Origin of the sequence: Pseudomonas sp. LF-5, from assembly GCF_037626295.1 — a bacterium.
Taxonomy (GTDB): domain Bacteria; phylum Pseudomonadota; class Gammaproteobacteria; order Pseudomonadales; family Pseudomonadaceae; genus Aquipseudomonas; species Aquipseudomonas monsensis.
Genome location: NZ_JARKMT010000003.1, coordinates 227021 through 593969, shown reverse-complemented (window position 1 = coordinate 593969; position 366949 = coordinate 227021). Strand labels below are relative to the sequence as shown.

Here is a 366949-nt window from a genome sequence, read left to right as displayed (position 1 = left end):
TATTACAATCGGATCAGGCTACACAGTCACAACGGTTATCGAACTCCGGTAGACATGGAAGCCCTGGCGGCATGAAAAGGGATAAAACCCTATAACTGTGTCCAGGAACGTTTGACCAGATCAGACCAGATCAGTCAGTCCCCTCTCCCTCAAGGGGTAGAGGGGGAAAGGGAGCAGATCGGGGACTTTTCAAGGCCTGCGTTCGACTCAGGCATTTCAGGTCGGTGGATAACGCGAAAACAACTCGGTCGGTTCCCTCTCCCTCCGGGAGAGGGCTAGGGTGAGGGGCTTTTGATTTTCAGCCCACAATCCCGCGAACAATAAAGAACAACAACGAAGGCCCCAACAAACACCCAAGCCCAGTGTGGAACGTAGCCGTCAACGCCCCATAAGGCACCAACCGCCGATCCGTCGCCGCCAGCCCCGCCGTCACGCCACTCACGGTCCCGGCCAAGCCACCAAATACCATCGCCGAACGCGGGTTATCCAGGCCCATCCAGCGCGCCGCGACCGGCGTGCCGACCATCACCAGAATCGCCTTGATCAACCCGGTGGCAATCGACAGCGCCATCACATCCGAGGTCGCGCCAATCGCCGCACCGGTCACCGGCCCGACGATGTAGGTCACCGCGCCCGCGCCGATGGTAGTCATACTCACCGCGTCGCGATAACCGAACGCCCAGGCCATGCACGCGCCGACAATGAACGGCAGGATCGTGCCCAGCAGCAGCGCAATCACACCAATCATCCCGGCCTTCTTCGCCTCGGTCGCCTGCACTTCAAACGCCGTGGCCACAATCGCAAAGTCACGCAGCATCGCCCCGCCCATCAGTCCGATGCCAGAGAACAACGTCAGATCCGCCAGGCCCTTCTGCCCGCCGGTCATGGTGCCGCCGACCCAAGCCAATACCAGTCCAATGACGATGGCAATCGCCGAGCCGTGAATGCGTCCGAACGTCAGGCGCTTGGACAGAATCACCGACACCCACATGATCACGCCGACAAAAGCGAATGCAGTGACCAGCCCATTGTGTTCCAGGCCTTTCTCGATGAGATCCCACATATCAGCGGCCTCCTACTGGCGTGCCGACCGGGGTAACTTCCGCCGGTTCATCAGGCAATGGCTCGCCCTTATGCGTGCGACTGATCAAGGCAATCGTGCAACCACAAACCACCACCGAACCAATCGCCGCCAGCACCGCCACCGGGCCGCCGTGCAGCGCGGTGACGACGTTCTGTTGCGCGGCCATCGCCACCACCACTGGAATGTACATGGCGCCCCAGAAGCCGACGCCCATCTCGCATTCCTTGGTCATGCCGCCGCGTTTCTGCATCCACAACCGCGCGCAGATCAACAGGATCATGGCGATGCCGACCCCGCCGACATTGGATTTGACGCCCAACAACACGCCGAGCATGTCACCCATGATCACCCCTGCCAGCGTACAGATCGCCAGCAGCGCCACACCGTAAATAATCATTGTTGTAGTCCTCAAAGTGCATCGTCGAATGTTGTTTTTGTTGTTCGAAGCTTGAGTCGGCGGTTTTAGAGTTGGCGGCCACCCTCCTCTCGCAACAGCGCCTGCAAGGTGTCGAGACGAGCACTGTCGAAGGCAGTGACCGTGCCCTGCTCGAACACCCGGCGCGCCAGCCCGGTCAGCACCGCACCGGGCGGCAGTTCGATTTGTAAACGCACGCCGCGCTCGTAGGCGCTTTGTACGGTGCCGCGCCAATCCACCACGCGGCACATGTTGAAAGCGAGGTCGTCACGCAGGGCATCAGGCTTGATCACCGGACGCGCGCGACTGCCACTCAGGTAAGCGATTTTCGGGTTCTTCAATTCAACTTTGGCAAAGGCCTCGGCGAGGGTTTGTGCAGGTGCCTCCAGCAGCGGACAGTGCGACGGCACGCTCACTGCCAAACGTTTTGCCAGACCAGCGCCACGACTGCGCGCCAGTTCGGCCACCGCTTGCATGGCCTCGTCACTGCCGGCAATCACCACCTGGTTATCGGCATTGATGTTGGCCAGGTACACCGGTGAATCCTCACTGTGCGCCTGCGCCAACAGCGTTTCGACTGTGGATAATTGCAGGCCGATGATCGCGGTCATGCCATAGCCCTGTGGATAAGCTTGCTGCATCAACTCACCGCGCAGGCTGACCAAGTGCAACGCATCGCTGAAGCTCAAGGCTCCAGCGACCACCGCTGCCGGGTAGGCGCCGATGGACAGGCCGGCGACGTAATCCGCCGTGAGTCCGTCCTGCAACAACTGCCGCGATGCTGCAACGCCGGCGATCAGCAGGCACAGCTGAACCGCCCTTGTGGTACGCAACGCGGCGCTGGAATCGAGCAGCAAAACATCCTCACCGAGCACATCGCTGGCCTCGGCCAGCGTTTCCCGAGGCAATCGCTGCAGCATGCCCGCTTGCTGCGCGCCCTGGCCGGGGAACACCAGCAAGCTGCTCAAGCTGCCTGCTCCTGCGGGTTCCACGGATCAGTCACCAGACAGGCCTGATGCTGGCTTTTCAGCAGCACACGTACCGATCCGCTGGCCCATTCGCGCAAGGCGACTGCACCGAACGGCGTTTGCAATTGCAGGTCGATCCGGCACGCAGCCTGATCGAAAAGCTCCACGAATTTGCGGGCCTGATTACGCGTGATTAACTGCGGCGTACGCAAAATCAGATCGAGATCACTGGCCGCGTGCATCGCTTTAAAACCGCTGGCCAATTCAAACCCGACGCTGCCGCTGATTCCCCAGACCCAACCGCAATCATCGAGCATTGGCCGCAGTTGCTGGAGTGCCTGCATCACCGGCAAATCACGCTCGCACTCAACATGACAAAGCGCCTCAGGGCTGACCCGACAAGCAATCGACTCGACAGGCATGAAAGCCGCCAACCGCTGCTCGCGCAACACACCGCGCACGCCCACCGCGACGCAACCTTCAGCGCTCAAGGCGCGTCGCACCACCACCGGTTGCCCGGCCGCCAGCGACTCAACCGCCCACTGCGGCGCATCCGCCGGCAACTGCGCCGGGCTCATGCCCCACAGCAGGTCGTGGGCCAGAGGCGTGTTCACCACTGCGCCCTCAGCAGTTCGCGTACACGGCTGGAAGCAGCACGATTTTTTGCGCCGAGACGGTTGCTCAAGTCAGTGCTGGAGATATCGCCGATGGCTTGCTTCAGGCATTCGTTCACCCGTACCAGATCCTCAACGGTCGGCTGTTCAATCTGCTGCACTGACAGGGTTTCCCAGAGCAGTCCGAGACTCGCATAGCTGTCGATGTCATACGCCATTGGCGGCACGCTGGCGGCCAGCGCTTCCAGTTCCTCGACACTGCGCAAGGTCACCCGCGCCGCCGAGGCTTTGCCCATCGCATGCACCATCACCCCGGGATCGCGCAGGGCAATCAAACGATTGGCCTGATAACCATGAGCAAGAAACGCCCCGGACATCGCCTTGCCCACCAGCAGCGCAATCACCGGATGCCCGGCCAACCGCGCACGGGCATAACTGTCCGCCGCACCGGCCAGCGCTTGATGAATGCCGAGGGCTTCTTCGCGACGACCGTAAGCCTGGCTCGGCACATCGACGATGGCGATGATCGGGCGTTTCTGTGTTTTGTCGCGGTCGGCAGTGATCGCGTCATCCACAGCCTTGGCCAGACCCCAGCCTTCGAGCAAACCGACCTCGCCGTTGCGAGCACGTGGATAACGGTTGTCCGGGTCAGCGACCACGGCGATAAACCGTCCGAGTTCGCCATCCGCCACCTTCAACGAGGCCGGCAGCCCTTCAACCACCACAACACCCGCACTCAAGGCGTTGAACCAGTTCAAACCGCGCAGTGAATAACCGCTCATGAGCGCTCTCCTTGATACAGATCGCGAACCACCGACGGCTCGATTTGCTTGTCAGTGTTCAGGCTCGTCAGACGTTGCAGAAACCATTCGGCACGTTGGCTGCGCGGCTGCTTCGGCAAACCCTGCTGAAGCAATTGGCCAACCTGCTGCCGAATCTGTGCCACATCATCGGCGACATAACGATCCACCAAGCCGCTGGCGAAACGCTGCTCGCCACCGGTCAGGCTCCAGATGAAGGGCCGGTCGCGGGAGTCGTATTCTTCGATCCCGGCTTCCTGCTCGATCACTTGCGGGCCGTTCAAACCGAGACGCGCTTCCTGGGTCACCAACAGATAGCTGCACAGCGCAGCGGCAATCGACATGCCGCCGAAACAACCGACGCTGCCCGCCACCACACCGACCACCGGTTGGTACTGCTGCAAATCGACAATCGCCGCATGAATATCAGCAATCGCCGCCAGCCCGAGGTTGGCTTCCTGCAAACGCACACCACCGGTTTCCAGCAGCAACACCGCGCGCGTCGGGATGCCTTTACGGTTGTCTTCAGCCGCCAGTTCCAGCGCGCCGGCGATCTTCGCCCCGCCGACTTCGCCGAGGCTGCCGCCCTGGAACGCGCCTTCGATGGCAGCGATCACCACCGGCAACCCGTCGAGGTTGCCCTTGGCGATTACCACGCCGTCATCGGCCTGCGGCACCACACCCTGGCGTTCGAGCCACGGCGACATGACGCGTTGAAACGGGTCGAGCAATTCGCGGAAGGTTCCGGCATCGAGCAAGGCTTGCGCCCGTTGCCGCGCACCGAGTTCGACAAAGCTGTGTTTGTGCAACAGCGCTGCGCTGTCAGTCATGGCCGATCTCCTCGAAACCTTGTTCCAGACGCAAGCGCACCACCCCCGGCGTCGCGCCGAAATCGTGGATGTCGATGGCCATCGCCGGTGGTGTAGTGCCGTCGAACATCCGCGCAAACAGATGCTGCCAACGCTGCTGCGCACCGTTGACCGAAGTCTGCACGTTGATCGTCAGTTTGCCGGCCAGCCCCGGTTCGATCAGCACTTCCAGATCACCCGAGCCGACACAACCGACCAGCGCGCGCCCGCGTGGCGGCTGCCCGGCGGGGAATTCAAAGGATAAGGTTTCCATCAAAACGCTCCCTGAAGGATGCCGTTGCGCTCGATTCGGTCGAGCAGCAGCGTGGCGGCGAGCAAGTCGGCGGCGCCACCGGGCGAGGCATTCAATGCGATGAGTTGTTGATCCAGTTCATGCAAGCGGCGGCGACCGCTGAGGCTGGCGCTGCCACCGGCGTCGAGCACCGCTTGCGCGCCCTGCTGCATGGCGTGCAGCCCCTCTTCGCCAGCGCGATAGAGCACGCAGGTGTCGGCCAGGTCAGTCATGATTGCGAGCAAGGCGTCGAGCCGGGCGTTCTGTTCGCCGTGGCCGTTGCCGCGGCTGCGTTTGAGTTGTGGCAGGCCGCGTTGCAGCACGGACGGGAAGCCGAGTTGCGCTTCCTCACGGGCGCCGCGTGCGCCGTAACGCAGGGCGACTTGGGCGCCGTGGCTGAGTGGGCGCGGTGCGTAGCGGTCGTCGAGTAATGCCAGACGTGCGGCGCGTAGGGTTACGGCATTGGCGCTGCTGGATTTCGCGTCCAGTGCAGCTGCTGTGACGATCAGGCCCAAGGCCCAGATCGCCCCGCGATGGGTGTTCACACCATTGGTGGTGGCGAGCATCGCTTGCTCGCCTTCGCGACCGATGCGGCCGATCGCTTCGCGCAACGTTGAATCGACTTCGCCGATCTCGACCGCCGCTTCAGCCATTTCCTTGAACGCCGGCCACAACGACAGCGCCGAAGCGTGCATCAGGCCCAAGTGCAAATCGGTATGCGCGCCGTTACCACGACGGTCGACCAGCGCCGGTTTCGGCGACAGATCGGCTTCGTCGATCAACGCGTCCACCGCCAGATCGGCCAGGCGTTCGCTCAGGCTGAGCGGTTTCGCTTGCAGGTTAAATGCGTGCATTACCAGCTCCTGAACTTGGCGGGCGGGTTGTACAAGCCACCGGACCACTCGACCAGATCGGCCACGCTTTTCGCCGCCAGCAGTTCGCGGGTGGCGTCGGTGCGGCGGATGCCGAGGTCTTCGGGCAAGGCGATCAGGCCTTCGCGGCGCATGCGTTCGGTGTCTTTCGGGTTGTGGCGCAGGCCGATGGCGGTGACGCCCGCGACCGCTGCGATCATCGCCTGACGCTCTTCCAGCGAGCGCGCCTTGTACAGGTAGGCGATGCCCTCTTCGGTGAGCAGGTGGGTGACGTCATCGCCGTAAATCATGATCGGCGCCAGCGGCATCCCGCTTTTCTTCGCCACCTCCACGGCGTCGAGGGTTTCGACGAAGGTCGGTTTGCCGCCCTCCTGGAAGGTTTCGACCATTTGCACCACGAGTTTCTTGCCGCGTTCGAGCATCGGTTGCTGCGCATCGTCGTGGCGCATATCGAGCCACGCCGGGGTGCCGTGACGCCGGCCGCGTGGGTCGTGGCCCATGTTCGGCGCACCGCCGAAACCGGCGAGGCGACCACGGGTCACGGTCGAGGAATGGCCGTCGCCATCGACCTGCAAGGTCGCGCCGATAAACAGATCCACCGCGTACTGCCCGGCCAATTGGCAGAACATCCGGTTGGAACGCAGCGAGCCGTCGCGCCCGGTGAAGAACACGTCGGGCCGTGCGGCGATGTAGTTTTCCATGCCCAGTTCGGTGCCGAAGCAATGCACGCTTTCGACCCAGCCACTTTCGATCGCCGGGATCAGCGTCGGGTGCGGGTTGAGCGTCCAGTTGCGACAGATCTTGCCCTTGAGGCCGAGGGATTCGCCGTAGGTGGGCAGGATCAGTTCAATGGCGGCAGTGTTGAAACCGATGCCGTGGTTGAGCGACTGCACGTTGTGTTTTTCGTAGATGCCACGGATCGCCATCATCGCCATCAACACGTGCACCGGTTTGATGTGCCGTGGGTCGCGGGTGAACAGCGGTTCGATGTAGAACGGCTTGTCGGCGACCACGACGAAATCGACCCATGACGCGGGAATGTCTACGCGCGGCAGCTCGCTGACGTCATCGACCAACTGGTTGACCTGGACGATGACGATGCCGTCGCTGAACGCGGCCGGTTCGATCAGTGCCGGGGTGTCTTCGGTGCTCGGGCCGGTGTAGATGTTGCCGGCGCGGTCAGCCATGAACCCGGCCGAGAGCACGACGTTGGGAATCAGGTCCACCACCAGCCGCGCATAGAGTTCGATGTAGGTGTGAATCGCGCCGACTTCCAGCAGGCCGTCTTCGAGCAACTGGCTGATGCGCAGGCTCTGGGTGCCGGCAAAGGAGAAGTCGAGCTTGCGGGCGATGCCGCGTTCGAACAGGTCGAGGTGCTCGGAGCGACCGACGCTGGGCATGATCATGTGCAGGTCGTGGAGCTTTTCCGGGTCAGCCTTGGCCAGCGAACGGGAAAGGAAATCCGCCTGCTTCTGGTTGTTGCCCTCCAGCACCACGCGGTCGCCGGGATGGATCAGCGCTTCGAGCGCGGCGACGATCTTGTCGGTGGGCAACACCACACCGTCGGCCAGCCCGCGCACCTTGTCGAGACGCCGCTGCTTCTCGTCACGCCGCCGCGTCCAGCGCGAGTCGGGGGAAATTGTTGTTGTCATGCTCACTCCACGGGGTTCGCTGTCGTGGAGCTAAGGTAGGCGTGTGGGGTGGGGGCATCAATCAAGCGCGGTGGTGAATCGTTACGCTCAGGGTAATGATCAAGAGCGCCCTCACCCTAGCCCTCTCCCGGAGGGAGAGGGGACCTACCGAAGTGTCTTGCGCCATACACCGACCTGCCCCACCGAGTCGATTATGGATTCACAGCAGTATTTTCATGTCGGCGTAACTTGTGAGCATCCTGCGGTCGGCCCCCTCTCCCTCCGGGAGAGGGCTGGGGTGAGGGGCGGGCTTTTTCGCTATTCCGTCGGCACCAACTTATCCAACACCCGATTCACAGCCATCTCCGCCACCATCACCACCTGCGCAATACCCTGCACAGTCTTGCGGTGCGTACCTTCCACCATTGCCGCGTGGTTATTGAGCAGGGGATTCGTAGGGGGATGCCGGGTCGGTGGGCGGCGGGTTAGGCGTTACTTTGAACATGGGGATGAACCTCTATCAGGCCTCACCATCCCGCTGCTAAACGGTAGGGTGGCGGCTATGCGCAAGTTAGCAGACCGGTCAAACCCCAACCCGGCGCACCCGAAGGTGCCATGCGCACAGCCACCATCAAGCGCAGGCGAATGCCTGACTGGATGAGACTTGTACAACCGAGGTAAGGAAGAAGCCGGGCTGCTAAACCCGATCACTGGGAATCAGTGACGGAATCAAGTTACGCAGCCTGCCCAAGGCGCACAAGCCGGCGGATTCTGGTGCATGCGTAGGCAGCGGCGCAAGGATTTGTAGGCCAGTGAGCCGTAACACCTGGTGTCTTTAAACAGATGGGCTGAAGGGTGTTTATTACACTGCAGAAATTGAGGATTTGCCTGTAAGAGTTTGCTGATGCAACTGGCCCCATCGCTGGCAAGCCAGCTCCCACAGGGTTTTGTGTGGTTCACAGAATTCGAATACAACTCGGACACTGTGGGAGCTGGCTTGCCAGCGATGAGGCCAGTCAGAGCAACACGAATTCTGGATCAATGGACCAGCCCCGCCTCCACCAACAACTGCTCCAGCCCCAACAAATCAGGCACCTTCGCCACTTGGTCCCCGACCTGCACCGCCGCCTGTTCCAGCGCACACAACGGCACATCGACATAACTCAACTGACTGTCGAGCTTGTACGAACGCGGAATCCCCTGCACCAGCAGCGCAATGAACTTCAGCTCCGGCAACCCGCCCAGCGCATTCAAAATCACGATCCGCGCCCGCTCGCCAATGACGATTTTCTGCCCGCACGCCGATTCAAAACTCAGCAGCGGAATCTGCCGCTCACGCCACGTAACCTTGCCGAGATACCACGGCGGCGTATCCAGATCGAAGGCGCTGGCCTGGTAGTCGATCAGCTCGGCCACGGCGACGTTGGGCAGGATCAGGTTGCGGTCGGCCAGTGGCAGCAGCAGGCCGGTGAGTTGGCTGGTGCGCGCGTTGTGGCGGCGCTCATGCATGTTTCTTGCTCCAGTGGGCAATGCTTTCGAGCAGCACCGATTCCTGGTACGGCTTGCCGAGGTAGTCGTTGACGCCGATGGCCATCGCGCGGTCGCGGTGTTTCTGCCCGGTGCGCGAGGTAATCATGATGATCGGCAGGTGTTGCAGGCGTTCATCGTTGCGCACTTGGGTGGCGACTTCGAAGCCGTCCATGCGCGGCATTTCGATGTCGAGCAGCATCAGGTCGGGCATGTGTTCTTCGAGCAACAGCATCGCGTCGACCCCGTCCTTGGCGGTCAGCACATTCATGCCGTGACGTTCGAGCAAACGGCTGGTGACCTTGCGCACGGTCACCGAGTCGTCGACCACCAGCACCAGCAGCGGCTTTTGCGGCTCGCTGTCGATGTCCACATGGGCCGGACGCTGCGCAACCCGCGCCTGCATCGCGCGGATCGGCGCCAGCAAATCGAGAATCAGCACCACCCGGCCATCGCCGAGAATCGTCGCCCCGGACACGCCCTGCACCGCGCCGAACTGCGGACCGAGGCTCTTGACCACGATCTCGCGGGTACCGGCCATCGCGTCGACCTGCACCGCGATGTGCCGGTCGTTGCACTGCACCAGCAGCACCGGCAATGGCAGGCTCTGGCCGAGCAGTTTCGGGCGTGGCGCAGTTTTCAGCAGTTCGCCCAGATAGCACAACTCATAGCGCTGGCCGCCGTAGTGGTAGCTCGGCGGGTCGTTACGGAAGTGCCCTTCCAGATCATTCGGCAGGACGCGGACGATGCCTTCGATGGTGTTCAGCGGAATCGCGTATTGATCCTCGCCGCACTGCACCATCAGCGCGCGGTTGACCGACACGGTGAACGGCAGGCGAATGCGGAAATGCACGCCCTGCCCCGGCACCGAGTCGATGCTCATGGTGCCGCCGAGCTGACGCACCTCTTCGTGGACCACGTCCATGCCGACGCCGCGCCCGGAAATCTGCGTGATCTTTTCAGCGGTGGAGAAACCCGGCTGGAGGATGAACTGCAATACATCGCGGTCGCTGATTTCGGCATCCGGCGCCAGCAAACCGCGCTTGATCGCCTTGCGCCGCACCGCTTCCAGCGGCACCCCGGCGCCGTCGTCGCGGATATCGAAAACGATGTCGCCGCCCTCACGGGACAAGTCCAGGCTGATCGTACCCTGTGCCGGTTTGCCCGCCGCCAGCCGCACTTCGGCAGACTCCAGACCGTGATCGACGGCGTTGCGCAGCATGTGCTCCAGCGGCGCGGCCATGCGTTCCAGCACGTTGCGGTCCATCTCGCCCTCGGCGTTGTCGATGATGAACGCGACATCCTTGTTCAGCTCTTCGGCGACCTGCCGCACGATGCGTTTGAGGCGCGGCAGCATGCGTTCGAACGGCACCATGCGCGTGCGCATCAGGCCTTCCTGCAATTCGGTATTGATCCGCCCCTGTTGCTGCAACAGGTTCTCGGCGTCGTGGTTGCGGCGGTCGAGGGTTTCCTTGAGGTCGAGCAGGTCGGAAGCGGATTCGAACAGCGCCCGCGACAGTTGCTGCAACTGCGAGTGGCGATCCATTTCCAGCGGGTCGAATTCTTCGTAACCGAGATGGTCGGCATCGACTTGCTGACGGCTGAGAATCCGTCCCTGGGTTTCAGTATCGAGCCGGCGCAATTGATCGCGCATGCGCTCGATGGTGGTTTCCATCTCGTTCAGTGCGGTTTGCGCATCGCTGACCTGTTGCTCGATACGCCCACGGAAAATCGAGGTTTCTCCGGCCAGATTGACCAACTCGTCGAGCAGTTCGGCGGAGACCTTGACCATGTCCGCACCGGCATCGGCAGCCGGTGGCGCCGGCTCGCTCTTGGCGGGCAGCGGCAATACCGGCGGGGTTTCGACCGTCGCCGGATGGCTGAAATTCTGGATCGCGCTGATCAGCCGATCGACCGGCGGGCACGGTTGCCCGGCGCGCACCCCATCGAGCATTTGCGCCAGGCGGTCATGCCCGCGCTGGACCAGTGCGAACAGTTCCGCCGACGGCTGCAACGCCCCGGTGGAAAGGCTTTCGTAAAGGTATTCCAGCTCATGGGCGAGGTCGCCGATCGGACCGATCTCGACCATCCGTGCACCGCCCTTGAGGGTGTGCAGATCGCGCAGCAGGGTTTCCACTTCCTGGCGATTGCCCGGTTCGGCCTGCCAGCGCAGCAACGCCGCGCCAGAGTTTTCAATGATGTCGAAACCTTCTTCGAGGAAGATTTCCAGCAGCTCCGGATCGTGTGCGGCGCTGTCATGATCCGCCGTCGGTAACGGCGCTTCGCCCAGCGGTTGCCCCTGACGCAGCTCGCGAATCGCGCCGATCAGTTCCTGCGCCGGGCTCAGCGGCTGATGGCTTTGCAACTGGTCAAGCAGCAACGCCAACTGCGCGTGGCTCTTGAGGAGTAACTGGCCCAAAGCGTCGCTGTGGCTGTAGCGGCGATCCACCAGACCTTCGTAAAGACTTTCCAGCTCCTGGGCCAGATCTGCGATGGCCGCCACTTCGGCCATGCGCGCGCCGCCCTTGAGGGTGTGCAGGTCGCGCTGCAATGAGGACAGCGGTGCGGCGTTGTCCGGGTCGTTGAGCCAGCGGTGCAAGGCTTGTCCGGCGCTGTCGAGAATGTCGACGGCCTCTTCGAGGAAGATCTCGACGATCTCGTCGTCGCCCTCGAACGATCTCGCCGACTGCTGCAACTCTGCGGTGGCGCTGCCCAGTTCACGAATGCTCAGGGTACGGCTGCCATCGCTGCGGATCAGGCCCATCGACGACGGATCAAGGCTCTCGTCGAGCAACTCGTGCAGGGCGCGAATGCGCGCAGGCTGCGGCGTGACTTCCTGGCCGGCGGCCAGTTCGTCGAGCATGTTGATCAGCGCTTCGTGGGCGTTCTGCGCTTCTTCAAAAAACCGCTCGCTGACCGCCAGGCTGCTTTCTTCCACCGCGCCATAGAGGTCGAGCAAGGCTTCGCACAACACGTCCACCGGCAGCAGATCAGCCAGGTGCGCGCCTTCGCCGAGGGTGGTCAGTTCATCCAGCAAGGCACTGAGTTCCTGGCGCTCGCCGGGATGTTGTTGCCAGCGCTGCAAGAGGTTTTCGGCGTCGAGCAGGATGTCCATGCCCTGGGCGAGGAAGTTGTTGATCAATTGCGGATCGCGCTTGATCCGCAGGCTGGTGTTCGGCGTCTGGAGGATCGCTTCCAGACGCTCGCCGAGCAGCGTTTCAATGCGCTTGATCAACGACTGTGCACCGACGATCGGCGCCAGCGGATCGTGCTTGAGCTGGCGCAGACCGACGCGGAACAAACCTTCGGCCTCAAGCAGCAATTCCACTTCATCGAGATCGAGCGGCAACTGATGCGCCTTGAACTCGCGGGCCAGTTGATCCAGCGGCGCGGCCAGTTCGGCAATCGGCAACACCCCGGCCATCGACGCGCTGCCCTTGAGCGTATGCAAGGCGCGCTGCAGTTCATCGCTGGCCGGCAGCGGCACATGTTCGGCGGCCTGATCGAGGTAACGGTTGAGACTGGCCAGATGGGTTTCCGCCTCGTTGCGGAAGATCTCCAGCAACAGCGGATCAAGGGCCGCGACATCATTCACGTCTTCAGCGGCCAGCGGTTCGTCCCCTTTGGCCAGCGCATGGGCGCGGGCGGCGAGCTGATCGACGTCGCTGCGTTGACGCTGCCGGTGAGTGGCGAATTCACTGATCAATTCCGGGAGCAACAACACCGTGTCGGTGAGCAGTTGCGGCACCACCGCACCGGGCTCGACGCTTTGTTCCAGCACACGGTTGAGCAGGTTCTCCACCGCCCAGGCCAGTTCACCCAGCACCAGCGCACGGACCATGCGCCCGCTGCCCTTGAGGGTGTGGAAGGCCCGGCGCAGTTCAGTCAGGGCCGCACGGTCCTGCGGATTGGCCGACCAGCGCGGCAGGTATTCGTGGAGGACTTCGAGGACTTCGTCGGTCTCCTCGAGGAACACTTCGCGCAGCTCGTCGTCGACCGGTTCTTCGTCAGCCGGTGGCGGCATCAGGCTGCCGGGGGTGGTCAGGGCCGGCGGGTTGACCGCCGACACCGGGCTGGCCAGCACCTCGGCCAGCGACTGCACGATATCGGGGTCGTCCAGCACTTGCAGGTCTTGCATCACCAACGCTTCGCTGGGGCTGAGCACGTCATCGAGCACTGGCACCTGCTGTGCGCCGGGCTCTTCGTCAGGAAAGTAGCCCAGGCTGGCCAGGCTCTTCTGCGCGACATCCAGCAGTTGTTCGCTCGCGGCCTGCGGGTCGTCGCTCAAACGTTCGAGGTAGTACTCGAGGCTGGTGATCACGTCGGCGAGGTTGTCCAGTTGCTGCCAGCCCGGCTCGTGGGGATCAAGCAGTAAATGCTCGCGGATAAAGCCATTGCAGGCCTCGACCAGACTGGCCGCCCGGCTCAGCGGAATCATCGCCAGCGCGCCGCGCACCTGGGTCAGCAATTCCGGCAACGCTTGCAGGTGCTGGCGATCCCAGTCGGCGTCGATGTAGTCGACGATCATGTCCTTGGCCTGTTGCAGGCAGATGCGCGCTTCCTTGATCACGATCTGGTGGATCTGCGTCAGGTCGGTGGTCGGCAGGCGCGCCTCTTCGGGGCTTTCCGTTTCCACGGTGCCGACCATCCCGGCCAGATTCGCCTCGACGTAGAGCAGCGCGCCGGCGACGTCCATCAGCGTGGCGTCGTTCGGTTCGCGCTGGCCTTGAGCGAGGCTGAGGACCACCGCCAGTTGATCAATGATGACCTTGCGCGGCTGGCCAAAACCGAGCACCGCCAGGGTGTCGGCAATCTGCCGCAGCGGCGCCAGCAGGCTGTCCAGATCAGAGGTGTGCTGACGGTCGCTGCGCACGAACAGGTCGAGGCGCTCCTTGACCCGCACCAGCTCTTCGCACAGCGCCGCCAGCACCGAGCGCATCGCATCGCGGTCGGGGCCGGCCAGGCGCGCACGTTCTTCGTCGACCATCGCGCTGTCGGGCAACGCGTCGTCCAGGGAGTAGCGATCTTTCATGGTCAGCATCTGCCCGGTGGGATGTTCGGCTTTGGCAATATAGAACAGCAGGCTTTTGAGCAGCTCCGCAGGGGGCGGCTGGTTAAGGCCGCGCATGCCCTGCTCGAGCAGGCGCTTGAGTTCCTTATCGGCGTCCTTGAACAGGCTGCGCAGCGCCGGGCTGTTGGCGATCGCGCCTTCGCGCATGCCTTCGACCAGCGCCGAGGCCACTTGCCACAACGGGCTCAAGGGCGCATCGCCGCTCATGGCTTCGAGACGCTGGAAGACTTTCGCCAGGTACTCCAGATGCGTCTGGTCATCCTGCTCGCGCAACAGACCGACCAGGGCCATTTGCAGCATCTGGCGCAACTTGCGCAGCACATTTGGCAGTTCTGCCGGCTCCAGCAGCGCCAGCGCTTGCGCGCTGAGGGGTGGCAGCTGCGGCAGTTGCGGGCTGAACAGGCTGGTTTCCGAGAGCAGGCTTTCGCCGCGAGCGCTGCGCAGGTCGTTGATCAGCGGCAGCACCACCAGCGGCAAATCGCGGCGGGCACCCTGCACGCGGTCGAGGTAGATCGGCAATTGCCCAAGGGCTTGCAGCAGCAGGTGCAGGGCTTCGTCGCGGTGGCTGACGCGCTCGTGCTGCAAGGCTTCGACCAGATGTTCCATCTCTTCGGCGAGCAAGGCTGCGCCATAGAACTCGACCATCTGCAGACTGCCGTGGACCTGATGGATGTAATCCAGGCACTCGTCCAGCCCGGGAAAGGCCTGCGGATCCTCAAGCACGGCTTCAATTGCCTGATGCGCCTGTTTCAGCGTTTCGGCAATTTCGCCCTTGACCCATTCGAGGGCCACATAGTCGTGCCGGTCACCCATAACCACTCCACTCACGCCTTGTCCGTCGCGGACGCCGACGGCAAGGTGAAACCGGATACCGAACGGCGCAGCTGGCTGGCCATTTTCGCCAGGTTGCCGATGCTCTCGGCGGTGGCGGTGGAGCCGGACGAAGTCTGCGAGGTGATCTGCTGGATCACGTTCATCGTCAGGGAAATCTGTCCGGCCGACGAAGTCTGCTGCTGCGCCGCGTTGGAAATGCTCTGGATCAGCGCCGCGAGGGTCTTCGATACGCCTTCGATTTCTTCCAGGGCCACCCCGGCATCCTGCGCCAGACGCGCGCCGCGCACCACCTCGGTGGTGGTCTGCTCCATGGAAATCACCGCTTCGTTGGTGTCGGTCTGGATCGCCCGCACCAGGGTTTCGATCTGCCGGGTGGCAGCAGACGAGCGCTCGGCCAGGCGCTGCACTTCATCGGCGACCACGGCGAAACCACGCCCGGCATCCCCGGCCAGCGACGCCTGAATCGCCGCGTTGAGCGCAAGGATGTTGGTCTGGTCGGCAATGTCGTCGATCAGGCTGACGATGTCGCCGATCTCCTGCGACGACTCGCCGAGGCGCTTGATGCGCTTGGCGGTGTCCTGAATCTGTTCGCGGATGTTGTCCATGCCGTGGATGGTGTTGTGCACCACCTCGTTGCCCTTGTTGGCGATTTCCACCGAGCGCTCGGCCACGGCCGAGGACTCGGCAGCGTTGGCCGACACCTGATCAATCGACTCGGCCATGTCGCTGATCGCGGTCGAGGCTTCGGAAATCTGCTGCGCCTGATGTTCCGAGGCCTGGGCCAGGTGCATCGCGGTGGCCTGGGTTTCCTGCACGGCGGCGGCGACCTGGCCGGCGGTGAGGTTGATGGTCGCCACCAGGTCACGCAGTTGGTCGACCGAATAGTTGATCGAGTCAGCGATGGTGCCGGTGAAGTCTTCGGTCACCGAGGCGGTCACGGTGAGGTCGCCATCGGCAAGGTCTTCGATTTCGTCGAGCAGGCGCATGATCGCGTTCTGGTTGCGCTCGTTCTTCTCGGCGGTTTCACGCAACTGGCGGTTGGTCTCGCGGACCATCACCAGACCGATGAGGATGATCGAGGCCAGCGCCAGCAAACCGAGGACGTAGCCACCGATGGTGTCGGTGTTGCGCCCGCCGGCAAGGTTTTCGAAGCGAGTGGCCAGGTGCGAGGCTTCGTCGAGCAGGGTTTGCGAGAGGCTGAAGATGTTGCTCGCCGATTCGCGAACCTTGAACAGCTCGGGCGAGGTTTCGAGGATTTCATCCACGGAGCCGGAGACGAACTGGAACAGCTCGGAAATTTCGCTCAGGCGTGCGCGGGCATCGCGGTCTTCGACCTGGCTGATTTTCAGTGCCGGGTTGCCTTGCAGCATGCCGTTGAGCACCTGGCCAAAACGGGTGGCGTCGCGACCAAAGGCGTCGGCGGCCTGTTGCGAGTTTTCGTCGCCGGCCAGTACGGTGTTGACCGCGCCGAGGATCCGTTCAGCGAGCAGCGATTGGCGCTGGGCCATCGCCACTTGCGCCGCCGGAGCACCGCGCTGCAGGAGGATCTCGACGACTTTTTCGTATTCGATCTGCAACTGCGGCACGGTTTCGGCCAGGGTCGCGGCGACCTGATGCAGCGACAGCACAGTCTGCTCGCTGGAGAGAATCGCGTCGGTGTTTTTCAGCAGGCGTTCCCAATCCAGCTGCACGGCGCGCATTTCCGGGCGCACGGTGGCCGGGGCCGGTGGCAGGCCGGTGGCCGGGTCGCCTTTCTTCAGGTAACCCCAGCGCTGGGCGAAATCGTTGCGCGCATCGCTCAGCAACTTGAACGCGGCAGCCTTGCCGGCGGCGGCTTCAGTGGCGTTCTTGGCGATGCGTTGCGACAGCACGCGCAATTCACCGGCGTGGCCGATGTACTGTTTGTCGTAGTTGGCCTGGGTGTTGAGGTACGCGAAGTTGGCGAACAGCAGCATGATGAACACGATCAGTGCGATGAACAGCACGATGATCTGCGAGCGACTGCGCGATCCTTCCGCCGACTTGTCTGTTTTTGCTTTTGTCATCGGTCCTCGCCTAATTTGAAACTCACCGAAGCACCTGTAGAAGCTAGCCTTGTGAAGTGGAGCTTTTGTGGCGAGGGGATTTATCCCCGATGGGTCGCGCAGCGGCCCCAAGATTCGAGCTGTATCAAATACATCTCGAATGCAGCCTTTGGGTCGGCTTCGCCAACCATCGGGGATAAATCCCCTCGCCACAGGTTTCCCTTGCCACAGAATCACACCATTACATGGCCCATTCCCACATGGGTTCTCTGTTGTTTCGACTAAATTGCGACGCTCATGAATACCGGGGATTTAGCCAGTGCAAACAGGCTGAACACCCGCCAGTTCTGCTCGCGCCGGAAATAGCCTTTGACGAACTCGGCCTTGGAACCCTGGCGCTTGCTGATCGAAATCGGTTCGAAGCTGTCCTGCTCGAAATGCTGCAGGCCGATGACTTCGTCGACCATCAGCCCGGCAAACACATCGCCATGCTCGACCACCAATACCCGCCGCTGTTTACGCAATGGCGACAGCTCGTGCCCGAAAAAACCGCACAGGTCCATGATCGGCAGCAAGCGCCCACGCAGGTTAGCCACCCCTTTGACCCACGGCTTGACCCCGGGCAATTGAGTGAAGCGCGGCTCGTGCAGCACTTCGCTGACTTCGCCCATCGGCGCCACATACCAATGCTCGCCAAGGCGAAAGCCGATACCGCTCCAGCGATCCTCGCGCGCGGCCTGCGACGGCAAGTCCGCCGCCAGCAAGCGGCAGCGCTGGTCGATCTGCCAGAGCAGTTCGAACGCAGTCAGCGATTCGCTCATGGTTGCGCGATCAGCCTTTGAGCACGTTGTTCAGGGTCTTGATCAGGGTGTCTTCGTCGACCGGTTTGGTCAGGTAATCCTTGGCGCCCTGACGGGTGCCCCAGACCTTGTCGGTTTCCTGATCCTTGGTGGTGATGATGATCACCGGGATGTGGCCGGTGTCCGGGTCCTTGGTCAATTGCCGGGTCGCCTGAAAACCGTTGAGGCCGGGCATGACGATGTCCATCAGCACTGCATCGGGTTTTTCCTGACGGGCCAGCGCGACACCGTCGGCGCCGTTTTCGGCTTTCAGTACTTCGTGGCCGTGCTTTTCGAGCATGCCGGTCAGTTTGTACATTTCAGTCGGCGAATCATCGACGATCAGGATACGTGCCATGGTTTTCCCCATTTTTCTTGTTGACGCCCGGCCCGCTGGCCGAGCATCACTGTACGTGTCTTACTGCGGCAAAACGGCGGCGAAGCCCGGAACATGGGCCTGAATCGCGTTAAGCAGTTCTTCCTTGCTGAAAGGCTTGGTCAAAAATTGATCGGAACCGACAATCCGCCCCTTGGCCTTGTCGAACAGCCCGTCGCGCGACGACAGCATGATCACCGGCGTGGCCTTGAATGCGCTGTTGTTCTTGATTAAAGCGCAGGTCTGATAACCATCCAGACGCGGCATCATGATGTCGACAAAAATGATTCCGGGATGGTTGTCCGCGATTTTCGCCAGCGCGTCGAAACCATCAATCGCCGTGATCACTTCGCAACCCACATTTTTCAACAATGTTTCGGCGGTGCGACGAATCGTTTTCGAGTCGTCGATCACCATGACCTTCAAGGCGCTGGACTGCTGTTCCATAAGAGGGCTCTACCGTCGCCTTTGCGAATCAAATTGTCCGTTTTGCTATCAGTGATGGCTGGAAACCCTTGATGTTCAAGGGCCAGCGCTGCATGCCAGCCTTTTTAGCACAGTCTCCAGATGCAATCTATCGACGGGTTTTTCCTTGACCGAAAACCCGCCCGGAGCCACTCTGGCGGCACTTTTTCAATACCGATCCGGTAGCCAATTTTCGAGGAAAACCCAATGAGCGTTCGCGTCGGGATTGTCATGGACCCTATCGCCAGCATCTCCTATAAAAAGGATAGCTCGCTGGCCATGCTGCTGGCCGCGCAAAAACGTGGCTGGGAACTGTTCTACATGGAGCAGCGCGACCTGTATCAGGCCGAAGGCCAGGCGCGGGCGCGCATGAAGCCGCTGAAAGTCTTCGCCAACCCGGAAAAATGGTTCGAACTGGACGCCGAGCAGGACAACCTGCTGAGCGACCTGGACGTGATCCTGATGCGCAAGGATCCGCCGTTCGACATGGAATTCGTCTACTCCACCTACCTGCTCGAACAGGCCGAAACGGCGGGCGTGCTGGTGGTGAACAAGCCGCAAAGCCTGCGCGACTGCAATGAAAAGCTGTTCGCCACGCTGTTCCCGCAGTGCACGCCGCCGACCATCGTCAGCCGTCGCGCCGACGTGCTGCGTGAATTCGCCGCCAAACACGGCGACGTGATCCTCAAGCCGCTGGACGGCATGGGCGGCACCTCGATCTTCCGCCACCGCGCGGGCGATCCGAACCTGTCGGTGATTCTGGAAACCCTTACCGCCCTCGGTGGCCAGCAGATCATGGGCCAGGCCTACCTGCCGGCGATCAAGGACGGCGACAAGCGCATCCTGATGATCGACGGCGAGCCGGTGGATTACTGCCTGGCGCGGATTCCGGCCCAGGGCGAAACCCGTGGCAACCTCGCCGCCGGTGGTCGTGGTGAAGCGCGACCGCTGACCGACAAGGATCGCTGGATCGCCGCGCAAGTCGGCCCGACCCTGCGCGAGAAAGGCCTGCTGTTCGTCGGTCTGGACGTGATTGGCGAGCACCTGACCGAAATCAACGTCACCAGCCCGACCTGCATCCGCGAAATCGACAACGCCTTCGGCACCGACATCGGCGGCATGCTGATGGATGCGATCGAAAAGCAGCTGCAAGCCTCGAGCCGCAAGCAGCAAGCCTGACGGCCAGCTACAAGCCGCAAGCCATGAGCTACAAGCTTTTACTTGCAGCTTGCCGCTCGAAACTTGCAGCTGCCCTTATGTCGCTTGCCGCTTGAAGCTTGCAGCTAAAAACCAACATTGCGTTATCATGCCGAGCCCGTAAAAACGCGATGTTGGTTTTTCTGTCATGACCCTCCCGTCCGATCTGCCCGCAGAACTCGCCCACCGTGGCGTGCGCCCGGCCGATCGCCTCGGATTTACCCTGTTTCTCGCGGCGCTGATTCATTTGGCGCTGCTGCTCGGCGTCGGCTTCACCATGGTCGAGCCCAAGCAAATCAGCAAAACTCTGGAAATCACCCTCGCCACCTTCAAGAGCGACACCAAGCCGAAGAAGGCCGATTTCCTCGCCCAGGAAAACCAGGAAGGCAGCGGCACGCTGGACAAAAAGGCGATCCCCAAGACCACCGAGGTCGCGCCGTTCCAGGACAATCAGGTCAAGAAAGTCACCCCGCCTCCGGCCGCCAAGCCGGAAGTCCGTGAAGCCGCGCCCAAGGCTGCCGTGACCACGGTCGCGCCGAAACAGCAAAAGGCGCCGACCAAGAAAGAAGAAACCAAGACCGAGACCAAACCGGCGGTCGACGCACCGACGTTCGATAGCTCGCAGCTGTCCAGCGACATCGCCAGCCTCGAAGCGGAACTGGCCAAGGAACAACAGCTGTACGCCAAACGCCCGCGCATTCACCGTTTGAGCGCCGCCTCGACCATGCGCGACAAGGGCGCCTGGTACAAGGATGACTGGCGCAAGAAGGTCGAGCGGATCGGCAACCTCAATTACCCGGAAGAAGCCCGGCGCAAGCAGATCTACGGCAACCTGCGCCTGATGGTCTCGATCAACCGCGACGGCTCGCTGTATGAAGTGCTGGTGCTCGAATCCTCCGGCCAGCCATTGCTGGATCAGGCGGCCCAGCGCATCGTCCGGCTGGCCGCACCGTTTGCACCGTTTACCGGTGATCTGTCGGATATCGACCGACTGGAAATCATCCGCACCTGGAAATTCGCCCGGGGCGACAAACTCTCGAGCAACTGAATATTCCTGTAGCGATGAGATTCATTGTGGCGAGGGGATTTATCCCCGTTCGGCTGCGCAGCAGTCGCAAAACCATCATTCACGGAGTGTCAGGCAGACCGTATCAATGGATTCAGGGCCGCTTCGCGCCTCAACGGGGATAAATCCCCTCGCCACAAATGCCATGTTCCGACAAGGGGTCTGTGTTGTTGTCAGCATCTCCAGCTTGTCAGTTCGCCCCCCGAACGCCACACTATCGCTCATGAAAAACGTCAGCCCCAGCTACCTCAAGCATCACTTCCTGATCGCCATGCCACACATGGCCGACCCGAACTTTGCCCACACCTTGACCTACATCGTCGAGCACACGGCCAATGGCGCCATGGGGCTGGTGGTCAATCGACCGCAAGAGCTGAATCTGGCTGACATCCTCGAACAACTGCGCCCGGACATCGAGCCGCCAGCACTCTGCCAGCACGTACCGATCTTCATCGGCGGCCCGGTGCAGACTGATCGTGGTTTTGTCCTGCACCCGGCCGGCCAGATGTTCCAGGCCACCGCGCAACTGGACGGCGATCTGGCGCTCTCCACTTCACAGGACGTGCTGTTTGCCATCGCGGACGGTGCAGGCCCGGCGAAAAGCCTGATCGCCCTCGGTTACGCGGGTTGGGAAGCCGGGCAACTGGAGGCCGAACTGGCCGACAACGCCTGGCTGACCTGCCCGTACGATGCCGACATCCTGTTCAACACCAGCAGCGAACTGCGTCTGGAAGCGGCGGCACGGCACCTGGGGATCAACCTCAGTCTGCTGACCAGCCAGGCAGGCCACGCCTAATGGCCCTGCGTCTGATTCTCGGCTTCGACTACGGCACCAAACAGATAGGCGTTGCAGTCGGCCAGGTGATTACCGGCCAGGCCCGCGAGCTGTGCACCCTGAAAGCGCAGAACGGCGTTCCGGACTGGAACCAGGTCGAAGCGCTGTTCAAGGAATGGAAACCCGACGCCGTGGTGGTTGGCCTGCCGCTGAACATGGACGGCACGCCCAGCGAAATGTGCCTGCGCGCCGAGAAATTCGCCCGACGTCTCAACGGCCGCTTCAATGTGCCCTTCTATACCCACGACGAACGCCTGACCACCTTTGAGGCCAAAGGCGAGCGACTGGTACGTGGCGGGCAGAAAGGCAGTTACCGCGACAACCCGGTGGACGCCATCGCCGCCGCTCTGCTGTTGCAGGGCTGGCTCGATGAAAACACTGCATTGTTTGAATCCTGACAAGCGCTTCGGCGCTTTTCTTTTGAGCTACGACCCGAGCCGCGTCCAAGGACCCGGCTCGACCCCAAGAAGGAGCAACCATGAGCCTGCCAAATCCCGCCGATCTGATCAGCCAGATGGCGACCCGCCTCAAGGCGCACCTTGCCCAGCGTGAGATCAGCGAACCGCGTTACATCGGCATCCGCACCGGCGGTATCTGGGTCGCGCAGGCCCTGCTCAAGGAATTGGGCAGCGATGCGCCACTGGGCACGCTGGATGTTTCCTTCTACCGCGACGACTTCAGCCAGAACGGCCTGCACCCGCAAGTGCGCCCCTCGGCCCTGCCCTTCGAGATCGAAGGCCAGCACCTGGTGCTGATCGACGACGTGCTGATGAGCGGCCGCACCATCCGCGCTGCGATGAACGAACTGTTCGACTATGGCCGCCCGGCCAGCGTGACCCTGGTCTGCCTGCTCGACCTGGACGCCGGCGAGCTGCCGATCCGCCCGAACGTGGTCGGCGCGACCCTGTCGCTGGCCGCCCACGAGCGGGTCAAGCTGTCCGGCCCCGAGCCGCTGACGCTCGAACTGCAAGACCTGAACCCTTAATCCGCCCTATTGAGAGTCCCCTTCGCGATGACGCCTCTAGATACCAAGCGCCCGCTGCAGCTCAATGATCAGGGCCAGCTGCGCCACTTCCTCTCGCTCGACGGCCTGCGCCGCGAGTTGCTGACGGAAATCCTCGACACTGCCGACTCGTTCCTCGAAGTCGGGGCCCGGGCGGTGAAGAAGGTCCCGTTGCTGCGCGGCAAGACCGTGTGCAACGTGTTCTTCGAAAACTCCACGCGCACCCGCACCACCTTCGAACTGGCGGCCCAGCGGCTGTCGGCAGACGTGATCACCCTGAACGTGTCGACCTCGTCGGCCAGCAAAGGTGAAACCCTGCTCGACACCCTGCGCAACCTCGAAGCCATGGCCGCCGACATGTTCGTCGTGCGCCACGGCGATTCCGGTGCGGCACACTTCATCGCCGAGCATGTCTGCCCACAGGTGGCGATCATCAACGGCGGCGACGGCCGTCACGCCCACCCGACCCAGGGCATGCTCGACATGCTCACCATCCGTCGGCACAAGGGCGGTTTCGAAAACCTCTCGGTGGCGATCGTCGGCGACATCCTGCACTCGCGGGTGGCACGCTCGAACATGCTCGCGCTGAAAACCCTCGGCTGCCCGGACATCCGCGTGATCGCGCCGAAGACCCTGCTGCCGATCGGCATCGAGCAGTACGGCGTGAAGGTTTACACCGACATGAACGAAGGCCTGAAGGACGTCGACGTGGTGATCATGCTGCGCCTGCAGCGTGAGCGCATGACCGGCGGCCTGCTGCCGAGCGAAGGCGAGTTCTACCGCCTGTTCGGCCTGACCACCGCGCGTCTGGCCGGGGCCAAGCCCGATTGCATCGTCATGCACCCGGGGCCGATCAACCGTGGTGTAGAGATCGAATCGGCAGTGGCCGACGGCCCGCACTCGGTGATCCTCAATCAAGTCACCTACGGCATCGCCATCCGCATGGCCGTGCTGTCGATGGCCATGAGCGGGCAAACAGCGCAACGTCAATTCGAGCAGGAGAACGCCCAGTGAAGCTCAGCATTCTCGGCGCCCGCGTCATCGATCCAAGCAGCGGCCTGGATCAAATCACCGATATCCACGTTGAAGCCTGCAAGATCGTCGCCCTCGGCGCCGCGCCGGCCGGTTTCACTGCCGTCGAAACCATCGACGCCCAAGGCCTGGTCGCCGCGCCCGGGCTGGTCGACCTGAACGTCGCCCTGCGCGAGCCGGGCTACAGCCGCAAAGGCAGCATTGCCAGCGAAACCCGCGCAGCGGCGGCCGGTGGCGTGACCAGCCTGTGCTGCCCGCCGAAGACCAAACCGGTGCTCGACACCTCGGCAGTGGCCGAACTGATCCTCGACCGTGCTCGCGAAGCCGGCAACACCAAGGTGTTTCCGATTGGCGCGCTGAGCAAAGGCCTGGACGGCGAACAGCTTGCCGAGCTGGTGGCGCTGCGTGACGCCGGTTGCGTCGCGTTCGGCAACGGTCTGGAGAGTTTCCGCAACACCCGCACCCTGTGCCGGGCACTGGAATACGCGGCCACCTTCGATCTGACGGTGATTTTCAACTCGCAGGATCACGATCTGGCGGATGGCGGTCTGGCCCACGAAGGCGCGGTCGCCAGCTTCCTTGGTCTGCCGGGCATTCCGGAAACGGCGGAAACCGTGGCCCTGGCCCGCGATCTGTTGCTGGTCGAGCAGACCGGCGTGCGCGCGCACTTCAGCCAACTGACCAGCGCTCGCGGTGTGGCCCTGATCGCCCAGGCTCAGGCCCGTGGCTTGAAGGTCACGGCGGATGTCGCGCTGTACCAGTTGATCCTCACCGATGAAGCGCTGATCGACTTCAGCAGTCTCTATCACGTGCAACCGCCGCTGCGCACCCGCGCAGACCGCGACGGCCTGCGTGAGGCTGTGAAATCGGGTGTGGTGTCGGCAATCTCCAGCCATCACCAGCCCCACGAACGCGACGCCAAACTGGCGCCGTTCGGCGCAACCGAGCCGGGCATCAGCAGCGTCGAGCTGCTGCTGCCGCTGGCGATGACCCTGGTCGAGGATGGTTTGTTGGATCTGCCGACCCTGCTCGCGCGCCTGAGCGCTGGCCCTGCGGACGCGCTGCGCCTGCCGGCGGGCAAACTGGCGGTGGGCGGTGCGGCAGATATCGTGCTGTTCGATCCGAAAGCTTCGACAGTCGCCGGTGAACACTGGTTGTCGAAGGGTGAAAACTGCCCGTTTGTAGGCCACACGTTGCCGGGTGTGGTTCGCTACACCTTGGTGGATGGGCGAATCAGCCACCAGGCTTGATACCGGGTTGCCCCCAATCGCTGGCAAGCCAGCTCCCAAAAGGTCTTGCGCTATCTTTGGGTTAGCGCAAAAACCTGTGGGAGCTGGCTTGCCAGCGATGGCTTACTGGAAGGCGCCTCTGCCTTCGGCGTTGCGTACGGATACCTGATCATTCAGCGTCCAGAAGTCATACAGCACCCCGACGAAAAACAACCCGCCGGTCAGCAGATACAGCAACCCGCTGATCCACTTGCCCTGGTACATCCGGTGCACGCCGAACACCCCCAGGAACGTCAGCAGAATCCACGCCACGTTGTACTCGATCGGCCCGGCAGCAAAACGCAGATCGGCCTCGCGATCCATCGCCGGGATCAGAAACAAGTCGATCAGCCAGCCAATACCCAACAAGCCGAGGGTGAAAAACCAGATCGTCCCGGTGACCGGTTTGCCGTAATAGAAGCGGTGAGCGCCGGTAAATCCGAAGATCCACAGCAGGTAACCGATGATTTTGCTGTGGGTGTCCTTTTCGTTCACACGGGGTAGCTGATAGCGGTTCATGAAGACCTCGATTCACACGATAGATAAATATTCTTGAATTCTTTGTGACTTTTTTACAGGTAGCCGACGTATGGCAAATGTTACCGTGTCTCCCGTCAAAGCCTTACAGCACCGGACTTCTGTCGGACAATTGCGTCTTTTTGCCGCTTATTTGGTTCCATTGTCAGCCGATTGAATCGACCAACGGCCTCGGAATCGAAAAAAAAGCTGTTATAAAGTTGCGCGCAAACCCATAAGAGCCACGCCTAATGCGACCATTTTTCAAGACATGGCTAACTATTTGCCTATTAATGCCACTGGCCGCCCACGCCACCAATCGTGAGCAACGTCTTCCCAACGTTAACGGTTTCACCCCTAAATCCCATGCTTCGGCTCCTTCGAGCAAGAGCAGCAAACAAACGAAACACACTACGCTCGCCAGCAACAATCACGGCAAGCTGGTTCCACCGATGGCGAACAAGGAAAGCAGCAACGTCCTGAGCCGCGCGGTGAACGTCCTCGGTACTCCATACCGTTGGGGCGGCAGCAGCCCAAGTAAAGGCTTCGACTGCAGCGGTCTGGTGAAATATGCGTTCAACGACGCCACCTTCGACCTGCCACGCACTTCCAATGCGATGGCCAGCGGTCACGGCGAGAAAGTCGAGCGCAAGGATCTTAAGCCAGGCGACCTGATTTTCTTCAACATCAAGAGCCGTCGGGTCAACCACGTTGCCATCTACCTGGGCAACGACCGCTTTATCCACGCACCGCGTCGTGGCAAAGCAGTGAGCATCGACACGCTGAACAAGCCGTATTGGGAACAGCATTACGTGGTTGCCAAGCGTGTGTTGCCGAAAGAACCAGCCGGCAAGCAGATGCGCGTCGTTCAACGCTGAACTGACTGATCCGCAAGTGGTATCGCCAGTACTGACCTCTTCGCGAGCAAGCTCGCTCCCACAGCTGAAAGCATTCCAATTGAAGGAATGCAATCAATTGTGGGAGCGAGCTTGCTCGCGAAAGGGCCGGTTAGAACACCGAAAATCCCCCTTAGAAATTATCCGGCGTACGCGCCTTCTCCCGCGCATGCTCGCGGCTGATCAAACCCTTGGTCACCAGCTCCTTCAGGCACATGTCGAGTGTCTGCATTCCCAACGAACCACCGGTCTGAATCGCCGAATACATCTGCGCCACCTTGTCCTCGCGGATCAGGTTACGGATCGCCGACGTTCCCAGCATGATCTCGTGCGCCGCCACCCGCCCGCCGCCGATCTTCTTGATCAGCGTCTGTGACACCACTGCCAGCAGCGACTCCGACAGCATCGAACGCACCATCGACTTTTCGTCCCCGGGGAACACGTCCACGACCCGGTCGATGGTTTTCGCCGCCGACGTGGTGTGCAGCGTGCCGAACACCAAATGCCCGGTCTCGGCAGCGGTCAAGGCCAGGCGAATGGTCTCCAGGTCGCGCATCTCGCCGACCAGGATCACATCCGGGTCTTCCCGCAATGCAGAACGTAACGCGGTCGCGAAACTGCGGGTATCACGGTGGACCTCACGCTGATTGATCAGGCATTTGCGCGATTCGTGGACGAACTCGATCGGGTCTTCGATGGTGAGGATGTGATGATGACGGTGGGTATTGAGGTAGTCGATCATCGCCGCCAGCGTGGTCGACTTGCCGGAGCCGGTCGGCCCAGTGACCAGCACCAGCCCGCGCGGGGCGTCGGTGATCTTGCGAAAGACATCGCCCATGGCGAGGTCTTCCATGCTCAGCACTTTCGAGGGAATGGTGCGAAATACCGCGCCGGCGCCACGGTTCTGGTTGAAGGCATTGACCCGAAAGCGCGCCACGCCGGGGACTTCGAACGAGAAATCCGTTTCCAGGTGTTTCTCGAAGTCGACCCGCTGGGTGTCGTTCATGATGTCGTAGATCAGTTCGTGCACCTGCTTGTGATCCAGCGCCGGCAGATTGATTCGCCGCACATCACCATCGACACGAATCATCGGCGGCAGACCGGCCGACAGGTGCAGGTCGGAAGCGCCTTGTTTGGCGCTGAAGGCCAGCAGTTCAGTGATATCCATAGCGCTCCTCAATTCCAGTAGAATGCCGCGAACCTTCAGACCGCCGGCGCCTCTTGATGTCCACGATAGCAGACAACATTGCCCTCGTTAGTTCACGCATCCACGCCGCGACCGCCGCTGCCGGACGCCCTGAAAACAGCGTGCAGCTCCTGGCCGTGAGCAAGACCAAACCCGCACAGGACCTGCGTGAAGCCCATGCTGCAGGCCTGCGCGATTTCGGCGAGAACTATCTGCAGGAAGCCTTGGGCAAACAGCTCGAACTGGCCGACCTGCCCTTGATCTGGCACTTCATCGGCCCCATTCAATCGAACAAGACTCGCGCCATTGCCGAGCATTTCGACTGGGTGCACTCCGTGGATCGCCTGAAAATTGCCCAACGCCTGTCCGAACAGCGCCCGGCCGACCTGCCGCCGCTGAACATCTGCATTCAGGTCAACGTCAGCGGTGAAGCCAGCAAGTCCGGCTGCACCCCGGCCGACCTGCCGGCACTGGCCGAGGCCATCAGCGCCCTGCCCCGGCTGAAACTGCGCGGGCTGATGGCGATTCCCGAGCCGACCGAAGATCGCGCCGAACAGGACGCCGCGTTTGCTGCCGTGCAACGTTTGCAGGCCAGCCTGAATCTGCCGCTCGACACACTGTCCATGGGCATGAGCCACGACCTCGAGGCGGCCATCGCCCAAGGCGCCACCTGGGTGCGGATCGGTACGGCCCTGTTCGGTGCCCGCGACTACGCCGCCCACTCTTGAACGCTTCTAGATAAGGACCAAACATGAGCCACACACGTATTGCCTTTATCGGTGCCGGCAACATGGCCGCCAGTTTGATCGGCGGCTTGCGCGCCAAAGGTCTGGAAGCCAGCCACATCCGCGCCAGCGATCCGGGCGAAGAAACCCGTAAACGGGTCAGCGCCGAACACGGTATCGAAACCTTCGCCGACAACGCCCAGGCCATCGACGGCGTCGACGTGATCGTGCTGGCGGTCAAGCCACAGGCGATGAAAGCCGTGTGCGAAGCCATTCGCCCAAGCCTGAAACCGCATCAACTGGTGGTGTCGATCGCCGCCGGCATCACTTGCGCGAGCATGACTGCATGGCTCGGCGAGCAGCCGATCGTGCGCTGCATGCCCAACACTCCGGCACTGCTGCGTCAGGGCGTCAGCGGCCTGTACGCCACCAGCGAAGTGACTGCCGAACAGCGTCAGCAGGCCGAAGCGCTGCTGTCCGCCGTCGGCATCGCGCTGTGGCTGAACGAAGAACAGCAACTCGACGCGGTGACTGCCGTCTCCGGCTCCGGCCCGGCGTATTTCTTCCTGCTGATCGAAGCCATGACCGCCGCCGGCGTCAAACTCGGCCTGCCGCAGGACATCGCTGAACAGCTGACCCTGCAAACCGCCCTCGGCGCCGCGCACATGGCGGTCGCCAGCGATGTCGACGCCGCAGAACTGCGCCGCCGCGTGACCTCGCCAAACGGCACCACAGAGGCCGCAATCAAATCATTCCAGGCCAACGGCTTCGAAGCCCTGGTCGAAACCGCACTCGGCGCCGCCGCGCACCGCTCGGCCGAAATGGCCGAACAACTGGGCAAATAAGGAGCCTTACATGATTGGATTGAACACCGCAGCGGTTTACGTGCTGCAAACCCTCGGCAGCCTGTACTTGCTGATCGTGTTGCTGCGCTTCGTCCTGCAACTGGTGCGGGCGAACTTCTACAACCCGCTGTGCCAGTTCGTGGTCAAGGCCACCCAGCCGCTGCTCAAGCCACTGCGCCGGATCATCCCGAGCGTGTTCGGCCTGGACATGTCGTCGCTGGTGCTGGCGATTCTGGTGCAACTGGCACTGATGGCCCTGACCCTGCTGCTGACCTACGGCACCACCGGTAACCCGCTGCAGCTGTTTATCTGGGCGATCATCGGCGTCACCGCGCTGTTCCTGAAGATTTTCTTCTTCGCCCTGATCATCAGCGTGATCCTGTCGTGGGTAGCCCCGGGCAGCCATAACCCGGGCGCTGAACTGGTGAACCAGATCTGCGAACCGGCCCTGGCGCCGTTCCGCAAGATTCTGCCAAACCTCGGCGGTCTGGACCTGTCGCCGATCTTCGCCTTCCTCGCGCTGAAGCTGATCGACATGCTGGTGATCAACAATCTGGCGGCGATGACGATGATGCCGGAAATCCTGCGCCTGCTGATGTGAGCTGGTTTCGCTGGGACGGGGACGATTTGATCCTCGAATGTCACCTGCAACCGGCAGCCCGCAGCGATGATTTCTGCGGGCTGCACGGGGATCGCTTGAAGATTCGCCTGACTGCACCGCCGGTCGAGGGCAAGGCCAATGCTTACCTGATGGCCTTTCTGGCCAAGGCGTTCGGGGTATCCAAGAGCCAGGTCAGCTTGCTCAGCGGCGAATTGAACCGGCAGAAACGGGTGAAGATCTGTTCGCCGAAGAAGCTGCCGGATTTGCCGGAGCTGGTTGGGCGCCCGTCTTGAGTTCTGCGGCGTCTGCGCCCCTCACCCCAGCCCTCTCCCCTTGGAGAGGGAGCCGATTTGCGTGGTTTTCAAAACCACAGTTCAACTCGATATCCCACGTCGGCGTATCTCGAACATCCCGCCAGTCAGCCCCCTCTCCCTCTGGGAGAGGAACCTGATTTGGCTGGTTTTCAATACCTGAGTTCGACTCGATAACTCAGGTCGGTGCAGCTCAAAAGATCACCTCGGTCAGTCCCCTCTCCCCCCGGGGGGAGGAACCTGATTTGGCTGGTTTTCAATACCTGAGTTCGACTCGATAACTCAGGTCGGCGTCGCTCGAATGATCACCTCGGTCAGTCCCCTCTCCCCCCGGGAGAGGGTTAGGGTGAGGGCTGCTTGCCGCTAACCCCACCGGTCTTTAGACTTACGCCTCATTTCAACGAGAGCAGGGTCGATGCCAGCTGCCTTTCCCCCCGATTCTGTTGGTCTGGTGACGCCGCAAACGGCGCACTTCAGTGAACCCCTGGCCCTGGCCTGCGGACGTTCGCTGCCCGCCTACGACCTGATCTACGAAACCTACGGCACGCTGAACGCGCAGGCGAGCAACGCCGTGCTGATCTGCCACGCCTTGTCCGGCCATCATCATGCCGCTGGCTATCACAGCCCCGACGACCGCAAGCCCGGTTGGTGGGACAGCTGCATCGGTCCCGGCAAGCCGATCGACACCACCAAATTCTTCGTGGTCAGCCTGAACAATCTGGGTGGTTGCAACGGCTCCACCGGCCCGAGCAGCATCAACCCGGACACCGGCAAGCCGTTCGGTGCCGACTTCCCGGTGCTCACCGTGGAAGACTGGGTGCACAGCCAGGCGCGTCTGGCTGATCTGCTCGGCATCCATCAGTTCGCCGCCGTGATCGGCGGCAGCCTCGGCGGCATGCAGGCCTTGCAGTGGACCATCACCTACCCGGATCGCGTGCGCCACTGCCTGGCGATCGCCTCGGCGCCCAAACTGTCGGCGCAGAACATCGCCTTCAACGAAGTCGCGCGTCAGGCCATCCTCACTGACCCCGAGTTCCACGGCGGTTCATTCCAGGAACAAGGCGTGATCCCCAAGCGCGGGCTGATGCTGGCGCGGATGGTCGGGCACATCACCTACCTGTCCGACGACTCGATGGGCGAGAAATTCGGCCGTGGCCTGAAGAGTGAAAAGCTCAACTACGACTTCCACAGCGTCGAGTTTCAGGTCGAAAGCTACCTGCGCTATCAGGGCGAAGAGTTCTCCGGGCGTTTCGATGCCAACACTTATCTGTTGATGACCAAGGCGCTGGACTACTTCGATCCGGCGGCGAACTTCGACGATAACCTGGCGAAAACCTTCGAGAACGCCACAGCCAAGTTCTGCGTGATGTCGTTCACCACCGACTGGCGCTTCTCCCCGGCCCGCTCGCGGGAGCTGGTGGACGCGCTGATGGCGGCGCGCAAAGACGTCAGCTACCTGGAAATCGACGCGCCACAGGGCCACGACGCCTTCCTGATTCCGATCCCGCGTTATTTGCAGGCGTTCGGTAATTACATGAACCGAATTACGGTGTGAACAAGCCATGAGAGCTGATCTGGAAATCATCCAGGAATGGATCCCCGCCGGCAGCCGCGTGCTCGACCTCGGTTGCGGCGACGGCGAACTGCTGACCTGGCTGCGCGACAATAAGCAAGTCACCGGTTATGGCCTGGAAAACGACCCGGACAACATCGCCGAGTGCGTGGCCAAGGGCATCAACGTCATCGAACAGGACCTGGACAAGGGCCTGGGCAACTTCGCCAGCAACAGCTTCGACATTGTGGTGATGACCCAGGCACTGCAAGCCGTGCATTATCCCGACAGGATCCTCGACGAAATGCTCCGGGTCGGGCGCCAGTGCATCATCACCTTCCCCAACTTCGGTCACTGGCGCTGCCGCTGGTACCTGGCGAGCAAGGGCCGCATGCCGGTGTCGGAGTTCCTGCCGTACACCTGGTACAACACGCCGAACATCCACTTCTGCACCTTCGAAGACTTTGAAGAACTTTGTCGCGAACGTGATGCGAAGGTCATTGATCGGCTTGCCGTGGATCAACAGCACCGCCACGGGTGGGCCAGTAAGCTATGGCCTAATCTGTTAGGTGAGATCGGTATCTACCGCGTCAGCAGCCCGGTGCTTGCAGATCACCGGATCGCGGTCTGAACCACGACATTTCGAGGAGAACGATCATGGGTCGCTTGATTACTGTGCTATTGGCCGCCTGCCTGAGTCTGTCGGCGGTGGCCGCCGATGCCATCAAGGGCGAACGCAAGGAAGTGTTCGGTGACGTCACCGTGCACTACAACACCTTCAACTCGACCTTCCTGACACCCGACATCGCCAAAGCGGCCGAGCTGATCCGCAGCAAGAACCAGGGCGTGATCAATGTCTCGGTGATCAAGGACGGCAAACCGTTGAGTGCCAACGTCACCGGCACGGTCAAAGACCTGACCAGCCAGAGCGTGCCGCTGAATTTCCGCCAGGTCACCGAACAGGGCGCGATCTACTACATCGCCCAGTACCCGGTGGAGCAGCAGGAAACCCGCACCTTTGAAATCAAGGTGCAGAACGGCGACAAGATCCACACCATCAATTTCAACCAAGAGCTTTTCCCCGGCGAATGATGAACCTCAAGCAACTCGTACTGGCCAGCCATAACGCCGGCAAACTCAAAGAACTCCAGGCCATGCTCGGCGAATCGGTGCAACTGCGCTCGATCGGCGAATGGAGCAAGGTCGAGCCGGAAGAAACCGGCCTGTCGTTCGTCGAGAACGCGATCCTCAAGGCGCGCAATGCCGCGCGCATCTCCGGTTTGCCGGCGCTGGCCGATGACTCCGGCCTGGCAGTGGACTTCCTTGGTGGTGCCCCGGGCATCTACTCGGCGCGCTACGCCGACGGCAAGGGCGATGCGGCGAACAATGCCAAGCTGCTCGATGCCCTCAAAGACGTGCCGCAAGCCGAGCGCGGCGCGCAGTTCGTCTGCGTGCTGGCTCTGGTGCGCCACGCTGATGATCCGCTGCCGATCCTTTGCGAAGGCCTGTGGCACGGGCGCATCCTCACCGCCGCCAGCGGCGAGCACGGTTTTGGCTACGACCCGCTGTTCTGGGTGCCGGAACGTGACGTGTCCAGCGCCGAACTGAGCCCGGCCGACAAGAACCAGATCAGCCACCGCACCCGTGCAATGGATCTGCTGCGCCAGCGTCTGGGCCTGAAATGACCGACAGCCCCTCTGCGTCGTCGCTGATCATCGGCGGCGCCGCTTCTTCGCCTCGGGCGCCGCTGCCAACGCTGCCGCCCCTGGCGCTGTACATCCACATCCCGTGGTGTGTGCGCAAATGCCCGTATTGCGATTTCAACTCGCACACCGCCAGCCCCGTACTGCCAGAAGAGGAATACGTCGACGCGTTGCTGGCCGATCTCGATCAGGACCTGCACGCCGTTTACGGCCGTGAAATCAGCTCGATTTTCTTCGGTGGCGGCACGCCGAGCCTGTTCAGTGCCGAGGCGCTTGGGCGCTTGCTCAAAGGCGTCGAGCAACGCATTCCGTTCGCCCACGACATCGAGATCACCCTGGAAGCCAACCCCGGCACCTTCGAACAAGAGAAGTTCGTCGCGTACCGCAAGCTGGGGATCAATCGCCTGTCGATCGGCATCCAGAGCTTCCAGCAGCAGAAGCTTGAGGCCCTTGGACGCATCCACAACGGCGACGAAGCGGTGCGCGCGGCCGGTATGGCGCGGCAGGCCGGGTTCGATAACTTCAACCTCGACTTGATGCATGGCTTGCCCGATCAGTCGCTGGAAGATGCCTTGAGCGATCTGCGCCAAGCGATCGAACTGAAACCGACGCACATCTCCTGGTATCAGCTGACACTGGAGCCGAACACCGTGTTCTGGAACCAGCCGCCGGTGCTGCCGGAAGACGATACGCTGTGGGATATCCAAGAGGCCGGGCAAGCGCTGCTGGCGGAACACGGTTATGCGCAATACGAAGTGTCGGCTTATGCCCAGCCCGGTCGCCCGGCGCGGCATAACCTCAACTACTGGAGTTTCGGCGACTTCATCGGCATCGGCGCGGGTGCGCATGGCAAGCTCAGCCACCCGGACGGACGCATCGTTCGCACCTGGAAAACCCGTTTGCCGAAAGACTATCTCAACCCGGCAAAAAGCTTTCAGGCCGGCGAGAAAGCGCTGACCAACGACGAGATGCCGTTCGAGTTTCTGATGAACGCTTTGCGCCTGACCGCCGGCGTCGAGTCGCATCTGTACCCGGAACGCACCGGCCTGTCGCTGGACACGCTTGCCGAAGGCCGGCGCGAGGCCGAACAAAGCGGTCTGTTGCAGGTCGAACCGTCACGTCTGGCAGCTACCGAGCGCGGACAGCTGTTTCTCAACGACTTGCTGCAACAATTTCTGACCTGACTTCAGTCCCAAGGGAAAACGCATGGATTTGATACTCGACCTGCTCGCCACGGTGTCCCGCTGGAGCCGCAGCAACCTCTCGGAAATTGCCCTGGCCCTGGTGGGCTGCCTGCTGGTGCTGTTCGGCGCTGACTTCAAAGGCTGGGTCGAGCAACGCCTGGGCAGCATCGCCGGCGCCCTGCGCGTGCCACTGATGGCGCTGCTGTGCATGATCGGCAGCGGCGCCGCGCTGATCTACGCCACGCCGTGGGTGATCAAGGGTTTGAGCCAGTTCAACAACTACAGCCTGGCGCCCGTCCTGCTGGTAGTCCTCGTCCTCATCGGCGTAGTCGCCGACCGCCGCTGAATCTAATGCACCAAAAAACACTGTGGGAGCGGGCTTGCCCGCGATGGCGGCATAACAGTCGACAAAAATGTTGAATGTTATTGCCTCATCGCGGGCAAGCCCGCTCCCACAGGTTCATCTACAGCCTGAGATCAGGACAGTTTCTCGAACTTCAGATCCCACACGCCATGCCCAAGACGTTCGCCACGGCGTTCGAACTTGGTGATCGGGCGTTCGGCCGGGCGCGGTACGCACTTGCCGTCTTCGGCGAGGTTGCGGTAGCCCGGGGCGACGTTCATCACTTCCAGCATGTACTCGGCGTACGGTTCCCAGTCGGTGGCCATGTGCAGAATGCCACCAACCTTCAACTTGCTGCGCACCAGTTCGGCGAACGAGGCCTGAACGATACGACGCTTGTGGTGACGGCTCTTGTGCCACGGATCCGGGAAGAACAGCATCAGGCGATCGAGGCTGTTGTCGGCGATGCAACGGTTGAGCACTTCGATCGCGTCGCAATCGTAGACCCGCAGGTTGGTCAGGCCCTGGGTCAGCACGCCATTGAGCAGCGCGCCGACACCCGGACGGTGCACTTCAACACCGATGAAGTCCTGATCCGGCGCGGCCGCGGCCATTTCCAGCAGCGAGTGGCCCATGCCGAAACCGATCTCCAGCGAGCGCGGCGCCGAGCGGCCGAACACCTGGTCGTAATCCACCGGTGCATCGGCCAGCGGCAGCACGTACAGCGGCGCGCCCTGGTCCAGACCGCGCTGCTGGCCTTCGGTCATGCGCCCGGCGCGCATCACGAAACTCTTGATGCGGCGGTGTTGGCGCTCGTCGCCTTCTTCCGTCTGGATAGGCGTGTCGTTCGATTCAGTCATCAATGGCTCTTACTTGATCAGACCATCCAGCGGCGAAGAGGCGCTGGCATAGAGTTTTTTCGGCATGCGGCCGGCGAGGTACGCCAGACGGCCGGCAACGATGGCGTGCTGCATGGCTTGAGCCATCATCACCGGTTGCTGGGCGTGAGCGATGGCCGAGTTCATCAGCACGGCGTCACAACCCAGCTCCATGGCGATGGTGGCGTCGGAAGCGGTACCGACACCGGCATCCACCAGCACCGGGATCTTGGCTTCTTCAAGGATGATCTGCAGGTTGTACGGGTTGCAGATCCCCAGACCGGAACCGATCAGACCGGCCAGCGGCATCACCGCGATGCAGCCGATTTCCGCCAGTTGGCGAGCGATGATCGGGTCATCACTGGTGTAAACCATCACGTCGAAGCCTTCCTTGACCAGCGTTTCTGCGGCCTTGAGGGTTTCGATCACGTTGGGGAACAGGGTTTTCTGATCGGCCAGCACTTCCAGCTTCACCAGGTTGTGGCCATCGAGCAGCTCACGGGCCAAGCGGCAGGTGCGCACGGCTTCGATGGCGTCGTAGCAACCGGCAGTATTCGGCAGGAAGGTGTAGCGCTCCGGCGACAGCACTTCGAGCAGGTTCGGCTCGCCTTCGATCTGGCCCAGGTTGGTGCGGCGCACAGCGAAGGTCACGATCTCGGCACCCGAGGCTTCGATGGCCTGGCGGGTTTCTTCCATGTCACGGTACTTGCCGGTACCGACCAGCAAACGCGACTGGTAAGTACGACCGGCCAGGACGAAAGGCTTGTCGCTACGAACGATGCTCATGGGGAGTCCTCTTGAGGGGTGAGGGTCTTGCAGAATTCTGTGCCCTTGCGAACCGGGCGATTAGCCGCCGCCGATGGCGTGCACCACTTCGACGTTATCGCCGTCGTTGAGAACGGTGTCGGCATGCTGGCTGCGCGGGACGATATCCAGATTGAGTTCGACTGCCACCCGGCGACCGGTCAGGTCCATACGGGCGATCAGGGCCGCAACGGTTTCACCGTCGGGCAGTTCAAGGGATTCGCCGTTCAACTGAATGCGCATGCGCTAGGCCGCCATCATTTTTAGGGGGTGGCATTCTAGCCCGATCATGACCTAAAGGTCAGCACCAAGCGTCAAGCGGTTTACTGCAGGCGCCAGGCGGCAAGTCCAAGGCACAACCAGCCGACCAGAAACGCCAGGCCACCGAACGGCGTGATGATGCCGAGCTTGCTGATGCCGGTGGTGGTCAACACATACAGGCTGCCGGAGAACAACAGGATGCCGACAGTGAAAGAAACCCCGGCCCACGTCACCAGTCGGCCTGGTATCTGCGTCGCCAGCAGCGCTACACCAAACAATGCCAGAGCATGCACCAGTTGATAGGTGACGCCAGTGTGAAAAATCGCCAGATACTCAGGCGTCAGGCGGGCTTTAAGGCCATGGGCAGCAAAGGCCCCCAGGGCGACACCCGTGAAACCGAAAAAAGCGGCCAGCATCAGAAAGCCACGCAGCATTGGGAACTCCAGTCAGACTCGATCGGCAGGGTCTGTATAATGGCCCGCTCCACGGGTTCGGCCAAGCCATCTCTATGCTGCGTACAATTTTCCGTCGCCTCTCGAAGGCCCTGCTCTGGTTCGCGGGTGGCAGCGTCGTGCTGGTCCTGCTGTTCCGCTTCGTGCCGCCGCCCGGCACGGCGCTGATGGTCGAGCGCAAAGTCGAATCCTGGGTCGACGGCGAACCGATCGACCTGCAACGCACGTGGAAACCGTGGGACGAGATCTCCGACGACCTCAAAGTCGCGGTCATGGCCGGTGAAGATCAGAAGTTTCCGGAGCATTGGGGCTTTGATTTCAGTGCGATCCAGGCCGCATTGGCGCATAACGAGCTGGGTGGTTCGATTCGCGGCGCCAGCACCTTGAGCCAGCAAGTGTCGAAGAACCTGTTTCTGTGGTCGGGTCGCAGTTATTTGCGCAAAGGCCTGGAAGCCTGGTTTACCGCGCTGATCGAGGTGTTCTGGCCCAAGCAACGGATTCTTGAGGTGTACCTCAACAGCGTCGAGTGGGACGACGGGGTGTTTGGCGCTGAGGCTGCGGCCCGCCATCACTTTGGCGTAAGCGCAAAGTCGCTGACACGACAGCAGGCGAGTTATCTGGCGGCCGTTCTGCCCAACCCCCGCGTCTGGAGCGCAAGCCATCCGACGGCTTATGTGTCGCGCCGGGCCGGGTGGATTCGGCAGCAGATGAGTCAATTGGGCGGAACCAGTTATCTGCTGGGGCTCGATGATTCGCGCCGGGCGCCTTGGTCTGAATAACGCTGAAGATCCCCTGTGGGAGCGAGCTTGCTCGCGAATGCGGTGGATCATTCAGCAGTGGCGGTGACTGACACTCCGCTTTCGCGAGCAAGCTCGCTCCCACATGGGTTTTGTGTGAAGCCTGAAATGAAAACGCCCCGATCATCGCTGATCGGGGCGTTTTTTGTTGCCTGAGCGCCGGTTATGCGGCGATCGACAACTTGAGCTTGTTCATCGCGCTCTTCTCGAGCTGACGGATCCGCTCGGCCGACACGTTGTACTTCTGCGCCAGGTCGTGCAGCGTGGCTTTCTCTTCTGCCAGCCAGCGCTGGTAGAGGATGTCGCGGCTACGTTCGTCCAGCACTTCCAGCGCTTCGTGCAGGTTGTGATTGGAATTGTCGCTCCAGTCAGCATCTTCCAGTTGACGCGCCGGGTCGTACCGGTGGTCTTCCAGGTAGTTGGCCGGCGACTGGAAAGCACTGTCGTCGTCCGCTTCGGCGGCCGGGTCGAAGGCCATGTCATGGCCGGTCAGGCGACTTTCCATCTCGCGCACTTCCCGCGGCTCGACACCGAGGCTTTCCGCCACACGGTGGACTTCCTCGTTGTTCAGCCACGCCAGGCGTTTCTTCTGGCTGCGCAGGTTGAAGAACAGCTTGCGCTGGGCCTTGGTGGTCGCGACTTTCACAATGCGCCAGTTGCGCAGAATGAATTCGTGAATTTCCGCCTTGATCCAGTGCACGGCGAACGACACCAGACGCACGCCCATTTCCGGGTTGAAGCGCTTCACGGCCTTCATCAGGCCGACGTTACCTTCCTGGATCAGGTCAGCCTGAGCCAGGCCGTAGCCGGAATAGCTACGGGCAATGTGTACGACAAATCGCAGGTGGGCGAGCACCATCTGCCGAGCCGCCCCCAAATCCTGCTCGTAATAGAGACTCTCGGCCAGTTCACGCTCCTGCTCCGGCGTCAGCAATGGAATGCTGTTGACGGTGTGTACATAGGCTTCCAGGTTCGCACCCGGAACCAGCGCATACGCAGGTTGCAAAGAATTGGTCATGCGAAAAAACCTCCGACTTACATACTCGTGCCTTTCAGCACTGCGAAAAATTGACCGGGAACTCAGGTACAAGTTCCCAAAAAACCACAAGGCCAATCACGCGCAAAAAAGATTCTACTTCGGCGCCAGCTCCCTGAGATGACGCGCGACTGCAATCCATGCACCGATATAACCCAACAGCACCGCGCCAAGCAAGAGCGACAGACCGTCGGCAACTGGCACTCCGGCCAGCGCGAAATCACTGCCGTACAAGCCGGCCAGTCCAACCACCGCATCGTTCAGCCAGTTCAGGCCAAACGCCAATACGCCCCAGGACAACAGCCCGGCACCGAAACCATACAACGCGCCCATATAAAGGAAGGGACGTCGCACATAGCTGTCAGTGCCGCCGACGAGTTTAATCACTTCGATCTCGATTCGGCGGTTTTCAATATGAAGACGAATGGTATTGCCTATCACCAAAAGTAATGCAGAAACCAGCAGCACCGTCAGACCGAAGACAAACCGGTCGCCGAGCTTGAGGATCGCGGCCAGACGCTCGACCCAGACTAGATCAAGTTGCGCCTGTTGTACCTTGGGCAGCTCGGAAAGTTTTTGTCTTAATGCTTCCAGGGTCGGCTTGTCGACCTCGTTCGGCGTCACCAGCACCACGCCGGGCAGCGGGTTCTCCGGCAGTTCGCGCAGGGCTTCGCCAAGGCCGGACTGTTGCTGAAACTCTTCCAGCGCCTGATCACGACCGACATATTCAGCATCCGCCACGCCAGGCATGCCTTTGATCTGTTCGCGCAACGACTCGCCCTGCTCCGGGCCGGCATCGAGTTGCAGGTACAGCGAAATCTGCGCCGCCCGCTGCCACGAGCCGCCCAGACGCTCGACGTTGTTGAGCAACAGCGACAGGCCCATCGGCAGACTCAGCGCCACGGCCATCACCATGCAGGTGAAGAAGCTGCCGATCGGCTGCTTGCCAAGACGCCGCAGGCTGTCGAGCAGGCTGGCGCGATGGCTTTCGACCCAGGCGCGGAACAGCGTGGCAAAGTCGGGACCGTCGTCTTCGTCGTGTTTTTTCTTCTTCGGTGGCTGCGGATCGGCGGCCTTCGGGGCCACACGTTCGGAAACCTTCGGACTGCGTGTCGCACTCATACGCTGGCCTCCCCGTCGCCGATCAAGCGACCGCGTTGCAGGGTCAGCATGCGGTGCCGCATGCGCGCAATCAGGGCCAGGTCGTGACTGGCGATCAGCACGCTGGTGCCCAGCCGGTTGATGTCTTCGAACACGCCCATGATCTCGGCCGCCAGACGCGGGTCGAGGTTACCGGTCGGTTCGTCCGCCAGCAGCAGGGCCGGACGGTGAACGATGGCCCGGGCAATGCCGACGCGCTGTTGCTGACCGGTGGACAGGTCGCCCGGGTACAGATCGGTTTTATCCGACAGCGCCACGCGCTCCAGCGCCGAATCGACACGCTTGGCGATTTCGGCCTTGGACAGCCCGAGAATCTGCAACGGCAACGCGACGTTGTTGAACACCGTGCGATCGAACAGCAACTGGTGATTCTGAAACACCACGCCGATCTGCCGACGCAGGAACGGAATCTGCGCGTTGCTGATGGTGCTCAGATCCTGCCCGGCCAGCAGCAGCTTGCCGCTGGTCGGACGCTCCATCGCCAGCAACAGGCGCAGCAAGGTGGATTTACCGGCACCGGAGTGACCGGTCACAAACAAGAATTCGCCACGACGGACTCGAAAGCTCAGCTCATGCAAGCCGACGTGACCGTTCGGGTAGCGCTTACCGACCTGTTCGAAACGAATCATGAACGCTCCCGCTCGGCAAACAGTGCCTGGACAAAGGGTTCGGCTTCAAAGGTGCGCAAATCGTCGATGCCTTCACCGACGCCGATGTAGCGGATCGGCAGGCCAAACTGCTTGGCCAGGGCAAAAATCACCCCGCCCTTGGCGGTGCCGTCGAGCTTGGTCAGCGCCAGGCCGGTCAGTTCGACGGTCTGGTTGAATTGCTTGGCCTGGTTGATGGCGTTCTGGCCAGTACCGGCATCGAGCACCAGCAGCACTTCGTGCGGCGCGTCGGCGTCGAGCTTGCCGATCACCCGGCGAACCTTTTTCAATTCTTCCATCAGGTTGTCTTTGGTATGCAGGCGACCGGCGGTGTCGGCGATCAGCACGTCGATGCCACGGGCCTTGGCGGCCTGCACGGCGTCGAAGATCACCGAAGCCGAGTCGGCGCCGGTGTGCTGGGCGATGACCGGGATCTTGTTGCGTTCGCCCCAGACCTGCAGTTGCTCAACGGCCGCGGCGCGGAAGGTGTCACCGGCGGCGAGCATGACTTTCTTGCCTTCCAGTTGCAGCTTCTTCGCCAGTTTGCCGATGGTGGTGGTCTTGCCGGCGCCGTTGACGCCGACCACCAGAATCACGAATGGCTTGTTCTGCGAGACGATCTTCAGCGGTTGTTCGACCGGTTTGAGCATCGCCGCCAGCTCGGCCTGCAGGGATTTGTACAACGCGTCGGCGTCGGCCAATTCTTTGCGGGCGACCTTCTGGGTCAGGCGCTGGATGATTTGCGTGGTGGCTTCGACGCCCACGTCGGCGGTCAGCAGACGGGTTTCGAGGTCGTCGAGCAGGTCGTCGTCGATGGTCTTGCGACCGAGAAACAGGCTGGCCATGCCTTCGCCGATGCTGGCGCTGGTCTTGGACAGGCCTTGCTTGAGGCGGGCGAAGAAGCCGGCCTTGGTTTCTTCGGTGCGTGGCGCTTCGACCGGCGTTTCAACTGGCACCGCAACCGGCACAGTGGCGACAGGTGAAGGTGCAGGTGCAGGTTGTTGAACAACCGGGGCAACGACCGCAGGCGCAACAGGTTCAGCAACCACCGCCGGCGCAGGCTCGGCAACGGGCTCAAGCACCGGCGCCGGTGCAGCTTCAGGAACAAACGCAGCAGGCGCAGGAATCGGCGGCGTCACGTGCGGCGCAGTTTCTTCAACCAGCGCCACCGGCTCTTCCGCCACCGGCAAGGTCAGCCACGGCTCGGCGGCCGGCGTCAGCGACACCCCGCCTGCCACAGGCACTTCCGGTTCTGGCTCTGGCTCAACCGGTTGCAACACCGGCTCGGCGATCGGCAGAACGATCGGGGCTGGCTCTTCTTCTACGATGGGTGCCGGCGCGGGGGCTGGTTCAGGAATCGCAGGCGGCTGTTCGACAACGGGTTCCTGCGGTTTCTTACGCAGCCATCCGAACAGGCTTTTCTTCTCGCCAGCCGCAGCTGGGGTCTTCTTGTCGTCGTTGGAACCAAACATGGAGGACGGCTATCTCACGGTAGCGACGCGCCATAAGGGCGCCCCGGCAAATAAATATTCGATGCAGAACAGACTGTGTTTCATCCAGCTTGTTCACGCGCAACATGTTGTCGAGGCGCCAGCGGCACCCCAAAGAATCGTATAAACGAAGGACTCAACCGGCAAAATCGGCGAAAAAGCGAAGTCTAGTCGATAAACCGCAGCTTTCTGCCGCCAACCTATACAGCCGTATCAAGCCTGAAAACCTGATAGGCGTGGTCGCCGGTAAAACGGATCAGTATCCTAGCACCTCCTCGCCCGCCTAGGCTAAGACCAAGCGGGCAGCCCAACAGGTTAAAAAACGAATGAATGCTCTAGCCCGCCGCGCTGCTGGCCTGCTGCTCAGCACAGTCTGCCTGCCCCTTTCGGCCCTGGCGGCCGACCCGCAACCGACCCATGAATTCACCCTCGACAATGGCCTCAAGGTCGTCGTGCGCGAAGACCATCGCGCGCCAGTAGTGGTGTCGCAAGTCTGGTACAAGGTCGGTTCCAGCTACGAAACCCCGGGGCAGACCGGTCTGTCCCACGCGCTTGAGCACATGATGTTCAAGGGCAGCGAAAAGGTCGGCCCCGGCGAAGCCTCGCTGATCCTGCGCGACCTCGGCGCCGAAGAGAACGCCTTCACCAGCGACGACTTCACCGCTTATTACCAGGTGCTGGCCCGCGACCGTCTGGGCGTGGCCTTTGAGCTGGAAGCCGACCGCATGGCCAATCTGCGCCTGCCGGCTGACGAGTTCGCCAAGGAAATCGAAGTCATCAAGGAAGAGCGCCGCCTGCGCACCGATGACAAGCCGATGTCCAAGGCCTACGAACGCTACAAAGCAATGGCTTACCCGGCAAGCGGCTACCACACGCCGACCATCGGCTGGATGGCCGACCTCGACCGGATGAAGGTCGAGGAGCTGCGCCACTGGTACCAATCCTGGTATGTGCCGAACAATGCCACGCTGGTGGTGGTCGGCGACGTCACTCCGGACGAAGTCAAAACCCTCGCCCAGCGCTATTTCGGCCCGATTGCCAGACGCGACGTGCCACCGGCGAAAAAGCCGCTGGAACTGGCCGAACCCGGCGAACGCCAGATCACCCTGCACGTGCAGACGCAATTGCCCAGCCTGATGCTCGGTTTCAACGTGCCAAGTATTGCCACAGCCGAAGACAAACGCTCGGTCAACGCTCTGCGCCTGATCTCGGCGCTGCTTGACGGCGGTTACAGCGGACGCATCCCGACGCAACTGGAGCGCGGCGAAGAGTTGGTGTCCGGCGGCTCGTCGAGCTACGACGCCTACACCCGTGGCGACAGCCTGTTCACCCTGTCGGCGACGCCGAACACCCAGAAGAAAAAGACCATGGCGCAAGCCGAGGCCGGTCTGTGGAAACTGCTGGAACAGTTGAAGACCACCGCGCCGTCCGCCGAAGAACTGGAGCGCGTGCGTGCGCAGGTCATCGCCGGCCTGGTCTTCGAACGTGATTCGATCACCAGCCAGGCCACCGCCATCGGTCAGCTTGAAACGGTCGGTCTGTCGTGGAAACTGATGGACACCGAACTGGCCGATCTGGAAAGCGTGACCCCGCAAGACATCCAGAACGCCGCCAAGCTGTATTTCACCCGCGAACGTCTCAGCGTCGCCCACGTCCTGCCACTGGAGACGACTCATGAGTAAGCGCAAATCCCCACGCCTGCTGCTTGGCCTGATCGCCGTGGCAGTCATCGGCTCCGCCGCGTTTTATCTGGTACCCGACACCGGGACCCATGCCAGCGAAGCACTGGACAACGCCAAGTCGAGCCAGAAACTGCAATCGCTGACCGAACTCGACGGCAAGGCCCCGGCCAGCCGCAAACTCGACGTACAGACCTGGAACACCGCCGAAGGCGCCAAGGTGCTGTTCGTCGAGGCCCATGAGCTGCCGATGTTCGACATGCGCCTGATCTTTGCTGCCGGCAGCAGTCAGGACGGCAACGTGCCGGGGCTGGCGGTGCTGACCAACGCGATGCTCAATGAGGGTGTCGCCGGCAAAGACGTCGGTGCGATTGCCCAGGGCTTCGAAGGTCTGGGAGCGGATTTCGGCAACGGTGCCTTCAAGGACATGGCGCTGGCTTCGCTGCGTAGCCTGAGCGCCGCCGATAAGCGCGAACCGGCACTCAAGCTGTTCGCCGACGTGGTCGGCAAGCCGACCTTCCCGGCAGACTCGTTTGCGCGGATCAAGAACCAGTTGCTCGCCGGTTTCGAATACCAGAAACAGAACCCCGGCAAACTTGCCACCCTCGAACTGATGAAGCGCCTGTACGGCGACCACCCGTACGCGCACTCGAGTGACGGCAACGCGCAAAGCATACCGAAGATCACCCTGGCGCAACTGCGTGAGTTCCACGCCAAAGCCTACGCGGCCGGCAATGTGGTGATCGCGCTGGTCGGTGATCTGTCCCGCGCCGAAGCCGAGGCCATCGCCAATCAAGTGTCCTCTGCCCTGCCGAAAGGCCCGGCCCTGGCGAAGATCGCGCCGCCGCAAGAACCGAAGGCCAGCACCGGCCACATCGAGTTCCCGTCCAAGCAGACCAACCTGATGCTCGCGCAACTGGGCATCGACCGTGATGACCCGGATTACGCGGCACTGTCGATGGGCAACCAGATCCTCGGTGGCGGTGGTTTCGGCACGCGCCTGATGAGCGAAGTGCGCGAGAAACGCGGCCTGACTTACGGCGTGTATTCGGCGTTCAGCCCGATGCAGGCCCGTGGCCCGTTCATGATCAACCTGCAGACCCGCGCGGAAATGAGCGAAGGCACCCTGAAACTGGTGCAGGACGTACTCGCCGATTACCTGAAAACCGGCCCGACGCAGAAAGAACTCGACGACGCCAAACGCGAGCTGGCCGGCAGCTTCCCGCTGTCCACCGCGAGCAACGCCGACATCGTCGGCCAACTCGGCGCCATGGGCTTCTATAATCTGCCGTTGAGTTATCTGGACGACTTCATGAAACAGTCCCAGAGCCTGACTGTGGAACAGGTGCGCGACGCCCTGAACAAACACCTGAGCACGGACAAAATGGTCATCGTCAGCGCTGGCCCGACCGTGCCGCAAAAGCCGTTACCGGCCCCATCTGATAAACCTGCCGAGCAACCGCTCGGGGTTCCGGAGCATTAATGGCAACTCGTACACCGAAAAAACCTGCGCAAAACGTGCACAACGGCGTGAACCAACTGCGCATCATCGGCGGCGAATGGCGCAGCCGAAAACTGAGCTTCCCCGACGCGCCGGGCCTGCGCCCGACGCCGGATCGCGTGCGTGAAACCCTGTTCAACTGGCTCGCGCCGTATGTGGCCGGGGCCAAGGTGCTGGATCCGTTCGCCGGCAGCGGCGCACTGTTTCTCGAAGCACTGTCCCGTGGCGCGGCCATGGGCCAGGCACTGGACGCCAGCCATGTCGCGGTGTCCAGCCTGAAAGAACACCTCGGCACCCTGCGCTGCACCAATGGCCAGGTGCAGACCGCCGATGCCTTGCGCTACCTGGAAACCCAGGTCGCCACGCCGTTCGACCTGGTGTTCCTCGATCCGCCGTTCAACCAGAACCTGTTGCCGGCCGTTTGCACATTGCTGGAAGAGCGCGAATGGCTGGCGCGCGATTCGTGGATCTACACTGAAAGCGAAACCGCGCCGTCGACCCTGGGCCTGCCGGGCAACTGGCGCCTGCACCGCGAGCAGAAATCCGGGCGAGTCTATTACGCGTTGTGGCAACGCATGGCAGTTAACTGAAAGTATTGAAGAACCCTGTGGCGCGGGAGCTGGCTCCCTCGCCACAAAAGGTGTGTGCCCTCTGGAAACTGAACGCTTCACCCCGGCCTTCGGCCTCGGCAATCCGCACCTGCAAACCTTGTGGGGGCCGCTGTGGCGCAAAACCGTGCATATCGAACGCGAGCGCGAACGCTTATGGCTTGAGGACGGCGACTTTCTCGACCTCGACTGGCATGGCCCGCACAGTGCCGAGGCACCCTTGGTGCTGGTGCTGCATGGGCTGACCGGCTCCTCCAATTCACCTTACGTCGCAGGCATTCAGAAGGCGTTGGCCGATCAAGGCTGGGCCAGTGTCGCGCTGAACTGGCGTGGCTGCTCGGGCGAACCGAATCTGCTGCCGCGCAGTTACCACTCCGGCGCCAGCGAAGACCTTGCCGAAGCCATCAGACACCTGCGCGCCAAACGGCCGCTGGCGCCGCTGTATGCAGTCGGCTATTCGCTCGGCGGCAACGTGCTGCTCAAGCATCTGGGAGAAACCGGCAGCGACAGCGGCGTACTCGGTGCGGTCGCCGTGTCGGTGCCGTTTCGTCTCGATCAATGCGCCGACCGCATCGGCCAGGGCTTTTCCAGGGTCTATCAGGCGCACTTCATGCGCGAGATGGTCGCCTACATCAAGAACAAGCAACGGCAATTCCAGCATGACGGACGCGAGGATGGCCTCGCCGCGCTGGCCGCCCTCGGCTCGCTGGAAAACATGCGTACCTTCTGGGATTTCGATGGCCGGGTGACCGCGCCACTGCACGGTTTTACCGACGCCGAGGATTACTATCGCCGCGCCTCGAGCCGCTATTTCCTCGGTGAAGTCCGCACGCCGACCCTGATCATTCAGGCCGCCGACGATCCGTTTGTCTTCCCCCACAGCCTGCCTTCGGCGCAGGAGCTGTCCGCCACCACACAATTCGAACTGCAGGCCAAGGGCGGGCATGTCGGCTTTGTCGATGGCACGTTCCGTCAGCCCGGTTACTACCTGGAACGGCGTATCCCGCAATGGCTGGCCCGTGTGACGCCATGAACGAGACGGGCGAGTCGATCCGTTTCTGGCAAACCGCGCCATTGGCCGGGGTCGAACTGTTATCGGCGCGCTACATCGACCATCGCTTCGCCCCCCACGTCCACGACGGCTACGTGATCGGCATGATCATGGCCGGCGCCCAGCGCTACCGGTATCGCGGTGCCGAACACCTGGCCGGCAGCGGCACGCTGGTGCTGATCAACCCGGATGAGTTGCACACCGGTCACAAAGGCACCGAGGACGGCTGGCTGTACCGGGCGTTTTATCCCGATACCGGGCAGATCGTTTCGTTGCTCGAAGAGCTGGAACTGCCGACCGCACCAATGCCGGCCTTCGGCGCGACGCTGTACCGCGATCCGGATCTGGTCAACGGTTTCTGCCAGTTGCACCGTTTGCTGGAAAGCCCCGCCACCGCCCTGCAACAGCAGACGGTGTGGCGCGAGATGATGCTGCTGCTGTTGCAGCGCCACGCGGCGGTGCAGATCAGCGGCAAACCGGGCAAGGAACATCGCGCGGTGGTGCTGGCCAAGGAGCTGCTGCATGCGCAACTGGCTGCACCGCCGTCGCTGGAGGAACTGGCTGCGGCGGTCAATCTGTCGCCGTTCCATTTTGCCCGGGTGTTCCGCCGCGCCACGGGCATGCCGCCGCACACCTGGCTAATGCAACAGCGCATCGCCACAGCGCGCGGCCTGTTGCAGAGCGGCTGTCTGCCGGTGGAAGTTGCCATGCAACTGGGGTTCGCCGATCAGAGCCATCTGAGTCGGCAGTTCAAGCAGGTATACGGCGTGGGGCCAGCGGCGTATCGCAGTGCCAGACAAATACCATCCAACACCGAACAACCGCTGTAGGCGTGAGCCTGCCGGGAGAACCTCGTGGGGATCACTCGCCGGTGGCGATGCCTCGGGAAGGCTCGTTGATCCACTCGCTCCACGACCCGGCGTACAACGAAGCCAACGGATACCCCGCCAGGGACAACGCAAACAGGTTGTGACACGCCGTCACCCCGGACCCGCAATACGCCACCAGAGCCGCGGGCGAGCGATCGCCGAGTTTGGCGGCAAACCGCTGCTTGAGCTGGTCCGCCGGCAGGAAACGCCCGTCGCTGCCAAGGTTCTCGGTAAACGCCGCACATTGCGCACCGGGAATGTGCCCGGCAATCGGGTCGATCGGCTCCACTTCCCCTTTGAAACGCGGCAAGGCCCGCGCATCCAGCAGCGTCAGCGCCGGCTGGCCGAGACGCTGCTGCAATTGTTCGGCGCTGAGCAGCAAGCCCATGTCCGCCTGACCGCTGAAATGGCCACGGCTGTTCGCCGGTGCATCCAGGCTCAGCGGTAACCCCGCACCGTGCCAGGCCTTGAGTCCGCCATCGAGGATGAACACACCCTCGCGCTTGCCCAGCCACGCCAGCAACCACCACGCCCGCGCCGCGTAGGCACCGGGACCGTCGTCATAGAGCACCACATCGCTGTCGGCATTGATGCCCCACGCTTGCAGTCGCTCGATCAATGCCGCCGGCTCAGGCAACGGATGACGTCCGGTCGCGCCCTTGACCACAGGCCCGCTGAGGTCACGTTCAAGATCGGCGAAATGCGCGCCGGCAATGTGCCCTTCGGCGTAGCTGCGCTGACCGTAATCCGGGTCTTCGAGGGCAAAACGACAATCGAGAATCACCAGCCCCGGCTGCTCCTTGCGGGCATCCAGTGCGACGGGGCTGATCAGTTGCGCAATCGGCATGACGGACTCCTGTGGGATGTCGGCAATACGGTTTACTTCACGTCTTCGAGGGCCTGGGCCAGCGGCACGTAGAACTCCTCGAACAATGCGTTGACCTGCTCGCGCGCCTGATCGGTGACGAACCCGGCTTCCAGCACCAGCACCTGATACACGCCGCGCTTGACGGCCTGTTCGCTGAGGTGATTGGAGTTTTCCCGGGTGGTGCACAGGAAGCGCACCCACGACGTCAGGATGATCCACGCATTGAGGGTCAGGGATTCGATCTGCACGCGATCCATTTTCAGGATCCCGGCCGCGACAAAACCTTCGTAAATGGCGGCGCCCTGAATCACGCAGCGCTGGGAAAAGCGCCGATAACGGGCCGCCAGCTCGGCGTCGCTGTCGAGCAGGTGCTCGAGATCGCGATGCAGAAAACGGTAACGCCACATCGCCGACAGCAATTCCTTGAGATAGAAACGCTTGTCTTCCACCGTCGCGGCGCGGCCCTGCGGCGGGCGCAGAAAGCTGTCGACCAGGGCTTCGTACTCACTGAACAGCACGGCGATGATCGCCTGCTTGTTGGGGAAGTGGTAGTACAGATTGCCCGGAGAAATCTCCATGTGGGCCGCAATGTGGTTGGTGCTGACGCTGCGCTCGCCCTGCTGATTGAACAGCTCCAGGCTGTTCTGCACGATGCGCTCGCTGGTTTTTATTCGTGGGGCCATGGCTTGAGCTTTAATTCAGAGTGCGGTGACAGGCATCTTACGACCTATCCGGAGCGGGATAAAACAAAGCTGCGCAAGGAAGTCATTTGACTTTCTAGAGCATAGACTCTAGAAAGTCCTCACGATAATAAAACCGGAGCCTTCAATGACTGCCGATATTGCTTACCTGCAAACCTTGCAAGAGCCACTTGAAGCGCTCGACCGGTTGTTCGCCGCGCAACGTGCCGCCTACGCCGCCAACCCGATGCCCCCCGCCGCGCAACGCCAGCAATGGCTGAAGAGCTTGCGCGATTTGCTCAGCAGCGAACGTCAGGCCCTGATCGACGCCATCAGCACCGATTTCAGCCATCGCAGCGCCGATGAAACCTTGCTCGCCGAGCTGATGCCGAGCCTGCATGGCATTCATTACGCCAGCCGCCACCTCAAAGGCTGGATGAAGGCCTCGCGGCGCAAGGTCGGCATGGCGTTCCAGCCGGCTTCGGCGAAAGTGGTGTTCCAGCCGCTCGGCGTCGTCGGTGTCATCGTGCCGTGGAACTACCCGCTTTATCTGGCCATCGGCCCGCTGGTCGGCGCGTTGGCGGCGGGCAACCGGGTGATGCTCAAACTCAGCGAATCAACCCCGGCGACCGGGCAATTGCTCAAGCAACTGTTCGCCCGGGTATTCCCTGAAGACCTGGTCTGCGTGGTGCTCGGAGAGGCTGACGTCGGCGTGGCATTTTCCCGGTTGCGCTTCGATCACTTGCTGTTCACTGGCGCCACCAGCATTGGCAAGCACGTGATGCGCGCCGCTGCCGAAAACCTCACGCCGGTCACCCTGGAACTGGGCGGCAAGTCGCCGGCCATCGTCTCCCACGACGTACCGCTCAAGGACGCCGCCGAACGCATCGCCTTCGGTAAAACCCTGAATGCCGGGCAGACCTGCGTCGCACCGGACTACGTGCTGGTGCCGGAAGACCGCGTCGGCGGGTTCGTCGAAGCCTATCGCCAGGCCGTCCAGGGTTTTTACCCGACCCTCGCCGACAATCCGGATTACACGGCGATCATCAATGAACGCCAACTGGCACGCCTCAATGGCTACATCAGTGATGCCACCAGCAAAGGCGCGTTGCTGATTCCATTGTTCGAACACGGTCAGGGCCGACGCATGCCGCACAGCCTGTTGCTGAATGTCAGCGACGAAATGACCGTCATGCAGGACGAAATCTTCGGCCCGCTGCTGCCGATCGTGCCGTACCAGGATCTGCAGCAGGCATTCGCTTACATCAATCAGCGACCACGTCCTCTGGCGCTTTACTACTTCGGCTACGACAAACGCGAACAGCACCGCGTGTTGCACGAAACCCACTCCGGCGGCGTGTGCCTGAACGACACCCTGTTGCATGTGGCGCAGGACGATATGCCATTCGGCGGCATCGGCCCGTCAGGCATGGGCCATTACCACGGCCATGAAGGTTTCCTCACATTCAGTAAAGCCAAAGGTGTGTTGATCAAGCAGCGCTTCAATGCGTCCAGGCTGATTTACCCGCCCTACGGCAAATCGATTCAGAAACTGATCCAGAAGCTGTTCATCCGCTAAGCCCTTGTCACCGCCGGGTAATAAAAACAATGCACCCAAGCCTGACTGAAACACCTGCGCTGTCGCGCCGTGGCCTGCTGAAGTTCAGCCTCGGCGCCACCGCGTTTCTTGCCACTGCCGGACTCGGCGCCAGCCTCAGTGGCTGTTCGTCGAGCGTGACCGCCAACGGGTTCGCCGCATTGCGCGACGGTGATCTGTTGTTTCTGCGCGCCTTGATTCCAGTGATGCTCGAGGGCGCCGTGGCGAGCGAAAAAATGCCCGGCGCCGTCGATGGCACCCTCAAGTCGCTGGACTACAGCCTCGATCACCTGTCGCCGGAAATGCTCAAACTCACCCGGCAACTGTTCGACGTGCTCGGCATGGCCGTCACGCGCGGGCCGCTCACCGGAATCTGGGGCAGTTGGGAAAACGCCGGCCCCGAGGCCATGCGTCACTTTCTCGCACGCTGGCAGAACAGCTCGCTGAGCCTGCTGCGCATGGGCCACAGCTCACTGCAGCAAATGGTGATGATGGCCTGGTACACCCGCGCCGAGTCCTGGGCGCACTGCGGCTACCCCGGCCCGCCTGCCGTCTGAAACCGAGTCGCCGCCATCGCGAGCAGGCTCACGCCTACAGGGTGTAGGAGTGAGCCTGCTCGCGATGAGGCCCGCCAGAACAACAAAAACAAGAGAACCTGATCGATGCCCGTACCCGACCCGTTCCGCGAAGGCCTCGCACGAGGCTGGAAAACCTACAACGGCGCGCAGCTCAGTGCCGACCTCAGCCTTGAAGCCGACGTCGCCATCATCGGCAGCGGCGCCGGTGGCGGCACCACCGCGGAAATTCTCAGCGCTGCCGGCTACAAGGTGCTGCTGATCGAAGAAGGCCCGCTGAAAACCAGCTCCGATTTCAAAATGCTCGAAGACCAGGCCTACAGCAGCCTGTATCAAGAAGGTATCGGCCGCATGAGCAAGGACGGCGCGATCACTATCCTCCAGGGCCGCGCGGTCGGCGGCACGACACTGATCAACTGGACCTCGAGCTTTCGTACCCCGGAACCGACCCTCGAGCACTGGGCCAAGGAACACAACGTCAAAGGCCACAGCCCTGGCGAGATGGCGCCGTGGTTCGAGAAAATGGAGCAACGCCTGGGTGTGGCACCCTGGAGGGTGCCACCCAACGCCAATAACGACGTGATCCGCAAGGGCTGCGAACAGCTCGGCTACAGCTGGCACGTGATTCCGCGCAACGTGCGCGGTTGCTGGAACCTCGGCTATTGCGGCATGGGCTGCCCGACCAACGCCAAACAGTCGATGATGGTCACCACCATTCCGGCGACCCTGGAAAAGGGCGGCGAGCTGCTCTACCTGGCTCGCGCGGAAAAACTGCTGATCAGCGGCGACAAGGTCTCCGGCCTGCAGTGCGTGGCGATGGACGAACGCTGCGTCGCACCGACCGGGCGCACCATTACGGTCAAGGCGCGGCATTACGTGCTGGCCGGCGGCGGCATCAACAGCCCGGCCCTACTCTTGCGCTCGGACGCGCCAGACCCGCATCAGCGCCTCGGCAAACGCACCTTCCTGCATCTGGTGAACATGTCCGCCGGGCGTTTCGACGAAGTGATCAACCCGTTCTACGGTGCGCCACAGTCGATTTACTCGGATCATTTCCAGTGGAAGGACGGCACCAGCGGACCGATGAGCTACAAACTCGAAGTGCCACCGCTGCACCCGGCGCTGGCGGCAACGCTGCTGGGCGGCTTCGGCACGCAGAACGCCGAACACATGGCGGATCTGCCCCACACCCATGCGATGTTGGCGCTGCTGCGCGACGGTTTCCACCCGGACAGCCCTGGCGGCAATGTCGAATTGCGCGGCGATGGCTCGCCGGTGCTCGACTATCAGGTCTCGCCTTACGCCTGGGAAGGCTTGCGCCGCGCCTTTCACAGCATGGCCGAGATCCAGTTTGCCGGCGGCGCGCAAGCGGTGATGCCGATGCACGCCGATGCGCGTTACGTGAAAACCCTGGCCGAGGTGCACACCTTGATCGACGGTTTGAGCCTTGAGCTGTACCGCACACGCTTGGGCAGTGCCCACGTCATGGGTGGCTGCGCGATGGGCGAAGACCCGAAAAACGCAGTCACCGACAGCCTTGGGCGGCATCATCAACTGAGCAATCTGTCGATTCACGACGGCTCGTTGTTCCCCACCAGCATCGGTGCCAACCCGCAGTTGTCGGTGTATGGACTGACTGCACAATTGGCGACGTCCCTCGCTGATCGGCTGAGAAATCCGTGAAAAAACCGGTTTATCGCGTCGTCTATAGTGCTTTCTTACCCAACAGGCGACTTGGCCGACCGGGACGGCTGCGATACCATCCGACTCCCCAACGGACTCCCGCCAGGACGACGCGATGAACCGAGTGTTGTACCCAGGTACCTTCGACCCTATTACCAAGGGCCATGGCGATCTGGTCGAACGCGCCTCGCGCCTGTTCGATCACGTGATCATCGCCGTCGCCGCCAGCCCCAAGAAAAACCCGCTGTTCCCGCTGGAACAACGGGTCGAACTGGCTCGCGAGGTCACCAAACACCTGCCGAACGTGGAAGTGGTCGGTTTCTCGACGCTGCTGGCGCATTTCGCCAAAGAGCAGAACGCCAATGTGTTCCTGCGTGGTCTGCGCGCGGTGTCGGACTTCGAATACGAATTCCAGCTGGCCAACATGAACCGCCAATTGGCGCCGGACGTCGAGAGCCTGTTTCTCACACCGTCCGAGCGTTATTCGTTCATTTCCTCGACCCTGGTGCGGGAAATCGCTGCGCTGGGCGGTGATATCAGCAAGTTCGTCCACCCGGCCGTGGCCGACGCCCTGACCCTGCGCTTCAAGAAGTAACGACCGTTCAAACGGCGCCCGCGTGCACTGCGGGCGCCAATGCGGCACAATTGCGCGCATTGATTATTGCGCCCGGGCCTGCCGCCCCGGCTGGAGTTAGCATGTCCCTGATCATCACCGACGATTGCATCAACTGCGACGTCTGCGAACCCGAGTGCCCGAACGCCGCCATTTCCCAAGGCGAAGAGATCTATGTGATCGACCCGAACCTGTGCACCCAGTGCGTTGGCCACTACGACGAGCCGCAGTGCCAGCAGGTCTGCCCGGTGGATTGCATACCGCTGGACGAAGCCCATCCGGAGACTGAAGAAGAGTTGATGGAGAAGTACCGCAAGATTACCGGCAAAGCCTGAGTTCTTCAGCGCCGCTGGCGACGCCATCGCGGGCAAGCCCGCTCCCACAGGGTTCTGTGGTGGAACAAAAATTGTGTAAACACCAAAACCTTGTGGGAGCGGGCTTGCCCGCGATGAGGCCATCGGCAACACCGCAAAACCCGGATCAGCTTACTCGCGCTGCTCAAAGCCCTCCCCGACACACCCCAGACACCGCACAAACGCTGCCCTCGCCGGGTCAACCACCAGCGCCTGCCCTGCCTCGCCAATTCCGCCACCCAGCGCGGTAAACGGCAACGACACCACAAACGCCCCCGCACCTATTACCGTCGCCACCACCAGCAAAGGTCGGGCGATCAGCAAGTCGCCAAGCATGGCGTAGGCCGGTGGGTTCTGGATGGTGTAACGCGGATCACCGCTGCCGGTTTCCGTGGCCTGGACAGCCAGACTGGAACACAGCAGCAGTGCGGCACAGAGGACTTGCAGGGATTTCATGGCACGATCCTTCGGGCTAGGCAGTGAGACAACTCACTATAGACCGTAGGATGTTTTCGAACGGTTTACCTCAGCTCTGACAGCGCGGGCAGAAAACACTGGCGCGCTGACCGAGCTTCACTTCCCGCAGGCCGGTGCCACAGACCTTGCAGTGTTCACCGCCACGACCATAAACAAACAGCTCCTGCTGGAAGTACCCCGGTTGCCCGTCACCGCCAATGAAGTCACGCAACGTGGTGCCGCCGCGCTCGATGGCGGCGGCGAGGATGCGTTTGATCTCGATCGCCAGCTTCAGATAACGCGCCCGCGAGATGCTCTTGGCTTCGCGGCGTGGATCGATGCCGGCAGCGAACAGCGCTTCGGTCGCGTAAATGTTGCCGACCCCGACCACCACCGCGTTGTCCATGATGAACGGTTTGACCGCCATCGAACGCCCGCGCGACAGCTGGAACAGGCGCTCGCCGTCGAACAGATCGGTCAATGGCTCCGGCCCGAGGCGAATCAGCAGTTCATGATTGAGCGGATCGGTGCTCCACAGCATTGCACCGAAGCGTCGCGGATCGGTGTAGCGCAAGGCCAGCCCGGATTCCAGCTCGATATCGACATGCTCATGCTTGAGCGCCGGCAAGCCGACCTCGACCAGGCGCAGGTTGCCCGACATGCCCAAATGACTGATCAACGTACCGACTTCGGCGTTGATCAACAGGTACTTGGCGCGCCGCTCGACCAGCACGATGCGCTGCCCGGACAGGCGCACATCGAGGTCTTCGGGGATTGGCCAGCGCAGCCGGCGGTCACGCACGACGACCCGGCTGACCCGCTGGCCTTCCAGGTGGGGGGCAATGCCCCGGCGGGTGGTTTCGACTTCCGGCAGTTCAGGCATGGCGTCCTCGGATCAATGCGCGCCGAGGTCGCGAATCGTTTGTTTGAGCGTTTCGAAGTCGTAGTCCGACAGGCCGACGTAATCGAGAACCAGCGCACCGATGCTGTTCCACTCCTGGTCTTCGGCCTGGTTGCCGAGCACCCGGTACGACGCGCAGATGTGCTCGGCCATTTTCAGGATCGCCAGCAGATTCTTCATCTGGCTGTTGCGCGAGGACTCGTCGCTGAAGATCGCCAATGCATTGTGGTGATTGGCAATCGCCGAACTGACGTGCTCCGGCAGACGCCACGACTTGGCGGTGTAATAACCGACCACCGAGTGATTGGTGTTGAACTCGGCATTTTCGGTGTCCACCACGCGGCACTCGGCGCTGGCATTGGCGTAAGCCTTTTCCAGCACCGACATGTAGTTGGGGAAGCGTTGCAGCATCAACGGCACGCCACAATCGTGGAACAGGCCCAGTGCATAGGCCTCGTCGCCAGCCTGGGTGCCCACACGCTTGGCCAGGGTCAGGCAGGTCATCGCAACATCCTGGGCAGTGTCCCAGAAGCGGTTGAGGGTGACGATGGTGTCGTCGTTCATCTCGCCCTTGATCGACTGCGCGTTGATCAGGTTGATGATCGAACGACTGCCCAACAGGTTCACCGCGCGCTGGATCGAGGTGATCTTGTTGCTCAGGCCGTAATAAGGCGAATTGACGATTTTCAGCAGAGAACCGGACAGGCCGGGATCCTGGGCGATCAGCTTGGCGATCACCTCCAGGTCCGGGTCGGGCATGTACTGCTCCATTTGCAGATCCACCATGATCTGCGGCTGCGCCGGCACGCTGATGCCTTGCAGGGATTGTTGAATCTGTTCGGTGGTCAGCTCTTGGGACATAAGTACACACTCTGGGACAGGCGGCGATTCTAACCTCTAAAAACCGCTCGACGACACACCAGTGGGCAATTGTCAGGAACTTTCATTCTCGCACCGGCTTCGGAGTCTGTAAGGCCCGATGGACGATTGCAGTCCATTGCGGCGGCAATTTCCCGACGATTCAGGAGCTTAACGATGGCTACTTCTCTCAACGGCAAACGCGTCGCCATTTTGGTAACAGACGGTTTCGAACAGGTCGAACTGACCGGCCCCAAGCAGGCCCTGGAACAGGCTGGTGCTCAGGTCGACATCCTTTCCGCCGAGGCCGGCAAGGTCAAAGGCTGGAACCACGACAAACCGGCGGACGACTTTAAAGTCGACCAGACGTTTCAAGGCGCCAGCAGCGAACAGTACGACGCGATCGTCCTGCCGGGCGGCGTGCAGAACTCCGACACCATTCGTATCGACCAGGACGCCCAGCATCTGGTCAAGACCGGCGCCTCAGCCGGCAAGCCGATCGCGGTGATCTGCCATGGCGGCTGGTTACTGATTTCCGCCGGGCTGGTCAATGGCAAGACCATGACCAGCTACAAGACGCTCAAGGATGACCTGGTGAATGCCGGGGCCAACTGGGTCGATAAAGAAGTGATCAAGGACGGTCACCTGATCAGCAGCCGTCAGCCGGATGATATTCCGGCGTTCAACAAGGAGCTGATCAACGCGCTGTCTGCGTAGCTCTCAGGACTGCCTTCGCGAGCAAGCTCGCTCCCACACTGATCTGTGCCGGTCACAAATCCCCTGCGGGAGCGAGCTTGCTCGCGAAGAGGCCATCTGCGTTTCATCGCACTCCAATCCCGGCACCAGCCCCAACACGGTATACTCCCGCTCTTTTTTCCGGAGCGACGTCATGTCCCTGCCTAGCTTGCGCCTCAAAGCCAACGCCGACCGTCGCCTGCGCGCCGGCCATCTGTGGGTCTACAGCAACGAAATCGACGTGGCGGCCACGCCACTGCACGGTTTCAATGCGGGCGACCAGGCCATCCTCGAAGCCGCCGGTGGCAAGCCGTTGGGCATCGTTGCGATGAGCCCGAACAACCTGATTTGCGCGCGCCTGCTGTCGCGCGACATCAAGGTTGCCCTGGACAAGTCGTTACTGGTGCATCGCCTGAACGTCGCCTTGTCGCTGCGCGAGCGCCTGTTCGACAAGCCGTTCTACCGTCTGGTCTACGGTGATTCAGACCTGCTGCCGGGTCTGGTCGTTGATCGTTTCGGCGACATTCTTGTGGTGCAGATCGCCTCGGCGACCATGGAAGCGCATAAAGATGACGTGATCGCGGCCCTGACCCAGGTCCTCAAGCCAAGCGGCATCCTGTTCAAGAACGACTCCGCTGCCCGCGATGCCGAAGGCCTCAACCGCTACGTCGAAACCGTGTTCGGCCTGGTGCCGGAATGGGTTGCGCTGGAAGAGAACGGCGTGAAGTTCGAAGCCCCCGTCATTCAAGGTCAGAAAACCGGCTGGTTCTACGACCACCGTATGAACCGCGCACGCCTGGCCCCCTACGCCAAAGGCAAACGCGTGCTCGACCTTTATAGCTACATCGGTGGCTGGGGCGTGCAGGCGGCCGCATTCGGCGCCAGCGAAGTGTTCTGCGTCGATGCTTCGGCCTTCGCCCTCGACGGTGTCGAGCGCAACGCTGCGCTGAACGGCTTCGCCGACAAGATGACCTGCATCGAAGGCGATGTCTTCGAAGCCCTGAAAGAACTCAAGGCCAGCGAAGAGCGCTTTGACGTGATCGTTGCCGATCCACCGGCCTTCATCAAACGCAAGAAAGACATGAAAAACGGCGAAGGCGCCTACCGTCGTCTGAACGAGCAAGCCATGCGCCTGCTCAACAAGGACGGCATCCTCGTCAGCGCTTCGTGCTCGATGCACCTGCCGGAAGACGACCTGCAGAACATCCTGCTGACCAGCGCCCGTCACCTGGATCGCAACATCCAGTTGCTGGAACGTGGCGGTCAGGGGCCGGATCACCCGGTACACCCGGCCATCGCCGAAACCCGCTATATCAAGAGCATCACCTGCCGTCTGCTGCCAAACAGCTGATCGACACCGGGGAGCCAACAGGCTCCCCGTTTACTTTATGCCGTTCTCCGGCACTCTTTCCGCGAGTGCTGTCCATCCTCGACACTCGCGACTTCCTACATTTTCTTTCCTGAATACATGCAGGACATTTCCTTACGTCTTTTAATTATTAAAAAACACCCTACAACTCTAATCCTCGCTAAAGATCGCTCCGACAAAATTACTGGAATATTCCTACTTAATATCCTCTTGCGAATAATCCATTACAAACTATTATGAAGTTGTCACCACGAGGTGACTTAACTAAATCGAACAAGGAGTTCACATCATGAAAAGTATTTCTCTGGAAACAAACAAGCTCGCAAACCTGGCTTTTCTGGTTGCCCATAAAACCCGCTAAGTAAGTCAGGACGCCGGGAAGTGCCGGCACCCGGCGTCCTTATCGTTTTTATCCAGAGTGAAGCCACTTCATGCACATCAATCCTTACCTGTTTATATTGCCGCGCTCACCCGGGCAAATAGTCTGGAACTACAAAGACCATACCCAGCACGAACTTGATCTTGATTACTCCTCGCGCCTCGCCCAACTAATAAGCAACCCCAACCTGTTCGACGCGCAAAACATAATAGACACACAACTATTAAATGCGGGCATTCTATCCGTATCAAAAACAGACAGCCCAACATGGGGCTGGGATGAACTGTCAAAGATTTATCACATCGGCACTCAGAATATTCCCTGCGAACACACACCTCGGAATATTGATGAATGGGCCAGACAGTATCTGGCGCACTGCGATGACGTTTTGGCCACCCCGGCACCGGCGGCGGCCCGTCCGGAGTCTGGAACCGGGCAATGCATTGCCTTGCCCGCTCGGAATGTCTTGAGCAACGACAGTCTGGCGAACGCATTGCTGCGGCGTAAAACCTGCCGCACCTTTACCGGCGCAGCCATGACACTGAATGATGTCGGCACATTGCTGTACCTTTCCCTTGGCTATCTCAGCGAGCGCGGGGAAGACGAGGACGACACCGTCGCCCAAGGTCTCGACGCACGCCGGAGCAGCCCGTCCGGCGGCGGTCTGAATGCGTGTGAAGGTTTTCTGCTGGTACAGAACGTCGAAGGCCTGACTCCCGGCCTGTATGCCTATGACCCCGCCGATCACAGCCTGCGTTTTGTCAATCCGCTGCCTGAAGCGGCACTGGGCGACCTGCTCGGTGGCCAGCACTTCATCAATAACCTGCCACTGGGATTGTTCATCACGGCGCGATTCGATCGGCTCTGGTGGAAATATGGACACTCGCGCGCCTATCGCATGGCATTCATTGAAGCCGGCCATCTGTCACAAACCTTTCAACTGGTCGCCACGGCATCAGGTTTCAATACCTGGCTGACCGGTGCGTTTGCAGACGCCCAGGTCGAAACGCTGCTCAACCTCGTGGGCAGTGCCGAACAACCGCTGTTTTTTGTCGGCTGCGGTAAAAGCGACGGCCAGGTGATGTGTGAAGAAATGCGCACGCTTTTGCGCGAGGTGCAGGCATGACGCTGCTCATTGCCGATCCGCACGAGGCACCCGTGTCATGGGCACTCAAATTCACCCTCGGAGACTGGGAGAACCGGGCTTCGGTGCGCAGCAGCACTCACGACTACCGACTGCCGGAAGACGTGCAGCAACAGTTGCAGAGCCGCCACTGGTTTCCACCGGCCTTCCTGCCGTATCTGGCGCACCCCGCGATCAAGGCGGCAGGACGCGAAACGTTGCACCGGTTGACCGCCAGCCATCTGGTGCACTTTCTCGATTACACCACGCTGCTCGAGCACCGCATCGTCAATCGTGCGGTGGAGGTGATCGTGCACCGGGAATTGCCGGTCTACGTACCTCAGGCGATGAAACACGCGGCGCTGCAGCTCTACACCGACGAGGGTTATCACGCGCTGTTCTCCAACCGTCTGGCGGAGCAGATCGCCGGGGTCTACGGGTTCAGCGCACGCCCCGTGATGCCGCAACGGATCACCCGCATGAACGCACTGATCGCCCGCACACCGCAGAAGCACCGCGCACTGGCATGGCTGCTGCTCGGTTTCGTCTCGGAAACCATCATTGCCCGTGAGTTGCTGGACGTTTGCCGCGACAGTCTGGTGTCCAGCGTCAGCGACATGCTGCGTGACCACCTGGCCGACGAAGCCCGCCACAGTCGCTACTTTGCCGAAGTGTTCCACTACGTCTGGCTGTCGATGAACAGTCGCCAGCGCGCATTCGCCAGCAAAACGTTGCTGGAGATCATCGGGATGTTCTTCGAGACCGATGAACCCTGGCTGCGACAGAGCCTGCGCGATGCCGGCATCGCCGACCGCGACGTAACCCTGATTGTCAGTGGCCTGGCCACGGCGCAGGCCAGTCGTGCACGTGCACGCTCAGGCTGCGTGGCAACCCTGGATGCATTGCGCCAAGCCGGTTTTTTTGCGCTGCCCCATAACCAGACACTTTTTGCCAAGGCAGGACTGATCGATGACTGAAGGCACATCCGTGGTCACCTCTCGCCAGCGTCGCGGGGCTGTCGGCCTGTTGCTGGCGATGGTACTGCTCGGCGTATTTCCCCTGGACGTTCTGCTGCCATCATTCCCGGCACTGGCGGCGCACTTTAGCCGGACGCCGGCGGACATCGCACTGTCGATCAGCCTGTTTGCCGTGGGAATCGCGTTTGCGCAGCTATTGATCGGCCCGCTGTCCGACAGGATCGGGCGCAAGGGCTTGCTGCTCAGCGGCCTGGGCGTGTCGATGCTCGGCGCCATCGGTTGCGTGATGACCGCAGATTATTCGTTGTTCCTGATTTTCCGGGTGATGCAAGCCTTGGGCTGCGGTTGTTTCGTGTTATCTCAGGCCCTGGTTCAGGATCTGTTCGAAGGCGAGCAACGGGATCGCTTGCGAATCCTGATGGTCACGGCCACCGGTATCTTCATTTCGCTCTCGCCGCTGGCCGGCGCCTTCCTGCAGGCCACCCTTGGCTGGCGCGGCAGCTTCTGGGTGTTCACCGCGCTGTCGGCACTGGTGATGATCAAGGCCTGGCTGTTTCTGGACAGCGGTCGCCCGACGTCCAGCGCAGCACACCTTGGTTTTGTCAGGGCTTACCGGCGAGTGCTGAGCGATTTCGAGTTTGTCAGCTACTGGCTGATCTCGGCATTCGCCTTCGCCTGTCACTTCTCGTTCATCGTGATTTCGCCGCTGATTTTCATGGATCAGTTGCAACTGACGACTTATGACTTTTCCCTGATTCTGCTGATCTACGGCGCGGCGTATGTGTTCGGTGGTATCGCGGCCACGCTTTTGAGCCGACGGATCAATGCGCGACAACAGATCGTCGCCGGATTGAGCCTGATCCTGTTGGCGGGGCTGGTGATGCTGTTTCTGGCCCAGCACTTCGCGCGCTCGCCGGCTACGGTGCTGATTCCGATGCTGATCTGCACCGCCGGCACCACCATTGCGCGCCCGGCCGCCACCTCGCGAGCCATGGCCCTGTTCCCGGAAATAGCCGGGACATCGGCCTCGGCCGGCAGCACGATCATCTTCGTGTGTGGCGGGTTGATCAGCGCGCTGATCAGCCTGAGTCCGAGCAACCTGCAAGCGACCCTCGGCTACTGTTTTGTCCTGCTCAGTGGCATCGCACTGGCGTTGAACAGGCGGATCAGCCGTCGCGCCAGAGTGCTCGACCGCAGTGCCATCACCTCCACGGGCGGCGATTGAGCCTGCCGGTCGTCATGCCACACGCACCGTCGGCACTGGAACAATGCTTTGCGCCATTCCCTCCGGACGCCAGCGGTGTAGAATCGGCTGATTCATCGCCATTCATCCCCCGGCGGGTTTATGAGCTCAGGCTGAGACCAGCGGCGATCCCGCAACGTCATCGGCAACTTCACGGACACACGGCCATTTCTGAGTGTTCCAGACGTCAATAGAAGCTCACTCCCCTTTGATACCTGATTAGCCGCCCGGAGTGCTCCATGCCAGATTACCGCTCGAAAACATCCACCCACGGCCGCAACATGGCCGGCGCCCGCGCACTGTGGCGCGCCACCGGGATGAAAGATGACGACTTCAAGAAGCCGATCATCGCCATTGCCAACTCCTTCACCCAGTTCGTACCAGGCCACGTGCACCTCAAAGACCTCGGTCAACTGGTGGCCCGCGAAATCGAACGCGCCGGTGGCGTCGCGAAAGAATTCAACACCATCGCCGTCGACGACGGCATCGCCATGGGCCACGACGGCATGCTGTATTCGCTGCCGAGCCGCGAGATCATCGCCGACTCCGTCGAGTACATGGTCAACGCCCACTGTGCCGACGCCATCGTCTGCATCTCCAACTGCGACAAGATCACCCCGGGCATGCTGATGGCCGCTTTGCGCCTGAACATTCCGGTGATCTTCGTATCCGGCGGTCCGATGGAAGCCGGCAAGACCAAACTCGCCTCCCACGGCCTCGACCTGGTCGACGCCATGGTGATCGCCGCCGACTCCAGCGCTTCTGACGAGAAAGTCGCCGAGTACGAACGCAGCGCCTGCCCGACCTGCGGTTCGTGCTCCGGCATGTTCACCGCCAACTCGATGAACTGCCTGACCGAAGCCCTGGGCCTCGCGCTGCCAGGCAATGGTTCGACCCTGGCCACCCACAGCGACCGCGAACAGCTGTTCCTGCAGGCCGGCCGCACCATCGTCGAGCTGTGCAAGCGTTACTACGGCGAGAACGACGAATCCGTGCTGCCGCGCAACATCGCCAACTTCAAGGCGTTCGAGAACGCGATGATGCTCGACATCGCCATGGGTGGTTCGACCAACACCATCCTGCACCTGCTCGCTGCCGCCCAGGAAGCCGAAATCGATTTCGACCTGCGCGACATCGACCGTCTCTCGCGCAGCGTTCCACAGCTGTGCAAAGTCGCGCCGAACATCCAGAAGTACCACATGGAAGACGTGCACCGCGCTGGCGGCATCTTCAGCATCCTCGGTTCGCTGGCCCGTGGTGGCCTGCTGCACACCGACCTGCCGACCGTGCACAGTCGCAGCATGGAAGAAGCCATCGCCAAGTGGGACATCACCCAGACCACCGATGAAGCGGTGCACCACTTCTTCAAGGCCGGTCCTGCGGGCATTCCGACGCAAACCGCGTTCAGCCAGTCGACCCGTTGGGAAACCCTGGATGACGACCGTGAAAACGGCTGCATCCGCAGCTTCGAGCACGCCTATTCCAAAGAAGGTGGCCTGGCCGTGCTGTACGGCAACATCGCCCTCGACGGTTGCGTGGTGAAAACCGCCGGCGTCGATGAGTCGATCCACGTCTTCGAAGGCAACGCGAAGATCTTCGAAAGCCAGGACAGCGCGGTGCGCGGCATCCTCGCCGACGAAGTGAAGGAAGGTGACATCGTCATCATTCGCTACGAAGGCCCGAAAGGCGGCCCGGGCATGCAGGAAATGCTCTACCCGACGTCGTACCTGAAGTCCAAAGGCCTGGGCAAAGCCTGTGCACTGCTCACCGACGGTCGTTTCTCCGGCGGTACTTCCGGTCTGTCGATCGGCCACGCTTCGCCAGAGGCTGCGGCCGGTGGCGCAATCGGTCTGGTGCAGAACGGCGACAAAGTGCTGATCGACATTCCGAACCGCTCGATCAACCTGTTGGTCAGCGATGAAGAACTGGCTGCACGCCGGGTCGAGCAGGACAAGAAAGGCTGGAAACCGGTCGAGCAGCGTCCACGCAAAGTGACCACTGCGCTGAAGGCCTACGCCCTGCTCGCGACCAGCGCCGACAAGGGTGCGGTGCGTAACAAGGCGATGCTCGACGGGTTGTAAGTTTTAGCCGCCGAATAAAAATGCCCCGCCAAGTGCGGGGCATTTTTTGTCTAGCCGATTTAACCGGTGGACGTGAAGGTCCCCATCGCTGGCAAGCCAGCTCCCACAGTGTCCAAGGTGAAACACACAGAGTGAGAGCACCATAAATTCCTGTGGGAGCTGGCTTGCCAGCGATGGGAGCGACCCGGTCTTACTGAATGTCTTCAGGCTTGACGATCACCCAGTTCTTGTCCGCCGTCACCGGCAAGCCTTCCTTGGCCTGCGCCGCAGCGTGCTTGGCCATCATGCCGTTGAGCTGAGTCATGTATTTGTCCTTGCGGTTGACCCACAGGTGGATACCGCCCTTGGCCACATCCACATCGTGGAACAGCATGTAGCCGTCGCTGCTCGGGGTGTCGCCGCCCACCAGTACCGGTTTTTTCCACTCGTCGATGTAGGTCAGGATCGCCGCGTGTTTGCCGGCCATCCAGGTCGCTGGGGTCCACAGGTACGGGGTGAGTTCGAGGCCGAGGTTGGCCTTCTCGTCATACTTGCCGGCGGTGATCTGCTTGCGCGCAGTGGTCAGTTCGCCTGTCTTCGGATCCTTGAGCAACATCGAAACGCCGATGACGTTCTGCGGTTTGACGTTGTAGCCATACTTCGGATCGGCCGCGACCATCCGCACCAGTTCTTCGGAAGCGGCGGTCATCACGTAGACCTCGATGCCGTTCTCCATCAGCTTGTTGTACAGCTCTTGCTGGCCGGTGAAGATCTTCGGCGGATTAACGTCGAGTTTCTTCACCACATCGCCTTCGTAATAAGTCGCCGGCACCGGTTTGCCCGAAGCCATCAGCTCATCGACGTAGCCCTTCAGCTCTTTGAGGGTGAAGCCGGAGAACACCTGCGCCACCCACGGGTAGCAGACCATGTCGTCGACTTCGCACAGGCGATAGTAGTAACTGAACAGGCTTTCCTTGTGGTCGGCGGTGTCCTTGAACGGCATCAGTTTCAGCGAAGGATCGAGCTTGTCGCGAGTGATCAGCCCCTTGTTTTCCATGAACGGCAACAACGACTCTTCGAGGTCGTAGCGGTAACTGGTGTTGTCCATGTCGAACACCGCGTAGTTACCCTTGTTGGCGTTGGCCGCGATCATCGCGTCCAGCGCCTTGGCCTGATCCGCCGGCCAGTGCTTCAAATCGGTGGCGAATGCGTGAGCGGCCAAGCCCAATCCAAGAACCACAGCGAGCATTTTCGGTGCGAACTTCATCGGCGTTTTCTCCCTGACTGAAAGACATCGACGCTAACAAATAAGTGTGACAGTCCTCGTCTGTCAGCGACCGCTTACGTCTCCTCAACGCCAGTTGCATTGCCGAGAGCGACAGTGGCTTATTCCAAAAACGACGGACGACCTGCGATTTCGGTATTAATTCATTGGAAATCAAACTGTTAGGCTTGCCGGTTCGCAGTTGCTCAAGAATGCGACTGGCACAAGTCTTATCGGAGTCTTCATGAATCTGCCGCTGATCCTCAATCTGCTGGTGTTCCTCGCCCTGCTCTTCGGTCTGGCGCAAACCCGCCACACTACGTGGAGCCTGGCGAAAAAAGTCCTGCTCGCGCTGGGTCTGGGCGTGGCGTTCGGCGTTGCGCTGCACAGCGTTTACGGCGCCGGCAATCCGGTGCTGAAAGCCTCGATCGGCTGGTTCGATCTGGTGGGCAACGGTTACGTGCAGTTGCTGCAAATGATCGTGATCCCGCTGGTATTCGCCTCGATCCTCAGCGCGGTGGCGCGTCTGCACAACGCCTCGTCGCTGGGCAAGATCAGCTTCCTGACCATCGGCACCCTGCTGTTCACCACCGCGATTGCGGCGCTGATCGGTATCGGCCTGACCAACCTGTTCGGCCTCACCGCCGAAGGCCTGGTTGCCGGCACTCAGGAAATGGCCCGCCTGCAAACCATTCAAACCGACTATGCCGGCAAGGTCGCCGACCTGAATGTGCCACAACTGCTGCTGTCGTTCATTCCGCAGAACCCGTTCGCCGACCTGGCTCGGGCCAAGCCGACCTCGATCATCAGCGTGGTGATTTTTGCTGCGTTCCTCGGCGTGGCGGCGCTGCAACTGCTCAAGGATGACGTCGAGAAAGGTCAGAAAGTGATCAACGCCATCGACACCCTGCAAGCCTGGGTGATGCGTCTGGTGCGTCTGGTGATGAAGCTGACCCCGTATGGCGTCCTGGCGCTGATGACCAAAGTGGTCGCCGGATCCAACCTGCAGGACATCATCAAGCTCGGCAGTTTCGTCGTGGTCTCGTACCTCGGCCTCGGCCTGATGTTCGTGGTCCACGGTTTGCTGGTGTCGGCCGCCGGGATCAACCCGCTGCGCTTCTTCCGCAAGATCTGGCCGGTGCTGACCTTCGCATTCACCAGCCGCTCCAGCGCGGCGAGCATTCCGCTGAGCATCGAAGCGCAGACCCGTCGTCTGGGCATTCCGCAGTCGGTGGCCAGTTTCGCCGCCTCGTTCGGCGCAACTATCGGCCAGAACGGTTGCGCCGGTCTGTACCCGGCGATGTTGGCGGTGATGGTTGCGCCAACCGTGGGCATCAATCCGCTGGATCCGCTGTGGATCGCGACGCTGGTGGCGATTGTGACCCTGAGCTCGGCCGGTGTGGCCGGTGTGGGCGGCGGCGCGACGTTTGCCGCGCTGATCGTGCTGCCGGCGATGGGCTTGCCGGTGTCTCTGGTAGCGTTGCTGATTTCGGTTGAGCCGCTGATCGACATGGGTCGTACGGCGTTGAACGTGAGTGGCTCGATCACCGCAGGCGCGATTACCAGTCAGGTGATGCAGCAGACAGATAAAGCGCTGCTGGATGCGGATGAGCATGCGGAGCTTGCTCAGGCTTAAGTTCTTCTTCGCCTGACCTGCCCTCATCGCTGGCAAGCCAGCTCCCACAGGGTGTTGGGGTGAACACAGATTTTGTGAACACCTCCAGACCTGTGGGTGCTGGCTTGCCAGCGATGCTCTTTAAGCCTTTTCCCAGACTTCGAAGTTGTACGCGGGCTTGTCGCCCTCCGCCGGATTCGGCACATTCGACACCAGCTTCCACTGGTTCAGATCGAACTCCGGAAACCACGCGTCGCCTTCCGGGCTCAGCGCCACACGGGTCAGGTACAGACGATCGGCCTGCGCCAGCCCTTGCGCATACAACTGCGCACCGCCAATCAGCATCAGCTCATCGACGCCCTGCGCTTTCGCCCATTCCTCGGCGCGAACCACCGCAGCTTCCAGCGACGGATAGACCTCTGCCCCCTCCAGCACCAGGTCGGCCTGACGGCTGACCACGATGTTCAAGCGGCCCGGCAGCGGACGACCGAGCGAATCCCAGGTCTTGCGGCCCATGATGATCGGCTTGCCGAGGGTCGTGGCCTTGAAGTATTTGAAGTCCCCCGGCAGGTGCCAGGGCATGCTGTTGTCGACGCCGATCACGCGGTTTTCACCGAGGGCTGCGATCAGGCTGAGGGGGAGTGATTTAGTCATGCCGGCGAGGATACCAGAGCCTCGCTTGACCCGATAAGCGCCACAGCGGTTATGCTCACGGCTCAATTGAGCAACGGAATGGCGCGTGACTGAACTGACTCCCCTGCAAAACCTCTGGCTGAGCGAAACCATCCGCCTGCGCGAAGAACACGCCGGGCCGCTGGAGGATCTGGAAGCCAATCGTCTGGCCCGCGCGGCCGGCGGCGATCTGCCGAGCCGCATTCAACGTCGGGCGTTGTGGCTGGCCGAGCGTGACGGGCTGAGCGCTGCGCTCACTCACTGGCTGCAAGGCGCACGCCTGGCGCTGGTACTGCTGCTGATCTTCGCAGTGCTCAGCGGTGCCGGTCTGGCCTTCGCCGCGTTGAGCCAGACACCGGTCAATGTGTTCTGGGCCTTGGGCAGTCTGCTCGGGTTGAACGTGATTCTGCTGCTGAGCTGGGCGCTGGGGTTGATCTTTGCCGGCGAACACGGCGCCACTCTTGGCCGCTTGTGGTTGTGGCTCAGCGAAAAATTCGCCCGGGATGCCAAAGCCGCGCAACTGGCGCCGGCTCTGCTGTTGATGCTGCAACGCAAAAAACTCAACCGCTGGGCCCTCGGCACCTTGGTCAACGGTTTGTGGCTGCTGGCGATGCTCAGCGCGCTGGTGTTGCTGCTGACGCTGATGGCCACCCGGCGCTACGGCTTCGTCTGGGAAACCACCATTCTCAGCGCTGACACTTTCATCAACATGACCCAGGCCCTCGGCGCACTGCCGGCGCTGCTCGGTTTCAAAGTGCCGAGCGTGGAGATGATCCGCGCCAGCGGCGACGCCGCGCTGGACATCGAAAGTGCCCGACAGGCCTGGGCGACCTGGCTGGTGGGCGTGCTGGTGGTCTACGGTGTGCTGCCGCGCCTGCTCCTGGCCGTGTTCTGTTTCTGGCGCTGGAGCCGTGGCAAAGCCGCGCTGAGCCTGGACCTGAAGCTGCCCGGCTACGCCCAGTTGCGCGAACGCCTGATGCCGACCAGCGAACGCCTTGGCATCAACGACGCGGCGCCGGAGCAATTGCATCGGGTCGAAAGCCACGTCAGTGCACACGCCAGCGACGGCGCCCTGCTGGTGGCCATCGAACTCGACGACCAGCGCCCATGGCCACCGGCCCTGCCAAAAACCGTCAGCAACGCCGGCATCCTCGACAGCCGCGAATCGCGCAACAAACTCCTCGAGCAACTCAGCCGCTTCCCCCCGGCACGCCTGCTGATCGCCTGCGATCCACGGCGCTCGCCGGATCGCGGCAGCCTCGCGTTGATTGCCGAACTGGCACGCAACGCCAGCGCCACCCGCGTTTGGTTGCTGCAAGCGCCGCCCGGTGAAGCGCTGGACAGCGCCCGCCTCGGCGACTGGCACGTGGCGCTGCAACAGCTTGAGCTGCCGTTCGCCGATTGCGCACCGTTGAACTGGCTGGAGAACGGTCATGACTGATGCTCGCAAAGCGCCGCTGAAACTCGCGGTGGTCGGCCACACCAACGTCGGCAAGACCTCGCTGTTGCGCACCCTGACCCGCGACGTCGGTTTCGGCGAAGTCTCGCATCGGCCGAGCACCACTCGGCATGTCGAGGGTGCGCGGTTGTCGGTGGACGGCGAGCCGTTGCTCGATCTCTACGACACACCGGGACTGGAAGACGCCATCGCCCTGCTGGATTTCCTCGAACGCCTGGAACGCCCCGGCGAACGCCTCGACGGGCCGGCGCGCCTGACACGGTTTCTCGACGGCAGCGAGGCACGCCAGCGTTTCGAACAGGAAGCGAAAGTGCTGCGGCAATTGCTCGCCTCCGACGCCGGACTCTATGTGATCGACGCCCGCGAACCGGTTTTGGCCAAATACCGCGACGAACTGGAAGTGCTCGCCAGTTGTGGCAAGCCGCTGCTGCCGGTGCTGAATTTCGTCAGCAGCGCCAACCATCGCGAGCCGGACTGGCGCGAAGCGTTGGCGCGGCTCGGCCTGCATGCGCTGGTGCGCTTCGACAGCGTTGCACCGCCGGAGGACGGCGAGCGGCGGCTGTATGAAAGCCTCGCATTGCTACTGGAAAATGCTCGTCCGCAACTGGAACGACTGATCGCCGATCAACAGGCCCAGCGCCTCGCGCGGCAGCAAAGTGCGGCGCGTTTGATCGCCGAGTTGCTGATCGACTGCGCGGCGTGCCGGCGCAGTGTGGTCAGCGCCGTCGAACAGGAACAGCAAGCGATCAGCGAACTGCGCAAAGCCGTGCGTCAGCGTGAGCAGAGGTGCGTCGAAGCGTTGCTCAAGCTCTACGCGTTTCGCCCGCAGGACGCAGCGGCCAGTGATCTGCCGTTGCTGGATGGGCGCTGGGGCGATGATTTGTTCAACCCGGAAACCTTGAAGCAACTGGGGGTTCGCGTTGGCGGCGGGATTGCGGCAGGCGCCGCGGCCGGGGCTGGTGTGGATTTGCTGGTGGGCGGGATTACGCTCGGTGCAGCCGCTTTGGCCGGCGCGATCGCTGGCGGCGCGCTGCAAACGGCGCGCAGTTATGGCAGTCGCTTGCTCGGCAAGATCAAGGGCCAGCGGGAATTGACCGTGGATGACGGCGTGTTGCGGCTGTTGGCGCTGCGTCAGCGGCAGCTGTTGCTGGCACTCGATCAACGCGGACACGCGGCGATGGAGGCGGTTCAGGTCGCCACCCCGCAGGACAAAACCTGGCGCGAGGGCAAGCTGCCCGAGGCACTGAGCAAGGCACGGGCGCATCCACAGTGGTCGTCGTTGAATCCGCATGCAAAGCTGAATCAGGCGGAAAGGCAGGAGCAGATTGAGGCGTTGGTGGGAAAGGTGCTTGAGCTTTAGACGCCGACCCTCACCCCAGCCCTCTCCCGGAGGGAGAGGGGGCTGACCGTGGTGTTCTCGGGTCATACATCGACCTGAGACACCCAGTCGAACTCAGGTTTGAAAGGCATGAAGATCGGCTCCCTCTCCCTGCACTCCCGAAGGGAGAGGGGGCTGACCGTGGTGTTCTCGGGTCATACATCGACCCGAGACACCCAGTCGAACTCAGGTTTGAAAGGCATGAAGATCGGCTCCCTCACCCTGCACTCCCGAAGGGAGAGGGAGCTGACCGTGGTGTTCTCGGGTCATACATCGACCTGAGACACCCAGTCGAACTCAGGTTTGAAAGGCATGAAGATCGGCTCCCTCTCCCTGCACTCCCGAAGGGAGAGGGAGCTGACCGTGGTGTTCTCGGGTCATACATCGACCTGAGACACCCAGTCGAACTCAGGTTTGAAACGCATGAAGATCGGCTCCCTCTCCCTCCGGGAGAGGGCTGGGGTGAGGGTTGCAATCACTCAGCCGACAACAAAACCTCAGCCTTGCGCTTCAGCACACTCAAATCCATTACCGGCACCGCTATCTCCTTGGCCAACTCATCCCACTGCCGCATCCGCAGGCTGACAGCACACAACGGATCGCGCTCAAACATGTCCGCCTCTGCCGCCGTCATCACCCCGCCCTGATACGCCAGTGTCCTGCGACTGGCCTCACTTAAGCGCTCGAAATACCCCGGCTCACGCAACGTCAGATACCGCTTGGCCTGCACGTGATACTCCACCAACCGCGCCAGGCGCTCGCTGAAACCCGCCTCACGCAAATAATCCGCCCCCAGCCGCTCATGGCTGACCACGCCATACCCGCCCATGTTCTCGGCGCCCTCGGCACACAGATGGCCGATGTCGTGGAAGAACGCCGCCAGCACCACCTCGTCATCGAAGCCTTCGGCGATTGCCAGTTCGGCGGCCTGGGACATGTGTTCGATCTGCGACACCGGTTCGCCGATGTAATCGCGAGTGCCGAAACGCTCATACAACCCGAACACCCGGGCGACGACTTGCTGCTGCTCCGTCATCAGATTTCCTCCAGCAACTGCGCGATGTTGCGCTCGGCCAGCGCCGGGCCGACGCTCATGCCGACGCCGGTATGCATCAGCGCCACACTCAGCCCCGGTGCCGGGCGCAGGAACGAAAACGGTCCCGGCCCACGGGCACCGTAGACGCCCTGCCAGCGCTCGACCACGTGCACCTTGCAACCCAGCGTCTGCTCGGCCAGTTCCAGCATCCAGTTGTCCACCTGTTCGGCGTTGAACGGTGACGGGTCGCTGCCGTAATGGTGCGAATCGCCGATGATCAGCTCGCCATACGGCGTCGGGCTGATCAGCAGGTGGATGCCGTTGTCGTGCAGGTGCGGTTGTTCGCGCAGGATCTGCGCCTGCACCGCTGCCGCCTGCGGTAGATCGGCGAAGGCGCCGTAGTGAACGCAGCTCAAACCAGTGAGCAAGGCGTGTTGCAGGTTCAGTTCGAACTGCGGTTTGGCGCGAAGCATTTGCAGGCGACAGATTTGCGGGGCGAGCGCGGCAATCGGCTCGGCCAGCAGGGTCTGATAATCGTGGCCGGAGCAGACGATGATCTGTTTCGCCGTGAACGTACCGGCGGTGCTTTGTAGGCGCCCCGGCTCGACGTCACGCACCAGCGTGGAGAAATGAAATTCGACGCCGAGGTCGCGGCGCAGGTAGTCGATCAGCGCCGGGATCGCTTCACGCGAGTACAGCTGTTGATCGTCCATGCCGTGCAACGCCGCGCGGTGGTGGCTGAACTGACCGTGGTACAGATCACGCAGGGCAGCACCGCGCAATAGCGCGATGTTGTAACCGTGTTCCACGGCGCGGCCGTTGCAAAAGGCTTCGAGCAGGTGTTCTTCAGCTTCGGTGCGGGCGAACAGGTACGAGCCGTTACGCTTGATCTGCAGACCGGCGAGTTGCGCCCAGTCACCCCAGATGTCGCGGCTGGCCTTGGCCAGTTCGAGCATCGGGCCGGGTGGCTGGCCGGTGACCAGCGCCTGGCCGAAGTTGCGCACCGAGGCGCCGAGAGGCGTGGCGGTGCGTTCGAAAACGCTGACCTTGAGCCCGCGCTTGGCGGCGGCATAGGCGTGAGACAGGCCGAGGATGCCGGCGCCTGCGATGAGCAGGTCTTTGTGTTGGGTCATTTAGAGGTGCTCTGAATGAGAGACCGCTTTCGCTGGCAAGCCAGCTCCCACAGGTTTAGAGGTGTTCAAAAATCTGTATCCACCCCGGAATACTGTGGGAGCTGGCTTGCCAGCGATGGGGCCCTGTCAGTCGATAAAGATCTTACTTGGCGACGACTTTCTCGGACTTGCCGTCATAACGCTTGCGCCACTCGGTCAGGATCTCGTCGCGATTCTTCGAGGCCCAGGCAAAGTCGTTCTTGATCAGGCGCTGCTCGTAGTCGGCCGGCAGTTCGGTTTGCGGCTTGGCGATACCCGGCTGAGCAAGAACAGCGAAGTTCTCTTTGTACAGGTCCATCGCCTCGGCGCTGGCAGAGAAGTCCGCGAGTTCTTTCGCTGCTTCTTCATGCGGCGTGCCTTTGATCACGGCAGTGGCTTCGATCTCCCAGCCCAGGCCTTCCTTCGGCAGGATGATGTCCAGCGGCGCGCCCTGGCGTTTCAGCTGAACGGCCGGGTATTCAAAGGAAATGCCGATCGGGAACTCACCCGCCGCTGCCAGTTTGCAAGGCTTGGAACCGGAGTGAACGTACTGGCCGATGTTCTGGTGCAGACCGTCCATGTAGGCCCAGCCCTGCTTCTCGCCGAAGGTTTGCAGCCAGGCGCTGACGTCGAGGAAACCGGTGCCGGACGACGCCGGGTTCGGCATGACGATCTTGCCCTTGTACTCAGGCTTGGTCAGATCCTGCCAGCTCACTGGCTTGGTCAGGCCCTGCTTTTCCGCTTCAACGGTGTTGAAGCAAATGGTCGCGGCCCAGACGTCCATGCCGACCCAGGCTGGCGGGTTGGCGGCGTCGCGGTAGTTCGCGCCGATCTTGCCCAGATCCTTCGGCGCGTAGCTTTGCAACATGCCTTGCTGATCGAGAATCGCCAGGCTCGAAGCGGCCAGCCCCCACACCGCGTCAGCCTGCGGACGGGCCTTTTCGGCGAGCAGTTTGGCGGTGATGATCCCGGTGGAGTCACGCACCCACTTGATCTCGACGTCCGGGTTGGCCTTTTCGAACGCTTCTTTGTAGGACTTCAATTGCTCGGCTTCGAGGGCGGTGTACACCGTCAACTCGGTTTTTGCCGCGAAGGCATTCAGGCTGAAAGTAGCGAGCACAGCAGCGGCCAGGGCCATAGGCTTGAACATGATCGTTTTCCTGTAGGTGAGTTGAGGTTTGCAGGTTTGAATCAGTGACCGGGCGCGGTTTGCCGCCAGGCCTGGGAACGGCGCAGCAAGCCGCGCGAAGCCCACGCCAGCAGCAAGGACACGCCTGCCGAGGTGAACAGAATCAGGGTCGACATCGCCGCCGCGCCGCCGACGTTGCCGGCGTCATCCATGTTCAGCACCGCCACCGCCGCGAGGATGGTGTCGGGGCTGTAGAGGAAGATCGCCGCCGACACGGTGGTCATCGCCGAAACGAACAGGTAGCGCACGATGTCGAGCAGCGCCGGCAGGCAGATCGGCACGGTCACACGCAAGTAATGCCGATATAGCGGCGCCTTGAGCGACAGCGCTGCCGCTTCGAACTCGGCGTCGAGCTGGCGCAGCGCGGTGGTCGCGGTCATTTGTGCGGTGGTCAGGTAGTGCGCAATGGTGCAGACGATCAGCAGGGTCATCGTCCCGTACAGCACGTGCAGCGGGTTGCCGGTGAGGTTGAAGAAGAAGACGTAACCCAGGCCAAGCACCAGCCCCGGCACCGCCATCGGGATGAAACTGAGCATGCGCAACGCCAGGTTGAGGCCGCGCTGGGTGCGGGTTTTCTCCATCAGGTAAGCGCCGGTGAAGATCAGCACACTGCCGATCAGCGCCGTACCCAGCGCCATCTTCAAACTGTTGCCGTAGGCCAGCCAGCCACCGCCGGCGGTTTCGTTGAACTGATAGTGGTTGAGCGACAGCGACAGGTTGTACGGCCAGAACTTCACCAGCGAGGAAAACACCGCCATGCCGAACACCAGAATCAACGCGGCGCTGATCAGCAAAACAATCGCCAGATAGCAGCCGTCACGCAATTTCGATGGCACCGGCTTGAACACTTGGGCGCGGCCACTCATTGAATCGCCATGACGGCGGCGCAGCCAGGCATCCACACCAAAGCTGAACAGCGCCGGCAGCAACAGCACCATGCCGATCAACGCGCCGCGACCGAATTGCTGTTGGCCGACCACCGCTTTGTAGGCTTCCAGCGCCAGCACTTGATAGTCGCCACCGACTACCACCGGCACCCCGAAATCGGTGATGGTCAGGGTGAACACCAGACAGAATGCGGCGAACACTGCCTGGCGGGTCGCCGGCCAAGTGATGCTACGAAACGCCTTGGCCGGGCTGGCGCCCATGCTCGACGCTGCATCGAACAGGCGCGCATCGGCCAGCGACAATGCCGAGAGCAGAATCATCAGCGCATGGGGGAAGGTGTAAATCACCTCACCCAGCACAATCCCCCAGAAACCGTAGATGTTGTCCGAGAGCAGCCCGCGCAACATGCCCTGGTTGCCGAACAGATAGACCAGCGCGATCCCCGGCAGCATCGACGGTGCCATCAATGGCAGCAGGGAAATCCCGCGCCAGATGCCCTTGGCCGGAATCAGCGTGCGTTGCAGGGCGTAGGCAAACAGGTAGGCCAGCGGTACGACAATGGCCGCAACGCTGAGGGAAACTTTCAGGCTGTTGCCGAGCAGCCAGTGGAAATTGGCGCTGGTCACCAGCTCCTTCGCGGCGAGCCAGCCACCGCCCTGCCCGGCCTCGCTGCTGAAGCCGCGCCAGAAGATCGCCAGCAAGGGCAGCAGCACCGCAACACCGAGCAGCAACAACAGCAGGAGTTTGCCGCCGAGGACAAAGATCCGGTCACCGACCTCGGCACCGGACACTCGCCGCGCCTGCTTGTGCGGTAGCGGCAGTGCGATGTTCGCGCTCATCAGGCAAACACCTGCAGGCTGCGCGGCGGCAAGGCGACCATGATTTGCTGGGCGCCGAGGCGCGGCATGGCTTCCGGCGCCAGTTCGGCAAGCAACGGATGCCCCGGCAATTGGTCGAGTTCGAAGCTCATGCGGCAGCGGTTGCCGAGGAAAGTGATCTCGCGCACCTTGGCCGGAAACAGGTTTTCTTCGTGCACCACGGGATTGACGTTGATCGCTTCCGGACGGCAGAACAGTCGCCCCGAAGCGCCGCTCACGCTGCCATCAGCCAGACGCACATCCATCCCGCCAACCCGGGCGTGATTGGCGCTGCTGCGCTGGAACGGCAGCCAGTTGCCCTGACCGACAAACTCGGCCACGAACGGTGTGGCCGGGCGGTTGTAGATTTCCTGCGGGGTGGCGTACTGCTCGACACGGCCGTTGTTCATCACAGCGATGCGGTCGGCCATCAGCATGGCTTCGTCCTGATTGTGGGTGACCATCAGGGTGGTGATGCCGAGGTTGCGCTGCAGTTGGCGCAGTTCGGTGCACAGATGCTCGCGTACCCGGGCGTCCAGCGCCGACATCGGCTCATCGAGCAACAGCAGCGACGGCGCCGGGGCCAGGGCACGCGCCAGCGCGACTCGCTGTTGCTGGCCGCCGGACAACTGGCCCGGGTACTTTTTCTCACTGCCGGTGAGGCCGACCAGCTCCAGCATCTGCCCGACGCGGCGACGGACTTCGTCGCGACCACTGCCGGCGAGGCCGTAGGCAATGTTCGCTTCGACCGTCAGATTGGGGAACAGCGCGTAGGACTGGAACAGAATCCCGTAGTCCCGGGCTTGTGGGGCGAGGTGCGAAACGTCGCGGTCACCGAGGTACAACTCGCCGCTGTCCTGTTTCTCCAGCCCGGCGATGCAGCGCAGCAGCGTGGTCTTGCCACAGCCGGAGGGGCCGAGCAGACACACCAGCTCACCGGCCGCGACGTCGAGGGAGACGTTATCCAGTGCGGTAAACGCGCCGAAGCGCTTCTGCACGCCGCGCACTTTCATCGGCGCACCGGGATTGGTCAGGGCAGTTGCGATTGCAGGATTCATGGACAGACCTCATCAAGCTGATGGGGCCAATCCTAGAGTTGTAATGCGTCCGTCATGTGGCAGTGAGGCAAAAACGGCCGATAGTGGTATTCGGGGATTTTGGTTCAGAAGATTCAGGTCTTGGGTTGTTTGATCGGGCCTCATCGCTGGCAAGCCAGCTCCCACAGAGATCTCCAGTGAATACAAATTTTGTGAACACCAGAAATACCTGTGGGAGCTGGCTTGCCAGCGATGAGGCCAGTAAGGGCGACCGAGAATTCAGGCCGGGGACATTTCCTGGGCCAACCCCAGAAATGCCGCCGGCAACCGCGCGCCCTTCCTTTCTTTCAGGCAATACAGATACTCGGGAATCTGCGGCGCATTCTCGATGGTCAGCACCCGCAACTGCGGATCATGCGGCACTTCCTGGCGGGCAATGATGCTGATGCCGATGTTGCGCAGCACCGCCTCACGGATCGACTCGCGGCTGCCGATCTCCAGCAATGGCCCGAAACTGACCCCGGCACTGGCCAGCAACTCCTCGGTCAGACGCCGCGTCGTTGACCCGGTTTCACGCATCAACAGGGTGTGCCCGGCCAGTGCGCTCAAAGCCACGTGATCATGAGCTGCCAGCGGATGATTGCGATGCACCGCCAGCACCAGTGGATCAGTGCCCAGCACCCGGCGAATCAATCGCGCATCGTCGAGCAACTGCGACGAAGCGGCGACGTCCACCCGGTAGTCCTCCAGCGCTTCGAGCACCTGTTGCGAATTGCCGATTTCCACCGACACCTCCACCTGCGGCAAGCGCTCGCGAAAGGTCTTCACCAGATCGAGGATGTAATACGGCGCGGTCGCGGCAATACGCAACGTGCCCTGCACCTGACCGCTGTTGCGCAAGAAGAACTCGATGTCGGCTTCCTGCTGCAACAGCGCCTTGACCATCGGCAGCAACCGCGCGCCTTCGTCGCTGACGCTCAGGCGCCGACCGCCACGGTAGAACAGTTCCACCGAGTATTGGCTTTCGAGGTTGCGGATCTGCGTGGTCACGGTGGGTTGGCTAAGGCCGAGCTTTTTCGCCGCCAGCGTGATGCTGCCCAGGCGGGCGACCATGTAAAACGCTTTCAGCTCGGCACTCAGCACAACCATCCCTCATCGTTTATTTACGCAACAGGCGCAAACCGTTGAACACCACCAGCAGGCTCACGCCCATGTCGGCGAATACCGCCATCCACATGGTGGCGAGTCCGGCGAAGGTTACCCCAAGAAAGATAGCCTTGATCACCAGTGCCAAGGCGATGTTCTGTTTCAGGATGCTGGCAGTGTCACGCGACAGGCTGATAAACGCGGGAATCTTGCGCAGATCGTCGTCCATCAGGGCGACATCGGCGGTTTCAATCGCGGTGTCGGTGCCGGCCGCCGCCATGGCGAAACCGATCTCGGCGCGGGCCAGTGCCGGGGCGTCGTTGATGCCGTCGCCGACCATGCCCACCCGATGCCCCTGTGCATAAAGTGCTTCGATGGCTTGCAGCTTGTCGGTCGGCAGCAAGTCGCCCTTGGCCTGATCAATGCCGACCTGCGCGGCAATCGCCTGCGCGGTGTGCACGTTGTCACCGGTGAGCATCAGGGTTTTCACGCCCAGAGCATGCAACTGGCGGATCGCTTCGCGGCTGCTTTCCTTGACGGTATCGGCCACGGCGAACAGCGCCAGCGGGCCGGAGCTGTCGAGCAGCAGCACCACCGACTTGCCCTGCTTCTCCAGCGCAAACAGTTTTTCTTCCAGCTGCGGCGAGCACAGGCCCAGTTCTTCGACGAGACGATGGTTACCCAAGTGATAGGTCTGACCGTTGACCTGCCCCTTCACCCCGCGACCGGCCAACGCTTCGAAGTTATCCACAGTCAGCGCTTTGAAGTTCTTATCCACAGCGGCGTTGGCGATGGCCAGCGACACGGGGTGATCGGAGCGACCGGCCAACGCAGCAGCGATTGCCGGCGCCGTGGCATCTGCCGTTGGGTCGAGGGACAGGTAATCGGTTTGCACCGGTTTGCCGTGAGTGATGGTCCCGGTCTTGTCCAGCGCCAGATAATCGAGCTTGAAACCGCCCTCCAGGTACACGCCGCCCTTGACCAGAATGCCTTTGCGCGCCGCCGCCGCAAGGCCGCTGACGATGGTCACCGGAGTGGAAATCACCAGCGCGCAGGGGCACGCTACCACCAGCAGCACCAGCGCGCGGTAGATCCAGTCGAACCACGCCGCGCCCATGAACAGCGGCGGAATGATCGCCACGGCCAGTGCCAGGACAAATACCACCGGGGTGTAGATTTTCGAGAATTGATCGACGAAGCGTTGGGTCGGGGCGCGTGCGCCTTGCGCCTGCTCGACGGCGTGGATGATTCGCGCCAGGGTCGAGTTGTTCGCCGCAGCGGTGACGGCATACTCCAGCGAACCGGCCTGATTGATGGTGCCGGCGAAAACCTTGTCGCCGACGGTTTTCTCTACCGGCAGGCTCTCGCCGGTGATCGGCGCCTGGTCGATGGTCGAACTGCCGCTGACCACCTCGCCGTCCAGCGCGATCCGCTCGCCGGGTTTTACCCGCACGCGGGCGCCGAGTTCGACGCTTTTCACGTCCTGCTCAATCCAGCTGCCGTCAGCCTGCAACACCGTGGCTTGCTCCGGCGTCATTTGCATCAAACCGCTGATGGCATTGCGCGCACGATCCAGTGAGCGCGCCTCGATCAGTTCGGCCACGGTAAACAGGAACATCACCATCGCCGCTTCCGGCCACTGCCCGATCAACACCGCACCGGTCACCGCGATGCTCATCAGCGCGTTGATATTGAGGTTGCGGTTCTTCAGGGCGATCCAGCCCTTTTTGTAGGTAGTCAGGCCACCGCTGAGGATCGACACCAACGCAATGATCGCCACCACCCAGGTCGGCGCGGCACTGGTGAAGTGGATCACTTCAGCCGCGAGCGCACCGACGCCGGACAGCGCCAGCGGCCACCAGTGTTTTTTCACCGGCGCAGGGGCCGGCGCTTCGACACCCGCCTCCAAAGGCTCGGCGTGCATGCCCAGCGAGGTGATCGCCTCGGTGATCGGCGCGGTGTCCGGCAGATTGTGGGTGACGCCGAGCACGCGGTTGATCAGGTTGAATTCCAGTTGCTGCACGCCGGGCAGCTTGCCGAGCTTGTTCTGGATCAGCGTCTGCTCGGTCGGGCAGTCCATCGCCTCGATGCGGAAACTGCTGAGCCGCGCATCGGCGCTGGTCTTTTCGCTCAGTTGCACCAACGCAGGCGCAGCGGCTTTAGACGAGCAGCAAGAGTCGCCGCCATGTGAATGCTTATGCACAGGCTGCAATTTGTGGCTGTGATCGTGCCCCGCGTGGGGTTTGTGGGTGTGCCGGGAATCGCTCATTGGTCGCGTCCATGAAGGTGCCTGTTGCCAAGTAAAGACCCTGTAGCCACTATAGGGTCAAGCACCCTTTTGGAGATGGCCGTCATGAAGATCGGCGAACTGGCGAAACTCACCGACTGCGCGGTGGAAACCATCCGCTATTACGAGCGCGAAAACCTGCTGCCGGAACCGGCGCGCAGCGACGGCAACTACCGCGTCTACACCCAGGCCCACGCCGAACGCCTGACCTTCATCCGCAACTGCCGCACCCTCGACATGACCCTCGAAGAAATCCGCAGCCTGCTGGCCATGCGTGACAGCCCGCAGGATCAGTGTGAAAGCGTCAATACGCTGATCGACGAGCACATCCAGCATGTGAAGGCGCGGATTGACGGCTTGCTGGCCTTGCAGACACAGCTGCTCGACCTGCGCCAACGCTGTGGCGAAGGGCCGATGGCCGATCAGTGCGGGATTTTGCAGCGGCTGGAAGTGAGTGGCGGGGTTGTTGCGACGGAAGTCGAACACTCCCATGTAGGCCGCAGTCACGGCCACTAGGAACACCAAAAAACACTGTGGGAGCTGGCTTGCCAGCGATAGCGGTTTTACAGACACATCAATGTTGAATGTGCCGCCGTAATCGCTGGCAAGCCAGCTCCCACAGGTTTATTGGCAAGCCTTCAGACCGCCATTGGCGCGGTCATCGGCGCATGGTGCTCGTAACCTTCCAGCGAGAAGTCGCTCGGCTCCACCAGCTCCAGCCACTCCGGCTGATACACACCCGTCTTGGCAAATTCCGGCACACGATCGGAGATCTTCAGCTTCGGCATGGCGAACGGCTCGCGCTTGAGCTGTTCGTTGAGCATGTCCAGGTGGTTCTCGTAGACGTGCGCATCACCGATGAAATAGGTGAACCAGCGCGGCGTATAGCCGGTCAGGCGACCGATCAGGCTCAGCAGCGCGGCGCCTTCGGTGAGGTTGAACGGCGTGCCCAGGCCCAGGTCGTTGGATCGGATGTAGAGGGTCAGAGAAATCTCTTTGGTCTCGACATTCGGGTGGAACTGATACAGCAGATGGCAAGGCGGCAGGGCCATTTCATCGAGCTGAGCGACGTTCCAGCCGTGGAACAGAATGCGGCGGCTGCCCGGATCCTTGATGATCGTGTCGACGCACTGGCGCACCTGGTCGATGGCTTTGTACAGCACCACGTAGGCCTGGCCATCTTCTTCGCCCTGGGCGATTTGCTTGTAGCCGTTGCTCAGGGTCTGCTCGATGGCGGCCGGGTTGCTTAGCGGGATCTGCTTGTACGCCGGCCATTTGCGCCATTGCACGCCGTAGATTTCGCCGAGGTCATCCTCGCCCTGGCGGAACGGGTTGGCCAGCCACTGCGCGTTTTCGTTGGCGTTCTGGTCCCAGACCTTGCAGCCCAGCGCACGGAATTCAGCGGCGTTGTTCACGCCACGCAAAAAGCCGCACATCTCGCCGATGGCCGATTTGAAGGCCATCTTGCGCGTGGTGATCGCCGGAAAACCTTCCTGCAGATCGAAACGCAGCATCGCCCCCGGGAAACTGATGGTGTTGATGCCGGTGCGGTTGGCCTGCTTGGTGCCGTTTTTGATGACGTGCGAGACCAGTTCGAGATATTGCTTCATGAGTTACCTGTGTCCTTTGAGCCCCGGCGTCGCGCACCGGGGTTCGTAGTTTAAGCCGTCGGGGCAACCGGCGCTGCCGGCGCACGACGATAGGCCAGCCAGATCAGGAACAGACCGCCGACGATCATCGGCACGCACAGCACTTGCCCCATGGTCAGCCAGTTCCAGGCCAGATAGCCCAGTTGCGCGTCCGGTACACGAACGAACTCGACGATAAAACGGAAGATGCCGTAGAACAGCGCGAACATGCCCGATACCGCCATGGTCGGACGCGGTTTGCGCGAGAACAGCCACAGGATCAAGAACAGCGCGACGCCTTCGAGCGCGAACTGATACAGCTGCGACGGGTGACGCGGCAACTGCGCCGGGTCGCTGAATGGCGGGAAGATCATCGCCCACGGCACGTCGGTCGGCTTGCCCCACAGCTCGGCGTTGATGAAGTTGCCGATACGCCCGGCGCCCAGACCAATCGGCACCATCGGTGCGACGAAGTCCATCAGTTGGAAGAACGACTTGCCGTTGCGCTTGCCGAACCACAAGGCCGCGAGCATCACGCCGATAAACCCGCCGTGGAACGACATGCCGCCCTTCCACACTTCGAAAATCAGCGTCGGATTGGCGAGGTAGGCGCTCAGATCGTAGAACAGCACGTAGCCCAGTCGCCCGCCGACAATCACCCCCATCGACAGCCAGAAGATCAGATCGGAGAGCTTCTCCTTGGACCAGGTCGGGTCGAAACGGTTGAGCCGGCGCGACGCCAGCAGCCATGCACCGCCGATACCGATCAGGTACATCAGGCCGTACCAGTGGATTTTCAGCGGACCGATGGCCAGGGCCACCGGGTCGATCTGCGGGTAAGGCAGCATTGCGACTCCTCGTTAGAGTTGAAACCAAAATTCCCGGGCGACGCTGCCACCTCAGGATTAAGCCAGGATTGCGGCGCGGTTAAAGCAGAAAGCTCAAACCCACGCAGAACAGCAAAGCGGCGAACAGCCGTTTCAGCAAGCGCGGCGACAATTTGTGCGCCAGGCGCGCGCCGATGCGGGCGAACACCATGCTGGTCAGGGCGATGCCCAACAACGCCGGCAGATAGACAAAACCGAGACTATGCGGCGGCAGCAACGGATCATGCCAGCCCAGAATCATGAAACTTAAGGCACTGGCCAGGGCGATCGGCAGGCCACAAGCCGACGATGTCGCCACCGCTTGCTGCATCGGCACGCTGCGCCAGGTCAGGAACGGCACGGTCAACGAACCGCCGCCAATGCCGAAAATCGCCGAGGCCCAGCCAATCACACTGCCGGCCACGGTCAGACCGAGTTTGCCCGGCACTGTTCGACTGGCCTTCGGTTTAACGTCCAGCGCCAGTTGCACAGCAATCACCAGAGCAAACACGCCGATGATTTTTTGCAGGTTGGGACCGGAAATAGCCTCGGCCGTCAGCGCGCCGAAACCGGCGCCGAGCAGAATGCCGACGGTCATCCACATGAAAATCGGCCAGCGCACCGCGCCGCGACGGTGATGCTCACGCACGGCGTTGACCGAGGTAAAGATGATCGTCGCCAGTGATGTCCCGACCGCCAGATGCGTAAGAATCGACTGATCAAAACCCTGCAGGGTGAAACTGAACACCAGCACCGGGACAATGATGATCCCGCCGCCCACCCCGAACAGCCCGGCCAGCACGCCCGCACAGGCGCCCAGCGCCAGATAGAGCAGAAATTCCATGACCGTCTCCCAGACCGCATCCCCAAAACCGGAGCGGCATGGTAACGGATGCATGGCCTCCTGCTCCACTTGCGATGGATGCACGGACGCCGGATGCGTAGAGTGAGCAAAAAACACACAAGGACCACCTTATGTGCCTGATTGTTTTCGCCTGGCGCCCGGGCCATGCCCAGCCGCTGATCGTCGCAGCCAACCGTGACGAGTTCTACGCCCGGCCCAGCCTGCCGCTGGCGCAATGGCCGGAAGCGCCGCACGTGCATGCCGGACGCGACCTGGAAGCGGGCGGCACGTGGCTGGGGATCGGCACCAACGGCCGCTTTGCCGCGCTGACCAACATCCGCGATCCGCATCAGCCGCCGGCACGCAAGTCACGGGGAGAACTGGTGGCGCGGTTTCTTACCGGCGATGCGTCGATTGATGATTATTTGAGCGATGTGGTCGGACGTGCGCCGGAATATGCCGGGTTCAACCTGCTGCTGGGCAATGCCCACGAGCTGTGGCACTTCAATGCGCGGACGTCCGAACCAGTGATGCTGGAGCCGGGGGTTTACGGGCTATCGAATGCAGGGCTGGATACGCCGTGGCCGAAGTTGCTCAAGGCCAAGGCAGCGTTGCACGCCGTGCTGGATGATCCGCAACCTGAGCGGTTGTTGGAGCTGCTGGGCGATGCGCAGACGGCGCCGTTTGCCGAGTTGCCGGACACCGGAGTCGGGTTGGCCACCGAATCATTGTTGTCGAGTGTGTTTATCGCCAGCCAGAGTTACGGGACGCGAGCGAGTACGGCGCTGGTGGTGCAGGCCGACGGAACGCGGCGGATGTTGGAGCGCAGTTTTGGGCCGTATGGAGGGCATTTGGGCGAGGTGGAGATAAACGCTTGAAAGCTACCCTCACCCCAGCCCTCTCCCGGAGGGAGAGGGGGCCGACCGAGATGTCTTGAGCCATACGCCGACCTGGAAGACCGAGCCGAATATGGATTCTGCACAGCACTTTCAAGTTGCTGCCGGACGATTTTGGATTCTGCACAACACTTTCAAGTTGCTGCCGGACGATTATGAATTCTGCACTGCACTTTCAAGTCGATGCCGGTCGATTATGGATTCAGCAATGCACTTTCAAGTCGGTGCGGGGCGATTATGGATTCAGCAATGCACTTTCAGGTCGGCGTACCTCGGCAGCATCCCCCAATCAGTCCCCTCTCCCTCCGGGAGAGGGCTAGGGTGAGGGGCTTTTGATCTTCAGAGGGCCTTGATGACCGCCGGCGGATGCATCTTCGACAACCCGAGATTCTTCAGCGCCAATTGCAACGAGCTGTGGATCACTTGCGGGTTATCAATGGTCATCAGCTCCGCCAGCAACTCCTGAGCCTTGCTCAGATTGACCTGACGCAACATCCACTTCACCTTCGGCAGGTTGGTGGCGTTCATCGACAGGCTGTCGAAACCCATGGCCATCAACAGTACCGCCGCTGCCGGGTCACCAGCCATTTCGCCGCAGATGCTGACCGGCTTGCCTTCGGCATGGGCGTCGCGCACCACGGTTTGCAGGGCTTGCAGCACCGCCGGGTGCAGGTAGTCGTAGAGATCGGCCACCCGCGGGTTGTTGCGATCGACCGCCAGCAGATACTGGGTCAGGTCGTTGGAGCCGACGGACAGGAAGTCGACCATCCGCGCCAGCTCCTTGGTCTGGTACACCGCCGCCGGGATCTCGATCATCACGCCGATCGGCGGCATCGGCACGTCGGTGCCTTCATCGCGCACTTCGCCCCAGGCCCGGTGGATCAGGTGCAGGGCTTCTTCGAGTTCGTGGGTGCCGGAGATCATCGGCAGCAGAATCCGCAGATTGTTCAGGCCTTCACTGGCCTTGAGCATTGCGCGGGTCTGCACCAGGAAGATTTCCGGGTGGTCGAGGGTGACGCGAATGCCGCGCCAGCCGAGGAACGGGTTGTCTTCCTTGATCGGGAAGTACGACAGCGACTTGTCACCGCCGATATCAAGGCTGCGCATGGTCACCGGTTGCGGATGAAACGCGGCGAGCTGTTCGCGGTAGATCGCCAGTTGTTCCTTTTCGCTCGGGAAGCGCTGGTTGATCATGAACGGCACTTCGGTGCGGTACAGGCCGACACCTTCGGCGCCACGCTTCTGCGCCCGCGCCACATCGGCGAGCAGACCGGTGTTGACCCACAGCGGCATGCGGTGACCGTCAAGGGTCACGCACGGCAGGTCGCGCAGGGTGTCGAGGCCCAGCGCCAGTTGTTTCTCTTCTTCGACGACCTCGGCGAACTGTTTGCGCAGCACTTCGCTCGGGTTGGTGTAGACCTCGCCGCGTGTGCCGTCGACGATCATCTCGATGCCATCGACCTTGGCGTACGGCAGGTCAACCAGCCCCATCACCGTCGGAATGCCCATCGCCCGAGCGAGGATCGCGACGTGGGAGTTACCCGAACCGAGTACCGAGACCAGACCGACCAGCGTGCCTTCCGGCACCTCGCCGAGCATTGCCGGCGTCAGCTCTTCGCTGACCAGAATGGTTTTTTCCGGGTAGACCAGGTTCTGCTGACGCTCTTCCTGCAGGTAGGCGAGCAGGCGCCGGCCGAGGTCTTTGACGTCCGACGCCCGCTCACGCAGGTAAGCATCGTCCATCAGTTCAAAACGGTTGACGTGTTCAGTGACCACCTGACGCAGCGCGCCCTGCGCCCACTGGCCGGTCTTGATCACGGTGGTGATTTCGCTGCCCAGCGAGGCATCGTCGAGCATCATCAGGTAGACATCGAACAGCGCGCGCTCTTCCGGACGCAGCTGGGTCGCCAGTTTGGCCGACAAGGCGCGCATGTCGGCGCGCACCCCTTCGATGGCGGTCTTGAACAGTGCCAGCTCAGCGTCGATGTCGGTGATGGTCTTGTCCGGCACCACGTCGAGATCGGCCGGCGGCAGCATGACCACGGCGGTACCGACGGCAGCCCCGGGCGAACCCGGTACGCCGACGAACTTGGCTTCCTGGATGCCTTTGCCCTGACGGCCCAGGCCACGGATCGAACCGGTGGCCTCGGCGTGGGCGATAACCCCGGCGAGTTGCGCGCTCATGGTCACGAGGAAGGCTTCTTCACCTTCATCGAACTGGCGGCGTTCTTTCTGCTGGATGACCAACACGCCGACGACGCGGCGGTGGTGAATGATCGGTGCACCGAGGAACGAGGCATATCGCTCTTCACCGGTTTCGGCGAAGTAGCGATAGCGCGGGTGATCCGCGGCGTTTTCGAGGTTCAGGGGTTCTTCACGCGTGCCGACCAGACCCACCAGACCTTCGTTGGGTGCCATGCTGACCTTGCCGATCGAGCGCTTGTTCAAGCCCTCGGTGGCCATCAGGACGAAGCGGTTGGTCTCGGGGTCAAGCAGGTAGACCGAGCAGACCTGGCTGCCCATGGCCTCTTTGACGCGCAACACAATAATCCCCAACGCCGCCTTGAGATCCTTGGCGGAGTTAACTTCCTGGACGATCTTGCGCAGCGTATTGAGCATGGCTCGGGGTCGAACTCCGTCGTCAGTCGCGCGCTAAAAGGCGCGGGGCAAGCTCTTTGAGGGCGCGGCGATACACCTCGCGCTTGAATGTCACCACCTGGCCCAACGGATACCAATAGCTGACCCAGCGCCAGCCATCGAACTCCGGTTTACCGGTCAAATCCATCCGCACCCGCTGCTCGTTGGAGATCAGGCGCAGGAGAAACCATTTCTGTTTCTGGCCGATGCACAGCGGTTGGCTGTGGGTACGCACCAGACGTTGCGGCAAACGATAGCGCAACCAGCCCCGGGTACAGGCGAGAATTTCAACATCTTCACGCTCCAGGCCCACTTCTTCGTTCAACTCGCGGTACAAGGCGTCCTCCGGCGTCTCCTCGGGGTTGATTCCCCCCTGCGGAAACTGCCAGGCATCTTGATTGATACGGCGAGCCCATAGCACCTGGCCGGCGTCATTCGTCAGAATGATCCCGACATTGGGGCGGAAACCATCGGGGTCGATCACGGCAACAACCTCGCAAACGCATGTCGCCGCATTGTTCCACAAAGCTTGATAAGGCGGCAACGAAGGTTCCTACCTTATGTGCACTCTTGTGAAAAGACCGTATTCTTGTCGCCTTTTTACTGACTTTTCAGCGGGTAACTGCAATGCGCCTGGCTCTATTCGATTTGGACAACACCCTTCTGGGCGGCGACAGCGATCACGCCTGGGGCGATTATCTGTGTGAACGCGGCTTCCTCGATCCGGTGGCATACAAGGCTCGCAACGACGAGTTCTATCAGGATTACCTGGCCGGCCAACTGGATAACGCCGCGTACCTGAACTTTTGCCTGGAAATCCTCGGTCGCACCGAAATGGCCGTGCTTGAGCAGTGGCACAACGACTACATGCGCGACTGCATCGAGCCGATCGTGCTGCCCAAGGCGCTGGAGCTGCTCAAACAACACCGTGACGCCGGCGACAAACTGGTGATCATCACCGCGACCAACCGCTTCGTGACGGCGCCGATTGCCGTGCGCCTGGGCGTGGAAACGCTGATCGCCACCGAGTGCGAAATGATCGATGGCCGCTACAGCGGGCGCAGCACCGACATTCCATGCTTTCGCGAAGGCAAGGTGACACGCCTCAATCGCTGGCTGGAGGAGACCGGGCATTCGCTGGATCACAGCTATTTCTACAGCGATTCGATGAATGACCTGCCGCTGCTGGAGCAGGTGGCGAACCCCGTCGCTGTCGATCCGGATCCGAATCTGCGCGCCGAGGCCGAGAAGCGTGGCTGGCCGGTGATTAGTCTGCGCGGCTAATTACGCCATCGCTGGCAAGCCAGCTCCCACAGGTTTTTCGGCTGTCCACAATATCCGTGTTCACTGAAGATCCCTGTGGGAGCTGGCTTGCCAGCGATTGGCTCGACTCGGTCTCAAGCCTTAAACAGGCTTGGCCCCCATCAACGCCGCAATGGCGAGAAATCCAACGCCGCTGACAATCGCCAGTGCCAGATTGAATTTCCGATTGCCGACCCCGCTCGTCCACAGCCGATTCAGCCGAACCAGCAGCCAGACGGCACTGAACGTGGCCACGGCATAGATCACACTGGAACCCAGAATCCAGAACTGCCCCAACGACCAGCCCACCAGGTGCACCAGCCACCAGCCGGTGAACGGCATGCTGAACATGCCGAGCAGCATCAGACACCAGATGAACAGCCAAGGCCGCTGCATCGTGCTGGCCGGTCCTTCGCTGCGATTACGCCAGGAAAGCGCGGCGAGCCCCAGCCCGCTCGCAAGGATCACCACGGTCGCCGCAACGTGAAGGACTTTCAGGGTGGTCAGGGTTTCCATGTGTTCGTCTTCCTTGGGCCATGCCCATCAGCGTAGCCGCTCAGCCAAGAAACAGCTGATAGGCCGGGTTCTCGCTTTCATCCCAATACGGGTAACCGATTTCCTCAAGGGCCGCCGGCACCAGATGGCGCTCGTCGTGCGGGACTTGCAGACCGGCGACCACGCGGCCATCGGCAGCCCCGTGGTTGCGGTAGTGGAACATCGAGATGTTCCAGCGCCCGCCCAGCTTGTTGAGGAAGTTGAACAGCGCCCCCGGACGTTCCGGGAACTCGAAGCGAAACACCACTTCATCAATGACGTGCGCCGCGTGCCCGCCGACCATGTGGCGAATGTGCAACTTGGCCAGCTCGTTATCGGTCAGGTCGATGACCGGAAAACCCTGTTCGGTCAGGCTCGCCAGCAGGGCGCTGCGCGGGTCGTTTTCCGGGTGGGTCTGCACGCCGACGAAAATGTGCGCTTCGCTGCCGGTGTTGTAGCGGTAGTTGAATTCGGTGATCTGGCGCTTGCCGACGGCCTCACAGAACGCCTTGAAGCTGCCGGCCTTCTCGGGAATGGTCACCGCGATGATCGCTTCGCGGCCTTCACCCAGCTCGGCGCGTTCGGCGACGTGGCGCAGGCGGTCGAAGTTGACGTTGGCGCCGGAGTCGATGGCGACGAAGGTCTGGCCGCTGACGCCGCGCAACTCGACATACTTCTTGATCCCGGCCACGCCCAAAGCGCCGGCAGGTTCGGTGATCGAGCGGGTATCGTCGTAGATATCCTTGATGGCGGCGCAGATTTCGTCCGTGCTGACGGTGATCACTTCGTCGACGTAATCCTTGCAGATGTCGAAGGTGTGCTGGCCGATCTGCGCCACCGCCACGCCGTCGGCGAAGATGCCCACGGTCGGCAATACCACGCGCTCACCCGCGGCCATGGCCGCTTGCAGGCAATTGGAGTCGTCCGGCTCGACACCGATGACCTTGATGTCCGGACGCAGGTATTTCACATACGCTGCGATGCCGGCGATCAGACCGCCGCCGCCGACCGGCACGAAGATCGCGTCCAGCGGTTGCGGGTGCTGACGCAGAATTTCCATCGCCACGGTGCCCTGCCCGGCAATGGTGTGCGGATCGTCGTACGGGTGGATGTAGACGTAGCCCTTTTCGTCGACCAGTTTCAACGAATAGGCCAGTGCCTCCGGGAACGAATCGCCGTGCAGCACCACTTTGCCGCCACGCGAGCGCACGCCCTCGACCTTGATCTCCGGGGTGGTCTTGGGCATGACGATAGTGGCTTTGACGCCCAGCACTTTCGCCGCCAGGGCCAGACCCTGCGCATGGTTACCCGCCGATGCAGTGACCACGCCACGGGCGCGCTCTTCGTCGGTCAGCTGGGTCAATTTGTTGTAGGCGCCGCGAATCTTGAACGAGAACACCGGCTGCAAGTCTTCACGCTTGAGCCAGATGTCATTGCCCAGCCGCTCGGAGAGCTGGCGAGCGTTCTGCAGCGGGGTTTCTACGGCAACGTCATAAACGCGCGAGGTGAGGATCTTTTTGACGTACTGTTCGAGCATCGGAAAGCATCACTGAGCGGGTTGGGCAGGGCCAAGGAGTCTAACCCGGCTTTTGCCCGGACGACCACACGAATCCAGAGGTTTTAGCCGCGCTTGCGGCTATAATGCCGGCCTTTCCGTTCTCACCTTGCCCGCTTCCGGAGCCCGCATGACCCAGGATCAACTCAAACAGGCAGTGGCGCAGGCCGCCGTCGACTTCATCCTTCCGAAACTCGACGACAAGAGCATCGTCGGGGTCGGCACCGGCTCCACCGCCAACTGCTTCATCGACGCCCTGGCCCAGCACAAGGGCGCGTTCGATGGCGCGGTCGCCAGCTCCGAAGCCACCGCTGCGCGCCTCAAGGGCCACGGTATTCCAGTGTATGAGCTGAACACCGTCAGCGACCTGGAGTTCTACGTCGACGGCGCCGATGAAAGCGACGCGCACCTGAACCTGATCAAGGGCGGCGGCGCAGCCCTGACCCGCGAGAAGATCGTCGCCGCCGTGGCCAAGACCTTCATCTGCATCGCCGACGCCAGCAAACTGGTGCCGGTGCTGGGCGAGTTCCCGCTGCCGGTCGAAGTGATCCCGATGGCCCGCAGCCACGTTGCCCGCCAACTGGTGAAACTGGGCGGCGACCCGGTGTACCGCGAAGGCGTGCTGACCGACAACGGCAACATCATTCTCGACGTGTTCAACCTGCAGATCACCAACCCGGTGGAGCTGGAAGCGCAGATCAATGCGATCGTCGGCGTGGTCACCAACGGCCTGTTCGCGGCGCGTCCGGCGGATCTGTTGCTGCTGGGCACCAGCGAAGGCGTGAAAACCCTCAAGGCTGAGTAAGCCCAGACTGCCCGAAATTTATGGGCAGATGAATAAACTGTGGGAGCTGGCTTGCCAGCGATGAGGCCGTGAGACTCAACAACAATGTTGACTGACAGACCGCCATCGCTGGCAAGCCAGCTCCCACAGTGTTTACGGTGTTGGTTAAGGCTGCGCAGGTTTTTTGAAGACGTAAAACAGGTTCGGCTCACTCACCAGATACAACGTGCCGTCATCATCCATCGCAATCCCCTCCGCCTGCGGCACGGTTTTCTTCAAACCCTGGCGCCCGCCACTGATCGACATCGTGCTCAACGGCCGCCCGCCGACATCCAGCTCCAGAATCAACCGTGACTCATCCGACAGCGCCAGCAAATGCCCGCTGCGCTCGTCGTATTGCAGGCTCGACAGATCGCGCACAAACATCCCGGCATCGCGCTTGGGATCGTTGATCACGTGCACCGCGTAGGACTTCTCCGGATTGAAGTGCGGAAAACCGTGCACTTCGTAGATCAGCATCGGGTTGCGTTCCTTCGCAACAAACAAGCGCTTGCCTACCGAGTCATACGCCAGGCCTTCAAAACCTTTGTTGCTGGCCATATGCACGCCGAGGGTCATCTGCTCGGCGTCCGCCGCGTCGAGGAATGTGGTGTCTGCCTCCAAGTGAATCTTGATCAGCCGCTGCTGACGCTCATCCGTGATCACGTAGGTGTCGGCGCTGATGTACTCGACGGCTTCGGGATCGCCAAAACCAATCAGGGCAATGCGCCGCAGGATCTTGCCTTCGAGCGACAGTTCGACCAGTTCGGAATTCTTGTTGGTTACGGTGAACAGGCTTTTGCGCACCGGATCGAAGGTGAGCGCCGAAACATCGTCGTCCAGCCCGTCAATCACCCGCGCTTCAATCTCGACGCGATACTGATCCAGCCCAATCGACTCGCTACTCTGCGGTTGCCACAGCGTGTGCAGATTGAACCAGGCGCGCTCGAACAGGCGCAGGTATTGGCCGATCGCAATCAACGCGATCAGGGCAATCACCGACAGGGTGACGAACAGGGGCTTGGGGCGGGCAAGTCGACGCATTCGGGCGGGCTCGGATTCAAAACAGGCGGATGAAATATCACGCCCGTCTGAATTGAAGCTTAATGGCCACTTGCCTTAAACCACAAGACAACCCCGGCAGCAGAGGCTATTTGTGTTTTTCGAAGCGGTAAAACAGGTTGGGTTCACTGACCATGTACAGCGTACCGGCCTCGTCCATGGTCACGCCTTCGGCACGGGGAATGGTGTTTTTCAGACCGTTGAAGCCGCCCAGCAGGGTCATGAAGCTGACCTGTTCGCCTTTCTCGTCCAGCTCCAGCAACAGGTGCGAATCGGCAGACAGCACCAGGGTGTGCTGAGTGCGCGGGTCAATCGCCAGGGCCGAGAGGTTGCGGATATCCAGCTCATCATTGGCAAGCTTCTGCTTGTCACCCTTGAGGATCTGGCTGCCGTCGCTTTTCCAGGTGAACAGCGCCGGCGGACGTTCTTCGCCCAACAGCAGTTGCTGGTTGTGCGGGTCCCAGGTAATCGCTTCGAAGGCTTTGTTCTGATCTTTCGACGGGCCGAGATCGTACTTGGGGAAGTCGGCGATGTTCAATTCGCGAGTGTCGGCATCGACCTTGACGATCGAGAGCATGTGCTGACGCTCATCGACAATGGCCATCAGGCCGTTCTCCATGACCGTCAGGCCTTCCGGATTGCTCCAGCCCACCAGCGGCATTTTGCGCAGCACATCGCCGTGCAGGGTGAGCTCGACCAGGAACGGATTTTTGCCCATCACCGAAAACAGGGTCTTGGTCTGCGGATTGTAGGCGAGGTCCGAGGCCTCGTCCTTTTCCATGCCCGGCAGCAGTTTGCCGTCGATGACCACCCGATAGTCCGGCAACCAGACGCTGGCTTTCTGCTCGACCTGGCTCTCGAAACGCTCGCGCACCCAGAGCAGGCCACGGTCATCCCAATGCATGGCAAACGCCAGACCATAAGCGGCGGCAAGCACCAGCAACAGCCAGACATACCAACGCAGGGCAAAACGTGAACGACGAGGAGAATCGAGCTGAGTTTGAGCAGACATCAGGGACGCATTCCGAATATTCAGGCTATGGGTAATAGCACAAAGAGGCCGGCTCAGACGCCAGAATGAGAGGAATTATCCGGACAGGATGTGAAAAAAACGGCAAATGGCGGGATTGTCGTGTGCTGCCAACCATCTTCAGGGCCCCACAAAACAATGTGGGAGCGAGCTTGCTCGCGAAGACGGAGTGTCAGGCAACGATGATGTCGACTGACCTGGCGCCTTCGCGAGCAAGCTCGCTCCCACAGGGGATTTGCAGTGTTGCGGTTAGCGTACGCTGCTGGTGAAGCGGCTCGCGCCGACCAGTTCGAGCACGATGTCGTCGCCGACATTCAGCGGACCGACGCCCACCGGGGTGCCGGTGAGAATCACGTCGCCGGCCTGTAGCGAGAAGCAGCCGGCCATGTGCTGAATCATCGGCACGATCGGGTTGAGCATCGCGCTGCTGTTGCCGTCCTGGCGCACTTCACCGTTGATGGTCAGGCGTATGCCGATGTCGGTCAGGTCAGCGAAGGTGCTGCCGACCACGAACGGGGCGATCACCGCTGCGCCGTCGAACGACTTGGCGATTTCCCACGGCAGGCCCTTGGACTTGAGCTCGGCCTGCTTGTCGCGCAGGGTCAGGTCCAGCGCCGGGGCGAAACCGGAGATCGCGTCGAGCACCTCTTCGCGGCTCGGCTTGGTCGACAGCGGCTTGCCGATCAGCACAGCGATTTCCGCTTCGTAGTGCACCGAACCGCGCTCGGTCGGAATGCTGAACCCGCCTTCCAGCGGCACCACACAACTGCCCGGCTTGATGAACAGCAACGGTTCGGTCGGGACCGGGTTGTCCAGTTCCTTGGCGTGTTCGGCGTAATTACGGCCAATGCACACGACTTTCCCGATCGGGAAGTGAATGCGCGTGCCGTCGACATACTGGTGCTGATAGCTCATTTACCGACTCCTGCCTTCATTGATTCATCAAAGATTGCCCATCAAACCGCGAAGATCTTGCCCGGGTTCATGATGCCGTTCGGGTCGAACACCGCCTTGACCGCTTTCATGTACTCGATTTCGACCGGCGAACGGCTGTACGTCAAGTAGTCGCGCTTGGTCATGCCCACGCCGTGCTCGGCGGAAATCGAACCGTTGTACTTCTCGACGGTTTCGAACACCCACTTGTTGACGGTTGCGCACTTGGCGAAAAACTCGTCCTTGCTCAGGTTATCCGGCTTGAGGATGTTCAGGTGCAAGTTGCCGTCGCCGATGTGGCCGAACCAGACGATTTCGAAGTCTGGATAGTGTTCGCCGACGATCGCGTCGATTTCCTGCAGGAATGCCGGCACTTTCGACACGGTGACCGAGATGTCGTTCTTGTACGGCGTCCAGTGCGAGATGGTTTCGGAGATGTATTCGCGCAGCTTCCACAGGTTCTGCAGCTGGGTTTCGCTCTGGCTCATCACGCCATCCAGCACCCAGCCCTGCTCGACACAGTGCTCGAAGGTTTCCAGCGCGCTGTTGGCCACTTCTTCAGTAGTCGCTTCAAATTCCAGCAGCGCGTAGAACGGGCAATCGGTTTCGAAGGGGGCCGGTACGTCGCCACGGCCCAGCACTTTGGCCAGAGCCTTGTCGGAGAAGAATTCGAACGCGGTCAGGTCGAGCTTGCCCTGGAAAGCGTGCAGTACCGGCATGATCGAATCGAAATCGGCAGTGCCAAGGACCATCGCGGTGAGGTTTTTCGGCGCGCGATCCAGACGCATGGTCGCTTCGACGACAAATCCAAGGGTGCCTTCAGCGCCGATGAACAATTGGCGCAGGTCATAACCGGTGGCGTTCTTGATCAGGTCTTTGTTCAGCTCCAGCACATCGCCCTTGCCGGTCACCACCTTCATGCCGGCGACCCAGTTGCGGGTCATGCCGTAGCGAATCACCTTGATCCCGCCGGCATTGGTGCCGATATTGCCGCCAATCTGGCTGGAACCGGCCGAAGCGAAGTCCACCGGGTAGTACAGGCCGTTTTCTTCGGCGACGTTCTGCAAGTGCTCGGTGACCACGCCCGGCTGACACACGGCGGTGCGGTCGGTGAGGTTCACGTCGAGAATCTGGTTCATGTAGTCGAACGACACCACCACTTCGCCATTGGCGGCCACGGCGGCGGCAGAAAGCCCGGTGCGCCCGCCGGATGGCACCAGCGCCACCTTGTGGGTGTTGGCCCAACGGACGATGGCCTGCACCTGCTCGATAGTCTTGGGAAACACGATGGCACTTGGCGCCGGGGCGAAGTGCTTGGTCCAGTCCTTGCCGTACGTGTTCAGGGAGTCGGCATCGGTCAGGACCTTGCCAGGCTCGACCAGGGTCTTCAGTTCATCAATCAGGGCAGGATTGGTCATCGACAGAACTCTCGAACAATTCATGGTCATCCTGAAGACGCTTCACGTCGCAGGAATGAGTGTTTCGCGGGGTGGCTATGCTAGCATACCGACCCCGCAGGCCAGTGCCCAAGGCCAGTTCTGCGGTGACGGCTTTCTTGTCGTCCAGGTCAATGTCTGTTGACCATTTCCTGCCATTTTTCTCCGGGATACAGGTTTACGCAGATGAGCAAGACTTCTCTCGATAAGAGCAAGATCAAGTTCCTTCTTCTCGAAGGCGTCCACCAATCGGCTGTCGACGTCCTCAAGGCGGCGGGCTACACCAGCATCGAATACCTGACAGGCTCCTTGCCGGAAGCCCAGCTCAAGGAAAAGATCGCTGACGCTCACTTCATCGGCATTCGTTCGCGCACCCAACTGACCGAAGAGATCTTCGATCACGCGAAGAAGCTGGTGGCAGTCGGCTGTTTCTGCATCGGCACCAACCAGGTTGACCTGAGTGCTGCCCGCGAGCGCGGTATCGCCGTGTTCAACGCGCCGTACTCCAACACCCGCTCCGTTGCCGAGCTGGTACTGGCCGAAGCCATCCTGCTGCTGCGCGGCATCCCGGAGAAGAACGCTTCCTGCCACCGTGGCGGCTGGATCAAGTCCGCAGCCAACTCCTTCGAGATCCGTGGCAAGAAACTGGGCATCGTCGGCTACGGCTCGATCGGTACGCAGCTGTCGGTTCTGGCGGAAGGCTTGGGCATGCAGGTGTTCTTCTATGACACCGTGACCAAGCTGCCGCTGGGCAACGCCACTCAGGTCGGCAACCTGCACGAGCTGCTGGGCATGTCCGATATCGTCACCCTGCACGTACCGGAAACCGCTGCGACCCAGTGGATGATCGGCGAGAAGGAAATCCGCGCCATCAAGAAGGGCGGCATCCTGATCAACGCCGCGCGCGGTACCGTGGTCGAGCTGGACGCCCTGGCGGACGCGATCAAGGACAAGCACCTGATCGGCGCAGCCATCGACGTATTCCCGGTGGAGCCACGCTCCAACGACGAAGAGTTCGAAAGCCCGCTGCGTGGCCTGGACAACGTGATCCTGACCCCGCACATCGGCGGTTCGACCGCCGAAGCGCAAGCCAACATCGGTCTGGAAGTGGCAGAAAAACTGGTCAAGTACAGCGACAACGGTACGTCCGTTTCGTCGGTGAACTTCCCGGAAGTGGCCCTGCCGGCTCACCCTGGCAAGCACCGCCTGCTGCACATCCACGAGAACATCCCGGGTGTGATGAGCGAGATCAACAAGGTCTTCGCCGAAAACGGCATCAACATCTCCGGTCAGTTCCTGCAGACCAACGAGAAAGTCGGTTACGTGGTAATCGACGTCGACGCCGAGTACTCGGAGCTGGCGCAAGAGAAGCTGCAACACGTCAACGGCACCATCCGTAGCCGTGTGCTCTTCTAAGAGCAGCTACAAGCCTCAAGTTACAAGCGGCAAGTGATGTTCGCTTTTGCTTTGACTTGAGGCTTTCAGCTTGAGGCTTTCAGCTTGAAGCTTGCAGCTGTAAAAAAGGGAGCCCCGAAGGGCTCCCTTTTTTTATTCGACGTTAACGGTGATTTTCTTCGAGACGATTGGCGGATCGAACGGCATGTGGCCGCTGTCGCCCAGCTCCAGTTGCAGGGTGTGCTTGCCCGGTGCCAGTTTGATCGTGGCCTCGGTCTGCGCCTTGCCGAAGTGCATGTGGTTCGCATCATTCGGAATCGGCGCGCCTGCCGCCGGCAGCTTGTCGACGTCGATCAGCAGGTGGTGGTGCCCGGTGTTTTTGGTGACATCACCGGCCGGAGCCAACGCGACATCCTTGGTACCGAACTTGACTTTGAATTCCTGGGAAACCGTGGCCCCGTCCTCGGGAGAAACGATGAACACTTCAGCGCCCTTGGGGGCCGGAGTCGCTGCACTGGCCAGCACTGAAACACCCATCAACAGGCCAGCCAAGGCTGCTCGTGACATAAACGTTTTCATTCTATTCTCCAGTTTTTCCGTAAAATCCGCGTGGTCATGACAACTTCATGACCATTCGTTGTCGAAGGCACTCGACAACCATAGCAAAGCGAGCCTGAATCAGAGCGTCGCGATAATGATTTCAAAGGAGTGACCATGCGTTTTCTGCCTGGCCTGATCTGCCTGCTACCCCTTTTGAGCCCTCTGGCTCACGCCGAACTGATTGATGACGTCAACGACCGTGGCGAGCTGCGCATAGCCCTTGAGGCTAATACACCGCCCTTCAATTACAAGGACGATGGCGACAAACTCACAGGGTTCGAGGTCGAGCTGGGACAACTGCTGGCCAACGAGCTGGACGTGCGCGCCGAATTCATCGTCACTGACGAAGCCGACCTGCTCCAGGGCGTTGAAAGCGGCAAGTACGATGTTGCGCTCAACCACATGGCACTGACACCGGAACTCAAGGATCGTTTCGATTTCAGTGAGTCTTACGGCAAGGCCGATGCGCAGTTGCTGGCGAAGAAGGATGAGCAGCCACGGCCGATGGTGCTGGTGCAGGCATTGACGGAAGAGAAGCCAAAAGCGGCGGCACCGGTCGAGTTGGCGATTCCGTTTCAGAAGGGCAATCCGGCGTTTCAGGCCAGCCTTGCGGGTGCACTGCAGCGGATCAAGGCGGACGGGCGCCTGGCGGCGCTGACCGAGAAGTGGTTTAAGCCTTAAAAGCCCCTCACCCTAACCCTCTCCCAGAGGGAGAGGGGACTGATTGGGGGATGCTTCAGAGATACGCCGACTTGGGATCGCTATACCGAATCCGAAATCGACTGATCATGGCTTTGTCGAATCCATAAGCGATAAGGTCTTTCAGCTCGATGCAAGACGCCAGACCCCGCGGTCGGCCCCCTCTCCCTCGGGGAGAGGGCTGGGGTGAGGGCAACGATTCCGGATCAGTCCAAAGCCGCCAGAGCCACCGCCGCCAGGGGCAGTTCGAGTTCACTGAAAACCTGCACGCCATGGCGCTTGAGCAGCGCGGCCGTTACGCCTTCGCCTGAGACTTTCACTCCGCTGAACGTCCCGTCGTAAGTCAGCAGATTGCCGCAAGAAGGACTGTTGGCCTTGAGCAGCGCCACCCGAATGCCGTGTTTCTGCACCAACGCCAGCGCCTGGCGTGCTCCGTCGAGAAACTGCGCACTGACATCCTCGCCCTCGGTAGTGATTACCGCCGCGACGCCATCAAGCACTTCACCACCCTGCCCGCCCGGAATCTCCGCCGCCGCCCGTGGCGTCGGCAACCCACCGGCGACTTCCGGACACAGCGGCACTACGCGCCCTTCGGCGATCCACTGTTCGAGCAAATCAAACGGCCCGCTGGCCCCGCCGTCGTAACGCACGCGGTGGCCCAACAGGCAGCGACTGACCAGAATCTTGTCCATTTCAGAACGGCTCGTTGCCACGGCGGCGGAACCAGCCGGTCAGCGACAGGCGCTCGCGGTTTGCCGGCAGCACTTCATGCGGCACTTCACCGGAGAGGAACACCACCAGACAACCGCCAGTTGGCTGCACGTCGTGCACGCGGTCGTCGTTCAGGTACATGCGCAGTTGCCCGCCATCCTCCGGCAACCACGCGTCATTGAGGTAGACCACCACCGAGACCATGCGCTTGTCGTCGTCGCGAAAACGGTCGACGTGCTTGCGATAAAAAGCACCCGGCGGATACAGCGCGAAATGGCATTCAAAGTCCTCAAGACCAAGAAACAAGCCTCGGTTGAGTGCCTCGCGCAGGCTCTCCATAAGATTCAAATAGCGGTCGCTAGAATCGGCCTGGCCCGGATCGATCCACTGAATGTGGTCGCCGCGAATCCCCTCGCGAATCTCTGAAAACGGCCCACGCCCGACCGCCGCCGGCGCCAGTTCACCCTCGGCTTCACGTTTACGGCACTCGGCCGCCAGCTCGCGGGTCAAACCGGCGGGCAGGAATATGTTCTGCTGCGACCAGCCATGTTCGGCCAGGTCATCGACGATGCGTAACAGCAGTGGGTGTTCAGAGGATATTTGCATGGCGCGCATAGTATGTCGGCGGCAGGAAATCCGACAGAGCCACGCAGCGGCTTGCTACGAATTCTCGACAAGTACCGGCACCGCACGGAGAATAGTCCGCTGCTGACAGGAGTCCCTATGCGCCGTTTGCTTTTTTCACTGTTGATGTTCTGCGTTTTGCCCGCCTGGGCGGACGGCCACGATCAGTTGTACAAGATCGCCGGCTGGCCAGATCAACGTGCGCACTTCAATGACGCCCTCAGTGCCGCACAGCAGCGCTATCAGAACAGCCTGCCACCCGCCGTGTTTCAGGCGCTGGTCAACAACAGCAACCAGCGCTTCGCTCCCCAGGCCATGGATCAACGCGCCGAAGCCCAGCTGCGGCAGCACCTCGCCGACCCGAAACCGGCCCTGGCCTTCTTCCAATCGCCGCTGGGCAGGAAAATCGTCGCCGCCGAATTGCTCGCGACCCGCCGCGATCAACTGGCGAAGAATGCCAAGGGCCTGCCGAAGATGCCGGCCAGTGACAATCGCCTGCTGATCATTGGCCACCTCGCCCAGGCGTTGCCGGCCCGTGAAGCCGGCGCTGAAGTGAGCCTGGCGATTGCCGGTGTGGCGGCCGACAGCTTGAGTTCGATGATCCCCGGCCTGCTCGGTGGGGGCCAGGCGCAAGGTATGTTGAATGGGCAGCGCCAGCGCTTGATGGAGCAGATTGGCGCCGACATGAACAACACCCTGCTCTACGTTTATCGTGATCTGTCGGATGACGAACTGGAGCAGTTCGCGACCTTTGCCGAGTCCGCCGAGGGCAAGGCTTATTATCAGGCGGCGCTGGCAGCGATTCGGGCGGGGCTGGCGGTGGGGCAAAGCGCTTCGAGTCTCAGCCAGTAATCGTTAAAGCCTGTCAGACCGCCATCGCTGGCAAGCCAGCTCCCACAGGGATCTTTAGTGAACGCAGGATTTGTGGACACTTGAGAATCCGTGGGAGCTGGCTTGCCAGCGATGAGGTCAGTAAGGTTACTGAAGATTGCGCCCTCTGATCCGCTTGCTCAGAAACTCGAAATACTCCTCGCGCATCTCCGCCGTTTCATTGGCCAGGTGATGCCGCGCCTCCGGCAGCAGCAGGATCTGCGGTCGATCAAACTTCCACTTCAACACCTGCAAATTGTGCTGCCAGTCCACGGTCATGTCCGCCTGCCCCTGAATGATCAGTGGCCGTCGCGGGCTTTTTTTCGCGTGTTCTACACGGATGATCCAGCGCGACAGTGCGCCGACCCACGCCGTCGGCAAGCGTTTGGGCTGTAACGGATCGGCCTGCAGGAACGGCAGGAAGGCCGGGTCGTTGGAGTTTTCGCTGAAGCGCCGGGTGACGCCCCGCACGAAAGGCCTCAGCAGGTAATAACTGAGCTGCGACCAGCCCCACGCGCGCGGGCGCACCAGCGGCGCCAACAGAATCAGCTGACCTTGCGCCGGGCTGCCCTCGCCATGGTTGAGCACGTGATCGACCACAATCGCCCCACCGGTGCTTTGCCCGCACAGATGCCACGGCTGCGGCAACGCAATCGAACGCGCCTCGGCGAACAACGCCTGCAACATATCCTGGTACTCAGCGAAATCGCGAATGCTCGCCCGTGGCCCGCTCGACAGGCCGTGCCCCGGCAAGTCGCAGGCGATCACCGCGAAATCCTGATCCAGCGCCCACTCGATCACATGCCGATAGAGACCGGTGTGATCGTAGTAACCGTGCAACAGAAACAGCGTCGCCTTGACCTTCTCCGGCCACCAGCAGTGGCTGACCAGCTCATAGCCATCGACCTCGAAACGGCCCATGCCACGCCAGACATCACGCTCGGGGAAGTCGGTTTTGTAAAAGCGCTGATAGGCCTTGGCCTCGTCCGACAACGGCTGCCACTCGACCAAGGGCTTGAGGCTCGCGCGTAAATGATCGGGATCGAAAGTGTCAGGCATGCAGTCATTCCAAAGCGGTAAACAGACTTTATCGGCCTGCGATATTCATCTGTAGTGGCAGACATGGCAAGCTAGCCGACCTTTCGAGGATCGAAAACCATGCGCCCGCCCTACCGCACCGCACTGTTTGCCAGCCTGCTCGCCTTGGTCTGCGCCGGCGTGCTGTGGGCGGCGTACGACTGGTTTCAGGGGCGTTATCTGCGCGCGTTCAGCGAACACACGGCGGTGTTTTCCGGCGACCCGTTGCGCCTGCCGGATGAACTGTCCGGCCCGGGGCCGATTCGCCTGGTGCACTTCTGGGACCCGGCCTGCCCGTGCAACGTCGGCAATCAGCAACACCTGACCGAGATGGTCGAGCACTTCGGCAGCAAAGGCGTCGAGTTCTTTGCCGTGCAGAAGGCCGGCAGCCACGGCCAGTTACCCGCCACCCTCGGCAGCCTGAAAACCATCACCGTTTTACCCGGCTCCGAGCAGATCCCCGCCAGTCCGGCGGTAGCGATCTGGGACCGCAACGGCAAACTGGCGTACTTCGGCCCCTACAGCGAAGGCCTGACCTGCAACTCCAGCAACAGTTTTATTGAACCGATCCTCAATGCCTTGACGGAGGATCGCCAGGTCAACGCCACGCACACCCTGGCGGTCGGTTGTTATTGCCCGTGGCCGGTGGTGACGCAGTAAGGCATTCCGGACTTTTCGAGGACAGCGATGCACGGCACGGAAGGTCTGTGCTAATTGTTTGCAGCCCGACGGGCGGCAATCCCGCATGCACAAGGAGTCACCATGAAACGCGTGTTCACCGTTCTTGCCTTGCTCATCTTAGTGTTGCTCGCCGGCGCCGGCTGGTACGTCTACAGCAAACTACCCACACGTCAGGGCCAGGTGGAGTTGCGCAACCTGCAAGGTTCGGTGACCGTGCGTTACGACGAGCGCGGCGTGCCGCACATTCGTGCCGAGAACGAAACCGACCTCTATCGCGCCCTCGGCTACGTACATGCCCAGGACCGCCTGTTCCAGATGGAAGCCATGCGCCGCCTCGCCCGCGGCGAACTGGCCGAAGTGCTCGGGCCGAAGCTGCTCGACACCGACAAACTGTTCCGCAGCCTGCGCATCCGCGAACGCGCCGCCAGTTATGTCGCCAGTCTCGATAAACAGTCACCGGCGTGGAAGGCCCTGCAAGCCTATCTGGACGGCATCAACCAATATCAGGACAGCCACGCCGCGCCGGTGGAGTTCGACGTGCTGGGCATCCCCAAGCGGCCGTTCACGGCTGAGGACAGCATCAGCGTCGCCGGTTACATGGCCTACAGCTTTGCCGCCGCGTTTCGCACCGAACCGCTGCTGACCTACGTGCGCGACCAGCTCGGCGCCGATTACCTGAATGTCTTCGACCTCGACTGGCAGCCCAAAGGCGTGCTGGCCAAGGGGCACGCGAAAGCCACCCCAGGCCTTGCGGCAGCTGACTGGAAAGACCTCAACGCCCTCGCCCGCCTCAGCGAGCAGGCCTTGCTCGACAACGGCCTGCCTCAGTTCGAAGGCAGCAACGCCTGGGTGATCGCCGGCAGCCGCAGCCAGAGCGGCAAACCGCTGCTGGCCGGCGACCCGCACATCCGTTTTTCGGTGCCATCGGTGTGGTACGAGGCACAGTTGTCGGCGCCGGGCTTCGAGTTGTACGGCCATCATCAGGCGCTGGTGCCGTTTGCATTTCTGGGGCACAACCTGGATTTCGGCTGGAGCCTGACCATGTTTCAGAACGACGATCTGGACCTGATCGCCGAGAAGGTCAATCCGGATAATCCGAATCAGGTCTGGTACCACGGCCAATGGACCGACATGGTCACCAGCGAGCAACAGATCAAGGTGAAGGGCCAGACACCGGTGACCCTGACCCTGCGTCAGTCACCCCACGGCCCGATCGTCAACGACGCCCTTGGCGCGGCGGCGGGCAAGACGCCGATCGCCATGTGGTGGGCGTTCCTCGAAACGCCGAACCCGATCCTCGAAGGTTTCTACCAGCTCAATCGCGCCGACACTCTGGCCAAGGCCCGCGCCGCCGCAGCCAAGGTGCAGGCACCCGGATTGAACCTGGTGTATGCCAACGCCAAGGGCGATATCGCCTGGTGGGCATCGGCGTTGCTGCCCAAGCGGCCGGCCGGGGTGAAACCGGGCTTCATTCTCGACGGCAGCAGCGGTCAGGCGGACAAGGACGGTTACTACCCGTTCAGCGCCAACCCGCAGGAGGAGAACCCGGCGCGCGGTTATATCGTCTCGGCCAACTTCCAGCCGCTGTCGCCGACCGGCATGGAGATTCCCGGTTACTACAACCTGGCTGACAGGGGCCAACAGCTCAACCGCCAACTCAGCGACAAAAGCGTGAAGTGGAACAACGAGGCCAACCAGAAACTGCAACTGAGCACCACCACCGCCTACGGCCCGCGCACGCTGGCGCCGTTGCTGCCGGTACTGCGTGAAGTGGTGAGTGATCCGGCGCAACTGAAGCTGGTCGAGCAACTGGCGCAATGGCAAGGCGACTATCCGCTGGATTCGGTCGGTGCCACGGTGTTCAACCAGTTCCTCTACGACCTGGCCGATGCGGCAATGCGTGATGAGCTAGGCAATGATTTCTTCGACACGCTGCTGTCGACCCGCGTGATCGATGCCGCCCTGCCGCGCCTGGCGGCGAACGCCGACTCACCGTGGTGGGACAACCGCAACACGCCGAACAAGGAGACTCGAGCCGACATCGTCAAAGCGGCGTGGCAGGCGAGCATGGCGCACCTGAAACAGACCCTCGGTGACGACACGAAGAGCTGGAAATGGGGCATGGCGCACACCCTGACCCATGGTCATCCGCTGGGTCAGCAGAAGCCACTCGAGCGGATTTTCAATGTCGGGCCATTCGCCGCGCCAGGTAGCCATGAGGTGCCGAATAACCTGTCGGCAAGAATCGGCCCGGCGCCATGGCCGGTCACGTACGGGCCCTCGACACGACGTCTGGTGGACTTCGCCGACCCGGCGCACAGCCTGACCATCAACCCGGTCGGTCAAAGCGGCGTGCCGTTCGACAGTCACTACGACGATCAGGCTGAAGCGTATGTCGACGGGATGTATGTGCAGGCACATTTCAATGCCGAAGAGGTGACGGCGAATACGCGCAGTACGTTGAAGCTGTTGCCTGCGCGGGCAGCACCTTAAAAGCCCCTCACCCTGGCCCTCTCCCAGAGGTAGAGGGGACTGATCGGGGGGATGCTCATGGCTTACACCGTCCTGACTCTGCTTTGCCGAATCCATAATCGATAAGGTCTTTCAGGTCGATGTAAAACGCCAGACACCGCGGTCGGCCCTCTCTCCCTCCGGGAGAGGGCTGGGGTGAGGGTTAAAGCGCCACCGCAAAATTCAGCCGAAACTGCTGCGGCGTCACGCCAAGCCGGCGTTTGAACACACTGCGCATGTGTTGCGCATCGCGAAAACCACACTGATACGCCACAGTCTTCAACGGCGCCGCCGTACTTTCCAGCATCACCCGCGCCGCATCCACTCGCGCCCGCTCGACGAACTCCGCTGGCGTGACCTTGGCTTCGCGCGCAAACACCCGAGAGAAATTGCGCGCACTCATGTTCGCCGCATTGGCCAGATCAGCGATCGTCAGATCACCAGTCAGATTGGCCAATACATAAAGCTGCACCATTGCCACCGCCGACGTCGGCTCCGCGTGCGGCGTCAGGAACGGACTGAACTGCGACTGGCCACCGGAGCGCTGAGTGAACACCACCAAGCGCTTGGCCACGCTCAGCGCCACTTCAGCACCGTGATCACGCGCCAGCAGGTACAACGACAGATCGATCCCCGCCGTCACCCCGGCCGAGGTGTAGAGCGCGCCGTCCTCGACGTACAGACGATCCGCCTCAACCTGTGTGGTCGGGCACAGCCGGGCCAACGCCTCGGCATCGTTCCAGTGCGTGGTGACGGTGCGCCCTTCCAGCATTCCGGCGCGCGCCAGCATGAACGCGCCGTTGCAGATCGAACCGAAGCGCTGCGCCCGTGCACACGCCTCGCGCAGCCACTCGTCGAACGTCGCGCCGAAATCCATGAAGGGCAGTTGCGGGCCGCCAGCGACCAGCAGCAGATCGTAGGCGTCGAGTGCTTCGCTGAAATGCCGATGGGCATTCAGGGTCAAACCGTTGGAGCAGGCCATCGGGCCGCGTTCGACGCCGATCACTTCGAGCCGATAGTGATCCTCGGGCGCCAGGAAGCGATTGGCCTCGGCGAATACATCCATCGGGCCACTGACGTCCAGCGACTGCACGCCGGCGAACACGACGATGGCGACGGTTTTGGTCATGGCGGCAAAGCTCCTTTGGGTCTCTGATCCGAGTTGGCACGATTTGCAGGTGGATTGGCAAGGATCGCAGCCATGGGTCGATTGTTCGCTTCCAGCGCCGGGAACAGACTTTCCCCATCAGCGCCACAACGGCGTTTCAGTGAGGAAACCTGCCATGACCACGACCATCGCCGGCATCAAAATCCCCGACAGCGCCCTCGCTCGGGCCAGCACCGAATACATCCGCGACATCGAATCCGACCTGCTCTACCACCACTCGCGCCGGGTCTTTCTATTCGGCGCATTGAGCGGCGAGCGCCAGCAACTGGCTTACAACCCGGAGCTGCTGTACGTCGGCGCAATGTTCCATGACCTCGGTCTGGTCGAAGGTCACCGCAGTGATGACGAGCGTTTCGAAGTGGACGGCGCCAACGCGGCAGCGGCGTTTCTCAAACCGTACGGGCTCAGCGATGACGACATCGAGCAGGTCTGGCTGTCGATTGCCCTGCACACCACGCCAGGCGTGCCGAAGTATCTGCGCCCGACGGTGGCGCTGGTCACCGCTGGCGTCGAGATGGATGTGCTGGGCATGGATTACGCCGCGTTCAGCACCGTGCAGCGTGAGGCGGTGGTGCATGCGCATCCGCGCGGAGAAGGGTTCAAGGAGTGCATCATCTGCGCGTTTGCCGACGGCTTGCGCCATCGTCCGCAGACCACGTTCGGCAATGTGAAGACCGATGTATTGAAAGATCAGGAGCCGGGGTTCAAGCCGATGAACTTTGTCGAGGTCATCCGTAACTCTCCCTGGATTTGAAGATCACCAGAAACAAACTGTGGGAGCGAGCTTGCTCGCGAATGCGGTGGGTCAGGCAACATTTCCATCGACTGACACGCCCTCTTCGCGAGCAAGCTCGCTCCCACAGGGATTGGGGTTGATCACAGATCTGTAATCAACCCCATTGGCTTACGCCGCTTCCGGCGCCGGTGCGCGACGTACGTCCGGTTGTTTCCACGAATCGGCGGCGCCTTCTTCGATGGCTTGCTGGATGGCTTTCTTGCGCGCCTCTTCGGCACGGCGGCTGAAGAACCAGACCATGAAGGTCACCAGCGATACCGCCAGCAGAATCAGGCTGGCCACGGCATTGATCTCCGGCTTCACGCCCAGACGCACCGCCGAGAACACTTCCATCGGCAGGGTCGTCGAGCCCGGCCCGGAGACGAAGCTCGCCAGCACCAGGTCGTCCAGCGACAGGGCAAACGACATCATGCCGCCCGCTGCCAGCGACGGCGCGATCATCGGGATGGTGATCAGGAAGAACACCTTCCACGGCCGTGCACCGAGGTCCATGGCCGCTTCTTCGATCGACAGGTCCAGCTCACGCAGACGCGCCGACACCACCACCGCCACATAAGCCGCACAGAACGTCGTGTGGGCGATCCAGATAGTGACGATGCCACGTTCCTGCGGCCAGCCGATCATCTGCGCCATCGCCACGAACAGCAGCAACAGCGACAGACCGGTGATCACTTCCGGCATCACCAACGGCGCGGTGACCAGGCCACCGAACAGCGTGCGGCCCTTGAAGCGGGTGATGCGGGTCAGCACGAACGCTGCCAGCGTGCCCAGCGCCACCGCGGCGACCGCGGTGTAGCAGGCGATTTCCAGCGAGCGCAACACCGAGCCCATCAATTGCGTGTTGTCGAGCAGGCCGACGTACCACTTGATCGACCAGCCGCCCCACACTGTCACCAGTTTCGAGGCGTTGAACGAGTAGATCACCAGGATCAGCATCGGCAGGTAGATGAACAACAAACCCAGAACCAGCATCAGGCTGGAGAAACGGAAGCGCTTCATTCTTTACCCTCCATTTCCTTGGCCTGACTGCGGTTGAACAGGATGATCGGCACAATCAGGATCGCCAGCATCACCACCGCCAGGGCGGACGCCACCGGCCAGTCACGGTTGTTGAAGAACTCTTGCCAGAGCACTTTACCGATCATCAGGGTTTCCGGGCCGCCAAGCAGTTCCGGGATCACGAACTCACCCACCACCGGGATGAACACCAGCATGCAGCCGGCGATGATGCCGTTTTTCGACAGCGGCACGGTGATTTTCCAGAAGCTGTTGAAGGTGCTCGAACCGAGGTCCGACGCCGCTTCCAGCAGACTGGTGTCGTGTTTTACGAGGTTGGCGTACAGCGGCAGGATCATGAACGGCAGATACGAATAGACCACACCGATGTACACGGCGAGGTTGGTATTGAGGATCTGCAGCGGCTCGTCGATCAGGCCCATGCTCATCAGGAACCCGTTGAGCAGGCCGTTGTTGCTGAGGATGCCCATCCACGCGTAAACGCGGATCAGGATCGCGGTCCAGGTCGGCATCATGATCAGCAGCACCAGCACCGTTTGCAGCTCTTTACGGGCACTGGCGATGGCGTAGGCCATCGGGTAGCCGATCAGCAGGCAGAGAAGGGTGCTGAAAAACGCCATCTTCAGCGAGCCGAGGTACGCGGCAATGTACAACTCGTCGTCGCCGAGCATCGCGTAGTTGCCCAGGTTCAGCAGCAACTGCAGCTTCTGCTCGGCGAAGGTGTAGATCTGGGTGTACGGCGGGATGGCCACGTCGGCTTCGGCGAAGCTGATCTTCAGCACGATGAAGAACGGCAGCATGAAGAACAGAAACAGCCAGATGAACGGGACCCCGATGACCAGTTGGCGGCCACCGGGAATTATTCGATTGAGGCGGCGTTTGAATTTGCGCATGTTCATGAGCGAAGTACCACGCCGCTGTCGTCTTCCCACCACACGTAAACCTGGTCACCCCAGGTCGGGCGGGCGCCGCGGCGTTCGGCATTGGCGACGAACGATTGCACCAGCTTGCCGCTCGGCAACTCGACGTAGAACACCGAGTGACCGCCCAGGTAGGCGATGTCATGCACCTTGCCGCTCGACCAGTTGTATTCGCAGGTCGGCTGATCGGCGGTGACCAGCAGTTTCTCCGGACGGATCGCGTAGGTGACCGATTTGTCCTGCACCGACGTGCTGATGCCGTGGCCGACGTAGATCTGCCGGTCGAGGTCCTTGCAGGTGATGGTCGCGTGGCCTTCGGCGTCGTCGATCACTTCGCCTTCGAAGATGTTCACGTTGCCGATGAATTCGCAGACCAGACGGCTGGTCGGGGTTTCGTAGATGTCGATCGGGCTGCCGATCTGGGCGATCCAGCCCAGGTGCATGATCGCGATGCGCTCGGCCATGGTCATGGCCTCTTCCTGGTCGTGGGTCACCATCACGCAGGTCACGCCCACGCGCTCGATGATCTCCACCAGCTCCAGTTGCATCTGCGACCGCAGTTTTTTGTCCAGTGCGCCCATCGGCTCATCGAGCAACAGCAGCTTCGGCCGCTTGGCCAGGGAACGCGCCAGCGCCACGCGCTGCCGCTGACCGCCGGACAGTTGATGCGGCTTGCGCTTGGCGTACTGGCTCATCTGCACCAGCTTGAGCATTTCAGCTACGCGGGCGTCGATCTCGGCCTTGGGAATCTTGTCCTGCTGCAGGCCGAACGCGATGTTCTGCGCCACAGTCATGTGCGGGAACAGGGCGTACGACTGGAACATCATGTTGATCGGTCGCTCGTACGGCGGCATGTCGGTGATGTCGACGCCGTCGAGGAAAATGCGCCCCTCCGTGGGCCGTTCGAACCCTGCCAGCATCCGCAGCAGGGTGGATTTGCCCGATCCCGAACCGCCGAGCAGGGCGAAGATCTCACCCTTCTTGATTTCCAGGGACACATCGTCCACGGCAATCGTCTCGTCGAACTTCTTCGTGACCCGGTCGATTTTGACCAACACCTGTTTAGGTGTCTGGTCGCCCTCGAGGGCTTTCTTATAGGCGCCGGAGGCAACTGCCATTTACGAAACTCCCAGAAAAAAACAGTGCAGTTCGCCCAATGCAGACGAACCCAGGATAGTTTGTGCCTTACTTGCCCGACTTGACCTTGGTCCAGCTACGGGTCATCAAACGCTGAATATTGGGTGGCAACTCGACCGACACGTAAGTCTTGTCGAGAACGGCCTGCGGTGGATAAACCGCTGCATCGGTGCGGATGGACTGTTCCATCAGCTTGTCCGCCCCCGGGTTGGGGTTGGCGTAACCGACGTAATCACTGACCTGGGCGATGACCTCAGGTTTCAGCAAATAGTTGATGAAGGCGTGCGCCTCCTTGACGTTGGACGAGTCCTTCGGAATCGCCAGCATGTCGAACCACAGCGCGCCGCCTTCTTTTGGAATCGAGTACGCGATGTTCACGCCTTTCTTGGCTTCCTCGGCGCGATGCTTGGCCTGGAACATGTCACCGGAGAAACCGATGGCCACGCAGATGTCGCCGTTGGCCAGGTCGCCGATGTATTTGGACGAGTGGAAGTAGGTCACGTAAGGACGCACCGCGAGCAACTTGTCGGTGGCTTTTTCGTAATCCTTGGGGTTGGTGCTGTTGGCGTTCAGGCCCATGTAGTTGAGCACGGTCGGCATCATTTCATCCGCCGAATCGAGGAACGCGACGCCGCAGCTGTGCAGTTTCTTGATGTTCTCGGGCTCGAACAGCACGCTCCAGGAGTCGATCTTGTCGACACCGAGCACTTCCTTGACCTTGTCGACGTTGTAACCGATGCCGTTGGTACCCCACAGGTACGGCACGGCGTACTGGTTGCCGGGATCGTTCTGTTCCAGGCGCTTGAGCAGCACCGGGTCGAGGTTGGAATAGTTCGGCAATTGCGCCTTGTCGAGCTTCTGAAACGCGCCCGCCTTGATCTGCTTGCCGAGGAAGTGGTTCGACGGCACGACCACGTCGTAACCGGTACGCCCGGCCAGCAGCTTGCCTTCCAGGGTTTCGTTGGAATCGAACACGTCGTAGACCGGTGTGATCCCGGTGGCTTTCTGGAAGTCGGCCAGGGTCGTCTCGCCGATGTAGTCCGACCAGTTATAAATATGCACCGTACCGGCGGCCTGGGCTCCGACAGCAATGGTCAGGCCGGCAGTGGCCAGCAGGGCTTTGCGCAAAGAAGAAAAAATAGGCAAGTGGAGGTCCTCTAATTTAATTGGGCCCAAGTTGCCCCGCGTTACATGACAGCCATGGCTGCCCGGAAACAAAACCGGCGCGCAACTTACCCTCGAAAAACCGTTCCTGCAAAACTTCCTGTCATTTAATTGATCCGCTGACCGCCCTCACAAACGACGACGGCCAGCGGTTACGGCTTCAAACCGGCTTATTTACCGGATTTGATCTTGGTCCAGCTGCGGGTCAATTCACGCTGGGTCGCCGCTGGCAGATCGGCGATGGCATACAACTTGGCCTGCACATCGGCTGGCGGGTAGATGCCTGGATCGCTGGTGATGTCTTTCTCTACCAGAGGTGTTGCAGCGGCGTTACCGTTCGGGAAGCGTACGGCGTTGGTGATGCCGGCCATGACTTCAGGCTTCTGCAGGAAGGTCATGAACTTGTAGGCGCCTTCAACGTTTTCGGCATCCTTCGGAATCGCGACCATGTCGAAGAAGCTGCCCGCGCCTTCCTTCGGAATGGCGTAGCTGACTTTGACCTTGTCACCGGCCTCGGCAGCACGGGACTTGGCCTGCTGCACGTCACCCGAGTAGCCGACCGCTACGCAGATGTTGCCGTTGGCCAGGTCCGAGATGTACTTGGAGGAGTGGAAGTAGGTGATCGAAGGACGAATCTTGAGGAACAGTTCCTCGGCCTTCTTGATGTCTTCTTTCTTCTGGCTGTCGGTTGGCAGACCCAGGTAGTGCAGCGCGACCGGCAGCATTTCGGTCGGCGAATCGAGGAAGCTCACACCACAGCCCTTGAGCTTGGCGATGTTTTCCGGCTTGAGCAGCACGTCCCACGAGTCGATGGTGTCGACGCCCAGCGCAGCCTTGACCTTCTCCGGGTTGTAGCCGATGCCGATCGAGCCCCACATGTACGGGAAGGCGTGCTTGTTGCCCGGGTCGCTGACCGATACGGCCTTGAGCAGGTCCTGGTTCAGGTTCTTCCAGTTAGGCAGCTTGGACTGATCCAGTTCCTGATAAACGCCGGCCTTGATCTGCTTGGCCAGGAAGTTGTTCGACGGCACAACGACGTCGTAACCGGACTTGCCCGCCAGCAGTTTGGCTTCCAGGGTTTCGTTGCTGTCGAATACGTCGTAGACAACCTTGATCCCCGACTCCTTCTCGAAGTTGGCGATGGTGTCCGGGGCGATGTAGTCGGACCAGTTGTAGACGTGCAGCACCTTGTCGTCCGCGTGAACCGCACCCGCCATCATGCCCGCTACGGACAAAGCGAGAAGAGTCTTGCCAGCAAGCTTTTTACCTAATGCCTTCATGCGTCATGCTCCAAATTTTTCTTTTTTGAACCACTCTGTTCAGCGGCCGAACCCGGACAACTGGAACCGCGGCTAGTCTGGCAAGATCGGAGGCGGTCTTTCAACAAAAGGCCGACCTTTCTGACACCATCGAGCGAGAGCGCCGCGGCTCCCTCGCTCGAAGCCTAGCACTTAGGCCTGCAACGCACTGAGGGTCAGGTCCAGACACTTGCGTGCCTTTGTAACGAGCTCGTCGATCTCCGCCTTGCTGATCACCAGCGGCGGCGCAATGATCATGGTGTCGCCCACGGCGCGCATGATCAGGCCGTTATCGAAGCAGAACTGCCGGCAGATCATGCCCACGCCCCGACCTTCGTAACGCTTGCGAGAGGCCTTGTCCTGCACCAGCTCGATCGCCCCGAGCAGACCGACCCCGCGCACTTCACCCACCAATGGGTGATCGTTGAGTTCGCGCAGACGTTTCTGCAAATACGGTGCCGTTTCGTTACGCACGTTCTCGATAATTTTCTCGTCGCGCAAAATCCGGATATTTTCCAGACCCACCGCTGCTGCCACCGGGTGCCCGGAGTAGGTGAAGCCGTGGTTGAAATCACCACCTTCGTTGAGCACCTTCACCACTTCGTCGCGAACGATCAGGCCACCCATCGGGATGTAGCCGGAGGTCAGGCCTTTGGCGATGGTCATCATGTCCGGTTTCAGGTCGTAGAAATCCGAACCGAACCACTGGCCGGTACGGCCGAAACCGCAGATCACTTCATCCGCCACGAACAGAATGTCGTACTTGGCGAGGATTTCCTTGATGCGCGGCCAGTAGCTGTCGGGCGGAATAATCACGCCACCAGCGCCCTGAATCGGCTCGGCAATAAAGGCACCGACGTTGTCCACGCCGACTTCGAGAATTTTCTCTTCCAGCTGGTTGGCCGCCCAGAGGCCGAACTCTTCCGGCGACATGTCGCCGCCCTCGGCGAACCAGTACGGCTGCGCGATGTGGACGATGCCCGGAATCGGCAAGTCGCCCTGCTCGTGCATATAGGTCATGCCACCCAGGCTCGCGCCGGCCACGGTGGACCCGTGATAGCCGTTCTTGCGGCTGATGATGACTTTCTTGTTCGGCTGGCCCTTGATCGCCCAGTAGTGGCGAACCATGCGCAGCATGGTGTCGTTGCCTTCGGAGCCCGAGCCGGTGAAGAACACGTGGTTCATGCCTTCAGGTGCCACGTCGGCGATGGCCTTGGCCAGTTCCAGTGCCGGCGGGTGCGCGGTCTGGAAGAACAGGTTGTAGTAAGGCAGTTCGCGCATTTGCTTGGCAGCCGCGTCAGCCAGCTCATCGCGGCCATAACCGATCGCCACGCACCACAGACCCGCCATGCCATCGAGGATCTTGTTGCCCTCGCTGTCCCACAGGTACACGCCCTTGGCGTTGGTGATGATCCGTGGGCCCTTCTCTTTCAGCTGCTTGAAGTCGCTGAACGGGGCCAGGTGGTGATCGCTGCTCAGGGCTTGCCACTCACGGGTTTGCGGGTTGTTGCTGGTCATGCCAATTCTCCTTGTTATCGGTGAAGGCACGGCTGCTGCCAGCCGTGCCCGGCGTATCAGACGGCGAAGAGCAGGTACTCACGCTCCCAGGAACTGATCACGCGCTTGAAGTTTTCATGTTCGGCCCGTTTAACCGCGACGTAGCCAGTGATGAAGGTTTTGCCCAGGTATTTCTCGATGGTCGCGCTGTTTTCCATGCGCTCGAGGGCGTCTTCGATGGTCAGCGGCAAGCGCAGGTTGCGGCGTTCATAGCCACGGCCAACGACTGGCGCGCTCGGGTTGAGGCCCTCGACCATGCCGATGTAGCCGCAGAGCAGGCTTGCGGCAATCGCCAGGTACGGGTTGGCGTCGGCGCCCGGCAGGCGGTTTTCCACACGGCGATTCTGCGGCCCGGCATCCGGAACGCGCAGGCCCACGGTGCGGTTCTCTTCGCCCCACTCCACGTTCACCGGCGCCGAGGTGTCCGGCAGGAAGCGGCGGAACGAGTTGACGTTCGGCGCGAACAGCGGCAGCAATTCCGGGATCAGTTTCTGCAGGCCACCGATGTGGTGCAGGAACAGCTGGCTCATGGTCCCGTCTTCATTGGAGAACACGTTCTTGCCGGTCTCGATGTCGATGATGCTCTGGTGCAAGTGCATCGCACTGCCCGGCTCACCGGTCATCGGCTTGGCCATGAAGGTGGCGGCCACGTCGTGCTTGAGCGCGGCTTCGCGCATGGTGCGTTTGAACACCAGGATCTGGTCGGCCAGCGACAGGGCGTCGCCATGACGGAAGTTGATTTCCATCTGCGCCGTGCCGTCTTCGTGGATCAGCGTGTCGAGGTCCAGCTCCTGCAGTTCGCACCAGTCGTAGACGTCTTCGAACAGCGGGTCGAATTCGTTCGCCGCTTCGATGGAGAACGACTGACGACCGATTTCCGGACGACCCGAACGGCCAATCGGCGGCTGCAACGGATAGTCAGGGTCGTCGCTGCGCTTGGTCAGGTAAAACTCCATTTCCGGCGCGACGATCGGCTGCCAGCCCTTGTCGGCGTAGAGTTTCAGGACTTTCTTGAGCACGTTGCGCGGCGACAGCTCGATCGGGTTGCCTTGCTTGTCGTAGGTGTCGTGGATCACTTGGGCGGTCGGCTCGATCGCCCACGGCACCAGGTACACGGCGTTCTGGTCGGGGCGGCAGATCATGTCGATGTCGGCCGGGTCGAGCAGTTCGTAATAGATGTCGTCTTCAACGTAGTCGCCGGTCACGGTCTGCAGCAACACACTCTCTGGCAGGCGCATGCCTTTTTCGGCGATGAACTTGTTGGTCGGCGAGATCTTGCCGCGGGTGATACCGGTCAAGTCGCCGATCATGCATTCGACTTCTGTGATCTTGTGGTCTTTCAACCAATCGGTGAGCTGGTCGAGGTTGTTACTCATAAATGCCTCTGGGCTGAGTCTCCTGACAGGGGTGTCAGGCAAAGTTTGACGCCGTGACGTCGCGTTAAAGGGTGCTTGCTTGCGCGCAGTGCCGGCTTACGCCTGGCACCGCGCATCAACAATGAAAGAGGAGCTTACCTGCCCTTTACGCTGGCGTTGCATTTCCTGTGCACATTCAAGGCGTGCAGAATCATGAGCACGGCTCGAAGAGCGGCACAGGCTTTGGGACTCAAAGGGATCTATAGTGAAAGGAGACGCCATAAACAGGATGCCTTGCCGTACGTCCAGAATAACGGACGCGACCGTTCTGGCTGCTGCCGACGAGACCGGCATAGACAGCCCGCGAGCCTTGCTGGCTGCGCTACGGACGGATTGATCGCCACTGATGTGATGAGCATGCAGACCGGACTGTTGCGAGCAGTCGGTGATGCCGATTAACGGCAGGCGAGACATGAAGCACCCCGGTATTATTGCTGTTATGGGTTTGATCCGAGCTTAGCCTTGTTCATTTTTTTACACAACACCCCCGTAAAAAATACAACACGGCCTGCTCAAGCCTGCGGGTGCCAAGCGTCCCAAGGATAAAAAACCGCCCCAAAGTGCCCCATAAATGCCCCCGCAGCGCTTTTTTAGGGCAAAAAAGGCCTCGCTTGACTTCGGCAGGCCGTTCGGGTTGACTGAAACTAGAAAAGATCAATGATTGATATTTTTAACAACAAAGGTGTTGCATCATGTCGGTACCCCCGCGTGCCGTTCAGCTTAACGAAGCGAACGCGTTCCTTAAGGAACATCCTGAGGTTCTGTACGTTGACCTTCTGATTGCGGATATGAATGGTGTGGTGCGCGGCAAGCGCATCGAACGCACCAGCCTCCACAAGGTTTACGAGAAAGGCATCAACCTGCCGGCCTCTCTATTTGCTCTGGATATCAACGGCTCTACGGTGGAAAGCACCGGCCTGGGCCTGGACATCGGCGACGCCGACCGGATCTGCTATCCAATCCCCGACACCCTGTGCAACGAGCCATGGCAGAAGCGCCCTACCGCGCAACTGTTGATGACCATGCACGAACTCGAAGGCGACCCGTTCTTCGCCGATCCGCGCGAAGTGCTCCGTCAAGTTGTTGCAAAATTTGACGAGATGGGCTTGACCATCTGCGCCGCGTTCGAACTCGAGTTCTACCTGATCGACCAGGAAAACGTGAACGGCCGTCCACAGCCGCCACGCTCGCCGATCTCCGGCAAACGCCCACACTCGACTCAGGTCTACCTGATCGACGACCTCGACGAATACGTCGACTGCCTCCAGGACATTCTGGAAGGCGCCAAAGAGCAAGGTATTCCGGCCGACGCCATCGTCAAGGAAAGTGCCCCGGCGCAGTTCGAAGTGAACCTGCACCACGTCGCCGACCCGATCAAGGCGTGCGACTACGCGGTACTGCTCAAGCGTCTGATCAAGAACATCGCCTACGACCATGAAATGGACACCACCTTCATGGCCAAGCCGTACCCAGGCCAGGCAGGCAATGGTCTGCATGTGCACATTTCGGTACTCGACAAAGATGGCAAAAACATTTTTGCCAGCGAGGATCCCGAGCAGAACGCCGCGCTGCGTCACGCGATCGGCGGTGTGCTCGAGACCCTGCCGGCGCAGATGGCTTTCCTCTGCCCGAACGTCAACTCGTACCGTCGCTTCGGCGCGCAGTTCTATGTACCGAACTCGCCGTGCTGGGGCCTGGACAACCGCACCGTGGCGATCCGCGTACCGACCGGTTCTGCCGATGCCGTGCGTATCGAGCACCGCGTGGCCGGCGCCGACGCCAACCCGTATCTGCTGATGGCTTCGGTCCTGGCGGGTGTGCATCACGGTCTGGTGAACAAGATCGAACCGGGCGCTCCGGTCGAAGGCAACAGTTACGAGCAGAACGAACAAAGCCTGCCGAACAACCTGCGCGATGCATTGCGCGAGCTGGACGACAGCGAGGTGATGGCCAAGTACATCGATCCGAAATACATCGATATCTTCGTCGCCTGTAAAGAGAGCGAGCTGGAGGAGTTCGAACACTCCATTTCCGACCTCGAGTACAACTGGTACCTGCATACCGTTTAAACGGATTGCGAACCAGATAAAACGCCGTCGGCTCCTGCAGCCCACGGCGTTTTTTTATGACTAACCAGCCATCTCTGTTGATGGGGTGGATGGCCGCCTGCGGCGGATCGCTGGCAAGTCGAATCGTCGCACCGCAGCTCCCACAGGGTTCTGTTGGGTACTCAAAATGTGTGCTCTACACAGATCATTGTGGGAGCTGGCTTGCCAGCGAAAGCGGTCGACAAGACAACACGGAACCCGGCTCGTACAATGCCCCCTGCCCCGCAGGAGACTTCCATGACGCGTCCCGCCCCCGTCCGCAAACCCCGTGCCCGCAGCCAGGCGCGGATCGATTCGATTCTCGACGCCGCGCGCACACTGCTGGCGGCCGAAGGCGTGGCCAGTCTGTCGATCTACAGCGTCGCCGAGCGCGCACAGATTCCGCCCTCCTCCGTGTACCACTTCTTCGCCAGCGTCCCGGCGCTGCTGGAAGCGCTGACCGCCGACGTGCACGCGGCCTTTCGCGCCTGCCTGCAAGCACCGATCGATCATCAGGCCCTGCGCGACTGGCGTGACCTGTCGCGGCTGATCGAACAGCGGATGCTGGAGATCTACGACGAAGACGCCGCCGCGCGCCAGTTGATCCTGGCGCAACATGGCCTGACCGAAGTGACCCAGGCCGACCGCCAGCACGACATCGAACTGGGCGACCTGATGCACAAGCTGTTCGATCATCACTTCGAATTGCCAAGGCTGCCGGAGGATGTCGATGTGTTTGCGCTGGCGATGGAGCTCGGCGACCGCGTGTATGCGCGCTCGGTGCAGCAGCACGGGCAGATCACGCCGCGCATGGCCGAGGAAGGGATGCGGGTGTTTGATGCCTATATCGGGTTGTATCTGCCGCCATATCTGCCCAAAAGAAATCTCTAGCGCCCTCACCGCCCTCTTCGCGAGCAAGCTCGCTCCCACAGTGATTTGTAGTGAACACAACATCTGTGAACGACACCGAACCTGTGGGAGCGAGCTTGCTCGCGAAGGCCGCGCCGCAGTTTTCAGATCAGGCACAAAAAACCCCGAAGGGCTCACGCCCTCCGGGATTGTTTTTTACTCACCGGCTTACAACTTGGCGATCGACACCTCGGTGGATTTCACAAAGGCAATGACTTCGCTGCCCACCGCCAGTTCGAGCTCCTTGACCGAACGGGTGGTGATCACCGAAGTGACGATGCCGGAGGCGGTCTGCACGTCGATTTCCGACAGCACGTCGCCGAGAACGATCTCCTTGATCGAGCCTTTGAACTGGTTGCGCACGTTGATGGCTTTGATAGTCATGATATTTCTCCTGGGGTCGAAATAAGCTGCAAGTTGCGAGTTCCAAGCGGCAAGCAAAAGCACAGCGCTTTTACTTGCAGCTTGTAGCTTGCCGCTTGAAGCTGCTTCATTGCGCCCAACGCAATTGCGTAGGCAGGGGTGAAACGGGTTCCGGCTCTGGCGGCTCGCCAGGCAGGGACAAAACTCGGTTGAGCACTTCGGTTTCCAGCGCCGCCAGCCGGTGCGATCCGCGCACTCGCGGACGCGGCAACTCCACTTGCAGGTCGAGGCCGACTTCGCCGTCCTCGATCAGAATCACCCGGTCGGCAATCGCTACCGCTTCGCTGACGTCGTGGGTCACCAGCAACACGGTGAAGCCGTGCTGCTGCCACAAGCGCTCGATCAATTGCTGCATCTCGATCCGGGTCAGGGCGTCCAGCGCACCGAGCGGCTCATCAAGCAGCAGCAGGCGCGGTTGGTGGATCAACGCCCGGGCCAGCGCAACACGCTGCTTCTGCCCGCCGGATAGGGCCGCCGGCCACTCGTTGGCGCGATCGGCCAGACCGACCGCCTCCAGCGCTGCCAGCGCCTGCGGGCGCCAGTTGCCTTTGAGGCCGAGGCCGACGTTGTCGATGATCTTTTTCCACGGCAGCAGCCGCGCTTCCTGAAACATCAACCGCGTGTCATCCCGCGCATCGCTGAGCGGGGCGGCGCCGGCCAGCAGGTCGCCGCCAGTCGGCTGGTCGAGGCCGGCGAGCAAGCGCAGCAAGGTGCTCTTGCCGCAACCGCTGCGCCCGACCACAGCGACGAATTGCCCCGCCGGAATGTGCAGGTCGATGTCACGCAGCACCTGCCGCGCACCGAAGGTTTTCTGCAGGTTGCGCACCACCAGCGGAATCCCGCGCAGCAGGCGTGGAGGTTGTTGAGCCGTCATGCCGCACCTCCCTTGGCAACCTGATAGGCCGGATGCCAGCGCAGCCACACACGTTCGAGTCCACGGGCGGCGAGGTCGGCGAGTTTGCCGAGCACGGCGTAAAGCAGGATCGCCAGCACCACCACGTCGGTCTGCAAAAACTCGCGGGCATTCATCGCCAGATAACCGATGCCGGAGCTGGCGGAAATGGTTTCCGCGACGATCAGCGTCAGCCACATGAAGCCCAGCGCGAAGCGCACGCCGACCAGAATCGAAGGCAGCGCGCCCGGCAGAATCACCTGCCAGAACAGGCTGAAACCGGACAGGCCGTAACTGCGCGCCATCTCCACCAGCGCCGGGTCGACGTTGCGGATGCCGTGATAAGTGTTGAGGTAGATCGGGAACAACGTGCCCAATGCCACCAGGAAAATCTTCGCCGACTCGTCAATCCCGAACCACAGAATCACCAGCGGAATCAGCGCCAGGTGCGGCACGTTGCGGATCATCTGCACCGAGCTGTCGAGCAGGCGCTCGCCCCACGTCGACAGGCCAGTGATGAAGCCCAGCACCAGGCCGATGCTGCCACCGATAGTGAAGCCCAGCGCCGCGCGCCAGCCGCTGATGGCCAGGTGCGTCCAGATCTCGCCGCTGCGCACCAGACTGACGCCGGCTTCGATCACCGCCACCGGCGCCGGCAGGATCCGCGTCGACAACCAACCGGCCGACACCGACAACTGCCACACCGCCAGCAACAACACCGGCAACGCCCAGGGCGCGAGGCTGTGGATAATTTTCTTCATGGCGCGCCTCAGCTCTGCGACGCGGCTTTGGGAAGAATGTCGTTGGCGACCATCTCGCCGAACGGGCTGACATAACCGGCGCTTTTCGGCTGTTCCGGACGCTCGATGTCGAGGTGCGGGAACAGCAGTTCAGCGACGCGGTACGACTCTTCGAGGTGTGGATAACCGGAGAAGATAAAGGTGTCGATGCCCAGATCCGCGTATTCCTTCACTCGCGCCGCCACGGTCGGGCCATCGCCGACCAGCGCCGTACCGGCACCGCCGCGCACCAGACCGACGCCGGCCCACAGGTTCGGGCTGACTTCGAGGTTGTCGCGGCTGCCGCCGTGCAGCGCGGCCATGCGTTGCTGACCGACCGAATCGAAGCGCGCCAGCGATGCCTGCGCACGCTTGATGGTGTCGTCGTCCAGATGCGAGATCAGGCGATCCGCCGCTTGCCACGCTTCAGCGTTGGTTTCCCGCACGATCACATGCAGACGAATACCGAAGCGCACGGTGCGTCCGAGCCTGGCGGCTTTGGCGCGCACCTGCGCAATCTTCTCGGCGACGGCTGCTGGCGGCTCGCCCCAGGTCAGGACCATCTCGACCTGTTCAGCGGCCAGGTCCTGCGCCGCTTCCGACGAGCCACCGAAGTACAGCGGCGGACGCGGCTGCTGGATCGGCGGATAGAGCAGCTTGGCACCCTTCACGCTGATGTGTTCACCGTCGTAATCGACGGTCTCGCCTTCCAGCACCCGACGCCAGATCCGGGTGAACTCCACCGAGGCCTGATAGCGCGCCTCGTGATCGAGAAACAGGCCGTCGCCGGCCAACTCCTCCGGGTCACCGCCGGTCACCAGGTTGAACAGCGCACGACCGCCGGACAGACGATCCAGCGTGGCGGCCTGGCGCGCTGCCACCGTCGGGGAAATGATCCCGGGGCGCAGGGCAACGAGGAACTTCAGGCGCTGTGTCACCGGAATCAGCGATGCTGCCACCAGCCACGAGTCTTCGCAGGAACGGCCGGTGGGAATCAGCACGCCGCCGAAGCCCAGACGATCCGCTGCCTGCGCGACCTGTTGCAGATAACCGTGGTCGACGGCGCGGGCGCCTTCGGCGGTGCCAAGGTAATGGCCGTCGCCGTGGGTAGGCAGGAACCAGAAGATATTGAGGCTCATGGAGTGGTCTCCTTGGGGATTCGAATTACTGCGCCTTGGCCACAGCGGCCGGTGGTGTCCAGATCACATCCTTGATGCTCAGCGGCTTGGGAATCAGCTTGAGCTGGAAGAACGTGTCAGCGATTTTCTGCTGCGCGGCGACCACTTCCGGGGTCAGGAACAGTGCGCCGTAACCCTGGCGTTTCACCGAGGTCAGGGTGATGTCCGCCGGCAGACCAAGCAGTGGCGCGACTTGTTGGGTCACGTCTTCAGGGTTGGCCTTCGACCATTCGCCGACGGCGCGCACTTCTTCGACGAGGGTCTTGATCACCTCGGGATTTTTCTGTGCGTAGGGCTTGGTCGCGAGATAGAACTGGTGGTTGTCGACGATGCCTTTGCCATCGCGCAGGGTGTGCGCTTGCAGTTGTTTCTCGGCAGCGGCCTGGTACGGATCCCAGATGACCCAGGCATCGACGCTGCCACGCTCGAACGCGGCGCGGGCATCGGCGGGCGGCAGGAATACGGTTTGAATATCGGAGTATTTGAGGCCGGCGTCTTCCAGCGCACGCACCAGCAGGTAGTGGACGTTGGAGCCTTTGTTCAGGGCGACTTTCTTGCCCTTGAGATCGGCCACCGATTTGATCGGCGAGTCCTTCGGTACGAGGATCGCTTCGCTGTTCGGCGCTGGTGGCTCGTAGGCGACGTAGAGCAGATCGGCGCCCGCCGCCTGGGCAAACACCGGCGGGGTTTCGCCAGTGACACCGAAGTCGATCGAACCGACGTTCAGGCCTTCGAGCAGTTGCGGGCCACCAGGGAATTCAGTCCATTGCACGTCGACGCCTTGGGCGGCCAGACGTTTTTCCAGCGTGCCTTTGGCTTTGAGCAGCACCAGCGTGCCGTACTTCTGATAACCGATTCGCAGCGTCTCGGCCTGAGCTTGAGTGATGGCGCCGAAGGTGACAGCCGCAGCAAACAGAGCGACCAGACCACGACGCAAAAATACAGTGCGCATAGCGCTCTCCTATTTTGCTGTTGGGTTTTGGCTGCACCTGCTTAACCGTTAGCGGCTGAGTAAGGTGAGTTACATCAAGTTCCGGTGAGGCTTAAATGCTCCAGCGAGCACTCAATAAACGTTCATTCAACAAGCCCGGCTCCAGCGGTTTCGGCCGGCGGGCCATGGCACTGACAAACTGATCCAGCGCTTCGTGCAGCCGCTGCTCCAGCGCTGGTGCCAATTGCGCCGCGGCACTGCCTTCGCCGTAGGCGATCTGGCTGTCCTCGGCGAAAATGCCTTGCAGCATTTCCTGGGCTTTCAACGCCGACAGCACCGGTTTTAGCGCGTAATCGACCACCAGCATGTGAGCGATGCTGCCGCCAGTGGCCATCGGCAAGACAATCTTGTGGTTCAAGGCGCGCTCCGGGAGCAGATCCAGCAACGTCTTCAACGCGCCGGAAAACGAAGCCTTGTAAACCGGTGTGGCGATCAGCAGGCCGTCGGCGTTTTCGATCTGTTGCAGCAGGTCGAGCACCTTCGGGCTGTCGAAGCGGGCGTGAAGCAAGTCTTCGGCCGGGAAGTCCCGCACCTGATAACTCACCACTTCCACCCCTTGCTGTTGCAACCAGCGTTGCGAGCGTTCCAGCAACACTCCGGAACGGGAGCGCTGGCTGGGACTGCCACCGAGTGAGACGACCAGCATTCAGAGAATTCCTTGCACGTTACAGGCGATTCGCGGGTTGCGATCTCGCTTCGATGGGAGTGACCTTACCAGCTGATTTATATATCCATAAATCATATTTATTCATTTGGTTATGCGTTTTAGAGATATGAATTCAGCTTTCTTCCAGGCGAAAAAAAAGGCCGTCGAAACGGCCTGAAATCCCCTGCATCGTGGTTTCGTGGTGACTGGACTATGGCCACACCGCAAATCTCACTGACTCACTTGTTCGGCTGCGGCGTCAGGCGCAGGTACGGCCTCACCGCGCGATAGCCTTTTGGAAAGCGTCGTTTGATTTCATCTTCATCCTTGAGCGACGGCACGATCACCACCTCTTCACCGTCCTGCCAGTTGGCCGGGGTGGCCACCTTGTAGTTGTCGGTGAGCTGCAGCGAGTCGATCACCCGCAGGATCTCGTGGAAGTTGCGGCCGGTGCTCGCCGGGTAGGTGATGGTCAGGCGAATCTTCTTGTTCGGATCGATCACGAACAGCGAACGCACGGTCAGCGTGTCGTTGGCGTTCGGGTGGATCAGGTCGTAAAGGTCAGACACCTTGCGATCGGCATCAGCCAGGATCGGGAAGTTGACGATGGTGTTCTGGGTTTCGTTGATGTCTTCGATCCACTTGTGGTGCGAGTCCACCGGGTCGACCGACAGCGCGATGGCTTTGACGCCACGCTGGGCGAACTCATCCTTGAGCTTGGCGGTGAAGCCCAGTTCGGTGGTGCACACCGGGGTGAAGTCGGCCGGGTGGGAGAACAGCACACCCCAGCTATCGCCCAGCCACTCGTGGAAACGAATCTTGCCGGCGCTGGAATCCTGTTCGAAGTCGGGGGCGATGTCGCCGAGTCTGAGGCTCATGATGCTGCTCCTGATGAGTTGTTGGAGAACTCAACTGTAGCTCGGGATTCGACATCATGAAAAAGAATAAATAACTAGATATCTAGATCATTAGTGAATATTAAACTTCTGTTCACTGGACGCTCGACGGCAACCCGACGAACATCGGTCGCAAGGTTCGAGAAGGCCTTGAGTTGCTGTAAAGAGGGAAATTTCGGGAAAGGCCTACGGGGGTGGGCCTGACTCGAAAACGCAAAAGCCCCGTCCGGCGCGATGCCGGACGGGGCTTTTTTACATCAGGTGCAGGAGCGCGCTATTACAGCAGCGGGATCGAGTAGCTGACGATCAGGCGGTTTTCATCCTGGTCGCGTTGACCCGGGATGTCGTTGCGCCACATAGCGTTTTTCCACATCACGCCAACGTTTTTCAGCGGGCCTTCTGGCACAACGTAACCGATGGTCAGGTCACGTTCCCACTCGGAGTTGCCATGGCCGTTTTCAAGACCATTTTTACCCACGGTGTCGATATTGTCGCCACGCAGGTAAACAACACCGGCGGTCAGGCCAGGCACGCCAACCTTGGCGAAATCATAGGAGTAGCGAGCCTGCCAGGTACGTTCGCCTGCACGGGCAAACTTGGCGATCTGCATGTCGGTGGTGATGTAAGCCGAAGAGCCGTCACCCTGGTTCAGCCAAGGGAAGTCACTGCTGCCGTTGCTGACCTGGTAGCCGCCGCCGAAGGTATGACCTTCAACGCTATACAGGAACAAGCCGCTGTAAAGGTTGTTGTCGACTTTGCCCTTGCCAGCATTGAAACCGGTGTAATTACCGTTGCTGAAATAAGCCGAGTCGTGGCCGTTCAAGCCGTCATCGGAGCTGTTGAAATAACGGAAGTCCGATTTCAACACGCCAGGGCCGATTGCCCAGTTGTGAACCAGGCCCAGGAAGTGCTGTTTGTAGAAGTCTTCCAGATTGCCGTAGTAGTACTGGGCAGTCAGGTCTTTGGTGATTTTGTAATCACCACCGGCGTAGATGAACTTGTTGCTGTTAGCCGTACGAGCACTTGCACCGCCAATGGCCATGTTCTCGTTATTGCTGGAGTTACGCCCCTTCACAGCTTCGATCTGACCGCCAATCAGAGTCAGGTCTTTGATCTCGTTGGACGTGATCTGGCCACCTTGAAAGGTTTGCGGCAGCAGACGGCCATCGTTGGTCACGATAACTGGCAGCTTTGGCTGCAGGGTGCCGAGCTTCAGTTCAGTCTGGGAGATCTTGGCTTTGGCAGTCAGGCCCAGGCTGGAGAAGTTGTTAACCGCTTTGCCATTGGACTCACTTGGGAAAACCGTGCCGCCGTACGAAGTGCTGCTGGTTGCCCCATTGGTGCCGCCACCCGAATCCAGACGTACGCCCAACAGGCCGATGGCGTCGATACCGAAGCCGACGGTACCTTGGGTGTAACCGGAGATGAAGCGCAGATCGAAGCCTTGGCCCCATTCTTCAGCTTTGCTCTGGGTGGAGTGAGCACCGGAGTCGCGGTTATCAGTGTTGATGTAGAAGTTACGCAGCCCCAAAGTAGCTTTGCTGTCTTCGATGAAACCGGCGGCGCCTGCCTGCTGCGCCATAACCCCTACGGCCACAGCCAGGGCCAAGGTGGACTTGTTCATGTATCGCTCCTCTCGTTTCTAATTCTTTTGCTTTTTTACTGTCGGTTTCGGATCGATTGCCCGAAATCCTGAACGCTTGATCGCGGCGGACCCTTTACCCCCAGTCAAAGCCGCGAAAGGATACCCCGGCATAGTCCCCAAAAGAATTGTTTCATTCTTTTTCAGAACCCGAAGACATATAGAAGGCACCTCAGACTGGAGGTATCGGCTTCAACACCGATTCCTGAACCCGTCAAATTGTCGAGGGACGAAAATGCCAAAACACCGCAGCGTCTTTTGAACGCTGAACGGGTCTACTTTAAGCATTCGTCGGAGAACATAAAAAGAATAAAAAATGCGCTAGAGCTTATATTTTGGAATATAAAAAAATGCGCAAAAAAAACCTTGCCGAGCGGCAAGGTTTTTTTAATGACGTGTTACAGGAAGCTGTAGGTGTAGTTGAAGATCAGACGGGTCTGGTCCTGATCGGCAATATTGATTTGGCTGCCGCGATAAACACCGTTACGCAGGGTCACACCAAAACCTTTGAGCGTGCCCTGTTGAACGGTGTAATCAATCCGCATGTCGCGTTCCCACTCGGACATATCGCTACCGGTGCCATTCGTTGCCTTGATGTTGTCACCATGCAGGTAAGCGATCGAGGCTTTGAGACCCGGTACACCCAGACCTGCGAAGTCATAGGAGTACTGACCGAAAGTGGTGTTTTCACCCGCTCGGACGAAACCGTTAATCATGGAGTCGGTGAACAGGTAGAAACTGGCGCCGCCGGCACCTTCAGGGCGACCGTTGCCATCGACCACGTTGCCCTGGTTCAGGTAGACGAATCCACCGTCATCGTTGACGCGTTGATGGCCGAGCAAGAAGGCGTTGCCACCCAAGGTATACGTGAACATGGCGCTCCAGGTCTTGTTGTCGACCTCGCCCGGAGTCTTGGCATAACCACCGTTGTTATTGAAACGGTAGCCTGCGTCCCCGTTCTTGCCATCGGAGCTGCTGTCAAAATAGCGGATATCGGTCTTGAACGACTGATTGGTGTCGATCGGAAGGACGTGCACCAGGCCGAAGAAGTTCTGCTTGTAATAGTCCTGCAGGTTCGAGTGGTAGTACTGCAGAGTCAGGTCTTTGGTGACCTTCCAGTCAGCACCGGCATAACGGAACTGATTACTGTCTTGGGTACCGCCGGCCACTGCCAGGCCGGTACTGTTTGACGAGGCACGGCCCACGGCATGCTCAAGCTGACCGGCGTTGAAGGTGACGTTGTCGATTTCCTTGGAGGTGATCGTGCCACCCTCGAAGGTTTGAGGCAGCAGGCGGCTATCGTTCGCGACCAGAATCGGCAAGCTCGGTTGCAGCGCGCCACCCAGGTGCGCTTCGGTCTTGGACAGACGTGCCTTGACGTTACCCGCTATGCGGCTCCAGGACTGCGTGGCCGAACCGTCGGAGTCACTTGGATTGAACGAGTTATTGTCTGGGTGATGCCCACGACCACCATCCAGGTGAATACCGCTGAGCGCCTGCACATCAAGGCCAAAACCGACCGTACCTTGAGTGAAACCGGACAGGTAATCAAACTTGAAACCCTGCGCGGCTTCTCGCTGATCTGCGCCGCCATCGCGGTTGTCGTTGTTGAAATACATGGTGCGGGAACTAAGGGAAGCCTTGCTGTCTTCGATGAAACCCGCGGCACCTGCCTGCTGCGCCAATACCCCAAAGGCCACAGCCAAGGCCAAGGTGGACTTATTCATTGTTAAGCTCCTCTCGTTTCTAATTATTGTTACCTGGCCCGAATCGATGCCCGGGTCTCGAAGGTAAGCGATTAGCGCCAGAGCGTGACTCACAAGTCAATCGTAACCTTATGTGTCTACGACCATAGTCTAATCTCCGTTTTTTTGGTCCATGCAGGTTCATGAATTCGTCATGACACTGAAAAGAATGGATACCTTCTTTTCTAATACCCTTTAGGAATTTAAACCCCGTATTTACAAGCTCTGGCGCTCCCCACGCCAACGCCCCGGTCAATTCCTGAAGAGTATTAAACCGCTCTGTTTATGGTGATTTGCACTGAAGCAATCCGGAAACAATTCCATCACTCCAACGGTCAACCCAGCGCACTATCCGGATCAATTGTTACAGTTTGTGTGTCGATGGATTTTTTTTCATGCACAGCGAGGCCGCCGTCATTGCCGGAATGAACCCAGCCTTTTCAGACAATGTTTGCAGTGACGGGAATCAGAAGGAGCGTTTCAGATTGGCGGGTTATTCTGCCGATTGCCGACAGCCCATCCATTCGCACAACAGGTGCAGCGATGTGGGGAGCCTGTAGCGCTCCCCCACTCGCCATTCCTGATGAATCAGAGGGTCTTTTCGAAGATCTTCGAGTTGCGCTGATAGTTGTACAGCGACGCCCGCGCCGCTGGCAGGCGTTCAACGCTGCTTGGCTCAAAACCACGCTCGCGGAACCAGTGCGCGGTGCGGGTGGTGAGGACGAACAGGGTTTTCAGGCCTTGCGCCCGGGCACGGGTTTCGATGCGTTCCAGCAGCTCGTCACCGCGACCGCCATGGCGGTACTCCGGGTTCACCGCCAAGCACGCCAGCTCGCCGGCATCCGAATCGGCGATCTGATACAGCGCCGCACAAGCGATGATCATGCCTTCACGCTCGACCACGCTGAACTGCTCGATCTCACGCTCCAGCACTTCACGGGAACGGCGCACCAGAATCCCCTGCTCTTCCAGCGGACTGATCAGGTCGAGCAGGCCGCCGACGTCTTCAATCGCCGCCTCGCGCACCAGTTCGAATTGCTCTTGCGCGACCAGCGTGCCGCCACCGTCACGGGTGAACAGCTCGGTCAGCAGCGCGCCGTCTTCGGCGTAGCTGACGATATGGCTGCGCGCCACCCCGCCACGGCAAGCCTCGGCGGCGGCATCCAGCAGTTCGGCCTGATAGTTGTTGCCCAGCCGCGCCAGATGCGCCGGCACCTGTTGCGGACGCAGTTCGCGCACCAGTTTGCCGTTCTCGTCGATCAGACCGAGGTCGGCGCCGAACAGCAGCAGTTTGTCAGCGCCCAGGTCGATCGCGGCGCGGGTGGCGACGTCTTCGCAGGCCAGGTTGAAGATCTCGCCGGTCGGTGAATAGCCCAGCGGCGACAGCAGCACGATCGAGCGCTCGTCGAGCAGGCGGTTGATGCCTTTGCGGTCGACCCGGCGCACTTCACCGGTGTGGTGATAATCGACACCTTCGAGCACGCCGATCGGCCGCGCGGTCACGAGGTTGCCGCTGGCCACGCGCAAGCGCGAGCCCTGCATTGGCGAAGAAGCCATGTCCATCGACAAGCGCGCTTCGATGGCGATGCGCAACTGGCCGACCGCGTCGATCACGCACTCCAGGGTCGCCGCATCGGTGATGCGCATGCCGTGATGGTAATGCGGGGTCAGGCCACGGGCGGCGAGGCGGGTTTCAATCTGCGGGCGCGAACCGTGCACCAGCACCAGACGCACACCAAGGCTGTGCAGCAGGACAATGTCGTGGACGATGTTGCCGAAATTCGGATGCTCCACGCCGTCGCCGGGCAGCATGACGACGAAAGTGCAATCGCGGTGGGCATTGATATAAGGAGACGCGTGGCGAAGCCAATTGACGTATTCGGGCATGAACCTGGGCCTGTAATAAATAGCAGCCGGAAATAGGGGCGAAACGGAAAACGCACAGCGGGCTGATGGTTATCGTCGGAACAGGCTTGGCGACACGCGCGCTCTCCTCATGAATACGGGTTGGGGTGCAGGCAATTTACAGCGTTTAGTCTGGCAAAACACAATCCCTTGTAGGAGTTAGCCTGCTCGCGATAGCGGAGTTTCAGTCAATATCTTCGGTGACTGACTCACCGCTGTCGCGAGCAGGCTCACTCCTACAAGTGTTCACTTTCATTCCTGCGAAGCTGTACCCGTTGTCAGGCAGTAATGTTCAATCAACTGCCGCAGTAGATGCACGGTAGGCTGCAAACGTGACATTTCAAGGTATTCACCGGGCTGGTGCGCACAGGCGATGTCGCCGGGGCCGAGCACGATGGTTTCGCAACCAAGGCGCTGAAGATAAGGTGCTTCGGTGCCGAACGCTACTGCTTCGGCACTGTGACCGGTAAGCTTTTCCGCGATGCGCACCAGTTCGGCGTCTGCAGCCTGCTCGAATGACGGCACTTCCGGGAACAACGGCTTGTAGTCGATCTTCACCTGATGCCGTTCGGCCACCGGATTGAGCTTGCGCAGAATCTCCGCACGCAGGACTTTCGGGTCCATGCCCGGCAGCGGGCGCAGGTCGAACTCCAGCGAACACTGGCCGCAGATGCGATTCGGGTTGTCGCCACCATGAATACAGCCGAAGTTCAGCGTCGGTTGCGGCACGCTGAACTGCGGGTTGTTGAATTCACGCTGCCACAACAGACGCAGGCCACGCAGTTCGCCGATGGCATCGTGCATCGCCTCGAGGGCGCTGTGCCCCAGGCGCGGATCCGACGAATGGCCGCTCTGCCCGAGGATGTCGATGCGCTCCATCATGATGCCCTTGTGCATGCGGATCGGCTTGAGCCCGGTCGGCTCGCCGATCACCGCCGCGCGCCCGATGGGATGCCCGGCCTCGGCCAGCGCACGGGCGCCGGACATCGAGCTTTCTTCATCGCAAGTGGCGAGAATCAGCAGCGGTTGCCGGAACGGCTGGTCGAGCAACGGCTGCACGGCTTCGATGATCAGGGCGAAGAAGCCCTTCATGTCGCAGCTGCCCAGCCCGACCCAGCGGCCATCGACTTCGGTGAGTTTCAACGGATCGGTCTGCCACAGCGCATCGTCATACGGCACCGTGTCGCTGTGCCCGGCCAGCACCAGTCCGCCCGGGCCGCTGCCGAAACTGGCGAGCAGATTGAATTTTCCGGGGCTGACCTGCTGGATATCGCAACTGAACCCCAGCTCGCCCAGCCATCCGGCGAGCAAGTCGATCACCGCCCGGTTGGACTGGTCCAGGTTCGGTTGGGTACAGCTGACCGACGGCGCGGCAATCAGCGCGGCGAACTGGTCTTTCATGGACGGCAAAGGCATCGCTGACTCCAACTCCCGAATTGAAGTCCATCATAGAGCCATCCGGCGCCAGGAATAAACCGCCGCAGGGCGTAGGAAGTTTGAGTCCTGTACACTGCACGACCTTGGCAGCCACACATTCCCCCGGCTGCGCTCCCGATCCTGGATTTTCCGGCCATGCAGAAAGAAACCGAAATCAAACTCCGCGTCAGCCGCGAAACCCTCGCCGCCCTGCGCGAGCACCCGCTACTGAAAAAACGCAACAAAAATGGCTGGGAACGCCGTGAGTTGATGAACCAGTACTTCGACACCCCCGAGCGCGACCTGGCCCAGGCCAAAGTCGCCCTGCGCCTGCGCAAGGACGGTGACGAAGTGATTCAGACCCTCAAGACGCGCGGCCAGAGCATCGCCGGTCTGTCCGAGCGTAACGAGTACGACTGGAAGTTGCCCAAAGCCAAGCTCGATGTGAAAAAACTCGACGGCGAATGCTGGCCCGAGTCGCTGGCCGAGCTGGACAAGAAAACCCTGAAACCGATCTTCACCACCGATTTCGTCCGCGAGCGCGCGGAAATCGCCTGGGGCCGCGGCAAGGCCAAAGTGGTCATCGAGGCCGCGCTGGACCTCGGTCATGTGGTGGTCGGCAAACAGAAAGAAGAAATCTGCGAGCTGGAACTGGAACTGCGCGAAGGCGAGCCTGCCGCGCTGCTGGAACTGGCCGCCGAACTGGCCGAAACCCTGGCCCTGATGCCGTGCGACATCAGCAAGGCCGAACGCGGCTACCGCCTGTACGACGCCAACAGCTACTCGCTGAGCCTGCCGGCGCCGCAACTGACCCCGGAAACCCAACTCGACGATGCCTTCGCCGCACTTTGCTGGCATCTGCTTGGCAGCAGTCAGCGTCTGGCTGAACAGTATCGCTTCAACGGCCACTGGCGCCTGCTGCAGGACTGGGTCGAAAACCTCGCGGAAATGCGTGCCCTGCTCAGCAGCCTCGGCCAGGCTGCGCCGCGACCGTCGACGCACGATCTGCGCGTGGCGCTGGATGCGTTGCTCGAAGACTGGCGCCCGCTGGTTCAGGTCGGTATCGAAGACGAAGACGTGCGCAAAGCGGCGCCGGAACAATTCCTCGAAGAGCTGGAAGACCCACGCTGGGGCCTGTTCTCGCTGACCACCTCGCGCTGGCTGCTGGCCCGCACCTGGACCGCCGAGCGCAACGTTCGTGGCAACCGTCAGGGTGGCGCTCAGTTGCACAGCTGGCTGCCGCGCCTGTTGGGCGAAGAAGCCACGGCCCTGCAACTGCAGCGCTATCAGCAACAGCCGGAAGATCTGGCCGAGCAACTGCCGCGCATCGAGCGCATCCAGGTCTGGCTGCACCACGCGCGTAACGTGCTGGAGATCCCGGAAATGGATCGCCTGTACGGCGAACTGAACAAACTGGCGCAACTGGCCAACGAGCCGACGATCACTGACGAACTGCTCGATGCGCGCAAGCAGCAGGCGATTGCGGTTTACCAGAATCGTGCCTGGAAAATGCTGCTGCGCATGTAAGTCCGCCATCGCTGGCAAGACAGCTCCCACAGGTCTTGTGTTGAAACGCTATCTGCATTCCAACACTGAACCTTGTGGGAGCTGGCTTGCCAGCGATGAGGCCAGCCAAACAACCGCTCAATCTCAAACCGGCAAGCTGGTCGTGGACTTGATCTCCGACAACGCCACAATCGAGTTCACTTCCTGAATCCCAGGCACCAGCGACAGCTTCTCGAAAAAGAATCGCTCATACGCTTCGATATCCGCCGCAACAATGCGCAACAGAAAGTCCACCGCGCCCATCAGCACATAACACTCCAGCACTTCCGGAAAACCGCGAATCGCCTCGGTAAACTCGGTGAAGTTGGAACGCCCATGCGCGTTGAGTTTGATCTCGGCGAAAATCTGCGTGTTCAGCCCGATCTTCTTGCGGTCGAGCAAGGTCACCTGGCCACGAATGATCCCCTCCTCCTTCATCCGTTGAATCCTTCGCCAGCATGGCGACTGCGACAGCCCCACCTGCTCGGCGATCTGCGCGCTGGACAGCGAAGCGTCCTCTTGCAGCAACGCGAGTATCTTGCGGTCGTAGGCGTCCAGCTCGCTGTGCATAGAAAAACCTCAGATATAAGAATTTGCGAATTGATCAGGTCGATCAATCGTCAATAACACCGATCTTAGCCAAGAAATGCCCGGCGCCGAATGTAAAAATTCCTCCACTGATTCTGGAGCCCCGCCATGCCGCACCTCGAAGCCGTCAACAGCCTCCCCACCCGTGCCGACGTCTGGCATGTCAACAACGCCCACTGCCTGGCGCACTACCAACTGCTTGCCGAAGCCGAGCCGGATCTGTTGGTGCGTGTGCTGAACCTGTTCGCGCTGCAGTTCCTCACCCCCGAACAGGTCAACGTGCAGCGGCTCGACGATCTGCTGTCGATCGACATCGTCATGGGGGGCCTGAGCTGGCATCGCGCCCAGGTGATCGGGGAAAAACTTCGTAACCTGATCAGCGTGTGCTCGGTGAATCTGCAAAACACCGACGGGGCGTGGGATGCGCCCGCACAGGCGGCTGGCTGACAAATCCGGCAACGGCTTGGTCAGGTAGTGGCCCAACGGTCTGCGAGGCCACGGCTATCCTTTGCGAACTGACGTTCAAAAGGAGCCCGCATGTCCGTTCAACTCGCCACTCAGGACCGCTGGCTGGAACTCAACGATGTCTTGCGTGAACTGGTCGCCCAAGGGTTTATCAGCCAGGACTCGGCGGAGCAGGCGCTGAACGCGCGCCGTCGCCACGCCGCTCAGGGTCAGATGCATCCACTGGAGTTCATTGCCAGCCAGCAACTGGACGACCTCAGCCGTCCGGGCAAACACCTGGACCTGGAAAGCCTGACCCTGTGGCTGGCGCAACAGGCCGGCCAGCCGTACTTGCGCATTGATCCGCTGAAAATCAACGTCGCCGCCATCACCCCGCTGATGTCCTACGCGTTCGCCCAGCGGCACAGGATCCTCGCCGTGGCGGTCGATCGCGATTCGGTGACCGTGGCCAGCGCACAACCCTATGTAAACGGCTGGGAGGCCGACCTGACCCATGTACTGAAGCTGCCGATCAAACGGGTCGTCGCCAACCCGGTGGACATCCAGCGTTTCAGCGTCGAATTCTTCCGCCTGGCCAAATCGGTCAGCGGCGCCAGCAATGCCGACGCGCAGAGCGGCAACCTCGGCAATTTCGAACAGTTGCTCAATCTCGGCGCCAGCGATCAGGAGCCGGACGCCAACGATGCGCACATCGTCAATATCGTCGACTGGCTGTTCCAGTACGCCTTCCAGCAGCGCGCCAGCGATATCCACATCGAACCGCGCCGCGAACAGGGCACGGTGCGTTTTCGCATCGACGGTGTACTGCACAACGTCTATCAATTCCCGCCGCAGGTGACCATGGCCATCGTCAGCCGCCTGAAAAGCCTCGGGCGGATGAACGTCGCCGAGAAGCGCAAACCCCAGGACGGCCGGGTCAAGACCAAGACCCCGGACGGCGGCGAGGTCGAGCTGCGCCTGTCGACCCTGCCCACCGCGTTCGGCGAAAAAATGGTCATGCGTATTTTTGACCCGGAGGTGCTGCTCAAGGACTTTGATCAGCTTGGCTTTTCCGCCGACGACCTGCGCCGCTGGCAAGACATGACCCGCCAGCCCAACGGCATCATTCTGGTCACCGGACCGACCGGTTCGGGCAAGACCACCACGCTCTACACCACCCTGAAAAAACTGGCGACGCCGGAGGTCAACCTGTGCACCATCGAAGACCCGATCGAGATGGTCGAGCCGACGTTCAACCAGATGCAGGTGCAGCACAACATCGACCTGAGCTTTGCCGCCGGGGTGCGTGCGCTGATGCGGCAGGACCCGGACATCATCATGATTGGCGAGATCCGCGATCTGGAAACCGCCGAAATGGCGATTCAGGCCGCACTGACCGGGCATCTGGTGCTGTCGACCCTGCACACCAACGACGCGCCCAGCGCCATCAGTCGCCTGCTGGAACTCGGCGTGCCGCACTACCTGATCAAAGCCACGGTGCTCGGGGTCATGGCGCAGCGTCTGGTGCGCACCTTGTGCCCACACTGCAAGGCGCCACTGACACTCGCCGAGGAGGACTGGCAAACCCTGACCCGGCCCTGGCAAGCGCCGCTGCCGGGTAATGCGCAGTGCGCCATCGGTTGCCCGGAATGCCGCGACACCGGTTATCACGGCCGCGCCGGGGTCTACGAGATCATGCAATTGAGCGACAGCCTCAAAGCCTTCATCACCCCGGACACCGACCTCACCGCGATTCGTCGCCAGGCCTTCAAGGAAGGCATGCGCAGCTTGCGGTTGTCCGGCGCGCAGAAAGTCGCCGCCGGCCTGACGACCATCGAGGAAGTGCTGCGGGTGACCCCCCAGAGCGAGCAGAAATAACCCGTCACGGAACCGGATCGGGGAACAACGATCCAACGCCGTAGTTAACCCCCAGGAGTCACCTCATCATGCGTCTCAAACTTGCTGTTGCCACGCTGGCCTTGCTGTCCCTTCCCGTTGGTTCGGCCATGGCGGACAGCTTTTGGCGTAACGTCATCTCGTCCGGTGCCACCACCGGCTCGACCTACCTGACCTTCAAGGATCACAAGCTGATCATCGCCGCGCAGGACGATGCCGGCAGTTTCGTCGCCAGCGATGGCGGTATCCGCGGGCCGTACCTGGAAGCCGCGATGCAGAAAGTCCGCGCCGACAACCCGGGCCTGCAGGCCACGGACATGGAACTGGCGAACGCGATTCTGGCGAAGAATGCGGTAGCGTCCGAGTAAGCCTGGCACCGATAGAAATGCCGCTCGATTGAGCGGCATTTTTTTGCCTGTAATTCCCTGTTCACCACACAACCTCTGCAGGAGTGAGCCTGCAATGAAGCGGGGGGGCACAGGGAGATCAGCGGTAATCGTCCACCGGAACACAGGCGCAAAACAGATTGCGATCCCCATAAACGTTGTCCACCCGGTTCACCGCCGGCCAGTATTTATGCGCCTTGGTGTGCGCATCGGGGGTGATGCCCTGTTCGAGGCTGTAAGGCCGCTCCCACACCCCGGTGACATCCGCCAGAGTATGCGGCGCGCGCTTGAGCGGGTTGTCTTCCGTCGGCCAGTTGCCGTTCTGCACTTCGGTGATTTCCGCGCGAATACTCAGCATCGCGCCGATAAAGCGGTCCAGCTCCGCTTTCGATTCGCTCTCGGTCGGCTCGACCATCAACGTCCCCGGCACCGGAAACGACATGGTTGGCGCGTGGAAGCCGTAGTCCATCAAGCGCTTGGCAACGTCTTCTTCGCTGATTCCGGTCTGCGCCTTCAACGGCCGCAAATCGAGAATGCATTCATGGGCCACGCGGCCGTTGCGCCCGGTGTAGAGCACCGGGAAGGCGCCGGATAAATGTTGCGCCAGGTAGTTCGCCGCCAGAATCGCCACTTCGCTGGCATCCGCCAATTGCGGCCCCATCATCGCGATGTACATCCAGCTGATCGGCAGAATGCTCGCACTGCCCCACGGTGCTGCGCTGACCGCGCCGTTCTGCGCCAGCGGCCCGTCGATGGGCACCACCGGGTGATTGGCGACGAACGGTGCCAGATGCGCACGGATGCCGATCGGCCCCATGCCCGGTCCGCCGCCACCGTGGGGAATGCAGAACGTCTTGTGCAGGTTCATGTGCGACACATCGGCGCCGATGTCCGCCGGTCGCGTCAGCCCGACCTGTGCATTGAGGTTGGCCCCGTCCATGTACACCTGACCGCCGTGCCTGTGGATAACGTCACAGATCTCGCTGATGCCCTCTTCGTACACTCCATGGGTCGATGGATAGGTCGCCATCAGGCACGACAACTTGTCCCCGGCCTCCGCCGCTTTCGCCTTCAAATCCTCGAGATCGACGTTGCCCGCCTCGTCGCACTCGACGATCACCACGCGCATCCCGGCCATCTGCGCCGAAGCCGGATTGGTGCCGTGAGCCGACGACGGAATCAGGCAGACATCCCGCGCGCCCTGCTGCCGGCTCTCGTGATATTTGCGAATCGCCAGCAGCCCGGCGTACTCGCCCTGAGCCCCGGAGTTGGGCTGCATGCAGATCGCCTCGAACCCGGTAATCGCGCACAACCAGCGTTCCAGTTCTTCGATCATCAAGGTGTAACCGACCGCCTGCTCCCGCGGCGCGAACGGGTGCAGGTTGGCAAATTGCGGCCAGGTGATCGGGATCATCTCGCTGGTGGCGTTGAGTTTCATGGTGCAGGAGCCCAGCGGGATCATTGACTGGTTGAGCGCCAGATCCTTGTTCTCCAGTTGTTTGAGGTAGCGCAGCATCTCGGTTTCGCTGTGATGAGCATTGAACACTGGATGCCGCAGGTAAGGCGTCTTGCGCTGGAGGGTGTCGGGGATGCCAGACACCAGGGTTTCTGCGTCCAGTTGCTCGACGTTCAGCCCATGATCAGCACCCAGCAGTACATCGAACAGCCTGGCCACTGTGCTTTCATCGCTGGTTTCATCGAGGCTCAGCCCCACTCGACCGCGCCCGAGAATCCGCAGGTTGATCTGCGCTGCCCTGGCGCTGTCGATGATCGCGCTCTGCGCGCCGCCGACGTCGAGGGTCAGGGTGTCGAAAAACTGCCCGTTGACCCGTTGCATCCCGTGGCGCTCAAGGCCCGCCGCCAGAATGCAGGTCAGCCGATGCACGCGCTGGGCGATGCGTTTCAAGCCTTGCGGCCCGTGATACACCGCGTAGCAACCGGCGATGTTGGCCAGCAGTACCTGCGCGGTGCAGATGTTCGAGTTGGCCTTCTCGCGACGAATGTGTTGCTCACGGGTTTGCAGGGCCATGCGCAACGCCACATTGCCTCGAGCGTCTTTTGACACGCCGATGATCCGCCCCGGAATCGCCCGTTTGTATTCATCGCGGCTGGCGAAAAACGCCGCGTGCGGGCCGCCGTATCCCATGGGCACGCCAAAGCGCTGGGACGAGCCGAACACCACATCCGCGCCCTGCTCACCCGGCGGCGTCAGCAACAACAGGCTCAACAGATCCGTCGCAACGCAGGCCAGCGCCTGCTGCGCGTGCAACTGATCAATGACCGGGCGCAGATCGCGAATCTCGCCATGGGTGTCGGGATACTGCAGCAACGCACCGAACACCTGGTGTTGCTTCAAGTTATCCACAGCGTCGATGATCAGCTCGAAGCCGAAACCTTCGGCGCGGGTCTGCACCACGGAAATGGTCTGCGGATGACAGTTCTCGTCGACGAAAAACAGATTGCTCTTCGACTTCGCCACGCGTTTGGCCAAAGCCATGGCTTCCGCAGCGGCAGTGGCTTCGTCGAGTAACGAAGCGTTGGCCAGTTCAAGGCCGGTGAGGTCGATGGTCAGTTGCTGGAAATTCAGCAACGCTTCGAGACGGCCTTGGGCGATCTCCGGTTGATACGGGGTGTACGCGGTGTACCAGCCGGGATTTTCCAGCACGTTGCGCAGAATGACCGTCGGCGTCAGCGTGCCGTGGTAGCCCATGCCGATCAGGCTGGTCCACACCTGGTTCTGCTCGGCATAACCGCGCAACTTGGCGAGCGCCGCCTGTTCGTCGAGGGCTGGCGGCAAATCCAGCGCCCGATTCAGACGAATGCCCGGCGGCACCGTCTGCTCGATCAGTTCGGCCCGGCTGCCGAGGCCAAGGCTATCGAGCATCGCCTGCTGTTCGGCGGCGTCGGGCCCCAAATGGCGGCGCAGGAAGGCTTTGGGGTCGCGTAACTGGCTCAAGGATGGCAACTGGGACATGACGGGCTCTCTCTTGGCTGGCGCTCGGCGTCAATGCAACACGGTCAAACCAGCATAGCAGCCGATACCGCCGCGCACGGCTTGGCGGCAGAGGGGTTCCGGGGCATGCTGTAGCGCCTGCATCAGGCGTCCAACTTTCGGATGATCCAGTCCCCATGAGCCAACTGCCGTTCCTGCCGTTTTCCAAACCCGTCATTGATGAAGCCACGATTGCCGCCGTTGGCGATGTGCTGCGCTCCGGCTGGATCACCAGCGGGCCGAAGGTCCAGGCCTTCGAAGCACAGCTGTCGGAATACTTCGGCGGGCGCCCGGTGCGCACGTTCAACTCCGGCACCTGCACCATGGAAATCGCCCTGCGCATCGCCGGCATCGGCCCGGGTGACGAAGTGATCACCACCCCGATTTCCTGGGTCGCCACCGCCAACGTGATCCTCGAAGTGGGCGCCACCCCGGTGTTTGCCGACATCGACCCGGTGACCCGCAACATTGATCTGGACCAACTGGAAGCGGCGATCACCCCGCGCACCAAAGCGCTGATTCCGGTGTACCTCGCCGGCCTGCCGGTGGACATGCAGCGCTTGTACGCCATCGCCCGCAAACACAATCTGCGCATTGTTGAAGACGCCGCCCAAGCGTTGGGTTCGAGCTGGAACGGCCAGCGCATCGGCGCCACCGGCGATTTCGTGTCGTTCAGTTTCCAGGCCAACAAGAACGTTACCTGCTCCGAGGGTGGCTGCCTGGTGCTGAACACCCCGGAAGAAGCGCGGCTGGCGGAGAAGTACCGTTTGCAGGGCGTGACGCGCAACGGCTTCGATGGTCTGGACGTCGACGTGCTCGGTGGCAAGTTCAACATGACCGATGTCGCCGCCACCATTGGCTTGGGTCAGTTCGCGCATATCGAGGCGCTGACCGCCCATCGTCAGGAACTGGCCCGACACTACTTCAAATGTTTTGGCGATGACTTTGAAGCGACCTATGGCGCGCAACTGCCGCCTGCGGACTTCACCCACAGCAACTGGCACCTGTTCCAACTGGTCCTGCCGGAACGCAAGGACGGCTTGCCGGCGCGAGCGACATTCATGGAGCAGATGCAGGCACGGGGTATCGGCATCGGTTATCACTACCCGCCGATTCACTTGCTGAGCCTCTACCGCGAGCGCGGCTTCAAGGAAGGCATGTTGCCGGTGGCGGAGCGGGTCGGACGGCTGATCGTGTCGTTGCCGATGTTTACCACCATGACCAAGGACGATGTCGAGCGTTCGGTGGCGGCGGTGAAAGCGGTATTGCGCGACGCCTGATTGACGCCTACAAAAAAGCCCCGAGAAATCGGGGCTTTTGAAGTATTACAGTCTGCTTATTCGCCGATGGCCGCCTTGTAGCCGGCAGCGTCGAGCAGCTTGTCCAGATCAGCCGCGTTATCGGGCTTGAGCTTGAAGATCCACGCACCGTACGGGTCGGAGTTCAGCAGTTCCGGCGAAGCGCTCAGCTCTTCGTTGACGGCGATCACTTCACCGGCAATCGGCGAGTAGATGTCGGAAGCGGCTTTCACCGACTCGACCACACCGGCCTGATCTTCAGCCGCATATTTGTTGCCCACTTCGGTCAACTCGACGAACACCACATCGCCCAGCGCTTCCTGCGCGTGATCGCTGATGCCCACGGTAACGGTGCCGTCGGCTTCCAGACGTGCCCACTCATGACTTTCGGCAAAACGCAGTTCAGCGGGGATATTGCTCATGCTCGGTGTCCTCAAGAAAATGTCAGCGGTCAGGCCCGCCGGAAAAGGTTAGATCAAGGTTTTGCCATGGCGCACGAAGGTCGGCTTGACCACCCGTACCGGATACCACTTGCCACGGATTTCCACTTCGGCGCGGTCGGCTGTGGCCATCGGTACACGCGCCAGGGCAATCGATTTACTCAGCGTAGGAGAGAAACTACCACTGGTGATCTCTCCTTCGCCAACATCGGCGATACGAACCACCTGATGGGCGCGTAAAACACCCCGCTCCTCAAGCACCAGGCCCACCAGTTTGTGCGCAACGCCGGCGGTTTTTTCCGCCTCCAGTGCCGCCCGCCCGATGAACTGCCGCGAGGCCGGTTCCCAGGCAATGCTCCAGGCCATATTGGACGCCAGCGGCGAGACATCTTGATGAATGTCCTGGCCGTAGAGGTTCATCCCCGCCTCAACCCGCAGCGTGTCGCGGGCGCCGAGGCCAATCGGCGAAATGCCAGCACCGACCAGATCGTTGAAAAATCCCGGCGCCTGTTCGGCCGGCAAGGCGATTTCCAGCCCGTCCTCACCGGTGTAACCGGTACGCGCGATGAACCAGTCGCCATCGACTTCGGCTTCGAACGGTTTGAGGTGCTGGATCAGCGTGGCGCGGGACTGGGTGACCAGTTCGGCGATCCTGTGCCGGGCCTGCGGGCCCTGGATGGCGAGCATCGCCAGCTCGGTGCGCTCGTGCAGTTGCACGTCGAACCCGGCCAGTTGTGCGTGCATCCAGGCCAGATCCTGATCACGGGTGGAGGCGTTGACCACCAGCCGATAACGGTCTTCGAGGCGATAGACGATCATGTCGTCGACGATGCCGCCACGCTCGTTGAGCATGGTGCTGTACAACGCCCGACCGGGGCGGTGCAGGCGTTCGACATCATTGGCCAGCAAATGCTGGAGCCAGGCCTTGGCCTGGTTGCCGGTAACGTCGATAACGGTCATGTGGGATACATCGAAGACCCCGCAATCGCGGCGCACTTCGTGGTGCTCCTCGACCTGCGAGCCGTAATGCAGTGGCATGTCCCAACCGCCAAAATCGACCATTTTCGCGCCAAGGGCGAGATGCAGGTCATACAGAGGCGTACGCTGTCCCATGGGTTTCTCCTTCCGGGCGTGGCGAAGGCGCGGACAGCCGCTGCACAGTTGAAAGCCTTGAAATATAAGGCTCTCAGCCGATTTCAGCGTACCGATCTGTCAGACGAACCGCACCGAATGCCGCGCATTGTAGCCGCATGATTCAGGACTGACGACTAAGTGTTTCGGTGCGCCGAGCGGCGGATCAGGCCGATGACCGGCAATAAACCGACCAATACCAGCGTCAGCGCCGGCAGCGACGCCCTCGCCCATTCGCCTTCGCTGGTCATTTCAAAGATGCGCACCGCCAGCGTGTCCCAGCCAAACGGGCGCATCAGCAGGGTGGCGGGCATTTCCTTGAGCACATCGACGAACACCAGCAACGCCGCGCTCAACGTGCCGGGCAGCAACAGCGGCAGATACACTTTGAAAAACAGTCGCGGCCCACTGACACCCAGACTACGTGCCGCTTCGGGCAATGAAGGCCGTATACGCGCCAGACTGTTTTCCAGCGGCCCGTAGGCCACCGCAATGAAGCGCACCAGATAAGCCATCAGCAACGCCGCCAGACTGCCGAGCAACAGCGGCTTGCCGGCGCCGCCGAGCCAGCCCGACAGCGGGATCACCAGTTCGCGGTCGAGGTAGCTGAAGGCGAGCATGATCGACACCGCAAGCACCGAGCCCGGCAACGCATAGCCGAGATTGGCCAGGCTGACGCCGGAGCGAATCGCCCGGGTCGGCGCCAGCCGTCGGGCGAAGGCCAGCAGCAACGCGACGCTGACGGTGATCAACGCCGCCATGCCGCCCAGGTAGAGGGTGTGCAGGATCAGCCCGGCGTAACGCTCATCGAGATCGAAGCGCCCGCGCTGCCAGAACCAGACGAGCAACTGCAGCAGCGGAATCACGAACGCACAGGCGAACACCAACGTGCACCAGCCTGTCGCTGCGAACGCCTTGAGCCCGCGCAGGTGATACAGCGCCTTGACCCGTGGTCGCTCGTTGCTTGCCCGGTTGGCACCGCGTGCCCGCCGTTCGCCGTAGAGCACCAGCATCACCACCAGCAACAACAGGCTCGCCAGTTGCGCCGCGCTGGGCAGGCTGAAGAAGCCGTACCAGGTCTTGTAGATCGCGGTGGTGAAGGTGTCGAAGTTGAACACCGACACCGCACCGAAATCCGCCAGGGTTTCCATCAGTGCCAGCGCCACCCCGGCACCGATCGCCGGCCGCGCCATGGGCAATGCCACACGCCAGAACGCCTGCCAGGGCGATTGCCCGAGCACCCGCGCCGCTTCCATCAGGCCTTTGCCCTGCGCGAGAAACGCGGTGCGCGCCAGCAGGTAAACGTAGGGATAAAACACCAGCACCAACACCACAATCACCCCGCCGGTGGAGCGCACCCGCGGCAGGCGTAACCCGCTGCCGAACCACTCGCGCAACAGCGTTTGCACGGGCCCGGCAAAGTCCAGCAGACCGACGAAGACGAACGCCAGCACATAAGCCGGGATGGCGAAGGGCAACATCAGCGCCCAGTCGAGCCAGCGCCTGCCGGGGAATTCACAGAGGCTGGTGAGCCACGCCAGACTGACGCCGAGCAGCGTCACACCGACGCCCACGCCAAGCACAAGGGTCAGGGTGTTGCCCAGCAAGCGCGGCATCTGGGTTTCCCACAGGTGCGACCAGATCTGCTGATCGATGGTTTGCCACGACAGCAACAGGACACTCAGGGGCAACAGCACCAACGCGGCGATGGCGAAAACGATGGGGTACCAGCGGCGTTGGGCGGGGTGGGCCACTTTTTGGACTCTGGGGGGATAGGGGGTGTTCTTGGGATTAGGGTTTCAAGTCGAGATTGTTGCCCTCACCCTCCCGGGAGAAGCCTATGGTGAGGTAGTTACATCGACCCGAAACATCGAGTCGAACTCTGGTTTCGAAAACACTACAAGTCGGCTCCCTCTCCCTCCGGGAGAGGGCTGGGGTGAGGGAGCGATCTTGAACGATGAACCGTTATACGAAAAGCCTCAGTTCCAGCCCGCCCGATCCATCATGCGAATCGCTTCGGCCTGGCGCTTGCCCGCCACTTCCACCGGCAGGGTGTCGGCGATGAACTTGCCCCATGCCGCCACTTCTTCCGAAGGCGCCACCGCCGGGTTGGCCGGGAACTCCTGGTTCACATCGGCAAAGATCTTCTGCGCTTCAGGCGTGGTCATCCACTCGACCAGCGCCTTGGCGGCTTCCGGGTGCGGCGCGTGTTTGGTCAGGCCGATGCCCGACAGGTTGACGTGCACGCCGCGATCGGCCTGGTTCGGCCAGAACAGTTTCACCGGCAGCTCCGGCATCTGCTTGTGCAGGCGACCGTAGTAGTAGGTGTTGACGATGCCGACGTCGCACTGGCCGGCATTGATCGCCTCCAGCACCGCCACGTCGTCGGAGAATACGTCGGTGGACAGGTTGTTGACCCAGCCCTTGAGGATTTTCTCGGTCTTCTCGGCACCGTGCACTTCGATCATGGTCGCGGTCAGCGACTGGTTGTAAACCTTCTTCGCCGTGCGCAGGCACAGGCGCCCTTCCCAGTTCTTGTCGGCCAGTGCTTCGTAGGTGGTCAACTCGCCCGGTTTTACCCGCTGGGTGGAATAGGCGATGGTCCGCGCGCGCAGGCTCAGGCCGGTCCAGGCATGGGTCGAAGAGCGATATTGCGGCGGGATGTTGGCGTCGATGGTCTTCGAGGTGAACGGCTGCAGAATGCCCATCTGCTCGGCCTGCCAGAGGTTACCGGCATCGACAGTGAGCAGCAGGTCGGCGGTGGCGTTTTCGCCCTCGGCCTTGATCCGCTGCATGAGCGGCGCTTCCTTGTCGGTGATGAACTTGATCTTCACCCCGGTCTTCGCGGTGTAGGCGTCGAACACCGGTTTGATCAGCTCATCAATACGCGAGGAGTAGACCACCACCTCGTCGGCGGCCTGGGCGGTGGTGCTGCCGATCAGGGTCAGGGCCAGGGCGGTCAGGAGACGCTTGGGTGCCAACATGGGAGTGATCTCTCGGTCGGAAAATGTGGCCCAAATGATAAGGACTCACATTTAGGTTCTCAATCGAACACTTTTCCAAGGAGTTACCAGATGTTGCACGACTCCTCCTACCGTTGGAATACGTTCCCCTGTAGGAGTGAGCCTGCTCGCGAGGTGGCCATCAGCAACAACGAAAAGATCAAGGCTTGGCGAGGGCCGGTAGATCGCCCGTCAAACCAAGGGCTTCACGCACAAACAGCGCCTTCGCCTCCGGCATCTGCTCAACAATCTTCAACCCGGCATTGCGCAGCCAGCGCACTGGCAGCGGATCGGCCTGGAACAAACGCTCGAAGCCCTCCATCGCCGCCATCAGCGCGAGGTTGTGGGGCATGCGCCGACGCTCGTAACGGCTCAGCACCTTCACATCGGCCAGACGCTGGCCACGCTCATTGGCTTGCAACAGCACTTCAGCCAGCACCGCCGCATCGAGGAAACCCAGGTTCACGCCCTGCCCGGCCAACGGGTGAATGGTGTGCGCCGCGTCACCGATCAGCGCCAGACCTTCGGCCACATAACGTTTGGCATGGCGCTGACGCAGCGGCACGCAAAGGCGCGGATCAGCGCTGATGACTTCGCCCAGGCAACCTTCAAAGGCGCGCTCCAGCGCCTGGCAGAAAGCCGCTTCATCCAGTGCCATCAAGCGCTCGGCCTCGCTCGGGGTGGTCGACCAGACAATCGAGCACCAATCCTGCTGCCCGTCGCGCTCAAGTGGCAGAAACGCCAGCGGTCCGTGATCGGTAAAGCGCTGCCACGCGGTCATCCGGTGCGGCTTGCTGCTGCGCACGCTGGTGACAATCGCGTGGTGCAGGTAATCCCACTCGCGCGTCGCCACGCCGGTCAGCCGGCGAACGGCTGAATTGGCGCCGTCAGCGGCAATCACCAACGGCGCGCGCAACTGGCGACCATCGGCCAGGGTCAGCAGCCAGTCATCGCCGGAGCGGCGCATCTGCTCCAGTCGGGCGTTGGCCAGCATGCCCAGATCGCAGTCGTGCAAACGATCGAGCAAGGCATCCTGAACCACACGGTTTTCGACGATATGCCCCAGCACCTCGGCGTGCACACTGCTCGCCGAGAAATGAATCTGGCCGGTGCCACTGCCGTCCCACACGTGCATGTCGGTGTACGGGCTGCTGCGCCGGCTGGCGATGCCGTCCCACACGCCGAGGCGTTCGAGAATCCGCTGGCTGGCCGCCGACAGCGCACTCACCCGCGGTTCGAACGGTGCGTCGACAGCGAACGGTTTGACGCTCAACGGGCTGCCGTCAAGCAGCAGGACTTCCAGCCCGCTGTCCTGTAGCGCCAGCGCCAAGGCGCTGCCGACCATTCCGGCCCCGACAATCAGCAGATCTGCGCGCATTTCCATGCTTTAAGCCTGTCTCGCTGGCGGCGTGCGCCGCCCGTAAAGGGTTTTACCGAGCACGCCGGTGGGCGGCGCGCTCCTGAAAGTGAAAGTGCCGGCCAGCCGCTCAAGCATCCGGCCGCGTCCCCAGCCCCATGGCCTGGCGGGCAAACCAGCGCTTGGCGGGAGGCAGCAGATCGAGGCCGAGCAAACCAATGTTGCGCCCCAGCGAGACCAGCGGCTGGGTGCTGCCGAACAATCGCGTGACCTGATCCGAGAAGCCCACAGTGAGGTCTTGATCCAGGCGCTGGCGCTCGCGATACGCCTGTAACGTGGCGAAGTCGCCCAGCGGTTTGTCGCTGGCGAGCAACGCGGCGGCCAGGGCATCGGCATCGCGCAACGACAGGTTGAAGCCCTGCCCGGCAATCGGGTGCAGGCTGTGTGCGGCGTTGCCGAGCACGGCCAGATGCGAACGCACTTGCTCTTCGGCCTCGACCAGCGACAGCGGATACAGATGGCGTGCTCCCACCTGCTTCAGGGTACCGAGACGGTAACCGAACACGCCTTGCAGTTCGCTGAGAAAATCGCGCTCGCTGAGGTCGGCCAAACGTTGCGCGTCCATGCCCAGACGGGTCCAGACCAGCGCGCAGCGGTTTTCCGGCAATGGCAGCAAGGCCATCGGGCCTTCGTCGGTGAAGCGCTCGAAGGCCATGCCGTTGTGCGCTTCGCTCGGGGTGATGTTGGCAATGAGTGCGCTCTGGTTGTACGGACGCTTGCGCACGTTGATGCCCAACTGCTCGCGCAGCCCGGAGCGACCGCCATCGGCGAGCACTGCCAGATCGCACTCGACGGTGGTTTCATCGTTGAGGGTCAGGCGATAACCGTCAGGCAGCGGCTCCATGCGCGCGACTTCCGCCGGGCAGCGCCAACTGATCACGTCTTTATCCAGATGCTGCCACAGGCACTGGCCGAGCCAGGCGTTCTCCACCACGTAACCGAGCGCCGGCACGCCCTCTTCCATCGCCGACAGTCGGGCAGTGGAGAAGCGCCCACGGTCAGACACGTGAATCTGTTTGATCGGCTCGGCGCGGCGGGAAATTTCCTGCCACACGCCCAACCGCTGATAGATCTGCCGCGAACCGAAGGACAGCGCCGACGAACGGGCGTCGTAGCTCGGCTGCCAGCTGTCGCCCGGGGCAAACGGTTCGATCAGGACGATTTTCCAGCCACGGGCCTTGGCCCCGGCCTGCAAGGCCAACGCCAGACTGGCGCCGACCAGGCCGCCACCGATGATTGCCAGGTTGACTCGACTCATGCCGCGTGTGCCCGTGCTTGCGCCATCAGCGCTTCGATGTCAGCGACGGTTTTCGGCACGCCGCCCGTGAGGATTTCACAACCGCTCTTGGTCACTACCACGTCGTCCTCGATGCGCACGCCAATGCCGCGCCATTTCTTCGCTACGTTCTGATTGTCCGGGGCTATGTAGATGCCCGGTTCCACGGTCAGCGCCATGCCGACCTCCAGCACCCGCCATTCGCCGCCGACCTTGTACTCGCCGACGTCGTGAACATCCATGCCCAGCCAGTGGCCGGCGCGGTGCATGTAAAACGCTTTATAGGCTTCCGTCGCGATCAAGTCGTCGACCTCGCCCTGCAATATCCCGAGCTGCACCAGACCTGCGGTGATCACCCGAACCGTGGCTTCGTGGGCCTGATTCCAGTTCTTGTTCGGGTCGATTTCGGCGAACGCGGCTTCCTGCGAGGCCAGCACCAACTCGTAGATCGCTTTTTGCTCCGGCGAGAACTTGCCGTTGACCGGCCAGGTGCGGGTGATGTCGCTGGCGTAGCAGTCGATTTCGCAACCGGCGTCGATCAACACCAGATCGCCGTCCTTGAGCAGCGCGTCATTCTGCTGGTAATGCAGGATGCAGCTGTTGCGCCCGGCAGCGACGATCGAACCGTAGGCCGGCATTTTCGCCCCGCCCTTGCGGAACTCGTAATCGAGTTCGGCTTCGAGGCTGTACTCGTACAACCCCGGCCGGCTGGCCTGCATCGCACGAATGTGGGCTTGGGCCGAGATCCGTGCGGCTTCGCGCATCACCTTCACTTCTGCCGCCGATTTATACAGGCGCATGTCGTGCAGCAGATGATCCAGGGCAACGAATTCGTTCGGCGGCTGGGCGCCGAGGTGCGCCTTGGAGCGGATCACGTTGATCCAGTCCATCAGGTGGCGGTCGAATTCGGGGTTGCTGCCCATCGCCGAATACACCCGGTCGCGGCCTTCGATCAGGCCCGGAAGAATGTCGTCGATGTCAGTGATCGGGAACGCGTCGTCGGCACCGTAATCGCGGATCGCACCTTCCTGCCCTGCACGCAGACCGTCCCACAACTCGCGCTCGGCATTGCGCTCACGGCAGAACAGCACGTACTCGCCATGCTCGCGGCCCGGCATCAGGACGATAACGGCTTGCGGCTCGGGGAATCCGCTGAGGTACTGGAAGTCGCTGTCCTGACGGTAGACGTGCTCGACGTCGCGGTTGCGGATCGCCACCGCGGCGGCAGGCAGGATCGCGATGCTGTTGGGTTCCATCTGCGCCATCAGGGCCTTGCGGCGACGGCTGTATTCCGCTTTGGGGATATGGGTCATGGGCAGATGGCTTTCCCTGGCACGCGATTAATGCAGCGACGGCTTGGCGGCTGGCGGCACGTCGGCTTTCTTGGTTTCCGAGAACAGCAGCAGCGGCGCGACGCGCAGGTACTCCATGACTTCCATGTAGTCGGTTTCGCCGTCTTCGGATTCTTCCAGGGCATCTTGCACTTGGGAGATCGCGGCCAGATCCTGCAGCACTTCGGTGGCTTCAGTGCTGAGCATGCTGCTGTCGCGGCAGTTCAGGCCGAAACCGCTGAGGAAGCCCTGGCACCATTGGCCCAGCGCAGCGGCGCGGTCGGTCAGTGGTGCATCATCGGTCGGCAACAGCAGAACGACAGTGACGTCGTCACCGGTCAGCTCGCCTTTGACCATCTCTTGCAGGCCGATCAGGGCGTTGCGGACGTTGTCCTGGATGTCGCCTTCGAGCAATTCGGCGGCGTCGATCAGCCAGCCTTCGTTATCGAAGCCGGCACCGGCGCAGCTGCGGCCAAGCAGCAGGCCATGCAGTTCGGCGGGCGAGACGTTGTGGCCGCTGGAAGTCAGCAGGGTGGCAAAGGCTTGGTACGGGGAATTCGCAATGGTCATGGGCAGCTAGGCGCCAGACGGCGCTATGTCTAGAATGAAGGCCTTGTATCCTACATCGACAGACTCGCCAAGACTATTAAAGGCTGTCCGCCAGCTATCCCATCAGACAGACTCCGACCCAGTGGACACAATGGAAGACACCGACCTGCAAGCGCTGATGGCCAGACTCGAACTGCTGATTACCCGAGTCGAGCAACTTAAGAGTCAAAATGCACTCTTACTAGCTCAGGAAAAGACCTGGCGCGAGGAACGCGCTCACCTCATTGAAAAAAACGAAATCGCCCGGCGTAAGGTCGAATCGATGATTTCGCGCCTCAAGGCCCTGGAGCAAGACTCATGAGTTCAAGCAATAGCGTCACCGTGCAGATCCTCGACAAAGAGTATTCGATCATCTGCCCGCAGGAAGAACGCAGCAATCTGGTCAGTGCCGCACGCTACCTGGACGGCAAGATGCGCGAGATCCGCAGCAGCGGCAAAGTCATCGGCGCCGACCGCATCGCCGTGATGGCCGCGCTGAACATCACCCACGACCTCTTGCACAAAGAAGAGCGCCCGGACATCCAGGCCAGCGGTTCGACCCGTGAACAGGTGCGCGACTTGCTCGATCGTGTCGATCTGGTCCTCGCCGACGATCAGAACACCAGCAAGGGCTGATTCAACCGGCCGCTTGCGGTATACTCGCCGCACTCCCTGGGGTGCTTGCCAGTTGACGATGTCCCTGAGCCGATTCGCACTACCCTGGAAGTTGCACGTTGGGCTGGTGTGCATGTCCGCTAGACGGAAAGCCTTAAAGTCTACTGCATCTTCCACCTTGAACTTTCGGGTTCAAGGGCTAAGTTGACAGCGGTTCATCCGGGGAGCCTGATTCGAATCCGATGTCGGTATTTGCCGGCATCGGATTTTTTATGCGTGCGTTTTCGCCCTCACCTGCCGAAGCCGAACCATGACCGAACCTGCGCTGCTGCCCCGCCCGCAACTCCGCCGCCTGCTGCGCAAGGCGCGCCGCTCACTGACCCCAGGTGAGCAACGCCAGGCCGCCAAAGGCCTGTTCCGCCAACTGGCACAAGACCCGCACTTTCGCCGGGCCCGACACATCTCCCTGTACTTGCCCACCGACGGCGAAATCGATCCGCGCCTGCTGCTGCGCGAAGCCCAGCGCCGGGGCAAGGCCACTTATCTGCCGGTGCTCAGTGCCTGGCCACGGACCAAAATGGTGTTCCAGCGCATCCGTCCCGGGGAGAAACTCAAACCCAATCGCTTCCGCATTCTGGAGCCGCGCGCCCAACTGGCGCGCCAGCGCAAGATCTGGACACTGGACCTGGTGTTGTTGCCGTTGGTTGGATTTGATGACGTCGGCGGGCGCCTGGGGATGGGCGGCGGCTTCTACGACCGCAGCCTGGCGTATCTCGCCCGGCGCAAGCAATGGCGCAAGCCCACGCTGTTGGGCCTGGCCCATGAATGTCAGAAGGTCGAGCGATTGGCGCAAGCCAGTTGGGATGTACCGCTGCAGGGCACGGTCACTGACAAGGCGTGGTATGTCGCGGGGTAGGACGCCGCACGAAAACGCGGCGTCGAGAAGGCAGTTTCAGCGCTTGAAGGCTGTCGACTGTTGCACCTGTTGCGCCACTTCAATCGGCGCGTCGGTCTTGTTGGACCACAGGCTTTGCGCGTAACCCGTGGTCACGACACCCAGGCCGAACAAAATGACCAAAGTCCATAGCAAATCCGGTTTGCGTTTCATCGATTGCCCCCCTCAAGGCACATCATCACGATGACAGCAGCGGTTTCCGTTCGTAGGCCGTGCAGCAGCGTCAAGCTTTAAAGGCCGGCATTTTGCGACAACGTGAACCTGCGCGCAAACGCTGACGTCAACCGACTGTCGGTTTGTCATAAAATTGCCCGACAACCTGCCCAATGACCGTTTCAGGAGCAAAAAACCATGGCCTATTGGCTGATGAAATCCGAGCCCGACGAACTTTCGATCAAAGGCCTGGAGAAGCTCGGCACAGCGCGCTGGGACGGGGTTCGCAACTATCAGGCGCGCAATTTCCTGCGCGCGATGGCGGTAGGCGATGAGTTCTTTTTCTACCATTCCAGCTGCCCGGAACCGGGGATTGCCGGCATCGGCAGAATCATCCAGGCCGCGTACCCGGATCCCACCGCACTGGAGCCGGAGAGCCATTACTTCGATCCAAAGGCCACAGTGGAGAAAAATGCCTGGAGCGCCATCGACGTGGCGCACGTCGAAACCTTTGCGCGGGTCTTGAAACTCGATTACCTGAAACAGCAGACCGCGCTGGCGCAAATGCCGCTGGTGCAGAAGGGCTCGCGGCTGTCAGTGATGCCCGTCACCGCCGAACAATGGGCCGCTGTGCTCGGCCTGCGCTGAGAACCGCCCGGTCACGCAGTGCTGGCAGACAAAAGGGTCTAGGCTTGCCGCTCATTTGATTGACATCAAGCGCCCCCTGCGCTTGAACCGTCAGACTGGACGCCACAGCCGCAGGATGCCCCCATGTCGACGCACCGCCGTTCCTCACTTTTATTTGCCGGATCGCTCATCGCCTTACTGTTGGCCGCCGGCGGCTTCGGTTACTGGAAGTCAATCAGCAGTCGCCTGCCCGAGGGCCTGTCGGCCGGCAACGGACGACTCGAAGCCACCGAAGTGCAGATCGCCAGCAAGACCCCCGGTCGCCTCGCCGAGGTGCTGGTCGATGAAGGCGACAAGGTCAGCCAGGGCCAATTGCTGGCGCGCATGGACACGCGCACCCTTGAGGCCCAGCGCAACCAGGCCGAAGCCGAGGTCGTGCGTGCGCGGGAAAACCTCAACGCCGCCCAGGCCAACGTGCAGTTGCGTCAGAGTGAGCTATTGCTGGCCCAGCAGGAACTCGGGCGCTCTCAATCACTGTTCAAGCACGGTTTCGTCAGCGCCCAGGTCATCGATCAATTGCAGTCGCGCATCGGCACCGGCAACGCAGCCGTGACAGCGGCGCGCGCTCAGGTGTCGGCGGTCAGTGCAGCGATTGGCGCTGCACAGGCGCAGGTCGCGCAACTGACCAGCGAAATCGACGACAGCAGCCTGCGCGCGCCGATTGATGGCGTGATCCAGTTGCGCATGGCCGAACCCGGCGAGGTGCTGGGGGCCGGTGGCCGCGTCCTGCTGTTGATCGATCCCAATGATCAGTACATGAACCTCTACCTGTCCGCCGCCGTGGCCGGACGTCTGGCGGTGGGCGATGAAGCGCGGGTGCTGCTCGATGCCCTGCCCGACAAGCCGTTGCCGGCAAAAATCAGTTTCGTCGCCGGCAAATCGCAGTTCACCCCGAAAGAGGTGGAAACCCGCGACGAGCGGCAAAAACTGGTGTTCCGCGTCAAGCTGCGCCTGACCCAACCCAGCGCCGTGCCGCAAGCCAAGCCCGGCATGCCCGGCGCCGGGTATGTACGCACCGCGCCGATCGCCTGGCCGGCCAATCTGCAATGAACAGCCTCGCGGTTCAGGCGAACGGCATCGCGCACCGCTACGGCAAACAGCAAGCGCTGAGCGAGATCGCCTTCAGCCTGCCCGCCGGCACCCGTTGCGGGCTGATCGGCCCCGATGGCGCGGGCAAGTCCAGCCTGCTGGGGCTGATCGCCGGGGTGAAAGCCTTGCAGCAAGGGCAACTGGACGTCCTCGGCGGGCCGATCCAGCAGCGCCGCCACCGCGACACGCTGTATGCGCGCATCGCCTTCATGCCTCAGGGATTGGGCGGCAACCTGTATCCCGAACTGTCGATCCGCGAAAACATTCAGTTCTTCGCTACGTTGTTCGGTCTGTCGAAGGCCGACAGCGAGCAACGCATGCACAACCTGCTGCTCGCCACCGACCTGCTGAAATTCGCCGAGCGCCCCGCCGGCAAATTGTCCGGCGGCATGAAACAGAAACTCGGGCTGTGCTGCGCGCTGATCCATGAACCGGATCTGTTGATCCTCGACGAGCCGACCACCGGCGTCGACCCGCTCTCGCGCCGACGGTTCTGGGAACTGGTCGACGACGTGCGGCGCCAGCGCCCGCAACTGACCCTGCTGGTCGCCACCGCGTATATGGAGGAAGCCGAACAGTTCGAGCATTGCTTGATGCTCGACAACGGCAAATTGATTGCCACCGGCCTGAGCCGTGAACTGGCGGCCGTCACCCCCAGCGGCAAACTTGATGAGGCCTTCACCCATTTCCAGGGTGACCGCCAGCATGACGCTCAGCCGCTGGTGATTCCGCCACGCACCGACAGCACCACCGACATCGCCATCGAGGCCCATGACCTGACGTTGCGTTTCGGCGACTTCACCGCCGTGGATCACGTCAGCTTCGCCATCGGGCGCGGCGAAATTTTCGGTTTTCTCGGCTCCAACGGCTGCGGCAAGACCACCACCATGAAAGTCCTGACCGGACTGATGCCGGCCAGCGAGGGCAGCGCGACGCTGCTCGGTAACCCGGTGAATGCCAAGGATCTGGCCACGCGCAAGCGGGTCGGCTTCATGTCCCAGAGTTTTTCGCTGTATGGCGAGCTCAGTGTGCGGCAGAACCTTGAGCTGCATGCGCGGCTGTTCGACCTGCCCAAGGTCGAAAGCGCGCAACGCATCGAAGCGTTGATTCAGCGCTTCAACCTGCTCGGCGTCGCCGATCAGCCGTCCGGGGCCCTGCCGCTGGGTCTGCGCCAACGTTTGTCACTGGCGGTGGCGGTGTTGCACCGCCCGGAAGTGCTGATTCTCGATGAGCCGACGTCCGGCGTCGATCCGGCAGCCCGCGATGACTTTTGGCGGCTATTGATCGAACTGTCACGCGAGCAGGGCGTGACGATTTTCCTCTCCACCCACTTCATGAACGAAGCCCAGCGCTGCGACCGCATCTCGCTGATGCACGCCGGCAAAGTCCTCGCGTGCGACACCCCGGCGGCATTGCAACAGCAGTTCGGTGGAGAGACGCTGGAAGCCGCTTTCGTGACCTGCCTGGAACAGGCCCAGGGCACGGCCGAAACGCCTCCCGCGAGCGAATCGTCGACGGTGCCAGCGGCCGCCGCGCCGCCACTCAAGCAGCGCGGTTTCAGCCTCGGCCGTCTGCTCGCGGTGGCCAGTCGCGAAGGCAAGGAGCTGCTGCGTGACAAGGTGCGTATGGCCTTCGCCCTGGCGGGGGCGATCTTCATGATGGTGATCTTCGGCTACGGAATTTCCCTGGACGTGGAAAACCTCGCGTTTGCCGTGTACGACCAGGACCAGACGCCGCAGAGCCGAACCTATCTGGAGGCCTTTCGCGGCTCACGCTATTTCGATGAACGCCCGGCCATCCACGACGCTCAAGAACTACACCGCCGCCTGCAACGCTCGGAGATCAAACTGGCGCTGGAAATCCCCCCCGGATTTGGCCGTGACCTGTACGCCGGGCGCCAGCCTGCAGTGGCGGCGTGGCTGGATGGCGGCATGCCGTTTCGCGCCGAGACCAGCCGCAATTATGTCGAAGCCGTGCACCTGGCCAACCTGCAACAGTTGGCCGAGCAGAGCAGCCCCGCGATCAATCATCAGGCGGGTGCCAGCCTCGAAACGCGCTTTCGTTACAACCAGGATGTGGTCAGCGTCAACGCCATCGGCCCCGGGGTCATGGCACTGATTCTGGCGTTCATTCCGGCGATGCTCACCGCACTCGGCATCGTGCGCGAAAAAGAACTCGGCTCAATCACCAACTTCTACGCCACGCCCCTGACCCGCCTGGAGTTTCTGCTGGGCAAACAGGCGCCGTACCTGCTGGTCAGTCTGGTCAATCTCGCGCTGCTGGTGGCGATGAACCGCTGGCTGTTCGGCGTACCGTTCAAGGGCAGCCTGCTGACGCTGGCGTTCGGCGGCCTGTTGTACGTGCTGGCGACCACCAGCATGGGCCTGCTGATCTCGGCGTTCACCCGCACGCAAATCGCCGCGATCCTCGGCACCATGATCATCACCAGCCTGCCGACCATTCAGTTCTCCGGGCTGATCGTGCCGCGCTCTTCGCTGGAGGGGGCGGCGGCGGTGATGGGCATGCTGTTTCCGGCAGGACACTTTCTCGACATCGCGGTGGGCACGTTCACCAAAGCGCTGGACCTGCGGCAACTGTGGCCGCAATGCCTGGCGCTGTTCGGGTTCTTTGTCGGGTTCACCGGGCTGAGCCTGATCATGCTGAAAAAGCAGGAGGCCTGATGCATAAGTTCGCGCACATCCTGCGCCTGGGACTCAAGGAACTGACCAGCCTGCGCCACGACAGCGTGTTGCTGCTGTTCCTGTTCTACGCCTTCACCGTGGCGATCTACATGCCCGCCGCCGGCTCGGTGATCGGCGTGCACAACGCCAGCGTGGCGATCGTCGACGAAGACCACAGTGCCCTCTCGCGCCAGTTGGCCCAGGCCCTGCAACCGCCGGAGTTCCAGACGCCGGTGCTGTTGCCCTATACGCAACTCGATCAGGTGATGGACAGCGGCCAGTACACCTTCGTGATCAACATTCCGGCAGGGTTTCAAACCGATCTGCTCGCGGCGCGGCAACCGGCCATTCAAGTCAACGTCGATGCCACCGCGATGAGCCAGGCGTTCATGGGCGCCGGCTACATCAGCCGGATCTTCCAGCGTGAATTGCAGACCTACGGCGGCCAGGGCGATGCCGTGAGCAAAACGCCCATCCAGTTGACCACCCGCGCACTGTTCAACACCAACCTGGAGGGCGGCTGGTTTCTGGCGGTGATTCAGATCGTCAACAACATCACCATTCTGGCGATCATCCTGACGGGTACGGCGCTGCTGCGCGAACGTGAGCACGGCACGCTCGACCATTTGCTGGTGCTGCCGCTGACGGCGCTGGAAATCATGCTGGCGAAAATCTGGAGCAACCTGCTGGTGGTGGTGCTGTGCACCTGGCTGTCGCTGGAGGTGGTGGTCAAAGGCGCATTGGGCGTGCCGTTGTCCGGCTCGATGGGCCTGTTTTTGCTGGTGACTGCGGTTTATCTGTTTGCCAGTACCGCGTTGGGGATTTTTCTGGCGACCCTGGCGCGCTCGACGCCACAGTTCGGCCTGCTGGCGATTCCGGTAATCATCCCGATGTTGCTGCTGTCCGGCGGCAGCACGCCGCTGGACAGCATGCCGCAATGGCTGCAGTGGGTCATGCAGGGCTCGCCGTCCACGCATTTTGTCAGCCTCAGCGCCGCGATTCTGTTTCGCGACGCGGGGCTGAGCGTGGTCTGGCCGGACTTGCTGGCGCTGACGGCCATCGGCCTGCTGTTCTTCTTCATTGCCCTGGCACGCTTTCGCAAGAGCCTGGCGTCCTGAACAGCCGCCAGCGTGGTTACTGAATGATCAGGTTGTTGAACAACAGGTCTTCAACCACCGGCTTGCCGGTTTCGTCGTTCATCACTTGCTGAGTCTGCTTCAGGGCTTCCTGACGCAGTTTTTCCTTGCCTTCGATGCTGCTCATCGCCTCGCTGGTCTGCTGGGTAAACAGCGCCACCAGTTGATTGCGGATCAGCGGCTCGTTGGCCTTGACCAGTTTGGTCGCCTCTTCACCGGTCACGCGCAATGCCACGTCGGCCTTGTAGACCTTCAGCTTCGGCGTGCCGTCCAGCCCGTAGTTGCCCACGAACGGCGGGCTCAGGGTGATGTAGTTGACCTTCGGCGCCTCGCCTTCTTTGGCTTCTTCGGCCAGCGCTGCCACAGGCAGAGACAGGGCCAGCAACAACATGATCCACGCTTTCACAATTCGCTCCTTATCCGGTTTGCGGCCTAGCATAACGACCCGCCGCGCAAGCACAAGCTTATGGCTGACTATCAGGGCCGGGCATGCTCGTTGACCCGTTGACTGACACACCTACACTTATCGGCCATCACTCCCAAAGGAATAGCCCTGATGAAAGCCGTGCTGTGCAAAGCCTTCGGCCCTGCCGAATCGCTGGTGCTGGAAGACGTCGCCAGTCCTGCCCTGAAGAAGAACGAAATCCTGCTGGAGGTGCACGCCGCCGGGGTCAACTTCCCGGACACGCTGATCATCGAGGGCAAGTACCAGTTCAAGCCGCCCTTCCCGTTCTCGCCGGGCGGTGAAGCGGCCGGCGTGGTCAGCGCCGTGGGCGAAAAGGTCGGCCATTTGAAGGTCGGCGACCGGGTCATGGCTTTGACCGGTTGGGGCAGCTTTGCCGAACAGGTCGCGGTGCCGGGCTACAACGTCCTGCCGATCCCGCCGTCGATGGATTTCAATACCGCCGCCGCGTTCAGCATGACCTACGGCACCTCGATGCACGCCCTTAAACAACGGGCGAACCTGCAACCGGGCGAAACCCTGCTGGTGCTGGGTGCGTCTGGCGGTGTGGGGCTGGCGGCGGTGGAAATCGGCAAAGCCATGGGTGCCCGGGTCATCGCTGCCGCCAGCAGCGCGGAGAAACTCGCCGTGGCCAAGGCTGCCGGTGCCGATGAGCTGATCAATTACAGCGAAACCAGCCTCAAGGACGAAATCAAACGCCTCACTGACGGCCAGGGTGCCGACGTGATCTACGACCCGGTCGGCGGTGACCTGTTCGATCAAGCCATCCGCGCCATCGCCTGGAACGGCCGGCTGCTGGTGGTCGGCTTCGCCAGCGGACGCATCCCTGAGTTCCCGGTCAACCTCGCGCTGCTCAAGGGTGCGGCAGTGGTCGGCGTGTTCTGGGGCTCCTTCGCCCAGCGCCAGCCGCAGGATAACGCGGCGAACTTCCAGCAACTGTTCGGCTGGTTCGCCGAGGGCAAGCTGAAACCGCTGGTGTCGCAGGTGTATCCGCTGAGCAACGCGGCGCAGGCGATCAATGATCTGGGGCAGCGCAAGGCTGTGGGCAAGGTGGTGGTGCAGGTGCGCTGAAACCGCAGCGTGTCTCAGCCGCCGGGCGATGATGCCGCGTCGCCCGGCAACAGCTGCTCCTGCACCTTCTCGCTACGGGACGGGATGAGCCGCCCGTTCTCATCGAAGCGCAGGACGATCAGCCAATCGAACACATCATCCGGCCATTTTTCCTGGCCCATCAGCGCTGTGGGGTCACCACCAAAGGCCTTGAGCAGTTTGTTGATGTGGCCGTGATGCCAGGCGATCAACACCGTTTGCGCCTGATTGCTTTTGCGCAACAGTTTGACCAGTTGATGAAGATCGCCATTGACGTAGGGTTGCTCAATCACAAGGTTCAGACGCTGGGCCAGCGGGGTCAGGGTCAGACGCGAACGTGAACTCTCCGGGACGTCGCCGGCAGCGATCAGACGCTGGGGGGTGAGCGTCTGGCCGTCGAGTTTCAGCGGATTGAAATAGTCGACGTAGGCGGCCGCACGCAGTTCGCCTCGGGCATTGAGCGCCGACCCCTCAGCCGGTTTTTCCGCATGTCGAATGATCAGCACCGTGGCGTTGCGCAGACCGGAATGAGTCGGATGATCGGTGATGATCAATGTCAGTAATACAACGGCAAGACCCGCTGCCACCAAAAATCTCGGCATCAATCTGCGAACCTTCAGTGGCATTTCTTATCTCGGCTGATCAATCGGTTGAACTGGCCGCGAGTCTAAGCCACCCGATGTTCAGAAGTGGTGAAAACGCCCTGTTCTTACAGCTGAGCGACAGGTTCATAAAGGAAAGTGCGATTTCCAACATTTCCGCTGTTTTGCCAATGCGAACCGGTGCTATTTTCGGTAACGAAACTGTAACATTCGCATCCGCAGTCAAAACAAGAAATCTGGAGCTCTTGAATGTTTGCTTTCTTTCGTCCTGCCGCCCATCAGGCTCCATTGCCTGAAGAAAAAATAGACAGCACCTACCGACGCCTGCGCTGGCAGATCTTCGCCGGTATCTTCTTCGGTTACGCGGGTTACTACCTGCTGCGCAAAAACTTCTCCCTGGCCATGCCGTACCTGATCGACGAAGGCTACAGCCGTGGCGATCTGGGTCTGGCGATGTCGGCCATCGCCATTGCCTACGGCCTGTCCAAGTTCCTGATGGGCCTGGTCTCCGACCGTTCCAATCCGCGTTACTTCCTGCCGTTCGGCCTGCTGGTATCGGCCGGGGTGATGTTCATTTTCGGTTTCGCGCCATGGGCGACGTCCAGCGTGACCATGATGTTCATCCTGCTGTTCATCAACGGTTGGGCCCAGGGCATGGGCTGGCCACCGAGTGGACGCACAATGGTGCACTGGTGGTCGCAGAAGGAACGCGGCGGCGTGGTCTCGGTGTGGAACGTGGCGCATAACGTCGGCGGTGGCCTGATCGGTCCGCTGTTCCTGCTCGGCATGGGCCTGTTCAACGACTGGCACGCAGCGTTCTACGTGCCCGCAGCCGTGGCGCTGGGCGTGGCGGTGTTTGCCTTCATCACCATGCGCGACACCCCGCAATCGGTCGGCCTGCCGCCGATCGAGAAGTACAAGAACGATTACCCGGAAGGCTACGACGCCAGCCACGAAGACGAATTCAGCGCCAAGGAAATCTTCGTCAAATACGTGCTGCGCAACAAAATGCTCTGGTACATCGCCCTGGCCAACGTCTTCGTCTACCTGCTGCGCTACGGCGTGCTGGACTGGGCGCCGACCTACCTCAAGGAAGCCAAGGGTTTCACGGTGGATAAAACCTCGTGGGCCTATTTCTTCTACGAGTGGGCGGGTATTCCGGGCACGCTGCTGTGCGGCTGGATGTCGGACAAGATCTTCCGTGGCAACCGTGGCCTGACCGGCATGGTGTTCATGGCGCTGGTGACCGTCGCAACGCTGGTGTACTGGCTGAACCCGGCCGGCAACCCGACCGTGGACATGATCGCGCTGTTCTCGATCGGCTTCCTGATCTACGGCCCGGTGATGCTGATCGGTCTGCAGGCGCTGGAACTGGCGCCGAAGAAAGCCGCCGGCACTGCTGCGGGCTTCACCGGTCTGTTCGGTTACTTGGGTGGTTCGGTCGCGGCGAGTGCGGCGATGGGCTACACCGTTGACCACTTTGGCTGGGACGGTGGTTTTGTGCTGCTGGTGGGCGCTTGCCTGCTGTCGATGGCCTTCCTGGCCCCGACGCTATGGCACAAGCAAGTCGCCAGTCAGAGCCGCGAAGCCGTCGCTTGATCGCTTTGTGATTTACAACGCTTGAGCCGCGCCTCCAGATTGCGGTCTGGCATGGCGTGGCTGCGCAGGGCGTGGGCGGTCTGCTCGACATAATCGCGAGTGGTACCGTAGCGCCCGCAAGCGCTCGCGAACACCTGACTCAGCACGTGATCCGGCAGGTTGCCGGCGTAGCTGGGCAGGTGTCGCTCCAGCACAAACCCCAACGCCTGAACCTGACTGCCATCTTCGAGCCGGCAGTTGAGCCAGTGCGGGCGATAGGACGGGAACGGCATCTCGCGTTTCCACAGCGCATAAAGCGCACTGTCGAGGTTCTCTTCCGGCAACCGATAGGCGAAGCCGCTGCACGAACCGCCGCGATCCAGACCGAACACCAGCCCGGGCATTTCCGGCGTACCGCGATGCTCATGCGACCACAGGTACAAACCGCGGTGGTAGCCATGGACTCGCCCGCGCACCCGCTCCACTGCCGTACATTCCGGACGCCAGATCAGCGACCCGTAAGCGAACAGCCAAACCGGCCCGCCCTTGTGGCGCGCCATGGTCGATTGCATCGAGACGAGAAGTTGTTCGTGGGTCAGCTGCGGCCCCAGATCGAGCCGCGGAGGGTAAGCCAGATTCACAAAAGCAGATTCAATGGCTGTCATGACGGAAATGTTCGGCCCCGCAAGTATTACAAGATGTAAGCACAATTCGCTGGATAGAACATATAGCAGTAACTGTAAAACGAAAAGTGCTAAAGGATGTATGACTGGCTCAATAGCGTTAAATCGAGATTAGCGGTCCCGGTTAACGGCTTTTATATAGCCTAATACCATTGCAGGAATATCTTAAATACCCGAATGAAATATGCATAAGCCTTCCCTTGTTCAGGAACGGTTCAAGAAAACGCTGGAATTTTCCTACTAGAATGTCGGACTTTATGTCTTTCCAGTCGCTGAACGCCTACGTATAACGGCCTTCTTCTGGCGCAAGCCATCCCGTTTAACCGAGGCTGCAACATGAACGCACCCAGGCTTTTGGCCGCATTGTTATTGCTTCAGACCGGCCAGGCTCTGGCCACCGATGATTCACAAAAAGACGATGGCTTCTGGTACGCACAAACCAGTGTCTATACCCGCCATTACTCGCCCGACCCTGAACACAATAATCATCAGGACTTGATCGGCATCGAACGCAATCAGGCTTCCGGCTGGGTATTGGGCGGGGCAACTTTTCGCAACTCATTCAGCCAGCGCTCGAACTATGCCTATGTCGGCAAGCGCTATGACAGCCGGGAGTATCCGGTGTATCTGAAAGTCACCGGCGGCCTGTTGCAGGGTTATCGCGGTGATTACAAGGACAAGATCCCGTTGAACCGCTTCGGCGTGGCGCCGGTAGTCATTCCGTCCGTCGGTACTCACTACGGCCCGCTGGCGGCCGAGATGGTGTTTCTCGGCGCCAACGCGGCGATGGTGACGACCGGCGTACGTTTCTAGGGATTGGGCTCAACGCTCGTGCGGCTCAATTCGTGAGGCTCAATTCGCGCGGCTCAATTCGCGCGGCTCAAGAGCGCGGCGCATAGGCAAACACGTCCGCGCGCATCTGGTGTGCATCCATCCCGGCTTCCACCAGCGCATCCAGCGTACCGTAGACCATCGCCGGCGAACCGCTGGCGTAGACGTGCAGCGGCTTCAGATCCGCAAAGTCTTCACACACGGCCTGGTGCAACATCCCGCAGCGCCCTTCCCAACCGCACTGGTCGCTGACGACTTTGTGCAGGAACAGATTGGGCAGTTTCAGCCATTCGTCCCAATGCTCGATGGCGTAGAAGTCTTCCGGACGGCGCACCCCCCAGTACAGATGCACCGGGTGTTTGAAGCCGTTGGCGCGGCAGTGTTCGATCAGGCTGTGAATCTGGCCCATGCCGGTACCGGCGGCGATCAGCACCAACGGCCCGTCAGGCAATTCGGCGAGGTGAGTGTCGCCAAACGGCAGTTCGACGCGCACCAGCGGGTTGCGTTGCAACTGTTCGATCAGGCTCAGCGCACTGGCTTCACGCGCCAGCACGTGGATTTCCAGATCACGCCCGCCGTGCGGCGCCGAGGCCATGGAGAACGCCGACTTCTCGCCGCTCTCGCGCTCAATCATCAGGTACTGTCCGGCGTGGTAGCGCGGCGGTTTACCGGCCGGCGCCCGCAAGCGTACACGCCAGGTGTCACCGCCAACGTCCCGGCATTCGATGACCTGACACGACAGGCTGCGCACCGGCAGTTCTCCCAACGCCAGCACGCCATCCCACAACAGGATGCAGTCTTCCAGCGGCTCGGCTATGCAAGTGTAGAACTCGCCGTGGTCGTGCACCTTGCCGGCCTGTTCGACCCGGCCTTCGACCAGCAACGCCGCACACACGTGGCAGTTGCCGTTGCGGCAGCTTTGCGGGCAGTCGTAGCCCAGGCGCCGCGCACCGTCGAGAATCCGCTCACCGGGCTGTATCTCAAGCACCGCTCCGGAGGGCTGCAGGGTTACACGCATCAATCTATTCCTAACTGATTCCAGATGGCATCGATCCGCTGGGTGACGGCGTCGTCCTTGACGATCACGCGGCCCCACTCGCGGGTGGTTTCGCCCGGCCACTTGTGGGTGGCATCCAGGCCCATTTTCGAGCCCAGGCCGGAGACCGGCGAGGCAAAGTCGAGGTAGTCGATCGGCGTGTTGTCGATCATCACCGTGTCGCGCTTGGGGTCCATGCGCGTGGTGATGGCCCAGATCACGTCGTTCCAGTCCCGGGCGTTGATATCGTCGTCAGTGACGATAACGAACTTGGTGTACATGAACTGTCGCAAAAACGACCAGACACCGAGCATCACGCGCTTGGCATGCCCCGGATACGACTTCTTCATCGTCACCACGGCCATGCGGTACGAGCAGCCTTCCGGCGGCAGGTAGAAGTCGGTGATCTCCGGGAACTGCTTCTGCAGGATCGGCACGAACACTTCGTTCAACGCCACGCCAAGGATCGCCGGCTCATCCGGCGGACGGCCGGTGTAGGTGCTGTGGTAGATCGGTTTGATCCGGTGGGTGATGCGCTCGACGGTGAACACCGGGAAGCTGTCGACTTCGTTGTAGTAGCCGGTGTGGTCGCCGTATGGGCCTTCGTCGGCCATTTCGCCCGGATGGATCACGCCTTCGAGGATGATCTCGGCGGTGGCCGGGACTTGCAGGTCGTTGCCGCGGCACTTGACCAGTTCGGTGCGGTTACCCCGCAGCAGTCCGGCAAAGGCGTATTCGGAAAGGCTGTCCGGCACTGGCGTTACGGCACCGAGGATGGTCGCCGGGTCGGCACCGAGGGCCACGGACACCGGGAACGGCTGGCCCGGATGCTTCTCGCACCACTCACGGAAGTCCAGCGCGCCGCCACGGTGGCTGAGCCAGCGCATGATCACCTTGTTGCGGCCGATCACTTGCTGACGGTAGATACCGAGGTTCTGGCGGTCCTTGTTCGGGCCTTTGGTGACGGTCAGGCCCCAGGTGATCAGCGGGCCGACGTCGCCAGGCCAGCAGGTCTGCACCGGCAGCATCGCCAGATCGACATCGTCGCCTTCGATGACCACTTCCTGGCACACCGCGTCTTTGACGACTTTCGGCGCCATCGAGATGATCTTGCGGAAGATCGGCAGTTTCGACCACGCGTCCTTCAAGCCCTTCGGCGGCTCCGGCTCCTTGAGGAAGGCCAGCAGCTTGCCGATTTCGCGCAGCTCGCTGACCGACTCGGCGCCCATGCCCATCGCCACCCGCTCAGGGGTGCCGAACAGGTTGCCGAGCACCGGAATGTCGTAGCCGGTGGGTTTCTCGAACAGCAACGCCGGGCCCTTGGCCCGCAGTGTGCGGTCGCACACCTCGGTCATTTCCAGCACCGGCGAGACGGGAATCTGGATGCGTTTCAACTCTCCGCGCTGCTCAAGCTGCTGCACGAAATCCCGAAGATCCTTGAATTTCATTGACGATGGCACCCTCAAAATAGGCGTACATCCTACCTGCTCTGACGGGCAAACAGCAGCCCGTCAGCGCCCGGGATCGCTCAATTGTGGCTAGTACCCAGCAGCAATGGTGCAAACAGCGGGCTCAGTCTGGCACTGCCCACGTCCGACAGATGGTCGGCATCCTTGTACTGCGAGTGGCCATCGACATCAATGGCGCAGAGTCCGTCCTTGCACATCAGCGAGGTCGGGTCGATAACATGCACGCCGGGATCCGCCGCACTCATCGAGCCGAACAGCTCGGTGAAAAACCGCTGGCGCGCCAGATGCTCGTTGAGCGGGCGACCGAGCCCTTGCGCCGAGCGCCCGATGCGCGCGAGGCTGGTCAGGCGGTCGATGTAGCTCTTGTGCTGCAGCGGCACTTCCTTGAACAGCCAGACTTGCACACCAGCCGCGCGCAGCTCAGCCACTTGCGCCTTGAGCCCGGCAGCCAGACGCTGTTCGGCTTGCGCCGGACTGTCCTTGCGCTCAAGCAGAAACTGTCTGTCGCCGTCGCCATCTTCGCGACCATAAATGTACAGGCTCCAGTTCGCCGCCAGTACGACATCCTTGATCCCTCGACTGAGCACCAGCGCCATGTTGCGTTTGTTGAAGTCCTGGCATTGAGGGCGCAGGCGGTCTTCGACAATCGGCGGGCAAGCCGTCAGGCTGTACAACCAGACCGGCTGCGCGTCGCGACCGAGAGTGCCGGCGATGGCCGGCAACAGTGCCGCCGTGTGACTGTCGCCCCAGAACATCTTGGTCGGAGCGACCTGTTCATCGCCGCCCAACCGACAGGCCTTGTCCAGCGTTTTGTCCGTACTCAGCTGCATGCAATCCGCTTGCCCGGCCTTCCACTCCCGCGATTGCGCGTATTCCAGCGCCTTGCCGGTCAGACGCTGTGGCACACCGTCTGACGAGTTAATCACCGAGCCGGTAATCGCCAGCACGGTGATCGACAGCAAACCACCGACCAACATGGAATTCCGCTTGGCGAACACTCGTTTCTCACGAAAGGGCAGCTCGATATAACGCAGGCTCAACCACGCCAGGGCCAACGCCAGCGCCATCCAGCCAAGCGCCTCCAGCGGCTGGATGCCGTCGATGGAAATTGCATTGGCATACACATAAACCGGCCAGTGCCACAGATACAGGGAGTAGGACAGCAGGCCGACCCACACCAGAACGCGGACACTCAACAGACGGCTGGCCCACGTCGCACCTTGCGCGCCCGACCAGATCAACGCGGTAGTGCCCAATACCGGCAGCAATGCCGCCCAGCCCGGGAACACCGTGGACTTGTCAAAGGTGAATATCGCCAGCAGCACCGCCGCCAGTCCGGCCACGCCCACCGACTGGCGCAGCCACGGCCGTGCGACGTGTTTCGACGCGGGCAGCACCGCCAGCATTGCTCCGCAGAGCAGCTCCCAGGCGCGGGTCGGCAGCGCGAAGAAGGCGAATTCAGGCCGGCGTTCGATATAAATGAGGTTCAGGCCAAACGACACCAGCAGGACCGCGAACAGCATCCAGCGCCAATGACGGACATAACGCATCAGCAACGCCATCATCAACGGGAAGAAGATGTAGTACTGCTCCTCCACCGCCAGCGACCAAGTATGCAGCAGCGGTTTGAGCTCCGACGCCGGCGCAAAGTAGCCGTCTTCACGCATGAACAGAATGTTGGAAATGAACAGCGACTGGTAACGAATCGTCCGCCCGAGTTCAGCCAGGTCTTTGGCTGTCAGCAACAGCCAGCCTAAAGCCAGCGTCACCACCACAACCACAGTCAACGCCGGCAGAATGCGCCGGGCACGACGGCCCCAGAAGTCGAGAAAACTGAAACGCTGTGCGCTGATTTCGCGGAACAGGATCGAGGTGATCAGGAAGCCGGAAATGACGAAGAACACATCAACGCCGACAAAACCGCCGCTGAATGTAGTGAATCCGAAATGAAACAGTACGACGGGAATAACCGCCAGTGCCCGTAATCCGTCGATATCACGGCGATTGCCAAACGTGTGCATGAAAAACCTTTCTCGTTCTGGATACAAAGTTCCTGGAAAGCGCGAAAGTTATCAGCCGCGTACATTTCAATCCATATACAAATAATCTGAGGCAAAAAAAAGCGCCCTTCCGGGCGCTTCTTTTTAAACAGCTGGGGTATTACTTGCGCTTCATCGACAAGAAGAACTCGTCGTTGGTCTTGGTCGTTTTCAGCTTGTCGACCAGGAACTCGATGGCAGCCACTTCGTCCATCGGGTGCAGCAGCTTGCGCAGGATCCACATACGCTGCAGTTCGTCGTCGGCGGTCAGCAACTCTTCGCGGCGGGTGCCGGAACGGTTGATGTTGATGGCCGGGAACACGCGCTTCTCGGCGATCTTGCGATCCAGAGGCAGCTCCATGTTGCCGGTACCCTTGAACTCTTCGTAGATCACTTCGTCCATCTTCGAGCCGGTTTCAACCAGCGCGGTGGCGATAATGGTCAGCGAGCCGCCTTCTTCGATGTTGCGCGCAGCACCGAAGAAACGCTTTGGCTTCTCCAGGGCGTGAGCATCGACACCACCGGTCAGGACCTTGCCGGAGCTCGGGATCACGGTGTTGTAGGCACGGGCCAGACGGGTGATGGAGTCGAGCAGGATCACCACGTCCTTCTTGTGTTCGACCAGGCGCTTGGCCTTCTCGATCACCATTTCAGCCACCTGGACGTGGCGGGTCGGCGGCTCGTCAAAGGTCGAGGCAACCACTTCGCCGCGCACGGTGCGCTGCATTTCGGTCACTTCTTCCGGACGTTCGTCGATCAACAGCACGATCAGGTGAACTTCAGGGTTGTTACGGGCGATGTTCGCGGCGATGTTCTGCAGCATGATCGTCTTGCCGGCTTTCGGCGGTGCAACGATCAGACCACGCTGGCCTTTACCGATCGGGGCGCACAGGTCGATCACACGACCGGTCAAGTCTTCGGTGGAACCGTTACCGGCTTCCATCTTCATGCGCACGGTCGGGAACAGCGGGGTCAGGTTCTCGAAGAGAATCTTGTTTTTCGCGTTCTCTGGACGATCGAAGTTGATCGTGTCGACCTTGAGCAGGGCGAAATACCGCTCGCCTTCCTTCGGAGGGCGGATCTTGCCAACGATGGTGTCACCGGTGCGCAAGTTGAAACGGCGGATCTGGCTCGGCGAGACGTAAATATCGTCCGGGCCGGCGAGATAGGAAGCGTCAGCGGAGCGCAGGAAGCCGAAGCCGTCCTGGAGAATCTCCAGCACGCCATCACCGGAGATTTCCTCGCCGCTTTTCGCGTGCTTTTTCAGCAGGGAGAAAATCACGTCCTGCTTGCGCGAACGGGCCATATTTTCTATGCCCATCTGTTCGGCCAATTCGAGCAGTTCGGTAATCGGCTTTTGCTTGAGTTCAGTCAGATTCATATAGGAATGACGTAATCATTTATGGAGGGGGGAAATTAAGCTTTTGGCTTAATGAGGCCGCGCCGCGGAGAAGGCGACAGGATCGCGAACTTGTTCGAAAAGGAGTGCGTCGGCGACGGCTAGCAGGGGGCAGTGGAGAAACCAGTGCGGGGCCGAATGTACCACCTGAGTTTCGGAGCGTCTAGCCCTGAATACGCAAAAAGCCCCGCAATTTGCGGGGCTTTTTTTCAGCGATTTACCGCGACGCTTAGATGTTGGCGTCGAGGAAAGCAGCCAGTTGCGACTTCGACAGGGCGCCGACTTTGGTCGCTTCAACGTTGCCGTTCTTGAACAGCATCAGCGTCGGGATACCACGCACGCCGTGCTTGGCCGGGGTTTCCTGGTTTTCGTCGATGTTCAGTTTGGCGACGGTCAGCTTGCCTTTGTAAGTCTCGGCAATCTCGTCCAGAACCGGAGCGATCATTTTGCAAGGGCCGCACCATTCAGCCCAGTAGTCGACCAGGACAGCGCCTTCGGCCTTGAGTACGTCGGCTTCGAAGCTGGCGTCGCTAACGTGTTTGATCAGATCGCTGCTCATGGAATTCTCCAGGTTGTAAGCAAAAAAACGTGGCCCATCATAGCCGCCCTTCCCTTGTTCAGGAAGCTGCAGTTGATTGAGTCTTGCTATGGCGCCTCATGAGTCTGGGTATAGCTCAAGTCACGCCGTGGCGGGGGCGATGAAGGCGATTCCGGTGCGCAGGGCTGCGTTGCGCACGTGCTCCTGCATGGCTTTCTGGGCGGCAGCGGACGCCCGGCGGGCCAGGGCGCGGAGGATCTTGCGGTGTTCCTGCCAGGTTTCCATCGCCCGTTCGGCGCGGATGAACGGTAGCTTCTGGCTCTCGAGAAAGATTTCGGCACTGGCGGTGAGGATGCTCAGCATCGCCTGGTTGCCGCTGGCCAGCAGGATGCGGCGGTGGAAGTCGAAGTCGAGTTTCGCCGCCGCTTCGAAATCACCCGCCTTCAATTGCTCGCGCATCGCGGCAACGTTGTCCTCCAGCGCATCCAGATCAAGCGTGCTCAGCGTGACCGCCGCCAGCCCGGCGGCAAACCCTTCCAGCGCATAGCGCAGTTGAAAGATATCCAGCGGCGAAGCCTGTGCCGCAAAGGGCCAGCCTGGCGCCTGGCTGCCGTGCGGCAATTCCACCGGCGATTGAACGAACACGCCCTTGCCCGGCTGAATGCTGACCACACCGAGCGCACTCAGCGACGACAGCGCCTCGCGCAATGAAGCCCGGCTGACGCCCAACTGCAAGGCCAGGTCCCGTTGCGACGGCAACGCATCGCCCGCACCGAAACCCTGTTCGGTGATCAGTTTGCGGATGGCTTGCAGCGCCACTTCGGGTACGGCACGGGAGATCGAGTTCATGGTTTTCCAGACGAACCAGGCCAAGGTGCGGCTAGTTGTAAAGCTATTCGCTGACGCCGGCAAGTCGTGCCCCAGCAGGGTTCGGCGCCGTACACCAATGCGCTATCGGAGTGCGAAAAACAACCTGACTGTTCAGACCAGTAAGACCGAACAAATCCGCAAAAACCGCGGCCTGCGCGGGGGAAACCCGAGTATTGGCACGCCCCATGCTCTGTCCGATCGCAGAAATCACTTCCCGCCGATCCGGAGATTTGCCATGACCCTGCGTTACCGCGCCCTCCTCGCCGCCCTGTTTTCCAGCCTGTTGCTCAGCCAGATCCCCGCCCACGCCGACGCGCTGGATGACGTGGTCAAACGCGGCACATTGAAAGTCGCCGTGCCCCAGGACTTCCCGCCGTTCGGCTCGGTCGGCCCGGACATGAAGCCCCGTGGCCTGGACATCGACACAGCGAAACTGCTGGCCGATCAACTGAAGGTCAAACTCGAACTGACCCCGGTCAACAGCACCAACCGCATCCCGTTCCTCACTACCGGCAAGGTCGACCTGGTGATCTCCAGCCTCGGTAAAAATCCGGATCGCGAGAAAGTCATCGACTTCTCCCGTGCCTACGCCCCGTTCTACCTCGCCGTGTTCGGCCCGCCTGATGCCGCCATCACCACGCTCGACGACCTCAAAGGCAAAACCATCAGTGTCACCCGTGGCGCCATCGAAGACATCGAACTGAGCAAAGTCGCCCCCGAAGGCGTGACCATCAAGCGCTTCGAAGACAACAACTCGACCATCGCCGCCTACCTCGCCGGCCAGGTTGACCTGATCGCCAGCGGCAACGTGGTGATGGTCGCGATCAGCGAAAAGAACCCGAAACGCGTGCCGGCGCTGAAAGTGAAGCTCAAGGATTCGCCGGTCTACGTCGGCGTGAACAAGAACGAGCCGGCGCTGCTGGCCAAGGTCAACGACATCCTGACCACCGCCAAGGCTGACGGCGCACTGGAAAAGAATTCACAGACCTGGCTGAAAGAGCCGCTGCCGGCCGATCTCTGATCGACTGCGCGGGAGACCTACATGGCTTATCAGTTCGATTTCATTCCGGTGCTGCAAAACACCGACCTGCTGTTGCGCGGCGCCTTGTTTACCCTGGAACTGACGGCCATTGGCGCATTCTTCGGGGTCGGCGTGGGCATCGTCGGCGCGCTGGTGCGGGCGTGGAACATCCGCCCGTTCTCGGCGATTTTCGGCGTCTACGTCGAGTTGATCCGCAACACGCCGTTTCTGGTGCAACTGTTCTTCATCTTCTTCGGCCTGCCGTCCCTCGGCGTGCAGATTTCCGAATGGCAGGCAGCCGTGCTGGCGATGGTGATCAATCTCGGTGCGTATTCGACCGAGATCATCCGCGCCGGCATCCAGGCGATCCCGCGCGGGCAACTGGAGGCCGCAGCGGCGCTGGCAATGAGCCGTTTCGAAGCGTTCCGCCACGTGGTCCTGCTGCCGGCGCTGGGCAAGGTCTGGCCGGCCCTGAGCAGCCAGATCATCATCGTCATGCTCGGGTCGGCAGTGTGTTCGCAGATCGCCACCGAAGAGTTGAGCTTTGCCGCCAACTTCATTCAGTCGCGCAATTTCCGCGCCTTTGAAACCTATGCGCTGACCACGCTGATCTACCTGTGCATGGCGTTGCTGATCCGCCAGTTGCTCAACTGGCTGGGGCGCCGCTATCTCTCGAGGAGCAGCCAATGAGCGACTTCACCTTCTGGGACATCCTGCGCAACCTGCTCACCGGCCTGCAGTGGACGCTGGCGTTGTCGCTGGTGGCCTTCATCGGCGGCGGGATCGTCGGGCTGCTGATTCTGGTCATGCGCATTTCGAAAAGCCCGCTGTCGAGCAACATCGCCCGCACCTGGATCGAGCTGTTCCAGGGCACGCCGCTGTTGATGCAGCTGTTTCTGGTGTTCTTCGGCGTGGCACTGGCCGGGATCGAGATTTCACCGTGGATGGCGGCGGCGATTGCCCTGACGCTGTTTACCAGTGCCTATCTGGCGGAAATCTGGCGTGGTTGTGTCGAAGCGATTCCTCATGGCCAGTGGGAAGCCTCGTCGAGCCTGGCGTTGAATCCGCTGGAGCAACTGCGCTACGTGATCCTGCCGCAAGCCCTGCGTATTGCGGTGGCGCCGACCGTGGGCTTCTCGGTGCAAGTGGTCAAGGGCACGGCGGTGACCTCGATCATCGGCTTCACCGAACTGACCAAGACCGGCGGCATGCTCGCCAACGCCACGTTTGAACCGTTCATGGTCTACGGCCTCGTCGCCCTCGGCTACTTCCTGCTCTGCTACCCCTTGTCGCTCAGTGCGCGCTACCTGGAAAGGAGACTGCATGCCTCTGCTTAGAATTTCCGCCCTGCATAAATATTACGGCGACCACCACGTACTCAAAGGCATCGACCTCAGCGTCGAAGAAGGTCAGGTGGTGGCGATCATCGGCCGCAGCGGCTCGGGCAAATCCACCCTGCTGCGTACACTCAACGGCCTGGAGTCGATCAATGACGGGGTGATCGAAGTCGACGGCGAATACCTCGACGCTGCCCGCGCCGACCTGCGCAGCCTGCGGCAGAAAGTCGGCATGGTGTTCCAGCAGTTCAACCTGTTCCCCCACCTGACTGTGGGCGAGAACGTGATGCTCGCGCCGCAAGTGGTGCAGAAAGTGCCCAAGGCCAAGGCGGCCGAACTGGCGCGTAAGATGCTCGAACGCGTGGGCCTGGGGGAGAAATTCGATGCGTTTCCGGATCGCCTCTCCGGCGGTCAGCAGCAGCGCGTGGCGATTGCCCGGGCGCTGGCGATGTCGCCCAAGGTGCTGCTGTGCGATGAGATCACGTCGGCGCTGGACCCGGAGCTGGTCAATGAAGTGCTCAGCGTGGTGCGGCAACTGGCCAGGGAAGGCATGACGCTGATCATGGTCACCCATGAAATGCGCTTTGCCCGGGAGGTTGGGGATAAGTTGGTGTTCATGCATCACGGCAAAGTGCATGAGGTGGGGGATCCGAAGGTGTTGTTTGCCAATCCGCAGACGGCGGAGCTGGCGAACTTTATTGGCACGGTGGAAGCGACAGCCTGAAGATCTTCTTAGGCAGTGATGCCCTCTTCGCGAGCAAGCTCGCTCCCACATTGGAATGCGCTCACCTGTGGGAGCGAGCCTGCTCGCCAATGGCCGCGCCGCGATCTCCAGACTTTCTGCGCTGAATCAAGGGTTTGAACCGTGCGCGTTGGCGCCAGCGTTTGATCGTGGCACGATGTCGGGGTTATCGACCGAGACCCCCTGACCATGCCGCAATCCCAAGCCAAGAATCTGTCCCTGATCGCCGCAATCGACCTGGGCTCCAACAGCTTTCACATGGTCGTGGCCAAGGCCCAGAACGGTGAAATCCGTATCCTGGAGCGCCTCGGAGAGAAGGTTCAGCTCGCCGCCGGCATCGACGATGAGCGCCATCTCAACGAAGAATCGATGCAGCGCGGCCTCGATTGTCTCAAGCGGTTTGCCCAACTGATCAACGGTATGCCGCTGGGCGCCGTGCGCATTGTCGGCACCAACGCCCTGCGTGAGGCCCGCAACCGTGGCGAATTCATCCGCCGCGCAGAAGAAATTCTCGGCCATCCGGTGGAAGTCATCTCCGGGCGTGAAGAAGCGCGCCTGATCTATCTGGGCGTCTCGCACACCCTCGCCGACACCCCGGGCAAACGACTGGTCGCCGACATTGGCGGCGGCAGTACCGAATTCATCATTGGGCAAAGATTCGAACCGCTGCTGCGCGAAAGCCTGCAGATGGGTTGCGTCAGCTTCACCCAACGCTACTTCAAGGACGGCAAGATCACCCCGGCCCGCTACGCCCAGGCGTACACCGCAGCGCGACTGGAGATCATGAGCATCGAGCACGCCCTGCACCGCCTGACCTGGGATGAAGCCATCGGCTCCTCGGGCACCATCCGCGCCATCGGCCTGGCGCTGAAGGCCGGCGGGCATGGCACGGGCGAAGTGAACGCCGAAGGCCTGGCCTGGCTCAAGCGCCGCCTGTTCAAGCTCGGCGATGTCGACAAGATCGATTTCGAAGGCATCAAGCCTGATCGCCGGACGATCTTCCCGGCAGGCCTGGCGATTCTCGAAGCGATCTTCGACGCCCTCGAACTGCAACGCATGGATCACTGCGACGGTGCCTTACGTGAAGGCGTGCTCTACGACCTGCTAGGTCGCCATCACCACGAAGACGTGCGCGAACGCACCCTGACCTCGCTGATGGAGCGTTATCACGTCGACCTGGAACAAGCGGCGCGGGTCGAACGCAAGGCGCTGCATGCCTTCGATCAGGTCGCGGCCGACTGGGAGCTGGATGACGGTATCTGGCGCGAACTCCTGGGCTGGGCGGCGAAAGTGCACGAAGTCGGGCTCGACATCGCTCACTATCATTACCACAAACATGGCGCTTACCTGATCGAGCATTCGGACCTCGCCGGGTTCTCCCGCGAAGACCAGCAAATGCTCGCCCTGCTGGTGCGTGGCCATCGCCGCAACATTCCCAAGGATAAATTCGCCGAGTTCGGTGACGACGGCGACAAGCTGATTCGCCTCTGCGTGCTGCTGCGCTTTGCGATCCTGTTCCACCACATCCGGGGCACCCAGGCGATGCCGCAAGTGGCATTGCACGCCAAGGGCGACAGCCTTGATGTGGAATTCCCGGAAAACTGGCTGGATGAAAACCAGCTGACTCAGGCGGATTTCGGGCTTGAGGCCGAGTGGCTGACGCGGGTGGGGATTGTCCTCACCGTTCACTGAGTTAAATCTCAGGTGCAAAAAAGGCGATCCTTCTGGATCGCCTTTTTTATTCGGTTCGACTTGGGGACGGAGGTTAACCCTAACCCCAGCCCTCTCCCGAGGGAGCCGATCTCCGCTGGCTTCAAGGCCTGAGTTCGACTCGGCAGCTCAGGTCGACGTATAGCTCGAAACACCTCGGTCAGTCCCCTCTCCCTCTGGGAGAGGGTTAGGGTGAGGGGCTTTCGACTTTCAAGGCCTCAACTGCTCACCGGCAGAATCGGGCTGCCCAGACGCTCCAGCAACGTCGCCTGCGCACTGCGCGGGTTCTGATTACCGGTTGGCGTGTTGCGGATGTAGCGGCCATCCGACTGCAGGCTCCAGCTGTGGGTGTTGTCGGTCAGGTACAGCTCCAGCTCTTTCTTGACGCGGGTCAGCAACTTCTTGCCTTCGACCGGGAAGCAAGTCTCGACGCGCTTGTCGAGGTTGCGCTCCATCCAGTCGGCACTGGAGAGGAACATTTGCTCCTCGCCACCGTTGAGGAAGTAGAACACCCGGGTGTGCTCGAGGAAGCGGCCGATGATCGAGCGCACGTGGATGTTGTGCGAAACCCCGGCGATGCCCGGCCGCAGGCAGCACATGCCACGCACCACCAGATCAATGCGCACGCCGGACTGGCTGGCCTTGTACAGCGCGCGGATGATCTTCGGATCGGTCAGCGAGTTGAACTTGGCGATGATGTGCGCCGGTTTGCCGTCGAGGGCAAACTGCGTCTCGCGGGTGATCATGTCGAGCATGCCCTTCTTCAGGGTAAACGGCGCATGCAGCAGCTTTTTCATGCGCAGCGTCTTGCCCATGCCGATCAACTGGCTGAACAGTTTGCCGACGTCTTCGCACAGGGCGTCATCGGAAGTCAGCAGGCTGTAGTCGGTATAGAGACGGGCATTGGCGGCGTGGTAGTTACCGGTGCCCAGGTGTGCGTAACGCACAATCTCGCCGGCCTCGCGACGCAGGATCAGCATCATCTTGGCGTGGGTCTTGAAGCCGACCACGCCGTAAATCACCACTGCACCGGCCGCTTGCAGACGGCTGGCCAGTTGCAGGTTGGATTCTTCGTCGAAGCGCGCGCGCAGTTCGATGACCGCGGTCACTTCCTTGCCGTTACGCGCGGCGTCCACCAGCGCATCGACGATCTCGGAGTTGGCGCCGGACCGGTACAGGGTCTGGCGCACCGCCAACACATGCGGGTCTTTCGCCGCTTGACGCAGCAGGTCGACCACCGGGGTGAACGACTCGAACGGGTGCAGCAGCAGGATGTCCTGTTTGCTGACAACGCTGAAAATGTTCTCGCTGTTCTGCAGCAGTTTCGGGATCTGCGGGGTGAACGGCGTGTATTGCAGCTCCGGATGGCTGTCCAGACCGGTGATGCTGAACAGGCGGGTCAGGTTGACCGGGCCGTTGACCTGATACAGCTCGGTCTCGCTCAAGTTGAATTGCTTGAGCAGGTAGTCCGACAGGTGTTTCGGGCAGGTGTCGGCCACTTCCAGACGCACCGCATCACCGTAGCGCCGCGAGAACAGCTCGCCACGCAGGGCGCGCGCAAGGTCTTCGACGTCTTCGGAATCGAGCGACAGGTCGGCGTTTCGGGTAAGGCGGAACTGGTAGCAACCCTTGACCTTCATGCCTTGGAACAGGTCGTCGGCGTGGGCGTGGATCATCGACGACAGGAACACATAGTTGTCGCCAGCGCCGCCGACTTCTTCCGGCACCTTGATGATCCGTGGCAGCAGACGCGGCGCCGGGATGATCGCCAGACCGGAATCGCGACCAAAGGCGTCGATACCTTCCAGCTCGACGATGAAGTTCAGGCTCTTGTTCACCAGCAGCGGGAACGGGTGCGTCGGGTCGAGGCCGATCGGGGTGATGATCGGTGCGATCTCGTCGCGGAAATAACGACGTACCCAGGTTTTGATCTTGGTCGTCCAGTGGCGGCGACGGATGAAGCGCACCTGGTGCTTTTCCAGCTCCGGCAACAGGATGTCGTTGAGGATCGCGTACTGACGGTCAACGTGGCCGTGGACCAGCTCGCTGATCCGCGCCAGCGCCTGATGCGGCTGCAGGCCGTCGGCACCGGCCTGCTCACGGGCGAAGGTGATCTGCTTCTTCAGGCCGGCGACGCGGATTTCGAAGAATTCGTCGAGGTTGCTGGAGAAGATCAGCAGGAACTTCAGCCGCTCCAGCAACGGATAGGACTCGTCCAGCGCCTGTTCCAGCACGCGGATGTTGAACTGCAGTTGCGAAAGCTCGCGGTGGATATACAGGCTGCTGTCATCCAGGCCCGGGATCGCAATCACTGGCGCCGCCGCGACGGTTTCGGTGACCGGCGCGGGTGGCGCAGGCTCCAGTTCCGGCGGCGTTTCGGTGATTTGCTCGACCACCGGCTGAGCTTCTTTTACTGCAACTTCTGTGAGTCCTTCGGTATTCATCGAATGTTCCTGGGAGGGCTATTTCTGCTCTCGTAACAATTGAGCGGCGCGGACAGCAAAGTAAGTCAGGATGCCATCAGCGCCGGCACGTTTAAAGGCGGTCAGTGATTCGAGAATCACCGCCTCGCTCAACCAGCCATTCTCGATCGCCGCCATGTGCATGGCGTATTCGCCGCTGACCTGATAGACGAAGGTCGGCACTTTGAAGGCATCTTTTACCCGGAAAAGAATGTCCAGGTACGGCATGCCCGGTTTGACCATGACCATGTCCGCGCCTTCAGACAAGTCGGCGCCGACTTCGTGCAGCGCTTCGTCGCTGTTGGCCGGGTCCATCTGATAAGAAGCCTTGTTCGCCTTGCCGAGGTTCGAGGCCGAACCGACTGCATCGCGGAACGGGCCGTAATAGGCGCTGGCGTACTTGGCCGAGTAGGCCATGATCCGCACGTTGACATGGCCGGCGACTTCCAGCGCTTCGCGGATCGCCTGAATGCGACCGTCCATCATGTCCGACGGCGCAACCACCTGGGCACCGGCTTCGGCATGGGACAGGGCCTGACGGACCAGTGCGTCGACGGTGATGTCGTTCTGCACATAGCCGTCTTCGTCGAGGATGCCGTCCTGACCGTGGGTGGTGAACGGGTCGAGCGCGACGTCGGTGATCACGCCCAGCTCCGGGAAGCGCTCACGCAGGGCGCGGGTGGCGCGCTGGGCGATGCCTTGAGGGTTCCAGGCTTCAGCGGCGTCGAGGGATTTGAGTGCTGCAGGCGTGACCGGGAACAGGGCCAGCGCCGGAATCCCCAGTTCGACCCATTTCGCCGCTTCTTCGAGCAGCAGGTCGATGGTCAACCGTTCCACACCCGGCATCGAGGCCACGGCTTCGCGGCGGTTTTCACCGTCGAGCACGAACACCGGCAGGATCAGGTCATCGACCGTCAGCACATTTTCCCGCACCAGCCGACGCGAAAAATCATCACGGCGATTGCGGCGCAGGCGGGTGGCTGGGAACAAACGGTTGGCAGGGGTAAAGCTCACGGCAGACTCCTGAGCCCGCGCAAACGGGCGAGCGTGACAGTTATAGACGGCCATTATGACGAACAGATTACAGTTGTGCGTGCCCCGTGACATGTAGCCGCATTCCATTGTCAGTGTAGGAATTGTTCACGTCGAGACACATTTGGACACTTTCCTGAATGTGTACGAAGGGTTAGGCTGCGCGTTCATTTCGCCAGCACCCAGACAATGCTCCAACAATTTCTGCATGACTTCGGCTACTTTGCCTTGTTCCTCGGCACGTTCTTCGAAGGCGAAACCATCCTGGTGCTCGCGGGCTTCCTCGCGTTCCGTGGATACATGGACATCAACCTGGTGGTCGTCGTGGCGTTCTTCGGCAGCTATGCCGGCGATCAGCTGTGGTACTTCCTGGGGCGCAAGCACGGGCGCAAATTGCTCGCGCGCAAACCGCGCTGGCAGATGATGGGCGACCGCGCGCTGGAGCACATTCGCAAGCACCCGGACATCTGGGTCCTGAGCTTCCGCTTCGTGTATGGCTTGCGCACGGTAATGCCGGTGGCGATCGGTCTGTCGGGTTATCCGCCGGGACGTTATCTGCTGCTCAACGGCATTGGCGCGGCGATCTGGGCCACCGCGCTGGCTGCGGCGGCTTACCACTTCGGCGCGGTGCTGGAAGGCATGCTCGGCAGCATCAAGAAATATGAACTGTGGGTGCTGGGTGCGCTCTTGCTGCTGGGCGTCGGCCTCTGGCTGCGCCGCCGCTTCAAGAATGCGCGGCTGGCCAGGCAGGTTTATGCCGACGAGCAAGCCGCAAAAGCTGCGCAGTTGCATCAGGCCGAGCAGGCCAACGCTGCCGAACCCAAGCCGCCAACCGAGTGACTCACTGGCGACAGGCATACAGCCCGACACCACTGAACAGGCTACATCCGGACTGAACGACTCTTTGAGTCGGGAATGTCACTCATCCCACCTGCTTTAATGGATTGCCGTTCGCCAGCGGCGTTCTCACGCCCAGAATCAGCCGCTCCCTACGCAACAGACCATCCCGAATAATGAACACCCCGGCGTTGTTGCGATCCATGTAGTAAGCGTTCCATGCAGGTGCCGCCGCACTTGAGCCTATGGCAACGCACGGCAAATTAGTGGACATTGAGCGCCATGAATCTGGAGAGAACCCCATGAGCAAAAAAGTTGCAGTGATCCTGTCCGGCAGTGGCGTATACGACGGCGCCGAGATCCATGAAAGCGTCATCACCCTGCTACGCCTGGATCAACGCGGCGCGCAAGTGCAGTGCTTCGCCCCGAACATCGCGCAATTGCATGTGATCAATCACCTGACCGGTGAAGAAATGCCCGAAACGCGCAACGTCCTGGTGGAGTCGGCACGGATCGCCCGGGGCAACATCAAGGACATCCGTGAAGCCGACGTCGATGACTTCGACGCGCTGATCGTGCCTGGCGGTTTCGGCGCGGCGAAAAACCTCTCGAACTTCGCCGTCGAAGGCGCCGGCTGCAGCGTCCAGCCGCAAGTGCTGGAACTGGCCGAGGCGTTTGCCGAGGCGGGCAAACCGGTTGGCCTGATGTGCATCTCGCCAGCGCTGGCGGCGAAGATCTACGGCCCGGGCGTGACCTGCACGATCGGCAACGACGCCGACACGGCGACCGCGATGAACAAGATGGGCGCCACCCACGAAGACTGCGCGGTGACGGAAATCATCGAAGACAAGGCGCGCAAGCTGGTGACGACTCCGGCGTACATGCTGGCCCAGAACATCAGTGAAGCGGCTGCGGGGATCAATAAACTGGTCGACCGCGTCCTCGAACTGACCCACGAAAATGATGCCTGACGCGTTCTGATGCCGGAGTGAGCCTGCTCGCGATGGCGGCGGTACAGGCAACAATTTTGTTGAATGTTCTACCGCTATCGGGGGCAGGCTCACGCCTACAGGGGATCCTTGCCTGGTTCAGGACTGGCGTGCAAGGCGCGTGAGGATACGGTCCAGCGCATTGGCAAACGCCTGCTTCTCGCGCTCGCCGAATGGCGCCGGGCCGCCGCTGATCTGGCCCTGCTCGCGCAGGTCGGTGAACAGGTTGCGCACCGCCAGCCGCTCGCCCATGTTCTGCGCATCGAACTCCTTGCCCCGCGGGTCCAGCGCCGCCACTCCCTTCTTCACCAGACGATCGGCCAGCGGAATATCGCTGCAGATCACCAGTTCACCGGGCACCGCGTGCTCGACCAGATAATCGTCCGCCGCATCCGGGCCACTCGGCACCACGATCAATTTGACGATCGCCAGCCCCGGTTTGGTTTGCGGTTGCCCGGCCACCAGCACCACTTCGAACTGGCGCTTGAGGGCGAACTTCACCACCAGATCCTTGGCGGCCCGAGGGCAGGCGTCGGCATCAATCCATACACGCATGTTTTTTTCCTCTTTTAAAAGCATCGCGGGCAAGCCCGCTCCCACAAGGTTAACGCTAACCTGTGGGAGCGGGCTTGCCCGCGAATATGAGCGCAGCGAATGCTCTTAAGCAGTCATCCGCTTCTTCTCCGCCATCCGGCTCCGCCCATACAGCACGACAATCGCCAGAATTGCCAGCGCCTGCGCCGTCAGCGAATAGGCATCGGCATGAATGCCCAGCCAGTCGAAGTCGAAGAACGCCACCGGCCGCGTGCCGAAGATCCCGGCTTCCTGCAACGCCTTCACGCCATGCCCGGCGAACACCACCGACAACGCACAGAGCAGACCGGCGTTAATGCTGAAGAACAGCGTCAGCGGCAGTTTCGCCGAGCCGCGCAGGATCACCCAGGCCAGACCGACCAGCAGCACCAGCGCGGTGGCACCACCGGCCAGCACTGCGTCATGCCCGGCGGGGCCTGCCTGCAACCACAGGGTTTCGTAGAACAGGATCACTTCGAACAATTCGCGGTACACCGAGAAGAACGCGAGGATGGCGAAGCCGAAACGCCCGCCGCCCACCAGACTCTGCTTGATGTAATCCTGCCAGGCTGCGGCGTGGCGCCGGTCATGCATCCACACGCCGAGCCACAACACCATGACACTGGCGAACAGTGCCGTCGCGCCCTCGAGCAACTCACGCTGCGAGCCGCTGACATCAATCACGTACGCGGCCAGCGCCCAGGTGCCGAGACCGGCCAACAGCGCCAGGCCCCAACCGATGTTGACGCTGCGCACCGCCGACTGCTGGCCGGTGTTACGCAGGAACGCGAGGATCGCCGCCAGTACCAGAATCGCTTCCAGGCCTTCGCGCAGCAGAATCAGGAGGCCGGAAATGAAGCTCAGCGACCAGCTCAAGCCATCGCTGCCGAGTAACCCGGCGGACTCCTTGAGCCTGGCCTTGGCGGCATCCAGACGCTGTTCGGCCTGCTCGACCGGCAAACCGTCCTGCAACGACTGCCGATACGCCATCAGGGATTTTTCGGTGTCTTTGCGCACAGTGGCGTCGACGTTATCCAGCGAGCTTTCGACCAACTCGAAACCTTCCAGATAGGCCGCCACCGACAGGTCATACGCCTGATCGTGGTCGCCGGCACGATACGCTGCGAGACTCTTGTCCAGAGTCGCAGCGGTGTAGTCGAGCAACTGCGCCGGGCCACGCTTGACCTGCGGCGGCTGCGCGCGCTGGGCGCGGAAGGTTGCGGCGGTTTGCGCACCTTCGGCGGCCTGTACTTCGGCCGGGGTCTGGCGGGCCAGATCGGCGATGTTGTAGGTCTTGTCGGATTTGGCCGCTGCCGGGTCGGCACTGAAGCCGGCGATGTAGGTCGCCAGGTCCCAGCGCTGACGGTCATCCAGTTGATCGGCGAAGGCCGGCATGTCGGTGCCTTCGACGCCCTGACCGAGGGTGCTGTAGATCGCGTACAGGCTCAGGTGATCCATCCGTGCGGCATCGCGCAGGTTGGCCGGTGCCGGCGACATGCCGAGACCTGCCGGGCCGTCGCCGGCCCCGGTTTCACCGTGGCAAACCGAGCAGTTTTGCGCGTAGAGCGGCGCGCCGCGGATGGGATCCGGCGTGATGATCGGTGCCTGGCTGACTTCATACGCCACCGCCAGTTGTGCCCCCAGCTGCCGGGCCTGACGGGCGACTTCGGCGCCGTCCTGTTTGGCGCTGATAGCGGCGTGCAGAGCCGCGACGCCTTGCTCCAGCGCCGCCTTCTCCGGCTTGACCGGCATGCCGGCGATCAGGCCTTGCAGCACCTGGGTGAATTCCAGTTGCTCGCGGTATTCGCCGTCGTCGACAACCTTGCCCGCCGCCACCGTCGGCGGGTAGTCCGCACTGATGTAATCGAGCAAGTGCAGCGCCTGCGGGGCGCCTTCCACGGTATCGGCGAGCAGATTGAAGCTGCTCAAGGCAAGCAACGGAAACGCCAGCCAGGCCAGGAAACGGGACGCGGCAGTCATGAAGAATTCTCAAATGGAAATGCGAAGTTACATATTGTTCACTTCGAACGCCTTTCACTCAAGCTTTGTCGACGGAGAACCGGTTCAGCGCAATGGCATCGACGCGTTTCGGTAGTGTTCGAGCATGAATTCGACAAACACCCGTACCTTGAGCGCCACGTGTCGGGCATGGGGATAGAGCGCGTAATAGTGGCGCTGACCGAGGCTGCAATTGGGCAGGATCTGCACCAGCCGCCCCGCCAGCAGATCATCCTGCACCGTAGCTCGGGTGAACGCGGCAATCCCGACACCGGCCAGCGCCGCAGCGTGCAACGAGCTGATCGAGTCGGCCTTGAACCGGCCTTGCGCGCGCACGCTGCTGGTGCCCCCACGCGCATCGGTCAGCAGCCAGTCGCTGCCGCCGGCAAACGCCAGTAACTGATGTCCGGTCAGCTCGCGCACCTGACGGACCAGGCCATGACGGGCGACGTAGCCCGGTGACGCCACCAGCAACATGTCCGAAACGGTCAGCAGGCGCGCCACCAATGACGAGTCGGCCAATAGCCCGCAGATACGCAACGCCACGTCGAAGCCCTCGGCGATCAGGTCGACGAAGCGGTCATCGCAGGACAGGTCCACCTCGATCTCGGGATAGCGCTGTTGAAACGCCGGCAGCCAGTGCGCCAGCTCCAGCGTACCGATGACCATCGGCGCGCTGATGCGCAGCACACCGCTGGGGCTTTCGTGAGCCTGCCCCGCTGCCAGCGCAGCCTGATCAAGACGTTCGAGAATGTCCACGCACGCCGCGTAATACTGCTGCCCCGCCGTGGTCAGGCTGAAACGGCGGGTATTGCGGTTGATCAGGCGCGTGCCGAGTTCGCTTTCCAGTTGCTGCAACTGCCGGGAGATGGTCGAGTGGGTGGTGTCGAGTCGCTCGGCAGCGGCGCTGAATCCGCGACACTCGACAATGCAACAAAAGGCGCGCATGGCTTGCAGTTGATTCATCGAGAGTCCCCGACTTGTTGATCGCTGAGCGCGCAAGCCTAGCGTAATGCTTACCCACCCGGCAGCAGCAAAGCGCCCCTATAATGCGTCATCCCCGTGCTTTTGCCGTTCAAGGAAGAACCCGTCTCCATGCGCCATTGTCTGCCGTTCTGCCTGCTGCTCAGCCTCATCGTGCAACTGAGCGGTTGCGCCGCTTATCGCAATTACGATCAGGAAATGCAGCAGACTATCGACCAGATGACGCAGGGCAATCTGAACGAAGCGCTCTACCTGATGGAGCTGCACAATCCTTGGGAAGACAAGGATCTGCTGTATTACCTGGAACGCGGCGCGATTCTCAGCGCCGGCACCAACCTGCCAAAAAGCCAGGAAGCCTGGCGCAGTGCCGACCGGATGATTTTCCAGCGTGAAGAGACCACCCCCTCAGCCCCAATCAAACTGCTGACCCGCTTCGGCAACGAAATGGGCACGATGCTGGTCAACGACAAGCTGCTGCGCTACGAGGGCTACGACTACGAAAAAGTCATGCTGACCACCGAGATGGCGCTCAACCAACTGGCGGAAAACGATTTCGACGGTGCCCGGGCCGACATCAAGAAAACCCACGAGCGCGAAACCCTGATCGCCCGCCAGCGCGAAAGGCAATACGAAGAAGCTGAAGAGCAAGCCAAAAGCCAAGGGATCACGCTGCATTACAAAGACTTGCAAGGCTATCCGGTGACCATCCTCGACGCTCCGCAAGTCATCGCGCTGAAGAATGGCTACCAGAGTGCGTTCAGTCATTATCTGGCCGGCTTCACCTATGAAGCCTTGGGCGAGCGTACGCTCGCGGCACCCGGCTATCGACAGGCGATCGAATTGCGCCCGGGCCTGCGGTTTCTCGAAAACGCTCTGCGCAATCTGGACAAACCCGGGCCGGCAGCCGATGAAAGCGAAATTCTGATCGTCGTGCAGGCCGGTTTCGCCCCGGCACGCAGTTCGGTGCAAGTGCCGATCCCGGTGCGCCTGAACGAAAACCTGACGATTGTCGCCCCGATTTCGTTCCCGGTGATGGTGCCCGACACGCTCACACCTCCGGTTCCAAGCGTGCTCGTCGATGGTAAACAATACCCGCTGACGATGATCAACAGCGTCACGGACATGGCCATGCGCACCTTGCGCGATGACATGCCGGCGATCATTTCCCGCGCCATGTTCCGCGCCAACATGGCCGCCATCAGCCAGGCGCAAAAGAACGAACGCGATCCGGCCAAGGCTTCACTGGTGGTGACCGATCACGATCCTTTCGAGGAAGCTGACACACGAACCTGGCGCACACTGCCGGATAAAACCCTGGTCGCCCGTCTGCGCCTGAAAAAAGGCCTGCACCGCGTGCGCTTTCCGTATTTTCGCGCAGAAGACGGGTTCACGGTACGCGTCGACCAGAACCATCAAGTGTTCAATCTGCGGGTATTCATGGGCAAAAACTATTTCGTGGGTTCCGCACTGGTCCTGCCTGAAACGCCATGAACGCAGGACGATTGATAATGCTTAGAATGATGGCACCAAACTAACAAGTGCGATTAAAAAGCTATTACATAGCCAGCACCGCCCGCCTATAATGCCGCGCCTTCGTTATTGCGATGAGGCATTAAAGCTCCTCTTGTTATGAGGAATTGGCAGGAGGCCAGCGCCACTGTCGATGGGTCACCTCAGCCCGACCAGCATTCGCGGCTGCATTTACTCCAGGGAAGAAGTACCCCCATGGCATTCCGCGCCCCCACTCTGATCGCGCTCAGCGCCGTCACCCTGCTATCCGGCTGTTCAGCGTTTCGCAACTACGACTCGGAACTGGCCCAGACCAACCAGCAACTGGCCAGCGGCAACGTCGATGCCGCCCTGACCCTGCTGGAAAAGAACAACACCGGCCCCGACAAGGACCTGCTCTATTACTTCGAGAAAGGTGAATTGCTGCGCGCCAAAGGCGACCTGTCCGGCAGCCAGAACGCCTGGACCAGCGCCGATCAGGTGGTCGGGCAGTGGGAAGATGCGGTCAAGCTCGACAGCGCCAAATACCTGGCCCAGTTCGGCAGCTTCATCGTCAACGACAAGGTGCGTCGCTACGAGGGCTACGACTACGAAAAAGTCATGCTGACCACGCAGATGGCCCTCAACCTGCTGGCGGTCAATGACTTCGACGGCGCCCGCACCGCGATCAAGAAGACCCACGAACGTGAAGCGGTGATCGCCGACCTGCGCGACAAGGAATACCTGAAAAGCGAAGAAGAGGCCGAGAAAGAAGGGATCAAGACCCAGTACAAGGATCTGCAGGGTTACCCGGTCGCCAGCCTCGATGCGCCGGAAGTGGTCAGCCTGAAAAACAGCTACCAGAGTGCGTTCAGCCATTACCTGGCCGGTTTCGTCTACGAAGCCCTGGGTGAAAAGGATCTGGCTGCACCGGGCTATCGCAAAGCGGCCGAACTGCGGCCGAACACACCGTTGCTGGAACAGGCACTGGTCAACCTCGACAAGCCGTCCAAGTCTGACGACAGCGACATCCTGATCGTGGTGCAAAGCGGCCTGGCGCCGTCGCGCGACTCGATCCGCGTACCGCTGCCATTGCCGATTTCCAACAACGTGGTGATCACTCCGCTGTCGTTCCCGATCATCAAGCCTGACACCTCCACTGCGCCGTTCGCGCAGATCGGCGTCGATGGCCAGCAAGTCAACCTGACCGCCCTCAACAGCACCACCGCCATGTCCCGCCGCGCCCTGCGCGATGACATGCCGGGGATCATCGTGCGCACCACCGTGCGCGCAATCACCAAAGGTGTGGCGCAGAAGAAGATCAACGAAACCAACCCGCTCGCGGGTCTGGCCGTGGGTATCTCTTCAGCTGTGCTGGAAGGTGCCGATACCCGTACGTGGCGCACCCTGCCGGACAACACCCAGGTGGTGCGTCTGCGCTTGAAGAAAGGCGAGCACCAAGTCAGCCTGCCGAGCGCCGTGGGCGGTTCGGTAGTCAAGGTCACCGTCGACCAGCGTTATCAGGTGATCAGCCTGCGCGCCGTGGGCAATCAAGTATTCGCCGGTGGCATCGCCGCCCACGTGATCCCGAGCGCCGGCGCGACCAACGTCGCCAGCCTCAAACAACCTTAAGAACGGAGTCTTTGCATGCGCTTCAAACTCATCGCCGTTGCCGCCCTCGCCGTCCTGGCGAGCGGCTGCGCCACCCCGCCACCGCCAGAGCCGGGCAGCGCCGCGAGCAAAGTCGTGGCCATGGGGCCGCAGAAACACATCGTCGTCGGCGCCATGCGCGTCGCCCGCGAAAACGGCTTCATGACGGTCAATGTGCAGTTGAGCAACACGCTCAACAGCAACAAGACGTTCTACTACCGCTTCGCCTGGCTTGGCGCGGAAGGCTTCCCGATCGCCGAGGAAGAAGTCTGGAAAAGCCAGATGATGTACGGCGCCCAGACCAGCTTCATCCAGGGCATCGCACCGACGCCGAAAGCCGTGGATTTCCGTCTGGAACTCAAGACGCCTTAAGTCCGCCACCCTATTTCTGTTTGAGAGAGCATTCCCATGTTTGCACGCTTTTCCTGCATCGCCGTCCTCGCCCTGCTGGCCTCCGGTTGCGCCAACACTTCGCCGACCCTGGGCAGCAAGAACATCAGCTACGGCGACACCAAGGCGGTTGAAACCGTGACCAACGAATTCGGTTCGACCGACCTGCAAATGATTGCCGAGTCGATGACCCGTTCCCTGGCCCAGTCCGGCATCCTGCAGGGTCGCCCGGTGGTTCAGGTCTACGACGTGAAGAACAAGACCAGCGAGTACATCGACACGCGTGAGATCACCACCAGCATCAAGACCCAGTTGATGAAAACCGGCGTGGCCCGTTTCGCCAGCGACAACAACGCCATGCAGAGCCAGGTTGACCAGCTCAAGCTGCAAAACCAGAGCGGCCTGTACAAGAAAAGCACCGTGGCCAAGACTGGCAACATGGTTGCCGCCAAGTACCGCATCGAAGGCTCGATCAGCTCGATCGTCAAGCGCAGCAGCGACTACAAGGACGTTTTCTACAAATTCAGCCTGCAACTGATCGACGTCGAAAGCGGTCTGGCCGAGTGGATGGACGAAAAAGAGATCCGCAAAACCACGGAGCGTTAATCAATGCGCACATGGATTGGCATGATGGCCCTGGCTTGCGCGTTCAGCGTGCAAGCGGCCCCGAAAGTCGCGGTGACGGATCTGGCGTATCAGGAGCGCGTGGAGCAATACATCCACATCGTTTCAGCGCAGAGCAATTACCGCGAGGGTTATTACAGCTCCAGTGGTTCTTCGAACTACAACGAGCTGGAAGCGACCACCAGCTACATCGAACAGGGTGAACTGCGTAAATTCACCGGCGACATCAAGGGTGAAATCCTGCGCACCGGCATGTTCCAGCTGGTGCAGGGCACGCCGTACACCGCGTCGTCCAAGGGTGACATCTACGACGTGATCAAGCGCATCAAGGCCGGCAACTTCAAGGGTGCCGACTATGTGCTGTTCGGCACCGTGTCGGACATCGACTTCACCCAGGACATGAACGAGCTGGCGCACACCGACAGCTATTCGGCGGTGCTGGGCCTGACGCTGGTGGCGGATTTCAGCCTGATCAACACCAAGACCTACGAGATCACCTCGGCCTTCACGGCGATGGGTGAAGCGCAGGACACCAAACTGGTGAACGGCCGCGACATCAAGATCTCGCTGAACCGCCCTCGGGTGGTGCGTGAGGTGTCGAAAGCGCTGGGGGAAGACGTGGCCGGGCAACTGAGCATGCAGCTCGGTGGTGGCGGCTACGAGCAGCCGCGCGAAGCACCACAGCGCAACAATCTGCCGCGTGATACCGCGCCGGTGATTTTGCACTGAGCCGGTTCTGAGGCCTTTGTGGCGAGGAGCTCTGTGGCGAGGGGATTTATCCCCGTTGGGTCGCGAAGCGGCCCTCGCTCTTGATTCAAGAAGATGGGGACTGCTGCGCAGTCCAACGGGGATAAATCCCCTCGCCACAAAAGCTCGCTTGCCCCGATGTCTCGGTAGAAATGAAAAAGGCGACCTCACGAGGTCGCCTTTTTTCTGCCTGGAAGGTTTACGCCGCCGCTTTGCGCAACGTTGCCATAAACGCCGCTGCACCGATGAACAGCCCGGCAAACGTGCGGTTCATGCGCTTCTGCTGCTGCGGTGTACGCAACAGGCGCAGCACCTTCGACGCCAGCCCGGTGTAGCCCGCCATGACAATCAGGTCGACGAAGATCATCGTCACACCAATCACCACATACTGAATCAGCAACGGCGCATGGGGATTGATGAACTGCGGCAGCACCGCCAGCATGAACACCAGGGCCTTGGGGTTGCTGATGTTCACCAGAAAGCCGCGGAACACCAACGCCAGCGGCCGGCCGATCGGCCGTACCGCCGCGTCATCGCTCATGTCCATGGGCAGCGCACGCCATTGCTTGATAGCCAGATAAACCAGATACGCCACACCGAACCATTTGATCGCATGGAACGCGGTGGCCGAAGCAGTGAGGATCGCACCGACACCGGCGCCGACAATCGCAATCTGCACAGCCAGGCCGATTTGCAGGCCGAGGGCGTTCCAGTAGCCGCGCCAGAAACCGTATTGCAAACCGCTGGACATCGACGCAATGGCGCCCGCACCCGGGGAAAGGCTGATCACCCAGCAGGCGGCGAAAAACGCCAGCCATGTTTGTAGCTCCATCGCACACCTCGACTCATGCTCGTGACAAACGTCAAAGCTAATGCGGTTTGGGGCGGATGACTACCGATTTTTACGGTGGGAGCGGGCTTGCCCGCAAAGACGTCAGATCAGATGTCCGGGGAATCTATTTTTCGAAACCGCTGGAAGGAAACACATCGCTGCCGCGCCAGCGCCGCACCGAACGCTGGAAGAACAGGCTGTTCGGCACCTGCACCATCGCACTACCGGTGCCCAGTTCTTCAGCCTCGATCAACGTGGTGTAAAGCAGATTGATCGCCACCACCCGGCCTTTGACGCCAGGCTTGTCAGTGGTATCGACCAGCTCGACCACATCGCCCAGGCGAAACGGCCCGACGGTGAAGATCAGGATCGCGCACAGCAGGTTCGACAGCACACTCCACATCGCGAAGAACGCCACCGCCGCCACCGCGACGAAACCCGACAGGGCCGTCCACAACACGGTGGCCGACACCCCGAGGCGTTCCAGCACGAAGATCAGCGCGCTGCCCATGATCAACCAGCGCAGCGCGCCACGCAGCGGCATCAGCAACTGCGGCGGGAACGGATAGCGCTCACCCAGTCGGGTCAGGCCTTTGGCGACGAAGCGCTGGGCCAGATAACCGGCCAGCAGGATCAGCAGAATCTGCACGCCAAACCAGACCGGCTCGACCCACTCCGCCGGCAGCGGCAGCTTGAACGCTTCCATCAGGACAGCGCCTCCAGCTCCGCCTGCATGCTTTCCAGCGTCTCGAGCGCTTCCATCCAGGCCTCTTCCAGCTCGGCTTCGCGCACTTTCAGCTTGGCTTGTTCGGCCAGCAGATCACGCAATTCGTTCTTGCGCGCCGGCTCGTAGATGTCGCTGTCGCCGAGGCTGGCGTCGACCTTGGCGAGTTTCTCGTGAAGTTTGCCCAGCTCGGCTTCGAGCTTGTCGGCTTCACGCTTGTGCGGTGCCAGTTGCTGACGCAACGCAGCAGCAGCCTGACGCTGGGCCTTCTTGTCGGTCTTGTCCGGGTTGACCGGGGTGTTGCTGACCGGCGCGTTGCGCTGACGGTATTCCACCAGCCAGCGGGCATAATCTTCGAGATCACCATCGAACTCTTCGACCTTGCCGTCAGCGACCAGGTAGAAATTGTCGGTAGTGCTCTTGAGCAAGTGGCGATCGTGAGACACCACCAGCACCGCGCCGCTGAACTCCTGCAGCGCCATGGTCAGCGCCAGGCGCATTTCCAGGTCCAGGTGGTTGGTCGGTTCGTCGAGCAGCAACAGGTTCGGTCGCTCCCAGGCGATCAACGCCAGGGCCAGACGCGCCTTTTCACCACCGGAGAAATTCAGTACGGGTTCGTCGATGCGCGCGCCACGGAAGTCGAAACCGCCGAGGAAGTCGCGCAGGGTCTGCTCGCGCTCGGTCGGCGCCAGACGCTGCAGGTGCAGCAGCGGGCTGGCCTTGGCGTCGAGCGAGTCGAGCTGATGCTGGGCAAAGTAGCCGACCACGGTGTTTTCGCCACGGGTCAGGCGCCCGGCCAGCGGCTCGAGCTCACCGGCAAGGTTCTTGATCAGGGTCGATTTACCCGCGCCGTTCGGCCCGAGCAGGCCGATCCGCGCCCCCGGGGTCAGTTGCAGCTTGACCTTCTCGAGGATGGTTTTGTCGCCATAACCCAGACGCGCATCGGACAGGTCGATCAGCGGGCTGGAGATCTTGGTCGACTCGCGGAAGACGAAATCGAACGGCGAATCGACGTGGGCCGCCGACAGTTCTTCCATGCGCTCCAGTGCCTTGATCCGGCTCTGCGCCTGGCGGGCCTTGGTGGCCTGGGCCTTGAAGCGGGCGATGTAGCTTTCCATGTGCGCACGTTGCGCCTGCTGCTTCTCGTAGGCCTGTTGCTGCTGGGCCAGACGCTCGGCACGCGCACGTTCGAACGCGGTGTAGCCGCCACGGTACAAGGTCAGTTTGCGTTGATCGACGTGAGCCACGTGATCGACCACTTCGTCGAGGAAGTCGCGGTCGTGGGAAATCAGCAACAAGGTGCCCGGGTAGCTTTTCAGCCACTCTTCGAGCCAGATGATCGCGTCGAGGTCCAGGTGGTTGGTCGGTTCGTCGAGCAGTAACAGGTCCGACGGGCACATCAGCGCCTGCGCCAGGTTCAGACGCATCCGCCAGCCACCGGAGAAATCGCCGACCTGGCGATCCATCTGCTCGTTGGTGAAGCCGAGCCCGGCCAGCAACTTGCGAGCGCGTGCGTCAGCGGTATAACCGTCGGCGCTGTCGAGTTCGGCGTGCAGACGCGCCAGAGCGGCGCCGTCGTGGGCCTCTTCGGCCACGGCAAGGTCACGCTGCACTTCGCGTAGACGCAGGTCGCCATCGAGCACATAGTCGACCGCCAGACGCTCGAGAGTGTCGACCTCCTGGCGCATGTGCGCGATCCGCCAGTCGGCCGGCAGCAGGCAATCGCCCGAGTCCGGGTGCAACTCGCCGCGCAACAAGGCGAACAGGCTGGATTTGCCGGCGCCGTTGGCACCGATGAGGCCGGCTTTGTGGCCGGCGTGCAGGGTCAGCTCGGCGTCTTCTAGCAGACGTTGCGGGCCACGCTGTAAAGTCAGGTTCTGAAGTCGGATCATAATGGCGGCGGAGTCTACCAGCTTCGCTCACAACTGGCGCGAGTAGCACGATGTCCTCTGACCTGTGGAGCTTTTCCCTTGCCACCTACGCCCGCCCGGGTGTGGAAGACGCTTGCCTGCAATTGCAATCGACGGGGGCCAATGTCTGCCTGCTGCTGTGCGGTTTGTGGCTGGAACAACGCGCAATTGCCTGCAACGAACAACGCGTGCAGCAACTGCAAATGCTGGTGGGTCCCTGGGATATCGAGGTGGTGCAACCGCTGCGGGCATTACGCATGCAATGGAAAACCCTGGCGGCGGAAGATCCGGTGCTCAAGGGGTTGCGCGAACAGATGAAGGCGCTGGAACTGGAGGCCGAACGGCATCTGTTGTGGCAGTTGGAGCAGGTGGCTCAGAACTGGCCGCAGGCGCTATCAGCGTCGAATGAGTGGCTGGAAAGCCTGATGGGCGCCAGCCCGAACCGCGACGCGCTGCAAGTGCTGCGCGACGCGGTCACCCGCGCTTAGGAAGCGCTGGTTGGGTTGCTGGTGACGCTCGACGCAGCGGCCGGCGTTGGCGCAGTCGTGGTGGTCGAGGCCGTAGCGGCCGGCGCAGCGGTCGCTGGCGAGGTTGCCGGTGCGGCAGGCTTGGCCGCTGGAGCCGTGGCCGGTTTGGCGGCAGCTGGTTTGGCAGCAGCTGGTTTTTTCGCGGCTGGTTTTGCGGCTGGTTTTGCGGCCGGCTTGGCAGCAGGTTTAGCCGCAGCAGGCTTGGCGGCGGTCGCTGCCGGTTTGGCTGCAGCAGTTGGCTTGGCTGCTGGTTTGGCTGCTGGTTTGGCAGCGGCCTTCACAGCGGGTTTTGCCGCAGGCTTCGCGGCCGGTTTCGCGGCGGCTTTGGCAGCAGGACGGGCGGCTGCAGTTTTGGCGGCAGGCTTGGCAGCCGGTTTTGCCGCAGCGGTTTTGGCAGCCGGTTTGGCAGCGGCGGTTTTCGCCGGAGCGGCTTTGGCAGCGGCTGGTTTGGCAGCAGCCGGTTTAGCGGCAGCTGGTTTTGCAGCGGTGGTTTTAGCAGCAGGCTTCGCAGCGCTGGCCGCAGCCGGTTTTTTCACAGCAGGTTTGGCAGCCGCTTTCACGGGTGCTTTTGCAGCAACTTTAGCCGCCGGTTTGGCAGCAGCCGTTTTCGCTGGCGCCTTGGTTGCAGCAGGTTTAGCTGCAGCAGGTTTGGCTGCGGCTTTCTTCGCCGGTGCTGCTGCGGGTTTGGTTGCACGGGACGTCAGCACTTTACCCACTGCCTCCTGGACGCGACCCACACCCTGGGCCAGTTTCAGGCTTTCCTGAGCATCGCGCTTGAGTTGCAGAATGTAGCTGCGAGTGTCGGACTGACGCTCTTTTAAAGCATCGAGCAGGTCTTCCAGTTCTTTCACCGCAGCCTTGGCTTTGTTCTGTGCCTTGGCTTTACCGGCAGTGGCTGCGTCCTGCAATTTGGTGCGGGATTTGTGCAGTTTTTCTTGCGCCTTGCCGCGTTGCTTTTCCAGTTTGGCGAGCAGTTTTTCAGCATCAGCCAAGGCTTGGGAGCAAGCGTTTTCCAGATGCTCGAGCAGGCTGCCCGAGAGTTGTTGGAGTAAGTGCAACGGAGTATTTACAGGCTTCTTGGTGGCCGACATGGTTTACCTCCTGGCTGACGTGGGTGCGGCTCATACTAGACCTCTGCAGTTACCGCCGCTAGGGCATCTTGACAGTATCGTTTGCGTTGCGTTGCACCGAAGCGAAAATGTTCTGCGCAAAGGCAAAAGCAGTTCACCGTTGCAGTCGTTTGCGCTGGCATAATCCACCGCATCTCAGGACGGAGAGTGCCCATGTCGCGCTACTTTTTTTTATCCCTCTGCCTGGTTTTTTCCGCAGTCCACGCTGACGAAAAAACCACCGCGAATGACGCTCACGATCTGGCTTACAGCCTGGGTGCCAGCCTCGGTGAACGGCTACGCCAGGAAGTCCCGCAATTGCAGATTCAGGCACTGGTCGAAGGCTTGCAGCAGGCTTATCAAGGCAAGCCGCTGGCGCTGAGCGAAGCGCGCATCGAACAGATCCTTGCCGATCATGAATCGCAAAACGCCGAGCACGCCTCACAGAACTCCAGCGACGTCGCGATGGAAAACGAACAACGTTTCCTCACCGCTGAAAAAGCCAAACCGGGTGTGAAGGAACTGGCTGACGGCATCCTGCTCACCGAGCTGACGCCGGGCACTGGCGCCAAGGCCGGCCCCGATGGAAAAGTGCAGGTGCTGTATGTCGGTCGACTGCCGGACGGCACCGTGTTCGATCAGAACACTCAACCGCAATGGTTCAACCTCGACAGCGTGATTGCCGGTTGGCGCACCGCGTTGCAGAACATGCCGGTAGGGGCGAAATGGCGACTGGTGATTCCATCGGATCAGGCCTATGGCGCTGATGGCGCCGGCGACTTGATCGCACCGTTTACACCACTGGTGTTTGAAGTGGAATTACGCGGCGCGACCAGTTGATCAGGCAATAAAAAACGGTGCGCTTGGGGCGCACCGTTTTTTTGATCAGGGTTCGGATCAGGCCTGAACCGGATCCTCTTCCTTGTGTGCCGTATGCAGCACTTCAATCAGGCAGTCTTCAAGTTCGAAGCGTTCGTGGAGCAGGCCACCAAGCTCCTTGAATTTCTCGGCAACGCATTTGCCGGCATCGCACAGATCATTGAACGCGAGGAGCTTCTCGGTGATGACGTCGATACGCGGGTAGATCGTCTCGGCGAGTTCCAGGCCACGCTTGTCGTTGAACGCCTTGGCTTCGCCCGTCAGCTGTTCATAGATTTCGAAATGCCCGGCCGACACGTAATCAACCAGCACGCCGCAGAATTCCTGCAAAGGCTTACGGCTCTCGGACAACGACTCAGGCTGCGCGCCGAGTTTGTCGTAGGCGCCAATCAGCTCCTCACGCTCCTGCAACCAGCGGTCGATCAGCAGATGAACTCCACCCCAACGTTCCTGAGCATTCTGACAACTTTCGAGCATGGCAATCTCTCTTCCCTTGTGGGTCATGCTGCTCTACACCCGCGCCCCGCTTTTGGTTTTGGCTTGGGGGACGGCCGGGCAGAGCGTCATCGAGCAACATAAATCCAATGACACGTGCGGGCCAGATTATGCCCGCACGCCTATGGCTTCAAGGTACGCAGGAGATAAAGTTCATACAAGTGTTTAATCCCGCAGCCCCCCCCGGTGCGACGCTTCGCCGCTGAGCGGTCGCTGCAGAGCGCCCCAGACCAGCCGTAACATTTGATAGACCGCAAGAATCGACACCGCGACAAAGAACAACAGACTCCATTCCGGAAGACTCAGATCGAACAGCGTCCAGGAAATTTCCGCGCAATCAGTGCCGCCGTTAAACATTCGTTGCAATGCGCAGATCCACGACAATCCACTGAACAGCGTCTCGGCCGCCGGGGCACAATTGTCCAGTTGCAGCACCGGATCGCTTTGTATCAGCACCTGGCGCCAGGCCGCCGTAGTGCCGCCCAGACTCGCGCACAGCACCAGCAGCCAGTAAAGCCACAAGCCAACACGCCTGGGGCCATGCACCGCCGCCAGACCGCAGCACACGCACAGCAGCGTAAGAAACAACCGCTGCACCAGACATAGACTGCACGGCGCCAGACCGACCGCGTATTCAAGATAATAGGAAGCTCCCAGAGCAAAGGCCCCCGCAGTGAAAGCCATGAAAAACAAGGAGCGTGAGCAGGCCAACGACATGGCTTTTCCGTAACAGTGGAGACAGGCTGTAACGGTAGAGGAAAGCGTGTCAGCCTTTCAAGACGAGGTCCTGACGACAGTTCACCAGAGGTGTAGGGAAAACCCGACAGGTTCAAGAGGAAAGGATGAAGCCCTCTGTAGGACTTTATCCAGGGCGCTGACTGAAGTTGAATTTCGGTCGTAAACGGTCAACGAGGGAGAGGCCTCCCTCGTGTCTTCAGGCATGCACCGGAGCCGGCAACGGCGCGGCCAGCAAGCGCTCATCCAACAGACCAAGCCCTTCCTGAAACAACTGATTGCTGCGCTCGGTATCGCCCAGTTGCGCAAGCAGGCGGGCCAGCTCGGCACAGGTTTCCGGATTGCGCTGCACGCGCAGGCTGCTTTCCAGATAATCCCGGGCCTTGCCCCACAGACTGGTTTGCAGGCAGAGACGTCCCAGAGTCAGCAGCAGGCTCGGGTCGCCCGGATGCTCCTTGAGCCAGCCTTCGGCGGTTTGCAGCTGGCGCGCAGGATCACTGCCGCGCACCAGACCATAAAGCCGGGCGAGATGGCTGTCGTACTTGCGCTTCAGCGCCGTGCGCAGGACCTCTTCAGCCTCGACCTGAGCCCCCAACTGACGCAACTGCTCGGCGTACGCCAGCACCAGCGGTGGCTCCTGACGCTGGGCAGAGGTGAGCTGTTCCCAGGCCCGCTGCAGCGACTGCCGGCCCACGCTGCCGTCCTCGTCACGGTGCGCCGCCAGCGACAGGTTTTCGCCCCAGGCGCGGCGTTCCAGCTCAGCCAGTTCGGACGGCGGCAGGACTTTGTCCTTGCGCAGCTCCGGCAACAGACGAATCACCGCCGACCATTCGCCACGTTGCTGATACAGACGCTGCAATTGCCGCAACGTCTGCGCATTGCGTGGATGACGTTCGTGCATCGCTTGCAGGGTCACCAGGGCGCCCTCGGTATCGCCGCGATCGGTCTGCAACTGTGCATGGCTCAAGGCAATCGCCAACTCAGCCTGAGGTTGGCGTTCGAGCGCCCGTTCCAGCAAGCGATCGCACTCCTCGTAATGGCCTTGCTCGTTGGCCGCCCGGGCCGCGCCGAGGTAGTACAGCAACGGTTGGCGTTCAGCTTCGGCGGCGCGGTAAAGATGACGCTGCGCGCTGGCCCAGCGACCTTCCGCCAGATCCAGCTGACCATGTTCGATCGCCACTTGCACGCGACGGCTGCGGTTGCGTCGCGACCACGGGTTGACCACGCCGCTGGAGGTCATGACCAGTTCAACCAGTGCCTTGATCCCCCAGATCACCAGCCACAACACTGCGATCACTGCAAGAGTCGCCCACAGGCTCGACTCATAGCGGAAGCTCTTGTAGGCGACCAGCACGTAACCGGAATGCTCGGCAATCGCCAGCCCCAACGCCGCCGTCGCGGCGATCACCAGAAACACGATCACATACAGGCGTTTCATGGCGTGGCCTCCTGCGCAGTGCTGGCAGCAGGTTTGGCGAAGGGTTTCACCGACTCTTCGGCGTTGACGTTACGCCGCTCAAGATAAGCCTGAACCGCACTCAACGTGCCGGCCAGATCCGGCGTGGCGACCGTGACCGGTGCCTTGCTCAGCTCGGCGACCTGTTCGAGCATCACTTTGCTCTGCGGATTGTCCGGGTTGAAATTGCCCTTGAGCACGTCACGCGCCTCGGCCAGCGCCTGGGTATAAACCGGCGCCTGACCATTGAGCGCGGCCCACTGCGCCTGCTCCAGCGCCAGGCTCAGGGCCAGGCGGACCTGGCTCAGGCTCTGACCGGCCAGCAATGGCTTCACATTCTTGTCGGCGTTGAAATCAATGCGGATGTAGCGCGAGATCTGATCCCACCACTGTGCCCAGCGACTGGCGCCGTCACCATCGGACGTCAGGCCCAGCAGCGACTCACCGCGATCCTTGTACTCCGGCGCCAGCTCGGTGAGGCTGATGACCTGATCGCGCAGGGCACCAATACGCAGAAACAATCCGGTGCGATCCGGCTGCTCGGTGCTGCGCAGGGCGACGAGGGTTTTCGCCACTTGCTCACGGGCGGCGAACGATCCGGGGTCGTTCTGCTCACGCAGGATTTCATCGGCGCCCTGTACCAATGCCTGTGCGCTGCTGATGTCCTGCAACGCCGACAGACGCAGGCTGGCCAGACGCAGCAAGTGCTCGGCCTCAGCCAGGCGCCAATCCTTGCGACTGGCGCCAAGGACCGTTTCCAGACGCTGATTGAGGCGCTGTTGATCACCCTGCAGTTGAGTCACCAGACGCTGTCGATCAGCCAGTTCATCGGCACCCGGCAACTGCGCGAGGCGTTCGGTCAGGCGCTGTTCGTTGAGTTTCAGGCTCTGTGCCTGATCGTTCAACGCCTGCACCTGGCCCGACTGTTGTTGCGTATTGGTCTGCAGGTGACGTACCTGCCAGACACCCCAGCCACCAATCGCGACGCCGGCGGCGCCGAGCAACAAGGCGACGATCGCCAATCCATTGCCTCGGCGCGGCTCGGTGGCCGGCGGTGGCGTTTCAACCTGAGTCTCGATCACAGGCTGGACATCATCTTTAGGCAAGGCTGTTTCGCTCACGTATCCATCCTTTGCATTAGAGAACGGGCACGGGATGCTCCCGTAACGCCGTCAGCAAAGCCGCGGCACTCGCGCCACGGCAATCCACAACTGTTTGGGCCCCGGCGGCACGTGCCAGCTCGGCGACTCTTGGGCTTGGAACAAACAACGGCAACTGCGCTATCGCCGGCCAGGCATCGCCGGCCATCTGGCGCAGGTGCTCGAAACCCTGTCCACTGCTGACCACCAGCCCGTTCAAGCGTTCCGCTTCAATCCGCCGCGGCAATTCTTGCGCGGCATAGGCTGGCAGCTCACGACGATACAATTCCAGATACTCGACACTAGCACCAAGCGTGCGCAAACGCTCGGCGAGCAACTCGCGGCCGCCCTCGCCGCGCAGGATCAGCACTCGCGCACCGGACTGGCTGACCGCCTCGCGCAGACGCGGCAACTGCAGCAACGCTTCGCTGTCATCACCAGTGTCCGGGCAGTGCACGTCCAGGCCACGGTCGCGCAGAATCTGCGCGGTCGCCGCGCCCACGCTGAACCACGGCATCGCCAACAAGGGCGGGCCACCGGCATCGAGCAGGTCGACCGCAATGCGCGCTGCCGGTTTGCTGACCACGATCACCGCGCTGCAGCCCGACAGCTGCGCAATCGCCTGACGGATTTTGTCAGAGACCGGCAGCGGCACGATGTCCAGAAGCGGCAGGCAACTGCTGAAAACCCCCTGCCCTGCTAACGTCTCGGCGAGCGCCGCGCAATCTTCGGCGGGGCGCGTCAGCAGCAGTCGCCAACCAGTCACTCGTGACCTGCCTCGCCATACACCGCTTTGAGGATGTCGTCGGCACCCTGGCCGAGCAAGTCCTCAGCGACCTTCACCCCCAGCGCCTCGGCATCGGCACGCGGCGCCCGCGCTTCGGCGCTGAGCAGCTTGCCACCGCTCGGCTCGCCGACCAGACCACGCAGCCACAACTGCTCACCCTCGAGCACGGCGTAGCAGGCGATCGGCACCTGGCAGCCGCCATTCAGATGTTTGTTGAGGGCGCGTTCAGCGCTGACCCGCGCAGCCGTATCGGCGTGATGCAGCGGTGCCAACAGGGCATGAATTTCAGTGTCGGCGCTGCGGCATTCGATGCCGACGGCGCCCTGACCACCGGCCGGCAGGCTGTCGTCGACGCTAATGGCAGAGGTGATGCGGTCTTCGAAACCGAGGCGGATCAGGCCGGCCGCCGCGAGGATGATCGCGTCGTACTCTCCGGCATCGAGCTTGGCCAGGCGCGTGTTGACGTTACCGCGCAGGAAGCGGATCTCGAGATCCGGGCGGCGCGTCAGCAACTGGGCCTGACGACGCAGGCTGGAGGTGCCGACGATGGCGCCGGCAGGCAGCGCATCGAGGCTTTGAAAGGTATTGGATACGAAGGCATCGCGCGGGTCTTCACGCTCGCAGATGCAGAACAGGCCCAGACCTTCGGGGAAGTCCATCGGCACGTCTTTCATCGAGTGCACGGCGATGTCGGCTTCGTTTTCCAGCAGCGCGGTTTCCAGTTCCTTGACGAACAGGCCTTTGCCGCCGATTTTCGACAGTGGCGAGTCGAGCAGCTTGTCGCCGCGACTGACCATGGGCACCAGCGTCACCAGCAGGCCCGGATGGGCCGCCTCCAGACGGGCTTTGACGTATTCGGCCTGCCAGAGGGCCAGCGCACTTTTACGGGTGGCGATGCGGATTTCGCGAGAGGACATGGATCAATCCGTACTGAATAGATACGGCGGATAATAACAGCTCAGCCAAATCCACTTTGACCTGAATCAGAAACGACGTGGCCTCCCTGGCCTGCGATGCCCGGTGAAGAAAAGCAGAAACCCGCCGAAACGATCGGGTTACAGGCCCTGCATCATCTTGCGCACACCGGCCACGTGCCGACGGCTGACGATCAGCGCATCACCGTTGAGGCCTTTGAGGTACAGCTGGAAATGCCCCAGCGGCGTACGTTGCAGCCGTTCGATGCGGTCGCGGGCGACCAGTGCGTTGCGGTGGATACGCACGAAGCGTTCACCGAATTCGTCTTCGAGCGCCTTGAGTGGTTCGTCCAGCAACACTTCGCCGGCCTCGTGACGCAGGGTCACGTATTTGTGGTCGGCAATGAAGTAGACCACCTGATCAAGCGGGATCAGTTCAATCCCTTTGCGAGTACGGGCGCTGATGTGACTGCGCGGGCCGTTGCCGCTTTCGGCAGCGGGACGGGTCAGGGCCGAGAGCTGGGCCCGGTTGGGACGTTCAGCCCGTTTCAGGGCGTCATGCAGATGTTCGGTTCGCACGGGTTTCACCACATAGCCCACGGCGCTGGCCTGCAGGGCTTCCACGGCAAATTCATCGGGGCTGGTGCAAAACACCACGGCGGGCGGCGTTTCTCGTTCGCACAGACGGGCAGCGACCTGCAGGCCATCCAGGCCAGGCATGCGGATATCGAGCAGCACGATATCCGGCTTGTGGCTGTCGATCAGCGCCAACGCCTCCTCGCCATTCGTGGCGCTGGGCTCCAGGACTGTGTAACCCTCGAGCTCACTCACCATTCGGCTGAGGCGCTCGCGAGCCAGTGGTTCGTCATCAACGATCAGGACATTCATATTGCGCTGGATTCCTGCGTGAGTCTCGCACAAGGATAGCGTAGACAGGTGGAGTGACGTCCGTCACCGCGATCCACGCTAAGACTAGCCCGAGCGCCAAAAAGTGCCGTACGTCGGCCAGCAATATTTGCCAGTGTCCGGGTCGTACTGCTCGAAGCCCGCTGTTTCCCGCGTTTCTCACGGGTTTTGTCCAAGGACATAACCCACCCCCACTTCTTATAGTCGGCGACCGGACCTTTGCACAATCCGCGCTCACCGACCCTTATGTCCAACTGTAGACGCTCGCCGGGCCGATATTGCTCAATCGAAAAATATCCTTGCGCAAATCCCCCGGCACCAGCGGCCACTATGGCTGACGCGATGAGAAAAAAACGTATCGACCAGTGTCAGCGACAGGATTGGCAACCCTGTTATTATCCGCGCCAGCGTTTCACGCCACTTTTCTTCAAGCCGATACGAGCGAATTCATGAGCACTGACAAGACCAATCAGTCCTGGGGCGGCCGCTTCAGTGAACCCGTCGACGCCTTCGTCGCCCGCTTCACCGCCTCCGTCACTTTCGACCAGCGCCTGTATCGCCACGACATCATGGGCTCGATCGCCCACGCCACCATGCTGGCCAAGGTCGGCGTGCTGACCGATGCCGAGCGCGACAGCATCATTGATGGCCTGAAGACCATTCAGGGCGAAATCGAGGCCGGCCAGTTCGACTGGCGCGTCGACCTCGAAGACGTGCACATGAACATCGAAGCCCGCCTGACCGACCGCATCGGCATCACCGGCAAAAAACTGCACACCGGCCGCAGCCGCAACGACCAGGTCGCGACCGACATCCGCCTGTGGCTGCGTGACGAGATCGACCTGATCCTCGCCGAAATCACCCGCCTGCAAAAAGGCCTGCTGGAACAAGCCGAGCGCGAAGCCGCGAGCATCATGCCGGGCTTCACCCACCTGCAGACCGCGCAGCCGGTGACCTTCGGCCACCACATGCTGGCGTGGTTCGAAATGCTCAGCCGCGACTACGAGCGCCTGGTCGACTGCCGCAAGCGCACTAACCGCATGCCCCTGGGCAGCGCTGCACTGGCCGGCACCACCTACCCGATCGACCGCGAATACACCGCGCAACTGCTCGGCTTCGATGCCGTAGGCGGCAACTCGCTGGACAACGTGTCCGATCGAGATTTCGCCATCGAATTCTGCTCGGCCGCGAGCATCGCGATGATGCACCTGTCGCGCTTCTCCGAAGAGCTGGTGCTGTGGACCAGCGCGCAGTTCCAGTTCATTGATCTGCCGGACCGTTTCTGCACCGGCAGCTCGATCATGCCGCAAAAGAAAAACCCTGACGTGCCGGAGCTGGTACGTGGCAAGACCGGTCGCGTGTTTGGCGCACTGATGGGCCTGCTGACCCTGATGAAAGGCCAGCCACTGGCCTACAACAAGGACAACCAGGAAGACAAGGAACCGCTGTTCGACGCCGCCGATACCCTGCGCGACTCGCTGCGTGCCTTCGCCGACATGATCCCGGCAATCAAGCCGAAGCACGCGATCATGCGTGAAGCGGCGCTGCGCGGATTCTCCACCGCGACCGACCTCGCGGACTACCTGGTGCGCCGTGGCCTGCCGTTCCGTGATTGCCACGAAATCGTCGGTCACGCGGTGAAGTACGGCGTCGACACTGGCAAGGATCTGGCCGAGATGAGCCTGGAAGAACTGCGTCAGTTCAGCGACCAGATCGAGCAGGACGTGTTCGCCGTACTGACCCTGGAAGGCTCGGTGAATGCCCGTGACCACATCGGCGGGACCGCGCCGGCGCAGGTCAAGGCTGCCGCAGCTCGCGGTCAGGCGTTGATCGCCAGCCGCTAAAAGCATCGCGGGCAAGCCCGCTCCCACACGTTCTGCGTCGAACACACAAGGGTGTTTCAGCGCGAAATCCTGTGGGAGCGTGCCTGCCCGCGATGACTGACTCCAGAACGCTAAAAAATCTACTTCTTCGCCGCGATCATCGCCAAAAACGCCGGCATCGCAGCCTCTTTGTCCGCCGCAATCTTCTGCACATGCGGACTCTGCTCAAGCCGCTCCAGCAGCACCTTGGCCTTCGGCATCTCGGCCAGCAAATCGATCCCGAACAGCTTCTGCCCGACCGCGCACGCCAGCGGCACGCTGTAGAGGAAATACAGATCCGCGATGCTCAGACTGTCGCCCGCCACATACGGGGCGAACTTGCCGTGACGCCCCAGCGCCGCAAAACCCAGCAGCAATTCGGCTTTGGTTTTCTCCTTGATCGCCTCCGGCACCGGCGAGCCAAAGAACGCTTCGCCGTAACAGGCGCGACCCGGCAACTCGATATAGAGCTCGATCTCCTTGGCAATCGCCAGCACCTGCGCTCGCGCAAACGGGTCACTCGGCAACAGCGGTGTGCCCTTCTGGGTCTGTTCCAGGTATTCGAGGATGATGCCGGTTTCATTGATATAACCGGCATCAACGCCCAGCACCGGGACTTTGCCGCGCGGGCTGATGGCCAGCGATTGCGGCGTTGGCGTCGGGTAGAACGTGACTTCTTCAAACGGCAGGCCTTTTTCCAGCAGCGCCAGTTTGACCATGTTGTAATAATTGCTGACAGAGAATCCGTAGAGCTTGAGCATCACATAGCCTCCGGGCCGTGCGGGGTGGGCAGTCCATGTTTATAGATCGCCGGACGCGATCCTGCCAGCAGCATCACCTCGCTGAATGCAGGTAAACTGGCGCCTTTCCTTGAGGAGCCTGCCATGAGCGAGCCGACAGACATCGAGATTGACGACGAAGAAGAGTTCGCCGAGAACACGTTGATTGAAGCGATCGAAAATCAGATTGAAAACGACAACCCGCCAGCGGCCAAAGCGACCTTCAACAAGCTGACACTGGTGGGTTTCGAGCGCGATAAGATCCTCAACCTGATGGCGCACGTGCTGGCCTATGAAATCGACGCCATGCTCGATGAAGACCGTGCCTTCGATACCGAATGGTACGAAGCGGCGCTGCGCGCATTGCCAGAGCTGCCGCCCGAAAAGCAGTAAGCCCCCGTTCGTGCAGGACTGAGCCTGCTCACGATAGCGTTCTGTGATGTCAGTGAAGAATATGCTGACAGGCACTCCTCTATCGCGAGCAGGCGAAGGCCTACAATGTTTGTAACGTATCCAGCCAGCCAACTTCCGGGCCCCGACTACACTGGAATCCGCCTCAAGACAAAATCCCTGATCTGAGCACTGGACATGCCGCAAAAGCGGGTTCACCTTAGGGGCGCTGTCGTCCAATTACTAGAAAGTCTGGAGTCCTTATGTCGCTTACCCCTGAGCTGGTTGCCGAACTGGAAGTCCTCGCACTCTTCAACCTGGACAGTTCCCAGGAAGGTTTGAAAATTCATCAGACCGCTGCCCCGAAACACATCGCTGCTGCACAACGCCTCTTTGAAAAAGAACTCACCGACCAGCCCGATGGCGGCTACCTGACCAGCCTGGGTCGTGATGCCGCGCAAAATGTGCAGACCGTACTGACCATTTTGAGAGAGCAGGAAACCGCCTGATTTTCCCGTCTTTGCCCACGGGAACTCCTGCCACGGGATTTCCGCGGGCTCGCTTGATCACCCCACGCTAAAAATCTGACGTCAAAAAAACAAATTCAGCTTAAAAGTCCCGCTGCGCAGAGGCTAAACTGCCTCCCATTCCGAGACCCTCTTCGTCCGAGCCTGCGAGCCGGTTTGAGCTGACATGACGCGCACCCATGAAATCCGCCCCGATCTGGACGAAGGCATCGACCGCAAGGTGCTCAGCCAACTGCGTGCGCGCTTTCTCAAACTCAATGCAGGTCGCCTGAGTCGCGCACTGGAGGGTCTGTCGACGCGCCAGCAAGGCGTACTGACGCTGTTGCCGCTGTTCTTCCACGTCAATCATCCGCTGCTGCCCGGCTATGTATCCGGCAGTACCCCGGCGGGCCTGTCCAACTACGAACCGGACGCCACTACCCTCGCCGAAGCCCAGCGCCTGACCCGCTCGTTCTCCTACAAGCCGCGCCACGGCAGCAACCCGCCACGGCCGATTCACGGGCTGTTCCTGATGGGCAGCCTGGGCACGCTGGCCCAGGCCGATCAGAGCGACATGGACGTGTGGGTCTGCCACGCGCCGGACCTGAGCGAAAGCGAATTGGCCGAGCTGAGCAAAAAATGTCAGCTCCTGGAAACCTGGGCCGCGAGCCAGGGCGCCGAAGCGCATTTCTTCCTGATTGACCCGGTGCGCTTCGTCAAAGGCGAACGCGACACCCAACTGAGTTCCGAGAACTGCGGCAGCACTCAGCATTACCTGCTGCTGGACGAGTTTTATCGCACCGCGATCTGGTTGGCCGGGCGCACACCGATCTGGTGGCTGGTGCCGGTTTACGAGGAAGGCGCCTACAACCTTTACACCGACACGTTGTTGTCCAAGCGTTTTATCCGTGCCGACGAAACCCTCGACCTCGGTCACCTGGCGGCGATTCCGCCGGGCGAGTTCATTGGCGCCGGGCTGTGGCAGCTGTTCAAGGGCATCGAGTCACCGTACAAGTCGGTGCTCAAACTGTTGCTGACCGAGGTTTATGCCAGCGAACACCCCCGTGTGCAGTGCCTGAGCCTGCGCTTCAAAAAAGCGGTGTTCGCCAACCAGCTGGATCTGGACGAGCTGGACCCGTACATGGTCGTGTACCGGCGTATCGAGGAATACCTCACCGCGCGCAACGAACCGGAGCGTCTGGAACTGGTGCGCCGCGCGCTGTACCTCAAGGTCAACCGCAAGCTCACCGGCAACAGCCGCAGCCAGGGCTGGCAACGCGCCCTGCTTGAACGGCTGGCCAGCGAATGGCATTGGGATCAGCGTCAACTGGCGCTGCTCGACAGCCGCAGCCAGTGGAAAGTCCGCCAGGTCAGCGCCGAACGCCGTGCCCTGGTCAACGAACTGAATTACAGCTATCGCTTCCTGACCCAGTTTGCCCGCACCGAGCAGACCGTCAGCCTGATCAACAAACGCGATCTCAACGTCCTCGGCCGCCGCCTCTACGCCGCGTTCGAGCGCAAGGCCGACAAGGTCGAGTTCATCAACCCCGGGATCGCTCCGGATCTGGCCGAAGACACCCTGACCCTGGTGCAGTCACGCAACAAGAAAGAACCGGGGCAAGCCCAATGGGGCCTGTACAACGGCAGCCTCACCGCACTGGAATGGGAGCACTTCGCGCCGATCAAGCGCAGCCGCGAATTGCTCGAACTGCTGACCTGGTGCCACCGCAACGGCGTGATCGACAGCAGCACCCGGCTGGCCCTGCATCCCGGCAGCAGCGACCTGAGCGAGTTCGAGCTATTCAACCTGCTCGGCAGCCTGCAACAGTGCATCGCCCTGCCCTTGCCCACGGTGGCTGAAGCACCGTTGCTGCGTGCGGCCGTGCCGAGCGAAGTGCTGATTCTGGTCAACGTCGGCGTCGATCCGCTCAAGCATCACCGCGACCTGAATATTCTGATGACCACCGAGCGCACCGACTCGCTGAGCTACGCCGGGGTCCGGGAAAACCTCGTGCTGACCCTGGATCAGGTCACGCTCAACAGCTGGAACGAAGTGCTGGTCAACCGCTTCGACGGCCCGCACGCCCTGCTCGACTGCCTGCGCGACTACCTCAACAACCTGCCGCGCGGGCCGCTGCAGCCGTCGTTGAAAGTGCGCTGCTTCTGCCACAACCGCGCACAATTCATCGCCCGTCGCGTTGAAGAGATAGTCGATACCGCGCAAAACCTGCTGCTCAGTGAGTTGAATCATCGCTACCTGATTCAGGTGCAACAGCACTATCACGTACTCGAATTGGTCCCGGGCCAGGTCAACCACGTCGCCCTCGCCACCCTGCCAGCGTTGCTGGAGTACCTCGGCGAAGAACAACCGCGCTACAGCCCGCTGCACCTGGACCCGATGGCGCTGGAGGATCACGACCTCGCCCTGATCCTGCCAATGGGCCAGCCGGATTGCATTCAGGTGTTCTACCGGATCAGCGAACAGCAGGCCGAGCTGTACGTGCTGGATGAATTCAACGCCCTGTGGCAACAGTATCTGCCGTATCACGACGAACAGAGCCTGCTGGTGCCATTACAGCGCTTCCTGCAGTCGATCCAGTACCGGCGCGAAGCCTTGCTGCCGATGGACGCCGCGCCTTCGGCCAGCCTCGACACTTTGTATTACCAGTTATTGCCGTCAGGCCCGGGAAAAGCCCGCCGCGTCGAACCACGACCAGCACCGCAAACGCCGGTCAACAAGCCGTTCTACGACGTGCAGGCGATTGTCGGCAAAGCCGCACCGGGGGAAGTGCAGGTCACTTTGTATTGCAATCAACGGGAATTCAGCGAGCTGGAACATGGCGACCAGCTGTTCAGCGTGGTCGCCCGGGAGATCGTCGAGCAGCGCCGCGAGAGCGAACGCTATCGCTGCTACATCACCGACCTGGACCTGTCAGGCCTGCTCGGTGATGCGCAGAGTTCAAGCAATTTGTATCTGCGCTACAAGGCCGACCTGGAGCGCGCCCTGAACGAGGCGCTCGAACAGGTCTGAGGCGGGGTCATTCGCGGAAATCACCGCCGTTGGCCGGCTGCGATTCGACTTCCAGCAAGGTCAGTTTCAGGGTCTTGCCGCCGGGAGCCGGCCAGTCGATGTGCTGACCGACCTTCAGGCCCAGCAGCGCGCTGCCGACCGGTGCCAGAATCGAGATCTTGCCTTCGTCGGCGTTGGCATCCTTGGGATAGACCAGCGTCAGGTGATAGTCCTTGCCACTGCCTTCTTCGCGGCAATGCACGCGGGAATTCATCGTCACGACATCGGCGGGCACTTCTTCGTGGCCGACCACGGTATCGGCGCGGTCCAGTTCGGTTTGCAGCGCGATCACGCCCGGCAGCGTGTCATCCAGGCTGTCGATCAGGCGCTCCAGACGTTGCACGTCCAGACGGGTAAGGGTGATGGAAGGTGCGGTCATGATCCGGGCAGACTCCTTTCTTCTGCACACAAAAAAAGCAAAACCCCGCCAAAAAAGACGGGGTTTTCACCAGGCCTCGATGGGTTGAGGCGTGTCCGGACACTATCACAGCTCAAAAAATATACAAGTCACCCGATTTTGATCCGGCAAGAACCCCTGTAGCGAATCAACTCAGGGATTTTCGTGCGGCAGCCTGCTGGCAGATGACCCGACGGCGCTGATCATCCGCCGAGCGCCATTCGCGAATATCCTCGACATGGCGGAAGCAGCCGAGACAAACCTTCTGTTCATCAAGCCGGCACACACCGCTGCACGGCGAAGGCACTGCCGGGCTGATGTTGCTGTAGAGCGGTTTGGGCGGACGAACAGGAGCAGTGTCAGTCACGGAATCACAGACCTTCGAAGTCGAATTCAGCGCCAGCCTGCTGCTTGACGATGCGCTCGAGCATCTCGCCCAACTGCTCTTCGCTCTTGTCGCACATCCAGCGCTCGCTCTCTTCGTCGTAGTCGAAGTGGAAACCACCGGACACCGCTGCCAGCCACAACTGACGCAGGGGCTCCTGACGACTGAAGATCAGTTGCGAGCCGTTTTCGAACTTGACGGTCAAGACACCTGCCGAGCTTTCCAGGTCGATATCCAGGTCGCTGTCATCAAAGATATCTTCCAGCGTCTGCTGGGTAGCATCGACCAGATCGTGGAAACGGGCTTCGGACAAACTCATTGTGGCAACCTCAAAAAATGTCTGATCAGGCTCAAGCGCCGAAAGATACGGACGCTGCCGGCCGATTGCAAAGATTAACGACCAAGCACCGTTTCCCATCCAGCACTGGCCCCTGTGGGAGCGAGCTTGCTCGCGAAAGCGGTGTGTCAGCCAGCAAACATATCGAATGTACCGGCCTCTTCGCGAGCAAGCTCGCTCCCACAGGAATTACCTGTATCCAACCGGTATCCAGAGAGCCCCGCCGGACGGGAAGCCCCTCGCATAGGCAAGCTGCCGGGTGGCCGGTATACTCCGGCGCAATTAACGCATTTTCAAGGATTTCGCCATGAAGCGCCTGATCTCTTCCCTTGCTGCGCTCGTCGCGGTTGCCTGCCTCGTTTCGGCCTGTGGTCAAAAAGGCCCGCTGTACCTGCCGGATGACGATCAGGACCCGGCCGAACAAGCCCAGTCTTCGCAAAAGCAACCGGTTTCCAAAGCACACAAGCACGACGTTTACTAAGGGATCGCCATGGACGCTTTTAATTACCGTGGCGGGGAGCTGTTCGCGGAAGGTGTGGCTCTGTCCGCCATCGCCGACCGTTTCGGCACGCCCACCTACGTTTATTCGCGAGCACACATTGAAGCCCAGTATCTGGCCTTCGCCGATGCGCTGGCCGGCATGCCGCACCTGGTTTGCTTTGCCGTCAAAGCCAACTCCAACCTCGGCGTTCTGAATGTCCTGGCCCGTCTCGGCGCCGGTTTCGACATCGTCTCTCGTGGTGAACTGGAACGCGTGCTCGCCGCAGGTGGAAGCCCTGACAAGATCGTCTTCTCCGGTGTCGGCAAGACCCGTGACGACATGCGCCGTGCGCTGGAAGTCGGCGTGCACTGCTTCAACGTCGAATCCACTGACGAGCTGGAACGCCTGCAAGTGGTCGCCGCCGAGCTCGGCGTTCGCGCCCCGGTTTCGTTGCGTGTGAACCCGGACGTCGATGCCGGCACCCACCCGTACATTTCCACCGGTCTCAAAGAGAACAAGTTCGGCATCGCCATTGCCGACGCCGAAGACGTGTACGTGCGCGCTGCGCACCTGCCAAACCTGGAAGTGATCGGCGTCGATTGCCACATCGGTTCGCAACTGACCACCCTGCCACCGTTCCTCGATGCCCTCGACCGCCTGCTGGATCTGGTCGATCGTCTCGGCGATTGCGGCATCCACCTGCGCCACATTGATCTCGGTGGCGGTTTGGGCGTGCGTTATCGCGATGAAGAGCCGCCATTGGCCGGCGACTACATCAAGGCTGTGCGCGAGCGTCTGAGCGGCCGTGATCTGGGACTGGTGTTCGAGCCGGGCCGCTTCATCGTCGCCAACGCCGGCGTACTGCTGACCCAGGTCGAGTACCTCAAGCACACCGAACACAAGGATTTCGCCATCGTCGACGCGGCGATGAACGACCTGATCCGCCCGGCGCTGTACCAGGCGTGGATGGACGTCACTGCGGTCAAGCCGCGTGATACCGCCGCGCGCAAGTACGACATTGTCGGCCCGATCTGCGAAACCGGTGATTTCCTCGCCAAGGACCGTGAACTGGCGCTGGAAGAAGGCGACCTGCTGACCGTGCATTCCGCCGGTGCCTACGGTTTCGTGATGAGTTCCAACTACAACACCCGCGGCCGTGCTGCCGAGGTGCTGGTAGACGGTGATCAGGTTTTTGAAGTGCGCCGCCGCGAAACTGTGGCCGAGCTGTTTGCCGGCGAAAGCCTGCTGCCGGAGTAACCCATGCTGCTGCGTTTTACCAAAATGCATGGCCTGGGCAATGATTTCATGGTTCTCGACCTGGTCAGCCAGCACGCGCATATTCAGCCCAAGCACGCCAAGCAATGGGGCGACCGGCACACCGGTATCGGTTTCGACCAGTTGCTGATTGTTGAAGCGCCGAGCAACCCGGACGTGGATTTCCGTTACCGGATTTTCAACTCCGATGGCTCGGAAGTGGAACAGTGCGGCAACGGTGCACGCTGCTTCGCGCGCTTCGTGCTGGACAAGCGTCTGACGGCGAAACGGCAGATCCGCGTCGAGACCAAGGGTGGCATCATCGAACTGGACGTGCGTAACGACGGCCAGATCGGCGTCAACATGGGCGCGCCGCGCCTGGTGCCGGCAGACATTCCGTTCGAAGCGCCAGCGCAGGCGACCAGCTATCAGCTGGAAGTCGACGGCACCACGGTCGAACTGGCCGCCGTGTCGATGGGCAACCCCCATGCCGTGCTGCGTGTGCAGGACATCAACAGTGCACCGGTGCATGAGCTGGGACCGAAAATCGAACACCATCCGCGCTTCCCGGCGCGGGTCAATGTCGGTTTCCTCCAGGTCATCGACCGCAACCGTGCGCAACTGCGCGTCTGGGAACGCGGCGCCGGGGAAACCCAGGCCTGTGGTACTGGCGCTTGCGCTGCGGCTGTCGCGGCAATCAGTCAGGGGTGGATGGATTCGCCGCTGTTGATCGACCTGCCCGGCGGGCGTCTGTCCATTGAATGGGCAGGCCCTGGCCAACCGGTGCTGATGACCGGTCCGGCAGTGCGTGTATACGAAGGACAAGTGCGTCTTTGAGTGAGCAGAAGCCATGACCGATAAGCCTCAGGTACCCGCCCGACAGTCCGACGAATCAGCGTCCGAGAGCCTGGAGGCGGCAGCGGTTGCCGCGTACCTGGAGGCTCATCCGGACTTCTTCGTCGAGCACGAAGAACTGCTGCCGGCAATGCGCATTCCCCACCGACGCGGTGACACCGTATCGCTGGTCGAAAGGCAGATGACCATTCTGCGCGACCGCAACATCGAGATGCGTCATCGCCTCTCGCAGTTGATGGACGTGGCCCGCGACAACGATCGCCTGTTCGACAAGACCCGCCGCCTGATCCTGTCCCTGATGGATGCGGCCAGCCTCGAAGACGTGGTGATCAGCGTTGAAGACAGCCTGCGCCAGGACTTCCAGGTGCCTTTTGTCAGCCTGATCCTGCTGGGTGACAACCCGGCACCGGTCGGCCGCTGGGTCACCCACGCCGACGCGCAAACCGCGATCGGCGGCCTGCTGACCGAAGGCAAAAGCGTCAGCGGCACCTTGCGTGAACATGAGCTGGACTTCCTGTTCGGCGAGGAGCAGCGCAAGCAAATCGGCTCCACCGCCGTCGTTGCCATCAGCCATCAAGGTATCCACGGTATTCTGGCGATCGCCAGCCGCGATCCGCAGCACTACAAGAGTTCGGTCGGCACGCTGTTCCTCAGCTACATCGCCGAAGTCATGGGCCGCGTGCTGCCACGGGTCAATAGCTCCCTGCGCTCGGTACGCTGAACATGGAACGACAACTGGACGCTTACTGCGAACACCTGCGCAGTGAGCGACAGGTGTCACCGCACACCCTGTCGGCCTACCGCCGCGACCTCGATAAAGTCCTCGGCTGGTGCATCAAGCAGAACGTCGGCAGTTGGGCCGCACTGGATATCCAGCGCCTGCGCAGCCTGATCGCCCGCCTGCATGCCCAGGGCCAGTCCTCACGCAGCCTCGCCCGCCTGCTCTCGGCAGTGCGCGGGCTCTATCACTATCTCAATCGCGAAGGCCTCTGCGACCACGACCCGGCGACAGGTCTGGCGCCACCAAAAGGCGAACGGCGGCTGCCGAAAACCCTCGATACCGACCGTGCGTTGCAGCTACTGGAAGGTGCGGTCGAGGATGATTTTCTCGCCCGCCGCGATCAAGCCATTCTTGAGCTGTTCTATTCCTCCGGCCTGCGCCTGTCCGAACTGACCGGACTCAACCTCGATCAACTCGACCTCGCCGACGGCATGGTTCAGGTGCTCGGCAAGGGCAGCAAGACCCGCCTCCTGCCGATCGGCAAAAAGGCCCGCGAAGCGCTGGAACAATGGCTACCGTTGCGGGCCATGACCAACCCGGCCGACGACGCCGTATTCGTCAGCCAGCAAGGCCGGCGCCTCGGCCCGCGGGCGATTCAGGTGCGGGTCAAACTGGCCGGCGAGCGCGAACTGGGGCAGAACCTGCACCCGCACATGCTGCGGCACTCCTTCGCCAGCCACTTGCTGGAATCCTCGCAGGACCTGCGCGCGGTGCAGGAACTGCTCGGCCACTCGGACATCAAGACCACGCAGATCTACACCCACCTGGACTTCCAGCACCTGGCGGCGGTCTACGACAGCGCCCACCCACGGGCCAAACGCAGCAAAGGCGACGATTCATGAACATCCAGTTGATCACCTTCGACCTCGACGACACTCTGTGGGACACCGCCCCGGTGATCGTCAGCGCCGAAGCGGTATTGCGCGAGTGGCTGAGCGAACACGCACCGAATCTGGGCACGGTGCCGGTGGAGCATCTGTGGGCGATTCGCGAGCGGGTGCTGGCTAATGAGCCGGGACTCAAACACCGCATCAGCGCATTGCGTCGGCGGGTGTTGTTCCATGCGCTGGAGGACGCGGGTTACGCCCATGGCGAAGCTTCCGATCTGGCGGACAAGAGCTTTGAAGTGTTCCTGCATGCGCGGCACCAGATCACGGTGTTTCCCGAAGTCGAACCGACCCTGGAAATCCTCGCCAACCACTACGCGCTTGGCGTGGTCACCAATGGCAATGCCGATGTGCGTCGGCTGGGGCTGGCGGACTACTTCAAGTTTGCGTTGTGCGCCGAAGACATCGGCATCGCCAAACCGGATGCGCGGCTGTTCCACGAGGCCTTGCAGCGCGGCGGCGTGAGCGCTGACGTGGCGGTGCACATTGGCGATCATCCGGGCGATGACATCGCCGGGGCGCAGCAAGCGGGCATGCGCGCGATCTGGTACAACCCGGCGGGCAAGGTCTGGGAAGCCGATCGTTTGCCGGATGCCGAGATCCGCAGCCTGACTGACCTGCCAGCCGTTCTCGCACGCTGGAATGCCAAGGCCTGACAAAAATCCCCTCGCCACACAGGCCTCTCTTATAGGGCGTCCCTGTTTATTCCAGACATGAAAAAGCCCGCAGCGACGGCGGGCTTTTTCAGCAAGCAAGCGGCACGCCTCAGATAGGGCGGCTGCCGTACTTGTTGTCCGGCTTCTTGGGCGGATCGGCGACCACGTTGGCCTCGACTTCCTGCACCTTGCCGCCGCGCGCAAGGAACTCTTCCATGGCCTTGGCCAGGGCGTCGCGCTCCTTGTTCTTGGCTTCGATGCTCGGCAATTCGTCTACCGACACCGCAGCCTTGGCTTTGCCTTTGGCAGCCGGGACCGGCGTATCGTCACCGCCATCGTCTTCAGCAACGTCTTCCGCTGCTGCTTCCAGACCATCCTCGGCCTCGTCTTCGTCGCCTACTTCGAGGTCGTCGTTTTCCAGATCATCGTCGCTCATGTTCTACCTCATGACTTGCGAAAAGCAGATTAGTTATAGACCAGCTTTGGCAACTGTCGAAAGTCGCCGTAAAAAAATCGGTAACCGCTGATGACCAACGGTTTACGCCCCTTCACCGTGCAAGGTGGCGAGGACTTTACGGGCACCGCCATGATCACGGTGCTCGCCCAGATAAACGCCTTGCCAGGTGCCCAGAGCCAGTCGACCTGCCGACACCGGCAGACTGATCTGGCAGCCAAGCACGCTGGCCTTGAAGTGCGCCGGGAGGTCGTCCAGGCCTTCGTCGTTATGCTCATAGCCGTCTGCTCCTTGTGGGATCAGACGATTGAAAAATCGTTCGAAGTCGCGACGGACCGCCGGATCGGCGTTCTCGTTGATGGTCAACGACGCCGAGGTATGCTGCAGCCACAAATGCAACAGACCGACCCGACACTGCCTGAGTTCAGGCAGCCCGGCGAGTAACTCGTCCGTTACCAGATGAAAGCCCCGGGGCCGTGCCCGCAGGGTTATCAGAGTCTGTTGCCACATACAGTTCTCCGCACGTTCGGGGCGCATTCTAGCGCGCTCTGGGAAAAAACAAAGGCCCTAATATTCCCGCAATGTTGTAAGCGATTGGCCGCAGAAAAACGCTCGCCGTAAACACGACCAAAGACGTACGAAAAATCCTTTCAGCTGCTCTCTCTGCGACAAACTCCAGACAAAAAAATGCCCGGCAAGCCGGGCAAGTTTTTTGCTGCGCGTACTTACAGGTTGTAGCCGCGTTCGTTGTGTTGTGCCAGATCGAGGCCTACCGACTCTTCTTCCTCGGTCACACGCAGACCCATCACAGCGTCCAGGACCTTGAGGATGATGAAGGTGACGATCGCGGTGTAGATCACCGTGAAGCCGACGCCTTTGCACTGAATCCACACTTGCGCGGCGATGTCGGTCACGGTGCCGAAGCCGCCCAGCGACGGTGCAGCGAATACGCCGGTGAGGATCGCGCCGAGGATACCGCCGATACCGTGTACGCCGAACGCGTCCAGGGAATCGTCATAACCGAGTTTGCGTTTCAGGGTAGTGGCGCAGAAGAAGCACACCACGCCTGCCGCCAGACCGATCACCAGTGCACCCATCGGGCCCACGGTGCCAGCAGCCGGAGTAATTGCTACCAGACCGGCAACCACACCCGAGGCGATGCCCAGTGCACTTGGCTTGCCGTGGGTGATCCACTCGGCAAACATCCAGCCCAGTGCGGCAGCAGCGGTAGCGATCTGGGTGACCAGCATCGCCATACCGGCGGTGCCGTTGGCCGCTGCAGCGGAACCGGCGTTGAAGCCGAACCAGCCGACCCACAGCATGGCCGCGCCCATCAGGGTGTAACCCAGATTGTGCGGAGCCATCGGGGTGGTCGGGAAGCCTTTACGCTTGCCCAGTACGAGGCAAGCAATCAGACCGGCCACACCGGCGTTGATGTGCACCACGGTGCCGCCCGCGAAGTCGAGCACGCCCCAGTCCCACATCAGACCGCCGTTGCCGGACCAGACCATGTGCGCGATTGGCGCGTAAACCAGGGTGAACCAGATAGCCATGAAGATCAGCATCGCGGAGAACTTCATCCGCTCAGCGAACGCACCGACGATCAGCGCCGGGGTGATGATCGCGAAGGTCATCTGGAAGGTGATGAACACCGCCTCAGGGAACAACGCCGCAGGGCCGGTCAGGCTCGAAGGCGTGACACCGGCGAGGAACGCCTTGCCCATGCCGCCGAAGAACGAGTTGAAGTTGACGACGCCCTGCTCCATGCCGGTGGTGTCGAACGCAATGCTGTAGCCATAAATGACCCACAGGATGCTGATCAGACCGGTAATGGCGAAGCACTGCATCATCACGGAAAGAATGTTTTTCGAGCGAACCATGCCGCCGTAGAACAGCGCCAGGCCCGGGATGGTCATGAACAGCACGAGGGCTGTCGAGGTGAGCATCCAGGCAGTGTCGCCAGAATTGAGGACTGGGGCCGCCACTTCGTCTGCCGCCATAGCGAGGCTGGGCATTACGATGGACAACAGGGCTCCTAGCCCTGCGAATTTACGCAGAGTCATATTGTTTTCTCCTGGGGCGTTGGGGTTTGTGGCGGCTTAAATCGCGTCGGTATCGGTTTCGCCGGTACGGATGCGAATCGCCTGTTCCAGATTGACCACGAAGATCTTGCCGTCACCGATCTTGCCGGTGTTGGCCGCCTTGGTGATCGCCTCGATCACCCGATCCAGATCCTTGTCGTCGATGGCCACGTCGATTTTCACCTTGGGCAGAAAATCGACCACATATTCCGCGCCGCGATACAGCTCGGTGTGACCCTTCTGCCGGCCGAAGCCTTTGACTTCAGTAACGGTAATGCCCTGCACGCCGATTTCGGACAGCGACTCGCGCACGTCGTCCAACTTGAACGGCTTGATGATGGCAGTGACTAGCTTCATGAAACTCTCTCCCGAATTGGTGGACTTGCCCCAGGAAAACAAACCCGACTCAAGTCTAAGCGCAGTGCCTGGCTTTGTAACGCATCGTCGGCCTTACCTGCCCGACTGACGCCAGCTAACCGCTGCTGACGAAACTCCCCGCTCCGTCTGCCGCACTGCATTCGTCACAGCGACTGCATCAGTGCATGGGTCGAAGGTGACTAAGCAGAAACCTTGCCATCTCGCCAAAAACCTCTGATTTCAATCCCTTGGCCGCTGCCGCAAGCCATCCCGTGCAAAAGGCCTTGTGGATACGCACAACAACGGTGCGTCGCCGTCCGTCCCCTTGCGCGAAAAGCGTGCATCCCTGACCACGGGATTGACTATAGACACTGCGTGATACACTGCCCGCCATTGTTTTCAGGACATTCCCCATGCTCGCGCCCAAAGACTTCCTCGACGCCCTGAGCGGCACCGCCTCCCGCCTGTTCAGCGGCGACACCCCGCTGCCGAAAGCCGAAATCGAAAGCCAGTTCAAGATGCTGCTGCAGAGCGCCTTCAGCAAACTCGACCTGGTGAGCCGTGAAGAGTTTGATAGTCAGATGGTTGTGTTGGCGCGCACTCGTGCCCGCCTCGAAAGCCTTGAAGCGAAGGTGGCTGAGATGGAAGCGAAGCTGACACCGCCGGCTGAATAATCCACTCCCCCTGTAGGAGCTGCCGAAGGCTGCGATCTTTTGATCTTCAGCCCTTCAACCATCCCGGCAACGTCCTACAACTTGCACCACCGCCGTCCGATTGCGCCGAAAAGCCCAAGTTTCTAAGCTCACCCGATGCTGAATGTTCAGCACCGGGTTTGGCGACCCGAACAGCTTAAGGCGCACGACGACCATGATGGCGGCTACATTTACCGCCACATCGTTTCATGGCGGTTGTGCGTGGGAGACCTTCGGGTCTGCCGGGTTCCTTTTGCTCCGGTTCGCCAACCCGCGTACAACTGCCACCCAATCGTTTGGCGACGATTGAGGGCAGCCCCTTAAGCAAGAGGAACTGCTCAATGATTCAAGAAGAGACTTATCTAAGCCCGCACATCTTCACCCGCCACAAACTCCCCCTCCACGCCCTCCTCATCCAGAACCAACCCTGGTTCTGTGCCCGAGACCTGAGCCGCCTGCTGCACATCTACCTAAACGAACGCATGCTGCGAAAACTCGACCCCGACCAATACCAAACCCGCAAAACCCTGATCCACAACCAGATCGAAAACACCCTGCTGATCAGCGAATCAGGCATCTACGCCCTCCTCGTCTACCACTACTGCCCCGAATACCGAGCGCTGCGCGAATGGCTCACCCACCAGGTCATCCCCACCCTTCGCGACGCCCAACACCCCACCACAAGCGAACGCCCACAACTGAGCCTGCTCAATTGGCCGGACATGACGTTGAGTTTGTTGCACTGGAATAATCAGCCGTGGATACGGTTGCAGGATGTGCCGCTGATGGTGGTGGAACGGGAAGAGCCGAAGCGCCCAGTAACGGGGCCTTGGTGGAAAAGAGCTTCGCGGATGCTGCAATCGCTATAAGACCGCATGCCGGAGCTGAGCCCTGCGCAAATCGTAAGTCGACTGAAGATTCATCCAGAACTCAGGCGTAGTGTTGAGATGAATGGCAAGTCTGATTGCCAGATCGGCGCGGATCCTGAGCTGGCAATTCACAAGCTTTTCGATCTCACTTTCGGGCCATTTCGTGGGCATGGCCAGATCCATGACGGTCATGCCCAACGGCTCCATGAATTCCTTATTCAGAACCTCGCCCGGATGAATCGGGCGCATACCATTGCGGTCCATTTTTCGCCTCCAGAGGCTGCATTGAGTGGCCAAACTGGAGCATCCGGTTCAGGGAAGCAAGCCATCGAAACCGTTTCGCCGGCGTCCTACAACTAATAGGGCAGGGCCCTACAAAAATCGGCGTCTGCGCCTGATTACGCACCCTTCCTCCTTGTACTACGGTGGCCAACAAAGCATTTGTCACCCAAAAAACGAGGCCTCAATGAAAGACAAAAAGAGAAGGGCAAAGTTAGAAGAGATTGTTGGATATCACGCTGAAGCCCTTCGGTTCGCCGGAGGTATTTCAGCCAATCAGCGTCGCTTTATTGAGGTAGCGGCCAAGTACGGTAAAGAACTCGAACCGGATGGTTGGCTGGCCGGGGGAGGAAGCCAAATAAAAAATCCCAAACAAGAAAACTAATGTGGCGCCTCTACTGGGCTTGGGAGGGCAACTTGGCAACATCCAGTGAAGGTTTGCCCTCGCATCCATGCCACTTGGACTCGCTCTCCCAACTACTCTTAAAAAACCCGCAGGAAGCGGCTCCCCGATTCAGCTCAAGGAACGACCATGTCCCTCTCCATCGTCCACAGTCGCGCCCAGATAGGCGTGGATGCTCCCGCTGTCACTGTCGAAGTCCATCTGGCCAACGGTCTGCCGTCGCTGACCATGGTCGGTCTGCCCGAGGCGGCGGTGAAGGAGAGCAAGGATCGGGTGCGCAGCGCGATCATCAATTCCGGGCTGCAGTTTCCTGCGCGGCGGATCACCTTGAATCTGGCGCCGGCGGATTTGCCCAAGGATGGCGGGTACGGATTACTTACTGGTATGGACATGCGAACCATGTGTTAGGCGCCATGGACATTACTGACTGCCCCCCTAACCCCGCCTGCTCAAAGGTGAGAGCAACTGCACCTAGTTGAGTGGAAATTACACACCCACTTATCCGACCCTTGAGCTATTGCTTGCACCATAGGGGTACGGGCTCGGACTATTGCTGGATTGGTCATAAATGGCACGTGTGGAATACATCGAATATTCGCCTAGCGAAATAACGATAAATGCAGGTGAGCTTGCTCGTAAATTTGAGCCAGTAGATTCTTTTATAAAACGGCTACCGCAGATTATGTGGAGGGATGGCAAGCCTTGGCGAGAGGCGAATCTGTGGGCGATTCAGCGAGCGAAGTCAAATGAGGTCGATATAAAGACCGTAATCTCCCAATGCAGCTCATTGGTGTACTACGCCACTTGGCTCGAGGCTGTAGGCATGAATTGGTGGGATTTCCCTGCAAGGAAGGATGAGCGGTGCTTAATAAAATTCAGAGGTTCGTTGATAAAAGAACGAGATAGTGGAGTTTTATCGCCGTCTACAGCCACCAAAAGAATGCGAGATACAATATCATTTTATAGGTGGTTAGATTCTTCCCGACTGCTAGTTACCGAATGGCCGATGTGGATGGAAAAAAAAGCCACAATCATAGTAAACAATAAGTATGGCTTCGAAAGGACTTTGACAATTCCTTCCACTGATTTGGCGATCAAAAATAGGCGTCGCCCTGGTGACCGATTGGAAGATGGTTTACTACCAGTTTCAAGCGCGGACAGAGATATTATTTTAAACTTCGCCGCGCGGCACGGAAGTATAGAATTACACCTGCTACTAACACTTGGATTCTATACAGGGATGCGAATCGGAACTCTTTGCGACCTTAGGATAGAAACAATAAATAATGCAACTCCGGACCCTACAACTAAAGAATTATATAGATTGACTGTGGGACCAGGGGCAGTGCCAAAGGTATCTACCAAATACAGCGTTACCGGCCAAGTCTGGATAACGAGACGCCATCGCGATGCAGTACTAGAATATTACTATAATCCACGCAGGTTACTTAGGGAAGCCAAAGCACTTCCAGGAGATAAAACGTTAGTCTTTCTTACTCGGTATGGAAAACCCTATATTAGGCCTGATGGAGCTCAAAATTCCGCGATTAACGTAGAGATGTTCAATCTCCGCAAGAAGGCGGCAAAGCAAAACATAAAAAGCCTAAAGCACTTCCACTTCCATCAAACGAGGTGCACTTTCGCAACTGAACTCGCAAAAATCCTTATACCGATTTCAGGATCAATTAACGCTCTTGCCATCATTAAAGAAGCGTTACTGCATCGTGACGAGGCCACGACGCTAAAATATATCAAATTCGTGGAAAAGGCTCCTGCTAAAGCTGCCTTTGCGAACGAGTTCACTCGTTCGTTCCTCAAAGCGAATATTGAACCAACGAGCTAACTATGAACGGCAATCTCAAGCTATTAAATGTTGACTATGGTGATACTGAGTCTACTTGGGATCTGAAACCACTGCTATTTATTGGCGGTAGCGACTGCAACATACGAGAAGCAAACAAGAAAATTGACAGCGGCGAACTTGGATGCCTGCAAATCAATCGATTAAATCTCGTTATAAAATTTCATGAAGTGTTGTGTTCGAAACTGGAAGGCGGGGTATCACGATATACTGTTAGAGGAAAATTCCAACACCTTCGGGTATTTTATAAATGGGGCGATAGCAAAGGCTATAACTTTGACACCAACAACATTGTTGAAAAATATATTGAATGGACAGAACACCTTCTCAATAGAACGCGTTTTTTGAAAGAAATTAATGAGAAAACTGCTCATTCTTTAGCGTCTGGCATCGGGTCACTGATTGAAGAAACTATCGGATCCACAGGTCTGACCACGAGGTCTAGAGTAAGAAGGCCGACACTTAAAAAAAATGTTTTAGGTACCAACGCAGACAAACAGCATTTACACGAAACCTTTAGCTATGGTCAATTCCTTCTTAAAATAGCTGAAGCACTAACTAATGAAAAAATATTTAGTCAACTCCCACTAGTTATCGAGCTTAATGACAACAAAAAACTGGAAGAGTGGTCTGGATTGAAACCCGAAAGCGACGCACTCGATACCGCTACAGCGAAGGAACGTGCTTGCTATCTTAGGCGTGTGTTGGCACGACGCGAGCGATGGCAATCGGACCATACTTGGCGAACACGTTACCCGCTTATAAATCTAAGGATAGAAGCGGAGCTATTAATTTTTATCTCCCAAACTGGCATCAATCTATCTCAAGCCCATCGACTGAAGAGAGAAAGCTTCCGATATGCAAGCCACAATGACGGATACTTGGTAAAACGTGCATATAAACCGAGAGCTGGCGGAGAGGTTGAATTCGAAATCTACAGCGAATACAGGGTGTTTTTTGAAAAGTACCTTAAGTGGCTCGGTACAATATTCACGATCGAAGATGATGACAGATTATTCCCACTAAAGTCGCCAAAATATACCTCTACAGCGGCTCTTCCCACATTCGAACGAATTCGAGATCGCTGTAGTGCATCTGGGATAAGGTATGTGGGTCCTCGAGAGTTACGTAAAACACGAATCAACTGGTTGATTCGGAAATCTCAAGATTTAACTCTCGTAGCAGAGATAGCTCAGAATACAACAAGCACTTTAATGACGTCGTATGAGATGCCGCATCACCAACTCGCAACGGCCGAAATTACTAATTTCAATTCTAAACGAGCTGCCGAACTGTTGGCTCCTGGTCCTGGCCTATGTTTAAGGACTGAAGATGAATTAGTCAAAAGTCACAATGATTATGGCTTAGAGCCAAACTGCATTAACCCAGCAGGATGCCTATTCTGTGTACACCAAAGAGACATAGAAAGTTTTGACCATATATGGTCACTTAAAACTTACCAGCGTTATCAGACAGAAATGCTATTAACCCACAAAGCGATGCTCTCCTCGCCTGACAGCACACCGTCCCCGGCGGAGCAAACGATAAATCGAGTGTCAGAAAAACTCCAAGCGCTTTCAGAACTTGGAGTTGAGCATCGTAGATGGGTAGACGAAAGTACTGATCGAGTAACCGAGGGAGATTATCATCCGCAATGGGACGTATTCATTAGAATTTTGGAAGCATCATGAACAGCTTTGATATCACCAATTCAATATTTGGTCTTACTACCGATGTAGCGACCCCTTACACTCAAAACTATAAACTAAATAGTTGGCCACCCGGTGATGACTTCCCTATTGTAATAGATCGCAACGGTAAAGTCGTTAGTCGCTTTTCCGATAGCGTTTGGAAATTATGGCCTTGGTGCGATAAAACCCTGATTTTAAATTTTTTGGATGAACCCCATCGAAACCGCCCTGCGTCGATATCTAAAGAGAACGGTAATATACTTAGATTGGTTGCAGTGTGGCTAATTTACGGTCCCGACCCCGTTCGATGCGCCGCATCATTGGTACGTAAAATAACCTCGATTAAAGGGCTGTTTAGAATCGCCTCAAGAGAGAAGATACTGATCACTGAACTTTCAAAGTATCCGAAAGTAATCGAGACGTGCGCCAAAGAATTACCATCAAGGTACGGGGCGTCCTCGATTTATCTGCTTCATAATTTACATCACGACTCAGTTTCCGTTGGGTTTACGATTATGGACGAGATGGCTATCCGTAAGTTCTCCTCGTTGATCCCTTCTTTCCTTGACTCCCAAACAGCATACATACCCCCACGTATTTGGGACTATCAAGCCACACGACTTGAAGAGTTTATCTCCGATTTCCTAGCACACAAACACTTATTAAAGGAATGCTTTAATTTCTGCCTAAACGCGTACATAGAATATTACGGTTCGATAGAAGCAGCTTGCACCAGTGGAAAGAGAGGAACACGAATAAGTTCGCCCTTTTCGCCTAAAAACCAGCCAAATAAATGGATATGTAGGTCGATTTTCAAAAGTTGCCATGCGGTTTGGCGTCGCAGAACTGCTGAAAAAGTGGGTAATTCCTGACGGTGAGGATTTTGATGGCAGAGGTCGCGGAATCATTACTCTCTCTAAATTTTTTTCAATGGCAAATGCATCATGTTTGGCGTACATACTGAACTTCTCCCTGATGAGAATCAGTGAGGCATGGTCTCTTACCGTTGACTGCCTTGAAATTGAAAATGATGATGTAGTTGGCACAATTCATATTCTGAAAGGAGTTACAACAAAGACAATAAACGACGATGATGCTCGCTGGATCACCTCACCAAATGTTGCTAAAGCTGTCGAGGTTGCAACATGCGTTGCTGAACTGAGGTCTATGTGCGAGAAATCAAATAGCAAAATTGTGGATAGTCAATCTCTCAGAACCAAACAATTTCTGTTTGTGAGATCACAGGAGCCTTGGGCTGGCATGAGCCAACAAATTCGTGGTGTCAGGCACATCCCACCGTCATACAGTACTTTCTTAGATTACTTCCCGAAACTACTAAATACCAGCGAGTTGATCGTTACTACGAAGGATATGGAGATAGCTAAGCTCATTACCCCGACCCTTGACTCTAGCCGCATCCGGGAAGGTGAAATATGGCCGCTGGCTTGGCATCAATTGCGCCGGACCGGGGCGGTCAACATGCAAGCTTCAGGATTGGTGAGTGACTCCAGCATACAATATCAACTCAAACACAGAACACGAGCAATGTCGCGATATTATGGCAGAGGTTATTCACACTTACGCCTAAGTCAAAGCGCAAGAGCTCAGTTCATACAAACAATGTACGAAATTCTTGCTCGTGAAATGCAGACGCTTCAATTACCCAGGTTCATTAGCCCTTATGGCAGCGAACGGAAGAATCAGATCTTGCGCACCGTTAGCGAGTCAGACCATAAAAAATTAATGGACGCTGCAAAAAAGGGGCAAATTTCTTGGCGGATGACTCTATTAGGCGGGTGTACGTACAAAGGATTTTGCGAATATGGTGGCGTTGACAATATTGCACGCTGTTGTGGTGGAGATGGAAAAGGACCTTGCCCAGAACTCTTAATCGATAAATCAAATAGAGGCAAAATCATCCAGTATCGAAACTTGGTTGACGAGCGGATTTCATCCACTACAGGAAACTCTCCTTACAAACAGGCGCTTCACGCTCAGAAACTATCAGTTGAAAATGCTTTAAAGATAATAGAGTCTGTAGAGGAATAGACTAATGCACGCTGAACATTTATTTCGACAAGCTTTTGAACGCTTGAAATCCGATTCACCGCAAATTCTTAATAAAGGTTCATCGGTTTCACAAAATAATATAGCCAGGGAGGCCGGCTGCGATCCCTCTGCATTACGAAAGCAGCGCTACCCTGCATTGATTGCAGAAATACAGGTGTGGATAGAAGGCCAAGGAAATGGCGTAAAACATTCAAAAAACCAGCGCCTTAATAAACAGCGCTTAAGGAATCGAACATTAGCGGAGAGATTAAAAGATACAAAGCAAACATGCGCCATTGCACTTTCAATGCTTGCCGACGCGGATGCCAAAATCCTCGAACTAACAATGGAAATCGAACGGCTTCAGACTAGGACGCTTCCAGACAATGTTAAACCCTTCAAGTCTAAGGATCGGTAATGACAGTTGGCAGCTCATCAACTACCCACACCCGAACTTCAATGCTCAGTTATCGCAAGTAAGTGAAAAAAATGCAAGACGATTAATTTTATTAGCACTTCGCACGAAACATGTTAACATTCCAAGCATTACCCTTTGAACAGCACGAGGAAGGACACTTGGCCAGAGTAATTGAGCAAAAGATAGTAGAACTATCCGAGCAATTTGAGCGAGCTTCAGCAGGACTTGTATCTGTTACGAAACCGCTGTCTACCTTTGAGTTTGAAAATGGAATGTACGGTGTATTGCTTCTGAAGCCAAACAAGCGGCTTGCAAAAATTTTCTCAACGGACCGAGAGGTTATTGTTCTCATAAGTAACTTTAAAGAACAGCAGCAGCGAACGATTCAAGCACTTAAGACACAGATTTCGGAGTCGCAAGGACGTTTGGAAGTCACTCTGGCAATTGTTGTACACGGAGATCCCGACGGCAACCGGAAATTAAAAAATTGGGGCCGGGAACAAGGCTTATCTATTTTACCTATTTTTGCTCGCGACGAAATGAGTGATCCTGCAACCTTTGAGCGGGATCTTCTACAAGACTTTTTCTCAAATGATCCGTTTGATGTAACGGGTCCAGTGTCAGATGATGCTCGTTTTTTTGGACGCCGTGCAGAAGCCTTAGATATTGCCCGACAGTTGAGAGGGGGGCAGATCAGATCTTCCTTGGGCATCCGCAAGATTGGAAAGACCTCAATCTTAAATCGGATTCTCCATGAGGCAAGAACACATCAGGATTGCGTCTGTGTGATGATTGACTGCTCTAAGGATGATGTTTGGGAACAGAGCGCAGCTCAGCTTCTACACGCTATATCTGAATCCGTGAATACAGCCGCTAGTAGCACGCCAAAGTATGCAGAAACGAGTCGTGCGCGAAATGTGCGTGCGACCATAACTGATGCTCGAGCCTCTTTATTAAGCGCCATTGAGAAAATTTCTGAGACGGTAATTATTTTCTTCGATGAAGTAGATTATATTACGCCTGGGAGCCCAACCGCTAAGGAAGCATGGACAAACGATTTCAACCCGTTCTGGCGTAATCTACGAGTAGTAGTTCAAGAATGTGCTCGACTTGACAAAAAATTATCATTATTTGTGTGCGGTGTCTCGAGCAAGTGGTTTAAAGAAGAATCGATTAATGGCGTTGAGAACGCTGTTCTGGCTTTCATCCCCGATGAATATCTCTCACCATTAGCACCCAACGCAAGTGCTGCAATGATCCGAGCGACATCCAAAGTAGCTGGCTTATCATTTGATGACGATACCGCCGAATGGATCGGAAATGCATGCGGCAACATGCCATATTGGACTCGTAAAGCGTGCTCTTATATTCACCGCTACATTGATATTAGAGAAAGGCCCTGCCAAGTTCAGAAAGAAACCGTTGAGCGCTTGATATTGGACTTTGTAGAGGTAGAGGGTGCGGCTATCGCTGAGGTCGCCCTGAATCATCTGTTTAGGGTTCATCCAGAAGTCTATATTCCTGCTAAACATGTACTGGGCGGACAGTCGTTTTCTAAATCGGACCCCCTGATATCCACATTATTACGATACGGTGTGCTCCAAGAGAAGGGTGGCAAGATCCAGCTGGGCAGCATGATGATCGAGGAAGGCTTGAAGCTTTATGAGGCTAAACGAGCGTCCGCCACAGTCGCCCCAACCACCGAAATACCAAGCGCTCCGAATTTATTGCTCACGCTTGACGAGTGGGCAGATGAACTCGCGTCTATAAACGCTAGTCGTAACAAGCTGGAAAAGAGGCTACGTAGCCTAGCGTTAAACTTTATAAAGTTTTCATGCCTTCAAGACAAATCGAAAGGAACACCTTCCGCGCGAATTCAGAGATGTATAGAAAAAGGTCGGGTAGAAAGGCTACAACATCTACCACCAGATGACTTGATTGAAAAACTCCTCTGGTCAGAATTAGCTAAACTAGTGGAAAAAGAGTGGGATCTCTTTCTTCCTATATTTAACGATCTTCGACTTTTTAAGGAGCACACCACTCTAGTAAATGAGCGACCGGATACTCATGCCAAAGATGCAGATGGCGCCGATATCGCACATTACCGCAAGTCACTTCGTTGGCTAGAGGATGCAGTTCAACGCGCTAGCAGTTAACTTCGATCGCAGTGCCGATGCCCAACCCAGGGCATCGGCTGCTTAATATATATTAATAAAAAACACAACTTAGCTGTGCCGGGGTCTTTGCGCGGGCATACTCAACCGCGATAAAACTAGATGTATATGCAATGCTCGATTGAATCCAGCAAAGCCGAGACTTGATAATATCCAGAGTTAGTTGAAACCAAGAGGCAAGGCGCTAGGTACCCTAAACCACGCGCTCTAGAGAAAACCCATCGACTAGCGACAGTCCTATCCCCTAAGATTTTACAAGCCCTACATTCAATTTCGGAGAGCCTTATCCGATATTCCAAATGCTCTATACTCCAACATGTGAAATCACTTTCCGCTAAGGCTATGTAACTGTTGTAAATCCTCATTCGCCTTCACCTTCCAGACAGTTCTAGGTGACTCATCCAAGCTCGACATCCCTCAATAACTTCACACCCAGCGAAAAATATTTATATATCATCGTTATAGGTAAGGTAGCTTATATTTTAGGACCCAGATGTTGACTATCGGAAAATATCACAACTGAATGGCTTTGTGTCCTCATCATTTCTAACGAGGCAGTAGTGTATACACGCCCATCTGAAATATTGAATAGATGCCCGACCAGGCTGCCTTCAAGTGTTCGCACCTCAAGTAACTCTGTAAGCAACTCCATCTTCCAATCCTCGGATCCGTTCAGATTTCCAGGCGTAGCGACATAAACTTTATCGATCCAAGCGCTTTGACTGGAGTTAGAAAGCAGCGCCTCTAAGCTAGATATTGAAGGGGCAAAAACAAAGCTTTGATGGAGCGCCTGCTTATGTTTCTGGACAAGCACAACGTAAAACCAAGGCCAATAATTGCCTAATTCAACATATTGCCAGAACTGAGCTTGAGGATGAGTTTTCCTTTTAAGTATCAGCTCCGCATCGCGTATGGTTTTGAACATTTCGATTTTTACCTAAATCGTAAACGGCGATTACCCCTAATCGGTCGGCAAAGTATGCGATCTGCGTAGCACATTGAGGCGAAAGCATACCCCTACTCAGCCACGTAAATAGCATAGTATTGCATTTATCGGAACTTCACAATGTGGCTCCATCCTCGGTTTTGAGGACGGTAAAATGCTGACCGAAGAGGTGGCTGCGATAATCCGGGTTTTGCGCACCAAACGCGGGATGCCGTACGAAGACCTGAGTGCTGTAGGGGTCCAGAGAAGCATCAGCGCATTGGAGCAAGCTAAAGTCAGCATCTCAGTGGACAAACTAGCCGAGCTAGCGTCGGTATTGCAGTTTGATTTGGTAACGCTGATTACGCTCTGTGTTGCACTCTCAAACAATGAATCTCCCAGGGCCACGCTGGAGCGGGCTACAACTGTCCTTGACCAGTTCTTGGATAGTGGTGGAGAGCAACTCATCAAAGCGCAGTTCGACGATGGAAAACTTATCCGAAGATCACGCGGAAAACCCTTGAATCGCGACAACGCAACGAAGATTCTTAAATTAAAATCTGAAGGCCATACGCAAGCATATGTAGTGCGCACCCTCGGCCTCGCCAAGTCAACGGTAAACCGCTATTGGCGTGGAAGCTAATTTGGATCGCTATCATATTTTTTGACAACCAAATTAGCATCAACGCCAATTACTATGAACTGGCTAGCGGGCGAAGGATCCACTTCGAAGATATAATTGCTTCGTAGCTTCTGTTAAAAACCGATCAACGGCCGGGCCTGGTTTTATCTATCCAATCTACTAAAGCTTTCAGATCATGAGCCCAGAATATAGTTAACCCACGGTCTTGCGCATCTTCCAGATTGTGCAGCTTGTACACGCCGCTGAGCAAAGCACTTGGCACAACTTGTCTTCGTCCGAAGTCTTCTTTCCAGCTAACGGCTTTAACCGCGGCATCGTTATTTAGCCGCTTGACTGAATTGGTAGCGGAATTTGATACCTTGCATTCGATAGGCATAATTCGTTGATCCCAAAGCCGAACTATGACATCACCTTTCCTGGTACCCAAATAGCTCTCACCGCAAAACTCACCGACATCTGGCGCATATGACGTATTCAGGATTCGACGTGAAGGCACCTCTTTGAATCCTAAATCTATCAACGCTGCCTTAACGCGCGCTTCTTGCTGATCCTTCCCAACATTTCTTCTCTTAGTCTGCGTACGACTTGCAGCCATCAGCGCTGCTGAAGCCATAATCGCCGCATAGCGTTCTGACTCAGTGGGCTCCCTTCCGTCAATAACCCATGAAAATCGACGCCGATCTAAAACTTGTCTAACGACCGAGGTCAGCCTTTGAACTAGCTCTGGAGACTTTCTAAGGGTCCCTTTAGTCAGCGATTTTGCGTCTGCCAAAACTTTTAAATCATCTTGGGAAATCGGCGGAGCCGCTAGATATCTGAAAACATGAAGAAGGTGCTCCTCACTAAGAACTTCAAGCGCTGAAGCTTCTAAATGACTTAAATCAACTGTAGTTTCTAAAACTTCCTCAATGTGACCCTGGTATTCATCGAATGCTTCGAGGTAGTCTTCAAGCGGCTCTTCTAACCGCTCCTTGGTGAAGGCTGCGCTTGCTTTTTTGCTATCTAAAGAAAGCTGCTCTTTGGTCCAAACTGGAGGCTCGATCACACTGCCGCTCCCGCGATCAACAATTCAGGGCTCGGCACGATTAAACGTTCCATCTCACGAGGCTCAAACTTCGTAAGCCCCCCAGCATAAGTCCGGCCAGAACGCTGCGATATGTTACCGTGCAGATATTCTACTAGTGCTTTTTTCGCTTCCTCGGTCAGAGGTATACGAGGATAAAGACCATGTGCAATATTAATATGACGAGCATCAGCCTGATTTATAATGAAACCAGGTGGCCGGCGCGCCATGTAAGTGGATATGATCGGAGCCGCTGCACGGAGCCCAACAGACCACCAAGCCTTGCGATGACTCGCGACATACCCCTTGTCGCCGCCCATTGCCTTCGCCGTCTTCAGAAACTTAGTTACTGCCCGACGCTCGACTGCATCCAGTTCATCCAGATCCACAGGAATATCTATGACACATCGCAAGCGGGCAGGATCCGATAGCAACCCTCTTGCGTCTAAGACTTCTCTTGCTTTAGTAATAGTCGGGAATAGTACAGATTCTGGCAGTCCGAGGCTGTGTTCGCCGGCGATCCAGACCCCGTTTGCCCCAGTCACAGTTCCTCTGTGCACTCTGCAAAGCTCCCCAAGTTCGACGTAGCCTTCTGGCACGCTGACAGGTGCATGTATAAGGTGAGACCATCGACTCTCAGCAGCGAGACGATCACGACTTATTTCCCGCCCAATGCCAAGAGTCTTGAAATTGTTTAATGTTTCAACCCTTTGGAACGAAACACACTTCGCATCCGAGCCAATTTCAAAAGTGGTGATTGCCGCCGTAGTCGCCGCATCAGGAAATGGCTGCGCCTTCGGATCTACAACGGTGATGCTTTGCCCTCCCAACTCGGCCAACATCAACTTACGAACGAGTGCCCCATAGTTGACGTCCAACCATTCTGCTGCTGTTATAAATGTTCCGTAGTCATTCTTTTGAGAATGGCATACGGTAGCCAGAAAGAAATACACGTGCAAACCCGCAAGCTTGCTTGCGTTTAGTCCCAGCTTCGCGGCTTCTTCCGCTAACCAGTTCTTCCATTCCTGAGGAATTTGATGATGGCGTACGTATGGTGGGTTACCAATATACAAGGTACTTCCATCGATTTTCTCAGAGAAGCACCTATAATCGCCAAGTATAACTTTCGAGCGTTTGCCCAGCCCTAATACTGCAAGATTTGCGCGAGCCATAAGTGCAGCAAGTGGATCGACATCAATACCGACCAGTTTAGCCTTAGGAAAAGCTAATCCTGCTCGTGTTAGAAAACGTCCAGAGCCAACACCAGGATCAATAATTCGTGTGGGTTTTTTATTAGCAACAGCCCAGTCCACCATGGCTTGAACTATCGGCATGGGGGTGTACGTCGCTCCCCGCTCTCGCCTTACCTCAGAGCTACGCAGAAGGGAAAATATGTCACCCAGCGGATCTTCACCTTTTTTTATTAAGTCCCGAAGTTCGTTTAATTTAGAGTTATCAACCAACTGATGAGAGGCAGTGTTAGCTAAAGCAGACTCTTCATCACTTAAAACACCCCCCGCTCCTTCTGCACCCAAAGCTAAGGTCAGGGCTACCAGATCGGTTTCGCTATCACACATACCCAAAAATCTTGTCATCGTAGCCTCTACGCTTGCGTACTTTGCATTTTCAGCGGCCTACCTTTATAAGGCGCGACTTTAATCATATGAGCACGCTGTCTCGCCTCAGCCACGTCAAAGTTACTCTGCATCTGCATTAGCGAGTCCATTGAAGCACCGAACGCTTTTTCAATTCGCAGCGCCATATCGGACGAAAGTCTTGCGCGCTTATTTAATAGTTTTGATAGTGCAGGCCGAGTAATTCCCAACGCTTCCGCGGCCATGGTTACCGAGAGGCCCATGCTGTCAATGATACCTTTAACATACCCACCGGGATGAGGAGGCCTTTCCGCAACGGTGTTTGCGACCATGATTGGATTGCTCGTATTCTTTAAAGGTTCATTGTCTTCTGTAGCGTTACGATTTACAAGGACCGTGTGGTTGGCAGGGTGCGAATGTAAGCCGCCTCAATGAAGCTGCGTCCCGCTCCCCCGCTGCTAGCCGTTGCCTTCGGCTAAGCGGGCATGGAGCCATCACTTAAGCTGATCGCACAGATCAAGGTCTTATTGATTGGCACAAAGCGCTGCCTGCTTCTGATGCATGCACGCAACTCATGCCCAACCATCAAATGGAGGGACAACAGACCATCAATGTTGGAGGCTAAATTTACCCGACCTATTGAGGTTTTAGCCTGCGTAATACATGTCAGGACTCTCATTTCGTTAAAAGACGTAACTGGAGCGCCTTAGTTCTTTCTATTGAATAGCGAGGCTAATCTTATCCTTGAATGCATACTAATCCTCTGGTAATTATCGCGAACATTAAGCATCGGATCTCCTAGATCCAAATGATCTTTTAATGCAATTCACAGCCATTCCATTCCGAATAGAACGACTCTTTGAAAGAAACGGTATACAAATTTAGAATCCAACATTAGGATTGGAGTGCTACAAGGAACTCTTCTCAAGTATCGCGAAGTACAGGAGCGAAGATGAAAGGCCGAAGAAAACATAAAACAACAAAATGGCTAATCCAATCACGCTTGCGCCTAGAGGCTCTAACCGTGCTGGATAAGAGCTTACAAGGTCGCTTTCTGGATAATGCTGTCAGGTCAAATCCGGACTTAGAGCCTGTGGGCAAGCTTGCTGGCCGTGTCTTGCCTTCCAGCAACTAAGAAACACGGAGTTGCCCACCCCTCACGCACAGGGCTGCCATGGTAAAACCCACCCTAAATGGTGTTACCTGCGAAATCGTACTCCATTTGGCCACCTGACTGCATCGGTGCTAACCACTCGTTTGCATTGCATTTGTGCAGCCTTTCGTATTTGTTTAGGCCACCGATCCCATCCGACTTTAATAGCTGCCCATTGCTTCCGTTCGCGACATGCAGTCATCGACTCGGAGCAGACATTCGATTCGTCTGTTCACAAACCAAAGCAGTTATTTGAAAGTGCCTACTAGACAGGGGGGCTTCAACAGCTTCTGAGTGTGCTGAAGGGCGTCAGATTTAATTTTTGGATATCGGGCCTCCGATGGCACCAGCTGCTCCCCGCTAAGCACCATTACCACTTCGCCGGAAAGTCCGCCATTGATATAATGGCGCGGTGTTCGCCTGCACCGGAATTCTGGGGACAGTCCAGAGGTGCGGGTGGGCCACCAGCTTATTTTTCCAGATCAGAAGAAACCGACCACACCCCGTGCAACACTCCAAAACGGCGGGAGCCAGTTTCTGGAAATAACAACTTAGGGCTTTGCCTTGTCCGTGACGCACTGCTTCAAGCGATCAGTATCCGTACCACTATCTTCGCTGCTATCGATGTCGCCGTTCGCATCTAGAAAGATATGCGTGGACGGCCATTTTGGGGTGACGTTGACACAATGGTTACGAGTCTTTTTTCCCCACCAGTAAAACTCCATAAAAAAGCCTTCGTCTGGAAATATGTGGCCGAAATCCATTGAGGTTTCGCCAGGGTACAGCCCCCCACGACCACTTCTGTAGATCCTGTTCTCGGTATTCCAAACCACCCCAAGATTCTCTGTGGCTTCCTTTGAATAGTGAACTGTTACAGTTGGCGTTGCGACATACCAAAATGCAAACGGTGAGAGCATCAGTAAGAAGACAACAAAGATCCGCCGGTATCTAATTGGTTTCACATTTATGCTCACGTATACCATCTCCCCATTCCGCTGGCGCCACTGCCAAAACTTTTTCCATCACCATTTTGGCTGTGATGCCTCCATTCGGGTGCTCCTTGTAGAGCTGCACACCTATTTGAATCGATATTCGGTCGGGAGCATCGTCAAAGGCGCGAAGTCCTTCAACATTTCCTGAGCGGTGCGGGCCGGGAAGTGGTTTTTCAGGCGTCTGTTGCGTCAGCACTTCTACAAATTTTTCTTTCGCCTTCCGCAGGGAATCCGAGGCAATTTGCTCAAGGCCCGCACCGTCTGAAAGAGCGCTCTCAGAAAGACCGCCAGCCATGCCTACATACCCGTAATGGACGTTTGACCAGATGTCGTAAAAGTAGTCGTGGGCTCCTTGCTTGAACCAAACACCACCGAAGAGTTTGAGCAGGATAGGTTTGTGATCCCAAGGGCGATTCTGTCCAACCCGCTCTGTCCATATGGCCATAGCAGCCGCACCATTTGCAGCCCCTATCGCTTGAGGACTCGTTGTTCCAATCTGGGCATACCAAGGCAAATCCATTTGCTTGCGAGTCTCTGCTGCAACGTCGTAGCTCAGCAGCTCTTTCATTTTAATAACAGCCGGATCGTGAATATTACGATTCATCTCGCCAGCAATATAGCTCGCCAGTTCTTCCATCCTATCTGGATCATTACAAACGGCGGGCTGTGACTCTGGCTCTGCGCTCTCTTTCGGTTCCGCTGAGACTGCTTTAGGGTCCACTAAGGCGTTCGCCGCTAAAGCTTTCTCCTCGAGCTTAGGGTCAGCCAATAAGGTCGCCATTTTCTCATCGTCCACAGTGCCATCTGGCCGGAAGACTCCGAGCGCCATGAAGTTGATTATTGTTGCACCACCAGCGTCCCCCATGACAAAGCCGCCGCCAACATCACCAGACCCCGTAATGATGGTTCCGCCATGACTCGTAGGACTTCCCAGGTGAGCCATAGGACGCCCATTCACTTGAATCGATGGAAAGCCTGTTGTGATTACGGCCCCACAGCCACAGGTGTCTCCCACACGAGCAGATCCCATGAAGTTGATATTTACGTCGCCACTGGCGGAAGCGATTGGAGTAGTGCCATGACCGGGCATTGGGCAAACATGCTTGTCACCCAAGCGAGCGGAGGGAGTCATTCATCATCCTTGAGGAAAAATATAAAAGCTTGAGTGGAGGCTAAAAGCGTTTACAGGCGAAATTAGCTTACACCAAACTTCGATGCGGGATCTGTAGGAATTGTCTGAAAACTCATAAGTGGGATGTGCTGAATCGCGCCGTATCTACTAGTTGCATGATGCCTTTTTTGCCCTTCTCTGCCGACCTTGGTCAAGAAGCGCGCTGGTTAAGTCCGATGCAAATGGCTGGTCAAGTAAGTGCAATTACTGAGGCGCCACCACACTTAGCTTTGCTTGCAAAATCAGCCGGCTAAAGCCAGCTTTAGTCGCAACGACGAATCCGGATGTCTTTAAATCTTAAGAAACATTCAACTGTAGGGAGGAACGGCAGTCCTTTTGATCGTGACCCTCGTGGGCGCATTAGTACTATTCATGTACATAAGGCGCTGAAAGCTGTCCGAAAACACCACGAAACCATGGACATGGATCATGACGCCTGCCCCCTCCATTTTTAAGGGCTCAAGCTGATGTCCATGCCCATAGATGTAACAGGTGTGATTGCGGTTTGATCTGGCGATTGCCTTGGGGATTCTGTCGGCGAGTGTGCAGGTGCCGTGTCTGACGCTGGATGATGTGGAATGCCTCGGTGAGCTGGCGTTGTCCGGCGCAGTACGAGCGGTGCGCGGGGTTTTGCCGGCAGCACTGGCGGCGCGCAAGGCCGGACGGGCGCTGGTGGTGCCGAGGGCGAATGCCGAGGAGGCCTGCTTGGCTTCGGGGTTGAAGGTGTTTGCGGTGGATCATCTGCTGGAGGCGGTGGCGCATTTCAATGGGCATACACCGGTTGAGCCGTATGTGTCTGACGGGCTGATGCATGCCAGCAAGCCTTATCCCGACTTGAATGAAGTGCAGGGGCAAGTGGCGGCGAAACGGGCATTGCTGATTGCCGCTGCGGGGGCGCATAACCTGCTGTTCAGCGGGCCGCCGGGGACGGGCAAGACCTTGCTGGCGAGTCGCTTGCCGGGGCTGCTGCCGCCGCTGTCTGAATGCGAAGCACTGGAAGTGGCGGCGATTCAATCGGTCGCCAGCGGCGTGCCGCTGACCCATTGGCCGCAGCGTCCCTTCCGTCAACCGCACCACTCGGCATCCGGGCCGGCCCTGGTCGGTGGCAGTTCAAAACCGCAACCCGGCGAAATCACCCTAGCCCACCACGGCGTGCTGTTTCTCGACGAACTGCCGGAGTTTGATCGCAAGGTGCTGGAGGTGCTGCGCGAGCCGCTGGAGTCCGGGCATATCGTGATCGCCCGAGCCAAGGATCGCGTGCGCTTTCCGGCGCGCTTCCAGTTGGTGGCGGCGATGAATCCGTGTCCCTGTGGATATCTTGGCGAGCCGAGCGGCAAGTGTTCCTGTACGCCGGACATGGTGCAGCGCTATCGCAACAAACTGTCGGGGCCATTGCTGGATCGAATTGATCTGCACCTGACAGTGGCGCGAGAGGCGACCGCGCTGAGTCCGACAATGAAACCGGGAGAGGACAGTGCCAGTGCGGCAGCCGTGGTGGCCGAGGCCCGGGAGCGCCAGCAAAAGCGTCAGCATTGTGCCAATGCGTTTCTCGATCTGCCGGGATTGAAGCGGCACTGCAAGTTATCCACAGCCGATGAGAAATGGCTGGAATCAGCCTGTGAACGACTGACGCTATCGCTGCGCTCAGCGCATCGCCTGCTCAAAGTCGCCCGGACACTGGCCGACCTTGAGCAAGTCGATGCAATCAAGCGTGAGCACTTGGCCGAGGCGCTGCAATACCGGCCGGCGACACCTTAATGTTCGGTCAAATCAACCAAAGGCTTCTGCCGCACTTCGGTTTCACGCCCGGCCTGAATCTCGGTCACGCGCTTCAAGGCGTTATCCACAGCGCCCTTGTCCGCCAACAAGCTGTAGCTGATCTGGAACTGTTGGCTGGCCTTTGGCGCAATGGTCGGCACCAGATTCAGCGGACGCTGATAACGGCGGTTGTAGGAAAAACTGGTGCCCGGCTCAAGGCCTGTGACATAGCCCTGCCCTTGGGTATCGGTATTTTTCCACAGGGAAAAGACCGGCAACTGCTGCGTGTTGAAGCTAACAGAGATGCCGAGGCTGCCGGCCTTGTTGTGCAAAACGGCCAGGGTTTCGCCTTTGTCGTCGGCGTAGGGCACAACGTTGTAAACCGTTTCATCGTAGTCCTTGGTCGGCCCACGATAGGTCTGCCAGTCGGCCAACTCGGCTTTGGCCTTGTCGTTGAACGGCGAGACCTGTTTTACCGGTGCGGCAAAACGTGCGCCCTGCTCAAGGAACGGCGTACTGAAATTGCTGTGATACAGCGCCTGGTATTCCTTCGGATAATCGCCGTTGTTGGTCAGCGTGTCATTGAGGGCGAAACGCGCAGTGCCGGGTTCGGTGACCAGCTCGGTGACGACCGAGAAATCGACTTTCTTGAACGCCTGCTCCTTCAGCTCGCCGCGCAGGCTGATGGCGTAGGGCGGCTTTTCGTCGATGTGCAGGGTGACGCTGCTGGCCGGGATGTTGGCGGCGCGCCCGTGCAGGGTCAGCAGCTCGCCATTGTCCATGCCAGGATGGCCGACCCATTCGTACCCGCAGCGGGTCACCAGTTCATTGAAACCTTCCAGCCAGCCCAGCCCGCCGCGCCCGTTGAGCTCGATGAAGGCCGGGTTGACCACTTCCTTGACCGGCGAATCCCATCCCATGCGCACGTTGCCGACCGAGGCCTGCAACACATTCATGCCCCGGGTCGGCACCACGGACAGTTTCATCGTGCCGTTATCAATATCCACGATGCTGACCCCTTCCTGCCGCCCACCGTGCAAGGTACGCAGGCTCACGGAAAAGGGTTTGTCGGTTTTCACCCCGAGCTGCTCACTGGTAATACTCCAGTTTTGCGCAGGCTTGTTGGTATCGAGAAGGACGTAATCCCAAGCCATGGAGTGGGAAGCAGTAGAGAATGCGCCGAGGGCGACGGCGAGTTTGAGCGGGGTCATGGCAGCAGCCTTTATTGGAGTTGTGCCATTTTTATAGCGCTGCGGAAACGTTTCAGCAAGTGTAGCGGAGCTTGCGATCGTGTGATTTATCAAGAATTGGCAGGGATGCCTTCGCGAGCAAGCTCGCTCCCACAAGGTTTTCGGGTGTTCACATAATTTGTGAGCTACCCCGGAAAATGTGGGAGCGAGCTTGCTCGCGAAAGCTATTTCAGCCGCGCATCAACGAAAGCGATCAACCTCGGAACGCAAATCCGCCGCCAGCTTCTCAAGCTCCTTGGCGGTAACAGCCAGGTTCGACACAACCTCACGCTGCTCACTGTTGGCCAGTGCGATGCTCTGCAAATTGCTGCTCAACAGAGTCGCAGTGCTGCTCTGCTCCTGAGTGGCCGTGGTAATCGCCGCAAACTGCTGCCCCGCCGAACGGCTTTGCTCGTCGATCCGCGCCAGCGCCGAAGCAACATTCGCGTTACGCGACAAACCTTCCTGCATCAGCACATTGCCCTGTTCCATGGTGCTGATTGCGTTGCCGGTTTCCTGCTGGATGCTGTGAATCATGCTGGAAATTTCATCGGTCGCCTGACGGGTGCGCGAGGCCAGGCTGCGCACCTCATCCGCCACCACGGCAAAACCGCGGCCCTGTTCACCGGCACGCGCCGCTTCAATCGCAGCGTTCAGCGCCAGCAGATTGGTCTGCTCGGCAATCGAGGTGATCACGCTGACAATGCCGCCGATTTCCTGGGAGCGCTGGCCGAGGGTGTTGATCACGGTAGCAGTGGTGTTCAGTGCGCCAGCAATTTGCTCCAGCGAGGAAGAAGCCTCTTCCATCGAGCTACGACCGATCTGCGTTTGCTGAGCGTTTTCCTGGGCCAGACGCTGGGTGTTGCCCATGTTGTCGGCGATGTTCAGCGAGGTGGCGCTGAACTCTTCGACGGCGCCGGCCATGCTGGTGATTTCCCCGGACTGCTGCTCCATGCCTTCGTACGCGCCACCGGACAAACCGGACAGCGCCTGTGCCCGGCTGTTGACCTCCTCCGAGGCGCGGCGGATGTGCTCGACCATGGTCGACAGTGCCTGGCTCATCTGGTTGAACGCGCGGGACAACTGACCGATTTCGTCGTTGCTCGACACGTTCAGGCGCACGCTCAGATCACCGGCGCCCAAGGCTTCGGCTTGTCGCACCAGATCACTCAGCGGCGCCAGTTTGCTGCGCAGCAGCCAGACCACCGAACCCACGGCCAGCAGCATCGCCAACAGACTGCCAATGGCCAGTTGCGTACCGACACTCCAGGTCACAGCGCGAATCTCGGCTTTCGGCATGCTCGCCACGACCGACCATGGCCCGCCATCGAATGGCACGGCGATGCTGTAGAAGTCTTCGGAGGTGTCGCTCCAGAACTCACCCTTGCCCGGTTTCGCAGCCAGACCTTTGATCACCGGAACCGCTTGATCCAGCGCCTGCACCCCCGCCGGCGCGACCAGCCATTTGTTTTGCTCATCCAGCAACGCCAGCGAACCGCTCTGGCCGATGCGGAAGCGCTTCAGGTTGTCGAACTGGATGTTCTGCGCATCGGTGTAATCGAAGCCGACGAACAACACCGCAATCACCTTGCCGCTGCCATCGCGCACCGGGGTGTACTGGGTCATGTAGGAGCGATCGAACAACAAGGCACGGCCGACGTAACCTTGCCCCGCCATCAACTTCGCATAAGCCGGGTGCGCATGATCGAGCAAGGTGCCGATGGCGCGCGTGCCGTCCTGTTTGGTCAGCGAAGTGCTGACCCGCACGAAGTCTTCGCCGCTGCGCACGAACAGCGTGGCGACGCCCGCTGTCATCTGCTTGAACTCGTCGACTTGCTTGAAGTTGTTGTTCAACACTTCGTCGCCCAGGTGCAGGCCCGGGGTCTGGGTACCGGCCACGGTCACCGGCTCATCCGGGTGAATGCTCAGACCGCTGCTGAAGCGCTTCTCGAACAACCCGCTCAGGCGTTGGGTGCTTTCACGCAGCGTGCCGTGAAAAGTGCTCAACTGGTCGGCCAGCAGTCGCGCCTCGCTGGCGAGATGCTCTTCACGGGTGGCGAGGTTGGCGGTATCCAGCGAACGCAGGGCGAACACCGTACTGCCACTGATGACAATCGCCAGTATCACGGCGAGCGCGAGGCCCAGCTGCGAGGCGATCCGGGCGCGAGGTTGAGACATGGGCAGCTCCTGGCCGAGCCACGTGATCCTCCTTGATCTCGACTCGGAAATTTTTCTGGTTGTGGGGGTGAATCGTGGACACCGGCACGACGGTGCCACAAGCACGTATTCGGCGGTGGATCCGAATACTTGAGCGGAAAACAAGGTTATGGCACAAGGCCGGCATTGTGGCGGCTCTAACGTTTCAGCTCAAGCGTGCAACCGCCGGCAACTCCATGGCTCGCACTTCGCCTTGGAGGAAATCGCTGAGACGGCGCAAACGTTCACCTCCCGGGCGGGTTTTCGGCCACACCAGGTAATAATTCAGCCCGCTGGCGACGGCCGTCGGCCACGGCAGACTCAGGCGCCCCTGAGCGACATCTTCGGCGACCATCAGCAAGTCGCCCATCGACACCCCGTAACCACGCGCCGCCGCGATCATCCCCAGTTCCAGGGTATCGAACACCTGACCGCCCTTGAGCGAGACCTGATCGGACAGCCCCATGTGCTCCAGCCAGCTGCGCCAGTCGCGCCGATCCGGGGTCGGGTGCAACAGCTCGGTGCAGGCCAGGCGCGCAACGTCCCAGGGCTGGTCGTTGAGCAGGTTCGGCGCGCCGACCGGAATCAGCTCTTCGGGAAACAACAGACTGGCCTCCCAGTCCGGCGGGAAGTGCCCGTCACTGAGCAGCACCGCGCAGTCGAAAGGCTCGTTGTTGAAGTCCACCGAATCCACGTCCATCCATGCGCTGGTCAGTTGCACCTCGTTGCCCGGCTGCAAGTGCCGGAATCGACTGAGCCGCGCCAGCAGCCAGCGCATGGTCAGGGTCGATGGCGCTTTCATCCGCAGGATGTCGTCTTCGGCGCGCAAGGTATTGCAGGCTCGCTCGAGGGCGGCGAAACCTTCGCGAATCCCCGGCAACAGCATCCGTGCCGACTCGGTGAGTTGCAGGTTGCGCCCACTGCGATGAAACAACTTGCAGGCGAAATGCTCTTCGAGGGTGCGAATGTGCCGGCTGACCGCGCTTTGGGTAATCGACAGCTCCTCGGCGGCGCGGGTGAACGAGCTGTGCCGCGCCGCCGCTTCGAATGCGCGCAAGGCATACAAGGGAGGAAGACGACGAGACATTCGGAAAGCTCCTATAGCGGGATGCGGCCAACTTAGCAGAATCTGCCCTGGATGAGTTTGACTCATGCCACCCATCCTTTTTATCCCTTTGTGCGAAACCGTTTGAGCGCCGAGAATCGACGGCTCCCTGTTCCCTCTTTTAATGAGTGGTGAAGATCATGCAGCAACCTGTGCGTACCGAACTCTGGGCCATCCTGCGGCTGTCGGGGCCGCTGATCGCTTCTCAGTTGGCGCACATGTTGATGGTGCTGACCGACACCCTGATGATGGCGCGCATCAGCCCCGAGGCACTGGCCGGTGGCGGTCTGGGGGCGGCGAGTTATTCGTTCGTGTCGATCTTCTGCATTGGTGTAATTGCAGCGGTCGGCACGCTGGTCGCGATCCGTCAGGGTGCCGGCGACATCATCGGCGCGGCACGCCTGACTCAGGCCGGATTATGGCTGGCGTGGCTGATGGCGCTGGGCGCCGGGTTGCTGCTGTGGAATCTCAAACCGCTGTTGCTGCTGTTCGGCCAGACCGAAACCAACGTCATTGCCGCCGGGCAATTTCTGATTGCCCTGCCCTTCGCCCTGCCCGGCTATTTGAGTTTCATGGCCCTGCGCGGCTTTACCAGCGCGATTGGCCGGGCCACCCCGGTGATGGTCATCAGCCTGGGCGGCACCGTGGCCAACTTCCTGCTCAATTACGCACTGATCACCGGCATGTTCGGCCTGCCGAAACTGGGTTTGACCGGCATCGGCCTGGTCACGGCAATTGTAGCCAGCTGCATGGCACTGGCGCTGGCCTGGCATATCCGCCGGCATCCGGCTTACGACGCTTACCCGCTGCGCGCCGGGCTGTCGCGGCCGAACCGGCAATACCTCAAGGAGCTCTGGCGCCTGGGCCTGCCCATTGGCGGCACCTATGCGGTGGAAGTGGGTTTGTTTGCCTTTGCGGCTTTGTGCATGGGCACCATGGGCAGCACGCAGATGGGCGCGCACCAGATCGCCCTGCAAATCGTCTCGGTGGCGTTCATGGTGCCGGCGGGCATGTCGTACGCCATCACCATGCGCGTCGGCCAGCATTACGGCGCCGGGCAGTTGAACGATGCGCGGATGTCCGGACGGGTCGGCATCGCCTTCGGCGCGGTGGTGATGCTGGGTTTTGCCATGGTGTTCTGGTTGTTGCCGAATCAGTTGGTCGGGTTGTTCCTCGATCACAATGATCCGGCGTTTGCCGAGGTGATTCGCCTGGCCGTGAGCCTGCTGGCGGTGGCTGCGTGGTTCGAGCTGTTCGACGGCACCCAGACGATCGCCATGGGCTGCATCCGTGGGCTCAAGGATGCCAAGACCACGTTTCTGGTCGGGCTCGGTTGCTATTGGTTGATCGGCGCGCCGGCGGCGTGGTGGATGGCGTTCCACCTCAACTGGGGGCCGACGGGCGTCTGGTGGGGGCTGGCGCTGGGCCTGGCGTGTGCGGCGATCAGCCTGACCCTGGCGTTTGAGTGGAAGATGAAGCGGATGATTCGGCGGGAGCCTGCGTCATCCAATCAATACACAGTCGCCCAGACCGACTGAGATCCCTTGTAGGAGTGAGCCTTTGTGGCGAGGGGATTTATCCCCGATAGGTGGCGAAGCCGCCCCAAAACCGGTAGCTGGGGTTTATCAGATGTGTCCAGAGCTATGGTCTTGCGACTGCTTCGCAGTCGAACGGGGATAAATCCCCTCGCCACAATGTTGTTCCAAATTGAGTTATGGATTTAGCTGACGATTTCCAGTGCGGGCTGCTGGCTGGCGCCGAAGGTCAGGTACTCAACCAGTTCCGCCAGCGGCAACGGCCGGCTGATCAGATAACCCTGCACCTGATCGCAACCAAACCCGCGCAACAGATCCAGTTGCTCCGGCGTCTCGACCCCTTCCGCCACCACTTCCAGGTGCAGGTTGTGCGCGAGATTGATCATCGCGTGCACCAGTTTGCGGTTCTCTTCACGCTGCTCCATGCCGCCGACGAAGCTCTTGTCGATTTTCAACAAAGTGATCGGCAGGCTGTTGAGGTGCACGAACGATGAAAACCCGGTGCCAAAGTCATCCAGCGAAAAACGCACGCCGAGGCGGCCGAGGGCGTCCATGGTCTGTTTGACCAGATCGCTGCGACGCATGACGGCGGTTTCGGTCAGTTCGAATTCCAGCCATTGCGCTTCAACACCACGCTCGGCGATCAAACGGCTGAGGGTCGGCAGCAACTGGCTGTCCTGAAACTGGCGAAACGACAAGTTGATTGCCATGTGCAGCGCTGGCAGCCCACGTTCGCGCAACGCCTGCATGTCGCGCAGGGCCCGGGAAATCACCCAGTACCCCAGCGGCACGATCAAGCCGCTCTGCTCGGCCAGCGGCACGAATTCGCTCGGCGGCAGCAAACCGCGCTCGCCATGACGCCAGCGCACCAGCGCTTCGAGACCGACGATCTGCCCGTCCGCCATGTTCAGCCGTGGCTGGTAATGCAGTTCCAGCTCGTCGCGACGCAAGGCCCGGCGCAGCTCGCTTTCGAGGTCGGCCATGCTCCGTGCGTTGCGGTTGATGCGTTCGTTGAAGATATGGAAGGTGCAGCCCTGGGTGCTCTTGGCCTGCTGCATGGCAATGTGCGCATGCCACATCAGCGGGTCGGCGCCCCCCTGCGCGCGGGCATGGGCGATGCCGAGGCTGGAGCCGATCAACAGGCTTTCACCATCGACCCAATACGGTTCGGACAAGGCTTCGGTGATACGTTCGGCCATCCACTCGGCGCGTTGCGGTGCACGGCGGGTGTCGATCAGCAGGGCAAATTCATCGCTGCCCAGCCGCGCCAGTTGATCACCGGCTTCGAGCTGACTTTTCAGCCGTGCGACGACTTGCAGGATCAAACGGTCGCCGGCCTGATGGCCAAGGGCGTCGTTGGCGTGACGGAAGTTGTCGAGGTCGAGGTGTCCGAGGGCCAGGCCACGCCCGTCGTTTTCCGCAAGGCGCGCCGTGAGCAGGGTCTGGAAACCCTGACGGTTAGCGATGCCGGTCAGCGGATCCTGTTCGGCCAGACGTTGCAAGGTGTTTTCGAGCACGCCGCGCTCGCGCACATGACGCAGGCAACGCCGCAGCATGCCGGCGTCGAGGGTGTCGAACACCAGCCAGTCGCTGACGCCAACGGGCGCAGTGGCCGGTTCGTGTTCCAGCAGCAATACCGTCGGCAGGCTGCAACGGCCCGGGGCCGGTTGCAACGCGGGTACGGTCAACAACACCGCGTGACGGTTGTCTTCGAACAAACGGCTGACCGACTCCCAGCTCGGCGCGCTGATCAGCACCGCCGCGCTCCCCATCGGAGCCAGACACTCACGCAATAACGCTGTCCACGCTGGCGCTTCGGCCAGTAGCAGCAAACGCAAGGGTTCGACAGGCGTAGACAAGCTAGCTCCCTAGACTCTGCAATGATGTGGGCGGGGCATTATGCCGTTGCGATGTTCAATGACCAAATGACAACGGTTATCAGAACGTTATTTTGTGTCACGAATGAGAACATTAGCCGCAAAATCACCGTGCATCCTCCGCGAAAGTAACAAAACCGGCAAATTTGAATCGCGTGGTGCGTCACAAGTCGGACAGAGCAGCACAAATCGCTGAGCCTGTTAAAATGCCGGCCCATTTCGTCAACGACTCCCGAATTTTCGTATGTCCCGACTCAATCCCCGGCAGCAAGAAGCCGTGAACTACGTCGGCGGCCCTCTATTGGTGCTCGCCGGCGCTGGCTCCGGCAAGACCAGCGTGATCACGCGCAAGATCGCGCACCTGATCCAGAACTGCGGCATCCGCGCCCAGTACATCGTCGCCATGACCTTCACCAACAAGGCCGCGCGCGAGATGAAGGAGCGGGTCGGCACCCTGCTGCGTGCCGGCGAAGGTCGCGGCCTGACCGTCTGCACGTTCCACAACCTCGGTCTGAACATCATCCGCAAGGAACACGCGCGGCTGGGCTACAAACCCGGTTTCTCGATCTTCGACGAGACCGACGTCAAAGCCCTGATGACCGACATCATGCAGAAGGAATACGCGGGCGACGACGGCGTCGACGAGATCAAGAACATGATCGGCGCCTGGAAAAACGACCTGATCCTGCCGGCCCAGGCGCTGGAGAATGCGCGCAACCCCAAGGAACAGACCGCCGCCATCGTCTACACCCACTACCAGCGCACGCTCAAGGCGTTCAACGCGGTGGACTTCGACGACCTGATCCTGCTGCCGGTAAAACTCTTCGAAGAGCACGCCGACATTCTCGAAAAGTGGCAGAACAAGGTGCGCTACCTGCTGGTCGACGAGTACCAGGACACCAACGCCAGTCAGTACCTGCTGGTGAAAATGCTGATCGGCAAGCGCAACCAGTTCACCGTGGTGGGCGACGACGACCAGTCGATCTACGCCTGGCGCGGTGCGCGGCCGGAAAACCTGATGCTGCTCAAGGACGACTATCCGTCCTTGAAAGTGGTAATGCTCGAGCAGAACTACCGCTCCACCAGCCGCATCCTGCGCTGCGCCAACGTGCTGATCTCGAACAACCCGCACGAATTCGAAAAGCAGTTGTGGAGTGAGATGGGCCACGGCGACGAGATCCGTGTGATCCGCTGCCGCAACGAGGACGCCGAAGCCGAGCGCGTGGCCATGGAAATCCTCAGCCTGCACTTGCGCACCGACCGCCCGTACAGCGATTTCGCGATCCTCTATCGCGGCAACTACCAGGCCAAGCTGATCGAACTGAAACTGCAGCACCACCAGGTGCCGTACCGCCTGAGCGGTGGCAACAGTTTCTTCGGCCGTCAGGAAGTGAAAGACCTGATGGCCTACTTCCGCCTGATCGTGAACCCGGATGACGACAACGCCTTCCTGCGCGTGATCAACGTGCCGCGCCGGGAAATCGGCTCGACCACCTTGGAAAAACTCGGCAACTACGCCACCGAACGCAAAATCTCGATGTACGCCGCCACCGACGAAATCGGTCTGGGCGAACACCTGGACAGCCGCTTCACCGATCGTCTGGCGCGCTTCAAGCGTTTCATGGACAAGGTCCGCGAGCAGTGCGCCGGCGAAGACCCGATCTCGGCGCTGCGCAGCATGGTCATGGACATCGACTACGAGAACTGGCTACGCACCAACAGCTCCAGCGACAAGGCTGCCGATTACCGGATGGGTAACGTCTGGTTCTTGATCGAGGCGTTGAAAAACACCCTCGAGAAAGACGAAGAAGGCGAAATGACCGTCGAGGACGCCATCGGCAAACTGGTCCTGCGCGACATGCTCGAGCGTCAGCAGGAGGAAGAGGACGGCGCCGAAGGCGTGCAGATGATGACCTTGCACGCCTCCAAGGGTCTGGAATTCCCTTACGTGTTCATCATGGGCATGGAAGAGGAAATTCTCCCGCACCGTTCCAGCATCGAAGCCGACACCATCGAAGAAGAACGCCGCCTGGCCTACGTGGGCATCACCCGCGCCCGTCAGACTCTGGCCTTCACCTTCGCCGCCAAGCGCAAACAGTACGGCGAGATCATCGACTGCGCGCCGAGTCGCTTCCTCGATGAGCTGCCGCCGGACGACTTGGCGTGGGAAGGCAACGACGACACACCGACCGAAGTCAAAGCCGTGCGCGGCAACAACGCATTGGCCGATATACGCGCGATGTTAAAGCGCTAGAATTGACCCCTTTTTACTAGACCTTCGGCGCACCAAGCGCCAAATGAGGACAGCTTCATGGAAGCATTGCACCAGAAAATCCGCGAACAAGGCATTGTGCTTTCCGACCAGGTCCTGAAAGTCGACGCCTTTCTGAACCACCAGATCGACCCGGCCCTGATGAAGCTGATCGGCGACGAATTCGCCACGCTGTTCAAGGATTCGGGCATCACCAAGATCGTCACCATCGAAGCCTCGGGCATCGCCCCGGCAATCATGACCGGTCTGAACCTTGGTGTGCCGGTGATTTTCGCGCGCAAGCAACAGTCCCTGACCCTGACCGAAAACCTGCTGTCGGCGACCGTTTACTCGTTCACCAAGAAGACCGAAAGCACCGTGGCCATCTCCCCGCGTCACCTGACCAGCAGCGACCGCGTGTTGATCATCGACGACTTCCTGGCCAACGGTAAGGCCTCGCAAGCGCTGATCTCGATCATCAAGCAGGCCGGTGCCACCGTGGCCGGCCTGGGCATCGTGATCGAGAAGTCGTTCCAGGGCGGCCGTGCCGAGCTGGATTCGCAGGGTTATCGCGTTGAATCGCTGGCCCGCGTGAAATCGCTGAAGGATGGCGTCGTTACCTTCATCGAATAACAGCTGAAAGCCGCAAGCTCACCGTAATACCTGTGGGAGCGAGCTTGCTCGCGAAGGCGTCAGATCAGTCCCCTCTTCAGTGACTGACTAACCGCTTTCGCGAGCAAGCTCGCTCCCACAGGTTTTTTTGTCGCTTGTTACTGCGCGGTGGCTTTGAGGCCAGTGAGCAGCAGGCGCTGGAAGAGGTCTTCTTTCAGGCCTTCCGGGTTTGTGAGTTGCATGCGCTCGAGGTGTTCGGGGTATAGCGATGCCTCGGGGGCATCGAGGGCGGCTTTGCCGAGTTCGAGGATTTCGCTCAGCTTGAACTTGCTCTTCAGCCAGTTCAGCGCTCGCAGCAGATCGCGCTCGATCGCGGTGAAATCACAACCCAGCGGATACTCCGGAAACAGGTTTGGATGCTTCGCGGCAATCGCCTGCAAGCGTTGCGGGGTGTTCTCGGCGAAACGCGGATCGAGACGGAAATCCTTTGGCAGTTTGCCGACCTTTTGCGCTTGCTCGATCAGCCCCTGCTGGAAACGGGAATCGCTGATGTTCAGCAACGACTCGATCACCACCGCATCGGTCTTGCCACGCAGATCGGCAATGCCGTACTCGGTGACCACGATGTCGCGCAGGTGCCGTGGGATCGTGCAGTGGCCGTATTCCCAAACGATGTTCGAGCTGACATCGCCGCCGGACTCACGCCAACTGCGCAGAATCAGAATCGACCTCGCATCGTGCAGCGCATGGCCCTGGGCAACGAAGTTGTACTGCCCACCGACGCCACTGAGCACCCGCCCGTCTTCCAATTGATCCGCGACGCCCGCACCCAGCAACGTCATGGTGAACACGGTGTTGATGAACCGCGCATCAAGTCGCTGCAAGCGCTTCAATGCTTCCTGCCCGTACAGCTCGTTGATGTAGCTGATGCGGGTCATGTTGAATTCAAGGCGTTTACTCTGCGGTAACTCGCGCAGGCGCTCGTAGAAACTGCGCGGGCCGAGGAAGAAACCGCCATGCACCGAGATGCCGTCAGTCTGCGCCGCTTCATCGAGGGTGCCAGCGTTGGCCTGTTCCTGCGTCTGCACGTCGGGATAGACCTTGCGCCGGATGATCCCGGCATCCGCCAGCACCAGCAGACCGTTGACGAACATTTCGCTGCAGCCGTACAGGCCCTTGGCGAACGGCGCGGTGCCACCCTCCCGTTCGATCAACTGCGCCCACTGACTGAGGTTGATGTCATCGAGCAACGCTGTGTATCCGACGTTATCCGCCTGACGTGCGAGCAATGCGGCGGTCAGGGCATCGCCCATCGAGCCGATGCCGATCTGCAGGGTGCCACCGTCGCGCACCAGCGTGCTGGCGTGCAAACCGATGAAATGGTCCTGAAACCCCACCGGCATGTTCGGCGTGGAAAACAGCGTACTGCTGTCCTTCGCGTCGATCAGCAGGTCGAAGGTGTCGATATCGACTTCGGCGTCGCCGGGCATGTACGGCAGATCGGTGTGCACCTGGCCGACCAGCAAAATGGTTTCCCCGGCGTCGCGGCGCTTGGCGATCATCGGCAACAGGTCGAGGGTGATGTCCGGGTTGCAGCTCAGGCTCAGACGGTCCGGGTGTTCACTGCTGCTGGCCAGCAGTTGCGCCACCAGGTTCAGCCCGGCGGCGTTGATGTCACGGGCGGCGTGGCTGTAGTTGCTGCTGACGTAATCCTGCTGGGCCGGCGCGCTGTTGAGCAGGCTGCCGGGCTGCATGAAAAACTGTTCGATACGGATGTTGGCGGGCAGGCTGTCGTGATGCAGGTCGGCGAGGAAATCGAATTCCGGGTAGTCGCCGAACACCCGCTCGACGAAGGGTTCGATAAAGCGCTTCTGCAAACCATCCCCCAGCGTCGGACGGCCAAGGCACAGCGCGGTATACATCGTCAGTTGCCGCTCGGGCAGGCCTTTGATCCGCCGGTACAGCGCGTTGACGAAGTGATTGGGTTTGCCCAGGCCCAGCGGCATGCCCATGTGGATATGCGCGGGCAAACGCGCCAGCACCTCGTCCACTGCCTGTTCGATCGAACACAACTGCACCATCTGAAGCCTCCTGCCCGTTCCGTGAATAGGGGTAGACCGAGATTGCCGGTTGTTTGCTGCAATGAACAGCTTCAGAGTGAATGTGCGCTGTTCGTGAAGTCCTTTTCCGACTCGAAATTGTTGCCCTCACCCTAGCCCTCTCCCGGAGGGAGAGGGGACTGAGTTGGGGGTTGCCGTGAAGATACGCCGACGTGAAAGTGATGTGCTGAATCCATAATCGCTAAGGTCTTTCAGGTCGATGTATAGCGAAAGACATTACGGTCGGCTCCCTCTCCCTCCGGAAGAGGGCTGGACGGGCGGCGTTCCGATGAGGGCCACTGAATCGCAGGCATAAAAAAACCGTCCGAAGACGGTTTTTTTCATCAGAAGCGCGCCTTACTTCAGGCCGGACATCTTCTGGATCGCGCCCTTCAGCTCGTCATCCGAGCAATCGGCGCAGGTGCCTTTTGGCGGCATGGAGTTGATGCCGGTGATGGCTTTGGCCAGGATGCCGTCGAGGCCGCCCTGGTGATCGGCGCGTTCTTTCCAGGCGGCGGTGTCACCGATTTTCGGTGCGCCCAGCAGCCCGGTGCTGTGGCAAGCGTTGCAATGTTTTGCAATCACTTCATCCGGTGTCTTCGCACCACCGCCGCCGCCAGCGGAGGCAGCGACCTCCATTCCTTTGCATTCCTGCCCCTGAACGCACACCTGGCCGACCGGCTCGAGGCGCTTGGCAATGTCGTCATTCGTCGCAGCTTGAGCGCTGACAGCCCAGAGGGCCAGTACGGTTGCTGGTGCGGCCAGCATTTTCATAATTAGGTTCACGCGTTCACCCTCAATGGTGGCTATTCACGCCTGCGGCCACGGTTCGCAGGCGGGCGCAAGTATAGCGGGTAGCCCGCCACACTGAAACAACCCCATAGTCGAAGGGGTTATACCGCGCAGTGGAAAAACTATTCGGATGCCTTCGCCGTCATGGCCTGGCGCCTCTATCGTTAAAAATTCGCCGGCGTGGCTGCGCTGATTAGTCGCGCCGGCGTGTCGAACGGATTACGGAAACGATGCGGCTTGGTACTTTCAAAGTAGTAGCTGTCGCCGGCTTCGAGAATAAAAGTTTCCAGACCCACCACCAACTCCAGACGACCCTCCACCAGAATCCCGGTTTCTTCGCCTTCATGGGTGAGCATTTCTTCGCCGGTATCGGCGCCCGGCGGGTAGATTTCGTTGAGGAAGGCGATAGCGCGGCTAGGGTGCGCGCGGCCGACCAGTTTCATGGTCACGGCGCCGTCGGAGATGTCGATCAGCTCGTTGGCCTTGTAGACGATCTGGGTCGGGACTTCCTGCAGGATCTCTTCGGAAAAGAACTCGACCATCGACATGGGAATCCCGCCCAGCACTTTCCTCAGCGAACTGATCGAAGGGCTGACGCTGTTCTTTTCGATCATCGAAATGGTGCTGTTGGTAACGCCCGCGCGCTTGGCGAGTTCACGCTGGGAAAGCCCTTTGAGCTTGCGGATCGATTGCAGTCGTTCACCGACGTCCAAGGCGGGAGCCTCCTGATGTTGTAAGAATATTGAGCGTTATCATGGCGACAGCGTTCAGTATTTACAACACTTGGCCCCCGCAGCGGCGTCAGCCCTCGGAATAGAGCCTTGGCACACGACGCAGGTTGCAGAAGATCTGGTATGGAATGGTGTCCGCCCACTTCGCCACTTCGCTGGCGAGGATGTTTTTGCCCCACAGCTCGACGGTCGAACCAAGGCCGGCTTCCGGCACATCGGTGAGGTCAATACACAGCATGTCCATCGACACGCGACCGAGAATGCGGCTGCGTTGGCCGGCGACCAACACCGGCGTACCGGTCGGTGCCTGACGCGGGTAGCCATCGGCATACCCCATGGCGACCACGCCGACGCGCATCGGCTTGTCGGTGATGAATTTGGCGCCATAGCCGATCGGCTCGCCGGCGGGCAGTTCGCGCACGCAGATGACTTTCGATTCGAGGGTCATTACCGGTTGCAGACGCTCGGCCACGGCGTTGGCTTCTTCGAACGGGGTCGCGCCGTAAAGCATGATGCCCGGACGCACCCAGTCGCTGTGAATCTGCGGCCAACCGAGCACGGCCGGTGAGTTGCGCAGGCTGACTTCGGCCGCCAGGCCCTGACGCGCCGCTTCGAACACCGCGACCTGATCGGCGCTGCTCTGCTCGTGCAGCTCATCGGCGCGGGCGAAGTGGCTCATCAGCACGATCTTCGCCACTTTGCCGCTGGCCAGCAGGCGTTGATAGGCCGCCGCGTAATCCTTGGGATGCAAACCGACGCGGTGCATGCCCGAGTCGAGTTTCAGCCACACGGTGATCGGTTTGCCCAATGCCGCCTGCTCGATTGCTTCGAGCTGCCACAGCGAATGCACCACGGTCCAGAAGTCATGCTCGACGATCAGCGCCAATTCATCGGCTTCGAAAATCCCTTCCAACAGCAACACTGGCGCACGAATGCCAGCGGCGCGCAGCTCCAGCGCTTCCTCGATGCAGGCGACGGCAAACCCGTCGGCCTCGGCTTCCAGCGCCTGGGCGCAACGCACCGCGCCATGACCATAGGCATCGGCCTTGATCACGGCCAGCGCCTTGGCGCCGGTGATTTCGCGGGCAATTCGGTAGTTGTGGCGCAGGGCTTGGAGGTCGATCAGGGCACGGGCAGGACGCATGGCGGCAGACTTCTAGGCGGTCATGGGAAGAAAAACCGGCGCCGACTGACGACGTGAACCGCCAACAGCGCCGGGAGAGGGATCTTTGAAACGGTTACGGCAACGCGGCGACGATGGAAATCTCCACCAGGATGCTCGGTTTGGCCATCTTCGCTTCGACGGTGGCGCGGGCTGGCGCGGCGCCTTTGGGCAGCCACTGGTCCCACACCGAGTTCATCCCGGCAAAGTGCGCCTCGATGTCGTTGAGGTAGATCGTCGCCGACAGCAGATGCTGCTTGTCAGTCCCGGCCAGATCCAGCAAACGCTCGATATTGGCGAGCACGTCGCGGGTCTGCTGTTCGACCCCGGCGTTGAAGTCATCGCCGACCTGTCCGGCCAGATACACGATGCCATTGTGGGTGACGATCTGACTCATGCGCTCATTGGTGAGCTGGCGCTGGATTGCCATGTTTTGCGGACTCCTGAGGCTTGTTGCCGTAACGGGAAATATCGAGGCCTTCGGCGCTGATCTGCGGCTTTTTCTTCGCCATCAGATCGGCCAGCAAACGACCGGAACCGCACGCCATGGTCCAACCCAGGGTGCCGTGACCGGTGTTGAGGAACAGGTTCTTGAACGGTGTGGCGCCAACGATCGGCGTGCCGTCCGGGGTGGTCGGACGCAGGCCGGTCCAGAAGCTCGCCTCGGCCAGATTGCCGCCCTGAGGATAAAGGTCGTTGACGATCATCTCCAGGGTTTCGCGCCGACGCGGGTTCAGCGACAGGTCAAAACCGGCGATCTCGGCCATGCCGCCCACGCGGATGCGGTTGTCGAAACGGGTGATCGCGACCTTGTAGGTCTCGTCGAGAATGGTCGAGGTTGGAGCCATGTCCGGGTTGGTGATCGGCACGGTCAGCGAGTAACCCTTGAGCGGATACACCGGGGCCTTGATGCCCAGCGGCTTGAGCAGTTGCGGCGAGTAGCTGCCGAGGGCCAGCACGTAGCGGTCGGCGGTTTCCAGCTTGCCGTCGATCCACACGCCGTTGATGCGGTCACCGGCGTAGTCGAGCTTCTGGATGTCCTGGCCAAAGCGGAATTCCACTCCCAGTTTCACCGCCATTTCGGCGAGGCGGGTGGTGAACATCTGGCAGTCGCCGGTCTGGTCGTTCGGCAGACGCAGGGCGCCGGCGAGGATGTCGGTGACATTGGCCAGGGCCGGTTCGACGCGGGCAATGCCGGCGCGGTCGAGGACTTCAAACGGCACGCCGGACTCTTTCAGCACGGCGATGTCTTTGGCGGCGCCATCGAGCTGCGCCTGGGTGCGGAACAGTTGCGTAGTGCCGAGGCTGCGGCCTTCATAGGCGATACCGGTTTCCGCACGCAGTTCGTCGAGGCAGTCGCGGCTGTACTCGGACAGACGCACCATGCGCTCCTTGTTCACCGCGTAACGGCTGGCGGTGCAGTTGCGCAGCATCTGCGCCATCCACAGGTACTGGTCAATGTCAGCGGTGGCCTTGATCGCGAGAGGGGCGTGGCGTTGCAGCAACCACTTGATCGCCTTGAGCGGCACGCCCGGTGCGGCCCACGGCGAGGCGTAACCCGGCGACACCTGGCCGGCGTTGGCGAAACTGGTCTCCATGGCGACGGCTGGCTGCCGGTCGACCACCACCACTTCAAACCCGGCACGGGCCAGATAGTAAGCACTGGCGGTACCGATGACGCCGCTACCCAAGACCATTACGCGCATTTTTGTATCCCTCATCGCGGCAGGGCCGCGTACGTCTGTTGTTAGAGCAATGATGCGCGCAGTGTAAAAAAGAATGGCCAGTGCTTTTCACTGTATAAGCGCCTATATTTGGCGACAATTCTCGGCAAAAACCCTTTTCACGGAGGCGCATCCCCTATGCGTACCAACACTCAGACCAAACGTGAGCTGGACAAGATCGACCGCAACATCTTGCGGATCCTGCAGGCGGACGGGCGGATATCGTTTACCGAACTCGGGGAGAAGGTCGGTCTGTCCACCACGCCGTGTACGGAGCGGGTGCGACGTCTGGAGCGTGAAGGGATCATCATGGGCTACAACGCCCGGCTCAACCCGCAGCATTTGAAGGGTAGCCTGCTGGTGTTCGTCGAGATTAGCCTCGACTACAAATCCGGCGACACTTTCGAAGAGTTCCGACGCGCGGTGCTGAAATTGCCGCACGTGCTGGAGTGTCACCTGGTGTCAGGGGATTTCGACTATCTGGTAAAGGCGCGGATTTCCGAGATGGCGTCTTACCGCAAGTTGCTCGGCGACATTCTGTTGAAGCTGCCGCATGTGCGCGAATCGAAGAGCTACATCGTGATGGAAGAGGTGAAAGAGAGCCTGAGCCTGCCGATTCCGGATTGAGATGTTTTGGGCCTGACCCGGCCCTATCGCTGGCAAGCCAGCTCCCACAATGAGTGCGGGTGTTCACAAAATCCCCCGCTCGCCGCCGAACCTGTGGGAGCTGGCTTGTCAGCGATGGCGCCGACTCGGTTCCGAGTGCCGCCCCGTTAGACCAGCACCTGCCGATTCGAAGCCATGTACTCGAAGACCTGCTTTTCAACCCGTGGATGAATCAGCTCCACCGGCCCTCGCCCGTTCGGGCACGGCAGCGTTTTGGTGGTGCCGAACAACCGGCAGATCAGTGGCCGCTCTTCATACACCGTGCAGCCATTCGGCCCCAGGTGTACGCAGTTCAGTGCTTCCAGCGCCGCATCCTGCTCGGCGCGGGTCTTGCGCGGCAGGCGGGCCATTTCTTCCGGCGAGGTGGTCACCGGCCCGCAACAGTCATGGCAGCCCGGCACACAGTCGAACGAGGGGATCTGCTGACGCAGGGTACGGATTTTCTGGCTGTTGCAGCTCATCGAAGCGGTGACCGACGGGAAATAGGCGACGATTGTGCCGCAAAAGCCCTGATCCAGACACCGCAGGCCGACCAATGTTGCCCAATTTCGGGCGTGCGGCTTATCCTCCGTCAAATTTTCTCGACACTCAGCCGTTGGATGACGCCCATGATCGCCCGCGCCCACATCACCGCGAGCCAACCACACGTTGCCTCTTATTACGCCGCCAGCAGCCTGCCACAGCCTGATCATCCGCAGTTGCAAGGTGAGGTGGTAGCGGACGTCTGCGTGGTCGGCGGCGGCTTCTCGGGGCTGAACACCGCGCTGGAACTGGCCGAACGCGGCCTCAGCGTGGTGTTGCTGGAAGCGCACCGGATCGGCTGGGGTGCCAGCGGCCGTAACGGCGGGCAGCTGATTCGCGGGGTCGGCCACGGCCTCGATCAGTTCACCAACGTCATCGGTGCCGACGGCGTACGCCAGATGAAACTCATGGGCCTGGAAGCGGTGGAAATCGTTCGCCAGCGCGTCGAGCGTTTCCAGATCCAGTGCGACCTGACCTGGGGCTACTGCGACCTCGCCAACAAACCTGCCGACCTCGAAGGCTTTGCCGAAGATGCCGACGAACTGCGCGGCCTCGGTTATCGCTACGAAACCCGCTTGCTGCAAGCCGACCAGATGCACACCGTGGTCGGCTCCAAGCGTTATGTCGGCGGCTTGATCGACATGGGTTCGGGACATTTGCACCCGCTGAACCTGGCGCTGGGCGAAGCCGCTGCCGCGCAACAACTGGGGGTCAAACTGTTTGAACAGTCGGCCGTCACTCGCATCGACTACGGCCTCGAAGTGAAGGTACACACGGCGCAAGGCTCGGTGCGCGCCAAGACACTGGTGCTGGGCTGCAACGCTTATCTGAATGACCTCAATCCACAACTCAGCGGCAAAGTCCTGCCCGCCGGCAGCTACATCATCGCCACCGAACCGTTGAGCGAGGCACAGGCGCACGCCCTGCTGCCGCAAAACATGGCGGTCTGCGACCAGCGGGTGGCGCTGGATTACTACCGGCTCTCGGCGGATCGGCGCCTGCTGTTCGGCGGCGCCTGCCATTACTCGGGACGCGATCCAAAGGACATCGGCGCGTACATGCGGCCGAAGATGCTCGACGTCTTTCCGCAACTGGCCGGGGTGAAGATCGACTATCAGTGGGGCGGAATGATCGGCATCGGCGCCAACCGCTTGCCGCAGATTGGCCGGCTCAATGATCAGCCGAACGTGTATTACGCTCAGGCGTATTCCGGGCACGGGGTGAATGCCACGCACCTGGCCGGCAAGCTGCTGGCCGAGGCAATCAGCGGCCAGCACAGTGGCGGGTTCGATCTGTTTGCCAAGGTGCCGCACATCACCTTCCCGGGCGGCAAGCATTTGCGCTCGCCGTTGCTAGCGCTGGGGATGTTGTGGCATCGGCTCAAAGAGCTGGTCTGATGTATTTGCAGGGGATTTGAAGGCCCTGTCGCGAGCAGGCTCACTCCTACAGTTGAAATGCGTTCCCCTGTAGGAGTGAGCCTGCTCGCGATGGCGCCACCAAGAGCACCGCCCTCCTTCAGATCCGCCAGAACGGCTTCAACCCCTCCTCTTGCGCCTGCTCCCGGGTCAGCCCGACATCCTTGAGCTGCTCGGGTGTAAGCGCCAGCAACGCCTTGCGCGTGTGCAGACGATGCCAGAACAGGCCCCAGCGACTGAGGCCGGACGGCGCGTTGCGCAGCGCCGTATTCCATGCACCATCCTCCTGCCCTGTCACCAGTTCCTGACTGTGTAACGTCAGCCGCACATCGCTCAAGCCGTTCATTTTTGTCGCTCCTGTTTACTTGGGTCGCCAGAGATTCCATGATGCGCGGGCCGGCAAAAGCATTACAGATTCAACCGATCTGTATTAACTCCATACAGATTTGCCGTTTCTGCCACTGAATTGTCGATTTTCGCCGCATCTGTACTGGTTTAACGAAACTCCTGCATCGAGGCACCTGCCATGACGCTTTATGTGAATCTCGCCGAGCTGCTCGGCACGCGCATCGAACAAGGTTTCTACCGTCCGGGTGACCGATTGCCGTCGGTGCGCGCCTTGAGCGTAGAACATGGCGTCAGTCTCAGCACGGTGCAGCAGGCTTATCGCATGCTCGAAGACAGTGGTCTGGCGTCGCCGAAGCCCAAGTCCGGCTACTTTGTACCGGTCGGACGCGAGCTGCCGGAGCTGCCGGCGGTCGGCCGTCCGGCGCAGCGGCCGGTGGAGATTTCGCAGTGGGATCAGGTGCTGGAGCTGATTCGTGCGGTGCCCCGCAAGGACGTCGTGCAACTGGGCCGCGGCATGCCCGATGTGACCACGCCCACCATGAAACCGCTGTTGCGCGGACTGGCGCGAATCAGCCGCCGCCAGGACATGCCCGGTCTGTATTACGACAACATCCACGGCACCCTCGAACTGCGCGAACAGATCGCCCGGCTGATGCTCGATTCCGGTTGCCAGTTGAGCGCCAGCGACCTGGTCATCACCACCGGTTGCCACGAAGCGCTATCCACCAGCATCCACGCGATCTGCGAGCCCGGCGACATCGTCGCGGTGGATTCGCCGAGCTTTCACGGCGCCATGCAGACGCTCAAGGGCCTGGGCATGAAAGCCCTGGAAATCCCCACCGATCCGCTGACCGGCATCAGCCTCGAAGCACTGGAACTGGCGCTGGAGCAATGGCCGATCAAGGTCATCCAGATCACGCCCAACTGCAATAACCCACTGGGCTACATCATGCCGGAGTCGCGCAAACGCGCGCTGCTCAACCTCGCGCAGCGCTTCGACGTGGCGATCATCGAGGACGATGTGTACGGCGAACTGGCCTATACCTACCCGCGTCCACGCACGATCAAGTCCTTCGACGAGGACGGCCGCGTGTTGCTGTGCAGTTCGTTTTCCAAGACCTTGGCGCCGGGATTGCGCATCGGCTGGGTCGCGCCGGGCCGCTATCTGGAACGGGTGCTGCACATGAAATACATCAGCACCGGCTCCACTGCGCCGCAGCCGCAGATCGCGATTGCCGAATTCCTCAAATCCGGGTACTTCGAACCGCATTTACGGCGGATGCGCTCACAATACCAGCGTAATCGCGACGTCATGATCGACTGGGTGACCCGCTACTTTCCTGTCGGCACCCGCGCCAGCCGTCCACAGGGCAGCTTTATGTTGTGGGTCGAACTGCCGGAAGGTTTCGATACGCTAAAACTGAATCGGGCGCTGCACGACCAGGGCGTACAGATTGCCGTCGGCAGCATCTTTTCCGCCTCGGGCAAATACCGCAATTGCCTGCGGATGAACTACGCTGCCAAACCGACACCGCAGATCGAAGAGGCGGTGCGCAAGGTCGGTGCAGCGGCAATCAAATTACTGGCCGAAGCCGACTGACTTTTTTCGAGTGATCAGCGTCCATATGCCGACCTTTGCTGCCGACCGGAATGAACCTACGTGAGCTTCAGACAGCCCCTACTCGCTTTGCTGATGCTCGCCTCGCTCCTGAGCGGCTGCGCCAGCCTCGATGTGCCGCGTGAACCGAGCCAGGCCTTGCCGGCGTCGAACTCCAGTTTCGGCCGCTCGATTCAGGCCCAGGCCGCGCCCTATCAGGGCCGCTCCGGCTTTCGCCTGCTGTCCAACAGCACTGAGGCCTTCACCGCCCGCGCCGAGCTGATTCGCCAGGCACAAACCAGCCTCGACTTGCAGTACTACATCGTCCATGACGGCGTCAGCACGCGGATGCTCGTGGAAGAACTGCTCAAGGCCGCCGACCGTGGCGTGCGCGTGCGCATCCTGCTCGACGACACCACCAGCGACGGCCTCGACACGCTCATCGCCACCCTCGCTGCGCATCCACAGATCCAGATCCGCCTGTTCAACCCGCTGCACCTGGGCCGCAGCACCGGCGTCACCCGCGCCGCCGGGCGCCTGTTCAACCTGTCGCTGCAACACCGGCGCATGCACAACAAGCTGTGGCTGGCGGACAACAGCGTGGCCATCGTCGGCGGGCGCAACCTGGGCGACGAGTATTTCGACGCCGAGCCGAACCTGAATTTCACCGACATCGACATGCTCAGCGTCGGACCTGTGGCCGAGCAACTCGGACACAGCTTCGACCAATACTGGAACAGCGCACTGAGCAAGCCGATCGACGAATTCCTCTCCAGCAAACCGACCGCCAAGGACTTGCAGAACACCCGCACGCGCCTGGAAGAGTCACTGGATGAAACCCGCAAACAGAATCACGCGCTGTACCAACAGCTGATGAGGTTCAAGACCGCACCGCGCCTGGACATCTGGCGCAAGGAGTTGATCTGGGCCTGGAACCAGGCGCTGTGGGATGCCCCAAGCAAGGTGCTGGCCAAGAACGAGCCGGACCCGCAACTGCTGCTGACCACGCAACTGGCGCCGGAGCTGAGAGGCGTCAACAAAGAGCTGATCATGATTTCGGCGTACTTCGTGCCCGGCCAGCCGGGCCTGGTGTACCTCACCGGACGCGCCGACGCCGGGGTCGCGGTGAGCCTGCTGACCAATGCGCTGGAAGCCACCGACGTGCCAGCGGTGCACGGCGGTTACGCGCCGTACCGCAAGGCGCTGCTGGAACACGGGGTGAAACTGTATGAATTGCGTCGCCAGCCTGGAGATAACTACGGCAGCGGCCCGCACCTGTTCTACAGCAAGTCGTTTCGGGGGTCGGATTCCAGCCTGCACAGCAAAGCGATGATTTTCGACCGGCGCAAAGCGTTTATCGGCTCGTTCAACTTCGATCCGCGTTCGGTGCTATGGAACACTGAAGTCGGCGTGCTGGTGGACAGCCCGGAACTGGCCGAGCACGTGCGCGAACTGGCCTTGCAAGGCATGGCGCCAGCGCTGAGTTATCAGGCGAAACTGCAGGATGGCAAGCTCGTCTGGGTGACCGAGGACAACGGCCAGCTGCACACGCTGACCGAGGAACCGGGGAGCTGGTGGCGACGCTTCAATGCATGGTTCAGCACCACGATTGGTCTTGAACGGATGCTGTAAACAAACACAGGTCAATGCTGTGACGGGCTTTTGTGGCGACGGGATTTAGCGAACCGTCGCACCACACTTTCATTACTCGGATCGGAATCAGGTCAGGCAGGTTCGGACACGGTGCCAAACGCACCTTGGCGCATCAGCAAAATCACCAGCCCGAGCGCCCCCGCTGCCATCAACAACGGCAACGCATGCCCGCTGATCCACTGACTGCCCGCCCCCGCCATCAACGGCCCGATCAGACAACCGACACCCCACAGCTGCGCAATGTGTGCATTGGCCCGCACCAGCGCATCGTCGCGATAACGCTCGCCGATCAGGATCAGTGACAAAGTGAACAACCCACCGGCGCTGGCACCGAACAGCACCCACAATGGCCAGATCAACAGCGTGTCGATCAGCATGGGGATCGCCAGGCTCGACAGCATCAGGACCACTGCGCAGCCGGTGAACAATGTGCGCCGCGACAGATAGTCTGCCAGCGCGCCAATCGGCAGTTGCAACAGCGCGTCGCCGACCACCACCGTGCTGACCATTGCCAGCGCGATCTCGGCGCTGAAGCCTTGTTGCAGGCAATACACCGGCAGCAGCGTCAGGATCATCGCCTCGAACGCGGCAAACAACGAAACTGCCCAGGCAATCGCCGGCAACTCGCGGGCAAAACCCCACAGGTCGCCGAAGGTCACACTGCTCGCTTCGCTGCTCGGCGCACCGCTGCGGCCCATCAACAGAAAAGGCGAAACCGTCAGCAGCCCGACACCGACCCAGAACCCATAATCGTGTTCAGTGCCGAGCGCGCCCAGCAGCAACGGACCAGACAGTTGGCTCAGCGCATAGCTGCTGCCATACAGAGCGACGAGGCGACCACGCCAGTTTTCGACGACCAGTTGATTGATCCAGCTCTCGCCGAGGATGAACACGATGGTCAGGATCACCCCGATCATCAGGCGCAGCACCAGCCACACTGGATAACTCGGCAGCAACGCCAGCAAGCCGATTGACAGTGCTCCAGCCCACAGGCACAGACGCATCAGGTTCGCCGTGCCGAAACATGCCGCCAGATGACTGGAAATCTTCGCCCCCAGCAACACGCCGATCGCCGGCATTGCCGCCATCACACCGATGGCGAAGGAGCCATAGCCCCAGCCCTCCAGGCGCAACGACACCAGCGGCATGCTGACCCCCAGGGCCAGGCCGACACTCAAGACAGACGCCAACACGGCGAAATACGTCGCCCAACGCATGGTCCACGCTCCTGTGGATTATTTTTATGTGCACCACAAAACCAAATGTGGGAGCAAACCCTGTGGCGAGGGGATTCATCCCCGACAGGTCGCGCAGCGACCTCAAAACCTGCACCCTCGCATGCACTGGTTTTGCGACTGCTTCGCAGCCGATCGGGGATGAATCCCCTCACCACAAAAGCTTGCTCCCACAGGGGGATCTCTGTAGTTCGGAAGCCTGAACGAGCCAGGCTCCCGCTAAAGGCTTACAGCTTGATCCACGTCGCTTTCAGCTCGGTGTACTTGTCGAACGCATGCAGCGACTTGTCACGACCGTTACCCGATTGCTTGAAGCCGCCGAACGGCGCAGTCATGTCGCCGCCGTCGTACTGGTTGACCCACACGCTGCCGGCACGCAGGGCCTTGGCGGTCAGGTGGGCCTTGGAGATGTCCTGGGTCCACACCGCAGCGGCCAGGCCATACGGCGTGTCGTTGGCGATCTGAATCGCTTCTTCGGCGGTGTCGAACGCAATGACCGACAGCACCGGGCCGAAGATTTCTTCCTGGGCGATCTTCATCGCGTTGCTCACGCCGTCGAAAATCGTCGGCTCGACGTAGGTGCCACCGGTTTCCTGAAGAATGCGCTTGCCGCCGGCCACCAGTTTGGCGCCGTCGGTGTGGCCGGACTCGATGTACGACAGCACGGTGTTCATCTGCTGGGTGTCGACCAGCGCCCCGACGTTGGTCGCCGGGTCCAGTGGATTGCCCGGTTTCCAGGCTTTCAGCGCCTCGATCACCATCGGCAGGAATTTGTCCTTGATCGAACGCTCGACCAGCAGACGCGAACCGGCGGTGCAGACTTCGCCCTGGTTGAAGGCGATGGCGCTGGCGGCGGATTCGGCAGCGGCTTGCAGGTCCGGTGCGTCGGCAAACACGATGTTCGGGCTCTTGCCACCGGCTTCCAGCCACACGCGCTTCATGTTCGACTCGCCGGAGTAGATCATCAGTTGCTTGGCGATCTTGGTCGAACCGGTGAACACCAGGGTGTCGACGTCATTGTGCAGCGCCAGCGCCTTGCCGACGGTGTGGCCGTAACCCGGCAGCACGTTGAGCACGCCTTTCGGAATGCCGGCTTCTACCGCGAGCGCAGCGATGCGGATGGCGGTCAGCGGGGATTTTTCCGACGGTTTGAGGATCACCGAGTTACCGGTGGACAGCGCCGGCCCCAGCTTCCAGCAGGCCATCATCAGCGGAAAGTTCCACGGCACGATGGCGCCGACCACGCCCACCGGCTCGCGGGTCACCAGACCCAGTTGGTCATGCGGCGTGGCGGCGACTTCGTCGTAGATCTTGTCGATCGCCTCACCGCTCCAGCTCAGCGCTTGCGCAGCACCCGGCACGTCGATGTACAGCGAATCACTGATCGGCTTGCCCATGTCGAGGGTTTCGAGCAGGGCCAGCTCTTCGGCGTGCTGTTTGAGCAGGCCGGCGAAACGAATCATGGTAGCTTTGCGTTTGGTCGGCGCCAGGCGCGACCAGACACCGGAATTGAAGGTGGCGCGGGCATTTTCCACGGCGCGCTGAGCGTCAGCGGCGTCACAGCTGGCGATCTTGCCCAGCAGACGGCCATCGACCGGACTGATGCACTCGAAAGTCTCGCCGGAGACGGCGTCGGTGTATTCACCATTGAGGTAGGCGCGGCCTTCGATTTTCAGGTCGCGGGCGCGTTGTTCCCAGTCGGCACGAGTCAGGGTGGTCATTCGAGTGTCCTCCTCTTGTTGAATAGAGCGCCGCGGTCTTCGCGGTCGTCTTCAGGAATGCTGCCCGGCCAGCCTGCTTTTCGGCCCAAGGCACCCGCCACCCTAAACCAGCGGCCGGGGTTGTTTCAATATATTTGACATAAGCCGGCTATACGGCCTTGCGGTGTTCAATTTAATAAACATAGACTTTGGCCCTTTCCAACCACCGCGCCGTCATCACGGGAGAAAACAACAATGAACATCCAGAACGTCGTCGACATCAGCCTGACCAGCAGCGAAGCCGAACGCTATCGCCCGGACCCGGCCAAAGTGCTCAAGGGCGATCCCGAGCAAGCGGTGTTCAATCAATACGACAGCCCTTGCGGGCAAATGAATGTCGGTGTGTGGGAAGGTGCGGTCGGTCAGTGGACAGTGAATTACACCGAGCATGAATACTGCGAAATCCTGCAGGGGGTGTCGGTGCTGCGAGACAGCGATGGCAATGCCAAGACCTTGCGCGTGGGCGATCGCTTCGTGATTCCGGCAGGGTTTCGTGGAACCTGGGAAGTGCTTGAGGCTTGCCGCAAGATCTATGTGATCTTTGAACAGAAGGCTTGAGATTGTCGCCGACTGATCCGGCCCTATCGCTGGCAAGCCAGCTCCCACAGGTTTTGCGGTGAACACAAATTTTGTGAACACCAGCGATCACTGTGGGAGCTGGCTTGCCAGCGATGAGGCCAGGCCAGAAACCACAGAAACCCGAGGCAACAAAAAAGGCCCGTATCGTGAGATACGGGCCTTTTTTGTAAGTCGGGAAAAATCAATTACTTGATTTTGCCTTCCTTGTAGATCACGTGCTTGCGAACAACCGGATCATATTTCTTGATCTCGATTTTGTCCGGGGTAGTACGCTTGTTCTTGTCGGTAGTGTAGAAGTGACCAGTACCGGCGCTCGAGATCAAACGAATCAATTCACGCATGATTAGCTCCCTTAAATCTTGCCATCGCGGCGAAGTTCGGCGAGCACGACAGTGATGCCACGCTTGTCGATGATACGCATGCCTTTGGCAGATACGCGCAGACGCACAAAACGTTTCTCTTCTTCAACCCAGAAGCGGTGATGCTGCAGGTTCGGCAGGAAACGACGACGGGTTTTGTTGTTTGCGTGGGAAATGTTATTCCCGGTTACCGGACCCTTACCGGTAACTTGACATACTCTAGACATGCCTCAGCCCTCTAAAACCACATGCCCAACCCGGCATGGGTTGGCCGCTTAATCTCTCAGTCATTTGGCGCCAGGCGCCGCGTTTCTTTAGAGGTCTTACCGGCTACACCTACAGTGAAGGAACCGGGCCCCTAGAAAAGAGCGCTGCTTTATACCAGAAAGACCGGGGAGCAACAACAATCGGTGTGCAATCAATCAGCAAAAAGGCGCAAATTCGGGCTGCGAGCGCTTTACACAAAGGCCGCCGTCGCCTTTTACCGCTCGTCGCAGAAAACCGGCCGCGAAGGGTATCACGCCTTTGCAGGCGCCAGCAGACAGTCGAAATTGCATAAGCCCTGCCCCAAAAATGCAAAAAGGGGATAGTCATTTGCAATCGCGACCTCTAGGGTAGGCCTTTTCCAGACTGCACTTGCAGATGGGCCTTCGATCTGTAAAAGGAAACCGACCATGCGCCTCGCTGCCCTACCCCTGTTGCTCGCCCCGCTCCTGCTGAGCCCTCTGGCCCAGGCCGCTGCCCTGAGCGTCTGTACCGAGGCCAGCCCGGAAGGGTTCGACGTGGTGCAATACAACTCGCTGACCACCACCAACGCCTCGGCCGATGTGCTGATGAACCGCCTGGTGGACTTCGATACCGCCAGCGGCAAAGTGGTCCCGAGCCTGGCCGACAGCTGGGAAGTCAGCACCGACGGGCTGTCGTATGTCTTCAAACTGCATCCACAGGTGAAGTTTCATACGACCGAATACTTCAAACCGACCCGCGAGCTGACCGCCGAAGACGTCAAATTCAGCTTCGACCGCATGCTCGATCCGGCCAATCCATGGCACAAGGTCGCGCAAAGCGGCTTCCCGCATGCGCAGTCGATGCAGTTGCCGGCGCTGATCAAGAAAATCGACGCACTGGATCCGCTGACCGTGCGCTTCACCCTCGACCACCCGGATTCGACCTTCCTCGCCACCCTGAGCATGGGTTTCGCCTCGATCTATTCCGCCGAATACGCCGACAAGCTGCTCAAGGCCAACGCCACGGACAAGCTCAACAGCCAGCCAATCGGCACCGGTCCGTTCGTGTTCACCCGGTTTCAGAAAGATGCGTCGATCCGCTACAAGGCCAACCCGGATTACTTCGGCGGCAAGCCTGCAGTGGATCCGCTGATCTTCGCGATCACGCCGGATGCCAATGTGCGCCTGCAAAAGCTGCGGCGTAACGAGTGTCAGATCGCCCTGTCACCAAAGCCACTGGACGTACAGGCCGCGCTGAAAGAGCCGACCTTGAAAGTGGAAAAGACTGACGCGTTCATGACCGCTTTCGTCGGCATCAACAGCCAGCACCCGCCGCTGGACAAGCCGGAAGTGCGCCAGGCAATCAACCTTGCGTTCGATAAGGCCAACTACATCAAAGCCGTGTTCGAAGACACCGCCGAACCCGCCAACGGCCCGTACCCGCCGAATACCTGGAGCTACGCGAAGAACCTGCCGGGCTATCCACACGATGTGGCAAAAGCCAAGGCACTGCTGGCCAAGGCCGGTTTGAAGGACGGATTCCAGACCACGATCTGGACGCGTCCGTCGGGCAGTCTGCTCAATCCGAACCCGAGCCTCGGCGCCCAGCTGTTGCAATCGGACCTGGCCGAGATCGGCATTCAAGCGGAAATCCGCGTGATCGAGTGGGGCGAACTGATTCGCCGCGCCAAGGCTGGCGAGCATGACCTGTTGTTCATGGGCTGGGCCGGCGATAACGGCGATCCGGACAACTTCCTCACGCCGCAGTTTTCCTGCGCGGCGGTCAAATCGGGCACCAACTTCGCGCGCTACTGCAACGCCGATCTGGACAAGCTGATCAGCGCCGGCAAGACCACCAGCGAGCAAGGCGTGCGCACCAAGCTGTATGAGCAGGCGCAGACGCAGATTCAGCAACAGGCGCTGTGGTTGCCACTGGCGCATCCGACCGCTTTCGCGCTGACGCGCAAGGATGTGCAAGGTTATTCGGTCAGCCCGTTTGGCCGGCAGGACTACTCCAAGGTCAACCTCAAATAACCTGCCCGACACGAAACCCTGTGGATGCAATCAAACCTGTGGGAGCGAGCTTGCTCGCGAAAGCGGTCGGTCAGTAAACGGATGCTGACTGACACGACGCCTTCGCGAGCAAGCTCGCTCCCACAGGGATTTGCATCGTTCCCGAGAGTTACATCCAGCCGCACTCCGCCATGGACAGTGGCTCGCCTTCGCCCACGATGAAGTGATCCAGCACTCGCACATCAATCAATTCCAGAGCCTTCTGCAAACGCTTGGTCAGCTGGCGATCCGCCTGACTGGGATCGCTGTTCCCCGACGGGTGGTTGTGACAGAGGATCACCGCCGCCGCGTTATTGGCCAACGCGCGCTTCACAACCTCCCGAGGGTGCACACTGGTGTTGTCGATCGAGCCGCGAAACAGCGCCTCGAAGGTCAGCACTTGATGCTTGGAGTCGAGAAACAGGCATCCAAACACCTCGTGCGGCTCGTGACGCAGCATGGATTTGAGGTAATCGCGGACCACCTGAGGACTCTCCAGCGCCGGTTTCTTGCGCATTCGCTCAGCCAGGTGTCGGCGCCCCATCTCCAGCACCGCTTGCAGCTGGGCGAACTTTGCCGGCCCCAGGCCCAATTGCTCGCTGAACGTCGCAAGATCGGCTTCGAGCAAAACCCGCAGGCTGCCGAATTGGCTCAAAAGGTGTCGAGCCAGATCCACCGCGCTTTTACCGGACACCCCGGTACGTAGAAAAATCGCCAGCAATTCAGCATCGGAAAGGCTTCCCGATCCCTGTTCAAGCAGCTTCTCCCGCGGCCGTTCCGCCGCAGGCCAATCGCGAATACTCATACACATTCCTTGTCTGTGGGCGCCGCTGTTCCGTAGCGGTCGCTGTGATATCGTAGCCCATCTTTTTTGCGGGCGAATTCACCCTGGGGAGGGGGTTTCGCCACGTATGTCACCCACGAAATGAAAGGCAGACCTATGCAGCGGCTGTATCGGAAACGCATCGTTCTGGGCGTCGGCGGCGGCATTGCTGCCTACAAGAGCGCCGATCTGGTTCGCCGCCTGATCGACCAGGGCGCCGAAGTGCGCGTGGTCATGACCCATGGCGGCGCTGAGTTCATCACCCCGCTGACCATGCAGGCCTTGTCCGGCCACCCGGTTCACCTCGATTTGCTCGACCCGGCCGCAGAAGCCGCGATGGGCCACATCGAGCTGGCCAAGTGGGCCGATCTGGTGCTGATCGCCCCGGCCACCGCCGACCTGATCGCCCGCCTGGCCCAAGGCATCGCCAACGATTTGCTGACCACATTGGTGCTGGCCACCGACGCCGTTGTGGCAGTCGCGCCAGCAATGAATCAGGCGATGTGGCGCGACCCGGCGACCCAGGCCAACCTGCAACTCCTCGAAAGCCGCGGCCTGAAGACCTTCGGCCCGGCCTCGGGCAGCCAGGCCTGCGGCGACGTCGGCATGGGCCGGATGATGGAAGCCACCGATCTGGCGCAGTGCGCGGCAGACTGCTTCCAGCGCCAGGCACTGACCGGCAAGCACGTAGTGATCACTGCCGGCCCGACCCAGGAAAACATCGACCCGGTGCGCTACATCACCAACCACAGCTCCGGAAAAATGGGTTTTGCCCTCGCCGAAGCGGCAGTGGAAGCCGGCGCCCGCGTGACCCTGATCAGCGGCCCGGTGCACCTGCCAACGCCGGATCGCGTGACGCGTATCGACGTGGTCAGTGCCCGCGACATGCTCGCCGCGTGTGAGTCGGCCATCCCTTGCGACGTGTTCATCGCCTCGGCAGCGGTCGCGGACTACCGTCCGGAAGTCGTTGCCCCGCAAAAACTCAAGAAAGACCCTACAAGCGGCGACGGCTTCGTCCTGCAAATGGTGCGCAACCCCGACATCCTCGCCACCATTGCGACCCGTCCCGATCGTCCGTTCAGTGTCGGCTTCGCCGCCGAGACCGAACACCTGCTCGACTACGCTGCACGCAAGCTCAAGGACAAGAATCTCGATTTGATCGTCGCCAACGACGTGGCCAATCCGAGCATCGGTTTCAATAGCGAAGAAAACGCCTGCAGCGTAATTGACCGTGCGCTGCACGCCACGGTTTTCGCCCAGACCAGCAAGAGCAAGATCGCTCGCCAACTGGTCACTTTTATCGCCGAACGTCTGAACCAGGTTTAATTTACATGCACGCTTTGCAAGCCAAGATCCTCGATCCACGCATCGGTACTGAATTCCCGCTGCCGCAATACGCCACCCCGGGCTCCGCCGGCCTCGACCTGCGCGCCATGCTGCAAGAGGACATCGTGATCAAGCCGGGTGAAACCGTGCTGATCCCTACCGGTCTGTCGGTTTACATCGGCGACCCGAACCTCGCCGCGCTGATCCTGCCGCGCTCGGGCATGGGCCATAAGCACGGCATCGTGCTGGGCAACCTCGTCGGCCTGATCGACTCGGATTACCAGGGCCCGCTGATGGTGTCCTGCTGGAACCGTGGCCAGAGCGATTTCACCATGACCGTTGGCGAACGTCTGGCGCAACTGGTGCTGGTGCCGGTGGTCCAGGCGCACTTCGAAATGGTGGAAGAGTTCGTCGAAACCGAGCGCGGCGCGGGCGGTTTCGGCCATACCGGCACCAAGTAACGCCACAAAATTTGCGCAACTTTTGCAGCAGGTTTTAGCACCGAAAACCAGGGTTTTGTCGGCCACAAGCCACGCCAGCTGAGGCGTCATGGCTCTTTCACACCACGAACTCTCTGTGGAAAACGCCGTCATACCCTTCAGTTTGAGCCTGCCGCCGAGTGAATCGTCGGTCTGTCCCGCCACTTTCGAGATGGAGCATTTGTGCAGATGAGCACCCCAGCCAAGATTGCCCCGAAGCTGCCCGACAGCATTTTCCGCGCCTATGACATTCGCGGCACCGTGCCGGAATTCCTCAATGCCGAAACCGCTTACTGGATCGGCCGCGCCATCGGCTCGCAGAGCCTGGCCCAGGGCGAACCGAACGTGTCGGTCGGCCGCGATGGCCGCCTGTCCGGCCCGGAACTGGTGGCCGAGCTGATCCGCGGTATCGCCGAGAGCGGCTGCCACGTCAGCGATGTCGGCCTGGTGCCGACGCCAGCGCTGTATTACGCGGCCAACGTGCTGGCCGGCAAGTCCGGAGTGATGCTCACCGGCAGCCACAACCCGTCGAACTACAACGGCTTCAAGATCGTGATCGCCGGCGACACCCTCGCCAACGAGCAGATCCAGGTGCTGCACGAGCGCATCAGGAGCAATGACCTGACCAGCGGTCAGGGCAGCGTCACGCGGGTCGAAATCCTCGACCGCTACACCACCGAAATCGTCCAGGACATCAAACTGGCCCGACGCATGAAAGTCGTGGTCGACTGCGGCAACGGCGCAGCCGGGGTGATCGCCCCGCAACTGATCGAAGCGCTGAACTGCGAAGTCATCCCGCTATTCTGCGAAGTCGACGGCAACTTCCCCAACCACCACCCGGACCCGGGCAAGCCTGAAAACCTCGTCGACCTGATCGCCAAGGTCAAGGAAACCAACGCCGATATCGGCCTCGCCTTCGATGGCGACGGTGACCGTGTCGGTGTGGTGACCAACACCGGCAGCATCGTCTATCCGGACCGCCTGCTCATGCTGTTCGCCCGCGACGTGGTGGCGCGCAACCCGGACGCGGAAATCATCTTCGACGTCAAATGCACCCGCCGCCTGGTGCCGCTGATCAAGGAGTACGGTGGTCGTCCGCTAATGTGGAAGACCGGTCATTCGTTGATCAAAAAGAAAATGAAACAATCCGGTGCTCTATTGGCCGGTGAGATGAGCGGGCACATCTTCTTCAAGGAGCGCTGGTTCGGTTTCGACGACGGTATCTATAGCGCCGCGCGGCTGCTGGAGATCCTCAGCAAGGAAAAATCCACCGCGGAGGAGCTGTTTGCGACCTTCCCGAATGATATTTCTACGCCGGAAATCAATATCCATGTGACCGAAGAGAGCAAATTCAGCATCATTGATGCACTGCACGACGCACAATGGGGCGCAGGCGCTGACCTGACCACCATCGACGGCGTGCGAGTCGATTACGCCAAAGGCTGGGGCCTGGTGCGCGCTTCCAACACCACACCGGTGCTGGTGCTGCGCTTCGAGGCCGATGACGAGGCTGAATTGCAGCGCATCAAGGATGTGTTCCACGCCCAACTGAAACGCGTTGCACCTGATCTCCAACTACCGTTCTGATTCACCCGGAGCCCTGAATGACCCTCGAACGCGAAGCCGCCGCCCACACCGCCCAGGTCCTGTCCGAAGCGTTGCCTTACATCCGACGTTATGTCGGCAAGACCCTGGTGATCAAATACGGCGGCAACGCGATGGAAAGCGAGGAGCTGAAAACCGGCTTCGCCCGCGACATCGTCTTGATGAAGGCCGTGGGCATCAACCCGGTCGTGGTTCACGGCGGCGGCCCGCAGATCGGTGATCTGCTCAAGCGCCTGTCGATCGAAAGCCACTTCGTCGACGGCATGCGCGTCACCGACGCCGCGACCATGGACGTGGTGGAAATGGTCCTCGGTGGTCAGGTCAACAAGAGCATCGTCAACCTGATCAACCGTCACGGCGGCAGCGCCATCGGCCTGACCGGCAAAGACGCCGGGCTCATTCGTGCGAAGAAACTGACGGTCACCCGTCAGACCCCGGAGATGACCCAGCCGGAAATCATCGACATCGGCCAGGTCGGCGAAGTCGTCGGTATCAACACCGAACTGCTGAACCTGCTGGTCAAAGGCAATTTCATCCCGGTGATCGCGCCAATCGGCGTGGGTGAGAACGGCGAGTCGTACAACATCAACGCCGACCTGGTGGCCGGTAAAGTTGCCGAGGCGCTGAAAGCCGAGAAGCTGATGCTGCTGACCAACATCGCCGGCCTGATGGACAAGTCGGGCACCGTCCTGACCGGCCTGAGCACCCAGCAGGTCGACGACCTGATCGCCGACGGCACGATCTACGGCGGCATGCTGCCGAAGATCCGTTGCGCGCTGGAAGCGGTTCAGGGCGGTGTCGGCAGCTCGCTGATCATCGACGGTCGCGTACCGAACGCGATCCTGCTGGAAATCTTCACCGACACCGGTGTGGGCACGCTGATCAGCAATCGCAAGCGTCCGTAAGCCGGCGTACAAACAAAAAGACCCCGCTCAGCCTGGCTGAGCGGGGTCTTTTTTATCATCGCAAACTTTGTGGGAGCGAGCTTGCTCGCGAAGACGGCGGCACATTTAACATTGATGCAAGCTGAATCACCGCATTCGCGAGCAAGCTCGCTCCCACAGGTTTTGCACCAGTCGGTCAGACGCCGAACTGGGCGCGATAGGCCTCCACGGCTGGCAGATGCTGCTTGAGCTGCGGATCGTCAGCGAGGAACTCCAGCACCTGATTCAGCGAAACAATGCTGATCACCGGGATACCGAAATCGCGCTCGACTTCCTGAATGGCGGACAACTCACCATTGCCACGCTCCTGACGATTGAGGGCGATCAGCACGCCGGCGGCCTTGGCGCCGTCTTGGGAGGCGATGATCTGCATCACTTCGCGGATCGCGGTGCCGGCAGTGATTACGTCGTCGATGATCAGCACATCGCCGGTCAGCGGCGCGCCGACCAGGCTGCCACCTTCGCCGTGGGCCTTGGCTTCCTTGCGGTTGAAGCACCAAGGCAGATCACGGTTGTGGTGCTCGGCCAGCGCGACAGCGGTGGTGGCCGCCAGCGGAATGCCTTTATAGGCCGGGCCGAACAGTACATCGAAAGAAATGCCGCTTTCGGCAATGGCTGCCGCGTAGAAACGCCCCAGCTGCGCCAGGGCCGAACCCGAGTTGAACAGGCCGGCGTTGAAGAAGTAAGGACTGGTGCGCCCGGACTTCAGGGTGAACTCACCGAAGCGCAAAACGCCGCGATCGATGGCAAAACGAATGAAATCGCGCTGATACGCTTGCATGAAAAAAACCCCAAATACCACGGATTTAGCTAATTAGCTTGACGCCGTGTATCATACACGCACGCGATTTTTGGGGCCATTTATGCGGATCATCAGTGTGAACGTCAATGGTATTCAGGCTGCAGTCGAGCGTGGTTTGCTCAGTTGGCTGCAAGCACAGAATGCCGACGTCATCTGCCTGCAGGACACCCGTGCCTCCGCCTTTGAACTGGATGACCCAGCCTTCCAACTGGATGGCTACTTCCTTTATGCCTGCGATGCTGAAGTCCCTGCCCAAGGTGGCGTGGCTTTGTATTCGCGGTTGCAACCGAAGGCTGTCATCAGCGGTCTCGGTTTCGAGACGGCCGACCGCTACGGGCGCTACCTGCAAGCAGATTTCGACAAAGTCAGTATTGCCACCTTGCTGCTTCCTTCGGGGATGAACGGCGATGAGGACTTGAACCAGAAGTTCAAGCTCATGGACGACTTCGGCAAGTACCTGGACAAACAGCGGCGCAAACGTCGCGAGTACATTTATTGTGGCTCGCTGTATGTTGCGCAGCAGAAGCTCGACATCAAGAACTGGCGCGACAGCCAGCAATCCCCGGGCTTCCTGGCGCCGGAACGGGCCTGGATGGACGAGATTGTCGGCAACATGGGTTATGTCGATGCCCTGCGCGAAGTCAGCCGCGAAGGCGACCAGTACAGCTGGTGGCCGGACAACGAACAGGCCGAGATGCTCAATCTGGGCTGGCGTTTCGACTACCAGATCCTGACTCCGGGCCTGCGCCGCTTTGTACGCAGCGCACGCCTGCCGCGTCAGCCACGGTTCTCGCAGCACGCGCCGCTGATCGTCGACTACGACTGGACGCTGACCATCTAAGCGTCGATTCGCGGATGCAAAAAAGCCGACATCGCTGTCGGCTTTTTTGTGCGCGCTGGTTTTTGCTTTCTGTAGGAGTGAGCCTGCTCGCGATGGCGTGGTATCAGCCAGCACTCATGCTGAATGATCCACCGCCTTCGCGAGCAAGCCCGCTCCCACAGGAAAAACCGCAATTGGTTATTACTTGATCAATCGCCAAGTGAACGGGTAGCGATACGGGAACCCGTCATTGGCCTTCACCCCGGCAATGATCGTCAGCACCAGTGCGCCAATGGCCAACAGGCCCAGCAGGAAGAAGCCGATGATCAACACCATCAGCAGCAGACAGATCGCTGCAGCAATCGCCACGGTGATCTGAAAGTTCAGCGCTTCCTTGCCCTGGGCGTCGATGAACGGATCGGTTTCGCGCTTCATCTGCCACAGGATCAACGGCCCGATCAGGTTACCGAACGGAATCCAGATGCCCAGCAAGGCGGACAAGTGACAAAACATCGCCCATTGACGAACCTCCTGGCTCGGTTTGGGCAGCAACTCTTGCTCATCACTCATCGCGTCCTCCTTGCGGGTTACGAACCTGCTCAGTCGGCCAATGCCGCCTGTTGCAGTTCGAAGATTTCGTTCATGCCTTTCTTGGCCAGTTCCAGCATGGCGTTCAGGTCTTCAGGCTGGAACGGTGCACCTTCGGCAGTGCCCTGCACCTCGATGAAGCCACCGGTGCTGGTCATCACGACGTTGAGGTCGGTCTCGGCAGCGGAATCTTCAAGATAGTCCAGGTCCAGCACTGGCTCGCCCTGATACATGCCGACCGACACTGCGCCGATCATTTGCTTGAGCGGGTCGCCGCCCTTCAGGCCGCCACGCTTCTTGATCACTTTCAGTGCATCGACCAGCGCAACCATGGCACCCGTGATGGAAGCGGTGCGGGTGCCGCCGTCAGCCTGAATCACGTCGCAATCGACGTACAGGGTGACGTCGCCCAGCTTGGACATGTCCAGTGCAGCGCGCAGGGAACGACCGATCAGACGCTGGATTTCCAGAGTACGACCGCCCTGCTTGCCACGGCTCGCTTCGCGCTGGTTACGCTCGCCGGTCGCACGCGGCAGCATGCCGTATTCGGCAGTCAGCCAGCCCTGGCCCTGGCCCTTGAGGAAACGCGGCACGCCGTTTTCGACGCTGACGGTGCAGATGACCTTGGTATCACCGAATTCGACCAGTACGGATCCCTCGGCGTGTTTGGTGTAGTTGCGGGTAATGCGGATCGAGCGGAGCTGATCGGCAGCGCGACCACTTGGACGTTTCATAGGGAATACCTGTACTGGGGACGGAAAACTGCCGAGCATTATAGAGCGCTGCACCGCACCTGAGCACTCGTTAAAAATTCCGGGTGACGACCGAAGGCGCTAGAACACGCATAACCGACGGCCTGCAGCCCTTTGTCACACCGTGTGTTTGGGCGCATTCGCCGCACTGCGCTACAATCCTGCGCCTTTGCTGCCAGTCGGCTTTAATTCATTCATATCGAGCCTGCGGAACTGACGTTTCGCGCCGATCTGCATTGCGAGGTCACCGCCATGGTGCACAGCATGACCGCCTTCGCCCGCGTCGAGAAAGCCGGCGTCCAGGGCACCCTGAGCTGGGAGCTGCGCTCGGTCAACAGCCGCTATCTGGAACCACACCTGCGCCTGCCGGAGTCGTTTCGCGACCTCGAAGGCGCCGTGCGTGAAGCGCTGCGTCAGGGCCTGTCGCGGGGCAAACTGGAATGCACCCTGCGCTTCACCGAAGAAAGCACCGGCAAGCCGTTGCAAGTCGACCGCGAGCGCGCTGCGCAACTGGTCGCCGCCGCCGAGACAGTTGCCGGCCTGATCAAGAACCCTGCCGCACTGAATCCACTGGAAGTGTTGGCCTGGCCGGGCGTTCTGGTAGCTGACGCCACCGATCCGCAGGCGCTGAATGCCGAGGCGCTGGGCCTGTTCAATCAAGGCCTGAAAGAACTGAAAGCCGGCCGCGAGCGCGAAGGCGCGGAGCTGGCACGCCTGATCAACGAGCGCCTGACGTCCATTGAAGAAGACGTCGTGACCCTGCGTGAACTGGTACCGCAGATGCTCGCCACCCAGCGCCAGAAAGTCCTCGACCGCTTCGCCGACATGAAGGCCGAACTGGATCCACAGCGTCTGGAACAGGAAATGGTCATCCTCGCGCAAAAGAGCGACGTAGCCGAAGAACTGGATCGCCTGAGCACCCACATCATCGAAGTGCGCCGGGTGCTCAAATCCGGCGGCGCGGCCGGACGCCGCCTGGACTTCCTGATGCAGGAACTCAACCGCGAAGCCAACACACTGGGCTCCAAGGCCTTCGACCCGCGCAGCACCCAAGCCGCCGTCAACCTCAAGGTGTTGATCGAGCAGATGCGCGAACAAGTGCAGAATATTGAGTAAGGCTACCCCGACATGACCCACAACACCGGCACCCTGTACATCATTTCCGCGCCATCGGGCGCGGGCAAGAGCAGCCTGGTCAAGGCTTTGACCGACGCCAACCCGGAGATTCGCGTGTCGATCTCCCACACCACCCGCGCCATGCGCCCGGGCGAAGTGGACGGCGTGAACTATCACTTCGTGACCCGCGAAGAGTTCGTGAAGATGGGCGAACACGGCGACTTCCTTGAGCGCGCCGAAGTCTTCGGCAACTTCTACGGCACCTCGCAAAGCCGCCTGCAGCAGACACTGGACGAAGGTCACGACCTGATCCTGGAAATCGACTGGCAAGGCGCCGAGCAAGTGCGCAAGCTGATGCCGCAGGCACGCTCGATCTTCATTCTGCCGCCATCGCTGCAGGCCCTGCACCAGCGCCTGACCAATCGTGGCCAGGACAGCGACGAGATCATCGACGGCCGGATGCGTGAAGCCGTCAGCGAGATGAGCCATTACGTCGAGTACGACTACCTGATCATCAACGACGATTTCGCCCACGCGCTGGACGACCTGAAAGCGATTTTCCGCGCCAATCAGCTGCAACAGAAGCGCCAACAGGTGCGTTTCGGCAAGTTACTGGCCGAACTGCTGGGCTGAAACAGCACTTCCCAAAACTGCTGCGAGGGCTTTACATTGGTGCTTGCAGCGCGTTGAAGGGTCTGGTCAAAAAATCAGCGCTTCCCTAATCGCTGGTGATTTTTTAAACTGCTCAGTCCGCTCGCCCACCCGGGCAGCGCGCATATTGCATTCGCTCCGAGGAATACCATGGCCCGCGTAACCGTTGAAGACTGCCTGAACCACGTGGAAAACCGTTTTGAACTGGTCATGCTGTCCACCAAGCGTGCCCGTCAACTGGCCACCGGCGGCAAAGAGCCACTGGTCCAGTGGGAAAACGACAAGCCGACCGTTGTCGCCCTGCGTGAAATCGCTGAAGGCCTGATGAGCTACGAGTTCATCGCCGAGCAGGAAATTGTCCATGAAGACCCGGTCTTCGCCGCGTTCGAGGACGAGTCCAACGAGGCCGTCTAAGCCTATGCCTGGTCGACGTAGCACGGCGCGGGAACACAGCCTACGGCAGGAGTCATCATGCCGAGCATAGACGCCCTCGCCGATCGCTTATCGACCTACCTCGGCAATGACCAGGTCAACCTGGTCCGCCGAGCGTATTTCTACGCCGAACAAGCCCATGACGGTCAGCGCCGTCGCAGCGGCGAGGCGTACGTCACGCATCCTCTTGCGGTGGCGAATATCCTTGCCGACATGCACATGGACCATCAGAGCCTGATGGCCGCGATGCTGCATGACGTGATCGAAGACACCGGTATCGCCAAGGAAGCGCTGCAAGCGCAGTTCGGTGAAACCGTGGCCGAACTGGTCGACGGGGTCAGCAAACTGACCCAGATGAACTTCGAGACCAAGGCCGAGGCCCAAGCCGAAAACTTCCAGAAAATGGCCATGGCCATGGCGCGCGACATTCGCGTGATCCTGGTCAAACTCGCCGACCGCCTGCACAACATGCGCACGCTGGAAGTGCTGTCCGGCGAAAAGCGCCGGCGCATCGCCAAGGAAACCCTCGAGATCTACGCGCCCATTGCCAACCGGCTGGGCATGCACGCCATTCGTATCGAATTCGAAGACCTCGGCTTCAAGGCCATGCACCCGATGCGTTCCGCGCGGATCTACCAGGCGGTCAAGCGCGCCCGGGGCAACCGCAAGGAAATCGTCAACAAGATCGAAGAATCCCTCGGCCACTGCCTCGCTATCGACGGCATCCAGGGCGAAGTCAGCGGTCGTCAGAAACACCTCTACGGCATCTACAAGAAAATGCGCGGCAAGCGTCGGGCCTTCAACGAGATCATGGACGTCTATGCGTTCCGGATCATCGTCGACAAGGTCGATACCTGCTACCGCGTACTAGGCGCTGTACATAATTTGTACAAACCGTTGCCGGGACGTTTCAAGGATTACATCGCGATCCCCAAAGCCAACGGCTATCAGTCGCTGCACACCACGCTGTTCGGCATGCACGGCGTGCCGATCGAGATCCAGATCCGCACCCGCGAAATGGAAGAGATGGCCAACAACGGCATCGCTGCCCATTGGCTGTACAAGTCCAGTGGTGACGAGCAGCCCAAAGGCACCCATGCCCGCGCCCGTCAGTGGGTCAAAGGCGTGCTGGAAATGCAGCAACGCGCCGGCAACTCGCTGGAATTCATCGAGAGCGTGAAAATCGACCTGTTCCCGGACGAGGTCTACGTGTTCACGCCAAAAGGCCGGATCATGGAGCTACCGAAAGGCTCCACGGCGGTCGACTTTGCCTACGCGGTGCATACCGACGTCGGCAACAGTTGCATCGCCTGCCGGATCAACCGTCGTCTCGCGCCGCTGTCCGAACCGCTGCAAAGCGGCTCCACGGTCGAGATCGTCAGCGCACCGGGCGCACGGCCGAATCCGGCGTGGCTCAACTTCGTGGTCACCGGCAAGGCGCGCACGCACATCCGCCATGCGCTGAAACTGCAACGCCGCTCCGAATCCATCAGCCTCGGCGAGCGCCTGCTGAACAAGGTGCTCAACGGCTTCGACAGTTCGCTGGAGAAGATCCACGCCGAGCGCGTCAAGGCGATGCTCGCCGAGTACCGTCTCGAACTGATCGAAGATCTGCTCGAAGACATTGGCCTGGGTAACCGCATGGCCTATGTGGTCGCCCGCCGCCTGCTTGGCGAAGGCGAACAGTTGCCAAGCCCGGAAGGCCCACTGGCGATTCGCGGCACCGAAGGCCTGGTGCTCAGCTACGCCAAGTGCTGCACACCGATCCCGGGCGACCCGATTGTCGGCCATCTGTCGGCAGGCAAAGGCATGGTCGTGCACCTGGACAACTGCCGCAACATCAGCGAAATCAGACACAACCCGGAAAAATGCATCCAGCTCTCGTGGGCCAAGGATGTCACCGGCGAATTCAACGTCGAACTGCGCGTCGAGCTGGAACACCAGCGCGGCCTGATCGCCCTGCTGGCCAGCAGCGTCAACGCGGCCGACGGCAATATCGAAAAAATCAGCATGGACGAACGCGATGGTCGCATCAGCGTCGTGCAACTGGTGGTCAGCGTCCACGACCGTGTGCACCTGGCCCGCGTGATCAAGAAGCTGCGCGCCCTGACCGGGGTCATTCGCATCACCCGCATGCGTGCATAACTCACACCTAACAAGGAGTCATACATGACCAAGACCGTTATCACCAGCGACAAGGCCCCAGCCGCCATCGGTACCTACTCCCAGGCGATCAAGGCCGGCAACACCGTCTACATGTCGGGTCAGATTCCTCTGGACCCAAAAACCATGGAACTGGTTGAGGGTTTCGAAGCCCAGACCGTCCAGGTGTTCGAGAACCTCAAAGCCGTGGCTGAAGCCGCTGGCGGTTCGTTCAAGGACATCGTCAAGCTGAACATCTTCCTCACCGACCTGAGCCACTTCGCCAAGGTCAACGAGATCATGGGCAAGTACTTCGACCAACCATACCCGGCCCGCGCCGCCATCGGCGTTGCTGCCCTGCCAAAGGGTGCGCAGGTTGAAATGGATGCCATTCTGGTCATCGAGTGATGCGCACGGCGCGGCCTGATACGCCGCGCCGACTGCTCAGCAAGAAAAGGTTTTGAAAGGATTCCACCATGCGCAAAGCGCTAGCTCTCCCGCTGCTCGCCATTTTCCTCGGCGGCTGCGCCAGCAACCCTGCCGACCGTGACATCAGCGGCACCTGGATCAATCAGGTGGCGATCGATGCCGCTGCCAAGGGCGGCCCCCTGCGCGAAGCGCTTCAGGCTTACGGCCCGAACCTTGAGTGGGACATCAACACCAAGGCCGGCCAGGCCCGCTACACCAACGGTTTCGAGAACGTCGAAGGACGGCTGCAGGGCGAACAGTCCGGCGCCTGGAAAGTCGACTTCTATGGCAGCTCCAGCAGTGAGCTGAAACGCGACGGCGGCCGGATGAAACAAGCGGCCACCGAGAACGAGCCCGACCAATTGTTCGACCGCGCGCAAATCCCGGTGCCGGAAGGCGCGCCAATCGGCGCCAGCTTCGAACGCGCACTGTATTCGGCGTATCTGGGCGGCAGCTGGAAGATTGCCAGTGGCGACGGCGAAGGCAACACCGTGCAGTTCCAGGCTGACGGCCAGGTTTCCGGCCTGCCCGGCGCTGACCGCTATGCGCTATGCCTGGCGGGCGACTGCGCTTCGATGAACAGCGACCACGACAGCATGTGGCTGCAACTCAACGGCCAGGGCAACAACTGGATCTTTGCCCGCAAAGGCAGGGCACTGGAGATTTTCCAGGCAGTGAACACTGCATTGGCGGATGAAATGCCGCAGTTCACCCCCGGTGAGCGCAAGTGGTTGCTCGAAAAGCAGTAACCGCACCTGGGAGCAACACATAATCCTGTGGGAGCGGGCTTGCCCGCGATGAGGCCAACAGACTCAACACTTTAGTTGACTGCCAAGCCGCCATCGCGGGCAAGCCCGCTCCCACAGTCGTGTGTGGTGTTCAGATGTCAGCATTGACCTTCAAGAATCGCGGCATAGCCCTCGCGATAAGTCGGATACGTCGGCGTCCAGCCCAACGCTTTGGCCCGGGCATTGCTGCAGCGCTTGCTGCCGGTGCGACGCACGCTGGCGTCTTCCGCCCATTCGGTAACCCCAAGATAATCACGCAGCCAGCCCACCACCTCGGCCAACGGTGCCGGGGCATCGTCGACGCCGATGTAGAAATCCTCGAGTTTCACGCCCTGCCGATCCTTCTCCAACAGGAACGCTAGCAATCCGGCCGCGTCGTCAGCGTGAATCCGATTGCCATACAGCGGCGGCTCGACCGCCACGCGATAACCGCGACGCACCTGAGTCAACAGCCACTCACGGCCCGGGCCGTAGATGCCGGTCAGGCGCAGGACGCTGGCCGGAATGCCACTGTTGAGCGCCACTTGCTCGGCTTCGAGCATCAATCGCCCCGAGTAACCGGTCGCAAGCGTTGCGGAATGCTCGTCCACCCATTCGCCATTCTGCTGGCCATAAACACTGCTGCTGGAAACAAAAATCAGCCGCTCCGGCACCTGACCATAGTCGCCCAACCAACTCAGCACGTTCTGCAAACCCTGGACGTAAGCCGCGCGATAACCGGCCTCGTCGTGATCGGTGGCGGCTGCGCAATACACCAGGTAATCCACCGCACCCACCGGCCAGGTCGCCGGGCAATCTTCACTGAACAGGTCACCCGCGACGCCGATCACGCCGTCGGGCAGGCGCGAAATGTTGCGGCGCAGGCCATGAACCTCCCAGCCGGCGTTCAACAATTGCGTAGCCAGACGACTGCCGACATCACCACAACCGGCAATCAAAACAGAAGGCGCGGACATCAGAAAACTCCCATCGGAAAGGAACAGACTAGCCCCGGCGAAGGACGAACGGCTAGCAATCGAGGAAAAAAAGATACTCTATTACTTTTGTTAACAAGAATTACTTGCAATAATGCACGCCACTTTTGTTCTCGGCCTCACGAGGCCTGGAAGAGCAGCAACGTTTTTCTATCTCAGGTCCGGCCAGCATGACACGTAATCAAACCTCCGCTTCGCCAACCAATCGACCTCGCGCCTGGAGCACCGTAGCGGCTCTGCTGCTCAGCCTGATGCTGGCACCGACCGCCGCTTTCGCTGACGCTCAGGCACCCGCCACTCCAGCCGCCACCGAGCAAAGCGCACCTGCCGCCCCTCCGGTTGCCCCGGCCGCTACCGATCCGGTGCAGGCTGTCGATGCTGCCGATGTCCCTGAAGTCCTCGAAGCCGACAACTCCCTGGGCATGGCCCACGACCTGTCGCCTTGGGGCATGTACCAGAACGCCGACATCATCGTGAAAATCGTGATGATCGGTCTGGCCATCGCTTCCATCCTCACCTGGACCATCTGGATCGCCAAAGGCTTCGAGCTGATGGGCGCCAAGCGTCGTCTGCGTGGCGAAATCGCCGCCCTGAAAAAAGCCGCCACCCTTAAAGAAGCCAGCGCCACGGCGGCGAAGGAAGGCACCCTCGCCAACCTGCTGGTGCATGACGCCCTCGAAGAGATGCGCCTGTCGGTCAACAGCCGCGAAAAGGAAGGCATCAAGGAACGCGTCAGCTTCCGTCTCGAACGTCTCGTCGCCGCCTGCGGTCGCAACATGAGCAGCGGCACCGGCGTGCTCGCCACCATCGGTTCCACCGCGCCGTTCGTCGGCCTGTTCGGTACCGTGTGGGGCATCATGAACAGCTTCATCGGCATCGCCAAGACCCAGACCACCAACCTTGCCGTCGTCGCGCCGGGCATCGCCGAGGCGTTGCTGGCCACTGCACTGGGTCTGGTTGCAGCGATTCCAGCCGTTGTGATCTACAACGTGTTCGCCCGCTCCATTGCCGGTTACAAAGCGCAGGTGTCCGATGCCTCGGCGCAGGTGCTGCTACTAGTCAGCCGCGACCTCGACCACCAGCCTGAGCGCAGCAGCTCGCAACCGCACATGGTGAAAGTGGGGTAATCGGCCATGGGCCTGCATTTGAAAGAAGGCGCAGACGACGATCTGGCCGAGAACCACGAAATCAACGTCACGCCGTTCATCGACGTGATGCTGGTGCTGTTGATCATCTTCATGGTGGCCGCACCGTTGGCCACCGTCGATATCAAAGTCGACCTGCCAGCCTCGACCGCCAAACCGGCGCCACGCCCGGAGAAACCGGTGTTTCTCAGCGTCAAGGCTGACCAGCGCCTGTACATCGGCGACGACGAAGTCAAAGCCGACACCCTTGGCGCCGCGCTCGATGCCAAGACCAAAGGCAAGAAAGACACCACCATCTTCTTCCAGGCTGACAAAGGCGTGGACTACGGTGACCTGATGAGCGTGATGGACAAGTTGCGCTCCGCCGGCTACCTGAAGGTCGGTCTGGTCGGGCTTGAGACGGCTGCCAAGAAATGATCACGACGCGCCATAAGCTGACGCGTTACGGCGGTAGCCTGGCCGTGGTGCTGGGCGTGCATGCGCTGGCCATCGCGCTGGCGCTGAACTGGACCGCCCGCCCGCCCATCGAACTGCCACCGCAGGCAATGATGGTCGAACTGGCACCGGTTCCGGCACCGCCACCGCCGGCTCCGCCGAAAGTCGTCACACCGCCGCAGCCGCCGGCTCCGGTGGAAGAATTGCCGATTCCGAAACTGGCTGAAGCACCGAAAGCCGAAATCGCGGTGCAGAAACCCAAGCCGAAGCCAAAGCCTAAACCGCCGAAGCCGGTCGAGAAAAAGCTGCCTGATCCGCCGAAGGAAAAACCTTCCGAGGAAAAACCGGCCGATACGCCACCGACCCCGGCACCGACGGAGAAATCCGCTGCGCCTGCGCCGGGCCCGTCGCCGGCACAGTTGGCGGCCAAGGCCAGTTGGCAAGGCACCCTGCTCGCACACCTGGCCAAGTACAAAAAGTACCCGCAAAGTGCTCAGGCTCGCGGCAAGGAGGGCTTGAACCGTCTGCGCTTTGTGGTCGATGGCGAAGGCAACGTATTGTCGTTCGAACTGGTAAGCCGCTCCGGCAACGCCGATCTGGACCGGGCCACCCTGGAAATGATCCGCCGCGCGCAACCGCTGCCCAAGCCACCGGCCGACATGTTGACCAATGGCTCGATCGAAATTGTGGCGCCGTTTGTGTACTCACTCGATCGCCGCCGCTAAGAAACACCGCAATACCCTGTGGGAGCGAGCTTGCTCGCGAAGGGGCCAGGTCAGTCAGAGCAGTTTCGTCTGACATACCGCATTCGCGAGCAAGCTCGCTCCCACAGGATGATGTAATAGCCAGCCAAAAAGGCACCGAAAGGTGCCTTTTGCGTATCTGCACGTGGCAAACCCACATTGGCCGGTGTCGCATTCCTCACTCAGTCTGATAACGTGCGTCTATCAATTGCAGCCGGTATGCTTGGCCTGCATCTTCATGGACGCTTGCTATGACCCTCACTGAATTACGCTACATCGTTACCCTCGCCCAAGAGCAGCACTTCGGCCACGCCGCCGAGCGTTGCCACGTCAGCCAGCCAACCCTGTCGGTGGGCGTGAAAAAGCTTGAAGACGAACTCGGTGTGCTGATTTTCGAGCGCAGCAAAAGCGCCGTGCGCCTGACCCCGGTCGGCGAAGGCATCGTCGCCCAAGCGCAAAAGGTGCTGGAGCAGGCGCAAGGCATTCGTGAACTGGCCCAGGCCGGCAAGAACCAGTTGACCGCACCGCTGAAAGTCGGCGCGATCTACACCGTCGGGCCGTACCTGTTCCCGCACCTGATTCCACAACTGCACCGGGTCGCCCCGCAGATGCCGTTGTACATCGAAGAAAACTTCACCCACGTGCTGCGCGACAAACTGCGCAACGGCGAGCTCGACGCGATCATCATCGCCCTGCCGTTCAACGAAGCCGACGTGCTGACCCTGCCGCTCTACGACGAGCCGTTCTACGTCCTGATGCCGGCCCAGCACCCGTGGACACAGAAAGAAACCATCGACGCCGGCCTGCTCAACGACAAGAGCCTGCTGCTGCTCGGCGAAGGTCATTGCTTCCGCGATCAAGTGCTCGAAGCCTGCCCGACCCTGACCAAAGGCAACGACGGCGCCAAGCACACCACGGTCGAATCCAGCTCGCTGGAAACCATTCGGCACATGGTCGCCTCCGGCCTGGGCATCTCGATCCTGCCATTGTCGGCCGTCGACAGCCATCACTACGCCCCCGGCGTCATCGAAGTGCGTCCGCTGTCACCACCGGTACCCTTCCGCACCGTGGCCATCGCCTGGCGCGCGAGCTTCCCGCGGCCGAAAGCCATCGAGATCCTCGCCGATTCCATTCGCCTGTGTTCGGTGGCCAAGCCAGCGGCACCGGTCACCGCCGGTTAAGCGAGCGTCATGACGGAGCTGTCGCAAGTGTCGGTGACGGCACTCAAGGGTGTCGGCGAAGCCATGGCCGAGAAACTGGCCAAGGTCGGCCTGGAGAACCTGCAGGACGTGCTGTTCCACCTGCCGCTGCGTTATCAGGATCGCACCCGCGTGGTGCCGATCGGTGCGTTACGGCCGGGTCAGGACGCCGTGGTCGAAGGCACCGTCAGCGGTGCCGACGTCGTCATGGGTCGCCGTCGCAGCCTCGTTGTGCGCTTGCAGGACGGCACCGGAGGCTTGAGTCTGCGCTTCTACCATTTCAGTAACGCGCAGAAAGAAGGCCTCAAGCGCGGCACGCGGGTTCGCTGCTACGGCGAAGCCCGGCCCGGCGCTTCAGGGCTGGAAATCTACCACCCGGAATACCGCGCCATCACCGGTGACGAACCGCCGCCCGTGGATGAAACCCTGACCCCGGTCTACCCGCTCACCGAAGGCCTGACCCAGGCGCGTCTGCGCCAGTTGTGCATGCAAACGCTGACGATGCTCAAGCCGGCCACCCTGCCCGACTGGCTGCCGACCGAACTGGCGCGCGACTACCAACTGGCGCCGCTGGCCGATGCGATTCGCTACCTGCACAACCCGCCCGCCGATGCCGACGTCGATGAACTGGCCCTCGGTCATCACTGGGCCCAGCATCGCCTGGCCTTCGAAGAGCTGCTGACCCATCAGTTGTCCCAGCAACGCCTGCGTGAAAGCATGCGTTCATTGCGCGCACCGGCGATGCCAAAAGCCACGAAGCTGCCGCCGAAATACCTGGCCAACCTCGGCTTCAACCCGACCGGCGCGCAACAGCGTGTCGGCAACGAAATCGCCTACGACCTCAGCCAGCACGAACCGATGCTGCGGCTGATTCAGGGCGACGTCGGCGCCGGTAAAACCGTGGTCGCCGCCCTCGCCGCCCTGCAAGCGCTGGAGGCCGGTTATCAGGTCGCGCTGATGGCGCCGACCGAGATCCTCGCCGAACAGCACTTCATCACCTTCAAGCGCTGGCTCGAACCGCTGGGCATTGAAGTCGCCTGGCTGGCCGGCAAGCTCAAGGGCAAGAACCGCGTCGCCGCGCTGGAGCAGATCGCCAGCGGCACACCGATGGTGGTCGGCACCCACGCGCTGTTCCAGGACGAAGTGCAATTCAAGAACCTCGCACTGGTGATCATCGACGAGCAGCACCGCTTCGGCGTGCAGCAACGTCTGGCACTGCGGCAGAAGGGCGTTGGCGGGCGCATGTGTCCGCATCAACTGATCATGACCGCCACGCCGATTCCGCGCACGCTGGCGATGAGCGCCTACGCCGACCTCGACACCTCGATCCTCGACGAATTGCCGCCCGGGCGCACCCCGGTCAACACCGTGCTGGTCACCGACACCCGCCGCGTCGAAGTCATCGAACGGGTGCGCAGCGCCTGTGCCGAAGGGCGTCAGGCCTATTGGGTGTGCACGCTGATCGAAGAGTCGGAAGAGTTGACCTGTCAGGCCGCCGAAACCACCTTCGAAGACCTCACCGCCGCCCTCGGCGAGCTGAAAGTCGGGCTGATCCACGGGCGTATGAAACCTGCGGAAAAAGCCGCAGTCATGGCCGAATTCAAGGCCGGCAACCTGCAACTGCTGGTCGCCACCACGGTGATCGAAGTCGGCGTCGATGTACCCAATGCCAGCCTGATGATCATCGAAAACCCCGAGCGCCTCGGCCTCGCACAACTGCACCAACTGCGCGGCCGGGTTGGCCGGGGCAGCGCGGTCAGCCATTGCGTGCTGCTCTACCATCCTCCGCTGTCACAGATCGGTCGCCAGCGCCTGGGCATCATGCGCGAGACCAACGATGGTTTCGTCATCGCCGAAAAAGACCTCGAACTGCGCGGCCCCGGCGAAATGCTCGGCACCCGCCAGACCGGCCTGCTGCAATTCAAGGTTGCCGACCTGATGCGCGACGCCGACCTGCTCCCTGCCGTCCGCGACGCCGCGCAAGCCTTGCTGGAACGCTGGCCGACCCACGTCAGCCCGTTACTCGACCGCTGGCTGCGCCACGGACAGCAATACGGCCAAGTGTGAGCACCGTCGCAGTTTCTGAACCCCCGTTCCAACCAAGCTGGTTATACTCCTGCAATTGTTTCAAAAACGGATACAGACCATGACTGACGCAGCCCTCGCCCCCGAACTCCCGCACGCGCCGTCTGTAATTCGGCTGCTGCTCGGCAAGCTGGGTATCGCCTACGAAGAGGTGCTCGACCACCACGGTCTCAATGCTTCGCGCAAGGTACAAGCCGTGTTGCTGGACGATGCCGTCGGCGCGCTGATGGTGCTGTTTCCGCAGAGCCAGTTGCTGGACCTCAACCGCCTCGCCGAACTCACGGGCCGTCGCCTGACCGCCGTCTCGACCGATCGCCTGGAAAAAATGCTCGGCAAACACAGCCTGAGCCTGCTGCCGGGCCTGCCGGCACTGACCAGTTCGCCGTGCCTCTACGAAGAAAGCCTGCTGCGTGAGCCGAAGTTGCTGATCAACTCCGGCGAGCCGGGCCTGCTGCTGGAAATCGCCAGCGAAGACTTCAAGACCATGCTGACCAAGGCCAGCGCCGCCAACTTTGGCGAAGCCCTGAGCAGCATCCGCCCGAACCTCGACCGCCCGGACGATGACCGCGAGGAAATCACCCAGGCCGTGCAGGCGTTCACCGCGCGGCGGATTCAGCAGCGTCTGGAAGCGACCATCGAGATTCCACCGCTGGCCGAAACCGCGCAAAAAATCATCAAGCTGCGCGTCGACCCCAACGCCACCATCGACGACATCACCGGCGTCGTTGAAACCGACCCGGCGCTGGCCGCGCAAGTGGTGAGCTGGGCGGCGTCGCCGTACTACGCCTCGCCGGGCAAGATCCGTTCGGTGGAAGACGCGATCGTCCGCGTGCTCGGTTTCGATCTGGTGATCAACCTCGCGCTGGGCCTGGCCCTCGGCAAGACCCTGAGCCTGCCCAAAGACCACCCGCAACACACCACACCGTACTGGCAGCAGTCGATCTACACCGCCGCCGTCATCGAAGGCCTGACCCGCGCCATGCCGCGTGCCCAGCGCCCGGAAGCCGGCCTGACCTATCTGGCCGGCCTGCTGCACAACTTCGGCTACTTGCTGCTGGCCCACGTGTTCCCGCCGCACTTCTCGCTGATCTGCCGTCACCTGGAGGTCAACCCGCACCTGTGCCACAGCTACATCGAGCAACATCTGCTGGGTATCAGCCGTGAACAGATCGGCTCGTGGCTGATGCGCTACTGGGACATGCCCGACGAATTGGCCACCGCCCTGCGCTTCCAGCACGACCCAAGCTACGACGGCGCCTATGCCGAATACCCGAACCTCGTCTGCCTGGCCGTACGCCTGCTGCGCGGTCGCGGCATCGGCTCCGGCCCCGACGAAGACATCCCCGACGCCCTGCTGGAACGCGTCGGCCTGACCCGCGACAAAGCCAACGACGTGGTCAGCAAAGTCCTCGAAGCCGAAGTTCTGCTGCGCGAACTGGCCTCGCAGTTCAGCCAGGCCTAAACGCATCGCGGGCAAGCCTCACTCCCACAAGATCAACACAATCCCTGTGGGAGCGGGCTTGCCCGCGATGAATCCAACCCAATTTACCTGTCTGACACAAAACCTGTGGTGAGGGGATTTATCCCCGACCGGCTGCGCAGCAGTCGCAAACCCAGCCAACAGTGTGTGTCAGATATATCGAGGTCTCAGGTTTTGGGGCCGCTGCGCAGCCCATCGGGGATAAATCCCCTCGCCACAACAGCCCTTCTACTCAAGCCTTAGGCTTGGCCTTCCTCGGCTTCAAATACTTCATCAACCCCTGAAACCACATCACCAGCGCCGGATTGCCCTTGAGCTGGATCGACTTGTCCTGAATCCCCTGCATAAACGCCGGTTTCTTTTCCTCGAAACACCGACGTTCAACACAAAAAATCCTAAATCCGAGGTCTATGGCTTTAGCACATTATGAATAACTTGCGTTATTCACCGCCCATTAGGTAATTTACTCTTTGGATAGCGGCATTACGCCAGCTGCACGTCGACATTTTGACGGCTTACAACGTTTTACGAAAATTCGCTTCAATCGGAGAAAAACAAAAACATTGAATAGGTAATGATATGAACATTTCATGCTTATCGAACTATTCGAAAAAAACCGAACTAGACCTTGTGTCGAACCTAGAAAATCATACAGCTTGCTCCAGCGACATCCTAAGCTATCAATTAGAACATAAACTACGAAATCAATTTAATTACAAACACGCAAAAAATTAAAACGCCGGCAAAAAAAAATAACAATCTGAATTCAATCAAGGAATAGAAAATGCGAATTCTCCATATCTCCGACTTACATATAACCAATAGCGCAGATCACGCAAGAACTATAGACGCGTTATGCAAAGACATAACGGCGGAAAACAACAAAAAAAATATTGACGCGATACTGTGCACCGGAGATATAGCTAACAGAGGTGACACATCCGAATCCGCGATAGCTGCCCAAGAAACAGTAATAAAGAAGATACTTAACTCTGCGAACACGTCCGTAGAATTTATTTGCTGCCCAGGGAATCACGATATAAACTTAAAAGCTAGAGAAGATATTTACGAATCTATATTTTCAAGTTTAAAAAACTCCGAAGATGCAAACAAGCTAATTGAAAACCTACTCAACAAAGGCAACAAAGCTATTTGGGGGCATTTAGATGGTTATATCGAGCTATCAAAAAAAATCGACCCTACATCATATAAAAACAACATACTTTTCACTACCAAAGCCTTAGAATTCAAATCACTGAAAGTTGGGATAGCCTCACTAAACAGCACATGGCGCACTTTCGGCGGCGGAAACAAAGATAGAAATAATCTATACTTAGGTGAAAGACAAATCGAACTCGCATTAAACGAAATACATGACTGCGACATAAAAATTGCTCTCATGCACCATACCCTAGACTGGCTTGCACCCGACGAAAAGAATAGAATCCAAAGAACATTAGCTACAAATTTTGATGCTTTACTTTGCGGACACAATCACAACAACAACGCAGGACATACGACATCAACATTAGGAAACCTATTCATTAGTAACACTGGATGCATTTACGAAAGCAGAGATCATTATAACGGTTACTCTATTATTGATATCTGCAGCGCAACCAACACTTGGCGAATAGAGGCCCGAGAATACTACAGCCAACGAAATGTATTTGACATCTCACCTAGATTCGCTGAAAACAGCATTTTTGAGTTCGATTTTTCAAAAAAGCATGGCGCACAAAAAACAGCAATTTCAAGCATGGCAATAAATGCGGCGCTAGAAAAGGCTAACTCCAAACTATTATCTTTCTCTGCATCCGATGTCGCCCCTAAACATTTGTCTTCAATTTTTGTCGAGCCGCCACTGGCAAAAAGAAGCGAAAAAAAAATAGCGACCAGTGAAAGTTTAGATACGGATAACAGTGATGAGTTTGTAAGCCTTCACAGTCTATCTCAAGAAAAAATAGACATCATGTTTATTGGAAAGAGGGAGTCAGGCAAATCAACCCTACTTAACTACATTGCTGTAAACCGATTCATGGAATTTCATGGCAATGCCAGGATCGGTCTATTAATTGACATTTCAGTTCTTGCCAAGCTTACAATCGCAGCCATTATCACTCAGGCCATTGAATTCATAGGTAATGAAATCACTAAAAGAGAACTCATCAGCTTATTAGATAATGGTGAAGCTCTTGTGATTTTTGACAGCTTCAATATCCACAATGCATCACACCGAAAACTCATTGAAGAGTTCAGAGATAAATATCCAGCCCCACGTTATATACTGGCGACTAACGAAGAAGTCCAAGACAACCTAACTCTCGAAAAACTACCATCATTAAGCAAAAACCCTACTCCGATATATATTCATTCATTCAAAAGAAAACAGACCAAAGAATTAGTTCGAAAATGGTTTGGTGAGCACGACCAAAATTCTGAAGAAAAATTTGCCCTAGTAAAGAAGTTACTATCAAAACTTAATGTCCCCCAGACACCTTTCCTAGTATCCATTCTGTTGTGGGTTATAGAGCAACAACCCTCTGCAAAGCTGATAAATCAGGCCTCAGCGATTGAAGCTTTAATTTTCGGACTATTGGAAAAATTTACAGAATCAAAATCCAGATCCAACTATGATTCGAATATACAATCACACTTTCTTTCCGAGCTTTCCACTACCATGGACGAGGAAAATATTGAATGGAAAGATTCTAATGAGTTTGAAATATTTGTTTCGTCTTATTTTAAAAAACGCGGCTTAGCCGATCCTTCGAGAGGATTTACCGAAGAACTTTTAAGAAAAGGTTTGTTATACGAGAGCAATCAAAAAATCACTTTTAAATTTGACTGCTTTAGAGCTTTTTTCTTAGCCAATAAGCTTGCGGACAGTAAAGAGACATTAGAAAAAGTTTTGACACCAACATCTATCGCCAAGTACACAACGGAACTCGATCTGTTAACAGGCCTACATCGAGACCGTAAAGACATTCTTAATTTAGCAAGAGAGTGCTGTCATCAATTACTAGCTTCATCTGAATTCGAAATTGACATCTCGTTATTTGAAACCCACGGCAAAGAACTGGGCATCTTCAACCAAGAGGAAACTTTAACAAAAATTGAGGACGATTTTTTAAACGTACCCATGGATGACGACGACAGGGCAAAATTTATCGAAGAGACAGAAGTCCCATCGAAAGCGTCCATTGACCATGATCATGCGAGACAAAGACATCCTGCTGCACCACTATCTAGTCAAATGCACTTCATTGGCGCATTGAGAGCATACTCAAATATATTAAGAAATAGCGAATTAATAGATGACGTTGAGCTCAAAAAGCTTTGTCTCAATGACGTTCTAACTATGTGGTCAAAAATTATTGTTTCAACAACAAACTACTTAAATGGAACGACAGCGGAAGACCTTCCAGATGAAATACAGACACATGGCTCGCTGACACCCAGCCAGTTTAAAGTTTTTGCAAAACTGATGATCCCGCAACTGGTTTCTTCTTTGATGGCGGAATCTTTAGCCACTCCGAAGCTTGAAAGCTTTATTCTGACAGAAACTAATAATCCGAGTCAGTGCATTAGCTTCCTATCCACAATGCTAACAATAGAAAATTTGAACACGCACAGTATAAAAGCAATACGAAAACTTCTCAAAGACTCTGGCAACAACAACATCACCACCCAGGCGTTGTTCATTAGGCTCTTGACATTGTATTATTTTGAAGCACCAAGTAGCTCACTAGATGCTATAAGAGACTGTATTGGCGAGGCATTTAACGTACTTCGCGGCTCGTCGAATAACGAAAGGTCAGTAATGAAAGGAAAATTCCTACAACACATCGATGAAAAACGCGCTACTAATCTCGAAGATGATGAGATTGCCTAACGGTCAACAGCGTCCACGATGGCAAAAAACTATTACGCAAAGCTTTTAACATCCACCAGTCATATCCCCTACTTAACCAAGTGGGGGATTGTCCTGCGGCCGAAAAGCTTTGCTCCATTTCCACTGTTCGAATAACAGACTCAAGCCTTGGGCTTTGCCTTCCTCGGCTTCAAATACTTCATCAACCCCTGAAACCACATCACCAGCGCCGGATTACCTTTCAGCTGGATCGACTTGTCCTGAATCCCCTGCATAAACGCCAGCTGCTTGTTCTTCGCCTGCATCGTGGCAAAGCCATAACCCGCATCTTTAAACGCAATCGCAAACGCCGGCTCCGCCACCACACCGGACTTGCTGGTGATGCGCTGATTCTTCACCACGAAATGCCGCGCCACTTTCCCGTCCAGCGTCTGCAGCTGAAACACCAGATCCTTGTCACCCAACTGCTGCTGGAACGCAGGATTTGTCCGACTGGCCTTACCCATCAACAAACCCATCATCCACAGAAGAAAACGAAATTTCATGCGCACAGCCTCAAAAGGAAAATGAACGGCCGGGGGAGTGTAAGGGATTCGGACGATAACGCCAGTATCTGCCGCTGTTGGAAGAGGATGCTGGTCATTTCCCGCACGATGACCACCAAGTCACGATTCTGCAAGCAACGTCCTACATCCGTTGAAACACTTCCCTGTAGGAGCTGGCGAAGCCTGCAATCTTTTGATCTTCCGGCCCGCGAATCTATGGGAAATTTCCTGCAAAGTGCCGGGCTGTCCATGAACTAGGCGAGTTGGTGCGATGTGGATAGGCTCTGTGGGTCGCCGCAAAATCGGTGGCCGGATGTGCAAGTCCGAACTCGGGGAAATCAATTAACTGCTCAGGATTTACACCGATGACCGATGAAACATTCAGCACTGAATCAACCTCGCCCTACGAATCCCCAAACTCGAAGAAATTCCACGAAGCCGCCGAGCGCGCCCTCGACCATCACTTCAAGCCGCCCACCGAACCACATACCAAACGCGAAACGGGCCTCTTCAGCCTCTCCCCTGGCACCGACGCCGAGGCTCTCATGGCCAACGCCTCGGAAGACCTGCTGTCCATCAGTGTCATCGCCTGCGACCTCGCCGACGACCTCCCCGGCTCCCGCCGCTCAGTGGCACTGGCTCTGAGCAGAATGGCGGACGGGGTGCGATTGATGGTGGAAGGGATGCTTGATCACATTGAAGCGAAGAGCATGGCGGCCAAGCCGTAGCGAGATTTGCGGATAAACAAAGGGGACGTTAAGTCCCCTTTCTGAATATTCCCTGCTTCACCACTCGCAACCTGTTTCAGGTTTCGCATCCACGTTGTAATCGTTTTCAAACGAATACTTCTTTGCGGATTTGTAATTCGTATACGACATCGCATCAACCCGGCCACCCTGAGTGACCATCTGATACTCACCTGTCAGTGCGCCATCAACTACTTCAACCCAAGTTGTCGTGTACTGGTAGGGCCGGCCATACACGAGCTCTTCTTGTTCAGTACTGCGATGAACCAGCCCAATAGCCTGTTTCGACTTGCTGTACTTGACGCCAGCACCGCTCCATTTGGCGACAGAGTCGTAATAGGTTCTGAATTCAAAATTTATGGGTTTGCCTTCGTAGGAGCGGAAGCAAAAAACCTCGGTCGTGACCTCGCTATGAGCCGCCAGAGGAACGAAAACGAGCAACGCAGAAAACAATGCAGACGAAAATTTCAAACCGAACATTCCTTTAGCGGTTTCAGGGGTATCAGCAAACTATTCAAACCTGTTATGCACCAGGCTCAAGCGCGCCACACTTCAGCTCTTTGATTTGCTCGCTCTGAATCGGAATCACACAGGCAAGGCGCCTCTCTCCGAGCCCACGAAGCTCCGTCAAACTGAGCGTCACGTGCAACCCATCCTCGGCAAACGCATGATCCTCAAACCCGGCATCGGCATAGTCCGTCCAAAATGCCTTGCCCTCGAAACTGCAAAAACGCTTGGAGGACAGCACCCTCCAACCGCCGTTGGGCGCCAGTATCTGGACCGTCAGGCATGGGCTGCCAAAGGTGCTGACATAACGTGCCACGACATCGCCGAAGCGCTGGGAGCCGGACAGGTACACCTTGTTGAGATCAACTACATTACCCGGCTCATCAGCGACGATCGTGTCCAGATAAGCCGCACGCTCCAGACTCATTCTGGCCACGCAGTTGTTGATCGTCGTGACATGCGCTGCCACCCCAGGCTCGATTTCCGTGGCTTCAAGCGGGCAGGTGGTGTCGCGTAGCTTGATCCAGGCGCGCTGGGATTCTCTGGCCATGGCGACCAGCGCTTTACCCTGCTCAGGGTCACGCGCTTGTTGAGCCTCAAACCGTCCCAGCAGTTTCTTGTAGCTGGCATTGAGTTGCGTGTCGGCTTCCTTGCGGGCTGCCTCCACGCACCGATCGACCTGGGCGCTCACGGTGATTTCTTTGCAGTCGTCCTCGGCCATCGCGCAGGAGGCAAACAGGCATCCAAAGGACAACGCGATAAAACGCGCAAACATGTTCAATTTTTTATTCCCTGAATGACGGATCGCTCAACTACACGTTGAGGTATTTTCTGCGCCTTGCCGGCGGCGCTCATCGCGTCGCGGTACTGGCTGTAATAGCGCTGCGCTTCATCTTTGCGATCAAGGCGCCAGAGTGAATCGGCGATGTTCAACATCAGCACCGTGCGTTTACCGACGACCTCAACGCCGCGATAAAACTTCAGCGCCAGTTCATCTCTACCGCCCTCGGCCAAGTAGAAAGCCAGGTCGTTGAAAGCTTGAACATTGCGCGCCGGTGGGTGACAAGCCATATAGGACTCTGGACTTATAGTGCGAAGATTAAATTCGAGTTCTTCCACGCGAGATTGCGGCATCTCAATATTTGAGACCTGCTTCAATAAGTCCTTTGGAGACGGCGTCTGCATGACGAGATCAGGCGCATCCTCTTCCCCGGAAGTCCACCGATTGCCCTCCCACTTGCCGTAGCAAAACCTGGCTGCGGGCTGACTGAGCACACAACCGGTCTCCATCGAAATGACCCCGCAACCAGTTTCCTCTGTCGGGATTTCTTCACCCTCCTGGCCAATGACAACGCCATAAAGAGTCTGAAGGAGGAGCAATGTTTTCTTGTCGGGACTTAACCAAGCCTCATGCGTTTCAGTACCCACCGCGGGTACATAGAGGGGAAAAGTTTTTCCATTGGCGGTAAACGAGGCGACCGCCGACTCCGCAGCAGGCCTGCCCCATGTCTTGTCATTCAGCGTCACTAAGTTCCCGCCAACCCCCACGATCTGAATATTTTCAGACAAGGCATTGGCTGAAGCTGACAGGCTCATGACAATCATCATCCGCTTAAGGCTGCCCGCGAGAAGACGGTTCATCCACTCACTCCTCATCCATCGGCGACGATTCCACATCGATCATGCTCAGCAGCCGGAATTCGTTGTTCACAAATTCGTAGTAACGGTCCCGGTTACCACTTTCCAACGCATTCCCTTGGGCGTCCTCTTCACCGTCGAGCGTGATGCCGGAGACGATGATCAAGCGGCTGTTGGGCTGGTAAACCATGCAGAACGTACTGCCGTCGTAAGCATTCGGCAGACCGCCAACGACTTCCCCAGTCTGAGCGTCCAGCACTTCGCCGCAAATCGCGCTACCGCCACAACCGAGCCTGTGCAGGATGTAATGGCCGGCGAAGTTGACCTTGCCTTTCAGAGCTTGTGCCCGCGCCTGATCCATCATTGGACTGCTGTTTTCTTGGGGTACCAATTTATGATTGGGACCGGTGAAAACTGGCGTGACGGTGTAATCCTTGAAGGCTGGATCGGCAGCGAATGCCATGGACGCAGCAGCCAATATCAAGCTGCCGAGAAGAACCAAAAATCCTTTCACGCTGTAACTCCATCGACGCAAGTCATTGTGGGTGTGTTCATTCGAAGACAATGCCGCGCACCGCTTTCTTGATTTGCTCGAATCCTTCGTTGCTGATCGCCAACGAGGCGGATGAGCCCGATTCCGCCGAGCCGATCAGCACGGCTTTACCTCGCAGCAAGCAAAAAGCGATGCGGGTAATTTGCCGTCGTGACTTGTCGTGGAAACCGAAAATGAATCCCGAAGAGTTCTCCTCGCCCCATTGCTCAAAGGTGTAGGTGTTCGCACGACCGGCCAGCGAATTGGGCACCCAGCCCTGATCGGTAAGGGTCGCCGGGCACCTGCGGTCGTTGTCGTCACGCAGGACTTGCACCGCAAATGCATCGTCTACCGGGGGTTTCCAGTCGGTGAGAAGCGAAAAGTACTCCGAGTTTTCACACATCAAACCAAACCACGGCTGGCTCAGGTCACCGTGTTTCTCGAAGTGCCAGTCGGCACCACTCGACGTTTGCGCTTGCCACAAACTGGGGGCGCTGGACGGTTTGGGCAGTTGTTTGGCTGCGATAAATACCGAATAGAAATCGTCGAACTTCAGCCATTGGTTCTGCAGCAGCGGCATGGAGAACCGACACGAACCCATGTCTACAACTGTCTCGGTCGGGCCTTGCGCAACCGGCGACTGGCCGGGCTCGTTACCGACCAATACAGGACCTGCGGCAGTCACATAATCCACCTGTAAAAACGCGACCAGACCAAAGATCAATTCGCGGAGGTATCGTAGTTTCACTTCGCATCCTTCGAATTAATCAATTCCAACTCACCATCCCGATACACCACCTCACACCCCACCCACGCCTGATCCACCTGCGGTATCACCGCCGACGGCTTGCGCAGCTCCCGCAACAACGTCGAACCATGCGACAGCCGCCCGCCCATCCGCGCAATCACCGCCCGCGCGGCTTGATAGTGCGCATGCCGTCCCGGATCAAGGGTGTCTTCGAGCAAGATGTCCTCGCCGAGGATGCCTTGCACCTGCCCCGGATAAATCATGAACCCAGTCGCCTGCTCCGCACCTTCGCGACCGTCCTGCCAGAAGCTGCCGTCTCGAGTGCGAACGTCGGGATGCGGTGCAAACCAGTGCTCGCGATCCGCCAGCGGCATGGCGTGGTGCAGACGAAAGAAGATGCGCATGAGGTTGTCGCGATACCACTCGCGCACTTGCAGGTAGTAGCCGCGCAGACCCGGCATGCCGGTGGAATGAGCGAGGCGGATCAGCCCTGACCATTGCGGGAATGGTTGTAATGGCAGCTCACTCGACGCGGGTCTAGGGGTGGCCGGATCGGTTTCCCATGGCAGTCGATGGGGGCTGTTTTCAAGATTGTCGTAAGCGGTCGGCGGGCGCCCCAGCCAATCGCCGCCGCTGCTGGCCAGCGCCGTGGCGATGCACAGATTGCCTTGCACCACGAATACGTAAAACCGGGTGAACCAGTCAGCCAGTTGTTGGCCGTCGGCACCCTGGGCGACGAGGTCGGTCAACTCCTGATCGAAACGCTGCAAACCACGCTCAAGCGTCAGCAGATGACCTCGGGCAATGCGCTGCATACGCAGGAACAGCGGCAACGAACGCAGCATCTTCAGCGGTTGCCACGGCAGATGCGGCGTCGCGCCGCCGACTTCACCGGCGTAGTTATCGGCGCTGATGCCCCAGTCGGCCAGCCTTGCGAGGAACAGGTCATTGTTGATGTAGGACGCGCCGCCGAACACGGCGGTGAACGGCTCATTGTCCTGCAACACTCGAGCATCCCAGCGCGCCATGATCGCCGGGATACTCGCCGCCGCGCGGCGTTGGGCGTACTCCACAAAAACGCTCGGTTGCGGCGGCAGAATCTCGGCAATGTTGGCGGCGGTCAGGTGCCGACGCCAGCCGTAATCGCTGATCGGCCGGTATTGCAGCAGCCACAATTGCGTGCCGTCCCAGGCCCATTCGACGTCGCCGGGCACGTAGTGGAACACCCGCAACACGTCTTGCAGAAATTGCCATAGCCGCTCTTCGGTCAAGCCGTGGGATGGCGTGAACGCGCCGCTACGCCAGGCATCGCCAACCCGCGAAAGCGTTGCCCGCGAGGGGCTGACTTGACCGTCGGCCAGCGATTCGAGATGGCCCTCAACCCATTCCAGTTCTACCGAGAGATGTCGCACAAAAGCGATCCCGGACACTACCGGCGTAATGAAGCGCTGCACCACCACTTCCTCGACGCCTTCGGCCGTCAGTTCGGCGATGCGTTTCGGCACATTGGCGGACGGCTCGCGCAGATAGGTCGTGCTCAAACCGGCATTCGCCGAATCTGCCTGATCCTCGCCGTAACTGGAGGAGCGCACCGCCCATGTCACATCAGGTTGGGCGGCAAGAAATGTCGGCAGACGCGGATCGCTGCAATCGTTGATCGTCAGCGCCGCCGGCACCGCTTGCCGCGCCAGCTCAGCCAAGTGCAAACGCCCGCCCTTGGTGTGCGCGACAAACCCGCGCTCGCCCGACTCCAGCCACTGCGCGAACTGCGCGGGCGAGTCGATCCACGGGTAATGACCCCAACCGGGCTTCAGGCTGATGGTCAGATCAGCGCGGGCGAGAATCGCCGACCATGCCGCCGCTTGCTCGATGCCGAGCACCGCGTCCTGATCGCCCCAAACCAACTCGACCGGATCGCTGATCCACTCCAGCAGCGGCAACGCAGTATCAGCGCGGATCAGATCCCAATGCGGCACAAACGCACGGCAGCACGCATAGCCGTCGCCCATGCGCTGGTACTGCGCGGGTGTCCAGGTCTGGTTGGAAAACTTGCGCGCGAACAGCGCGGGTTTGTTCGACAGCAGCCAGTGGATGGTCTTGCGGATCGGCAGCGGCGACATCAGTGCCGGCAAGCGCCGCTGCCACAAAAACGCGCCGACCGGCGCCAGCAAAACGCTGCGAGAAAAGTGTCCCGGCCGCCGTTGCAACGCGTGCAGCACCAGCAACGCATTGACCCCGACCGCCATGATCGCGCTGCCCTGCTGCGTCATCGCCAGCAAAGTCTGCGCGTAGTCCGCGAGATCCTCGCAGGGCGGCTGCGGATTGGCGCCGAAGCCCGGCAACTCCAGCGGCACCACGTCGTAGCGCTGAAAGTGCGGCAGCGCGTCATCCCACCAATCGGCGGCGCTGCCGTTGCCGGCCAGCAGATACATCAAGGGCTTGCTCATGGACGATCCTCAGGTCAGATCGCGCAGAGCAGCGTCGAGGGTTGGATAACGGAATGTGTAGCCAGCCTCGGTCAAACGCTGCGGCACCACGCGCTGACCGTCGAAGAACAGCTGAGCCATTTCCCCTGCCAATGCACGCACTGGCGCGGCGGGAATGTGGAACCACACCGGGCGCTTGAGGACCTTGCCGGCCTGCTCGGCGAACGCTGCCTGACTGACCGTTTCGGGCGCGACCATGTTGTAGGTGCCGCGCAGAGTGTCGTCGTCGAAAGCCCGCGCGATCACCTGAAGCACATCGTCACGATGCACCCAACTCATGATCTGCCGACCATCGCCCATGCGCCCGCCGAAACCCAGGCGGAACGGCATCAGCAACGGCGTCAACGCACCGCCCGGTCCGAACACCACACCGAGACGCAGCACCACCTGACGCACGCCAAATTCCGTAGCCGGTTGCGCGGCGGCTTCCCAACGCGCACAGAGTTCGGCCATGAAGCCGTCGCCCTTGCTGGCGTATTCGTCGAGGTTTTCGCTGGCATCGCGCACACCGTAGAAACCGATGGCCGAGGCTTGAATCCACAGCGCTGGTTTGTGCTTGCTGTTTTTCAGCCAGGTCATCAACGCTTCGGTGGTGCCGACTCGGCTGGCGAGCAGTTGCGCCTGACGTTTGGGAGTCCAGCGTGGGCCGGCGACGGGGGCGCCGGCGAGATTGATCACTACGTCGAAGGTATCGTCGTGGCTGAGTTCGCTGAGCGAATGCACGCAGCGGACGCGGCCGTTGAATAGATTGGCTGCGCTCAACGGATCGCGTGTCAGTACGCTGACGGAGTGGCCGGCGTCGAGCAGTTGGTTGACCAAGGCCTCACCGATAAAACCGGTGCCGCCAGTGATCAGCACGCGCTTGAAAGCGCCGCCGGCAAACGAATTGGATTGGCTCGGAGTCTTTACTGAAGGGGATTTTCTACGGTCATTACGATAGAGCCAGAATAGCGGTGGCAACAACACCAGCAACGCAAAACCGTCGAGCCACAGGTGCGACCAGACCTGTTGTTGCGCTGAGAGCCACATGTCCTGCGGCGCCCATAACAGGATGCCGGCGATCAACCATCCCCACACTGCTGGAGCTTTCAAGCGATTGCCCAAGTGCACCAGCGCGAGCATGTACAGCGCATAACTTTGCAGCGTCGCGCCGAACAGCGCGAGCCACCAGACTTGTTGTTCGTGGCCGGCCGCAGGTACCGCATCGGCGCCCCAGAATGCGAGTTCGAGAACTTCAAGATAGCCGTCGAGTAAACCGGAATGCCCGGCCCAGGTCAGGGTGAGACCGGCGAGAATGTGCACGATTGCGGCGGCGTATAGCCAGAGCACTAACGCGGGGCGAAGGGAGTTCGAGGGGGCTGGCATTCCGTGTCCTGAGCGCATTCCTTGGGGGTGGGGAGTTTAAAGGAAAATCGCGGTCGTCAGATGCTCAAGTATTAAACGTTCAAGCGCTGCGGATTCTGGCTCAGCGCATATGAAAACGCGTTAGCCATGGTGGCGGAACGCGTTTGATCACATCGAGGTGAAAAGGCGTCGGGCGCTATAAACGCCCTTCTTCACTTAACCGCACTAAAAGCAGCTGCTGGCCACTATCGGTTCGGCCACTTCGGACTGAAGTCGCTTAATCGCATTGATGCCCGAGTCGTTACCTTTGTCGGCAGCAAGCTGATAACAGGCCAAGGCGCGAGGAGTATCTTTCTTTCCTAGATCGCCGCTTTTCCAATAATCGCCTAACGAAACGAATGCGTGCGTTGATCCCATGGTGGTAGCACGAATCAACTCTTTTTCAACGTCCAGCGGGCGCTGGCAGGGTCCTGAACCGGCCAATTCATTGCCAAAACAATAGAAGCCAGCCAACGACTCAGCACCGCTCGGCGAATCAACGGCTGCTGCTTTGAAAAGAGCCTCAACTTTGCCGTATTCCAATTGCGGGGCCATACCCGACAGACTCAGCCCGGCCGCAGCCGAACTAGATATAGGATCACCTGAAGCGGCCGCGCACAGGTAATTTTCCAAAGTTGCCTCAAAAAGTTCTCCTGTCAGTCGGTATTGCTCAAGGCCGCCCAAGCCAGCAAATCCTTGTCCGCGCTGCCAACAGAAATTCTCCGCACGACTCATTTTCCGCGTACTGGCTACAGAAAGCTCTTTATCAGGAATCGACCAGTCCTCAACCCCATCAAGCGTCCAGCAGGACTTCCGCGAAAAGTTGAAAATCTTGATATTGCTGTTGCCGGCGCGTTTATCCACAACGTTAACGTGGCGGTCATCCACCTTCTCGATCTCTATTCCTTCGACTTTCCCATCTGGCACCGCAGCCATTAAGGGAAACGCCATGTCGCGCCCCACCACTGCAGTGACGTGAGTCACTATCCGTCCTATATCCGACGTCCCCTTCAACACCAATAGCTTCACGGCCTGCGCAGTTAGTCGCTTCTGCGATTCGACATTAGCGGAGAATGCTGGAAGAAACTGTGCAAAGTCTTGCGTAGGGCACGAGCCACGTCCAATTGTCGGGCCACTCCCGGTATCGGACGCGATATTGTCCAAAAACACTGAACGGTCACGACTCATACTGGCGATGCAATTGTTCACCGCTGCCACATGCGCCGAAGAGCCCGGTTTCGTCTCCAACGCATCGACCAGACAATCGGTATCGCGCAGCTTGATCCAGGCGCGTTGAGCCTCCTGAACCGTTGCCTTTTGGTTCGCAGCAAGAACTGGATCAGTTTGGTACCCACCCTCGAGCCGAACCATCAGTTCTTGATAACTGGTATTCAACTGCGTATCTGCTGCAGCCTTGGCACTCACAGAACATCTTTCACTCTGCGAGTTCGTAGTGATATTGGCACATGCATCGCCAGCAAATGCATGCCCCCCCAACAGAGATAAACCACCAATCAGCACGGCGGGCAGCACCGGAATAAGATATTTACTCAAGGCAAATTCCAACAATATTTTGCGAAAGTGTATTTTTAAGTCGTTCTTATTCTTCAAGGGAGATAGCCATTTTCAGAGTAGATCCATTCAGATAAACGACTGCTTCGCGCCCATTAATATCGACAGGGGTAGGATTCTGGATCATTCCTTCATCACTAGCCTTCGCAATTTTTGTTAACGTCTTATCCGCAACATTGGCACGCCAAATAGTTTCATCACCATTCTTGAAATAAAACGTCGGCCGTGACTTGCTCCAAATCGGAGCATATATATTCCAACCGGCCTCGGGCCGACCAGCCTGCGCTATCGTTTCATACCCTGAGGTGTGCGAGTAGTACGCTTGCAATTTTCCATACTCACCACCCCAGCCGAATGTCAAACCACTAACAGCATTTTCATCAGTATTTGGCCACTGCTGGAACAGCAAACTGCTTTCCACTGGCGGAGATTTTGAACCGAGCTTATAAACCATCCCCCGCAGCTGATTCTTAGAGAGCTGCTGTCGATAGTAAAACGCCCCATCAAAGATTCCCGCAAACCTTTTCCCTTCGTCGTTTGAACCCAAACTCAGAGCACCATCAAAACCGATATTTTTCGCAATCGTGTGCAATACCGGCCTGTCGTTGCGATCAACGTACTCATATAGATTACCCCGGTACGCAAGCATCGCCGCATCAAAATGCCCCTCAAACACGATGACATGCAACATGCCTGAAATTGTTTCAGCTGAGATCAAAAATCGTTCGACAGCCCCTTTTTCATTGGGAAGCCCTGCTAAATCAATGACCTTCCATGAGCGCTCAAACTGTGTGTAGGGTTTATCACCCAACATTAACTTAATATCTTTCTGTTCCGGCCTAGGCGCGATAGAAACCGGTGTGAGAAAGTTTATCTGCTGAATATAAGCGCCCTCTAAACACTCCACTGACTCACAGGAATTACGCTCTGACTCAAGCCAGTCACTTTCGATTATTTGCAAGGCCCGCCGATGTTTTATCGGTTTGAAGACCTCACTGAGTTTTTCGTCCATTGCGGACAAAGAAGGAGAGCTACAAATTTTTCTTTCTACTTCCGTCGAAGCTTTGCGACAGTCGAAACTCGCAGAAAATGCGGCAGAACTGAATAGCAAAAAGGTTAACGATAAAAAGCAGGGGAGCGAATGTAAATTTTTCATTGAATCAGCCTTCAAAGAAATTTTCCCACCATCGAAACGGATACGTTTACGCTGCGCCTCAAAATCAAAGAATTTTGGCGCAACAAATAAATCCGTCCCCTTTCACACGTAAAGGAAATAGCGCAAAAAAGAGAAGATAATTTTGTTCATGCTCATCCAAGTCGACGCTTTCGCCCCAATGCTCCGACTTGTCCGTTTCAACGTCTGCTCTTGTCCGGTGCCAAAGCCAAATGGCGAGCACGCTCTATCGTCGCGCGAATTAGGCAGGCATCGGACCACTCACCGAAAACTGATTTACTCGATTTCGGGTCGGACTGGCACTCCGCATCTCGAAATTTCATCCAGGCTCTTTGAGTTTCCCTCAGTGCTTTCTGACCGCTTTCGTCCAGCCGACTCATACGATCCCGATATACAGAGTTCAACAATGCATCCGCGTCAGGAACCATCAGATCAAGAACACCATTTCCCGAGGGAAACCACTCAACGTCCGCCAATGCCTGTTCGCTTTCATTGTTCCAATTGTAGAGGCCGTTTTCTTCGATCTTCAGTGTGGCGAGTCGCTGATGGTGATTCGTCGGATCGCTCTCGCTGACCTCCGAGCGATAAACAATTTCCAAATAGATAGGGTCGGTTGTGCGCTGAGGATCATTCAATAGCGTTTGCCGAACAATGGCCCGTTGCTTTTTGCTCTCAGTGATCTCTATCGAAAAGCACGGATCCGGCCCAGGACGTTCTGCGGACACCTTCCTCTCCAGGCATTGATTACGAACCGCCATGGAAGGGGTATCCGAACCGCCACCCACATCGACGACTCTGACAAGCAACCGGACTTCCGGGTCCTTGGAAAAGTCGGCCTGAAGGATGGTGGCAATCATCGTGCCCTCAGCCAAGACCACAGGCGGCAGTATTGAAAGTAAAAAAATGAGGCTGAATCTGAAAATCTGCATTCCTTGGCGTCCGTAAAAAAACTCAGTGATCCGTTCAATTCTGAACGGGCCTGCGACAGAAGATAGAGTGAGAACCGACAAGCGGGCCAGACCTATTTAAGTTCTCAACCAAATTCAAAGCGGTCGAGCGCAAAAAATAAATCCGTCCCCTTTGATTATTAACAAATCCAGATGAAAACAAATCCTTCCTCTACCTTAGAGCCTCACTCAACAAACTCAATAGTTTCAACCATCTTAATGACCTCCTTCAACGCAGAGCCATTTAGATCATTCAAGTAGGCCACATTTCCACCTCCACAAAGTGCAGCAGATCCATGGGGGATGCAGAATCCAAACCCACGCGTTCGGTCCTCCTCTTCACCATTTGTAACGTCCTGAGATATCGCTGGGCCTTCCCAGTTCTTCCCTTTTAATACATAAAAAGTATTATGCATGGACGTGTCAGCCTCAACATCTGGATCCAAACTCATGACCCATCCTTTGTCAGTCATTTTCCCGCCCGAAAAGTTAGCAAAAGTTTGGGCATCGGCGGGGTCCACACATCGAAATTTCAAATCGACTTCTATCGGCCGCCTAGAATTAGGCTTAATAACTTTCGAATAAAATAAGAGCGCAGGCACTTCTTCCTTATCCACCTCATAATCACCTCCGTACAAATTATTCATTTTAAATTTGCACACATTGAGATCTGCAAATATCACCGACGACTTCACATTCGCTTCATTAGCGAACGAGATCGACGAAAATGAAAGAACCAAAACAATCAACCAAACCTTCATCACTGCCTCCTCGCCTTAAACGGATCTGGGAGCTCACTAATTTTTCCACTAGCGTCCGGAAAGTTCATCTGCTCAGTTAAAACCACCAAAGCGTTGGTATACGCTTGGTTGCGGGCAATTATTCCGTTTACTTTGTTGATTTTAGTTACATCATGAACCGGACTACCAAAATTCACAGTTGCGGCAACCTGTCCAAAAACCTCACAACTATAGTACACAAATTGTTTCCCGCCGGATTCTTTAACAACTCGCTCCATTACAGGACTTTTATCAGCCAATTTGGCTGCCTGCGTCCAAGCCCAATAAGCTCCCGCACTGTTGGTAGCATCAACTGGTTTCTTTTCTACATCGTCACGCCAACGAATCATTTCTGCAGTCAGCCCTTTGGGCGTCAACTGACTATCAGCAAGGTGGCTGTTACTACCGGTGTTATCCGCAGACTTATGCGCGGCTGTAAGCGCGCTTACTAATGGAGAGGGCACTTTGCGACCACGGAACTTCCAATACTTTACATAGTTTCCAGGCCATGTTAACTGCAGTAACCCACGACCATCCCAGGGAAAATATTTCGCGCTACTATTATTTTCATGCATTTTCCCTAACCATTGGGTTTCTTGAGTGGCATTCCCAAAAAAAGCAGCCATCCGCAATGTACTATTGGCAACCAAAAACTTCTGCAAAGCCTTATTTAAAGGGCGTTTCAGATCCCCAATATTTTGTTGAGCTACTGCACTCAACGTAACGCCTTCTGAAACCAAGTTTGAATCCTTTATCCGCAGAGCGCTAGTCGGAAGCAATTGGGTTAGTTCCTCACCACTCAACCAACCGCATTTCCTAAACACATGAATAAATTCCTTTGGAGGGAAGTGCCAGTGCTTTGCCTTAATATCCTTCAGGCCTGCATCCTCCCAGAAGGCCATCGCCTTTTGATGCTCCTTTAACTGATTATAATCAATTTTAGGCATCGCTGGCCCTAGCTCGGAGTCGCTCAAAAGCCAGCCATATCGAGTATCAAAATTTTCACGTCCCCACTCGCTTGGAAACTTAAAAACGCATTTTTCCAATTGCTTTCGAGACTCTTCCTTTTGAATTATTTCTTGGTTGTGCTTTTTAATCCTAAAACTCTTACTATAAACGTGATCTTCTTCTGGCTTTGCTGGTGCATGTTTAAAATCTGGCGACTTGGAAATTTCCACAATACTACGAGATGGGGGAAATAGCGGATCCTCATCTAGCTTCAACAATGCTCTTAGATAGGGCGACTGACAGTGGCTGTCTTCATCGGTATCGTCATCAATTAATTTCCAACCTAGCCAATGCGGAAAATCCGCGTCGCTGAAACAGGTTACAGTGCTAGCGTTTAAGTTGAACCAAGCCACCCCTGTTGGTAGTGCTACCTGTCTCCAATGTGCCGCATTGGCTGGAGTAAGGGAATCGGGACCTAGTACTCGACCGAATCGCAGCATTTCATAACCTGCGCTTGGGCAAGCAGGGTAACGAGAGCCAGCAATTTCAAACAGGTCGTATTCGAAGCCTTCGCTCTCTTTATGTTCACCAATACACTTACCCTCAAGCGTGTAAGTACTCAAAACGCATTGCCCTTTTTCGTAATGCATACGTACGAATAAGTCTTCTGGTGGCCGAGCCAGACAATCGCCTGCACTATTCTGATCAGTCCAATTAGCTGCGGGCTGTGAATAGCCTATTACTTCTGGCGGTAAATAAAAATGCATATCGCCCCAGCAGCTATCTGTGCGACCAGCTTTGGTTTGATACATTAGCTCACGTTCAGTTCGACCGAACAGATGTGGTATCTGAGCATCATCCGCAATGATCTCAAAATGAATCTTGTTTGGCACGCCATAGATTTTTCCTGACTCACCAATAATATCTTTCCGATAAACCCGCATATCAACTTTTGGATTTACCAACGATATTTTCGAAAGATGCATATAAATTGAATAAAAAACGACCTTCGAACTTTCACCTTCGCCAATTTCTGTTTCATGTCGCAGGACAATACAGCCGTTATCTGTCCATCCGCCATAGTTCAAAGGCGCATCGTCGGCAGTATCTACCGGAGTTGGTTGACGGAAATAAGCTAGCTTTCCGTCAGCAATGGCCCGGACCGGAAGTACTTTTCCAGCCAAAAGGGGCGCTTTTAGGTGAGTCCCCCCGTGCCAATTCAAATCAAAGCTGATCGGGAAAAAGCCATCGCCCGGCTCTCCACACAGCATCGCTCTATTCAAATACGCTTCGTCGCTCTCTCCAGCGGTTGGAGCAGGAAGAAATGGAGGGCTAATCAACATAGGTATGGTCCATATTTTATAAATTCTTCAAATCCATTGAGCGCTGACGTCACAGCGATAACAGGTACTTTGTTTTAGGTTTCGGCTCTTCTGGCGCATTCGCAATCGCCTGATCCATCAAACTCCCCGCCTTATCCTTATCCGCCGCCCCCGGCAGCACCGGCGGTTTAATCCCGATCCCCGTGCCGGAGCCAGCCGAACCACCCGCATTGATCTTGATCACCGGCCCAACCACCGTGACCCCACCGCCATCCAGCTTGATAAAGCTCCCACCCCCAAGAATGGTCAGCTCCGTCCCCGCCTCAATAACAATCTTGTCCCCAGCCTTGAGGTGAATCTCTTTCCCCACGCTGGTCAGCTGCGCAGTCCCCAGCTTCACATGCTGGTTCTGCCCCACCGTCAGGTGATCATCCAGCTTCGCTTCAACCTTGCGGTCGGAGATCGTGGTGCGGTGCTCTTCAGCCTTCAGCTCGGTGTAGGTGTTCTTCACCACCGTGTCATGACGTTCATTCCCGACCCGAATCTTCTGGTCATGCTCAACGTTTTCATCCCAATCGCGCTGGGCGTGGATGTAGATCTGTTCGGCACCTTTCTTGTCTTCAATGCGCAGTTCGTTGTAACCGCCGCCCCCCGGTGAGCTAAGCGTTTTGAACACGCTGCGAGTCTTGTTTGCCGGCAGCGCGTACGGCACCGGGTTTTCCTTGTGGTACAGGCAGCCGGTCACCAGCGGTTGGTCGGGGTCGCCTTCGAGGAAGGTGACGAGGACTTCCATGCCGACGCGCGGGATGCTGATGGCGCCGTAGCGGTCGCCGGCCCAGGAGCTGGAGACGCGCAGCCAGCAGCTGGTTTTGTCGTCGGCCAGGCCTTCGCGGTCCCAGTGGAATTGCACTTTGATGCGGCCGTATTGGTCGCAGTGGATTTCTTCGCCTTTGGGGCCGGTGACCATGGCGGTCTGGCTGCCGAGTACGCGTGGTTTCGGGTGTTCGAGGGCCGGGCGGTAGAACACGTCCCACGGGGTGGCGAGGAAGGTGTTGCGGTAGCCCTGGTGGAAGTCGTCCTTGTTGTCGGTGGTGTCGCTGGTCACGCCTTCTTCGAGGACTTGCGGCTGCTTACCTTCGTGAAAAATTTCGGTGAGCAGCCAGAGGTCGTTCCACTCGCTGCGCGGGTGGTCGGACATGGCCATGAAGTGGCCGCTGACCAGTTTGGTCTGGTCGCCACGACCTTCAGCCTGGCGGTAGTCGGCGCGGTGGCGTTCGAGGGCGCGCTGGCTGAGGAACTTGCCGCGCGCACGGTCGATGAAGCGGCCCGGGTAGTCGTAGTCTTCGAGATCTGGCTCAGTGCTTTCGCCATCGGGTCTGTAGGCCGCTTCCATTTGCAGACGCGGCTTTTCGAAGTCGTAGTCGCGGCGCGTGGTGCGGCTGGTGCGGGTTTCCAGGCGCAGTTTGAAGCCTTTGATCACCGGTTCTTCGGCGACCATGCCGCTGCCTTGCACGTACGCGGTTGGCTGGCCGAGGTCGGGGAACACGGTCTGGTCGTCGCCGAACACCAGCAGATGGGCTTTTTCGCTGTGCTGGAAGTGGTAGTGAATGCCTTCCTCCTCGCACAGGCGCTGGACGAAATGCAGGTCGGTTTCGTCGTACTGCACGCAGTAGTCGCGATCCGGGCACGGCTGGCTGAGCTGGAAGCTGTAGGCGTTGCCCTTGATCCCGTGTTCGTCGAGGATCAGCGCGATGATTTTCGGCGCCGACATTTGCTGGTAGATGCGCTGGTTGGTGCGGTGATGCAGGTATTGCAGCTGCGGCACCAGCGAGACCTTGTAGCGGGTCAGGCGCTTGCCGGCATCGCCTTGGGCAACGCGGTAGATCTGGCCGTGGATGCCTGAACCCTGCGGATCGAATGCGAGAAACGCCTGCTTGTGCAGGAGTTTTTCCAGGTCCAGATCAGGGTTTTCGCTGACCAGTTCGAGGTCGAAGCGAAACGGCTGGCTGATGCCTTCGGTGCCGGTGAACGACAGCACTTGCAGGTCGCCCACGTAGTCTTCGACCTTGAGGCTGAAGTGGGTTTCGTTAGCTGGGTTGAACATAAAGTGCTCCCTGTTCGAATGTCGTCCGTTACGCCCGAAGCCGCAGACGTTGCAACCAGGACGAAGTGGCGCCCAAAGCGTCACGCAATTGGTCGGCAGTGATGGTGCGTTCTGCCGCATTGAAGCTCAGCGCGGTTTTTAGCGCTGGCCAGCCGTGTTTTGGCAGGTTCGCCGGGGCTTGCAGCTCGCGCTCCAGGTGCTCGTCGCGGGCCTGGGTCGAGGGCAAGCGGCGGAACGGGTGTTTGCCGCTCGCCAGTTCATAGATCACGCAGGCCACGCCGTACACGTCCGCGCTGGCCGACAACGGTTGGCCCTCAAGCAGTTCGGGGGCGGCGTAGCCCGGGGTCCAGGCGTTGAAGCGCTCGCGGCTCAGGTGTGGCAGGCCGGGCAAGATGCCCTCCTCTGCCTGGCCGAGACCGAAGTCGAACAGGCGCAGGCCGTCTTCGCTGAGCATGACGTTGCTCGGTTTCATGTCACCGTGCAGCACGCCGCGACGGTGGGCGTAGGCCAGCGTGTCGAGCAGCGGCAGCGCGATGTCGCGCGTTTCTTTCCACGGCAGGCCGAGGGGCCGCTCGCAGAGCAATTTGTCCAGGGTCAGGCCACGCATGTATTCCATGGTGATGAAGGCCCGCTGGCAGTCGGTGTCGACTTCAAAGGTGTGTGCACGCACGACGTTGTCGTGGCGCAGGCGTCGGGTCAGGGCGAACTCGCTGTAGAGCAAGGCACTGGCGTCCGGCGATTCGGCAAATTCTTCGCTGAGGATTTTCAGCGCAATGTAAGGATCGGGATCGCCGAACTGCTCGTGCAGCAGATCCCGCGCCCGATAGACCGCCCCCATGCCACCGGCCCCGAGCAGACGCTCGAGGTGGTAGCGACCGGCGAGTACGTCCGGCAGTGCACCGATGCTGGCCTTGGTTGGCGCCAGCAACGGCTCGGCTTTGTTTGCCTTGGCGAAGGCGAAGTAAGTCAGGTTGTTGGCCTGCTCTTCGCTCATCAGCAAGTCATCGACTGCGGATTCGATTTCAGTCATTGGCGGATCACCACGGCCGTCAGGTTGTCCCGGGCGGCGCCACGCAGGGCGCCGTCGAACAGACGTTCCAGCGCCACGTGCGGCGCGCTGAGGCTGAGGGCGTTGCCGAGGGCATCGCTGCTCAGGCCCTGATACAAACCATCGCTGCAGAGCAAAAACGCATCGCCCGGATAGACCTCGAGTTCGAGGACATCCAGGGTCAGTTGTTCGGCGGCGCCGACGGCTCGGGTCAACGCCTGAGCCGCCGGGTGCGCCGCCGCTTGTTCGACGCTCATTTGTTGCTCGTCGATCAGTTGCTGTTGCAGCGAATGATCCTTGGACAGCTGATACAACCGCTGCCCACGCCACATGTAACAACGGCTGTCGCCGGCCCAGATGCAGGCCGCGCGATTGCCTTCCACCAGCAGCGCCACGACGGTGCTGCCCATGATGCTGTCGTGGCGCCCGGCGGTGACCGTCAACTCCTGCCCCAAGCGCCGGTTCAGCCAGTGCAGGCACTGGCGGATGGCTTTGAGGCGTTCGTCGAAGTCCTCGTGTTGCGGCAGTTCAGCCAGGCTGGCGACGATCAACTGGCTGGCGATGTCGCCACCCTGATGACCGCCCATGCCGTCCGCGACCACCCACAGCCCCTGCTGCGGATTGTCGAGGAAGGCATCTTCGTTGCGCGACCGCACCTTGCCCGGGTCGGTACGCGCCGCGCTGCGCCAGGGACTGGCCACCAGCATCAGAGCTGCACCGGCATACGGAAGGTGCGCAGCACGCCCATGTCGAACGGGTTCGGCGTGCGCTGGCTGGTCAGCAGGTAGTTGGCGCGCAGGCCACCCACATCGGCTTTCAGCACCAGCACGTCGCGACCGGTCAGGTACTCGGTCTGCATCAGGTCGAACAGACGGAACAGCGACCATGGGCCGGAGTTCTTCTCGATGCCGATCGGACGCCCCGCCATCTTGTCCATCACCAGGCTGGTGCGACCGTCTTCAGCATCGGTCGGCCACTTGAACGACATTGGCAGGATCGGACCGTGGCGGTACTCCATGGTCTTGTCGCCGAACTTGAACTCGGAACGGCTCACGGCCGGGTCGAGGGTGTACGGCTCCAGTTTGAACTGCACGGTCGGCTCGGCCGGGTTGATCGAGAAGAAGCTCTGGCGAATCGTCAGCGCGGCGGCCATCTGGTCGAGGTACATCTTTGATACCGGCAGGCTGTGGCCATCGACGCTGCGCATCCGGTAGTTGCCCGGATCACCGCTGACGAACGGACGCATGTAGCTGTCGAAGAAGCGGTCGACGGTGCCTTGAGCCCGGAAGAACTCGCGGAAATCGCTGATCGCCACGTCACTGGTGCTGCTGGCGCTGAACGGATAACGCTTGTTGATGGTTTTGCCATACACGCTGTACAGCTCGTTCTGATAACGGCCGTTCAGGTATTGGTAGGCATCGTTGAGCACCAGACGCCACGAGTCTTCGGCCAGCACGTTGAACCACACGCTGAGCGGACGCGGCAGGCGACCCGAGGCAGCACGCAGGTTGGTCAGCGCATCACGCTGGCCGCTCATGCGGGTTTTCGCCATTTCGAACGCGGCTTGTTCCGGTGTACTGGAACGGGCCAGACCGGACAGTTGCAGCTGCAGGTCGTTGAGCGCGCTCAGCGCAGGGGTCAGGTCTGCCGCCGGGCCGTTGTTGTCATCGAGCAAACGATGCAGCGGTTCGAAGCGGCGTTGCAGCGACTTCTTCGCGGTGTCCGGCAGGGTCTTCGCCACGTTCAGGGCCGAAGCCTTGTCCGCTGCGGCGGCGGCAAGCTTGCCGACTTTACCCAGTTTGCCCTTCTGCCCCGCCAATGCATCGGCGGCATCACCGGCTTCATCCACCGGATCGGCGGCGGCCGGGAAGCGCGTGTTCTCGCGTACTTCAGTGAGCAAGGCCAGCACCGGCGAGTTGGCCGAGGTCAGGCCCGCCAGTTGCTCGGCGCCTTCACCGGCGTCACTGATTGGCGGCAGGGCCACCTGGCCAACGGCTTCGCTCCAGTAGTTGGCGTAGTCGCGGAAGTACAGTTGCTCCAGCTCGACCATCAGGCGACGCAAGTCCATGTCGCTGATGCCCGCACCTTCGCCCAGCACCCAGTTGTCACGCAGGATGTCGGTGACCAGCGCCGAACCCTGTACCGAGAAATACTGCTGATAACCGGTTTGCGTGTAGAAGCCCGGAATCACGTATTCGGTGCCGATAAACAGCGAGCCTTGTGGGCCGAGGTGTTGGCTGAAGCGGTAGTCCGGCAGGTTGCGCGCCTGCTCGCGGAGCATGCGATACACCACGGTGGCCAGCGATTCGCTGCGCAGGACCTGACGCGCCTGGGTCACCAACTGTTCGTTCAGCGGGTAGATAAACGGCTGCTTCAGCAGACGCTCCAGGTGCGCATTCAGACCGTTCTGCACCGCGGTGTTGCCGGTGTAGCGCTGCGACCAGTCAGTGGCGACCCAGTCCTTGAGCCACGCGGCATCGCGACGGTCCTTCATGTTCAGCATCAGGTACGCGCGCAGGCTGTTGAGCAGGCGGTCGCGGTCCTTCATGTTGGCGCGGATCTGCCCTTCGAGCAGGGTGGCAACCCGTGGCAGCAGTTGCTTTTCAAGCTCGCGCTCGTAAGCCTCTTTGACTACTGGATTGACGTCTTCACCCTGATACAGACCGCCACGCTCGTGGTACGACACGTCGCCCTTTTTCGGGAACACCTGGGTCGCGGCGTAGCTGGTATCGAGGGTTTTCAGAGCGCCCATCGCGTCATCACGCGGGGAAAGCGCCGAGCGTTGTTGCGTCCAGTTCTGCGCCAGATTGCGCAGGTTTTCCAGACGCTCATAGTTGGCCGAAAAACCGCCCGCCCAGAGCATGCCGAACAGCGCCAGTGCCGCCAGTGCGCCGACGTACAGCGCACGTTGGCCCCAGTTGATGCGGCTGCGTTCGCGCTTGTCCAGACCGGCCAGATCGGCCTCGGGGAAAATCACCTGGCTGAACAAATGGTGGATGAACCGCGAGCGACCGCTGCGCAGGGTCGGCAGCACACCGGCATTCACACCCAGATTCGCGCCGATGGCGGCAGCCGTCTCGTCCATTTGCTGAACCAGATGGGGTGCGCTGGTCAGGTAGAAACCACGCAGTTGCGTGGCCCGCTGGTAACGGTTGCCGGTGAACGCCATGTCGACGAACAGGCACAGGTGCTCGCCGATTTGCCCCAGTTGATGCGGGAAGTCGAGAATGCGGCCACGGCGCTGCGTGTCACGCTCGGAGTGCATGCGCATGATCACTTGGCTGTTGAGGCGACGCAGCAGTTCCTCGAACTCGCCGCGCAGCACAGCCACGTCGGTGCCAACCTGGTCCTTGCGGAAACTGGTACCCAACACCTGATCGCTTTCCTCGCGGGTCAGCTGATCGAAGAACTCGTCGAAGCCCAGCAGTTTGTCGGCCTTGCTCAGTACCAGATACACCGGCACGTCGACGTGCAGCTTCTGATAAATCTCTTGCAGGCGACCACGCACCTGGCGCGCCAGGGTGTCGATGTCTTGCTCGCTGCCACCGGTGAGGATTTCCACCGGGATGGTCACCAGTACACCGTTCAACGGACGACCGCGACGACGCTTGCGCAGCAGCTCCAGCAAGGTGGTCCAGGCACTGCCGTCGACGTCTTTCTCGCCTTGGGTCATGTAACGTCCGGCGGTGTCGATCAGCACACCATGGTCGGCGAAGTACCAATCGCAATGACGAGTGCCTTGGGTGTCGCGGGTCAGCTTGCGGTCGATCTTGTTGATCGGGAATTCCAGACCGGAGAAGTCCAGCAGGCTGGTCTTGCCGCCGGACTGCGGGCCGATCAACAGATACCACGGCAGTTCGTTGCGCCAGCGCTCGCTGCGGCCGCGATACAGGCTCGAGGTTTTCAGGGTTTTCAGCGCGTCTTTGAAACGCGCTTTCAACTCTTTCTCCTCGTCGTCGATCAGCTCTTCGCGGCGGATCCGATCCTGGCCATCTTCGGTGGCTTCGACTTCTTTCTTGCGTACACCGGCGCGCCAGCTGACGAAGACCATGGTCAGGCCCCAGATCAGGAACAGCACGGCGATGGTCAACAGGCGAGAGGTGGGGCTCTCCCAGAACTTGTAGTCATCGACCGCCAACAACGGGCCGACAAACCACACCAGCAGCGCCACGAACAGCACCAGCAGCAGGGTCCAGACCCAGGTCTGGCGCAGGAAGGCGCCGACTTTCTTGAAAAACTTTTTCATCACACGTCCCTGTTTACGGCTGCGACTGCGGTTGCACCGCGGCCGGATCAAGCGGCTGATAAGGTTGCAGAACGGTGTCGCGCTGCTCGCCCAAGACCCAGGCGAAGCCCGAATACATCACCACCAGACAGACGAAAGTGAACAACACCACCATCCACGCCGGCACGATGCGCACCAGGTTGCGACGCTGATCGTTGAGGCCTTCCCAGTGCGGCGACAGCTCTCGCGGCACGTCGCCACGCAGTTGACGGATCTGGCGGTACAGGGCGTCACGGATGCCTTCGAGTTCGAGCATGCCGCGCGCCTGCACGCGGTACTTGCCCTCGAAACCGAGGGACAGGCACAGGTACATCAGCTCAAGCATCGGCAGGTGCTTGACCGGGTTCTTCGACAAGCGATCGAGCAGTTGGAAGAACTTCTCGCCACCGAAGGTTTCGTTGTGGAAGCTGCTGAGCAGACTCATCTGCGACCATTCGCTTTCGTTGCCCCACGGCGTGGTCACGACGGCTTCGTCGACCACGGTGCAGAGCACGTAACGGGCGGCCATCACCTGGCTGCTTTCGGCACCATTGTGCAGGGCGCGCACTTCAAACAGCTTGAGCCCGGCGGTCAGGCGCTCGTTGAGCGCGTACAGGTCTTCGCGGGTTTCGCTGTGCTTGAGGCGCACCACTTCCGACAGCAACTCGGACGAGGCCGCCACCAGCGAATTGAGGCTGATGTTGAACGCCTCCGCCGGACGCAGGCGCGCGGCGTAGATCATGCGTTCTTCCAGTTGCTCGAAACGCGGCGGCGCGGCGAAGTCGGTCAGCGGACTCGATGCCGGTCCGTGGCCCTGACGATCGAGCAGGACGGTTTTGTCGTCCTGGTTGTAATCCGTTTCCTTGATCATGTCGGTCAGTTCCTGATGGCCCAGAATTTCAGTTCAAGCTCGGCGAATTCGCCGGACACGTGGAACGCGAAGCCGCCGGAGCGCTCGAGTTGTGCCAGGTCTTCGGAACTGAGTTCGAGGATGAAGTAGGTTTTGTTCGAGTGGAACGCGATCTGCCGTGGAGCGACGGGCAATGGTTTGACCTTGATCCCCGGCAAGTGCAGGTTGACCAGTTGGCGAATGCGCTCCACCGGGCCGACCTTGAGGTGCGCCGGCAAGCGGTGGCGCAGTTCTTCGGAGTCGCAGTTGGCACTGGCCGCCAGCACGAACGACGCCGAGCCGAGCAGTTTGTGGTCGTGCAACGGCGACACGATGATGCCGTACTGACGCGCTTGCAGGATCAGCTCGATGGCGTGCTGTTCGAGCACCATCGACAGCACCTGACGGATCGCTTCCATCAGTTTGCGGAAGCTGCCGCCCTGGTCGGCGTGGGAGTAGCGGCTGTCCAGACGCGGACGTTTGCTCTCGCCGGAGAAGGTCGCCAGATCGCCGAGCATGGTCAGCAGCGTGCGGTACAACTCTTCCGGGTGCACCTGCTCCAGGCCGAGGTAGTGACGCAGCAGCAGTTCGGTGCGGTTGATCAGTTGCAGCATCATGAAATCGCCGACTTCCGCACCGCCAACCTTGCCGTTGGAGCGAATCCGCTCGGCAATCGTGTCGCCACGGTGGTTGAGCATGCTGATGACTTCTTTCAGGCACGACAGCAGGTAGCTGGAAGCGTGGGCCTGAATGTAGGTCGGCACGAAATCCGGATCGAGGCTGATCACGCCGTCGGGCGTGGTATCGAGCACGTCGCAGATCTTCAGCTTCACGTAGGCCTGATCGCTCTGCTGCTCGCCGAGCAACAGTTTGAAATCCGGACGACCGCAGCTGACCTGGCTGGCGGAATCGTCGCCGGCGTTGGAGTCGGCGACTTCGGCGTCGTACGCGGTGTAACGCGCCAGCACGTCGGACTGCTCCGGACGGCGCGCTTCGATATGGTTACCGGTGACCAGCGGCAGCGCCAGGTAGATCGGCGTGTTGCCGGTATTCGGCGGTACGTCCAGGGCCAGCGGCTCGGTGTTGCCACCGAGTTCGAACAGGCTGCCGTCCGGCAGAATCCCCGAGGCTTCACTGATCACCAGTTTGCCCATGTTGAGGAACTGCAGGTCGATCTCCAGATTGAGGAAACCCCAGGTGTAGCCACCCAACAATTGCGTGCGGGTTTTCATCTGGTGATCGTAATAACGATCGTTGTGCTGGAAGTGCTGCGGACGCAGCAGCATGCCTTCCTGCCAAATGACTTTATGGGTATTCATGTTCAGTCATCCGCCTTGGCGAGCACTTGATGAGTGTTGCGGATGCCGGTCTGGTCCAGGGTCAGATCGACTTCGGTGACTTCCAGCGGCGTGATCTGCACCGTGTAGCGCCACTGGGTTTCCGGCAAATCGCGGTAAGCGGCAAGAACGCCGACATAACCGCTGCCCTCTTCGACCTTGAGTTTCATCTCCACGGTTTCACCCGGGCGCAGTTCGAGTTCTTCGCTGGCCACCAGGTCCGGGTTGAGGGATTCCTTGGCGCGCTCGTAGAGGCTGAAGAAATCCGCGTTCTCGAAGGTTACCGGGTGCTTGAGTTCGAACAGGCGCACGACGATTGGCGAAGGGCGGCCGTTGAGGTCCGGGTTGAGCTGATCGCTGCCGGTCAGCTTCAGGTTGATCTTGGTCACTTTCGAGTACGGCGACAGCGACGAGCAACCGGCGAGCAGCACCAGCATGGTGAGCGCAGTCAGCGTCTTGAAAAAAGCGGTCGAGCGGCGAGACATGCGCATCATCCTTGGTGGTCGGTGTGGAGGGTGGAGATCAGGCGGATCTGTTCTTCATAGGCCTGGGCGAAGTCGCGGGCCAGCAGACGCTCGCTCCAGTCATCGTCCTGACGCAGTGCCTGGTGGTAGCGGCCGAACGCTCTCCAGCGTCCGCCCGACGTGGCGATCAACGGCTTGTTGTCGCGCTCGAAACGCAGGGTCAGTTGTTCCGGCGAGAAGTGCTCCAGCGTGCCGCGTACGGCGGCGCGGCTGGCGGTCAGCAGTGCCACCTGATGCGCCTGCAGATCGCGGAACGCGCGGGAGATGGCTTGCTCGGCCGGCAGGTGGCCGGGTTTGCTTGGCTGCAACAGAATCTCCAGTGCTTCGCTCGGATCGACGGCGAACTTCAGCGGGTTCTTGTTGGTGCCTTGCACGGTGGTCTGGGCCAGACGCAGTTCGTTTTTCAGCTCCGAGCGGGTACGCAGGCTCTGCTGCAAACCGCCGATGCTCTGCCGCAGCAGGCGCGCGGCGTTCAGTGCCAGGGCTTCGCGTTCGTCGTGGCTCAGGCCTTTGACGTCCACACCCAGTGCCGCCCCGAAGTGCTCCCAGAAACCTTCGCTCTGACGCTCGACGGCTTTCGGTGCCGGAGCGGGTTCAGGTTCGGCAGGCGCGGCGATCAGCTCCGGCACCATCAGGCTTTCCATGTCGATACGTGCGTAGTCGGCACGCTGACGGGAATCTTCCGGCTTGGTGTTCGGCGCCAGCAACTCGTCGATTTCCGAGTAGACGCGCTCTTGCTGTTCGAGGGCGTTGAGCGGGTCGAGATCGAGGAACGCGTCATCGGGAATGATGCTGCCGGCAGCACGCGGACGGCCGACTTCCCCGTCGAAGGTCGCCGGGTCACGCACCAGGCGCGCGCGAATTTCGAAGTCGCCGAGCACGTAAGTGCTGCCGTGCTCGATCCGCACCGGTTCGCCCTTGTGCAGACGTGCTCCGCTCGAACCGTCCTGCACGCCGTTGCTGCTGGTGTCGGTGAGGAAAAACGTGCCTTCGCGGTAGCTGACAATCGCGTGGTGATTGGACAGGTGACGCTTGCGGTCAGGGATGATCCAGTCGCAGTCCTCGCCCCGCCCGATCACGCCGCCGGCCTGTTTAAAGGTCTTCTGGCACAACTCGGTGGGCACGAACTGCTTGGTGTTCAGCATTTCGAAAACCAGTTCCATGTTTGATGCTCCTTGCGGTCACTTGCCGCGATTGACCGCTTGCGGATCACCCAACGGGCGATAGTCGTTGTCGTTGAATTTGTAGTTGCCGCTACAGCCGCCCAGGCCGCATAGAACGACGAGGGTCAGCAGGACAGCGTGCCAGTGACGAACAGACATCAGAGGGTCTCCAGGTGTAGACAAAGCACAAAGCGCCGACCCTTGCGGGCGGCGCTGAAATGGGGTTTTGCGGGAAAAACGATGATCTTTTGCCTACCCATCGAAATCTCCCAGATTGATGTTCAGGCGGCCGAGGCGGTACAGCAGCGTGCGTCGCGGCAGGCCCAGTTCGCGGGCGGCGAGGGTCTGGTTGCCATCGTTTTTGCGCAGGCAATCGAGCAGCAGCGTGCGCTCGACCTGCTCCAGGCGTTCGCGCAGATTCAGATGGCTGTTGTCCTCCGGCATCGGCTCCATGCGCAGGGAAAAATGCTCGGCCAGCAACTCGCCGCCTTCGCACAGCAACACCGCGCGCTCGACCAAAGCCTTGAGTTCGCGCACGTTGCCGGGGAAGTTGTAGCCGGACAGGTGTTCCAGCGCCGCGCTCGACCAGCGCACCGGATCGCGTTGCAAATACGTGCAGGTCTTCTCGGCGAAGTGCTGGGCCAGTTCGAGGATGTCGCCTTCGCGCTGGCGCAGGGCCGGCAGCTCGATCGGGAATTGCGCGAGGCGGTAATACAGGTCCTCGCGGAATTTGCCTTCGCTGACCAGCGTCGACAGATCGCGGTGCGTCGCGGCGATGATGCGCACGTCGATCTTGTGGGTGTCGTTGGAACCCAGCGGCCGGATCTCGCCTTCCTGCAACACGCGCAATATCTTCGCTTGCAACGACAACGGCATGTCGCCGATCTCGTCGAGCAACAGCGTGCCACCATTGGCTGCATCGAACAGGCCGGCGCGGTCACGGTCGGCACCGGTGAACGCGCCTTTGCGATAGCCGAACAGTTCGCTTTCCAGCAGGTTTTCCGGGACCGCCGCGCAGTTCTGCACGATGAACGCCTGGGAACGACGCGGGCCGCAATCGTGAATTGCCCGGGCGACGACTTCCTTGCCGGTGCCGGTCTCGCCGCGCAACAACACGGTGTACGCGCTGTGCAGGACCTTGCTGATCAGCGAATGGGTCTGGCGCATCGCCGCGCTTTTGCCGATCAGGCCGTAACCACTGATGCTTGGCACGCTGCGCGCCACCGTGGCCGATTCCGCCAGCGGCTGACGCAGACGCTGCAGCAAGTGCAGTTGGCCGAGCACGAACGAACCGAGCTGCCCGAGCGAGTCGGCAAAGCCTTGCAGGTCCACGCGGCGACGGCTGGCACACAGCAACAAACCTTCCACCGCGTTGTGCTGATTGACCAGCGGCACGCACAGCAGCGACTGCCACGGCGAAGCCGCCGCCGGCAGAAAGCTGGTTTCGTGCAGGCTGCCGCTCAAGTCGTTGAGGCACACCACGCGGTTCTGGCACAGGGCGAACTGCAGCAGTTGCTCACCGTTGTAGTCCGCCGGCAGGCTCGCCGCTTCGCGCGGTTGCAGCGCGCCGTCGAGGCATTCGGCGTTCATCCCCAGGCAGGTGTGGGTGGCGTCGAGCAAATACAGTTGCGTCAATTCGCACCCGCTCAGCTCGGCCAGACCGCGCACGAAGTCACCCAACAACGCAGCACCGTCCGCCGCCCGCGACAGGCTGGCGAATTGCGCCAGCAACGCTTCGGCGTAGACCAGTGGCTGCGGCACTTGAGTGAACATCACACCCACCTCAGGCGAACTCGCAGGTCACGCTGGCTTCGCCGTCGAGCGTGGCATGCACACGCTTGAGGCTTTCGCCGGTGGCCATCGCGTCGAGCAAGCGGTCAGCCACCAGCGGCAGCACATGCTGATCGAGCAGATGGTCGATCAGGCGCGCACCGCTTTCGCTTTGCGTGCAACGCTCGGACAGGTGATCGACGAGGTTCTGGCACCAGCTGAAATCCAGCTGACGACGGTTGAGGCGCTCGCCGAGTCGGCCCAGTTTGATCTCGATCAGCTCGCGCAGCACCGGACCGCCGACCGGGTAGTACGGCACCACTTTCATCCGCGCCAGCAGCGCCGGTTTGAAGTGTTTGCTCAGCACCGGGCGAATGGTTTCTTCGAGCAGTTCGGCGCTCGGACGTGCGCCGTCTTCGCAGAGGTCGCTGATCTTGTCGCTACCGAGGTTCGAGGTCATCAGGATCAACGTGTTGCGGAAGTCGATTTCGCGCCCTTCGCCGTCGTTGGCCACGCCCTTGTCGAAGATTTGGTAGAACAGGTTGAGCACGTCGGGGTCGGCCTTCTCGACTTCATCGAGCAGCACTACCGAGTACGGCTTCTGCCGCACGGCTTCGGTGAGCATGCCGCCCTCGCCGTAACCGACGTAGCCCGGTGGCGCACCGATCAGGCGAGAAACGGTGTGCTTCTCCTGGAACTCGGACATGTTGATGGTGGTGATGAAACGGTCGCCGCCGTACAGCAGATCAGCGAGGGCCAGCGCGGTTTCGGTCTTGCCGACGCCACTCGGGCCGACCAGCAGGAACACACCGACCGGTGCGTCAGGTTTGTTCAGGCCCGCAGCGGTGGCGCGCATCGAGCGATCCAGTGCGTGCACGGCTTGTTCCTGACCACGGATGCGCGTGCGCAGGTCGGTGGCGAAACTAGCGACCTTGGCGTTGTGTTCGCGGGCCAGTTGCGCCAATGGCACACCGGTCCAGGCGCTGATCACTTCGGCGACCAGACGCGGGCAGACTTCGAAGCTGACCAGACGCTCTTTGACTTGTGCGGCGGTCAGGGCACTGTGGGTTTTATTCAGTTCGGCTTCCAGCGCTTCGACACTCTGGCCTTCCTCGACTTCAGCGGCGAGGGTTTCGATCACGGTACCTTCGGCGTCTTCTTCAACGCTGACGATCGGTTCAACGGCAGCGGCTTCGCGGGCCTTGGCCAGTTGCTGGCGCAGTTCCAGCAGGCGCTCGGCCAGTTGTTTCTGTTCGGTCCACAGGCTTTCCAGCGCGACCATTTCGGTTTCGGCTTCGTCGAGTCGCGCTTCCAGCGCATCCAGCGCTTCGTGGTCGATCAGCAGACCGGCCTCGGCATCGCGACGCAGGGCCTGACGCTGACGACCACCTTCGGCCAGTTCGCCACGCAGGCGCTCAAGGCTTTCCGGGGCAGCGGCAAGGCTGATACGCACGCGAGCACAGGCGGTGTCGAGGACGTCGACAGCTTTGTCCGGCAGCTGGCGACCGGCCAGATAACGTGCGGACAATTCGGCCGCCGAGACCACCGCGTCATCACGCAGGTAGATGCCGTGGCTCTTCTCGTAAACCTGGGCCAGACCACGAAGGATGGTCACCGCTTCGTTGACGGTCGGTTCGTGCAGTTGCACCGGCTGGAAACGACGGGCCAGTGCCGGGTCTTTCTCGAAGTATTTCTTGTACTCGGCCCAAGTGGTGGCGGCGATGGTACGCAGCTCGCCCCGCGCCAGCGCCGGTTTCAGCAGGTTGGCTGCGTCGGAACCGCCGGCATTGCCGCCAGCACCGATCAGGGTGTGGGCTTCGTCGATGAACAGAATGATCGGTTTTGGCGAGGCTTTGACCTCGTCGATCACGCCTTTGAGACGACGTTCGAACTCACCTTTTACGCTGGCACCCGCCTGCAGCAAACCCATGTCCAGCGACAGCAGCTCGACGCCCTTGAGCACCTGCGGCACTTCACCGGCAGCAATGCGCGAGGCCAGGCCTTCGACGATGGCGGTTTTACCGACACCGGCCTCACCGACCACGATCGGGTTGTTCTTGCGGCGGCGGGCGAGGATGTCGACCATCTGGCGGATTGCGCCATCGCGGCACAGCACCGGGTCGAGTTTGCCGTCGCGGGCCTGCTGAGTCAGGTTGTGGGTGAAGCGCTGCAACAGCGACTCGCCCTGCGCCGCCGGTTTACCGTTGGCCGCCGGTTGTTCCTGTTGCGACAGGGCAAATTCCTTCAGGCGATCAATGTTCAATTTGGCGAGCAGCGGCTGATAGCGACTGCCGGCGTAGCGCATCGGGTTGCGCAGCAGGGCGAGGATCAGCGCGGCGTCTTCGACCTGGGTCTGGCCCAGTTCAAGGTTGGCCACCAGCAGCGCATCTTGCAGCCACTGCACCAGTTCCGGGGCGAACACCGGGTTGCGCGAAGCGCTGTGCTCAACGCGCGACTGCAGCGCGGCGCTCAGTTCGCCGGCGTCGACGTCGGCATCCTGCAGCGCACGCGACAGCAAGCCGTTAGGACGCTCCAGCAGCCCCAGCAGCAGGTCTTCGACGAGGATCTTGCTGCCGCCACGGGCCACGCAACGCTCGGCTGAACGCTCCAGATCACGGCGGGTTTCGGCGTCCAGCGCCTGAATGAGTTGTTGCAGGTCTACGTTGATCATGGCTCACGTCCTTAATGAATTTTGCTGCCCAGGGTCACTACGCCGTCTGCTTTTTCGCAGCCCAGCCAACTGGTCCACCCCAGGCGACAGTCGTTCTTCTCACCAATGCGCAGTTCGCGGATTTCTTCCGGGCGCAGCACCAGGCGAATGTCGTAATCGAGCGGGTCACGCAAGGTGAACCGCACCAGCGCGCACAGCGGCTGGTAGCCGAACCCGATCGGCAGGAATTCGTGGAATCGCTCCCAGTCGAGTTCGGTGATGTGAATGCGGAATTTGCCGCTGCGGTCGCGCACCCGCTCACCCAGCACCAGGTCTTCACCCAGCAGGCTGTTGGCGCGCCCGAGGCGGTTGCGCTGCTCGTCGAGGATTTCCACGCGGCGCTCGATGCACTGTTCGATGACCAGGTCTTCGTGTTTGAAGTAATAACGCAGCACCGCTTCGATCAATGCCGCCGAGTGCGCCCGCAAGCTGAGCAGGCCGAGGTACGGCAGCAGGCGTTTCCAGTTGAGTTCCTTGGCCTTGCGGATCTCGTCGCCGCCCAGACCTATCAGCGCGAACAGCTGCGACGAGAACGGGTCGATCGCGCCGCTCTGGAAGCTGGCGCGATAGCGGTACTTGCGCCAGATCGGCAGCATCAGCCGTTGCAGGCGATGGTGGAACAGGTCGAGAAAGTTGCGCGTCGGGTTGCCGTCCTCGCTGTCGCCCAAGGCTTGTTCGCCATAGAACGCCGGCAGCGGCGAGCCCGAACCGACCAGGCCGATCAGGTTGAAACGCATGCGCGCGCGCATCTGCCCGTGCTCTTCGAAGAACTCCACACGATCAACATCGCTGCGCGGAAAACCGAGGCTCGGGTTGGCCTGGAATTCCACGTGATCGTACAAGTCGTCTTCGCTCAGGTACGGGTGAGCTTCGCGCAGCCGGTCGATCACCAGCAGCACGGCCTGAAACAGCGAGTACTCGCGTATTACCTTGGTCAGCCCGCTTAAAGCAGGGGCTGCAGGCCCATACGTGGTGTCCATTGGTACACCTCTCCCTGTGTGCTTTTTACCCGCAGCTCATGGAATGAATTGAGACTGGCGTAAAGCGCGAAAAACTCGTTAAGAACCGAAGCGAACACGAACAGGTCGCCTTCGCCGATATACCCTTCCGGGTCGATGGTCAGTTCGGTGCGCAGACCGCGCACCGGCAGCCCACGGTGCAGCCGGTCGACGTGGTGATGTTTGATGTGCTTGAGGCCGCCGAGCAGGCGCTTGCTGACCTTCTCCGCGTGCTGGTCGTAGTAGCGCGGCAAGTCGTAGGTTTCCAGAATCACCTTCAACGCATTGACGTCGGCCAGCGACAGATAGTTAAGCGACATGTTGCTGATCAGCTTCCACAGGAAGTCACGGTTCAGCGGTGGTGCGAAGCTCGACGTCGCCGGGGTGATGTTGCGGAAACTGAGGAACTCCGGGGTCTCTTCGCAGGCCAGGCAGATGTCGCCGAGCTTGAGCTTGCGCGGCAGGTTCTGGTTGGTGCACATCAGCTCGATCGACAGGGTTTCGTGGGCTTCGGTGTGACGGATGCCGAAGCTCAGGTAGGTGTCGAGGCCGTCGTGCAGCAGGGACGAACGCTGGCGAATGCTGTAATGCGGACGGCTGTTGGGCACGTCGAAACTCGGGTCATGCTCGAACGATTCGAACGGCACGTATTCCTGATAACCAAGGCCACCGGGCTTCCAGCCAGTCACGGTTTCCACCGAGAACACACCGCAGTTTTCCAGATCGTATTCCGCCGGCAGCAGCAGGTATTCGTCCTGCTTGCCGTCGAGACGGATCGGCAGGGCGTCGTGGGCGAACAGGTTGGCAATCGGGGTGCAGAACAGCTTCACGTTATCCAGGGTCGGACGCATACGCATGATGCCGCTCTTGCGAATGTCGAAGCGCAGTTCCAGGCCACGCATCTGCTTGAGCGTGTCTTCCGGCAGCGCCTTGAGAATGTCCAGACCGTTGACGTCGACGAACAGGAACTTGTCCTGGAAAGCGAAGTATTCCTGCAGGTAGCGATAGCCACGGAAAGTGTTCAGCGGATACGGAATCAACGCCTCTTCTTCGGCAAAACCCACCGGCTTGACCCGGTCACCGGGAATCTTGAACGCCATCGGCTTGCCAGCGACACCATCTATCGGCTTGCCGGCGCCGTCGAGCGGGATCAGCTCGATGCCTTCGAGATTGCGCAGCAGGCTCAGGTAGAGCATCTGGCTGATGTAGCGCTCGCCGGCAAAGTGCAGACGCAGTTTGCTCAGTTCCAGCTCACCGAGGTGGCCGTCGGCGCTCATTTCCAGACGCAGGCTGAGCAGCGAGCCGTCGCCTTTCACCGAGTAGTTCAGCGCAGCCAGATCCAGCGGCAACACTTCAGTCGGGTAGCAGGTGCGGAAGCGGCAACGCACGTCTTCGATCGGTTTGCTCTCGATCGGTGTATCGCGCTCGACCAGCAGCGCCGGGCCGGAACGCTTGAGCGGATCGAACTGCAAAATGCTGAACGCCGGCAGCGGGCGCATGTAGTTCGGCCACAGCAGTTGCATCAGCGAATGGCTGAGTTCCGGCAATTCGTCATCGAGCTTCTGCCGCAGCCGCCCGGTGAGAAACGCAAAGCCTTCCAGCAACCGCTCCACATCCGGATCCCGCCCGGCCTGGCCCAGAAACGGCGCCAACGCCGGACTACGCTCGGCGAAACGGCGACCGAGTTGGCGCAGTGCGGTGAGTTCGCTTTGGTAGTAGTGGTTAAAGGACACGGGTTACCTGCCTGGTAGTGGATCGCATGAAAAACATCCTTTGGAGCACGATTGTCGTTGCGGACATACAGCGTCTCCTGGCGATGCGCTTCCGGGTGTTGATGGCCGAATGAAGGATCGTTTGCGCGACGCGCACGTAGATATTCATCGCTGTGCGGCTCCTTGTTTTTGCGGAGTGATCTCGACGCCCGTATACACATAGAGCTCTTCGCCGCCGTAGCCACCAATTGCTGCAGCGCTGAGTGGATGGCTATCCCGGGTGCCATATCGAACCCAGCCTTCTGTCCACATCTGACCATTTTCGTGACGAATCTCCACGTAATAGTCGGGCGCTTCGTGCTTGGTGACCTCGACAAAAACCCCGCCATCCTCGGCGCCAATCCACAACGCATGGGGATGAGCGAAGAGCTTTGGTTCGGTCGAGCTTTCCATTCGCAACAGCAACGCGAAGCCGACCAGAATCGTCAGCAAACCGACCGAGCAGAGGAAAGCGGCAAGGCATTGCCACGCTCTTGATTTCATTGAGCCGTTCCCGCACAAAAACTTCATGGGCAGAAAGAACCATCAGTAATGACCCAAGCAATATTAGGGACCGCCCCCTTTTTCCAGAAAGCAAAAAACTTCATGTCATGACCCGAGCCAACAAAAACTTTTCAAACTTGCCAGCCAGCCATATCGCCAAAATAGTTAGCCCACCCGTTAAAACGCTGTAAGCGGCCGCGCGAACAGGATAAAGCGGCAACAGATAAACCAATATCAATGCAACCATTAGAAAAACAATGCTAACTTTCACCATTCGCTTTGGAATTACAGCAACAACTAAATTTACAAAAATAAACAGATAAAACACCATATACATGGCAATCCCGATGGAAGCACCACGCGAGGTAAGCCCACCAAATAAAACCTTGTACAGCGAAACACCATAGTAATTAACCACGACATAAATGACGCAGGCAAAAAAATGTACCAATAAACCCGCCGCTAGCCTCACCATCATCTTTTCCACTCTCCATACTTATCTACAGAGCCTTGCGTGATGGAGCTTCTTAACTTCTGATCGGATGTGCCAAGATAAACAGTACTGGTCACCACTTTCTCGCGATAACCCATTCGCCCAGCAAATACTCTTATAGTTTCAGTGCGTAGCTCAAAATTTTCAGAGGCCCACAAAGCACCGCGCAGCACCATGTAGTTATCGTATTCGTTGGTTCTGTCCTCCTTCGGAAATATAGGAATACCATCACCATACGTCATACCGGTTTCAACGGTTTTCTTGATAGCCGTTTCCGAAGACTTGGTTTCTTCCAAATATAAACGGTAGGTATCGGTCGAGAACGGTATTTGTCCAACACCGTCAGTCCAATAGGGCTCGCCCTCGATCATCACCATTATAAATCCGGCGCCGCCCTCTGAACTATTTTTCCAATCACCGGGCATTCTAGGAGCGAAGCTAATTGACATTCTGTCAACAATTGCAAACTTTATAATTTCTGCCCAGGTAAATTGTTTATAAGCATTGTATGCGTCCGTGCCGGCAGTTTTAGACTCGGGATTCACCCATAACTTTTCCCGGTAGTTATCAGCTAGAGGCTCAAACCATTGGATGGCTTCCGCATAGAGCTTTTCAGCCGTCATGATTCTGAACTGAACATCTGATGCATTCGGTTTTACAGCAAAAAGAGGCACGCCATTGCCTCTGGTTATCAGCCAAACATTTGGCAAAGGAAGCTTTTTCGGTTCTTTATCTTCACTCGGCGTAGTTTCGGCTTTAATTTTCAGCTCCGTTTTTCCATCGGAGGTCTCGAAAACATGTGCGATGCCGTCGATAACAATAGAGGTTTCCACGCGATTACTCCGCCGACACGTAGATGGTAACCATCTCGCCTTGTTTACCAGTGGAGAAACACCCCGTGCCCCCAGCTGCCGACGAACATCCTGCTTTTTCTAATCCACTCTCAGAAACCATTCTGTAATTCAAGTTCGCGATTGGTTGTCCGTCCGCTGCATGAAAGGAAAAAACTCGGTTGAAGATCCCAGGAATAACAACGGGCTCCGGCGGCACAAACGGCGCCGGCGAATGCGAATTCCCGATAATCACCGTCCCGGATCCAGCCGTAACCTTGTTGCCATGCGTACCCACCGAATCAACCGTCGCGGCAGGTTTGCCATTGATCAACACAGTGGTCGCCAAACCTCCCGACATCGCACCACCACACGCCGAGGCATCGCCTTGGCGGGCGGCCGCGAGGCCGTCGAAGAACACGTCGCCGGAACCGGCGGCGATCGGGTTGGTACCGTGGCCTGGAAGTGGGCAAGCGGTGGGGTCGGATACGCGTGCTGCGGGTTTGCCAGACATCGGGGATCTCCTTAGGTGACCTTCACTTGTCCGCTGCCATCCAGGCGCGCGGAAAAACTGACCTGACGCTTGAACCCTTCAACTTCCAGCAGGCCTTCGATACTGAAGGCCAGGCGCAGTTGATCGTGGTCACGCGGCAGGGAAATAACACGCACGTTGCTCAGGCGCGGCTCGTAGGCTTCGATGAAGCTTTCGATGGCCAGGCGGGCCTGACTCAGGGAGTCGTGCAGGCTCAGGCGCATGTCATTGAGATCGGGCAACCCGTAGTCGGACAGCGTTTGCACGCTGCCGGCCCGGGTGCTGAGCATTTTGGCCAGATGGGCAGCCACCGACGCCATGGCCGAAGCCTCGAGGCTCCTGCCCTTGCGCTGTTCCGCATCGCCATTGAGGCGTTCGAAAAGACTGCCGTATCCGTCCATGAGTCGCTCTTACTCTTTGTCCAGCTTGCCAACCAGCGACAGGGTGAAATCGGCACCCATGTACTTGAAGTGCGGACGCACGTTCAAGCTCACGCGGTACCAGCCCGGCTCGCCTTCAACGTCGCTGACGATCACTTGCGCAGCGCGCAGCGGACGACGGCCACGCACTTCGGCGCTCGGGTTTTCCTGGTCGGCGACGTACTGGCGAATCCACTTGTTCAGTTCCAGCTCGAGGTCGGTACGTTCTTTCCACGAACCGAGTTGCTCGCGCTGCAGCACTTTCAGGTAGTGAGCCAGGCGGTTGACGATCATCATGTACGGCAGTTGGGTGCCGAGCTTGTAGTTCAGCTCTGCCGCCTTGCCTTCTGCGCTGATGCCGAAGAACTTCGGCTTCTGCACCGAGCTTGCGGAGAAGAACGCCGCGTTGTCGGAGCCTTTGCGCATGGTCAGGGAGATGAAGCCTTCCTCGGCCAGTTCGTATTCACGACGGTCGGAAACCAGAACCTCGGTAGGGATCTTGGTTTCGATTTCGCCCATGCTTTCGAAATGGTGCAACGGCAGGTCTTCAACCGCGCCACCGCTCTGTGGGCCGATGATGTTCGGGCACCAGCGGAATTTGGCGAAGCTGTCGGTCAGCTTGGTGCCGAACGCGAAAGCGGTGTTGCCCCACAGGTAGTGCTCGTGGCTGTTGGCAACGGTTTCCTTGTACACGAACGATTTGACCGGGTTTTCTTCCGGATCGTACGGGTTACGCAGCAGGAAACGCGGCACGGTCAGGCCAACGTAACGGGAGTCTTCCGAAGTACGGAAGCTCTGCCATTTGGCGAATTGCGGGCCTTCGAAGTGGTCTTTCAGATCTTTCAGATCCGGCAGGCCGGTGAAGCTTTCCAGACCAAAGAATTTCGGGCCGGCCGCGGCGATGAACGGCGCGTGGGACATGCAGGATACGCTGGCCACGTATTGCATCAGTTTCACGTCCGGCGAGCTTGGGGACATGAAGTAGTTGGCGATGATCGCGCCAACCGGCTGACCACCGAACTGGCCGTATTCAGCGGTGTAGATGTGCTTGTACAGGCCCGACTGCATGACTTCCGGCGAATCTTCGAAATCGTCCAGCAGGTCTTCTTTGGAGACGTTGAGGATTTCGATCTTGATGTTTTCGCGGAAGTTGGTGCGGTCGACCAGCAACTGCAGACCACGCCACGACGATTCCAGGGCCTGGAAATCCGGGTGGTGCAGGATTTCGTCCATCTGACGGCTGAGCTTGGCGTCGATCTCGGCGATCATGCGGTCAACCATGGCTTTCTTGACCGGCTCACCGTTGTTCTGCGGCTTGAGCAGCTCTTCGATGAACGCCGACACGCCACGCTTGGCGATGTCGTAGGCTTCGTCGTCCGGGGTCAGACGGGTTTCGGCGATGATGCTGTCGAGAATGCTGTACTCGCCGTTGTCGGCGCTTTTCTCTTGTGCTGCGCTAGTGCTCATTGTGTTGGCTTCCTTGGCTGCTGGGTTCTCAGGCGTCCGGGGCTGCGGCGTTCAGGCCCAGCTCACCGAGTACGCGACCGCGGGATTCGTCGTCGGCGAGCACGCCTTCGATCGCTTTACGGAACGCAGGTGCGTTACCCAGCGGGCCTTTGAGGGCCACCAGCGCATCGCGCAGTTCCATCAGTTTTTTCAGCTCAGGCACTTGCTCGACCAGGCTGGCCGGGTTGAAGTCCTTCATCGAATTGACGCGCAGTTGCACAGCCAGCTCGTCGGCCTCGCCATCTTCCTGCAGACGGTTCGGCACGCTCAGCGTCAGACCCAGTTCTTGCTTGGCCAACACTTCGTCGAAGGTCATCTTGTCGATGCTGATCGGCTTGCGATCCTCGATTTTGCGATCGTCCTTGCGGTGGGTGTAGTCACCGATTGCCAGTAGTTTCAGCGGCAGTTCAATCTCTTCCTGAGCACCGCCGGTGGCGGGTTTGAAGGTGACGTTGATGCGTTCCTTGGGGGCTACCGAGCCTTCTTTGGCCATGGCTTTTCTCCTTGCGGTTGTGGCCCTGGGGCCTATTCGAGTACCACTTCGAGGTCGAGGTGGCACAGCCTGCGATAAATCTCTTCCTTGCGTTCACGCACTGCATGGTTCTGCGGCAACAACTCGCAGCAACTGTGCAGCAGGTGCAGCACTTCCAATGCAAGATCGGGCTCCCAGGCGTGCAGGCCTGAGTCCTGTAATGTCTGATCGAGGGTTTCGAGCTGGTTCTTGGCCAGTTCGTACTTCTTGGCCATGAAGCACAGGCGCGCGAGGGCGAACTGCCAGAAGAAGCGCTCGCGACCACCGTGGGCCGACTGCAAACCCTGCTTGAGGATCTGCACGGCCGGTTTCAGGCCTTCCTTGCGCAGCAATGGCAACACTTCCTCAAGGGCCTTTTCCCAGGCGGGCTGGGTTTCGACGTTTTCGCTTTCGACCTTGCGCGGCGCACTGGCGCTTTGCAGGTGCGGCATGACGTTGGCGGCGATCCACGCCCGGGTGGACGGATCGGCAAACGGCGCGCCGTCATGGAAGCGCAACTCGACAATGCCGGGCAGGCGCTGAATCAAAAGCGCGAAGTGGATTTCCACTTCGCGCATGGCCAACTCGGCGTTGAGGTTCTGGAGACATTCCCAGACCATCCTCTGGCCATCGAACCAGAACGGCGCCTTCGCCAGGCTCGCCTCCAGTTCCACCAGCAGGTCGGCGTATTTGCCCTGATCGAAGCGGTCCTGATAGAGCTTGAGTTTCTCCAGCGGCAGGCCGCGCAACACGGTGATCTGCTCGGCGTTGCGCTCGGGTACCGCGTCGATGGTCATCCACAGCAGTGTGCGATTCAGGCGCAGGGCGCGCAGGTCGGTGGCCTTCTGCTTGAGCCACCAGGCACACAACGGGCGGGCACTTTCCTGCTGGGCGCGCAAGGCTTTGTGTGCCTCGCGCTCGTTGTCGATCGGCGCGCCGGGCGTCAGCAACTGGCTCGCAGCCTGCTTGACCTGCGCCACCGCCGCGCCCACCACGCCGGGGGCCGGCTGATTGTCGGCGGCGCGCTGGATCATGGTTTTCAGACGACGGGAGATCGGCAGCAGCAGCGGCGCATCATCGCCCAGATGTTCAGCGCAGGCCGCTTCGAGACCGGACAGGTGCTCGGAGAGCTGCCGGAACATCGGCAACTGCTCTTTGATCGCAATGTTTTCAGTGATGACCTGTTCGAGACGCGGCACCAGCCAGCCGATGGCGGCGGCACGGGTACGGGGTTTGAGCGGGTGAACGTCGGCCCAGTTGTTTTCCGACAGGTGGTGCAGCAAACCGAGGCCCGCCAGCAGCCCGGGGAAGGACTCGCGCTGGTACAGCGACCAGGTCAGCCAGGCGCCAACCCGCAAGTCCTTGGACTGGGTGCGCAGGAGATTTTCGCTGTTTTCACGGATTTTCAGCCAGTCGATCTGCCCGCTCTCGTGCATCGACGAAGCTTTGGCCAGCTCGCTTTCCAGGGCCTCGAATTCGCTCGAAAAACGAACGTCTTCGCCCGCGAAATTCTCTTTGGAAACAGAGACTTTTGCGAGTTCGAGGTAATGGGCGGAAAGTTTGCTTGAGTAGGACATCCATGGCCTTTAATTAGGATTACAGTCATGCGCCTATTGGAGTTGCCACGGCGCTGGACAGTATCGAAGAGCGGTGAAGCGACTCATCCAATTGAGATGTGCTCTTTCAAGTGGGCGCATCGTAATCACTATGATGGCCACTAGCAAGCATCCGATTAAACAACAAGACGAAGTGTTCATTGGGGCGTGTAAGAGATTGCCCTATATCCGACAGGGGAATCCCTGATAGCGATTTATATGGCCTGCATTCGCCACGCCCCTTCAGAACCCTTGATCCAGAGCGGCCCGCTCGAACTTGACCGTATCGGCCCGAACGCCCGTTCCATTACAGGGCGGCAAGCATGACAACTCTCGAAAAAAATAGAAGTAGGACTCTTCCGAAAAACGCAGATTTTTCTAAATATTTTTTTCGCGGACAACGCTAAACAAAAAAAGTGCCATCAAATTGATGGCAATTCATATTCCTGAAACTTATACGGAACTGCTGAACACTGTACATCCGTACCAACTCAATAATTATTGAAGTGTTCCCCTACAGTCTTTTCCTTCAATTCTGCCCGCACTTTCACACCCGGAATACTCTGACAAACCTCAGGGATACTTCTTACATCAATTTATTTCCTGCATTGCTAGCTTGCCTTGGCAAATTCTTTCGCGTGGCGATCAGGGACGATCGAACACCGCGCATCGACTCACCTTGCTTAAGGACAAGCGTATGTTCAGCACGGGCAGTTGCGCGCCTTTTACCCTGCAAATTCCCGGAATTCGCCATGATTTTCAGGTACTGGCATTCGATGGCACTGAAGCTATCAGTCAGCTTTATTCCATCCGCATAGAACTGGTCAGCGAGTATCCGCACCTCGATCTGGAGCGACTGCTCAGTCAACCGGCATTCCTGCAGTTCGGCCACAACGGCGAAGGCATTCACGGGCGTATCGAAGAGGTGATGCTCGGGGAATCCGGAAAACGCCTGACCCGCTATGCACTCACGCTGGTGCCAGCGTTGCACTATTTGCAGTTCAGCTACGACCAGCGGATTTTCCAGAAGCTGACGGTGCCGCAAATCATTGCGCAAGTGCTCCAGCGTCATGGCATCCAGTCCGACGTCTTCACCTTCAACGTCGCGCTCAATCCGGAGCGTGAGTACTGCACGCAGTATGACGAAAGCGATTTCGCGTTCATTCAGCGTCTGTGCGCCGAAGACGGAATTGCGTGGCATCACCAGCATTCGCCAGACCGGCATTTGCTGGTGTTCACCGACAGTCAGGTGTTCTTCCCGACACTGGGTCCGACGCCTTTTCAGGCCGACAGCGGCATGGTCGCGGAACACCCGGTGGTCAATGAACTGACCCTGCGCTTCAACACTCGCACCACCACCGTCACCCGCCGCGACTATGACTTGAGGCGACCCAGCCTGTTGCTTGAAAGTCGTTTCACTGCCGAATTCACACCCGAGCTTGAGGACTATCGCTACCCGCTGCTGATGACGTCGGAAAAACACGGCAGACAACTGGCACGTCAGGCACTGGAGCGGCATCGCCGCGACTATTTATTGATCGAAGGCAAAAGCAATCAAAGCACCTTGCGCAGCGGCTACCTGTTCGACCTGACCGAACATCCGCGCCAGGACTGCAACGAGCTGTGGCTACTGGCAAGTCTTCATCATGAAGGAAGGCAGCCGCAGTCACTTGAAGAAGCAGGCAGCAATGACGCCCCACCCGCCGACGGTTTCACCCAAGGTTATCGCAACACCTTCACGGCCATGCCGGCGGAGGTGTCTTACCGCCCTTCTCTGCCACCGCGCAAGCCGCTGCTGGTCTGCCAGACCGCGCGCGTCACCGGCCCTGCTGGCGAGGACATTTTTTGCGACGAGTACGGCAGAGTTCGCGTGGAATTCCCATGGGATCGCGCCGAACTCGGCAGCGAAAAAAGCAGTTGCTGGATCCGTGTTGCATCCAGTTGGGCGGGTGAAGGTTTTGGCGCGGTAACCATTCCGCGGATTGGCATGGAAGTGGTCGTGACCTTTCAGGACGGCGACCCGGACAAACCGCTGATCACCGGTTGCGTGCCCAACAAGGTCACCTCAGTCGCCCATCAACTGCCCGAACACAAGACCCGAACGGTATTGCGCAGCCAAAGCTCGCCGCGCAATGGCGGCTACAACGAGTTGTCGATCGAAGACCGTGCCGGCAGGGAAAAAATCTACCTGCGCGCCGAGCGCGACATCGAGCAACTGATCCTCAACGACAGTCGCAGCGTGATCGGTCATGACCGCTTCGAACAGACGGGCAACGACAGCACCACCCTGATCGAGGGCAAGGCGCTGCGCACCCACCAAGGCGTGCGCAGCACGGTGATCAACGCCGATGATTTGCTCACGGTCAGTGGCACCAGCAGTCAGTCGGTCGGGGCACTGGTGATTCAGGCCGGTGAACAGGCACATGTGAGCGCCAGCAACGTGGTGATTGATGCCGGGATGAGCCTGACGTTGACGGCCGGCGGGCATCACCTCGTGATCAACGCTGCGGGGATTTTCAGTAGCGTGCCCATCGTCGAGGGCGGTGCGCCCATGCCGGGGATCACGCCGTTGCAGCCATTGCAGCCATTGCAGGCTGAAGCCCGCCAAGCCATCCCCGCCATCGCCACCCCGCCGTCCATCCTCAGCGACGCCCGTCAGCAGGCGGCCGACTATTGCCCGCTCTGCGAGGCCTGTCTGGCTGGCCAGTGCAGCCTTGGAGAAGTCGCATGACTGCGCTCGAATCATGGCTGCACGAACAAAACCGGGCCGGGCGCGATCTTTATCTGATGCTCGATATCGACGGGCAGATGGATACAAGAGCTGCGCTGCTGGACGAACAGGGCGTTGCGCGGTATCGCAATCTGTATGCAGGAACAGCTGCAAACGCACTGGCGCAGGCAGGGCCACTGCTGTTTCACATCGACTCCATTCATGACCCGGCGATCCAGAGTTTGCTGCGCGCCCCCGAACGCAACTGGGGCTGGCTGGCAAGCGCCAGTCACGTTGAGCTGGATGCCCTGGCTGCGCATTGGCGCGAACGCGTGCTGACCGGTGAACGACCAACTCTGGCGGTCTATCGCGCGCATGACAATCGGGTACTCGGCCGCGCACTGGTTCATCTGCAACCGCAGCAGTACGCCGAACTTCTGGGGCCGATGGTCAGCGTCTGTTACTGGCACGACGGGCAATGGAGGGTCGCCGACAATCCCGATCCTGGCACACACCCGGTGCCAGCCGACCCGCCATGGCTACAGACCCCGACACCGGAGCTGATTTACGCCAACGTCCTGTTCGATAACGCCCGGCGCTATCTGGTGGGCCAACACACCGAAGCGCTGATCAGGCTCGCGGAACAACTGGATGTGGATGACTGGTTGTGGGAGCAGATTCAGCGAACTCACCTGTGGGGCTGGCAAGCACCGGAGCAAGTGCATTTCTTGCTGATGCAGAGTTTGCAGATGCCGGGGTATCTGCCGCCCAAATCGTGGCTGCCAAAACCTGAAGAAGAACCGGCGGCGCATTTTGAGCGGGTCTACCAGCAAGTGCTGTATTGGCAGGGAGAGGCTCGTTTATGAACGGTGCGTTTCGATTGCTGGCGCTTGGCAGTTGCCTCGCGCTGAGCGTGGGTTGTTCGGCTGTGGGGACACCAAACACATTCACCTTTGTTCCTGACCTTCCGCCCAACTTCAAGTACGAACTTAAAGCCATCTACCTGCCCATCGAAGGTGAAACGTGCAGGGTGGCGGGGAAGCCGGATTTCTGGGTCAGCTTCAATAAGCCGAATATGGAATACGTCAGCACCGCGGAAATTGATCTGTACAAAACCGCGAGCGGCTGCCCGCTGTCGTTGAATGAAGTGGAAATCAAGATCATCGGTGTTTTTGGCCCGGAACGAAGTGATAGCAGCTATGACTATGCCTCATTTGCCGTACGCCCGGAGTTGCTGGAGCGGCACATGGGGACATTCAGCGATGACGGCACAGGTGAGTTCTTCGGTGAATGCATGTGGTTTTTTCGCACGGTCAGCCCCAAGCGTTACCTCATAAAAATGTTGAGATGCAAAAAAATGGATGAGCAGGGCAATGTCGCCCGGAGTCGTCCTTCCACGGCATACACGCTGAAGCAACTGCCGGGGAAAACCGTAAAACTGAAGATCAAGTTGGCTGATGAAGAAAGGCCCGGCTGGGGTGACACTTGGGTTGAAGTTCCCGGTGGCTGGAAGCGCTGTTTGGGTGAAGGTATGGAAGATCAGCGTGGTTACTGCAATGGAAATTACAAAGACTTCAGCACCTTCAGGATGGTGGATGAACGCGTTTGCACCATTTACCCCGGCTGCACGGAAAACAAGGATGCGACACCATGAGGGATCAAAAAACACAGCAATCGCGGGTGTATTTCCTGCACTTCAAACAAGTCCTTCAATGGCTGACATTGGGCACTTGCCTTGCTTTGACAGTGGGTTGCTCGGCTGTCAGCAAACCAAACACTTTCACCTTTGTTCCCGACCTTCCGCCCAACTTCAAGTACGACCTGACGGCCACCTACGTGCCCGCCCAAGATCAGACATGCTCGGTACCGGGTGGAAAAGGTACTCAGCTTGGGTTCAATAAAACCAACATGAAATATGAAGGCACATCAGAAATCCCGCTTTACAGAACCGTGAGCAACTGCCCGCTGGCGCTGAATCATGTGGAGATCAAGGTCATTGGTGTTTTTGGCCCAGGAAGAAGTAACAGCAGCTATGACTACGCCTCATTTGCCGTGCGTCCAGAGTTGCTGGAGCGGCACATGGGGACATTCAGCGATGACGGCACAGGTGAGTTCTTCGGCGAGTGCATGTGGTCTTTTCGTACCGTCGGGCCGAAGCGTTACCTGATCAAGCTGCTTACCTGCAAAAAAATGGATGCGCAGGGCAATGTTGGCCGAAGTCGTCCGTTCACGGCTTACACGCTGACACAACTCTCGGGGAAAACCATAAAGCTGAGGATCAGGTTGTCCGAAGAAGAGGAGCCCTACATGGGGGACACCTGGGTAAAGGTGCCGAACGGCTGGAAGCGTTGCATGGGGAAAAGTTTCGAAGATCAACATGCGTTTTGCTACGGCAATCACCACGACTTCAGCACCTTCAGGATGGTGGATGAGCGGGTGTGCACCATTTATCCGGGCTGCACGGAAAACAAGGAGGAGATCCCATGAGCATTGAGTCGTTAGATCCGAGCGTTGCAGCCTTTATGCAGGGCAACATTCACGCCTGCCCTTTACGTGGTCACTCCACGACCTTTCAATTAGTGGACGAATTTGGTGACGGCAAGCCCTATGCGGGTTTGACATTCGAAATCACTGATTACGAAGACACCGTCTATTCCGGTCAGCTGGATGCGACAGGCTCTGGAAAAGTAATAAATCATTTTTGTGGGCCGGTGGTACTTAAACTCAATCATTCATATCAAGGTCGAGATGATGACTACAGTCAGTTAATTCGCCGGAAGCACTACCCCCTCCCCATCACCGAACTCCAGGTTCGCGCCGAGAAAACTGGCTTCTTCACCAAATCAGGCGTGCGTACCCAGGCCAATCCAGCAAAAGACCTTGCCGGGACCAACGCCTATTACCAGGTTGAAGTGAGCGAACTGGTCAAACATGTAGCGCACTTGCCGCCTCTGGCAGAGCGTCGTGATCCGCCGAATATGGTGGTGCACAAACTCATGCGCTCCACGCTCCAAACCCGAACGTTCGCACAGATTGATAGCAATGCGCCGGACGCAGGAATGAGCGCGATCTTCAGTCAGGCCAGCATGGCCACGGTCGAGTTGGGTTTCTCTCCGCCGCCGCCCAAACCCAAGGGCATTGCCTTGTTGCCGAACAAGCACCATGTGCTGGAAGTGCGCCCCATGCGGGCGTTACGCCCTATGCTGTCGATCGGCAACGAGTTCTGCGCACTCAACCTCTATCAACTGTCATTGATGGCGACCCTGAGTTACACCGACTTCGGCCAGGAGCCGAACACGCAACCGGTCAAGACCGACCGTGTGAGTTTCCCCGTGCAGCCCAGCAGCGGTAATTGGTTCGGCCATGCACTGCCGCAGTTTGATGAGTTGTGGAAAGTCGATGCCTCGCAAAGGAAGAAGTACTACCCGTTGTATGAAGAAGTGCCTTACTCGAAACGCCTGGAAGTGGTGCCGTTCGATCCACAGCTCTACCCCGAGGTGAATGATCCAGCACTGGGGGATCAACAGGAACATCCGGCCAAGCTGCACTTTTTCGATGATCGCAAACAAGCCGACAGTACGGACACTCAGGCGTTTATTACGCATCACGACGAGGTGATATTGATCAGTGTCCGGGGAACCAGCGAAACGTTGCCCGATGGCCTGCGTGACGGAGACGCCTATCAGGTGCCTTTTCAAGAAGGAGAAGGCAAGGTGCACCGTGGCTTCTACGGGGGCGCCCAAGCGGTTTTCCCGTTTGTCGTGAGCTATCTGGAGAGGTTCTACAGTGGGCAAAAACTGCTGATTACCGGACACAGCCTGGGCGGGGCGATAGCACTGATCTTGTCCGAGATGCTGCGCCGCGATCCTCAATACTCATCGGATATCGTGCTCTACACCTACGGTGCCCCTCGCGCCGGCGACACCACCTTCATCGCAAGCGCCCAGCCACTGACCCACCACCGCATCGTCAACCAGAACGACCCGGTACCCAGCGTACCCGCCACCTGGATGAACACCTATGCCGAACCCAAGCAAATGTACACCGCCAACGGAGTGGTGTTGGCCCTTCAACCGGTCGCCGGGTTTGCCTTGCTGGTCTGGGGCGTAACCAACTTTTTTGGTGAGGATTACGGGCATCACGGTGAACTACGCCACTTCATGCCGGTGGTGTTTGGCAAGGAACACAAGTCATCCATTCTCTGGCAGCCTGGCTGCAGCCTCATCAACGATCACGGTTGCGCACAGGCCTTGCGAAATATCAATGGCTTGCCCAAGCGCGGCTCATTTCTGGAGCAGCTCGCCGCGGCGAGCGATCACTCGATGGTCGGGAGCTACATCCCCGGCTGTTGGGCCAGTCTGCGCCGCTGGCAGGAGGCGCAGCAGCTCAAACGTTCTGTGGTGACGTACCGGGAGTTCGAATGGGTGAGTGGCGCTTTAAAGAATCTCAAAGACCAACTGAGTGCCGTGAAGCGCAATCTCCGAGACCACCCCAGCGCGTATGTCCGGCACGAGGAAAGAACCCACAAGACGACAGTTCTCGACAGAGAAATCAGCAAAATAGAAATGACCCACGCTCGACTGGTCGCCCTGCACGGCCAGCGAGTCACCGAGGCCGACGTCTACGGCAGCTACGCCGAACAGCCCGAGTGGGTGCAGGAAAACCTGCTGCGCTGGAACGCGCACCCGGAAAATCTCGTTCAGGAACAACTGGCGATGATTCCTCCCGCCGCCCAGGACCACGATGCAGCGATCGCGGCAATGACGGGGGGACACGCGGTCGGCGCGCCCTATCAGCTGGATATTGATTCAATTGTGTAATCACCACAAAAAATGGGCACCCGACCGCAATCGGTGTGCCCATTTTTTATTGCGCTGCTCCCCGTTGTTCGGGGAGTTCGCCGCAATTAAGGATTAACGCTGTCTTTCAACGATTTGCCTGGCTTGAACGCAACGGTGTTGCTGGCCTTGATTTTAACCGGCTCGCCGGTCTGCGGGTTTTTGCCGGTACGGGCGCCGCGGTGGCGTTGCAGGAAGGTGCCGAAGCCCACCAGCGTCACGCTGTCCTTGCGGTGCAGAGCGCCGGTAATTTCTTCGAGGACGGCGTTGAGTACGCGGTTGGCCTGCTCTTTGGTCAGATCTGCTTTTTCAGCGATTGCAGCGGCGAGTTCTGGTTTACGCATTAGTGAAGCCCCTTTGACGGTTTTTTGTTGTTATGTCCGTGCTGTTCTCGTTGGAACAGCGCCCAAGGCGCCGCAGGCTCTACTCTGCGGCAGACGGGAGTGAGAATGGCACGCGGATACCGGCGGCGCCAGTCTCCCCGCGACCTTTGTAGGGGCAAAAGCGGGGTGATTCCGACAGAACGACCGGTATTTACGCCAGCAGCGCCGGAAGCTGTTTGTTCAGGGCGAGTTTTTCCATCACCGCCGCGCCAGTCAGGGCATAACCGAGCAACTGGCCGTCGGAGCCATGACACACAGCCTTGATGTCGGCGCCCTGCCCTTCGACGGTCCAGACGCCTTCGCGGCCCCGTGGCGGCGGTGAAACGACCAACGGGCACACCGGGGTTTTCACGGTGATCGGCATCGGGCCGTAGCTCACTGCGGCAGGGTTTCCGGTGAGGGTTTGTGCCAGCGCACGCGCACCACTCATGAGGGGCATGACGTACAACAGATTGAGGCCATCGACCTCGGCACAGTCGCCCAAGGCGTAGATATTGGCGTGGGACGTTTTCAGATACCGGTCGACGACGACGCCGCGATTGACCTGCACCCCGGCCGCCGCTGCCAGATCAATGCGCGGGCGCAGACCGATGGCCGACACCACGACATCGCAGGCAATCACCTGACCGTCGGACAGATGCGCTTTTAGCCCGTCGGCGTCCTTTTCCAGGCGATTCAGTACCGGACCCAGGTGGAAACGCGCGCCCAGGCTTTCCAGCCCGGCCTGCACGGCTGCCGCAGCGGCCGGGTGCAGCAGCATCGGCATCACTTGCTCGCACGGTGCAACCAGCTGCACCTCGTAGCCGCCGAGGATCAGGTCGTTGGCGAATTCGCAGCCGATCAACCCGGCACCGAGCACCAGCACCCGCCGTTTGCCTTCGGCTGCCGCACGAAAACGCGCGTAATCCTCGAGATCGTTGATCGGGAATACCAGATCAGCGCCATCGCCCTCGATCGGCACGCGTACGGTTTCCGCACCCCAGGCGAGGATCAGGTCGCGGTAGTACACCGCCTCTTCGCCAATCCACAGGCGCTTGTGGCCGGCGTCGATACCACTGATGCGCGTATGGGTGCGCACTTCGGCCTTCAACTGCTCGGCCATGGTGCCGGGTTCAGCCATGCTCAGGCCATCGGCGTCCTTGTTCTTGCCGAAACCGGTGGAGAGCATCGGCTTGGAGTAAGAGCGGCCGTCATCGGCGGTAATCAGCAGCAGCGGGGTTTCGCCATCGAGTTTGCGAAACTCCCGGGCCAGGTTGTAACCCGCAAGCCCGGTGCCTACGATTACGACAGGTGCGTTCATACCTTACTCCTTGGTTTTTCTCAGTTGATTTCGATCATTTCGAAGTCCATCTTGCCGACGCCGCAGTCCGGGCACAGCCAGTCTGCCGGTACATCTTCCCAACGGGTGCCCGGCGCAATGCCGTCATCCGGCCAACCCTCAGCTTCGTTGTAGATCAGGCCGCAGACGATGCATTGCCACTTTTTCATTCAGTTACTTCCTCAGGATTCAGGCTTTTGTCGGCGCGGACGGTCGATGGTGGTTGCGCTGCCATCCGGCTCAGGGCGTTTTGTACTGATGGTGCCGGGCAGATGCAAGCCTGTTCGGCGCAACGGCGACCCGGATCAATCAAATTCGCAGCACGCCATGTTAAGCTCGCCGCCTCATTTGCGGCCAATAATGACTCATTGTGCAACATTCAAATGCCTGCCCGGCCCCGCTCTGGCTGACTCAAAGCCGACTGACGCCCCTCCCCGATCCGTTGACCCTGGACTGGTTGTTCGACGAAGGCTCGCTGACCCGCCGCCTGACGCGGCTGTCCGATGACGGCTTCAGCGTTACGCCGTTGTTCGAAGGCTGGGACACTCTGCGCAGCGACGAATGCACCGCGCTGGATCTGGCCGAAGGCAGCGAAGGCTGGGTGCGTGAGGTGTATCTGCGCGGTCACGGCGAGGCCTGGGTGTTTGCCCGCAGCGTGGCGTCACGCGCCGCGTTGCAAGGTGATGGCTTGCACATGGACGAACTGGGCAGCCGCTCCCTGGGTGAGCTGCTGTTTTGCGATCACGCCTTCCAGCGCCGCGCCATCGAGGTCTGTCACTACCCCGAAGCGTGGTTGCCAGCCGCATCGAAAGCGCCGCAACTGTGGGGCCGCCGTTCGCGTTTCGACCGTGGCGCCCTGAGTGTGCTGGTCGCGGAAATTTTCCTGCCGAGCCTGTGGCGTGCCGCCCGCGCCCATCCGGAGAACTGCTGATGTACCAGAGCCTGCTCAAGTCCCTGAACCGCTTGAATCCGCGCGCCTGGGATTTCATTCAGCTGACGCGCATGGACAAGCCGATCGGCATTTACCTGCTGCTGTGGCCGACGCTGTGGGCGCTATGGATTGCCGGTAAAGGCTCGCCTTCGCTGGCCAATATCGTGATTTTCGTGCTCGGCGTGGTACTGACCCGTGCCGGTGGCTGCGTGATCAACGACTGGGCCGACCGCAAGGTCGATGGCCACGTCAAACGCACCGCGCAACGCCCGCTGGCCAGCGGCAAGATCAGTTCGAAAGAGGCGCTGGTGTTTTTCGCGCTGCTGATGGGCGTGAGTTTCCTGCTGGTGCTGTGCACCAATGCACCGACGATCTGGTTGTCGCTGGGCGGCCTGGCATTGGCGTTCACCTACCCGTTCATGAAGCGCTACACCTATTACCCGCAAGTGGTGCTGGGGGCGGCGTTTTCGTGGGGCATGCCGATGGCGTTCACCGCCGAAACCGGCGAACTGCCCGCCGCCGCGTGGCTGCTGTGGATCGCCAATCTGTTGTGGACGGTGGGTTATGACACCTATTACGCAATGACTGACCGGGACGACGACCTGAAGATCGGCGTGAAATCCACGGCGATTCTGTTTGGCGAGGCGGACCGGGTGATCATCCTGAGCCTGCAGGCGTTGTCGCTGGGCTGCCTGCTGCTGGCGGGGTCGAAGTTCGAGTTGGGGATCTGGTTCCATCTCGGCTTGCTGGTGGCTGCCGGGTGTTATGCGTGGGAATTCTGGTACACCCGTGATCGCGACCGGATGCGTTGCTTCAAGGCGTTTTTGCACAACCACTGGGCCGGGTTGGCGATTTTTGTCGGGATCGTGCTGGATTACGCGTTGCGCTGATCCGCAAACCTGTGGGAGCGAGCTTGCTCGCGCAAGCGTTGGGTCAGTTGCCACATAGGCTGACTGAGACGACGCCTTCGCGAGCAAGCTCGCTCCCACAGGGGATTTGCGTTTACTTGTGCTCGTGCACCACGTGCCACATCTCCTTCATGCCATCACCTTTCATTTCTCCAGGTTTTTCGTCCTTCATGAAGGTGTACAGCGGCTTGCCGTCATAAGCGTATTGCATCATGCCGTCATCGCGTTTGATGACCGTCCATTTGCCTTCAGCCTTGGCACCCGCCGGCGCCATCATCGGTGGCCAGTTCTTCGCGCAATCACCGTTGCACATCGACTTGCCGCCAGTGTCCTTGTCGAACGTGTAAACGGTCATGCCTTTGTGATCAACCATCATGCCGTCCTTCATCATGGCCGGTTCGGCGGCCATGGCCAGTCCAGGCAGAGTCAGGGCAGCAGCCATCAACAGGGCTTTGAAAGAAGCAGTCATTTGCGTCATGGAAACCTTCTTTTGTGGTTGTCAGGATTCGGACTTAGAGCTTAGTCCAGGATCCCGCCGTCCGCCGGGCGACTAAAATACTGTCACACGACTGCAATAATTCCGTTATCTAATGCGGCGCAAGACAGTTAAATGACAAGAGGATTAAGGCATGGTTGGCAGGAGCATTCTGATCGTCGACGACGAAGCGCCCATTCGCGAAATGATCGCCGTTGCGTTGGAAATGGCCGGCTATGACTGCCTCGAGGCAGAGAACTCGCAGCAGGCACACGCCATCATCGTCGACCGCAAACCGGACCTGATCCTGCTCGACTGGATGCTGCCCGGCACTTCCGGCATCGAGCTGGCCCGACGCCTCAAGCGCGACGAGCTGACCGGGGACATCCCGATCATCATGCTCACCGCCAAGGGCGAAGAGGACAACAAGATCCAGGGCCTGGAAGTCGGCGCCGATGACTACATCACCAAACCGTTTTCGCCACGCGAACTGGTCGCGCGCCTCAAGGCTGTACTGCGCCGTGCCGGCCCGACTGATGGCGAAGCGCCGATCGAAGTCGGCGGCCTGCTGCTCGACCCGATCAGCCACCGCGTGACCATCGACGGCAAACCGGCCGAGATGGGCCCGACCGAATACCGACTGCTGCAATTCTTCATGACCCACCAGGAACGCGCCTACACTCGCGGGCAATTGCTGGATCAGGTCTGGGGCGGCAACGTCTATGTTGAAGAACGCACCGTCGACGTGCACATCCGACGCCTGCGCAAGGCCCTCGGCGATGCTTATGAAAATCTGGTACAAACCGTGCGCGGCACCGGCTACCGGTTTTCCACCAAAGCATAAAAAAGCAGCGGCAGGCTTCTAGCTGCAAGCGGCAAGTAAAAGCCGATCCGCTTTAGCTTGAAGCTTGCAGCTTGAAACTTGAAGCTGCGTTTAAGGACGCTCCGTGAATCAAAACTGGCATGGCACCCTGATTCGCCACATGCTGTTGCTGGTCACCGCCTGTCTGGTGATCGGCCTGATCAGCGGCTATTACGGCTGGAGCCTCGCTGCCGGCCTGGGTCTTTACCTGGCCTGGACGCTCAAGCAACTGCTGCGCCTGCACGAATGGCTGCGCCTGCACCAACCCGATGAAGCACCGCCCGACGGCTACGGCCTGTGGGGCGAGGTGTTCGACAGCATCTACCACCTCCAACGCCGCGACCAACGGGTGCGCGGGCGCCTGCAAGCGGTGATCGACCGGGTGCAGGAGTCCACCGCCGCGCTGAAAGACGCGGTGATCATGCTCGACAGCGACGGCAACCTGGAATGGTGGAACCGTGCCGCCGAAACCCTGCTCGGCCTCAAGACCCCGCAGGACAGCGGCCAACCGGTGACCAACCTGGTACGCCATCCGCGCTTCAAGGAGTACTTCGAGCAGGAAAGCTACGCCGAACCGCTGGAAATCCCCTCGCCGACCAACGATCGCGTGCGCATTCAGCTGTACCTGACCCGCTACGGCAACAACGAACACCTGATGCTGGTGCGCGATGTCACGCGCATCCATCAGCTGGAACAGATGCGCAAAGACTTCATCGCCAACGTGTCCCACGAACTGCGCACGCCACTGACGGTGATCTGCGGCTACCTGGAAACCCTGCTCGACAACGTCGAGGACGTGAACCCGCGCTGGAGCCGCGCGCTGCAGCAGATGCAACAACAGGGCGGGCGCATGCAGACGCTGCTCAACGACCTGTTGCTGTTGGCGAAGCTGGAAGCCACCGATTACCCGTCGGACAACCAGCCAGTGCAGATCGACACGCTGTTGCAGTCGATCAAGAGCGACGCGCAACAGCTGTCCGGGCAGAAGAACCAGAACATCACCCTCGACGCCGACGGCAGAATCCTGCTCAAGGGCAGCGAGGCGGAACTGCGCAGCGCCTTCTCCAACCTGGTGTTCAACGCTGTGAAATACACCCCGGCCGAAGGCAACATCCGCATTCGCTGGTGGGGCGACGAGCAAGGCGCGCACCTGAGCGTGCAGGATTCCGGGATCGGTATCGACAGCAAACACCTGCCGCGCCTGACCGAGCGTTTCTATCGCGTCGACTCCAGCCGCAACTCCAACACTGGCGGCACCGGGCTGGGCCTGGCAATCGTCAAACACGTGTTGTTGCGCCACCGCGCGCGGATGGAGATCAGCAGCGTGCCCGGTCACGGCAGCACGTTCACCTGCCATTTCGCCCCGGCCCAGGTCGCTCAGGCACGGGCGATCAGCACTGCCGAGTAACGCCGGTCAGCACGCGCCACTAGGCAATCGCCAAGTCAGCCGCTACATTGGCTGACTTGCGTCTGCCTTTCAGACGCGATTTTTTCTCTCTTACGAATCACACGGAACCCGCAAAACTCCATCATGGACCCTTCCCCTGGCTTGTCCCTCGCAACACTATTCGCCGATTTCGGCATGATTCTTTTCGCTCTGATCCTGGTTTTGCTCAACGGCTTTTTCGTTGCGGCGGAATTCGCCATGGTCAAACTGCGCTCGACCCGGGTCGAGGCCATCGCCGACAAGAACGGCTGGCGCGGGCACATCCTGCGCACCGTGCACAGTCAGCTCGATGCGTACCTCTCGGCCTGCCAGCTCGGTATCACCCTCGCCTCCCTGGGCCTGGGCTGGGTCGGTGAGCCGGCGTTCGCGCACATTCTCGAACCGTTGCTGAGCGCAGTCGGCGTGCAATCGCCAGAGGTGGTCAAAGGCATTTCGTTCTTTACCGCGTTCTTCATCATCTCGTACCTGCACATCGTGGTCGGTGAGCTGGCGCCCAAGTCGTGGGCGATCCGCAAACCCGAGCTGCTGTCGCTGTGGACGGCGGTGCCGCTGTACCTGTTCTACTGGGCGATGTACCCGGCGATCTACCTGCTCAACGCCAGCGCCAACGCGATTCTGCGGATCGCCGGCCAGGGCGAACCCGGCCCGCACCACGAACACCATTACAGCCGCGAAGAACTGAAACTGATCCTGCACTCCAGCCGTGGTCAAGACCCGAGCGACCAAGGCATGCGCGTGCTGGCCTCGGCGGTGGAGATGGGCGAACTGGAAGTGGTCGACTGGGCCAACTCCCGGGAAGACCTGATCACCCTGGAATTCAACGCGCCGCTGAAAGAAATCCTGGCCATGTTCCGTCGCCACAAGTTCAGCCGTTACCCGGTGTACGACAGCGAGCGCCAGGAGTTCGTCGGCCTGCTGCACATCAAGGACCTGCTGCTGGAACTGGCGGCGCTGGATCACATTCCCGAGTCGTTCAACCTGGCTGAACTGACCCGTCCGCTGGAACGTGTGTCGCGACACATGCCGCTGTCGCAGCTGCTGGAGCAGTTCCGCAAGGGCGGCTCGCACTTCGCCGTGGTCGAGGAGGCTGACGGCAACATCATTGGCTACCTGACCATGGAGGACGTGCTGGAAGTACTGGTCGGCGATATTCAGGACGAACACCGCAAGGCTGAGCGCGGGATTCTGGCGTATCAGCCGGGCAAGCTGCTGGTGCGCGGCGATACGCCGTTGTTCAAGGTTGAACGCCTGCTGGGTATCGACCTGGACCACATCGAAGCCGAAACCCTCGCCGGGCTGGTCTACGAAACCCTGAAACGGGTGCCGGAAGAGGAAGAAGTGCTGGAAGTCGAAGGCCTGCGGATCATCATCAAGAAGATGAAAGGGCCGAAGATTGTGCTGGCCAAGGTGTTGATGCTGGATTGATGGCGGTTGCAGGGTAGCTTTTGTGGCGAGGGGATTTATCCCCGTTGGACGGCAAAGCCGTCCCGAAACCATTGAATGCATCCCCTCAGGGATTGCGCGAATGCCGGCTTCAGGGCCGCTACGCGCCCCAACGGGGATAAATCCCCTCGCCACCGTCGATCTCCACTGGATTTATTGCTTGCCCAACGCAAAGTTGGGCAACGCCCCCAGCGGCTGGTTGAACTGATACGGAATCGACACCAGCCCCGAGCCGTTGTTGCGCTGCACCACAAAGTGCAGGTGCGGGCCACTGCTGTTGCCGGTATTGCCCGACAGCGCCAGCGGACTGCCCACGGTCACCCGTTGCCCTTCGCGTACGCTTACCGACCCTTGCTTGAGATGCAGATACACGCCCATGGTCCCGTCATCGTGCAGCACCCGCACGAAATTGCCGGAGGGATCCGTACCGCGCCCGCTCTGTGAGTTCTCGATTTTCACCACCACCCCGGCCCGCGCCGCGATGATCTGTGTGCCGACCGGCATGGCGATGTCCATCGCATAGCGGTTCTTTGGCCCGAAGTGGCTGTACTGGCCTTCAGCGCCCTGACTCAGGCGGAACGGCCCGCCACGCCACGGCAGCGGATAGCGATAGCTCTGCGCCGCGCCAGCGGGGTCGCCCAAGGCATACTGGAATTGCGGCGTATACACCAACGGCTTGCCGCCGGTAATCGCCGTCAGCAGCGCCAGCCGCGTGTTGCTGCGTGCCGGCAGCACCCTGCGGATGGTTTGCGCCGGCGCGCCCCGCACATTGCTCATGCCGGTAAACGCCAGTGCCACCTCGACCGGCGCGTACAGATCATTGCGCACGAACACCACCTCACCGCCCTTCTGCTTCTTGATGTCGAGATAGACCTGCCGCTCGAGGCGCTCGACCATGCGGTCCTGAAACACGAACACCTGCGAGCCCTTGCTCGGACGGTCGCTGTACGAGACCACGCCGTTGGCATCGGTGGATTTGTAGATCGTCATGGCCACAGCCGAGGTGGAGGCCACGAAAAGACCACAGAAAAACAGCAGGCGCGCGAGCATGGGCAAGAGTCTGTCGAAGTAAGGCCTGGAAATGAGCCTAGCAGCTCAGACAGACCAGGCTAGTCGACAGATGTTTCAAATTGGCCAGCGCGGGAGATGGATGGTGCTTTTGATGACCCCATCGCCAGCAGCCTGACTCCCACATTGGAATGCATTCCAGATGTAGGAGTGAGCCTGCTCGCGATAGCGGTGTATCAGTCGAAGAAGATCAAGCGCCCGGAACGAAGTGCTTCTGCGCCGTGCCGCGAGCGATCAGGCGGGAGATGTAGTCGAGCTTCTGCGCATCCTGGTCGACGAACCGGAAGGTCAGTTGCAGCCAGTCGCTGTCGGCTTTCTGCTCGTGGGCAACGATGGCGTGCAGGTAGCCATTGAGGCGGGCGATTTCGGCGTTGTCGCCCTGCTCCAGGTCGAGCACGGCGCTGTCGAGGATCTGCGGCAGGGTGTCGGTGCGCTTCACCACCAGCAACGCTTCCTTGATGCTCAGGGCCTTGATCACGCATTGCTGGTTGCCGCTCGGCAGACGCAATTGACCCTGGCCACGTCCGCCGGCCGGCGCTTTCGCGGCGGCCGGGGCCTGGACTGGCGGGCTGTTGAGCAAACCACGGGACGGCGCAGCAGCAGGCGCCGGAGCAGCGGCAGCAGGCTTGGCGAACGGGTTGACCGCAGCGGCTGCCGGAGCACCACCGACCACGGCAGGCTTGCCACCGGTCAATGCGCTCAGGGAGTCGTTGCCGAACGCCGAGTTCATCTTGGTCGGGGCGCTGTTCATCAGGGTGTCGAGCTTGCCGACCTTGTTCAGCGCCTGCTTGACCTTGGTCAGCAGTTGCTCGTTGGTGAACGGCTTGCTGACGTAGCCGGAAACACCGGCCTGAATCGCCTGCACGACGTTTTCCTTGTCGCCACGGCTGGTGACCATGATGAACGGCATGGTCTTGAGGTTGTCTTGCTCGCGGCACCAGGTCAGCAGTTCGAGACCGGACATTTCCGGCATTTCCCAGTCGCACAGAACCAGGTCGAACGCTTCCCTGGCCAGCATTGCCTGGGCTTTCTTGCCGTTGATGGCGTCCTCGGTGCGGATCCCCGGGAAGTAATTACGCAGGCACTTTTTCACCAGGTCACGAATGAACGACGCATCGTCCACGACCAACACACTGATCTTGCTCATCCAACACCCCTATAAAAATCCCGGCAAGCATAACGCTGGCTGATGGCACATTGCCAAAACTCTTCAGTCACGCCGGGACTTTTCGTTCGCGGGTGCTGCTTTTTAATTCGATTTTTTACTTGAAAGCCCTAAACAAAAACGCCCGGCCAAAGGGCCGGGCGCTTTTCTCAGGCAATCTTACTTATCGTCAGCAACGCCCGGAACATTAGCGGTTTCGCCGCTTGTGCCTTCAACTTCTTCTTTCATGCGCTTGAGGCCCATGTGACGCACGTCGGTGCCGCGCACCAGGTAGATCACCAGTTCCGAAATGTTGCGCGCGTGGTCGCCGATGCGCTCCAGCGAACGCAGGACCCAGATGATGCTCAGAACCCGCGAGATAGAGCGCGGGTCTTCCATCATGTAGGTCGCCAGTTCACGCAGGGCGGTCTTGTATTCGCGGTCGATGACTTTGTCGTATTGCGCCACCGACAGCGCCAGATCGGCGTCGAAACGGGCAAACGCGTCCAGCGCATCACGCACCATGTTGCGCACCTGGTCGCCAATGTGGCGAACCTCGACGTAACCGCGCGGCGCTTCGCCTTCCTCGCACAGCTGGATGGCGCGACGGGCGATCTTGGTCGCTTCGTCACCGATGCGCTCCAGGTCGATCACCGACTTGGAGATGCTGATGATCAAACGCAGGTCGGACGCCGCCGGCTGCCGACGGGCGAGAATGCGCAGGCATTCTTCGTCGATGTTGCGTTCCATCTGGTTGATCTGGTCGTCGATCTCGCGCACCTGCTGAGCCAGGCCGGAATCGGCCTCGATCAGTGCGGTGACCGCGTCATTGACCTGCTTCTCGACCAGTCCGCCCATAGCCAGCAGGTGGCTGCGCACTTCTTCCAGTTCGGCGTTGAACTGCGCGGAAATGTGATGGGTAAGACCTTCTTTAGAAATCATTGTTCGCTCCGCGAAAGTTGCAAGCTTCAAGCTGCAAGCTTCAAGCAGTTATGTATAAGTCCTGATATCGCACCGCATCTTTCTTGCGGCTTGCAGCTGTACGGCTAGCCGTAGCGACCGGTGATGTAGTCTTCGGTCTGCTTCTTCGCCGGATTGGTAAACAGCGTGTCGGTGTCGCCGAATTCCACCAGTTTGCCCATATACATGAACGCCGTGTAGTCGGACACCCGTGCAGCCTGCTGCATGTTGTGGGTCACGATGACGATGGTGAACTTGGACTTCAGCTCGTAGATCAGCTCTTCGACTTTCAGGGTCGAGATCGGGTCGAGGGCCGAGCACGGTTCGTCGAGCAGCAACACTTCCGGCTCAACCGCGATGGTACGGGCAATCACCAGACGCTGTTGCTGACCACCGGACAGACCGAGTGCCGACTCGTGCAGACGGTCTTTGACTTCGTCCCACAGCGCCGCGCCTTTCAACGCCCACTCGACCGCTTCGTCGAGAATGCGCTTCTTGTTGATGCCCTGGATACGCAGACCGTAGACCACGTTTTCGTAGATGGTCTTGGGGAACGGGTTAGGCTTCTGGAACACCATGCCAACGCGACGACGCAGCTCGGCAACGTCTTCACCCTTGCGGTAGATGTTGTTGCCGTACAGGTTGATCGCGCCTTCGACACGGCAGCCGTCAACCAGGTCGTTCATACGGTTGAAGGTACGCAGCAACGTGGATTTGCCGCAGCCCGACGGGCCGATGAAGGCGGTCACGCGCTGTTTCGGGATGTTCATGCTGACGTCGAACAGGGCTTGCTTCTCACCGTAGAACAGGCTCAGGCCCGGGACTTCGATGGCCACGGTTTCCTGTTCGAGGTTGAGGCTCTGCTTGTCGCGACCCAGGGCAGACATGTTGATGCCGTGGGTGGGTGTTTCGTGCTGCATGGGAGGCTCCCTGTGCTAACAAATTCGGTTCGGAACACTGCTTGTTGCAGCTTCCATCAATATTCCAGTGGACGCGGTTCAATGTGGGAGCGAGCTTGCTCGCGAAGGGGCCCTTACGGCCGCCAAAAGCTTCGCGAGCAAGCTCGCTCCCACAGGGTTCGTGTCGTCCTTAGCTATCCAGTGCTTTGTATTTTTCGCGCAGGTGGTTACGGATATACACCGCCGACAGGTTCAAGGTCGCGATGACCAACACCAGCAACAACGCCGTGGCGTACACCAGCGGACGTGCCGCCTCGACGTTCGGGCTCTGGAAGCCGACGTCATAAATATGGAAGCCCAGGTGCATGATTTTCTGGTCCAGGTGCAGGTACGGGTAGTTGCCGTCCACCGGCAGCGACGGTGCCAGTTTCACCACACCCACCAGCATCAGCGGCGCCACTTCACCGGCGGCGCGAGCCACGGCGAGGATCATGCCGGTCATCATCGCCGGGCTGGCCATCGGCAGAACGATCTTCCACAGCGTCTCGGCCTTGGTTGCACCCAGTGCCAGCGAGCCTTCACGAACGGTACGCGGGATACGCGCCAGACCTTCCTCGGTCGCCACGATCACCACCGGTACGGCCAGCAGCGCCAGGGTCAACGACGCCCAGAGCAGACCCGGTGTACCGAAGGTCGGCGCCGGCAATGCTTCGGGGAAGAACAGACGGTCGACCGAACCACCCAGCACGTAGACGAAGAAGCCCAGACCGAACACGCCGTAAACGATCGCCGGAACGCCGGCGAGGTTGTTCACCGCGATACGGATGATCCGCGTCAGGGTGTTCTGCTTGGCGTATTCACGCAGGTACACCGCCGCCAGCACGCCGAACGGGGTCACGATCATCGCCATGATCAGGGTCATCATCACGGTGCCGAAAATCGCCGGGAAGATCCCGCCTTCGGTGTTGGCTTCACGCGGGTCGTCGGAGAGGAATTCCCAGACCTTGCTGAAGTAGAAACCGATCTTGCTGAAAGTGCCCATGGCGTTCGGCTGGTAGGCGTGAACCACTTTGCCGAGGCTGATTTCGATTTCCTTGCCGTTGGCATCGCGGGCAGTCAGCGCGTCACGGTTGAACTGCGCGTGCAGGTCAGAGAGACGGGCTTCAATGTCCTGATAACGGGCATTCAGCTCGGCGCGCTCGGAGTCCATGTCCGCTTGCGCGGTGGCGTCGAGTTTGCCTTCCAGTTCCAGCTTGCGGCCGTGCAGACGGATGCGCTCCAGCCCTGCGTTGATCGCACCGATGTCAGTTTTTTCCAGCGACTTCAGTTGCGCAGCCAGACCGTTTACACGGTTGATCCGCGCTTGCAGCTCAGGCCATGCCGCTTCGCCTTCGGCGATGACTTTGCCGTCCTGTTTGACGTTGACCAGGTAGCCGTAGAAGTTGCCCCACTCACGGCGCTCCAGCGCCATCAGCTCCGGCGGATTTTTCTGGTTGGTCAGCCACTCGCCGACGATCCAGGTGAAGTCGTTGCCATTCAAGTCACGGTTACCGACCTTGATCAGCTCGCGGGTCATGAATTCCGGGCCCTGATCGGGCACCGGCAGGCCGGCGCTCTTCAGGCGGGCGCGGGGCACTTCTTCTTTTTGCACCACTTCGCCGATGACCAGGTGATTGGCCTGGCCCGGCACGTCGTAGCTGGCGTGGATCAGATCCGCCGGCCAGAAGTGACCCAGACCGCGCACGGCGATCACCGCCAGCAGGCCAATGGTCATGATGACCGCGATGGACACCGCGCCACCGCTGATCCAGACGCCCGGGGCGCCGCTCTTGAACCATCCATTCAGGGAGTTCTGTTTCACAGACTTCTACCTTTCTTAAAGCGACGAGTATTTCTTGCGCAGACGCTGACGAATCAGTTCTGCCAGGGTGTTCATGACGAAGGTGAACAACAGCAGCACCAGCGCCGAGAGGAACAGCACGCGGTAGTGGCTGCCGCCGACTTCCGACTCCGGCATTTCCACCGCGACGTTGGCGGCCAGGGTGCGCAGGCCTTCGAACAGGTTCATTTCCATGACCGGGGTGTTACCGGTGGCCATCAGCACGATCATGGTTTCACCGACCGCACGGCCCATGCCGATCATCAGCGCCGAGAAGATGCCCGGGCTGGCGGTGAGGATCACCACGCGGGTCATGGTCTGCCACGGCGTAGCACCGAGGGCCAGGGAGCCCAGGGTCAGGCCACGCGGTACGCTGAACACGGCGTCTTCGGCGATCGAATAAATGTTCGGGATCACCGCGAAGCCCATGGCCAGACCGACCACCAGAGCGTTGCGCTGGTCGTAGGTGATGCCCAGGTCGTGGGAGATCCACATGCGCATGTCACCGCCGAAGAACCAGTTCTCCATGAACGGACTCATGTACAGCGACAGCCAGCCCACGAACAGGATCACCGGAATCAGCAGTGCACTTTCCCAGCCATCCGGCACCTTGAGGCGGATCGACTCAGGCAGGCGACTGAAGGTGAAACCGGCAACCAGAATACCGATCGGCAACAGCATCAGCAGGCTGAAGATGCCCGGCAGATGCCCTTCCACATACGGTGCGAGGAACAGACCGGCGAAGAAACCGAGGATTACCGTCGGCATCGCTTCCATCAGTTCGATCACCGGCTTGACCTTGCGGCGCATGCCCGGGGCCATGAAGTAGGCGGTGTAGATCGCTGCGGCAACGGCCAGCGGTGCCGCCAGCAGCATCGCGTAGAACGCCGCTTTCAGGGTGCCGAAGGTCAGTGGCGAAAGGCTCAGTTTCGGTTCGAAGTCGGTGTTGGCCGCCGTCGATTGCCAGACGTATTTAGGCTCGTCGTAGTTCTCGTACCAGACCTTGCTCCACAGCGCGCTCCACGACACTTCCGGGTGCGGGTTGTCGAGCAGCAGCGGTTGCAGTTTGCCGCCGGCTTCGACGATCACCCGGTTGGCGCGCGGCGACAGACCGAACAGGCCCTGCCCTTCGGTCACGGGCTCGACCAGCAGCGTGCGGTGCGCGGTGCTGTGGAACACGCCAAGCTTGCCGGATGCATCAAGGGCAACGAAGCCTTTGCGGCGCTCTTCGGCAGTGATTTCAACGATCGGCGCAGTGCCCATCTGGAACGTGCGGATCTGCTTCAGGCGCAACTCGCCATCGGTGTCACGGGCCATGAACCACTGGGCCAGGCCACCCTTGGAGTCACCGATGATCAGCGAGATACCGCCCACCAGCTGGGTGCTCGCAGTAACTTCGGCGTCAGCGTTTTCCAGCAGTTTGTAGCGACCGTTGAGGCTCTTGTCGCGCAGGCTGAACACGTCGGCCTGGGCACGCCCGTTGACCACGTACAGCCATTGCTGGCGCGGGTCGACGAAGATGTTTTTCACCGGCTCGGTCATCTGCGGCAGATCGATACGCTTCTGCTCGCTGGTGACTTCACCGGTCATCATGTTTTCTTCGCTGGTCAGCGACAGCACATTGAGTTGCGAACCGGTCGAGCCGACCAGCATCAGCGTCGAATCGGTGGCATTGAGGCTCACGTGCTCCAGCGCCCCGCCGTTTTCGTTCACCGCGATCGGCGTGTTGCCGTACGGGTATTCGATGGCCGGGGAGATGGTTTTCTTGCCATCGGGGTAGCTGACTTTATAGGTGTGACGGAACACCAGCGCCTGACCGTTGGACAGGCCCACAGCCACCAGCGGATGACCTGGCTGATCTTCGCCGATGGAGGTTACGGTAGCGCCTGCCGGCAGCGGCAGATCGACGCGCTTCAATTCAGCGCCACTGTCGATATCGAAAAACAGCGCCTGGCCCTTGTCGGAAACGCGCATCGCCACCTGATTCTGCTCCTCGAGCGAAATCATCAGCGGCTTGCCGGCGTCCTGCATCCAGGCCGGGGTAATAGCATCTTTCGCGGTCAGGCTGGCACCCTGAAACAACGGGGCAACCACATAGGCGAGGAAGAAGAAAATCAGGGTGATGGCGGCCAGTACGGCAAGACCGCCGATCAGGACATACCAGCGGGTGAAGCGATCCTTGAGCGCGCGAATACGGCGCTTGCGTTGCAACTCAGGCGTATTGAAATCAATGCGCTTGGGGGGATTAGTAGTCATGTGGGAATTGGCCAGATCATTCATGCGCACACCCTAGCGATCCTGTATGACAGAAAGATGACAATGCAGTGACGCACCAAATCCACCGCCAACGTAGCTGGCAGAGGATCGAAAATTTGAGAGGTGTATAAAAGGCCGGTCTGCGGGCAGATCCGGCCTTTCACCTGAGTCCGAAGGGGTTCACCTCGGACTCAATTTGTTACTTCTTGGCGACAGCGCCGCCTTCCTGCAGACCCAGGTCAGCCAGGGCTTTGGCAGCAACCTTGGCTGGCAGTGGGATGTAGCCGTCTTTCACTACAACTTCCTGACCCTGTTTCGACAGAATCAGTTTCACGAACTCGGCTTCCAGCGGGGCCAGAGGCTTGTTCGGGGCCTTGTTGACGTAAACGTAGAGGAAGCGCGACAGCGGGTACTTGCCGTTCAGGGCGTTTTCTTCGGTGTCTTCGATGAAGTCAGTGCTGCCCTTCTTCGACAGCGCAACGGTTTTCACGCTGGCAGTCTTGTAACCGATGCCCGAGTAACCGACGCCGTTCAGCGAGGAGCTGATCGACTGCACGACCGACGCCGAACCTGGTTGTTCGTTGACGTTCGGCTTGTAGTCGCCTTTGCACAGGGCTTCTTCTTTGAAGTAGCCGTAGGTGCCGGATACCGAGTTACGACCGAACAGCTGCACCGGCTTGTTGGCCAGGTCGCCGGTCACGCCCAGGTCGCCCCAGGTTTTAACGTCGGCTTTGGCGCCGCACAGACGAGTGGACGAGAAGATCGCGTCAACCTGTTCCATGGTCAGGTGCTGGATCGGGTTGTCCTTGTGCACGAATACCGCCAGGGCGTCCACAGCCACCGGGATAGCGGTTGGCTTGTAGCCGTACTTCTGCTCGAAGGCCGCCAGTTCGGTGTCCTTCATCTTGCGGCTCATCGGGCCCAGGTTGGAGGTGCCTTCGGTCAGCGCAGGTGGCGCAGTGGCGGAGCCAGCGGCCTGAATCTGGATGTTGACGTTCGGGTATTCTTTTTTGTAGTTCTCAGCCCACAGGGTCATGAGGTTGGCCAGAGTGTCGGAACCAACGCTGGACAAGTTGCCCGAAACACCGGTGACCTTGGTGTAAGCCGGAATTGCCGGGTCAACGCCAGCGGCTACCGCGTGGGCAGTCGCAACGCCAGCAGCGACAAAAGTCATTGCCGCCATCAAACGCTTCAGTTTCATGCCTTACTCCTAGCAGATAGGGGGTGTTAATTCGGGGCCAAGTATTAGCAGGCCGTGTGAACACTCTATGGCTGAAATATGACAATTGGATGAAAGGCCAGCATCCGGGTTCTACTGAATGATTCGAGTGGTCCCAATCGCGAGCAGGCTCGCTCCTGCAATTGAAATACATTCCAACCGTAGGAGTGAGCCTGCTCGCGATGGCGTCAGAACAGCCGCTGCAGAATCGGAATCAGCGGCCCTTCTTCCAGAGCCACGCCCCGACCAGAATCCCCATCGTGCAAAGGACGGCCACATAGTAGGCCGGCCCCATCGCGCTTTCTTTAAGCAACAGGCTGACCACCATCGGCGTCAGACCACCGAAGATCGCGTACGCCACGTTGTACGAGAACGACAACCCGCTGAAGCGCACCACCGGCGGGAACGCCTTGACCATCACGTACGGCACCGCACCGATGGTGCCGACCAGCAGACCGGTCAGGGCATACAGCGGGAACAGCCAGTTCGGGTGATCGGCGAGGCTGTGATAGAAGGTCCAGGAGCTGATCAGCAAGCCCAGACTGCCGAAGACAAACACCCGGCCAGCGCCAAAACGGTCCGCCAGGGCACCGGAGATGATGCAGCCAACGCTCAGGAACACGATCGCCAGGCTGTTCGATTGCAGGGCCACCGTAGGCGAGAAGTGATAGACCGTCTGCAGCACGGTCGGCGTCATCAGGATCACCACGACGATGCCGGCCGAGAGCAACCAGGTCAGCAGCATCGAGATCGCGATCGCCCCGCGATGGTCACGCAGTACGGCACGCAGCGGCACTTCTTCAGCCAGCGCCTTGCGCAGTTGCAGTTCGGCGAACACTGGCGTCTCGTGCAGCCAGCGGCGCAGATACACCGAGAACAGGCCGAACACACCGCCAAGCAGGAATGGGATCCGCCAGGCGTAGTCCGCGACTTCCACCGGCGTATAAAGGCTGTTGATCGCCGTGGCGACCAGCGAACCGAGCAAAATACCGGCCGTCAGGCCGCTGGTGAGCGTGCCACAGGCATAGCCGATGTGCTTTTGCGGCACGTGTTCGGAAACGAAGACCCAAGCCCCCGGCACTTCCCCGCCAATCGCCGCGCCCTGAATCACCCGCATCAACAGAAGAAGGATCGGTGCCCACAGGCCGATCTGCGCGTAAGTCGGCAGCAGCCCCATGATCAGAGTCGGCACGGCCATCATGAAAATGCTCAGGGTGAACATTTTCTTGCGGCCCAGCAGGTCGCCGAAGTGCGCCATGACGATGCCGCCCAGCGGACGGGCCAGGTAGCCGGCGGCGAAAATGCCGAAGGTCTGCATCAGGCGCAGCCACTCGGGCATGTCGGCCGGGAAGAACAATTTGCCGACCACGGTGGCAAAGAAGACGAAGATGATGAAATCGTAGAACTCCAGCGCACCGCCCAGGGCCGATAGCGACAAAGTCTTGTAGTCATTGCGGGTCAACGGTCGTGCGGGTTGCTCGGGCTGCGCGAGGCTCGAAGGCGCTGTGGTCATGGCAAGGGCTTCTCTTATAGTCGGATCTGCCGCCACAACAACGCTGGCTGTGGCTTGGGCAGGTTCGGCACCATAGCAAATTGTTCGAAAAAGCACATAGAGGCGCGTATTTGACGGTCAAAATGAGAACCGGATGGTCGTCGCGGAGTCTACCGACCGATATACTCGCAACCTTGCTCCGGTTTGTAGGGGGTTGCTGTGCGAAAACGTCGTTGGTCGCCTTGGTGCGTGGATCCAGCCGCTTTCGCAGAGTTTCCCTTTAGGCGCCTATGGAAAACGTGACGAACGCAGTATGTTCGGTGCTGAATCGTTTTTCCTGAAGACGGCTACCACCAGCAATACCAACGAAGAGTCACGGGTCAGAGGCACCCCCGGCATGATAGAGCTCGAACAAGAAGATCCGATCCCGCAAGGCGACCTGGCCCTGCAAATCACCGCACTTCCCCGCGAAACCAATGGCTTTGGCGATATTTTCGGCGGCTGGCTGGTGGCGCAGATGGATTTGGCCGGCACGGCAATGGCCAGCCGTGTCGCGGGCGGCCGCGTAGCGACAGTTGCCATTGATCGCATGGCGTTCCTCGTGCCCGTGGCCGTCGGCGCACAGCTGTCCTTTTATACCCAGACCCTGGAAATCGGCCGCAGCTCGATCCAGATGATGGTCGAGGTGTGGAGCGACGATCCGCTGTCCAGCGAGTGGCGTAAAGTCACTGAAGCGGTGTTCGTCTTCGTCGCCATCGACGGCAGCGGCCGCACCCGTTCGGTACCGCCACGCGCACGTTAAACCTCGCGACCGTTTTGCGGTCGATAGTCGTCCCAAGTGTCTGATCGAGAGCTGTCCCATGAACACGCCCAACGTTGAAGCCGTGAAACTGGATGAACTGAACTGCTGGCGCATCCGCCACGGTCAGGCCGAAGTGCTGGTGGCCCAGCAAGGCGCGCACATCCTCAGTTATCAGATCGACGGCCAGCCGCCGATCATCTGGCTCAACGACAAGGCTGTGTTCAAGACTGGCAAGAGCATCCGCGCCGGCGTGCCGGTGTGCTGGCCGTGGTTCGGCAAGTTCGAACGCAACCCGCAGAGCGTGCAGGCCATGTACACCTGTGAGCAACCGGCACCCGCGCACGGTCTGGTGCGGGCGATGGATTGGGCGTTGGGCGGCATCGAATCGGAGGCCGACGGCGTCAAGGTCGAGTTCAAGCTGCCCGACACCGAAGGTGGCCTGCCGGGCTGGCCGCATGAGGTCGACCTGACCCTGACCCTGCATTTGTCCGAGCAACTGACCTTCAGCCTGACCAGCCACAACCGTGGCAGTGACACCGTCAGCCTGAGTCAGGCGCTGCACACCTATTTCGCCGTCAGTGACGTGCGCAATGTGCACGTCGATGGCGTGGATGGCTTGAATTATATCGAGACGCTGGATGACTGGAAGACCCTCAGCCAGCAAGGCGATCTGCATTTTGCCGGTGAGACCGACCGCATCTACCTCGACGCTCCGCCGCAACTGAGCATCGTCGACCCGGCCTGGGAACGGCGCATTGTGCTGACCGCTACAGGTTCGCGCACGGCGGTGATCTGGAACCCGTGGATCGACCGCGCAGCGGCGTTGGCGGACATGGACAACGATGGCTGGCAGCGCATGCTGTGCATCGAGACGGCGAATGTGATGGATGACATCGTGAGCCTGGCGCCGGGCGCGAGCCACACCATGGGCGTCAGTGTCGGCAGCCAACCGCTTTAAGCTACACCCGATAAAACTGTGGGAGCGAGCTTGCTCGCGAAAGCGTCGTATCAGTCAACTTCAATGTGACTGAGAGGTAGCATTCGCGAGCAAGCTCGCTCCCACAATTGTTTTGTATAGGTGCTACAGATCAGATTCCTGCACCACCCGCACCTTGTCCGCTTCCAGCGCATACGCCGCATCGGCCAGATCATTGCTGACCTTCTCGATCTTCAGCGTGCCGGTCACCCACAGCGGCGTGTAGATGTCATCGAGCTTCAAGCCTTTTGGATAACGCACCAGCACCAGTTGATTCGGCGGCGGTGGCGGCACGTGGATGCACGCGCCCGGATACGGCACGAGGAAGAACAGCGTGCTGCGGCCCTTGGCGTCGGATTCCAGCGGCACCGGGTAACCGCCAATGCGGATGTGCTTGTCGTTCATCGACGCCACGGTCTTGGTCGAATACATCACCGCCGGCAGGCCCTTGGCCTGTTTCATCCCGCCCTTCTCGGTGAAGGTGCCGGTGGCTTCCGGGGAGTTGTGGTCGATTTCGGGCATGGCCTCGAGGGCCTTTTGGTCCGACTTGGGCATCAGTTCCAGCCAGTCGGTTTCCGGCAGTTCGCCGGCGTGGGCCAAACCACTGCCCAGAATAAGGAGAGTCAACAGAAGACGGCGCATGAAGGTGCTCGGTCAAGAAAGGAAGGTACATTGAATCGCCGAGCATTCTAGCCCTCCCCGCCGCGCTGGCGGAGAGGACTTTGTCGCTTTGGATCAGTTCTTTCTGATCAGACCGTAGATCACCAGCAACACGATCGCGCCGACCAGCGCGCCGATGAAACCTGCGCCTTGACCGGCCTGATAGATGCCCAGAGCCTGGCCGCCATAAGTGGCTGCCAGCGAACCGCCGATACCGAGCAGGATGGTCATGATCCAGCCCATGCTGTCATCGCCCGGTTTCAGGAAGCGTGCCAGCAGGCCGACGATCAAGCCGATAAAGATGGTTCCGATAATTCCCATGGCATTTCCCTCTGAATAGTAGATATGCGAAGCCTAGTCAGACTTTGGCATCCTGCCATCAGAGAACGGCGGCCCCTGAATGGTTCCGCCGCTGCCAGATGAAACTGTCGTTACTCGGCGATCAGCGCTTCGACCTTGACGATCTGCGCCTGCAGCGTGGCCATGTCGGCGCAGCGCAGGTTGGCGTGACCGACCTTGCGCCCGGCCTTGAAGGCTTTGCCGTAGTGATGCAGATGGCAATCTTCGATGGCGATGACTTTCTCCACCGGCGGCACCACGCCGATGAAGTTGAGCATCGCGCTCTCACCGACCTTGGCCGTCGAACCCAGCGGCAGGCCGGCCACGGCGCGCAGGTGGTTTTCGAACTGGCTGCACTCGGCGCCTTCGGTGGTCCAGTGCCCGGAGTTGTGCACGCGCGGGGCGATTTCGTTGGCCTTGAGGCCACCGTCGACTTCAAAGAACTCGAACGCCATCACGCCCACATAGTCGAGCTGCTTGAGGACGCGGCTGGAGTAGTCTTCGGCCAGGGCCTGCAACGGGTGATCGGTACTGGCCACCGACAGCTTGAGGATGCCGCTGTCGTGGGTGTTGTGCACCAGCGGATAGAACTTCGTTTCGCCATCGCGGGCACGCACGGCGATCAGCGAGACTTCACCGGTGAACGGCACGAAGCCTTCCAGCAGGCAGGCAACGCTGCCCAGCTCGGCAAAGGTACCGACCACGTCTTGCGGCGTGCGCAGGACTTTCTGACCCTTGCCGTCGTAACCCAGGGTGCGGGTTTTCAGCACGGCCGGCAGACCGATGGAAGCCACGGCGGCCTCCAGGTCGGCTTGCGATTGAATGTCGGCGAAGGCCGGGGTCGGGATCCCCAGGTCCTTGAACATGCTCTTCTCGAACCAGCGGTCGCGAGCGATGCGCAGGGCTTCGGCGCTCGGGTACACCGGGACGAACTGCGAGAGGAACGCCACGGTTTCCGCCGGGACGCTTTCGAACTCGAAAGTCACCAGATCGACTTCGTCGGCCAGTTGCCGCAGATGATCCTGATCGCCGTAATCGGCCCGCAGGTGTTCGCCCAATGCAGCCGCACAGGCGTCCGGCGCAGGGTCGAGGAAAGCGAAGTTCATGCCCAGCGGAGTGCCCGCCAGCGCCAACATGCGACCCAACTGGCCGCCACCGATTACACCGATCTTCATCTCAACAACCTCAGGCAATACGTGGGTCTGGATTGTCCAGGACGCTGTCTGTCTGCTCGGCACGGAAGGTTTTCAGTACCGCGTGGAACTGTGGATGCTTGGCACCGAGGATGCTCGCCGAGAGCAGCGCGGCGTTGATCGCGCCAGCCTTGCCGATGGCCAGGGTGGCGACCGGAATGCCCGCGGGCATCTGTACGATCGACAGCAGCGAATCGACGCCCGAGAGCATGGCCGATTGCACGGGTACGCCCAGCACCGGCAGGTGGGTCTTGGCCGCACACATGCCTGGCAGGTGGGCTGCGCCCCCGGCACCGGCGATGATCACCTCAATGCCGCGGCCTTCGGCCTCTTCGGCGTACTGGAACAGCAGATCCGGGGTGCGGTGGGCAGAAACCACCTTGACCTCGTACGGGATGCCGAGCTTTTCCAGCATATCGGCGGTGTGGCTAAGGGTGGACCAATCGGACTTGGAGCCCATGATCACGCCAACCAGTGCACTCATCGTCGCGCCTCTTCTCTCTGGGCGCCCGCAGGCGCGTCAAAAACAACAAGCCACGCAGATTGCGTGGCTTGATTGTACGAAAAATGGCCGGACGTACCGGCCGAAGGCCGCGCAGTATACCGCAAAGAAAGCAATAAACAGCCCCCTTCGCGACCATCTGTCATCTACCGCAAAAGCCCGGTTTTATTGACCTGAAGGTCAGCCGACAAACACCACAAATCCCTTGTGGGAGCGGGTGGGTTCAAGAGTTTTGGGCAGCGCCGCCTTCAAGCTTGCGCCACAGCAGGCGCACGTTGGCTTTGCGCACCAGCGCGCAGCGGTATAAGCGGATCTCCAGCGGCACATGCCATTGCGGGCCGCCGCAGACCACCAGTTCGCCGCGAGCCAGTTCGGCGCGCACACTCAGTTGCGGCACCCAGGCGATACCCAGCCCCTCTAGCGCCATACTTTTCAGGCTGTCGGCCATGGCCGTTTCGTAGATCGTGGTGAAACGCAGCTGACGCTGACGCAGCAAGCCGTTCACCGACCGCCCGAGAAATGCCCCGGCGCTGTAAGCCAGCAACGGTACGCTGGCGTCGCCTTCCAGATCGAACAGCGGCTTGCCCTCGGCATCCGCCGCACACACCGGCAGCATCTCGGTCTGGCCCAGGTGCAGCGACGGGAAAATCTCCGGGTCCATCTGCATCGCCGCGTCCGGGTCGTAGAATGCCAGCATCAAATCGCAGCCACCTTCGCGCAGCGCATGCACCGCGTCGCCGACGTTGGTCGCAACCAGCCGTGTGGCGATGTTCAAACCTTCGTTGCGCAGTTGCGCGATCCAGCGCGGGAAGAAGCCCAGCGCCAGCGAGTGCGCGGCCGCGACTTGCATCACTTCGCCCTGCCCGCCTTCCAGATGATGCAAGTGGCGCAGCACTTCACCGAGTTGCTCGACCACAGTGCGCGCGGTCACCAGAAACAACTGCCCCGCCGCCGTCAGTTCGACCGGCGTGCGCGAGCGATTGACCAGCGTCAGCCCCAATGCAGCTTCAAGGCTACGGATCCGCCGACTAAATGCCGGTTGCGTCACGAAGCGCCGTTCGGCCGCCTGCGAGAAGCTGCGGGTGGCGGCCAGAGCACTGAAGTCTTCGAGCCATTTGCTTTCCAGATTCATCACGTCCTCCCGGACACGCACCAAAACGGGTCACACGTCTGCCGCGCACGCGGCGTCACACGGGCATTATGCCGAATGTGCATAGGGCAGTGCTGAACAGCATTGGCCCAAAAATTCCCACAAGCCTAGCATTCGCAGCGTTCCGGCACAGACCGGGTCCATATCGAGATGATTTCTATCATGTCCTCCGCTGCATCTTTCCGCACAGAAAACGACCTGCTTGGCGCCCTCGAAGTACCGGCTCAAGCGTATTACGGCATCCAGACCCTGCGAGCGGTGAACAACTTCCGTCTCTCCGGCGTTCCGATTTCGCATTACCCGAAACTGGTTGTCGGTCTGGCGATGGTCAAACAGGCCGCCGCTGACGCCAACCGCGAGTTGGGTCACCTGAGCGAAGCCAAGCACGCTGCCATCAGCGAAGCCTGTGCCCGATTGATCCGCGGTGATTTCCACGAAGAGTTCGTGGTCGACATGATTCAAGGTGGCGCCGGTACCTCCACCAACATGAACGCCAACGAAGTGATCGCCAACATTGCGCTCGAAGCAATGGGTCACCAGAAAGGCGAGTACCAGTACCTGCACCCGAACGACGACGTCAACATGGCGCAGTCGACCAACGACGCTTACCCGACCGCAATCCGTCTGGGCCTGCTGCTGGGTCACGACACCCTGCTGGCCAGCCTCGACAGCCTGATCCAGGCGTTCGCGGCCAAGGGCAAAGAGTTCGATCACGTCCTGAAAATGGGCCGTACCCAGCTGCAAGACGCCGTGCCGATGACCCTCGGCCAGGAATTCCGTGCCTTCGCCACCACCATGGGTGAAGACCTGGCCCGTCTGAAGACGCTGGCCCCGGAACTGCTGACTGAAGTGAACCTGGGTGGCACTGCCATCGGTACCGGCATCAACGCCGACCCGCGTTATCAAGCGCTGGCGGTACAGCGTCTGGCACTGATCAGCGGTCAACCGGTAGTGCCGGCGGCCGACCTGATCGAAGCGACTTCCGACATGGGCGCCTTCGTGCTGTTCTCCGGCATGCTCAAGCGCACTGCGGTCAAGCTGTCGAAGATCTGCAACGACCTGCGCCTGCTGTCCAGCGGCCCGCGCACCGGCATCAACGAAATCAACCTGCCAGCGCGTCAGCCAGGCAGCTCGATCATGCCCGGCAAGGTCAACCCGGTGATTCCGGAAGCCGTTAACCAGGTGGCCTTCCAGGTCATCGGTAACGATCTGGCGCTGACCATGGCAGCCGAAGGCGGCCAACTGCAGCTGAACGTGATGGAGCCTTTGATCGCTTTCAAGATCTTCGACTCGATCCGCCTGCTGCAACGCGCCATGGACATGCTGCGCGAGCACTGCATCGTCGGCATCACCGCCAACGAAGCCCGCTGCCGCGAACTGGTCGAACACTCGATCGGTCTGGTCACCGCGCTGAACCCGTACATCGGCTACAAAAACGCCACCCGCATCGCCCGTATCGCCCTTGAAAGCGGCCGCGGCGTGCTGGAACTGGTGCGCGAAGAAGGTCTGCTCGACGAAGCCAGTCTCGCCGACATCCTGCGCCCGGAAAACATGATTGCTCCGCGTCTGGTTCCGCTCAAAGCCTGAGCCGACGCGTTACGTGTAGCACCGCTCACCAGGTCGAGGGACTAGACACCTCTCACCTTTTGAGGGCTTGGGGATTTGTCTCCAAGCCCTTTTTTTTAACTGTTGGAAAGGACAAATGTCTTCTGTAGGAGTGAGCCTGCTCGCGATGAACGATTACGCGGTGAGCCTGCAAAACCGCAGCGTCTGCATCGCGAGCAGGCTCACGCCTACAAAAGCCCGGCGCCGGTAACGCCGGGTGTTTCAAAGCTTCGTTTCGTCGCTTGCACCACAACCGTGCAGACGGGCGCCGCACTGATCGGTATAGTGCCGCCCCTCTTCGCGTGAGCGGTCGTCGGTAACGAGGCCATAACCCATGCGAAACCCGAACTAATAACAAACCCGCGAAATAGCTCCGGGACGAAACCATCGCCTCTCCTGTCGTGCCGCGTGCACACCGGCGTAACACGATGTTTCCGACCGTCCAGCATTTGCTCACACAAAAAACAGCGAGGAAAAATCCATGCTCGAAGTCATTAACGACTTCCTCTCAGGGAAAGTACTGATCGTGCTCATTGTCGGGCTCGGTAGTTACTTCACGATTCGCTCGCGTTTCGTTCAACTGCGGCACTTCTTCCACATGTTCGCGGTGTTCCGCGACAGCCTGAAAAGCAGCGGCGGGCAACTCAGCTCGTTCCAGGCCCTGATGCTCAGCCTTGCCGGCCGTGTCGGTGCAGGCAACATCGCCGGTGTCGGCATCGCCGTGACCCTCGGCGGTCCGGGTGCGGTGTTCTGGATGTGGGTGACCGCACTGGTCGGCATGTCCAGCAGCTTCTTCGAATGCACCCTGGCTCAGGTGTACAAGCGCGCCGATGGCGACGGCCTGTACCGCGGCGGCCCGGCCTACTACATCCAGCATGGCCTCAAGCTGAAAGGCATGGCGGTAGTGTTCTCGATCCTGCTACTGGTCACCTACGGCTTCGCCTTCATTGGCCTGCAGTCCTACACCGTGACCCACTCGCTGCAGAACGCCTTTGCCTTCGACCCACGCCAAACCGGTATCGTCCTGGCGGTGCTGCTGGCCATCACCTTCATCGGCGGCATCAAGCGTATCGCCGCAGTGTCTGACCTGCTGGTACCGGTCAAGACCCTGGCCTACATCGGCGTGACCCTGTACGTGATCGGCACCCAGATCGAACACGTACCAGCCATGCTGGAAACCATCTTCAAGAGCGCCTTCGGTCTCGACCCGGCCTTCGGCGGCCTGCTGGGCAGCGCCATCGTCATGGGCGTGAAGCGTGGCGTGTTCGCCAACGAAGCGGGCCTGGGCAGTGCGCCGAACGTCGCCGCAGTGGCCTCCGTCAAGCACCCGGGCGCTCAGGGCGTGGTTCAGGCCTTCAGCGTGTTCCTCGACACTTTCGTGATCTGCACCTGCACCGCGCTGCTGATCCTGTTGTCGGGCTTCTACACCCCGGGCTTCGAAGGCGACGGCATCGTCCTGACCCAGAACTCGCTGGCCGCCGTGGTCGGTGACTGGGGCCGCATCTTCGTCAGCGTCGCGCTGTCGCTGTTCGTCTTCACCTGCATCCTCTACAACTACTACCTGGGCGAGAACAGCCTGCAGTTCCTTACCCGCAACCGCGCCGCACTGATGATTTTCCGCGGTCTGGTCCTGGCGCTGGTGGTATGGGGTTCGATGCAGGACCTGTCGACCGTGTTCGCCTTCGCCGACATCACCATGACCTGCCTGGCCTTCGTCAACCTGATGGCCCTGGCCATGCTGTTCAAGGTCGGCATGCGCGTGATGCGCGACTACGACGAGCAGCGCCGCGCCGGCGTCAAGCAGCCCGTGTTCGACTCCAGCAAATTTGCCGATCTGGACCTGGACCTCAAAGCCTGGCCGACCGACGCGCCAGCCGCCGGCAAGACCGACGTCGAGCCGCAAGGCGTGCCTGCAGCGCAACGCTGACAGGTGAATGACGGGCGCATCCCCTGCGCCCGTCAGTTATTGTGATGCAATAACTTGTAGGCGCGAGCCTGCTCGCGA

Annotated in this window: 338 protein-coding genes, 1 other RNA gene and 6 pseudogenes; 144 read left to right on the top strand and 201 right to left on the bottom strand. The window is 59.9% G+C overall.

Translation table 11 applies throughout. The annotated features are described in order from the left end of the window. Nucleotides 1–298: 298 nt before the first annotated feature. From madM to pilG, 16 genes and pseudogenes are all read right to left on the bottom strand, one after another. On the bottom strand, nt 299–1063 hold the full coding sequence (madM, locus tag PseuLF5_RS14770; protein WP_267796758.1) for a malonate transporter subunit MadM: 765 nt from the start codon (nt 1061–1063) through the stop codon (nt 299–301). A 1-nt stretch (nt 1064) separates the two neighbouring features. Continuing rightward, a complete protein-coding gene (madL, locus tag PseuLF5_RS14765) occupies nt 1065–1481 on the bottom strand; it encodes a malonate transporter subunit MadL (protein WP_267796756.1) in 417 nt (138 codons plus the stop codon). A 65-nt stretch (nt 1482–1546) separates the two neighbouring features. Beyond that, nucleotides 1547–2467, bottom strand: a complete 921-nt coding sequence (gene mdcH, locus PseuLF5_RS14760) for a malonate decarboxylase subunit epsilon (protein ID WP_340133849.1) — start codon at nt 2465–2467, stop codon at nt 1547–1549. Then, on the bottom strand, nt 2464–3084 hold the full coding sequence (locus PseuLF5_RS14755) for a malonate decarboxylase holo-ACP synthase (RefSeq protein WP_340133847.1): 621 nt from the start codon (nt 3082–3084) through the stop codon (nt 2464–2466). Before PseuLF5_RS14755 ends, mdcH begins: the two co-directional genes overlap by 4 nt. After that, nucleotides 3078–3863 (bottom strand): biotin-independent malonate decarboxylase subunit gamma, encoded by a 786-nt coding sequence (gene mdcE, locus PseuLF5_RS14750; RefSeq protein WP_340133846.1) that lies wholly within the window; start codon nt 3861–3863, stop codon nt 3078–3080. Before mdcE ends, PseuLF5_RS14755 begins: the two co-directional genes overlap by 7 nt. Next, nucleotides 3860–4711, bottom strand: a complete 852-nt coding sequence (locus PseuLF5_RS14745) for a biotin-independent malonate decarboxylase subunit beta (RefSeq protein WP_340133845.1) — start codon at nt 4709–4711, stop codon at nt 3860–3862. Before PseuLF5_RS14745 ends, mdcE begins: the two co-directional genes overlap by 4 nt. Next, nucleotides 4704–5003: a malonate decarboxylase subunit delta gene (locus PseuLF5_RS14740; protein WP_003229075.1), complete on the bottom strand. Its 300-nt coding sequence runs from the start codon at nt 5001–5003 to the stop codon at nt 4704–4706. The genes PseuLF5_RS14745 and PseuLF5_RS14740 overlap by 8 nt, the downstream gene beginning before the upstream one ends. After that, on the bottom strand, nt 5003–5875 hold the full coding sequence (locus PseuLF5_RS14735; RefSeq protein ID WP_340133843.1) for a triphosphoribosyl-dephospho-CoA synthase: 873 nt from the start codon (nt 5873–5875) through the stop codon (nt 5003–5005). The genes PseuLF5_RS14740 and PseuLF5_RS14735 overlap by 1 nt, the downstream gene beginning before the upstream one ends. Then, complete coding sequence (mdcA, locus tag PseuLF5_RS14730) at nt 5875–7545, bottom strand: malonate decarboxylase subunit alpha (protein ID WP_038358792.1); 1671 nt, start codon at nt 7543–7545, stop codon at nt 5875–5877. The genes PseuLF5_RS14735 and mdcA overlap by 1 nt, the downstream gene beginning before the upstream one ends. A gap of 297 nt (nt 7546–7842) precedes the next feature. Then, nucleotides 7843–8029: pseudogene (locus PseuLF5_RS14725) on the bottom strand (DUF6124 family protein). Between the two features lie 533 nt (nt 8030–8562). Next, nucleotides 8563–9033: a chemotaxis protein CheW gene (locus PseuLF5_RS14720; RefSeq protein WP_123469524.1), complete on the bottom strand. Its 471-nt coding sequence runs from the start codon at nt 9031–9033 to the stop codon at nt 8563–8565. Beyond that, nucleotides 9026–14935, bottom strand: coding sequence for an Hpt domain-containing protein (locus tag PseuLF5_RS14715; RefSeq protein ID WP_340133842.1), 5910 nt, complete (start codon nt 14933–14935; stop codon nt 9026–9028). Before PseuLF5_RS14715 ends, PseuLF5_RS14720 begins: the two co-directional genes overlap by 8 nt. 11 nt (nt 14936–14946) lie before the next feature. Next, a complete protein-coding gene (locus PseuLF5_RS14710; RefSeq protein WP_186747144.1) occupies nt 14947–17001 on the bottom strand; it encodes a methyl-accepting chemotaxis protein in 2055 nt (684 codons plus the stop codon). A gap of 260 nt (nt 17002–17261) precedes the next feature. Further along, complete coding sequence (locus tag PseuLF5_RS14705; protein WP_336347490.1) at nt 17262–17801, bottom strand: chemotaxis protein CheW; 540 nt, start codon at nt 17799–17801, stop codon at nt 17262–17264. Between the two features lie 10 nt (nt 17802–17811). Continuing rightward, complete coding sequence (gene pilH / locus PseuLF5_RS14700; protein WP_222834122.1) at nt 17812–18177, bottom strand: twitching motility response regulator PilH; 366 nt, start codon at nt 18175–18177, stop codon at nt 17812–17814. Between the two features lie 60 nt (nt 18178–18237). Next, nucleotides 18238–18642, bottom strand: coding sequence for a twitching motility response regulator PilG (pilG, locus tag PseuLF5_RS14695; RefSeq protein ID WP_007913673.1), 405 nt, complete (start codon nt 18640–18642; stop codon nt 18238–18240). Between the two features lie 225 nt (nt 18643–18867). On the opposite strand from pilG, the gene gshB reads away from it, so the two are divergent. The 7 genes from gshB (at nt 18868) to PseuLF5_RS14660 (ending at nt 25043) form a co-directional block, all read left to right on the top strand. Continuing rightward, nucleotides 18868–19839: a glutathione synthase gene (gene gshB, locus PseuLF5_RS14690; protein ID WP_267796729.1), complete on the top strand. Its 972-nt coding sequence runs from the start codon at nt 18868–18870 to the stop codon at nt 19837–19839. A 166-nt stretch (nt 19840–20005) separates the two neighbouring features. Then, the gene (locus tag PseuLF5_RS14685) at nt 20006–20905 is read left to right on the top strand and encodes an energy transducer TonB (RefSeq protein ID WP_123469537.1); all 900 of its coding nucleotides are present in this window, start codon (nt 20006–20008) and stop codon (nt 20903–20905) included. Nucleotides 20906–21146: 241 nt separating this feature from the next. Further along, entirely contained in the window at nt 21147–21719 is a 573-nt protein-coding gene (locus PseuLF5_RS14680) for a YqgE/AlgH family protein (protein ID WP_123469539.1), read from the top strand. After that, nucleotides 21719–22156, top strand: a complete 438-nt coding sequence (ruvX, locus tag PseuLF5_RS14675) for a Holliday junction resolvase RuvX (protein ID WP_003229101.1) — start codon at nt 21719–21721, stop codon at nt 22154–22156. The genes PseuLF5_RS14680 and ruvX overlap by 1 nt, the downstream gene beginning before the upstream one ends. Nucleotides 22157–22236: 80 nt before the next feature. Further along, nucleotides 22237–22743 carry a bifunctional pyr operon transcriptional regulator/uracil phosphoribosyltransferase PyrR gene (gene pyrR, locus PseuLF5_RS14670; RefSeq protein WP_123469541.1) on the top strand — a complete coding sequence of 169 codons (507 nt, stop codon included), beginning with the start codon at nt 22237–22239 and terminating at the stop codon, nt 22741–22743. Nucleotides 22744–22770: 27 nt separating this feature from the next. Further along, nucleotides 22771–23775 (top strand): aspartate carbamoyltransferase catalytic subunit, encoded by a 1005-nt coding sequence (locus tag PseuLF5_RS14665; protein WP_003229107.1) that lies wholly within the window; start codon nt 22771–22773, stop codon nt 23773–23775. Then, nucleotides 23772–25043: a dihydroorotase gene (locus PseuLF5_RS14660; protein ID WP_123469544.1), complete on the top strand. Its 1272-nt coding sequence runs from the start codon at nt 23772–23774 to the stop codon at nt 25041–25043. The genes PseuLF5_RS14665 and PseuLF5_RS14660 overlap by 4 nt, the downstream gene beginning before the upstream one ends. A gap of 102 nt (nt 25044–25145) precedes the next feature. Here PseuLF5_RS14660 and PseuLF5_RS14655 read toward each other — a convergent pair whose 3' ends face one another. After that, nucleotides 25146–25580 (bottom strand): NINE protein, encoded by a 435-nt coding sequence (locus PseuLF5_RS14655; protein WP_123469546.1) that lies wholly within the window; start codon nt 25578–25580, stop codon nt 25146–25148. Between the two features lie 248 nt (nt 25581–25828). On the opposite strand from PseuLF5_RS14655, the gene PseuLF5_RS14650 reads away from it, so the two are divergent. Then, nucleotides 25829–26455: a C40 family peptidase gene (locus PseuLF5_RS14650; RefSeq protein ID WP_128615070.1), complete on the top strand. Its 627-nt coding sequence runs from the start codon at nt 25829–25831 to the stop codon at nt 26453–26455. 151 nt (nt 26456–26606) lie between these two features. On the opposite strand, the gene PseuLF5_RS14645 is transcribed toward PseuLF5_RS14650, so the two are convergent. After that, nucleotides 26607–27641: a type IV pilus twitching motility protein PilT gene (locus PseuLF5_RS14645; RefSeq protein WP_041063525.1), complete on the bottom strand. Its 1035-nt coding sequence runs from the start codon at nt 27639–27641 to the stop codon at nt 26607–26609. A 56-nt stretch (nt 27642–27697) separates the two neighbouring features. Here PseuLF5_RS14645 and PseuLF5_RS14640 point away from each other — a divergent pair, with 56 nt between their 5' ends. From PseuLF5_RS14640 to PseuLF5_RS14595, 10 genes are all read left to right on the top strand, one after another. Beyond that, entirely contained in the window at nt 27698–28387 is a 690-nt protein-coding gene (locus PseuLF5_RS14640; protein WP_340133840.1) for a YggS family pyridoxal phosphate-dependent enzyme, read from the top strand. A gap of 23 nt (nt 28388–28410) precedes the next feature. Continuing rightward, a complete protein-coding gene (proC, locus tag PseuLF5_RS14635) occupies nt 28411–29229 on the top strand; it encodes a pyrroline-5-carboxylate reductase (RefSeq protein WP_186747123.1) in 819 nt (272 codons plus the stop codon). A 10-nt stretch (nt 29230–29239) separates the two neighbouring features. Further along, nucleotides 29240–29830: a YggT family protein gene (locus tag PseuLF5_RS14630; protein WP_123469553.1), complete on the top strand. Its 591-nt coding sequence runs from the start codon at nt 29240–29242 to the stop codon at nt 29828–29830. Beyond that, complete coding sequence (locus tag PseuLF5_RS14625; RefSeq protein WP_340133839.1) at nt 29827–30123, top strand: DUF167 domain-containing protein; 297 nt, start codon at nt 29827–29829, stop codon at nt 30121–30123. Before PseuLF5_RS14630 ends, PseuLF5_RS14625 begins: the two co-directional genes overlap by 4 nt. Before the next feature lie 433 nt (nt 30124–30556). Beyond that, nucleotides 30557–31696, top strand: coding sequence for a homoserine O-succinyltransferase MetX (gene metX, locus PseuLF5_RS14620; protein WP_123469557.1), 1140 nt, complete (start codon nt 30557–30559; stop codon nt 31694–31696). 7 nt (nt 31697–31703) lie between these two features. Further along, nucleotides 31704–32324 carry a methionine biosynthesis protein MetW gene (gene metW / locus PseuLF5_RS14615; RefSeq protein ID WP_123469559.1) on the top strand — a complete coding sequence of 207 codons (621 nt, stop codon included), beginning with the start codon at nt 31704–31706 and terminating at the stop codon, nt 32322–32324. Nucleotides 32325–32350: 26 nt separating this feature from the next. Next, nucleotides 32351–32785: a DUF4426 domain-containing protein gene (locus tag PseuLF5_RS14610; protein WP_128616409.1), complete on the top strand. Its 435-nt coding sequence runs from the start codon at nt 32351–32353 to the stop codon at nt 32783–32785. Continuing rightward, nucleotides 32782–33378, top strand: coding sequence for an RdgB/HAM1 family non-canonical purine NTP pyrophosphatase (gene rdgB / locus PseuLF5_RS14605; protein ID WP_340133837.1), 597 nt, complete (start codon nt 32782–32784; stop codon nt 33376–33378). Before PseuLF5_RS14610 ends, rdgB begins: the two co-directional genes overlap by 4 nt. Further along, nucleotides 33375–34580, top strand: a complete 1206-nt coding sequence (gene hemW / locus PseuLF5_RS14600) for a radical SAM family heme chaperone HemW (protein ID WP_340133836.1) — start codon at nt 33375–33377, stop codon at nt 34578–34580. The genes rdgB and hemW overlap by 4 nt, the downstream gene beginning before the upstream one ends. Nucleotides 34581–34602: 22 nt before the next feature. Next, nucleotides 34603–34926 (top strand): DUF3392 domain-containing protein, encoded by a 324-nt coding sequence (locus PseuLF5_RS14595; RefSeq protein ID WP_095186985.1) that lies wholly within the window; start codon nt 34603–34605, stop codon nt 34924–34926. 131 nt (nt 34927–35057) lie between these two features. Here the strand turns inward: PseuLF5_RS14595 and trmB are convergent, their stop codons facing one another. The 4 genes from trmB to PseuLF5_RS14575 form a co-directional block, all read right to left on the bottom strand. Beyond that, nucleotides 35058–35783, bottom strand: a complete 726-nt coding sequence (gene trmB / locus PseuLF5_RS14590; RefSeq protein WP_064589653.1) for a tRNA (guanosine(46)-N7)-methyltransferase TrmB — start codon at nt 35781–35783, stop codon at nt 35058–35060. 9 nt (nt 35784–35792) lie between these two features. Next, entirely contained in the window at nt 35793–36587 is a 795-nt protein-coding gene (locus tag PseuLF5_RS14585) for a thiazole synthase (protein WP_110644432.1), read from the bottom strand. Between the two features lie 60 nt (nt 36588–36647). After that, entirely contained in the window at nt 36648–36848 is a 201-nt protein-coding gene (gene thiS / locus PseuLF5_RS14580; protein ID WP_027610571.1) for a sulfur carrier protein ThiS, read from the bottom strand. An 80-nt stretch (nt 36849–36928) separates the two neighbouring features. Further along, a complete protein-coding gene (locus PseuLF5_RS14575; RefSeq protein WP_222834117.1) occupies nt 36929–37300 on the bottom strand; it encodes a DUF423 domain-containing protein in 372 nt (123 codons plus the stop codon). 74 nt (nt 37301–37374) lie between these two features. Here PseuLF5_RS14575 and mtgA point away from each other — a divergent pair, with 74 nt between their 5' ends. Beyond that, a complete protein-coding gene (gene mtgA, locus PseuLF5_RS14570; protein WP_340133835.1) occupies nt 37375–38097 on the top strand; it encodes a monofunctional biosynthetic peptidoglycan transglycosylase in 723 nt (240 codons plus the stop codon). Nucleotides 38098–38278: 181 nt separating this feature from the next. Here mtgA and rpoH read toward each other — a convergent pair whose 3' ends face one another. The 4 genes from rpoH to ftsY form a co-directional block, all read right to left on the bottom strand. Next, a complete protein-coding gene (gene rpoH, locus PseuLF5_RS14565; protein WP_003229146.1) occupies nt 38279–39133 on the bottom strand; it encodes an RNA polymerase sigma factor RpoH in 855 nt (284 codons plus the stop codon). Nucleotides 39134–39247: 114 nt separating this feature from the next. Then, on the bottom strand, nt 39248–40273 hold the full coding sequence (ftsX, locus tag PseuLF5_RS14560; protein ID WP_336347494.1) for a permease-like cell division protein FtsX: 1026 nt from the start codon (nt 40271–40273) through the stop codon (nt 39248–39250). Beyond that, nucleotides 40270–40941, bottom strand: coding sequence for a cell division ATP-binding protein FtsE (ftsE, locus tag PseuLF5_RS14555; RefSeq protein ID WP_009051326.1), 672 nt, complete (start codon nt 40939–40941; stop codon nt 40270–40272). The genes ftsX and ftsE overlap by 4 nt, the downstream gene beginning before the upstream one ends. Beyond that, entirely contained in the window at nt 40938–42431 is a 1494-nt protein-coding gene (gene ftsY, locus PseuLF5_RS14550; protein ID WP_340133834.1) for a signal recognition particle-docking protein FtsY, read from the bottom strand. Before ftsY ends, ftsE begins: the two co-directional genes overlap by 4 nt. A gap of 344 nt (nt 42432–42775) precedes the next feature. On the opposite strand from ftsY, the gene PseuLF5_RS14545 reads away from it, so the two are divergent. The 5 genes from PseuLF5_RS14545 to PseuLF5_RS14525 are packed head-to-tail and all read left to right on the top strand — an operon-like array spanning nt 42776 to nt 48118. After that, the gene (locus tag PseuLF5_RS14545) at nt 42776–44131 is read left to right on the top strand and encodes a M16 family metallopeptidase (RefSeq protein WP_123469575.1); all 1356 of its coding nucleotides are present in this window, start codon (nt 42776–42778) and stop codon (nt 44129–44131) included. Beyond that, the gene (locus PseuLF5_RS14540) at nt 44124–45611 is read left to right on the top strand and encodes a M16 family metallopeptidase (protein ID WP_267796690.1); all 1488 of its coding nucleotides are present in this window, start codon (nt 44124–44126) and stop codon (nt 45609–45611) included. The genes PseuLF5_RS14545 and PseuLF5_RS14540 overlap by 8 nt, the downstream gene beginning before the upstream one ends. Continuing rightward, entirely contained in the window at nt 45611–46219 is a 609-nt protein-coding gene (rsmD, locus tag PseuLF5_RS14535; RefSeq protein WP_340133833.1) for a 16S rRNA (guanine(966)-N(2))-methyltransferase RsmD, read from the top strand. Before PseuLF5_RS14540 ends, rsmD begins: the two co-directional genes overlap by 1 nt. Before the next feature lie 52 nt (nt 46220–46271). Next, the gene (locus PseuLF5_RS14530; RefSeq protein ID WP_128614684.1) at nt 46272–47270 is read left to right on the top strand and encodes a hydrolase; all 999 of its coding nucleotides are present in this window, start codon (nt 46272–46274) and stop codon (nt 47268–47270) included. Next, complete coding sequence (locus PseuLF5_RS14525) at nt 47267–48118, top strand: AraC family transcriptional regulator (protein WP_128614685.1); 852 nt, start codon at nt 47267–47269, stop codon at nt 48116–48118. The genes PseuLF5_RS14530 and PseuLF5_RS14525 overlap by 4 nt, the downstream gene beginning before the upstream one ends. 31 nt (nt 48119–48149) lie before the next feature. Here the strand turns inward: PseuLF5_RS14525 and PseuLF5_RS14520 are convergent, their stop codons facing one another. Beyond that, a complete protein-coding gene (locus PseuLF5_RS14520; RefSeq protein WP_340133832.1) occupies nt 48150–49004 on the bottom strand; it encodes a sulfurtransferase in 855 nt (284 codons plus the stop codon). Nucleotides 49005–49036: 32 nt separating this feature from the next. Beyond that, complete coding sequence (locus PseuLF5_RS14515; RefSeq protein WP_123469587.1) at nt 49037–49708, bottom strand: TetR/AcrR family transcriptional regulator; 672 nt, start codon at nt 49706–49708, stop codon at nt 49037–49039. 145 nt (nt 49709–49853) lie between these two features. Here PseuLF5_RS14515 and PseuLF5_RS14510 point away from each other — a divergent pair, with 145 nt between their 5' ends. From PseuLF5_RS14510 to PseuLF5_RS14490, 5 genes are all read left to right on the top strand, one after another. Continuing rightward, the gene (locus PseuLF5_RS14510) at nt 49854–51284 is read left to right on the top strand and encodes a coniferyl aldehyde dehydrogenase (RefSeq protein ID WP_340133831.1); all 1431 of its coding nucleotides are present in this window, start codon (nt 49854–49856) and stop codon (nt 51282–51284) included. A gap of 29 nt (nt 51285–51313) precedes the next feature. Continuing rightward, on the top strand, nt 51314–51859 hold the full coding sequence (locus PseuLF5_RS14505) for a twin-arginine translocation pathway signal protein (RefSeq protein ID WP_340133830.1): 546 nt from the start codon (nt 51314–51316) through the stop codon (nt 51857–51859). 105 nt (nt 51860–51964) lie between these two features. Beyond that, nucleotides 51965–53560, top strand: coding sequence for a GMC family oxidoreductase (locus tag PseuLF5_RS14500; RefSeq protein WP_340133829.1), 1596 nt, complete (start codon nt 51965–51967; stop codon nt 53558–53560). Between the two features lie 115 nt (nt 53561–53675). Continuing rightward, the gene (coaD, locus tag PseuLF5_RS14495; protein ID WP_003229157.1) at nt 53676–54155 is read left to right on the top strand and encodes a pantetheine-phosphate adenylyltransferase; all 480 of its coding nucleotides are present in this window, start codon (nt 53676–53678) and stop codon (nt 54153–54155) included. 101 nt (nt 54156–54256) lie between these two features. Further along, nucleotides 54257–54508, top strand: coding sequence for a YfhL family 4Fe-4S dicluster ferredoxin (locus PseuLF5_RS14490; RefSeq protein WP_261735591.1), 252 nt, complete (start codon nt 54257–54259; stop codon nt 54506–54508). A gap of 150 nt (nt 54509–54658) precedes the next feature. Here the strand turns inward: PseuLF5_RS14490 and PseuLF5_RS14485 are convergent, their stop codons facing one another. The 3 genes from PseuLF5_RS14485 to PseuLF5_RS14475 form a co-directional block, all read right to left on the bottom strand. Next, a complete protein-coding gene (locus PseuLF5_RS14485; RefSeq protein ID WP_123469595.1) occupies nt 54659–54982 on the bottom strand; it encodes a multidrug transporter in 324 nt (107 codons plus the stop codon). Nucleotides 54983–55052: 70 nt separating this feature from the next. Beyond that, nucleotides 55053–55865: a bifunctional DNA-formamidopyrimidine glycosylase/DNA-(apurinic or apyrimidinic site) lyase gene (mutM, locus tag PseuLF5_RS14480; RefSeq protein WP_340133827.1), complete on the bottom strand. Its 813-nt coding sequence runs from the start codon at nt 55863–55865 to the stop codon at nt 55053–55055. Between the two features lie 12 nt (nt 55866–55877). Next, nucleotides 55878–56690: an HDOD domain-containing protein gene (locus PseuLF5_RS14475; protein WP_177490471.1), complete on the bottom strand. Its 813-nt coding sequence runs from the start codon at nt 56688–56690 to the stop codon at nt 55878–55880. A 228-nt stretch (nt 56691–56918) separates the two neighbouring features. Here PseuLF5_RS14475 and PseuLF5_RS14470 point away from each other — a divergent pair, with 228 nt between their 5' ends. The 6 genes from PseuLF5_RS14470 to ilvD all read left to right on the top strand — a co-directional run bounded on the left by PseuLF5_RS14470 (nt 56919) and on the right by ilvD (nt 64648). Beyond that, the gene (locus PseuLF5_RS14470) at nt 56919–57458 is read left to right on the top strand and encodes a type 1 glutamine amidotransferase domain-containing protein (protein WP_123469598.1); all 540 of its coding nucleotides are present in this window, start codon (nt 56919–56921) and stop codon (nt 57456–57458) included. Nucleotides 57459–57630: 172 nt separating this feature from the next. After that, nucleotides 57631–58827: a class I SAM-dependent rRNA methyltransferase gene (locus PseuLF5_RS14465; protein WP_093429813.1), complete on the top strand. Its 1197-nt coding sequence runs from the start codon at nt 57631–57633 to the stop codon at nt 58825–58827. A 449-nt stretch (nt 58828–59276) separates the two neighbouring features. Continuing rightward, a complete protein-coding gene (locus PseuLF5_RS14460) occupies nt 59277–60350 on the top strand; it encodes a SagB family peptide dehydrogenase (RefSeq protein ID WP_340133825.1) in 1074 nt (357 codons plus the stop codon). Then, on the top strand, nt 60347–61324 hold the full coding sequence (locus PseuLF5_RS14455) for a diiron oxygenase (protein ID WP_222834108.1): 978 nt from the start codon (nt 60347–60349) through the stop codon (nt 61322–61324). The genes PseuLF5_RS14460 and PseuLF5_RS14455 overlap by 4 nt, the downstream gene beginning before the upstream one ends. Beyond that, on the top strand, nt 61317–62549 hold the full coding sequence (locus tag PseuLF5_RS14450; RefSeq protein WP_186747086.1) for an MFS transporter: 1233 nt from the start codon (nt 61317–61319) through the stop codon (nt 62547–62549). Before PseuLF5_RS14455 ends, PseuLF5_RS14450 begins: the two co-directional genes overlap by 8 nt. A gap of 257 nt (nt 62550–62806) precedes the next feature. Further along, nucleotides 62807–64648 (top strand): dihydroxy-acid dehydratase, encoded by a 1842-nt coding sequence (gene ilvD, locus PseuLF5_RS14445; RefSeq protein ID WP_340133824.1) that lies wholly within the window; start codon nt 62807–62809, stop codon nt 64646–64648. A gap of 190 nt (nt 64649–64838) precedes the next feature. On the opposite strand, the gene PseuLF5_RS14440 is transcribed toward ilvD, so the two are convergent. Continuing rightward, on the bottom strand, nt 64839–65894 hold the full coding sequence (locus PseuLF5_RS14440) for a haloacid dehalogenase-like hydrolase (protein WP_123469604.1): 1056 nt from the start codon (nt 65892–65894) through the stop codon (nt 64839–64841). A gap of 241 nt (nt 65895–66135) precedes the next feature. Here PseuLF5_RS14440 and PseuLF5_RS14435 point away from each other — a divergent pair, with 241 nt between their 5' ends. Beyond that, nucleotides 66136–67527: an L-cystine transporter gene (locus tag PseuLF5_RS14435; RefSeq protein WP_340133823.1), complete on the top strand. Its 1392-nt coding sequence runs from the start codon at nt 66136–66138 to the stop codon at nt 67525–67527. Between the two features lie 120 nt (nt 67528–67647). Here the strand turns inward: PseuLF5_RS14435 and PseuLF5_RS14430 are convergent, their stop codons facing one another. Then, nucleotides 67648–68160 carry a dihydrofolate reductase gene (locus PseuLF5_RS14430; RefSeq protein ID WP_083367642.1) on the bottom strand — a complete coding sequence of 171 codons (513 nt, stop codon included), beginning with the start codon at nt 68158–68160 and terminating at the stop codon, nt 67648–67650. An 85-nt stretch (nt 68161–68245) separates the two neighbouring features. Between PseuLF5_RS14430 and PseuLF5_RS14425 the strand changes: the two genes are divergently transcribed. Continuing rightward, nucleotides 68246–69619 (top strand): DUF2868 domain-containing protein, encoded by a 1374-nt coding sequence (locus PseuLF5_RS14425; RefSeq protein ID WP_340133821.1) that lies wholly within the window; start codon nt 68246–68248, stop codon nt 69617–69619. Next, entirely contained in the window at nt 69612–70997 is a 1386-nt protein-coding gene (locus PseuLF5_RS14420; RefSeq protein ID WP_222834104.1) for a GTPase/DUF3482 domain-containing protein, read from the top strand. Before PseuLF5_RS14425 ends, PseuLF5_RS14420 begins: the two co-directional genes overlap by 8 nt. Before the next feature lie 493 nt (nt 70998–71490). On the opposite strand, the gene PseuLF5_RS14415 is transcribed toward PseuLF5_RS14420, so the two are convergent. From PseuLF5_RS14415 to PseuLF5_RS14385, 7 genes are all read right to left on the bottom strand, one after another. Further along, nucleotides 71491–72051 (bottom strand): phosphonate degradation HD-domain oxygenase, encoded by a 561-nt coding sequence (locus tag PseuLF5_RS14415; RefSeq protein WP_340133820.1) that lies wholly within the window; start codon nt 72049–72051, stop codon nt 71491–71493. Beyond that, on the bottom strand, nt 72051–73184 hold the full coding sequence (locus PseuLF5_RS14410) for a TIGR03364 family FAD-dependent oxidoreductase (RefSeq protein WP_340133819.1): 1134 nt from the start codon (nt 73182–73184) through the stop codon (nt 72051–72053). The genes PseuLF5_RS14415 and PseuLF5_RS14410 overlap by 1 nt, the downstream gene beginning before the upstream one ends. A gap of 142 nt (nt 73185–73326) precedes the next feature. Then, on the bottom strand, nt 73327–74352 hold the full coding sequence (locus PseuLF5_RS14405; RefSeq protein ID WP_340133818.1) for a putative 2-aminoethylphosphonate ABC transporter substrate-binding protein: 1026 nt from the start codon (nt 74350–74352) through the stop codon (nt 73327–73329). 41 nt (nt 74353–74393) lie between these two features. Further along, a complete protein-coding gene (locus PseuLF5_RS14400; RefSeq protein ID WP_222834101.1) occupies nt 74394–76118 on the bottom strand; it encodes a putative 2-aminoethylphosphonate ABC transporter permease subunit in 1725 nt (574 codons plus the stop codon). Continuing rightward, on the bottom strand, nt 76118–77194 hold the full coding sequence (locus PseuLF5_RS14395) for a putative 2-aminoethylphosphonate ABC transporter ATP-binding protein (RefSeq protein ID WP_340133817.1): 1077 nt from the start codon (nt 77192–77194) through the stop codon (nt 76118–76120). Before PseuLF5_RS14395 ends, PseuLF5_RS14400 begins: the two co-directional genes overlap by 1 nt. Nucleotides 77195–77452: 258 nt before the next feature. After that, the gene (locus PseuLF5_RS14390) at nt 77453–78316 is read right to left on the bottom strand and encodes a LysR family transcriptional regulator (protein WP_340133864.1); all 864 of its coding nucleotides are present in this window, start codon (nt 78314–78316) and stop codon (nt 77453–77455) included. Between the two features lie 16 nt (nt 78317–78332). After that, complete coding sequence (locus tag PseuLF5_RS14385) at nt 78333–80588, bottom strand: heavy metal translocating P-type ATPase (RefSeq protein ID WP_340133815.1); 2256 nt, start codon at nt 80586–80588, stop codon at nt 78333–78335. 84 nt (nt 80589–80672) lie between these two features. On the opposite strand from PseuLF5_RS14385, the gene cadR reads away from it, so the two are divergent. Further along, nucleotides 80673–81122, top strand: coding sequence for a Cd(II)/Pb(II)-responsive transcriptional regulator (cadR, locus tag PseuLF5_RS14380; protein ID WP_016983204.1), 450 nt, complete (start codon nt 80673–80675; stop codon nt 81120–81122). Between the two features lie 122 nt (nt 81123–81244). Here cadR and PseuLF5_RS14375 read toward each other — a convergent pair whose 3' ends face one another. From PseuLF5_RS14375 to PseuLF5_RS14365, 3 genes are all read right to left on the bottom strand, one after another. Continuing rightward, nucleotides 81245–82216: a thymidylate synthase gene (locus PseuLF5_RS14375; protein WP_123469624.1), complete on the bottom strand. Its 972-nt coding sequence runs from the start codon at nt 82214–82216 to the stop codon at nt 81245–81247. 50 nt (nt 82217–82266) lie between these two features. Then, nucleotides 82267–83082, bottom strand: coding sequence for a prolipoprotein diacylglyceryl transferase (gene lgt / locus PseuLF5_RS14370; protein ID WP_123469626.1), 816 nt, complete (start codon nt 83080–83082; stop codon nt 82267–82269). A 79-nt stretch (nt 83083–83161) separates the two neighbouring features. Beyond that, nucleotides 83162–83944 (bottom strand): sulfite exporter TauE/SafE family protein, encoded by a 783-nt coding sequence (locus PseuLF5_RS14365; RefSeq protein WP_123469628.1) that lies wholly within the window; start codon nt 83942–83944, stop codon nt 83162–83164. 131 nt (nt 83945–84075) lie between these two features. Between PseuLF5_RS14365 and PseuLF5_RS14360 the strand changes: the two genes are divergently transcribed. Next, on the top strand, nt 84076–84822 hold the full coding sequence (locus PseuLF5_RS14360) for an NRDE family protein (RefSeq protein WP_128615562.1): 747 nt from the start codon (nt 84076–84078) through the stop codon (nt 84820–84822). Nucleotides 84823–85179: 357 nt separating this feature from the next. Here the strand turns inward: PseuLF5_RS14360 and ptsP are convergent, their stop codons facing one another. Together ptsP and PseuLF5_RS14350 are read right to left on the bottom strand one after the other, a co-directional pair. Beyond that, entirely contained in the window at nt 85180–87459 is a 2280-nt protein-coding gene (gene ptsP / locus PseuLF5_RS14355) for a phosphoenolpyruvate--protein phosphotransferase (RefSeq protein ID WP_123454403.1), read from the bottom strand. Nucleotides 87460–87481: 22 nt separating this feature from the next. Then, a complete protein-coding gene (locus tag PseuLF5_RS14350; RefSeq protein WP_003229203.1) occupies nt 87482–87961 on the bottom strand; it encodes an RNA pyrophosphohydrolase in 480 nt (159 codons plus the stop codon). Between the two features lie 143 nt (nt 87962–88104). Between PseuLF5_RS14350 and PseuLF5_RS14345 the strand changes: the two genes are divergently transcribed. Further along, a complete protein-coding gene (locus tag PseuLF5_RS14345) occupies nt 88105–88761 on the top strand; it encodes an HAD family hydrolase (RefSeq protein WP_186747061.1) in 657 nt (218 codons plus the stop codon). Nucleotides 88762–88881: 120 nt separating this feature from the next. On the opposite strand, the gene PseuLF5_RS14340 is transcribed toward PseuLF5_RS14345, so the two are convergent. Both PseuLF5_RS14340 and ilvA read right to left on the bottom strand, forming a co-directional pair. Continuing rightward, nucleotides 88882–89295, bottom strand: coding sequence for a DUF2269 family protein (locus PseuLF5_RS14340; protein ID WP_222834098.1), 414 nt, complete (start codon nt 89293–89295; stop codon nt 88882–88884). Nucleotides 89296–89335: 40 nt separating this feature from the next. After that, nucleotides 89336–90850 carry a threonine ammonia-lyase, biosynthetic gene (gene ilvA, locus PseuLF5_RS14335; RefSeq protein WP_186747059.1) on the bottom strand — a complete coding sequence of 505 codons (1515 nt, stop codon included), beginning with the start codon at nt 90848–90850 and terminating at the stop codon, nt 89336–89338. Between the two features lie 148 nt (nt 90851–90998). On the opposite strand from ilvA, the gene rpiA reads away from it, so the two are divergent. After that, on the top strand, nt 90999–91673 hold the full coding sequence (rpiA, locus tag PseuLF5_RS14330; RefSeq protein ID WP_007913886.1) for a ribose-5-phosphate isomerase RpiA: 675 nt from the start codon (nt 90999–91001) through the stop codon (nt 91671–91673). 144 nt (nt 91674–91817) lie between these two features. Here the strand turns inward: rpiA and PseuLF5_RS14325 are convergent, their stop codons facing one another. From PseuLF5_RS14325 to PseuLF5_RS14305, 4 genes are all read right to left on the bottom strand, one after another. Continuing rightward, complete coding sequence (locus PseuLF5_RS14325; protein WP_222834097.1) at nt 91818–92735, bottom strand: SdiA-regulated domain-containing protein; 918 nt, start codon at nt 92733–92735, stop codon at nt 91818–91820. Between the two features lie 106 nt (nt 92736–92841). Beyond that, on the bottom strand, nt 92842–93765 hold the full coding sequence (locus tag PseuLF5_RS14320) for an SdiA-regulated domain-containing protein (RefSeq protein ID WP_340133812.1): 924 nt from the start codon (nt 93763–93765) through the stop codon (nt 92842–92844). Between the two features lie 267 nt (nt 93766–94032). Beyond that, the gene (locus PseuLF5_RS14310; protein WP_064589697.1) at nt 94033–94698 is read right to left on the bottom strand and encodes a fumarylacetoacetate hydrolase family protein; all 666 of its coding nucleotides are present in this window, start codon (nt 94696–94698) and stop codon (nt 94033–94035) included. Nucleotides 94699–94739: 41 nt separating this feature from the next. Beyond that, complete coding sequence (locus tag PseuLF5_RS14305) at nt 94740–96134, bottom strand: FAD-binding oxidoreductase (protein ID WP_123469642.1); 1395 nt, start codon at nt 96132–96134, stop codon at nt 94740–94742. 204 nt (nt 96135–96338) lie between these two features. Between PseuLF5_RS14305 and serA the strand changes: the two genes are divergently transcribed. Then, nucleotides 96339–97568 (top strand): phosphoglycerate dehydrogenase, encoded by a 1230-nt coding sequence (gene serA / locus PseuLF5_RS14300; protein WP_025112046.1) that lies wholly within the window; start codon nt 96339–96341, stop codon nt 97566–97568. A gap of 132 nt (nt 97569–97700) precedes the next feature. Here serA and PseuLF5_RS14295 read toward each other — a convergent pair whose 3' ends face one another. Next, on the bottom strand, nt 97701–98126 hold the full coding sequence (locus tag PseuLF5_RS14295) for a DUF4399 domain-containing protein (protein ID WP_123469644.1): 426 nt from the start codon (nt 98124–98126) through the stop codon (nt 97701–97703). Nucleotides 98127–98261: 135 nt separating this feature from the next. On the opposite strand from PseuLF5_RS14295, the gene PseuLF5_RS14290 reads away from it, so the two are divergent. Continuing rightward, entirely contained in the window at nt 98262–98828 is a 567-nt protein-coding gene (locus PseuLF5_RS14290) for a transporter substrate-binding domain-containing protein (protein WP_123469646.1), read from the top strand. 224 nt (nt 98829–99052) lie between these two features. Here PseuLF5_RS14290 and PseuLF5_RS14285 read toward each other — a convergent pair whose 3' ends face one another. Continuing rightward, nucleotides 99053–99538, bottom strand: a complete 486-nt coding sequence (locus tag PseuLF5_RS14285) for a DUF523 domain-containing protein (protein ID WP_340133811.1) — start codon at nt 99536–99538, stop codon at nt 99053–99055. Between the two features lies 1 nt (nt 99539). Then, nucleotides 99540–100172: a 2OG-Fe(II) oxygenase gene (locus PseuLF5_RS14280; RefSeq protein WP_123469650.1), complete on the bottom strand. Its 633-nt coding sequence runs from the start codon at nt 100170–100172 to the stop codon at nt 99540–99542. Between the two features lie 108 nt (nt 100173–100280). Between PseuLF5_RS14280 and PseuLF5_RS14275 the strand changes: the two genes are divergently transcribed. Further along, the gene (locus PseuLF5_RS14275) at nt 100281–101033 is read left to right on the top strand and encodes a DUF2059 domain-containing protein (RefSeq protein ID WP_128615555.1); all 753 of its coding nucleotides are present in this window, start codon (nt 100281–100283) and stop codon (nt 101031–101033) included. Nucleotides 101034–101159: 126 nt separating this feature from the next. Here the strand turns inward: PseuLF5_RS14275 and PseuLF5_RS14270 are convergent, their stop codons facing one another. Then, a complete protein-coding gene (locus PseuLF5_RS14270) occupies nt 101160–102110 on the bottom strand; it encodes an alpha/beta hydrolase (RefSeq protein WP_222834094.1) in 951 nt (316 codons plus the stop codon). A gap of 99 nt (nt 102111–102209) precedes the next feature. Here PseuLF5_RS14270 and PseuLF5_RS14265 point away from each other — a divergent pair, with 99 nt between their 5' ends. Together PseuLF5_RS14265 and PseuLF5_RS14260 are read left to right on the top strand one after the other, a co-directional pair. Further along, nucleotides 102210–102788 carry a DUF6436 domain-containing protein gene (locus tag PseuLF5_RS14265; RefSeq protein ID WP_222834093.1) on the top strand — a complete coding sequence of 193 codons (579 nt, stop codon included), beginning with the start codon at nt 102210–102212 and terminating at the stop codon, nt 102786–102788. Nucleotides 102789–102890: 102 nt separating this feature from the next. Then, nucleotides 102891–105302 (top strand): penicillin acylase family protein, encoded by a 2412-nt coding sequence (locus PseuLF5_RS14260; RefSeq protein WP_340133810.1) that lies wholly within the window; start codon nt 102891–102893, stop codon nt 105300–105302. Between the two features lie 181 nt (nt 105303–105483). On the opposite strand, the gene PseuLF5_RS14255 is transcribed toward PseuLF5_RS14260, so the two are convergent. Further along, nucleotides 105484–106449, bottom strand: a complete 966-nt coding sequence (locus tag PseuLF5_RS14255) for a GlxA family transcriptional regulator (RefSeq protein ID WP_340133809.1) — start codon at nt 106447–106449, stop codon at nt 105484–105486. A gap of 154 nt (nt 106450–106603) precedes the next feature. Between PseuLF5_RS14255 and PseuLF5_RS14250 the strand changes: the two genes are divergently transcribed. Next, nucleotides 106604–107242 carry an HD domain-containing protein gene (locus PseuLF5_RS14250; RefSeq protein ID WP_128615552.1) on the top strand — a complete coding sequence of 213 codons (639 nt, stop codon included), beginning with the start codon at nt 106604–106606 and terminating at the stop codon, nt 107240–107242. A 150-nt stretch (nt 107243–107392) separates the two neighbouring features. On the opposite strand, the gene PseuLF5_RS14245 is transcribed toward PseuLF5_RS14250, so the two are convergent. From PseuLF5_RS14245 to PseuLF5_RS28185, 8 genes are all read right to left on the bottom strand, one after another. Further along, nucleotides 107393–108283 carry an ABC transporter permease subunit gene (locus PseuLF5_RS14245; protein WP_123469660.1) on the bottom strand — a complete coding sequence of 297 codons (891 nt, stop codon included), beginning with the start codon at nt 108281–108283 and terminating at the stop codon, nt 107393–107395. Further along, nucleotides 108280–109161, bottom strand: coding sequence for an ABC transporter permease subunit (locus PseuLF5_RS14240; RefSeq protein WP_185015842.1), 882 nt, complete (start codon nt 109159–109161; stop codon nt 108280–108282). The genes PseuLF5_RS14245 and PseuLF5_RS14240 overlap by 4 nt, the downstream gene beginning before the upstream one ends. 35 nt (nt 109162–109196) lie before the next feature. After that, nucleotides 109197–110339: an ABC transporter ATP-binding protein gene (locus PseuLF5_RS14235; RefSeq protein ID WP_103302476.1), complete on the bottom strand. Its 1143-nt coding sequence runs from the start codon at nt 110337–110339 to the stop codon at nt 109197–109199. A gap of 67 nt (nt 110340–110406) precedes the next feature. Next, on the bottom strand, nt 110407–111504 hold the full coding sequence (locus PseuLF5_RS14230; RefSeq protein WP_128615879.1) for a polyamine ABC transporter substrate-binding protein: 1098 nt from the start codon (nt 111502–111504) through the stop codon (nt 110407–110409). A 188-nt stretch (nt 111505–111692) separates the two neighbouring features. Further along, nucleotides 111693–112802 carry a polyamine ABC transporter substrate-binding protein gene (locus tag PseuLF5_RS14225; RefSeq protein WP_322375268.1) on the bottom strand — a complete coding sequence of 370 codons (1110 nt, stop codon included), beginning with the start codon at nt 112800–112802 and terminating at the stop codon, nt 111693–111695. A gap of 171 nt (nt 112803–112973) precedes the next feature. Further along, nucleotides 112974–114338 (bottom strand): aspartate aminotransferase family protein, encoded by a 1365-nt coding sequence (locus tag PseuLF5_RS14220; protein ID WP_123469668.1) that lies wholly within the window; start codon nt 114336–114338, stop codon nt 112974–112976. A gap of 56 nt (nt 114339–114394) precedes the next feature. Further along, complete coding sequence (locus tag PseuLF5_RS14215; RefSeq protein WP_007967993.1) at nt 114395–115753, bottom strand: glutamine synthetase family protein; 1359 nt, start codon at nt 115751–115753, stop codon at nt 114395–114397. Nucleotides 115754–115849: 96 nt separating this feature from the next. Further along, nucleotides 115850–116206: a gamma-glutamyl-gamma-aminobutyrate hydrolase family protein gene (locus PseuLF5_RS28185; RefSeq protein WP_128615877.1), complete on the bottom strand. Its 357-nt coding sequence runs from the start codon at nt 116204–116206 to the stop codon at nt 115850–115852. Nucleotides 116207–116484: 278 nt separating this feature from the next. Between PseuLF5_RS28185 and PseuLF5_RS14210 the strand changes: the two genes are divergently transcribed. Beyond that, nucleotides 116485–117861 carry a glutamine synthetase family protein gene (locus PseuLF5_RS14210; protein ID WP_128615876.1) on the top strand — a complete coding sequence of 459 codons (1377 nt, stop codon included), beginning with the start codon at nt 116485–116487 and terminating at the stop codon, nt 117859–117861. A 276-nt stretch (nt 117862–118137) separates the two neighbouring features. Next, a complete protein-coding gene (locus tag PseuLF5_RS14205) occupies nt 118138–118770 on the top strand; it encodes a TetR/AcrR family transcriptional regulator (RefSeq protein ID WP_123469672.1) in 633 nt (210 codons plus the stop codon). Nucleotides 118771–118956: 186 nt separating this feature from the next. Here PseuLF5_RS14205 and PseuLF5_RS14200 read toward each other — a convergent pair whose 3' ends face one another. The 11 genes from PseuLF5_RS14200 to argE all read right to left on the bottom strand — a co-directional run bounded on the left by PseuLF5_RS14200 (nt 118957) and on the right by argE (nt 131301). After that, nucleotides 118957–119172: a TOBE domain-containing protein gene (locus PseuLF5_RS14200; RefSeq protein WP_007967989.1), complete on the bottom strand. Its 216-nt coding sequence runs from the start codon at nt 119170–119172 to the stop codon at nt 118957–118959. Between the two features lie 106 nt (nt 119173–119278). Next, complete coding sequence (gene ssuB / locus PseuLF5_RS14195) at nt 119279–120085, bottom strand: aliphatic sulfonates ABC transporter ATP-binding protein (protein ID WP_128615875.1); 807 nt, start codon at nt 120083–120085, stop codon at nt 119279–119281. Next, nucleotides 120082–120864 (bottom strand): aliphatic sulfonate ABC transporter permease SsuC, encoded by a 783-nt coding sequence (ssuC, locus tag PseuLF5_RS14190; protein WP_340133806.1) that lies wholly within the window; start codon nt 120862–120864, stop codon nt 120082–120084. Before ssuC ends, ssuB begins: the two co-directional genes overlap by 4 nt. A gap of 8 nt (nt 120865–120872) precedes the next feature. Next, nucleotides 120873–122021: an FMNH2-dependent alkanesulfonate monooxygenase gene (gene ssuD / locus PseuLF5_RS14185; protein ID WP_267796555.1), complete on the bottom strand. Its 1149-nt coding sequence runs from the start codon at nt 122019–122021 to the stop codon at nt 120873–120875. 25 nt (nt 122022–122046) lie between these two features. After that, entirely contained in the window at nt 122047–123012 is a 966-nt protein-coding gene (locus PseuLF5_RS14180; protein WP_007913834.1) for a sulfonate ABC transporter substrate-binding protein, read from the bottom strand. 91 nt (nt 123013–123103) lie between these two features. Next, nucleotides 123104–123697, bottom strand: coding sequence for an NADPH-dependent FMN reductase (gene ssuE / locus PseuLF5_RS14175; RefSeq protein WP_085708988.1), 594 nt, complete (start codon nt 123695–123697; stop codon nt 123104–123106). Nucleotides 123698–123936: 239 nt separating this feature from the next. Further along, nucleotides 123937–124575, bottom strand: a complete 639-nt coding sequence (locus PseuLF5_RS14170; RefSeq protein ID WP_340133804.1) for a peroxiredoxin — start codon at nt 124573–124575, stop codon at nt 123937–123939. Between the two features lie 295 nt (nt 124576–124870). Then, nucleotides 124871–126217, bottom strand: a complete 1347-nt coding sequence (locus PseuLF5_RS14165; protein WP_123469680.1) for an OprD family porin — start codon at nt 126215–126217, stop codon at nt 124871–124873. A 416-nt stretch (nt 126218–126633) separates the two neighbouring features. Then, entirely contained in the window at nt 126634–127962 is a 1329-nt protein-coding gene (locus PseuLF5_RS14160) for an OprD family porin (RefSeq protein WP_340133803.1), read from the bottom strand. Between the two features lie 606 nt (nt 127963–128568). Continuing rightward, entirely contained in the window at nt 128569–129867 is a 1299-nt protein-coding gene (gene argA / locus PseuLF5_RS14155) for an amino-acid N-acetyltransferase (protein WP_123469685.1), read from the bottom strand. 270 nt (nt 129868–130137) lie between these two features. Further along, nucleotides 130138–131301: an acetylornithine deacetylase gene (argE, locus tag PseuLF5_RS14150; RefSeq protein ID WP_123469686.1), complete on the bottom strand. Its 1164-nt coding sequence runs from the start codon at nt 131299–131301 to the stop codon at nt 130138–130140. A 156-nt stretch (nt 131302–131457) separates the two neighbouring features. Between argE and PseuLF5_RS14145 the strand changes: the two genes are divergently transcribed. After that, nucleotides 131458–132828: a CYTH domain-containing protein gene (locus PseuLF5_RS14145; protein ID WP_128615869.1), complete on the top strand. Its 1371-nt coding sequence runs from the start codon at nt 131458–131460 to the stop codon at nt 132826–132828. A 123-nt stretch (nt 132829–132951) separates the two neighbouring features. Here PseuLF5_RS14145 and PseuLF5_RS14140 read toward each other — a convergent pair whose 3' ends face one another. Further along, complete coding sequence (locus tag PseuLF5_RS14140) at nt 132952–133416, bottom strand: Lrp/AsnC family transcriptional regulator (RefSeq protein ID WP_064589724.1); 465 nt, start codon at nt 133414–133416, stop codon at nt 132952–132954. 126 nt (nt 133417–133542) lie between these two features. Between PseuLF5_RS14140 and PseuLF5_RS14135 the strand changes: the two genes are divergently transcribed. The 3 genes from PseuLF5_RS14135 (at nt 133543) to PseuLF5_RS14125 (ending at nt 136142) form a co-directional block, all read left to right on the top strand. Next, nucleotides 133543–133881 carry a hypothetical protein gene (locus PseuLF5_RS14135; RefSeq protein WP_340133802.1) on the top strand — a complete coding sequence of 113 codons (339 nt, stop codon included), beginning with the start codon at nt 133543–133545 and terminating at the stop codon, nt 133879–133881. A gap of 90 nt (nt 133882–133971) precedes the next feature. Beyond that, on the top strand, nt 133972–135756 hold the full coding sequence (locus tag PseuLF5_RS14130; protein ID WP_340133801.1) for a GspE/PulE family protein: 1785 nt from the start codon (nt 133972–133974) through the stop codon (nt 135754–135756). Nucleotides 135757–135821: 65 nt separating this feature from the next. Further along, entirely contained in the window at nt 135822–136142 is a 321-nt protein-coding gene (locus PseuLF5_RS14125; RefSeq protein ID WP_171057234.1) for a DUF2388 domain-containing protein, read from the top strand. A gap of 118 nt (nt 136143–136260) precedes the next feature. On the opposite strand, the gene gcvP is transcribed toward PseuLF5_RS14125, so the two are convergent. Beyond that, nucleotides 136261–139134, bottom strand: coding sequence for an aminomethyl-transferring glycine dehydrogenase (gene gcvP / locus PseuLF5_RS14120; protein ID WP_340133800.1), 2874 nt, complete (start codon nt 139132–139134; stop codon nt 136261–136263). Between the two features lie 155 nt (nt 139135–139289). On the opposite strand from gcvP, the gene PseuLF5_RS14115 reads away from it, so the two are divergent. Further along, nucleotides 139290–140432, top strand: coding sequence for a DegT/DnrJ/EryC1/StrS family aminotransferase (locus PseuLF5_RS14115; protein ID WP_186744093.1), 1143 nt, complete (start codon nt 139290–139292; stop codon nt 140430–140432). A gap of 56 nt (nt 140433–140488) precedes the next feature. Here PseuLF5_RS14115 and gcvH read toward each other — a convergent pair whose 3' ends face one another. From gcvH to PseuLF5_RS14075, 8 genes are all read right to left on the bottom strand, one after another. Further along, on the bottom strand, nt 140489–140872 hold the full coding sequence (gene gcvH, locus PseuLF5_RS14110; RefSeq protein WP_340133798.1) for a glycine cleavage system protein GcvH: 384 nt from the start codon (nt 140870–140872) through the stop codon (nt 140489–140491). A 48-nt stretch (nt 140873–140920) separates the two neighbouring features. Then, the gene (gene gcvT, locus PseuLF5_RS14105) at nt 140921–142003 is read right to left on the bottom strand and encodes a glycine cleavage system aminomethyltransferase GcvT (RefSeq protein ID WP_336347523.1); all 1083 of its coding nucleotides are present in this window, start codon (nt 142001–142003) and stop codon (nt 140921–140923) included. A 155-nt stretch (nt 142004–142158) separates the two neighbouring features. Next, nucleotides 142159–143775 (bottom strand): ABC transporter permease, encoded by a 1617-nt coding sequence (locus tag PseuLF5_RS14100; protein WP_186744087.1) that lies wholly within the window; start codon nt 143773–143775, stop codon nt 142159–142161. 225 nt (nt 143776–144000) lie between these two features. Next, nucleotides 144001–145005: an extracellular solute-binding protein gene (locus tag PseuLF5_RS14095; RefSeq protein ID WP_123469698.1), complete on the bottom strand. Its 1005-nt coding sequence runs from the start codon at nt 145003–145005 to the stop codon at nt 144001–144003. 178 nt (nt 145006–145183) lie between these two features. Then, nucleotides 145184–146401 carry a 2-octaprenyl-3-methyl-6-methoxy-1,4-benzoquinol hydroxylase gene (locus PseuLF5_RS14090; RefSeq protein ID WP_267796840.1) on the bottom strand — a complete coding sequence of 406 codons (1218 nt, stop codon included), beginning with the start codon at nt 146399–146401 and terminating at the stop codon, nt 145184–145186. A 109-nt stretch (nt 146402–146510) separates the two neighbouring features. After that, nucleotides 146511–147698 (bottom strand): 2-octaprenyl-6-methoxyphenyl hydroxylase, encoded by a 1188-nt coding sequence (gene ubiH, locus PseuLF5_RS14085; protein ID WP_123469701.1) that lies wholly within the window; start codon nt 147696–147698, stop codon nt 146511–146513. Further along, nucleotides 147695–149029 carry a Xaa-Pro aminopeptidase gene (gene pepP / locus PseuLF5_RS14080; RefSeq protein WP_340133797.1) on the bottom strand — a complete coding sequence of 445 codons (1335 nt, stop codon included), beginning with the start codon at nt 149027–149029 and terminating at the stop codon, nt 147695–147697. Before pepP ends, ubiH begins: the two co-directional genes overlap by 4 nt. A gap of 27 nt (nt 149030–149056) precedes the next feature. Further along, nucleotides 149057–149617: a YecA/YgfB family protein gene (locus PseuLF5_RS14075; RefSeq protein ID WP_123469704.1), complete on the bottom strand. Its 561-nt coding sequence runs from the start codon at nt 149615–149617 to the stop codon at nt 149057–149059. 130 nt (nt 149618–149747) lie between these two features. Between PseuLF5_RS14075 and PseuLF5_RS14070 the strand changes: the two genes are divergently transcribed. The 4 genes from PseuLF5_RS14070 (at nt 149748) to PseuLF5_RS14055 (ending at nt 151166) form a co-directional block, all read left to right on the top strand. Continuing rightward, a complete protein-coding gene (locus tag PseuLF5_RS14070) occupies nt 149748–149957 on the top strand; it encodes a TIGR02449 family protein (RefSeq protein WP_007940359.1) in 210 nt (69 codons plus the stop codon). Next, on the top strand, nt 149954–150271 hold the full coding sequence (locus tag PseuLF5_RS14065) for a cell division protein ZapA (protein ID WP_093429754.1): 318 nt from the start codon (nt 149954–149956) through the stop codon (nt 150269–150271). Before PseuLF5_RS14070 ends, PseuLF5_RS14065 begins: the two co-directional genes overlap by 4 nt. Nucleotides 150272–150301: 30 nt before the next feature. Next, a non-coding RNA gene (ssrS, locus tag PseuLF5_RS14060) (6S RNA) lies at nt 150302–150480 on the top strand. Between the two features lie 80 nt (nt 150481–150560). Next, nucleotides 150561–151166 carry a 5-formyltetrahydrofolate cyclo-ligase gene (locus PseuLF5_RS14055; protein WP_340133795.1) on the top strand — a complete coding sequence of 202 codons (606 nt, stop codon included), beginning with the start codon at nt 150561–150563 and terminating at the stop codon, nt 151164–151166. A 36-nt stretch (nt 151167–151202) separates the two neighbouring features. On the opposite strand, the gene PseuLF5_RS14050 is transcribed toward PseuLF5_RS14055, so the two are convergent. Next, nucleotides 151203–151358, bottom strand: coding sequence for a hypothetical protein (locus PseuLF5_RS14050; protein ID WP_095186895.1), 156 nt, complete (start codon nt 151356–151358; stop codon nt 151203–151205). Nucleotides 151359–151556: 198 nt separating this feature from the next. Between PseuLF5_RS14050 and PseuLF5_RS14045 the strand changes: the two genes are divergently transcribed. The 4 genes from PseuLF5_RS14045 (at nt 151557) to PseuLF5_RS14030 (ending at nt 156933) form a co-directional block, all read left to right on the top strand. Continuing rightward, nucleotides 151557–152006 carry an EVE domain-containing protein gene (locus PseuLF5_RS14045; RefSeq protein WP_186744083.1) on the top strand — a complete coding sequence of 150 codons (450 nt, stop codon included), beginning with the start codon at nt 151557–151559 and terminating at the stop codon, nt 152004–152006. A gap of 123 nt (nt 152007–152129) precedes the next feature. Further along, complete coding sequence (locus PseuLF5_RS14040) at nt 152130–153095, top strand: HlyD family secretion protein (protein WP_123469710.1); 966 nt, start codon at nt 152130–152132, stop codon at nt 153093–153095. Beyond that, nucleotides 153092–155815 (top strand): ribosome-associated ATPase/putative transporter RbbA, encoded by a 2724-nt coding sequence (gene rbbA, locus PseuLF5_RS14035; protein ID WP_340133794.1) that lies wholly within the window; start codon nt 153092–153094, stop codon nt 155813–155815. Before PseuLF5_RS14040 ends, rbbA begins: the two co-directional genes overlap by 4 nt. Continuing rightward, nucleotides 155815–156933, top strand: a complete 1119-nt coding sequence (locus tag PseuLF5_RS14030) for an ABC transporter permease (RefSeq protein ID WP_123469713.1) — start codon at nt 155815–155817, stop codon at nt 156931–156933. Before rbbA ends, PseuLF5_RS14030 begins: the two co-directional genes overlap by 1 nt. A gap of 16 nt (nt 156934–156949) precedes the next feature. Here PseuLF5_RS14030 and PseuLF5_RS14025 read toward each other — a convergent pair whose 3' ends face one another. Beyond that, nucleotides 156950–157357 carry a flagellar basal body-associated protein FliL gene (locus PseuLF5_RS14025; RefSeq protein ID WP_177490592.1) on the bottom strand — a complete coding sequence of 136 codons (408 nt, stop codon included), beginning with the start codon at nt 157355–157357 and terminating at the stop codon, nt 156950–156952. A 150-nt stretch (nt 157358–157507) separates the two neighbouring features. On the opposite strand from PseuLF5_RS14025, the gene PseuLF5_RS14020 reads away from it, so the two are divergent. Beyond that, nucleotides 157508–158485: an NADPH:quinone oxidoreductase family protein gene (locus PseuLF5_RS14020; protein WP_123469716.1), complete on the top strand. Its 978-nt coding sequence runs from the start codon at nt 157508–157510 to the stop codon at nt 158483–158485. 14 nt (nt 158486–158499) lie between these two features. On the opposite strand, the gene PseuLF5_RS14015 is transcribed toward PseuLF5_RS14020, so the two are convergent. Next, a complete protein-coding gene (locus PseuLF5_RS14015) occupies nt 158500–159129 on the bottom strand; it encodes a flagellar basal body-associated protein FliL (protein WP_340133792.1) in 630 nt (209 codons plus the stop codon). 225 nt (nt 159130–159354) lie between these two features. Here PseuLF5_RS14015 and glpT point away from each other — a divergent pair, with 225 nt between their 5' ends. Continuing rightward, entirely contained in the window at nt 159355–160704 is a 1350-nt protein-coding gene (gene glpT, locus PseuLF5_RS14010; RefSeq protein WP_122596666.1) for a glycerol-3-phosphate transporter, read from the top strand. Here the strand turns inward: glpT and PseuLF5_RS14005 are convergent. Beyond that, nucleotides 160680–161348 (bottom strand): gamma-glutamylcyclotransferase, encoded by a 669-nt coding sequence (locus tag PseuLF5_RS14005; RefSeq protein ID WP_123469719.1) that lies wholly within the window; start codon nt 161346–161348, stop codon nt 160680–160682. The two genes, glpT and PseuLF5_RS14005, sit on opposite strands and share 25 nt — an antisense overlap. A gap of 354 nt (nt 161349–161702) precedes the next feature. On the opposite strand from PseuLF5_RS14005, the gene PseuLF5_RS14000 reads away from it, so the two are divergent. Then, nucleotides 161703–162179, top strand: a complete 477-nt coding sequence (locus PseuLF5_RS14000; RefSeq protein ID WP_340133791.1) for a sn-glycerol-3-phosphate transporter — start codon at nt 161703–161705, stop codon at nt 162177–162179. 67 nt (nt 162180–162246) lie between these two features. Here PseuLF5_RS14000 and PseuLF5_RS13995 read toward each other — a convergent pair whose 3' ends face one another. The 6 genes from PseuLF5_RS13995 to PseuLF5_RS13970 form a co-directional block, all read right to left on the bottom strand. Next, the gene (locus PseuLF5_RS13995; RefSeq protein WP_186744068.1) at nt 162247–163215 is read right to left on the bottom strand and encodes a CDP-6-deoxy-delta-3,4-glucoseen reductase; all 969 of its coding nucleotides are present in this window, start codon (nt 163213–163215) and stop codon (nt 162247–162249) included. Next, complete coding sequence (gene ubiD / locus PseuLF5_RS13990; protein WP_003229330.1) at nt 163215–164681, bottom strand: 4-hydroxy-3-polyprenylbenzoate decarboxylase; 1467 nt, start codon at nt 164679–164681, stop codon at nt 163215–163217. The genes PseuLF5_RS13995 and ubiD overlap by 1 nt, the downstream gene beginning before the upstream one ends. Before the next feature lie 80 nt (nt 164682–164761). Beyond that, complete coding sequence (locus PseuLF5_RS13985; RefSeq protein ID WP_340133790.1) at nt 164762–166723, bottom strand: acyltransferase family protein; 1962 nt, start codon at nt 166721–166723, stop codon at nt 164762–164764. Nucleotides 166724–166862: 139 nt separating this feature from the next. Beyond that, nucleotides 166863–168122, bottom strand: a complete 1260-nt coding sequence (gene rho / locus PseuLF5_RS13980; protein ID WP_003229334.1) for a transcription termination factor Rho — start codon at nt 168120–168122, stop codon at nt 166863–166865. Nucleotides 168123–168369: 247 nt separating this feature from the next. Continuing rightward, a complete protein-coding gene (trxA, locus tag PseuLF5_RS13975) occupies nt 168370–168699 on the bottom strand; it encodes a thioredoxin TrxA (protein WP_003206727.1) in 330 nt (109 codons plus the stop codon). A gap of 120 nt (nt 168700–168819) precedes the next feature. After that, nucleotides 168820–169527 (bottom strand): FadR/GntR family transcriptional regulator, encoded by a 708-nt coding sequence (locus tag PseuLF5_RS13970; protein WP_123469725.1) that lies wholly within the window; start codon nt 169525–169527, stop codon nt 168820–168822. 256 nt (nt 169528–169783) lie between these two features. Here PseuLF5_RS13970 and PseuLF5_RS13965 point away from each other — a divergent pair, with 256 nt between their 5' ends. The 5 genes from PseuLF5_RS13965 (at nt 169784) to ppx (ending at nt 174340) form a co-directional block, all read left to right on the top strand. Further along, nucleotides 169784–170569 (top strand): transporter substrate-binding domain-containing protein, encoded by a 786-nt coding sequence (locus tag PseuLF5_RS13965; protein WP_128613829.1) that lies wholly within the window; start codon nt 169784–169786, stop codon nt 170567–170569. A 21-nt stretch (nt 170570–170590) separates the two neighbouring features. Next, nucleotides 170591–171259, top strand: a complete 669-nt coding sequence (locus tag PseuLF5_RS13960; protein WP_123469728.1) for an amino acid ABC transporter permease — start codon at nt 170591–170593, stop codon at nt 171257–171259. Continuing rightward, the gene (locus PseuLF5_RS13955; protein WP_123469729.1) at nt 171256–171906 is read left to right on the top strand and encodes an amino acid ABC transporter permease; all 651 of its coding nucleotides are present in this window, start codon (nt 171256–171258) and stop codon (nt 171904–171906) included. The genes PseuLF5_RS13960 and PseuLF5_RS13955 overlap by 4 nt, the downstream gene beginning before the upstream one ends. Next, a complete protein-coding gene (locus PseuLF5_RS13950) occupies nt 171893–172630 on the top strand; it encodes an amino acid ABC transporter ATP-binding protein (protein WP_187678221.1) in 738 nt (245 codons plus the stop codon). The genes PseuLF5_RS13955 and PseuLF5_RS13950 overlap by 14 nt, the downstream gene beginning before the upstream one ends. Nucleotides 172631–172837: 207 nt before the next feature. Further along, a complete protein-coding gene (gene ppx, locus PseuLF5_RS13945) occupies nt 172838–174340 on the top strand; it encodes an exopolyphosphatase (protein ID WP_123469733.1) in 1503 nt (500 codons plus the stop codon). Nucleotides 174341–174576: 236 nt separating this feature from the next. On the opposite strand, the gene ppk1 is transcribed toward ppx, so the two are convergent. After that, nucleotides 174577–176802, bottom strand: a complete 2226-nt coding sequence (ppk1, locus tag PseuLF5_RS13940) for a polyphosphate kinase 1 (RefSeq protein WP_128613825.1) — start codon at nt 176800–176802, stop codon at nt 174577–174579. A gap of 18 nt (nt 176803–176820) precedes the next feature. Beyond that, nucleotides 176821–177834: a porphobilinogen synthase gene (gene hemB / locus PseuLF5_RS13935; RefSeq protein ID WP_128613824.1), complete on the bottom strand. Its 1014-nt coding sequence runs from the start codon at nt 177832–177834 to the stop codon at nt 176821–176823. Between the two features lie 207 nt (nt 177835–178041). On the opposite strand from hemB, the gene PseuLF5_RS13930 reads away from it, so the two are divergent. Beyond that, nucleotides 178042–178692 carry a DedA family protein gene (locus PseuLF5_RS13930; RefSeq protein WP_123469737.1) on the top strand — a complete coding sequence of 217 codons (651 nt, stop codon included), beginning with the start codon at nt 178042–178044 and terminating at the stop codon, nt 178690–178692. A gap of 299 nt (nt 178693–178991) precedes the next feature. Beyond that, nucleotides 178992–179660, top strand: a complete 669-nt coding sequence (gene elbB, locus PseuLF5_RS13925) for an isoprenoid biosynthesis glyoxalase ElbB (protein ID WP_123469739.1) — start codon at nt 178992–178994, stop codon at nt 179658–179660. Nucleotides 179661–179777: 117 nt separating this feature from the next. Here elbB and PseuLF5_RS13920 read toward each other — a convergent pair whose 3' ends face one another. The 3 genes from PseuLF5_RS13920 to PseuLF5_RS13910 form a co-directional block, all read right to left on the bottom strand. After that, nucleotides 179778–180233 (bottom strand): YaiI/YqxD family protein, encoded by a 456-nt coding sequence (locus PseuLF5_RS13920; protein ID WP_027610467.1) that lies wholly within the window; start codon nt 180231–180233, stop codon nt 179778–179780. Nucleotides 180234–180338: 105 nt separating this feature from the next. Beyond that, nucleotides 180339–182231 (bottom strand): FTR1 family protein, encoded by a 1893-nt coding sequence (locus tag PseuLF5_RS13915; protein ID WP_340133786.1) that lies wholly within the window; start codon nt 182229–182231, stop codon nt 180339–180341. Between the two features lie 84 nt (nt 182232–182315). Next, entirely contained in the window at nt 182316–183215 is a 900-nt protein-coding gene (locus tag PseuLF5_RS13910; protein WP_340133785.1) for a LysR family transcriptional regulator, read from the bottom strand. Between the two features lie 129 nt (nt 183216–183344). Between PseuLF5_RS13910 and PseuLF5_RS13905 the strand changes: the two genes are divergently transcribed. The 5 genes from PseuLF5_RS13905 (at nt 183345) to PseuLF5_RS13885 (ending at nt 188114) form a co-directional block, all read left to right on the top strand. After that, nucleotides 183345–184724: a COG3014 family protein gene (locus PseuLF5_RS13905; protein ID WP_123469744.1), complete on the top strand. Its 1380-nt coding sequence runs from the start codon at nt 183345–183347 to the stop codon at nt 184722–184724. A 234-nt stretch (nt 184725–184958) separates the two neighbouring features. Then, nucleotides 184959–186353, top strand: a complete 1395-nt coding sequence (locus PseuLF5_RS13900; protein WP_340133783.1) for a COG3014 family protein — start codon at nt 184959–184961, stop codon at nt 186351–186353. A 15-nt stretch (nt 186354–186368) separates the two neighbouring features. After that, nucleotides 186369–186743: a YcfL family protein gene (locus tag PseuLF5_RS13895; protein ID WP_267796432.1), complete on the top strand. Its 375-nt coding sequence runs from the start codon at nt 186369–186371 to the stop codon at nt 186741–186743. 36 nt (nt 186744–186779) lie between these two features. Then, nucleotides 186780–187367 carry a penicillin-binding protein activator LpoB gene (gene lpoB, locus PseuLF5_RS13890; protein WP_123469750.1) on the top strand — a complete coding sequence of 196 codons (588 nt, stop codon included), beginning with the start codon at nt 186780–186782 and terminating at the stop codon, nt 187365–187367. 3 nt (nt 187368–187370) lie between these two features. After that, nucleotides 187371–188114, top strand: a complete 744-nt coding sequence (locus PseuLF5_RS13885; protein WP_123469752.1) for a penicillin-binding protein activator LpoB — start codon at nt 187371–187373, stop codon at nt 188112–188114. A gap of 217 nt (nt 188115–188331) precedes the next feature. Here PseuLF5_RS13885 and PseuLF5_RS13880 read toward each other — a convergent pair whose 3' ends face one another. The 3 genes from PseuLF5_RS13880 to PseuLF5_RS13870 form a co-directional block, all read right to left on the bottom strand. Continuing rightward, nucleotides 188332–188964: a LysE family transporter gene (locus PseuLF5_RS13880; protein ID WP_123469754.1), complete on the bottom strand. Its 633-nt coding sequence runs from the start codon at nt 188962–188964 to the stop codon at nt 188332–188334. 124 nt (nt 188965–189088) lie between these two features. Further along, nucleotides 189089–189670, bottom strand: a complete 582-nt coding sequence (locus tag PseuLF5_RS13875) for a mechanosensitive ion channel family protein (RefSeq protein WP_123469756.1) — start codon at nt 189668–189670, stop codon at nt 189089–189091. After that, nucleotides 189670–191580, bottom strand: a complete 1911-nt coding sequence (locus PseuLF5_RS13870) for an ATP-binding cassette domain-containing protein (protein WP_340133781.1) — start codon at nt 191578–191580, stop codon at nt 189670–189672. The genes PseuLF5_RS13875 and PseuLF5_RS13870 overlap by 1 nt, the downstream gene beginning before the upstream one ends. Before the next feature lie 50 nt (nt 191581–191630). Here PseuLF5_RS13870 and PseuLF5_RS13865 point away from each other — a divergent pair, with 50 nt between their 5' ends. Further along, complete coding sequence (locus PseuLF5_RS13865; RefSeq protein WP_128616328.1) at nt 191631–192086, top strand: TIGR02444 family protein; 456 nt, start codon at nt 191631–191633, stop codon at nt 192084–192086. On the opposite strand, the gene PseuLF5_RS13860 is transcribed toward PseuLF5_RS13865, so the two are convergent. After that, on the bottom strand, nt 192083–193216 hold the full coding sequence (locus PseuLF5_RS13860; protein WP_340133780.1) for an AlgP family protein: 1134 nt from the start codon (nt 193214–193216) through the stop codon (nt 192083–192085). The genes PseuLF5_RS13865 and PseuLF5_RS13860 overlap by 4 nt on opposite strands. Nucleotides 193217–193408: 192 nt before the next feature. On the opposite strand from PseuLF5_RS13860, the gene PseuLF5_RS13855 reads away from it, so the two are divergent. After that, on the top strand, nt 193409–194074 hold the full coding sequence (locus PseuLF5_RS13855; RefSeq protein WP_123469764.1) for an FKBP-type peptidyl-prolyl cis-trans isomerase: 666 nt from the start codon (nt 193409–193411) through the stop codon (nt 194072–194074). A gap of 57 nt (nt 194075–194131) precedes the next feature. Here PseuLF5_RS13855 and rsd read toward each other — a convergent pair whose 3' ends face one another. The 8 genes and pseudogenes from rsd to PseuLF5_RS28180 form a co-directional block, all read right to left on the bottom strand. Beyond that, the gene (gene rsd, locus PseuLF5_RS13850; protein ID WP_123469766.1) at nt 194132–194590 is read right to left on the bottom strand and encodes a sigma D regulator; all 459 of its coding nucleotides are present in this window, start codon (nt 194588–194590) and stop codon (nt 194132–194134) included. A gap of 183 nt (nt 194591–194773) precedes the next feature. Beyond that, entirely contained in the window at nt 194774–195325 is a 552-nt protein-coding gene (locus PseuLF5_RS13845) for a disulfide bond formation protein B (protein WP_123469768.1), read from the bottom strand. Between the two features lie 217 nt (nt 195326–195542). Then, the gene (locus tag PseuLF5_RS13840) at nt 195543–196781 is read right to left on the bottom strand and encodes a heme biosynthesis protein HemY (RefSeq protein ID WP_128616327.1); all 1239 of its coding nucleotides are present in this window, start codon (nt 196779–196781) and stop codon (nt 195543–195545) included. After that, complete coding sequence (locus tag PseuLF5_RS13835; RefSeq protein ID WP_123469772.1) at nt 196778–197920, bottom strand: uroporphyrinogen-III C-methyltransferase; 1143 nt, start codon at nt 197918–197920, stop codon at nt 196778–196780. Before PseuLF5_RS13835 ends, PseuLF5_RS13840 begins: the two co-directional genes overlap by 4 nt. A gap of 16 nt (nt 197921–197936) precedes the next feature. Further along, nucleotides 197937–198704 carry a uroporphyrinogen-III synthase gene (locus PseuLF5_RS13830; protein WP_340133778.1) on the bottom strand — a complete coding sequence of 256 codons (768 nt, stop codon included), beginning with the start codon at nt 198702–198704 and terminating at the stop codon, nt 197937–197939. Beyond that, nucleotides 198701–199642 carry a hydroxymethylbilane synthase gene (hemC, locus tag PseuLF5_RS13825; RefSeq protein ID WP_186744033.1) on the bottom strand — a complete coding sequence of 314 codons (942 nt, stop codon included), beginning with the start codon at nt 199640–199642 and terminating at the stop codon, nt 198701–198703. The genes PseuLF5_RS13830 and hemC overlap by 4 nt, the downstream gene beginning before the upstream one ends. Before the next feature lie 138 nt (nt 199643–199780). Then, on the bottom strand, nt 199781–200527 hold the full coding sequence (locus tag PseuLF5_RS13820) for a LytR/AlgR family response regulator transcription factor (RefSeq protein WP_123469778.1): 747 nt from the start codon (nt 200525–200527) through the stop codon (nt 199781–199783). Then, nucleotides 200524–200664, bottom strand: a pseudogene (locus tag PseuLF5_RS28180) (sensor histidine kinase); the annotation flags it as partial. The gene PseuLF5_RS13820 and the pseudogene PseuLF5_RS28180, both read right to left, overlap by 4 nt. 330 nt (nt 200665–200994) lie before the next feature. On the opposite strand from PseuLF5_RS28180, the gene argH reads away from it, so the two are divergent. Further along, nucleotides 200995–202389 (top strand): argininosuccinate lyase, encoded by a 1395-nt coding sequence (gene argH, locus PseuLF5_RS13815; RefSeq protein ID WP_336347542.1) that lies wholly within the window; start codon nt 200995–200997, stop codon nt 202387–202389. A 119-nt stretch (nt 202390–202508) separates the two neighbouring features. On the opposite strand, the gene PseuLF5_RS13810 is transcribed toward argH, so the two are convergent. Further along, complete coding sequence (locus tag PseuLF5_RS13810; protein WP_123469782.1) at nt 202509–203168, bottom strand: glutathione S-transferase family protein; 660 nt, start codon at nt 203166–203168, stop codon at nt 202509–202511. A 123-nt stretch (nt 203169–203291) separates the two neighbouring features. Between PseuLF5_RS13810 and PseuLF5_RS13805 the strand changes: the two genes are divergently transcribed. The 3 genes from PseuLF5_RS13805 (at nt 203292) to PseuLF5_RS13795 (ending at nt 207113) form a co-directional block, all read left to right on the top strand. Then, nucleotides 203292–203579, top strand: coding sequence for a hypothetical protein (locus PseuLF5_RS13805; RefSeq protein WP_123469784.1), 288 nt, complete (start codon nt 203292–203294; stop codon nt 203577–203579). A 260-nt stretch (nt 203580–203839) separates the two neighbouring features. Beyond that, nucleotides 203840–204085 carry a TIGR02647 family protein gene (locus PseuLF5_RS13800; RefSeq protein WP_039757399.1) on the top strand — a complete coding sequence of 82 codons (246 nt, stop codon included), beginning with the start codon at nt 203840–203842 and terminating at the stop codon, nt 204083–204085. Nucleotides 204086–204269: 184 nt separating this feature from the next. Then, nucleotides 204270–207113: a class I adenylate cyclase gene (locus PseuLF5_RS13795; RefSeq protein WP_340133776.1), complete on the top strand. Its 2844-nt coding sequence runs from the start codon at nt 204270–204272 to the stop codon at nt 207111–207113. 7 nt (nt 207114–207120) lie between these two features. Here the strand turns inward: PseuLF5_RS13795 and rnk are convergent, their stop codons facing one another. From rnk to cyaY, 3 genes are all read right to left on the bottom strand, one after another. Next, nucleotides 207121–207531 carry a nucleoside diphosphate kinase regulator gene (gene rnk, locus PseuLF5_RS13790; RefSeq protein WP_123469788.1) on the bottom strand — a complete coding sequence of 137 codons (411 nt, stop codon included), beginning with the start codon at nt 207529–207531 and terminating at the stop codon, nt 207121–207123. Between the two features lie 166 nt (nt 207532–207697). Beyond that, nucleotides 207698–207916, bottom strand: a complete 219-nt coding sequence (locus PseuLF5_RS13785; RefSeq protein WP_123469790.1) for a DUF1289 domain-containing protein — start codon at nt 207914–207916, stop codon at nt 207698–207700. Nucleotides 207917–207920: 4 nt separating this feature from the next. Continuing rightward, nucleotides 207921–208253 (bottom strand): iron donor protein CyaY, encoded by a 333-nt coding sequence (gene cyaY, locus PseuLF5_RS13780; RefSeq protein ID WP_123454569.1) that lies wholly within the window; start codon nt 208251–208253, stop codon nt 207921–207923. 325 nt (nt 208254–208578) lie between these two features. Here cyaY and lptM point away from each other — a divergent pair, with 325 nt between their 5' ends. The 6 genes from lptM to PseuLF5_RS13750 are packed head-to-tail and all read left to right on the top strand — an operon-like array spanning nt 208579 to nt 213185. Beyond that, entirely contained in the window at nt 208579–208752 is a 174-nt protein-coding gene (lptM, locus tag PseuLF5_RS13775; RefSeq protein WP_123469791.1) for an LPS translocon maturation chaperone LptM, read from the top strand. Nucleotides 208753–208761: 9 nt separating this feature from the next. Continuing rightward, on the top strand, nt 208762–210009 hold the full coding sequence (gene lysA, locus PseuLF5_RS13770) for a diaminopimelate decarboxylase (RefSeq protein WP_123469793.1): 1248 nt from the start codon (nt 208762–208764) through the stop codon (nt 210007–210009). Between the two features lie 3 nt (nt 210010–210012). After that, nucleotides 210013–210843 (top strand): diaminopimelate epimerase, encoded by an 831-nt coding sequence (dapF, locus tag PseuLF5_RS13765; RefSeq protein ID WP_007911094.1) that lies wholly within the window; start codon nt 210013–210015, stop codon nt 210841–210843. A 13-nt stretch (nt 210844–210856) separates the two neighbouring features. Further along, nucleotides 210857–211582, top strand: coding sequence for a DUF484 family protein (locus PseuLF5_RS13760; protein WP_123469796.1), 726 nt, complete (start codon nt 210857–210859; stop codon nt 211580–211582). A 2-nt stretch (nt 211583–211584) separates the two neighbouring features. Continuing rightward, a complete protein-coding gene (xerC, locus tag PseuLF5_RS13755; RefSeq protein ID WP_186744026.1) occupies nt 211585–212484 on the top strand; it encodes a tyrosine recombinase XerC in 900 nt (299 codons plus the stop codon). Further along, a complete protein-coding gene (locus PseuLF5_RS13750) occupies nt 212481–213185 on the top strand; it encodes an HAD family hydrolase (protein ID WP_123469798.1) in 705 nt (234 codons plus the stop codon). Before xerC ends, PseuLF5_RS13750 begins: the two co-directional genes overlap by 4 nt. A gap of 109 nt (nt 213186–213294) precedes the next feature. Here PseuLF5_RS13750 and sutA read toward each other — a convergent pair whose 3' ends face one another. From sutA to glnK, 4 genes are all read right to left on the bottom strand, one after another. Then, nucleotides 213295–213621 (bottom strand): transcriptional regulator SutA, encoded by a 327-nt coding sequence (sutA, locus tag PseuLF5_RS13745; protein ID WP_222834070.1) that lies wholly within the window; start codon nt 213619–213621, stop codon nt 213295–213297. A 102-nt stretch (nt 213622–213723) separates the two neighbouring features. After that, nucleotides 213724–214149: a secondary thiamine-phosphate synthase enzyme YjbQ gene (locus tag PseuLF5_RS13740; protein ID WP_123469801.1), complete on the bottom strand. Its 426-nt coding sequence runs from the start codon at nt 214147–214149 to the stop codon at nt 213724–213726. Nucleotides 214150–214364: 215 nt separating this feature from the next. Continuing rightward, nucleotides 214365–215702 carry an ammonium transporter gene (locus tag PseuLF5_RS13735; protein ID WP_123469803.1) on the bottom strand — a complete coding sequence of 446 codons (1338 nt, stop codon included), beginning with the start codon at nt 215700–215702 and terminating at the stop codon, nt 214365–214367. Nucleotides 215703–215738: 36 nt separating this feature from the next. Continuing rightward, a complete protein-coding gene (gene glnK / locus PseuLF5_RS13730; RefSeq protein WP_002555808.1) occupies nt 215739–216077 on the bottom strand; it encodes a P-II family nitrogen regulator in 339 nt (112 codons plus the stop codon). 413 nt (nt 216078–216490) lie between these two features. On the opposite strand from glnK, the gene PseuLF5_RS13725 reads away from it, so the two are divergent. Together PseuLF5_RS13725 and PseuLF5_RS13720 are read left to right on the top strand one after the other, a co-directional pair. After that, on the top strand, nt 216491–216751 hold the full coding sequence (locus PseuLF5_RS13725) for an accessory factor UbiK family protein (protein WP_007920416.1): 261 nt from the start codon (nt 216491–216493) through the stop codon (nt 216749–216751). Between the two features lie 359 nt (nt 216752–217110). After that, nucleotides 217111–217638 (top strand): BRO-N domain-containing protein, encoded by a 528-nt coding sequence (locus PseuLF5_RS13720; protein WP_186744019.1) that lies wholly within the window; start codon nt 217111–217113, stop codon nt 217636–217638. Here PseuLF5_RS13720 and PseuLF5_RS13715 read toward each other — a convergent pair. Beyond that, the gene (locus PseuLF5_RS13715) at nt 217633–217902 is read right to left on the bottom strand and encodes a HigA family addiction module antitoxin (protein WP_340133772.1); all 270 of its coding nucleotides are present in this window, start codon (nt 217900–217902) and stop codon (nt 217633–217635) included. The two genes, PseuLF5_RS13720 and PseuLF5_RS13715, sit on opposite strands and share 6 nt — an antisense overlap. Before the next feature lie 202 nt (nt 217903–218104). Between PseuLF5_RS13715 and PseuLF5_RS13710 the strand changes: the two genes are divergently transcribed. The 8 genes and pseudogenes from PseuLF5_RS13710 (at nt 218105) to PseuLF5_RS13675 (ending at nt 226495) form a co-directional block, all read left to right on the top strand. Continuing rightward, nucleotides 218105–218302: a hypothetical protein gene (locus tag PseuLF5_RS13710; protein WP_340133771.1), complete on the top strand. Its 198-nt coding sequence runs from the start codon at nt 218105–218107 to the stop codon at nt 218300–218302. A 147-nt stretch (nt 218303–218449) separates the two neighbouring features. Beyond that, nucleotides 218450–218686: pseudogene (locus PseuLF5_RS13705) on the top strand (magnesium chelatase domain-containing protein); the annotation flags it as partial. A 202-nt stretch (nt 218687–218888) separates the two neighbouring features. Next, on the top strand, nt 218889–220163 hold the full coding sequence (locus PseuLF5_RS13700) for a site-specific integrase (protein ID WP_340133769.1): 1275 nt from the start codon (nt 218889–218891) through the stop codon (nt 220161–220163). A gap of 2 nt (nt 220164–220165) precedes the next feature. Continuing rightward, nucleotides 220166–221872 carry a hypothetical protein gene (locus PseuLF5_RS13695; RefSeq protein ID WP_340133768.1) on the top strand — a complete coding sequence of 569 codons (1707 nt, stop codon included), beginning with the start codon at nt 220166–220168 and terminating at the stop codon, nt 221870–221872. Further along, nucleotides 221869–222744, top strand: a complete 876-nt coding sequence (locus PseuLF5_RS13690) for a hypothetical protein (protein WP_340133767.1) — start codon at nt 221869–221871, stop codon at nt 222742–222744. The genes PseuLF5_RS13695 and PseuLF5_RS13690 overlap by 4 nt, the downstream gene beginning before the upstream one ends. Then, complete coding sequence (locus PseuLF5_RS13685; RefSeq protein ID WP_340133765.1) at nt 222698–223921, top strand: hypothetical protein; 1224 nt, start codon at nt 222698–222700, stop codon at nt 223919–223921. Before PseuLF5_RS13690 ends, PseuLF5_RS13685 begins: the two co-directional genes overlap by 47 nt. 4 nt (nt 223922–223925) lie before the next feature. Next, nucleotides 223926–224339 carry a hypothetical protein gene (locus PseuLF5_RS13680; RefSeq protein ID WP_340133764.1) on the top strand — a complete coding sequence of 138 codons (414 nt, stop codon included), beginning with the start codon at nt 223926–223928 and terminating at the stop codon, nt 224337–224339. A 158-nt stretch (nt 224340–224497) separates the two neighbouring features. After that, nucleotides 224498–226495, top strand: coding sequence for a hypothetical protein (locus PseuLF5_RS13675; protein WP_340133763.1), 1998 nt, complete (start codon nt 224498–224500; stop codon nt 226493–226495). A 116-nt stretch (nt 226496–226611) separates the two neighbouring features. Here PseuLF5_RS13675 and PseuLF5_RS28175 read toward each other — a convergent pair whose 3' ends face one another. Further along, nucleotides 226612–226878, bottom strand: coding sequence for an antitoxin Xre/MbcA/ParS toxin-binding domain-containing protein (locus tag PseuLF5_RS28175; protein WP_445262417.1), 267 nt, complete (start codon nt 226876–226878; stop codon nt 226612–226614). Nucleotides 226879–226988: 110 nt separating this feature from the next. Further along, nucleotides 226989–227438, bottom strand: a complete 450-nt coding sequence (locus PseuLF5_RS13670; RefSeq protein ID WP_340133761.1) for a hypothetical protein — start codon at nt 227436–227438, stop codon at nt 226989–226991. Between the two features lie 175 nt (nt 227439–227613). Between PseuLF5_RS13670 and PseuLF5_RS13665 the strand changes: the two genes are divergently transcribed. Further along, the gene (locus tag PseuLF5_RS13665; protein ID WP_340133760.1) at nt 227614–228081 is read left to right on the top strand and encodes a helix-turn-helix domain-containing protein; all 468 of its coding nucleotides are present in this window, start codon (nt 227614–227616) and stop codon (nt 228079–228081) included. 124 nt (nt 228082–228205) lie between these two features. On the opposite strand, the gene PseuLF5_RS13660 is transcribed toward PseuLF5_RS13665, so the two are convergent. The 5 genes from PseuLF5_RS13660 to PseuLF5_RS13640 all read right to left on the bottom strand — a co-directional run bounded on the left by PseuLF5_RS13660 (nt 228206) and on the right by PseuLF5_RS13640 (nt 234016). After that, a complete protein-coding gene (locus PseuLF5_RS13660) occupies nt 228206–229126 on the bottom strand; it encodes a XamI family restriction endonuclease (RefSeq protein ID WP_340133759.1) in 921 nt (306 codons plus the stop codon). After that, a complete protein-coding gene (locus PseuLF5_RS13655; protein ID WP_340133757.1) occupies nt 229123–230721 on the bottom strand; it encodes an Eco57I restriction-modification methylase domain-containing protein in 1599 nt (532 codons plus the stop codon). Before PseuLF5_RS13655 ends, PseuLF5_RS13660 begins: the two co-directional genes overlap by 4 nt. Nucleotides 230722–230747: 26 nt before the next feature. Beyond that, nucleotides 230748–231071, bottom strand: a complete 324-nt coding sequence (locus PseuLF5_RS13650) for a HigA family addiction module antitoxin (RefSeq protein WP_340133756.1) — start codon at nt 231069–231071, stop codon at nt 230748–230750. A gap of 1372 nt (nt 231072–232443) precedes the next feature. Further along, entirely contained in the window at nt 232444–232854 is a 411-nt protein-coding gene (locus PseuLF5_RS13645) for a hypothetical protein (RefSeq protein ID WP_340133755.1), read from the bottom strand. Then, a complete protein-coding gene (locus tag PseuLF5_RS13640) occupies nt 232841–234016 on the bottom strand; it encodes a polymorphic toxin type 44 domain-containing protein (protein ID WP_340133754.1) in 1176 nt (391 codons plus the stop codon). The genes PseuLF5_RS13645 and PseuLF5_RS13640 overlap by 14 nt, the downstream gene beginning before the upstream one ends. Before the next feature lie 540 nt (nt 234017–234556). On the opposite strand from PseuLF5_RS13640, the pseudogene PseuLF5_RS13635 reads away from it, so the two are divergent. Next, a pseudogene (locus PseuLF5_RS13635) lies at nt 234557–235813 on the top strand (YifB family Mg chelatase-like AAA ATPase); the annotation flags it as partial. Here the strand turns inward: PseuLF5_RS13635 and PseuLF5_RS13630 are convergent. The 3 genes from PseuLF5_RS13630 to PseuLF5_RS13620 form a co-directional block, all read right to left on the bottom strand. Continuing rightward, the gene (locus PseuLF5_RS13630; RefSeq protein ID WP_340133753.1) at nt 235810–237024 is read right to left on the bottom strand and encodes an aldose 1-epimerase family protein; all 1215 of its coding nucleotides are present in this window, start codon (nt 237022–237024) and stop codon (nt 235810–235812) included. The pseudogene PseuLF5_RS13635 and the gene PseuLF5_RS13630 sit on opposite strands and share 4 nt — an antisense overlap. Nucleotides 237025–237243: 219 nt before the next feature. Continuing rightward, on the bottom strand, nt 237244–239220 hold the full coding sequence (locus tag PseuLF5_RS13625; protein WP_128616383.1) for a methyl-accepting chemotaxis protein: 1977 nt from the start codon (nt 239218–239220) through the stop codon (nt 237244–237246). 184 nt (nt 239221–239404) lie between these two features. Beyond that, nucleotides 239405–240325, bottom strand: coding sequence for a LysR substrate-binding domain-containing protein (locus tag PseuLF5_RS13620; RefSeq protein ID WP_123469812.1), 921 nt, complete (start codon nt 240323–240325; stop codon nt 239405–239407). Nucleotides 240326–240483: 158 nt separating this feature from the next. Between PseuLF5_RS13620 and PseuLF5_RS13615 the strand changes: the two genes are divergently transcribed. Continuing rightward, nucleotides 240484–241881, top strand: coding sequence for a NorM family multidrug efflux MATE transporter (locus tag PseuLF5_RS13615; protein ID WP_128616382.1), 1398 nt, complete (start codon nt 240484–240486; stop codon nt 241879–241881). Between the two features lie 182 nt (nt 241882–242063). On the opposite strand, the gene PseuLF5_RS13610 is transcribed toward PseuLF5_RS13615, so the two are convergent. Then, a complete protein-coding gene (locus PseuLF5_RS13610) occupies nt 242064–243737 on the bottom strand; it encodes a putative bifunctional diguanylate cyclase/phosphodiesterase (RefSeq protein ID WP_340133751.1) in 1674 nt (557 codons plus the stop codon). Between the two features lie 262 nt (nt 243738–243999). On the opposite strand from PseuLF5_RS13610, the gene rep reads away from it, so the two are divergent. Beyond that, nucleotides 244000–246009 (top strand): DNA helicase Rep, encoded by a 2010-nt coding sequence (gene rep, locus PseuLF5_RS13605; RefSeq protein ID WP_123469818.1) that lies wholly within the window; start codon nt 244000–244002, stop codon nt 246007–246009. Between the two features lie 57 nt (nt 246010–246066). Further along, complete coding sequence (locus PseuLF5_RS13600; protein ID WP_003229440.1) at nt 246067–246639, top strand: xanthine phosphoribosyltransferase; 573 nt, start codon at nt 246067–246069, stop codon at nt 246637–246639. A gap of 137 nt (nt 246640–246776) precedes the next feature. Here PseuLF5_RS13600 and PseuLF5_RS13595 read toward each other — a convergent pair whose 3' ends face one another. From PseuLF5_RS13595 to dadA, 6 genes are all read right to left on the bottom strand, one after another. Further along, nucleotides 246777–248699 carry an acetyl-CoA hydrolase/transferase C-terminal domain-containing protein gene (locus PseuLF5_RS13595; protein WP_340133750.1) on the bottom strand — a complete coding sequence of 641 codons (1923 nt, stop codon included), beginning with the start codon at nt 248697–248699 and terminating at the stop codon, nt 246777–246779. A gap of 375 nt (nt 248700–249074) precedes the next feature. Beyond that, nucleotides 249075–249491: a c-type cytochrome gene (locus tag PseuLF5_RS13590; protein WP_123469822.1), complete on the bottom strand. Its 417-nt coding sequence runs from the start codon at nt 249489–249491 to the stop codon at nt 249075–249077. Nucleotides 249492–249673: 182 nt separating this feature from the next. Further along, a complete protein-coding gene (locus tag PseuLF5_RS13585; protein WP_123469824.1) occupies nt 249674–250222 on the bottom strand; it encodes a cupin domain-containing protein in 549 nt (182 codons plus the stop codon). Nucleotides 250223–250310: 88 nt separating this feature from the next. Beyond that, nucleotides 250311–251384: an alanine racemase gene (gene alr / locus PseuLF5_RS13580; RefSeq protein WP_123469826.1), complete on the bottom strand. Its 1074-nt coding sequence runs from the start codon at nt 251382–251384 to the stop codon at nt 250311–250313. A gap of 94 nt (nt 251385–251478) precedes the next feature. After that, nucleotides 251479–251832 carry a RidA family protein gene (locus tag PseuLF5_RS13575; RefSeq protein ID WP_123469828.1) on the bottom strand — a complete coding sequence of 118 codons (354 nt, stop codon included), beginning with the start codon at nt 251830–251832 and terminating at the stop codon, nt 251479–251481. Next, nucleotides 251804–253108, bottom strand: coding sequence for a D-amino acid dehydrogenase (gene dadA, locus PseuLF5_RS13570; protein ID WP_123469830.1), 1305 nt, complete (start codon nt 253106–253108; stop codon nt 251804–251806). Before dadA ends, PseuLF5_RS13575 begins: the two co-directional genes overlap by 29 nt. Nucleotides 253109–253264: 156 nt before the next feature. Here dadA and PseuLF5_RS13565 point away from each other — a divergent pair, with 156 nt between their 5' ends. Further along, the gene (locus PseuLF5_RS13565; RefSeq protein ID WP_003177284.1) at nt 253265–253753 is read left to right on the top strand and encodes an Lrp/AsnC ligand binding domain-containing protein; all 489 of its coding nucleotides are present in this window, start codon (nt 253265–253267) and stop codon (nt 253751–253753) included. A 146-nt stretch (nt 253754–253899) separates the two neighbouring features. On the opposite strand, the gene PseuLF5_RS13560 is transcribed toward PseuLF5_RS13565, so the two are convergent. Beyond that, nucleotides 253900–254253: a YkgJ family cysteine cluster protein gene (locus PseuLF5_RS13560; protein ID WP_340133860.1), complete on the bottom strand. Its 354-nt coding sequence runs from the start codon at nt 254251–254253 to the stop codon at nt 253900–253902. Nucleotides 254254–254400: 147 nt separating this feature from the next. Here PseuLF5_RS13560 and PseuLF5_RS13555 point away from each other — a divergent pair, with 147 nt between their 5' ends. Continuing rightward, a complete protein-coding gene (locus PseuLF5_RS13555; protein WP_128615343.1) occupies nt 254401–255711 on the top strand; it encodes an NAD(P)/FAD-dependent oxidoreductase in 1311 nt (436 codons plus the stop codon). A 118-nt stretch (nt 255712–255829) separates the two neighbouring features. Here the strand turns inward: PseuLF5_RS13555 and PseuLF5_RS13550 are convergent, their stop codons facing one another. Then, a complete protein-coding gene (locus PseuLF5_RS13550; RefSeq protein ID WP_123469834.1) occupies nt 255830–256075 on the bottom strand; it encodes a DUF1127 domain-containing protein in 246 nt (81 codons plus the stop codon). Between the two features lie 180 nt (nt 256076–256255). On the opposite strand from PseuLF5_RS13550, the gene PseuLF5_RS13545 reads away from it, so the two are divergent. After that, on the top strand, nt 256256–257677 hold the full coding sequence (locus tag PseuLF5_RS13545) for an aminotransferase-like domain-containing protein (RefSeq protein ID WP_123469836.1): 1422 nt from the start codon (nt 256256–256258) through the stop codon (nt 257675–257677). Between the two features lie 60 nt (nt 257678–257737). Continuing rightward, nucleotides 257738–259306 carry a phospholipase D family protein gene (locus PseuLF5_RS13540; protein ID WP_340133748.1) on the top strand — a complete coding sequence of 523 codons (1569 nt, stop codon included), beginning with the start codon at nt 257738–257740 and terminating at the stop codon, nt 259304–259306. Between the two features lie 92 nt (nt 259307–259398). Here PseuLF5_RS13540 and PseuLF5_RS13535 read toward each other — a convergent pair whose 3' ends face one another. Together PseuLF5_RS13535 and PseuLF5_RS13530 are read right to left on the bottom strand one after the other, a co-directional pair. After that, nucleotides 259399–260544, bottom strand: a complete 1146-nt coding sequence (locus tag PseuLF5_RS13535; protein ID WP_340133747.1) for an MFS transporter — start codon at nt 260542–260544, stop codon at nt 259399–259401. A gap of 245 nt (nt 260545–260789) precedes the next feature. After that, entirely contained in the window at nt 260790–262283 is a 1494-nt protein-coding gene (locus PseuLF5_RS13530) for an aldehyde dehydrogenase (RefSeq protein ID WP_008086799.1), read from the bottom strand. A gap of 234 nt (nt 262284–262517) precedes the next feature. On the opposite strand from PseuLF5_RS13530, the gene PseuLF5_RS13525 reads away from it, so the two are divergent. After that, a complete protein-coding gene (locus tag PseuLF5_RS13525; RefSeq protein ID WP_123469842.1) occupies nt 262518–262880 on the top strand; it encodes a cupin domain-containing protein in 363 nt (120 codons plus the stop codon). Nucleotides 262881–263086: 206 nt separating this feature from the next. On the opposite strand, the gene rpmG is transcribed toward PseuLF5_RS13525, so the two are convergent. Together rpmG and rpmB are read right to left on the bottom strand one after the other, a co-directional pair. Next, nucleotides 263087–263242, bottom strand: a complete 156-nt coding sequence (rpmG, locus tag PseuLF5_RS13520) for a 50S ribosomal protein L33 (RefSeq protein ID WP_003177274.1) — start codon at nt 263240–263242, stop codon at nt 263087–263089. An 11-nt stretch (nt 263243–263253) separates the two neighbouring features. Then, nucleotides 263254–263487, bottom strand: coding sequence for a 50S ribosomal protein L28 (gene rpmB / locus PseuLF5_RS13515; RefSeq protein WP_007920377.1), 234 nt, complete (start codon nt 263485–263487; stop codon nt 263254–263256). A 447-nt stretch (nt 263488–263934) separates the two neighbouring features. Here rpmB and PseuLF5_RS13510 point away from each other — a divergent pair, with 447 nt between their 5' ends. Continuing rightward, entirely contained in the window at nt 263935–265521 is a 1587-nt protein-coding gene (locus PseuLF5_RS13510) for an ABC transporter substrate-binding protein (protein WP_267795839.1), read from the top strand. Nucleotides 265522–265669: 148 nt separating this feature from the next. Here PseuLF5_RS13510 and radC read toward each other — a convergent pair whose 3' ends face one another. Further along, the gene (gene radC, locus PseuLF5_RS13505; RefSeq protein ID WP_123469846.1) at nt 265670–266344 is read right to left on the bottom strand and encodes a RadC family protein; all 675 of its coding nucleotides are present in this window, start codon (nt 266342–266344) and stop codon (nt 265670–265672) included. A gap of 135 nt (nt 266345–266479) precedes the next feature. On the opposite strand from radC, the gene coaBC reads away from it, so the two are divergent. The 4 genes and pseudogenes from coaBC (at nt 266480) to argB (ending at nt 270677) form a co-directional block, all read left to right on the top strand. After that, entirely contained in the window at nt 266480–267688 is a 1209-nt protein-coding gene (gene coaBC / locus PseuLF5_RS13500; RefSeq protein ID WP_007920365.1) for a bifunctional phosphopantothenoylcysteine decarboxylase/phosphopantothenate--cysteine ligase CoaBC, read from the top strand. Nucleotides 267689–267693: 5 nt separating this feature from the next. Then, on the top strand, nt 267694–268149 hold the full coding sequence (gene dut, locus PseuLF5_RS13495) for a dUTP diphosphatase (RefSeq protein ID WP_123469848.1): 456 nt from the start codon (nt 267694–267696) through the stop codon (nt 268147–268149). A gap of 228 nt (nt 268150–268377) precedes the next feature. Further along, nucleotides 268378–269754 (top strand): annotated as a pseudogene (locus PseuLF5_RS13490) (phosphomannomutase/phosphoglucomutase); the annotation flags it as partial. A gap of 17 nt (nt 269755–269771) precedes the next feature. Then, complete coding sequence (gene argB, locus PseuLF5_RS13485) at nt 269772–270677, top strand: acetylglutamate kinase (protein ID WP_003229488.1); 906 nt, start codon at nt 269772–269774, stop codon at nt 270675–270677. A 175-nt stretch (nt 270678–270852) separates the two neighbouring features. Here argB and pyrE read toward each other — a convergent pair whose 3' ends face one another. Further along, entirely contained in the window at nt 270853–271497 is a 645-nt protein-coding gene (gene pyrE / locus PseuLF5_RS13480; RefSeq protein ID WP_095057652.1) for an orotate phosphoribosyltransferase, read from the bottom strand. Nucleotides 271498–271579: 82 nt separating this feature from the next. Here pyrE and PseuLF5_RS13475 point away from each other — a divergent pair, with 82 nt between their 5' ends. Continuing rightward, nucleotides 271580–272359, top strand: a complete 780-nt coding sequence (locus PseuLF5_RS13475) for an exodeoxyribonuclease III (RefSeq protein ID WP_007920349.1) — start codon at nt 271580–271582, stop codon at nt 272357–272359. A gap of 180 nt (nt 272360–272539) precedes the next feature. Here PseuLF5_RS13475 and PseuLF5_RS13470 read toward each other — a convergent pair whose 3' ends face one another. Then, the gene (locus PseuLF5_RS13470) at nt 272540–272908 is read right to left on the bottom strand and encodes a DUF4870 domain-containing protein (RefSeq protein WP_025112709.1); all 369 of its coding nucleotides are present in this window, start codon (nt 272906–272908) and stop codon (nt 272540–272542) included. Nucleotides 272909–272937: 29 nt separating this feature from the next. Next, entirely contained in the window at nt 272938–273660 is a 723-nt protein-coding gene (rph, locus tag PseuLF5_RS13465) for a ribonuclease PH (protein ID WP_123469854.1), read from the bottom strand. A gap of 270 nt (nt 273661–273930) precedes the next feature. Here rph and PseuLF5_RS13460 point away from each other — a divergent pair, with 270 nt between their 5' ends. The 6 genes from PseuLF5_RS13460 (at nt 273931) to PseuLF5_RS13435 (ending at nt 279236) form a co-directional block, all read left to right on the top strand. Beyond that, entirely contained in the window at nt 273931–274794 is an 864-nt protein-coding gene (locus PseuLF5_RS13460; RefSeq protein ID WP_123469856.1) for a YicC/YloC family endoribonuclease, read from the top strand. A 12-nt stretch (nt 274795–274806) separates the two neighbouring features. Next, a complete protein-coding gene (gene gmk / locus PseuLF5_RS13455; protein WP_123469858.1) occupies nt 274807–275427 on the top strand; it encodes a guanylate kinase in 621 nt (206 codons plus the stop codon). A gap of 168 nt (nt 275428–275595) precedes the next feature. After that, nucleotides 275596–275859, top strand: coding sequence for a DNA-directed RNA polymerase subunit omega (gene rpoZ / locus PseuLF5_RS13450; protein WP_123469860.1), 264 nt, complete (start codon nt 275596–275598; stop codon nt 275857–275859). A gap of 57 nt (nt 275860–275916) precedes the next feature. Then, nucleotides 275917–278022: a bifunctional GTP diphosphokinase/guanosine-3',5'-bis pyrophosphate 3'-pyrophosphohydrolase gene (gene spoT, locus PseuLF5_RS13445; protein WP_123469862.1), complete on the top strand. Its 2106-nt coding sequence runs from the start codon at nt 275917–275919 to the stop codon at nt 278020–278022. A 24-nt stretch (nt 278023–278046) separates the two neighbouring features. Continuing rightward, nucleotides 278047–278427, top strand: a complete 381-nt coding sequence (locus PseuLF5_RS13440) for a RidA family protein (protein ID WP_014340863.1) — start codon at nt 278047–278049, stop codon at nt 278425–278427. Nucleotides 278428–278495: 68 nt separating this feature from the next. Further along, the gene (locus PseuLF5_RS13435) at nt 278496–279236 is read left to right on the top strand and encodes a hypothetical protein (protein WP_128615337.1); all 741 of its coding nucleotides are present in this window, start codon (nt 278496–278498) and stop codon (nt 279234–279236) included. Between the two features lie 137 nt (nt 279237–279373). Here the strand turns inward: PseuLF5_RS13435 and PseuLF5_RS13430 are convergent, their stop codons facing one another. Beyond that, entirely contained in the window at nt 279374–280231 is an 858-nt protein-coding gene (locus PseuLF5_RS13430) for an SDR family oxidoreductase (RefSeq protein WP_186743955.1), read from the bottom strand. 188 nt (nt 280232–280419) lie between these two features. Here PseuLF5_RS13430 and exbB point away from each other — a divergent pair, with 188 nt between their 5' ends. From exbB to PseuLF5_RS13400, 6 genes are all read left to right on the top strand, one after another. Next, nucleotides 280420–281376: a tonB-system energizer ExbB gene (exbB, locus tag PseuLF5_RS13425; RefSeq protein WP_340133740.1), complete on the top strand. Its 957-nt coding sequence runs from the start codon at nt 280420–280422 to the stop codon at nt 281374–281376. Nucleotides 281377–281382: 6 nt separating this feature from the next. After that, the gene (exbD, locus tag PseuLF5_RS13420; protein ID WP_123469870.1) at nt 281383–281811 is read left to right on the top strand and encodes a TonB system transport protein ExbD; all 429 of its coding nucleotides are present in this window, start codon (nt 281383–281385) and stop codon (nt 281809–281811) included. Further along, nucleotides 281808–282554, top strand: coding sequence for an energy transducer TonB family protein (locus PseuLF5_RS13415; protein WP_123469872.1), 747 nt, complete (start codon nt 281808–281810; stop codon nt 282552–282554). The genes exbD and PseuLF5_RS13415 overlap by 4 nt, the downstream gene beginning before the upstream one ends. Before the next feature lie 269 nt (nt 282555–282823). Next, the gene (locus tag PseuLF5_RS13410; RefSeq protein WP_007920331.1) at nt 282824–283753 is read left to right on the top strand and encodes a hydrogen peroxide-inducible genes activator; all 930 of its coding nucleotides are present in this window, start codon (nt 282824–282826) and stop codon (nt 283751–283753) included. Between the two features lie 9 nt (nt 283754–283762). Next, on the top strand, nt 283763–285838 hold the full coding sequence (gene recG, locus PseuLF5_RS13405) for an ATP-dependent DNA helicase RecG (protein WP_186743951.1): 2076 nt from the start codon (nt 283763–283765) through the stop codon (nt 285836–285838). A gap of 79 nt (nt 285839–285917) precedes the next feature. Further along, nucleotides 285918–287318, top strand: coding sequence for an aminoacyl-tRNA deacylase and HDOD domain-containing protein (locus PseuLF5_RS13400; protein WP_123469876.1), 1401 nt, complete (start codon nt 285918–285920; stop codon nt 287316–287318). Between the two features lie 250 nt (nt 287319–287568). On the opposite strand, the pseudogene PseuLF5_RS13395 reads toward PseuLF5_RS13400, so the two are convergent. After that, nucleotides 287569–287703: pseudogene (locus PseuLF5_RS13395) on the bottom strand (helicase); the annotation flags it as partial. Nucleotides 287704–288120: 417 nt separating this feature from the next. Between PseuLF5_RS13395 and PseuLF5_RS13390 the strand changes: the two are divergent. Next, nucleotides 288121–291231 carry a metallophosphoesterase gene (locus PseuLF5_RS13390; protein WP_340133739.1) on the top strand — a complete coding sequence of 1037 codons (3111 nt, stop codon included), beginning with the start codon at nt 288121–288123 and terminating at the stop codon, nt 291229–291231. 140 nt (nt 291232–291371) lie between these two features. Here the strand turns inward: PseuLF5_RS13390 and PseuLF5_RS13385 are convergent, their stop codons facing one another. Beyond that, nucleotides 291372–291755: a helicase gene (locus PseuLF5_RS13385; protein ID WP_025112696.1), complete on the bottom strand. Its 384-nt coding sequence runs from the start codon at nt 291753–291755 to the stop codon at nt 291372–291374. A 365-nt stretch (nt 291756–292120) separates the two neighbouring features. On the opposite strand from PseuLF5_RS13385, the gene PseuLF5_RS13380 reads away from it, so the two are divergent. Continuing rightward, entirely contained in the window at nt 292121–292483 is a 363-nt protein-coding gene (locus tag PseuLF5_RS13380) for a DUF6124 family protein (RefSeq protein WP_128614434.1), read from the top strand. 57 nt (nt 292484–292540) lie between these two features. Here the strand turns inward: PseuLF5_RS13380 and PseuLF5_RS13375 are convergent, their stop codons facing one another. The 33 genes from PseuLF5_RS13375 to tssA all read right to left on the bottom strand — a co-directional run bounded on the left by PseuLF5_RS13375 (nt 292541) and on the right by tssA (nt 331467). Beyond that, nucleotides 292541–292981, bottom strand: coding sequence for a hypothetical protein (locus tag PseuLF5_RS13375; protein WP_340133737.1), 441 nt, complete (start codon nt 292979–292981; stop codon nt 292541–292543). 43 nt (nt 292982–293024) lie between these two features. Continuing rightward, entirely contained in the window at nt 293025–293783 is a 759-nt protein-coding gene (locus PseuLF5_RS13370; RefSeq protein WP_222834052.1) for a lysozyme inhibitor LprI family protein, read from the bottom strand. A 2-nt stretch (nt 293784–293785) separates the two neighbouring features. Then, nucleotides 293786–294649 (bottom strand): tetratricopeptide repeat protein, encoded by an 864-nt coding sequence (locus PseuLF5_RS13365; protein ID WP_340133736.1) that lies wholly within the window; start codon nt 294647–294649, stop codon nt 293786–293788. Nucleotides 294650–294653: 4 nt separating this feature from the next. Beyond that, nucleotides 294654–295109 carry a hypothetical protein gene (locus PseuLF5_RS13360; protein ID WP_340133858.1) on the bottom strand — a complete coding sequence of 152 codons (456 nt, stop codon included), beginning with the start codon at nt 295107–295109 and terminating at the stop codon, nt 294654–294656. Nucleotides 295110–295197: 88 nt separating this feature from the next. Then, nucleotides 295198–295902, bottom strand: coding sequence for a hypothetical protein (locus PseuLF5_RS13355; RefSeq protein WP_340133735.1), 705 nt, complete (start codon nt 295900–295902; stop codon nt 295198–295200). Between the two features lie 20 nt (nt 295903–295922). After that, nucleotides 295923–298373, bottom strand: coding sequence for an alpha/beta hydrolase (locus PseuLF5_RS13350; RefSeq protein WP_340133734.1), 2451 nt, complete (start codon nt 298371–298373; stop codon nt 295923–295925). Between the two features lie 9 nt (nt 298374–298382). After that, entirely contained in the window at nt 298383–299777 is a 1395-nt protein-coding gene (locus tag PseuLF5_RS13345) for a TIGR01777 family oxidoreductase (RefSeq protein WP_340133733.1), read from the bottom strand. Between the two features lie 204 nt (nt 299778–299981). Next, nucleotides 299982–301349 carry a lysozyme inhibitor LprI family protein gene (locus PseuLF5_RS13340; protein WP_340133856.1) on the bottom strand — a complete coding sequence of 456 codons (1368 nt, stop codon included), beginning with the start codon at nt 301347–301349 and terminating at the stop codon, nt 299982–299984. A gap of 46 nt (nt 301350–301395) precedes the next feature. After that, a complete protein-coding gene (locus tag PseuLF5_RS13335) occupies nt 301396–302523 on the bottom strand; it encodes a lysozyme inhibitor LprI family protein (protein ID WP_267795790.1) in 1128 nt (375 codons plus the stop codon). A 197-nt stretch (nt 302524–302720) separates the two neighbouring features. Further along, nucleotides 302721–303470, bottom strand: a complete 750-nt coding sequence (locus PseuLF5_RS13330; RefSeq protein ID WP_267795789.1) for a lysozyme inhibitor LprI family protein — start codon at nt 303468–303470, stop codon at nt 302721–302723. A 203-nt stretch (nt 303471–303673) separates the two neighbouring features. Next, a complete protein-coding gene (locus PseuLF5_RS13325) occupies nt 303674–304249 on the bottom strand; it encodes a hypothetical protein (RefSeq protein ID WP_110599816.1) in 576 nt (191 codons plus the stop codon). After that, entirely contained in the window at nt 304249–306558 is a 2310-nt protein-coding gene (locus PseuLF5_RS13320; protein WP_267795788.1) for a M23 family metallopeptidase, read from the bottom strand. Before PseuLF5_RS13320 ends, PseuLF5_RS13325 begins: the two co-directional genes overlap by 1 nt. 49 nt (nt 306559–306607) lie before the next feature. Further along, a complete protein-coding gene (locus PseuLF5_RS13315; protein WP_340133730.1) occupies nt 306608–308641 on the bottom strand; it encodes a type VI secretion system Vgr family protein in 2034 nt (677 codons plus the stop codon). Nucleotides 308642–308669: 28 nt separating this feature from the next. Continuing rightward, entirely contained in the window at nt 308670–309671 is a 1002-nt protein-coding gene (locus PseuLF5_RS13310; protein WP_340133729.1) for a serine/threonine-protein kinase, read from the bottom strand. Further along, nucleotides 309668–310396, bottom strand: coding sequence for a PP2C family protein-serine/threonine phosphatase (locus PseuLF5_RS13305; RefSeq protein ID WP_128615661.1), 729 nt, complete (start codon nt 310394–310396; stop codon nt 309668–309670). The genes PseuLF5_RS13310 and PseuLF5_RS13305 overlap by 4 nt, the downstream gene beginning before the upstream one ends. Beyond that, on the bottom strand, nt 310396–313935 hold the full coding sequence (gene tssM / locus PseuLF5_RS13300) for a type VI secretion system membrane subunit TssM (RefSeq protein WP_186743919.1): 3540 nt from the start codon (nt 313933–313935) through the stop codon (nt 310396–310398). The genes PseuLF5_RS13305 and tssM overlap by 1 nt, the downstream gene beginning before the upstream one ends. A gap of 13 nt (nt 313936–313948) precedes the next feature. Next, entirely contained in the window at nt 313949–314824 is an 876-nt protein-coding gene (icmH, locus tag PseuLF5_RS13295) for a type IVB secretion system protein IcmH/DotU (protein ID WP_016985783.1), read from the bottom strand. A gap of 5 nt (nt 314825–314829) precedes the next feature. Further along, entirely contained in the window at nt 314830–316161 is a 1332-nt protein-coding gene (gene tssK, locus PseuLF5_RS13290; RefSeq protein WP_123469904.1) for a type VI secretion system baseplate subunit TssK, read from the bottom strand. Nucleotides 316162–316163: 2 nt separating this feature from the next. Beyond that, nucleotides 316164–316664 carry a type VI secretion system lipoprotein TssJ gene (tssJ, locus tag PseuLF5_RS13285; RefSeq protein ID WP_123469906.1) on the bottom strand — a complete coding sequence of 167 codons (501 nt, stop codon included), beginning with the start codon at nt 316662–316664 and terminating at the stop codon, nt 316164–316166. Between the two features lie 5 nt (nt 316665–316669). Next, nucleotides 316670–317866, bottom strand: coding sequence for a type VI secretion system-associated FHA domain protein TagH (gene tagH / locus PseuLF5_RS13280; protein ID WP_123469908.1), 1197 nt, complete (start codon nt 317864–317866; stop codon nt 316670–316672). Nucleotides 317867–317884: 18 nt separating this feature from the next. Continuing rightward, nucleotides 317885–318025, bottom strand: coding sequence for a hypothetical protein (locus PseuLF5_RS13275; RefSeq protein WP_003229566.1), 141 nt, complete (start codon nt 318023–318025; stop codon nt 317885–317887). Nucleotides 318026–318118: 93 nt separating this feature from the next. Next, a complete protein-coding gene (locus PseuLF5_RS13270) occupies nt 318119–319639 on the bottom strand; it encodes a sigma-54 interaction domain-containing protein (RefSeq protein WP_340133726.1) in 1521 nt (506 codons plus the stop codon). A gap of 10 nt (nt 319640–319649) precedes the next feature. Further along, nucleotides 319650–322307 carry a type VI secretion system ATPase TssH gene (gene tssH / locus PseuLF5_RS13265; RefSeq protein ID WP_322375214.1) on the bottom strand — a complete coding sequence of 886 codons (2658 nt, stop codon included), beginning with the start codon at nt 322305–322307 and terminating at the stop codon, nt 319650–319652. Between the two features lie 11 nt (nt 322308–322318). Continuing rightward, on the bottom strand, nt 322319–323326 hold the full coding sequence (gene tssG, locus PseuLF5_RS13260; protein ID WP_123469914.1) for a type VI secretion system baseplate subunit TssG: 1008 nt from the start codon (nt 323324–323326) through the stop codon (nt 322319–322321). Beyond that, nucleotides 323290–325077, bottom strand: a complete 1788-nt coding sequence (gene tssF, locus PseuLF5_RS13255) for a type VI secretion system baseplate subunit TssF (RefSeq protein WP_336347568.1) — start codon at nt 325075–325077, stop codon at nt 323290–323292. The genes tssG and tssF overlap by 37 nt, the downstream gene beginning before the upstream one ends. Before the next feature lie 144 nt (nt 325078–325221). Beyond that, nucleotides 325222–325599 carry a hypothetical protein gene (locus PseuLF5_RS13250; protein WP_336347569.1) on the bottom strand — a complete coding sequence of 126 codons (378 nt, stop codon included), beginning with the start codon at nt 325597–325599 and terminating at the stop codon, nt 325222–325224. Between the two features lie 100 nt (nt 325600–325699). Next, nucleotides 325700–326077 carry a hypothetical protein gene (locus PseuLF5_RS13245; RefSeq protein ID WP_336347657.1) on the bottom strand — a complete coding sequence of 126 codons (378 nt, stop codon included), beginning with the start codon at nt 326075–326077 and terminating at the stop codon, nt 325700–325702. Continuing rightward, a complete protein-coding gene (locus PseuLF5_RS13240; RefSeq protein ID WP_340133725.1) occupies nt 326074–326925 on the bottom strand; it encodes a hypothetical protein in 852 nt (283 codons plus the stop codon). The genes PseuLF5_RS13245 and PseuLF5_RS13240 overlap by 4 nt, the downstream gene beginning before the upstream one ends. 4 nt (nt 326926–326929) lie before the next feature. Next, nucleotides 326930–327436: a PAAR domain-containing protein gene (locus PseuLF5_RS13235; RefSeq protein WP_093429636.1), complete on the bottom strand. Its 507-nt coding sequence runs from the start codon at nt 327434–327436 to the stop codon at nt 326930–326932. Between the two features lie 11 nt (nt 327437–327447). Further along, the gene (gene tssE / locus PseuLF5_RS13230) at nt 327448–327855 is read right to left on the bottom strand and encodes a type VI secretion system baseplate subunit TssE (RefSeq protein ID WP_122594477.1); all 408 of its coding nucleotides are present in this window, start codon (nt 327853–327855) and stop codon (nt 327448–327450) included. A gap of 9 nt (nt 327856–327864) precedes the next feature. After that, complete coding sequence (tssC, locus tag PseuLF5_RS13225; protein WP_123469922.1) at nt 327865–329340, bottom strand: type VI secretion system contractile sheath large subunit; 1476 nt, start codon at nt 329338–329340, stop codon at nt 327865–327867. Between the two features lie 28 nt (nt 329341–329368). Continuing rightward, complete coding sequence (gene tssB, locus PseuLF5_RS13220; RefSeq protein ID WP_003229587.1) at nt 329369–329872, bottom strand: type VI secretion system contractile sheath small subunit; 504 nt, start codon at nt 329870–329872, stop codon at nt 329369–329371. 32 nt (nt 329873–329904) lie between these two features. Beyond that, on the bottom strand, nt 329905–331467 hold the full coding sequence (tssA, locus tag PseuLF5_RS13215) for a type VI secretion system protein TssA (RefSeq protein WP_123469924.1): 1563 nt from the start codon (nt 331465–331467) through the stop codon (nt 329905–329907). A 715-nt stretch (nt 331468–332182) separates the two neighbouring features. Between tssA and tssI the strand changes: the two genes are divergently transcribed. From tssI to PseuLF5_RS13190, 5 genes are read left to right on the top strand one after another with little or no spacing between them, the layout of a single operon-like run. After that, nucleotides 332183–334216 carry a type VI secretion system tip protein TssI/VgrG gene (gene tssI / locus PseuLF5_RS13210; RefSeq protein WP_340133724.1) on the top strand — a complete coding sequence of 678 codons (2034 nt, stop codon included), beginning with the start codon at nt 332183–332185 and terminating at the stop codon, nt 334214–334216. Next, a complete protein-coding gene (locus tag PseuLF5_RS13205) occupies nt 334213–335061 on the top strand; it encodes a DUF4123 domain-containing protein (protein ID WP_340133723.1) in 849 nt (282 codons plus the stop codon). The genes tssI and PseuLF5_RS13205 overlap by 4 nt, the downstream gene beginning before the upstream one ends. Then, complete coding sequence (locus PseuLF5_RS13200) at nt 335058–335849, top strand: hypothetical protein (protein WP_340133722.1); 792 nt, start codon at nt 335058–335060, stop codon at nt 335847–335849. Before PseuLF5_RS13205 ends, PseuLF5_RS13200 begins: the two co-directional genes overlap by 4 nt. Then, nucleotides 335846–336682 carry a hypothetical protein gene (locus PseuLF5_RS13195; RefSeq protein ID WP_340133721.1) on the top strand — a complete coding sequence of 279 codons (837 nt, stop codon included), beginning with the start codon at nt 335846–335848 and terminating at the stop codon, nt 336680–336682. Before PseuLF5_RS13200 ends, PseuLF5_RS13195 begins: the two co-directional genes overlap by 4 nt. After that, nucleotides 336679–339015 (top strand): lipase family protein, encoded by a 2337-nt coding sequence (locus tag PseuLF5_RS13190; protein WP_340133720.1) that lies wholly within the window; start codon nt 336679–336681, stop codon nt 339013–339015. Before PseuLF5_RS13195 ends, PseuLF5_RS13190 begins: the two co-directional genes overlap by 4 nt. Before the next feature lie 86 nt (nt 339016–339101). Here PseuLF5_RS13190 and PseuLF5_RS13185 read toward each other — a convergent pair whose 3' ends face one another. The 3 genes from PseuLF5_RS13185 to PseuLF5_RS13175 form a co-directional block, all read right to left on the bottom strand. Beyond that, nucleotides 339102–339377: an HU family DNA-binding protein gene (locus PseuLF5_RS13185; protein WP_003213368.1), complete on the bottom strand. Its 276-nt coding sequence runs from the start codon at nt 339375–339377 to the stop codon at nt 339102–339104. A 190-nt stretch (nt 339378–339567) separates the two neighbouring features. Beyond that, nucleotides 339568–340716 carry an NAD(P)/FAD-dependent oxidoreductase gene (locus tag PseuLF5_RS13180; RefSeq protein ID WP_123469933.1) on the bottom strand — a complete coding sequence of 383 codons (1149 nt, stop codon included), beginning with the start codon at nt 340714–340716 and terminating at the stop codon, nt 339568–339570. 20 nt (nt 340717–340736) lie between these two features. Continuing rightward, entirely contained in the window at nt 340737–340904 is a 168-nt protein-coding gene (locus PseuLF5_RS13175) for a rubredoxin (protein WP_053148867.1), read from the bottom strand. 200 nt (nt 340905–341104) lie between these two features. Between PseuLF5_RS13175 and PseuLF5_RS13170 the strand changes: the two genes are divergently transcribed. Both PseuLF5_RS13170 and ubiA read left to right on the top strand, forming a co-directional pair. Further along, entirely contained in the window at nt 341105–341665 is a 561-nt protein-coding gene (locus tag PseuLF5_RS13170) for a chorismate--pyruvate lyase family protein (protein ID WP_123469934.1), read from the top strand. Then, a complete protein-coding gene (ubiA, locus tag PseuLF5_RS13165; protein WP_007920263.1) occupies nt 341665–342555 on the top strand; it encodes a 4-hydroxybenzoate octaprenyltransferase in 891 nt (296 codons plus the stop codon). The genes PseuLF5_RS13170 and ubiA overlap by 1 nt, the downstream gene beginning before the upstream one ends. A 112-nt stretch (nt 342556–342667) precedes the next feature. On the opposite strand, the gene PseuLF5_RS13160 is transcribed toward ubiA, so the two are convergent. After that, a complete protein-coding gene (locus PseuLF5_RS13160) occupies nt 342668–343051 on the bottom strand; it encodes a COG4315 family predicted lipoprotein (RefSeq protein ID WP_123469936.1) in 384 nt (127 codons plus the stop codon). 151 nt (nt 343052–343202) lie between these two features. On the opposite strand from PseuLF5_RS13160, the gene phoB reads away from it, so the two are divergent. From phoB to PseuLF5_RS13145, 3 genes are all read left to right on the top strand, one after another. Then, on the top strand, nt 343203–343892 hold the full coding sequence (gene phoB / locus PseuLF5_RS13155; protein ID WP_007896474.1) for a phosphate regulon transcriptional regulator PhoB: 690 nt from the start codon (nt 343203–343205) through the stop codon (nt 343890–343892). Between the two features lie 139 nt (nt 343893–344031). Then, nucleotides 344032–345318, top strand: a complete 1287-nt coding sequence (gene phoR / locus PseuLF5_RS13150; protein ID WP_189655731.1) for a phosphate regulon sensor histidine kinase PhoR — start codon at nt 344032–344034, stop codon at nt 345316–345318. Nucleotides 345319–345441: 123 nt separating this feature from the next. Continuing rightward, complete coding sequence (locus PseuLF5_RS13145) at nt 345442–346782, top strand: hemolysin family protein (protein ID WP_123469940.1); 1341 nt, start codon at nt 345442–345444, stop codon at nt 346780–346782. A gap of 171 nt (nt 346783–346953) precedes the next feature. Here the strand turns inward: PseuLF5_RS13145 and PseuLF5_RS13140 are convergent, their stop codons facing one another. The 8 genes from PseuLF5_RS13140 to PseuLF5_RS13105 all read right to left on the bottom strand — a co-directional run bounded on the left by PseuLF5_RS13140 (nt 346954) and on the right by PseuLF5_RS13105 (nt 357738). Next, nucleotides 346954–347850: a M23 family metallopeptidase gene (locus PseuLF5_RS13140; RefSeq protein WP_340133718.1), complete on the bottom strand. Its 897-nt coding sequence runs from the start codon at nt 347848–347850 to the stop codon at nt 346954–346956. Between the two features lie 208 nt (nt 347851–348058). After that, a complete protein-coding gene (locus PseuLF5_RS13135) occupies nt 348059–349015 on the bottom strand; it encodes a response regulator (RefSeq protein WP_128613622.1) in 957 nt (318 codons plus the stop codon). A 177-nt stretch (nt 349016–349192) separates the two neighbouring features. Continuing rightward, on the bottom strand, nt 349193–349954 hold the full coding sequence (gene phoU / locus PseuLF5_RS13130; RefSeq protein WP_123469945.1) for a phosphate signaling complex protein PhoU: 762 nt from the start codon (nt 349952–349954) through the stop codon (nt 349193–349195). A 104-nt stretch (nt 349955–350058) separates the two neighbouring features. Then, nucleotides 350059–350892 carry a phosphate ABC transporter ATP-binding protein PstB gene (gene pstB / locus PseuLF5_RS13125; RefSeq protein ID WP_340133716.1) on the bottom strand — a complete coding sequence of 278 codons (834 nt, stop codon included), beginning with the start codon at nt 350890–350892 and terminating at the stop codon, nt 350059–350061. Between the two features lie 169 nt (nt 350893–351061). Continuing rightward, nucleotides 351062–352732, bottom strand: coding sequence for a phosphate ABC transporter permease PstA (gene pstA, locus PseuLF5_RS13120; protein ID WP_128613621.1), 1671 nt, complete (start codon nt 352730–352732; stop codon nt 351062–351064). Nucleotides 352733–352747: 15 nt separating this feature from the next. Then, a complete protein-coding gene (locus PseuLF5_RS13115; protein ID WP_322375272.1) occupies nt 352748–354781 on the bottom strand; it encodes an ABC transporter permease subunit in 2034 nt (677 codons plus the stop codon). A gap of 424 nt (nt 354782–355205) precedes the next feature. Further along, nucleotides 355206–356207: a phosphate ABC transporter substrate-binding protein PstS gene (locus PseuLF5_RS13110; RefSeq protein WP_222834029.1), complete on the bottom strand. Its 1002-nt coding sequence runs from the start codon at nt 356205–356207 to the stop codon at nt 355206–355208. A gap of 232 nt (nt 356208–356439) precedes the next feature. Then, nucleotides 356440–357738 (bottom strand): MFS transporter, encoded by a 1299-nt coding sequence (locus PseuLF5_RS13105; RefSeq protein ID WP_123469955.1) that lies wholly within the window; start codon nt 357736–357738, stop codon nt 356440–356442. Between the two features lie 376 nt (nt 357739–358114). Between PseuLF5_RS13105 and PseuLF5_RS13100 the strand changes: the two genes are divergently transcribed. Both PseuLF5_RS13100 and PseuLF5_RS13095 read left to right on the top strand, forming a co-directional pair. Continuing rightward, nucleotides 358115–358519, top strand: coding sequence for an acyl-CoA thioesterase (locus PseuLF5_RS13100; RefSeq protein WP_003229628.1), 405 nt, complete (start codon nt 358115–358117; stop codon nt 358517–358519). 58 nt (nt 358520–358577) lie between these two features. Then, complete coding sequence (locus PseuLF5_RS13095; RefSeq protein WP_340133714.1) at nt 358578–359477, top strand: D-hexose-6-phosphate mutarotase; 900 nt, start codon at nt 358578–358580, stop codon at nt 359475–359477. A 123-nt stretch (nt 359478–359600) separates the two neighbouring features. Here PseuLF5_RS13095 and PseuLF5_RS13090 read toward each other — a convergent pair whose 3' ends face one another. The 5 genes from PseuLF5_RS13090 to PseuLF5_RS13070 form a co-directional block, all read right to left on the bottom strand. Further along, on the bottom strand, nt 359601–360137 hold the full coding sequence (locus PseuLF5_RS13090) for a DUF3299 domain-containing protein (RefSeq protein ID WP_186743876.1): 537 nt from the start codon (nt 360135–360137) through the stop codon (nt 359601–359603). Nucleotides 360138–360230: 93 nt separating this feature from the next. Further along, complete coding sequence (locus tag PseuLF5_RS13085) at nt 360231–360476, bottom strand: GlsB/YeaQ/YmgE family stress response membrane protein (protein WP_123469959.1); 246 nt, start codon at nt 360474–360476, stop codon at nt 360231–360233. A gap of 110 nt (nt 360477–360586) precedes the next feature. Next, nucleotides 360587–361669 (bottom strand): 5-(carboxyamino)imidazole ribonucleotide synthase, encoded by a 1083-nt coding sequence (locus PseuLF5_RS13080; RefSeq protein WP_123469961.1) that lies wholly within the window; start codon nt 361667–361669, stop codon nt 360587–360589. A 10-nt stretch (nt 361670–361679) separates the two neighbouring features. Continuing rightward, on the bottom strand, nt 361680–362171 hold the full coding sequence (gene purE / locus PseuLF5_RS13075; protein ID WP_007954291.1) for a 5-(carboxyamino)imidazole ribonucleotide mutase: 492 nt from the start codon (nt 362169–362171) through the stop codon (nt 361680–361682). A gap of 241 nt (nt 362172–362412) precedes the next feature. After that, the gene (locus PseuLF5_RS13070; RefSeq protein ID WP_123469962.1) at nt 362413–363321 is read right to left on the bottom strand and encodes a LysR substrate-binding domain-containing protein; all 909 of its coding nucleotides are present in this window, start codon (nt 363319–363321) and stop codon (nt 362413–362415) included. Between the two features lie 180 nt (nt 363322–363501). Between PseuLF5_RS13070 and aspA the strand changes: the two genes are divergently transcribed. Next, the gene (aspA, locus tag PseuLF5_RS13065) at nt 363502–364926 is read left to right on the top strand and encodes an aspartate ammonia-lyase (protein WP_123454738.1); all 1425 of its coding nucleotides are present in this window, start codon (nt 363502–363504) and stop codon (nt 364924–364926) included. Between the two features lie 499 nt (nt 364927–365425). After that, nucleotides 365426–366871 (top strand): alanine/glycine:cation symporter family protein, encoded by a 1446-nt coding sequence (locus tag PseuLF5_RS13060; RefSeq protein ID WP_128613616.1) that lies wholly within the window; start codon nt 365426–365428, stop codon nt 366869–366871. Nucleotides 366872–366949 lie beyond the last annotated feature (78 nt).

Bases quoted from the DNA above. Each gene is read 5' to 3' on its own strand.
- PseuLF5_RS13360 (WP_340133858.1), bottom strand. From the start codon at position 295,109: ATGGCATTCGCTGCCGATCCAGCCTTCAAGGATTACACCGTCACGCCA.
- PseuLF5_RS14645 (WP_041063525.1), bottom strand. From the start codon at position 27,641: ATGGATATCACTGAACTGCTGGCCTTCAGCGCCAAACAAGGCGCTTCC.
- PseuLF5_RS13400 (WP_123469876.1), top strand. From the start codon at position 285,918: ATGACTGACGCAGCCCTCGCCCCCGAACTCCCGCACGCGCCGTCTGTA.
- mutM (WP_340133827.1), bottom strand. From the start codon at position 55,865: ATGCCTGAACTGCCGGAAGTCGAAACCACCCGCCGGGGCATTGCCCCC.
- PseuLF5_RS13855 (WP_123469764.1), top strand. From the start codon at position 193,409: ATGTCGCGCTACTTTTTTTTATCCCTCTGCCTGGTTTTTTCCGCAGTC.
- PseuLF5_RS14135 (WP_340133802.1), top strand. From the start codon at position 133,543: ATGCCGCACCTCGAAGCCGTCAACAGCCTCCCCACCCGTGCCGACGTC.
- trmB (WP_064589653.1), bottom strand. From the start codon at position 35,783: ATGACTGAATCGAACGACACGCCTATCCAGACGGAAGAAGGCGACGAG.
- mdcA (WP_038358792.1), bottom strand. From the start codon at position 7,545: ATGACAACAACAATTTCCCCCGACTCGCGCTGGACGCGGCGGCGTGAC.
- PseuLF5_RS14260 (WP_340133810.1), top strand. From the start codon at position 102,891: ATGAAACGCGTGTTCACCGTTCTTGCCTTGCTCATCTTAGTGTTGCTC.
- PseuLF5_RS13095 (WP_340133714.1), top strand. From the start codon at position 358,578: ATGAACACGCCCAACGTTGAAGCCGTGAAACTGGATGAACTGAACTGC.
- pepP (WP_340133797.1), bottom strand. From the start codon at position 149,029: ATGACCCATATCCCCAAAGCGGAATACAGCCGTCGCCGCAAGGCCCTG.
- PseuLF5_RS13805 (WP_123469784.1), top strand. From the start codon at position 203,292: ATGAGCGAGCCGACAGACATCGAGATTGACGACGAAGAAGAGTTCGCC.
- exbB (WP_340133740.1), top strand. From the start codon at position 280,420: ATGACACGTAATCAAACCTCCGCTTCGCCAACCAATCGACCTCGCGCC.
- ubiD (WP_003229330.1), bottom strand. From the start codon at position 164,681: ATGAAATTCAAGGATCTTCGGGATTTCGTGCAGCAGCTTGAGCAGCGC.
- phoR (WP_189655731.1), top strand. From the start codon at position 344,032: ATGCTGTTGCTGGTCACCGCCTGTCTGGTGATCGGCCTGATCAGCGGC.
- PseuLF5_RS14360 (WP_128615562.1), top strand. From the start codon at position 84,076: ATGTGCCTGATTGTTTTCGCCTGGCGCCCGGGCCATGCCCAGCCGCTG.
- PseuLF5_RS14505 (WP_340133830.1), top strand. From the start codon at position 51,314: ATGCACCCAAGCCTGACTGAAACACCTGCGCTGTCGCGCCGTGGCCTG.
- PseuLF5_RS13600 (WP_003229440.1), top strand. From the start codon at position 246,067: ATGGAAGCATTGCACCAGAAAATCCGCGAACAAGGCATTGTGCTTTCC.
- ubiA (WP_007920263.1), top strand. From the start codon at position 341,665: ATGTACCAGAGCCTGCTCAAGTCCCTGAACCGCTTGAATCCGCGCGCC.
- PseuLF5_RS14320 (WP_340133812.1), bottom strand. From the start codon at position 93,765: ATGTCTGCTCAAACTCAGCTCGATTCTCCTCGTCGTTCACGTTTTGCC.
- PseuLF5_RS14115 (WP_186744093.1), top strand. From the start codon at position 139,290: ATGAGCCAACTGCCGTTCCTGCCGTTTTCCAAACCCGTCATTGATGAA.
- PseuLF5_RS14045 (WP_186744083.1), top strand. From the start codon at position 151,557: ATGGCCTATTGGCTGATGAAATCCGAGCCCGACGAACTTTCGATCAAA.
- ruvX (WP_003229101.1), top strand. From the start codon at position 21,719: ATGGCCCTGCGTCTGATTCTCGGCTTCGACTACGGCACCAAACAGATA.
- ilvD (WP_340133824.1), top strand. From the start codon at position 62,807: ATGCCAGATTACCGCTCGAAAACATCCACCCACGGCCGCAACATGGCC.
- PseuLF5_RS14510 (WP_340133831.1), top strand. From the start codon at position 49,854: ATGACTGCCGATATTGCTTACCTGCAAACCTTGCAAGAGCCACTTGAA.
- PseuLF5_RS14165 (WP_123469680.1), bottom strand. From the start codon at position 126,217: ATGAACAAGTCCACCTTGGCCCTGGCTGTGGCCGTAGGGGTTATGGCG.
- PseuLF5_RS13560 (WP_340133860.1), bottom strand. From the start codon at position 254,253: ATGAGCTGCAACAGCCAGAAAATCCGTACCCTGCGTCAGCAGATCCCC.
- PseuLF5_RS14440 (WP_123469604.1), bottom strand. From the start codon at position 65,894: ATGAAGTTCGCACCGAAAATGCTCGCTGTGGTTCTTGGATTGGGCTTG.
- PseuLF5_RS13090 (WP_186743876.1), bottom strand. From the start codon at position 360,137: ATGCGCCGTCTTCTGTTGACTCTCCTTATTCTGGGCAGTGGTTTGGCC.
- PseuLF5_RS14310 (WP_064589697.1), bottom strand. From the start codon at position 94,698: ATGAGCTATCAGCACCAGTATGTCGACGGCACGCGCATTCACTTCCCG.
- PseuLF5_RS13820 (WP_123469778.1), bottom strand. From the start codon at position 200,527: ATGAATGTCCTGATCGTTGATGACGAACCACTGGCTCGCGAGCGCCTC.
- PseuLF5_RS13750 (WP_123469798.1), top strand. From the start codon at position 212,481: ATGAACATCCAGTTGATCACCTTCGACCTCGACGACACTCTGTGGGAC.
- PseuLF5_RS13910 (WP_340133785.1), bottom strand. From the start codon at position 183,215: ATGAATCAACTGCAAGCCATGCGCGCCTTTTGTTGCATTGTCGAGTGT.
- elbB (WP_123469739.1), top strand. From the start codon at position 178,992: ATGAGCAAAAAAGTTGCAGTGATCCTGTCCGGCAGTGGCGTATACGAC.
- rep (WP_123469818.1), top strand. From the start codon at position 244,000: ATGTCCCGACTCAATCCCCGGCAGCAAGAAGCCGTGAACTACGTCGGC.
- PseuLF5_RS13510 (WP_267795839.1), top strand. From the start codon at position 263,935: ATGCGCCTCGCTGCCCTACCCCTGTTGCTCGCCCCGCTCCTGCTGAGC.
- PseuLF5_RS13330 (WP_267795789.1), bottom strand. From the start codon at position 303,470: ATGCAGATTTTCAGATTCAGCCTCATTTTTTTACTTTCAATACTGCCG.
- recG (WP_186743951.1), top strand. From the start codon at position 283,763: ATGACGGAGCTGTCGCAAGTGTCGGTGACGGCACTCAAGGGTGTCGGC.
- PseuLF5_RS14485 (WP_123469595.1), bottom strand. From the start codon at position 54,982: ATGAAATCCCTGCAAGTCCTCTGTGCCGCACTGCTGCTGTGTTCCAGT.
- PseuLF5_RS14055 (WP_340133795.1), top strand. From the start codon at position 150,561: ATGACCGAACCTGCGCTGCTGCCCCGCCCGCAACTCCGCCGCCTGCTG.
- gshB (WP_267796729.1), top strand. From the start codon at position 18,868: ATGAGCGTTCGCGTCGGGATTGTCATGGACCCTATCGCCAGCATCTCC.
- PseuLF5_RS13070 (WP_123469962.1), bottom strand. From the start codon at position 363,321: ATGAATCTGGAAAGCAAATGGCTCGAAGACTTCAGTGCTCTGGCCGCC.
- gcvH (WP_340133798.1), bottom strand. From the start codon at position 140,872: ATGAGCAATATCCCCGCTGAACTGCGTTTTGCCGAAAGTCATGAGTGG.
- PseuLF5_RS14090 (WP_267796840.1), bottom strand. From the start codon at position 146,401: ATGCGCGCAGATCTGCTGATTGTCGGGGCCGGAATGGTCGGCAGCGCC.
- PseuLF5_RS13440 (WP_014340863.1), top strand. From the start codon at position 278,047: ATGACCAAGACCGTTATCACCAGCGACAAGGCCCCAGCCGCCATCGGT.
- PseuLF5_RS14075 (WP_123469704.1), bottom strand. From the start codon at position 149,617: ATGACCATTGCGAATTCCCCGTACCAAGCCTTTGCCACCCTGCTGACT.
- PseuLF5_RS14630 (WP_123469553.1), top strand. From the start codon at position 29,240: ATGATTGGATTGAACACCGCAGCGGTTTACGTGCTGCAAACCCTCGGC.
- PseuLF5_RS13545 (WP_123469836.1), top strand. From the start codon at position 256,256: ATGACGCTTTATGTGAATCTCGCCGAGCTGCTCGGCACGCGCATCGAA.
- PseuLF5_RS14405 (WP_340133818.1), bottom strand. From the start codon at position 74,352: ATGTTCAAGCCTATGGCCCTGGCCGCTGCTGTGCTCGCTACTTTCAGC.
- PseuLF5_RS14460 (WP_340133825.1), top strand. From the start codon at position 59,277: ATGCACATCAATCCTTACCTGTTTATATTGCCGCGCTCACCCGGGCAA.
- PseuLF5_RS13875 (WP_123469756.1), bottom strand. From the start codon at position 189,670: ATGGAAGCGTTCAAGCTGCCGCTGCCGGCGGAGTGGGTCGAGCCGGTC.
- PseuLF5_RS13760 (WP_123469796.1), top strand. From the start codon at position 210,857: ATGACCGATAAGCCTCAGGTACCCGCCCGACAGTCCGACGAATCAGCG.
- lgt (WP_123469626.1), bottom strand. From the start codon at position 83,082: ATGCTGCCTTACCCGCAGATCGACCCGGTGGCCCTGGCCATCGGTCCG.
- ilvA (WP_186747059.1), bottom strand. From the start codon at position 90,850: ATGCTCGAACAGTACGTCAAAAAGATCCTCACCTCGCGCGTTTATGAC.
- PseuLF5_RS14705 (WP_336347490.1), bottom strand. From the start codon at position 17,801: ATGAGCGAATCGCTGACTGCGTTCGAACTGCTCTGGCAGATCGACCAG.
- PseuLF5_RS13315 (WP_340133730.1), bottom strand. From the start codon at position 308,641: ATGTTCAACCCAGCTAACGAAACCCACTTCAGCCTCAAGGTCGAAGAC.
- PseuLF5_RS13595 (WP_340133750.1), bottom strand. From the start codon at position 248,699: ATGGTGCAGTTGTGTTCGATCGAACAGGCAGTGGACGAGGTGCTGGCG.
- PseuLF5_RS13735 (WP_123469803.1), bottom strand. From the start codon at position 215,702: ATGACTCTGCGTAAATTCGCAGGGCTAGGAGCCCTGTTGTCCATCGTA.
- PseuLF5_RS13365 (WP_340133736.1), bottom strand. From the start codon at position 294,649: ATGAACCGTCTTCTCGCGGGCAGCCTTAAGCGGATGATGATTGTCATG.
- PseuLF5_RS14345 (WP_186747061.1), top strand. From the start codon at position 88,105: ATGCGCCTGGCTCTATTCGATTTGGACAACACCCTTCTGGGCGGCGAC.
- PseuLF5_RS13995 (WP_186744068.1), bottom strand. From the start codon at position 163,215: ATGCGTGTAACCCTGCAGCCCTCCGGAGCGGTGCTTGAGATACAGCCC.
- rpmG (WP_003177274.1), bottom strand. From the start codon at position 263,242: ATGCGTGAATTGATTCGTTTGATCTCGAGCGCCGGTACTGGTCACTTC.
- PseuLF5_RS13630 (WP_340133753.1), bottom strand. From the start codon at position 237,024: ATGACCCCGCTCAAACTCGCCGTCGCCCTCGGCGCATTCTCTACTGCT.
- PseuLF5_RS13375 (WP_340133737.1), bottom strand. From the start codon at position 292,981: ATGTTCGGTTTGAAATTTTCGTCTGCATTGTTTTCTGCGTTGCTCGTT.
- PseuLF5_RS13655 (WP_340133757.1), bottom strand. From the start codon at position 230,721: ATGTGTGATAGCGAAACCGATCTGGTAGCCCTGACCTTAGCTTTGGGT.
- aspA (WP_123454738.1), top strand. From the start codon at position 363,502: ATGTCCTCCGCTGCATCTTTCCGCACAGAAAACGACCTGCTTGGCGCC.
- PseuLF5_RS13335 (WP_267795790.1), bottom strand. From the start codon at position 302,523: ATGAAAAATTTACATTCGCTCCCCTGCTTTTTATCGTTAACCTTTTTG.
- PseuLF5_RS13620 (WP_123469812.1), bottom strand. From the start codon at position 240,325: ATGTCTCGTCGTCTTCCTCCCTTGTATGCCTTGCGCGCATTCGAAGCG.
- alr (WP_123469826.1), bottom strand. From the start codon at position 251,384: ATGCGTCCTGCCCGTGCCCTGATCGACCTCCAAGCCCTGCGCCACAAC.
- cyaY (WP_123454569.1), bottom strand. From the start codon at position 208,253: ATGAGTTTGTCCGAAGCCCGTTTCCACGATCTGGTCGATGCTACCCAG.
- tssM (WP_186743919.1), bottom strand. From the start codon at position 313,935: ATGAAAAAGTTTTTCAAGAAAGTCGGCGCCTTCCTGCGCCAGACCTGG.
- PseuLF5_RS13115 (WP_322375272.1), bottom strand. From the start codon at position 354,781: ATGCAGGACGCCGGCAAGCCGCTGATGATTTCGCTCGAGGAGCAGAAT.
- PseuLF5_RS14145 (WP_128615869.1), top strand. From the start codon at position 131,458: ATGCAGAAAGAAACCGAAATCAAACTCCGCGTCAGCCGCGAAACCCTC.
- PseuLF5_RS13895 (WP_267796432.1), top strand. From the start codon at position 186,369: ATGCGCTTCAAACTCATCGCCGTTGCCGCCCTCGCCGTCCTGGCGAGC.
- PseuLF5_RS13105 (WP_123469955.1), bottom strand. From the start codon at position 357,738: ATGACCACAGCGCCTTCGAGCCTCGCGCAGCCCGAGCAACCCGCACGA.
- pstB (WP_340133716.1), bottom strand. From the start codon at position 350,892: ATGCAGCACGAAACACCCACCCACGGCATCAACATGTCTGCCCTGGGT.
- rpiA (WP_007913886.1), top strand. From the start codon at position 90,999: ATGACCCAGGATCAACTCAAACAGGCAGTGGCGCAGGCCGCCGTCGAC.
- spoT (WP_123469862.1), top strand. From the start codon at position 275,917: ATGCCGAGCATAGACGCCCTCGCCGATCGCTTATCGACCTACCTCGGC.
- icmH (WP_016985783.1), bottom strand. From the start codon at position 314,824: ATGATCAAGGAAACGGATTACAACCAGGACGACAAAACCGTCCTGCTC.
- PseuLF5_RS14545 (WP_123469575.1), top strand. From the start codon at position 42,776: ATGAATGCTCTAGCCCGCCGCGCTGCTGGCCTGCTGCTCAGCACAGTC.
- PseuLF5_RS14235 (WP_103302476.1), bottom strand. From the start codon at position 110,339: ATGGCAGTTGCCTCCGGCGCCTATAAGAAAGCCCTCGAGGGCGACCAG.
- PseuLF5_RS13460 (WP_123469856.1), top strand. From the start codon at position 273,931: ATGGTGCACAGCATGACCGCCTTCGCCCGCGTCGAGAAAGCCGGCGTC.
- PseuLF5_RS13625 (WP_128616383.1), bottom strand. From the start codon at position 239,220: ATGTCTCAACCTCGCGCCCGGATCGCCTCGCAGCTGGGCCTCGCGCTC.
- madL (WP_267796756.1), bottom strand. From the start codon at position 1,481: ATGATTATTTACGGTGTGGCGCTGCTGGCGATCTGTACGCTGGCAGGG.
- PseuLF5_RS14275 (WP_128615555.1), top strand. From the start codon at position 100,281: ATGCGCCGTTTGCTTTTTTCACTGTTGATGTTCTGCGTTTTGCCCGCC.
- PseuLF5_RS14365 (WP_123469628.1), bottom strand. From the start codon at position 83,944: ATGGAATTTCTGCTCTATCTGGCGCTGGGCGCCTGTGCGGGCGTGCTG.
- PseuLF5_RS14680 (WP_123469539.1), top strand. From the start codon at position 21,147: ATGAAAAACGTCAGCCCCAGCTACCTCAAGCATCACTTCCTGATCGCC.
- PseuLF5_RS13180 (WP_123469933.1), bottom strand. From the start codon at position 340,716: ATGAACGCACCTGTCGTAATCGTAGGCACCGGGCTTGCGGGTTACAAC.
- tssG (WP_123469914.1), bottom strand. From the start codon at position 323,326: ATGGACACCACGTATGGGCCTGCAGCCCCTGCTTTAAGCGGGCTGACC.
- rbbA (WP_340133794.1), top strand. From the start codon at position 153,092: ATGAACAGCCTCGCGGTTCAGGCGAACGGCATCGCGCACCGCTACGGC.
- rpoZ (WP_123469860.1), top strand. From the start codon at position 275,596: ATGGCCCGCGTAACCGTTGAAGACTGCCTGAACCACGTGGAAAACCGT.
- PseuLF5_RS14585 (WP_110644432.1), bottom strand. From the start codon at position 36,587: ATGAGCATCGTTCGTAGCGACAAGCCTTTCGTCCTGGCCGGTCGTACT.
- PseuLF5_RS14280 (WP_123469650.1), bottom strand. From the start codon at position 100,172: ATGCGCGCCATGCAAATATCCTCTGAACACCCACTGCTGTTACGCATC.
- PseuLF5_RS13590 (WP_123469822.1), bottom strand. From the start codon at position 249,491: ATGAAAATGCTGGCCGCACCAGCAACCGTACTGGCCCTCTGGGCTGTC.
- PseuLF5_RS14020 (WP_123469716.1), top strand. From the start codon at position 157,508: ATGAAAGCCGTGCTGTGCAAAGCCTTCGGCCCTGCCGAATCGCTGGTG.
- rsd (WP_123469766.1), bottom strand. From the start codon at position 194,590: ATGCTCGAAAGTTGTCAGAATGCTCAGGAACGTTGGGGTGGAGTTCAT.
- PseuLF5_RS13715 (WP_340133772.1), bottom strand. From the start codon at position 217,902: ATGGACCGCAATGGTATGCGCCCGATTCATCCGGGCGAGGTTCTGAAT.
- PseuLF5_RS14290 (WP_123469646.1), top strand. From the start codon at position 98,262: ATGCGTTTTCTGCCTGGCCTGATCTGCCTGCTACCCCTTTTGAGCCCT.
- PseuLF5_RS13235 (WP_093429636.1), bottom strand. From the start codon at position 327,436: ATGTCTGGCAAACCCGCAGCACGCGTATCCGACCCCACCGCTTGCCCA.
- PseuLF5_RS13205 (WP_340133723.1), top strand. From the start codon at position 334,213: ATGACTGCGCTCGAATCATGGCTGCACGAACAAAACCGGGCCGGGCGC.
- metW (WP_123469559.1), top strand. From the start codon at position 31,704: ATGAGAGCTGATCTGGAAATCATCCAGGAATGGATCCCCGCCGGCAGC.
- tssB (WP_003229587.1), bottom strand. From the start codon at position 329,872: ATGGCCAAAGAAGGCTCGGTAGCCCCCAAGGAACGCATCAACGTCACC.
- PseuLF5_RS14430 (WP_083367642.1), bottom strand. From the start codon at position 68,160: ATGACTAAATCACTCCCCCTCAGCCTGATCGCAGCCCTCGGTGAAAAC.
- PseuLF5_RS13310 (WP_340133729.1), bottom strand. From the start codon at position 309,671: ATGACTGAAATCGAATCCGCAGTCGATGACTTGCTGATGAGCGAAGAG.
- PseuLF5_RS13915 (WP_340133786.1), bottom strand. From the start codon at position 182,231: ATGACTGCCGCGTCCCGTTTCCTGGCCTGGCTGGCGTTTCCGTTGCTT.
- argA (WP_123469685.1), bottom strand. From the start codon at position 129,867: ATGCCCGAATACGTCAATTGGCTTCGCCACGCGTCTCCTTATATCAAT.
- PseuLF5_RS14735 (WP_340133843.1), bottom strand. From the start codon at position 5,875: ATGCACGCATTTAACCTGCAAGCGAAACCGCTCAGCCTGAGCGAACGC.
- PseuLF5_RS14540 (WP_267796690.1), top strand. From the start codon at position 44,124: ATGAGTAAGCGCAAATCCCCACGCCTGCTGCTTGGCCTGATCGCCGTG.
- PseuLF5_RS14030 (WP_123469713.1), top strand. From the start codon at position 155,815: ATGCATAAGTTCGCGCACATCCTGCGCCTGGGACTCAAGGAACTGACC.
- glnK (WP_002555808.1), bottom strand. From the start codon at position 216,077: ATGAAGCTAGTCACTGCCATCATCAAGCCGTTCAAGTTGGACGACGTG.
- metX (WP_123469557.1), top strand. From the start codon at position 30,557: ATGCCAGCTGCCTTTCCCCCCGATTCTGTTGGTCTGGTGACGCCGCAA.
- PseuLF5_RS28175 (WP_445262417.1), bottom strand. From the start codon at position 226,878: ATGAGGATTTACAACAGTTACATAGCCTTAGCGGAAAGTGATTTCACA.
- xerC (WP_186744026.1), top strand. From the start codon at position 211,585: ATGGAACGACAACTGGACGCTTACTGCGAACACCTGCGCAGTGAGCGA.
- PseuLF5_RS14385 (WP_340133815.1), bottom strand. From the start codon at position 80,588: ATGAGCGATTCCCGGCACACCCACAAACCCCACGCGGGGCACGATCAC.
- gcvP (WP_340133800.1), bottom strand. From the start codon at position 139,134: ATGTCCCAGTTGCCATCCTTGAGCCAGTTACGCGACCCCAAAGCCTTC.
- PseuLF5_RS13700 (WP_340133769.1), top strand. From the start codon at position 218,889: ATGGCACGTGTGGAATACATCGAATATTCGCCTAGCGAAATAACGATA.
- tssC (WP_123469922.1), bottom strand. From the start codon at position 329,340: ATGAGCACTAGCGCAGCACAAGAGAAAAGCGCCGACAACGGCGAGTAC.
- ppk1 (WP_128613825.1), bottom strand. From the start codon at position 176,802: ATGAATACCGAAGGACTCACAGAAGTTGCAGTAAAAGAAGCTCAGCCG.
- PseuLF5_RS14215 (WP_007967993.1), bottom strand. From the start codon at position 115,753: ATGAGTAACAACCTCGACCAGCTCACCGATTGGTTGAAAGACCACAAG.
- PseuLF5_RS14400 (WP_222834101.1), bottom strand. From the start codon at position 76,118: ATGAGCGCGAACATCGCACTGCCGCTACCGCACAAGCAGGCGCGGCGA.
- PseuLF5_RS14205 (WP_123469672.1), top strand. From the start codon at position 118,138: ATGACGCGTCCCGCCCCCGTCCGCAAACCCCGTGCCCGCAGCCAGGCG.
- PseuLF5_RS13725 (WP_007920416.1), top strand. From the start codon at position 216,491: ATGCTCGCGCCCAAAGACTTCCTCGACGCCCTGAGCGGCACCGCCTCC.
- PseuLF5_RS14285 (WP_340133811.1), bottom strand. From the start codon at position 99,538: ATGGACAAGATTCTGGTCAGTCGCTGCCTGTTGGGCCACCGCGTGCGT.
- sutA (WP_222834070.1), bottom strand. From the start codon at position 213,621: ATGAGCGACGATGATCTGGAAAACGACGACCTCGAAGTAGGCGACGAA.
- PseuLF5_RS13740 (WP_123469801.1), bottom strand. From the start codon at position 214,149: ATGTGGCAACAGACTCTGATAACCCTGCGGGCACGGCCCCGGGGCTTT.
- glpT (WP_122596666.1), top strand. From the start codon at position 159,355: ATGTTTGCTTTCTTTCGTCCTGCCGCCCATCAGGCTCCATTGCCTGAA.
- mdcE (WP_340133846.1), bottom strand. From the start codon at position 3,863: ATGAGCGGTTATTCACTGCGCGGTTTGAACTGGTTCAACGCCTTGAGT.
- PseuLF5_RS14715 (WP_340133842.1), bottom strand. From the start codon at position 14,935: ATGGGTGACCGGCACGACTATGTGGCCCTCGAATGGGTCAAGGGCGAA.
- proC (WP_186747123.1), top strand. From the start codon at position 28,411: ATGAGCCACACACGTATTGCCTTTATCGGTGCCGGCAACATGGCCGCC.
- PseuLF5_RS13870 (WP_340133781.1), bottom strand. From the start codon at position 191,580: ATGATCCGACTTCAGAACCTGACTTTACAGCGTGGCCCGCAACGTCTG.
- PseuLF5_RS13250 (WP_336347569.1), bottom strand. From the start codon at position 325,599: ATGAAATCAAGAGCGTGGCAATGCCTTGCCGCTTTCCTCTGCTCGGTC.
- PseuLF5_RS13060 (WP_128613616.1), top strand. From the start codon at position 365,426: ATGCTCGAAGTCATTAACGACTTCCTCTCAGGGAAAGTACTGATCGTG.
- pilG (WP_007913673.1), bottom strand. From the start codon at position 18,642: ATGGAACAGCAGTCCAGCGCCTTGAAGGTCATGGTGATCGACGACTCG.
- tssE (WP_122594477.1), bottom strand. From the start codon at position 327,855: ATGGACGGATACGGCAGTCTTTTCGAACGCCTCAATGGCGATGCGGAA.
- PseuLF5_RS13080 (WP_123469961.1), bottom strand. From the start codon at position 361,669: ATGAAGATCGGTGTAATCGGTGGCGGCCAGTTGGGTCGCATGTTGGCG.
- PseuLF5_RS13160 (WP_123469936.1), bottom strand. From the start codon at position 343,051: ATGACGCAAATGACTGCTTCTTTCAAAGCCCTGTTGATGGCTGCTGCC.
- mtgA (WP_340133835.1), top strand. From the start codon at position 37,375: ATGCTGCGTACAATTTTCCGTCGCCTCTCGAAGGCCCTGCTCTGGTTC.
- coaD (WP_003229157.1), top strand. From the start codon at position 53,676: ATGAACCGAGTGTTGTACCCAGGTACCTTCGACCCTATTACCAAGGGC.
- PseuLF5_RS13550 (WP_123469834.1), bottom strand. From the start codon at position 256,075: ATGAACGGCTTGAGCGATGTGCGGCTGACGTTACACAGTCAGGAACTG.
- PseuLF5_RS14005 (WP_123469719.1), bottom strand. From the start codon at position 161,348: ATGACAGCCATTGAATCTGCTTTTGTGAATCTGGCTTACCCTCCGCGG.
- thiS (WP_027610571.1), bottom strand. From the start codon at position 36,848: ATGCGCATTCAGTTGAACGGCGAATCCCTTGAACTGCCCGACGGTGAA.
- serA (WP_025112046.1), top strand. From the start codon at position 96,339: ATGAGCAAGACTTCTCTCGATAAGAGCAAGATCAAGTTCCTTCTTCTC.
- PseuLF5_RS14070 (WP_007940359.1), top strand. From the start codon at position 149,748: ATGGAAGACACCGACCTGCAAGCGCTGATGGCCAGACTCGAACTGCTG.
- PseuLF5_RS14465 (WP_093429813.1), top strand. From the start codon at position 57,631: ATGTCCCTGCCTAGCTTGCGCCTCAAAGCCAACGCCGACCGTCGCCTG.
- PseuLF5_RS14015 (WP_340133792.1), bottom strand. From the start codon at position 159,129: ATGCCACTGAAGGTTCGCAGATTGATGCCGAGATTTTTGGTGGCAGCG.
- PseuLF5_RS13840 (WP_128616327.1), bottom strand. From the start codon at position 196,781: ATGAAACGCCTGTATGTGATCGTGTTTCTGGTGATCGCCGCGACGGCG.
- PseuLF5_RS28185 (WP_128615877.1), bottom strand. From the start codon at position 116,206: ATGTCTCGCCTGCCGTTAATCGGCATCACCGACTGCTCGCAACAGTCC.
- PseuLF5_RS14490 (WP_261735591.1), top strand. From the start codon at position 54,257: ATGTCCCTGATCATCACCGACGATTGCATCAACTGCGACGTCTGCGAA.
- PseuLF5_RS14050 (WP_095186895.1), bottom strand. From the start codon at position 151,358: ATGAAACGCAAACCGGATTTGCTATGGACTTTGGTCATTTTGTTCGGC.
- dadA (WP_123469830.1), bottom strand. From the start codon at position 253,108: ATGCGCGTAATGGTCTTGGGTAGCGGCGTCATCGGTACCGCCAGTGCT.
- PseuLF5_RS14520 (WP_340133832.1), bottom strand. From the start codon at position 49,004: ATGCCGATTGCGCAACTGATCAGCCCCGTCGCACTGGATGCCCGCAAG.
- PseuLF5_RS13720 (WP_186744019.1), top strand. From the start codon at position 217,111: ATGATTCAAGAAGAGACTTATCTAAGCCCGCACATCTTCACCCGCCAC.
- PseuLF5_RS14225 (WP_322375268.1), bottom strand. From the start codon at position 112,802: ATGAAGGCATTAGGTAAAAAGCTTGCTGGCAAGACTCTTCTCGCTTTG.
- PseuLF5_RS13135 (WP_128613622.1), bottom strand. From the start codon at position 349,015: ATGAGCAAGATCAGTGTGTTGGTCGTGGACGATGCGTCGTTCATTCGT.
- PseuLF5_RS13880 (WP_123469754.1), bottom strand. From the start codon at position 188,964: ATGGAGCTACAAACATGGCTGGCGTTTTTCGCCGCCTGCTGGGTGATC.
- madM (WP_267796758.1), bottom strand. From the start codon at position 1,063: ATGTGGGATCTCATCGAGAAAGGCCTGGAACACAATGGGCTGGTCACT.
- ubiH (WP_123469701.1), bottom strand. From the start codon at position 147,698: ATGAGTCGAGTCAACCTGGCAATCATCGGTGGCGGCCTGGTCGGCGCC.
- PseuLF5_RS13475 (WP_007920349.1), top strand. From the start codon at position 271,580: ATGCGGATCATCAGTGTGAACGTCAATGGTATTCAGGCTGCAGTCGAG.
- PseuLF5_RS13885 (WP_123469752.1), top strand. From the start codon at position 187,371: ATGCGCACATGGATTGGCATGATGGCCCTGGCTTGCGCGTTCAGCGTG.
- PseuLF5_RS14525 (WP_128614685.1), top strand. From the start codon at position 47,267: ATGAACGAGACGGGCGAGTCGATCCGTTTCTGGCAAACCGCGCCATTG.
- PseuLF5_RS13970 (WP_123469725.1), bottom strand. From the start codon at position 169,527: ATGAACTCGATCTCCCGTGCCGTACCCGAAGTGGCGCTGCAAGCCATC.
- PseuLF5_RS14210 (WP_128615876.1), top strand. From the start codon at position 116,485: ATGTCGGTACCCCCGCGTGCCGTTCAGCTTAACGAAGCGAACGCGTTC.
- PseuLF5_RS14515 (WP_123469587.1), bottom strand. From the start codon at position 49,708: ATGGCCCCACGAATAAAAACCAGCGAGCGCATCGTGCAGAACAGCCTG.
- PseuLF5_RS14595 (WP_095186985.1), top strand. From the start codon at position 34,603: ATGGATTTGATACTCGACCTGCTCGCCACGGTGTCCCGCTGGAGCCGC.
- lptM (WP_123469791.1), top strand. From the start codon at position 208,579: ATGAAGCGCCTGATCTCTTCCCTTGCTGCGCTCGTCGCGGTTGCCTGC.
- PseuLF5_RS13380 (WP_128614434.1), top strand. From the start codon at position 292,121: ATGACCGATGAAACATTCAGCACTGAATCAACCTCGCCCTACGAATCC.
- PseuLF5_RS13185 (WP_003213368.1), bottom strand. From the start codon at position 339,377: ATGCGTAAACCAGAACTCGCCGCTGCAATCGCTGAAAAAGCAGATCTG.
- PseuLF5_RS13385 (WP_025112696.1), bottom strand. From the start codon at position 291,755: ATGAAATTTCGTTTTCTTCTGTGGATGATGGGTTTGTTGATGGGTAAG.
- rpoH (WP_003229146.1), bottom strand. From the start codon at position 39,133: ATGACCAATTCTTTGCAACCTGCGTATGCGCTGGTTCCGGGTGCGAAC.
- PseuLF5_RS13920 (WP_027610467.1), bottom strand. From the start codon at position 180,233: ATGCGTGTATGGATTGATGCCGACGCCTGCCCTCGGGCCGCCAAGGAT.
- PseuLF5_RS13110 (WP_222834029.1), bottom strand. From the start codon at position 356,207: ATGAAACTGAAGCGTTTGATGGCGGCAATGACTTTTGTCGCTGCTGGC.
- rdgB (WP_340133837.1), top strand. From the start codon at position 32,782: ATGATGAACCTCAAGCAACTCGTACTGGCCAGCCATAACGCCGGCAAA.
- PseuLF5_RS13690 (WP_340133767.1), top strand. From the start codon at position 221,869: ATGAACAGCTTTGATATCACCAATTCAATATTTGGTCTTACTACCGAT.
- rho (WP_003229334.1), bottom strand. From the start codon at position 168,122: ATGAATCTGACTGAACTCAAGCAAAAGCCGATTACCGAACTGCTCGAA.
- PseuLF5_RS14270 (WP_222834094.1), bottom strand. From the start codon at position 102,110: ATGCCTGACACTTTCGATCCCGATCATTTACGCGCGAGCCTCAAGCCC.
- PseuLF5_RS14640 (WP_340133840.1), top strand. From the start codon at position 27,698: ATGTCCACGATAGCAGACAACATTGCCCTCGTTAGTTCACGCATCCAC.
- PseuLF5_RS13410 (WP_007920331.1), top strand. From the start codon at position 282,824: ATGACCCTCACTGAATTACGCTACATCGTTACCCTCGCCCAAGAGCAG.
- PseuLF5_RS13245 (WP_336347657.1), bottom strand. From the start codon at position 326,077: ATGATGGTGAGGCTAGCGGCGGGTTTATTGGTACATTTTTTTGCCTGC.
- PseuLF5_RS13200 (WP_340133722.1), top strand. From the start codon at position 335,058: ATGAACGGTGCGTTTCGATTGCTGGCGCTTGGCAGTTGCCTCGCGCTG.
- ssuC (WP_340133806.1), bottom strand. From the start codon at position 120,864: ATGAAGAAAATTATCCACAGCCTCGCGCCCTGGGCGTTGCCGGTGTTG.
- PseuLF5_RS13710 (WP_340133771.1), top strand. From the start codon at position 218,105: ATGAAAGACAAAAAGAGAAGGGCAAAGTTAGAAGAGATTGTTGGATAT.
- tssH (WP_322375214.1), bottom strand. From the start codon at position 322,307: ATGATCAACGTAGACCTGCAACAACTCATTCAGGCGCTGGACGCCGAA.
- PseuLF5_RS13415 (WP_123469872.1), top strand. From the start codon at position 281,808: ATGATCACGACGCGCCATAAGCTGACGCGTTACGGCGGTAGCCTGGCC.
- PseuLF5_RS14745 (WP_340133845.1), bottom strand. From the start codon at position 4,711: ATGACTGACAGCGCAGCGCTGTTGCACAAACACAGCTTTGTCGAACTC.
- PseuLF5_RS14160 (WP_340133803.1), bottom strand. From the start codon at position 127,962: ATGAATAAGTCCACCTTGGCCTTGGCTGTGGCCTTTGGGGTATTGGCG.
- ptsP (WP_123454403.1), bottom strand. From the start codon at position 87,459: ATGCTCAATACGCTGCGCAAGATCGTCCAGGAAGTTAACTCCGCCAAG.
- PseuLF5_RS14610 (WP_128616409.1), top strand. From the start codon at position 32,351: ATGGGTCGCTTGATTACTGTGCTATTGGCCGCCTGCCTGAGTCTGTCG.
- pyrR (WP_123469541.1), top strand. From the start codon at position 22,237: ATGAGCCTGCCAAATCCCGCCGATCTGATCAGCCAGATGGCGACCCGC.
- PseuLF5_RS13525 (WP_123469842.1), top strand. From the start codon at position 262,518: ATGAACATCCAGAACGTCGTCGACATCAGCCTGACCAGCAGCGAAGCC.
- PseuLF5_RS13085 (WP_123469959.1), bottom strand. From the start codon at position 360,476: ATGGGAATTATCGGAACCATCTTTATCGGCTTGATCGTCGGCCTGCTG.
- PseuLF5_RS13905 (WP_123469744.1), top strand. From the start codon at position 183,345: ATGCGCCATTGTCTGCCGTTCTGCCTGCTGCTCAGCCTCATCGTGCAA.
- PseuLF5_RS13695 (WP_340133768.1), top strand. From the start codon at position 220,166: ATGAACGGCAATCTCAAGCTATTAAATGTTGACTATGGTGATACTGAG.
- PseuLF5_RS14180 (WP_007913834.1), bottom strand. From the start codon at position 123,012: ATGCGCACTGTATTTTTGCGTCGTGGTCTGGTCGCTCTGTTTGCTGCG.
- PseuLF5_RS14375 (WP_123469624.1), bottom strand. From the start codon at position 82,216: ATGAAGCAATATCTCGAACTGGTCTCGCACGTCATCAAAAACGGCACC.
- argE (WP_123469686.1), bottom strand. From the start codon at position 131,301: ATGCCTTTGCCGTCCATGAAAGACCAGTTCGCCGCGCTGATTGCCGCG.
- PseuLF5_RS13100 (WP_003229628.1), top strand. From the start codon at position 358,115: ATGATAGAGCTCGAACAAGAAGATCCGATCCCGCAAGGCGACCTGGCC.
- PseuLF5_RS14305 (WP_123469642.1), bottom strand. From the start codon at position 96,134: ATGACCAATCCTGCCCTGATTGATGAACTGAAGACCCTGGTCGAGCCT.
- PseuLF5_RS13640 (WP_340133754.1), bottom strand. From the start codon at position 234,016: ATGACTCCCTCCGCTCGCTTGGGTGACAAGCATGTTTGCCCAATGCCC.
- PseuLF5_RS13565 (WP_003177284.1), top strand. From the start codon at position 253,265: ATGCGTACCAACACTCAGACCAAACGTGAGCTGGACAAGATCGACCGC.
- radC (WP_123469846.1), bottom strand. From the start codon at position 266,344: ATGAGTATTCGCGATTGGCCTGCGGCGGAACGGCCGCGGGAGAAGCTG.
- tssA (WP_123469924.1), bottom strand. From the start codon at position 331,467: ATGTCCTACTCAAGCAAACTTTCCGCCCATTACCTCGAACTCGCAAAA.
- PseuLF5_RS14415 (WP_340133820.1), bottom strand. From the start codon at position 72,051: ATGACGGAGCAGCAGCAAGTCGTCGCCCGGGTGTTCGGGTTGTATGAG.
- PseuLF5_RS14130 (WP_340133801.1), top strand. From the start codon at position 133,972: ATGTCCGTTCAACTCGCCACTCAGGACCGCTGGCTGGAACTCAACGAT.
- PseuLF5_RS13555 (WP_128615343.1), top strand. From the start codon at position 254,401: ATGATCGCCCGCGCCCACATCACCGCGAGCCAACCACACGTTGCCTCT.
- PseuLF5_RS13350 (WP_340133734.1), bottom strand. From the start codon at position 298,373: ATGAGCAAGCCCTTGATGTATCTGCTGGCCGGCAACGGCAGCGCCGCC.
- phoB (WP_007896474.1), top strand. From the start codon at position 343,203: ATGGTTGGCAGGAGCATTCTGATCGTCGACGACGAAGCGCCCATTCGC.
- PseuLF5_RS14410 (WP_340133819.1), bottom strand. From the start codon at position 73,184: ATGACCCAACACAAAGACCTGCTCATCGCAGGCGCCGGCATCCTCGGC.
- ssuD (WP_267796555.1), bottom strand. From the start codon at position 122,021: ATGAGCCTCAATATCTTCTGGTTCCTGCCTACCCACGGCGACGGCCAT.
- PseuLF5_RS13430 (WP_186743955.1), bottom strand. From the start codon at position 280,231: ATGTCCGCGCCTTCTGTTTTGATTGCCGGTTGTGGTGATGTCGGCAGT.
- PseuLF5_RS13930 (WP_123469737.1), top strand. From the start codon at position 178,042: ATGCTCCAACAATTTCTGCATGACTTCGGCTACTTTGCCTTGTTCCTC.
- PseuLF5_RS14450 (WP_186747086.1), top strand. From the start codon at position 61,317: ATGACTGAAGGCACATCCGTGGTCACCTCTCGCCAGCGTCGCGGGGCT.
- PseuLF5_RS13140 (WP_340133718.1), bottom strand. From the start codon at position 347,850: ATGCTCGCGCGCCTGCTGTTTTTCTGTGGTCTTTTCGTGGCCTCCACC.
- PseuLF5_RS14395 (WP_340133817.1), bottom strand. From the start codon at position 77,194: ATGAATCCTGCAATCGCAACTGCCCTGACCAATCCCGGTGCGCCGATG.
- PseuLF5_RS13960 (WP_123469728.1), top strand. From the start codon at position 170,591: ATGGCTTATCAGTTCGATTTCATTCCGGTGCTGCAAAACACCGACCTG.
- PseuLF5_RS13530 (WP_008086799.1), bottom strand. From the start codon at position 262,283: ATGACCACCCTGACTCGTGCCGACTGGGAACAACGCGCCCGCGACCTG.
- PseuLF5_RS14200 (WP_007967989.1), bottom strand. From the start codon at position 119,172: ATGACTATCAAAGCCATCAACGTGCGCAACCAGTTCAAAGGCTCGATC.
- hemW (WP_340133836.1), top strand. From the start codon at position 33,375: ATGACCGACAGCCCCTCTGCGTCGTCGCTGATCATCGGCGGCGCCGCT.
- PseuLF5_RS14095 (WP_123469698.1), bottom strand. From the start codon at position 145,005: ATGTTGGCACCCAAGCGTCTCCTGACCGCCCTGGCCCTGACCCTGATC.
- PseuLF5_RS13370 (WP_222834052.1), bottom strand. From the start codon at position 293,783: ATGTTTGCGCGTTTTATCGCGTTGTCCTTTGGATGCCTGTTTGCCTCC.
- ssuE (WP_085708988.1), bottom strand. From the start codon at position 123,697: ATGCTGGTCGTCTCACTCGGTGGCAGTCCCAGCCAGCGCTCCCGTTCC.
- PseuLF5_RS14065 (WP_093429754.1), top strand. From the start codon at position 149,954: ATGAGTTCAAGCAATAGCGTCACCGTGCAGATCCTCGACAAAGAGTAT.
- PseuLF5_RS14140 (WP_064589724.1), bottom strand. From the start codon at position 133,416: ATGCACAGCGAGCTGGACGCCTACGACCGCAAGATACTCGCGTTGCTG.
- PseuLF5_RS13575 (WP_123469828.1), bottom strand. From the start codon at position 251,832: ATGGCAATCCAGCGCCAGCTCACCAATGAGCGCATGAGTCAGATCGTC.
- PseuLF5_RS14325 (WP_222834097.1), bottom strand. From the start codon at position 92,735: ATGCGTCGACTTGCCCGCCCCAAGCCCCTGTTCGTCACCCTGTCGGTG.
- PseuLF5_RS14000 (WP_340133791.1), top strand. From the start codon at position 161,703: ATGAACGCACCCAGGCTTTTGGCCGCATTGTTATTGCTTCAGACCGGC.
- PseuLF5_RS13860 (WP_340133780.1), bottom strand. From the start codon at position 193,216: ATGTCGGCCACCAAGAAGCCTGTAAATACTCCGTTGCACTTACTCCAA.
- PseuLF5_RS13390 (WP_340133739.1), top strand. From the start codon at position 288,121: ATGCGAATTCTCCATATCTCCGACTTACATATAACCAATAGCGCAGAT.
- rnk (WP_123469788.1), bottom strand. From the start codon at position 207,531: ATGACCGCACCTTCCATCACCCTTACCCGTCTGGACGTGCAACGTCTG.
- lysA (WP_123469793.1), top strand. From the start codon at position 208,762: ATGGACGCTTTTAATTACCGTGGCGGGGAGCTGTTCGCGGAAGGTGTG.
- exbD (WP_123469870.1), top strand. From the start codon at position 281,383: ATGGGCCTGCATTTGAAAGAAGGCGCAGACGACGATCTGGCCGAGAAC.
- PseuLF5_RS14720 (WP_123469524.1), bottom strand. From the start codon at position 9,033: ATGCATGAGCGCCGCCACAACGCGCGCACCAGCCAACTCACCGGCCTG.
- cadR (WP_016983204.1), top strand. From the start codon at position 80,673: ATGAAGATCGGCGAACTGGCGAAACTCACCGACTGCGCGGTGGAAACC.
- PseuLF5_RS13795 (WP_340133776.1), top strand. From the start codon at position 204,270: ATGACGCGCACCCATGAAATCCGCCCCGATCTGGACGAAGGCATCGAC.
- tssK (WP_123469904.1), bottom strand. From the start codon at position 316,161: ATGAATACCCATAAAGTCATTTGGCAGGAAGGCATGCTGCTGCGTCCG.
- PseuLF5_RS13965 (WP_128613829.1), top strand. From the start codon at position 169,784: ATGACCCTGCGTTACCGCGCCCTCCTCGCCGCCCTGTTTTCCAGCCTG.
- rpmB (WP_007920377.1), bottom strand. From the start codon at position 263,487: ATGTCTAGAGTATGTCAAGTTACCGGTAAGGGTCCGGTAACCGGGAAT.
- PseuLF5_RS13435 (WP_128615337.1), top strand. From the start codon at position 278,496: ATGCGCAAAGCGCTAGCTCTCCCGCTGCTCGCCATTTTCCTCGGCGGC.
- pilH (WP_222834122.1), bottom strand. From the start codon at position 18,177: ATGGCACGTATCCTGATCGTCGATGATTCGCCGACTGAAATGTACAAA.
- PseuLF5_RS14265 (WP_222834093.1), top strand. From the start codon at position 102,210: ATGCGCCCGCCCTACCGCACCGCACTGTTTGCCAGCCTGCTCGCCTTG.
- PseuLF5_RS13985 (WP_340133790.1), bottom strand. From the start codon at position 166,723: ATGCACACGTTTGGCAATCGCCGTGATATCGACGGATTACGGGCACTG.
- PseuLF5_RS14650 (WP_128615070.1), top strand. From the start codon at position 25,829: ATGCGACCATTTTTCAAGACATGGCTAACTATTTGCCTATTAATGCCA.
- lpoB (WP_123469750.1), top strand. From the start codon at position 186,780: ATGTTTGCACGCTTTTCCTGCATCGCCGTCCTCGCCCTGCTGGCCTCC.
- PseuLF5_RS13685 (WP_340133765.1), top strand. From the start codon at position 222,698: ATGCGGTTTGGCGTCGCAGAACTGCTGAAAAAGTGGGTAATTCCTGAC.
- PseuLF5_RS14420 (WP_222834104.1), top strand. From the start codon at position 69,612: ATGACTGATGCTCGCAAAGCGCCGCTGAAACTCGCGGTGGTCGGCCAC.
- PseuLF5_RS14500 (WP_340133829.1), top strand. From the start codon at position 51,965: ATGCCCGTACCCGACCCGTTCCGCGAAGGCCTCGCACGAGGCTGGAAA.
- argH (WP_336347542.1), top strand. From the start codon at position 200,995: ATGAGCACTGACAAGACCAATCAGTCCTGGGGCGGCCGCTTCAGTGAA.
- PseuLF5_RS14740 (WP_003229075.1), bottom strand. From the start codon at position 5,003: ATGGAAACCTTATCCTTTGAATTCCCCGCCGGGCAGCCGCCACGCGGG.
- PseuLF5_RS13345 (WP_340133733.1), bottom strand. From the start codon at position 299,777: ATGCCAGCCCCCTCGAACTCCCTTCGCCCCGCGTTAGTGCTCTGGCTA.
- PseuLF5_RS13865 (WP_128616328.1), top strand. From the start codon at position 191,631: ATGTCCTCTGACCTGTGGAGCTTTTCCCTTGCCACCTACGCCCGCCCG.
- PseuLF5_RS13680 (WP_340133764.1), top strand. From the start codon at position 223,926: ATGCACGCTGAACATTTATTTCGACAAGCTTTTGAACGCTTGAAATCC.
- PseuLF5_RS14665 (WP_003229107.1), top strand. From the start codon at position 22,771: ATGACGCCTCTAGATACCAAGCGCCCGCTGCAGCTCAATGATCAGGGC.
- PseuLF5_RS14170 (WP_340133804.1), bottom strand. From the start codon at position 124,575: ATGAGCCTCAGACTCGGCGACATCGCCCCCGACTTCGAACAGGATTCC.
- trxA (WP_003206727.1), bottom strand. From the start codon at position 168,699: ATGAGCAGCGATCTGATCAAACACGTTAGCGACGCCAGCTTCGAAGCC.
- PseuLF5_RS14250 (WP_128615552.1), top strand. From the start codon at position 106,604: ATGACCACGACCATCGCCGGCATCAAAATCCCCGACAGCGCCCTCGCT.
- PseuLF5_RS13535 (WP_340133747.1), bottom strand. From the start codon at position 260,544: ATGCGTTGGGCGACGTATTTCGCCGTGTTGGCGTCTGTCTTGAGTGTC.
- PseuLF5_RS14295 (WP_123469644.1), bottom strand. From the start codon at position 98,126: ATGAAAACGTTTATGTCACGAGCAGCCTTGGCTGGCCTGTTGATGGGT.
- ftsY (WP_340133834.1), bottom strand. From the start codon at position 42,431: ATGTTTGGTTCCAACGACGACAAGAAGACCCCAGCTGCGGCTGGCGAG.
- PseuLF5_RS14040 (WP_123469710.1), top strand. From the start codon at position 152,130: ATGTCGACGCACCGCCGTTCCTCACTTTTATTTGCCGGATCGCTCATC.
- rsmD (WP_340133833.1), top strand. From the start codon at position 45,611: ATGGCAACTCGTACACCGAAAAAACCTGCGCAAAACGTGCACAACGGC.
- dut (WP_123469848.1), top strand. From the start codon at position 267,694: ATGCACGCTTTGCAAGCCAAGATCCTCGATCCACGCATCGGTACTGAA.
- PseuLF5_RS14655 (WP_123469546.1), bottom strand. From the start codon at position 25,580: ATGAACCGCTATCAGCTACCCCGTGTGAACGAAAAGGACACCCACAGC.
- gcvT (WP_336347523.1), bottom strand. From the start codon at position 142,003: ATGGGACAGCGTACGCCTCTGTATGACCTGCATCTCGCCCTTGGCGCG.
- PseuLF5_RS14710 (WP_186747144.1), bottom strand. From the start codon at position 17,001: ATGACAAAAGCAAAAACAGACAAGTCGGCGGAAGGATCGCGCAGTCGC.
- tagH (WP_123469908.1), bottom strand. From the start codon at position 317,866: ATGGAACTGGTTTTCGAAATGCTGAACACCAAGCAGTTCGTGCCCACC.
- PseuLF5_RS13270 (WP_340133726.1), bottom strand. From the start codon at position 319,639: ATGTTCACTCAAGTGCCGCAGCCACTGGTCTACGCCGAAGCGTTGCTG.
- PseuLF5_RS14340 (WP_222834098.1), bottom strand. From the start codon at position 89,295: ATGGAAACCCTGACCACCCTGAAAGTCCTTCACGTTGCGGCGACCGTG.
- ftsE (WP_009051326.1), bottom strand. From the start codon at position 40,941: ATGATTCGTTTCGAACAGGTCGGTAAGCGCTACCCGAACGGTCACGTC.
- PseuLF5_RS13900 (WP_340133783.1), top strand. From the start codon at position 184,959: ATGGCATTCCGCGCCCCCACTCTGATCGCGCTCAGCGCCGTCACCCTG.
- PseuLF5_RS13670 (WP_340133761.1), bottom strand. From the start codon at position 227,438: ATGTTCAAAACCATACGCGATGCGGAGCTGATACTTAAAAGGAAAACT.
- PseuLF5_RS13845 (WP_123469768.1), bottom strand. From the start codon at position 195,325: ATGTCGTTGGCCTGCTCACGCTCCTTGTTTTTCATGGCTTTCACTGCG.
- ftsX (WP_336347494.1), bottom strand. From the start codon at position 40,273: ATGAGTGCGACACGCAGTCCGAAGGTTTCCGAACGTGTGGCCCCGAAG.
- PseuLF5_RS13615 (WP_128616382.1), top strand. From the start codon at position 240,484: ATGCAGCAACCTGTGCGTACCGAACTCTGGGCCATCCTGCGGCTGTCG.
- ssuB (WP_128615875.1), bottom strand. From the start codon at position 120,085: ATGACGGCTCAACAACCTCCACGCCTGCTGCGCGGGATTCCGCTGGTG.
- PseuLF5_RS13195 (WP_340133721.1), top strand. From the start codon at position 335,846: ATGAGGGATCAAAAAACACAGCAATCGCGGGTGTATTTCCTGCACTTC.
- PseuLF5_RS13190 (WP_340133720.1), top strand. From the start codon at position 336,679: ATGAGCATTGAGTCGTTAGATCCGAGCGTTGCAGCCTTTATGCAGGGC.
- ppx (WP_123469733.1), top strand. From the start codon at position 172,838: ATGCCGCAATCCCAAGCCAAGAATCTGTCCCTGATCGCCGCAATCGAC.
- tssJ (WP_123469906.1), bottom strand. From the start codon at position 316,664: ATGTCTCGCCGCTCGACCGCTTTTTTCAAGACGCTGACTGCGCTCACC.
- PseuLF5_RS14455 (WP_222834108.1), top strand. From the start codon at position 60,347: ATGACGCTGCTCATTGCCGATCCGCACGAGGCACCCGTGTCATGGGCA.
- PseuLF5_RS14470 (WP_123469598.1), top strand. From the start codon at position 56,919: ATGGCTACTTCTCTCAACGGCAAACGCGTCGCCATTTTGGTAACAGAC.
- PseuLF5_RS14255 (WP_340133809.1), bottom strand. From the start codon at position 106,449: ATGACCAAAACCGTCGCCATCGTCGTGTTCGCCGGCGTGCAGTCGCTG.
- PseuLF5_RS13320 (WP_267795788.1), bottom strand. From the start codon at position 306,558: ATGTTGATTAGCCCTCCATTTCTTCCTGCTCCAACCGCTGGAGAGAGC.
- PseuLF5_RS13275 (WP_003229566.1), bottom strand. From the start codon at position 318,025: ATGTCTGTTCGTCACTGGCACGCTGTCCTGCTGACCCTCGTCGTTCTA.
- PseuLF5_RS14435 (WP_340133823.1), top strand. From the start codon at position 66,136: ATGAATCTGCCGCTGATCCTCAATCTGCTGGTGTTCCTCGCCCTGCTC.
- PseuLF5_RS14220 (WP_123469668.1), bottom strand. From the start codon at position 114,338: ATGACCAGCAACAACCCGCAAACCCGTGAGTGGCAAGCCCTGAGCAGC.
- coaBC (WP_007920365.1), top strand. From the start codon at position 266,480: ATGCAGCGGCTGTATCGGAAACGCATCGTTCTGGGCGTCGGCGGCGGC.
- hemC (WP_186744033.1), bottom strand. From the start codon at position 199,642: ATGTCCTCTCGCGAAATCCGCATCGCCACCCGTAAAAGTGCGCTGGCC.
- argB (WP_003229488.1), top strand. From the start codon at position 269,772: ATGACCCTCGAACGCGAAGCCGCCGCCCACACCGCCCAGGTCCTGTCC.
- dapF (WP_007911094.1), top strand. From the start codon at position 210,013: ATGCTGCTGCGTTTTACCAAAATGCATGGCCTGGGCAATGATTTCATG.
- PseuLF5_RS13950 (WP_187678221.1), top strand. From the start codon at position 171,893: ATGCCTCTGCTTAGAATTTCCGCCCTGCATAAATATTACGGCGACCAC.
- PseuLF5_RS13325 (WP_110599816.1), bottom strand. From the start codon at position 304,249: ATGAAGGTTTGGTTGATTGTTTTGGTTCTTTCATTTTCGTCGATCTCG.
- PseuLF5_RS13800 (WP_039757399.1), top strand. From the start codon at position 203,840: ATGTCGCTTACCCCTGAGCTGGTTGCCGAACTGGAAGTCCTCGCACTC.
- PseuLF5_RS14575 (WP_222834117.1), bottom strand. From the start codon at position 37,300: ATGCTGCGTGGCTTTCTGATGCTGGCCGCTTTTTTCGGTTTCACGGGT.
- pyrE (WP_095057652.1), bottom strand. From the start codon at position 271,497: ATGCAAGCGTATCAGCGCGATTTCATTCGTTTTGCCATCGATCGCGGC.
- PseuLF5_RS13145 (WP_123469940.1), top strand. From the start codon at position 345,442: ATGGACCCTTCCCCTGGCTTGTCCCTCGCAACACTATTCGCCGATTTC.
- phoU (WP_123469945.1), bottom strand. From the start codon at position 349,954: ATGATTTCTAAAGAAGGTCTTACCCATCACATTTCCGCGCAGTTCAAC.
- PseuLF5_RS13470 (WP_025112709.1), bottom strand. From the start codon at position 272,908: ATGAGTGATGAGCAAGAGTTGCTGCCCAAACCGAGCCAGGAGGTTCGT.
- purE (WP_007954291.1), bottom strand. From the start codon at position 362,171: ATGAGTGCACTGGTTGGCGTGATCATGGGCTCCAAGTCCGATTGGTCC.
- PseuLF5_RS14685 (WP_123469537.1), top strand. From the start codon at position 20,006: ATGACCCTCCCGTCCGATCTGCCCGCAGAACTCGCCCACCGTGGCGTG.
- PseuLF5_RS13665 (WP_340133760.1), top strand. From the start codon at position 227,614: ATGCTGACCGAAGAGGTGGCTGCGATAATCCGGGTTTTGCGCACCAAA.
- PseuLF5_RS13305 (WP_128615661.1), bottom strand. From the start codon at position 310,396: ATGCTGGTGGCCAGTCCCTGGCGCAGCGCGGCGCGTACCGACCCGGGC.
- PseuLF5_RS14245 (WP_123469660.1), bottom strand. From the start codon at position 108,283: ATGAAGCGCTTCCGTTTCTCCAGCCTGATGCTGGTTCTGGGTTTGTTG.
- rph (WP_123469854.1), bottom strand. From the start codon at position 273,660: ATGAAACGTCCAAGTGGTCGCGCTGCCGATCAGCTCCGCTCGATCCGC.
- PseuLF5_RS13955 (WP_123469729.1), top strand. From the start codon at position 171,256: ATGAGCGACTTCACCTTCTGGGACATCCTGCGCAACCTGCTCACCGGC.
- PseuLF5_RS13810 (WP_123469782.1), bottom strand. From the start codon at position 203,168: ATGCTCAAGCTCTACGGATTCTCTGTCAGCAATTATTACAACATGGTC.
- PseuLF5_RS13650 (WP_340133756.1), bottom strand. From the start codon at position 231,071: ATGGTCGCAAACACCGTTGCGGAAAGGCCTCCTCATCCCGGTGGGTAT.
- gmk (WP_123469858.1), top strand. From the start codon at position 274,807: ATGACCCACAACACCGGCACCCTGTACATCATTTCCGCGCCATCGGGC.
- tssI (WP_340133724.1), top strand. From the start codon at position 332,183: ATGTTCAGCACGGGCAGTTGCGCGCCTTTTACCCTGCAAATTCCCGGA.
- PseuLF5_RS13175 (WP_053148867.1), bottom strand. From the start codon at position 340,904: ATGAAAAAGTGGCAATGCATCGTCTGCGGCCTGATCTACAACGAAGCT.